The sequence below is a fragment of the Nonomuraea sp. NPDC047897 genome (assembly GCF_043204415.1).
Classification (GTDB): Bacteria; Actinomycetota; Actinomycetes; order Streptosporangiales; family Streptosporangiaceae; genus Nonomuraea.
The window spans coordinates 1-351,715 of sequence record NZ_JBIDCC010000009.1 but is presented as its reverse complement, the minus strand read 5'-3'; the positions used below and the strand labels follow the sequence as shown (position 1 = coordinate 351,715).

Annotated in this window: 385 protein-coding genes and 1 pseudogene; 150 read left to right on the top strand and 236 right to left on the bottom strand. The window is 71.5% G+C overall.

All coding sequences use genetic code 11. The features are described 5' to 3' along the window. The first annotated feature begins 231 nt into the window (after positions 1-231). The 7 genes from ACGF0J_RS22660 to ACGF0J_RS22630 are packed head-to-tail and all read left to right on the top strand — an operon-like array spanning position 232 to position 8,699. Positions 232-1,419, top strand: a complete 1,188-nt coding sequence (locus ACGF0J_RS22660; RefSeq protein ID WP_393148823.1) for a hypothetical protein — start codon at positions 232-234, stop codon at positions 1,417-1,419. Next, complete coding sequence (locus ACGF0J_RS22655) at positions 1,416-3,611, top strand: tetratricopeptide repeat protein (protein WP_393148821.1); 2,196 nt, start codon at positions 1,416-1,418, stop codon at positions 3,609-3,611. Before ACGF0J_RS22660 ends, ACGF0J_RS22655 begins: the two co-directional genes overlap by 4 nt. Continuing rightward, the gene (locus ACGF0J_RS22650; protein ID WP_393148819.1) at positions 3,608-4,513 is read left to right on the top strand and encodes a PP2C family serine/threonine-protein phosphatase; all 906 of its coding nucleotides are present in this window, start codon (positions 3,608-3,610) and stop codon (positions 4,511-4,513) included. The genes ACGF0J_RS22655 and ACGF0J_RS22650 overlap by 4 nt, the downstream gene beginning before the upstream one ends. Next, positions 4,506-5,798 carry a VWA domain-containing protein gene (locus ACGF0J_RS22645; protein WP_393148817.1) on the top strand — a complete coding sequence of 431 codons (1,293 nt, stop codon included), beginning with the start codon at positions 4,506-4,508 and terminating at the stop codon, positions 5,796-5,798. Before ACGF0J_RS22650 ends, ACGF0J_RS22645 begins: the two co-directional genes overlap by 8 nt. Further along, positions 5,798-6,454: an FHA domain-containing protein gene (locus tag ACGF0J_RS22640; protein ID WP_393148815.1), complete on the top strand. Its 657-nt coding sequence runs from the start codon at positions 5,798-5,800 to the stop codon at positions 6,452-6,454. The genes ACGF0J_RS22645 and ACGF0J_RS22640 overlap by 1 nt, the downstream gene beginning before the upstream one ends. Further along, positions 6,418-7,893 carry a hypothetical protein gene (locus ACGF0J_RS22635; RefSeq protein WP_393148813.1) on the top strand — a complete coding sequence of 492 codons (1,476 nt, stop codon included), beginning with the start codon at positions 6,418-6,420 and terminating at the stop codon, positions 7,891-7,893. The genes ACGF0J_RS22640 and ACGF0J_RS22635 overlap by 37 nt, the downstream gene beginning before the upstream one ends. Continuing rightward, the gene (locus ACGF0J_RS22630) at positions 7,890-8,699 is read left to right on the top strand and encodes a transporter substrate-binding domain-containing protein (RefSeq protein ID WP_393148811.1); all 810 of its coding nucleotides are present in this window, start codon (positions 7,890-7,892) and stop codon (positions 8,697-8,699) included. Before ACGF0J_RS22635 ends, ACGF0J_RS22630 begins: the two co-directional genes overlap by 4 nt. A gap of 76 nt (positions 8,700-8,775) precedes the next feature. Here the strand turns inward: ACGF0J_RS22630 and rpoD are convergent, their stop codons facing one another. Continuing rightward, positions 8,776-9,879, bottom strand: a complete 1,104-nt coding sequence (rpoD, locus tag ACGF0J_RS22625; protein ID WP_393148809.1) for an RNA polymerase sigma factor RpoD — start codon at positions 9,877-9,879, stop codon at positions 8,776-8,778. Positions 9,880-10,411: 532 nt separating this feature from the next. Next, positions 10,412-13,213: a DNA primase gene (gene dnaG / locus ACGF0J_RS22620; protein ID WP_393148807.1), complete on the bottom strand. Its 2,802-nt coding sequence runs from the start codon at positions 13,211-13,213 to the stop codon at positions 10,412-10,414. Positions 13,214-13,418: 205 nt separating this feature from the next. Here dnaG and ACGF0J_RS22615 point away from each other — a divergent pair, with 205 nt between their 5' ends. Next, on the top strand, positions 13,419-14,261 hold the full coding sequence (locus ACGF0J_RS22615) for a M23 family metallopeptidase (RefSeq protein ID WP_393148805.1): 843 nt from the start codon (positions 13,419-13,421) through the stop codon (positions 14,259-14,261). A gap of 30 nt (positions 14,262-14,291) precedes the next feature. Here the strand turns inward: ACGF0J_RS22615 and ACGF0J_RS22610 are convergent, their stop codons facing one another. After that, a complete protein-coding gene (locus tag ACGF0J_RS22610) occupies positions 14,292-15,512 on the bottom strand; it encodes a deoxyguanosinetriphosphate triphosphohydrolase (RefSeq protein ID WP_393148803.1) in 1,221 nt (406 codons plus the stop codon). A gap of 81 nt (positions 15,513-15,593) precedes the next feature. On the opposite strand from ACGF0J_RS22610, the gene ACGF0J_RS22605 reads away from it, so the two are divergent. Both ACGF0J_RS22605 and ACGF0J_RS22600 read left to right on the top strand, forming a co-directional pair. Then, positions 15,594-17,123, top strand: coding sequence for a M48 family metallopeptidase (locus ACGF0J_RS22605; protein WP_393148801.1), 1,530 nt, complete (start codon positions 15,594-15,596; stop codon positions 17,121-17,123). A 29-nt stretch (positions 17,124-17,152) separates the two neighbouring features. Continuing rightward, the gene (locus ACGF0J_RS22600; protein WP_393148799.1) at positions 17,153-18,109 is read left to right on the top strand and encodes a DUF5996 family protein; all 957 of its coding nucleotides are present in this window, start codon (positions 17,153-17,155) and stop codon (positions 18,107-18,109) included. Here the strand turns inward: ACGF0J_RS22600 and ppdK are convergent. Beyond that, positions 18,106-20,799 (bottom strand): pyruvate, phosphate dikinase, encoded by a 2,694-nt coding sequence (gene ppdK / locus ACGF0J_RS22595; protein WP_393148797.1) that lies wholly within the window; start codon positions 20,797-20,799, stop codon positions 18,106-18,108. The genes ACGF0J_RS22600 and ppdK overlap by 4 nt on opposite strands. Before the next feature lie 312 nt (positions 20,800-21,111). On the opposite strand from ppdK, the gene ACGF0J_RS22590 reads away from it, so the two are divergent. Beyond that, positions 21,112-21,591 (top strand): hypothetical protein, encoded by a 480-nt coding sequence (locus ACGF0J_RS22590; RefSeq protein ID WP_393148795.1) that lies wholly within the window; start codon positions 21,112-21,114, stop codon positions 21,589-21,591. A gap of 38 nt (positions 21,592-21,629) precedes the next feature. Further along, complete coding sequence (locus ACGF0J_RS22585; protein WP_393148793.1) at positions 21,630-22,547, top strand: dienelactone hydrolase family protein; 918 nt, start codon at positions 21,630-21,632, stop codon at positions 22,545-22,547. A gap of 62 nt (positions 22,548-22,609) precedes the next feature. Here ACGF0J_RS22585 and ACGF0J_RS22580 read toward each other — a convergent pair whose 3' ends face one another. Together ACGF0J_RS22580 and ACGF0J_RS22575 are read right to left on the bottom strand one after the other, a co-directional pair. Beyond that, positions 22,610-23,995, bottom strand: a complete 1,386-nt coding sequence (locus ACGF0J_RS22580; protein WP_393148791.1) for a glycine--tRNA ligase — start codon at positions 23,993-23,995, stop codon at positions 22,610-22,612. Between the two features lie 100 nt (positions 23,996-24,095). Beyond that, positions 24,096-24,383 (bottom strand): antibiotic biosynthesis monooxygenase family protein, encoded by a 288-nt coding sequence (locus ACGF0J_RS22575; protein WP_393148789.1) that lies wholly within the window; start codon positions 24,381-24,383, stop codon positions 24,096-24,098. Positions 24,384-24,453: 70 nt separating this feature from the next. Between ACGF0J_RS22575 and ACGF0J_RS22570 the strand changes: the two genes are divergently transcribed. Genes ACGF0J_RS22570 through ACGF0J_RS22550 form a run of 5 tightly spaced genes read left to right on the top strand, consistent with a single transcriptional unit; the run spans position 24,454 to position 27,970 of the window. Further along, positions 24,454-24,846, top strand: coding sequence for a DUF6703 family protein (locus ACGF0J_RS22570; RefSeq protein WP_393148787.1), 393 nt, complete (start codon positions 24,454-24,456; stop codon positions 24,844-24,846). 57 nt (positions 24,847-24,903) lie between these two features. Next, positions 24,904-25,896 (top strand): metal ABC transporter substrate-binding protein, encoded by a 993-nt coding sequence (locus ACGF0J_RS22565; protein WP_393148841.1) that lies wholly within the window; start codon positions 24,904-24,906, stop codon positions 25,894-25,896. A 15-nt stretch (positions 25,897-25,911) separates the two neighbouring features. Next, positions 25,912-26,715, top strand: coding sequence for a metal ABC transporter ATP-binding protein (locus ACGF0J_RS22560; RefSeq protein ID WP_393148785.1), 804 nt, complete (start codon positions 25,912-25,914; stop codon positions 26,713-26,715). After that, positions 26,715-27,584, top strand: a complete 870-nt coding sequence (locus tag ACGF0J_RS22555; protein WP_393148839.1) for a metal ABC transporter permease — start codon at positions 26,715-26,717, stop codon at positions 27,582-27,584. Before ACGF0J_RS22560 ends, ACGF0J_RS22555 begins: the two co-directional genes overlap by 1 nt. Continuing rightward, positions 27,581-27,970 carry a Fur family transcriptional regulator gene (locus ACGF0J_RS22550; RefSeq protein WP_393148783.1) on the top strand — a complete coding sequence of 130 codons (390 nt, stop codon included), beginning with the start codon at positions 27,581-27,583 and terminating at the stop codon, positions 27,968-27,970. The genes ACGF0J_RS22555 and ACGF0J_RS22550 overlap by 4 nt, the downstream gene beginning before the upstream one ends. Here the strand turns inward: ACGF0J_RS22550 and ACGF0J_RS22545 are convergent. Continuing rightward, complete coding sequence (locus ACGF0J_RS22545; RefSeq protein WP_393148781.1) at positions 27,910-28,827, bottom strand: DMT family transporter; 918 nt, start codon at positions 28,825-28,827, stop codon at positions 27,910-27,912. The genes ACGF0J_RS22550 and ACGF0J_RS22545 overlap by 61 nt on opposite strands. A gap of 73 nt (positions 28,828-28,900) precedes the next feature. Between ACGF0J_RS22545 and ACGF0J_RS22540 the strand changes: the two genes are divergently transcribed. Then, a complete protein-coding gene (locus ACGF0J_RS22540) occupies positions 28,901-29,449 on the top strand; it encodes a CGNR zinc finger domain-containing protein (RefSeq protein WP_393148779.1) in 549 nt (182 codons plus the stop codon). 28 nt (positions 29,450-29,477) lie between these two features. On the opposite strand, the gene ACGF0J_RS22535 is transcribed toward ACGF0J_RS22540, so the two are convergent. The 5 genes from ACGF0J_RS22535 to recO form a co-directional block, all read right to left on the bottom strand. Next, complete coding sequence (locus tag ACGF0J_RS22535) at positions 29,478-30,368, bottom strand: haloalkane dehalogenase (RefSeq protein WP_393148777.1); 891 nt, start codon at positions 30,366-30,368, stop codon at positions 29,478-29,480. Positions 30,369-30,409: 41 nt separating this feature from the next. Then, positions 30,410-31,243 carry an NAD(P)H-binding protein gene (locus ACGF0J_RS22530; RefSeq protein ID WP_393148775.1) on the bottom strand — a complete coding sequence of 278 codons (834 nt, stop codon included), beginning with the start codon at positions 31,241-31,243 and terminating at the stop codon, positions 30,410-30,412. 169 nt (positions 31,244-31,412) lie between these two features. After that, positions 31,413-31,823 (bottom strand): tRNA (N6-threonylcarbamoyladenosine(37)-N6)-methyltransferase TrmO, encoded by a 411-nt coding sequence (tsaA, locus tag ACGF0J_RS22525; protein ID WP_393148773.1) that lies wholly within the window; start codon positions 31,821-31,823, stop codon positions 31,413-31,415. Between the two features lie 13 nt (positions 31,824-31,836). Then, positions 31,837-32,610, bottom strand: coding sequence for an isoprenyl transferase (locus ACGF0J_RS22520; protein ID WP_393148771.1), 774 nt, complete (start codon positions 32,608-32,610; stop codon positions 31,837-31,839). Next, positions 32,607-33,341 carry a DNA repair protein RecO gene (recO, locus tag ACGF0J_RS22515; protein ID WP_393148769.1) on the bottom strand — a complete coding sequence of 245 codons (735 nt, stop codon included), beginning with the start codon at positions 33,339-33,341 and terminating at the stop codon, positions 32,607-32,609. Before recO ends, ACGF0J_RS22520 begins: the two co-directional genes overlap by 4 nt. A 139-nt stretch (positions 33,342-33,480) precedes the next feature. On the opposite strand from recO, the gene ACGF0J_RS22510 reads away from it, so the two are divergent. The 3 genes from ACGF0J_RS22510 (at position 33,481) to ACGF0J_RS22500 (ending at position 37,342) form a co-directional block, all read left to right on the top strand. Then, the gene (locus ACGF0J_RS22510; protein ID WP_393148767.1) at positions 33,481-34,998 is read left to right on the top strand and encodes a CDP-alcohol phosphatidyltransferase family protein; all 1,518 of its coding nucleotides are present in this window, start codon (positions 33,481-33,483) and stop codon (positions 34,996-34,998) included. After that, the gene (locus ACGF0J_RS22505) at positions 34,995-35,714 is read left to right on the top strand and encodes a DUF5941 domain-containing protein (RefSeq protein ID WP_393148765.1); all 720 of its coding nucleotides are present in this window, start codon (positions 34,995-34,997) and stop codon (positions 35,712-35,714) included. The genes ACGF0J_RS22510 and ACGF0J_RS22505 overlap by 4 nt, the downstream gene beginning before the upstream one ends. 221 nt (positions 35,715-35,935) lie before the next feature. Next, positions 35,936-37,342: a glycoside hydrolase family 16 protein gene (locus ACGF0J_RS22500; RefSeq protein WP_393148763.1), complete on the top strand. Its 1,407-nt coding sequence runs from the start codon at positions 35,936-35,938 to the stop codon at positions 37,340-37,342. 35 nt (positions 37,343-37,377) lie between these two features. Here the strand turns inward: ACGF0J_RS22500 and ACGF0J_RS22495 are convergent, their stop codons facing one another. Beyond that, entirely contained in the window at positions 37,378-39,732 is a 2,355-nt protein-coding gene (locus ACGF0J_RS22495) for a GH1 family beta-glucosidase (RefSeq protein ID WP_393148761.1), read from the bottom strand. Between the two features lie 81 nt (positions 39,733-39,813). On the opposite strand from ACGF0J_RS22495, the gene ACGF0J_RS22490 reads away from it, so the two are divergent. The 3 genes from ACGF0J_RS22490 to rocD all read left to right on the top strand — a co-directional run bounded on the left by ACGF0J_RS22490 (position 39,814) and on the right by rocD (position 42,537). Further along, a complete protein-coding gene (locus ACGF0J_RS22490; RefSeq protein ID WP_393148759.1) occupies positions 39,814-40,311 on the top strand; it encodes an Lrp/AsnC family transcriptional regulator in 498 nt (165 codons plus the stop codon). A 215-nt stretch (positions 40,312-40,526) separates the two neighbouring features. Continuing rightward, a complete protein-coding gene (gene ddaH / locus ACGF0J_RS22485) occupies positions 40,527-41,324 on the top strand; it encodes a dimethylargininase (protein ID WP_393148757.1) in 798 nt (265 codons plus the stop codon). A 1-nt stretch (position 41,325) separates the two neighbouring features. Beyond that, positions 41,326-42,537 (top strand): ornithine--oxo-acid transaminase, encoded by a 1,212-nt coding sequence (gene rocD / locus ACGF0J_RS22480; RefSeq protein ID WP_393148755.1) that lies wholly within the window; start codon positions 41,326-41,328, stop codon positions 42,535-42,537. 185 nt (positions 42,538-42,722) lie between these two features. Here the strand turns inward: rocD and ACGF0J_RS22475 are convergent, their stop codons facing one another. From ACGF0J_RS22475 to ACGF0J_RS22465, 3 genes are all read right to left on the bottom strand, one after another. Beyond that, a complete protein-coding gene (locus tag ACGF0J_RS22475; protein WP_393148753.1) occupies positions 42,723-43,976 on the bottom strand; it encodes a CU044_5270 family protein in 1,254 nt (417 codons plus the stop codon). Then, on the bottom strand, positions 43,969-44,580 hold the full coding sequence (locus ACGF0J_RS22470) for an RNA polymerase sigma factor (protein ID WP_393148751.1): 612 nt from the start codon (positions 44,578-44,580) through the stop codon (positions 43,969-43,971). The genes ACGF0J_RS22475 and ACGF0J_RS22470 overlap by 8 nt, the downstream gene beginning before the upstream one ends. Positions 44,581-44,678: 98 nt before the next feature. Continuing rightward, complete coding sequence (locus ACGF0J_RS22465) at positions 44,679-46,226, bottom strand: alkaline phosphatase D family protein (protein WP_393148749.1); 1,548 nt, start codon at positions 46,224-46,226, stop codon at positions 44,679-44,681. 233 nt (positions 46,227-46,459) lie between these two features. Between ACGF0J_RS22465 and ACGF0J_RS22460 the strand changes: the two genes are divergently transcribed. Further along, entirely contained in the window at positions 46,460-47,737 is a 1,278-nt protein-coding gene (locus tag ACGF0J_RS22460) for a Glu/Leu/Phe/Val dehydrogenase (RefSeq protein ID WP_393148747.1), read from the top strand. 95 nt (positions 47,738-47,832) lie between these two features. Further along, complete coding sequence (locus ACGF0J_RS22455) at positions 47,833-48,657, top strand: trypsin-like serine peptidase (protein WP_393148745.1); 825 nt, start codon at positions 47,833-47,835, stop codon at positions 48,655-48,657. A 44-nt stretch (positions 48,658-48,701) separates the two neighbouring features. On the opposite strand, the gene ACGF0J_RS22450 is transcribed toward ACGF0J_RS22455, so the two are convergent. From ACGF0J_RS22450 to ACGF0J_RS22440, 3 genes are read right to left on the bottom strand one after another with little or no spacing between them, the layout of a single operon-like run. Continuing rightward, positions 48,702-49,589 (bottom strand): Gfo/Idh/MocA family protein, encoded by an 888-nt coding sequence (locus tag ACGF0J_RS22450; protein WP_393148743.1) that lies wholly within the window; start codon positions 49,587-49,589, stop codon positions 48,702-48,704. Beyond that, on the bottom strand, positions 49,586-50,497 hold the full coding sequence (locus tag ACGF0J_RS22445) for an NAD-dependent epimerase/dehydratase family protein (RefSeq protein WP_393148741.1): 912 nt from the start codon (positions 50,495-50,497) through the stop codon (positions 49,586-49,588). Before ACGF0J_RS22445 ends, ACGF0J_RS22450 begins: the two co-directional genes overlap by 4 nt. Positions 50,498-50,499: 2 nt before the next feature. After that, positions 50,500-50,853, bottom strand: coding sequence for a YrdB family protein (locus ACGF0J_RS22440; RefSeq protein ID WP_393148739.1), 354 nt, complete (start codon positions 50,851-50,853; stop codon positions 50,500-50,502). A gap of 114 nt (positions 50,854-50,967) precedes the next feature. Here ACGF0J_RS22440 and ACGF0J_RS22435 point away from each other — a divergent pair, with 114 nt between their 5' ends. After that, positions 50,968-51,678: a TetR/AcrR family transcriptional regulator gene (locus ACGF0J_RS22435; protein WP_393148737.1), complete on the top strand. Its 711-nt coding sequence runs from the start codon at positions 50,968-50,970 to the stop codon at positions 51,676-51,678. Between the two features lie 51 nt (positions 51,679-51,729). Here the strand turns inward: ACGF0J_RS22435 and ACGF0J_RS22430 are convergent, their stop codons facing one another. Then, positions 51,730-52,410, bottom strand: coding sequence for a GAP family protein (locus ACGF0J_RS22430; RefSeq protein WP_393148735.1), 681 nt, complete (start codon positions 52,408-52,410; stop codon positions 51,730-51,732). A 236-nt stretch (positions 52,411-52,646) separates the two neighbouring features. On the opposite strand from ACGF0J_RS22430, the gene ACGF0J_RS22425 reads away from it, so the two are divergent. Both ACGF0J_RS22425 and ACGF0J_RS22420 read left to right on the top strand, forming a co-directional pair. Further along, positions 52,647-52,826, top strand: coding sequence for a DUF397 domain-containing protein (locus ACGF0J_RS22425; protein WP_393148733.1), 180 nt, complete (start codon positions 52,647-52,649; stop codon positions 52,824-52,826). 32 nt (positions 52,827-52,858) lie between these two features. After that, the gene (locus tag ACGF0J_RS22420) at positions 52,859-53,377 is read left to right on the top strand and encodes a hypothetical protein (protein WP_393148731.1); all 519 of its coding nucleotides are present in this window, start codon (positions 52,859-52,861) and stop codon (positions 53,375-53,377) included. On the opposite strand, the gene ACGF0J_RS22415 is transcribed toward ACGF0J_RS22420, so the two are convergent. From ACGF0J_RS22415 to ACGF0J_RS22385, 7 genes are all read right to left on the bottom strand, one after another. Further along, complete coding sequence (locus ACGF0J_RS22415; protein WP_393148729.1) at positions 53,339-53,701, bottom strand: tyrosine-protein phosphatase; 363 nt, start codon at positions 53,699-53,701, stop codon at positions 53,339-53,341. The genes ACGF0J_RS22420 and ACGF0J_RS22415 overlap by 39 nt on opposite strands. Positions 53,702-53,756: 55 nt before the next feature. Further along, entirely contained in the window at positions 53,757-54,032 is a 276-nt protein-coding gene (locus ACGF0J_RS22410; protein WP_393148727.1) for a hypothetical protein, read from the bottom strand. A gap of 625 nt (positions 54,033-54,657) precedes the next feature. After that, positions 54,658-55,566, bottom strand: a complete 909-nt coding sequence (locus ACGF0J_RS22405; RefSeq protein WP_393148725.1) for a phosphotransferase — start codon at positions 55,564-55,566, stop codon at positions 54,658-54,660. Positions 55,567-55,569: 3 nt separating this feature from the next. Beyond that, on the bottom strand, positions 55,570-56,040 hold the full coding sequence (locus tag ACGF0J_RS22400; RefSeq protein WP_393148723.1) for a glycine-rich domain-containing protein: 471 nt from the start codon (positions 56,038-56,040) through the stop codon (positions 55,570-55,572). A gap of 29 nt (positions 56,041-56,069) precedes the next feature. Further along, the gene (locus ACGF0J_RS22395; RefSeq protein ID WP_393148721.1) at positions 56,070-56,219 is read right to left on the bottom strand and encodes a hypothetical protein; all 150 of its coding nucleotides are present in this window, start codon (positions 56,217-56,219) and stop codon (positions 56,070-56,072) included. Positions 56,220-56,630: 411 nt separating this feature from the next. Next, a complete protein-coding gene (locus ACGF0J_RS22390) occupies positions 56,631-56,912 on the bottom strand; it encodes a hypothetical protein (RefSeq protein ID WP_393148719.1) in 282 nt (93 codons plus the stop codon). Between the two features lie 3 nt (positions 56,913-56,915). Next, positions 56,916-57,335, bottom strand: coding sequence for a hypothetical protein (locus tag ACGF0J_RS22385; RefSeq protein WP_393148717.1), 420 nt, complete (start codon positions 57,333-57,335; stop codon positions 56,916-56,918). A 181-nt stretch (positions 57,336-57,516) separates the two neighbouring features. Here ACGF0J_RS22385 and ACGF0J_RS22380 point away from each other — a divergent pair, with 181 nt between their 5' ends. The 4 genes from ACGF0J_RS22380 to ACGF0J_RS22365 are packed head-to-tail and all read left to right on the top strand — an operon-like array spanning position 57,517 to position 60,546. Continuing rightward, the gene (locus ACGF0J_RS22380) at positions 57,517-58,635 is read left to right on the top strand and encodes a helix-turn-helix domain-containing protein (RefSeq protein WP_393148715.1); all 1,119 of its coding nucleotides are present in this window, start codon (positions 57,517-57,519) and stop codon (positions 58,633-58,635) included. After that, positions 58,636-59,304 (top strand): YdcF family protein, encoded by a 669-nt coding sequence (locus ACGF0J_RS22375; protein ID WP_393148713.1) that lies wholly within the window; start codon positions 58,636-58,638, stop codon positions 59,302-59,304. After that, positions 59,246-60,112 (top strand): WbqC family protein, encoded by an 867-nt coding sequence (locus ACGF0J_RS22370; protein ID WP_393148711.1) that lies wholly within the window; start codon positions 59,246-59,248, stop codon positions 60,110-60,112. Before ACGF0J_RS22375 ends, ACGF0J_RS22370 begins: the two co-directional genes overlap by 59 nt. After that, positions 60,109-60,546, top strand: a complete 438-nt coding sequence (locus tag ACGF0J_RS22365) for a GNAT family N-acetyltransferase (protein ID WP_393148709.1) — start codon at positions 60,109-60,111, stop codon at positions 60,544-60,546. Before ACGF0J_RS22370 ends, ACGF0J_RS22365 begins: the two co-directional genes overlap by 4 nt. Positions 60,547-60,597: 51 nt before the next feature. Here ACGF0J_RS22365 and leuA read toward each other — a convergent pair whose 3' ends face one another. Both leuA and ddaH (ACGF0J_RS22355) read right to left on the bottom strand, forming a co-directional pair. After that, on the bottom strand, positions 60,598-62,304 hold the full coding sequence (leuA, locus tag ACGF0J_RS22360; RefSeq protein WP_393148707.1) for a 2-isopropylmalate synthase: 1,707 nt from the start codon (positions 62,302-62,304) through the stop codon (positions 60,598-60,600). A 161-nt stretch (positions 62,305-62,465) separates the two neighbouring features. Further along, positions 62,466-63,209, bottom strand: a complete 744-nt coding sequence (gene ddaH / locus ACGF0J_RS22355; protein ID WP_393148705.1) for a dimethylargininase — start codon at positions 63,207-63,209, stop codon at positions 62,466-62,468. A gap of 38 nt (positions 63,210-63,247) precedes the next feature. Between ddaH (ACGF0J_RS22355) and ACGF0J_RS22350 the strand changes: the two genes are divergently transcribed. The 3 genes from ACGF0J_RS22350 to ACGF0J_RS22340 all read left to right on the top strand — a co-directional run bounded on the left by ACGF0J_RS22350 (position 63,248) and on the right by ACGF0J_RS22340 (position 64,842). Then, the gene (locus ACGF0J_RS22350; RefSeq protein ID WP_393148703.1) at positions 63,248-63,493 is read left to right on the top strand and encodes a DUF2630 family protein; all 246 of its coding nucleotides are present in this window, start codon (positions 63,248-63,250) and stop codon (positions 63,491-63,493) included. 87 nt (positions 63,494-63,580) lie between these two features. Then, positions 63,581-64,312 (top strand): Mut7-C RNAse domain-containing protein, encoded by a 732-nt coding sequence (locus ACGF0J_RS22345; protein WP_393148701.1) that lies wholly within the window; start codon positions 63,581-63,583, stop codon positions 64,310-64,312. Between the two features lie 59 nt (positions 64,313-64,371). After that, positions 64,372-64,842: a hypothetical protein gene (locus ACGF0J_RS22340; RefSeq protein ID WP_393148699.1), complete on the top strand. Its 471-nt coding sequence runs from the start codon at positions 64,372-64,374 to the stop codon at positions 64,840-64,842. 15 nt (positions 64,843-64,857) lie between these two features. On the opposite strand, the gene era is transcribed toward ACGF0J_RS22340, so the two are convergent. The 8 genes from era to ACGF0J_RS22300 form a co-directional block, all read right to left on the bottom strand. Continuing rightward, positions 64,858-65,766, bottom strand: a complete 909-nt coding sequence (era, locus tag ACGF0J_RS22335) for a GTPase Era (protein WP_393148697.1) — start codon at positions 65,764-65,766, stop codon at positions 64,858-64,860. 17 nt (positions 65,767-65,783) lie between these two features. After that, the gene (locus ACGF0J_RS22330) at positions 65,784-66,260 is read right to left on the bottom strand and encodes an NUDIX domain-containing protein (protein WP_393148695.1); all 477 of its coding nucleotides are present in this window, start codon (positions 66,258-66,260) and stop codon (positions 65,784-65,786) included. Between the two features lie 2 nt (positions 66,261-66,262). Beyond that, positions 66,263-66,580, bottom strand: a complete 318-nt coding sequence (locus ACGF0J_RS22325; protein WP_393148693.1) for a cytidine deaminase — start codon at positions 66,578-66,580, stop codon at positions 66,263-66,265. Between the two features lie 10 nt (positions 66,581-66,590). Then, positions 66,591-67,256: a hypothetical protein gene (locus ACGF0J_RS22320; RefSeq protein ID WP_393148691.1), complete on the bottom strand. Its 666-nt coding sequence runs from the start codon at positions 67,254-67,256 to the stop codon at positions 66,591-66,593. 317 nt (positions 67,257-67,573) lie between these two features. Further along, complete coding sequence (locus ACGF0J_RS22315; protein WP_393148689.1) at positions 67,574-68,869, bottom strand: hemolysin family protein; 1,296 nt, start codon at positions 68,867-68,869, stop codon at positions 67,574-67,576. A 2-nt stretch (positions 68,870-68,871) separates the two neighbouring features. Further along, a complete protein-coding gene (gene ybeY / locus ACGF0J_RS22310; protein WP_393148687.1) occupies positions 68,872-69,342 on the bottom strand; it encodes an rRNA maturation RNase YbeY in 471 nt (156 codons plus the stop codon). Next, positions 69,339-70,385, bottom strand: a complete 1,047-nt coding sequence (locus ACGF0J_RS22305) for a PhoH family protein (RefSeq protein WP_393148685.1) — start codon at positions 70,383-70,385, stop codon at positions 69,339-69,341. The genes ybeY and ACGF0J_RS22305 overlap by 4 nt, the downstream gene beginning before the upstream one ends. 139 nt (positions 70,386-70,524) lie before the next feature. After that, positions 70,525-70,869, bottom strand: coding sequence for a histidine triad nucleotide-binding protein (locus tag ACGF0J_RS22300; protein ID WP_393148683.1), 345 nt, complete (start codon positions 70,867-70,869; stop codon positions 70,525-70,527). 303 nt (positions 70,870-71,172) lie between these two features. Between ACGF0J_RS22300 and ACGF0J_RS22295 the strand changes: the two genes are divergently transcribed. Both ACGF0J_RS22295 and ACGF0J_RS22290 read left to right on the top strand, forming a co-directional pair. Next, positions 71,173-71,652 (top strand): SigE family RNA polymerase sigma factor, encoded by a 480-nt coding sequence (locus tag ACGF0J_RS22295; RefSeq protein ID WP_101783532.1) that lies wholly within the window; start codon positions 71,173-71,175, stop codon positions 71,650-71,652. After that, positions 71,649-72,302, top strand: a complete 654-nt coding sequence (locus tag ACGF0J_RS22290) for a hypothetical protein (protein WP_393148681.1) — start codon at positions 71,649-71,651, stop codon at positions 72,300-72,302. The genes ACGF0J_RS22295 and ACGF0J_RS22290 overlap by 4 nt, the downstream gene beginning before the upstream one ends. A gap of 54 nt (positions 72,303-72,356) precedes the next feature. Here the strand turns inward: ACGF0J_RS22290 and ACGF0J_RS22285 are convergent, their stop codons facing one another. From ACGF0J_RS22285 to hrcA, 3 genes are read right to left on the bottom strand one after another with little or no spacing between them, the layout of a single operon-like run. After that, positions 72,357-73,082 carry a 16S rRNA (uracil(1498)-N(3))-methyltransferase gene (locus ACGF0J_RS22285; protein WP_393148679.1) on the bottom strand — a complete coding sequence of 242 codons (726 nt, stop codon included), beginning with the start codon at positions 73,080-73,082 and terminating at the stop codon, positions 72,357-72,359. Between the two features lie 52 nt (positions 73,083-73,134). Next, positions 73,135-74,274 (bottom strand): molecular chaperone DnaJ, encoded by a 1,140-nt coding sequence (gene dnaJ / locus ACGF0J_RS22280; protein WP_393148677.1) that lies wholly within the window; start codon positions 74,272-74,274, stop codon positions 73,135-73,137. Between the two features lie 11 nt (positions 74,275-74,285). Then, positions 74,286-75,299: a heat-inducible transcriptional repressor HrcA gene (hrcA, locus tag ACGF0J_RS22275; RefSeq protein WP_393148675.1), complete on the bottom strand. Its 1,014-nt coding sequence runs from the start codon at positions 75,297-75,299 to the stop codon at positions 74,286-74,288. A 149-nt stretch (positions 75,300-75,448) separates the two neighbouring features. On the opposite strand from hrcA, the gene ACGF0J_RS22270 reads away from it, so the two are divergent. Genes ACGF0J_RS22270 through ACGF0J_RS22260 form a run of 3 tightly spaced genes read left to right on the top strand, consistent with a single transcriptional unit; the run spans position 75,449 to position 78,440 of the window. Continuing rightward, on the top strand, positions 75,449-76,741 hold the full coding sequence (locus tag ACGF0J_RS22270; protein WP_393148673.1) for a hypothetical protein: 1,293 nt from the start codon (positions 75,449-75,451) through the stop codon (positions 76,739-76,741). 17 nt (positions 76,742-76,758) lie between these two features. Then, complete coding sequence (locus tag ACGF0J_RS22265; protein ID WP_393148671.1) at positions 76,759-77,565, top strand: DUF3097 domain-containing protein; 807 nt, start codon at positions 76,759-76,761, stop codon at positions 77,563-77,565. Beyond that, positions 77,562-78,440, top strand: a complete 879-nt coding sequence (locus tag ACGF0J_RS22260; RefSeq protein WP_393148669.1) for a DUF4870 domain-containing protein — start codon at positions 77,562-77,564, stop codon at positions 78,438-78,440. Before ACGF0J_RS22265 ends, ACGF0J_RS22260 begins: the two co-directional genes overlap by 4 nt. Positions 78,441-78,495: 55 nt before the next feature. Here the strand turns inward: ACGF0J_RS22260 and hemW are convergent, their stop codons facing one another. Beyond that, the gene (gene hemW, locus ACGF0J_RS22255) at positions 78,496-79,716 is read right to left on the bottom strand and encodes a radical SAM family heme chaperone HemW (RefSeq protein ID WP_393148667.1); all 1,221 of its coding nucleotides are present in this window, start codon (positions 79,714-79,716) and stop codon (positions 78,496-78,498) included. A gap of 27 nt (positions 79,717-79,743) precedes the next feature. Between hemW and ACGF0J_RS22250 the strand changes: the two genes are divergently transcribed. Next, complete coding sequence (locus ACGF0J_RS22250) at positions 79,744-80,031, top strand: glycosyl hydrolase family 18 protein (protein ID WP_393148837.1); 288 nt, start codon at positions 79,744-79,746, stop codon at positions 80,029-80,031. A gap of 291 nt (positions 80,032-80,322) precedes the next feature. Here the strand turns inward: ACGF0J_RS22250 and ACGF0J_RS22245 are convergent, their stop codons facing one another. The 3 genes from ACGF0J_RS22245 to lepA form a co-directional block, all read right to left on the bottom strand. Next, the gene (locus ACGF0J_RS22245; RefSeq protein WP_393148665.1) at positions 80,323-80,874 is read right to left on the bottom strand and encodes an MOSC domain-containing protein; all 552 of its coding nucleotides are present in this window, start codon (positions 80,872-80,874) and stop codon (positions 80,323-80,325) included. Positions 80,875-81,140: 266 nt separating this feature from the next. Beyond that, positions 81,141-81,455, bottom strand: coding sequence for a hypothetical protein (locus ACGF0J_RS22240; protein WP_393148663.1), 315 nt, complete (start codon positions 81,453-81,455; stop codon positions 81,141-81,143). Between the two features lie 239 nt (positions 81,456-81,694). After that, a complete protein-coding gene (lepA, locus tag ACGF0J_RS22235) occupies positions 81,695-83,527 on the bottom strand; it encodes a translation elongation factor 4 (protein ID WP_393148661.1) in 1,833 nt (610 codons plus the stop codon). A 55-nt stretch (positions 83,528-83,582) separates the two neighbouring features. Between lepA and ACGF0J_RS22230 the strand changes: the two genes are divergently transcribed. Both ACGF0J_RS22230 and rpsT read left to right on the top strand, forming a co-directional pair. Next, positions 83,583-84,572: a hypothetical protein gene (locus tag ACGF0J_RS22230; protein WP_393148659.1), complete on the top strand. Its 990-nt coding sequence runs from the start codon at positions 83,583-83,585 to the stop codon at positions 84,570-84,572. A 130-nt stretch (positions 84,573-84,702) separates the two neighbouring features. Continuing rightward, positions 84,703-84,972 (top strand): 30S ribosomal protein S20, encoded by a 270-nt coding sequence (gene rpsT / locus ACGF0J_RS22225; RefSeq protein ID WP_101783420.1) that lies wholly within the window; start codon positions 84,703-84,705, stop codon positions 84,970-84,972. A 121-nt stretch (positions 84,973-85,093) separates the two neighbouring features. On the opposite strand, the gene ACGF0J_RS22220 is transcribed toward rpsT, so the two are convergent. After that, a complete protein-coding gene (locus ACGF0J_RS22220; protein WP_393148657.1) occupies positions 85,094-85,255 on the bottom strand; it encodes a hypothetical protein in 162 nt (53 codons plus the stop codon). A gap of 71 nt (positions 85,256-85,326) precedes the next feature. Then, the gene (locus tag ACGF0J_RS22215) at positions 85,327-86,601 is read right to left on the bottom strand and encodes an MFS transporter (protein WP_393148655.1); all 1,275 of its coding nucleotides are present in this window, start codon (positions 86,599-86,601) and stop codon (positions 85,327-85,329) included. 56 nt (positions 86,602-86,657) lie between these two features. Between ACGF0J_RS22215 and ACGF0J_RS22210 the strand changes: the two genes are divergently transcribed. Continuing rightward, a complete protein-coding gene (locus ACGF0J_RS22210; RefSeq protein ID WP_393148653.1) occupies positions 86,658-87,155 on the top strand; it encodes a MarR family winged helix-turn-helix transcriptional regulator in 498 nt (165 codons plus the stop codon). A 156-nt stretch (positions 87,156-87,311) separates the two neighbouring features. Here ACGF0J_RS22210 and holA read toward each other — a convergent pair whose 3' ends face one another. After that, complete coding sequence (gene holA / locus ACGF0J_RS22205) at positions 87,312-88,283, bottom strand: DNA polymerase III subunit delta (protein ID WP_393148651.1); 972 nt, start codon at positions 88,281-88,283, stop codon at positions 87,312-87,314. 53 nt (positions 88,284-88,336) lie between these two features. Beyond that, entirely contained in the window at positions 88,337-88,756 is a 420-nt protein-coding gene (locus ACGF0J_RS22200) for a hypothetical protein (RefSeq protein ID WP_393148649.1), read from the bottom strand. Positions 88,757-89,033: 277 nt separating this feature from the next. Between ACGF0J_RS22200 and ACGF0J_RS22195 the strand changes: the two genes are divergently transcribed. Further along, positions 89,034-89,270 carry a hypothetical protein gene (locus ACGF0J_RS22195; protein WP_393148647.1) on the top strand — a complete coding sequence of 79 codons (237 nt, stop codon included), beginning with the start codon at positions 89,034-89,036 and terminating at the stop codon, positions 89,268-89,270. Between the two features lie 107 nt (positions 89,271-89,377). Here ACGF0J_RS22195 and ACGF0J_RS22190 read toward each other — a convergent pair whose 3' ends face one another. Continuing rightward, entirely contained in the window at positions 89,378-89,641 is a 264-nt protein-coding gene (locus ACGF0J_RS22190) for a DUF1883 domain-containing protein (RefSeq protein WP_393148645.1), read from the bottom strand. A gap of 67 nt (positions 89,642-89,708) precedes the next feature. After that, a complete protein-coding gene (locus ACGF0J_RS22185; RefSeq protein ID WP_393148643.1) occupies positions 89,709-89,912 on the bottom strand; it encodes a hypothetical protein in 204 nt (67 codons plus the stop codon). Between ACGF0J_RS22185 and ACGF0J_RS22180 the strand changes: the two genes are divergently transcribed. The 4 genes from ACGF0J_RS22180 (at position 89,905) to ACGF0J_RS22165 (ending at position 97,489) form a co-directional block, all read left to right on the top strand. After that, the gene (locus tag ACGF0J_RS22180; RefSeq protein WP_393148641.1) at positions 89,905-90,759 is read left to right on the top strand and encodes a hypothetical protein; all 855 of its coding nucleotides are present in this window, start codon (positions 89,905-89,907) and stop codon (positions 90,757-90,759) included. The two genes, ACGF0J_RS22185 and ACGF0J_RS22180, sit on opposite strands and share 8 nt — an antisense overlap. A 350-nt stretch (positions 90,760-91,109) precedes the next feature. Continuing rightward, entirely contained in the window at positions 91,110-91,625 is a 516-nt protein-coding gene (locus ACGF0J_RS22175; protein ID WP_393148639.1) for a hypothetical protein, read from the top strand. A 148-nt stretch (positions 91,626-91,773) separates the two neighbouring features. Next, positions 91,774-96,831, top strand: a complete 5,058-nt coding sequence (locus ACGF0J_RS22170; RefSeq protein ID WP_393148637.1) for a DNRLRE domain-containing protein — start codon at positions 91,774-91,776, stop codon at positions 96,829-96,831. Positions 96,832-96,904: 73 nt separating this feature from the next. Then, entirely contained in the window at positions 96,905-97,489 is a 585-nt protein-coding gene (locus ACGF0J_RS22165) for a hypothetical protein (RefSeq protein ID WP_393148635.1), read from the top strand. A gap of 287 nt (positions 97,490-97,776) precedes the next feature. On the opposite strand, the gene ACGF0J_RS22160 is transcribed toward ACGF0J_RS22165, so the two are convergent. Beyond that, entirely contained in the window at positions 97,777-98,046 is a 270-nt protein-coding gene (locus ACGF0J_RS22160; RefSeq protein WP_393148633.1) for a hypothetical protein, read from the bottom strand. A gap of 643 nt (positions 98,047-98,689) precedes the next feature. On the opposite strand from ACGF0J_RS22160, the gene ACGF0J_RS22155 reads away from it, so the two are divergent. Continuing rightward, positions 98,690-99,289, top strand: a complete 600-nt coding sequence (locus ACGF0J_RS22155) for an RNA-guided endonuclease InsQ/TnpB family protein (protein WP_393148631.1) — start codon at positions 98,690-98,692, stop codon at positions 99,287-99,289. 191 nt (positions 99,290-99,480) lie between these two features. Here the strand turns inward: ACGF0J_RS22155 and ACGF0J_RS22150 are convergent, their stop codons facing one another. Next, positions 99,481-101,622: a ComEC/Rec2 family competence protein gene (locus ACGF0J_RS22150; RefSeq protein WP_393148629.1), complete on the bottom strand. Its 2,142-nt coding sequence runs from the start codon at positions 101,620-101,622 to the stop codon at positions 99,481-99,483. A gap of 32 nt (positions 101,623-101,654) precedes the next feature. Between ACGF0J_RS22150 and ACGF0J_RS22145 the strand changes: the two genes are divergently transcribed. From ACGF0J_RS22145 to ACGF0J_RS22110, 8 genes are all read left to right on the top strand, one after another. Beyond that, entirely contained in the window at positions 101,655-102,011 is a 357-nt protein-coding gene (locus ACGF0J_RS22145; protein WP_393148627.1) for a hypothetical protein, read from the top strand. Continuing rightward, complete coding sequence (locus tag ACGF0J_RS22140; RefSeq protein ID WP_393148625.1) at positions 102,008-102,382, top strand: hypothetical protein; 375 nt, start codon at positions 102,008-102,010, stop codon at positions 102,380-102,382. Before ACGF0J_RS22145 ends, ACGF0J_RS22140 begins: the two co-directional genes overlap by 4 nt. A 309-nt stretch (positions 102,383-102,691) precedes the next feature. Beyond that, positions 102,692-103,330, top strand: a complete 639-nt coding sequence (locus ACGF0J_RS22135; RefSeq protein WP_393148623.1) for an HAD family hydrolase — start codon at positions 102,692-102,694, stop codon at positions 103,328-103,330. A gap of 82 nt (positions 103,331-103,412) precedes the next feature. Beyond that, a complete protein-coding gene (locus ACGF0J_RS22130; RefSeq protein ID WP_393148621.1) occupies positions 103,413-104,594 on the top strand; it encodes a helix-turn-helix domain-containing protein in 1,182 nt (393 codons plus the stop codon). Positions 104,595-104,951: 357 nt separating this feature from the next. Further along, positions 104,952-105,365 carry an ATP-binding protein gene (locus ACGF0J_RS22125; RefSeq protein WP_393148619.1) on the top strand — a complete coding sequence of 138 codons (414 nt, stop codon included), beginning with the start codon at positions 104,952-104,954 and terminating at the stop codon, positions 105,363-105,365. After that, positions 105,362-105,655 (top strand): hypothetical protein, encoded by a 294-nt coding sequence (locus ACGF0J_RS22120; RefSeq protein ID WP_393148617.1) that lies wholly within the window; start codon positions 105,362-105,364, stop codon positions 105,653-105,655. The genes ACGF0J_RS22125 and ACGF0J_RS22120 overlap by 4 nt, the downstream gene beginning before the upstream one ends. 555 nt (positions 105,656-106,210) lie before the next feature. Next, complete coding sequence (locus tag ACGF0J_RS22115; protein WP_393148615.1) at positions 106,211-107,149, top strand: radical SAM/SPASM domain-containing protein; 939 nt, start codon at positions 106,211-106,213, stop codon at positions 107,147-107,149. Positions 107,150-107,160: 11 nt separating this feature from the next. After that, positions 107,161-108,357 (top strand): methyltransferase domain-containing protein, encoded by a 1,197-nt coding sequence (locus ACGF0J_RS22110; protein WP_393148613.1) that lies wholly within the window; start codon positions 107,161-107,163, stop codon positions 108,355-108,357. Here the strand turns inward: ACGF0J_RS22110 and ACGF0J_RS22105 are convergent. Next, positions 108,330-108,569 carry a GntR family transcriptional regulator gene (locus ACGF0J_RS22105; RefSeq protein WP_393148611.1) on the bottom strand — a complete coding sequence of 80 codons (240 nt, stop codon included), beginning with the start codon at positions 108,567-108,569 and terminating at the stop codon, positions 108,330-108,332. The two genes, ACGF0J_RS22110 and ACGF0J_RS22105, sit on opposite strands and share 28 nt — an antisense overlap. Positions 108,570-108,734: 165 nt before the next feature. Continuing rightward, on the bottom strand, positions 108,735-109,493 hold the full coding sequence (locus tag ACGF0J_RS22100; RefSeq protein WP_393148609.1) for a GntR family transcriptional regulator: 759 nt from the start codon (positions 109,491-109,493) through the stop codon (positions 108,735-108,737). A gap of 106 nt (positions 109,494-109,599) precedes the next feature. Between ACGF0J_RS22100 and ACGF0J_RS22095 the strand changes: the two genes are divergently transcribed. After that, positions 109,600-110,730, top strand: coding sequence for an adenosylhomocysteinase (locus ACGF0J_RS22095; RefSeq protein ID WP_393148607.1), 1,131 nt, complete (start codon positions 109,600-109,602; stop codon positions 110,728-110,730). Then, a complete protein-coding gene (locus ACGF0J_RS22090) occupies positions 110,727-111,272 on the top strand; it encodes an NUDIX hydrolase (RefSeq protein WP_393148605.1) in 546 nt (181 codons plus the stop codon). The genes ACGF0J_RS22095 and ACGF0J_RS22090 overlap by 4 nt, the downstream gene beginning before the upstream one ends. Before the next feature lie 308 nt (positions 111,273-111,580). Here ACGF0J_RS22090 and ACGF0J_RS22085 read toward each other — a convergent pair whose 3' ends face one another. The 27 genes from ACGF0J_RS22085 to ACGF0J_RS21955 form a co-directional block, all read right to left on the bottom strand. Beyond that, positions 111,581-111,796, bottom strand: a complete 216-nt coding sequence (locus ACGF0J_RS22085) for a hypothetical protein (protein ID WP_393148603.1) — start codon at positions 111,794-111,796, stop codon at positions 111,581-111,583. A 59-nt stretch (positions 111,797-111,855) separates the two neighbouring features. After that, positions 111,856-112,908, bottom strand: coding sequence for a hypothetical protein (locus tag ACGF0J_RS22080; RefSeq protein WP_393148601.1), 1,053 nt, complete (start codon positions 112,906-112,908; stop codon positions 111,856-111,858). Between the two features lie 67 nt (positions 112,909-112,975). Then, positions 112,976-113,779, bottom strand: a complete 804-nt coding sequence (locus ACGF0J_RS22075) for an N-acetylmuramoyl-L-alanine amidase (RefSeq protein WP_393148599.1) — start codon at positions 113,777-113,779, stop codon at positions 112,976-112,978. 9 nt (positions 113,780-113,788) lie between these two features. After that, positions 113,789-114,100 carry a hypothetical protein gene (locus ACGF0J_RS22070; RefSeq protein ID WP_393148597.1) on the bottom strand — a complete coding sequence of 104 codons (312 nt, stop codon included), beginning with the start codon at positions 114,098-114,100 and terminating at the stop codon, positions 113,789-113,791. A gap of 113 nt (positions 114,101-114,213) precedes the next feature. After that, positions 114,214-114,744, bottom strand: a complete 531-nt coding sequence (locus ACGF0J_RS22065) for a hypothetical protein (RefSeq protein WP_393148595.1) — start codon at positions 114,742-114,744, stop codon at positions 114,214-114,216. Between the two features lie 14 nt (positions 114,745-114,758). Further along, positions 114,759-116,600: a hypothetical protein gene (locus ACGF0J_RS22060; RefSeq protein WP_393148593.1), complete on the bottom strand. Its 1,842-nt coding sequence runs from the start codon at positions 116,598-116,600 to the stop codon at positions 114,759-114,761. Then, the gene (locus ACGF0J_RS22055; RefSeq protein ID WP_393148592.1) at positions 116,597-120,124 is read right to left on the bottom strand and encodes a hypothetical protein; all 3,528 of its coding nucleotides are present in this window, start codon (positions 120,122-120,124) and stop codon (positions 116,597-116,599) included. Before ACGF0J_RS22055 ends, ACGF0J_RS22060 begins: the two co-directional genes overlap by 4 nt. After that, positions 120,111-120,371: a hypothetical protein gene (locus tag ACGF0J_RS22050; RefSeq protein WP_393148590.1), complete on the bottom strand. Its 261-nt coding sequence runs from the start codon at positions 120,369-120,371 to the stop codon at positions 120,111-120,113. Before ACGF0J_RS22050 ends, ACGF0J_RS22055 begins: the two co-directional genes overlap by 14 nt. A 50-nt stretch (positions 120,372-120,421) precedes the next feature. After that, on the bottom strand, positions 120,422-120,922 hold the full coding sequence (locus ACGF0J_RS22045; protein ID WP_393148588.1) for a hypothetical protein: 501 nt from the start codon (positions 120,920-120,922) through the stop codon (positions 120,422-120,424). Beyond that, positions 120,919-121,404, bottom strand: coding sequence for a hypothetical protein (locus ACGF0J_RS22040; RefSeq protein ID WP_393148586.1), 486 nt, complete (start codon positions 121,402-121,404; stop codon positions 120,919-120,921). Before ACGF0J_RS22040 ends, ACGF0J_RS22045 begins: the two co-directional genes overlap by 4 nt. After that, positions 121,405-121,725, bottom strand: a complete 321-nt coding sequence (locus ACGF0J_RS22035; RefSeq protein ID WP_393148584.1) for a hypothetical protein — start codon at positions 121,723-121,725, stop codon at positions 121,405-121,407. Between the two features lie 8 nt (positions 121,726-121,733). Beyond that, positions 121,734-122,243, bottom strand: coding sequence for a hypothetical protein (locus ACGF0J_RS22030; protein ID WP_393148582.1), 510 nt, complete (start codon positions 122,241-122,243; stop codon positions 121,734-121,736). Positions 122,244-122,253: 10 nt separating this feature from the next. Continuing rightward, a complete protein-coding gene (locus ACGF0J_RS22025; RefSeq protein WP_393148580.1) occupies positions 122,254-122,685 on the bottom strand; it encodes an HK97 gp10 family phage protein in 432 nt (143 codons plus the stop codon). Then, positions 122,685-123,146 (bottom strand): hypothetical protein, encoded by a 462-nt coding sequence (locus ACGF0J_RS22020; protein WP_393148578.1) that lies wholly within the window; start codon positions 123,144-123,146, stop codon positions 122,685-122,687. Before ACGF0J_RS22020 ends, ACGF0J_RS22025 begins: the two co-directional genes overlap by 1 nt. 77 nt (positions 123,147-123,223) lie before the next feature. Continuing rightward, positions 123,224-124,060 carry a hypothetical protein gene (locus tag ACGF0J_RS22015; RefSeq protein ID WP_393148576.1) on the bottom strand — a complete coding sequence of 279 codons (837 nt, stop codon included), beginning with the start codon at positions 124,058-124,060 and terminating at the stop codon, positions 123,224-123,226. Continuing rightward, entirely contained in the window at positions 124,057-125,154 is a 1,098-nt protein-coding gene (locus ACGF0J_RS22010) for a hypothetical protein (RefSeq protein WP_393148574.1), read from the bottom strand. Before ACGF0J_RS22010 ends, ACGF0J_RS22015 begins: the two co-directional genes overlap by 4 nt. A 15-nt stretch (positions 125,155-125,169) precedes the next feature. Beyond that, positions 125,170-126,849, bottom strand: coding sequence for an SGNH/GDSL hydrolase family protein (locus ACGF0J_RS22005; protein ID WP_393148572.1), 1,680 nt, complete (start codon positions 126,847-126,849; stop codon positions 125,170-125,172). A gap of 31 nt (positions 126,850-126,880) precedes the next feature. Beyond that, positions 126,881-127,264, bottom strand: a complete 384-nt coding sequence (locus tag ACGF0J_RS22000; protein WP_393148570.1) for a hypothetical protein — start codon at positions 127,262-127,264, stop codon at positions 126,881-126,883. 3 nt (positions 127,265-127,267) lie between these two features. Continuing rightward, a complete protein-coding gene (locus ACGF0J_RS21995; protein ID WP_393148568.1) occupies positions 127,268-127,915 on the bottom strand; it encodes a hypothetical protein in 648 nt (215 codons plus the stop codon). 16 nt (positions 127,916-127,931) lie between these two features. Next, positions 127,932-128,207 carry a hypothetical protein gene (locus ACGF0J_RS21990; protein WP_393148566.1) on the bottom strand — a complete coding sequence of 92 codons (276 nt, stop codon included), beginning with the start codon at positions 128,205-128,207 and terminating at the stop codon, positions 127,932-127,934. 8 nt (positions 128,208-128,215) lie between these two features. Continuing rightward, entirely contained in the window at positions 128,216-128,614 is a 399-nt protein-coding gene (locus tag ACGF0J_RS21985) for a hypothetical protein (RefSeq protein ID WP_393148564.1), read from the bottom strand. Positions 128,615-128,681: 67 nt separating this feature from the next. Then, positions 128,682-129,941, bottom strand: coding sequence for a phage major capsid protein (locus ACGF0J_RS21980; RefSeq protein ID WP_393148562.1), 1,260 nt, complete (start codon positions 129,939-129,941; stop codon positions 128,682-128,684). Positions 129,942-129,951: 10 nt separating this feature from the next. Next, a complete protein-coding gene (locus ACGF0J_RS21975) occupies positions 129,952-131,052 on the bottom strand; it encodes an HK97 family phage prohead protease (RefSeq protein ID WP_393148560.1) in 1,101 nt (366 codons plus the stop codon). Then, positions 131,052-132,437 carry a phage portal protein gene (locus ACGF0J_RS21970; protein ID WP_393148558.1) on the bottom strand — a complete coding sequence of 462 codons (1,386 nt, stop codon included), beginning with the start codon at positions 132,435-132,437 and terminating at the stop codon, positions 131,052-131,054. The genes ACGF0J_RS21975 and ACGF0J_RS21970 overlap by 1 nt, the downstream gene beginning before the upstream one ends. Positions 132,438-132,457: 20 nt before the next feature. Continuing rightward, positions 132,458-132,691 carry a hypothetical protein gene (locus ACGF0J_RS21965; RefSeq protein ID WP_393148556.1) on the bottom strand — a complete coding sequence of 78 codons (234 nt, stop codon included), beginning with the start codon at positions 132,689-132,691 and terminating at the stop codon, positions 132,458-132,460. 8 nt (positions 132,692-132,699) lie between these two features. Next, entirely contained in the window at positions 132,700-134,148 is a 1,449-nt protein-coding gene (locus tag ACGF0J_RS21960) for a terminase large subunit domain-containing protein (protein ID WP_393148554.1), read from the bottom strand. Beyond that, on the bottom strand, positions 134,102-134,371 hold the full coding sequence (locus ACGF0J_RS21955; protein ID WP_393148552.1) for a hypothetical protein: 270 nt from the start codon (positions 134,369-134,371) through the stop codon (positions 134,102-134,104). Before ACGF0J_RS21955 ends, ACGF0J_RS21960 begins: the two co-directional genes overlap by 47 nt. Before the next feature lie 1,158 nt (positions 134,372-135,529). Between ACGF0J_RS21955 and ACGF0J_RS21950 the strand changes: the two genes are divergently transcribed. Next, entirely contained in the window at positions 135,530-136,009 is a 480-nt protein-coding gene (locus ACGF0J_RS21950; RefSeq protein WP_393148550.1) for a hypothetical protein, read from the top strand. Positions 136,010-136,113: 104 nt separating this feature from the next. Here the strand turns inward: ACGF0J_RS21950 and ACGF0J_RS21945 are convergent, their stop codons facing one another. The 10 genes from ACGF0J_RS21945 to ACGF0J_RS21900 all read right to left on the bottom strand — a co-directional run bounded on the left by ACGF0J_RS21945 (position 136,114) and on the right by ACGF0J_RS21900 (position 140,516). Next, complete coding sequence (locus tag ACGF0J_RS21945) at positions 136,114-136,338, bottom strand: hypothetical protein (RefSeq protein WP_393148548.1); 225 nt, start codon at positions 136,336-136,338, stop codon at positions 136,114-136,116. A gap of 82 nt (positions 136,339-136,420) precedes the next feature. Next, positions 136,421-136,645: a hypothetical protein gene (locus tag ACGF0J_RS21940; protein ID WP_393148546.1), complete on the bottom strand. Its 225-nt coding sequence runs from the start codon at positions 136,643-136,645 to the stop codon at positions 136,421-136,423. Positions 136,646-136,657: 12 nt separating this feature from the next. Next, a complete protein-coding gene (locus tag ACGF0J_RS21935; protein ID WP_393148544.1) occupies positions 136,658-136,945 on the bottom strand; it encodes a DUF6221 family protein in 288 nt (95 codons plus the stop codon). 21 nt (positions 136,946-136,966) lie between these two features. Beyond that, on the bottom strand, positions 136,967-137,530 hold the full coding sequence (locus ACGF0J_RS21930) for a DUF6221 family protein (RefSeq protein ID WP_393148542.1): 564 nt from the start codon (positions 137,528-137,530) through the stop codon (positions 136,967-136,969). Between the two features lie 15 nt (positions 137,531-137,545). Then, positions 137,546-137,827 (bottom strand): hypothetical protein, encoded by a 282-nt coding sequence (locus tag ACGF0J_RS21925; protein WP_393148539.1) that lies wholly within the window; start codon positions 137,825-137,827, stop codon positions 137,546-137,548. Next, positions 137,820-138,260, bottom strand: coding sequence for a hypothetical protein (locus tag ACGF0J_RS21920; RefSeq protein ID WP_393148537.1), 441 nt, complete (start codon positions 138,258-138,260; stop codon positions 137,820-137,822). The genes ACGF0J_RS21925 and ACGF0J_RS21920 overlap by 8 nt, the downstream gene beginning before the upstream one ends. Then, positions 138,253-139,167 (bottom strand): hypothetical protein, encoded by a 915-nt coding sequence (locus ACGF0J_RS21915; RefSeq protein WP_393148535.1) that lies wholly within the window; start codon positions 139,165-139,167, stop codon positions 138,253-138,255. Before ACGF0J_RS21915 ends, ACGF0J_RS21920 begins: the two co-directional genes overlap by 8 nt. Then, complete coding sequence (locus tag ACGF0J_RS21910; RefSeq protein WP_393148532.1) at positions 139,164-139,430, bottom strand: hypothetical protein; 267 nt, start codon at positions 139,428-139,430, stop codon at positions 139,164-139,166. The genes ACGF0J_RS21915 and ACGF0J_RS21910 overlap by 4 nt, the downstream gene beginning before the upstream one ends. Positions 139,431-139,566: 136 nt before the next feature. Beyond that, the gene (locus ACGF0J_RS21905) at positions 139,567-139,881 is read right to left on the bottom strand and encodes a hypothetical protein (RefSeq protein WP_393148530.1); all 315 of its coding nucleotides are present in this window, start codon (positions 139,879-139,881) and stop codon (positions 139,567-139,569) included. Continuing rightward, positions 139,878-140,516, bottom strand: coding sequence for a hypothetical protein (locus ACGF0J_RS21900; protein ID WP_393148528.1), 639 nt, complete (start codon positions 140,514-140,516; stop codon positions 139,878-139,880). The genes ACGF0J_RS21905 and ACGF0J_RS21900 overlap by 4 nt, the downstream gene beginning before the upstream one ends. A gap of 84 nt (positions 140,517-140,600) precedes the next feature. Here ACGF0J_RS21900 and ACGF0J_RS21895 point away from each other — a divergent pair, with 84 nt between their 5' ends. Then, positions 140,601-141,083, top strand: a complete 483-nt coding sequence (locus tag ACGF0J_RS21895) for a hypothetical protein (RefSeq protein WP_393148526.1) — start codon at positions 140,601-140,603, stop codon at positions 141,081-141,083. 210 nt (positions 141,084-141,293) lie between these two features. On the opposite strand, the gene ACGF0J_RS21890 is transcribed toward ACGF0J_RS21895, so the two are convergent. The 49 genes from ACGF0J_RS21890 to ACGF0J_RS21650 form a co-directional block, all read right to left on the bottom strand. Continuing rightward, positions 141,294-141,743 carry a hypothetical protein gene (locus ACGF0J_RS21890; protein ID WP_393148523.1) on the bottom strand — a complete coding sequence of 150 codons (450 nt, stop codon included), beginning with the start codon at positions 141,741-141,743 and terminating at the stop codon, positions 141,294-141,296. Then, entirely contained in the window at positions 141,733-142,380 is a 648-nt protein-coding gene (locus ACGF0J_RS21885; protein ID WP_393148521.1) for a hypothetical protein, read from the bottom strand. Before ACGF0J_RS21885 ends, ACGF0J_RS21890 begins: the two co-directional genes overlap by 11 nt. Next, a complete protein-coding gene (locus tag ACGF0J_RS21880; RefSeq protein ID WP_393148519.1) occupies positions 142,377-142,574 on the bottom strand; it encodes a hypothetical protein in 198 nt (65 codons plus the stop codon). Before ACGF0J_RS21880 ends, ACGF0J_RS21885 begins: the two co-directional genes overlap by 4 nt. Continuing rightward, positions 142,571-142,867 (bottom strand): hypothetical protein, encoded by a 297-nt coding sequence (locus ACGF0J_RS21875; RefSeq protein WP_393148517.1) that lies wholly within the window; start codon positions 142,865-142,867, stop codon positions 142,571-142,573. The genes ACGF0J_RS21880 and ACGF0J_RS21875 overlap by 4 nt, the downstream gene beginning before the upstream one ends. Next, a complete protein-coding gene (locus tag ACGF0J_RS21870; protein WP_393148515.1) occupies positions 142,860-143,396 on the bottom strand; it encodes a winged helix-turn-helix domain-containing protein in 537 nt (178 codons plus the stop codon). The genes ACGF0J_RS21875 and ACGF0J_RS21870 overlap by 8 nt, the downstream gene beginning before the upstream one ends. After that, positions 143,389-143,598: a hypothetical protein gene (locus tag ACGF0J_RS21865; protein WP_393148513.1), complete on the bottom strand. Its 210-nt coding sequence runs from the start codon at positions 143,596-143,598 to the stop codon at positions 143,389-143,391. The genes ACGF0J_RS21870 and ACGF0J_RS21865 overlap by 8 nt, the downstream gene beginning before the upstream one ends. Further along, a complete protein-coding gene (locus tag ACGF0J_RS21860) occupies positions 143,591-143,827 on the bottom strand; it encodes a hypothetical protein (RefSeq protein ID WP_393148511.1) in 237 nt (78 codons plus the stop codon). Before ACGF0J_RS21860 ends, ACGF0J_RS21865 begins: the two co-directional genes overlap by 8 nt. Then, the gene (locus tag ACGF0J_RS21855) at positions 143,820-144,173 is read right to left on the bottom strand and encodes a hypothetical protein (protein WP_393148509.1); all 354 of its coding nucleotides are present in this window, start codon (positions 144,171-144,173) and stop codon (positions 143,820-143,822) included. The genes ACGF0J_RS21860 and ACGF0J_RS21855 overlap by 8 nt, the downstream gene beginning before the upstream one ends. Continuing rightward, the gene (locus ACGF0J_RS21850) at positions 144,166-144,771 is read right to left on the bottom strand and encodes a hypothetical protein (RefSeq protein WP_393148507.1); all 606 of its coding nucleotides are present in this window, start codon (positions 144,769-144,771) and stop codon (positions 144,166-144,168) included. Before ACGF0J_RS21850 ends, ACGF0J_RS21855 begins: the two co-directional genes overlap by 8 nt. Then, the gene (locus tag ACGF0J_RS21845) at positions 144,768-145,271 is read right to left on the bottom strand and encodes an HAD domain-containing protein (protein WP_393148505.1); all 504 of its coding nucleotides are present in this window, start codon (positions 145,269-145,271) and stop codon (positions 144,768-144,770) included. Before ACGF0J_RS21845 ends, ACGF0J_RS21850 begins: the two co-directional genes overlap by 4 nt. Beyond that, positions 145,271-145,486 carry a helix-turn-helix transcriptional regulator gene (locus tag ACGF0J_RS21840; protein ID WP_393148503.1) on the bottom strand — a complete coding sequence of 72 codons (216 nt, stop codon included), beginning with the start codon at positions 145,484-145,486 and terminating at the stop codon, positions 145,271-145,273. Before ACGF0J_RS21840 ends, ACGF0J_RS21845 begins: the two co-directional genes overlap by 1 nt. After that, positions 145,483-145,713, bottom strand: a complete 231-nt coding sequence (locus ACGF0J_RS21835; RefSeq protein ID WP_393148501.1) for a hypothetical protein — start codon at positions 145,711-145,713, stop codon at positions 145,483-145,485. Before ACGF0J_RS21835 ends, ACGF0J_RS21840 begins: the two co-directional genes overlap by 4 nt. Next, positions 145,710-146,153: a PadR family transcriptional regulator gene (locus ACGF0J_RS21830; RefSeq protein ID WP_393148499.1), complete on the bottom strand. Its 444-nt coding sequence runs from the start codon at positions 146,151-146,153 to the stop codon at positions 145,710-145,712. Before ACGF0J_RS21830 ends, ACGF0J_RS21835 begins: the two co-directional genes overlap by 4 nt. Next, the gene (locus ACGF0J_RS21825) at positions 146,150-146,557 is read right to left on the bottom strand and encodes a DUF6205 family protein (protein ID WP_393148498.1); all 408 of its coding nucleotides are present in this window, start codon (positions 146,555-146,557) and stop codon (positions 146,150-146,152) included. The genes ACGF0J_RS21830 and ACGF0J_RS21825 overlap by 4 nt, the downstream gene beginning before the upstream one ends. Continuing rightward, on the bottom strand, positions 146,557-147,384 hold the full coding sequence (locus tag ACGF0J_RS21820; protein WP_393148496.1) for an SPFH domain-containing protein: 828 nt from the start codon (positions 147,382-147,384) through the stop codon (positions 146,557-146,559). The genes ACGF0J_RS21825 and ACGF0J_RS21820 overlap by 1 nt, the downstream gene beginning before the upstream one ends. Continuing rightward, positions 147,381-147,626: a hypothetical protein gene (locus tag ACGF0J_RS21815; protein ID WP_393148494.1), complete on the bottom strand. Its 246-nt coding sequence runs from the start codon at positions 147,624-147,626 to the stop codon at positions 147,381-147,383. The genes ACGF0J_RS21820 and ACGF0J_RS21815 overlap by 4 nt, the downstream gene beginning before the upstream one ends. After that, on the bottom strand, positions 147,623-148,330 hold the full coding sequence (locus ACGF0J_RS21810; protein WP_393148492.1) for a hypothetical protein: 708 nt from the start codon (positions 148,328-148,330) through the stop codon (positions 147,623-147,625). Before ACGF0J_RS21810 ends, ACGF0J_RS21815 begins: the two co-directional genes overlap by 4 nt. Further along, on the bottom strand, positions 148,327-148,818 hold the full coding sequence (locus ACGF0J_RS21805) for a RusA family crossover junction endodeoxyribonuclease (protein ID WP_393148490.1): 492 nt from the start codon (positions 148,816-148,818) through the stop codon (positions 148,327-148,329). The genes ACGF0J_RS21810 and ACGF0J_RS21805 overlap by 4 nt, the downstream gene beginning before the upstream one ends. Then, on the bottom strand, positions 148,815-149,366 hold the full coding sequence (locus tag ACGF0J_RS21800) for a hypothetical protein (protein ID WP_393148488.1): 552 nt from the start codon (positions 149,364-149,366) through the stop codon (positions 148,815-148,817). The genes ACGF0J_RS21805 and ACGF0J_RS21800 overlap by 4 nt, the downstream gene beginning before the upstream one ends. After that, on the bottom strand, positions 149,363-149,575 hold the full coding sequence (locus tag ACGF0J_RS21795) for a hypothetical protein (protein ID WP_393148486.1): 213 nt from the start codon (positions 149,573-149,575) through the stop codon (positions 149,363-149,365). The genes ACGF0J_RS21800 and ACGF0J_RS21795 overlap by 4 nt, the downstream gene beginning before the upstream one ends. After that, a complete protein-coding gene (locus ACGF0J_RS21790; protein ID WP_393148485.1) occupies positions 149,575-149,859 on the bottom strand; it encodes a hypothetical protein in 285 nt (94 codons plus the stop codon). The genes ACGF0J_RS21795 and ACGF0J_RS21790 overlap by 1 nt, the downstream gene beginning before the upstream one ends. Beyond that, on the bottom strand, positions 149,859-150,887 hold the full coding sequence (locus tag ACGF0J_RS21785) for a hypothetical protein (RefSeq protein WP_393148483.1): 1,029 nt from the start codon (positions 150,885-150,887) through the stop codon (positions 149,859-149,861). Before ACGF0J_RS21785 ends, ACGF0J_RS21790 begins: the two co-directional genes overlap by 1 nt. A 42-nt stretch (positions 150,888-150,929) precedes the next feature. Next, complete coding sequence (locus ACGF0J_RS21780; protein WP_393148481.1) at positions 150,930-151,214, bottom strand: WhiB family transcriptional regulator; 285 nt, start codon at positions 151,212-151,214, stop codon at positions 150,930-150,932. 385 nt (positions 151,215-151,599) lie between these two features. Continuing rightward, entirely contained in the window at positions 151,600-151,977 is a 378-nt protein-coding gene (locus ACGF0J_RS21775; protein ID WP_393148479.1) for a helix-turn-helix domain-containing protein, read from the bottom strand. Further along, positions 151,974-152,105: a hypothetical protein gene (locus tag ACGF0J_RS21770; RefSeq protein WP_393148478.1), complete on the bottom strand. Its 132-nt coding sequence runs from the start codon at positions 152,103-152,105 to the stop codon at positions 151,974-151,976. Before ACGF0J_RS21770 ends, ACGF0J_RS21775 begins: the two co-directional genes overlap by 4 nt. Next, complete coding sequence (locus tag ACGF0J_RS21765; RefSeq protein ID WP_393148476.1) at positions 152,102-152,338, bottom strand: hypothetical protein; 237 nt, start codon at positions 152,336-152,338, stop codon at positions 152,102-152,104. The genes ACGF0J_RS21770 and ACGF0J_RS21765 overlap by 4 nt, the downstream gene beginning before the upstream one ends. After that, positions 152,335-152,808: a hypothetical protein gene (locus ACGF0J_RS21760; protein WP_393148474.1), complete on the bottom strand. Its 474-nt coding sequence runs from the start codon at positions 152,806-152,808 to the stop codon at positions 152,335-152,337. Before ACGF0J_RS21760 ends, ACGF0J_RS21765 begins: the two co-directional genes overlap by 4 nt. Then, the gene (locus ACGF0J_RS21755; protein ID WP_393148472.1) at positions 152,805-153,233 is read right to left on the bottom strand and encodes a hypothetical protein; all 429 of its coding nucleotides are present in this window, start codon (positions 153,231-153,233) and stop codon (positions 152,805-152,807) included. Before ACGF0J_RS21755 ends, ACGF0J_RS21760 begins: the two co-directional genes overlap by 4 nt. Then, positions 153,230-153,676 carry a hypothetical protein gene (locus ACGF0J_RS21750; RefSeq protein WP_393148470.1) on the bottom strand — a complete coding sequence of 149 codons (447 nt, stop codon included), beginning with the start codon at positions 153,674-153,676 and terminating at the stop codon, positions 153,230-153,232. The genes ACGF0J_RS21755 and ACGF0J_RS21750 overlap by 4 nt, the downstream gene beginning before the upstream one ends. After that, positions 153,673-154,056: a hypothetical protein gene (locus ACGF0J_RS21745; protein ID WP_393148468.1), complete on the bottom strand. Its 384-nt coding sequence runs from the start codon at positions 154,054-154,056 to the stop codon at positions 153,673-153,675. Before ACGF0J_RS21745 ends, ACGF0J_RS21750 begins: the two co-directional genes overlap by 4 nt. Further along, positions 154,053-154,262 (bottom strand): hypothetical protein, encoded by a 210-nt coding sequence (locus tag ACGF0J_RS21740; RefSeq protein ID WP_393148466.1) that lies wholly within the window; start codon positions 154,260-154,262, stop codon positions 154,053-154,055. The genes ACGF0J_RS21745 and ACGF0J_RS21740 overlap by 4 nt, the downstream gene beginning before the upstream one ends. Further along, on the bottom strand, positions 154,255-154,530 hold the full coding sequence (locus ACGF0J_RS21735; protein ID WP_393148464.1) for a hypothetical protein: 276 nt from the start codon (positions 154,528-154,530) through the stop codon (positions 154,255-154,257). The genes ACGF0J_RS21740 and ACGF0J_RS21735 overlap by 8 nt, the downstream gene beginning before the upstream one ends. Then, entirely contained in the window at positions 154,514-154,654 is a 141-nt protein-coding gene (locus ACGF0J_RS21730; protein ID WP_393148462.1) for a hypothetical protein, read from the bottom strand. Before ACGF0J_RS21730 ends, ACGF0J_RS21735 begins: the two co-directional genes overlap by 17 nt. Continuing rightward, positions 154,651-154,893 (bottom strand): hypothetical protein, encoded by a 243-nt coding sequence (locus ACGF0J_RS21725; RefSeq protein ID WP_393148459.1) that lies wholly within the window; start codon positions 154,891-154,893, stop codon positions 154,651-154,653. The genes ACGF0J_RS21730 and ACGF0J_RS21725 overlap by 4 nt, the downstream gene beginning before the upstream one ends. Next, positions 154,890-155,846, bottom strand: a complete 957-nt coding sequence (locus tag ACGF0J_RS21720) for a recombinase RecT (protein WP_393148457.1) — start codon at positions 155,844-155,846, stop codon at positions 154,890-154,892. The genes ACGF0J_RS21725 and ACGF0J_RS21720 overlap by 4 nt, the downstream gene beginning before the upstream one ends. Continuing rightward, the gene (locus ACGF0J_RS21715) at positions 155,843-156,913 is read right to left on the bottom strand and encodes a YqaJ viral recombinase family protein (protein WP_393148455.1); all 1,071 of its coding nucleotides are present in this window, start codon (positions 156,911-156,913) and stop codon (positions 155,843-155,845) included. Before ACGF0J_RS21715 ends, ACGF0J_RS21720 begins: the two co-directional genes overlap by 4 nt. Then, entirely contained in the window at positions 156,898-157,026 is a 129-nt protein-coding gene (locus ACGF0J_RS21710) for a hypothetical protein (RefSeq protein ID WP_393148452.1), read from the bottom strand. The genes ACGF0J_RS21715 and ACGF0J_RS21710 overlap by 16 nt, the downstream gene beginning before the upstream one ends. 50 nt (positions 157,027-157,076) lie before the next feature. Beyond that, positions 157,077-157,391, bottom strand: a complete 315-nt coding sequence (locus tag ACGF0J_RS21705; protein ID WP_393148450.1) for a hypothetical protein — start codon at positions 157,389-157,391, stop codon at positions 157,077-157,079. Beyond that, entirely contained in the window at positions 157,388-157,783 is a 396-nt protein-coding gene (locus ACGF0J_RS21700; protein ID WP_393148448.1) for a hypothetical protein, read from the bottom strand. The genes ACGF0J_RS21705 and ACGF0J_RS21700 overlap by 4 nt, the downstream gene beginning before the upstream one ends. After that, positions 157,784-158,008, bottom strand: a complete 225-nt coding sequence (locus tag ACGF0J_RS21695; RefSeq protein ID WP_393148446.1) for a hypothetical protein — start codon at positions 158,006-158,008, stop codon at positions 157,784-157,786. It lies immediately after the preceding gene. Then, positions 157,996-158,355, bottom strand: a complete 360-nt coding sequence (locus ACGF0J_RS21690) for a hypothetical protein (RefSeq protein ID WP_393148444.1) — start codon at positions 158,353-158,355, stop codon at positions 157,996-157,998. The genes ACGF0J_RS21695 and ACGF0J_RS21690 overlap by 13 nt, the downstream gene beginning before the upstream one ends. Then, a complete protein-coding gene (locus ACGF0J_RS21685; RefSeq protein WP_393148442.1) occupies positions 158,352-158,789 on the bottom strand; it encodes a hypothetical protein in 438 nt (145 codons plus the stop codon). The genes ACGF0J_RS21690 and ACGF0J_RS21685 overlap by 4 nt, the downstream gene beginning before the upstream one ends. Continuing rightward, positions 158,786-159,244, bottom strand: a complete 459-nt coding sequence (locus tag ACGF0J_RS21680) for a hypothetical protein (RefSeq protein WP_393148440.1) — start codon at positions 159,242-159,244, stop codon at positions 158,786-158,788. Before ACGF0J_RS21680 ends, ACGF0J_RS21685 begins: the two co-directional genes overlap by 4 nt. Then, entirely contained in the window at positions 159,241-159,621 is a 381-nt protein-coding gene (locus ACGF0J_RS21675) for a hypothetical protein (RefSeq protein ID WP_393148438.1), read from the bottom strand. The genes ACGF0J_RS21680 and ACGF0J_RS21675 overlap by 4 nt, the downstream gene beginning before the upstream one ends. Further along, the gene (locus ACGF0J_RS21670) at positions 159,618-160,214 is read right to left on the bottom strand and encodes a hypothetical protein (protein WP_393148436.1); all 597 of its coding nucleotides are present in this window, start codon (positions 160,212-160,214) and stop codon (positions 159,618-159,620) included. The genes ACGF0J_RS21675 and ACGF0J_RS21670 overlap by 4 nt, the downstream gene beginning before the upstream one ends. 2 nt (positions 160,215-160,216) lie before the next feature. Beyond that, complete coding sequence (locus ACGF0J_RS21665; protein WP_393148434.1) at positions 160,217-160,417, bottom strand: BldC family transcriptional regulator; 201 nt, start codon at positions 160,415-160,417, stop codon at positions 160,217-160,219. 123 nt (positions 160,418-160,540) lie between these two features. Continuing rightward, entirely contained in the window at positions 160,541-161,101 is a 561-nt protein-coding gene (locus ACGF0J_RS21660; protein WP_393148432.1) for a lamin tail domain-containing protein, read from the bottom strand. A gap of 43 nt (positions 161,102-161,144) precedes the next feature. Continuing rightward, complete coding sequence (locus tag ACGF0J_RS21655; protein WP_393148430.1) at positions 161,145-161,336, bottom strand: hypothetical protein; 192 nt, start codon at positions 161,334-161,336, stop codon at positions 161,145-161,147. Between the two features lie 118 nt (positions 161,337-161,454). After that, positions 161,455-161,691, bottom strand: a complete 237-nt coding sequence (locus tag ACGF0J_RS21650; protein ID WP_393148428.1) for a helix-turn-helix domain-containing protein — start codon at positions 161,689-161,691, stop codon at positions 161,455-161,457. 146 nt (positions 161,692-161,837) lie between these two features. Here ACGF0J_RS21650 and ACGF0J_RS21645 point away from each other — a divergent pair, with 146 nt between their 5' ends. The 3 genes from ACGF0J_RS21645 (at position 161,838) to ACGF0J_RS21635 (ending at position 163,711) form a co-directional block, all read left to right on the top strand. Then, positions 161,838-162,311, top strand: a complete 474-nt coding sequence (locus ACGF0J_RS21645; RefSeq protein WP_393148426.1) for a helix-turn-helix domain-containing protein — start codon at positions 161,838-161,840, stop codon at positions 162,309-162,311. Positions 162,312-162,398: 87 nt separating this feature from the next. After that, entirely contained in the window at positions 162,399-162,917 is a 519-nt protein-coding gene (locus tag ACGF0J_RS21640) for a hypothetical protein (RefSeq protein ID WP_393148424.1), read from the top strand. Beyond that, the gene (locus ACGF0J_RS21635) at positions 162,914-163,711 is read left to right on the top strand and encodes a hypothetical protein (protein WP_393148422.1); all 798 of its coding nucleotides are present in this window, start codon (positions 162,914-162,916) and stop codon (positions 163,709-163,711) included. The genes ACGF0J_RS21640 and ACGF0J_RS21635 overlap by 4 nt, the downstream gene beginning before the upstream one ends. Here the strand turns inward: ACGF0J_RS21635 and ACGF0J_RS21630 are convergent. From ACGF0J_RS21630 to ACGF0J_RS21620, 3 genes are read right to left on the bottom strand one after another with little or no spacing between them, the layout of a single operon-like run. After that, positions 163,658-165,229: a recombinase family protein gene (locus ACGF0J_RS21630; RefSeq protein WP_393148420.1), complete on the bottom strand. Its 1,572-nt coding sequence runs from the start codon at positions 165,227-165,229 to the stop codon at positions 163,658-163,660. The two genes, ACGF0J_RS21635 and ACGF0J_RS21630, sit on opposite strands and share 54 nt — an antisense overlap. Before the next feature lie 8 nt (positions 165,230-165,237). Further along, positions 165,238-166,182 carry a ComEC/Rec2 family competence protein gene (locus tag ACGF0J_RS21625; protein ID WP_393148418.1) on the bottom strand — a complete coding sequence of 315 codons (945 nt, stop codon included), beginning with the start codon at positions 166,180-166,182 and terminating at the stop codon, positions 165,238-165,240. A 1-nt stretch (position 166,183) separates the two neighbouring features. Then, positions 166,184-166,837 carry a helix-hairpin-helix domain-containing protein gene (locus tag ACGF0J_RS21620; RefSeq protein ID WP_393148416.1) on the bottom strand — a complete coding sequence of 218 codons (654 nt, stop codon included), beginning with the start codon at positions 166,835-166,837 and terminating at the stop codon, positions 166,184-166,186. 114 nt (positions 166,838-166,951) lie between these two features. Between ACGF0J_RS21620 and ACGF0J_RS21615 the strand changes: the two genes are divergently transcribed. Then, entirely contained in the window at positions 166,952-167,230 is a 279-nt protein-coding gene (locus ACGF0J_RS21615) for a hypothetical protein (protein WP_393148414.1), read from the top strand. 223 nt (positions 167,231-167,453) lie between these two features. Here the strand turns inward: ACGF0J_RS21615 and ACGF0J_RS21610 are convergent, their stop codons facing one another. The 4 genes from ACGF0J_RS21610 to ACGF0J_RS21595 all read right to left on the bottom strand — a co-directional run bounded on the left by ACGF0J_RS21610 (position 167,454) and on the right by ACGF0J_RS21595 (position 172,090). Beyond that, entirely contained in the window at positions 167,454-168,269 is an 816-nt protein-coding gene (locus ACGF0J_RS21610) for a DegV family protein (RefSeq protein ID WP_393148412.1), read from the bottom strand. Positions 168,270-168,282: 13 nt separating this feature from the next. Next, positions 168,283-169,491: an imidazolonepropionase gene (gene hutI, locus ACGF0J_RS21605; protein WP_393148410.1), complete on the bottom strand. Its 1,209-nt coding sequence runs from the start codon at positions 169,489-169,491 to the stop codon at positions 168,283-168,285. 416 nt (positions 169,492-169,907) lie between these two features. Further along, on the bottom strand, positions 169,908-171,320 hold the full coding sequence (gene hflX, locus ACGF0J_RS21600; protein ID WP_393148835.1) for a GTPase HflX: 1,413 nt from the start codon (positions 171,318-171,320) through the stop codon (positions 169,908-169,910). An 83-nt stretch (positions 171,321-171,403) separates the two neighbouring features. Beyond that, positions 171,404-172,090, bottom strand: coding sequence for a DUF4097 family beta strand repeat-containing protein (locus ACGF0J_RS21595; protein WP_393148408.1), 687 nt, complete (start codon positions 172,088-172,090; stop codon positions 171,404-171,406). A gap of 158 nt (positions 172,091-172,248) precedes the next feature. Between ACGF0J_RS21595 and aceB the strand changes: the two genes are divergently transcribed. The 7 genes from aceB (at position 172,249) to ACGF0J_RS21560 (ending at position 180,677) form a co-directional block, all read left to right on the top strand. Then, a complete protein-coding gene (gene aceB, locus ACGF0J_RS21590; RefSeq protein WP_393148406.1) occupies positions 172,249-173,826 on the top strand; it encodes a malate synthase A in 1,578 nt (525 codons plus the stop codon). 10 nt (positions 173,827-173,836) lie between these two features. Next, on the top strand, positions 173,837-175,297 hold the full coding sequence (locus ACGF0J_RS21585; RefSeq protein WP_393148404.1) for an FAD-linked oxidase C-terminal domain-containing protein: 1,461 nt from the start codon (positions 173,837-173,839) through the stop codon (positions 175,295-175,297). Next, positions 175,297-176,472, top strand: coding sequence for an FAD-binding oxidoreductase (locus ACGF0J_RS21580; RefSeq protein WP_393148403.1), 1,176 nt, complete (start codon positions 175,297-175,299; stop codon positions 176,470-176,472). Before ACGF0J_RS21585 ends, ACGF0J_RS21580 begins: the two co-directional genes overlap by 1 nt. Position 176,473: 1 nt before the next feature. Further along, a complete protein-coding gene (locus tag ACGF0J_RS21575) occupies positions 176,474-177,676 on the top strand; it encodes a (Fe-S)-binding protein (RefSeq protein WP_393148401.1) in 1,203 nt (400 codons plus the stop codon). Positions 177,677-177,678: 2 nt separating this feature from the next. Then, a complete protein-coding gene (locus tag ACGF0J_RS21570; RefSeq protein WP_393148833.1) occupies positions 177,679-178,422 on the top strand; it encodes an IclR family transcriptional regulator in 744 nt (247 codons plus the stop codon). A 40-nt stretch (positions 178,423-178,462) separates the two neighbouring features. Further along, on the top strand, positions 178,463-178,675 hold the full coding sequence (locus ACGF0J_RS21565; protein WP_393148399.1) for a DUF2277 domain-containing protein: 213 nt from the start codon (positions 178,463-178,465) through the stop codon (positions 178,673-178,675). 61 nt (positions 178,676-178,736) lie between these two features. After that, on the top strand, positions 178,737-180,677 hold the full coding sequence (locus tag ACGF0J_RS21560) for a hypothetical protein (RefSeq protein WP_393148397.1): 1,941 nt from the start codon (positions 178,737-178,739) through the stop codon (positions 180,675-180,677). On the opposite strand, the gene ACGF0J_RS21555 is transcribed toward ACGF0J_RS21560, so the two are convergent. After that, positions 180,661-181,104, bottom strand: coding sequence for a hypothetical protein (locus ACGF0J_RS21555; protein WP_393148395.1), 444 nt, complete (start codon positions 181,102-181,104; stop codon positions 180,661-180,663). The two genes, ACGF0J_RS21560 and ACGF0J_RS21555, sit on opposite strands and share 17 nt — an antisense overlap. Before the next feature lie 92 nt (positions 181,105-181,196). Between ACGF0J_RS21555 and ACGF0J_RS21550 the strand changes: the two genes are divergently transcribed. Together ACGF0J_RS21550 and ACGF0J_RS21545 are read left to right on the top strand one after the other, a co-directional pair. Further along, entirely contained in the window at positions 181,197-181,874 is a 678-nt protein-coding gene (locus tag ACGF0J_RS21550) for a response regulator transcription factor (RefSeq protein WP_393148393.1), read from the top strand. Next, positions 181,871-183,148 (top strand): ATP-binding protein, encoded by a 1,278-nt coding sequence (locus tag ACGF0J_RS21545; protein WP_393148391.1) that lies wholly within the window; start codon positions 181,871-181,873, stop codon positions 183,146-183,148. Before ACGF0J_RS21550 ends, ACGF0J_RS21545 begins: the two co-directional genes overlap by 4 nt. Positions 183,149-183,211: 63 nt before the next feature. Here ACGF0J_RS21545 and ACGF0J_RS21540 read toward each other — a convergent pair whose 3' ends face one another. The 3 genes from ACGF0J_RS21540 to ACGF0J_RS21530 are packed head-to-tail and all read right to left on the bottom strand — an operon-like array spanning position 183,212 to position 184,820. Further along, positions 183,212-184,165, bottom strand: coding sequence for an NAD(P)-dependent alcohol dehydrogenase (locus tag ACGF0J_RS21540; RefSeq protein ID WP_393148389.1), 954 nt, complete (start codon positions 184,163-184,165; stop codon positions 183,212-183,214). Beyond that, complete coding sequence (locus tag ACGF0J_RS21535) at positions 184,162-184,395, bottom strand: helix-turn-helix transcriptional regulator (RefSeq protein ID WP_393148387.1); 234 nt, start codon at positions 184,393-184,395, stop codon at positions 184,162-184,164. The genes ACGF0J_RS21540 and ACGF0J_RS21535 overlap by 4 nt, the downstream gene beginning before the upstream one ends. After that, positions 184,389-184,820 (bottom strand): hypothetical protein, encoded by a 432-nt coding sequence (locus tag ACGF0J_RS21530; protein WP_393148385.1) that lies wholly within the window; start codon positions 184,818-184,820, stop codon positions 184,389-184,391. Before ACGF0J_RS21530 ends, ACGF0J_RS21535 begins: the two co-directional genes overlap by 7 nt. Before the next feature lie 201 nt (positions 184,821-185,021). Here ACGF0J_RS21530 and ACGF0J_RS21525 point away from each other — a divergent pair, with 201 nt between their 5' ends. Next, a complete protein-coding gene (locus ACGF0J_RS21525; RefSeq protein ID WP_393148383.1) occupies positions 185,022-185,435 on the top strand; it encodes a PepSY domain-containing protein in 414 nt (137 codons plus the stop codon). A gap of 80 nt (positions 185,436-185,515) precedes the next feature. Here ACGF0J_RS21525 and ACGF0J_RS21520 read toward each other — a convergent pair whose 3' ends face one another. The 8 genes from ACGF0J_RS21520 to ACGF0J_RS21485 all read right to left on the bottom strand — a co-directional run bounded on the left by ACGF0J_RS21520 (position 185,516) and on the right by ACGF0J_RS21485 (position 193,200). Then, positions 185,516-186,190 carry an HNH endonuclease family protein gene (locus ACGF0J_RS21520; RefSeq protein WP_393148381.1) on the bottom strand — a complete coding sequence of 225 codons (675 nt, stop codon included), beginning with the start codon at positions 186,188-186,190 and terminating at the stop codon, positions 185,516-185,518. Between the two features lie 259 nt (positions 186,191-186,449). After that, the gene (locus ACGF0J_RS21515; RefSeq protein WP_393148379.1) at positions 186,450-186,593 is read right to left on the bottom strand and encodes a hypothetical protein; all 144 of its coding nucleotides are present in this window, start codon (positions 186,591-186,593) and stop codon (positions 186,450-186,452) included. Between the two features lie 664 nt (positions 186,594-187,257). Then, positions 187,258-187,620, bottom strand: a complete 363-nt coding sequence (locus ACGF0J_RS21510; protein WP_393148377.1) for a phosphomannose isomerase type II C-terminal cupin domain — start codon at positions 187,618-187,620, stop codon at positions 187,258-187,260. A gap of 190 nt (positions 187,621-187,810) precedes the next feature. After that, on the bottom strand, positions 187,811-190,087 hold the full coding sequence (locus ACGF0J_RS21505; protein WP_393148375.1) for a tetratricopeptide repeat protein: 2,277 nt from the start codon (positions 190,085-190,087) through the stop codon (positions 187,811-187,813). Between the two features lie 19 nt (positions 190,088-190,106). After that, positions 190,107-190,862, bottom strand: a complete 756-nt coding sequence (locus tag ACGF0J_RS21500) for a hypothetical protein (protein ID WP_393148373.1) — start codon at positions 190,860-190,862, stop codon at positions 190,107-190,109. Between the two features lie 51 nt (positions 190,863-190,913). Then, positions 190,914-191,726 carry a diaminopimelate epimerase gene (gene dapF, locus ACGF0J_RS21495; RefSeq protein ID WP_393148371.1) on the bottom strand — a complete coding sequence of 271 codons (813 nt, stop codon included), beginning with the start codon at positions 191,724-191,726 and terminating at the stop codon, positions 190,914-190,916. A gap of 9 nt (positions 191,727-191,735) precedes the next feature. Further along, positions 191,736-192,638 (bottom strand): tRNA (adenosine(37)-N6)-dimethylallyltransferase MiaA, encoded by a 903-nt coding sequence (gene miaA, locus ACGF0J_RS21490; RefSeq protein ID WP_393148370.1) that lies wholly within the window; start codon positions 192,636-192,638, stop codon positions 191,736-191,738. Positions 192,639-192,687: 49 nt separating this feature from the next. Further along, positions 192,688-193,200, bottom strand: a complete 513-nt coding sequence (locus ACGF0J_RS21485) for a methylated-DNA--[protein]-cysteine S-methyltransferase (RefSeq protein ID WP_393148368.1) — start codon at positions 193,198-193,200, stop codon at positions 192,688-192,690. A 153-nt stretch (positions 193,201-193,353) separates the two neighbouring features. Between ACGF0J_RS21485 and ACGF0J_RS21480 the strand changes: the two genes are divergently transcribed. The 3 genes from ACGF0J_RS21480 to ACGF0J_RS21470 are packed head-to-tail and all read left to right on the top strand — an operon-like array spanning position 193,354 to position 195,308. Next, on the top strand, positions 193,354-193,674 hold the full coding sequence (locus ACGF0J_RS21480) for a hypothetical protein (RefSeq protein WP_393148366.1): 321 nt from the start codon (positions 193,354-193,356) through the stop codon (positions 193,672-193,674). 5 nt (positions 193,675-193,679) lie between these two features. Further along, positions 193,680-194,321 (top strand): nucleotidyl transferase AbiEii/AbiGii toxin family protein, encoded by a 642-nt coding sequence (locus ACGF0J_RS21475; RefSeq protein ID WP_393148364.1) that lies wholly within the window; start codon positions 193,680-193,682, stop codon positions 194,319-194,321. Positions 194,322-194,375: 54 nt separating this feature from the next. Then, positions 194,376-195,308: a ribonuclease Z gene (locus tag ACGF0J_RS21470; RefSeq protein ID WP_393148362.1), complete on the top strand. Its 933-nt coding sequence runs from the start codon at positions 194,376-194,378 to the stop codon at positions 195,306-195,308. A gap of 1,402 nt (positions 195,309-196,710) precedes the next feature. Here ACGF0J_RS21470 and ACGF0J_RS21465 read toward each other — a convergent pair. Then, entirely contained in the window at positions 196,711-197,820 is a 1,110-nt protein-coding gene (locus tag ACGF0J_RS21465; protein WP_393148360.1) for a helix-turn-helix domain-containing protein, read from the bottom strand. 195 nt (positions 197,821-198,015) lie between these two features. Here ACGF0J_RS21465 and ACGF0J_RS21460 point away from each other — a divergent pair, with 195 nt between their 5' ends. Both ACGF0J_RS21460 and ACGF0J_RS21455 read left to right on the top strand, forming a co-directional pair. Further along, positions 198,016-198,372 carry a hypothetical protein gene (locus tag ACGF0J_RS21460; RefSeq protein WP_393148358.1) on the top strand — a complete coding sequence of 119 codons (357 nt, stop codon included), beginning with the start codon at positions 198,016-198,018 and terminating at the stop codon, positions 198,370-198,372. A 29-nt stretch (positions 198,373-198,401) separates the two neighbouring features. After that, a complete protein-coding gene (locus tag ACGF0J_RS21455; RefSeq protein WP_393148356.1) occupies positions 198,402-198,842 on the top strand; it encodes a hypothetical protein in 441 nt (146 codons plus the stop codon). A gap of 109 nt (positions 198,843-198,951) precedes the next feature. On the opposite strand, the gene ACGF0J_RS21450 is transcribed toward ACGF0J_RS21455, so the two are convergent. The 3 genes from ACGF0J_RS21450 to miaB form a co-directional block, all read right to left on the bottom strand. After that, complete coding sequence (locus ACGF0J_RS21450) at positions 198,952-199,692, bottom strand: isocitrate lyase/phosphoenolpyruvate mutase family protein (RefSeq protein ID WP_393148354.1); 741 nt, start codon at positions 199,690-199,692, stop codon at positions 198,952-198,954. An 84-nt stretch (positions 199,693-199,776) separates the two neighbouring features. Next, a complete protein-coding gene (locus tag ACGF0J_RS21445; RefSeq protein WP_393148352.1) occupies positions 199,777-200,373 on the bottom strand; it encodes a hypothetical protein in 597 nt (198 codons plus the stop codon). A gap of 979 nt (positions 200,374-201,352) precedes the next feature. Further along, the gene (gene miaB / locus ACGF0J_RS21440; protein ID WP_393148350.1) at positions 201,353-202,846 is read right to left on the bottom strand and encodes a tRNA (N6-isopentenyl adenosine(37)-C2)-methylthiotransferase MiaB; all 1,494 of its coding nucleotides are present in this window, start codon (positions 202,844-202,846) and stop codon (positions 201,353-201,355) included. A gap of 136 nt (positions 202,847-202,982) precedes the next feature. On the opposite strand from miaB, the gene ACGF0J_RS21435 reads away from it, so the two are divergent. The 5 genes from ACGF0J_RS21435 to ACGF0J_RS21415 all read left to right on the top strand — a co-directional run bounded on the left by ACGF0J_RS21435 (position 202,983) and on the right by ACGF0J_RS21415 (position 208,137). Beyond that, a complete protein-coding gene (locus ACGF0J_RS21435; RefSeq protein WP_393148348.1) occupies positions 202,983-203,738 on the top strand; it encodes an amino acid ABC transporter ATP-binding protein in 756 nt (251 codons plus the stop codon). Positions 203,739-203,766: 28 nt separating this feature from the next. Further along, complete coding sequence (locus ACGF0J_RS21430; RefSeq protein WP_393148346.1) at positions 203,767-204,624, top strand: glutamate ABC transporter substrate-binding protein; 858 nt, start codon at positions 203,767-203,769, stop codon at positions 204,622-204,624. Positions 204,625-204,685: 61 nt separating this feature from the next. Next, positions 204,686-205,357 carry an amino acid ABC transporter permease gene (locus tag ACGF0J_RS21425; RefSeq protein WP_393148344.1) on the top strand — a complete coding sequence of 224 codons (672 nt, stop codon included), beginning with the start codon at positions 204,686-204,688 and terminating at the stop codon, positions 205,355-205,357. Continuing rightward, positions 205,354-206,223, top strand: coding sequence for an amino acid ABC transporter permease (locus ACGF0J_RS21420; RefSeq protein ID WP_393148342.1), 870 nt, complete (start codon positions 205,354-205,356; stop codon positions 206,221-206,223). The genes ACGF0J_RS21425 and ACGF0J_RS21420 overlap by 4 nt, the downstream gene beginning before the upstream one ends. 81 nt (positions 206,224-206,304) lie before the next feature. Continuing rightward, entirely contained in the window at positions 206,305-208,137 is a 1,833-nt protein-coding gene (locus tag ACGF0J_RS21415) for a prolyl oligopeptidase family serine peptidase (RefSeq protein ID WP_393148340.1), read from the top strand. A gap of 2 nt (positions 208,138-208,139) precedes the next feature. Here the strand turns inward: ACGF0J_RS21415 and ACGF0J_RS21410 are convergent, their stop codons facing one another. From ACGF0J_RS21410 to ACGF0J_RS21400, 3 genes are all read right to left on the bottom strand, one after another. Beyond that, positions 208,140-208,940 carry an SDR family oxidoreductase gene (locus tag ACGF0J_RS21410; RefSeq protein WP_393148338.1) on the bottom strand — a complete coding sequence of 267 codons (801 nt, stop codon included), beginning with the start codon at positions 208,938-208,940 and terminating at the stop codon, positions 208,140-208,142. A 132-nt stretch (positions 208,941-209,072) separates the two neighbouring features. Then, a complete protein-coding gene (gene rny / locus ACGF0J_RS21405; RefSeq protein ID WP_393148336.1) occupies positions 209,073-210,689 on the bottom strand; it encodes a ribonuclease Y in 1,617 nt (538 codons plus the stop codon). Between the two features lie 545 nt (positions 210,690-211,234). Next, entirely contained in the window at positions 211,235-216,016 is a 4,782-nt protein-coding gene (locus ACGF0J_RS21400) for an ATP-dependent helicase (protein ID WP_393148334.1), read from the bottom strand. A gap of 87 nt (positions 216,017-216,103) precedes the next feature. On the opposite strand from ACGF0J_RS21400, the gene ACGF0J_RS21395 reads away from it, so the two are divergent. Together ACGF0J_RS21395 and ACGF0J_RS21390 are read left to right on the top strand one after the other, a co-directional pair. Further along, a complete protein-coding gene (locus ACGF0J_RS21395) occupies positions 216,104-216,592 on the top strand; it encodes a VOC family protein (RefSeq protein ID WP_393148332.1) in 489 nt (162 codons plus the stop codon). 173 nt (positions 216,593-216,765) lie between these two features. Next, positions 216,766-216,960: a DUF3046 domain-containing protein gene (locus tag ACGF0J_RS21390; protein WP_393148831.1), complete on the top strand. Its 195-nt coding sequence runs from the start codon at positions 216,766-216,768 to the stop codon at positions 216,958-216,960. An 11-nt stretch (positions 216,961-216,971) separates the two neighbouring features. On the opposite strand, the gene ACGF0J_RS21385 is transcribed toward ACGF0J_RS21390, so the two are convergent. Further along, positions 216,972-217,247 (bottom strand): hypothetical protein, encoded by a 276-nt coding sequence (locus ACGF0J_RS21385; RefSeq protein WP_393148330.1) that lies wholly within the window; start codon positions 217,245-217,247, stop codon positions 216,972-216,974. Positions 217,248-217,810: 563 nt separating this feature from the next. On the opposite strand from ACGF0J_RS21385, the gene recA reads away from it, so the two are divergent. Both recA and recX read left to right on the top strand, forming a co-directional pair. Further along, positions 217,811-218,905 (top strand): recombinase RecA, encoded by a 1,095-nt coding sequence (gene recA / locus ACGF0J_RS21380; protein ID WP_393148328.1) that lies wholly within the window; start codon positions 217,811-217,813, stop codon positions 218,903-218,905. An 11-nt stretch (positions 218,906-218,916) separates the two neighbouring features. Continuing rightward, positions 218,917-220,155, top strand: a complete 1,239-nt coding sequence (gene recX, locus ACGF0J_RS21375) for a recombination regulator RecX (protein WP_393148326.1) — start codon at positions 218,917-218,919, stop codon at positions 220,153-220,155. Between the two features lie 167 nt (positions 220,156-220,322). Here recX and ACGF0J_RS21370 read toward each other — a convergent pair whose 3' ends face one another. Beyond that, a complete protein-coding gene (locus tag ACGF0J_RS21370) occupies positions 220,323-221,561 on the bottom strand; it encodes a (Fe-S)-binding protein (RefSeq protein WP_393148324.1) in 1,239 nt (412 codons plus the stop codon). 82 nt (positions 221,562-221,643) lie between these two features. Next, positions 221,644-223,047 (bottom strand): FAD-binding oxidoreductase, encoded by a 1,404-nt coding sequence (locus ACGF0J_RS21365; RefSeq protein ID WP_393148322.1) that lies wholly within the window; start codon positions 223,045-223,047, stop codon positions 221,644-221,646. 469 nt (positions 223,048-223,516) lie between these two features. Between ACGF0J_RS21365 and ACGF0J_RS21360 the strand changes: the two genes are divergently transcribed. From ACGF0J_RS21360 to ACGF0J_RS21345, 4 genes are read left to right on the top strand one after another with little or no spacing between them, the layout of a single operon-like run. Continuing rightward, positions 223,517-224,806, top strand: coding sequence for an alpha-glucosidase/alpha-galactosidase (locus tag ACGF0J_RS21360; protein WP_393148320.1), 1,290 nt, complete (start codon positions 223,517-223,519; stop codon positions 224,804-224,806). Further along, a complete protein-coding gene (locus ACGF0J_RS21355) occupies positions 224,803-226,092 on the top strand; it encodes an ABC transporter substrate-binding protein (protein WP_393148318.1) in 1,290 nt (429 codons plus the stop codon). The genes ACGF0J_RS21360 and ACGF0J_RS21355 overlap by 4 nt, the downstream gene beginning before the upstream one ends. Beyond that, positions 226,089-227,018 carry a carbohydrate ABC transporter permease gene (locus tag ACGF0J_RS21350; protein ID WP_393148316.1) on the top strand — a complete coding sequence of 310 codons (930 nt, stop codon included), beginning with the start codon at positions 226,089-226,091 and terminating at the stop codon, positions 227,016-227,018. Before ACGF0J_RS21355 ends, ACGF0J_RS21350 begins: the two co-directional genes overlap by 4 nt. Further along, entirely contained in the window at positions 227,015-227,833 is an 819-nt protein-coding gene (locus ACGF0J_RS21345) for a carbohydrate ABC transporter permease (protein WP_393148314.1), read from the top strand. Before ACGF0J_RS21350 ends, ACGF0J_RS21345 begins: the two co-directional genes overlap by 4 nt. 125 nt (positions 227,834-227,958) lie before the next feature. Here ACGF0J_RS21345 and ACGF0J_RS21340 read toward each other — a convergent pair whose 3' ends face one another. Beyond that, the gene (locus tag ACGF0J_RS21340) at positions 227,959-228,723 is read right to left on the bottom strand and encodes an SDR family NAD(P)-dependent oxidoreductase (RefSeq protein WP_393148312.1); all 765 of its coding nucleotides are present in this window, start codon (positions 228,721-228,723) and stop codon (positions 227,959-227,961) included. A gap of 46 nt (positions 228,724-228,769) precedes the next feature. Then, positions 228,770-229,867, bottom strand: coding sequence for an alanine racemase (locus tag ACGF0J_RS21335; RefSeq protein ID WP_393148310.1), 1,098 nt, complete (start codon positions 229,865-229,867; stop codon positions 228,770-228,772). A 263-nt stretch (positions 229,868-230,130) separates the two neighbouring features. Here ACGF0J_RS21335 and ACGF0J_RS21330 point away from each other — a divergent pair, with 263 nt between their 5' ends. Genes ACGF0J_RS21330 through ACGF0J_RS21315 form a run of 4 tightly spaced genes read left to right on the top strand, consistent with a single transcriptional unit; the run spans position 230,131 to position 234,258 of the window. Next, positions 230,131-230,973, top strand: a complete 843-nt coding sequence (locus ACGF0J_RS21330) for a fumarylacetoacetate hydrolase family protein (protein ID WP_393148308.1) — start codon at positions 230,131-230,133, stop codon at positions 230,971-230,973. Further along, positions 230,970-231,920 carry a zinc-binding dehydrogenase gene (locus ACGF0J_RS21325; RefSeq protein WP_393148306.1) on the top strand — a complete coding sequence of 317 codons (951 nt, stop codon included), beginning with the start codon at positions 230,970-230,972 and terminating at the stop codon, positions 231,918-231,920. The genes ACGF0J_RS21330 and ACGF0J_RS21325 overlap by 4 nt, the downstream gene beginning before the upstream one ends. Beyond that, the gene (gene melA, locus ACGF0J_RS21320; RefSeq protein ID WP_393148304.1) at positions 231,917-233,209 is read left to right on the top strand and encodes an alpha-galactosidase; all 1,293 of its coding nucleotides are present in this window, start codon (positions 231,917-231,919) and stop codon (positions 233,207-233,209) included. Before ACGF0J_RS21325 ends, melA begins: the two co-directional genes overlap by 4 nt. Beyond that, on the top strand, positions 233,206-234,258 hold the full coding sequence (locus ACGF0J_RS21315) for an amidohydrolase family protein (protein WP_393148302.1): 1,053 nt from the start codon (positions 233,206-233,208) through the stop codon (positions 234,256-234,258). Before melA ends, ACGF0J_RS21315 begins: the two co-directional genes overlap by 4 nt. Positions 234,259-234,314: 56 nt before the next feature. Here the strand turns inward: ACGF0J_RS21315 and ACGF0J_RS21310 are convergent, their stop codons facing one another. The 7 genes from ACGF0J_RS21310 to ACGF0J_RS21280 all read right to left on the bottom strand — a co-directional run bounded on the left by ACGF0J_RS21310 (position 234,315) and on the right by ACGF0J_RS21280 (position 241,048). Further along, positions 234,315-235,187, bottom strand: coding sequence for an SMP-30/gluconolactonase/LRE family protein (locus tag ACGF0J_RS21310; RefSeq protein WP_393148300.1), 873 nt, complete (start codon positions 235,185-235,187; stop codon positions 234,315-234,317). 93 nt (positions 235,188-235,280) lie between these two features. Next, positions 235,281-236,039 (bottom strand): IclR family transcriptional regulator, encoded by a 759-nt coding sequence (locus ACGF0J_RS21305; RefSeq protein ID WP_393148298.1) that lies wholly within the window; start codon positions 236,037-236,039, stop codon positions 235,281-235,283. A gap of 106 nt (positions 236,040-236,145) precedes the next feature. Next, on the bottom strand, positions 236,146-237,222 hold the full coding sequence (locus tag ACGF0J_RS21300) for a glutamate--cysteine ligase (protein WP_393148296.1): 1,077 nt from the start codon (positions 237,220-237,222) through the stop codon (positions 236,146-236,148). A gap of 225 nt (positions 237,223-237,447) precedes the next feature. Next, positions 237,448-238,608 carry a cation:proton antiporter gene (locus ACGF0J_RS21295; RefSeq protein WP_393148294.1) on the bottom strand — a complete coding sequence of 387 codons (1,161 nt, stop codon included), beginning with the start codon at positions 238,606-238,608 and terminating at the stop codon, positions 237,448-237,450. Positions 238,609-238,612: 4 nt separating this feature from the next. Further along, on the bottom strand, positions 238,613-239,089 hold the full coding sequence (locus ACGF0J_RS21290) for a cation:proton antiporter regulatory subunit (protein WP_393148292.1): 477 nt from the start codon (positions 239,087-239,089) through the stop codon (positions 238,613-238,615). 54 nt (positions 239,090-239,143) lie between these two features. Continuing rightward, complete coding sequence (locus tag ACGF0J_RS21285; protein WP_393148290.1) at positions 239,144-239,794, bottom strand: M15 family metallopeptidase; 651 nt, start codon at positions 239,792-239,794, stop codon at positions 239,144-239,146. Positions 239,795-239,860: 66 nt separating this feature from the next. After that, the gene (locus tag ACGF0J_RS21280; RefSeq protein WP_393148288.1) at positions 239,861-241,048 is read right to left on the bottom strand and encodes an ROK family protein; all 1,188 of its coding nucleotides are present in this window, start codon (positions 241,046-241,048) and stop codon (positions 239,861-239,863) included. Positions 241,049-241,214: 166 nt separating this feature from the next. Here ACGF0J_RS21280 and ACGF0J_RS21275 point away from each other — a divergent pair, with 166 nt between their 5' ends. The 4 genes from ACGF0J_RS21275 (at position 241,215) to ACGF0J_RS21260 (ending at position 245,943) form a co-directional block, all read left to right on the top strand. Further along, the gene (locus tag ACGF0J_RS21275; protein WP_393148286.1) at positions 241,215-242,531 is read left to right on the top strand and encodes an extracellular solute-binding protein; all 1,317 of its coding nucleotides are present in this window, start codon (positions 241,215-241,217) and stop codon (positions 242,529-242,531) included. A 2-nt stretch (positions 242,532-242,533) separates the two neighbouring features. Then, positions 242,534-243,544 carry a carbohydrate ABC transporter permease gene (locus ACGF0J_RS21270; protein WP_393148284.1) on the top strand — a complete coding sequence of 337 codons (1,011 nt, stop codon included), beginning with the start codon at positions 242,534-242,536 and terminating at the stop codon, positions 243,542-243,544. After that, positions 243,541-244,392: a carbohydrate ABC transporter permease gene (locus tag ACGF0J_RS21265; protein ID WP_393148282.1), complete on the top strand. Its 852-nt coding sequence runs from the start codon at positions 243,541-243,543 to the stop codon at positions 244,390-244,392. The genes ACGF0J_RS21270 and ACGF0J_RS21265 overlap by 4 nt, the downstream gene beginning before the upstream one ends. A 108-nt stretch (positions 244,393-244,500) precedes the next feature. Further along, positions 244,501-245,943, top strand: coding sequence for a glycoside hydrolase family 3 protein (locus ACGF0J_RS21260; RefSeq protein ID WP_393148280.1), 1,443 nt, complete (start codon positions 244,501-244,503; stop codon positions 245,941-245,943). A gap of 41 nt (positions 245,944-245,984) precedes the next feature. Here ACGF0J_RS21260 and ACGF0J_RS21255 read toward each other — a convergent pair whose 3' ends face one another. Continuing rightward, on the bottom strand, positions 245,985-247,163 hold the full coding sequence (locus ACGF0J_RS21255) for an ROK family protein (protein WP_393148278.1): 1,179 nt from the start codon (positions 247,161-247,163) through the stop codon (positions 245,985-245,987). Between the two features lie 235 nt (positions 247,164-247,398). Between ACGF0J_RS21255 and ACGF0J_RS21250 the strand changes: the two genes are divergently transcribed. Next, positions 247,399-247,848 carry an RrF2 family transcriptional regulator gene (locus ACGF0J_RS21250; protein WP_393148276.1) on the top strand — a complete coding sequence of 150 codons (450 nt, stop codon included), beginning with the start codon at positions 247,399-247,401 and terminating at the stop codon, positions 247,846-247,848. Positions 247,849-247,882: 34 nt separating this feature from the next. On the opposite strand, the gene ACGF0J_RS21245 is transcribed toward ACGF0J_RS21250, so the two are convergent. Further along, positions 247,883-248,224, bottom strand: coding sequence for a hypothetical protein (locus tag ACGF0J_RS21245; RefSeq protein ID WP_393148274.1), 342 nt, complete (start codon positions 248,222-248,224; stop codon positions 247,883-247,885). A 44-nt stretch (positions 248,225-248,268) separates the two neighbouring features. Here ACGF0J_RS21245 and ACGF0J_RS21240 point away from each other — a divergent pair, with 44 nt between their 5' ends. After that, positions 248,269-248,562 (top strand): hypothetical protein, encoded by a 294-nt coding sequence (locus tag ACGF0J_RS21240; protein ID WP_393148272.1) that lies wholly within the window; start codon positions 248,269-248,271, stop codon positions 248,560-248,562. Between the two features lie 49 nt (positions 248,563-248,611). Beyond that, the gene (locus ACGF0J_RS21235; protein WP_393148270.1) at positions 248,612-249,397 is read left to right on the top strand and encodes a DNA-formamidopyrimidine glycosylase family protein; all 786 of its coding nucleotides are present in this window, start codon (positions 248,612-248,614) and stop codon (positions 249,395-249,397) included. Here ACGF0J_RS21235 and ACGF0J_RS21230 read toward each other — a convergent pair. The 6 genes from ACGF0J_RS21230 to ACGF0J_RS21205 form a co-directional block, all read right to left on the bottom strand. After that, positions 249,394-249,750, bottom strand: a complete 357-nt coding sequence (locus ACGF0J_RS21230; protein WP_393148268.1) for a helix-turn-helix domain-containing protein — start codon at positions 249,748-249,750, stop codon at positions 249,394-249,396. The two genes, ACGF0J_RS21235 and ACGF0J_RS21230, sit on opposite strands and share 4 nt — an antisense overlap. 286 nt (positions 249,751-250,036) lie before the next feature. Continuing rightward, the gene (locus ACGF0J_RS21225; RefSeq protein ID WP_393148266.1) at positions 250,037-250,528 is read right to left on the bottom strand and encodes a CinA family protein; all 492 of its coding nucleotides are present in this window, start codon (positions 250,526-250,528) and stop codon (positions 250,037-250,039) included. Between the two features lie 41 nt (positions 250,529-250,569). After that, complete coding sequence (gene pgsA / locus ACGF0J_RS21220) at positions 250,570-251,142, bottom strand: CDP-diacylglycerol--glycerol-3-phosphate 3-phosphatidyltransferase (RefSeq protein ID WP_393148264.1); 573 nt, start codon at positions 251,140-251,142, stop codon at positions 250,570-250,572. Continuing rightward, a complete protein-coding gene (rimO, locus tag ACGF0J_RS21215) occupies positions 251,139-252,560 on the bottom strand; it encodes a 30S ribosomal protein S12 methylthiotransferase RimO (protein ID WP_393148262.1) in 1,422 nt (473 codons plus the stop codon). Before rimO ends, pgsA begins: the two co-directional genes overlap by 4 nt. Positions 252,561-252,606: 46 nt before the next feature. Continuing rightward, complete coding sequence (locus tag ACGF0J_RS21210) at positions 252,607-253,353, bottom strand: helix-turn-helix domain-containing protein (RefSeq protein ID WP_393148260.1); 747 nt, start codon at positions 253,351-253,353, stop codon at positions 252,607-252,609. A 78-nt stretch (positions 253,354-253,431) separates the two neighbouring features. Beyond that, on the bottom strand, positions 253,432-255,984 hold the full coding sequence (locus tag ACGF0J_RS21205; protein ID WP_393148258.1) for a DNA translocase FtsK: 2,553 nt from the start codon (positions 255,982-255,984) through the stop codon (positions 253,432-253,434). 267 nt (positions 255,985-256,251) lie between these two features. On the opposite strand from ACGF0J_RS21205, the gene ACGF0J_RS21200 reads away from it, so the two are divergent. Then, positions 256,252-258,927 carry a SpoIIE family protein phosphatase gene (locus ACGF0J_RS21200; RefSeq protein ID WP_393148256.1) on the top strand — a complete coding sequence of 892 codons (2,676 nt, stop codon included), beginning with the start codon at positions 256,252-256,254 and terminating at the stop codon, positions 258,925-258,927. Here ACGF0J_RS21200 and ACGF0J_RS21195 read toward each other — a convergent pair. Beyond that, complete coding sequence (locus tag ACGF0J_RS21195) at positions 258,909-259,850, bottom strand: aldose epimerase family protein (protein WP_393148254.1); 942 nt, start codon at positions 259,848-259,850, stop codon at positions 258,909-258,911. The two genes, ACGF0J_RS21200 and ACGF0J_RS21195, sit on opposite strands and share 19 nt — an antisense overlap. After that, positions 259,847-260,818: a LacI family DNA-binding transcriptional regulator gene (locus ACGF0J_RS21190; RefSeq protein ID WP_393148252.1), complete on the bottom strand. Its 972-nt coding sequence runs from the start codon at positions 260,816-260,818 to the stop codon at positions 259,847-259,849. Before ACGF0J_RS21190 ends, ACGF0J_RS21195 begins: the two co-directional genes overlap by 4 nt. A gap of 226 nt (positions 260,819-261,044) precedes the next feature. Here ACGF0J_RS21190 and ACGF0J_RS21185 point away from each other — a divergent pair, with 226 nt between their 5' ends. Genes ACGF0J_RS21185 through ACGF0J_RS21170 form a run of 4 tightly spaced genes read left to right on the top strand, consistent with a single transcriptional unit; the run spans position 261,045 to position 265,767 of the window. Continuing rightward, positions 261,045-261,932, top strand: coding sequence for an NAD-dependent epimerase/dehydratase family protein (locus ACGF0J_RS21185; protein WP_393148250.1), 888 nt, complete (start codon positions 261,045-261,047; stop codon positions 261,930-261,932). After that, positions 261,929-262,810: a 5-dehydro-4-deoxyglucarate dehydratase gene (locus tag ACGF0J_RS21180; RefSeq protein ID WP_393148248.1), complete on the top strand. Its 882-nt coding sequence runs from the start codon at positions 261,929-261,931 to the stop codon at positions 262,808-262,810. Before ACGF0J_RS21185 ends, ACGF0J_RS21180 begins: the two co-directional genes overlap by 4 nt. Beyond that, positions 262,800-263,849 carry a mandelate racemase/muconate lactonizing enzyme family protein gene (locus ACGF0J_RS21175; protein ID WP_393148246.1) on the top strand — a complete coding sequence of 350 codons (1,050 nt, stop codon included), beginning with the start codon at positions 262,800-262,802 and terminating at the stop codon, positions 263,847-263,849. The genes ACGF0J_RS21180 and ACGF0J_RS21175 overlap by 11 nt, the downstream gene beginning before the upstream one ends. A gap of 4 nt (positions 263,850-263,853) precedes the next feature. After that, on the top strand, positions 263,854-265,767 hold the full coding sequence (locus tag ACGF0J_RS21170) for a DUF6807 family protein (protein WP_393148244.1): 1,914 nt from the start codon (positions 263,854-263,856) through the stop codon (positions 265,765-265,767). Here the strand turns inward: ACGF0J_RS21170 and ACGF0J_RS21165 are convergent. From ACGF0J_RS21165 to ACGF0J_RS21135, 7 genes are all read right to left on the bottom strand, one after another. Then, positions 265,757-266,878 (bottom strand): dienelactone hydrolase family protein, encoded by a 1,122-nt coding sequence (locus ACGF0J_RS21165; RefSeq protein ID WP_393148242.1) that lies wholly within the window; start codon positions 266,876-266,878, stop codon positions 265,757-265,759. The two genes, ACGF0J_RS21170 and ACGF0J_RS21165, sit on opposite strands and share 11 nt — an antisense overlap. Further along, a complete protein-coding gene (locus tag ACGF0J_RS21160; RefSeq protein WP_393148240.1) occupies positions 266,871-268,151 on the bottom strand; it encodes a Gfo/Idh/MocA family protein in 1,281 nt (426 codons plus the stop codon). Before ACGF0J_RS21160 ends, ACGF0J_RS21165 begins: the two co-directional genes overlap by 8 nt. 100 nt (positions 268,152-268,251) lie before the next feature. Continuing rightward, positions 268,252-269,538: an ABC transporter substrate-binding protein gene (locus ACGF0J_RS21155; RefSeq protein ID WP_393148238.1), complete on the bottom strand. Its 1,287-nt coding sequence runs from the start codon at positions 269,536-269,538 to the stop codon at positions 268,252-268,254. A 42-nt stretch (positions 269,539-269,580) separates the two neighbouring features. Beyond that, on the bottom strand, positions 269,581-270,453 hold the full coding sequence (locus tag ACGF0J_RS21150) for a carbohydrate ABC transporter permease (protein WP_393148236.1): 873 nt from the start codon (positions 270,451-270,453) through the stop codon (positions 269,581-269,583). Next, complete coding sequence (locus tag ACGF0J_RS21145) at positions 270,437-271,378, bottom strand: carbohydrate ABC transporter permease (RefSeq protein WP_393148234.1); 942 nt, start codon at positions 271,376-271,378, stop codon at positions 270,437-270,439. The genes ACGF0J_RS21150 and ACGF0J_RS21145 overlap by 17 nt, the downstream gene beginning before the upstream one ends. A gap of 297 nt (positions 271,379-271,675) precedes the next feature. Beyond that, entirely contained in the window at positions 271,676-272,470 is a 795-nt protein-coding gene (locus ACGF0J_RS21140; RefSeq protein ID WP_393148232.1) for an NAD-dependent epimerase/dehydratase family protein, read from the bottom strand. 425 nt (positions 272,471-272,895) lie between these two features. Then, positions 272,896-273,024 (bottom strand): hypothetical protein, encoded by a 129-nt coding sequence (locus ACGF0J_RS21135; RefSeq protein WP_393148230.1) that lies wholly within the window; start codon positions 273,022-273,024, stop codon positions 272,896-272,898. 53 nt (positions 273,025-273,077) lie between these two features. On the opposite strand from ACGF0J_RS21135, the gene ACGF0J_RS21130 reads away from it, so the two are divergent. Beyond that, positions 273,078-273,299 (top strand): helix-turn-helix domain-containing protein, encoded by a 222-nt coding sequence (locus ACGF0J_RS21130; protein ID WP_393148228.1) that lies wholly within the window; start codon positions 273,078-273,080, stop codon positions 273,297-273,299. After that, on the top strand, positions 273,242-273,844 hold the full coding sequence (locus ACGF0J_RS21125) for an IclR family transcriptional regulator (RefSeq protein WP_393148226.1): 603 nt from the start codon (positions 273,242-273,244) through the stop codon (positions 273,842-273,844). The genes ACGF0J_RS21130 and ACGF0J_RS21125 overlap by 58 nt, the downstream gene beginning before the upstream one ends. A gap of 464 nt (positions 273,845-274,308) precedes the next feature. Here ACGF0J_RS21125 and ACGF0J_RS21120 read toward each other — a convergent pair whose 3' ends face one another. From ACGF0J_RS21120 to ACGF0J_RS21110, 3 genes are all read right to left on the bottom strand, one after another. After that, complete coding sequence (locus ACGF0J_RS21120) at positions 274,309-275,784, bottom strand: aldehyde dehydrogenase (NADP(+)) (protein WP_393148224.1); 1,476 nt, start codon at positions 275,782-275,784, stop codon at positions 274,309-274,311. Between the two features lie 222 nt (positions 275,785-276,006). Beyond that, positions 276,007-276,648, bottom strand: a complete 642-nt coding sequence (locus tag ACGF0J_RS21115; RefSeq protein ID WP_393148222.1) for a response regulator — start codon at positions 276,646-276,648, stop codon at positions 276,007-276,009. Further along, positions 276,645-278,201 carry a histidine kinase gene (locus ACGF0J_RS21110; RefSeq protein WP_393148220.1) on the bottom strand — a complete coding sequence of 519 codons (1,557 nt, stop codon included), beginning with the start codon at positions 278,199-278,201 and terminating at the stop codon, positions 276,645-276,647. Before ACGF0J_RS21110 ends, ACGF0J_RS21115 begins: the two co-directional genes overlap by 4 nt. 112 nt (positions 278,202-278,313) lie before the next feature. Here ACGF0J_RS21110 and ACGF0J_RS21105 point away from each other — a divergent pair. The 4 genes and pseudogenes from ACGF0J_RS21105 to ACGF0J_RS21090 form a co-directional block, all read left to right on the top strand. Then, positions 278,314-278,955: pseudogene (locus tag ACGF0J_RS21105) on the top strand (ABC transporter ATP-binding protein); the annotation flags it as partial. 74 nt (positions 278,956-279,029) lie between these two features. Beyond that, on the top strand, positions 279,030-279,797 hold the full coding sequence (locus ACGF0J_RS21100) for an ABC transporter permease (RefSeq protein ID WP_393148218.1): 768 nt from the start codon (positions 279,030-279,032) through the stop codon (positions 279,795-279,797). Between the two features lie 48 nt (positions 279,798-279,845). Beyond that, entirely contained in the window at positions 279,846-280,622 is a 777-nt protein-coding gene (locus ACGF0J_RS21095; RefSeq protein ID WP_393148216.1) for an ABC transporter permease, read from the top strand. Between the two features lie 189 nt (positions 280,623-280,811). Continuing rightward, a complete protein-coding gene (locus ACGF0J_RS21090; protein ID WP_393148214.1) occupies positions 280,812-281,120 on the top strand; it encodes a GNAT family N-acetyltransferase in 309 nt (102 codons plus the stop codon). 109 nt (positions 281,121-281,229) lie between these two features. On the opposite strand, the gene ACGF0J_RS21085 is transcribed toward ACGF0J_RS21090, so the two are convergent. From ACGF0J_RS21085 to dapA, 3 genes are all read right to left on the bottom strand, one after another. Beyond that, complete coding sequence (locus ACGF0J_RS21085) at positions 281,230-281,457, bottom strand: zinc ribbon domain-containing protein (RefSeq protein WP_393148212.1); 228 nt, start codon at positions 281,455-281,457, stop codon at positions 281,230-281,232. Positions 281,458-281,660: 203 nt separating this feature from the next. Beyond that, positions 281,661-283,346 carry a ribonuclease J gene (locus tag ACGF0J_RS21080; protein ID WP_393148210.1) on the bottom strand — a complete coding sequence of 562 codons (1,686 nt, stop codon included), beginning with the start codon at positions 283,344-283,346 and terminating at the stop codon, positions 281,661-281,663. A gap of 53 nt (positions 283,347-283,399) precedes the next feature. Then, entirely contained in the window at positions 283,400-284,317 is a 918-nt protein-coding gene (gene dapA, locus ACGF0J_RS21075) for a 4-hydroxy-tetrahydrodipicolinate synthase (protein WP_393148208.1), read from the bottom strand. 357 nt (positions 284,318-284,674) lie between these two features. Here dapA and ACGF0J_RS21070 point away from each other — a divergent pair, with 357 nt between their 5' ends. After that, the gene (locus tag ACGF0J_RS21070; protein ID WP_393148206.1) at positions 284,675-285,391 is read left to right on the top strand and encodes a GntR family transcriptional regulator; all 717 of its coding nucleotides are present in this window, start codon (positions 284,675-284,677) and stop codon (positions 285,389-285,391) included. A gap of 12 nt (positions 285,392-285,403) precedes the next feature. Here the strand turns inward: ACGF0J_RS21070 and ACGF0J_RS21065 are convergent, their stop codons facing one another. Next, positions 285,404-287,137, bottom strand: coding sequence for a pyruvate dehydrogenase (locus tag ACGF0J_RS21065; protein ID WP_393148204.1), 1,734 nt, complete (start codon positions 287,135-287,137; stop codon positions 285,404-285,406). A gap of 162 nt (positions 287,138-287,299) precedes the next feature. Between ACGF0J_RS21065 and ACGF0J_RS21060 the strand changes: the two genes are divergently transcribed. The 3 genes from ACGF0J_RS21060 (at position 287,300) to ACGF0J_RS21050 (ending at position 290,443) form a co-directional block, all read left to right on the top strand. Continuing rightward, entirely contained in the window at positions 287,300-287,995 is a 696-nt protein-coding gene (locus tag ACGF0J_RS21060) for a RadC family protein (RefSeq protein WP_393148202.1), read from the top strand. A 1,446-nt stretch (positions 287,996-289,441) separates the two neighbouring features. Further along, positions 289,442-289,930, top strand: coding sequence for a GntR family transcriptional regulator (locus tag ACGF0J_RS21055; RefSeq protein ID WP_393148200.1), 489 nt, complete (start codon positions 289,442-289,444; stop codon positions 289,928-289,930). 33 nt (positions 289,931-289,963) lie between these two features. After that, on the top strand, positions 289,964-290,443 hold the full coding sequence (locus tag ACGF0J_RS21050; RefSeq protein ID WP_393148198.1) for a GntR family transcriptional regulator: 480 nt from the start codon (positions 289,964-289,966) through the stop codon (positions 290,441-290,443). Here the strand turns inward: ACGF0J_RS21050 and ACGF0J_RS21045 are convergent. Further along, on the bottom strand, positions 290,433-290,831 hold the full coding sequence (locus tag ACGF0J_RS21045) for an ASCH domain-containing protein (RefSeq protein WP_393148196.1): 399 nt from the start codon (positions 290,829-290,831) through the stop codon (positions 290,433-290,435). The two genes, ACGF0J_RS21050 and ACGF0J_RS21045, sit on opposite strands and share 11 nt — an antisense overlap. Positions 290,832-290,914: 83 nt before the next feature. After that, positions 290,915-291,853, bottom strand: coding sequence for a DMT family transporter (locus ACGF0J_RS21040; protein WP_393148194.1), 939 nt, complete (start codon positions 291,851-291,853; stop codon positions 290,915-290,917). On the opposite strand from ACGF0J_RS21040, the gene ACGF0J_RS21035 reads away from it, so the two are divergent. Then, complete coding sequence (locus tag ACGF0J_RS21035) at positions 291,852-293,261, top strand: PLP-dependent aminotransferase family protein (RefSeq protein WP_393148192.1); 1,410 nt, start codon at positions 291,852-291,854, stop codon at positions 293,259-293,261. The genes ACGF0J_RS21040 and ACGF0J_RS21035 overlap by 2 nt on opposite strands. Here ACGF0J_RS21035 and ACGF0J_RS21030 read toward each other — a convergent pair. Beyond that, on the bottom strand, positions 293,237-293,542 hold the full coding sequence (locus ACGF0J_RS21030) for a hypothetical protein (RefSeq protein WP_393148191.1): 306 nt from the start codon (positions 293,540-293,542) through the stop codon (positions 293,237-293,239). The two genes, ACGF0J_RS21035 and ACGF0J_RS21030, sit on opposite strands and share 25 nt — an antisense overlap. 44 nt (positions 293,543-293,586) lie before the next feature. Here ACGF0J_RS21030 and ACGF0J_RS21025 point away from each other — a divergent pair, with 44 nt between their 5' ends. Beyond that, a complete protein-coding gene (locus tag ACGF0J_RS21025; RefSeq protein WP_393148189.1) occupies positions 293,587-294,240 on the top strand; it encodes a CGNR zinc finger domain-containing protein in 654 nt (217 codons plus the stop codon). 44 nt (positions 294,241-294,284) lie between these two features. After that, a complete protein-coding gene (locus ACGF0J_RS21020) occupies positions 294,285-294,893 on the top strand; it encodes a GNAT family N-acetyltransferase (RefSeq protein WP_393148187.1) in 609 nt (202 codons plus the stop codon). A 49-nt stretch (positions 294,894-294,942) separates the two neighbouring features. Here the strand turns inward: ACGF0J_RS21020 and ACGF0J_RS21015 are convergent, their stop codons facing one another. After that, positions 294,943-295,278, bottom strand: coding sequence for an RNA-guided endonuclease InsQ/TnpB family protein (locus tag ACGF0J_RS21015; RefSeq protein WP_393148185.1), 336 nt, complete (start codon positions 295,276-295,278; stop codon positions 294,943-294,945). Positions 295,279-295,497: 219 nt separating this feature from the next. Between ACGF0J_RS21015 and ACGF0J_RS21010 the strand changes: the two genes are divergently transcribed. Further along, positions 295,498-296,373, top strand: coding sequence for a 1,4-dihydroxy-2-naphthoate polyprenyltransferase (locus ACGF0J_RS21010; protein WP_393148183.1), 876 nt, complete (start codon positions 295,498-295,500; stop codon positions 296,371-296,373). Between the two features lie 69 nt (positions 296,374-296,442). Here ACGF0J_RS21010 and ACGF0J_RS21005 read toward each other — a convergent pair whose 3' ends face one another. From ACGF0J_RS21005 to ACGF0J_RS20980, 6 genes are all read right to left on the bottom strand, one after another. Further along, positions 296,443-296,949 (bottom strand): GNAT family N-acetyltransferase, encoded by a 507-nt coding sequence (locus ACGF0J_RS21005; RefSeq protein WP_393148181.1) that lies wholly within the window; start codon positions 296,947-296,949, stop codon positions 296,443-296,445. Between the two features lie 138 nt (positions 296,950-297,087). Continuing rightward, entirely contained in the window at positions 297,088-297,825 is a 738-nt protein-coding gene (dapB, locus tag ACGF0J_RS21000) for a 4-hydroxy-tetrahydrodipicolinate reductase (protein ID WP_393148179.1), read from the bottom strand. Positions 297,826-297,891: 66 nt separating this feature from the next. Next, on the bottom strand, positions 297,892-299,205 hold the full coding sequence (locus ACGF0J_RS20995) for a M16 family metallopeptidase (protein WP_393148177.1): 1,314 nt from the start codon (positions 299,203-299,205) through the stop codon (positions 297,892-297,894). Further along, on the bottom strand, positions 299,202-301,532 hold the full coding sequence (locus ACGF0J_RS20990; RefSeq protein ID WP_393148175.1) for a polyribonucleotide nucleotidyltransferase: 2,331 nt from the start codon (positions 301,530-301,532) through the stop codon (positions 299,202-299,204). Before ACGF0J_RS20990 ends, ACGF0J_RS20995 begins: the two co-directional genes overlap by 4 nt. A 274-nt stretch (positions 301,533-301,806) precedes the next feature. Then, a complete protein-coding gene (gene rpsO, locus ACGF0J_RS20985) occupies positions 301,807-302,076 on the bottom strand; it encodes a 30S ribosomal protein S15 (RefSeq protein WP_393148173.1) in 270 nt (89 codons plus the stop codon). A 171-nt stretch (positions 302,077-302,247) separates the two neighbouring features. Beyond that, a complete protein-coding gene (locus ACGF0J_RS20980; RefSeq protein ID WP_393148171.1) occupies positions 302,248-302,655 on the bottom strand; it encodes a VOC family protein in 408 nt (135 codons plus the stop codon). Between the two features lie 84 nt (positions 302,656-302,739). On the opposite strand from ACGF0J_RS20980, the gene ACGF0J_RS20975 reads away from it, so the two are divergent. Beyond that, a complete protein-coding gene (locus ACGF0J_RS20975; protein WP_393148169.1) occupies positions 302,740-303,324 on the top strand; it encodes a TetR/AcrR family transcriptional regulator in 585 nt (194 codons plus the stop codon). 77 nt (positions 303,325-303,401) lie between these two features. Here the strand turns inward: ACGF0J_RS20975 and ACGF0J_RS20970 are convergent, their stop codons facing one another. Next, on the bottom strand, positions 303,402-304,361 hold the full coding sequence (locus ACGF0J_RS20970) for a bifunctional riboflavin kinase/FAD synthetase (RefSeq protein ID WP_393148829.1): 960 nt from the start codon (positions 304,359-304,361) through the stop codon (positions 303,402-303,404). Positions 304,362-304,441: 80 nt separating this feature from the next. Here ACGF0J_RS20970 and ACGF0J_RS20965 point away from each other — a divergent pair, with 80 nt between their 5' ends. Further along, on the top strand, positions 304,442-305,458 hold the full coding sequence (locus ACGF0J_RS20965) for a TRM11 family SAM-dependent methyltransferase (RefSeq protein WP_393148168.1): 1,017 nt from the start codon (positions 304,442-304,444) through the stop codon (positions 305,456-305,458). A gap of 3 nt (positions 305,459-305,461) precedes the next feature. Here ACGF0J_RS20965 and truB read toward each other — a convergent pair whose 3' ends face one another. The 8 genes from truB to rimP form a co-directional block, all read right to left on the bottom strand. Further along, positions 305,462-306,331: a tRNA pseudouridine(55) synthase TruB gene (truB, locus tag ACGF0J_RS20960; RefSeq protein WP_393148166.1), complete on the bottom strand. Its 870-nt coding sequence runs from the start codon at positions 306,329-306,331 to the stop codon at positions 305,462-305,464. Next, the gene (locus ACGF0J_RS20955; protein ID WP_393148164.1) at positions 306,328-307,449 is read right to left on the bottom strand and encodes a bifunctional oligoribonuclease/PAP phosphatase NrnA; all 1,122 of its coding nucleotides are present in this window, start codon (positions 307,447-307,449) and stop codon (positions 306,328-306,330) included. The genes truB and ACGF0J_RS20955 overlap by 4 nt, the downstream gene beginning before the upstream one ends. Continuing rightward, a complete protein-coding gene (gene rbfA / locus ACGF0J_RS20950; RefSeq protein WP_393148162.1) occupies positions 307,446-307,895 on the bottom strand; it encodes a 30S ribosome-binding factor RbfA in 450 nt (149 codons plus the stop codon). The genes ACGF0J_RS20955 and rbfA overlap by 4 nt, the downstream gene beginning before the upstream one ends. Positions 307,896-307,936: 41 nt before the next feature. After that, entirely contained in the window at positions 307,937-308,233 is a 297-nt protein-coding gene (locus ACGF0J_RS20945) for a DUF503 domain-containing protein (protein WP_101788804.1), read from the bottom strand. Positions 308,234-308,353: 120 nt separating this feature from the next. Then, the gene (gene infB / locus ACGF0J_RS20940) at positions 308,354-311,464 is read right to left on the bottom strand and encodes a translation initiation factor IF-2 (protein ID WP_393148160.1); all 3,111 of its coding nucleotides are present in this window, start codon (positions 311,462-311,464) and stop codon (positions 308,354-308,356) included. Positions 311,465-311,576: 112 nt separating this feature from the next. Further along, positions 311,577-311,891: a YlxR family protein gene (locus ACGF0J_RS20935; RefSeq protein WP_393148158.1), complete on the bottom strand. Its 315-nt coding sequence runs from the start codon at positions 311,889-311,891 to the stop codon at positions 311,577-311,579. Beyond that, positions 311,875-312,879: a transcription termination factor NusA gene (nusA, locus tag ACGF0J_RS20930; protein WP_393148156.1), complete on the bottom strand. Its 1,005-nt coding sequence runs from the start codon at positions 312,877-312,879 to the stop codon at positions 311,875-311,877. Before nusA ends, ACGF0J_RS20935 begins: the two co-directional genes overlap by 17 nt. Before the next feature lie 11 nt (positions 312,880-312,890). Beyond that, positions 312,891-313,394, bottom strand: coding sequence for a ribosome maturation factor RimP (gene rimP / locus ACGF0J_RS20925; RefSeq protein ID WP_393148154.1), 504 nt, complete (start codon positions 313,392-313,394; stop codon positions 312,891-312,893). A gap of 1,043 nt (positions 313,395-314,437) precedes the next feature. Between rimP and ACGF0J_RS20920 the strand changes: the two genes are divergently transcribed. Both ACGF0J_RS20920 and ACGF0J_RS20915 read left to right on the top strand, forming a co-directional pair. Next, the gene (locus ACGF0J_RS20920; protein WP_393148153.1) at positions 314,438-314,866 is read left to right on the top strand and encodes a hypothetical protein; all 429 of its coding nucleotides are present in this window, start codon (positions 314,438-314,440) and stop codon (positions 314,864-314,866) included. Beyond that, a complete protein-coding gene (locus tag ACGF0J_RS20915; protein WP_393148151.1) occupies positions 314,863-315,321 on the top strand; it encodes a ferritin-like domain-containing protein in 459 nt (152 codons plus the stop codon). The genes ACGF0J_RS20920 and ACGF0J_RS20915 overlap by 4 nt, the downstream gene beginning before the upstream one ends. A gap of 165 nt (positions 315,322-315,486) precedes the next feature. Here ACGF0J_RS20915 and ACGF0J_RS20910 read toward each other — a convergent pair whose 3' ends face one another. The 3 genes from ACGF0J_RS20910 to ACGF0J_RS20900 form a co-directional block, all read right to left on the bottom strand. Then, positions 315,487-316,278, bottom strand: coding sequence for a class I SAM-dependent methyltransferase (locus tag ACGF0J_RS20910; protein WP_393148149.1), 792 nt, complete (start codon positions 316,276-316,278; stop codon positions 315,487-315,489). Positions 316,279-316,470: 192 nt separating this feature from the next. Then, complete coding sequence (locus ACGF0J_RS20905) at positions 316,471-318,213, bottom strand: proline--tRNA ligase (protein WP_393148147.1); 1,743 nt, start codon at positions 318,211-318,213, stop codon at positions 316,471-316,473. 203 nt (positions 318,214-318,416) lie between these two features. Further along, the gene (locus tag ACGF0J_RS20900; protein ID WP_393148145.1) at positions 318,417-319,088 is read right to left on the bottom strand and encodes a hypothetical protein; all 672 of its coding nucleotides are present in this window, start codon (positions 319,086-319,088) and stop codon (positions 318,417-318,419) included. 130 nt (positions 319,089-319,218) lie between these two features. Here ACGF0J_RS20900 and ACGF0J_RS20895 point away from each other — a divergent pair, with 130 nt between their 5' ends. Continuing rightward, a complete protein-coding gene (locus tag ACGF0J_RS20895; RefSeq protein WP_393148143.1) occupies positions 319,219-320,307 on the top strand; it encodes an acyl-CoA dehydrogenase family protein in 1,089 nt (362 codons plus the stop codon). Between the two features lie 6 nt (positions 320,308-320,313). Here ACGF0J_RS20895 and ACGF0J_RS20890 read toward each other — a convergent pair whose 3' ends face one another. After that, complete coding sequence (locus ACGF0J_RS20890) at positions 320,314-320,787, bottom strand: hypothetical protein (protein ID WP_393148141.1); 474 nt, start codon at positions 320,785-320,787, stop codon at positions 320,314-320,316. A 95-nt stretch (positions 320,788-320,882) separates the two neighbouring features. On the opposite strand from ACGF0J_RS20890, the gene ACGF0J_RS20885 reads away from it, so the two are divergent. From ACGF0J_RS20885 to ACGF0J_RS20850, 8 genes are all read left to right on the top strand, one after another. Beyond that, positions 320,883-321,950 carry an LLM class flavin-dependent oxidoreductase gene (locus ACGF0J_RS20885; RefSeq protein ID WP_393148139.1) on the top strand — a complete coding sequence of 356 codons (1,068 nt, stop codon included), beginning with the start codon at positions 320,883-320,885 and terminating at the stop codon, positions 321,948-321,950. Next, a complete protein-coding gene (locus ACGF0J_RS20880; protein WP_393148137.1) occupies positions 321,947-323,035 on the top strand; it encodes a hypothetical protein in 1,089 nt (362 codons plus the stop codon). The genes ACGF0J_RS20885 and ACGF0J_RS20880 overlap by 4 nt, the downstream gene beginning before the upstream one ends. A 39-nt stretch (positions 323,036-323,074) precedes the next feature. Beyond that, a complete protein-coding gene (locus ACGF0J_RS20875) occupies positions 323,075-324,661 on the top strand; it encodes an AMP-binding protein (protein ID WP_393148135.1) in 1,587 nt (528 codons plus the stop codon). Positions 324,662-324,718: 57 nt separating this feature from the next. Then, positions 324,719-326,041, top strand: a complete 1,323-nt coding sequence (locus ACGF0J_RS20870) for an FAD-dependent oxidoreductase (protein ID WP_393148133.1) — start codon at positions 324,719-324,721, stop codon at positions 326,039-326,041. A 10-nt stretch (positions 326,042-326,051) separates the two neighbouring features. Next, entirely contained in the window at positions 326,052-327,212 is a 1,161-nt protein-coding gene (locus tag ACGF0J_RS20865; RefSeq protein WP_393148131.1) for a DUF6986 family protein, read from the top strand. A 77-nt stretch (positions 327,213-327,289) separates the two neighbouring features. Next, complete coding sequence (locus ACGF0J_RS20860; protein WP_393148129.1) at positions 327,290-327,550, top strand: hypothetical protein; 261 nt, start codon at positions 327,290-327,292, stop codon at positions 327,548-327,550. Between the two features lie 11 nt (positions 327,551-327,561). Further along, positions 327,562-328,158: an RNA polymerase sigma factor gene (locus tag ACGF0J_RS20855; protein ID WP_393148127.1), complete on the top strand. Its 597-nt coding sequence runs from the start codon at positions 327,562-327,564 to the stop codon at positions 328,156-328,158. Between the two features lie 5 nt (positions 328,159-328,163). Next, a complete protein-coding gene (locus tag ACGF0J_RS20850; protein ID WP_393148125.1) occupies positions 328,164-328,826 on the top strand; it encodes a hypothetical protein in 663 nt (220 codons plus the stop codon). A gap of 112 nt (positions 328,827-328,938) precedes the next feature. Here the strand turns inward: ACGF0J_RS20850 and ACGF0J_RS20845 are convergent, their stop codons facing one another. From ACGF0J_RS20845 to ACGF0J_RS20825, 5 genes are all read right to left on the bottom strand, one after another. After that, complete coding sequence (locus tag ACGF0J_RS20845) at positions 328,939-329,619, bottom strand: copper homeostasis protein CutC (RefSeq protein WP_393148123.1); 681 nt, start codon at positions 329,617-329,619, stop codon at positions 328,939-328,941. Between the two features lie 193 nt (positions 329,620-329,812). After that, positions 329,813-330,424 (bottom strand): GNAT family N-acetyltransferase, encoded by a 612-nt coding sequence (locus tag ACGF0J_RS20840; protein ID WP_393148121.1) that lies wholly within the window; start codon positions 330,422-330,424, stop codon positions 329,813-329,815. A 201-nt stretch (positions 330,425-330,625) separates the two neighbouring features. Then, positions 330,626-331,375, bottom strand: coding sequence for a GntR family transcriptional regulator (locus ACGF0J_RS20835; protein WP_393148119.1), 750 nt, complete (start codon positions 331,373-331,375; stop codon positions 330,626-330,628). Between the two features lie 636 nt (positions 331,376-332,011). Beyond that, the gene (locus tag ACGF0J_RS20830) at positions 332,012-332,419 is read right to left on the bottom strand and encodes a Zn-ribbon domain-containing OB-fold protein (RefSeq protein ID WP_393148117.1); all 408 of its coding nucleotides are present in this window, start codon (positions 332,417-332,419) and stop codon (positions 332,012-332,014) included. Positions 332,420-332,425: 6 nt separating this feature from the next. Continuing rightward, on the bottom strand, positions 332,426-333,583 hold the full coding sequence (locus ACGF0J_RS20825) for an acetyl-CoA acetyltransferase (protein WP_393148115.1): 1,158 nt from the start codon (positions 333,581-333,583) through the stop codon (positions 332,426-332,428). 254 nt (positions 333,584-333,837) lie between these two features. Here ACGF0J_RS20825 and ACGF0J_RS20820 point away from each other — a divergent pair, with 254 nt between their 5' ends. From ACGF0J_RS20820 to ACGF0J_RS20800, 5 genes are read left to right on the top strand one after another with little or no spacing between them, the layout of a single operon-like run. Then, positions 333,838-334,338, top strand: coding sequence for a flavin reductase family protein (locus ACGF0J_RS20820; protein ID WP_393148827.1), 501 nt, complete (start codon positions 333,838-333,840; stop codon positions 334,336-334,338). Beyond that, positions 334,335-335,462, top strand: coding sequence for an acyl-CoA dehydrogenase family protein (locus ACGF0J_RS20815; RefSeq protein ID WP_393148113.1), 1,128 nt, complete (start codon positions 334,335-334,337; stop codon positions 335,460-335,462). Before ACGF0J_RS20820 ends, ACGF0J_RS20815 begins: the two co-directional genes overlap by 4 nt. Positions 335,463-335,472: 10 nt before the next feature. After that, positions 335,473-336,246: an SDR family oxidoreductase gene (locus ACGF0J_RS20810; protein WP_393148111.1), complete on the top strand. Its 774-nt coding sequence runs from the start codon at positions 335,473-335,475 to the stop codon at positions 336,244-336,246. A gap of 38 nt (positions 336,247-336,284) precedes the next feature. Continuing rightward, positions 336,285-336,755 carry a PadR family transcriptional regulator gene (locus ACGF0J_RS20805; protein ID WP_393148109.1) on the top strand — a complete coding sequence of 157 codons (471 nt, stop codon included), beginning with the start codon at positions 336,285-336,287 and terminating at the stop codon, positions 336,753-336,755. Continuing rightward, the gene (locus ACGF0J_RS20800) at positions 336,752-337,744 is read left to right on the top strand and encodes a hypothetical protein (RefSeq protein WP_393148107.1); all 993 of its coding nucleotides are present in this window, start codon (positions 336,752-336,754) and stop codon (positions 337,742-337,744) included. Before ACGF0J_RS20805 ends, ACGF0J_RS20800 begins: the two co-directional genes overlap by 4 nt. 311 nt (positions 337,745-338,055) lie before the next feature. Here ACGF0J_RS20800 and ACGF0J_RS20795 read toward each other — a convergent pair whose 3' ends face one another. After that, a complete protein-coding gene (locus ACGF0J_RS20795) occupies positions 338,056-339,831 on the bottom strand; it encodes an ABC transporter ATP-binding protein (protein ID WP_393148105.1) in 1,776 nt (591 codons plus the stop codon). Between the two features lie 280 nt (positions 339,832-340,111). Beyond that, positions 340,112-342,736, bottom strand: coding sequence for a class IV lanthionine synthetase LanL (gene lanL / locus ACGF0J_RS20790; protein ID WP_393148103.1), 2,625 nt, complete (start codon positions 342,734-342,736; stop codon positions 340,112-340,114). A 387-nt stretch (positions 342,737-343,123) separates the two neighbouring features. Between lanL and ACGF0J_RS20785 the strand changes: the two genes are divergently transcribed. From ACGF0J_RS20785 to ACGF0J_RS20760, 6 genes are all read left to right on the top strand, one after another. Then, a complete protein-coding gene (locus tag ACGF0J_RS20785) occupies positions 343,124-343,642 on the top strand; it encodes a MauE/DoxX family redox-associated membrane protein (protein WP_393148101.1) in 519 nt (172 codons plus the stop codon). Next, entirely contained in the window at positions 343,642-344,160 is a 519-nt protein-coding gene (locus tag ACGF0J_RS20780; RefSeq protein WP_393148100.1) for a TlpA family protein disulfide reductase, read from the top strand. Before ACGF0J_RS20785 ends, ACGF0J_RS20780 begins: the two co-directional genes overlap by 1 nt. Continuing rightward, a complete protein-coding gene (locus ACGF0J_RS20775) occupies positions 344,157-345,968 on the top strand; it encodes an ABC transporter ATP-binding protein (protein ID WP_393148098.1) in 1,812 nt (603 codons plus the stop codon). The genes ACGF0J_RS20780 and ACGF0J_RS20775 overlap by 4 nt, the downstream gene beginning before the upstream one ends. Before the next feature lie 5 nt (positions 345,969-345,973). Continuing rightward, positions 345,974-346,408 (top strand): signal peptidase I, encoded by a 435-nt coding sequence (lepB, locus tag ACGF0J_RS20770; RefSeq protein WP_393148096.1) that lies wholly within the window; start codon positions 345,974-345,976, stop codon positions 346,406-346,408. Positions 346,409-346,854: 446 nt separating this feature from the next. Then, positions 346,855-346,992 carry a hypothetical protein gene (locus ACGF0J_RS20765; protein ID WP_393148094.1) on the top strand — a complete coding sequence of 46 codons (138 nt, stop codon included), beginning with the start codon at positions 346,855-346,857 and terminating at the stop codon, positions 346,990-346,992. Positions 346,993-347,173: 181 nt separating this feature from the next. Next, the gene (locus ACGF0J_RS20760; protein ID WP_393148825.1) at positions 347,174-347,893 is read left to right on the top strand and encodes a BTAD domain-containing putative transcriptional regulator; all 720 of its coding nucleotides are present in this window, start codon (positions 347,174-347,176) and stop codon (positions 347,891-347,893) included. Between the two features lie 352 nt (positions 347,894-348,245). Here the strand turns inward: ACGF0J_RS20760 and ACGF0J_RS20755 are convergent, their stop codons facing one another. Genes ACGF0J_RS20755 through ACGF0J_RS20740 form a run of 4 tightly spaced genes read right to left on the bottom strand, consistent with a single transcriptional unit; the run spans position 348,246 to position 351,208 of the window. Next, positions 348,246-348,407 carry a hypothetical protein gene (locus ACGF0J_RS20755; RefSeq protein ID WP_357900383.1) on the bottom strand — a complete coding sequence of 54 codons (162 nt, stop codon included), beginning with the start codon at positions 348,405-348,407 and terminating at the stop codon, positions 348,246-348,248. Continuing rightward, complete coding sequence (locus tag ACGF0J_RS20750; RefSeq protein WP_393148092.1) at positions 348,380-350,275, bottom strand: ABC transporter ATP-binding protein; 1,896 nt, start codon at positions 350,273-350,275, stop codon at positions 348,380-348,382. The genes ACGF0J_RS20755 and ACGF0J_RS20750 overlap by 28 nt, the downstream gene beginning before the upstream one ends. Next, a complete protein-coding gene (locus ACGF0J_RS20745) occupies positions 350,265-350,696 on the bottom strand; it encodes a S26 family signal peptidase (protein ID WP_393148090.1) in 432 nt (143 codons plus the stop codon). Before ACGF0J_RS20745 ends, ACGF0J_RS20750 begins: the two co-directional genes overlap by 11 nt. Next, positions 350,693-351,208, bottom strand: a complete 516-nt coding sequence (locus ACGF0J_RS20740) for a TlpA family protein disulfide reductase (protein ID WP_393148088.1) — start codon at positions 351,206-351,208, stop codon at positions 350,693-350,695. The genes ACGF0J_RS20745 and ACGF0J_RS20740 overlap by 4 nt, the downstream gene beginning before the upstream one ends. 113 nt (positions 351,209-351,321) lie before the next feature. On the opposite strand from ACGF0J_RS20740, the gene ACGF0J_RS20735 reads away from it, so the two are divergent. After that, complete coding sequence (locus tag ACGF0J_RS20735) at positions 351,322-351,594, top strand: hypothetical protein (protein WP_393148086.1); 273 nt, start codon at positions 351,322-351,324, stop codon at positions 351,592-351,594. Positions 351,595-351,715: the final 121 nt, after the last annotated feature.

Genomic DNA, 351,715 nt, shown 5'->3' with positions numbered 1-351,715 from the left:
ACGCTACGAGCGCCGCGCCGACCACTTCGCGTCCTTCGTCGCCATCGCCGCAGCGCTCATTTGCTACCGCCGACTCGCCAAATGAGACGACGTCTTAAGCGGATTGCAGGCGTCCTGGGGTTGAATCAGGGTCACGTCAGGGATCTCCCTACCCCGCCGGAACCAACCCGCCGGGCCTGCCGTTGAGCGGGTAGGAACGGGGCATCGGGGGCCCTCTTCACGGGGAGCGTGATGAGCCTGGGACCACCCATGAGCCGGGAGGGCGTCGACCACGCGTTGCGCGCCCGCGCAGCCGAACGCGACCGCATCTCCGGCGACCTGCTCGACCTGGAGTCGCACACCACCTTCCAGGTGCTCAAGGACGCCACCCTCGACGGCGCCACCCGGCGGCGCTGGACGGACACCCAGGCGGCCCTGTCCCGGTTGTGGGTGCTGCACGACGCCTACCGGACCGTCCTGCGCGCCGCCGAGCAGCTCAGGGCGTTACGCGGCCGGCCGGGCGCCGACCGGCTCGCCGAGCTGACCGCGCTGCTCACCGGCCCCTCGGTGGTGCTCCAGGCCACGGTCAGACCCGTCGAGCAGCGCTCCCTGTTACCCGGGTCCGACGCGCGGCTCACGCTCGACGAGGCCGTGCTGCGCATGGACGCCGCCTTCCGCGAGGTCACCTCCGCCCTGTCGGAGATCGACGCCGTCTGGTCCGCGCTGCTCCCCCGCCTCGACGCCGCCGACGCCCTGCTGCGCGCGGTCACCGGGCTGCACGACCGGCTCGGCGAGACGATCGACCTGGCGGGGCCCGCGGGCGGGCTCCGCGACCTGCGCGCCGCCGTCGTCACCGACCCGCTGGGCGCCGCGCACGCCGCAGCCGAGCTGGAGCGCGTCACCCGCGCGCTGGAGGACCGCCGCGCCGCCGCCGAGCGGGCGCTGCGGGCCAGGGACGAGTACGGCCGGCGCCGCGAGGACCTCCTGGCCGCGCTGGACCGGGTCCGCGCGGCAGAGAGCGAGGCCCGCATCGCGCACGGCGCCGTCGTGGTGAAGATCGCCCTGCCGCCGAGCGCCGCGCCGCGGAGCAGCGCCGCGGACCTGGCCGGCGAACTGGACGCGCTGGACGTCACGGCCGACGGCTGGCTGTCCCGGGCGGCCCGGCTGGCGACCCTGGAGGAGGCGACGCGGCAGGCCGAAAGCCGGGCGCAGGCCACCGCGCAGGCCCTGTACGGCCTCGTCGGGCGGCGTGACGAGCTGCGCGGCCGGCTGGGCGCCTGCCAGGCGATGGCGGCGCGCAAGGACATGGCGGAGGACCCGGTGGCGGCCGGCCTGTACGAGCGGGCGCGGCTGCTGCTGTGGAGCGCCCCCTGCGACCTGACCAGGGCGGCCGAGGCCGTCGAGCGCTACCAGCGCGCGATCCACGGAGGTGGCCGATGAACACGTGCCGGCAGCCCGGCTGCACCGGAACCATCGAGGAGGGCTACTGCGACCTGTGCGGCCACGCCGCGGCCCCCGCGCAACCCCCCGCCCACGCGCCGCGACCACCCCGCTCCGCGCCCACCGGGCCCCCGGAGGGACGCACAGGGCCCGCGCCCGGCAGCGGCGCCCCCTCGACCGGCAGGCCCCTGACGGGCCCCGTGAGCAGCGGCCGCTCACGGGCCGGGGTGCTCGCCGAGCTGGCCGACCTGCCGTCGGTGCCGTACCGCGACCCGCAGAGCGCCATCCTGGCCCACCCGGAGGTGCCGGAGGACAAGCGCTTCTGCTCCAACCCGGCGTGCGAGCAGCCCATCGGCCGGTCGCGGCAGGGCCGGCCGGGGCTGACCGACGGGTTCTGCCCCCACTGCCGGACCCCGTTCTCCTTCACCCCCAAACTGGTCAAGGACGACCTGGTGGCCGGGCAGTACCGGGTGCTGGGCTGCCTGGCGCACGGCGGGCTGGGCTGGATCTACCTGGCCGCCGACGAGAACCTCGACGGCCGCTGGGTGGTGCTCAAGGGGCTGCTCAACACCGCCGACACCGAGGCGCTCGCGGCGGCCGAGGCCGAGCGCAGGTTCCTCACCACGGTCGACCACCCCAACATCGTCAAGATCTTCAACTTCCAGCAGTCGGCCGGGCTCGGCTACATCGTCATGGAGTACGTCGGCGGCCAGTCGCTGCACGAGCTGCGCCGCCAGGGGACGCTGCCGCTGCGCGAGGTCCTCATGTACGGCCGGGAGATCCTGCGGGCCTTCGCCTACCTGCACGAGCACGACCTGGTCTACTGCGACCTGAAACCGGCCAACGTGATCAGGGTCGGCAGGCGGCTCAAGCTCATCGACCTCGGCGCGGTCCAGCGCGTCGGCTCCCCGCCGGGCTCCGGCTGGGCCACCCCCGGCTACCACGCCCCCGAGCTGGACAGCCGGCCGTCGTCGGTGGCCTCCGACCTCTACACCGTGGGCAGGACGCTGGCCGTGCTCGCCGTCCCCGGGTTCAGCCCGGTCAGGAACGGCGTGGAGACGCCGCTGCCGGACGACTGCGGCAACGAGTCGTTCGCCCGGCTGCTGCGTCGCGCCACCGCCGCCGACCCGGCCGAGCGGTTCCAGAGCGCCGAGGAGATGGAGGCGCAGCTCGTCGGGGTGCTGCGCGAGGTCAGCGCGCTGGCCGACGGCGTGCCGTACCCGGCTCCGTCGGCGCTGTTCGGCCCCGAGCGGATCGCGGCGGGAGCGGCGCCTAGCGACGACCCCGCGAAGGTGTTCGACGCGCTCGACCCGCGGGCCGCCGCGGCGGCGCTGCCGGTGCCGCTGGCCGACCCGGCAGACCCGGCGGCGGGAGCGCTGGCCGGCCTGGTGGGCCGTGATCCCGCGCAGCTCGTCGCCCAGGTGACGGCGATGCCGACCACCCCGGAGACGCTGCTGACCAGGGCGAGGCTGCTAGCCGAGCAGGCCCTGCCGGAGGCCGCCGCGGCCATCGAGGCGGCCCGCGCGGCGCTGCCCGGCGACTGGCGGGTGACCTGGTACGAGGCGGTGCACGCGCTGGCGCGGGGCGTCACCGACGAGGCGGTCCCCCTGTTCGACCGGTGCGTGAGCCTGCTGCCCGGCGAGTGCGCGCCGAAGCTCGGGCTCGCCTTCGCGCTGGAGTCCGAACGCCAGGACCCCGTCCGCTGGTACGAGAGCGTGTGGCGCACCGACCGCGCGTACGTCAGCGCCGCGTTCGGGCTGGCGAGGGCGGGGCGGGCGGACGCGCTCGACGAGGTGCCGGCCAGTTCCAGCCACTGGGTCGCCGCGCAGCTCGCGCTGGTGGCGTCCGTCGCCCGGGCCGAGCTGCGGCCGGGCCTGCGCGCCCGGCCGGGCGCGTTGACGCCCGCGGAGCTGTCGGCCGCGGCCGACCGGCTGGACCACCTGGCCGACCTCGACCCGCGCCGCCGCGACACGATGACCGCCGAGGTGCTGCGAGCGGCGCTCACCTGGCTCGATTCCATGAGCAGCCCTCCGCCGGGGGTACGGGTGGCCGGCGCCGACCTCACCGAACCCGCCGTCCGCCGGCGCCTGGAGGAGATCTACCGCCGGCTCGCCGCCGGCGCCGGCTCCCGGACCGAACGGCACGCGCTCATCGACCGGGCCAACGCCGTGCGGCCGTGGACGTGGGTATGAGCTGCCCGGTGTGCGAGGCTCCGGTGCTGGCCGGCGACTCCTTCTGCGAGGCGTGCGGGCACCCGCTGCACGCGCCCCGGTGCGCCGCCTGCGACGCGCCCGCCGTGGACGCCGAGGGCTACTGCGAGCGGTGCGGCCTGCGCCAGCCCACCGCCCGCGACGAGGCCGAGACCGTGCTGGACGGCGGCGCGGCCGGGGTCACCCACAAGGGCCTGCGCCGGGCCCGCAACGAGGACGCCATGGCGCTGCTCGCCCACGGCGCGGCCACCGTCGCCGTGGTGTGCGACGGGGTGGGCAGCTCGCCGCGCGCCGACGAGGCGTCGGCCGTCGCCGCGCGGACCGCGGCCGACGCGCTGGGCCGCGGCCTCGGGCAGGCCGAGGCGTTCGAGCTGGCCGGCCGGGCCGTGGCCGAGCTGGCGACGTCGCCGGACGACGCCCCCGCCTGCACGTACGTGTCGGCGGTGGTCACCGGCAGCCGGGTGAGCGTCGCCTGGGCGGGCGACAGCCGCGCGTACTGGCTGCCCACCGCCCCCGCCACCGGCGCCCCCACCACGGACCGGGCCACCACCGACGGGGCCACCGCCGGCACTCCCACCGCCGACGGGGCCGCCGGCTGCGTCCCCCTGACCGAGGACCACGCGGTGCCGACCGGCGAGATCACCGCCTGGCTCGGCGCCGACGCGGCCGGCGTCGAGCCGCACCTGCGCGAGTTCGACGCGGACGTGCCCGGGCTGCTGCTGGTGTGCACCGACGGCCTGTGGCGCTACCTGGACGGCTACGCCCTCCCCGCCACCCGGACCCCGCTCGACCTGTCCCGCGAGCTGCTCCGCCACGCCCTCGACTCGGGCGGCCACGACAACGTGACCATCGTCCTGATCCCCCTAGGAGGACAGCATGGGTGACCAGCCCACGTTCACGCTGCACATCGACCAGAACAAATACCTCCCCCTCGACGGCCGCGAGGTGCACGCCATCCTCACCGTCTCCTCGACCGGCGCCCTCACCACCACGTCGGCGGCCCCGGCCGAGGCCGCCGAGGTGATCATCGTGGACACGTCGGGCTCCATGAGCGGCAGCAAGATCCGCGAGGCCCGCCAGGCGGCGGCCACCGCCGTGGCGGCGCTGCGCGACGGCGCGCACTTCGCGGTGGTCGCCGGCACCGACAAGGCCCGGGTGGTCTACCCGCGCGGGCAGACCCTCGTGCGCGCCACACCCGCCACCCGCAAGGAGGCCCAGAACGCCATCTCCCGGCTGTCCGCCAACGGCGGCACGTCCATCGGCGAGTGGCTGCTGCTCGCCGGCCAGCTCCTGTCGGCCCACCCCGACGCGATCAGGCACGCCATCCTGATGACCGACGGGCAGAACAACGAGGGCGCCGACCGGTTCGCCAACGCGCTGGCCCGCTGCTCGGGCAGGTTCGTCTGCGACAGCCTCGGCGTCGGCTCCGACTGGGTGCCGGCCGAGCTGCGCAGGGTGGCCGAGGCGCTGCTCGGCACGTTCGACTTCGTCCGCGACCAGGGTGACCTGGCCGAGTACTTCCGCCGGATCACCCAGACCTCGATGAGCAAGACCGTGGCCGAGCTGGCGATGCGGGTCTGGGTGCCGCAGACCGCGACGCTGAAGTTCGTCAAACAGGTCTCCCCCACCCTCCTCGACCTGACCGGCAAGCGCACCGACGTCAACCCGCTGACGGGCGACTACCCGACCGGCTCGTGGGGCGCCGAGGAACGCGAATACCACCTGTGCGTCGAGGTGCCGCCCGGCGCGATCGGCAGCGAGATCCGGGCCGGCTGGGTGAAGCTGGTGCGCCCCGACACCCAGGAGGTGTTCGCCAGCGGCAACGTGCTCGCCCAGTGGACCGACGACCTGGCCCAGTCGACCCGCATCAACGGCAAGGTCGCCCACTACACCGGGCAGGCCGAGCTGCACGAGCTGATCCAGGAGGGGCTGAGCGCCCGCGCCGCCGGCGCGGTGGACGTGGCGACGGCCCGGCTGGCCAGGGCCAGGCAGCTGGCCGCCGAGTCGGGACGCGCCGACACCGCGCGGCTGCTGGACAAGGTGGTCGAGGTGGATCCGCGCAGCGGCACGGCCCGGCTGCGCCCCCACGTGGACAAGGCCGACGAGATCGAGCTCGACACCGGCTCGGTACGCACCAGCCGGCTGCGTCAGGACGGGGTGGGCGGCTGATGGCGACCTGCCCCCAGGGCCACGCGTCGGGCGCCGACGACTACTGCGACGTGTGCGGCGCCCGGATGGGCGCCGCCGTCGGCCAGGCCGCGGACCCCTCCGCGGCGGCCGCCGCCCCGGCTCCTTCCGGGCAGGCCGCCCCGCCTGGACAGGAGTGCCCCGTCTGCCGGACACCGCGCGCCGGGCAGTTCTGCGAGGTGTGCGGGCACGACTACAGCGGCGCCGCGCCCGCGCGGGTGACGGTCTCCGGCGCCCGGTGGGAGGCGGTCACCGCCGCCGACCGGGCCTACTACGACCAGGTCATCGCCCAGGACGGCCCCGACGCCCACACCGTCGCCTTCCCGCCCTACTGCCCGGAGCGCTCGTTCGCGCTGACCGGCGAGCAGGTGCGGATCGGCCGGCGCAGCAGGATCCGCGGCTCCGACCCGGAGATCGACCTGTCCGGCCCGCCGGAGGACCCGGGCGTCTCGCACCTGCACGCCGTGCTGCTCGCGCAGGGCGACGGCACCTGGTCGCTGGTCGACCCGGGCTCCGCCAACGGCACGCGGGTCAACGGCAAGCCCGTCACGGTCAACGTGCCCGTGCCCGTGGGCGCGGGCGACCGCATCCACCTCGGCGCGTGGACGGTCATCACCATCCGGCCGGGCACACCGTGACCAGCCCGCCCGTCCAGGCGCCCGGGCAGGCGCCCGTCCCGGTGGCGCACACGCTGACGCCCGCGCAGACCGCCGACCGGCGGCCCGCGCCGTCCCCCCTGCACGCGGTCCGGCCCGGGCGGCACAGCGCGTCCGGCCGGATCCGCGCCCTGACGGCCGCCACGGTGACCGCCCTGGCGCTGCTGTTCGCCGCGCTGGCCGCCGCCGCCGGCTCGGCCGGCGACGGGCTGCGCGTCATCGGCCGCGACGCGGGCCCGCAGGTCGTCGCCACCGCCGGGCTGTACTTCGGGCTGAGCGACATGGACGCGCAGGTCGCCGACGCGCTGCTGATGGGCGAGGAGTACGCCGACCGCCGCCGTGCCGCCGTGGCCCGCTACGAGCAGCGGCGCTCGGAGGCCAACGCGGCGCTGCTGAAGGCGTTCGAGCTGTCCGGCGACAACCAGGCCGAACGGCGGACCGTCCAGTCGGTGCTCGACGGGCTCGGCCGCTACGAACGGCTGGCCGGGCAGGCGCTGCTGCTCGACGCGCGGTCCGGCCACGCGGCCGGACCACCCCCGGCGGAGGTCGTGGAGCTCTACCGCCAGGCGACCGACCTGATGCGGCAGGTCCTGCTGCCGCAGGCGTACAACCTGACGCTGGAGAGCGGCACGATCGTGCGCGCCACATACGACGACAAGAGCGCCACCGTGCCGGTCCTGCGGGCGGCCGTGGTCGTCACCGGGCTGGCGGCGCTGGCGTGCCTGGCCGGGTTGCAGCTCTACCTGGCGCGGCGGTTCCGCCGGCTGATCGCGCCGGCGCTGCTGGCCGCTACGGCGGTGACCGTCGCCGCCGTGTTCGGCGGGACGGCCGTGCTCGGGCGGTCGCAGGCCGACCTGCGCACCGCCAAGACCGAGGGGTTCGACCCCGTGCTGACCGTGGCCAGGGCGCGCGCCATCAGCAACAGCCTGCAGGGCGACCAGAGCCGCTACCTGCTCGACGGGGACCGGGCCGACACCTACGAGCACACCTTCCTCGACAAGTCGCAGACGGTGTTCTACCTGCCGGCCGGCAACCTCGGCGCCTACCACGCCAAGGTCACCGGCGGCGCCACGGACTACCTCGGCCTGATGGGCGTCCAGTCGGCCGGCGCCGACGGGAAGCGGGTGGTGGCGGCGTACCGGACGTTCCAGCAGGCCGACACGGGCTTCCGGGCGCTGGCGCGCGACGGCCGCACCGGTGCGGCCGTCGCCGCCCGGCTGGGGCCGGTGCGGGAGGCGTTCGACTCCTACGACCGGACGCTGCTGGCGCTGTCCCAGCGGCACCAGGCCGCCTTCGAGCGGGCCATCGGCTCGGGCGAGCGCGGCCTCGACACCCTGTGGCGGCTGCTCCCCTTCGCGATCGGCGGCCTCGGCCTGCTGGTCGCGGCGGGAGTGTGGCCCCGGCTCAAGGAGTACCGGTGAGACGTGCGCTCGCGGTGGTGCTGACCCTGGCGGCGCTGGCCGGCGCGGGCTGCGCCGGCGACCGGCCCGAGTCGGTCGTGGACCTTGACGAGATCGTCATCGCGGTGCGGCCCGACCTGCCCTCGATCGGGTTCCGCCGGCCCGACGGGACCCTGGAGGGGTTCGACGTGGACGTCGGCCGCTACATCGCGGGCCGGCTCGGCAAGAAGGCCACGTTCGTGCCGGTGTACGCCGCCGAGCGTGAGCAGGTGGTCACCTCCGGCCGGGCCGACCTGGTGCTGGCCACGTACACGATCAGCATGGACCGCAAGCAGCGGGTGCTGTTCGCCGGGCCGTACCACGTGTCGTACCAGGACATCCTGGTGCGGCCGGAGGAGACGGCGATCCGCGGGGTGCGCGACCTGAAGGGGCGGCGCATCTGCGAGGTGCAGGGGGCGAACGCCGCCCAGCGGGTCGTGGAGGAGCGCGGCGTGGCGGCCGAGGTGGTGCCGGTGCGCGACTACGCGGCGTGCGTGGCGGCGCTGAAGGCCGGCCGGCTGGACGCCATCACCACCAACGACGTCATCCTGGCCGGCCTCGCCATCCAGGACGGCTCGGGGCTGCGCCTGGTGAACACCCGGTTCAACGAGCAGCGGACCGGGGTCGGCCTGCGCAGGGGCGACGTCGAGGGCTGCGAGGCGGTCAACCGGGCGATCACCGCCATGTACCAGGACGGCACCGCCGCCCGGCTGCTCGGCCGGTGGTTCGGCACGTCAGGGCTGAACCTGGCGACGGTCGCGGTGCCCCAGTTCGAGGGCTGCTCCTGACGCGCGGCGCGGCCCTCGGCGGCACGCACGACGGGCCCGGGCAATCCCGGGCCCGTGTGTCGTACGGCGGTGCGGGTCAGTCGAGGTAGTCGCGCAGCATCTGCGCCCGCGTCGGGTGGCGCAGCTTGGCCAGGGTCTTCGACTCGATCTGCCTGATGCGCTCCCTGGTGACGCCGAACTCCCTGCCCACCTCCTCCAGCGTGCGGGGATGCCCGTCGGCCAGCCCGAACCTGAGCTGGATGATGCGCTGCTCGCGATCCGACAGCGTCGCCAGGATGTCGTCGAGCTGATCCTGCAGCATGATGAACGCCGCCGCCTCCATGGGCACGACGGCGTCGGCGTCCTCGATGAAGTCACCGAGGTCGGAGTCCTCCTCGCCGATCGGCGACTGCAGGGACACCGGCTCCTGGGCGATGCGCTGGATCTCCACCACCCGCTCGACCGGCAGGTCCATCTCCTTGGCGATCTCCTCGGGGATGGGCTCGCGGCCGAGGTCCTGGTGGAGCTGGCGTTGCACGCGGACGAGCTTGTTGATCGTCTCCACCATGTGCACCGGGATGCGGATGGTGCGGGCCTGGTCGGCTATCGCCCTGGTGATGGCCTGGCGGATCCACCAGGTGGCGTAGGTGGAGAACTTGTAGCCCTTGGTGTAGTCGAACTTCTCGACCGCGCGGATGAGACCGAGGTTGCCCTCCTGGATGAGGTCCAGGAACAGCATGCCGCGGCCCACGTAGCGTTTCGCGATCGACACCACGAGCCGCAGGTTGGCCTCAATGAGGCGCTGCTTGGCCCTGGTGCCCTGCCAGACCAGCTCCCTGAACTCCGGGAAGGCCAGGCGCGAGACCCCGTTGCCCAGCTTGTCCTCGGCGAACAGGCCGGCCTCGATCGACTTGGCGAGTTCCACCTCCTCCTCGGCCGTCAGCAGCGGCACCCTGCCGATCTCCCGCAGGTAGATGCGGACCAGATCGCTGGTCGGCGCCCGCTTGCCCACGTCCTCTTCGTCGGTGCGGGGGGTCTCCTCGTCGCCTTGCGGCTCAAGGACCTCCACACCGTTCTCGGCGAGCATCCGCACGACGCGTTCCAGCGCGTCGGACGGCAGCTCGGATCGGTCAAGCGCGGCTGCGACGTCATCGACGGTTACGCTTCCGCGCTCCCTTCCCTTCGCGACGAGGTCCGCCACCTGATCGACAGAAGGCGGCCCGCTTGGCAGCACCGATGCACCCACGGGAGACAGTCTGCAGTATGGCTCTCATAAAATGGCAGACCCATTTTTGTCACTGAAGGTAAGGCCGCCCCCTTACCGAATTGAGATCCATTATAGGTTTAGCCGGAGTTTGATCAGGAAAGTAAAGTCCATTACGCGATGTGGATTGGCGTGTGCGACGGCGCACCCGGCCGACCGGCGGCCGGTCGCAGGCCGCCGCCTGCCCGGACGCCGCGTGAGGCCCGCGGCCCGCGGGGCCGGATGACGGATGCGAATAATGTTTCACCGCCGCCTTACGGCCCCGCGCCGTCCCGCGGGGAAATGACGCCGGGGCCGGTGTCGCGACAGCCCGCCGCTGCTTGCTGATCAGTCTCCCCGCCTTGCTGATCAGTCTCCCCGCCTTGCTGATCAGCCTCCGCGCCTTGCTGATCAGCCCGCGCCTTGTCGATCAGCCGCCGCGCCCCCGCCGCCAGAAATGCACCAGCCCCGCGCCGTGACCGGGTCGGGGTCAGTTGCCGGATGCGCGTTCGCGCAGCACCTTGCGCTGCTGCTCCAGCCCCAGCAGCTCGCCGAACAGCCGGCGGTGCTCCTGCGGCTCCTCCACCGGGTTGAGCCGCTGCAGCCGCGACTTGATCTGCGCGATGGCCCGGTCGACCGCGACCGCCTCGATCGCGGCGAGCATGGCCGCGCCGTAGCGCTCCTCGACGTGCGACTCGGCCTGGATCGCCTCCACCGCGAACCGCGTCACCAGCACCCGCGCCACCTCGTCGGGCGCGTGCTCCAGCAGCCGGTCGACCCACTCGCGCCCGCCGTGCCCGGCCGCCGCCGTGCCGCCCGCCGCCGCGATCACCTGGTGCAGCGTCACGTGGTCGGGCGCGGTGAACGCCTGCGGGTCGAGCGCGTCGAAGCGGGGCCCGAGAAGCGCCGGCCGCTGCACGGCGAGCTTGAGCAGCTCGCCCTCGACCCGCACGTGCGGATCGACCGGGGCCGCCCGGGGAGCGCGCTGCGGCCTGCCGTGCTGGGCGCGCGCCACGTCGGCGATGCGCTGCATGACGAACCGCTCGTCCATGAACCCGAGCCACCGGTCGAGGTCGATGGCGTAGCGCTTGCGCAGGCCGGCGTCCTTGATGCCGGCCACGATCGGCGCAGCCGCGTCGAGCGCCGCGATCTTGCCTTCGTTGCTGCGCAGGTCGTAGCGGTTGATGGTGCTGCGGATGGCGAACTGGAACAGCGGCTCGCGGCTGGCGACGAGGTCGCGCACGGCCGCGTCACCCTGCTTGATGCGCAGGTCGCACGGGTCGAGCCCGTCGGCCTGCACCGCCACGTAGGTCTGCGTGACGAACTTCTGCTCGTCGGCGAAGGCCCGCAGCGCCGCCTTCTGGCCCGCCGCGTCGCCGTCGAAGGTGAAGATCACCTCGCCGCGGAACTCCGCCTGGTCGAGCAGGAAGCGCCGCAGGATCTTGATGTGTTCCTCGCCGAACGAGGTGCCGCAGGTGGCCACGGCCGTCGGCACGCCCGCGAGGTGGCAGGCCATCACGTCGGTGTAGCCCTCGACGATCACCGCCTGGGAGCGCCGGGAGATCTCCCGCTTGGCCAGGTCGATGCCGTAGAGGACCTGGCTCTTCTTGTAGAGCGGCGAATCCGGCGTGTTGAGGTATTTGGGGCCGTCGTCGGAGTCGAGCAGCTTGCGCGCCCCAAAACCGATCACGTCACCCGTCGCGTCGCGGATCGGCCAGATCAGCCGCCCACGGAACCGGTCGATCGGCCCGCGCCGGCCCTCGCGGACCAGCCCGCCCTTGACCAGCTCATCGGCGGTGAACCCGCGCCCCATGAGGTGGCGGGCCAGCGCCTCCCACTCGGCCGGCGCGTAGCCCACCCCGAACGTCTCGGCGTCGGCCCGTTCGAAGCCCCGCTCGGACAGGAACCTGCGGCCGGCCGCCGCGTCGGGCTTCATCAGCCGGTCGGCGTAGAACTCGGCGGCGACCCGGTGCGCCTCGATCAGCCGGGCCCGCTCGCCGTGGTCGCGGCGCGGCACGTAGCCGCCCTGCTCGTACTGGAGCTGGATGCCCGCCCGCTGCGCCAGCCGCTCGACCGCCTCGGAGAACGACAGATGCTCGATCTTCTCGACGAACGTGATCACGTCGCCGCCCTCGGAGCAACCGAAGCAGTTACCGGTCAGAATGTTGTCTTCCAGGACAAACGCATGCCCATGGTCGACAGTGGCGCAGAACACCTCCTCGACCCGGTCGGTCTCCTCGACCGACTCCACCACCCAACCCCGTCTGGCGAACGCCTTGGCCGCTCCAGCGAACCTCAGCCGATGCTCGTCGATCAGGAAGAAGTCTTCGGTGAGGTCCTCGTTGACGAAGTGGACACGGAAGATCGAGCTCGGATCCCTGCCGGGAAAGCCAACCCTGATCTGCTCCGTTATGCCATAGGTGCCGATCCCAAGCCTGGTGCAGACCGCGCGGACGAACTCCAGCGTCGCCTTGTCCGCGCAGTTGAGCATGATCGTTCCGTCTTTGGCGACATGCCCGTCGGCGGCCAGGTAGCCCGCGAGCCAGCCGTACAGGTACGGCACGGACTCATCGAGCGGGGGGATCTCCTTGAAGAAGCGCGGCAGGTGATGGACCAGGAGCTGCCTGCTGTTGCCTGAGGCGCCTTTGGAGCCCGCCGTCACGTAGCTGAGGGGGAACCGCTTGAGCAACTGCGCGTCCTTGACGCTGTCAAGCGTCGCTCTGCTACCCGTAGCAGCCCTGGTGCCGTCACCGAAGGTGATTCCGTGGGCGATGCCGAAGGGAGATGGGGTGGTGCGCTTGATTCGCGAGCTCGGGAACACCGTGACCAGCCGCTGCCGCGGCTTCAGGTCTTTGGTGATGACCTCGGCGCGTTTGTCCTGCCGTCGCCCGGACCGTACGAACCAGCGATGCTCGGGCGTGGCGAAAATCTCCTTCCGCTGCCCGTTGCGGCTCATCACGATCTTCATGAGCGGCTGGACCCCGAAGGACATGAACGGCGCGATCACCCACGTGCCATCGGAGGCGAGCACCCGGTGCAGCCCACCCGCCAGCTCGGCGATGGGACGCACGCCCTCCCACGTGATGACTCTCGTCTCCGCCGCCAGGCAGAAATACATCCCCCGCTCGGGCGTGACGTTGAAGGACGGGCTCTTCTCGTCGTGGAAGGGGCACAGGCCCTTGAGGTTTCCGCCGCCGGCGTTGCGCAACTGGATGTGCTCGCCGATGACCTCGGCGATGGGGGAACGCTCGCGTACGAGCGCGATGTCGACGTCACGGATGCGGCCAGCCACGCCGTGAGTCTATTGCGGCGGACCGACACTCCCCACCCCCGTCGCCGCGCACTACCCGGGAAGGGGCGATACCGCCTCCAGGCGCGGGAAACCGGGAAAACGTATCCAGCCTGTTGCCCGGTCGGCTACAAAGGTAAAGCCTGCGGTGGATACGGTGACACGGGTGGAGATCATGCGTTCGGGGCCTTGGGGACGACGGGCTGCCGTGGCGTGCGCGCTTCTGCTGGCCGGCGCCTGCTCGCAGCAGGCCGGGGTGGCGGGGGTCAGCGCCGAGTCACCGGTGACCGTCCCGCCGACCGGGGCCACGCCCGTCGTCACCGCGACGATCCCGGACCCGGGCTCGTCGGGGCAGGCCCGGTCCGAGGAGACGCCCGCCGGGAAGATCGAGGCGCCGGAGGGCGGCAGGCCGGTCAAGGTGCCGCCGCCGAAGCTCTCGGCCTACACCTACACCTTCCCGGTGCACGGGTGCCGGGTGAGCTACCAGCGCAGGCTGCTGGTGCTGCCCAAGACGACGATCTGGGCCGGCAAGGGGTGCGCGTTCGTGGCCCCCGTCAGCGGCGTGGTCGACGAGGTCAACACCGCCAACAGGTGGCTGCCGTCCACCGACGCGGGTCCCGACCGCGAGGGCCGGTTCGTCACGATCATCGGGGACGACGGGGTGCGCTACCTCGGCGGGCACCTCGACTCGGTGGCCGACGGCATCAAGCCGGGGGTGCGCGTCGGCGGCGGGCAGCTCCTCGGCCGGGTGGGGACGTCCGGCAACGCCCGCAACGCCGGCCCCAACCTGTACTTCGCGATCTCGTGGAAGACCGCGTCGCGCTACTGGTGGGTGCGCCGCGGCATGGTGAACCCGTGGAGCTACCTCGACGCGTGGCTGTCGGGCAACCGCACCCTGTCCCCCCGCGAGGAGACGCTGGCGCTGCGCGCCCGGGTGGGCGAGACGCCACGCTGCACCGTCCAGTGCTCGGCGAAGAAGAAGCCGGTACGGCCTCGGGAGGAGCCCGAGCAGGAGGAGCCGGTGGTGGTGATCACCCTCACCCCGTCCTGACGGGAGAGCGTCGACCGGCCGGACGGCGGATCAGCCGGACATGCGCCGGTGCCAGGCGACGGCCGAGGTGTCGGTGAGCGAGGCGATCTGGTCGATGACGACCCGGACCCGGGCCGCGTCGTCGGCCGCCTCCAGGTAGGCCGGCCGGAAGGCCGGCTCCAGCGTGCCCGGCGCGCCGAGGGTGATCAGCGAGGCCAGCTCGGTGATGAGCTCGCGCTGCCTGGCCTGGTTGGCGTGGTGGTGGTCGGTGGTCATGACGAAGTGGGCGGTGATGCCCTTCAGCACCGCGCACTCCAGCTTGGTCGAGCGCGGCACGACCAGGTCGACGCGGTGGCGCGACCCGTAGGCGTCCTTGGTGGCGGTCTGCGCCGACCGGCAGAACCGGCCGATGAGCCCGCTGGTGAGGGACTTGAGCGCGGCGAGGTCGGCGAGCGTGGCGGTGAAGGCGTGCGGCCACAGCGGGTCGGCGACCAGCCGCGCGAACGCCTCCTCAAGCTCGGCGAGGTCGGCGTCGGGGGCGTACCAGACGCGGGCCAGCTCGCACACCTGCCTGCGCTCGACCGGAGAGCGCAGCGCCTCGGGGGTGACGTGGCCGGCGTGGAAGGCGTCCTCCAGGTCGTGCACGGAATAGGCGACGTCGTCGGCCCAGTCCATGATCTGCGCCTCGAAGCTGACCCGGCCGGGCGGCGCCCCCTCCCTGATCCACGCGAAGACGGGCAGGTCGTCGTCGTACACGCCGAACTTGGGCGACGTCTCGCAGGTCCAGGGGTACTTGATGGAGGCGTCGAGGGCGGCGCGGGTGAGGTTGAGCCCGGCGCTGCCGCCGTCCTCGGTGATCACCTTGGCCTCCAGCCGGGTGAGCAGCCGCAGGCTCTGGGCGTTGCCCTCGAAGCCGCCGCAGGCGCCGGCCAGCTCGTTGAGCGCGACCTCGCCGTTGTGCCCGAACGGCGGGTGTCCCAGGTCGTGCGCCAGGCAGGCGGTCTCCACCAGGTCGGGGTCGACGCCCAGGGTGGCGCCCATCTCGCGGCCGACCTGGGCGCATTCGAGTGAGTGGGTGAGCCGGGTGCGCGGGATGTGCTGGCCGCCGCCCAGCGCCTCGCCGGGGCCGACCACCTGCGTCTTGGCGGCGAGCCGGCGCAGGGCCGCGCTGTGCAGGACCCGGGCGCGGTCGCGCTCGAAGGCGCCCCGCTCGGGGTTGCCGGGAGGCTCCGGCACCCATCGTGCCTCGTCGTGATCGTCGTAGCGCGGCATAAGTGCACTGATTTTATCCACTTTCCGGTCTCCGCTAGTGTCAAGTGCCGCGAGAACCCCCTTCCCCGGGAGCCCTCCTCCATGACGACAGCGTTACGCGCCCTGCTGGGCCTCGCGTTGCTGGCCGGCCTCTACCTGCTGGTGGGCGTGGTCGTCGGCGCGGCCATTCTGGCGGACGTGCTCATGGCCGTCGACTTCGCCCCGAACGTGCTGAGGGAGGTGGTGGCGCTCAACCTGGCGGCCGCCGCCCTCGGGTACGCGCTGGCCACGGTCAGCCGCCGCCGGTCCGGCGAGCAGCCGGGCGTGCCGGTGACCCGCGAGCAGGAGCCGCTGCTGTGGCAGGCGGTCGAGGACGTGGCCCGCCGGGTGGGCACCGCCCCGCCGGACGAGATCCGCCTGGTGGCCGAGGTGAACGCGGCCGTCTCGGAGGACACCCGCTTCCTCGGCCTCAAGGCCGGCCGGCGGCGCATGTTCATCGGCCTGCCGCTGCTGCAGACGCTGACCATGGACGAGATGCGGGCGGTGCTCGGCCATGAGCTGGGCCACTACAGCCGCGCGCACACGCGGCTCGGCGCGCCCGTCTACCGGGGCCGGGTGGCGCTCCTCGCTGCGGTGCAGAGCCTCGCCCGACACCCGGTCCTGCGCCTGCCGTTCACCTGGTACGCCCGGCTGTACCTGTGGGTCTCCCGGGCGGTGTCGCGGCGGCAGGAACTGGAGGCGGACGCCCTGGCCGTGGCCGTCGGGGGCCGGCGGGCCACGGCCGGCGCGCTGCGCAGGATCGACGACATGGCGCTCGCCTGGACCCTGTACGTCCACGGCTACCTGTCGCTGGCCGGCGCCGGCGGCTGCCGCCCGGCGACCGTCTTCAACGGCTTCCACGCGCTGCTGAACGACCCCGTCCGGCAGGCGGAGATCGCCCGGCTGGCCGCCGAGCCGCGGGAGTCCTCGCCGTACGACTCGCACCCGGCGCAGGCCGACCGGCTGGCCGCGATCGAGCTGCTGCCGGAGCCGTCGCAGGTGCCCGACCCGCGCCCGGCGCAGTCGCTGCTGCGCGATCCCGCGGGGGCGGCCCAGGCGGTGGAGACGTCGATCTGGACGCCGGAGGCGCTGACGGCGCTGCGGCCGGCGCCGTGGGAGCACATCGTGGCCACGGCCACGTACGCCAGGCGCAACGCCGAGCCGCTGCGCGACCTGGCGCTGGCGGGCCGGCTGGTGGTGGGTGCGAGCCGGCCGTACCTGGACGCGGCGTTCGAGGCGATCGCCCGGGGCCGGCAGGCGGAGCTGACCGCGCGGCTGACCGAGCTGGGGTGGACCGCCGCCGACGACCTGCTGGCCGGAGTGCTGGGCCGGGCGCTGGAGGCGGTGCTGATCGAGCACGGCCAAGCCCGCTGGACGCTGTCGTGGTCGGGGCCGCCGCGGCTGCTGTTCGACGACGGCGAGGAGGTGGCGCTGGCCGGGTACGCGGCCCAGGTGGCGGCCGACCCGTCGGCGGTGCCGGGGCTGCGCGCGTGGCTGGGCGATCTGGGCGTGCGCCATGACTACGTGCCGGTCGCCGAGACCGACCGGCCCGCCTCCCCCGTGGGCGAGCCGGCACCCGTCCCGCGACGGTAGCGGCGGCGGGTGGAGGGAACGGTGATGCCATGGACCTGTACCCCGTCATGCCGCTTGCCGAGTGGCAGGAGACCAAGGCGACCCTGCACCGCTTCTGCCAGGTGGTGGGCAAGATCCGGCTGGAGTCGGCCGTCCGGCGCAACCACTGGTGGCACGCGCCGTTCCACCTCACCGGGCGTGGCATCACCACGCGGCCGATGGGGCAGGTGGACGGCAACCCGATCTTCACCATCGACTTCGACTTCGTCGGCCACCGGCTGGTGGTGACCAGGGTGGACGGCCGGGAGGCGGCGTTCCCGCTGTACGGCCTGTCGGTGGCCGGCTTCTACCGGCGCACCATGCGGGCGCTGGCGGACCTGGACATCCGGGTGGATCTCGCGGTGCCGCGGCCGTTCGACCTGCCCGACGCCGACCGGCCGTTCGCCGAGGACACCGAGCACGCCACCTACGACCCGCTCGTGGTCACCCGCTACTGGCAGGTGCTCAGTCAGGTCAACCTGCTGCTGGAGGAGTTCGCCGCCGGGTACGAGGGCAAGACGAGCCCGGTGCACCACTTCTGGCACACCTTCGACATCGCCTGCACCCGCTTCAGCGACCGCCGGGTGGGCCAGCCGCCCGAGGCCGACCCGGTGACCCGCGAGGCCTACTCGCGGGAGGTGATCAGTTTCGGCTTCTGGTTCGGCGACGACGCCTTCCCCGAGCCGGCGTTCTACTCCTACACCGCTCCCGAGCCGGACGGCCTGGACCGCGAGCCGCTGGAGCCGGCGGCGGCGCGGTGGATCACGCAGCGGGGCGGCCACCTGGCCGTGCTGTCCCATGCCGACGCCGCCGCGCAGCCCGATCCGCGGGCCGCGGTCCTCGCCTTCTTCGACAGCGCCTACCGGGCCGGGGCGAGGCTCGCCGGCTGGGACGTCGCGCGGCTCGCCTGCCCCGGCGGGGTCACCGACCCCCTGGCCGCGTCACCGGCCGCCGGGGAGCGCGTCTAGCGGGTGTCGCACTCGTTCTCGCTGAGCGCCGCCCGTGCCGCCTCCAGCCGGGCGACGGGGATGCGGAACGGTGAGCAGGAGACGTAGTCGAGCCCGGCCTCGTGGCAGAAGTGCACCGAGTCGGGGTCGCCGCCGTGCTCGCCGCAGATGCCCACCTTGAGGTCGGGCCGCACGGCGCGGCCCTCGTCGGTGGCGAGCCGGACCAGGCGGCCGACGCCGTCGCGGTCGAGCGTCTCGAACGGCGAGACGCCGAAGATGCCGAGCTCCAGGTAGCGGGAGAAGAACGCGGCCTCGACGTCGTCGCGGGAGAAGCCCCACGTCATCTGCGTCAGGTCGTTGGTGCCGAACGAGAAGAACTGGGCCGCCTCGGCGACCTGGCCGGCGGTGACGGCGGCCCGGGGCGTCTCGATCATCGTGCCGACGAGGGCGGCCACGCCGGCCTCGGCCAGGATGGCGGTGGCCTCCTCGCGGACGGCCTCCAGTTCCTGCACCGCGGCCACCAGCGGGATCATGATCTCGGGCCGGGCGCCGGGCACCTCCTTGGCGGCCTGGGCGATGGCCCGTACCTGCATGGCGAACAGGCCGGGGATCACCAGCCCGAGCCGGACGCCGCGCAGGCCCAGCATGGGGTTCTGCTCGTGCAGCCGCTTGACGGCGGCGAGCAGCCTGCGGTCCTTGTCCGACACCTGGCCGGCGCCGGCCTCGGCCAGCGCGACCCGTACGGACAGGTCGGTGAGGTCGGGCAGGAACTCGTGCAGCGGCGGGTCGATGAGGCGCACCGTCACCGGCCGGCCGTCCATCGCCTGGAAGATGCCGACGAAGTCGGCCTTCTGCAGCGGCTCCAGCGCGTCGAGAGCGGCCCGCCGCTCGTCGTCGCCGGTGGCGAGCACGAGGTCCTCGACGAGCTGCCGGCGCTCGCCCAGGAACATGTGCTCGGTACGGCACAGCCCGATCCCCTCGGCGCCGAACCGGCGTGCCCTGGCCGCGTCCTCGGGGGTGTCGGCGTTGGCCCGCACCTTCAGCCGGCGGACCCCGTCGGCGTGCCGCATGATCCGGTCCACCGCCTTGACGAGGTTGTCGTCGTGCGAGGCGCCCTGCGGCTCGCCCGGCTCCTGCGCCGCTTCCGCGGAGGTCCCGCGCTCGAAGTACTCGACGACGGGAGAGTCGGCCACCGGCACCTCGCCGAGGAACACCTCGCCGGTGGTGCCGTCGATGGAGATGACGTCGCCCTCGGCGACGACGACGCCGCCGGGCGCGGTGAACGTCCGCTCGCCGATCGAGACCTCCAGGTCCTCGGCGCCGCAGACGCAGGTCTTGCCCATGCCGCGGGCGACGACGGCGGCGTGGGACGTCTTACCGCCGCGGCTGGTGAGGATGCCGCGGGCGGCGATCATGCCGGACAGGTCGTCCGGGTTGGTCTCGCGGCGCACCAGGATGACGTCCTCGCCCCGCCCGGCCAGCTCGACGGCCCGCTCGGAGGAGAAGACGGCCTTGCCGACGGCCGCGCCGGGTGAGGCGTTCATCCCCTTGGCGATCCGGTGCTTGTCGGCGCCGGCGTCGAAGCGGGGGAACATGAGCTGGGCGAGCTGGTCGCCGGTCACCCGCGTGACGGCCTCGTCGAGGGTGATGAGGCCCTGGTCGACGAGCTGGGTGGCGATGCGGAACGCGGCGGCGGCGGTGCGCTTGCCGACGCGGGTCTGCAGCATCCACAGCTTGCCGCGCTCGATGGTGAACTCGATGTCGCACAGGTCGCGGTAGTGGTTCTCGAGCTTCTCCATGATCTGCAGGAGCTCGTCGTAGCAGTGCTTGTCGAGGCGTTCCAGGTCCTGCAGCGGGATCGTGTTGCGGATGCCGGCGACGACGTCCTCGCCCTGGGCGTTCTGGAGGTAGTCGCCGTAGATGCCCTGCTGGCCGGAGCCGGGGTCGCGGGTGAAGGCGACGCCGGTGCCGGAGTCGGTGCCGCAGTTGCCGAAGACCATGGCGACGACGTTGACGGCGGTGCCGAGGTCGGCCGGGATGCGTTCCTGACGGCGGTAGAGGATGGCGCGCGGGGCGTTCCAGGAGTCGAAGACGGCCATGATGGCCAGCCGCATCTGTTCCCGCGGGTCGGCGGGGAAGTCCTTGCCGGTCTGCTCGCGGACGATGCCCTTGTACGTCTCGACGAGGCCCTGCAGCTCGCCGGCGCCGAGGTCGGTGTCCTGCCGGTCGCCCTTGAGCTCGTCGAGCGCGTGCTCGAAGTGGTCGCCGTCGATGCCGAGCACGGTCTTGCCGAACATCTGGATGAGCCGCCGGTAGGAGTCCCAGGCGAAGCGTTCGTTGCCGCCGGACTGCTTGGCCAGGCCGCGTACGGACTCGTCGTTGAGCCCGATGTTGAGGACGGTCTCCATCATGCCGGGCATGGAGAACTTCGCCCCGGAGCGGACGCTGACGAGCAGCGGGTCGTCGGTCTGGCCGAGGGTGCGGCCCATCGTCGCCTCCAGGGCGCCCAGGTGCCGCGCGATCTCCTCGTCGAGTCCGCCCGGGAGGGTGCCTTCGGCCAGGTAGTGCCGGCACGCCTCGGTCGTGATCGTGAACCCCGGAGGAACGGGCAGCCCGAGGTTCGTCATTTCGGCGAGGTTCGCGCCCTTGCCGCCGAGTAGGTCCTTGAGATTCCGGTTGCCCTCGGTGAAGTCGTAAACGTACTTGGCCACCACAGCTCCAATCAACGCCTCTGTCCGGGACTCTACCGGCGGGAATGATGAAGAAACTGCACCCAACGGTTAAGTCATCGTTTTCCCAGGTAAACCGCCCCTCAGCGGTCTAATCCAATTTGTTTGCCGTTGACCGGGAAATTGGTTTAAACCAATTGGTATACACCAATTATGATGAGTGCAGAGAGGAGCTTGATTCCGTCTTGACGGTCCGCTTTCGAGGCGCCGCCGGCCTTCCCGGACGCCCCCCGTGACGGATCGGCCGCCCGATTCGCAACCGCACGGTAACCGGGGGCTGTCACGCTCTGGTGCATGCCACCCCCCGTACGGCGGCGCCTGGCCGTGGTCGTCTGCCTGGCCTGGGCGGTCGCCGGCTGCTCCCCCGACGCCACGCTCGTCTCCACCGGCGAGGCCACCGCGGTCACGCCCGAGGAGACCTCCACGCCGGGGCTCTACCTGCAGCGGCTCCACGCGACCTACTTACGGCCCGGCGACTGCTTGCTGGAGCTGCCCCGCGACCTCATCGCGACGCTCGTGTCCTGCGAGATGCCGCACGCGGCCGAGTACGCGTCCATCTACGTGCTGCCGGAGGGCCCGTGGCCGGGCGAGGCCGCGGCGAGGCTCCAGACTCTCGGCTGGTGCGGCCCCCGGCTGCGCGTGAAGGCGTCCCGGCGGCAGGAGGTCAGGGCGGGGGCCCTGCTGCCGCTGGAGCACGAATGGCCGGCCCAGCGGACGGCGTACTGCCTCGCCGTGCCGCGCGCGGGCGAGCTGGTGGGACGGGTGCTGAACTGACGACGCTTCATTGCGTGGGAGCGGGTACATCCCCGGCCATGACACCTTTCCAGCGCTATCTCGCGGAGGAGGTGGCGCTCGACCACGCCGACGGGCTCATCACGCGCCGCGAGGCGCTGCGCCGGCTGGGCCTGCTGGGTCTCGCCGTGCCCGCCGCGGCCGCCCTGCTGTCGGCGCGCGGCGCGGCGCCGCACGCCGACAGCAGGGCGGCCACCTCGCCGCCCCCGGTCTCGCCCACGGGCGCGGACACGTCCATGCCGGCGGGCCCGTCGCCGCTGCCGACGGAGGAGATCACCTTCGCCGGTCCCCAGGGGGTGAGGTTGCGGGGCGCCTGGGCGGCCGCCCCGCGACCGAGGGGGGCGGTGCTGGTCATCCACGAGAACCGTGGCCTCACCGACCACATCCGGTCCGTGGCGGGCCGGCTCGCGGCGAGCGGCTATTCGGCGCTGGCCCTCGACCTGCTCTCCCGCGAGGGTGGCACGGCGTCGTTCGCGGACCCGGCGCAGGTCATGGCCGAGCTCGGGGAGATCGCGCCGGACCGGTTCGTCGCCGACATGAGGGCGGCGGTGGACGAGCTGGGCGAGCGGGCCCCCGGCGCCAAGCTCGGCATGGTGGGCTTCTGCTTCGGCGGCGGGATGACGTGGCTGCTGCTGGCGTCGGGCGAGCCCCGGCTGGCCGCCGCGGCGCCGTTCTACGGACCGCTGCCCGAGGGCGCCGACCTGGGCGGCAGCCGGGCGGCGGTGCTCGCGGTGTACGCCGAGCGGGACGACCGGGTCAACGCCTCCCGCCCGGCGGCCGAGGCCGCACTGAGGAAGGCGGGACTGACGTACGAGATCGTGACGTTCCCCGGCGTGCAGCACGCCTTCTTCAACGACACGGGGCAGCGCTACGACGCGGGGGCGGCGGCCCAGGCCTACGACCGGCTGCTCGACTGGTACGACCGCCACCTGTCCTGACGGCTCGGGCAGCCGCCGGGGCCGGTGGCGGCGCCCCCGGCCCGGTCCTCCGGGGCGGTCGGTCAGTCGTTGAGGTGCTGGCGCAGGTAGGAGTCGACCTGGTCGAGCGCGATGCGCTCCTGGCGCATCGAGTCGCGCTCGCGGATCGTCACGGCCTGGTCGTCGAGGGTGTCGAAGTCGACCGTCACGCAGAACGGCGTGCCGATCTCGTCCTGGCGGCGGTAGCGGCGGCCGATGGCGCCGGCGTCGTCGAACTCGACGTTCCACCGGCGGCGTAGCTGCGCGGCCAGGTCGCGGGCCTTGGGCGACAGGTCGGCGTTGCGCGACAGCGGCAGCACGGCGACCTTGACCGGGGCGAGCCGGTGGTCGAGCCGCATGACGGTGCGCTTCTCCATGACGCCCTTGGCGTTGGGCGCCTCGTCCTCGCTGTAGGCGTCGAGCAGGAACGTCAGCGTCGCCCGGTCGACGCCCGCCGCCGGCTCGATGACGTAGGGGACGTAGCGCTCCTGCGTGTCCTGCTCGAAGAAGCTGAGGTCGACGCCGGAGGCCTTGGAGTGGGCGGTCAGGTCGAAGTCGGTGCGGTTGGCGATGCCCTCGAGCTCACCCCACTCGCTGCCGGTGAAGTTGAAGCGGTACTCGATGTCGACGGTGCGCTTGGAGTAGTGGGACAGCTTCTCCTTGGGGTGCTCGTAGAGCCGGAGGTTGTCCTTGTTGATGCCGAGGTCGGAGTACCAGCGGTAGCGCTCGTCGATCCAGAACTGGTGCCACTCCTCGTCGGTGCCGGGCTTGACGAAGAACTCCATCTCCATCTGCTCGAACTCGCGGGTGCGGAAGATGAAGTTGCCCGGGGTGATCTCGTTGCGGAACGACTTGCCGATCTGGCCGATGCCGAACGGGATCTTCTTGCGCGCCGACTGCTGCACGTTGAGGTAGTTGATGAAGATGCCCTGCGCGGTCTCCGGCCGCAGGTAGGCCAGGCCCGACTCGTCCTCGACCGGGCCGAGGAAGGTCTTGAGCAGGCCGCTGAACTGCCGGGGCTCGGTGAAGGCGCCCTTGTTGCCGCAGTTGGGGCAGGTGACGTCGGCCAGGCCCTGCTCGGGGGCGCGGCCGTTCTTCTCCTCGTACGCTTCAAGCAGGTGGTCGGCGCGGAAGCGCTTGTGGCACGACTGGCACTCGGTCAGCGGGTCGGTGAACGTCTCGACGTGGCCGCTGGCCTGCCAGACCTCACGGGCCAGGATGACGCAGGAGTCGAGGCCCACGACGTCGTCGCGCGCCTGGACCATCGACTGCCACCACTGGCGCTTGACGTTGTTCTTCAGCTCGACGCCCAGCGGGCCGTAGTCCCACGACGCCCGCAGACCCCCGTAGATCTCGCTCGACGGGTAGACGAGCCCGCGGCGCTTGGCGAGGCTGACGATGGTGTCCATGACGTCTGTACGGCGTGCCATGTGGTTGGGTCTCTTTCCGGCTGGAGGTCGGCGAGGGGAACGAACGATGAATGAACTCTCAGCTTAGGGGACATGGGGCGGCCCTCGCGCGGGAGTATCGCTACGCCCTGTCCTGCGTGTAGACGTCCTCGAAAGCGCTGGGTTCGTTGACCATGAGAATCATGAGCGGATACATCGTCATCCGCGCGGCGGAGAGGGCTCTGCGGTAGAACCCGGCGCCCTCCCATTCGCTGACCAGGGCCCACAGGTTGGGCTCGTCGACCGACCGGGCCAGCCTGCCCCGCAGGTAGCCGGGCTGGAGGGCGAGCGTGTCGAGGATGGCGTGGCCTTGCTTGACGAAGTCCTGGGACTGGGCTTCGGGGACGGTGTAACGGATCACGGCGAGCACGCCTCCCAGGATGTCAGACGTTGTCGCACCGCTGCGCGATTCCGGCGGGCCCGAGGGTTAGGCTCGGGCCGTGGCCACCGACCGAGACCGCCGTGACGTCCGCTCCGGGCGGGCGCGCGGGCCCAAGGGCGCCCGGCGCCCGCTGCCCGCCGGCGAGCAGTTCTTCACGCCGGGCGCGACCGGCCTGCGCAAGGCCGTGGAGGCGCGCAGCGCGACGCCCATGACCTTCCTGTTCACCCAGGTGCCCCGGTGGGTGACGCCGGCCGTGCTGGTGGCTCTGCTGCTGGCGGGCTTCGCGGTGAGCGGCTGGCCGGGCGCGGTGGCGGTGCTGCCGGTGCTGGCGTTCGTGGGGTGGCTGGCCTATCTGTCGTGGCCGTCGCTGGGCGTGGGCGGGCGGGTGCTGCGGGTGGCGATGCTGGCGTTCCTGCTGGTCCTGGCGGCTGACCGGTTCGGGGCGTTCTAGGCGGTAGCCACCCTAATTTTGACAATCGTTTTCATTTTCCGCATACTTGATGGCGTGATGTCCAGAACGCCCCGAATGCTGGCCGGTCTCGTCGCAGGGAGCGCGCTGCTCGCCGCCGCCGCGTGCGGGTCCGGCTCCGCGCAGACCTCCGGGCAGACCTCGTCGCAGTCCTCGTCGCAGTCCTCGTCGTCCGACCCGGACGGCCGTCCCGCCGTGGTCGCCGCCATCTACCCGCTCCAGTGGCTCAGCGAGCAGGTGGGCGGCCCGGACGCCGCCGTGTCGGTGCTCACCGCGCCGGGCGTCGAGCCCCACGACCTGGAGCTCGGGGCGCAGCAGGTGGCCCAGCTCCAGAACGCCGCGCTGACCGTCTACGTCAAGGGCGTGCAGCCCGCCGTGGACGAGGCCGTCACCCCGGAGACGTCGTTCGACGCCGCGACCGCCGTGACCACGCTGCCCGCGGGCGAGGACGCCCACGCCCACGAGGAGGACGCGGCCCACGGCCACGAGGAGGGCGAGCAGGCGCACGACCACGAGGGCGAGGCCGCCGACCCGCACATCTGGCTCGACCCGTCGCGCCTGGCCACGGTCGCGACCAAGCTGGGCGAGCGGCTGGCTGCCGCCGACCCGGCGCACGCGCAGGGCTACAAGGACCGCGCCGCCCGCACGGCGAGCGCCCTGACCGCCCTGGACCAGGAGTTCTCCAAGGGCCTGGCCACCTGCACGACCAGGACGATGGTGACCGCGCACGCGGCGTTCGGCTACCTCGCCGACCGCTACAAGCTCCAGCAGGTCGGCATCACGCTCGACCCCGAGCAGGAGCCGTCGCCGGCCAGGCTCGCCCAGGTCGCGACAGCCGCCAAGAACGCCAAGGTCACCACGATCTTCACCGAGGCGCTGGTCAACCCCAAGGTGGCCGAGGTGCTGGCCAGCGAGGTCGGCGCCCGGACGGCGGTGCTGGACCCGCTGGAGAGCAAGCCGTCCGGCGATTACCCGTCGGCGATGAGGGACAATCTCAAAAGCCTGCAAACCGCCCTGGGGTGCACGGCTTGACCAAGGGATGAACGCATGAGCGAGACCGCCTTCGCGATGACCGGCGGCCGGGTCACCCTCGACCGGCGGCCGATCCTGCGGGGTGTCGACCTGACGGTGCGCCCGGGGGAGGTGGTCGCCCTGCTCGGCGCCAACGGCTCCGGCAAGTCGACGCTGGTTCGCGCCCTGCTCGGCCTCATCCCGCTGTCGGGCGGCCAGACCCTGGTGTACGGCAGTCCGCCGGCGAGGTTCCGCCAGTGGTGGCGCATCGGCTACGTGCCGCAGCGCCTGCAGGTCGGCGGCGGCGTGCCGGCCACGGTCCGCGAGGTGGTGGCCTCCGGGCGCATCGCCCGGCAGAGCAGGCTGCGCCGGACGAGCGCCGCCGACCGGGCGGCGGTGGCGGGCGCGCTGGAGTCCGTCGGGCTGGCCGGGCGGGCGGGCGACCCGGTGCAGGAGCTGTCCGGCGGCCAGCAGCAGCGGGTGCTGATCGCCCGCGCGCTGGCCGGGGAGCCCGACACGTACGTCATGGACGAGCCCACGGCGGGCGTCGACGCCGAGACCCAGCAGTTGCTCGCCGACACGCTGGCCACGCTGGTGCTCGAAGGCAAGACCATCGTGCTGGTCGCCCACGAGCTGGGCCCGCTGGAGCCGCTGGTCACCCGGGGCGTCGTGGTCCGCGAAGGCCGCATCGCGCACGACGGGCCGCCGCCCCGCCCGGAGGGCGAGTGCGCCAGGCCGGGGCATGAGCACGTGCACCCGCACGCGCCCGCGGAGCCGGGCAGCCCGCTCGGCGGCGGGGCCTCGGTGGGGCCGCTGACCGGCTGGCAGGGAGAGGCATGATCGGCGAATTGCTGAACGCGGAGTTCTTCCGGCTCGCGCTGGTCGCGGCGCTGCTGGTGGGACTGTGCGCGCCCGCCGTCGGCACGTTCATCGTGCAGCGGCGGCTCGCGCTGCTCGGCGACGGCATCGGGCACGTGGCGCTGACGGGTGTCGCGCTCGGCTTCCTGACCGACACCGCGCCGATCATCACGGCCGTCCTGGTGTCCGTGGCCGGCTCGGTGGCCATCGAGCTGGTCAGGGCACGCGGCCGCACCAGCGGCGACGTGGCCCTGGCGCTGATGTTCTACGGCGGCATCGCGGGCGGCGTCATGCTCATGGGCATCGCGCCGGGCGGCAGCAGCACCAAGCTCAACTCGTTCCTGTTCGGCGCCATCGCCAGCGTGACCCGCGAGGACATCTGGATCATCGGCGGCCTCGCCGTCGCGGTGGTCGGCGTGGTCACGGTGTTCGGCAGGGAGCTGTTCGTGCTCTGCCAGGACGAGGAGATGGCCAGGGCCAGCGGCCTGCCGGTGCGCTTCCTCAGCCTGCTGATCGCCGTCACGGCGGCGCTGACCGTGGTCATCGCGATGCGCGTGGTGGGCCTGCTGCTCGTCAGCGCGCTCATGGTGATCCCAGTGGCGACCAGCCAGCAGATCACCCGGGGCTTCCGCTCGACGATGGCGCTGGCCATGGTGCTGGGCGTGGTCGCCGCGGTGGGCGGCCTGCTGGCCTCCAGCATGTCGGCCCGCGTGCCCCCGGGGGCCGCCATCGTGCTCCTCGCCCTCGCCGGCTTCGTCCTGGCGCTCGGTGTCGGTAGATTCGTACGCCGAGGCCGACCCCAGGAGTCCACGGTGAGCGAGCACCCCAACCGCGTCGAGGAGGCTGCATGACGACCAGACGCGACGCCGTCCACGACACCCTCCGCCGGAGCGAGGGTTTCCGCAGTGCGCAGGACGTCTACGCCGAGATGCGCCAGCACGGCGCCAAGATCGGCCTGACCACGGTCTACCGCGCCCTGCAGGCGCTGGCCGACGGCGGCCAGGTCGACGTGCTGCGCACCGACGACGGCGAGTCGGTCTACCGCGCGTGCGCGAGCGGCGACCACCACCACCACCTGGTCTGCCGCCGCTGCGGCCGCACGGTCGAGGTGGCCGGGCCGGCCGTCGAGCGCTGGGCCGAGATGATCGGCGGCGAGCACGGCTTCACCGAGATCACTCACACGGTCGAGGTCTTCGGCACCTGCTCGTCCTGCTCGGCGTCGGTGCGGGCCGGCTGAGCGCGGCGCGAGCCGTACAGCACCCCGGCGACGATCACCAGGCAGCCGGTGAGCTGCAGCGGCGACGGGTCCTCCGCCAGCAGCACCTTGGCCAGGACCACGGTGGTCAGCGGCTGCACGAGCAGGAGCAGCGCGGTGAGCGCCGCGGGCTGCCTGGGCAGCGTGTACGTGATCAGCGACCAGCCGAGCACCTGGGGGCCGAGCGCGAGCAGCAGCAGCCAGCCGTGCGCGGGTCGGCCGGGCGTGAGGTCGGCGCCCCCGAACAGGGGGCTCAGCGCCGCGATCGACACGGTGGCCACGACGGTGGCGTGCGCGAGCGGGCCCGCCGAGCGCTGCGGCCCCGCCTTCATCAGCAGCAGGAAGGCCGCGTACGCCACCGACGTGGCCGCACCGGCGAGGACGCCGAGCATCGGGTCGGAGCCGTAGGCGGCCGAGTCGAAGACGCCCGAGATGAGCACGACGCCGGCGAACACCACCGGCGTCGCGATCATCAACTGGTTCGACGGCCGCTCCCGGAAGAGCGCCCAGGCGGCGAACGCGACGATGAACACCTGCAGGTTGCCCAGCACGGTCGCCAGGCCGGCGCCGACGTAGTCGATCGCGTGGTGCCAGAAGAGCAGGTCCAGCGCGAACAGCACGCCCGCCGTCCAGGCGAAGGCCAGTGACCTGCCGCGCAGCGGGCCGAGCCGGCGGCGTTCGAGCCAGGCCAGCACGATCATCGGCGGGACCGCGTACGCGCACCGGAACAGCGCCGAGGTGGCGGGCGAGACCTCGGCCAGCCGCACGAGGGGCCCGGAGGTGGAGATGATCAGTGCACCGGCTGTCGCGATCAGCGCGATACGGCGATGTGCACCCACAGACCGACCCCCGAGAGCTCTGACAAGAGATACGCTGCGACCACGCTAGAATCCGGTCCCGACAGGAGTCAACATGCCGTTTGGCCATGACACGGTCTATTCGCTGGCCACCGTCGTCGAGCTGGTCAACACCTCTCCCTCGACCGGCGGCGACGACGATCTGACCGGCCTGGCCGACCTGCAGGCTTTCGTGCAGGCGCGGCAGGTCAGCGGCATCAGCACGCTGACGACGCGTGACCTCGGCCAGGTGCGGCTGGTGCGGGAGGCGTTCCACCGGGTGTTCACCGCGCCCGACCAGCCGACCGCCGTGCGGCTGCTCAACGTGCTGCTCGCCGAGACCCGGATCACGCCCCGGCTGACCGAGCACGACGGACATCCGCTGCACATGCACTACTTCGCGCTTGACGCGACGCTGGCCGAGCACCTGGCGGCCGACTGCGGGGTGGCACTGGCCCACCTGCTGGTGGAGGGCGAGTGGGAGCGCCTGCGCACGTGCGCGGCCCCCGACTGCGAACGGGTGTTCGTGGACGAGTCGCGCAACCGGTCGCGCGTCTACTGCGACAGCCGCACGTGCGGCAACCGCATGCACGTGGCCGCCTACCGGGCCCGCCGCCGCGCCTGACCCCCGGCCCCGCGCCCGGACGCCACCGTCAGGGCCGCCCCCGGCGGCCGGAGGGGCCACGCAGGCCGTGCCGGTCGGCCCACGCCGCGACCGCCTCGGCGATGGCGCCGGGCTGGTCCTCGGGGGTGTGGTGGCCGGCGACGGCGTCCCGCCGGTCGATCTCCAGCGCCGCCATGTTCGCCGCGCACCACGCGTACGTCTCCGGTCCCATCATCACGCCGGGGCCCGGCTCGAAGACGATGAGCAGCTTGGGCACGTCGGCACTGGCCGCCAGCCACCTCCCGTACGCCTCGATCCTGGCCACCACGTCGGCCGGCTCGCCGTCCAGCGGCATGGAGCGCGGCCAGCGCAGCAGCGGCAGCCGGCTCTCGCGCGTCGGGTACGGCTCCCGGTACGCGGCGAGGTCGTCCGGGGCCAGCGGGACGGCGACGGTGGCGGGCAGCGCCTGCTCGACGAAGGCGTTGTCGTCGAGAATCATGGCCTCGCCCACGCCCTCCGTCCTGATCGCCCGGAACAGCGGCCGGCCGCCCTCGGGGAACTCCTCCCACGACATGGGCTTGACGATGGTCTCGGTGAACGCGATGCCGCGCACCCGGCCCGGATGGCGGGCGGCCCAGTCGAAGGCCAGCGCGCCGCCCCAGTCGTGGCCGACGAGCACCACGTCGTCGAGGCCGAGCGCGTCGAACCAGGCGTCCAGGTAGCGGGCGTGGTCGGCGAAGGTGTAGTCGATCGCCGGCTTGCCGGAGCGTCCCATGCCGATCAGGTCGGGCGCCAGGAGCCGTCCCGGGTCGCCGACGGCCGGCAGCACGTGCCGCCACAGGTGGGAGGAGGTCGGGTTGCCGTGCAGGAAGACGATCGGGGTGCCTGCGCCCCGCTCCCGGTAGGAGATGGTCGAGTCGAGTACGTGCTGGACGGGCATGTCGGATCCTGTCAGGTGCCGGGTCGCATGACGCGGGCGGGTCATCGGAAGGCGGCCAGGTTGCGGGCGGCCCAGTCGGCGAAGGCGCGGGGCTCGCGGCCGAGGACGGCGGCGACGTCCGGGCTGACCGCGCGCTCGGCCGCGGACGGCTCGCCGAGGATGGCGAGGGTGGCGTCCACCACCGGCTCCGGCATGAACGCGAGCATCTGCGCCCGCGCCTGCGCCCGCGTCTGCTCGGTGAAGGCGACCGGCTCCCCCAGCGCCTCGCCGATCATCGCCGCCCGTTCCCGGGGGGTGACCGCCGCCGGACCGGTCAGCTCGTAGGTGCGGCCCACGTGCCCGGCCTCGCGCAGCGCCGCGGCGGCGACCTCCGCGATGTCCGACGGGTCGATGACCGGCAGCGCGACGTCGCCGAACGGCGCGGCGACCGCCCGCCGGGTCCGGACGCCCTCGGCCCAGGCGTAGGCGTTGGAGGCGAACCCGCCGGGCCGCAGGATCGTCCAGTCGAGGCCGGACCCGCGCACGGCGGTCTCGAACGCCGCGGCGTGGGCGTACGCCCGCGGCCGGGTGCCGGCGCCCTGGGAGGACAGCAGCACCACCCTTTCGACGCCGGCGGCCTCGGCCGCGCCGAGCACGCCCCGCGGGTCGTCGCCCGCGACGAGCAGAAACAACGCCTTCGCCCCGGCCAGCGCTCCGCCCAGACCGGCCGGCTCGGCGAGGTCACCCCTGCGGCGCGTCACGCCCGGCTCGGGTCGCGCCGGGTCCTGGGGGGATGCCGGACGGCGGGAGACCGCCGTCACCCGCTCCCCCGCCGACGCCAGCACCCGTACGAGCTCCCCGCCGACGTTCCCGGTGGCTCCTGTCACGACGATCACGGCTTCACCTCTATTAGTTAGTTGTCCGACTCACAAGGACCCTAGCGCACACCTCCCGCTCCGTCCATAGTCAGTTAGCTGACTCACACGCAAGCCGCGAAGAACGTTCGGACCCGGCCGACGACCTGACCCGCGCGGCACCGGCCGGCCGGCCGCCCGGGGACGGCCGCTAGCGTTCGGTGTCGCGGTCGAGGACCGGCTTGACGTCCACGATCGGGGTGCCGTCCAGCGCTTCGAGGTCGCTCACCCGCACCCGCGTGCCGTCGACGGCCAGGACGCGCACGCGGTGCAGGCCCACCGGGTTGGGCCGGTCGGGTGAGCGGGTGCTGAACACGCCCGTGACCGGCCGGGCACGGTCACCGCGCGGATGGACCGCGAGGACGTCACGCCGGGCCCGGTCGAGCCAGGTGAGCACGATGACGTCGTCGCCGGGCCGCAGGTCGCGCAGGCCGTCGCGAACCCGGTCGGCGAACACCAGCCACGCCGCCGGCGCGCCCTCGTCGCCCTGCCGGGGCGCCTGGGCGAGGTCGCTCAGCGGCGACTCGACCCGGCCGATGGGCCGCACCAGGTAGCCGTCCACGGCTGGACCTCGCCTAGACCTGGTTGGGGACGGCGCCGCCGTAGCGGCGGTCGCGCTTGGCGTAGATCTCGCACGCCTCCCACAGGTCGCGGCGGTCGAAGTCGGGCCACAGGCGGTCGAGGAAGACCATCTCGGCGTAGGCCGACTGCCACAGCAGGAAGTTGGAGAAGCGCTGCTCGCCCGACGAGCGGACGAACAGGTCGACCTCGGGGATGTCGGGCTCGTCGAGGTAGCGGGCGAAGACCTTCTCGTTCACCTTCGACGGCTTGACGCGGCCGGCCGCGATGTCGGCCGCCAGCTTGACCGCGGCGTCGGCGATCTCCGCCCGGCCGCCGTAGTTGACGCAGAACTGCAGGGTCAGCGTGCGGTTGCCGACGGTCATCTCCTCGGCCGTGCGCAGCTCGTCGATGACGCTCTTCCACAGCCGGCCCGGCCGGCCCGCCCAGCGCACCCGCACGCCCATGGCGTTGAGCTCGTCACGGCGGCGCCGGATGACGTCGCGGTTGAAACCCATGAGGAAGCGCACCTCGTCGGGTGAGCGCTTCCAGTTCTCCGTGGAGAAGGCGTAGGCGCTCAGGTAGGGGATGCCCAGCTCCAGCGCGCCCTCGATCACGTCGAACAGGGACGCCTCGCCCGCCTTGTGCCCCTCGGTGCGCGGCAGGCCCCGCGCCTTGGCCCAGCGGCCGTTGCCGTCCATCACGATGGCCACGTGGCGCGGCACCAGATCCCGCGGGATGGGCGGCGGAGTCGCCCCGGACGGGTGCGGGGACGGCGGTCGGACGTTCAAGCTGGCTCCCTCTCTACGTGTCGAAGAGAGCGTATTCCGTGCTCCAGGTGCCATTGCAGGTATGCGGCGACCAGGCCGCTGCACTCGCTGCGATGGCGCTGCTCGGAGGCGTCGGCCACCGCCCAGTCACCGCGCAGCAACGCGGTCATCAGCCCGATCGTCTCGGCGGCCGGCACCGCGGCGCCCGCCGGCTTGCAGGCGCCGCACACCACGCCGCCCGCCACGATGGCGAACGCCCGGACCGCCGGCGCCTGGCACTTGGCGCACGCCTCCAGCGCCGGCGCGTAACCGGCCACCGCCAGCGAGCGCAGGAAGTAGGCGTCGAGCACCAGCCGCGCCTCATGGCTGCCGTCGGCCAGCGTGCGCAGCCCGCCCACCAGCAGCAGGAACTGCCGCAGCGCCGGCTCCTTCTCCCCGTGGGTGAGCCGGTCGGCGGTCTCCAGCATGGCGCTGCCCGCCGTGTAGCGCGGGTAGTCGGCGGTCAGCGCCTCGCCGTAAGGTCTGATGGTCTCCGCCTGCGTGACGACGTCGAGCGTGCGGCCCGTGTGAAACTGCACGTCCACGTGCGTGAACGGCTCCAGCCGGGCGCCGAAGCGGGAGGTGGTGCGACGCACGCCCTTGGCCACGGCCCGCACCTTGCCGGTGCGCCGGGCGAGGACGGTGACGATGCGGTCGGCCTCGCCGAGCTTCTGCGTGCGCAGAACCACGCCTTCGTCACGGTAGAGACTCACTCGCCCATCTTAGGGCCGCGCAGCCGTTGTGTTACGGACTTGCGTCAGTGACGCGACTCTGTGCAACTCTCACTAGACTCAGACGCCTGTCCCGCATTGTCTGTTGTTCAACCCCCCGCAACCGCCTCGAAAGGGAGTCATGACCCGCGTGGTCCTGCTGGGCTCTTCGCCCGGCCCTGACACCGCTCCGACCGGCCTGAGGCTCGCCGTGTTGCCCGGCGCCCCCACCGTGGCCGAGCGGCTACGCAGCCAGATCCTCTCCCTGGATCCGCGGCCCGCCACCATCGCGTCCGGCGACCTGGCCGCCGCGCTGCGCCACCTCGCCGACGTCGCCGACTCGGCGACGGAGAGCCTGTTCCTCATCCCCGACAACTCCGTGATCCACGACGAGCTGATCTACCAGATCACCAAGTCGAAGCGCGGCGTGCTGGCGCTCATCGCCAAGGAGCCCCGGCCGGAGCTCACCGAGGAGGAGGCGGAGCGGGAGGAGCAGATCCCGATCGAAGAGGCCGAGCCGGAGATCAGCGACCGCAGGCACGAGGGGCTGCCCGTGCGCGCGCGGCGCGGCAGGTCCAGGATCGTCTCGGTCGGCACCGCCCACCACGCCGTCACCAGGCCCAACGCGGTGATCCTGGGTCCGCTGCACGTCAGCGCGCGCAACGCGCCCGTGCTGGCCGAGACCTGCCGCGAGCTGGCCGCCGTGGCCGATCAGTTCGGCCCCGACGACGACCTCATGCAGCTCATCGTGTTCGGCCTGGTGCGCAAGGGCGTGTCGGTCGGCAGCCGGGGCCGCCGCGACCTCTACTACCGCCGCATCGCCTCCCAGGAGGACCTCGACGAGGCCGTCGCCGTGATGAGCGGCATCGACGAGGACCGCGCCCGGCTCGACAACGCGGTCAAGGGCGCCGACGGCTTCTTCACCACCTACTTCGTCTCCACCTACTCGCGTTTCATCGCCCGCTGGGCGGCTCGCCGCGGGCTGACGCCCAACCAGGTCACGCTCATCTCGATCACGCTGGGCGTGCTCGCCGCCGCATGCTTCGCGACGGGCGACCGGCCGTGGATGGTGCTCGGCGGCGTGCTGATCTACTTCGCGTTCGTGTTCGACTGCGTCGACGGGCAGGTCGCCCGCTACGCCCGCAAGTTCGGCGTGCTGGGCGCGTGGCTGGACGCGACGTTCGACCGGTTCAAGGAGTACGTCGTCTTCGCCGGTCTGGCGATCGGCTGGGTGGTGTCGGGCAACGGCGACGACATCTGGATCCTCGCCCTGGCGGCGATCGGCCTGCAGTCGGTGCGTCACCTGCTCGACTTCTCCTTCGGCATCGCCAACCGCCGCAGCAAGCCGCCGGCGCAGCTGCCCACGCTGCCGCTGACCGCGCCCGACGACCGCGATCTGCGCGAGGCCCTGGAGCGCCGCAAGGTCGAGCGCAGCCACGGCATCCGGGGCCTGCTGAAGATGTGGAGCAAGGCCGGCCGGTACCGAGCGGTCCACTGGGCGCGTAAGATGATCGTCTTCCCCATCGGCGAGCGGTTCGCGGCCATCGCGATCACCGCCGCCCTCTTCGACGCCCGCATCACCTTCCTCACGCTGGTGGTCTGGGGCGCCGTCGCCGCCGTCTACACCCTCACCGGACGCCTCATGAGGTCGCTCGCATGATCACCCAACCGCAGGCCGCCGCCACCCCCACGCCGGACCCCGACGAGGAACGCCGCCGCGTCCAGACCGCCCGGCTGCTCGCCTACCGCGACGACGGCCCGCTCGTCCACGTGCTGGCCGGGCGGCTCGGCAAGGGCCTGCCGCCCGTCCCGGCGACGCTCGCCGCCCTCGTCGCCGTCGTCGCCGTGACCGCCTCCGGCCTGCTGGAGCCGGGGCCGATGGTCCTCGTCCCGGTGCTGGTCGCGATCGTGCTCATCCTGCCGACCGCGCCCCGCGACCACCTGGGCCGCCTCGACTGGCTCACGCCGCCGCTGCTGCGCGGCACCGAGTTCCTCACCATCATCGCGGTGGGCCTGGCGGCTGACGCGCCCAAGTGGCTGCTGTTCGTGCTCGTCTACGTGGTCGGCTACCACACCTACGACACCGTCTACCGGACACGGCAGAGCATCTGGCCGCCCGCGTGGGTGTTCCACGCGGGGCTCGGCTGGGAGGTACGGCTGCTCATCATCGGCGTGGGCGCGGCCCTCGGCTGGCTGACGGTCGTGCTCGCGGTGCTGACGGCGTACCTGTTCGTGCTCTTCGCGGTGGAGAGCGTCACGAGCTGGGTGCGGCTGGACAAGGCGTCGGCGCAGGCCGGCGCGGACGCCGAGCAGGACCTGGAGGCCTCCCCCGAGGACGCGCTGGAGCAGGCCACCGGCGAGGCCGAGAAGGGCTGATCCCGCTCCTCGCCCGACGACAGGCGCCGAGCCCCGCACAGGGGTCGGCGCCTGTCGCGTTTCCGCCCCAAGCGGACGGCACGAGCGGACGGCACGAGCGGGGTGGCACGAGCGGGGTGGCTTGACACCGGGCCGCTTGACACGGCGTCGACGACTGTGTTTACCTCCGCGAGAGAGCGCTCTCTCGGTTGTCCGCCTCCGCACCCCCCCAGGAGCAAGCGATGACATCCCGCCCCTCCCTCTCCACACCCCGCAGGCGCCTCGCGGCCCTGGCCGTGGCCCTGGCCACCATGGCCGCCCTCCTCGTGCACGTCGCCGTGAGCGCCGCCGCCGCCGTGCCGCCCACGCCCTCAGGCTGGTCGCTCGTCTGGTCCGACGACTTCGACGGCTCCGCCGGCTCGCCGCCCTCCGCCGCGAACTGGATCGTCGACACCGGCCACAACTACCCCGGTGGGCCCGCCAACTGGGGCACCGGGGAGATCCAGAACTACACGGCCGACCCCGCCAACCTCGCCCTCGACGGCGCCGGCAACCTGCGGATCACCCCGCGGCGCAGCGCCACCGGCGCGTGGACGTCCGCGCGCATCGAGACCAGGCGGAGCGACTTCAAGCCCGCCGACGGCCGCGTCCTGCGCATCGAGGGCCGCATCCAGATGCCCGACGTGACCGGCCAGGCCGCCCTCGGCTACTGGCCGGCGTTCTGGGCGCTCGGCTCGCCGTACCGGGGGAACTACTGGAACTGGCCGGGCATCGGCGAGTTCGACATCATGGAGAACGTCAACGGCCTCAACGCCGTCTGGGCCGTGCTCCACTGCGGCGTCAACCCCGGCGGGCCGTGCAACGAGACCAACGGCCTCGGCGCCAGCCGCGCCTGCCCCGGCTCCACCTGCCAGTCGGCCTTCCACACCTACCGCTTCGAGTGGGACCGCGGCGTCACCCCCAACGAGCTGCGCTGGTACGTGGACGGCCAGCGGTTCCACAGCCTGAACCAGTCCCAGTTCGACGCGGCCACCTGGACCGCCATGACCGGCCACGCCGGCTACTTCCTGCTGCTGAACGTGGCCATGGGCGGCGCCTTCCCCAACGGCGTGGCCGGCTTCGGCACGCCCACCGCCGCCACCGTGCCCGGCAGGCCCATGGTCGTCGACTACGTGGCGGTGTGGCAGAGCGGCGGCCCCGGCCCGACGCCCACGGTCACGCCCACCGTCCCCGGCGGCGTGGACGCCCGCTCGACCATCCAGGCCGAAAGCCACCAGGCGCAGTCGGGAACCATCATCGAGGCCACCACCGACACGGGCGGCGGCCAGAACGTCGGGGCGATCGGCAACGGCGACTGGCTCCGCTTCGACGGAGTCGACTTCGGCGGCAGGCCGGCCACCCAGTTCCGCGCGCGGGTGGCGTCCGGGGCCGCGGGCGGGGTGAGCGGTCTCGTCCAGGTGCGGCTGGGCAGCCCGTCGGCCCCGCCGATCGGCGACCTCGCGGTGGCCGGCACGGGCGGCTGGCAGAGCTGGCGGACCGTGCCGGCCAACATCTCGCCGGTGACGGGCAGGCACACGGTCTACCTCACCTTCACCAGCGGGCAGCCGGCCGACTTCGTCAACGTCAACTGGTTCACCTTCTCCGACTAGCGCGCGACTGGCGCTCCCCCGGCCGGACGGAACGCTCAGGAGGAGTCGCGTACGACGAGCCGGGCCGGCAGGACCACCGGGGCGGCGTGCCGGCCGTCGAGGCGCGACAGCAGGAGGCGGGCCAGGGCGAGCGCCTGGTCCGTCACCGGCACCCGGACCGTGGTGAGCGGCGGCGCGGTGCACGAGGCCGCGTCGATGTCGTCGAAGCCCACCACCGCCAGGTCGTCCGGCACCCGGCGGCCCGCCTCCCGCGCCGCGCGCAGCGCGCCGATCGCCAGGTCGTCGGAGGTGGCGAAGACGGCGTCCAGCCCCGGGTGGTCGGCGAGGAGCCGCCGGGCGGCCTGCTCACCGGAGTCCCGGTCGTGGCCCGCCGGCTCCAGTACGGGCCGCAGCCCCGCAGCCGCCAGCGCGGCGCGATGGCCGGCCAGCCGGTCCTGGACGGCGGTCAGGTCCATCGGCCCGCAGATCACGCCGATGCGGCGACGGCCCCGCTCCAGCAGGTGCGCCGTGGCGGCCGCCGCGCCGCCGGCGTGGTCGGCGTCCACGTACGGGACGAGCGAGGCGATGGCGGGCTTGCCCAGCAGCACGACGGGCACGCCGGTGCGGGCCAGCCGCTCGGCGAGCGGGCCGTGGCCGTCGGGCGGCAGCAGCACCACCCCGTCCACCTGCCTCGCCTCCACGTGCCGCTGGACGCGCCGCTGGCCGTCGGCCGTGTCGGCGAGCATGAGCGTGATCTGCTTGCCGGCCCCTTCGAGGACGCTGGTGACGTAGCGGACGACGGCCGCGAGCAGGGCGTCACCTCGATGCGCGGCCGTGGACAGCACCACGGCGACCGCGTCGGTGCGGCGGGTGACGAGGCTGCGGGCGGCGGCGTTCGGCACGTAGCCGAGCTCCTGCACGGCCCGCAGCACGGTGGCGCGGACCTCCGGGCTGACCGACGCCTCGCCGTTGACGACGCGGGAGACGGTGGCGCGGGAGACGTTCGCGCGGGCCGCGACGGTCTCCAGCGTGGGCCGCTTCGGCCGTTCGCCGCCGAGCCCGCCCCGCCGGACGACGTCGCGGTACCACAGGGCGCTGTCCTTGAGCCGCCGCCGCTGGGTGGCGAAGTCGACGTGCACGATGCCGAACTTGCGCCGGTAGCCGTCGGCCCACTCGACGCAGTCGAGCAGCGACCACAGCAGGTAGCCGCGCACGGGAACGCCCTCGTCGAGGGAGATGCGCAGGGCCCGCAGGTGCTCTTCGACGAAGCCGGTCCGGTCGACGTCGTGGATGCCGTCGGCGGTGACGACGTCCTCGAAGTCGGCGCCGTTCTCGGTGATCATCAGCTCGGTGCCGGGGTAGTCGGCGGCCAGCCGCCGCAGGACCAGGGACAGGCCGCTCGGCACGATGGGCCAGCCCATCGCGGTCACGGCGGTCGGCACGCTGCAGAACAGCACGCCCTCGCTGCCCGGGAAGTCGGGCTGGGCCGGCGCGCCGGGCTGGGCCTGCACCGCGATGGGGGCGTAGTAGTTGACGCCGAGCAGGTCGATGGGCCGGCCGATGACGTCGAGGTCGCCGTCGCGGACGTGGTCCAGCCCGGCGGTGCGCGCCACGAGCGGCAGCAGTTCCTCGGGGTAGCGGCCGCGCAGGACGGGCTCCAGGAACTGCCGGTTGTGCAGGGCGTCGATCCGGGCCACCGCCTCGGCGTCCTCCTCCGGCGGGCGCAGGGAGAAGTCGGCGAGCTGGGCGGGGGTGAGCACGGGCGACAGGTTCAGCACGATGCCGGCCTTGGCGGCGCCCTGCGCGCGCAGCCCCTCCAGCGCGAGCCCGTGGCCGAGCAGCATGTGGTGAGCGGCGACGAAGGCGTCGGCCGGCGAGCGGCGGCCGGGGGCGTGCACGCCGGAGGCGTGGCCGACGAAGGCCGCCACCCACGGCTCGTTGACGGTGAACCAGGTGTCGACGCGGTCGCCGAGCCGGGCGTGCACGGTCCGCGCGTAGTCGGCGAAGTGGCCCGCCGTGTCGCGTGCGGTCCAGCCGCCCCGGTCCTCCAGCGCCTGCGGCAGGTCCCAGTGGTAGAGGGTGGCGTATGGCGCGATGCCGGCGGCCAGCAGCGCGTCCACCAGCCGGTCGTAGAAGTCGAGCCCCTTGCCGTTGACCCGGCCGCGCCCCTCGGGCAGCACCCGGGGCCAGCTCACCGAGAACCGGTAGGCCGTCAGGCCCAGGTCCTTCATCAGCCGGACGTCCTCGGGGTAGCGCCGGTAGTGGTCGCAGGCCGGATCGCCGTTGCGCCCGCCGGCGAAGGTGTCCCAGATGCACGGCCCGCGGCCGTCCTCGGCGGTGGCCCCCTCGATCTGGTAGGCGGATGTGGACACTCCCCACACGAACCCCTCGGGGAACCGTGCCGTACTCATGTGTGACAACCCTTCGGCGACTCTGGCGGCGCCCAGTCTGCCTCGTCGCGTCGTGGCGCGGCTAGGCGATATACAGGGCGCGTGGAACTGGACCAGCTTGATCGTGACATCATCGCGGCACTCGTCGAGGACGCCCGCGCGACCTACGCGGAGATCGGCCATCAGGTGGGGCTGAGCGCGTCGGCCGTCAAGCGCCGGGTCGACCGCCTGCGCGAGACGGGGGCGATCACCGGTTTCAGCGCCCGGGTGGCGCCGCGGGCGCTGGGCTGGACCACCGAGGCGTACGTCGAGCTGTTCTGCCAGGGCAAGACGAAGCCGTCCGACATCGCCGTGGCGGTGGCGAAGTTCCCGGAGGTGGTGGCGGCGGCGACGATCACGGGCGAGGCCGACGCGTTGCTGCACATCCGGGCGACGGACGTGCGGCACGTGGAGCGGGTCATCGAGCGCATCGCCGCCGAGGCGTTCGTGGTGCGCACGAAGAGCTCCATCGTGCTGTCGAGGCTGATCGACCTGCCCCCTGGCGCGGCGGTGCCGGACGCCCGTACGGGCTCGCCGGCCGCCCACGGAACCGCCCCCTGAGCCGCCCGCCGAGCCGCCCCTGCGCCGCCGCCGGGGCGCGTCCTGACGGGTGGGGCGCGGACGGCGCAACGGATCGGGCGCCGCCCGCCCGAATGCGCAACGGACCTGCGCCAAGACGCAATGTCAATCCCTGGCCTGCGCGAACGTGGATTCCTAGGCTGTGTCCGTCACCCTCCGTGTACCCACACCCCTGAACGACGATGACGGAGTCCCGCATGCCCAAACACTTCCTCATGTGCCGCCCGGAGCACTTCGCGGTCGAGTACGCGATCAACCCGTGGATGGACCCGGCGGCGGGTGCCGACCGCGACGTGGCGATCCGGCAGTGGGAGGGCCTGAAGGCGGCCTACGAGGAGCTCGGGCACCGCGTCAGCCTCATCGACCCGGTCGAGGGGCTGCCCGACATGGTCTTCGCCGCCAACGGCGCGCTGGTGGTGGACCGGCGCGTGTACGGCGCCCGGTTCGCCTTCCCGCAGCGCGGCCCGGAGGGCCCGGCCTACCTGCGCTGGTTCGCCGAGCGGGGCTTCGAGGTGACGGAGCCCGCGCACGTCAACGAGGGCGAGGGCGACTTCCTCACGCTCGACGACGTCGTGCTGGCGGGCACCGGCTTCCGCACGGACGTGGCGGCGCACCTGGAGGCCCAGGAGTTCGTCGGCCGCCCGGTGATCTCGCTCAAGCTGGTGGACCCGCGCTTCTACCACCTCGACACGGCGCTGTTCCCGCTGGACGGCCGCAACGTCTGCTACTACCCGGAGGCGTTCTCGGAGGGCAGCCGGCGGCTGCTGCGCCGGATGTTCCCCGACGCGGTGCTCGCCGGCGCCCGCGACGCGGAGGTGCTGGGACTCAACGCGGTCAGCGACGGCACCCACGTGGTGATCAACGCCGAGGCCTCCGACCTCCAGTTGGAGCTGAAGCGGCGCGGCTACGAGCCGATCCCGGTCGACCTGTCGGAGCTGCGCAAGGCCGGCGGCGGCCCGAAGTGCTGCACACTGGAAATCAGGGGGGAACAGTAGAATGACCACCAGCGCAGAGCTGATCGAAGTGATCGAGCGCCGCAGCGCGCACAACTACCACCCGCTTCCCGTGGTGATCCGCGAGGCCGACGGCGCGTGGGTGACCGACGTGGAGGGGCGGCGGTTCCTCGACTGCCTGTCCGGCTACTCGTCGCTGAACTTCGGCCACGGCAACCCGAAGATCCTGCAGGCCGCCCAGCAGCAGCTCCAGAACCTCACGCTGACCAGCCGGGCCTTCTACCACGACCAGTTCGCGGCGTTCTGCGCCGGGCTGGGCGACCTCACCGGCAAGGACATGATCCTGCCGATGAACACCGGCGCCGAGGCCGTGGAGACCGCCATCAAGGTGGCCCGCAAGTGGGGCTACGAGGTCAAGGGCGTCGAGCCGGACCAGGCCACCATCATCGTGATGGAGGACAACTTCCACGGCCGGACGACCACGATCGTCAGCTTCTCCACCGATCCCGACGCGCACGACGGTTTCGGCCCGTACACGCCCGGCTTCAGGATCGTGAAGTACGGGTCGATCGAGGCGATCCGCGAGGCGATCGACGCCAACACCGTGGCCGTGCTGCTGGAGCCCATCCAGGGCGAGGCCGGGGTGCTGGTGCCGCCGGACGGCTACCTCACGCAGGTGCGCGAGCTGTGCACCGCCGAGGGCGTCCTGATGATCGCCGACGAGATCCAGTCGGGGCTGGGCCGCACGGGCAAGACGTTCGCCTGCGAGCACGAGGGCGTGGTGCCCGACATGTACGTGCTGGGCAAGGCGCTGGGCGGCGGCGTGGTCCCGGTGTCGGCCATCGCCGCCGACACCGACGTGCTGGGCGTGATCAAGCCGGGTCAGCACGGGTCCACGTTCGGCGGCAACCCGCTGGCCTGCGCCGTGGGCAACGCGGTCATCGAGATTCTCAACACCGGCGAGTACCAGGAGCGGGCCGCCCGGCTCGGCGAGGTGCTGCACGCGCGGCTGCGCGAGCTGCTCGGCGACGGCGTGGTCACCGTGCGCGGGCGCGGGCTGTGGGCGGGCGTCGACATCGATCCGTCCCTGGCCACCGGCCGCCAGGTGTCGGAGGCGCTGATGGAGCGGGGCGTGCTGGCCAAGGACACGCACGGATCCACGATCCGGCTCGCGCCGCCGATCGTGATCTCGGAGGAGGACCTTCTCTGGGCCGTGGACCGGCTGGCCGAAGCCATCGCGTCCTTCCGCCGCTGAGCCACCGGACCGCCGGACCACCGGACCACCGAGCCCGGACCACCGGACCAGCCGGGGCCACCGGGCCCCGGCGGCCACTGACCGGACGGCCCGCGCCACCGACCTGCCGGTGGCGCGGGCCGTTCCGCTGTGCGGGTCCGACCTCGCCTCGGGGACGGCCCACGCACGGCGGTGCGGGCATCCCGTCAGGAGACCGGGGCGCCGGGCGGTGCGGCGCTCGGAGCCGGGCCGTCGGTGACACCCGAGGTGGGAGCACTCGGCGCCGGGCTGTCCGATGCCTGCGCGGGGCTTCCCGTCGGCCCGTCCGCGGGGGCGTCCGTCGGGCGAGGGGCGTCCGGGGCGTCCGACAGCGGCGTGCTCGGCCGGGCGGAGGCCGGCGAGTCCGACGGCGGGGCGGTGGGCGGCGGCGTCGAGGACTCGGTCGGCGCCGGCATGCAGTCGCTGCGCTGGATCCCGGCGGGAGTCTCGGGCAGATCGTCCACGACCGACACCTTCAGCTGGGCCGTGTGGGCCACGACGCTGCCCACCGGCGCCTTGGCGGTCTTGCCGTCCGCGACCGTCGTCCGTTCGCCCAGCATCATGCGCGTCTCAGGATCGAAGATGATCTCCTCGTGGACCCCCGTCCGCGCCCATGTGCGGCCGAGAGCCACACCGCGGCGCCCGGCGGAGTCCGCGACTCCCGGCGTCTCGACCACCCCGTCGATCGACTTGATCGCCTCGTACAGGGCGGCACGCTGCTCCTTGGGCAGGTATCCCTCCCGCAGGATCTCCACGGCGTCCTGGAAGGCCCGCACGTCGGCCTCCGCTTTCGGGGATGCCCCCGAGCTCCCCTGGTAGAGGTGGTCGCGCATCGCGGCGGGGTCGGTGGGCAGCGTGCTCAGGTAGGCGAAGTCGTCCCTGTGCCGCCCCTTGTCCTGCGGGCAGGAGTTGAGCAGGGTCCAGTCGGAGCCCCGCCAGTTCGCGGCGTCCTCCGGCAGGTCCTTCTCCCCCGGATGAGGCTTCGGCTCGCGGCCCTCGATCAACAGGAGGCCGTCGGCGCTCCCGTCCACCGACTGCCAGATCTTGCGGTGCGTCCGGTAGAGGTGGCGGGTCTCGCCGTCCTCGCGGATCGCGTGCGACTCGTACATGGTGTCCGACTCCACCAGGATGAACTGGCCCGGCTTGGGGTCCAGTTCGGGGATGGAGACGCCGGTCTGCGTCACGGAGGTGGCCGCGTCGGGGCCCTGCCTCTCGCCCGTCAGGGCCACGGCCACGCCCCCGACCAGAGCGACCGTGATCCCGAACGCGGCCACGGCCTGCCAGCCCAGGCGCGGCCGGCGCAGGCCGCCCCGCCCGCGCGCCTCCCGCAGCAGCCGGTCGCGGGCCCGCTCGCGGGCCTCGTCGGAGTACGGCGGAGCGGCGGGCCGGCCGTCCGCGAAGACGCGGATCTCGTCATCCATGCTGGGACTCCTCTGCGAAGGGGTTGGCGCCGCCGAGGGCTCTGCGCACCTTCACGCGGAGCCGGTGCAGCCGGGACCGGACCGTGCCGACGGGCACGCGCAGCGCGACGGCCGCCTCCTCGTAGGTGAGGTCGGCCCAGGCGAGGAGCAGCAGCAGGTCGCGTTCGGCCGCGCTCAACCGGGTCAGCGCCCTGGCCAGCCTCGGCTGCAACTGCTCGGCGGTGACCCGGTCGGCGCTGCGGTCGTCGAAGGTGCCGGGCCGTTCGACGCTCACCTTGGACAGCGCGTGGTTGCGCCGCCGTTCGGCCCGGCGGTGCTGGGCGACGACCTTGGTCGCGATCCCGTACAGCCAGGGCCGGGCGTCCGGCCAGGCGCGGTCGTAGCGCGCCCGCCCCCGGAAGGCCGCCAGGAACACCTCTCCCGTCACGTCGTCGGCCAGTTCGGCCCCGAGGCGACGGGCGGCGTACCGGTGGATCTCCGCGGCGTGCCGGTCGAACAGCGATGCGAAGCTCTCCGGATCGCTCAGCGAACGCTCGATCAGCTCCGAGTCGTCCAGCTTTTCGGGTAATGCCCGAACACTCACCACGTGCCGGTCCTCTCTCATGCGGTCACCCTGTTGTTGGCCGCAGAGGCAGGACCGGTTCCACCTGTTTCGCCGGGTTCCCCCGCGCGATCAGCTCGGTGACCGGCCGAGGACGCGCGTCACCCGAGCCGGACGGTGTCGATCTCCTGGAACTCCCCGTTCTTCGACTCGTACCAGGTGGCGCGGTCGGGGAAGGTGAGCGTCGCCACGGCGTTCTGGAACCACGGCCCGTGCGTCACCCGCCAGCGGAACGGCGGCCTGGGCAGCTTCGCCAGCCGGGCGAGCAGCCCGCCGACGACGGTGGCCACGCCGAACTGGGTGAACACGTTGGCCCAGCGCAGCACGGGGCTGAGCGGGTTGCGGATGGGCGAGCAGACCACCTGCCAGACCGCGCTGCCGCGGGCCTTGGCCACGTAGGAGTAGTGGACGTCACCCGACAGCAGCACCACCGGCTTGCCGAGCCCGGCCAGCAGCCGGGCCAGGTCGTCGAAGGAGCGGCGGAACGCGGCCCAGTGCTCCAGGTCGACGGCCTGCCGGAACTTCTCCGACAGCCGCTGCACGAAGCGGCCCCAGGCGCCGTCGCACAGGGCCTCGTTCCAGTTCTGGACGTAGTGGACGCCCTCGGGCAGCATGAACGGGATCGACGAGCCGATGACGATCCGCCCGGCCGGTTTGGAGACCTCCTCGACCAGCCACTCCCACTCCTCCGCGTCCAGCATCCGCCGGTCGCCGGGGGTGAGCTGCCGGGCGCAGCGGGTGTCGACCACGATGAGGCGGGTGTGGCCGAGGTCGCGGGCGTAGCTCCACCGGTTGCTGCTGGGGTCGGCGTCGGCCTGCTCGGCGAAGGTGTCGAGCGCGTCGGCGCCGCCGCCCTTCATCAGCGTGCGCAGCAGCGGGTCGTCCGCGCGTTCGGCCGGCGACAGGTTGCCCAGGTGCTGGTAGACCCAGTACGCGCCGAGCCCGGAGATCACCCGCCGGCGCCACCAGCTCGTCGCGGCCATCTGCCGGCGCCAGGACTGGGAGGTGTTCCAGTCGTCGCGCAGGTCGTGGTCGTCGAAAATCATGGCTGTCGGCACGGTGGACAGCAGCCACCTGATCTCGGGGTCGGTCCACGCCCGGCGGTAGAGCTCGGCGTACTCCTCGTAGTCGGCGATCTCGTCCTGCGGCTCGGTGTCACGGCGCCCGCGGATGAACTCCAGCATCTCGGCGGACGGGCTGTCGGCGTACACCTGGTCGCCGAGCAGCAGCAGCAGGTCGGGCCACTCCTCGTCGCCGGCGGTCATGAGGTGGGCGCCGTAGGTGCGCAGCACGTCCTCGCCGTGGGTCAGCACGTGGGGTGTGTCGTGCGGGACGCTGGTCCGGCACGAGCCGAACGTCATCAGCCGCGGCCCCTCGGGCGGCACCAGCCGGATGCGGCTGGGCGGGCGGCCCTCCAGCGGCCAGGTCCGCTGCCCGTCCAGTTCCACCGCGTACCCGGCGACGTCCTCCGTCAGGCCGGTCAGGTCGACCACGGCGTAGTGGTGGCCGTGCACGGTGAACGTGCGTGACTCGTATCTGCGTTCGTCGGCCACCACGGCGACGGTGCACGGCGCGTCGGTCTCCACCCAGACGGAGGCGCAGGACTCATCGACGTAGCGCAGCATCGGCCCGATCACCAGTGCGGGCATCCGCACCTCCTGATTCGACAGTTCGGCACACTCCGGACCCCAAGCCTGCCAGAGTGGCACGTAGCCAAGCGCATCGGTCACCCGGTTGGATCGATGGGAGCAGATCCTTTTCGCGAAATCCAGCGGTGCCCGAAAAGACCTCGTAATAGGATCATCGCGACAAGACGCCCAAAGGGGTAGGCAATGGCGCCTATCTCGTTTGCCGGGCGTGCAGCACAGGAGGAACTCCTTCCATGACCGTCATGGTGCCGTCAAGGACGCCGGCCCTGATCACCCCGGGCCGCCAGGCCCTCGACTCCGCCCTGCACCAGCTCCACCAGGCCGCCGAGCACCTCGGACTCGACGACGGGCTGCGGGCGATGCTCGCCACGCCGCGCCGGTCGCTGACCGTGTCGGTGCCAGTCCGCCGCGAGAACGGCCGGCTCGACGTCGTCCAGGGCTTCCGGGTGCAGCACAACATCTCGCGCGGCCCCGCCAAGGGCGGCATCCGCTTCCATCCCAGCACCGACCTGGACGAGGTCACCGCGCTGGCGATGTGGATGACGTGGAAGTGCGCGCTGGTCGGCATCCCGTACGGCGGCGCCAAGGGCGGCGTCGCCGTGGACCCGGCCACGCTGACCACCCGCGAGCTGGAACGGCTGACCCGCCGCTACGTCAACGAGATCCTGCCGCTGATCGGCCCCGAGAAGGACATCCCGGCCCCCGACGTCGGCACCGACGAGCAGACCATGGCCTGGATCATGGACACCTACAGCGTCAACGCCGGCTACTCGGTGCCCGGCGTGGTCACCGGCAAGCCGACGACGCTGGGCGGTTCGCTCGGCCGAGCCGGCGCCACCTCGCGCGGCGTGCAGATCGCGGCGCTGGCCGCGCTCGGCCGCTCGCCCGAGGGCGTGACCGTCGCGGTGCAGGGCTTCGGCAAGGTGGGCGCGCTCGCCGCGCAGTACCTGGCCGACCCGGGGTGCACGGTGGTCGCCGTCTCCGACGCCACCGGCGCGGTGCACGCGGCCGGCGGGCTGGACGTCGCCGCCCTGCGCGCGTGGGTCACCGAGTCGGGCGGCGTGCACGGCTACCGCGACGCCGACGCGATGGAGCGTGACGAGCTGGTCGAGCTGGACGTCGACCTGCTGGTCCCGGCGGCCCTGGAGAACGTGATCACCGAGGAGAACGCGCCCCGGGTGCGCGCCCGGCTGGTCGTGGAGGGCGCCAACAGCCCCACCACGCCGGAGGCGGACGAGATCCTGGCCGCGAACGGCGCGACCGTCGTGCCCGACATCCTGGCCAACGCCGGCGGGGTGATCGTGTCCTACCTGGAGTGGGTGCAGAACATGCAGGCCTACTCCTGGAGCGCCAGGGAGGTCGAGCTGAAACTGCGCGACCTGATGGAGAGCGCCTACGACGAGGTGCGGACGCTCGCGACCGACCGCGGCCTCACGCTGCGGCAGGCGGCCCATGCCATCGGGGTGGGCCGCGTGGCCGACGCGCACCGCATGCGCGGCCTCTACCCGTGACCGCACGAGTGCGGCCTCCACCCGTGACCGCACAAGTTGGGTAAACCAAGGTGTCGCAGGTCAGGGCGGTGATCATGGGGATCTAGAGTGGCAGCGTGCTCAGGTTGGTGCTGTCCCTCACCCTGCTCTCCCCGTCCGGCCTCGCCGGGGCGGCCGAGCGTTCCGTCCCCGAGCACCGGGTGCTGACGCCCGGCGGCGACCGGCTGGGATACGCGCCGGTCCCCCGCCCGCACACCCAGGACCAGCGGCTGACCGGGGTGCTGATGGCCCACGATCCGGTCAGCGGCGACGTGGTGATGTGCGGCGGCACGGTGATCGGGTCGCGCAGCCGCAGCCTGGTGCTGACGGCGGCGCACTGCCTGCACGACAAGGGCAGGCGGCTGCGGCAGGTGGTGTTCCTGCCGGGGTTCGACCGGGGGCGGACGCCGCTCGGGGTCTGGCCGGCCGTACGGACCTGGGTGCCCCCGCGCTGGCGCGACCGCCCCTACTCCGCCGACCTGCTCCCGTACGACATCGGCCTGGTGGGGGTGGCCCCGCGCGGCGAGCCGCTGGAGGCGGTGACCGGGCCGGGGCTGCGGCCGCTGCGCACGGCGCGCGGCACCTCACTGCGCGGCCTGGAACTGCTGGGATACCCGGCCGGCAAGCGGTATCCGGGGACGCGGCTCTACCGCTGCCTCGGCGACGCGGACGAGGCGGTCGGCCGGGGGCCCGGGCTGCTGGTCACCCGCAACTGCCACGCCCCGGCCGGCGGCAGCGGCGGGCCCGCCCTGCGTGACGGGGCGGTGGCCGGGGTGGTGTCCTCGTCCAGCCCGCTGGGCGACCGGCGGGGGTTCACCGTGCTGACCCGGCTCGGCGGGCGGGTGTTCGGCCGGATGCTGGCCGAGTCGGACCGGTGGATGCGCCTGCGCTCACCCGCCTGACCCCGCGCGTCGCCGCCCGGCCGGGCGAGCGGTGCCGGTGCCGGTCAGGACGCCTGGGCGACGATGTCCTCGCAGATCGCGTGGGTGACGAGGGCGTCGTCCGCGCTGAGCAGCCGGTCCTCGCGGACGGCGTCGAGGAACTCCAGGCAGATCTGCTCGATGCCGCGCTGCCGGGCGACCGGCACCCAGTCGGGGCGCCGCGTGCGCGTCTCGCCGCCCGCGTAGTCGACGACGTCGCCGAGGTCGACCACCCGGCGCTTGACGCCGTCGCCCATGGCCTCGCAGGTCTCCTCACTGGCGCCGCTCATCCGGTTCATCACGCCGATCGCGGTGAACCCGTCGCCCGCCAGCTCCAGCACGACGTGCTCCAGCAGCCCGTCACGGACCCGGGTGCGGAAGCGGACGCCGGTGACCTCGCCGGGAGCGAGGAAGCGCAGCGTGTCGACCACGTGGATGAAGTCGTCGAACACCACCCGGCGGGGCGTCTCGGCGTGGCCGGCGCGGTTCTTCTCCATGAGCACCAGGTGGCGGGGCAGCGCCGCCAGGCCCACGTAGCCCGGGGCGTAGCGGCGGTTGAAGCCCACCATCAGCGATCTGCGCTCGGCGTGGGCGAGCCGGACGAGGTGCTCGCTGTCTGCCAGGTTGTCGGCGATCGGCTTGTCGACGTAGACGTGCACGCCCGCTCTGAGCAGCGGCTCGACCACCTCGCGGTGGGCGGGGGTCGCGGCGTGCACGAACGCGGCCTCGACGCCGGCCTTGACGACCTCCTCCACCGAGGTGGACCGGCCGGCCACCCGGTAGGCGTCGGCGAGCCGGTCGAGCCGGGCCCGGTCGCGGGTGCACAGGTGCAGGTCGAGCCCCGGCTGGGCGGCGAGCACGGGAAGGTAGGCCTTCTCGGCGATGTCGCCCAGGCCGATCACGGCGATCCTCATGAGGCGAGCGTAGCCTTCAGCGCATCGTCCAGGGGCGTCGGCCGGACGCCGAACGTCTCCTGGAACGCCGAGGAGTCGAGCTCGTACGGCGCGACGAACTGGTAGCGGACGTGCCTCAGCTCCCCGAGCATCGGCGAGAACAGTCCGAGCGTGCGCACCAGCGGCCAGGGAAGCTGCACCATCCGGGGCGCCGGCTTGCCGAGGATCGCCGCCATCCGCTCGCCTAGTTGCCGGAAGCTGACCGGGTCGGTGGTGGGCACGTGCCACGGCCGTCCCCAGGCCCGCTCGTTCGCGCCGGCCACGATGAGCGCGTCGGCGACGTCCGGCAGGTACGTCCAGCTGTGCGGCATGTCGGCGGGCCACGGGACCTGGATCGTCTTCCCGGCGCGCAGCGGCGCGAGGAAGCGCTCGCCGAGGTAGGACTGGTCGGTGGTGCCGGGGCCGAAGTAGTCGGAGCCGCGCACCTCGGTCACCCTGATCCGCCCGGCTTCGTGCGCGGCCAGCGCGTCGACCCACATCTTCGCCCGGACCTGGGCCTTGGGGCTGGTGGAGGCGAGCGGCAGGTCCTCGGTCATCGGGCCGGTGACCGGGCCGTACGGGTAGAGGTTGCCCAGGATGACCAGCACGGCGCCGGTCGCCTCGGCGGTGGCCAGGAACGACTCGGCCATCGGCGGCCAGTCGGTGTGCCAGCGGTGGTAGCGGGGGTTGACACAGTTGTAGAGGACGTCGGCGCCCGCGGTGACCTCGGTCAGCCGACGCCGGTCGGCGACGTCGGCCGCCACCCGGGTGGCCCCGGCGGGGCCGCTGCCGGAGCGGGTCACGACGGTGACCTCGTGGCCCTGGGCGAGGAGCTTGGTGGCCAGGTGCGTGCCTACCTGGCCGGAACCCACGACAACGTGCTTACCCATGATCAGACCTGCTTCCAGACGACGCGGAGGACCGCGTTGACGACGAAGGCGACGGCGAGGACGGCGGCCGGGAACGCGCTGCCGGCGGCGTAGAGGGCGAGCGCCCCGCCGCCGAACCAGACGATCTCCAGCGCGGCTCGGGCCAGGCCGGTCAGCGGGAAGACGGCGTTCGCGCCGCCGCCGGCGCCGAACAGCGCCCAGGCGGCCACGAACAGCGCCGGCGCGCCCAGCCCGGCCAGCAGCTTGATCGGCCAGTGGGGGCTCACCCTGAATCCCCAGTAGCCCGCCGAGGCCAGCACGCTCAGCTCCAGGACGAACATCAGGGCCATGTTGGCCCCCTTGGCGATACCGAGCATGACCGACCTCCAGTGACTGCCGTTCGCTTACGAGAGCAATGCTCTCTCAAGAGAGCAGCTCTCGTCAAGAGCGGTGCTCTCGTATCTGCTCACCGCTCTGATAGCGTGCTGGGCATGACAGCGAGCCGCACCGCGAGAGAACGCGTCAGAGCCGAGCTGACCAGGGAGATCGCCGACATCGCCCGCCGGCAACTCGCCACGGAGGGCGCGGGCGGCCTGTCGCTGCGGGCCGTGGCCCGCGAGATGGGCATGGTCTCCTCGGCCATCTACCGCTACTTCCCCAGCCGCGACGACCTGCTGACCACACTGATCATCGACGGCTACAACGCGCTCGGCGAGGCCGTCGAGCGGGCCGACGCCGCGAGCGCGCCGGACGACTTCCCGGGCAGATGGGCGGCGGTCTGCCACTCGGTGCGCGACTGGGCGCTGGCTCACCCGCACGAGTACGCTCTGCTCTTCGGCTCACCGGTGCCCGGCTACCAGGCGCCGCAGGACACGGTGGCGGCCCGGGCCCGCGACGTCACGGTGTTCGGCCGGCTGGTGGCCGACGCCTTCCACGCCGGCGCGCTCACCCCGCCGGACATGGCCCCGCCGCCCTCACCGGCCGCGGCCGCCGAGGCGGCGCGGCTGGCCGAGCTCATGCCGGGCGTGCCCGAGGACCTGGTGCTGCGCGCGCTCGCCACATGGACGTGGCTGTACGGGTGGGTCAGCTTCGAAGTGTTCGGCCAGTTCGAGAACACGATCGAGGACAGGAGAGCCGCCTTCGCCCACACCGTGCGCCTCCAGGCCGGAATGATGGGCCTCGCCTCCTCCCCGAACGCCTGACCTGCAGCCCCGCCAGGGAAGGCGTCGATCATCCGGCTCCCGGCCGGCGGATCACTGGAAGAACAGCCGGAACGCCGCGTCCCGAGCCAGCAGAAAGCCGACGATCGCCAGCGTCCAGCTCACCATCGAGGCGGAGTGCTTGGTCAGCCAGGCGCGCATCCGCTCCAGCTTCGGCTCCCACCAGGCTCCGGCCATCGCCCGCAGGCCCATGAGAGCCAACGGGGGGAGGATCATGACCAGCACGTACCCGGCGAGCAACGGCACCCACTGGCCCGCCACCAGCCCGGAGGTGGTCATCATCCCGACGGCGGCCAGATACGGGACCATCGTGGCCACCTCGACCATCCCGGCCGTCAACGCCAGCACCACCATCACCCGCGGCCCGCCCGTCCGCGGCTCCAACCGGCGCTCGGGCAGGCCGCGCTTCGCCCGCCACTTGGCATCGAACCGGTAGCTCAGCACGAACAGCCCCACACCGAGCACGAGTTGCACCCAGTACGCGGGACGACTGCGCAACGCCTCGCCGAAGCTCTCCATCGCCACGGAGAGGCCCAGCATCAGCGCGACCCCCACCAGGAAGTAGAAGACCGCGATGGTCCCCAGGTAGATCAGTAATCGCGACGCTCCAGACCGCCCCGCCAACAGCAGGTAGATCGGGATGACGAGGGTGCCGAAGCTGGTGCTGTCGACCACCGCCAGCGCCGCAAGAGTGAGCACCAAGCCGATTGTCATACGGAGATCCTGCCGGTGAGAAGGGGTCGGCACCTCCTCCACCGGGCCGAACCGGCATACACCCTTCGATGCATCCACCCGAGGGCAAGGCACGCCCAGGCTGAGACGTACCTGACGAACCGGGCTGAAACCCATCGCCGGGCAGTGTCATGATGATCCGAAAACACGTACAACAGCCGACTGATCAAGGAGACATTGCAGCGATGGACGAGTTGATCTGAGAACTCGACACAGCCGTGTGGCGTAAGTCCACCCGATCGGGACCCGACGGCGGCAACTGCGTTGAGGTCGCCGAACTCTCCGGCGGACGCCGAGGTGTCCGCGACAGCAAGAACCCCACTGGCCCCGCGCTGATCTTCACTTCCAGCGAATGGGACGCCTTCATCGACGGCGCGAAGAATGGCGAGTTCGACTAGCCAGCCCCTCCGACGGCCTCGACGATCACCCCATGGTCCCGCCGGAGCGTGTCCGCAAGCGTGACGAGAGCGACCTGGGCGAAGGGGTAGAGCGAGTCCGGTTGAAGGCGCTGCCCGCGCCGGAGGCCCGCACTTTGGGCCTGCATCTGATCAGCGTCCGGACGCTACTGCGCTGGGCGGTGAACAGCCGCCGGTTTGGCATCGCCGGATGTATCGACGGGCAGCTGATCCACCAGTTCGTCCGGGAGCGATTCGGCCCCGACGTCCCCATTCCGTCGTATGCGACGTTGCGCTGGGTGTGGCTGGAGTGGTTCGGATCGGGCGGGGCCCGGCAGAAGTACGTCCGCAGCGCCGCGCGCCTGAAGCCGAGCGGGCAGCACATCGTGGTGCACCGGCCGGGCCACCGCGCAGACGGCGCCGAAGACTGCAACCCGAGTGCGCCTAAAGAGTCCCGCAACGAGGTCGTACCCCGTCTGGGAGATGAGGATCGTACGCGGACAGAGTTCACCGCGTTAGCCGTCACGGCCGATCAGTCGCCCGCGAAGCGCTGAGATATCACTCTCACCGAGCCCCGCCGCTCGCAGATGGCTCTCCACGTCCAGTCCGTCTAGCGTGTCGATGAGGGCGGCGCGGGCCGTAGTGTTCTTACGCGCCAGAATGTCTCGGATCGCCTCGGTCTGATCATCCATCTCCCAGGCGGCGAACAGCGCAGGCAGCCGATCGGCGCTCAGCTCGTAGTCCGAGGCGATGTCATCGCCCCCGACACCGGACAACGCCAGCAGCAGCATGGCGATCAGCCCGGTGCGGTCACGGCCAAGGCCGCAGTGGAACAACACGCCTCCCGGTTGCGCATGGGCGACGGCGTGCCCGAGCAACGCGCCGATCCGACCGGATCGGCTCTCCCATCAGCGGCGCGCGCCGGTCGCGGTGTCATCCGGCCTTCCTAATACCGGTGGAAGGCTGGGAACCGTGGGCGGCGGCGACGAGCGTGTCCCAGACCACGTAGGTACGGCTGTAGGTACCTCGCGCGGTCTCGTCGTAGCCGCCGCCCTCGGCGGGCCGCAGAATGAGGTACTGGCCGCCTTGCGAGGCCAGTTCGAAATGGCCACAGCACGAGGTGGCCCTGATCCGGTACGGCTCGTCCTGACGGACGAACGGCGCCCACTCAAGGCCGTCGTCAGGCTGATGAACGGACTCGGCTGTCATCCTCTGCTCTTTCGCTTGCGGGTGGCCTCTGCCTCGCGGGCAGGTCGGCGTCAGGGGCGATGGCTGTCGGGATCTCCTCGTTCGCGTTCACCCGGAGGTTGAGGAAAGCGAGCGCGATACCGGCATTCATGGATCTGGCCTTTGCGGGAGAGAAATCCAGCGCTATAGCGCTGTAGCGGTGAGACGGAGGGAGAGGCAGATGGATGGGCGCTTCCCCCACCTCCCCGACCCGGGCGCCCTTCCGACTGGCTCCCGGCGAGGGCTCGCGCGGCAGGAAGGACGGCCGGGGGTGGGCCTCGTAGCCAACGAACCGTCCATGCCCGCCGCAGGCTACGAGTGGGGGGGGGGGGGGGGGGGCGGGGGGGGGGGGGGGGGGGTGGGGGGGGGGGGCGGGGGGGGGGGGGGGGGGGGGGGGGGGGCGCGGCCCGGCCCGCGCGGGCCGCGCGGCGGCGGGCGGCGGGGGGGCGGGGGCCCCCGGGGGGGGGGCCTCGTGCCCACCCACCGGGCCTGGCCCCCCGCGGGCTCGGTGGGGGGGGGGCGGGGCCACCGTGCGGGCATTGGTGGTTGGGGCCGGCGCCGCCGGGGCGCGGCTGGCAGCCGTCCCACCGCCAGCCAGCCGCGCCGACTATCGGCCGTCGAGGCAGTGCCTCGTCCAGACGCGGCCGGCGTCAGCCGCCCGCGCCCGGAACGCGCGCGCCTCGGGCGGGCCGAAGGCCGCCTTGTAGATCCGGAACAGCGTCCACAGCGCCGCCAGCCCACGTACAGCCGCAGGCGGAGCGTCCCGCCAGGTGGGCACCCCGGCGACGAACTCCTCCACCTGCGCCGGCGAGTGGCTGGACTCGATCAACCTTGGGGCGAGCAGCGCCGCGTCCACCCACGACGCGGCGCGGGCTGCGAACGACCAGTCGATCACCTGGGCGCCGTCGCGGTGGATGAGGATGTTCTCGCCGTGCAGGTCGTAGTGGATGAGCGTGTCGCCGGACAGCGCGCCCGGGTCGAACCCCGCCAACGCTGTCTCGTACAGCACCTGGTCGGCGGCGGCCAGGCGGTGGCTGTGCTTGCCGAGCATCAGCTTGCCCTTGGCGTGCAGCAGGGCCAGGTTGTCACCGATGAGCGGCGCGTCCACCGCCGGGCACGGGGTCAGCGCCTGGGTCAGGCGGAGCAGCAGCGCCTGCACGGCCGGCAGATCGGGCGAGCCCGGGGTCAGGTCCGCCGGCCGGGCGCCGTCGTTGACGTACTCGTGGACCAGGGCGATCCAGCCGCCGGTGCGGGAGCTCCACAGCATGCGCGGGGTCGGCGTCTCGGCGGGCAGGACGTGGCCGGCCCATTCCTGCCGTTGGTGGAGGAACGCGGCCGGGTGGTCCTCCGCGATCGCCTTGAGGAACAGGCTGGAGCCGCCGTCGAGGTGGAGGCGGGCGGCGACGCCGGGCATGATGCCGCCGTCCGCGGTTTCGGCTTTCACGACCTGGCCGAACTTGGACTGCACGCTGTCGCGGACCGTGGTGGGCAGGTCTTCCCAGGCGAGTCGGGCCATGGGTTACACCGCCCTCGGGTCGCTGGTGCAGCCGGCATAGCACTGACTGCACTTGCCGTTGGCCAGCCACAGCTCCGCATCGACCGGCAGACCGGCCGCCCGCATCGCGTCGATCGTGACGCCGAGCCGCTCCGCCGCCTCCGCGCTGTCACCGGGCCCGGCGTCGTCGGGCAGGTGGTGCAGGAACACGCCCGCCACGTTCTCGCAGAACGCGGCGTACTCGCGACTGTCCAGAAGGAACGTATGCCAGCCGATGTCCACCGCCCGGGACGGGGCCAAGGAACTGCCGGGGTTGAACGCGCACACGGCCAGGAACGCGAGCGCCTGGCTCATGATCCGGTCGGCGAGTTGCTCGGGCATGCAGTGCTCGGCGACGATGCGCGCCACGAGCCTGCCGTACAGGTCGGGGGTGACGAGCTCCCGCGGGTCGATGACGTCGGCTTCGGCGGGCTGGTTCGCCGTGGTGGTGACCATGTGCGCTCCCATCTGTTGCGTGGTGGCGGTCACGTGCAAGGGGTGCCCTCGCGTTGAGGGTCGGGCGTGGCCTCCTCTTCCGTGTCGGCCTCGTTGGGGATCTCCTCGCCCAGGGGCTGGCCTGCGCCAAGGAACAGCAGACGGCTGCCGTTGAGGATGCTCTGGAAGATCGCGTTCATCGCGCCTCGAATCGTGGGCGAGGAGAGCAGGAAGGCGGGAGGTGGCAGAAGGGCGCCGATATCGTCGCCTCCCGCCTCCCACCCCGGCCGCCGCCGCTGCGCCACCCAGACGGACGGGGATGAGGCAGCGCAGCACGGCGGCCAGGCGTTGGGGAAGTGGACCCACGGCCCAGGCAGCGTGACTCCTCTGATTGGCCGTGAGGCTGGTGCGCGGCCGGTGGGTGCCCTCGGGGCGCCGGCCGCGCAGTCTGTGGGGTTGGGTCGGCGTGGGCCAGAGGGCGGCACGCGATCTGACCTCTGGCCCACGCCCGGCGCGGCCGTGGTGCACCCCCCGCTCTGGCCGCGCCGCCGGCGCGGGCGAGTGCTGGCGGACCCGGAGCCGCCAGTGATGCGGCCTGCGCCTGGTCTGTGTCATTCGTCTGCCCTCCACGGGGAGGGCACCATGGGGGTGGTGGCCGCCAACGGCGTCCACGTGGCTGTGATGGCGGCGGTGTCCAGCAACTTCAGGAGTTGATCCGGGTCCGGGTCGTCTGAGTCCACGATGAGCGGCTTATCGCTGGGGCCGAGGAAGAAGGCGGAGATCTTTCGTCGGCGAGGCGAGTACATCAGCAGCCAGGAGGGTGTCCGCGGCTGGAGCTGTTGCACGCAGGCGCGGCCGCTGCGGTCCGCGACCACGTCACCATGCTTGATCATGACTCACCTCAAGTACTGGCTCGGACGCCCTTGTGGCAGGGCAGGCGGGAACCGTCGTAGGGCAGAAGCAACATCGCGGCGCGCCCGAGACGCGCGGACAACCAGCAGGCGCGCACCTGCATCCCTCACCTGTCTTCGTCTGCGCGCCGCCACCTGCCGGCTTCCGAGATGCTGGATGGTTGGCAGAACAACCCCATAAGCGCCCGACAGCGTCACCACATCGAGAAGCCCGGTGAACGACAGGTCGTCGTTCGCTGCGTCCTCCCGCCCCATGAAGATGCCGCACAGATCCAGCTCATGCCGGTGGCAGTAATCAGCGATCGTGACGGTCAACGCCGCCTGCCGGTCAGGGGCGTAGCGCGGGAGCCGGAAGTAGCCGTAGACGACGGGGCCAGCTACGTCATGCTGTTCGGTGAGGGTCAACAAGGCAACCGTCCTACCTGCTCCAGGGCCGGGTTGACGGGCCGCCACCTGCGCGGCCTGTGCTCCTCATCATCGGGAGGGACGGCTGCTCTGGATACGACCTGCTGTTGTACTTCCGTTGCACTTACGCGCACTCCTGAGGCCACTTCGTGTTTCGATGACCTCGGGAGGGAGCAGCCCCGTGACTACCGTGCATGTGTGGACGGGCCTGGAGGCCCGCGCACTCCGCCTTGCCCTGCGGATGAGCGTCAGGGTGTTCGCCCAGCATCTGGGAGTCGCGCCCCGAACCGTCGCCAAGTGGGAACACCTCGGGGCCGGTACTCAGCCGCGCCCGGACACTCAGGCCATCCTCGACACCGCGCTGGGCCGTGCCGACGCTGCAACTCACCTCCGGTTCGGCACCCTGCTGGCGGAGGCCGAGGACGCGCCGGCCAGCAGGTTGCGCGTGACCCGATCCGCCGGACCGCGCCCATGGGACTACGAGACATGGACGGATGACCTGGATCGGACCGTCGTGGCGCTCAGCCGCCAGAACTTCGGCTTCGCTTTTGACCTGCTCAACAGGTGGCTGTCCCGCTACGAGCCGCAGAAGCTGGACGAGAAAGGCTTGTACCTGTACGCCCGCTCCACCGCGTTGCTCGGCGACCTCCAGCGCGACCAGGGCAAGATCGCGGGGCCTCTGTCTGCTCAGTACTCCTACACCAGCGCGAGGTCCATCTACACCGAGCTAGACATCCCCCGGCGGGTGGCCCAGCTCGATTTGTCGCTGGCAGTCGTCACCGAGATGTCTGGCCAGCTCGATCACGCCGGCCGCATGTACGAGACGCTGGCCGTCGATGACCGCTTGTCCCTCCGTGACCGGACCCGCGCGCGGCTGTGGGTAGGGACCGCGCTCAGCAAAAACGGCCACAACGACTACGCCGCCCGCCTGATGACCACAGCGATCCGCGACTTCGAGAAACTCGGCGAACCGGATGACTGGTCAGTCGCTCACCAGAAACTCGCCCTGGCTCATCGCGGGGCCGGGAACCTGCCCGAAGCGCTTCGCCTCATCGGCGTCGCCCGCACTACCGCCGTCACCGACGCTCCCATGCAACGAGTACGCCTCGAGACCGCCTACGGGCACATCATGCTCTCCGACCCAGCAACCGTGGATGATGGACTGGTGATCCTCGACCACGCCGCGCACGAGGCCGCACAGCACGGCCTCGTGCACCAACTCCGCAGCATCGAGGACATCCGGCAGACCAGCCAACGGGAGCAGCGCCTCCCCAGGCCACGGCGATCAGGGAGCGAGTGAGTGAGCGTCAACCAGCAGGTCATTACCGACAAGCAGTGGCAGCACGCCCGCACCATCTGGGACTACCACCAGATGCGTCACGAGCCGAGTAAGTGTGACGTGGCCATCGGCCTGGGCAGCCACGACCTCGGCGTGGCCAAGACAGCGGCCGAGCTGTACCACGCTGGCTGGTTCTCGCTGCTCGTCTTCTCCGGCGCCACAAGCTCCACGACAGCCGAGCGTTTTCCCCGCGGCGAGGCCGTCCACTTCCGGGAGCACGCCCTGGAGGCCGGCGTCCCGGACGAGGCGATTCTGCTGGAGCCGAACGCCACCAACACCGGGCAGAACATCACGCACAGCCGCGACGTCCTCGTACAGGCCGGTATCCACCCACGGTCGGTGATGCTGATCTCCAAGCCCTACATGGAACGCAGGGCCTACGCCACCACGCGCAAGGTGTGGCCCGAGGTCGAGGTGGTGTGCGCGTCCGACGCGCTGGAACTGGACGACTACGTCCACTCCATCGGCGACCCGAAGCTGGTCATCGACATGCTCGTGGGCGACCTCCAGCGCGTGATCGAGTACCCCAAGTTCGGCTACGCCATCGAGCAGCCCATCCCGGGAGAGGTGCATGACGCCTACCAGTCTCTTCTGCGCGCCGGATTCGACAGCAGGCTCCTTAACGTCTGACCGGCCGGCACCTGCCAGGGTGTGCGCAATTCACCAGCCCAACCTGTTCCCGCGGCTCGCAACCTTGGCCAAGATCGTCGCAGCCGATTATTGGATCGTCCTGGACGACGTGCAGTTCGCAAGACGCGACTACCAGCACCGCGCCCGCCTGTCCGCTACACCTGGCCCCGGGGCGGCACGGTGGCTGTCCATCGCAACCCGACTGCCGCACGGCCGCTCCACCCCGATTCGCGAGGCGCGACTGGCTGACCCGATCCGCTGCCGGCGGCGTCTGCCCCAGCTCCTAGCTGACTGCTACCGGCGCAGCCCATATTGGCCAGAGTTCCGGCGAAGCCTCAACTCGGTGCTTGACCTGTTTGACATCACCGACCGGCTTGCCGTGGTGACCGAGGCCTCCACACGTCTGCTCCTGAACGCGGTTGGCTGGTCGGGACAGATCCTCCACAGCAGCGTCCTACCGGCGCGGGCTGAGCGCTCGGAACGGCTTGCCGACCTCGCTGGCCTGACGGGCGCAACCGTATACCTGTGCGGGACAGGCGGGCTGACCTATCTCAGTCCAGACCCCTTCCGTACCTACTCGGTGCGGATCATCCCATTCCAAATGCCGGAGATGGGAATCTGGGCAACCGGACGGCAGGTGAGCGCGTTGGACGCCCTGATGCTAATCGGCCCGAACGCCCTGAGCCTGGAGTTGAGGAAGGTTCGGGATGCAATTCCTGACGAGACGCCGCCGGGCAAGGCGCGACCCGCCGTACTCGGCTACCAGGAACTCCTGGAACTGCCGAAGCCGTCCACGCCGGGGGCATGACCATGGCCGTCACCTATCTTCGGCATACGGGCGAGTCCGCCGCTGACGCGATCCTCAGCCCGGCGTACGGCGACCTGTACGACGATATCCACGCCGATCCCTCGTACAACGCCAACCCGCTGTTCGCACGGCAGCGATTCATCGACCGGACCGTCTCGCAGGTGCGCCAGCCCGGATTCGAGCTGGTGACCGCTCACGACGGCGGCAAGCTGGCCGGGTTCTGCTTCGGGTTCACCATGGAGGCAGGCCGATGGTGGGGCGGCGAGACCAGTCCGGCCCCAGCCGATGTGGTCGATGCGCCCAAGGTCGCAGTCATCGAGCTTATGGTCGGCGACCAACATCGCGGGAGCGGCGTGGGTAAGCGGCTGCTCAGCGAGTTACTCGGCGACCGCGACCGCGTCTCCCCCAGGGTCGCGGGGAGCGCGGTCGAGTGACCCCAGGGCCCGGCAGGTCGTGCCGGGGCCCGGGTGCTTGAGCCCGCCGGGTCAGCGGGAGGCGCGGTTGACCGCTGAGATGACGGCCTTGAGGGAGGCCGTGGTGGTGTTGGCGTCGACGCCGACCCCCCACAGCACCTGCCCGTCGATCTCGCACTCCAGGTAGGAGGCGGCACGGGCGTCGGCGCCGGTGCTCATCGCGTGCTCCACGTAGTCGAGGACGCGGACCTGGAACCCGAGCCGGGAGATCGCGTCGACGAACGCGGAGATCGGGCCGTTGCCGGTGCCGGCGATCTCCCGGATCTCGCCGTCGACGCGGACGTCGGCGCTGATGCGGTCCTGGTCGTCGGCCACGGACTCGTGGCGGTGGGCCATGAGGCCGAGGCGGCCCCAGCGGTTGGCCGGGTTGGGCAGGTACTCGTCACGGAAGACCTCGTACATCTGCGCCGGGCTGATCTCGCCGCCCTCGGCGTCGGTGCGGGCCTGGACGACCTTGGAGAACTCGATCTGCAGCCGGCGTGGCAGGTCGAGCTGGTGGTCGGCCTTCATGATGTAGGCGACGCCGCCCTTGCCGGACTGGCTGTTGACCCGGATGACGGCCTCGTAGCTGCGGCCGATGTCCTTGGGGTCGATCGGCAGGTAGGGGACCGCCCAGCGGAAGTCGTCGACCGGCACGCCCGCCTCGGCGGCGTCGCGCTCCATGTGCTCGAAACCCTTCTTGATGGCGTCCTGGTGGGAGCCGGAGAAGGCGGTGTAGACGAGCTCGCCGCCCCACGGGTGGCGCGGGTGCACGGGCAGCTGGTTGCAGTATTCGGTGACGCGGCGGATCTCGTCGATGTCACCGAGGTCGAGCTCGGGGTCGATGCCCTGGGAGAACAGGTTCATGCCGAGGGTGACCAGGCAGACGTTGCCGGTGCGCTCGCCGTTGCCGAACAGGCAGCCCTCGATGCGGTCGGCTCCTGCCATGTAGCCCAGTTCGGCGGCGGCCACGGCGCTGCCCCGGTCGTTGTGCGGGTGCAGCGACAGGATGATCGAGTCGCGGTTTCGCAGGTTGCGGTGCATCCACTCGATCTGGTCGGCGTAGACGTTGGGCGTGGCCATCTCGACCGTGGCCGGCAGGTTGATGATCACCTTGCGGTCGGGGGTGGGCTGCCAGACCTCGTTGACGGCGTCGCACACCTCTACGGCGTACTCCAGCTCGGTGCCGGTGAACGACTCCGGGGAGTACTGGAAGCGGATGTCCACGTCGCTGGCGTCGGCGAGCTTCCTGACCAGCTTGGCGCCCTCGACGGCGATGGCCGTGACGCCCTCCCTGTCCTGGCCGAACACGACGCGCCGCTGCAGGGTGGAGGTGGAGTTGTAGAGGTGGACGATCGCCTGTTCGGCGCCTGCCAGCGACTCGAAGGTGCGCTCGATCAGCTCGGGCCGCGCCTGGGTCAGCACCTGGATGACCACGTCGTCGGGGATGCGGTCCTCTTCGATGATCTGGCGGACGAAGTCGAAGTCGGTCTGGCTGGCCGCCGGGAAGCCGACCTCGATCTCCTTGAAGCCCATCCGCACCAGCAGGTCGAACATCTGCAGCTTGCGGTGGGAGTCCATCGGGTCGATCAGTGCCTGGTTGCCGTCACGCAGGTCCACGGCGCACCAGCGCGGCGCCTTGGTGATGACCTGGTCGGGCCAGGTGCGGTCGGTCAGCCGGATGGGCTCGAACGGCTGGTAGCGATGGAACGGCATCGAGCTGGGCTGCTGAGCGGTCATGATCTGCGACTCCTCGTCGGTCGAAGGAAAGCGGCCGACGCGCATGACTCGCCCCGCGGCGAGGGAGCCGGCCTTACAGGCCCCCGCCGCGGCGGCTAAGAAGGAGTCCGCGCAGCATGTTTGCACGTTACCAGACGTCTCGCCGTGCCCCGTTCTTGGTCTCACATGATGAGAACCGACAGGCAGGTGACGCAGCCGTCCAGCTTCTCGAACTCCGAGATGTCCACCGCGACCACGTCGAGCCCGCGGCCGCGGAGCATCGCGGCGGTCGCGGGGGCGGAGGCCGCCATCAGCACCCGGTCGCCACCCAACGGCACGACGTGCGACCCGGCCTCCTCGGCGGGCGCCAGCAGTCCCGGCAGGTCCACCAGGGACGGGTCGCCGATGAGCGTGCCGTCGGGCAGGGCGGTGACGGCCGACTTCAGGTGCAGCACGCCGTCGACGCCGACGGGGACGACCTTCCGCTCGGGCAGCAGGGCGGCGAGCTGGGCGATGCCCTCGTCGTTGGTTCGCGACGAGCGTCCCACGTACGCGGTGACGCCCACCTGCAGCACGTCTCCGCCGTCGAGCGTGCCCGGCTCGGCGATCCGCACCGCCGTCAGGCCGAGCTCCCGCACGGCCCGCTCGACCGAGGCCACCTCGGGCCGCCGTTCCGGCGCGCCCGGCCTGGTCAGTACGGCCAGCTGCCCGCACACCACGACGGCGTCCTCGACGAACGGCGCGTCGGGCAGGTCGTCGGCGGGGTCGGCGTACACGGGCTGCCAGCCGGCCGCGTCGAGCGCGGCCACGTAGGCGTCGTGCTGCCGCAGCGCCAGCTTCGGATCGACCGGTTCGCGCCTCCCGTACGTGACGAGGCCGTCGGCGACGCGGGGACCGGGCTTCCTTACCAGCGCGATACCAGACATAGCGGGTGTTCTATCACGTGCTCAGTAGAGTCTCCGGCATGAGGGACAACGAGATACTCACCAGGATCAGCGCCCTCGTCGCCGAGGAGCACGAGCTGCGCGGCAGGCTGTCGGCCGGCGAGGTCACCTCCGAGGAGGAGAACGAGCGGGTCAAGGAGCTGGAGAAGGCGCTCGACCAGTGCTGGGACCTGCTGCGCCAGCGGCGGGCCCGGCGCGGCGCGGGCGAGGACCCCGACGACGCCGCGGCACGCCCCGCCTCCGAGGTCGAGGGCTACCAGCAGTAGCCGGCGCGGCGGCCAGGCCGGCCCGCCGCGGCGCGGCGGCCAGGCCGGCCCGCCGCGGCGCGGCGGCGATCGCGCAGAATGGGAGGCGTGACGGAACGGGACGCGCGCCTTCGCATCGCCGCCGAGCTGATGATGTTCCTGCCGGTGAGCCGCCGCCAGGAGTGGCAGCAGGTCAGCCCGGACGGCACCTCGACGCTCGGCCACCACGTCGAGTCACTCGGCATCCCGCTGCCGGAGGTCGGGCCGCTGACCGTCGGCGGGCGCGGTGTGGGGCCGTCCTACCACCTCGCGCCGGGCGACGTCGTGGAGGTGCGGGCGGTGCCGCGGCCGCAGCCGCTGCCGCACGAGCCGCGGTTCCTGCTGGACGTGCACCTGGGCACGCTGTCGCGGCGGCTGCGGCTGCTCGGCATCGACGCCGCGTACCACAACGACATGGACGACCCGGAGCTGGTGGTGCAGGCCAACGCCGAGCGCCGGGTGCTGCTGACGCAGGACCGAGGGCTGTTGCGCCGGCGGGCGCTGTGGCTGGGCGCGTACGTGCGCGGCTCGCGCCCACAGGAGCAACTGCGCGACCTGCTCGGCCGGTTCGCGCCGCCGCTGCGCCCGTGGACCCGGTGCACCGCGTGCAACGGCGAGCTGGTTCCGGCGGCCAAGCGGGAGGTCGCGCCGCTGCTGGAGGCGGGGACGCGGCGCAACTACGACGCCTACGGCCAGTGCCGCGACTGCGGGCAGGTCTACTGGCACGGCGCGCACAGCGGCCACCTGGAGGAGATCGTCAGGTCGGCACGCCAGTGGGCCGCCGGCGGCCTGCACGCCTGACGACGACGGAGGCGGCGGACGGCCTGGCCGGAGCCGGATCGCGCGCCTATGGTGATCGTGTGGCCGACTTTCTCCCGCCCGGCCCCGCGAGGCGCGGGGCACGGCGCGGCTACGCGCTGGCCGTGGCCGCCGCCGGGGCGCTGCTGGTGGTCAGCGCGATCCTGCCGTGGGCGGGCCTGGAGGCCCGCAGCGATCTCCTCGGCGCCGGCGTCTCCCACGACGTCCGCGGGGTCGACGACGGCCGCGGGGTCTTCACCCTGGTCGCCGGGCTGGTGACGCTGGCACTGGGGACGGCGGGGCTGCTGACCCGGCCGTGGATCGCCGCCCTGGCCGCCCTGCCGGGTGGGCTGGCGGCCGGGCTGCTGGTGGTGTTCGTGACGGACCCGGGTGGCGCCGGTGACCGGCTGTCGGTGGATCTGGGTGGGGTCCTGTCGGTGGAGCCGGTGATCCGCTACGGCTGGTTCGCCGCGCTGGCCGCCGCCGTCGCGGTGGTGCTCTGCGCCGTCCTCACCCTGGCCCGCCGCCGCTGACCGCCCGGCGCGCCGTCAGTCGTAGAAGCCGAGGCGGCGGAGCTGCTTGGGGTCGCGCTGCCAGTCCTTGGCGACGCTGATCCGCAGGTCGAGGTAGACCCGGGTGCCCAGCAGCGCCTCGATCTGCTTGCGCGCCCTGGTGCCCACGTCGCGCAGCCGCTCGCCCTTGTGCCCGATCACGATGGCCTTCTGCGAGGGACGTTCGACGAACATGTGCGCGTAGATGTCGAGCAGGTCGTCACGTCCCTCGCGGGGCAGCATCTCGTCCACCACCACGGCGATCGAGTGGGGCAGCTCGTCGCGGACGCCCTCCAGCACCGCTTCCCTGATCAGCTCGCCCACCAGCACCTGCTCGGGCTCGTCGGTGAGCCGGCCGCCCTCGTACAGCGGCGGCGACTCGGGCAGGTGCTCGATCAGCACGCCGGCGAGCACGTCGAGCTGGTCGCCCGCCTCGGCCGACACCGGCACGATCGCGGCGAACTCGGCCACCTGCGAAACGGCCAGCAACTGCGCCGCGATCTGCTCCTTGCTCGCCAGGTCGCACTTGGTGACGACGGCGACGACGGGTGTCCGCTTCACCGCCGCGAGCTTGTCGGCGATGAAGCGGTCGCCCTTGCCGATCGGCTCGTTGGCGGGCACGCAGAAGCCGATCACGTCCACCTCGGTCAGCGTCGACAGCACGAGGCTGTCGAGCCGCTCGCCGAGCAGCGTGCGGGGCCGGTGCAGGCCTGGCGTGTCGACGATGACGATCTGGGCGTCCGGCCGGTGCACGATGCCCCTGATGACGCGCCTGGTGGTCTGCGGCTTGGAGGAGGTGATCGCCACCTTCGTGCCGACCAGGGCGTTCATCAGGGTCGACTTGCCGACGTTCGGCCTGCCGACGAAGCAGGCGAATCCGGCGCGATGGGTGTCTGGCGAAGTCACCTGTGCATTGTCGCCCATCACGGCCGCTGCCCGCGCCACCAGGCGAACGCCTCGGGCAGCACCCGGGGCGTCCACGGCGTCATCCGCAGCTCCGGCAGCTCCGTCTCGGACACCCAGCGGACGTCGGTGATCTCGTCGCCGTCGGGGGTGGGCGTGCCCGAGGCGAGCGTGCAGCCGTACACCGCGATCATGTACATGCACTCGTGGCCGTTGGGGTAGACGGCGTGGAACTCGGGCCCGCTGTAGACGCCGATCAGGCCGCGTACGGTGACGTCGACGTCGATCTCCTCGCGCAGCTCCCTGGCGACCGCCTCCTCGGGCCGCTCACCGGGGTCGAGGGCGCCGCCCGGAGCCGCCCACAGGCCAACGTCGCCGTGGCGGGCCACCAGCAGCCGCCCCTCCGCGTCGAACACGCACCCGCACACCGACGGCAGCATGAGCAGGTCGGAGCCCACCTTGGCGCGCAGCCCGGCGAGGTAGGGGGACATCGGCATGGTCAGCTCCGGGGCGTGCCGTCGGGGCCGGCCACGAGCAGCGGGCCGGCGCCCAGCTCGCGGGCCACCTCTTCGTCGGCCGCGCTGGGGTCGCCCTCGCTGACCAGCGCGGCGGCCTCCAGGGAGCGCGCGCCGCTGGAGACGGCCGTCGCGACGGCGACCTGCACCGCCGACAGCGTCAGCGAGGTGAGCGTGACGTCGGTGGCCGAGTAGGTGCGTCCGGTCTCGTCGCGTACGGCGGCGCCCTCGGCGGAGCCGTTGCGGGCCCGCGCCGCCCGGGCCAGGGTGATGAGCTTGCTGTCTTCAGGATCGAGAGTCACGGGCACTAGGTTAGGCGCTGGCCAGCTTCAGCACCGCGCCGAGGAGCTGCCCGGTGCGTGCGGCGTCGACTCCGGCCAGGCCGCTGTGCACGAGCGACACCAGCGTGTCACCGGAGCGGACCAGCACCACGTCCATCGCGTACGGGTAGCCCTTCAGCCTGCCGCGCAGCTCGGCGCCGACCATCTCGTCGGCCACCTCGTCGCCCAGCTCGCGCAGCGGGGCGGGCAGCGGCCGGACCTTGAGCCGGGTGCCGCCCGGCGAGCGCACCGCCCGGCAGTCGGCCAGGGCCTCGGCCAGGTCGCCGAGGTGCCCCTCGGCTTCGGATCCGGCGTAGCGGGCCAGGCCGACCGCCACCTGCTCGCCCAGTTCGTCGCCCTGGTAGCTGACCGCGGCCTGGGCGGTCAGGGCTCGCGCGGGCGCCTGTCCGGCGGCGGGCAGGAGCACGGTCAGGCAGTCGGCGTTCTTCGGTGTGAACGGTGCCCGCCAGGGCCGCTCGGCCCGCGGCGAGAAGCCGTCGGGCAGCCGTGGCCGGTCGTTCAGCAGCTCGTGCAGCCGGGCCGTCGCGCGGGCGTCGGGGCGGACCGTGTCGTCGGCTCCGCCGCCGCAGCCCGTCAGGCTCGCGGCCAGAAGGCCGCCGGTGGCGACCAGGCCGAGCATCCACAGTCCGCGTTTCATGATTTTCCCCCCGAAGGCGGATCTCCCCGGGCACGGAGGTGGACAATCCACCAGACTTACCAATAAAGGATCAAACGCTAAAAGGGTGCTCTCGCCCGGCTGTCCCGGACGAGAGCACCCCTTACGCCAAGCAACGTCGCGATCGGCTAGCAGACCGAGACGTTGCCGCCCCCTGGAAACGCCCCTCCGCCGCGAACCCCATCCGGTGGACCGGGCGCTTCCCTGTGCGGCGCCCGCCGCACCGGGCGCCATGGCCAAGACTGCGGGACGGCACTTGCAGACGGCTTGGAGAACACTTGCCGCCCCACGCGGGACGGTCAGTCCTGCTCCGCGGCGGCCGGCACGACGTCGGGCGGCGCGGGCTCGACCCGGCGGACCACCACCGTGCTGATGCGGTTGCGCCGCCCGGCCAGGCTCTCGGCGGTGAGCTCCAGGCCGGCGACCTCCGCCTGCGAGCCGGCGATCGGCACCCGGCCGAGAGCGTGGGCGAGCAGCCCGCCGACCGTCTCGACGTCGTCGACCTCGATCTCGGTGTCGAACAGTTCGCCCAGCTCGTCGACCGGCATCCGGGCCGTCACCCGCAGCCCGCCACCCGGCACGGGCTCCACCCGCGGGGCCTCCTGGTCGTACTCGTCGGTGATCTCACCGACGATCTCCTCCAGCACGTCCTCGATGGTGACCAGCCCGGCCGTGCCGCCGTACTCGTCGATGACGATGGCCAGGTGGATCTGCCGCGCCTGCATCTCGCGCAGCAGCTGGTCGATGGGCTTGCTCTCGGGCACGTACGTGGCCGTGCGCATGATCGAGTCGATCCGCTCGCCGCCACCGTCCTGCCCGGCCTCGTGCACCCGGCGGATGATGTCCTTGAGGTAGGCGATGCCGATGACGTCGTCCTCGTTCTCGCCCACGACGGGGATGCGCGAGAAGCCACTGCGCAGCGCCAGCGACAACGCCTGGCTGAGCGTCTTGGTCCGCTCGATGAAGACCATGTCGGTGCGCGGCACCATCACCTCGCGCACCAGCGTGTCGCCCAGCTCGAACACCGAGTGGATCATCTCGCGCTCGTCGGGCTCGATCACCCGGCGCTCCTCGGCCAGGTCGACCAGGTCGCGCAGCTCGGCCTCGGAGGTGAACGGGCCCTCGCGGAACCCCTTGCCGGGGGTCAGCGCGTTGCCGAGCAGGATGAGCAGCTTGGGCAGCGGGCCGAAGATGCGGGTCAGCCCGTAGACCACCGGCGCGCTCGCCAGCGCGATGGGCTCGGCGTGCTGGCGGCCGAGCGTCCGCGGCGAGACTCCGACGATCACGTAGCTGACCAGGATCATGATGACGGCGGCCGTCACGTACGCCCAGCCCTGGTCGCCCAGGTGGTCGATGGACAGCAGCGTCACGATGACCGTCGCCACCAGCTCGCAGCTCAGCCGGAGCAGCAGCAGGAGGTTGAGGTAGCGCGGCGGGTCGATGACGATGGCCTGCAGTCGCGGCGCTCCGCGCCGGCCCTCGCGGACGAACTCCTCGGCGCGCACCCGGGAGATCCGCGTCAGCGCCGTCTCAGCGCTGGCGATCAGGCCACCGATCACCACGAGGGTGATGGCCAGGGGCAACCAGGCGTCCACCGCTAGCCGCGCACCTCCTGCCACGACTCCAGGAGCCGGGCCTGCAGGCCGAACATCTCCTTGTGCTCCTCGGGCTCGGCATGGTCGTAGCCGAGCAGATGGAGGATGCCGTGCGTGCACAGCAGCTCCAGCTCGTCACGCGTGCTGTGCCCGGCCTCGGCCGCCTGCCGGGCGGCCACCTGCGGGCAGAGCACCACGTCGCCGAGGAGCGCCGGGTCGGCCGGGGCGTCGCCGTCGCCCCGCGCGCCGCCGCCGGGCCGCAGCTCGTCCATGGGGAAGGCGAGCACGTCGGTCGGGCCCGGCTCCCCCATCCACTTCTCGTGCAGCTCCGCCATGGCGTTCTCGTCGATGACCATGATCGACATCTCGGCGAGCGGGTTGACGCCCATCTCGCCGAGGACGTGGCCGGCCAGGCGGACGATGCTCTCCTCGTCGACCTGGACGCCCGACTCGTTGTTGATCTCGATGCTCATCGGCGCTTGCTCCGCTGCTGGATCGGCTTGGCCGTGCCGTGGACGGCCGGAGCCTGCTGGGCGTCGTAGCGCCCGTAGGCGTCGACGATCTCGCTGACCAGCTTGTGGCGGACCACGTCGGAGCTGGTCAGCCGGGAGAAGTGGATGTCGGGGATGCCGTCGAGGATCTCCTGCACGACGCGCAGGCCGCTGGTCGTGCCCGAGGGCAGGTCGACCTGCGTGACGTCGCCCGTCACCACGATCTTGGAGTTGAAGCCCAGCCGCGTCAGGAACATCTTCATCTGCTCGGCCGAGGAGTTCTGGGCCTCGTCGAGGATGATGAAGGCGTCATTAAGGGTCCGGCCACGCATGTACGCGAGCGGCGCGACCTCGATCGTGCCCGCCGCCATCAGCTTGGGGATGGAGTCGGGGTCGACCATGTCGTGCAGCGCGTCGTACAGCGGACGCAGGTAGGGGTCGATCTTCTCGTAGAGGGTGCCGGGCAGGAAGCCGAGCCGCTCGCCGGCCTCGACGGCGGGCCGGGTGAGGATGATCCGGTTGACCCGCTTCTCCTGCAGCGCGCGCACGGCCTTGGCCATCGCCAGATAGGTCTTGCCGGTGCCGGCCGGACCGATGCCGAACACGATCGTGTGCTGGTCGATCGCGTCGACGTAGCGCTTCTGGTTGACCGTCTTCGGCCTGATCGTGCGGCCGCGGGAGGAGAGGATGTCGAGGGAGAGGACCTCGGCGGGGCGGTCGGAGGTCATGCGCAGCATGGCGATGCTGCGTTCGACCGCGTCGGGCGTGAGCTCGCCGCCGTTGTTGAGCACCTCCACCAGCTCCTCGAAGAGCCGCACCACGGTGCCGCTCTCGTCGGGGCTGCCGGTGACGGTGATCTCGTTGCCTCGTACGTGGATGTCGGCCTTGAAGGCGCCCTCGATGACGCGCAGCAGCTCGTCGCGGGAGCCCAGGAGGCTGACCATCGAGTATTCGTCCGGAATCAGCACCTTTGCCTGTGTACGCGTCGGAGGTGCTGACCGTCGGGATTCGTGTAGTTCGGACATGGGCAGGCCAGCGGCCTGATGCCTCCCGGTCTCTTCTGGATGTGCTTCTCCGCCCATGGTAGCCGGGCCGGGGCCGCCGCTTCTCGCCAATATCGGCCAGGCCGTCACCCGCCCGGCGGCGGCCTCCCCGCGGGCCGGGTCAGCCGGGCGGCCAGCCCAGATCGCGCCCGCCCACGACGTGGGCGTGGACGTGGAAGACGGTCTGGCCCGCGGCCGGGCCGGTGTTGAGGACGACCCGGTATCCGGCCTCGGCCACGCCCTCCTGAACGGCGACGGCGTGGGCGGCCTTGAGCAGGTCGTCGGCGAGCCCGTCGTCGGCCTCGGCCAGCGCGGCCGCGTCGGGGTGGTGCTCCTTCGGGATGACCAGCACGTGGGTGGGTGCCTGCGGGTTGATGTCGCGGAACGCCAGCGCCCGGTCGGTCTCGAGGACGATCTCGGCCGGGATCTCCTTGGCCACGATCTTGCAGAAGAGGCAGTCGGTCACACGGGCAGCCTATCGAGGGCCCCGGCCGATGGTACGCTCCCACTTCCACCACCCTGTTGCGAATCGGTGATCGGCTGCGTCGTGCACCGTAAGATCCGCGCGGTTAGGGTGGGTGTGCGACACACGTCAAGACGATTCAGGGTCGGGTAGGCCGCCTGGCGAGGACACGACTGGGTAATGCCCCCTAAGGAACCGCAAGAGCGTAAACCCTCCGGGGAAGCCGCGCGTCCTCATGAGGTGACCACCGAAACCCTGCTGGCCGACAGGTCGTTAGGGGCGGTGCCGGTCGGGTGGGACGCCGACATGGCCGTGACCGCGCTCTACAGCGCGCACTTCCGGTCGTTGGTGCGTCTCGCTGTGTTGCTGGTCCGTGACATAGCGACCGCCGAGGAGGTCGTGCAGGACGCGTTCGTCGCCATCCACGGCGCCTGGCGTAGACTGCGCGACCCCGACAAAGCACTCGCCTACCTGCGCCAGTCCGTCGTGAATCGGTCCCGTTCGGTGCTGCGGCACCGGGCGGTCGTCGAGAAGTATGCTCCCAAGGGTCTGCCCGACGCCCCGAGCGCCGAGAACGGCGCGATCGGGGAGCTGGAACGCTCCGCCGTGATCGAGGCACTGCGGGCCCTGCCGACGCGTCAGAGAGAGGCACTCGTCCTTCGTTACTACGGTGATCTGTCCGAGGCTGAGATCGCCCACGCCATGGGCATCAGCAAGGGCGCGGTCAAGAGCCACACCGCACGTGGCATGGCCGCCTTGCGATCCGTCCTGGAGAAGATGTCATGACCCAGCCCCCCGACGAGTACGGCGACGTACTGCGCCATGTGCTGCGCGCGGAGGCTGACACGGTCGTGCCCTCGCCGGAAGGACTGGAGATCATCCGCGCCCGCATCGAGCGGCGCGGCGTGCGCAACCTCTTCTGGTGGCGGGCGGGCGCGGCGGCCGCCAGCGCCGTGCTGGTGGCGGGCACGGTCGTGATGGTCGTCCCCGAGTTGCGCCACACGGTCCTGCAGGACACCGTGCAGGACATCAAGAGCACCTCCACTCCCCCCGCGGCCGACTCGACCAACCGGGCCGTCTCGCCCGAGCCGCCCATCCGCAGCCAGCCGACCGAGGTGGTGGTCCTCCCCGACCCGTCCACCCGCCCGCCGAGGCAGCAGCCGTCGGAGACGGCGAAGTCCACCAGCAAGCCGACGCCCAAGGCGAGCCCCACCCCGTGCCCGACGACCCCCGGCGACCGGGGCACGCCGCGCGACGAGTGCCCCACGACCACGCCGACCCCCACGCCGACCCCGACCCCGACGCCGACGCCCAGCCAGCCGGACCCGGCGACGACGACGTGCCCGGCCACCGAGTGCCCGCCGGCCGATCCCGAGCCCACTGCCACCGAGCTCCCCACCCCCCTGGTCGAGGGCACCCCGCACTCGATCCCGTGAACCCGCGCCCGTGAACCCGCGCCGCCGCGGCGGTCACCGCGGGCGGGCGTCCGGCTACCAGCGGCCGGTACGCGCCGACAGCACGGCCGCGGCCGCCACCCCCGCCGTGGACGTGCGCAGCACCGTGGGCCCCAGCAGGACCGGCACCGCCTTCGCCGCCCGGAACCGGCCCAGCTCGTCGTCGGAGACCCCGCCCTCCGGCCCCACCACCACGACGATGTCGCCGCCCGCCGGCAGGGCCACGCCGGACAGCGGCTCGGCCGCCTCCTCGTGCAGCACCAGCCCCAGCGCCGCGCCGGCGAGCAGCTCCGCCACCCCCGCCGTGGACGCCGGCTCGGTGACCTCGGGCAGGTGGAACCGGCGGGCCTGCTTGGCCGCCTCGCGCGCCGTGGAGCGCCACCGGCCGAGCGCCTTGGCCGCCCGCTCGCCCTTCCACTGGGTGATGCTGCGCGACGCCGCCCAGGGGACGATCACGTCGACGCCGGCCTCGGTCATCATCTCGACGGCCAGCTCGCCCCGGTCGCCCTTCGGCAGCCCCTGGACGACCACGATCCGCGGGCTGGGCCGCGCCACCTCGTAGCGGCCCGTCACGTCGAGCCGGAGCGCGTCCTTGAGCACCTCGCGCACCACGCACTCGGCGACCGCGCCGGCCCCGTCGGTCAGGTCGACCCGCTCGCCGGCGCGCACCCGGCGGACGGCGGCCGCGTGCCGCCCCTCCGCGCCGCCCAGCACCAGCTCGGGCCCGTCGAGGACGTCGGACAGGAAGACGGGGACGGTCACGGCAGGCGGCTCATCTGCCGCCGAAAACTGCTCGGCTGCCGTTGGACGCGGCTCATCTGCCGTTGAACGCGTCGCGCAGCCGCGAGAAGAACCCCTGCTGGCCCGGCGCGAACTTGCCCGGCGGCCGCTCCTCGCCCCGCTGCTTGGCCAGCTCGCGCAGCAGCTCCTCCTGCGCCGGATCGAGGCGCATCGGGGTCTCCACGTTGACGTGGATGAGCAGGTCGCCGCGGCCCGTCTCGTTGAGCCGCTGCACACCCCTGCCGTACATGGTGATGACCTGGCCCGACTGGGTGCCCGGCCGGACGTCGATCTCCTCCGCCCCGTCGAGGGTCTCCACGGTCAGCACGGTGCCGAGCGCCGCGGCCGTCATCGGGATCTGCACCGTGCAGTGCAGGTCGTCGCCGCGCCGCTCGAAGATCTCGTGCGGGCGTTCGACGATCTCCAGGAACAGGTCTCCGGGCGGGCCGCCGCCGGGGCCGATCTCACCCTCGCCGGCGAGCTGGATGTGGGTGCCGTCCTCGACACCCGCCGGGATGCGGACCTTGATCGTACGGCGGGTGCGCACCCGGCCGTCGCCGGAGCACTCCTGGCACGGGTTGCGGATGAGCGAGCCGAAGCCGCCGCACTGCGGGCACGGCCGCGACGTCATGACCTGGCCCAGGAACGACCGCGTCACCTGCGAGATCTCGCCGCGCCCGTTGCACATGTCACAGGTGTCGGGGTGGGTGCCCGGCGCGGCCCCGGCGCCCTGGCACACCTCGCACAGCACGGCCGTGTCGACGACCAGCTCGCGGGTGGTGCCGAACGCGGTCTCGCGCAGGTCCAGCTCGACCCGGATCGTGGCGTTGCGTCCCCGGCGCGCGCGCGAGCGGGGCCCGCGCGCGCCGCCCGCCGTACCGAAGAAGGCGTCCATGATGTCGCTGAACGGGAACCCGGCACCGAAGCCGCCGGCCCCAGCGCCCGCGCCGGCGCCGCCGAACGGGTCGGCCCCCAGGTCGTACATCTGGCGCTTGTTGGCATCGGACAGGACCTCGTAGGCCTGCGTGATCTCCTTGAACCGCTCCTGGGTCTCAGGGTCGGGGTTCACATCGGGGTGCAGCTCCCGGGCCAGTCTCCGGTACGCCTTCTTGATCTCGTCCTGACTGGCGTCACGGCGCACCCCGAGGGTGGCGTAGTAGTCGCTGTTTGCCACTTATCGACCTCTTATGATGCAGCCAGGATCTGGCTGACGTAGCGTGCCACCGCGCGCACGGCGCCCATCGTCACGGGGTAGTCCATCCTCGTGGGACCCAGCACGCCGAGCCGGGCCAGTTGATTGTCGCCAGAACCGTATCCGGTGGCGACGACGGACGTGCCGCGAAGGTAGGGGTTTTCGGAGCCGATGCGCACGGTGAGCGCGGACGGGGTGTCTGAGGAAGTCTCGCCGAGCAGCCGCATGAGCACGACGTGCTCCTCCAGCGCCTCGAGCACGTCTCGCAGGCCCGTGGCGAAGTCGGCGCCGGCCAGGTTGGCCGCCCCGGCGAAGACGATCTTCTCGTCGTGCCGTTCGACGAGCGTCTCCAGCAGGACCGACAGGATCGTCGCCACCGCGGGCCGGTCCTCGGCCGGAAGCCGCTCGGGCAGGTCGGCGACCAGCTCGGGCACGGTGCTGAGGCCGCACCCGTCGAGGCAGGAGTTGAGCACGGCGCGCAGGTGGGCGATGCGGTGGTCCTCCACCACCTCGGGCAGCTCGACCACCCGCTGCTCGACCCGGCCGGTGTTGGTGATCAGCACGAGCATGACGCGCCGCTCGCTGAGCGGCACCAGCTCGACGTGCCGGACCGTCGAGCGGGTCAGCGTCGGGTACTGCACGACGGCGACCTGCCGGGTCAGCTGCGCGAGCAGGCGCACGGTGCGCATGACCACGTCGTCGAGGTCGATCGCGCCTGCCAGGAACGTCTCGATCGCCCGCCGCTCGGCCGCCGACAGCGGCTTCACCTGCGACAACCTGTCGACGAACAGGCGGTAGCCCTTGTCCGTCGGCACGCGGCCGGCGCTGGTGTGCGGCTGGGTGATGTAGCCCTCCTCCTCCAGCGCGGCCATGTCGTTGCGGACCGTGGCCGGGGAGACCTTCAGGTTGTGGCGCTCGGCCAGCGCCTTGGAGCCCACCGGTTCGTTGGTGGACACGTAATCTTCGACAATGGCGCGGAGCACCGCCAGTTTCCGCTCGTCGAGCACGTGCTCACCTCCTGCTTGCCTTCCGGGAACCGCTCTAGCACTCTGTGTTCCCGAGTGCCAAGTGTACGGCCGTTGCCTGGAAGGTGCGATAACAGCCGAGCACCGGGGTGCCTGGCGTGGCCGAACCTCCAGGCCTCAGACTGGCCGCTATGACCGATGATTCTCCGTCCCAGCCGAGCGGCCCGCAGCCCGGGCCCGGTCCGCGACCCGGTCAGGCCCCCTCGTCCTCCGGCGCCCCCTCCCCCGCAGGGCAGTCCGGCGCCGATCCCGCGGCCGCCTCCCCGCCCACGTCGGAGCCCCCTCCCGCTGCCGAACCGGCCCCCGAACCGCGCGTCGCACCGCCCTCCGAGCCGCCGTCCGAGCCGCCGTCCGGCGGCCCGTCCTACGGCGAGGCGCCCCCTCCCGGCGGGCCTGTGTACGGGTCCCAGCCCCACCGCGCCCCGGGCTACGGTCCGCCCGGCGCTTTCGGCGGCTACGGGCAGCCCACCGCCGCCCCTGGCTACGGACAGCAACCGCCGAGCGCCCCCGGCTACGGACAGCAACCACCGAGCGCCCCTGGCTATGGGCAGCAACCACCGAGCACTCCCGGCTACGGGCAGCAGCCTCCCGGCGGCCCGGCGTTCGGCTACCGGCCGGTTTCGGGTCCCGTCCACGGCCAGGCGCCGCCGCAGGGCGTCCCCGGATTCGGCCAGGCGCCCGGCCCCGCGTACGGCCCCGCGTACGGGCAGGCACCGCCGCAGGACGGACCGGCGTACGGGCAGCCGAGGTACGGTACCGGGCAACCCCAGTACGGTCCGGAGCCGTCCGGCTACGGTCCAGGGCCGTCCGGGTACGCCCCCGGGCAGCCCGCGTACGGCGGCGCGGCGCAGTTCGGCGCGCGGCCGGACCCCAAGCTGGTCAAGCCGCCGCTGTGGTGGATCGGGGCCGGTTGGGTGGTCGCCGTCGTCTGCGTGGTGGCGGGTGTCGTCCTGTTCATGACGGGCGTGCGGGGCACGGTGGGCGATGTGGCGCCGACCAGGACGTTCGCGGCGGGCGAGAGCGTCACCGTCGCCCTCGACCCGGCCGAGCGACCCGCCGTCTACATCGACAGTCCCACCCGGGTGCACTACCAGTGCATGATCTCGGGCGGTCCCGGGCAGGCCAGGCTCGTCAACACGGCCGCGAACCAGACCATCACCCAGGGCTCCACCCGGTGGCAGCTCATCCTCCTGGTCAACGCCCCCTCCGCGGGCGACTACCGGCTCACCTGCGCGACGCAGGAGGCGGCGGACGCGCGTTTCGGGGTGGGCCGCGACCCCGCCGGCGCGGCGGGCGGCCTGGCCGGCGGGGTGGCGGCGCTGCTGATCCTGCCGGGGGCGGGCATCCTGGTCGGGATCGTCGTCACCGCCGTCGTCCTCGTACGGCGCAGCCGCAGCCGCAGGCGCCTCGCGATGGGCGGGTGATTTGCTACGGTCCCCGTGTGTACGAGGGTGATGTTCTCGCGGGCAACTGGCGGCGACCCGGCAAGGGCACGATCCCGAAGGTCCCCGCCGAACCGGAGCTGGTCGTGGAGGACGCCGAGAGCGGCTTCTGCGGCGCGGTGGTGACCTGCGACAAGGAGGCCGTCACGCTGGAGGACCGGTTCGGCAGGCGCAGGCTGTTCCCGCTGGCGCCGGCCGCGTTCCTCCTGGAGGGCAAGGTCGTGACGTTGGTCCGGCCCGCGCCGGGGCCGCGCGGGCCGAGGCGGAGCGCGTCGGGTTCGATCGCCGTGGAGGGGCTGCGGGCGAAGGTCGCCCGGGAGAGCCGCATCTACGTGGAAGGCGTGCACGACGCCGCGCTGGTGGAGAAGATCTGGGGTCACGACCTGCGGGTCGAGGGCGTGGTGGTCGAGTACCTGGAAGGGGTCGACGACCTGCCGGCGATCGTGGCCGAGTTCGGTCCGGAACCGGGGCGCAGGCTGGGCGTGCTGGTCGACCATCTCGTGCCCGGCTCGAAGGAGAGTCGCATCGCGGCGCAGGTGACCTCGCCCGACGTGCTGGTGGTGGGGCACCCGTTCGTCGACATCTGGCAGGCGGTCAAGCCGTCCGCGCTGCGCATCCCCGCCTGGCCGGAGGTGCCGCGCGGGATACCGTGGAAGGAGGGTGTGATCGCGGCGCTGGGCTGGCGGCTGGAGCCGGCCGAGGCGTGGCGGCGCATCCTCGGCGCCGTCTCGACCTTCGCCGACCTGGAGCCCGAACTGCTGGGCCGAGTGGAAGAGCTGATCGACTTCGTTACGGAGGCACCATGAGCCAGGACCCGCCCCATCCTCAGCCGGACGACGACGCCACGCGGCGCGTCACCCGTTCGGACCTCCCGGGCCAGGGCGGGCCGCACCCGGCTCCCGAGCCCGCCTCCGCTCCGGATCCCCGTCCCGGCTCCGGCGCCCACCCGGCCTGGGCCCCGCAGCCCGGCCCGGATCACCCCGGTTCCGGGCCGCAACCCGGCCACGGCACCCACCCCGCTGCAGCCCCGCCCCCCGGCCCAGACCCCCAGCCCGGCTCGGGCCCCTACCCCGGCTCGGGCCCCTACCCGGGCTCGGGCGCCTACCCGGGCTCGGGCGCCTATCCGGGCGCAGGTTCCCAGTCAGGCCCGGCCCCGCACCCCGGCTCGGCCCCCCAGCCCGGTTACGCCTACGGGCAGCCGCACACGCCGCCCGCCGGCTACCCCCCGCCCACGCCGGGCTACCAGCAGCCCGGCCACCAGCCCCCCGGCTACGGCTACCAGCAGCCCGGCGGCCAAGGCTATGGCTACGGGGCTCCGCACCAGCGGCCACCGCACGTCCCTGGCGCGTACGGCCCGCGTCCCGGCAGCGACGACACCACCATGGCCATGCTCGCCCACCTGCTGGGCCTGCTGGTCTCCTGGGTGGGCCCGCTGATCATCTACCTGATGAAGAAGGACGAGGCCCCGTACGTCCGGGACCAGTCGGCCGAGGCGCTCAACTTCCAGATCACGATGTTCATCGGCTACCTGGTGGCCGGCCTGTTGTCGATCATCGTCATCGGGCTGTTCCTGCTGCCGATCATCTGGATCGTGTCGTTGATCTTCCACATCCAGGCGGCGATCGCCGCCAACCGGGGCGAGAACTACCGCTATCCGATCTCCATCCGCCTGGTGAGCTGACCGCGCCGCCCGATCAGCCGACGAGGGCGTCCGATCAGCTGACGAGGGCGTCCGGTCAGCTGACGAGGTCGCGCACCAGCGCGTCGGCCAGCAGCCGGCCCTTGAGCGTGAGCACCATCAGGCCGGCCTTGAACGGGCCGGGCTCCAGCAGCCCGCCGCCGAGCGCCGCCGCCACCGCGGTGCGCGCGCGGGGGGCCACCTCGGCGAGCGGATAGCCGGAGGAGAGCCGGAGCTCCAGCATCAGCCGCTCGGTCGCGCGGTCGTCGTCGGCCAGCACCTCACGAGCGTGCGCGGGCGAGGCACCGGCGGCCAGGCGCTGGGCGTAGGCGGCGGGATGCTTGACGTTCCACCAGCGGGTGCCGCCGACGTGGCTGTGCGCACCCGGGCCGACGGCCCACCAGTCGCCGCCGGTCCAGTAGAGCAGATTGTGGCGGCACCGGGCGTCGTCGGAGGTGGCCCAGTTGGACACCTCGTACCAGCCGAATCCCGCCTCCGCCAGCATCGCGTCGGCGATCAGGTAGCGGTCGGCGGCCACGTCGTCGTCTGGCATCGGCAGCTCGCCGCGCCTGATCCGCGCGGCCAGCCGCGTGCCCTCCTCCACGATGAGCGAGTACGCCGAGACGTGGTCGGGCTCGGCCTCGATCGCGGCCGCCAGCGAGGCCCGCCAGTCGTCGTCGGACTCACCGGGCGTACTGTAGATCAGGTCGAGGTTGACGTGCTCGAACCCGGCCGCCCTGGCCTCGCGGACGGCTTGCGCGGCCCTGCCGGGGGTGTGGTGGCGGTCCAGGACCTTCAGGACGTGCTCGCGGGCGCTCTGCATGCCGAAGCTGACCCTGGTGAAGCCGCCCTCGCGCAGGCGGGCGAGCGAGGCCGGATCGACGGACTCCGGGTTGGCCTCGGTGGTCACCTCGGCGCCCGGCCGCAGCCCGAACTCCGCGTCGATGGCGGCCAGGATCCGCGCCAGGTCGCCCGGCGGCAGCAGGGTGGGCGTGCCACCGCCGAAGAACACCGTCTCCACCGGCAGCGCCGCGTCGCCCAGGACGCGGCGCGCCAGCCGTACCTCCGCGATGGCCGTGTCGGCGTAGTCGCGGTGGGAGGCGCCGGGGCCCAGCTCGGCGGCGGTGTAGGTGTTGAAGTCGCAGTAGCCGCAGCGCGTCACGCAGAACGGCACGTGCACGTAGAAGCCGAACGGCCGCTCGCCGAGGCCGCGTAGCGCGCTGTCGGGCAGTTCGCCGGAGGCGGGGGCGACGTCGCCGTCGGGCAGGGTGGATGGCACGCCTTACAGTCTGCCCGCCGCCATTGACTGCCTGGTCCATCGGGCCTACGATCCGGGCGTCTCGCCTGGGCCGCGGGCACCGAGGACTACAAGGACCTGGTGTCCAAGCCCGGAAAGCGCCACCGCGACCTGCGCACGGGGTCGCTGTGGCTGTACGACGGCAACGAGTTCTGGTCGTACGACGATCCGGGGACGCTGCCGCAGAAGGCGGCCTACATTCGCCTCAAGGGGCTGGGCGGCGCGATGATGTGGTCCATCGACCAGGACGACGACCGTGCCTCCCTCACCTCCGCCCTGCACAAGGTCCTCCGTTGACGCGCGCCCCCGCCTGAGGACTCCAGCACTGCGAACAGCCGTGACCCGCGACCCGGTCCCGGGCCAGGACTGAGGCCAGGGCCGTGGCCTGGGGCTAGGACCGGGACCGGGGCCAGGACTGAGGCCAGGGCCGTGGCCTGGGGCTAGGACCGGGGCCAGGAACGAAAGGCTCGGAACGAGGGAAGCCACAGGCGGCGGGCACGAGGCAGGATCGGTCCTCAGGCCCCTGGGCGGTGGCGCGAAGTCAGGTCAGCGGCCGGAAGAAGCGGGCGATGACGTCGCGCGGGGCTCTCAGGACGGATGGTGATCGCCCAGAAAACGGGCCGCCACCGTGTCCCACTTGTCCGCGTGGCCGGGAAGCTCCAGAATGCGGCGCAACAGAGCCTTGTCGCCGTGATAGGCACGGAACGACTCCGCCACGCTCACGCCGTCACCGGGCCGCCGATCGACCCGCACCTCGTCACCGGCGCCCAGCTCGCCTGGCTCGACGACCCGCAGGTACGCCCCGGTCCGCCCCGCCTCCGTGAAGCGTCTCACCCACCCCGGCTCGTCCATCCAATTGCGGAACACCACACAGGGCACCCGAGGTCCGGTCACCTCCAGCACGGCCGTGCCTACGTGCCACCTGTCCCCCAGTATCGCACCGGTGACGTCGAGCCCGGCGGTCGTGAGGTTCTCGCCGAACCGGCCGTCACACAGCCCGTAGCCGAGCTGGGCCTCCCACCAGTCGTAGTCCTCCCGGGCATAGGCGTACACCGCCTGGCTCGGCGCCCCATGGCGCACTCTGTCGGCCCGCTCGTCACCGTCCAGCCCGTCGGCCCGCACCTCCACTCGATAGGGCACCGCCTTCTTCTCGATGGCTGTGTGTCCCGACCTTCCCGCCCACTGCGCCTCGACTGTTTTCCCGACATTTACCGAGATGACCCGCATGAGGCCGACGGTAATCCAGCCGCCCTCCAACGGCGACCCCCAATCCGCCGACGCAACGACCCGACCCTCACGAGCGACAGGCCCTCACGAGCGACACTTCACCCGCGAGCGGCGCGGGTCGGGGGCGTCACGAGCGAGACGAGCCCCACAAGCGGGCGACCCTCAGGAGCAGGCGACGCTCAGGAGCAGGCGAGGGAGCCCGGCGGGGCCAGCCGCAACTGCGACTCGGCGTCGAACCCGGCCAGCTGTAAGAGCGTCTCCAGGGCGGCCTGCCGAGTCTCCTCGACGGTGGCGCCGCGTTTCCCGAAACATTCGGCCGCCACGTCCAGCACGGCGACGAGCACGGCCGCGTCGGGGTAAGGCACGTCGACCAGCACCATGCCCTCCCCGGCGTCGCCGGTCGCCACCGCGTGCCGCCGCAGCAGCTGGCGCAACTCCTCGGCCATCGCCACGCCCAGCACGGCGGCCTGTTCGAACCTCTCAGCAGCAGTCACGACACACCCTCCAGTCGCACGCGTGTTCGATTGCCTCAAGGTAGCCGGTGACACCGACAAAATCGTCCGGCGTACGGGCATGCACGCGACCACGGTCGGCGGGGCCGACCCTCAGAGTTGGAGGCGACGGGAGACCGGGCGGGTCGGGAGGCGGGGACCGCGGCCAAGGCGGCCAAGGCGGGCGAGGCGGGGCGGGGCGGGGCGGGCGCCGTCCGGCTGACCCGCGACCGCCCGCGCTCCTACTTCTTGGACTTGTCGGCGGAGCCGGAGTCGGTGGACAGGGCGGCGACGAACGCCTCCTGCGGCACCTCGACCCGGCCCACCATCTTCATCCGCTTCTTGCCTTCCTTCTGCTTCTCCAGCAGCTTGCGCTTACGGGAGATGTCGCCGCCGTAGCACTTGGCGAGGACGTCCTTGCGGATGGCGCGGATGTTCTCGCGGGCGATGACGCGGGCGCCGATGGCGGCCTGGATCGGCACCTCGAACTGCTGCCTCGGGATCAGCTCGCGCAGCTTCTTGGCCATGTCGACCCCGTAGGCGTACGCCTTCTCCTTGTGCACGATCGCGCTGAAGGCGTCGACCGGCTCGCCCTGGAGCAGGATGTCGACCTTGACCAGGTCGGCCTCGGCCTCGCCGGCGGGCTCGTAGTCGAGCGAGGCGTAACCGCGGGTGCGCGACTTGAGCTGGTCGAAGAAGTCGAAGATGATCTCGCCGAGCGGCAGCGTGTAGCGGATCTCGACGCGGTCCTCCGACAGATAGTCCATGCCCTGGAGCTGACCGCGCCGCCCCTGGCAGATCTCCATGATCGCGCCGATGAACTCGGCCGGGGCCAGGATCGTCGACTTGGTGACCGGCTCGAAGACCTGGGCGACCTTGCCGCCCGACGGGAACTCCGACGGGTTGGTGACGGTCAGCTCGCTGCCGTCCTCCATGACGACACGGTAGACGACGTTGGGCGCGGTCGAGATCAGCGACAGGCCGAACTCCCGCTCCAGCCGTTCGCGGACGATCTCCATGTGCAGCAGGCCCAGGAAGCCCACCCGGAAGCCGAAGCCGAGCGCGGCCGAGGTCTCTGGCTCGTAGACGAGAGCGGCGTCGTTGAGCTGGAGCTTGTCGAGCGCCTCGCGCAGCTCGGGGTATTCGTCGCCGTCGATGGGATACAGGCCGGAGAACACCATGGGCTTGGGGTGCTCGTAGCCGGCCAGCATCTCACCGGCCGACTTGGTGGCCGAGGTGACGGTGTCACCGACCCGCGACTGGCGCACGTCCTTCACGCCGGTGATCAGGTAGCCGACCTCGCCGACGCCGAGCCCGAGGTCGGACGGCTTGGGCTCGGGCGAGATGACGCCGATCTCCAGCATCTCGTGGGTGGCGCTGGTGGACATCATGAGGATGCGCTCACGCCGCCCGAGGTGGCCGTCGAAGACTCGGACGTAGGTGACCACGCCCCGGTAGGTGTCGTACACCGAGTCGAAGATCAGCGCCCTGGCGGCGGAGTCGGCCCGGCCGACGGGCGGCGGAACGGAGGCGACCACGTGGTCGAGCAGCTCCCGCACGCCGGCGCCGGTCTTGCCGGAGACGCGCAGCACGTCGGACGGGTCGCAGCCGATGAGACCGGCGAGCTCCTCGGCGAACTTCTCCGGCTGCGCCGCGGGCAGGTCGATCTTGTTGAGGACGGGGATGATGTGCAGGTCGGCGTTCATGGCCAGGTAGAGGTTGGCCAGCGTCTGCGCCTCGATGCCCTGGGCGGCGTCGACCAGCAGGACCGCGCCCTCGCACGCCTGCAGCGACCGCGACACCTCGTAGGTGAAGTCGACGTGGCCGGGCGTGTCGATCATGTTGAGCACGTGGCCGTCCCAGGGGAGGCGGACGGCCTGGGACTTGATCGTGATGCCGCGTTCGCGCTCGATGTCCATCCGGTCGAGATACTGGGCACGCATGGAACGCTCGTCGACCACGCCGGTGATCTGCAGCATCCGGTCGGCAAGGGTCGACTTGCCGTGGTCGATGTGCGCGATGATGCAGAAGTTGCGGATCAACGCGGGGTCGGTCTGGCCAGGCTGAGTGCGCACCGAAGTCCGTTTCGACAGGGTTGAGGTCAAGCGTCTTTCATGGTGACATGCCCGGGTGATCTCCCGAACCGTCGTCCGCCGCGGCCTGCGCCTGGTCGCGCTTGCCTTGGCCGTCGTGGTCGCGCTGGTCGGCCTGGTGGCCGGCGCGTTCCGCGTCCAGTTTACCGGCGCGCCCGCGGGCTGGGCGAAGAGCACGGGCCACGACGCCCTCTGGATGGGGCACATGTGGGTGGACGGGCGCCGCGCGGAGGCGGATGTGGCGGCGCTGGCGGTCCGGTTGCGCAGGACCGGGATCAAGGACCTGTACGTGCATGCGGGACCGTTCGAAGCTGATGGCCGGTTAGATCCTGCCAAATACCCGAACGGCCGGAATTTCGTTGCTTGGGTGCGCCAGCACCTGCCCGGCGTCCGCGTCTCCGCCTGGCTCGGCCAGAAGGTGGACGGCGTCCTCGACCTGGACGACGCCCGCTCCCGGGCGAACGTGCTCGACGGCGTCCGCGAGATCATGAAGACGGGCTTCGACGGCGTCCACTACAACTTCGAGCCCCTCGGCAGCGGCGACGAGGAGTTCCTCGACCTGCTCGACCGCACCCGGCCGCTGACCCGGCTGCTGTCCACCTCGACGCCGCAGATCGAGCCGTTCCCGCTGATGCGGCCGGCCACCCGCGCGGTCCTCGACCACGACAAGTACTGGTCGCAGGACTACTTCAGGAGCGTGGCCCAGCGCGTCGACCAGGTCGCGGTGATGGCGTACGACTCCGGCATGCCGCTGGAGTCGCTGTACGGCGGGCACGTCGTCCGGCAGGCCGTCCTGGCCCTCGACCTGGTGCCCCCGGACAGGCAGCTCTTCGTCGGCGCCCCCGCCTACCACGACCACGGCCTGCCGCTCGGCGACAGCGCCGAGAGCGTGGCCGTCACGGCACGCGCCGCCAGACTGGCCCTGTCGGAGCACGGGCGGCGGGAGAGATTCGGCCTGGCGATGTACGTGGACTTCGCGGCGACGGAGCAGGACTGGAGGGAGTACGCTACCCACTGGCTCATCTGACGGAGCTCACCCGGGTCGTTGATTTGAGCAGCCACCTGGGTTATTGGTAATCTGTTCAACTGCGTGTGGCGCGCCCTCTCTCGAGCCCGCGCGCCCCATCCATCACCCAGACTTTCACCGAGGCTTCTTCGTGGCGAACATCAAGTCCCAGATCAAGCGCAACAAGCAGAACGAGAAGGCTCGTCTGCGCAACAAGGCGGTCAAGTCGTCCCTGAAGACGGCCGTTCGCAAGTTCCGTGAGGCCGCCGAGCAGGGCGACGTCGAGCAGGCCGTGGCGCTCCAGCGCGTCGCGGCGCGCCAGCTCGACAAGGCCGTCAGCAAGGGCGTCATCCACAAGAACCAGGCCGCCAACCGCAAGTCGGCGATCGCCAAGCAGGCCGCCGAGCTGGCCGCCAAGTAGGTCAAGGCGTCCTGCCTGATTCGACCTGAGCGCCGCACTCCCATGTCCGGAGTGCGGCGTTTTCGTATCCTGTGGCCGGCCCGCCAGGGCTCACACGCCGGCTTGAGTAACAGTTTCGATATCACATCGCGTCGCCTCCGCGTACCGGCTGCGCGGCGGGCTCGACCGGCCGGACGCCGGGCGGGTCGTGGCGGCCGGCCGGAAGGTCACCGCCCTGGCCGAGAACGCCCTGGTGATCGGTGTGGTCCGCGGCGAGGGCGTCACGGCCCTGGTCGCCACCCACGACCCTGGCCTCATGACGCCGGCTGACCGCGTCCTGGAGATCAGCGACGGCGTCCTCCGCGAGGCCGTCCCTCAGGAGTCCGGACGAACGCCGCCAGGCGGGCTGGACGCCGGGCCTGAGGCGGGCTGGACGCCGCACCCGGGGCGGGCACCGCGGCCCGGCATGGGAACCCCCGCCGAGGTGCGGGCCACGGCCAGGTTGGCGATGGCGGCCAGATTGGCGGAGGCGACCAGCACGCCGCCGACCAGCAGCAGGAGCGTGGTGCCGGTCACGCCGGCCAGCGGCATCGCGACGGCCAGCCCCAGCGGCCGCGCCGCGAACGAGATGAGCTGGTCGAACGAGCGCACGCGACCCAGCGCGCCCTCCGGCACCTCCCCGGCCACGACCGTCTCCCACAGAGGGCTGAGCAGTCCGAGACCGAACATCGCCACCGCGTAGGCACCCGCGATCACCCAGGCCGGGGCCGGGATGGCGAGCGCCGCCATCGGCGCGAGGTAGAGGGCCGCGGCGACCTGCACCGCGACGATGGGCCGGGCGATCGGCAGCCGGGGCGCGGCGAAGACGCCCGCGACCAGGCCCACCGTGCCGCACTGCACGACCAGCACCCACGCGGGCTCGCCCCCGAGCCGCTGGACCACGGTGAGCGGGCCGAGCGTCAGGAACAGGCCGGCCGCGAAGTGCCAGACGCCGTGGCCGAGAACGCTCCGGAAGAACCACGGGCGGCTCCTGATCTCCCGAAAGCCGTCGACCAGGTCCCGGCCGAACGCCGATGTTTCCCCGTGATCGCGCCGTGGTCGCGCCGCCGTACGGATGCCACCCAGGGTGAGGGCCGAGCAGGCGTAGGCCGACGCGGTGAGCAGCGCCGCCCAGCCCGGCCCGGCCGCCAGCGTGATCGCCCCCGCCAGTGCCGGGGCGATCACGCTGGACACGCTGGTGGCCACGCCGATGCGCGCGTTCGCCCGTAGCCGGTCAGGTCCCGGCACCGCCCCCGCCACCAGCCGGGGAACGGCCGGCATGCCGAACGCGATCGCCACCCCCGACACCGCGGACAGGACCGCCAGGTCGGACACCCGTGGCGTGCCCACGAGCAGCACCACGCCGGTGGCGGTCTGGGCCAGGCAGCGCACCAGGTCTGCCAGCAGGACGACGCGCTCCGGCCGGAGCCGGTCGGCCAGCACCCCGCCGACCGGCAGCAACAACAGCAGGGGCGCCAGCTCACAGGCCAGCACGAGCCCGAGCGCCTCGGCACTGCCCGTCGTGCGGAGCACCGCGAGGGTGAGAGTGGTGGGGATCAGGGCCGTGGCGAGAGCCGAAAGGGCGCGCCCGATCAGCAGGCGGGTCATCATGCCGCGAGACACTATTTCGTCAGCTAATATTTCGTCAACAAAATAGACTGTGTCGTATGATCTGGCGGGTGGAAGACTCGGTCGATCGCCACCTGGCCCGCTGGCGCGGCAAAGCGCCGTTCGACGAGCTGGCGGAGGGCATCGTCACCCGCATGCAACTCCTCGTGAAACACCTCGCCCACACCAAGGAGGCGGTGCTGGCGGAGGTCGGCCTCCAGAAGTTCGAGTTCGACACGATGCACCGGCTGGTGGCCAGGGGCGGCTCGGCCACCCCCTCAGAGCTGGCCGCCGAGCTGCTGCTGTCACCCGCGGGCATGACGGGGCGCCTGGACACCCTGGAGCGGGCGCAGCTCATCAGGCGAGTACGCGGCACGGACGACCGGCGGCGGGTGGACGTCGAGCTCACCGGCAAGGGCCACGACCTGTGGATGGCGGCGATGACGGTAGGGGCGGAGGTCGAGGCCCAGATGGTGGCCGCCCTGGACCCGGCCGACCGCGAAGCCCTCAACGGGCTGCTCAAGCGCATGCTCTCCCGCGTCGAATCACCCTCCTGACTCCAGCCTCTCCCCTGCCGCTCGATCCGGCGGCCGTGCCGGGGGCCTCACCCGGAAGCCATCCGAACGGCGGAGCCCAGGAACCGTCCGAGCAGCGGAGGCCGGGAGCCATCCGAGGGCGGAGCTCAGGAACCGTCCGAGCAGCGGAACGGCGAATCAGCGGCCCATCCGGCTGGCCACGATGACCTGAACCGCGTGCTCCAGGGCGTACGCGGGGTCGGCGCCGCCGCCCTTGACCTGCTCGTCGGCGTCGGCGATCGCCTGGATCGCGCGGGACAGCCCCTCCGGACCCCAGCCGTTCAGCTGCCGCTTGACCCGGTCGATCTTCCACGGCGGCATACCCAGATGGCTGGCGAGTTGCCCGCCGCGGAGGTTCCGCGGTGCACCGCCGACCTTGGCGACGGACCGCAGCCCGCCCGCCAGCGCGCTCACCAGGAGGACGGGGGCGACCCCCGTGCCGAGCGCCCACCGCAACTGTTCCAAGGCCTCGGCGAGCCGTCCCTCGATCGCCGCGTCCGCCACGTTGAACCCCGTGACCTCCGCGCGCCCCTTGTGGTAGCGCGCCACAGCCGCCGCGCCCACCGTCTTGTCCTCGGTGTCGAACATCAGCTGGCTGCACGCCGCCGCCAGCTCCCGCAGGTCGTTACCCACCGCGTCGAGCAGCGCCTGAGCCGCGTCCGGCGCGATGGACCGCCCGGCCCGCTTGAACTCGCCCCTGATGAAGTCGAGCCGCTCCCCCGCCTTGGTCACCTTGCTGACGGTGACGACGTGCGCCTTGGCCTTCTTCAACCCGTCGACGAGTGCCTTGCCCTTCACCCCGCCGGGATGCGAGAGCACCAGGACCGTGTCCTCGGACGGGCGCCCGGCGTAGGCGACCACCTCGGCGATGACCTCCTTCGGCAGGTCCTGAGCAGATCTGATCACCACCACGGAGCGGTCGCCGAACAGGGATGGTGAGGTCAGCTGGGTCAGCTCACCCTGCCCCACCTTCCCGCCGACGAGGTCGTGCACCTCCGCCCCCGCCCCGGCGGCTCGCGCCGCCTCGACGACGGCACGAACCGCCCGTTCGGCCAGCAGCTCCTCGTCGCCCATGACCAAGGTCACGGGCGCTGGTTCGGTTCCCGCCATGCCGAGCAGCATGCCATGCCAACCGTCCAGCCGCGTACTCGAACTTCCCACCATCAGAGCCTCCCGAGGGGACCCCTCTCTGTCAGACTCTCGTGAGACCTGGGGACGAAGTAGTCTTCTAGCGCAACGTCGTCGGCCGCCAGGCGCTGCCCGGCGAAACCCCGCCCGACTTCGACGACCCCGCCACCGTCGCGGGCGAGCGCGCCTGGCTCGCTCAGGTCACCGGCGCTTCCGGCCGACCGCCCGCCCCCGAGAACACCCCTGAGAGCAGTGCCGACATCCCGGTTGCCCCTGCCGAGCCGGTCGACCCGGTCGACGCGGTCGACGCGGTCGACGCGGCCGCGGTGGCCATCGAACGGGCCTGGCTGGAGCGCATGCTGGCCACCCGCGCCGAGCCCACCACGCACGACACCGACGACCAGTAGCCCGGCGTTTGCGTCGTCCGGCGCCGACGGCGGCCGCCACGACGCCAATCCCCCCGACAACCCCGAGCCCGTATGGAAGGCAGCGAGGTGATGACCGCTCCCCTGACCAGCTCCTGCCCCGTCAGCGCCGGCCCGATCCACGCCGCGCGCCGCGGCCGCCCGGCCATCTAGTGCGGCAAGCCCTGCCGCCAGGCCGCCCACCGCGCCCGCGACCGCGCCGCCCGCGCCCTGCAGGACCTCGCGCACCTGCAGCCGCCGCCTGGCCGCCGACGTCGACCAGCTCGCCCGCCTGACCGCCGAGCTCACCGCCCTCCACACCGCCACCGTGTCGACTGGCACGCCCGCGCCCGCCGGCAGTGAGCCGCACGGCGACGCCGCCAGTGACACAACCGATCGCGCGGCCGTGGACCCGTCGACCGGCTGGGAAGCGCAGCTCGCCGAGCTCGCCCGCCGCACCGCGTCGGTGGCCACCAGCATCGCCGGCGCCGCCCGCAGCCACCGCTCCACCGCTGCCGACTACCGCCACGCCGCCCGCATCGCCGGCCCCCACTCCGCACCCTGACGAGCCGACCTGCGTCCTCCCGCACGCGCGGCCACGCGGGCAGGCGCGCGTTCTACTGATCCCATGATCAACAGCGCCGCCACGACTCACCTCATGAGCGCCAGGCTTCAGTCGAAGAGCTGCTCGACGGTGACCTTCTTGACCCGGTCGTAGCTGTCGACGATCAGATACCAGTAGTCGTCGTAGGGCACCTGCAAGACGATGGGGCTGTAGTCGTAGAAGCCGCCGTGGTACTGATAGGCCTCTTCATCGAGGTAGGACTGGTATTCCTCGCTGTCCATGAGGGCCACCCGGGCGGTCGAGCCGCGCCAGTCCACCTCGAAGCAGGCGCCGGCCCCGGTCTCTCCGAGGTCCCAGTACAGATGCTGCACACATCGTTTGTAGCTGGTCACGCACTGAGCAGGAAGGGGCAGAGGCTCGTCTCCCCAAACGGGGGGATCACGGCACCATCGTGGCCAGGACCTCGCTGGTGCCGGTGAAGGCGTCGATGGCTTCACGGATCTTGGCGTGGCGGTCGTCGCCGTCCTCGCCGGCGGCCTGCAGCAGCGCGTGGATCCCCGTCGCGGCCAGCATGGCGGGCATCACGAGGGCCAGCGCCCTGCTGGCCCTGAGCCAGCTCCCGCACGGAGTCGGCATGCTCACCGCCGCGCAGCTGGCCGCCCGCACCCGCCCGCTCACCGAGCGCGTCACCGCGGCGGCCGCCGCCCTGCAGGCCGCCGACCAGGACGCCCGCCGCTACACCCGCGACGGCGGCGGCCCCGCCGAGAAGGCGCTGCAGCAGACGCGGGCACGGCTCGCCGAACAGGTCCGCCAGATCGACGCCGCCGAAGCCGCCGGGCGCGAGCTGCAACACGCCCGGCAGACCGTCAGCGACGGCCGTGAGCGGATCCACCAGCTGCGCCAGCGCGAAGTAGACCTCCAGCGCGAGCTCGACTCGCTGGGCAGCTTGCGCCCCTCACACCGGGCCCGCCGCCGCCAACTGCAGGCCGACCTGCCCAGAGTCCGCGCCGAGCTGGTGGCCGTGCGCGAGCGCCTGGAGCCGGTCCGCCTGCAGGGCCCGGCCCTGCAGGAAGCCGCCGAGCGCGCCGCCGCCCAAGCGCCGCCGGGCAACGTGTGGCCGATGGTCCGCCGCCGCCATGCAGACCTGGAACGCGATCTCGACAACGCGCTGCGCGGCGCCCGGGCCGTCGACGTCGACGACGCCAGCCAGCGCGCCGGCCGGGCCCGCCACAACCACGACCTGGCCCACGCCCAGCTCGCGGCGGTCCAGCAGGAACAGCAACGCCGCGCCGACCTGCCGCCCGACCGGCGCGACGTCGAACGCGCCGCCCGCGCCGAACACGCCCAGCGCCAGCGCCAGGCCCGCCAGGACGACCCCACCAGGCCGGCACCCGGCCGTCAGCGCGAACAGGAACGCCAGCGCCGGAATGAGGCATACCGGCCGCCACCCGGCCACGGCGTCGACCGTGGGCCCGGCCTGTCCCGCTGACCGCCCGGGCCCCGCCGGCTACGCCGACGGGCGGCGGGGACCCGGGGCGGTCAGCTCATGCTCTCGGCAAGCACCTGGTCGACGCGGCCTGGCTCCACCCCGGTAGCGGCCGCGATCAGCGGCACCAGACCGCTGACGGCCGGGATGTGCTGGCCATACAGCGGGCCGATCCCCACATGCGGCGCATCCGCGACCGGATCGTCGGGCAGGTCATCGCGCCACAGCTGCGCGCGTACACCGCTTAATGATCACAGAACGTGTCTTCCTGCCGCTAATAAGGATCTTTACAGATAACTTACGCCCATGTCATGATCACTCCGTTTTGCCGCTTATGTAAATGAAAGGCACGAGTGACCACAACACGCACATCGTCTGGTTTATCCCGCCGGACGTGCCGCCGCGCTGCCCTGGTCGCGGCCCTGACGCTGCCGTTCTCGCTGATGAGCGCGCCCGCAGTCGCCCAGGAGCCCACGCCAACCCCGACCCCCACTCCCGCCCCCGCCACCCCGGCGGCGTCGCCGCTAGGCACCCCCACCGGCAAGGCGCTGGAACAGGCGAAGAAGCACAACAGGCGCGTCGAGATCGAGTCGATGCGCTCGGAAAGTGCCACCTTCTATGCCAACCCGGACGGCAAGACGGTCCGGATGGAAATGCATTCCCGGCCGATCCGGGTCAAGAACTCCGGCGACACGGGCTTCACACCGATCGACACCACCCTCGTTGAGGTGGATGGCGCCATCAGGCCTAAGGCGGCGCATGGCGGTCTTGTCCTGTCTGCTGGCCGGGACAAGACCCTGCTCAAGAGCCGGGTAGTTGACGCCACTGCGAAGGTCGGCACGCCGTCGGCCCTGCCGGCCCCCGTCTGAAGGGCAACACCGCCACCTATCCCGGTGTCTACGGTAAGGGCCGCGACTTGGTGGTGACTGCAGACGCGACCGGGTTCCGGCAGCAGATCACCATAGCCGAGCGGCCTACAGGACCAGTCTCCTTCCGAGTGCCGGTCGATCTACCCGAGTGCCGGTCGATCTACCCGAGAGCCTGTCGTTCAAGAAGAACGCCGCTGGCCGGCCCATCATCGTGGGCAAGGACGGCAAGACGCTGACCGAACTGCGGCCGACACTCCTGCAGGACGCCACGGCCGCCGACGCCTACGCCCCCATCGACGAAGGCAAGGTCGGCAAAGCCGCGATCAGCCTCGATGACGACGGTAAGTCGCTGGTGTTCGCCCCAGATGCCGCGTTTCTGGCAGACCCTGCGGTCACCTATCCCGTGACCATGGCGGCCGTGGCGGCCGACTGGTGGGAGACCCACACCGGCGCGGGCGGTCTGCCCAAGCAGGGCTGGGACACCTTCGTCAACAACGCCGACTACCCGGACAGCTGGGACAACTTCACACTGGACCGGATCCTGGTCGGCAAGTCCAACAGCGGCACCGTCAAATGGCGCAGCTACATCAAGTTCCCCGACATGCCCGCCGAGTTCCGCGGCCTCAAGGTGCAGAACGCCGATCTGATCCTGTGGAACCATCTGTCCAACGATTGCGGGACCTACGTCGGCTCCGGGATCACCACCCGACGAGTCACGTCGCTCTGGGACGAAGCGACCATGACGTGGAACAGCCAGCCTTCGGTCACCTCAACGGGTCAGATCACCGAGGGCGCCGCCTACAGTCCCAACTGCACCAGCGGAGCCGCAAGCTGGGCAGGCAAGGAATGGGACCTGGTCTACTCGATCGACGAGATCGTCCAGGCTTGGTCGGACGGTGCCTCCAACTATGGCGTCCAGCTCAGCGCCGGCAGCGAGTCGGACATCACCAACTGGCGCCGTTACCGGACCGACGAGGCAGGCGGTTGCAGGAGCGTCCCGCTGGAGGCGTGCAAGGGGCAACTTCACCCGCCCATCCTCACCGTGGACTTCGAGCTCCCGCCCACCCCGGTGGTCGGCGCGTTGCTGATGAGCCCAGATGAGACCAGGCCCACGTCGATTACCGAGCTCAACGCGTGGGCGGCGCGCGGTCGGGTGTCGAACACACTGCCCGAGCCCCCCTCGGCCACCTTCGAGGAAGACTTGGCCTATCGGTCCTCGTCGGATCAGGACGCCACCACATCGACCGACGACTTGCAAGTACCGTTGCCCTCCCCCGAGGAGGGGGTAACTGCACGCTGGCCGTTCAGCGAGGCAACGGGGACGAGCGCGGCTGACGTCTCGGGCAACAACCACACAGCCACGGTGAACAACGGAGTCACGTGGACTTCCGGAGTAAGCAACTCTGCCCTGACCAATGCGGTCGTCGCCAGTGAGTCCACCGCACCTCCTGAGGCGCAGAGCTCGCAGCCGGCTCGAATCGCTGCTTCGCGACAGTCCGTCGCGCAGAAGTCCGCCGTCGAGGTAGGCGCTGAGACAACCGCGACCAGCGTCACCTACGCCCAGCCAGACGGGAAGACGTTCAAGATTGAGGTCGCGGCCGGTCCAGTACGCGTCAAGCAGGGCGGCCGCTGGATGCCGATCGACACCACCCTGGCTGAGCAGGGCGGCAAGCTGCGGCCCAAGGCCCTCGCCGAGGGCGCCCTGGTGGTGTTTTCCACCGGTGGCACGGATCCGTTCGTGAAGATGACGGCGGATGGGAAGTCGTACGCGTTGCGCTGGCCGACGTTGCTGCCGAAGCCGACGGTCAAGGGCAGTGTGGCCACCTACACCGACGCCGTCGGGGCCGGTGCCGACTTGGTAGTGACGGCATTGCCGACCGGCTTCCGGTATGAGGTAGTGCTGCGACAGCGGCCTGCCACGCCGGTGGAGTTGCGGATCGGCGTCGAAGGTGAGGGCCTGACCTTGTCCGAGGGCAAGGGCGGCCGACTGCTGCTGAAGGGCCAGGACAAGAAGCTGGTCGCCGCGGGAACGCGTCCGGCCGTGTCGGACGGCGGCACCAAGGACCGCCCGCTGCCAGTCAAGCGCGGCGCGGCGGGCCTGGACCTGGCCACCAAGGACGGGCGTACGGAACTGGTGGTCAAGCCCGACCAGAAGTTCCTGGCCGATGCCGCCACCACCTATCCGGTGCGCCTGGCTGCGGCGGTGACGCTGCCGCTCAGCGTCGACGTCGATACCAGCACGAATGACTCCGACGGCTCTCCCGCGCTGCCGGATAACCCGTACATGCTTGCCGGCACCATGACGGGCGGAACGAAGGCCCGGGTACATCTGCAGTTCGACACCACAGGCCTGCAGGGCAGCACGGTAACCGACGCCAAGCTGTCGATGAACACCATCGACAGCCACAACTGCGGCGCCGCGCTCGCGAACGGCATCCAGGTCGCCCGCCTCACCGATACGTGGGACCCGGACAATCTGTACTGGGCCAACAAGCCCGCCCTCACCACCGAGGACGCCTCCACCAACTTCAAGGGCGTCAACCAGGACTGCGCCACCTACCCGGACACCATGGACTGGAACGTCACCGGCATCGCCCAGGACTGGGCAGCCGGCGCCGCCAACTACGGCCTGGTACTCAAGTCGCCCGGCGAGGCGAACATCAACAACTACCGGGTATTCACCTCCTCCGAGAACACCGACTTCAACCTGCCGCCGACGCTGACCATCACCACCAGCGGAGCGGCATCGCAACCAGTCATCTCCGCCCCAGCCATCACCCCGGCACAGACGGTGGATGGTGTCACGGTGACCGGCTCGCTCACCCCCCAGCTTGCCGTGACCGTCACCGACACCGCCGGCGGCAGCCTGACTGGCGAGTTCGAGGTCGAGCACGACCCGGCCGCGACCGCACAAGGCAGCGGCCAGATCTGGACCGGAACCTCACCTGAGGTCACCTCCGGCGAGCAGGCCGTGGTGACCGTTCCCGCAGGCAGGCTGGTCGACGGCTGGAAGATCCGCTGGCGCACCCGCGCGGTGAACGCGGCTACCTCGGTTTCGTCACCGTGGTCGGCATGGCAGGAGGTGACGGTTGACGTCCCCGACCCGGGCACCGGGCCAACGGTAGGGGCCTTGCAGGTCAATCCGTCGCAGGTCATCGACGGGAAGCTGCATACCGCCTCGCTCACCCCAAGCCTGCTGGCGCAGGTCACAGACCCACTCGGCGGAACGCTCAGGGCCGAGTTCGAGGTCGAGCACGACCCGGCAGTCCCCGGGCAGGGCACGGGTCCGATCTGGTCCGGCGCCGCGGACAACGTGACCTCGGGAACGCAGGCAAACGTCACCGTCCCAGCCGGCGAACTGGTAGACGGGTGGAAGCTACGCTGGCGAGCTCGCGCAGTCGTCGGCGAGACAGCATCGCCCTGGTCGGACTGGCAACTTGTCACGGTCAAGCTTGATCAGCCCATTCCCGGCCCGCTGGCGCAGACCGCTCAGGCGGTCATCAATACCGACCAGAGCTTCACTGTGGCGGCATGGCTGAGGTGGGACAAGGACGGCACGTACACCGCGCTTGAACAGCGCGGCACCAACCAGGCCCCCTTCCAACTGGGCAACGACCCTGAGCGTGGCCTGATCTTCACCTTCACCAGCGCGGATACCGCCAGTCCCAGCGTCGAGGGGGTGTTCTCCGGCATGAAGGCGCCGGTCAACGAGTGGTTCCACCTTGCCGCCGTGTACACGCACGACTCCAACACAGCCACGCTCTACCTGGACGGCAGGCCGATCGGAAGCAGCACACTCACCTTCACTCCCTGGAAGTCATCCGGGCCGCTAACGCTCGGCACGGCCATGAACGGCAGCATCGACGAAGTCTGGGTCTACGGCCGTGATCTCATCGACGACGAAGTGTTCGCGCTGACGGACGGCAGCCCGACGGCCCCGAGCGGAGCCGCCGCGCAGAAGGCTCCGTCAAGTGCCACGGCACTCGCCGCCGGCCGCTACGACAGGATCTCCCCGGAAACCTGCTGGGAAAACCATGGCTGGCGCACGCGCACTTACGGCCTGATGAAGAACCGCTTCAGCGGCTGCATGCTCCATGAGCTCGGAGTATTCAGCGGAACGATCGGCTCCGACGGTGACGGTATCGACGTCGACGCGGATCTAGAATGGTCCGGTAAGGTCATGCTGGTGGCTAAGACCTTCAGCGGCAAGACAGATCTTGACGCTGGGGCGACCACCCGCGATATGTGGTTCGACCTGTACGTCGGCCACAGCAGGTCGACGGGCATCGACATCTTCAAAAATGACGATGTCCCGCTCACCATTGGTATGACTCCCACGCCGGGTCAGACGGCATGCCGTGATGTCACCACCTTCCAAGGCGCCACTCAGAAAAACCATCTGACCATGGAGGTTGAGGACTGGATCGAGGCCGCGGACGAAACCGATGACGGGAAGTGGTCCAAGCTCGCCACCTTCCGATTCCGCTCCGACCCGGCTCACGCTCTCAACAGCCCGGAGAAGATCGCCACCTGCGTGTTCAAGCCGTACGTGCACATGACCAGCAGCGGCCACCTGCCCCTTTTCGAGTACGGCACGATCGAGGAAAAGGCGCAGATCACCTGCGATTCCGCCCGGTACATCGCGGAGCGGGCGGGCGGGTGCACGCTTCCCGTGCTGTCGTCGATCGAGTGGCGGATGGGAGCCAAGTACGACGTCGCTTATAAGCACTACTGGAAGGCCTGCTACCAGTCGGCCGACACCTACCCCAAGGACTCGGCCAAAACCATTGTCGGATGCGCGGTGAACGGCACCCAGCGCCCCACCAAGGCCAATTACCTGTGGCGCGTCGACGACCCGTGGGCAAAGAACAGCAACTCCCGGGCCAAAGCACGATGCGACAGCCTGTGGCCCGGTGCCATCTGGCCCGCTCAGGAGTGCGACGAATACCCGTTCCAATCTTCGGGAACCCGGCACGCTGAGAATGACAAACACCGAAACTTCTCGGTGTGCTCCATGTCGAAGGCACAAAACGGAGAGGCGGGCAAAGCACTGACCCGTCTCTACAACCGCGATCGGATCCTGTACGGCCATCACTTCTTCAACCGCTTCGCCACCAAGCTCACCAGCGTCGAACCTATGAAGGACCTGTGCTTCCAGCCGATCGACCAGAAATCAGACTTCTTTAAAGACCTGCCGGAAGACTAGGGACTAGCCCGCGTGGCGGGAGAGAGCATATTCTCCCGCCACGCGGCTGTCACTGGACAACGAGAGATCGAGAATGAACTTCCAGGAAACAGCGCAGCGTTACGCAGAACTCCTCCTCGGAGACGGCAGCTGGCTCACCGAGGAGTTTGCATGGACGGTTCTACGGCCGCGAGTCGGACCACTGACGCTGAGCGATGTCGCGCAGCGGTTGGCCGGGAACAGCCACGCTGACATCGTCGAGCGCGATTTCGAGGATGCCTACACGGACAACGCGGTCATACTCGACGCAACGGATGAAGCCGTGATGATCGTCGACCTCCACAGAACGAGCAACACGCCAGACCCGGACTTCATCGCCCAGCTCAGTCGCAACGTTGATGTCTGGCACGTCTCCTGGCATACGGCACTGAGCCGACGGATGATCCATGCCCGGGATGGGCGCATTATCGCAGCCGTCCCCTATCTTGACCCAGCCGACGCTGTCGGCGAGGACCTCGACTCAGTCCGAGCCGAACTGGCTGCTCTGTCTGCGGCCCAACGTGACCCCTGGCCAGCCGTTGAGGCAACCGCCCTAGCCATCGTAGAAGAACGCACAGGCGCACGGCTTCGCCTCGATTGGTTCGACCACGCTCATCCTTCAATAGCCATTGATCAATGACGCCCGGCTCCGATCTGCTCGTCCGTGGCGCGCCGCCAGAGGCCCGTCAAAGCCATGGTGGCCTTCCTGCCGCGCCAGTGGACTCCGCTGAATCGCTGCATCTCATCCCCGGGTCACGCGGGTCGAGATCGACGCATGGCCGGTTTGCCGATAGCTCGGCTGGACCCGCATACCGGCCGCCACCCGGCCAGGGGGTCAGCCGCGGGCCTGGCCTGTTCCGCTGACCTGCCTCGCTGACCACCCGGGCCCCGCCGGCTACGCCGACGGGCGGCGGGGACCCGGGGCGGTCAGCTCATGCTCTCGGCAAGCACCTGGTCGACGCGGCCTGGCTCCACCCCGGTAGCGGCCGCGATCAGCGGCACCAGACCGCTGACGGCCGGGATGTGCTGGCCATACAGCGGGCCGATCCCCACATGCGGCGCATCCGCGACCGGATCGTCGGGCAGGTCGTCTCGCCATAGCTGCGCCCACCAGCTGCCGGTCCCCTCATCCCACCCCCACACGCTGCGGTTCTCCCAGCCCTCCACGTACAAGCCGAACGGCCCAGGATTCCTCATCCCGACTCCCTTCGCCAGCGTCCGCGCCTGTCTCGGCGTCCGCGTGCGTCAGTGAATCAGCCACCCGCCGGCGCTGCCCGGCGATCAGCACCAATAGATACCCACCCTGCCAGGGCAATAGCACGCACGTTCGATTAGAGTCGTTGGGTCATGTCTGATCCACCTGCAGTCAGCCTCTTGCCCGACGGGGCCGGCTACCTGCTCAAACGGCGCACCCTCGCCGATGGACGCGAGGAAGTGCTGGTGTCCTACGTGGAGATCACGCCCGGCCCGCGTGGCGGCCTGGTCGCGCGCGAGGAATGGCTGCCCCTGGATCGGGTGCGCCCGCTGGCCGGCGTCGACTACAGCGCCGAAGAGCACGAGGACCTGACCCGAGGCAGCGACACCACGCCGGGAGCGAAGCCCGCCACGCCGGGCCGCTCGGCCGGATGGCCCGCGCAGCTCCCGCCGCCCGGCGACGATCCTGGATGGGCGGCGCACGCGATGGCCTGGCTGCTGGACTGCCTCCCACCGGACTACCGCGCCCACGAGATCGTGCAAGACCCGTACGTGCTGGGCCGGATCGCCTCCCGCCACGTCGATCAGGCGCTCGCCGAGCTGCGGGCTGGCTACCGGACGGCGAGCGTGGACCTCAAGGCTGGGTGTGGCGTCGCTGGTCACCACGAGCGACGGCGAGCATCTGGCCAACCCGCGTCACCTCGCCGCGACCGCCGATCGTCTCGCGACGGCGCAGCGCGACCTCGCCCGCAACAAGCGGGGCTCCAAGCGTCGCCGCAAGGCGGTCGCCCGCGTCGCCGCGCTGCACGCCAAGGTCCGGCGGCAGCGCCTCGACCACGCGCACAAGGCCGCCTTGGCGCTGGTCCGTGGCTACGACGTGATCGTGCACGAGGACCTGCGGATCGCGAACATGACCCGCTCGGCGTCCGGCACGATCGACGCCCCCGGCCGTAACGTCGCGCAGAAAGCCGGGCTCAACCGAAGCATCCTGGACGCGGGTTGGGGGGTGTTCCTGACGATCCTCGCGCACAAGGCTGAAAGCGCCGGTCGAGAGCTGATCGCAGTCGATCCCCGCAACACCTCCCGCACGTGCTCGCGCTGCGGGCACGTGGCGAAGGACAACCGCCTCACCCAAGCCGAGTTCGCCTGCACGGCGTGCGGCCACCGGGCGCACGCCGACGTGAACGCGGCGACCAACATCCTCAGGGCAGGGCTTGCCCTTCGCCAGGCCGCGCAAGCGGCTTAGCGAGAAGCCGCTCCCTTCAGGGAGCGGAGGAGTCACCACGACGCGCTCATGCAGCGCCCCGACGCGGACGACTCCACGACCGGCCACCCACTCCGGTGCTTCTTCCACGAGACCCGTGCTTCCGCGGGTCGCGGCACTACCGTCCGCGGACGAGCACCGTTCGAGTGCCCGTGCTTCCGCCCGTCGCGGCCCTACCGTCCGCGGGCGAGCACGGCGAGGCGGCCCCCGTGCTCGACCACCGCGAGGTCGCCCGCGTGGTCCGTGCGGTAGACGCGGGCGCCGAGGCGGTGGAGGATCGCGACCGTGGGCTTGGCGGGGTGGCCGTAGTCGTTGTCGGCGCCCACACTGATCAGGGCGGCGCGGGGCGCGACGGCCGAGAAGAAGGCAGGGTCCTGCCTCGGCGAGCCGTGGTGCGGCACCTTGAGGATGTCGGCTCGCGGGAGGTCGCCGCCGAGCAGGGCGCGCTGAGCCTCCGTTTCGATGTCACCGCTGAGGAGGGCCGAGCCGACTCGCCAGCGTACGTGGACCACGACGCTGGAGTTGTTGATCGCGCTCCCCTCTCCCTGACCGTGCATGTCGCCCTTCGCCGCGTCGGGGGCCAGAACCGTCACCTCGGACGGCCCGAGCCGCCATTGGCTGCCCGGGGAGGCGGTCCATCGGGGGACGCCCCGCCGGGCCAGGTCCGCGTACGGACGTGCCGGAAGGTGGGGGCCTGAAAGGTGGCGGGTCGCTGAGGAGTGCGGGCTGACGACGACCGCGCCCACGCTCCTGCCGCGCAGGACGCCCGGGAGCCCGCCCACGTGGTCGGCGTGCGGATGGGTCAGGATCACCAGCGGAACGTCCGTGATCCCGAGACGCCGCAGGCAGCGGTCCATGGCGACAGGGTCCGGACCGGCGTCGACCACCACCCCTCTGCCTGGGCCGGCCGCTATCACCAGGCCGTCGCCCTGGCCGACGTCACACGCCACCATCAGCCACGCTCTCGGCGGCCACGACGTCACGATGGGGCGTACGAACAGCACCGCGGCCAGCGCGCCACCCACCAGGGTCAGCACGGCGGCCCGCCAGGCGCGGCGTCGCAGCACGATCACGGTCGCCGCCGTCACCACGGCGAGCGGCGCCAGCCCAGCGACGCCGCCCTGCCAGGGGACGGTGGCGAGCGGAAGGTTCACGGCCCACCGCGCCACCGTGATGATCCATCCCACCGCGTAACCGGCCGGGGTGACGATCGCCTGCGCCGCCTCAGGCCAGAACGGGGCGATCAGGGCCGCGCCGAACCCCAGCAGAGTGGCCGGTGCCACGGCCGGCCCCGCGAGCAGGTTCGCCGGAACGGCCACCAGAGAGAGCTCTCCGGACATCAGCACGAGGAGTGGCGTCACCGCTGCCTGGGCCGCAGCCGGCACCGCGACCGCCTCCGCCGCCCACCGGGGCAACCGGACACCTCGTCGCGCCTGGGGTGGGGGCGGGTCTGGGTTCGCTGCCTGGGCCGCGGCGGCGATGGGGGCGACATCCGCTCCGGTGCCGGGGGCCGCGGTGCTGAGGGGGTGAGCGGTCGTGAGCGCGTCTGCACCGGCGTGCCTGTCAGGGGTGGCGTGCCAGTCAGGGGTGGCGTGCCAGTCAGGGGTGGCGTGCCAGTCAGGGGTGGCGTGCCTGTCAGGGGTGGCGTGCCAGTCAGGGGTGGCGTACTCATTCGTGGAAGCGAGGGCGGGCGTGGAAGCGAGGGCGGGCGTGGAAGCGAGGGCGGGCGTGGAAGCGAGCACAGGGGTCGAGACCAGGTGGGAGGTGGAGGCGATCGCAGGGGTCGAGGCGGGGGTGGGGGTGGTGGTCGCAGGGGTGCTGTGGGCGGCGGTGCCGTCGGGCGATGCTCTCCGCGAGGCTGTGGGTGCCGGTGAGGCGTCGTGGGATGCCCGCCCGTCTGTCGGTGGCTGCCGGCCTGGTGAGACGGCCGAGGGGGCGTGGGGCGGCGTGGGCGGGGCGCCTGCGAGGCGGTCACGCCAGCGGGGGGCGAGCAGGAGAATGCCGGCCGTCGCGAAGACCGAGAGGGCGAAGCCGTACGAGCGGGCCAGCTCCGGGACGAAGAGGATCAGCAGGAGGATCGCTGCGGAGAGTGCGGCGACGCCGTCGCGGGCTCGGCCGGTGCCCAGGGCCACGGCGGCGACCAGCCCCATGAGGAGGGCGCGGAGGACGCTCGGGGACGGTCTGGCCACCACAGCGAATCCGATCATGGCGATGGCGGCGAGGAGGGCTCGGACGGTCAGGGGCAGGCCCGCCAGGCGGGCGAGGGCCAGGGCCGCGCCGGCGACGATGGACAGGTTGGTGCCAGTGATTCTCATCTAGACACTGTTCTGCGAGAGGACCCCCACCCATGCACCTCCAGGAAGAGCGGACCGAAGGTCAGGTTCAGCCTGACCCTGAAACACCGAACGCGACCACCGCCACCGTCCGGGCTGTCCCCAGCACCCCGGCCCGGGAGAAGACCGTCAGCCGCCCCGACCTGACCGGCCACACGATCATCATCGAACTCCTGGACGCCGCCACCGCGCGGGAGATCAACCGGCCGGACGCCGCCAACCAGCTCGCCATCGTCGAGTGCCACGACGATCGTCGCGGCAAAATCTGCGCGGTCCACCTCGACATCCCGCCTGGCGTCGGCATCGAAGCCGCGGCGCGCGGCATCGCTCGCACGTACGGCGCGCGGTACGCCGGGATGGTGACGAGGTGAGCCGCCGCGACCGCGTGACCGAGCCGGCTGAGCTCGCCGCGAACCTGTCGCGCTTCTTCCGGCGGCTGGAGGACCACGCCGCCGGAGATCCGGCCAACCTGGTGCTCATCGATGAGCTGATGGACGACCTGCGCCGGACAAAGCACCGCGCGATTGCCCGGGCGGCCCGGGCCGCGAAGGAAGGCGGCGACTACACCCTGGGCGACATCGTGCGCATCCTCGGGATCACCAAGCAGTCGGTGCACGAGCTGATGCGCAAGGGCCAGGCCCTGCTTGACGCGCAGCGGGTCCGGCTCGGCGTGGTGTCGCTGCGGGAGCGGCGGCGTGAACGCCTGGCGGCTGCCGGGCTGGCCGACCGGCGTGCGAGCTGACCTGCGAGGGAGCGTCCCACCCCCTCCGTGAGGAGGTGGGACGCCGCGCTTCCCAGGCGTCAGCTATGACGATAGAGGCCGTTCGGCCGCCTGTCATAGAAGGATCTTTCGGCGCGAGGTAGAGGATTATTCCTCACAGTAGGAGATCTTTCCCCCTATGCTGCGATGTACCACATCACCGGCGAGTTACGGTCCTTACGTGGTCTGCACGGCCTGTTCGGCGAGGGGCGTGTACGCCGCACGGTCAGGCGTCCAAGCCGCTTCCCAGGCGCTTGGCCTGACCGTGCGGTCCGGCCATAGGCTCGGCCAGTGACTACGTGCTTCGTCTTCGACGTCGGCGAGACCATCGTCCGCGACGACCGCTACTGGGCCTCATGGGCAGACTGGCTGAACATCCCCAGGCACACCCTGTCCGCGCTCGTCGGCGCGGTCGTCGCCCAGGGCCGCGACAACGCCGACGCCGTACGCCTCCTCCGCCCCGACATCGACCTCGCCGTCGAGTACGCCGCGAGAGAGGCCGCCGGCCTCGGCGAGCAACTCGACGAGTCCGATCTCTACCCGGACGTCCGGCCAGCCTTGACGGCGCTACGTGAGGCAGGACATCGGGTCCTGATCGCTGCAAACCAGACCACTCGCGCAGCAGAACTCCTGCGCGAGCTGGACCTTCCCGTTGATGCGATCTCCACATCGGGCGAGTGGGGCGTGGCCAAGCCAGCACCCGAGTTCTTCGCCCGGCTTCTGGACTTCGCCGGCGCCTCTCCGAACGAAATCGTCTACGTCGGCGACCACCCGGCGAACGATATCGTCCCCGCCAAGGCGGCCGGGCTGCGCACCGCACACATCCGCCGCGGCCCATGGGGCTACCTGTGGGCCGACGACCCGGTGGCGGCGGCCGCCGACTGGCGCATCACCACCCTGACCGAACTCGCCAACCTCCCAATCGAGTAATCGACGGATCTGCTCATGACGTGGGCGGAACTGCGACGGCGCCACTACAGTCCGAAGTGGACGCCTCGACCCCGGAGCGATCATGCCTGCACACCCCAGCACGGGCATAGGACGACGCATCGCCTACCACCGAAGCGTCGCGCGCCTCACCCAGCAGCAGCTGGCCCGCGCAGCCAACATCCACGTGGGCACCTTGCGCAAGATCGAACGCGGAGCGCGGGGCGCAGGCGACGGCGTCCTCGAGGCAATCGCTGGCGCGCTCGGCCTCGACCCGTCTCTCCTGCTGGCCGACCGAGCTCAGGCGAGCACCCGACTCCAGCAGGCGATCCCCATCCTGTCGGCCGCCATCGCGGCCTACGACCTGCCCGACGACGGCCCGGTCCGCCCGTTCCCCGACCTGCGCGCCGCCGTTGAAGACGCCGTCACCTGGCGGCTCGCCGCGCAGTACGTTCGCATCGCGCGCGAGCTGCCGGACATGCTCACCGAGCTGTTCCGCGCCCTGCAGATCGCCCCGGCCCACGAGCGGCGCGACGTGGCCGCCCTCGTGGTGTCCGCATGTCGCTCCGCCGACGCGGTGGCCTACAAGCTCGGCGCATACGACCTGTCCGCCAGGCTGATTGAGCTGATGCGATGGGCCTCGCCGCAGGCCGACGATCAGGTCCTGAACGCTGCTGTCGCGTACGTCCGCACGGAGACCTTCTTCGCCGCCGGCACCCACGACCGCGGCCTGCGCGCGTTGGAAGCCGCGATCGACGCGGCTGCGCCGCCGGACCGAACGGGCACCATGGCGGCGCGCGGCGCCCTGCACATGCGGGCGGCTGTCATCGCGGGCCGGGCCGGTGATGCGGCGGCCGCCGACACCCACCTGGCCGAGGCCCGCCGCCTCGGCGACCAGGTGCCTGAGGGCATCTACGCGGGCACGGCGTTCGGCCCGTCGTCGGTGCGGATCCATGAGGTGTCGGTCGCCGTCAGCCTTGGCAGCGACCATGTGCACCGCGCCCTGGAGGTGGCCCGCGAGTGGGCGCCGCCGCGGGATCTACCTGACGAGCGCCGGTCCGGCTTCTACATCGAGCTGGGCCGGGCCCAGCTGTGGGCCGGCCTGCCGGACGACGCGTTTGAAAGCCTCAAGGTGGCGCGCCGCATCGCGCCCCAGCACACCCGCGACCACCGTTGGGTCCGGGAGGACGCCGCGACGCTGCGCAGGCTCAAGCGCGCCGACGCCGAGACCCTCACCAGCTTCGCCGAATGGTGCAACGCCACCTGACCACCCAGTGACCCAGGTAACCCTCGCTGGGTCACTTATCGCGTTGCTCGCGGCCCACTATCTGTCTGTCGGAACCTGACGACAGATCGGAACGGCTCATGCCAGAGGTAGCGCCCCCAGGGCCTGCGCCGATGACCGTGCAGGACACGATCAGCATCGCCCGCCTGCACGGCCTGGCGTGCATCGACTGCGGTGCCGTCACCAGGCAGCTGTCTCCCGCAGGGCACGTCCTCCACCGCCAGCGCCTCTGGCCCATCGTCGCTTGCGGGATCCACATCACCAGATACAAGCCGCCCCTGGGCCAGGCGACGTCACCGCCGACCCAGGGACTTGATCAGGAAACGAGGCTCCTGACCCATGACCGACCATAGCGCCCGCGGGGCCACGTTGGTTGTCGCCCCCCGAGAGGCGACGTGGGAACTACCCCGGGTTCCCGAAGCCGCAGGACAGGCCCGCGCCCTCACCCATGAGGTCCTCACCTCGTGGGGCCTGGCGGCGGAGGCCGACGACGTCGTACTGATCGTCTCCGAGCTCGTCACCAACGCGGTGGTCCACGCGGAGGCACCGATCGAGCTGCGACTGCTCGCCGGCGACCGGATGCTCCGCGGCGAAGTCGTCGACCACAGCAAGCGCGTGCCCCAACCGGTCGTCGCCACCTTGGACCAGGAGCACGGCCGCGGCCTCGCTCTGGTAGAGGCGCACTGCGACCGGTGGGGAGTCGACCCCATGCCCACAGGCAAGGCCGTCTGGTTCATGCGGAGGATGCCGTGACCACCGGCCAGCACATCGCCAGCAGGGACCGCGCCGCCCGCCAGCTGAGCGTGCTCAGCGCGACGTACCCCGGCTGGGAGATCCAGCACAACGGTGACGCCCCGGCCGAGGAAGCCTGGAAGGCCGTGCTCCTACACCCGCTTACGCCGATGTTGGCCAAGGTCGGAGTCGAGCAGACCATCACCCGGCCGGATGCCCCGTCACTCGCCTCCGCACTCCAGTGTCAGGTGGCGCTGATCCACAACGAACGGGCCACGCACGAAATCACTAAGTTCCCCGGCCGTCGCTGACCGACGTCAGCGGCGGCTGGGTGGGCGGCCTCGTCCTCTCCACCGTGGGGGCACGGCGAGAGACGAGGCCGCCATCCAAACGTCCAGCGCACAGCCGCACTCCGCTGCGCCGGACACCGCCCCGCCCGCATCCGGGACGGGCGGGGCGTCAAATACCGGGGATGCGGCGCGTCACCTGCGCCCCCGGTGCGGACCTCCTGCCGTGCGAGGCACGCCGCGCGGCAGGAACGGGGCGCGGCGGCGGACACGCTTCCCAGGCACCGCCGCCGCGCCACCACACCCACAGCCACGCGGAAAGAACATGACGACCTGGGAACCGCACACCCCTCGAGCTCCCACCCGCGTCACCGAAACGTCGTGCTGCGCAGCGTACGAGTGGTGCTCCGAGGGCGGACAGTTCTTCATCCTGCGCTCCACCACGAACGGCTACGAAGAAACAGGACGCGGTCGCTACGCCGTGGCGCGCGCAGTCTGGGACGCCCTCGTGCGCGAGCACAAGACCAACCACTACCACCCATACCAACTCTCATGGCGTGACACAGGAGGTACGACCCCATGACCATCACCGCCCCCCTCCCCCAGCCCGCACTCAACTTCCTCTGGCTGGAGATCACCGGCAAGTGCCAGCTGGAGTGCACCCACTGCTACGCCAACTCCGGCCCCGACGGCACCCACGGCCGCATGACCCTCGCCAACTGGATCAACGTCCTTGACCAGGCCGCCGCCGGCGGCGTCCGCATGGTCCAATTCATCGGCGGCGAGCCCACGCTGCACCCCGACTTCCCGACGCTCGTCGACCACGCCCTCGACGCCGGGCTGCAGGTCGAGGTGTACTCCAACCTCGTGCGCGTCACCGACGCTCTGTGGGACCTGTTCACCCGTCCCGGCGTCCAACTGGCCACCTCCTACTACAGCGATGACACCGGCCAGCATCAGGCCATCACCCGGCGCAACACGCTCGCGCGCACCGAGGCCAACATCGCCGAGGCGGTGCGGCGCGGCATCCCGCTGCGGGTCGGCATCATCGACCTCGGCGACGGCCAGCGCATCGAGCAGGCCCAGGCCCGCCTCGCCGAACTCGGTGCCACCAACGTCGGTCTGGACAGGATGCGGCTCCTCGGCCGGCCCGCACAGCGCGCCTGCGACGCCTCCGAGCTGTGCGGTCGCTGCGGCGACGGCATCGCCGCCATCCTGCCCGACGGAACGCTCAGCCCATGCCCGCTCAGCCGCTGGCTCACCGCCGGCAACGTCACCTCGACCCCGCTCACCGACCTCGCACCGCGTGTCCGCCAGCTCGCCGACCAACACATCACCCCCGCCCTACCACACGCCTGCAAGCCGCCCTGCGAGCCGCAGTGCAACCCGGGATGTAACCCTGGCGTGAACCAGCCTGGCGGAGGCGACGGCTGCCAGCCCAAGATGGGTTGCAACCCGAACCAAGCGTGCAAGCCCAAGACCCCCTGCCGACCCGATGTCAGCTGCAAACCCAAGTAGAGGTGGCCTCCATGACCAGCACGCTCACGCGCCAGGTCTCCGCGCGCATGGCCCGGCTGTCCAGCTACCTCACCGGCGCCGGCATCCTCCAGCCAGCCGATCCCGACAGCGCATGCTGGGCCACCGCGCTGCGCCACGTCCCCCGCCACCTGTTCGTCCCCGGGCGGGCCTGGGCCGAGCCGATGGACGATACCGCCGAGCACCTGATCGACCTCGACGCCGACCCTGACACCTGGTGGAACGCCGTCTACACCAACACGGCGATCATCACCCAGCGCGGTGACGGCAGCACCGACGTGGCCGACACCCGCGCGCCGGCCAGCTCATCGCTGTCGTGCCCGCACGTGTCGATGGAGTTTCTCCGCCTGCTCGAACTGGCCGACCACCACCGGGTGCTGGAGATCGGCACCGGCACCGGCTGGACCGCCGCCATGCTCGCGTGGCGGCTCGGCGAGCACCAGGTCGTCACCGTCGAGATCGACCCCGGAGTGGCCGCGGCCGCCCGGGCGAACCTCGCGGCGGCTGGGCTGTCCGCCATCATGCTCGTGGGTGACGGCGCACGCGGTGCTCCCGACCACGCACCTTTCGACCGGGTGCACGTCACCTGCGGCGTCCGCGACATCCCGTACGCCTGGGTAGAACAGACCCGGCCGGGCGGCGTGATCGTCGTGCCGTACATGCCACCGCATGGCCAGTGGGGCGAGCAGCTGCAGCTCGACGTGCTCGGCGACGGCACCGCGACCGGGCGGTTCTGCGGCGGGGCCGCGTTCATGATGATGCGTTCGCAGCGGCCGCCCCGCCGCTGGCCGGCCTACTCCAGCGAAGGCATCACGAGGGCCACACGGCTGGATCCCCGGGCGCCCCACCAAGCGCTGCACCATGGGTTCGGCCTCGCCCTGGCTGCGCACGCCCCATGCATCACGATCACCTCCGCTGGGTGGGAGGAGCACGGCCCTGGCGCCTGGGCGTGGACGATGCGGCTGCGCGACCTCAACAACGACAGCTGGGCCATCGCCTACGTCAGCCCGGACCGGGCCGGGACCGAGGTCGTGCAGGGCGGCCAGCACAGCCTGTGGGACAACTTGGAGAAGACGTTCTTCCGATGGCTGCGCGCCGGCCGCCCCGGGCGGGACCGCTACCGGTGCACGGTGACCCAGGAGGGGCAGAGCCTCTGGCTGGATCAGGGCTCGTCACGCGGGACGACGTAGACGCCCATGCCGGTGACCGTCTCGACCAGCCCCTCTTGCTTGAGCACCTTCACTGCCTTGCGAAGGGTGTCTCGGGCGACGCCGAACTCCTCCTCCAGCTCGACCAGCGAGGGGATTCGACGGCCCACAGGGATCTTCCCCGACAGGATCCGGTCGCGCAGTGCGGCGGCCACCTGCAGGTATGGCGGTACCGGACCCTCTCTGTCGATCATGACGCAGAGACTACGAGGCGGCCGCATACGCGCCATAGCTACCCCAGAGGCTAGCCGGGGGTAGTAGGGCTCGCTTACGATCATGAGCAGGCGCGACGGCGACCTCCCAGGCGTCCGCCGTCGCGCCGCCCTGATCACAAGATGAATTGCTGCATGCCGTGAGCCTCAGCTCTCATGTGCCCGTGTGACCGGGTAGCGCACTTCGACACGCGAGGCGTCGCGACGGGTGACATTGAGCTCGACTACACGCCCGTCAGCGGTGCCGGCAGTCGCGATCGCGCTACGGCTGACGCACAGAACGGGGACGCCGGGCGGCATGTTGAGCAGGTGCGCCTCGTCTGCTGTTGCTGCGCGCGCGGTGATGACGCCCTCCCACTCGAGCGGGCCCCAGCCGAGATCGTGCTCCATGCGGTCGTAGATGCCGCCGGGTCCGGTTTCCGCTTGGGCCAGGACCGTCCCGGCGGCCAGGTCCGCAGGCAGGTAGGAGGTGGCAAGCTGGAGAACACGACCGGTCTGGGGATCTCCCATGATGCGATCGCGGATGACGACGGGATCGCCGGGCTCAAGGCCGAGCAGCGCGACGACATCTGGAGGGCAGGGCCCTTCCGTGACTGTGGGCGGCTGGAGTGGGCGCAGGCTCTGGACAGCTTGGCTGAAGTAGTAGCCGATCTCGTCGCGATAGACCTGCATGTCGAGGGTGAGACTCTGACGTTCAAGGGGTGCCCGGACGGTGGTTCCGCCTCGACGCACGGGGGTCACGAGCCCCTCGGTGGTGAGCTGGGCGACGGCACGGCGAATGGTGGTCCTGCTGCAGTCGAACTGTCTCTCGAGCTCCTCTTCTTTGGGGATCTTGGTGCCCGGCGGGTAGGTGCCCGCCGCGATCGCCTCTCGCAGTGCTTGAGCCACTTCGTGCCAGCGCGCCATCTCCTCCTCCTTCCTAGCCATCATTACATCACTATCTATTGAAGGTAAGGTCGATCGCGCGCACACTCCGGAATAGATAGCTACCTATTCCTCAGAGGGGGAAACCGTGCTTGAGGACTTCGAGCGGGGACGCGTCAACGCCTTCTTCCGCCGGATCACCAGCACCATGCCCGTCGCCGACCAACCGTCAAGCCTGGTCATTACCCACCTGCTCGCCGGACGCCCGCCCTTCCTGGAAGGCGTCGCCCGCATCTCCGAAGTGGCCGCCGTCCTGCCCAAGCCCCGCTCCATCAACGAGGCGACCCTGCGCCAGATCAGCTCCTCCATGCAGGTGGACCGCCTCGACCGCACACAACTCGCGGACCCCGAACAGGCCATCGCCTACGTCGAATCGCGTGCCGCTGGCCGCGACCTCGTCCTGCTCGACGTCGGCGGGTACTGGGCACCCGCCTTAGAGCACCTGCACCACCACTTCTCCGGCCGCCTGCTCGGCGTGGTGGAAGACACGGAGAACGGGCACCAGCGCTACGCCTCACTGGACAAGATCCCGGTTCCCGTCTTCAGCGTCGCCCGGAGCCCGCTCAAGGACCCGGAGGACTACCTGGTCGGCCAGAGCGTGGTGTTCAGCACCGAGGCGCTCGTGCGCACCCGCGACGACATCCTCAACGGCCGTCCAGCCTGCGTCATCGGGTACGGCAAGCTCGGCAGATCAATCGCCGCCATGCTGCACGCCAGACACGTCGCGGTCACCGTCTACGACATCGACCCCGTCCGCCGCGTCCACGCCGTCTCCCAGGGCTACCGCACGGCACCCACCCTCACCGAGGCACTCTCCGGAGCCGGAATCGTGGTTTGCGCGACGGGCAACATGTCCCTCCGCGAGGAAGACTTCGGGCGAATCGCCAACGGCGCGTACATCGCCAGCGTGACCAGCAGCGACGACGAACTGGAGCTGTCAGCCCTCAACGGCCTCTACGCCCGGACGGCCATCGAGCCGAACGTCACCCGCTACTCCCGCGTCGGCCACTACTTCTACGTGCTCGCCGACGGCAACGCGGTCAACTTCTTACACGGCGCGTCGGTCGGCGCGTTCATCTTGCTCGTTCAAGCCGAGATCCTTGCCGCGCTCGGCTCCCTCACAGCCAACACCCACGAGCCCGGCATACAGGAGATCACCCCCGAACTCCGGCAGTCGATTGCAGCCACCTGGCTCACCTACTTCGATGAGGTCTCATGACCGTGACCCCGCAGGAAATCTCCTCCGTCCTCACCCGCTACCTGGAAGCGCACCCCGAACGCGCCGCTGACACCTATCAGCTCATCGAAGCCCTCGACCACAACAGCGACCTGTCGTCCCGCAAGACCTTCCCCCTGCACGTGACAGCGAGCGCCGCCGCCATCGGTCCGACCGGCCGGATCCTGATGATCCACCACCGGGCACTGGACCGCTGGCTGCTGCCCGGCGGCCACATCGAGCCCGGGGACCGCACGCTGCTCGGCGCAGCTCTCCGAGAACTGGAGGAGGAAACCGGCATCCCCTGGCAGCACGCCATCTCCCCATCTACCCGAGACGTCATCCCCGTGGACATCGACATCCACGACATCCCCGCCAGCCCCGCGAAGGGCGAGCCTCCGCACATGCACGCCGACTTCCGGTTCGCGTTCTGGACGACGGACACCCACATCACCTTGCAGGCTGAAGAGGTCACAGCGTTCGACTGGCGCAGTCCAGCCGACCTGCCAACCGCCCGCCTCGCCCTCAGCCTCGCTGCGATCTGAGCACACAGCGAGAACGACCCCTGCCCCCACTGAGGGGACAGGGGTCGCTGCTTGCCGTGCTTGCCGTCCTCCTATCTCGTAGCCGCCAGGCGCAGCCGCTGGCGCCCAAGCCGTCCCCATAGGCTTCGACGCCGGGCCGCGCGACGGTGTCCGCAGCACCGAGAACCACGGACGTGGTTCTGCAGGGCACCGGCGAGCTGATGGCCGTCTCCTGACGACGGGCCGCAGGAAATCCGCCCCCGGCCTCCGCGATGGAGGCCGGGGGCGGCGCACTGCTGCTGACCCCGCTCAGAGCCAGAGGCTTACACCTACGGCTCGTCGGTGCGCAGCCACGAGGGCAGCAGGCGCTGCACCGCGTCCAGCGCCATCACCCTCGCGAAGCCGCCGGCCACCGCCAGCGCGCCAGCCACCCACGGCAGCGCCTCCGGGATGCCCGCCGCCTGCACGATCGCCGGGAGCGCCACGGCGACGCCCACGCCGGTCTGCAGGACTGTGCGGATGGTCCTCTTGTTGGCATCGGTCATACGCCCTCCTTCAGGGACAGCCGCCCCTCACCTGGGGGCGGGAATCTATTGGGGCAAGATCAGAGCGACTTCACGGCCCCAAGCTCGCTGAGGTCCTGGCGGTCGTTGCCGATGCTCATGTCGGTCACCTCGCCCGTCTTCCGGTCGATCGTGAGCGTCATCGTGTTGCCACGTGGCGGCTGGGCACCCTTGGGAGCCCGGCCCACGAACGAGCCGCGCATCTGAACGAGGTAGGCCGCCGGGTCACTCTCGAACTTGTCGCCTGCGCCCACCACCCTTTGAGCGGCCTTCCGCGTCGTGGCCACGGCCTGAAGGCCCGACGGACTCTCCTCGCCGTACGCCGCGGCGAAGGCCAGCGCCGACGCCTTCAGCTCCTTCGTCGACGGCGCCGACGCTGTGCCCTGCCTCGCGGCTGGCGGCGTGCACATCTTCTTCAGGCTCGTCTGTTCCATACCACCGCCGGACGCCGAAACGGAGTAGACGCCCGCCGTGCCTGCCGGACTCCCCGTGCTAGCGCCCGTCCAGGCCGACCCCCCCAAGTAGTGCCACTGCAAGTACCGGGACTTACCGTGCGAGTAGACCTCCGGTTCGGTGGTCTCCCCGCCGACTTGTACGTAGGTGCCGGCAGTGGCGCGCTGTGCGGTCATCCCCTTGTACTGGCCGCCCAGGTAGACGCCCCATGAATCGTCGGCGTAGTGCGTGAACCACAGCTGCTTCCACTGGCTGACTGCCGCCCACTCGATGAAGTGGGTGTAGAGGGTGGTGCCGGTGTACTCCGCCCAGAACCAGCGGAAGAAGTTCTGCGAGTCTCCGCCGGCCACGATCCCGCGGATGTAGCCGCCCTCCAGCCAGCTGGTCGACGCGGCGTTCGTCCAGAGCCACAGCTCATGCGTGGCCATGTCGCTGAGAGGCGTGTCCAGGTGCAGGCAATCCGTCCACAGCTCGACGGCCACGCTGTCGATGTTGCCATTGGGGGGCGGGTAGTGGGCGATGCCGTAGCAGTGGTTGTAGTGATCGCACTCGGGCCCGTCTGCCGCGCTGGGCGAGGAGGGAACGAGAGCGGTGGCCAGGGCAAGCATGCCGACGGCAGCCAGGGAAGCGATCTTCTTCATAGGTTCCTTCGCACATGGGAAAGCCCCGGCTCGGATGAACCGGGGCTTGATGGAGGTCGGGGCTCGGTCAGCTGGTGGGGCGCTCCCAACTCGCGCGCCAGGTGGCCGGGCCAACGACGCCGTCGTCGTCGAGCGGCCAGCCGTGCGCCGTGCTGTCGCGCTGGAACCCCTTACAGACATCGCGGGAGCGCGGCCCGTACCGGCCGTCCGGGATGAGGTCCCACCCGCGGTCACGCATCTGCGCCTGCCAGGCGTACACGTCCGCGCCGGTGGTCATCGGCGGGTAGCGCAGCGGCCGGCCGGGGAACGACGGCGCCTTCTCCACGGGCGTCTTGCCGCCGGCCGCCGGCGCGCTGCCACGGCCGGGCCGCGGCGCTCCGTCCTGCACCCACTCGTAGAGCCGCGGGCCGGGGCAGTCGGTCGAGTAGCCGTCGCGGTGGCCCTTGATCTCCGGGCCGGCGGCGCCCTCGCGGCGTAGCCACTCGATGGCGTCGAGGACGCCGTGCAGCATGTCGTCGGGCGGTACCACGAGCCCCGAGTTGCCGACCAGGCCGAGCACGGCGTAGTGGCCCGAGTTCAAGCCGGGCCCGTTCGCGGCCGGCACGTGGTGCAGGCCGCGGCCGACGAACACCTTCCGATGGCTACAGGCGATCAGGCTGTACCCGATGTCGAGCCAGCCGTTGCCGTCCATGTGCCCACGCTGGATCCCTCGCACAGCGGCCGCGCACAGGGCGTGGTCCTCGACGGTTCGCGGGTCCACGCGGCCCCCGGTGTAGTGGACCTTCACCCCTCGCGTCCTGGCGAGGTAGTCGTAGGCGCCACGCGGCTTCCGGGCCCTCCACTCCTCGCGGCTGATCAGGTCGATGGGCATGGCTGCCTCCTACGGCTTGAGCCCCAGTGCCACCACGAACGCGGCGGCGACGATCGTCACGATGAGGGAGAGCGCGGCCGCGACCAGGGCGCCGTGGACCATGCGCCGGTCCGCCGCCCGCCCCTCACGCTCGGCCTTCTGATCGGCTTGCCGCCCGTCCCGCTCTGCCTTCAGCTCCGCCTGGAGCTGGCGTAGGTCGTCCAAGATCGCGGCCCGGTGCGCTTCGTATAGATCACGGGTCACGAGAATCCCGATCGTCGTGTTGAGCTCCGAGAAGCGCCTCTGCGTGTCCTCCACGAAGCGGTTCAGGGTGCGGGCCACCTCGCCAAGAGTGGGCTCGTCTGTTGGCATCGTCACTCAGCGCTCATCCTGTCCATCAGGTCAATAATTCCGAGCTGCGCAGCATGGAACATGACCAGGCGGCGCCTTACTCGTCAGGACACCTTGGTTATCCGAAGCCATGAACCGGCACGAACGACAGTGGCATCAGCGTGCGAAGCTAGTTGACACCATCGCATTGTGATGCTTCCTGCCGTACCTGCCACCCTCAACAATCCGTAGGGGCGCGCCACAATAATGAACCCATTGCTCACGCCACCGGTTCCAAGGCCGACGCCGTTAGCAGCGAAAGTGACCGGAAAGGATTGCTGCTCAAAGGCCGGAGTTCCTTGCGTGTCATAACTGACGGCCATTCCAGGATTCCATTCCATAGTTGCGCTTGCAGGCGCCGTCCACCCAAGGAAAATTCCCCCATTCGGATTCGTCGCGGAGTAGCGCACCAACCCATCTAAGATGTAGTCCGTGTTAGCCGCAACCGCCAACGTAAGGTGCGGGTCTGCCGCGATTGTCACATTGTTGGCGCGTGCCGTGTCGGACGGCTTGACGACATAGTTATGCTGAGGGAGTTTCATCAAGTCGGCCGCCGAGAGAATCTCGCCGGGGACAAAGCTTTTAAAGCCCGCCATGGCATTCCTTCCACCTAGAAGCCGAGCGCATTTTCATTCAGTCGCCCCAGGATCGAATTATTGAGAACCAGGAATGATCCATATTTCGTGGCGCTCTGCAGTGTCCACGTCGTGATCCACGTTGCCCCAGTCGTGGTGTGGCTGATCCCGCGTATGAAACAGTCGCGCGTGATGGGATCTCCTCCGCCGGACGGCTGCCGGATAATGCGGATTCGATCGCCGATCTCCCGGCCGAGCACCTGGGGGAAGAGGTTGTCCGGGTCTGCATGTGCGTGGATCTCGATCGTGTCGAACCGTACTTCGGGCTCCTTCGACACGTACAAGATCCAGCTCGCGTAGCCAGCCACGGCCGTGTCTGTCTCCAGCAGCAGTCCCGGCGCTGGATACGTCTTGATCAGGAACTCCGCCTGGCTGGCCGCATCCCCGGCCAGTTGCTCGCCGCCGCCCTCTCGCGTGGCGCGGATCTCGTTCCACAGCGTGGCGTCGTCCGTCACCAGCTTGGCCCGGGCCGGGGTGAAGGACCCGCCGGCGCCGAACGTCGCCTGAACGCTGTTCGACCTGGATTCCAGGATGACGGCCTGGCGGTTTCGGAACACCACTCGCCCGGCGGCGTCGATGTAGAGCTCACCGATCTCCGACTCGGCGACGGCCTGCAGCTCGGCGAGCGCATCGCCTTCGAGGATCGTCGCCTGCAGCGTGCTGTTGCCGGTCGCGATCACCCTGTCGGCGGTCGGCCAGCCGGCGCTGTCGAGGATTCGTGAGACGCGCGCTCCCGAGTTCTCGCCCGCGCCCGCCGGGGCGACGGCTGCACGCTTCCGGTTGCGCAGGACCTTGAAGCCGTCCGTCGCCGTGACCTGGACCTCGGAGTAGATGTCGGCCACGTGGTCGACGTCCCACTCGTCAATGAAGCCCCGCCACAGGTCGTAGGTGGTCCCGTTCCAGGTGGCCCGGTAGCGGATCGGCTTCATCGCGGTGACGCGGCTCTTGCCCCCAGAGACGTGCGGGCCAGCCAAGTTGGTGGGGTCGAACCTGCGGCCGCTGTTGTCGAGCGTGCAACTTGCCGTGCCGGCGTCGTACCGGATCACCGGCGACTCGACTCGGGAGGACCCTCGGCGCGTCGTGATCCCGTGCTTGGCCCACGGGGTGACGTCCGTCCACGTGCCTGAGACTGGGCCGATCTTGGAGTCGGCCACGGCCAGATCGTCCAGGTACCAGTAGCCGCCCGCGTCCCGCTGCAGATGCCACTCGGCGCTGGAGGGTTTGCCGCTCGGCCAGGTCAGGGTGCTGGAGATGGCGTAGTCGGCATGGGTGGCGGAGTCGGGGTCGGTGTACAGCCAGATCTCGCCGGTCCCGTTGCCGCCCGCGTCGATGGACCAGCGCAGCTCGACTCGGCACCACTGGCCGGTGGGCACCGGTGTGGTGAGCTGGGCCGCCACGCTGGTGCTGAACCCGAGGTAGATGCGCATGATCCGGTTGTTGAACAGCCACACCGCGCTCACGACGCCGCCGGGCCCGAGCAGTACGAACGTCCGCTGGGTGCTGCTCGGGGCTGACACCAGGTAGAGGTAGAACCGGGCGCAGAAGACATCGCCCGACTGCGTCACGCTGGCCCAGTCCATGTGGCAGTCCACGCCCGCGGTGGGGTTGAACGCGCTGAGGCTCCCGCTGTGCGTCTGTGCGTTGGAGAAGCGAGGCGAACCCGCGATGGAGTCGAAGGCGTTACCGCTTCCTCCGCCAGAGTTGCCGGTGCTGATGGTGACGCCGTTGGTGCCGCCGTCGAGCGAGTTGGTGCGGGCGTTCCCGGACGGGGTGACGTTGTCGAACATGACCTCGATCGACACGGTTGGCAGACTCACGTCGTCCGCCTCCAGGCTGCACCCGACCGGCGCTCGTACTCCTGGATCGCCCGCACGGTCACCGCGCCGACCTCGGCGAGGTTGGCCCCGGGCGCCACCTGGTTAGTGATGTTGTAGACGGCGGTCCGGCCAGCCGCGCCGCCGGCCGGTCCGGACGTCGGCGTACGGCTGACCGGCATCGTCCGGTAGAAGCGGCCACCGAAGCGCTCGGCAACTTCGCTCAAGATCTCCTCCGAGCGTGCCCGCTTCGACATCGCGAGCGGGATGTACGCCTCGCCGCCCGTCTCCGGCTCCGCCCACACGCGGATCGTGCCCGGCGCTGCGATCTGCGCGACGTGGTGCTCGCCGCCGGACGCGAAGTAGGCGATGCCGCCGTCGGCGAACCCCGTCAGGATGCCGCCGTCCGCCTGCCACGATGCCCGCGCGCCGTGCTCCTGGAGCTCGGTTCTGATCGTGATGACACGGTCGCCCATGAGGCCCTCGTTGATCGACAGGCCGACCCGGCGCGCCGCCTCGAACACCGAGTGCCGGCCGCCGTCCATCGCCTCTCGCACCTTGTCGGCGACCGCCTGGCCATGGCGGTAGCCGATATTGCGCAGCACCGCTTCGGCGTCTTGCAGGTTCTTGGCGAACGTGTCGCCGGCCTCCTTGCCGCTCCTGCCGTAGAGCCCGATGAACTTGGCCAGCTCCGCGTTCGACATGTCCGCCGCCGTGGCCACGACCCCGGCCGCGCCCGGGCCCAGCTTGACCAGCTCGTCGAGCATCTCCGGCGGGACGCGGCCCGCCAGTCTGACGAGGTTCTCGCGCCACGCCTCCTGGTCACGGACCTGCTTCTCCAGCTCGCGCAGGAGTTCCTCGCTGGTGAGCTTGGCGTCGCCGCGCAGCTTGGCCCAGGACTCCAGGACGGAGTCGTTGGCGTCGCGGGTGGCGCGCGCGACGTCTTGCCGGGTGTCACGGACCTGCCGCTCGGCGTCCATGATGTCCCGGGAGGCGTCACGCACGGCCCGGGCTGCCTCGGCCTGGGCGTCGGCGACCTGCCGGGCGGAATCCTTGGCGACTTGCGCGGCGTCGGCCTGGGCGCGTGCCACCTCCTGCTGCGCCTCCCGCACCGACCGGGCGGACTCGGCGCGCGTCCGGTCGAGCTCGGCCTCGGTGTCCGCGAGCGCCCGCGCGGCGTCCTGCCGCTGCCGGGCCGCGTCGGCATGGGCGTCCGCCAGGGCCTGCTCGGCGTCGGCGACCTGGCGGGCGGACTCCTCTCGCTGCCGGGCCGCGGCCTGCGCGGCTTCGCCCTCGGCCCGGCGTGCCTCCTCGATTCTGGCGAGCGCGTCCACGACCTCGGCCGAGCCGTCGATGCCCGCCCGCTGCGCGTCCGCGAGGTCCTCACGTAGCTCGGCGTTGCGGCGCTGCACCTCGCGCAGCCGCTCGAGCGCCTGCCGGTAGGCCAGATCAGCTTCGCGCCGGTCGAGGTCGCTCGCCTCGGGGTCGGCGTTGATCTCCTCCAGACGCTGCCGGGCCCTCTCGATCGCGAGCTGCGCGCCCTCTTCGTCGAGGGCAGCGCCGGACTCGGCAGCGATCAGGTCCTCAAGCCGTTCGCGGGCCCGTTCACGGGCCGCGGTGAGGTCCTCGACCGCCTCCTCGGTGCGCCGGTGGGCGTCCTGTACGCGCCGCTCGGCGTCGACCTGCCGGGCCGCCGCGTCGGCCTGGGCGTCGGCCAGCCGGCGGGCGGCGTCCTCGATGCGGCGGCCGGTCTCCTCGGCGACCTGCGCCACCCGCTCGCGCGCGTCCTGCACCCGCCGCTGCGCGTCCGCCTCCCGCCGCGCGCCCTCCTCCACCGCCGCGGTGACCGCGTCCTGAGCGTCCCGTACGCGGGCTTGGGCGGCCTTCACCGCCTCGGCCGCGCGTCGGTGCGCGTCCTTGACGCGCTGCTTGGCGGCGGCCACCCGCTCCGCGCTCTGCTCGTGGGCGTCGGCCAGGTCCCGCTCCGCCCGCGCGATCCGCTCGGCGCCCTGACGCTGCACCTCTGCCGCGCGCTCCTGCGCCTGCGCGAGGTTCTCCTGCCCGGTGGCCCACTGCTGGCTGGACGACAGCAGCTCACCCAGCTTCGCGAACTCGCTGTAGGCGGCAGCCCAGCCTTCGCGCATCTTCTGGGAGGCTTCATCGGCGTTCTCGCCGATCACCTTGAACTCCTTGGCCGCCTCACCGGTGGCCTGCCCCAGGTTGAGACTCGTCCGCTCAGCCTCGCTCGCCTCGATCGCGAAGTGGCCCAGGAGCCCGCTCGCGGGGTTGATCACGGCTGTGAAAGCCTTGATCGCCCCCGTGTTCTCCTGGGCCCACTTCGCGAACCGGGTCAGCTGTGCGACCGCGTTGGCCGTCCATTCGGCGATCTTGGCCATGTTGAGCGCGAAATCGGCCAGGAGCTGCGGGTTCTCCTCGACCGCGTCGGTGATCGCGGTGATCGCGGCGGCGAGATGCCGCATGATCTCCGGCATCCGGGGCCCCAGCTGGGACAGCACGGCGGAGAACGCCCGCTCGATGCCGTCGACCGCGGGCTCCAGCTCCGACAAGCTGTCGCCGGCGCGCTCGACGAAGTCCTCCACGTCCGGCGCGAGATCGCCGAGGGCGCGGCGGACCACCGGCGACAGCTCTGCGAGCTCCCGCTCCGCGACCTGCGCGATCCGGGTCCAGACGGCCTCGAACGGCTGCCCCATCAGGGCCGCCTCGCGCTTGACGGCCTCCTTCAGCTGGCCGATCGCGTCCTGCGCGTCCTCCGACCCTTGCGCCGCGGCCAGGCCCAGGCCGGCCAGCGCCCCGCCGAGCCCCACCGTGATCGCCGACGACGCCAGCGCGGCCGCCGTCGGCAGCGCAGCGAGCCCGGCCGCCACCGCCGCCCCGGCCGCCGGGCCAGACGCGCGGATGAGGGTGAGTGCTGTCTGGACGAGGGCGATCTGTGCGGCCGACGCCGCCGCGCCGTCCACATCTACGTCGATGGTCACGTTGCGGCCATCGAGTCTGCGGGCCTCACGCTCGACCCGCTGCAAACTGTTGAGGGCGCGTTCGACGTTGGCGCCGACGACTACCTCAGGGTGCAGGGCGGCCAGCGCGGTGAGCTCGCGGCGGATCCGCTCGGCCTCGGCTGCGGCCTGTCTGCCGTCGAGGTCGATGCCGATCCGCTTGCCGGACAGGTCCTGCAGACGCCGCGCGAGGCCAGCCAGCTGCCGCTCCGGCTCCGACAGATCCGCTTCGACGTCGATCTTCGGCAGCCGCCTGGTGGCGTCCTCCAGCAGCCTGCGGGTCTTGATGGCGACCCGGCCGACGTCCTCCAGTTCCTGCCCGAACCGGCCGGCCTGGGCGCCGGACTGTGTCAGCGCCGCACCCTGCTGGCGGACCTGACGCTCCACACGTTCCAGCTCGCCCGTGAACTTCTTGGCGGACTGCTCGGTCTGCTTGAACCCCTTGTCGGCGCGGTCGAGCCCGACACCGTCCCACTTGGACTTGAGGGCGATGACCAGATCACGCGTCGGCACTGGCCACCTCCTCGTTCCTGATCAGCACGATGTGCACGCCCCGGCCCTCGGTCCCGTCCAGCGACTCCCGGGCGGCCTCCTTCATCTCGCAGCCACGGCAACGGCGCGGCTCAGCGACGTAGGCGTAGCGGTGGCCGCCCTTGCTCTCGTCCCACTCCTCCTCCCGGGTACCGCACGCCCCGCACTCCTGCCGCTGCCGGATGTGGTGCCAGATCGCCTTGTCCCGGTCGTCGTCCGACCAGGACAAGAACTCGCTGTGCGGGATGCGGTAGGCGGCGCAGACATCCAGCTCGAGCGCTAGCCCTCGATCTGCGCCCAGCCTTTTGGGAGCGAGGAGTCCGGCACCCTCACGTTGACGCGGATCGCTGCGTTGCTGAGCTCGATCCTCTCGGCGTTGGACAGAACCGTCGTCCAGATGAGCTCCCAATCCTCCTCGGACAAGTCGCTCTCGACGCACGCCAGCAGACACGCCTTCGGGAAGGTCTCGTTGTTCCAGAGCCGGTCGTCAGTCTCTGGCCGCGGCTTATGCGCGCCGACCAGCGCCTCGAAGTCATCCGCTGGCAGCGCCCGTAGCGTCACGAACTCGTAGCACGCCTTGAGCTTGGCCTCTGCCTTCTTCAGCGCGGCCTGGGCCTTGCGGACGGCAGCCTGGTCGGCGGCGTCGCCCGGGATCCCCAGGATCCGCAGCAGCGTCTGCGCCTGCTCGACCTCGCGGCGCGGCTCGGTGTCGTCCTCGATCCGTAGCGGGTACGTGTCGGACGGGCGCGGGCGGTTGAGCAGGCGCTCACGCAGGCTCATGCCGGGATCGTCACGTTCTCGGCAGGCTCGGACGTGACGGCGTACTGGATGACCAGCCGGGCCGCCTCCGAGCCCATGCTGCGCTGCTTGCCGAGGGAGAGCACGCGCACGGGGAACACATCCATCTTCCGGCCGGCGACATCGCCGCCGTCCAGCCACACCACGTAGCCGTTCGTGTCGCGCGGCATCAGCGTGCGGACGTCGGCTCCGGTCTCGCCCTGGTAGAAGGTGATCGAGCTCTCGTCGGCACTCGTCAGGCCGGGGATGTTGGACACGAACCGGCTGTTGAGGTCGGGAGTGTCGATCTTCTGGCCGGAGACCATCCACCCGCTGATGTCGGCGATGTCCTTGGACAGGTCCGACCCGGCGTTCAGTTCGAGCCGCGTGGGCGCGGAGATGTTCGCGATGCTCACGACCCAGTAGCACTTGGTGATGCCGGGCCGGAAGAACCTCGTGGCCGGAGTGATCGGCGTTGCGGGCATTTACTGCTCCCCCCTGGTCGTGCGCCGAACCCGCGGGCCGGTTTCGGGCAAAGAAGAAGCCCCGGAGGTGTCCTCCGGGGCTTGGTCGGTCTGGCCGCCTGCTGGCGGCGAGCCGGGCGGGTCAGGCATCGCCGCCTCGACCGCCTTGCGGGCCTCCTCAGGCTCCCAGCCGCCATCGATCAGTGCCTGGATCGTCTCCGGCCGCCGGTCGGGCGCGTCCACCAGAACCCAGCCCGCCCGCTGGTGTTCCAGCAGGGCGGAGGCCGGAACCTCGACCTTCCGGTCGTCAAGGCGCGGGTGCGAGATCCACACGGTGTCCATGCGTCCCCCTACGCGCTCGCGCCGACGATGACGACGTCGGCCGTGACCGGCGTACCAGCACCGGAGTTGACCAGGTTGATCAGGTCCGCGGTGCCCGGAGTGACGGGTGCGCCAGCCGCGCTCGGGTCGAACCAGACGAACAGGCCGCCGGGCTTCACGGCGATGCCGTCGCCCTTGGCCAGGAACAGCAGCGGGCCGTTCGTGGCGTCGCTGACCACGTTGACGTTGTTCGTGTTGCCGGCCGCCGCAGCGACCAGCACCATCTTGATCTTGGCGAAGGTGAGCGTTCCACCCAGCGGACCGGTCAGCGAGCCGGCCAGGTCCACGGCCTGCGTGCCGGAGGCCGCGATCGTGACCTGGTCGGACCAGATCATGTCCGCCTGCCCGGCGCCCGTTCCCTGCGCCAACACCAGCTGGCGGGCGACCGCCAGCGCGCTCGTCGGCGTGGTCAGGTCCAGCGGGTTGGTGAGCTCGGCATCGAGCTCGAAAAACGACTGCAGCCTGAAGGCCATCAGCATCCCCTATCGATCATCGGAAGCCTTGCTCCCGCGCCACCTGATCCACGACGCCGGCCACCGTGGACAGCACGTCATCCGCCCCGGCAGTGACCGCGGGTTCGAGGTAAGGCCGTGTCGCCTCGGACACCTCGCGGTCGCGGTGGCCGAACACGGGGTGGACGAAGTCCGATGCGCCCGTGATGCCCTCGTAGGCGCGGCCGTGTGGCGCCACAGCCCGGCGCACCCGGATGTAGACGCCCGGATCCCGGCTGAACCGCACACCGACGCTGATCGCGCGCGGGATCCGCTTCGACCACGACGCCCGCCCGCGCGCGTTCTCCGCGATCGGCTCAGCCGCGGTCTTCAGCGCCGGGCGCAGCTTCTTCCGCAGCTCCTTGGGGATCCCGTCGAGCTCCTTGGAGAGCTGGCGGATCGCCTCTGACGGGTCGGTGGGCTCAGCCATCACGTCACCGTGAAGGCGTCGATGTGGACGATGAATCTGATCGTGCACACCGGGCCGGCCTTGGTCTGATCGGCCACCACGTCGATAGTCGACAGGCGAGACATCATCACCGTGCCGCCCAGCCTGGAGTCGCGCGCCAGCTCGTCGCGGACTCCGGCGAGCAGCTCGAACGCCCTCTCGCGGACCGTGCGGGCATCCGGGCGGCCGCCGCGGTGCGCGTCGCCCCGCCAGGCCGACACCATGCACATCACGTCGTAGCGCTCCAGGTCCGGCTGCATGTCGAGCTGCTCGCGAGCGAGCGTCGAGCGGATGTCCGGTTCGGTCGCGCTGCCGCTGTAGCCGATCGCGATCACGTCGTTCCGCACCTCGACAGTGGGCCCGCCGTCGAGCACCTGCACGTCCGGCCAGGCACGCTCAGCGAGGGCCACGAGCGCATCGAGCGCCGCGGGGATGGTGGACATGGGTTATGGCCTCCCGGCCGATCGGAGGTCAGGTTCAACCTGACCTCGGAATGACGAGTTCGGGGACGTGGTCCCCGTCAGCCGACGAGGGGCTCGTCGCGCTCCTGGTCGCGCTTCAGGCCCAGCAGCTCCGACACCCGGTAGGGCAGCGCGAACGGACGCACCGAGGCCGCGATCATGTCGGAGTCCCCCAGCGCCGGACGGACGCCGGCCTGGTTGTGCTGCGACCCCTGCCAGAGGTGCTTCACCAGGTCGAGTGCGGCGAGACGGAAGTTCTGCGGGAGCGGGCTCCGGCCCGCGCGATAGGTGACCCGCAGCCGGTCGCGGGAGGCAGGCACACTGAGCACGCCCTCGCTGGACTCCAGCGTCCACCCCGACGCGCCGGTCAGCGCATCGGCCGCGGGCATCGCGGTGCCGCCGGGCAGCGTCACGACGCTCGTGATCGAAATGACGGGCCGGCGGGGCAGCACGACCGTGTCCGAGCGGGCCAGCCGGTCCGCGACCACGGTCTCCGGCGACACCGCGCCCATCCGGTCAGTGATCACCTGGCACGCTGCAGCGATGAAACCGCGCAGCGCCTCATCGTCCTCATCGGTGAGCTTGTGGAGGTGATTCTTCACATCCGCCAGGCTCACGAATGCGCCACCGTCGGCCGGCTCCACGTCGAACACGTCTGAGTACGTGCTCGCGTTGGCGCCGGTCGCCACCCAGCGGACCCGATGCACCCCGGCCTGGACCGTCTCGTAGTCGTAGTCGTAGACGCCCGTCGAGGTCGGCGTGACCGGGTCCTGCACGTGGGTGGAGCCGTCGGGCAGCGTGATCGTCAGAGCGACGTTGCCGGCGTCGGCCAGCGATCCGCCCGGGTCCGTGATCGTGACGCTCAAAGGGACCGGATCGCCCAGGTCGAAGCTCATGACCCTCCCATCCCGTTACCGTTGCGTCCTCTGACCTCCATCGCGGGGCCGCGCCGCTCCGCCGCCGCCGTACGGGCACCCATTCGAGCGCGCCGCTCGGCCATCGGCCCCGGCCGGATCCGCTCGGACATCACGCCCGGTATCACCTCGACCGGCGGTGCGCCCACCTGGCATGCGAACAGCGCCAGCGTCCGCCCGGCCGCGGCCGCCCACTTCTCCGAGCTGCTCGCGGCCGCCAGCGCCAGCACCCCGCGGCCGCTGACCGCGGCCACGTGACCCACCGACCCCCGACCCGCCACCGCGAGAACGGCCACGCTGGACACGGGCGCCCGACGTCCGCCTACGGCCGCCGAAGTAGCGGCCAGCCCGCAGTGGCCGATGACTGCCCGCGTCAGCACCGATGACCGGTACGACCAGGCGGCGGCCGCCGACAGCCCTGGCGCCGACGCCCGCTTCGCCGCTGTCACGCCCGGCGCGACCGCGGCCGCCGCCAGCCCGGCGCCGAGCACCGTCTTGCGCGCTCCAGCGACGGCCACACCCGCCAAGGGGCTGCCGCCCGTCACAGGCACGGCCTTGCGGGACGAGCCGGCGCCGGTAACCACGGCGCCCGCCCGCGCAGTCGCAGGACGTCTCGTGGTCGGGGACGCCAGCGCGGTGGTGCATGTCTGCGCCGCGACGGCCGCGCCGCTGACCTTCCGTGCGGTGCTCACACCTGCGGCCAGAAGCAGAGTCGGGTTGACCGCCGACGTGACCTTCACCCCTCCGGCCAGCGGTCCTACGGCGGCAGGTGTGGGCCCGGAGGCCGTGCTCGTCTTGCGTGCTGTCACGCGGGGCGTTGCCGCCAGCGGGATCGCGACCGCGGGATGTGCCTGCTTGCGCGCGGTTGAAACGCCGGCCGTCGCCGTGGTGACGCGGCAGGTGGCTGGCTGAGACTTGCGTGTGACGGTGCTGGCCGTTACTCCGGCCGACACCGTGGCGGACACCCGGGCGACCTTGAGGGCGGACGCTCGCTCGACCAGCGCCGCGGCCGCCGTCCCGGTCGCCGCGACGGTTGTGCTGTCGGCGTTCGGTCTGGGCAGCAGCAGCAGCGGCACGGCCCGCCCCCTCGGCTAGTTGATCAAAACGCCGACGTACGGGCAGCTGTCCGAGAGCGCCGCCCCTGCCGGGAAGGTGTTCGGCAGCTGTCCCGTGCCCTGGCCGGTCAGCTTCCAGCCGCTGGGCGTGATGTTGCCCTGGCCGCCAGCCGACAGGTTGGGCAGCAGCAGCGACGGCCCCTTCAGCGAGCGGAACGTGTGGCTGGTGCCAGCGGTGGTGAACTTGAGCACCAGCCAGTAGACGCCCGGGTCGAGCGGCTGATTCAGCGATCCCTGCCCGGAGGTGGGGGACATCTTGACCCCGGCCCCCGTCGTGATCGTGAAAGCCCCGGACGAGCTGGGCTCGGCCAGCAAGCACATCGGGTAGCCAGACGCGCCGATGTCGTCGTAGATCCCCCAGCGGATCGCGGTACCGGCGACGGAGGCGATCGCCTCGACGGCCATCCGGACCCACCGCTCGCGTGAGCCGGTCACCTGGATCGGCAAGGCGAACATGTCGCCGGCGACGGCGGTGTAGTTGCTGCCGGTCCCAGCGCCGTCGGCGGTGTACCAGAAGCCAGACAGCCGGGGTCTGAGCAGCTGGCCAGACCGCAGTGAGCTGACATTCAGGTGAGCGGCGTTCCCGAGGCTGGTGGAGGGGGTGAGGCGGCGGGTGGCCGCCAGCAGCGCGTCGGCGATCCGGGCGGCGCCGAACTCGTTGGGGTGTACACCGTCGGAGGCGAACAGCGCGGTGTCCTTGCCGAGCGCCGCGTCGATGTCAGCGATCTGCACCATGCTGTCGAACTCGGCGATGACGTCGGCGATCGCGGCGTTCCAGGTGGCGACGTCGGAGTCGGTGACCGTGTTGGAGTAGCCCGCGTACCCGGCGGCGGTCAACCTGGCGATGTTGCAGACAATGACCGGCGCCGGGTTGGTCGCCTCGATCCACCAGCAGTCGAACTCCACAGCCCCGGACGCGTCGACCGCGGTGACGGTCATCACGATGGTCTGGCCGGCGTTCGCCGCGGTGAGGCCGGTGATGCGGCGAACGACCGGGCAGTGCGACCCGAACGTGATCACGTTCGACGTACTCAGCGTGCCGGTCACGCCGGCGGTGCCGGAGAAAGTCACGGTGCCGCCGAACGCGCCGGCCGAGCCTACGAAGCAGACAACGACCGGCTGGCCGCCGTAGTCGGCTGGCAGCGTGATGGTGATCGTCGCGCTGGTCGTCGAAGTGGCCCGCCGGATAGAGCTGCCTGACGCGAACTCGCTCGTGCCAGTTGACTGAGTGAAACCGGCGCCGTAGGAGATCTGGCCCGGATTGGTGCCGAGGTTGTAGCTGTCCTCGTAGATGGCCGAGGCGCGCCAGCGGCTGACCACGGTGCGCAGCGCGTGCTGGAACGCGGTCCGCACCTGGACGCTGACGCCCTTGTTGCCCATGTCGTTGATGCCGTAGCAGATCACCGCGGCGCCGCCGTCGGCCGCGTATGGGCCCGTCCGCTGCGACTTCGTCACTTCCTGCAGGACGCGGGCGTACCCGCCGTGGGAGCGTCCCTCCTGGGTGAGCATCGCGCCGCTGGCGGCGTAGTTGCGCCAGTTGTTGTGCTCGATGTCCATCGAGCCGCGGAATATCGCATCGGCGCGGCCGGTCTGGTACAGGGTTCCGGCCGTGAAGTTGAAGTAGCTGTGCGCGAACACGTTCCAGTAGTCCGGCACCTGCAGCGCGGCGCGAGGTTCGATGGGCACGTCAGCTCGCAGTCGCCAGAGTCGTCACGATGGTGCCACCTGCGGCGACTCCGATCATGCTGACGGGCTGCGTGCACATCTCAGCGGGCACCTCGTACCGATCGCCTGGCTCCAGGTACCAGTGATGGGCGGCCGCCGTCGGTGCCGTACTGTCGAAGCGCAGGTACACGCGCCCGTTCGCGATGCTCACCATGGTCACCGCAACCCGGGAGGCGTCTGCCGCGATCTGCGGCGCCGAGGCCGTGGCCGACACGGTCCAGGTGTTGGTGGACACCGCGGTGGCGCGCGCCTCACGCACCACCTGCTGGTGGTCACCGCCCGCGACCTGGAACGTGTCGACGGTGGCACCCGACCCGGGCGTGACCGCGACGTTGCTGTCGGCCACCGGCTAGATACCCGTCGCGTCCAGCACCAGGGCGCCGGCCGCCACGGTGATCTGCCCCTGACTCCCGAAGACCTCCGGGACCACCTTCTGCCAGAACAGCTCCCCCTGGCCGGTGATATTCACGCTGGCGCCGCCCTGCGTCAGCGACACCTCGAAGCTGTCCGCGGTCGAGGTCACCACGTGGTAGACGGTCCCCTCCGCGAGTCCAGCAGGCAGCGACTCGGAGAAGACGTTGAACAGCATCACCCGGTCGCCGTCGACCAGGCCGTGCCCAGCCGACTGGATGGCGTCGGCGGTGACCCCGGCCGCGTCCACCGACCCGAAGCCCTTCACCGTCCCGTTGAGCGGCGCGTAGCCCCGATACTGCGTCGTGTTGCCCGTGCTGGCGCTCCAGTACGTCAGGAACCCGTAGGTCCCCGGCGGGACGTCGAGCGTCAGAGCGTTGGTGTTCGCCTTCTGCCCGGAAGCTGCCGCGCCCCAGGTGACCGGCTGGCGGGCGTAGACGGGGCTCCCGCCGGTCGCCTCGCCTGCGTTGGCCGTCCCGCTCGTTCCAGGATCGGTCAGCGTGTGGACGCCGACATGGGTGATCTGGCTCGCCGACTCATCGAGCGCGTCCAGCATCGCGTTCTTCGCAGCGTCGTTGAACGGCACGACCTACCTCCTGGGGTTACTTGTCGGCGGCGCGGCCGCGCGCCTTGTTCGGCGCGGAGGGCTTCGCCTTTGCCGGCTCGGGCTCGGGCTCGGGCTCGGGCTCGGGCTCGTCAAGCAGTCCGTAACGCTCGGCGTCCGCCCGCTTGATCGGAGTGCCCGGCACGCAGAACAGCCACCGCGCCGCCGGGTCGGACTCCGGCACCAGGCGGCCGTCCTCCGTCAGGCACAGCCGCGCCGCCGCGATCACATGCCCGTCGTCAGGCGCTGCCGACTTCACATACTCCAGTCCCATTGCCTCTCCTACCGGTAGAACAGGACGACGCGGAACTTGCCGGCGGTGAGCACGGCCGTGGCCACCACGATCGTGATGTTCCGCACGGCCGTCGTCTTGAGCGACGTCGAACCCGTCCACGCCGGGATCACGTCCTTGCGGCCCACCGTCAGCCCGGCCTGGCCCGTCGCCGCCAGGACGTCGGCAGCCGCCTGCGCTTGGACAGCCACCGTGCCCGTCGCCGACAGCACCGCGGTGTCGACCTCGATGTAGCCGCCGAGGATCACCGAGCCTGCGGGGATCTCGTTGCCGTTGCTGTCGCCCGGCGCCGACCGCAGCACCTTCGTGCCGACCGTGCCGCCATCGACCGCGTGGTCGTACTCGCCCACCGCCACCTTCAGGCCGCGGGTGCCTTCCATCACTGGCATGACTCTCCTTCAGATCTCGGGAGTCCCCGCGGCGAGGCCACGTTCCCCCGCCGCGGGGACGACGACGTCAGAGGCCCGTGACGTGGCCGAACGCCTTGGGGCGGTAGTGGATCAGCGCGCAGCGCACGTCAGCGCGCAGCGCGAGCTTGCCCTCCGCGAAGAACGTCGAGTGCGAGTTGGACACCTGCACGTCGATGCCCCGGCGGACCGCCAGCTCCGAGAAGTTGGTGTAGTCGCCCGCGATCGCCGACGTCGCCGGCGCGGCCGTGGTCTCCACGACCGGGACACCCCAGATCGTCGACGGGCCCGGGATGCTCGGGTGACCCCAGATGTAGACGCCGTCCGCGGTCTTGAGCAGCCGGACCTCCTGCCACTTCGCAGGGCGGATGAACAGCACGCTCGGCTCGGCGAAGCCGTCGTCGCGGATCTTCGTGAACAGCTTGTAGATCGCGTCCGGGATCGGGTCCGCACCCTTCGCCTGCACCTGGATGCCGACCACGCTGGATGTGCCGAGCAGGTTCACGCCTGTGCCGTCACCCACCAGCGCCTGCGAGTCCAGCCGCTGGCGCAGCATGAACGGCAGCCTGTTCTCGACGTACATCTGAGCGCGCGGCTCATCCTCGAACTGCTCATCGGTGACCGGAAGGAACACAGCGACCTTGCGCACCTGCGAGGCCCGCTCGGTCAACGCGAGCGTCGCCTCCTGGTAGGTGCCGCCCTCCGCCGTCTCCTGCGCAGCGTTGGTGAAGGTGGTCTCCTCCATGTAGACGACGCTGGCCTGCGACGTGGTCGTCTGCGGCAGGAACTCCACCACGTGCGGCGCCGGCCGCGTCGGGAACATCTCCACCCGGCCGGTCCGGATCGACTCAGGCGCCCAACCGGCGCCGGTGCTGAACAGCGTCTTCAGGTCGATGTCCAGCGACGCCGACGGGCCCTGGCCGGAGCCCGGCCGGTAGCCCTTGCACGCCTGGGAGGACACGAACAGCTCGCCCAGGCTCTTACGCTGGCCCTTGCGCTCCGGCTCGACCGGGGCATCCTTGCCGCCCTGCTCGACCTGCTCGGCCTCCCGCGCAGCGCCCGCCGCGCGGGCGAGCACCATCAGCTCGTCGACCTTCGCCTTACGCTCGTCGATCTCCGCGTTGAGCTGGCGGATGTGATCCACCTTGGCGTGGGTGTCGCCCGCAATGGACTTCACCTTGCTCATGTCGTAGTCGGGGCCGGCCTCGTCGAAGATGCCCTTCAGGCTCTTCCGCTTCGCGTCCAGCTCCGCCTGCGCCTCGCGCAGCGCCGGGAACTCGATGACCCTCTCGGGGGCTTCGATAGTCATGATCTCTCCCTCACATGTTCTGCAGCTGGGCCACCGACCGGGCGATCAGCGAAGCGATCTCGCTGTCGCTCGGGTCCTCGGGGCCCGTGGGCGTGGAGAGCAGGGACTTCAGGCGCCGCAGCTCGTCGTCGACCCAGCCCAGGAGCTCGGCCGACGACGGGGCGAGCCCCGTCCTGCCCTTGCGCGCGCGGAGAGCTAGGACTTCCGAAGCGCGATCGATGTACGAGGAGAGCCCGGCCAGGACCAGGTGGCCCTCCTCGTTGAACTTCAGGGAGCCTCCGGTCTGGGCCTTCAGCTCCGGGGCCTCGACGTCCGCATCCTTCAGATGCGCCGCGAGGTGGTCGTAGACGGCCTGGCGGTCCGCGTCGGGGATGCCACTCTTGCCGTCGTTCAACCGGGCGATGCCCATCAGGCAGGCCCGGACGTTCGCGGGCCCGCCCACCCCATGGTGGTGCGGGATCCGGTAGGAGCTCTTCGCCTCGGGGTCACCGTCCGGGTCCACCCAAGCGAACACCGTGCGGAGCTCCGACGGCCGCGGGTCCTCGCCGAGGGCGCCGACCGTCTTCGCTCCATCCCAGGACGTCGACGTCGTCTCGCAGTCGTGCGGCGCGATCGGACGGCCGCCCCGCGACGGCGCGACGGCCGGGCCAGCCGACTTCGCCGACAGGGTCCGCGTGTTCACGCCGGCGCCGCGCAGGACCGGGCTGACCTCGAACACCTTCAGCTTGTTCAGGAAGCGGACCTTCTGCCCCTCGAACTCGCCGAAGCTGTAGTCGACCGCGTCGAAGCCGTACGACCACTCCTGCAGCCCGGCGTCGCTCAGCTCCTTGACCGTCAGGAAGGCGTTCTTCCCGTGGTCGGTGTTCATGAAGAACTGACCCTCGAAGATCGCTTCCTTCTGGGTCTGCCGGATCGTGCCCTTGCCGACCGGCAGCTTGCCCTGCCACGAGGTGTGGCCGTACTGAGAGATCAGGACCGGCGCACCGTCCTCGAACGCGCCCGGCGGCGTCACGTCCCGGTCGGAGTCGATCACGTTGAACGTCGAGAAGACGGCCTTGACCTGCCCCTTGGCCTCATCCTTGATCTCGACGCGGAGTCCCTTGGTATCCATCACTGCTCCTCTGCCGGATCGGGTCCGGATGGGTCGTCGGGCACGGGCCCGCTCGGTGCGGGGCCGGCCGGTGTGGCTGTCGTACCGGGCGGCTGAAGCTGCACGCTGTACAGACCGGTGTGCTTGAGCAGGGTCATGTCCTCGGCCTCGACCGCGGCGACCACGCTCTCCGGCTCATAGCCGGCGTCGACCAGCTGCCTGATGGCCGCGGCCTTGGCCTGCTGAATCTCGGCGCTGTCCTTGCGGTCATCGCGGAGGAAGGCGATGTCGCGATCGTCGTACCAGAGCTCCGCCCCGCTCGGGACCTCGATCAGCGACGACAGGGAGCCCGCTGCGTTGCGCCACAGCGGCCGCATCGTCCCGTCCGCCATCCGGCGCCGCGCGCTGCCGTAGTTCCCGGCGTTGAGGCTGCTGCCTTGGAGGCCCTCGCTGAACCCCACGATGGTCGAGGGGATGCCGGCCGCGGCCGCCAGCCGGCTCTCGCCCGCGCCCTGGGTGCTCTTGAAGTCGAGCTGGCGAAGGTCCATGGTCAGCGGGGTCACGTCCGCGCCGCCACCCAGGTAGAGCGTCTTGTACGCGTTGTCGGTGCCCTTGTGCTGCTCATCCATGAGCGCCTTGAAGCGCTGGAACATGTCCGGCGTGACGCTCGCGTCGAGCTTGACGGCGAGCGACGGGGTGGCGCCGTTCTCGAAGAACTTCAGCTTGTGCTGCGTCGCCGCGAGATCCGAGCTGATCTCCCGCAGCACCGGTGTCAGCCACGACATGCCGCGCCAGGAGCACTCGGGGTCGGGGATCGGAGCGAAGTGCGCGACCTGGTCCGGCAGCAGCAGGGTGTCCGTCCGCACGCCCGGCGCCCGCGGCGAGTAGTAGTAGCCGATCACCTCGGCGTCGAGCGCCGCTCCGTATAGCTCGGGCTCGCTCTTCGACGCGCTGACGATCGTCACCCAGTCCGGCCGGAGCCGCCGGAGTCGGTCCGTCCCCGGCACCTTCGCGATGAACGCGTTGCCGGCGAGGTCCGCGTCCTGGATCATGCGGGCCAGCAGGTCGCCCGTCGTGCCTCCCGGCCACGGGTGCTCCAGCGCTGCAAGCGCCGAGGTCCCGAACAGGTCCCCTGGGCGGCCGTTCCGCATCCGCCGGAAGGTGAACCGGGCCTCGCTGAACACGGCCAGGCGCACGAGCATGAGCGCGGCGATCGGCCCGTTCCGCTTGTAGATGCCCTGGACGTAGCCGGGGAAGTCGTTCTCGATCTGCTCCCGGTCGGACGACATCGACGACGAGCCGATGAACGGCCACCTCAGCCGATCCAGATCCCAGAACGGCGGATCGGACCAGCCCTTCCGGCCGCCATCCTGGGCGCGCTGGCGCCGGCCGCGAGCATCAGCCACGACCCTGCTCAGCAGACCCATCAGAACTCGGTGCCGCCCTCGCGGCGCGTACGGCTCGCGTCAGTCCAGCCAGCCACCGCAGCGACCCACAGCATCGTCGCCCCGAGCAGCAGCGTCCGCAGACACCAGGCGATGCCGTACGGGATCGCCAGCACCAGCGTGCCAAGCACCCGCAGCAGCGCGATCAGCCCCTTACGGACGTCCACCCGCCGGGCCTCCTGGGTGACCCGCTCCAGCGGCATCGACAACGCCATCGCCCCTCCTACGCGTAGACCGCGAACGGCATGACCGGCGGCTCGTCTTCCAGATGACCCTTCGTCGCGAACCCCCAGGCCGCGTTCGTGACCGCGATCAGCGGGCTGCTCTCCGCAGTAGCCGCCCTCGCGTCCCACGCCTTCGCATCGCTCAGCAGCCTGGTTGCCGCGCCCGCCACCGCCACGTCAAGCGCCGGGTGCGGCACGTACCTCAGCGACGGCTCCCCCTCGTTCGGGGCCACCGCGTCCACGAACTGCCCGTACGCCGCGGCCACGTCGCGCGCCGAGGGCTTCGTGATGTCGAGCCCGCACGCCTCCAAATCGGCGATCAGCGAGCCGGCCGCCGACCCGGCGTCCACGACGGTGGCGCACGGGTTCCACCGATCGCGCAGCTGCACGGCACGCTCGGGCACCCACTGCGTCCCGAGCCGGTAGTCGACCAGCTCGACGTGCAGCAGGCCATCAGTGCGCCGCCCTGCCACGGCGATCGCCGCCCACGACCGGTCCAACGCCACGTGGATGGCGAACGCTACCCGGCCGACCATCTGCGAGTGCTCGTCTGCGAGCGCCCGCCACTTCTCCTCCGGGATGACCAGCCACAGGTCCGGCGACGTGTCCGGCCACTGGTTGCAGTAGGCCCGGCGGAACTCCGGCAGCTTCGTCTTCATCGACTCGAAGTCCGCCCGGACGGCCTCCTCGGTCACGGTGTGGCCCAGGGCGGGCATGCACCGCCACCAGGTCGCCGGGTCCGCCGGATCGTCGTCCTCGCCCGCCGACCACTCGAAGTAGGCCACCGTGTCCATCGCGCCGGCCTCACACCGCTCCCGGCCCGCGTCCACCTTCTCCCGCAGGTAGACGCTCTTCAGAGTGCCGGCCGTCGAGACGACGCCCTGCTGAGGCTGCGGACGGGTAATCATCGCGGGCCGGAAGGCCTGCTCGACCCGGTTGTCCTCCTGGGCGAACGCCTCGTCGATGACGCCCTCGTCGAGGGTCTCGCCGTGCGCCGCCTTCTCCGTGTTCGACGTGACGCCGTGCCGGGAGCCGTTCCTCCAACGGATCGCCTCCTGACCCAGCTGGCGCCGGACCGTGAACAGCTTCCGGTACTTCGAGTTCTCCAGCGTGGCGACGTGCTCGTCTTCCCACTTCAGCCGGGCCGCGCCGCGAGTCTGTGCCGCATACAGGATGCGCTGCCGTCCGCCGAACCCGAGTGCCCGATGGACCATCTTCGCCAGGAGCAGCGTCGTCTTCCCCGACTGGCGCGGCACCGTGATGTTGTACTCGCGGTACACCAGCTTGCCCGTCGCCGGGTCGATCTCCAGGATCACGTCCGCGACGTACTGTTGCCACGGCATGAGTGGCGTGCCCAGCCGGGCGGCGATGATGCCCAGCGCCGGCCCGAGCGTCTGCCGGTCAGGATTCCGGCGCGTCCCCCATCGAGGCGGACAGCTCAGCGACAAGATCGGATCCGTCATCATCACCTGCCGCCTCCGCCAGAGCCTTCAACGTTTCGCGCAGCTCCCGCGCCACTGCGGCCGTAGCCATCCCTGCGTCCTGGTCCAGCTTCCGGGCCAGGTTGAATGCCGCGGCCGCCAGGGATCGCGCTACCGACCCGGACACGTCCATGGCGTCCACGTCGCCGCGCACCGCCGCCTCTACCGGGCCGACCTCAAGCTCCGCCATCACTCACCCCGCGAATCGTCACGATGCGTCACACCGTGCTGGTTACGCACTGCTACGTCTGTCTGGTCACTCGGCGCGAGAAGTCACGGAGCGTTCCCCCGCATGGGCCACACAAAAAAACGGCGATCGGGCGCGGGTCACCTAATGGATCATGGTCTTGCGTCGCAACCCGGCCCCCCTGCCCCTGACCTGCTGTTATGCGGGATCGGTTGTGACCTGGTGTTCGTCACGCTTTGTGACATGATTGATCATCATTACTCAATGTAACGATCAATATGTCACGTATTGTCACCATGACCGTGACGACCTGGGTGGTGGGGTGCACTGGGGGTGAGGGGCGCGGGCGCCGGCGCGGGGGGCGGGGCTCCTGCCTTGCCTGCTCTGCCTGCCCTGCCGTTGAACCGCCTGGTTGTACCAGCGTGTGGCGACGGCTCGCGCTGTGGCTGGTCGTTCTGCTGCGATGCGTTCCATGACGACGTCGCGTCCTGGGTCGATGGTGACGATATGCGCACCGTGCTCGGCGTACGTGGTCAGCCATTCGGGTTTGGGCATGGAGTGGATGATGTAGACGTCTGTGCTGGTCACGTGCCGTAGCGCCTCGCGGATCGCTGCGGTGCGAGCTCGGAAGGCGACCTGGCGTACGGGCTCGGGGTGGTCGTGGAGGTCGCCGTGGTGTGGCCCCGATAGCGCCACCGCCAGGAGGTCGTAGTCCACCACCACGTCCCCCCGACGAGCACGCCCCCGGACCCATGTTGACTTGCCCCCGGCGGGCGGGCCGGTGATCACATACAGCACGGGGTTACCAAGCCCGGGACGATCGAGGGGCGGGGGGTAGCGACCGGGCCCCCTTGGACTGGTTGCACAGCCGGCCGCACACCGGGCAGGGCGCGTGCGTGCCGTGTGCCCGACGCAGGAAGCGCAGATCACATGGGTCCAGCCCGAGACGTTCGAGCTCCTTCAGGGACGGCTCGTGGTCCGCCTCGTTCGCACCGCCCGAGTGACCGCAGATGTGGCACACGTCGGGCGCTTCGAGCATGAGCTGAGCCCTGGCCTTGCGCCAGCGGTAGCCGCTGCGGCCGTGGCTGCGTGGCATGCCGCTCCCGAATCGTTGTGGGTTGGGCCTGGTGCCGACGGTGTGGAGCGTTGCACGATGCCCACATGGTGAAGGTGGTGGCGGTGGCTGCCGGGGTGGCGCTCGCTGTCTTAGCGGCGGTGGCCGCCGTGTTCGTGGTCCTGGCGCCCGACACCGAGGCGGACCCGCCTGCACCGCTCGTCCAGGCGTCTCAGGTTGCGCCATCTGCGGCGTTGCTGGATGTGAGCGGCAGGGTCGTCTTGGGGACGTGGCCGGGCCAGGTGGAGTATGGCGATCATCCCGCCTGCTCCGGTAAGGGCGAGTACGCGGACATCCGGCAGCATGCGCAGGTGGTGGTCACGGATGCGGCGGGGAAGACGATCGGGGTGGGGAAGCTCGGTACCGGCGTGCACACGGAGGAAGGGTGTGTGTTCCGGTGGGCGTTGGCGGTTCCGGCCGGCCATGACTTCTATGGGGTCGAGGTGGCGCACCGTGGCCTGTCGAGGTACAGCACCGCGCAGATGAGTCTGCCGGTCGAGCTGGTGCTCGGTGATCAGGCGGGCTGAGGTTCGGGGCCGTCGCCGCGGCCCTCGAGCTCGGCATGAGACAACCCCTAATATGCAAAAACCCGGCATTTCGGCCGGGTTTTGGGATGCCTGTTCAGACCGAATTATGCGGCCTTAAATGCTCCAAGGTCAACACGGGTCCTCATCACCACGGCGTGCGCCTCTTGAAGCTTGGTCGGGTCGTACGTCGGGGCCGGCCGCCCGCGCCGACCGGTACGCCTCACGTCGGCGGGATCGATCCCGAACAGCTCGATCATGGCGCGCACCTCTGTGGCCGTCAGCACCGGGTAGAGCAGCGCCGCCGCGTCGTCGACCGTCCAGCTCTCCATGAATCCATCATGACGTGAAGCTCGGTCGATGGAGAACAGCCGGGGCTTTCGACCGCGGCCCTCGCCGCGATCAAGGAGGCGATCAGGGGTCGTCACTGTTGCGGCTCTGCATCTCATCGATGCGTGCCTGGATCGTGTCGTCGTTCTGGTGCCACCAGATGTTCCACTTCTCTGGGTCGTCATCGGTGGCGTCGATGCAGTCGATGCATCCTTCGCGGCATACGTCGCAGAGCAGGTCTTCCTGCGTGGCGAGGCGATCGCAGTTCGTCTTCGCGGTAGAGCATCGACACGTGGCGAGCTGCCTCACGTCGTGGGGCTCCTATCGTGCATGCGCCGTGTGGCGACGCGGGAAGTCGCCGCGGTCGGCGTACGGCTCGGCAAGGAGGTTGAGCACGGTTCTGGCCAGGCCAGCGTCTTCGCTGTCTCGCTGGATCGCGCTTTGGCATTCGATGAGTATTTTCCGCTTCGCGGTCAGCTCGGCGCGCATGCGTTCGCCGTTGACGCGTATGTAGCCCTGTACGTATTTCATGCTCATAATGCGGTCGAGGGTGTCGTCCTCTTCGTCCCAGCGGTCGGAGAGGTAGTCGACGATGGCGGTCAGCCTCACGTCTGTCTCCACAAGTTGTGCTCAGGGCCGAGCAGTCGTTCCTTTTTGGCCCTGCGGTGCGCAGTTGTACCTTTGGTTCCTAAAGAACGCTCCAGCACGCTCCGCCGCTTTGTCAAGGTTTCGCCATAACACCGTGCTATCGGTCATGTGCGTAGTGCGGGCACTCCGCCCACTCTGCACTGTTCGTGGCCGCCACTCCTTCCGGTAGTCGCGGTGGCTGGCGTACGGCAGGGCGAGCAGGCGCATCGTGCCACACGGAGCAAGGTCGGGGCGGGCAAGCTCCCCGCGTTCGGCGTAGTCGCTGCAGCGGGTACACACCTGGCGTGCCAGACCCCCGTGGACTCCCTGCGTGGCGTAATGCTCGGTGATGAGCTGCCGCTTCGCCGCGATATCGGCCAGCACACGCGCGGAGGTGAAGGTGCCGATGAAGATGCCGAACACCGCGCGGGCATCGTCGAGCGGCCGGGACCTGACGAGGTCCTCGTACAACGTCAGCCACTCGTCTCGCGAGATGTCGTCGGCGTCCCGGGCGATCCGCTCGTCCTCGTCGAGGCGCGCCTGGAGGAAGGCGACGAGGTCGCTCACGGCCGCACCTCCGGGTCATCCATCGGCGACCTCCTGCCAGACCGTACCTCCGTGCTTCCGATCTTCTGCCAGCGCCTCCCCCCACGTCATGGCGAACTGGTGGTACGCCGCGCGCGGATTCCCGGCGGCGACGTGGACGATCAGCCGGCGGGCGTCTTCGCGGGCGCGCTCGGCGGCCCTCTCTGCGAACCACTCGACAATCTCGTCTGCGGTGGCGTCCCAGACGATGATCGTGTCGGTGACGGAGTCGAAGATGGCAAAGTGGCCGGATGGCTGCCGGATGATCTGGTTAGCCATCGCCGCGCTCCTGGAGCATCTCCGCGACTTCGCGACGCCAGGTGTCCGTCTCGGCCTCGCCGCGCTCGCGGGCGAGCTGCCGGACCAAGTGGAGGATGATCGCCGTGTTGGCGCCCTGCAGCGCGCCGTGCCCGAGGCCGTGGTCATCGGCGGTGAGCTCGGGGACGACGGCCATGGCGTCGGCGGTGGCCTCCTCATAGCTGAGTCCGTCCCCGCGGCTGAGGTGTGAGCTGACCCAGCTCGCGACGGCGAGCTGCTTGTCGCGGGTGAGCTTCGCCAACGCAGCCTCGGTGGCTGAGCACTCGAGGACGTGGCTGTTGCGGGAGGCACCGGTGTCGAATTCTGCGCCGCACCAGTGGCAGACGAGGGCGCTCTTCGGCAGAGGCGGCGGGTCCTGCCAGAACCGCCGAAGCAACGCGAGCAGCTCACGCATCGCCGCGCTCCCGCATCTCACGCTCGTAGTCTTCCTGCCGCTGCACAGCTTGCTCCAGCTCGCGCACGCGGTTGGCGAGGTCCTCGACGGTCTCGCGGTTGACCGGGTCCCGCTCCCCGTCGGGCAGGTCGTCGGCATCGACGACGCCGGACAACATGCGGCCGGCTCGCTCCGCGCGGCCCGCCTTGCGCTCCAGCTCTTCCACCCTCGCGCGGAGCTGGTTGTTCTCCTCACGCAGCCCGGCCACCGCGCGTTCGGCGTCGATGGCGGCGTCGGCCAGGGCCACGAGGTCCATGGTGACGGTGGTGCCGTTCGGCCGGAGGACCTCGACGGCGTCGGCGAGCAGCCGGACGGGTTCTCCGGGGTTGGGCTTGCCGTAGATGGGGTTGGGCTGGCCGGGCATGATGGCCTCTCTTGCGGTCTGGGCAGCGTCGAGGTCGGTCAGCAGGCGGCGTAGGTCGGCGGCGGCGTGCTGGAGGAAAGTGGCGACCACGCGTACCTCCATCGCTTCAGCTTCGTCGTCAGGGTCGCCAACGGGCACGAGGACCGGTCCGAACCGTAGCCAGTCGCCGAAGTACTCTCGTTCGTGCTCGCGCTCGGCCGTGCTCCAGTCGATGTGGTCGACGGCGGCCAGGCGATGCCGGATGTCGTCGTCGCTCATGGGGTTCCTCCGCTCGAAGGTGACGTGGCCCGCAGTGAGGTTCGGGCGGGCGACGTAGCCCGCGTCGAGCCAGATGGCCTGCGTGTGCTTGGGGTCGCTCCCCCACCATGCGGTGTGCCGGCTCGCGCTCGCCGGGAGTTCCTCACCGATCACGCGGGCGACTTCGGTGAAGGTCAGCTCGATGTGGTCGCGGCCATCGTCCTGGAGATGTCGGGCGAGGCATTCGTACTGCTCTCGGCTGATCATGTGCGGCTTGCCAGCTCTACGTCGGCGAGGCTGGCCAGAGCGGCGGCCGCGGTGGACAGCTCGCGCAGTTGCTCGGGCTTCATGCTGGCGAGGCCTGCGCGCAGCTGGTCGAGGTCGCCGCTGTAGGCCCAGCCCACGGCGCCCTGGGCGGCCAGGGTGCGGGGCACCTGGTTGAGCGCTTCGCCGAGCTGGCGCGAGGCGCGCTCTATGCCCTCCTGGAACTGCTGCTGCCACTCCGGGCTGCCGAACTGTGGCGCGCTCATCGGCCGCACCTCGGGCAGTTCCCGCAGGTGGCGCAACGCTCCGGCTTGGGCTCGACGATCTGGGAGCCCGACGGCTTGGCAGGCGCGGGCGCTGGCCACCGTACGTTTGGGATCTCTCCTGGTCGGGTCTTCCGCTTCACGATGCCTCCTGGGGTGCGGCGAGCACCCTGAGCGCGGCGGCGATCAGTTCGTCGCCCTTCTCAGTGTCGGCCTCGTCCAGACCGCCGTACTCGTCGAAGGTTCCCGCGATGAAATTCGCCTTGACCAGAGCCCTGTACATGTCCCACTGCCAGCCGGAGTTGCCGAAGGGCCGCTTGCCGCTGAACCCCTCCCCTTCGTCCCAGACCGCGCGAGCGAGCGCGCACAGGTAGCCCCTGATCGTGGTCGCACCGGAGTCGTCGTCCTCCACGGCGACGTCGAGGACCTGACGGCCGATGTCCTGATCGTTCACGATGCCTCCTGGCCGTAGTAGTAGGTGGTGCGCCCGTCGGCCCATACCAGCATGGCGGACCCGTCGAGCCGGTTCTTGTCGATTCGGCCGCGAGGCCGGTCGCCGCGTTCGTCCTCGCACCTCGGGTTGACGCACGCGACTCGGCCGGATTCCTGGGCCAGCCGAATGCTGTACGTCTTGCAGTAGGGGCAGGTGGGTGGGAGCTGGCCCTGGGGCACATGGATCGGGATCCACCGCTCAGCTGCGCCGATGTCGCGGACCTGCCGGGCCCGCTCGATCCAGCGCCCCAGGCGGTAGCTGGCGTCGCGGGCCAGGTCCTCGGGCGCGCCGAACGCCAGCCGCACGATGCTGTCGAGGGCCGCCAGGGTATTGCGGTCGGAGCCACCGCGGGCTTCTCCGGTGTGACCGGATGTGGCGTAGTGGAGATCCTGTTCCAGCTCGCGCACGCCAGCATGGATGGTCATGAGCAGCGGGCCGGCCTCGGCGTGCCAGGGCGCTGGCGACCCGGACACCTTGTGGTGGCTCATGGTGCCGGTGGTGGGGTCGGCGATGGGTTCGGGGAGCAGCTGCTGCAGTTGGGCGATGAGCGGCTTGAACTCGGCGACAAGCCCGGGGATCTCCTCGGCTGGTGTCATTCGCCACTCCTTTGTCGGATCAGCCGGGTACGTTCTGATGCTGATGCGGTTAGACCGCTCCAATTCGTACGAAAGGGGTCGGCGATGGCTGAGGAAATCAGCGTGCCGCCAGAGGTCCTTGAGACCTTCCTGAAGATCAAGCGGCTGGTAGACGCGACGGTCGACCAGCTCCAGACTCTGCCACCGCTGCAGTTGAGCGCGAGCGGCACCATCACCTCGACCGGCACCGCGTCCCTCACCGTTGTCGGGGCGCCGGCCGTGCACGCCAAGGCACACATCCCCAGCCCTTCCGTCTCGGCAACCGCGCGCCCAGACGTTGTGCAGGGCAAGGCGTCCATCCCTGCTGCGGTCGCGGGAAGCTTCTCGGGAGCCCTGCCTTCTCTTGGGGCAGCGTTAGCCGGGCAAGCCACTGAGGCCGGCGAGGTCGAGCTACTGACCGTTGAAGAGGTGAATGCGGCCCAGGTGTGGATTGAGGCCATGAAGGTCGCCAAGGTCACCATCGAGATTGCCGGTATCCCATTCGCCGTCTGGCAGATCGGAGAATGGATTCTCAGCATCGCGAAGTAGTCGCCCCGCGTCACGTCCCCTCCTCTCCAGTGCAGGGCTGCCCGGGGATCCAGAGCTTCCCGGGCGGTACAAGCCTGTGGGCGGCCACCCGGACGGACGGCAGCAGCGCGAACGCAGCAGTGGCACGCTCCAGGTCGCCCGGGTAGCAGAACACGGTCACCTGGTCCGGGTAGACGCGCTGAATCGCGGCCAGGATGCGGGAGATGGTGGTCAGAACGGCCGCTCCGCACTGAACGGATTCGGCTCCCAGGGCTGGACCACGACGGGGCCGTGTGTGACGACCCGCCGCCACGCCTGCTTGCCGTACCGGTCGGCGGCCTTCATGGCGGCGTCGGCGGTGTACCGGGCGTCGTACGCTCCCGGCGGCATGGCGGCGTCGGCGGTGACCGTCCACTCCTCCTGGGTCGGCACCTGCTCGTACCGGGCCAGCCGCTCACGGACGGCCCGCAACTCGGCGAGCATCTGCGGCACGGCTTCCCTGATCAGGAGATCGGCGGCCTCCTCGCCTTCGGCGCTGGCTCCGCCCGCGTAGCAGGCGTCGAGCGCGGCCTCGATCTCCTCCAGGCTCAGCGGCTCCTGCTCGAGCGGTTCGGGCTCCCGCTCCTGGTCGCGGAGGTCGGCCAGGTCCCACTGGTTGCCGTTCTCGTCTTCAACGATCATCGTCAGCTCCTTCGAGGGCGCGGATTGTCGGGCAGGGCCAAAAGATCGCGTAGTTCGGGTAGTCGTTCTCAGAGCAGTGCATGCACGTGCCGGACGGCCCCTCGCGGTGCACCTCTCGGACGCGGACGATGGCGGCCTGGCCCTCCTCGGCACGCTCTCGCCAGCCAGGCGGCGGGTCGCCCGTGAGCAGCTCGTTCAGCACCCGGAACGCCTCGCCTCGCTTGAGCGGGCGCTGTGTGCCGACGATGGCCTCGGCTATGCGGTCGGCGCAGTCGGTGACGATGCCGTGCGGCGAGCACCATTCGCGCATCGCCTTGGCCACAGTGATGACGCGCTCGACGGTTTCCCGCCAGCCGTTCCGCTCGCGCTCGGCCTGCTCGGCTCGGGCTCGGTGCTTCTCCAGTGCTGCGCAGGTCTGGTCGTAAGCCCACTGCGTCGGGTACGGCTGCCGATCGTGGGCGATGGCCTGCTCCAGCTCGGCGCGGAGCTGCTCCAGCTCGTCGTCGCGCACGGCAAGCACGGCGGCCAGACGTTCGTCACACCGCTGACACATGCCCCCGAAGTGCTGGTGAACCGGGCATGTGGCGGTGAGCGCGTCGGCCACGCGCTTGTGGTACTCGCCGATCAGGTCGCTCACCTGGGCACCTCGCAGGATGGGCAGTAGTCGTAGGAGCGGCGGCCGATCTTTTGCGGGTGGGTGGTCCGGTACTTCCAGCCGACGACTCCGGCGGCGACTCGGGCGGCCATCGTGCTGTCGGCGCCGACGGCTTCGTGCTCGGCCGGGCAGGTCTCGCAGGTGACGAAGTATCGGGTGGTGGTGCGGATGCTCATGACGCGTCCGTCTTGACGAAGTCGCGGGGCTTTCTGAGGGTCATGCCCCGTTTGGCGTCGGCGGTGTCGTAGGTGATGGTGGTCTTCATCGGATCCTCCGGGCCCGGGCGCGCCGGCGCCGGGCGTACTCGGTTCGCGTCTCGCGTCGGCAGGCCCGAACTATGGCGAGCACCGGCGCCAGGGCAGGGCACGAGGCGCTGCAGCCGGGCGATGCCGACGGCGAGCGCGACCTGCTGGGTGTAGGTGAGGAGCACGGGGTAGGCGTGCTGGAGGTAGTCGTCGCGGTCAGGCATGGCTGCTCGCTTCGATGGCGGAGGGGATGGCCGTCATGTCGATGTCGCCGCGGAAGAGCAGAACGGCGGCCAGGCCGAGCTGGTCGCGCAGGGCGGTCGCGGCCTGGTGGGCCTGCTGCGGGTTGCCGAGGTCGCCCACGTTGCCGAACACGAGTACGTCACCGGGCTTGACGAGCATGACCCGTGTGAGCGATGGGTCCGGGCCTGTCGGCGGTTCGACCAGGTCGACGGTGCCGGCTTCGAGGCGGAACCCGATGCCGCGGACGGTGGTGAGGTAGCGGGGGTTGTCGGAGTCGTCGCCGAGCCTCTTGCGCAGCCAGCTGGCGTGCATGCTGAGGGTCTTGGTGTCGTCGACGTAGTCGGTCTGCCACACGTCCCGCATGATCTGCTGCCGGCTGATGACCCGGCCCTGGCGGGCGGCGAGGTAGGCGAGCATGCGGAACTGCAGGCGAGGCAGCACGATCGGCTGATCGTCGAGCCAGACCTTGTGCTGGGCCACGTCGATACGGATGCGCGGCGGCTCAGCCATGGGTCTTCTCCTTCACGAAGCGGAAGATGATCTGGTCGTCGGCGGTGACGACTTGGACGGCGTCTTCGTACTGGGAGAGTTCGGGTCCGAGCTCGCAGTGGATCGCGTTGTGGATCTTGCTGAGCTTGGCCCAGTTCGTCGGGCTGGGGAGCACGTACTCAACGTGCGTGGTGGTGCGCTCCCGGCGCGTGTAGTCAGCCACGGCCGTTCCTCCTGTCGTTGATGAGCTGGGCGATGGCGACCGCCCAGGTGATCGGCCAGAGCACGGTGTAGGCGACCGCGATGAGCACGGTGAACGCCCGCCGCGACATGCCAGCGTCGCGGGCGAGCATGTCGAGCACCCACGGACGCTGAACGAGCGGGACGGCGATCACGACGAGCGAGGCGTACGCGCCCAGTACGTAGGCAATGGCCAGCGGGTGCTCAGGCATCGTCGTCCCCCTGGTGGTCGACGCAGGCGGGCCACCAGGCGCGGCAGTCGGTCGCGGCTCCGCGGCTGGCGCGGATCCCGTCGCCGAACATGCATTTCGGGAAGCCCCACCCGCTGGTTTGCCGGAACCGGCAGCCGCCGCAGCGGCGGCCGGGCGCCTGGCGATCGTCGGCCGGGGCCGCCTCGGCGTGCAGCCGGAGCGGCCGGGTCAGCACGGCGGTAAGCGGATGCCGGCCGGCGGCAAGCAGTTCGCGCTGGCGCCGCGTGCGGGCGCGATCGGCCGACTCAGGCGACGCCGTCGGGGCGGGTGCGGAGGCGGGGCCCTCGAGCAGAGGGAGCTCAGACATGGCCGCTCCCGTTCTCAACGTGCTCCCGGATCAGGTCCTCGCGGGAGTCGATCGCGGCCATCCACGACGCGGTGCAGCCGGCCACCGCGGCGAGCGCCTGGCGCAGCTCGGCCGGGTCGTCGGTGGCCAGGGCAGCGTGGACGGCCTCGAGGAAGGTGTGGGCCCAGGTGATGTTGCCGGTGAGTGCGGCGCCGGTGGCGTCCTCACGGCTTTCGGTGGCGAGCGGCTGCCAGCCTTCGGGATCGGTGCCGTCCTCGTGGCTGGCGTCGAGGTCCCAGCGGCGGGCGTGCTCGTCCATAGCGGCGGCGATGTCGGTAAGGACCGCGGGCCGCTCTGGCGCGGCGGGCTCGGGCTCCGGTTCGGCGTCCTCCGGCTGGGGCGCGCCGAGGTGGCGGGCGAGCGCTTCGTGGGCGGCCTGCCAGATCAGCCACGGCGTCTGCACTACGACCGGCCGACCGTCGACCAGCGCGCCGAGCCGGACGAACTCCCGGATCCCGCGGTTGCGCGGAGTGAGCACGCCGATGCGCTTGAGGTCGGCGGTGGGCGCCTGGCTGTAGTCGGCCCAATCGCCGGGGCTCAGGTCGAGTTCGAGCTTCATGGTGTCTCCCTGTTGGCCAGCCACGCGGCGGCCATCTCCAGGTGTCGTTCAGTGAGGCCCTTGCGCGGGCCGATGTGCACGATGAGGAAGTCGCCGACTCCGTCGTGTGCCTTGAGGTACTGGCTGTCCGCGCGGGTCAGGTCGTCGTCGAACCACACGAAGGACCGGCCCTTCACGTAATCGGCGACTGGTGGCGTCTTCGGGTGCACGCGGGGCGCGCTGGGGCCGGAGTTGACCTGGATGACCGGCAGTTCGGGCAGGCCGATGCGGGAGCCGATCTCGCGGTTGGTGTGCTCCTCCCAGGTGGTGGCCCAGACGAGTTCGGCACCGGTCTCCTTGGCGAGTTCGAGGAGCATGGGGCCGTGGTCGGGGTTGAGCACGACGCGGTAAGACATGTCGTGTGCGACGGCCTTGTGGATCTCCCACTCAGGGCCTGGTCGGTGCCAGGGGTTGAGGACGCCGTCGACGTCGAGCAGGAGAAGCGCGTCCGACGTGGTCATCACGCCTCCTTCGGGGTCAGGGTGAGCTTGTAGCCGTGGAAGGCGGCGAGTTCGGTGACGCGGGTGAGGGTGGGGGTGCGGCCGCCGTTCTCCCAGAAGCAGAGGGCGCTCTGGGCGACGCCGATCTCGGAGGCGACTTCCAGCTGTGTCAGGCCGCGGTCGAGTCGGAGGTCGCGGAGCTGGGTCATGAGGGGGTGGGGCGGCCGCCGGGTCATGGGTGCTCCCGGGAGGTGATGACCAGGCCTGGGAGTGAGGCGACGCGGTCGGTGAGCTGGTCGCCTGCTTCTGCGGTGGCGAGCACCTCGCGGTCCGGCGGGCCGAGCTCGTCGGCCAGGGTCTGGGCGCGCGCGGGTGTGACGTACCAGCGGCGGATGTGGGCACTGCCGTCGGGCCGCAGGGTGGTGATCGAGATGCCGACCTGGTCTTCGTGCCCGTGGGTCACGGGGCCTGCTCCGCCCACTCGCGCAGCCCAAGGAGTTCGAGCGCGCAGGCGCGGCCGCATGGGGTGAGCCGGTAGAAGCGGCGGCGCGGCCGGGCGCCCGGGTCCGGGGTCTCCCACTCACCGCGGACCCACCCGGCCGTCTCCAGCCGGTCGAGGCACAGGTATGCCCCGCTCACGCTGACGCCGGACAGGTGGCAGATCGGGCGTCCGGACAGGCCGGCCGCGTCGGTCAGGAGGACGGTGAGCACCCGTTCCATGTCGCGGGTGGCGAAGATGCCGTCGATCCTGCGTGACTGCCGGACGGGCCAGCCGATCTTCTCTGTAGCCCAGGCCAGGAAGACGAGCCCCGTGATGACAGCGAACAGAGCAGCGGGCGGATTCTCCTGGACGTTCCAGAGGGCGGCGACCACGAAGGCGACGCCGACGAAGGCGCGCGTCATGACACCGTCTCCTCGGTTCCGTCCGGCCAGACGATGCGGGGGCGCTCCTCGACAGCGCAGCCGTCCTGCACGCTCACGCGCCAGATGTCGGGCGACTCCTCGCCACGCACGAGCATGAGCCCCTCGAACGTGTGGCCCAGGTGCGCGTCAATAATGGCCTGCACGTCGCGGTCCAGGCCGTGCACGCGCAGCTCGTCGGCCTCTGACGGCCGGATCGCGATGGCCTGCTTGCGGATCAGCGTTCCGTCGTCGGTCTCCACGGTGTCCTCGACCAGCCGCAGCCACGTGAGCCGATCCCACTCGTCGTTGTCCGGGGTGCGGACGAACGGGCTGCCCTGGAGCTCGCCCCACGGGATCGGCGGGTTGATGGTGATCTCGCCGGACAGGCGGCTGGTGTAGCCCATCAGCGGCCGCCCTTGCTCACCGCGACCGCGCTGCCGTCGGAGATGACGAACTGCACCCGACCGTCCTTGATCGCCTGCCACATCACGGTGCCCTCGGGCCCGAGCACGTCGACCAGCGCCTTGATGGCCTCCATCTCGGTGCGGGCCTTCTCGTTCTTCGCCTTCTGGGCGGTGTTCTCCTCGACGGCCTGCTGAGCGGAGGCGAGCGCGTCCCGCACGCCCTGCGGCGGCTGCGGCTGCTGAAGGGTGACCGAGAAGCCGCCGAAGAACCCGGCGCCGCCCTGCTCCTTGATGAACTGGGCCGCGTACGTGGCGACCGACTTCTCCCACTCCTGCTTGATGGCAGGGTTGGAGAACAGGTCCTTCCAGCCGTACGCCTTCGCGGCGGCGTCCATCGCCCGGTCCAGCGGCTGGCCGATGTAAACGCCGAGCAGCCGGTTCCAGCCCTCGTCGGTGTACGCCTTGAACTTCAGCCCGATCTGCTCATGGAACCTGCGCAGCGTGGCGCAGTCGGTGGTGAGGGAGAACGTGGCCACGCCGGCGACGGTCATCTCCAGGTTGTCCTTCGTGACCACGCTGAGGGGCTTCGACTCGGCTCCCTGCTTGTCGGCGAACTCGAACGTCCGCTGCCCGTTCGGGTAGACGAACCCCTGGTCGCCCCACCCGGACACGTCGCGGGCGCCGGGCTCGATGCAGTTCTGGAACGTCGTGTCGGAGAACATGCCCGCGTCGTAGACGATGCCCTTCTGGTCGGGCTCCGGTGTTGTGATGGAACAGCCGGTCACGAGGGCGGCGGCGAGCATGCACAGGGGGATGGTGCGCTTCATCTGGTGATCTCTTTCTCGGGCATGGAGAGGTGGGTGCGGATCTCGTCCGCGAAGTAGTCAGCGAGCACGTTGGCGCCGCTGTGTGCGATGGCCTGCTTGTGCAGGTCCGACAGGAACGCTTCGTGGCGGAGCCGGGCGCGCCGGTCATCCCGGGCACGCTGGGCGCGCGCGAGGATCCACGCCACGGCGACGACGGCCACCGCGAGCGCGACGGGCGCGGCCAGGATGGTGAGCGCCCTCACGTCTCCTCCGCGACGCTGGCTGGCGCGGGCAGCTCACGGCGCCACGGGTTGTCGTCCAGGAGATCGCCGCCCGCGTCCAGATGGCCGGCGGTCGCCCAGACGCCGATGAAGTGCTGCTCGACGGTGACGAGGATCGAGTCGGACGGGTCCGGCCCGCAGAACACCGCAAGGCGCTCGCCCTTTCCGGCCGCCTTCGACCAGCGCGGCAGGAACGCCGGGCCCAGCAGCAACGCCGGAGCACCGACGGACCGCGGCCGGTGCAGGACGCTGCCGAGGACTTTTCGCCAGCCGTCCAGCGCGCTCGGCTGTCCGGGAACGCGCCGGTCGTGCAGCACCAGCCGTGTGCCGTCCTCGGAGTCGATGCGCAGCGCGAGAGCCGACAGGCTGGTGTTGCCGACCGGGACCGTGACCTGGTCGAGGATCAGCGTCAGGTCGGGGTCTTCCTCTTTGGTGAAGGTGAACAGCTTCAGCAGCGCGGCGCAGTCGGCTCTATCGACGTGGATCACGACGTCCTCGGTGAACCCGACCGGGTGGCGGGTGGCCGCCATGGTGACGCGGTCGGTCGCGACGGCGTGCATGGTGGTGCCGCTGGTCTCCAGGCGGACCGCGTTCAGCTCGGGCAGGTCCGCGCTCGTGGATGCGTGCGGGAGCACGGGCGCGATCAGCTGGTGCAGGTCGCGGGTGGTCATGTCGATGCGGGTCACTGGTCTCCGTTCATGGGCCAGATGCGGATGAGCGCGCCTGGCTTGTCGAGGGCGTCGGGGTGGATGCGAGGGAATGTGGTGATGGCGCGGCCGTCGCACACCTGGGAGTCGTCGACGTAGGCCACGCCGGTCAGCGCGTCGCCGATCGCCCGGGCGTAGTGGTCCCAGTCGCTGGCGCTGCGGGTGACCGGCCAGGTGGCCCGTACCGTCTTCGGCCGTGCCACCGTGACGACCGCCTCCAGGCGGACCGGGCCGAGCAGCGCGGCGTGCGTCTTGGCCGGCTGGTCGCACAGCACGCACTCCTGGCTGCCGAACGGCTGCCGCTCGTGCACGCCGGTGGCGAGGACGGCCGCCTGGCGGACCTTGCCGCGCCACTCGCGCAGCTGGGCGTCGTTGGCGTGGTAGCTCTTCCCGTGGCGACCGGTCTTCAGGTTGCCCTGGCCGGCCGGGGTGCCGTACACGGCGAAGCGGAAGCACGGGGCCGTCATACGGTCATCTCCGGCAGCTCGGGCCGGAGGGGTGCGACATTCGCGTGGACCGGCCCCAGCCCAGCCACGCCAGGCTCCGTCTCCGAGCTGGCCCACACGAGCCACCCGTGACGGCCGCCGACCTGCCAGATCGTGCCGTCCATGGCTGCCGTCCAGTGCCGCCAGAGGTCGGCGTCCACCACTGTGCACAGGCCGTCCGAGCGCTCCAGCAGGCGGCGGACGTGCGTGCCGTCCTCGTGCATCCACCGGAGCGGCACGACGCTCACGCGGCTGGGCGCGGCCAGGAGCGGCAGCATCTCGCGGCGCACGAGGCAGGGGTTGAACGCCGGCTCGCACTCGACCAGCGCCAGGCCGTCGGCACGCCACCGATAGCAGCCGTCAGCCGGGGACTCCAGCCAGGCGTGACGCTGGTCGTCGAGCTCGATGCATCCGTACGGCCACGCCGCCCAGCGTCGCCCGTCCTCGCCGGTCACGATTGCCAGGCGCCGCTCTCGGCCGCTGGCGGCGCTGGCGATCCGGCGCAGTCGGGCCAGGGTGAGCCCGCTCATGCCGGGCCTTCGTCCACCGTCGGCACGGCCTGCTGGTGGCGGTGCCACTGCCGGTGCGCGCGGGCGTCGTCCTCGGCGGTCACCTTGACGACGTGCACGGTGCTCCGCCATGGCCCGCGCTCCGGGCCCTGGCTGCAGTCGCGGGTCTGGCAGATCGCCTGGTGTCCGCCCTCGACAGGCTTGACCAGGACGGCGACGCGGGGGGCCATCAGGAACTCCTTGCTGGATCTGACTCGGTGGTGCGGAAGCGTTCGCTGGCGGCGGCGCAGCGGGCGAGAGCCTCTGCCACCTCGGGCCGCGCGGTCGGCCGGCTGCGGCGGCCGGTCGGCGCCGGCGGCGGCCGCAGGGCTTCGACGGGGCGCCAGCCGTGGCCGCGAGCCATGAGCACGAGCTCGGCCGCGCCCTCGGCGGGGTCGGCCACGCCGCGGTCGGTGAGCCAGCGAGCGATCGCGGCCTCCAGGCGGCCGGCGTCGCTGCCGTACGGATCACTCATCACGCCTCCTGGGCGAGTTCGTCGGGGGTGGCGCCGAGTTGATCGAGGGTCCGCTCGAGCGCGGCCTGGTCCTCCTCAGTCCAGGCGCGGTCCTCGGTGACGCAGCACCAGGTGCCGTCGGGGTCGCGGGCGCACACGGCGCAGGCGTGACCGGTGCGGACGTCGAGGGCCAGGCGTCTCAGCGCGTCGCGGAGCTCGGGGATGTGCTGGTGGTCGGCGAAGCGGCCGGAGTCGATGACGAGGCCGGCGTAGCGGACGATGGCGTCGCGGCCGAACCCGGCGGCCAGCGCGGTGGCCGCCATGGGTGCCAGGTGCTTGGACTTCACCCAGCCGGGCGCCGCGCGGTAGCGAGGAATGCTCGCGACGATGGACCGGGCGATGAAGATTTCTGGTTGCGCCGCAGGCGCCTCACGCGTGCGCGCGTAAGGGTTGCTCTCCTGGCCTACGGCAACCGGAGATTCCTGCTCCCTGCTCCCTGCTACCTGCCCCCTGCTACCTGCCACATAAGAAAGCGACGACCTCTCTGCGTCGCGCGCAGGCTGGTCTGCGCGGCGCGCAGACTCGTTTGCGTCGTGCTCGGACACGTCTGCGCGGGGCTCCGGCGGAGTGTCCTCAGGACCGACAATCTCGGCCGGCGGCGGGGGAAGGCGGCTCGGGACCTTGGCCGCTTCGAGGCGCTGGTGCTTAGCCAGCTTGGGCAGGAACAGGTAGGGGTCGTCGTCGACGACGTACCGCTGCACCCGGCCGGAGGCAATGAGCTCGCCCAGCAGCCGCTCGATGCCGTCCGGGTCGATGTCGTCCTCGTACGGCATGCAGTTGCCCTTGATCCACCGAGCGTCGCCGAGGACGCGGCCGTGCTCGTCGGCCTGGTTCCACAGCGCCATGTAGAGCATGCGCGCATCACGCGAGTGCTGCCGGGCGAGCTTCCGATCGGACCAGAATTCAGGCTTGACACTGCGGATCCGCGCCAACGGGCTCCTCCTTGCTTCGTCGGTTAGTTCTGTCGGGTCGAGCACGTCAGCGCGCATGTCGCGGCTCCTCGAGGGAGCGGCAGGCGAAGCATGCCTTCATCACGCCGCCGCTCCGTCGAGCGCCCGCCGTTCGCGCGCGGTGAGGCCGCCGGCGATGCCGAACCTCTCGTTGCGTGCGAGCGCGTCGTCCAGGCACTCCTGGCGAACGTGGCAGTGGCGGCACCGCCGCTTGGCCCGCTTCACTTCGGGGTCGTCGGCAGCTTCCCGCTTCGGGTACCAGTCGTCCGCCTGGGCGACACCGACGGAGATGAGCTGGCGGCAGTAGGCGCGGGCGGTCCAGTGGTCGCCGTGGGGCATGTCGAGGTCGTAGGTGCTGCGGCTCACGGGGTCCTCCTGGTGCACGGCCCTGGCCCGGGGGTCCCGGGGCCAGGGCCGCGGCCCGCCCGGGCCCGGCCGTTCGCGCTACGGCCGGGCCCGGGATGGTGGCCCGTCTCCGCCCCCGAGCGGTGACGGGCGTGCGGGTCCAGGCCCGGAGGCGTCCCCCCGGCGCCTGCCGAGCCTGGACGTGTGTGGCCCACCTCGCCCTCACCCCCCAGCACGGGCGAGGTGGGCCGCCGGACGGCGTTGCAGCGCCATCCGGCGTGTGCCCTGACGGCGGCTCCCACCCCGCCGTCGGGCACGGCCCACGTGACCGGCTCCGCGAGAAGCAGCCCGTGGGCGTCACCGCGGCCGGAGCTGAGCTCGACGGCGGCGGTGAGTCTGGTGGTGGTCATCGGCCGGCCTCCGCGGCAGCGAGGGCCTGCCGGATGGCGATCGCCGACTTGCTGCCGAGCCCGGTCCGGCCGGACTCGACCTGGCTGACGGCGGTCTGAGTCACGCCAGCACGGCGTGCCAGCTGCCGCTGGGTGAGGCGGAGCTCGCGGCGTCGCTGGGCGAGTTGGTGACCGCGCTTGGCGGCCAGCGCCAGGCGCATCTCGACGGCGTCTGGGCCCTCCCCGTGGATGTGGAGGGCTTGGACCTTGAGGGGACGCAACCAGCTGCTGGTCAGGTTGAGCCGCTGATTGACCCATGCCTCGATGAGCTCGGTGGCCGCCTCGACGGCCGGCGCGGTCGCCAGCTCGAACGTGAGGGTGATCTTGGCGGTCATCGGCCACCCCCGACGGCGACCCAGACGACGGCCATGCTGAGCAGCCAGAGCAGCGCCAGGATGGCGGCCGCGTGGCTCGGGCCGACCAAGTCCAGGCAGCGGCCGACGCGCGCGAGGAGGGCTCTCATCGCCGCCTCCCGAACAGCAGAGCACCGAGCCGGAGCGACCGGCGGCCGGAGGGCTGGGTGGCGCGCACCAGCGCCTCCAGCTCCGCCTCAGGAACCCGAAGGCGCGAGAGGTCGCCGACGGGCTCCGGCACCTGCTCCAGCTCCATCGCCAGGGCGTGGAGCTCACGCCAGATGTCCGTCGGCCGGCGAGCGGCGATACCGCGGAGGCGTGCGGCGATCTGCTGGTGCGTCATGATCGCCCCCGCAGGTACTCGAGGAGCTCGGCGCCGGACATGATCGTCAGCGAGGGAGTGGGCGCGGTCCGCATCTTCTCAGCGACCTCGCGGGCGCGGCGGAACCGGAGGCCGGGGGCTCCGGCCATGGCGGCGCGGGCGTCGGTGTGGCAGTCGCGAATCGTGGTGATCTGGTCGTCGTCGAGGTCGCACACCTCGGTGGGAAGGCCGTGCAGGTCCCAGCCGGTGATGGCGATGGGTCCGGCGTAGGGCCACACGCTCGCGCCGAGGCCTGTGAGGACCAGGCCGCCGACCAGGTTGCGAGGCAGGCCCAGGCGATGGCCGTCGTCGTTGACCCACCCCGACCACACCGGGATCGCGCCGAACGACGGCAGGCGAACCTGAGCGGGCCCTTCGGGGCCGAGCTCGGCGCGCCAGTCGCCGTCCTTGATGTGCAGCTCGTCGTCGTTGTCGATCAGTGCGTATCTCACTCCGCACCTCCGAGGATGAGGTCGGCGATGCTGACTGCGGCCACGAGGATCCGGCAGGCGAGGTCGTCGCACGGCTGCCCGTCCGGGTGCTGCCCTTCGAGGGGCGGGTTGCCCTCGATCAGGTCAGCCACTGCCTCGAGGAGGTCGGGCAGTGGCCCGGCCAGGCGCGGGTCGACGAGCGCGATCCAGTTGGCGTCCGCCTCAGGGTCGCCGAGCTGGTGGGCGCCTTCGTTGTCGTCCTCGCGGCCGAGGGTGTCGAGGACCTGGGCGAGCTGGGCGCCGTAGCTGAACGAACTGCGCGAGGTCTGCTCGATGTCGAGGCCGATCGTGTCGCCGTTGCCGACCTGCCAGTCGCCGGGGGTGGTGTCGGTGGCGGCCGCGCGCATGCGGATGGCGGCGGCGCGCAGCTTCTCGGCGGCCGTCATGACTCGCTCCGCGTGTATCCGGCGGCCAGGACGGCGCGGGCGATGGCCTCGGGCGTCCAAGCGCCGTTGGTGGCGGCGTCAATGACATCCGCGAGCTGGCCGACGCGCTGCGCGTCGGTCTCCTCAGCGAGGTCGGCGGCGGTGGCGTACCAGGCGGCCAGGTCACGCGCCTCGGCGGGCGCCATGTCGTCACCGGTGGGTGTGACCATCGGCCGAACCTTGCCGTGGCGGGTCATGGTCGCGTTGGGCTGGTAGCGGGGCAGGAGGATCGGCGGTTGCTGCCCGGCGGCCCGGTACAGCTCGCGGACGATCTTCGGCAGGTCGGCGGCCGGAACACAGGCGCCCCTCGCCGAGATCAGGCAGGCCGTTGCCTCACGCTCGGCGCAGGGCTCGATGGTCAGCCCGCAACCGTCCAGGTCAGCGTAGGTGTACGTGTAAGTCATGACCCCTCCCGGGGCAAGATGCGGATGACGCGGTTCGGACCGACGGCCATCCCCCAGTCGCCGGAGTAGGCCGTGCGGGCGCCGGCTCCGAGCTCGGCGGCCAGCCCGCCGCTGTACGACTCGAACCGGTCGACGGGGTAGTGCCGCCCGAGGTGGACGATGACGTCGCCGACCACCAGGTCCCGGCCGTAGACGGGGACACCCCACGCCGGGTCGCCACCCTGGGGAAGCGGCGGCGGCCCGTCAGGCGCGGGGGTGGCGGCGTTCTTCCCGCGGCGGCGCTGGGTGCGCGCGGCGGCGCTCTGCTCAGCCGTGAACTGGCCGCCGTACCAAGCGGCTTGCGCGTCGCTGGCGAACCGGCCGGGCGTGGAGCGGCTCATGATTCACCTCGCCAGAGCTGCTCGTACTCGCGCGCGGGCCGGAAGTCGCGCTCGTATGGGCGGAGCCGCCGGAGGTCGCGCCAGCTGCGGACGCTCGCGTGCGCCTCGTTGGCCAGCCGGATGGCGATCTTGATGGCGACGAGTCCGAACATGCCGAGCACGGCGCACATGAAGATGAAGGCGATGACGCGTCCGATCTCAGCCATTGGTCTTCACCCCTGCCGCTTCCGCCCAGGCCGCCAGGTCGGGGTGCTCGCCGAACACGGCCTCAGCGACCGCGCCGTTGAGGGCCGTAGCAGCGGCCAAGGCGGCGGTGAAGTGCGCCAGAGCGGCCGTGGCCATCGCGTGCAGCATCGCGCTCGCCTCGCGCCGCTCCTCCAGCGAGAGGTTGGTGTTCAGAGCTGCATCGCGCGGGATGTCCAGGGCTTCGAGCAGATGCTCACCCTCGCGGTAGTGATCAACGCCGCTTGCCACGGCGGTCTCCCTTCGACCGGTCGGTCAGGCGGACGACGTCGGCCTTCATCTCGGCGACCTCGCGGGCGATGGCCTCGGCCATCAGCGCGACCAGGTCGATCGCCTCAGGCTCACGCTTCGTCATGACCCCTCCCTGACGGCCTGCGCAGGCTTAGCGTCGAGCCACACGACGCGGGTGGATCCGCCGTGGCCGTGAATCGCGATCGCGTCGTCGAGGCTGACCCAGCACACGGTGGACGGCCGGTCGCCGCGCCAGCGGACGGTCACGGAGCCGTCCGGCCACTCGACGCCGTCGGCGACGTTGCCGGTGCCTGACACGCCGCTGGGGTCGGCGTCGCGGCGGAGCACGAAGCGGCGGGTCATGCCCCCTCCCCCGGCTTCACGGTGGCGGGCCAGCCGTTGGGGCCCGCTGAGGGCTCCTCCGGAGCGAACGGCACGGTGTCCTGAGGCTGCTCCGGCGCGTCCTGGTGCGGCTCCTCCGTCTCGGAGACGACCTCACCCTCCCAATCAACCTCGGGCAGCTCGGACTCGCCGGCCTCGTTCTCGCGCTGAAGCAGCTCGACCAGCTCGGGCGACTGCGGCACCCAGTCGGCGAGGCGGCGGACGGCCGACTTGCGCCACATGGCGTCGAACTCGGTGTGCCAGGTCGAGTTGAACCAGCCCTTGTCGGGGGTACGGGCGAACCCGTCGGGGTCCTCGCGGCGGTGCCGCTCGGCGAGGGCGTACGCCTTGCTGTACTGGTCGCGCACCTCTTCGGCCTCGGCCCGGTTCAAGGTGATGATCTTCGACCGACCGCCGCCCTTGATCTCGGCGTACGCGTAGGCCAGGACGATCGGGCCGCGTTCGCTGGAGAGCACGTCCGGCTCGTGCCAGAACGTGCCGCCGTCGCCGATGCGGTACTGCCACGGGTCGTTCTCGTGGATGAACTCCGCAACCACGCTGGTGACGCGGCCGGAGCGGTACATGAGCTCGACCAAGCCCTGCCACTGGGCGATGAACGTCGCCTTTTCGCCGTACGGCACGATGGCGGCCTGCTTGGTGCCGGGCTCCAGTCCGAGCCTGGCCGACTCCAGCATCGCGGCGAGCAGGCTCTCGGGGGTGCAGTCGAGCAGCTTGTCGTTCTTCTGCACGCAGGTGAGGGCCATGCGCAGGAACCGGTCGACCGACACGTGCTGGGGAAGCGCCATGTTGAACTGGGGCTTCATCTGCTGGAACAGTTGGCGGACGCTGGAGACCTTCGCCTTCTTGGCGATCTCCTTGGACTGCGGCCGCCGTCCGCCGGTGCGCTGGGTGACGCGGTCCTTGAGGTTGGTCATTCGGGGCTCCCGGGGACGCGGAGTACGCGGGCGCGGAACGCCGTGTACTTGTCGGGCTGGTGGGTCTTGAGCGCCTCAATGTCGAGCACGCTGACGCGGCGCTGGTACCTCTCGGCGATGCGCGGGTGGGCTTCGCGGAAGCGCTTGGGGGCGAAGTTGCCGTTGCGCTTCCAGCTGTAGAGCTCGCGGCCGGGGGCGAGTGCGATCTCCGCGTCGCCGAGCTTCTGCTTGAGCTTGTTTTCGATGCCGTCGAGCTCCCGCTTGAGCTCCTTGCGCTCGTCGAGGAGCTCGCGGCGGCGGGCGAGCAACTTGTCGGCCTCGGTGATCTCCTCGGGTGAGAAGAACCGCATGCTGTCGGCCTTCACGTCCCACATGTGCGAGAGCAGCTCGTCGGTGGCCTCCAGGTCTCCCGGCTCCGGCGGCACCCCGGCCACGACGTGTTCGTGCCAGAAGTCGTTGACCGCCTTCACGAGGTGGTCGATCAGTTCCTGGTCGTACGCCAGCCGGAAGTGCACGAAGTCGTCGTCGAGGAGGCCGGCCACCCACGCCTTGCGGTAGCCGGTGACGGCCATGCCCCAGTACGCCTGGATGGCAGGCCCGTCCGGCGGCTCCCCGCCACGCCAGTCCTCGGCGCGGGCGGAGCGCCAGGTGCGGGTCTTGCACTCCAGCACGCCGCCGTCGCCGCCGATCTCACCGCCGATGTCGTCGAAGACGGCGCGGTCGATGTTGACGAGCATGTGCGGGTGCTGGGCGTGCTGGAGCGTTCCCGGCGAGTCGACCACCGCGAGGCCGGTCTCCTCGGCGAACAGCTCCGCCACGAGGCTTTCGAGTTTCTGGCCTCGCCGGGCGGACCGGTCGAGCTTGGCGTCGCGCCGTTCTTCGAGCTCGCCGCGCTTGTCGAGGTAGACGTGCAAGGGCCCGCGCCGCTTGTCCATGCCCAGGATGGCCGCCACGTCGCTGCCGCCGATCCCCTGCCGGCGGACGCCGAGCCATTCTTCGCGGGGCAGACCGGCGGCGGCGAGCAGGCGCGCGGTGGGGGTGATCAGGTCGCTCACGGTGCTGGGCATGCGCCCTCCTGGATCTGCACGTGCAGCTCGGTGCCGTCGCCGTAGACGACCGTGAACTCCTCGGTGAAGCCCTCCTCGCCAGGCCCCTGGTAGGCGTCAACCACGTCAGGCATGCGGCCGGCGTGACCCTGGAACGCCGCGCGGAGCTCTGTGATGCGCGGGTTCATCGGCGGCCGCCCTTCGCAAGGGCGGCGCGCAGGCGAAGTGCCTTGCGACCGACGCGCTTGGCCAGGATCAGACCGCGCTCGCGCATCGTCTGGCGCAGGCGCGCCTCGACCCGGGAGCCGCCGGTCCGCAGCGGCGCCATGTAGGCGTCGGGGTCATCACCCTTCTGGAACTGCGCCCAGGCGTCCCACTCACTCTGATCAGGTCGGATCGCAGGCATGGTGGCCGTCTCGGGCGATGGGTCGCGCGGTGGTGTCAGGGCGCTCATGGGCTCGGTCTTGGCGTCCGCGACGGCGCGGTGGCGGCCGGTCACAGGTCGCCCTCCTCTTCGGGCTGGCGCTGGGCCTCAGCCAACTCGGCGACGCGGGCGACGGCGGCGTCCAGCTCGGGGTCGTCGCCGCCGAACGGCTCGTTGGTGGGCTCCGGGGCCACGGTGGGGTCCTGAAGCGGCCCCGGAGCGTCGTGGGGCGCGCTGTCCTCGGCGGGGGTCAGCGCGTCTTCGAGGGCGGCCAGGTCCTTGTCCCACATGGCGGCCTGGCCGGCGAGGGCCTGGGCGAGCTCGCGCGCGGCGCGGATCGCGTGCAGGTCGTCGCGGCGCACCTCGATGCGGCGGCTGCCGAAGTCGAACATGGACCAGCCGTCGTCGAGGCGGTGCCGGATCTGTTCGGGCGAGATCTCGCCGCGGTCGTAGTGCGGGAGCACCATCTATCGGCCCTCCTGGCAGGTGTTGGCGTGCACGCCGCCGGTCTGGGGCGCGCCGCAGGTGCAAAGGGGGATGCGGCGGTCGCGCAGTTCGGTCCGGATGGCGAGCAGCGCGTCGTCGCCGAGGGTGGCCGGGCTGCCCTCGTTGGCGTAGCCCTGGGCCTCGTTGTGCCTGGCGATCAGGTCGGCGGTCGGCAGCGGCTGGACGTCGGCGGTCAGCGCTTCCATGCCACCCCCCACCGGATCATTAGGGTGAGTCCGGCGCTGCCGGCCCCCACCACCGTGCTGGTCGACCAGCCGTAGGCCACCGTCCAGCCGGCCGCGGCCGCAGCCTCGCCGAGCCCGGCCGCGAGCAGGACGCCCGGGCCGCACTGGTGAGGCAGGCGCGGGATCGCGGCCCAGGCGCGTGCGATGAGGGTCAGGGCGCGCCGCCACCAGGCGGGACGCTGGTGGGGGGTAGGCCGGGCGGCGGCCGCGTCGCGGGCCGGCCGGGGCTCGGTGGTGGGCCGGTGGTGGCGGCCGTGGATGCGCGGGATCTCGCCGGTGATGCGGGTGAGCTCGTCGATCACGGTCATCGCGCACCGACCTTCGAGAGCATGACGCGGTCGATCTTCCGGGCCGGCAGGATCACGGCCGGGTCGTAGACCGCGACGATCTCGGCGCGCTCGCACTCGATGGAGTCGTCCGGCAGGTCCGGGTCCGGCCCCGACTCGCCCACCGGCCGGGCCACGTACAGGGAGCCGTAACGCTCCGGCCGGTCGATGTGGAAGCCGCCCTGAGCGAGCACCGTCCAGCATCCGGCGTTGGCGCGGGCGAGATCCTTGTCGTGGGTGAGGTACACGCGGTCCAGCCGCATCCGGTCGGCCTCGACCCCGTGGGTGTGCGGGTCGAACCCTCGCGCGGCCATCCACTGCGCTGTGGTGACGACGCCGGTCACGCTGGGCGGCAGCAGCAGGTCCCCGGTCTTGAGTCCGGGAGCTCCGCCGTGCCAGAGACGCTGGTCGGTCATGCCGTCACCTCGACGGTGTTCAGCACAGCGGCCAGCTCGAGTGAGTCCCAGCCGGCGAACCGCTGCTCGTGCTGCGCGCGGTGGACGGCCGTCGCAAGGTCGCGGTCCCTGCCGGCCAGCGGCCGCCACTGGCCTTCGCAGCGGCGGAACGCGAGGTAGGTGCGGGCGCGGTGGTCATGCGGAGTGGCCGAGACGACCACGTCGAGGTCACCGCCGGGGCGGCGGGCGATGTGCTCGACGGCGTACGTCTCGTACTCGCCGACGATCATGCGGCAGGCCGGGAGCGTCAGCGCTTCAGGCGCGCGCATGAGGCCCTTCCCCCAGGCTGCCTTCGGCAGCTCGTAGTACTCGGCGGGGTTCGGCCGGAACGCGCGGTGGTCTCCGTTGCCGTTGGGGACAATCTCGGTGGCGAGGCCGAGTCGCAGTCGGTGGACCAGCTCGTTGAGGGCGCTCATGCCGCCACCTCGCACAGCTCGGACACGATCAGGTGCAGGCGGGGCAGGTCGTTGGCCGCCCAGAACAGGTGGCTGGCCTGCTCCGGCTCCAGGCCCAGCAGCCGGGTGGCTCGGGTCCGGACGTGAACGGCGCGCAGCGGTTTGCCGTCCCAGCCGTCGGCTGGCCCGTACACGGCCACGTCGTGTCGCCGGTCGTGCCGCACGGGCTTGAGGAGCCAGGACAGGTCGTGGCCGGGGTCAGGGATCGCCCACCGGCCGCCGTCGATGATCGCGGCGTGCGCGGCGAAGCAGTGCCGCCAGGATGCCTGCCGCCAGTCGTCGCGGTGGCGGTCGATGTGCACGAGCGTCGCGCGCAGCAGCTCCGTGTTGATCTTCACCACGACACCTCCGCCAGGCGGAGGGCGTCCGTGACGGCGGGGTCGATCGGCTCGACGTAGAGCAGGCCCATCTTGTCGGCGACATGCCGGGCGTGGTCCTGCAGCTCGTACAGCTCGATCCCACGTGCGGTGCCGTAGCAGAACGGCGGCTGGCCGGGCCGGTGCTCGATGATCTCCAGCGGCGGACGGCCGTCCGGGAGTGCCTCGCCGAGCACGAGCTCGTCGGCGGGCACAAGCCGGATCGTCATGTGGTGGACCTGGTCGATCAGCTCGGCCACCTGCTGGCGGATGCCGTCGAGGTCGAGGTCGCCGGCGAAGAGCGCGTCGGCCTGATCGGAGGTGAGCCCGAGCAGGCGCGCGGCGCGGGGATAGGGGTGGACCGCGTTCGTGCCGTCGAGGGCTTCATAGGACGGCTCGCCTCGCTCGGCATGCAGGAGCGGCGTGTCGCTCACCCATCGGCCGCCGGCGAGCTGGGCGGTCCATCCGGCGAAGCACATCGCGGTCTGGCAGCGCCAGGTGCGCTGGTTCCACGTCTCGGGGTGCGTCTCGATCTGCTGCAGCACCTTGCGGAGCAGCACGGCGTTGATGGCCATGGCTATGCGCTCCGCTTGGTCTCGGTGTCGGCCAGGATCGCCTGGACCTCGGCCTCGCGGTAGCGGCGGTGGCCGCCGAGCGTCCTGATGGACGTGAGCTTCCCGGCCTTGGCCCAGCGGGTGACGGTCTTGGGATCGACCCTGAAGATCGCGGCGACCTCGGCGGGGGTGAGCAGGAGCTCGTTCTGCAGGTTGCTGGCCACGGTGTAGTCCTTCCGGTTGGGTGGTTGAGCGGTAGGGTGAGAAGCGGCGGCAGTTAGTCCTTCCGCCGGGCCTGGCCAGGTAGGACTGGCCAGGCCTTATGCGTGCTTGGGGGTTACGGAAGGTCAGCCGCCGTAGACGTGGTAGCCGCCGTTCCAGTCCCAGCTCTTCTTGGCCAGTTCGGTGCCGTCGGCCTTGGTGACCCACGCGGTGTCGGCGTCGTTGTTGTAGAACTGGCCGTAGGTGCCGCAGTCGGTGTCGCTGTTGGCGTAGAGCCGGTACTCGTCGCCGACCTTGATGTCGCCGCCGACGCGCTGCCCGTTGAGGACGGTCACGTACTCTCCGGCCGCGATCTCGGTGTTCGTGCCGGGCCCCGGCAGGTCGGTGATTTTGTAGGTGTTGCAGTTGTGGGCGCGGTTCGCCAGAGTTCGGCCGTGCGCCCAGTTGTCCTCGACGAGGACGTTGGCGATGTCGACCGCGTGGTCAGACACGTTGCGGAAGGTGACGTACTCGCGGTTCCGGTTGGCGAAGCTGTCCGCTCCCATGGCGTCCGTCCCGACGCGCACGATCTTGAGGTCGCCGGCGGCGGGAGCCGGGGCGGCGGCCGCGGTGGCCGACGCGGTGGTCGCCAGGCCGCCGAGCATCAGGCCGGTGACCGTTGCCAGGGAGATGAGGATCTTCTTCATCACGAACTTTCTGTTGTGGGTTGGCGGCGGGTGACCCCGCCGGTTACGCCGCCTCGTTGATCGGGCGGACGACTTTGGAGCCCTTGGGGGCGGTGCTGGCGAAGATGCGGCGGAGCTTGACGATCTGCTCGCTGGTGAGCGGCGGGGCCTCGGCGACGATCCGCTCGATCGCCGCGGCGCGAGCCGTCCAGTACTCGGGGCTGCCGTAGGTAGGCGTCTTCGGGTCGCGGGTCACAGGGGCTCCCCGCAGTTCCTGCACTTGCGCCGCGACGGCTCGTTGTTGGTGCCGCACTCGTCGCATGTCTTCATCTGCGGCCGAGGCGGCTGGGGGCTTCGCGTCGCGCGACGTCGCTTCATGCCGACTTCACCTCTTCGTGTGCCTGCGGCATGAGGTCGGCGATCGTGCAGTCGAGGGCGGCGGCGATCCGCCCGAGGACTTTCGGGGAGGCGTTCGCCCTGCCGTGCTCGATGCTCGACAGGTAGCCCTTCGAGATGTTGGCGAGGCGCGCGAGCGCCTGCGCTTCGAGCCCCGCCGCGACACGCCTTCGCCGGATGCGTTCCGGATCTTGGTTCAGTCGGCGTTCGTTCACGGGGCAAAACTACACAAGACCGAAGAGAACAGCAATGCCATTTGCTGCTTTTTTCTTCGGTAAGGCCCACCTCTCCTTCATGACATGTTCTGACCAGCACGGTTCGCTATGGTTCTCTGTAGTTTCCTCACCAGACAGGGCAGGACATGAGCTCTCCAGAGGCACCAGCAGAAGGCGCCCTCATCCGGCTAGCTCGCAAGGCCCGGGGCCTCAGCGTCAAAGAAGCGGCCAAGCTGGCACCCATCCGGCTCGGCGAGTCACGCTGGTACCACATCGAGGCCGGCACCGAAGGCAAAGGCAAGACCGTCGTTGCCCCCGACGAGACCTTGGCGCACATGGCCCACATTGTCGGCCTCACCCCTGAGCGACTTGCGGAGGTGGGCCGCGACGACGCCGCAGCCGTTCTGCAGGAAATCATCCGTCAGAGCTCGCCCCCCACCTCGACGCAGAGCGAGCCCCGGGAGCCTGACCGTTACCTACAGCGCATCCTCGAACTGTGGCCGCAGACCGTCGAGTGGCAACGCCGCACGGTGCTTGGCGTGCTGGAGCAGGTGATCCGGGAGGCACCGGACACAGCGGGCCATTCCGGCGACATAGAACAGCAGCGGCGCATCGGGTGATCCGAGTGCTTAGGACGACCTAACGTTACAGATCAGTCACAAGAGGGCCGGAGGGGTGGAAAGACGCGGCTGGTAGACGTGCGATAGATGCTCGACGCCTGGGAAGCGCGCAGACGAAGCTTCGACGGGGAGGCACGCAATCCCATGCACTACCAGCACCACCGGCACCCATCCTCTGTGGATGATCACCCCGGCGCGGACCATCGGCTCGAGGAGATCCAGGCCCGCCTGCGCCGCATCGCTACCCTGTCGGCCTGGGCCGAGCACTGGGCGAACAAGGTGACCGCGCTGGAAGGCGCCCTCACCCACGCCGAGACAGAGCTCGAGGACATGCGCCAGGAGCTGTCGTTCTGGCGGCGCAACCGCGCGCAGGCGGCCGCGCAGGACTCCGGGGAGATGCCGCCCCCGCACTACCTGGCCGCTGTCCGCACGCCGCAGACGGAGGAGTATCGCACCGTCGCCGTAGACATCGACGGCGAGGAGTGGATCGTGGGGCTGAGGCGAGACCGGCCAACCGGGTTCAACCCGGTCCAGGAACTGAACGACTGGCACAAGCTCGTCGCCGCCGTCCGAGAAGTGCGCGCTCAGATGCGGGAGGAGATGTGATCGCCCGCCTGCCCCGGATCATCTACAAGCGCCTGCCCGACGGCCAAGATTGGACCGTTCTGAAGGTCGACGGCGAGGCGGTGATCGTCGTCAACGAGGCCCTCGGCGATTCCGAGCGCCGCGCCGCGCGCAAGGCCGCCCGCGCAAGCATCCATAGGGACAGCAGCACAGCATGGATCCCCTTGCCCCTTGTGGTCGGCGCCGACTGGCTGGCGCGCAAGAGCAGCACGCCACTCGGCGCGGCCGTCAGCGCGAGCGTCATCACCGGCGCCGCCGTCTACGGCATCACTACCAGCTCGAGCCAGCCCACTCACATCGCCGAACCGCCAGCTGTGGTCACCGTTCAGGCCACGCCCACCGGCACGCCCACCACCACCCCGCCGGCCAGCGCAACACCTACGCGTCGCTCAAAGTCAGCGCGGCCCAACTTACCCGCCTCGACGGCTCCACCTTTACGCACCGACTTCACCTTGCCGCCCCAAGAACCGACCCCAGACCGCACGGCGAGGCCCGCCCGCACCACACGGCCACCGGCACCACCCACCGAGGCAACGTCACCGCCAGCTACGGAACCCTCCGCACGCCCCGAGCCACCAACGACGCAGGCGACGCCCTCATTGCCCGCCACCGCGCAGGCCCGCTCGTCCGTCCAGTCGCCGCCATCAGCCGAGGCAGAACCGCCTGCAGCCGACGCCCCGACCACGGCGATGGCAGGTCAGGCCGGCTGCTCGGGGATCCGCCTACGTGTCGATCTCGACCCGCTCGCCGACCTCGACACGTGCCTCCTCGGCTGATCTGCCCGCCCACACGATGCGGGTGAACTCCCAGTCGCTGTAGTTGATGCGTCCTCGGCCCGCTGGGAGAACCTCGATCCGATCCGTCAGCGCGCGGATTACTTCGCGCTTCTGGATCAAACCGAGGTCCTCCCAGCGGGCCCGCACCACGGCGGGGTCTGCATCGACCAGGTCGTCGAGGAGCGGCAGCCGGGCTTTCCGCATCGCACGGACACGCGCCTCCAACTGGTCGATCTTGGGTCGCAGCCGCTGCTCGATCCGCTTGAGCCCTTCAGGGGAGAGCTCGCCCTCGGCCGCCTGGTCGTAGAAGACTTCAAGCCGCCGCCGCTCGACCACCACCATCTCCTCCAGCTGGCGCACCTGGGTCTGCGCGTCCTCGTCAGCGGCCAAGATGGTTGAGGCGTCCTCCCGGGTCAGGTAGCCAAGGATCACGTCCACGACGAACGACTCCAGCCGAGTCTGCAGCCGGGAGACATGGAAGGAGGATCCACCCTGAGGCACCCGGCTGTAGCAGCTGTAGGCCAGCTTCCCGCGGTTCTTCACCAGCCTCATCTGGCCGCCGCACACACCGCACAGCGCGATGCCGGACAGCAGGTGCTTGATCGTGGTGTCGCGCGTCCGGCGCCGAGAAGGATCCGACAGCCTGGCCACGCAGGCGTCGAACACGTCGACATCGAGGATGGCCGGCCATTGCGCGGGGCCGATGTCCTTGCCCTGGTGGATGCGCCGCGCGATGTAGCCCGGGTTGGTGAGCTGCTCCTTGACCTGGCTGGGGAGCCAGCCCCCGAGCGCGCGTCGCGGCGTAGGGACGCCGCGGCGGTTGAGATCCATCGCGATCTCGTAGAGCGCCTGGCCCTGCAAGATGCGGCCGGCGCACTCCCGGATGACGTCGGCCGGGTTGTACCACCCGATGCACATCAGCCGGGAACTCGGCGCCATGCAGGTGCCTGCGATGGCGACGAGCTGGCGGCTGTCGACGACTTGGCGGAGAAGCTGACCGGTTGCCGGGTCGTACTCGCGCCGGTAGCCGTACAGCAGCTTGCCGTGCGGCATTCCAGCGGCTGCGGTGGCAGCGGTCGAGCGGCGCACTCGCTGGCTCGTTTTCTCGCTCTCGTAGGCGGCGTCGACGCCTTCCTCGGCGAGCGCTCGCCAGTCGCGTGGCTTGCGCACGTCGTAGGTGTGGTCGTGGCTGGTGATGTGGATCAATACTCCGAGGCGGCGACAGGTGTTGAGCAGGCGAGCCCACATCTCCAACTCGCGGTCTCCACGGCTGGGCTCCCACAGCAGGATGAGGTCGAAAGCTTCTGCATCCAGGTCATCGAGGAGGCGGCGCCACTCCTCCCGGGCCTTCGTCGCGAAGCGGGAGGCGCTGCGATCGTTGTCGGTGTACGTTGCGACGACGTTCCATCCTTCGCGGGCACACCGCCGGCGGCCGTCCTGGTCCTGCTCGGTCACCGACTTCTCGCGCCGTCGCCGATCCTGGCTGACACGGTTGTAGAGCGCAGCTCGTAACGACATGGCCCGCATCATACGGCCGAGAACCCTTGACAGGTAAGGTTTGTGCCGCTCACCGCGTTGAGGTGGCTGAGTCCTGCTTCCTGGAGGTCTGTGCTGACCTGGGGGTCCATTCGGGAGACGTCTCCGACGACGAGGCCGGGCAGCAGGCCGCGCTGGTCGGCGGGGAGCACGTCGGTCGCCGTCCGCAGCCCGGCTCGGAGGGCGCCGGCGATGGTCTGGAGGCGGCTGGGGGCGGTCAGCACCTTGGGCGTGCCCCGGACCAGCAGGACGGCGCCGAGCAGCTCGCCGGAGGCCGGTCGGGCCAGGCGGGCCGTCACCTCGACCTGCTGGCTCGGCAGGAGGGAGCCCCACTGGTCTCCTTGGGCCAGGACGAGGACGGGGGTGCGGACGGTCTGGCGGTGGCGGGCGGTCCGATAGTGCTCCAGGGTGGCGGGGACGATGACACGCCGCTGCCCGAAACGGCCCGGCTTGAGCTTGGGGTCGTCGGTGAGCGTGACGCGGGCGGTGACGGTCGCCCCCTTGGCCGCCAGATCGGACACGGGGCCGCTGCTGACGGTGTGCACGCGGAGGGCTGTCGAGGCCGAGGCGGCGGCGACGCACACCAGGGCGGCGACGGCCAGGTTGCGCCACGGCCAGAGCCGCGGAGGCCGGCGCGCGCCGTTGGCCGCCGCCACCCGCCGGCGCGTCTTCGGGACCGGCCGACGGCTGAGACGGGCGGTTGCGGGTCGGTCGGGTGTCGGCCCGACCGGGGGGCTGCTCGTATGCCGGGCCACGCCGAGGGCCATGAGGAGGGCGAGGGCGGCCACGGCGAGGCCGGCGAGCGGCGGGCAGCCCACGAGGATCAGCGTGGTCGCCCAGGCGAGCAGGGCGGGGGCGACGAGGATCCACGAATGACCGGCTGGCGGGGCGTCCAGGCCGGCCGGCGGGGACGTCTCCGACGGGCTCCTGTTCACCTCAGATCCTGACCTTTCCCCTGATTTCTGCGTATTTGGCTGGACCGATGCCGGGCACTTCCTGGAGTTGCTCGACGGTGGCGAAGCCGCCGTTGGCCGTGCGGTACTCCGCGATGCGGGCGGCCAGCACCTCGCCGACGCCGGGAAGCTGCTCCAGTTGGTCCGCCGTCGCCGTGTTGAGGTCGAGCACCGTGGCCGCCGGGTCGGTGCCCGGGGCCGGGACCGGGGCGGCGGGCATGGCGCCGGGTGGGGCGCCGACGAGGATCTGCTCCCCGTCGAGCAGGCGGCGGGCGAGGTTGACGGAGGCCGTGGCCGCGGCGTGGCGGGCTCCACCGGCGGCGCTGACCGCGTCGGCCACCCGGGCGCCCATCGGGAGGACGTAGATGCCGGGCTTGCGGACCTTGCCGGTGACGTGGACCGTGACGCTCGCTGTCGGGGACGGGGTCGCGGGAACCTGCCGGGGCGATGCCGGTGCCGGGGACGGTGGGGCGGGCAGGGACTCCGGGATCGGCTGGGAACGCCAGACGTGGATCCCGGCCACGAGGGCGGCCAGCAGGGCCAGGCCCACGAGCGCCTTGAGGGCGGGGCCACCCGGGTCGAGGCCGGAGGCCTTGGCCGCCAGGGCGGCGCGGAACGCCTGGAGCGTGGCGGGCACGGCTGCGGGCGTGTCGCCGTGTGGCGGCCCGGTGGCGCCCGGGTGGCTCGTCGCGGGAACCGCGGCTCCAAGGGAGGAAGGTGGGGGCGGCCCGTCGGCACGGGAGGCCCCGAAATGGAGTGGAGTGTCGCTCCGGTAGGGGTGGCGGCGGTGCGCGGCTCGCCGCGGAGCGGTGTCGTGTCGGTCGGCGGCGTCCTCGCCGAGGTGCCGGTCCGGCCGAGACCTCCACGGGCCCGGAGAGGTCTCCAGGCTCGGGTCAAGGAAGGACTCTCCGAGCGGATCGGCCACCCGGAGGCCCGCAGAGGTCTCCGGGCGCGGGTCAAGAAAGGCGTCGCCGGTCGGGTGACCGGCGCGCGGGCCCGCGGCCGCCGCGCCGCCCGGCTGGACCGGTGACGGGACCGGTGACGGAACCGGTCGAGGCCGGTGGGGCGCGGGGCGGGGCAGACGGCGGCCGGAGGCGGTGAGGGACCGCAGCCGGGCCTCGGCTATGGTCCGTTCGGCGGTCGCGTCCTGGGTGAGCACGCCGGAGACGGTACGGGCCGGCCCGGCCACCGCGATCGGCCGAGTGGCGTTCTGTGGATGAGCGCGCGACCGTCCGGCTCCCTGTGGACGGGGGTCAGTCCGGCAGGCACACGGTCAGTCCCAGCATTCCCGGGCCCACGTGCACCCCGATGACGGCGCCGACCTCGACCACCCGTAAGTCCGCGAGCCGCGGCAGCCGTGCCGTCAGCCGTTCGGCCAGTGCCTCTGCCCGCGACGGCGCCCCGAGGTGCTGCACCGCCACCTCCACCGGCCCGGCCGCCCGCTCCGCCGCGCGCACCGCCAGGTCCTCCAGGCGGGCGATGGCCCGCGTCGCGGTGCGCACCTTCTCCAACAGCTCGACGCGCCCGTCGGTGACGTGCAGCAGGGGTTTGATGGCCAGCGCCGACCCGACGAGCGAGGCCGCCGTCCCGACGCGTCCGCCCCGCCGGAGGTGTTCCAGGGAGTCGGCGTAGAAGTACGTACGCGTACGGCCGGCGCACCGCGCGGCCTCCCCCGCCACCTCCTCCGGCCCGGCCCCGCGGGCGGCGGCGCGCGCGGCCGCCAGCACCGGGTAGCCGACCCCGAGGCCGATCGACCCGCTGTCGACCACCTCGACCGGTACGGGCGCCTCCTTGGCCGCCAGCGAGGCGGACTCGTAGGTGCCCGAGAGCGACGACGACAGGTGGACGGACACCACCGCCGCGACCCCGTCGGCGGCCAGCGCGGCGTAGCACGCGGCGAACCGGGACGGAGCGGGCCGTGAGGTGGTGGCCGAGGCCAGGTCACCGGTGAAGGAGCCCTCGTCGTACGGGACCCCGCCGGAGATCACCTGGACGGGCACCACCGCGACGCCCGGCGTCGGTGGCAGGTAGGCGGTGGAGTCGGTGACGACGGCGACCGGTCGCGGCATACCCCGAGACTAGCTACTGGACGGGGATGCCACCCCGCCACACCCGTCGCGGCTTGAGACCGAACGACCACGCGAAGGCGCCCTCGTGGTCGGCGTCCCACTGCACGATGTCGGCGAGGCGGCCGGGGGTGAGGACACCGCGGTCGGGCGCGCCGAGGACGGTGGCGCCGCCCAGGGTGGCGGCTCGCAGCGCGTCGTTGACGCTCATCCCGAACGCCGACACGGCCATCGCGATGACCAGCGACATCGAGGTGATGCCGCAGTAGCCGGGGTTGTGGTCGCTGCCCAGCGCGATCTGCACCCCGTGCTTGATCATCTGGCGGACGGGCGGCAGCTTGCCGCGCTGCAACGCGGTCGCGGGGCAGACGACGGCGGGCACGCCGTAGCGGGACATGATCGCGATGTCTTCGTCGGACATGTTGTGCAGTCCGTCGGCGGAGGCGCAGCCCAGCTCGGCGGCGAGCTGGACGGCGCCGCGCCGGCTGAACAGCCCGGCGTGGATGCGCGGCAGCAGGCCGACGTTGCGGCCTGAGGCGAGCACCCAGCGGGACTCCTCGGTGGTGAAGTGGCCGTCGTCGCAGTAGACGTCGACGCTGTCGGCGCCGGCCGCCGCGGCGTCCGCGCACCAGGCGCCCACGGCCTCGACGTATTCGCGCTGGCGGCCGAAGTATTCGGGCGGCACGACGTGCGCGGCGAGGAACGTGACGTGCACCCGCGGCATCATCGGCTCCTTCTCCAGCTCGCGCAGGAGCCGCACGTCGGCGAGCTCGCCGTCGCGGGTCAGGTGGTAGCCGGTCTTGGCCTCGACGGTCGTGGTGCCGTTGAGCAGCCAACCGCGCAGCCGCTCGCGTACGCCGTTGCACAGCGTCCATGGGTCGGTGCCGCGGGTCACGGTGACGGTGGAGCCGACGCCGCCGCCCGCCGCGGTGATGGAGGCGGCGCTGGAGCCGCCGGTGCGGATGGCCAGCTCGGCGTAGCGGTTGCCGGCGTAGACGGGGTGGGTGTGGGCGTCGATGAGGCCGGGGGTGACGAGGGCGCCGCCCAGGTTCTCGACGTGGTCGACGTCGACGATGTCGTCGACGACGCCCGGCACGCTCTGCGGCAGGTCGGGAGCCCGGCCGACCCAGGCGATGCGGTCGTTGTGCACGAGGAGGGCCGCGTTGCTGAGGACCTCGTTGCCGGTCCAGAGACGGCCGATGTTGGTCAGCAGCCGAACGGTCACCGCATCACCACCCCGCAGGAGGGCGGCACCCGGCCCGCAACTCGGGCCGTGCCCGCTGAGTCGACTCCGGGTCGGGACGACATGGGGGGTCTCCTGCTCTCATCCGCGTAAGACTGTGCGGTGACCGTATCGCTGGACTCATGATCCGCGCGATTTCAGTTCAGTTACGTTATTTCACAGGCTGGCTCGGTGTACAGGGTTATTCGGAAGAAAGCCCACTCTTCCCAACCGCCCCGCCGGTCCGAGCTCGCGCTCCGGCCTCCGCTGTCGACAGCTCTCGCAGCAGCCATCTTCTGAAACCCGCGACAATAGAGTATGTAAGGTTCGGCATATCCTAGCAATCCCGCGGTTGCCGGACCACTGTCGAGTGGGGGCAGCTCTGTGGTCCTCCCGGTCAGAGCCGCCCAGCCATCACGTCAAGACACCCGCTCGACGGGCTTGCCGACCCGCTGCAGCTCCTGGAAGAGGCTGGGCAGCACGCGGGCGTGCAGCACGGTGCCGTCCTCGAGGTGGTCCACCGAGAGCACCTCGCCCTCCTTGTGGGCACGGGAGATCAGGTCTCCCCTGTCGTACGGCACGAGCAGCGTGACCTCGTGGTCGAGCCGGGGCAGGCGGCTCTCGATGAGCGCCATGAGCTCGCCGACGCCGGCCCCGGTGCGGGCCGAGACCACGATGCTGTCCCGCTCGGCGCGGGCGATGCGGTCGAGCACGTCCTGGTCGGCCGCGTCGGCCTTGTTGATCACCACGACCTCGGGCACGTCCGTCGCGCCCTCGATGTCGGCGAACACCTCGCGGACGGCGGCCAGCTGCCCCTCGGGATCGGGGTGCGAGCCGTCGACGACGTGCAGGATCAGGTCGGCGTCGGCGACCTCCTCCAGCGTGGAGCGGAACGCCTCGACGAGCTGGTGCGGCAGGTGCCGGACGAACCCGACGGTGTCGGCGATCGTGAACAGCCTGCCCTCGGGCGTGCGCGCCTTGCGCACCGTCGGGTCGAGGGTGGCGAACAGCGCGTCCTCGACCAGCACGCCCGCGCCGGTGACGCGGTTGAGCAGCGACGACTTGCCGGCGTTGGTGTAGCCGGCGATGACGACCGCCGGGACCTCACGCTGCGAGCGCCGCTGCCGCATGGTCTCACGCGAGGTGGACATGCCGCTGATCTGGCGGCGCAGCTTGGCCATCCGCTCGCGGATGCGGCGGCGGTCAAGCTCGATCTTGGTCTCACCGGGGCCACGGCCGCCGATGCCGACGCCGCCGGCGGCGCGGCCGCCGACCTGCCGGGACAGGTTGCCACCCCAGCCGCGCAGCCGGGGCAGGAGGTACTGGAGCTGGGCCAGCTCGACCTGGGCCTTGCCCTCGCGGCTCTTGGCGTGCTGGGCGAAGATGTCGAGGATGAGGGCGGTGCGGTCGATGACCTTCACCTTGACCGTCTCCTCGAGCTGGCGGAGCTGGCCGGGGGCCAGCTCGCCGTCGCAGATCACGGTGTCGGCGCCGGTCGACTCGACCACGTCGCGCAGCTCCAGCGCCTTGCCGGAGCCGATGTAGGTGGCGGGGTCGGGCTTCTGGCGGCGCTGGATGAGGCCCTCAAGGACCTCGGATCCGGCGGTCTCGGCCAGGAGCTTCAGCTCGAGCAGGGAGTTTTCGGCGTCGGCGGCCGTCCCGGAGGTCCAGACGCCCACCAGGACCACCCGCTCGAGCCGCAGCTGCCGGTATTCGACCTCGGAGACGTCCTGGAGCTCGGTGGACAGGCCCGCCACGCGGCGGAGCGCCTGACGCTCCTCAAGATCCATATCGCCGGCCTCGAACTCGTCGAGCGCGGAGTATTCGTGCATACGTGTCATCTCTATTAGGCAACGTCCGGACACCGTGGTGTCTTCCCCGATGGTGGCACGACATCCACGGCATGGGCATCTGGTTATCCCGGCAGCACCTTCACGTCTCCGGAGCCGGAGGTGATGGTCACCTTGCGCGGCGCGGCGTCGTCGCGGCCGACCGAGACGGTCGCGTCGCCCGACCCGAGCTCGGTGGTCACGGCGTAGGGGCCGCCGGGCATCCGCAGCACGATGTTGCCGGAGCCGGCCTCGAGCCGGGCGTCGTCGGGCGGGGCGGCGTACTTCAGTTCCATGTCGCCCGATCCGAGTTCGGCGGTCAGCCGTTTGCCCGTCAGCCCGGCGCCGTCCACGTCACCGGAGCCCATGGTGAGGGTGAGGGGGCCCGAGAGCGACCGCAGCGTCACGTTGCCCGAACCGCTGTCGACGTCCACCGTCAGCCCTTTGGGCACCTGGACCTTGTAGTCGACGTGGCAGCCCATCGAGTCCGCGCACTTGTAGCTCAGTCGCAGGGTGCCGCTCTCGACGACGTGCTCGGCGTCGGGCTTGGTGTTCCGCCACCGGAGCGTCTCGGTGACGCGCACGGCCGTCCCGTCGTACTCGGTGATCACGGCGTCGCCGGAGCCGGGCTCGACCCGCAGCGCGGCCACCTTCTCGGTGACGTCGTAGGACGCGGTGTCCTTGTTGCTGGGACCGGTCAGGCCCGACAGCCCGCAGCCCGTCAGCAGCGCGGCCGACGCCAGCAGCCCGCCCGCGATCACGATTCTGTTCATACGCCGATCTTCCCGTCCGAACCGTCCGAAACGCATCCGGGATACCCCGGACCGCGCCCTCAGGGACCCCCGCCTTTGACCGGGGACAACACCATGAAGTAGCTTCACTTCCATAATTCAGAACACGTTTTCCATACAGCGGAAAAGGAGCGCGCGACATGGAGATCAGCGGCCCGATCCTCGACCGGTTCGACGAGATCCTCACGCCCGAGGCACTCGGCTTCGTGGCGACGCTCCAGCGGGAGTTCGGCGCCAGACGCCTGGAGCTCCTGGAGCTCCGCCAGGCCAAGCAGGCGGAGCTGTCCGCCGGGGGCGTGCTCGACTTCCTGCCCGAGACCAAGGGCGTTCGCGAGGCGGAGTGGAGCGTCGCCCCGCCCGCGCCGGGCCTGGAGGACCGCCGTGTCGAGATCACCGGGCCGGTCGACCGCAAGATGACCATCAACGCGCTCAACTCCGGCGCCAAGGTGTGGCTGGCCGACTTCGAGGACGCCAACTCGCCGCTGTGGCCCAACTGCGTCGCCGGTCACCTCAACCTGCGTGACGCGCTCGACCGGGCCATCGACTTCGAGTCGGGCGGCAAGACGTACGCGCTGCGGCCCGACGCGGAACTGGCCACGATCGTGGTCCGCCCGCGCGGCTGGCACCTGGACGAGAAGCACGCCAAGGTGGACGGCCGGCCCGTCTCAGGCTCCCTGTTCGACTTCGGCCTCTACTTCTTCCACTGCGCGCAGCGGCAGCTCGACAAGGGCAAGGGCCCCTACTTCTACCTGCCCAAGCTGGAGTCGCACCTGGAGGCGCGGCTGTGGAACGACGTGTTCGTCCGCGCCCAGGAACTGCTCGGCATCCCGCGCGGCACGATCAGGGCGACCGTCCTCATCGAGACCTACCCGGCCGCGTTCGAGATGGAGGAGATCCTGTACGAGCTGCGCGAGCACTCCGCCGGACTCAACGCGGGCCGCTGGGACTACCTGTTCAGCGTGATCAAGAAGTTCCGGACCCGGGGCCGGGAGTTCCTGCTGCCGGAGCGCAACACGGTGACGATGACCGCGCCGTTCATGCGCGCCTACACCGAGCTGCTCGTGCGCACCTGCCACAAGCGCGGCGCGCACGCCATCGGCGGGATGGCCGCGTTCATCCCGTCGCGCCGTGACCCCGAGGTCAACGCCGTGGCCCTGGAGAAGGTCCGCGCCGACAAGACCCGCGAGTCCGGCGACGGCTTCGACGGCTCCTGGGTGGCGCACCCCGACCTGGTGCCGGTCTGCCGCGAGGTGTTCGACGGGGTGCTCGGCGACCGGCCGCACCAGATCGACCGCAGGCGCGAGGACGTCAGCGTCTCGGCCGCCGACCTGCTGGCGGTGTCGGAGACGCCCGGCGAGATCACCGAGGCTGGGCTGCGCGGCAACGTGGACGTGGCGCTGCGCTACCTGGCCGCCTGGATGGGCGGGCTGGGCGCGGTCGCCATCCACAACCTCATGGAGGACGCGGCCACGGCGGAGATCTCGCGCTCGCAGATCTGGCAGTGGATCCACAACGACATCACCCTCGCCGACACCGGCGCCCGGGTGACGAAGGAGCTCGTCGAGCGGGTCATCGGCGAGGAGCTGGCCGGGATCGCCGCCGAGCCCGGCTACGACGAGGAGCTGTACGCTCAGGCCACGGCTGTGTTCAAGGAGGTCGCGCTGGACGACGATTTCGCCGAGTTCCTGACCCTCCCCGCGTACGCGCGCATGCCGTAGGAGGAGCCGCATGGCCTCCAGCACGCCTTCCGTGATCGGCCCGCTGACGGCCGACCTCGTCGCGGCGCTGCCCGCCGGCGCGGTGATCACCGATCCGGTGCGGCTGCGCACCTACGAGTGCGACGGACTGACCCACCACCGCGCCACGCCGGCCGTGGCCGTGCTGCCGGAGACGGCCGAGCAGGTGGCGCGGGTGGTGCGGCTGTGCAACGAGGCCGGGGTGCCGTTCGTGGCCCGCGGCTCGGGCACCGGGCTGTCCGGCGGCGCGCTGCCGCGCGAGGACGGCGTGCTCATCGTCACCTCCAGGATGCGCCGCATCCTGGAGCTCGACCTGCCCGGCCGCAGGGCCGTGGTCGAGCCCGGCGTCACCAACCTCGCGATCACCGAGGCCGTGCGCGAGCAGGGCCGCTACTACGCGCCCGACCCGTCGAGCCAGCAGGTCTGCTCGATCGGCGGCAACGTGGCGGAGAACTCCGGCGGCGCCCACTGCCTCAAGTACGGCTTCACGGTCAACCACGTCGAGGCCTGCGAGATCGTCACCCCCGACGGCGACCTGGTCACGCTCGACCGCATGGACCCGGGCTACGACCTGCTCGGCGCGTTCGTCGGCTCGGAGGGCACGCTCGGCATCGCCACCAGGATCACGGTACGGCTGAGCCGCGCCCCCGAGGCGGTCACCACGGTGCTGGCGGCGTTCGAGAGCATCGAGCAGGGCGGCCGGGCCGTCTCGGCGATCATCGGGGCGGGCATCGTGCCGGCCGCGATCGAGATGATGGACGCCCTGTCGATCGAGGCGGCCGAGGCGGCGGTGGCCTGCCGCTACCCGGCGGGCGCCGGCGCGGTGCTGATCGTGGAGCTCGACGGGCCGGCCGCCGAGGTGGAGCGCCAGTTCGAGCGGCTGCGGGAGATCTGCTCGGGCGCCTTCGAGCTGCGGGTGGCCGCCGACCCCGCCGAACGGGCCGCGATCTGGAAGGGCCGCAAGTCGGCGTTCGCCGCCGTAGGCCGCATCAGCCCCGCCTACATCGTGCAGGACGGCGTCGTGCCGCGCACCTCGCTGCCCCGGGTGCTGGCCGCCATCGACCGGCTGTCGGCCGAGCACCGCATCAGGGTGGCCAACGTCTTCCACGCCGGTGACGGCAACCTGCACCCTCTCGTCCTGTTCGACGACGCCGAGCCGGGGGCGGGCGAGCGGGCCGAGGTCGTCTCCGGCGCGATCCTCGACCTGTGCGTCGAGCACGGCGGGTCGATCACCGGCGAGCACGGCGTGGGCGTGGACAAGGCGCGCTACCTGCCGAAGATGTTCTCCGCCGCCGACCTCGACACCATGCAGCTCGTGCGGTGCGCGTTCGACCCGCGGGGGCTGTCCAACCCGGGCAAGGTGTTCCCCACGCCGCGACTGTGCGGCGAGGTGCCGGGGGTGCGCAGGGGCGTGCACCCTCTGGTGGAGTCGGGCCGGGCGGAGCAGTTCTGATGCCGCGTGACGTGCTGGCGGAGACCGGGGTGACCGTCAGGGACGCCGGTCCCGAGGACGCCGTGGCCGGGGTGCGCCCGCGGTGGGTGGCGCTGCCCGAGACCGTGGACGAGGTGGCGGCGGTGCTGCGGGCCTGCGCCGGCCACGACCTGGCCGTGACGCCCGTCGGCGGCGGCACCAAGCTCCACTGGGGCGCCCCTCCCGAACGCTGCGACGTGCTGCTCGACCTGTGCTGCCTGAACGAGATCGTCGAGCACGCGGCGGGAGACCTGGTGGTCCGGGCGCAGGCCGGGGTGACGATGGGCGCGCTGGCCGAGCAGCTCGGCCGGCAGGGGCAGGAGCTGGCGCTGGACGCGCCGCCGGACGCCACCGTGGGCGGCACGCTGGCCACCGCCGCGTGCGGGCCGCGCGCCTTCCGCCACGGCGCGCCGCGCGACCTGCTCATCGGCGTCACGGTGGTGCTGGCCGACGGCACCGTCGCCCGGTCGGGCGGCAAAGTGGTCAAGAACGTGGCCGGCTACGACCTGGGCAAGCTCTTCACCGGTTCGTACGGCACGCTGGGCGTGATCGCCGAGGCGACGTTCCGCCTGCACCCGCTGCCGGCCGAGCGGCGCTGGCTGGTCACGCGGCCACAGCCGTCGCGGGCGGGCGAGTTCGCCGAGGCGCTGGCCGCCTCACAGGCCGAGCCGAGCGCGGTCGAGCTCGACCGGCCGGACCCCGGCGGGCCCGTGACGCTGGCCGCGCTGGTCGAGGGCGCCGCGGCCGAGCAGCGGGCGCACGCGTTGCGCGGGACCGCCGGCGGCGAGGTGACGGCGCAGCCGCCGCCGTGGTGGGGCGTCGTGCCCGACGCCGAGACGCTGGTGGAGGCCCGGTTCGTGCCGTCGGCGCTGGACGGGGTGCTGGAGGCGGCGCGCGAGCACGGCTGGCGGGTGCGCGGCTCGGCGGCGTCGGGCAGGCTGCACCTCGCTCCGGTCGGCGACGTCACCGCCGCACGCGTGGCGGACACCGTGGCCCTGCTGCGCGAGCGGGCCCACGCCGCGGTGGTGCTGGCGACGCCGTACGAGGGCGTCGAGCGGTGGGGCGGCACGGGCGCGCTGCCGCTGATGAGGCGGGTCAAGGCGCGGTTCGACCCCGGGCGCGGAATGTCTCCCGGCCGGTTCGTGGGAGGGATCTGACGTGGACCCCGAGCTGATCGACGACTGTGTGCACTGCGGGTTCTGCCTGCCGAGCTGCCCCACGTACGTGTTGTGGGGCGAGGAGATGGACTCGCCGCGCGGCCGGATCCACCTGATGAAGCAGCACGTCGAGGGCACCCCCGTGACGCCCGAGATGGCCGGCCACTTCGACGCCTGCCTGGGCTGCATGGCGTGCGTGACCGCCTGCCCCTCGGGGGTGCGCTTCGACCGGCTGATCGAGCAGACCAGGGCGGAGGTGGAGCGGGTCCACGTGCGGGAGCCGCGGGAGCGGGCGGTGCGCGGGCTCGTGTTCTCCCTGCTCCCCTACCCCCGACGGCTGCGGCTGCTGCGGCCGGGCATGGGGCTCGCCGAGCGGATGCGGCCCTTCCTGCAGCGGGTCCATCCGAGCCTGGGCGCGATGGCCGCGCTCGCGCCGCCTCCCGGACCCCGGCAGCGGCTGCCGCGCCTGGTGCGGGCCCGGGGGCCGCGCCGGGCCGTGGTGGGGATGCTCACCGGGTGCGTGCAGGGCGCGTTCTTCCCGCAGGTGAACGCGGCCACGGCGCGGGTGCTCGCGCTGGAGGGCTGCGACGTGGTCGTCCCGCCCGGTCAGGGCTGCTGCGGGGCGCTCAGCGTGCACTCCGGCCGCGTCGGCCAGGCCGCGCGGCTGGCCCGCCGGACCGTCGCCGTCTTCCGGGCGGCCGGTGTGCGGACGGTCGTGGTCAACGCGGCCGGCTGCGGGTCGTCGATGAAGGAGTACGGCGAGCTGCTCGGCGCCGACCCCGGGTTCACGGTGGCGGACCTGTCGGAGTTCCTGGCCGAGCTGGGCCCGGCCGCCACGCGGCACCCGCTGCCGCTGACGGTGGCCTACCACGACGCCTGCCACCTCGCCCACGCCCAGGGCATCCGGGCGCAGCCGCGCGCCCTGCTGGCCCAGATCCCGGAGCTGGAGCTGCGCGAGGTGCCCGAGTCGGCCGTCTGCTGCGGCTCGGCGGGCACGTACAACATCTTCCAGCCCGAGGCGGCCCGCGACCTCGGCGACCGGAAGGCCGAGGGGGTCGCCTCGACGGGAGCCGAGCTGCTGGTGTCGGCCAACCCCGGCTGCACGATGCAGATCGCCGCCGCGATGCGGCGTGCCGGTCGCGACCTCAGGGTCGCGCACACGGCCGAGGTGCTGGACGCCTCCCTGCGCGGGGTGCGGCTGTGAGCGTGCAGTCGGTCGAGCGGGCGCTCGACGTGCTGGAGGCGCTGGCCGAGCACGGCGGCGAGGCGGCGCTGTCGGAGATCGCCGCCAGGACGGGCCTGCCGTACGGGACCATCCACCGGCTGTTGCAGACGCTGCTGGCGCGCGGCTACGTGCGCCAGGAGTCCGACCGCCGCTACGCGCTCGGCGGCGGGCTGGTGCGCCTGGGCGGCGTGGCCGAGGGCATGGTCGGCACGTGGGCGCGCCCGCACCTGGCCAGGATGGTCGAACTGTCGGGCGAGACGGCCAACCTGGCGGTGCTGGAGGGCGACTTCATCGTCTACGTGGCGCAGGTGCCGTCACCGCGCCGGCTGCGGATGTTCGCCGAGGTGGGCAGGCGGGTGCTGCCGCACAGCACCGCCGTGGGCAAGGTGCTGCTGGCCGGCCGCGCCGCCGGGGAGGCCGTGACGCTGCTCGAACGCACCGGCATGCCGCGGCGCACCCCCAACACCATCACCGAGATCCGCGCCATGCTCGCCGAGCTGGCCCTGGTCAGGGACCGCGGCTACGCCCTGGACCTCGGCGAGGAGGAGCTGGGCGTGCACTGCCTGGCCGTGCCCGTGCACGACGGCGACCGGGTGGTGGCCGCGATGTCGGTGTCGGGTCCCGCCGAGCGGATCGACGCCGTGGACCGCGACGAGCTCGCCGAGGGCATGCGGAAGATCGCCCACGCGTTCGGCACGGAGCTGGGGCCGCCGGGCGGGCCCTGAGCCGGTCGGCGTGCGGTTGGCGTGCGGTTACGGTGGGGGCATGTGCCGAAGCATCAAGACGCTGCGACCGCCGTACACGGAGGACGTCACCGAGGACGACGTGCGGGCGGCGGCCCTGCAGTACGTCCGCAAGATCTCCGGGTTCCGCGCGCCCGCCGCGCACAACGCCGAGGCGTTCGACCGGGCCGTGGAGACGATCACCCGCGCGTCGGAGGAACTGCTCGGCGCGCTCCAGGTGCGCGGAGGTCGTTGACAGGGCGGCCCGGCGGGAGAAGTCTCCGGGGTGACCGGATCTCCACCCGCAGGGGGCCGCCATGATCAGCGGGCTGTACCAGGGGCAGGACGGCGACACGCGGCTGGAGCTGCGCATCGACGTGGACGGGGCGCGGCCGACCGGCCGGGTCAGCGGCGACCTGTTCTCCGTGGCGGGGGCGACCACCGCCTACGCCGGCTCGTTCGTCGTGCACGCCCCGGCCGTGTTCGCCGAGGGGGGTCGCACCCGCGTCACCGGGCGGGGCGCGTTCACCTTCGACGCCGGCGCCGGTGAGGTGAGCGTCACGATCACCGCCGGGTCCGGCACCGCGAAGGTGGCCGGCCGGGCCTACCGGGTGGCGTTCGTCTCGCCGTACTTCCGGCAGGTGCTGCTGGAGCAGGACGCCGTGGCGGGCACCGTGCCCTTCACCACCTACCACACCGGCGCGCTGCCCGGCCCGGCCGGCTCCGCGCCGCGGGAGCTGGGCGTGGCGGCCGCGTTCGCCGAGGCGGGCGTCGAGCTGACGCTGGCCGAGCCGGGCGTGATCCCGGTGGACGGCGCCGGCGCCGACCTGGCGTGGGGCGACGCCGAGTTGCACCACGCGATGACGCAGCAGTTCAGCCGGTTCGGCGACGCGGCGGCCTGGCGGGTGTGGCTGCTGGTGGCCGGCCGGCACGAGGGCGGCTACCGGGGCATCATGTTCGACCACAACGGCGCCCACCAGCGGCAGGGCGCCGCCGTGTTCTACGACGCGATCAAGGGTGACACGCCGCAGGCCCGCCGAGCGCAGTTACGCACGTACGTGCACGAGCTCGGGCACGCCTTCAACCTGCTCCACTCCTGGCAGAAGCACCTGGCCGGACCGCCGCGGCCGCTCGGCCCCGACGGCGGCTTCGGCGACCTGTCGTGGATGAACTACGCGCACAACTACCGGCCCGGCGGCGAGGCGGGCTACTGGGCGGCGTTCCCGTTCACGTTCACCGACGCCGAACTGGTGCACCTGCGGCACGGCTTCTTCCACGACGTGGCGATGGGCGCCCACCCGTTCGGCACGGGCGCGGCGGAGGTCGAGCCGTTCGAGCCGCCGGTGGAGGACCGTTCGGGGCTGCGGCTGGAGGTGCGGGCCAAGGAGTGGTTCGGCTTCGGCGAGCCCGTGGTGGTGGAGCTGAAGCTGTCGGTCACCGGACAGGCGCGCACCACGCACGGCCACCTGCACCCCGACACGGAGTTCACGCAGATCGCCGTCACCCGGCCGGACGGCCGGACCGTGCCGTACCGGCCGATGCTGCGCCACTGCGTCGACTCCGCCGCCGAGGTGCGGCTCGACGCGGACAGACCGGCCCTCTACCGCAGCGCCTACATCGGGCACGGCCGTGACGGCCACTACTTCCAGCAGCCCGGCGAGTATCACGTGCACGCCCAGTACGCCGCCGCCGACGGCTCGCGCATCGTCTCCGCCCCATGCCTGGTGCGGGTCCGCTATCCGGCGGACGCCGACGACCACCGGGTGGGCGAGCTGATGCTGGGCGAGGAACAGGGCGCGCTGTTCTCGCTGCTCGGCTCCGACTCGGCGCGGCTGCGCTCCGGCAACGAGGCGCTGGACGAGGTGATCGACCGGTACGGCGGGCACCCGCTGTCGGTGTACGCCCGGATGGTCAAGGGGTTGAACGCCGAGCGGGGCTTCAAGTCGCTCACCCCGGACAGGCGGCTGCTGATCAGGCCGTCGGACCCCGTGGAGGGCGTCGAGCAGCTCACGGCGGTGGCCCGGCGGTCGAGCGCCGGCGGCCCGCTCGACAACATCACCCTGAACATGGTGCTGCGCCGCCTGGCCAGGGCCGAGGCCCGCCGCGGCGACCCGGAACGGGCCGGGGCGGTGCTGGACCGGATGGTGGCGGTGTTCGCGGGCCGCGGCGTCGGCCCGACCGTCCTCGGGCGGATCAGGCGCCAGGCCGAACAGGCGAAGGCCGCTCTCGGGCGGCCGGACGCTACCCGCCGCGCGTGACCGGGCGCCCGTCCTGGCAGCGGATCGTGACCTCGACCTCGTCGCCCTCGCCGCCCGGCTCGAACTCGACCGACGCCTCCAGGCCGGGACCCGCCTCGACGCCGTCCACCGAGTAGCCCTGGGCGGGACTCCACGACCGCAACGTCACCCGGTCGCCCTGGCAGGAGGCGATCACGGTGCCGCCGGCCGTCTGGACCAGCTTGTCCACGCGCGTGACCGAGGGGCTGAGGGTAGCCGGGGCGGGAACGGTGGTGGTCCGGGTCTCCGGGGCCGGAGTGATGGAGGCGAGGGCGGCCCGCACCTCCTCTCCGCTCAGCACGTGCCCGGAGGGACCGGTGAGCGTGCCGCCGAGCAGCCCGAGCACCGCCACGGCGGCACCTGTCGCGGCGGCGGCTGTGGCGGCCCAGGCCAGGACGAGTCGCTTCACCGTCCCAGCTTCCCCCATCCCGGCCTAAGCCCCGGTTAAGGCGACGATAAGAACGCCGGCTCATCCGTCGGCACCGTCTACCGTTTCCGTATATGGCTGACATCCTGCTCATCGAGGACGACGTGACGATCCGCACGGCGCTGAGCCGCGGCCTGGGCGACCTGGGTCACGCCGTGTCCTCCTCCCCCACGGCGTTCGAGGGCTTGCGGCTGGCGGTCGACGACCGCCCCGACCTGGTCGTGTTGGACCTCGGGCTGCCCGATCTGGACGGAGTGGAGCTGCTGCGCATGCTGCGCGCGGTGAGCCGGGTGCCGGTGATCGTGGCGACCGCCCGCGACGGCGACTCCGAGATGGTGCCGGTGCTCGACGCGGGCGCCGACGACTACGTGGTCAAGCCGTTCAGCGCCGCGCAGCTCGACGCGCGCATCCGCGCGGTGCTGCGGCGCGCCGGCGAGCCGGCGCCCGAGCAGTTCAGCGTGGGCGGGCTGCGCATCGACCCGCGGGCCCGCTCGGCCACGCTCGACGGCGCGGCGCTGGACCTCACGCCGCGCGAGTTCGACGTCCTGCACTACCTCGCCGCCCGGCCTGGCGAGGTGGTGACCAAGCGTGAGCTGCTCACGGAGGTGTGGCAGCTCCCGTACGGCGGGGCTGACAAGACGGTGGACGTGCACCTGTCGTGGCTGCGCCGCAAGCTCGGCGAGACCGCCTCGGAGCCCCGCTACCTGCACACCGTGCGCGGGGTGGGCGTGAAACTGGTCGAGCCGGCATGAGGCGCTGGCTGGCGCTGCTGGTGGCGGCCACCACGTCCGTCGTGCTGATCGCGCTGCTGGTGCCGATGGCGCTGCTCATCAGGGCCGTGGCCGAGAACAACGCGATGAGCCGGGCCACGGCCGCGGCCGAGTCGGTGAGCGTCGCCGTCGGCACCCCGGACCTGGAGCTGGCGGTGCAGCGCGTGGCGCGGCCGGTCACGGTGTTCCTGCCGGACGGGCGGACCCTCGGCGCGGCGGCCCCCCGCTCGGACGCGCTGCGGCTGGCGGCGACCGGGCGCAGCGTGACCGCCGAGGCGCCCGGCGGCCGGGAGGTGCTGTCGTCGGCCCAGTCGCCCGAAGGCACCGTGGTGACCCGCGTGTTCGTCGGCGACGCCGAGCTGGGCCGCGGGGTGCCCGAGGCGTGGGGAGCCCTGGCGGCGCTCGGGATCGCGCTGGTGGTGCTCGGCATCCTGCTGGCCGACCGGCTCGCGCTGGCCGTGACCAGGCCCGTCGACGGGCTGGCCCGCGTCTCGCACCGGCTCGCGGGCGGCGACCTGGCCGCGCGCGCCGAGCCGGGCGGGCCGCCGGAGGTGCGCTCGGTGGCGATGGCCCTGAACCACCTCGCCGGCCGGATCGACCACCTGCTCGCCGCCGAGCGCGAGTCGGTGGCGGACCTGTCGCACCGGCTGCGCACGCCGCTGACCGGGCTGCGGCTCGACGCGGAGTCGCTGCGCGACCCCGAGGAGGCGGCACGTGTCGGCGCGCGGGTGGACGCGCTCGAACGGGCCGTCAGCGCCGTCATCACCGACGCCCGCCGCCGCTCGGCGGGCCGGGAGAGCTGCGACGCCGCCGCCGTCGTACGGGACCGGGTGCGCTTCTGGTCGGTGCTGGCCGAGGACCAGGGCCGGGAGGTCGCCGTCACCGTGCCCGCGGGAAAGCTGCCCGTGGCCGTGGGCGAGGGCGACCTGGCGGCGTGCGTGGACGCGCTGCTCGGCAACGTGTTCGCGCACACGCCCGAGGGGGTGCCGTTCGCCGTGGCTCTGCAGGCGCGGCCGGAGGGCGCCGCCCTGACGGTGCGCGACGAAGGGCCGGGGTTCGACGCGGCCCTGCTCAGACGGGGTGACAGCGGGGGCGGGTCGACGGGACTCGGCCTGGACATCGCCCGCCGCACCGCGGAGGCGTCGGGCGGCTCCCTGGCCGTCTCCACCGCCCCGGAGGGCGGCGCGGTCGTGGAGCTCGTGCTCTGCGCGCCGGAGGCGGACGGCTCTGCGGTGTACGCGCCTCGCACACCATGACGTCCGGCCCTACGGTGTACGCACCTCGCACACCATGACGTCCGGCTCTGCGGCGCCCGGGGGTCAGTCGACCGTGATGACGAGCTTTCCGGGCGCGTTGCCCGAGGCCAGGTCGCTCACCGCCGTGCCGGCCTCCGCCAGGGAGTAGGTGCGCCCGACTGCCGGTCGCACGGTTCCGGCCTCGATGAGGTCGCGCAGCGCGTCCAGGTCGGCGGTGCGGGTCAGCGCGATCAGCCCGTCCAGGCGCTGGCGCGTGAACGGGCTGATCAGCCGGGCGGCCAGCGGCCGGCCGAGCCCGCCGAACCACCGACTGCCGCCCTCGCCGCCGACGATGACGAGCCGGCCGCGCCCGGCGAGCAGCCCGCGCAACACGGTCAGCGACCGGTTGCCCGCGATGTCGATGATCAGGTCATACGTGCCGGTGAGCGGCTCGCGCGTGTAGTCGATGACGGCCTGGGCGCCCAGCGACCGGACGAGGTCGGCCTTGGCCGCGCTGCACACGGCGGTGACGTGGGCGCCGCCGGCGACCGCGAGTTGCGTGGCGAAGCTGCCGACGCCGCCGCCGGCGCCGATGACGAGCACCTTCTCGCCGGCGGCGACCTGGCCGACGGTCCGCAAGGCGGTCACCCCCGACACGGGTACGGCCGCTGCCTCGGTGAAACTCAGGTTGGCGGGCTTGCGGGCGAGCTTGCCCGGGCGGGCGAGCACGAACTGCGCGTACGTGCCGGTCGCCGCGCCGTACACCTCGTCGCCGGGGTGAAACTCCGTCACGTTGGCGCCGACGGACTCCACGACGCCGGCCACGTCCATGCCCAGCACGCGGTTGCGGGGCCGGCGCAGGCCGAAGCCGAGGCGGCTGATGAGCGGCAGCCCGGTCATGGCGTGCCATACGCCGTAGTCGACGCCTGCTGCGCGCACCCGGATCAGCACCTCGCCGGCGCCGGGGGTCGGGATAGGGACCTCGCCGAGGCTCAGCACGTGCGGCGGGCCGTACTCGTCCTGGACGATCGCCTTCATGACGGGTCTCCTTCGATGTCGGGGTACTGGAAGACGTCGTCCAGCCCGACCCGGAACACCCGGGCGATGCGGAACGCCATCTCCAACGAGGGGGAGTAGCGACCCTGTTCGATCGCGATGATGGTCTGGCGGGTGACGCCGACCCGGTCGGCCAGCTCGGCCTGGGTCATCTCGTCGTGCGCGAACCGCAGGGCCCGGATCGCGTTGGTGACCCGCGTCGGCTTCACCACGTCTGGAAGCCGCCCTTGCGGTAGGCCGCGATCTTGGCGAGCGAGCTGAGCGCCGAGGACAGCACGAACGCCAGGTAGACGGCGTTGGCGATCCAGAAGTGGCGCAGCTCGGCGATGGCCATGACCAGTGCGACGAGCGCGCCGATGACGACGATCGACTGCCCGATGCGCTCGGTGACGTGGTTGATCTCACGGTCGCGCTCGTCGGTGCGGTCGGCGCCGCGGCCGCCCGCGATGGCTATCGCGATGTTGGCCACGATCGCGGCGACGATGGCGCCACCGATGGTCCACAGCAGAGTTCCCGCGTAGGCGACGTCGGCGAGCGGGCTGTCGCCGGCCCGGCCCAGCACGATCGCCACGTAGATCGCGTAAGCGCCGACGGACACCATGAGCATCACCCAGGCGCGCTTCTCCTCGAAGGCCATGCCCGCTCCTCATGTAAAACAAAGCTGACATCACCCAATGTAAAGCGCGGCGGACATGGTGTCAAAGTTCTTTTACACGACCGGTGTCTTGCCAGGCCGATCGGGACAGGAGCACTCCGCAAGCGGCGGCGGGTCACGCGCTAACGCATCGCTAACCATGCCTTAGCGCCGGCTTAGCGGGGATCGCGATGGAGTGGAGACATGCAGATCACCAAGAAGTTCATCGTTGTCGGAACCGGAGCCGTCTTCCTCATCGCCGGCGGGAGCGCGGCCGTCGCCGCGACCGTCACCCCCGGCGCGCCGCCGAAGGTCACCGCCGAGCGGGCCCTGGAGATCGCGGGTGGCGCGGTGGCCGGCGGCTGGGTCGAGGATCTGTCGTTCGACCGGCGCGGCGCCAAGCCGGACGTGTGGGAGGTCAACGTGGTCAAGGGCGGCGTGGAGCACGAGCTGGACATCGACGCCGCGTCCGGCAAGGTCCTGAGCAACACGATCGACCGGGACGACGACCGGGACGACGACCGGGACGACGACAAGGACGACGACCGCGACGGCAACGCCCAGAACGGCCAGGACGACCAGAACAACCAGGACGACGACGGCAAGGACGACGACTGATCCCCTTCACCAGGGCGCGGGGCCGCACGGCCCCGCGCCCTGGTGTGCTTCCCGGACTGGGCCCGGCGTGAGGCCCCGGGTCAGCAGGAGCCGAGGACCCGGTCCATGGCGTCCCTCTCGGCCGAGGTGACCCAGACGTCGTACTTGGCCTTCACGTCGATCTGCCTGGCAACGTACGCGCACCGGTACGCCCGGCGCGGCGGCAGCCAGGTGGCGGCGTCGGAGTCGCTCTTCTGACCGTTCAGCGGCCCGTCCACCGCCAGCAGGTTGAGCGGGTCGTTGGCGAACTCCTTGCGCTTGGTCGCCGTCCACTGCTGGGCGCCCTTCTGCCAGGCGTCCGACAGCGGCACCAGGTGGTCGATCTGGACCTCCGAGCTGGTGTCCTGGCCGCGCTTGAACGTGATCGTCTTGCCGCTGTACGGGTCCTCAAGGACACCGCTGACCACCACGCAGTCGTGCGTGCCCGGCCTGAACTTCTCGTCACGCAGGTCCCGCTTGAGCACGTCGTTGCGGGTGTCGCAGCCGTTACGGTCCACGTCGGCCCAGGCGGGGCCGAACTTGTCGCGGTCGAACCCGGTGCGCGGCGCGCGGCCCTTGACGGTCAGCTTGGCGAGCTTGGCGCGGGCATCACCGACGTCCGTCTTGGACGAGGTGCCCTTGTTTCCGTCCGCGCCCGTCTGCGCGTCGAGCCCACCGCATCCGGTGAGGCCCACCACCGCCGCGGCTAACCCGACTAAACCAACCCGAAATCGCACGACCGCTCCCAAGCTTCAGTTTTCGTAAAGCTTAGGTAGAGCACGTACCCGCAATCGGGCAAATCTCCCCTGCTGCCGTCTAACATCCCTTGGAACAACCGGGACACATCCCGGCTGGGCGAGACCGTAAGCGGGCGGAACACCCGATCAGCACGCCCTTCCGGGCTCGCCCTCCGGGCTGGAGGAGCCTTTAACCGGCGACACGCCGTCCCTGGCGTGCTCGCGTCGACTCCCTAGGCTGGGGGCGATGGACCACGTCTTAGACCTCGACGAAGCGCTGCACGACACGCTCACCGACGAGCACCCGGACCAGCCGGGCCTCGCCGACGCGGTCGAGCGCTTCCTGATGCGGGTCGCGACCGAGCCGCCCGCCGGCGACCGTCTCGCCGGCGGGATCGCTCATGCCCGGCCGTCCCACCCGGCCGTCCCGCGGCAGACTCCGAGGGAAGAGGCCCAGCCGTGGGAAGCCTCCTGGCAGGCAGTCCGGAGTCGGCTGTGCGACGACGGCACACCCTACGAGGACGGCACGCCGCGACACGAGAGCCCCCCGCAGCACACCTACCCGCCACACGACACCACCCCCTCACACGACGGCACCCCACCGCACGACACCACCCCGCCACACGACACCACCCCGCCACACGACGGCGCCCCGCCGTACGATGCCGAACCGACGCACGATGCCGGGCCGCCCCAGGGCTCACCCCGGTGTCCGCCGGTGGTGCCGGCCGAGGGTGAGCCCGCCGTGGCCGCGCAGGCCCTACCGCCGTCGTCCGGGCAGCCGGCCCGGCAGGTCACGGCGGGCAGCGCCGCCTCCGGCCGGCAGCACGCCCGGCCGGAGCACCACGCACGCTCCGAGCACTTATTACCCGGCCCTGGTGGCCATCAGGCGACCACTCGTGATGCGGCCCGCCCCTGAGGGGGGACGCCGCCACGATCCGCTCGCCGCCACGGAGCCGGCGAGCGGCGGCCAGGCCGACCAGGGGCAGGACCGACCACAGACAGCAGGACCGATCGCAGCCCGAACGGACCGTCCCTCCCCGGGGAGGGACGGTCGCGTGGGGAGGTCAGGAACGGCCGTAGGCGTCTTCGAGGCGCTCGATGTCGTCCTCGTCGAAGTGCCCGAAGGCGATCTCCAGGATGCGGGCAGCGGGTCCGGAGGAACTGAGGCGGTGGGTCTGGCCGCGCCGGATGAGCACCCGGTCGCCGACCTCGGGCTCGATGCGCTCGCCGGCGATCTCGAAGACGCAACCCGGGTCCAGGGCCACCCACAGCTCGTCACGGTGCTCGTGACGCTGGAGGCTGAGCCGCTGCCCCGGCAGGACGTCGATGATCTTCACGGTGGACGACTCGTTGAGCGTGAAGCGTTCGAAACCGCCCCACGGCCGCTCGTCGCGGATCACTGCGGCCAGCCTGTCGATGTCCTGCATCGTCCCCTCCACGTCTGTCCTGCCAGGTCTCTCGGACCGTGACATGCGGACGAACCCGGACAGGCCACGGTCAAGGCCGCAAGCTATCAGGTGCACGGCATCCGATGCCCGGGGGGAGCGGCACTTCCCCCCGGGACGCGTGAGGAGAGCCCGGGACGGCCACGCCCGGCCTCCCCGCACGACGGACGGACTACAGCCCGTACTCCTTGACGATGCGCTCGTGCCGCTCGACCTCGACGTCCACCTCTCGCGCCAGGTCGAGCCAGGCCAGCGGGTGCGACCAGCGCTCCGTGGCGTCGTCGAGCAGGGCGTCGACCTCGACCGCCGACACGTTCGGCGGCACCGCGACCCAGCCGAACACGCCCGGCAGCGGCTCACCCGTCGTCGGATGGGTGATCTTGTAGTTCTCGTCGCTGTAGACCCACATGGGCCAGCCCCGCTCGGCCATCACCTCGGTGAACTCGGCCCAGTCGGACTCGCTCGGCGCCGCGCCGTCGAAGAAGTAGCTGGTGTAGCCGCCGGGTCGCAGGATGCGCACCGCCGCGAACGGCGGCACGAAGCTCTGCTGCTCCTCCGGGTCGTCGGGCACCGGCTCCAGCAGTTGCGGGTCGAACACGACGAGGTCGCCGGCGTTGTAGTCCATGCCGCGGGGCTGCGGCAGGGCCAGCCGGGCGGTGGCGGGGCCGGTGCGGATGGACAGCACCTGTCGCTGGCCGCCGTCGGGCGCGGGGAGGATGACCCGGATCAGGCCCATCTCCTCCTCGATCGGGCCCGTGGCCGACTTGATCGGCATGCCGATCTTGGCGGCGCCCTTGCGCACGGTGTCCCAGTCCTCGGCCGAGGTGGCCATGACGATCATGCGCCAGGTGTCCTCCTCGGTGAGCTCGTCGATGACCTCGGCGAGCACCTGGGCGCCCCTGGCGTTGTCGTCGAGCTGCTGGGCGGCGCCGGAGACCAGACGGCGGGCGTCGAGGCCGGCCCCGGCCGCCAGAGCGTGCTCCGCCTCGTCCAGGGCCTGCTGCCAGCGCTCCCGCGCGCTGTGCAGGCGGGCCAGCGCGAGGTGCTGCTGGTCGTGGGGCAGCATCGCGGCGAACTGCTCCAGCCGCTCGTCCTGGCGGGCCTCGACCAGCAGCGTGGTCAGGTAGGCCAGGTCGTCGGCGGTGGCGGAGGCCACGTCACCGGGCTCCACCAGCAGCTTCCAGTAGAGGTCGACGCCGGTCGCGGGGTAGCCGAGGTAGCCGAGCGTCGTGGTGTGCCGGCGCGTGGTCTCAAGGTCCTGGCCCGACAGCGGGGCCAGCCAGCCGGCCCACCGCTCGGGGTCGGCGTTGTGGCCGTCGGCGGCGTCGAAGTAGGCGACGCGTTCCTCGACGGGCCCGGGCGCCTCGGGCTCGGGGGTGGCGTCGGCGGCGGCGCGCAGCGCGGCGATCCGCTCGGCCAGGCCGGAGGCGTCACGCAGCTCGGCGGTGCCGGACTCGGCGAGGTCGGCGAGCAGCCGGGCCTGCCAGACGCCCTGGCGGCCCAGGGCGAGGTCGCCGGCGACCAGGGCCAGCTCGACCCGGGCGCGGTAGGCGCCCATGGTGGCGAAATAGTCGATCCACTGGCGCAGCACGCGGCCGAGCTGCCAGGTGTTGGTGATCTGCGAGGAGCCGGCGAGCAGCCGGACGGCCTGCGACCACTCGACCCAGGAACCGGGGTGCTCGCCGACCACGTCGAGGTCGGGCAGCGCGTCGACGGCCTCGGCGACACGGCCGAGGGTGGCGAGGATGAGCGCCCGGCGCACGCCGTCACGGCGGTCCTTGGCCACCGGGTCGTCGGCCTGGAAGTCGGCCGCCGCCTGCAGCGCGGCCAGCGCGTCCTCTGCGCGGCCCGCAGCCAGCAGCGCGCGGGCGCTCTCGGCGCCGAGCTCCCAGCTCGCCTGCCGGCCGGCGCCGGTCAGCGCCTCGACGGCGGACTCGGCGTAGGTGACGGCTTCGCCGGGTCTGCCCGCCTCGACCAGGGCGGCGACGTAGGGGGTGACGAGGCCGGTGTAGGCGGGGTCGGCCGGGGTGACGCCCTCGATGACGGCGGCCAGCGTCTCCAGCCGCTCGGTGGCGTAGCCGGGGCCGTCGGTGTTGGCCCAGGCCAGGGCGAGCGTCTCGACGGCGGCCGGGGCGGCCGGGCAGTCGCGCACGTCTTCGCGCTGGGCGAACGCCAGGAGCTGCTCGGCGTCGTGGAGGGCGACGGCGCCCTGCGCGCGGTCGGCCAGCCGGCCGACCAGGTGCCAGTAGCGGGCGTAGAACTCGAGCCAGGGCAGCTCCAGGGCCTCCGCCTGCTGCGCGATGGCCGGGGCCATCACGTCCAACTGCGGGTAGCGCCCCTCGTAGGCCTGCGCGGGGAGGTCTCCCAGCGCCATGGCCAGGCCCACGTTGCCCGCCTCAGAAAGCTGCTGCTGGGTTTCGCCGACCCAGGCCCAGATGTCCACGTCCATGGCATGTCAGTCTGCCAGGTCAACGACCCTGCCCAAAACGCAGAAGCTCGATGAGCTCGTCCGATTCATGCTCGTTAAGCACGGAAAAGACCGGTGCCAGGAGGTCGTCCGTGGCCTCCTCGACGGCCGCGCGGCGGGCGATCAGCTCAGGGCTGATCCGCGGGTACGGCTCAGGCCACTGGAAGAACCGCGCGACCGTCTCGCCGGAGGAGGCGCCGAACGGCGTGCCGGAGTGGCCGGTGGCGAGGATGGCCTCCAGCGGCCGGAGCCCGGCGGCCAGGACCGCGTTGGCGTGCAGGCCGCCGCGCAACTCGCGCAGGACGTGCATGAGCTGCGCGGCCCGGGCGGGCGCGTCGCCCGGCAGAGGGACGGCCCGCCAGCCCGCGAACAGCGGCGCCCCGGCGGAGGACGCCTGCCCGACGACCGGTTCGAGCAGCTCGGCGAGCCGGGCGCAGCCGTCGTGGCCGCCGAGCCTGCGCCGCCCCCAGTCGTGACAGGCCCCGGCGTAGAGCTCGACGGCCTGGTCCACGGGCAGCTTGCGTCCGCCGTACCAGCTCTCCTCGACGTGCGCGGGCGGGAAGAAGACGGCGACGGAGGTCACCACGTCGGCGTCGCACTCGCCGAGGACGCCGCACCTCCCGCGGAAGTACAGCTCGCGGGGGCCGAGGCCGTACTGCTCACAGAGGGCCTTGGCCTCGCGGGAGACCATGAACCCGCCGCCGAGCCGGCCGATCGGGTCCTTGACGAGGCGCGCGGTGGTGCGTGGGTCTGCCATGTCCACCCCTTCTCGGTTCGGAAAGCAGACCCAGAATCTCTCAGGAGAACATCATTCTGCAAGCGTGAGTTCGCCGGACGCGACGATGACCGCCGGACCGGACAGGTAGCTGGTGCGCTCGTCCAGGACGACGCCGAGCGTGCCGCCCGGCACCTCGACGGTCCAGGTGCCGGTCGTCTCCTCGCACAGGGCGGCGGCGGCCACGGCCGTCGCGACCGCGCCGGTGCCGCACGAGCGCGTCTCGCCCGACCCGCGCTCGAAGACCCGCATCACCGCCCGCGAGGGACCGACCGCGTTGAACAGCTCGATGTTGACGCCGCCCGGGAAGACCCCCGGGTCGAAGCCCGGCTGGTGGCTGAGGTCGAGCTGGGTGACGGGGTCGCCGATGGCGCAGGCCAGGTGCGGGTTGCCCATGTCGACGTGCAGGCCCTCGTAGTCCTGGCCGGCGACGCTGGTGAGGCTGCGGCCGTGCACGACCGGCTTGCCCATGTCGACGGTCACGTCGCCCGAGACGTCGAGGCGGACCCTGCGCGGGCCGCCCCTCGTCGCCACGGCGAACTCGCCCGGCTCGGCCAGGCCCGCCTCGACGAGGTAGCGCGCGAAGACGCGCACGCCGTTGCCGCACATCTCGGCCATGCCGCCGTCGGCGTTGCGGTAGTCCATGAACCACTCGGCCTCGCCCGCCTGGTCGGACACCTCCGGGCTCACCTTGGCGCGCACGACGCGCAACACGCCGTCTGCGCCGACGCCCGCCCTCCGGTCGCAGATCCGGGCGACGGTCGAGGCTGACAGATCCAGCTCGCCGTCGGGGTCGGGAAGGATGACGAAGTCGTTCTCGGTGCCGTGGCCCTTCAAAAACCGCATCTTGACATGCTATCCACTCTGTGCGCCGGTGATCTCGGCGAGGGCCCGGTCGAGCAGGTCGGCGGCGTCGTACGGCAGCCAGCGCACCCGCGGGTCACGGCGGAACCACGACTCCTGGCGGCGGGCGAAGCGCCGGGTGGCCCTGACCGTCTCCTCGAACGCCCGCTCCTCGGTCCACTCCCCCGCCAGGAAGCGCAGGACCTGGGCGTAGCCCAGGGCACGGGAGGCGGTGCGGCCCTCGGCCAGCCCCTGCCCGAGCAGCGACCGCACCTCCTCGACGAGGCCGGCGGCCCACATCCGCCCGACCCGGACGGCGATCCGCTCGTCCAGCTCCGGCCGCGGCACCTCCAGCCCGATCTGCACGCTCGGGTAGACGGCGTCGTAGGACGGCATCGTCGCCGAGAACGGCCGGCCGGACAGCTCGATGACCTCCAGCGCGCGCACGATGCGCCGCCCGTTGCTGGGCAGGATCGCCGCGGCGGCGACCGGATCGCGGTCGCGCAGCCGGTCGTACAGGGGGGCGGGGCCGGTCTCGGCCAGTTCGGCCTCCAGCCGCTCCCTGACGGCGGGGTCGGTGCCCGGGAACTCCAGGTCGTCGATGGCCGCCCGGACGTACAGGCCGCTCCCCCCGACGAGCACGGGCACGGCGACGGCGTCGAGCAGCGGCCGGACCAGCTTCTGGTACTCGGCCACGCTGGCCGTGACCGTGACGTCCCAGATGTCGAGCAGGTGATGGGGCACTCCGCGCCGCTCGGCGAGGGTCAGCTTGGCCGTGCCGATGTCCATGCCCCGGTAGAGCTGCATGGAGTCGGCGTTGACGCATTCGCCCCCCAGGCGGAGGGCGAGGTCCACGGCGAGATCGGACTTTCCGGCCGCGGTGGGCCCCACGACGGCGATGACTGGCTGGCGCACACCGACAAGTGTGTCAACACTCCGGCCATGGTCGTACGGCCGCCGGTGCTCACAGGTCGAGGAGCGTCGGCTGCAGGTAACCCTCGTGGGTGAGCAGCCGGCGCTTGGTCTCCACCCCCTCGCCGCCGCTGAAGCCGCCCAGGCCGTTGCCCGCGACGACGCGGTGGCAGGGCACCACGATCGGGATCGGGTTGGAGCCCATGATGGAGCCGATCCCGCGCGCCGGAACGGTGGAGCCGCTCCGCGCGGCCAGCTCGCCGTAGGTGACGGCCGTGCCGTACGGAACCCGGTGCAGAGCCTGGAGCACCAGGCGTCGGGTGCCTGAGGTGAGCCGCCAGTCGATCGGCGTCTCGAACACCCTCAGCCGGCCCGCGAAATAATCGTTCAGCTCGGCGACGGCGAAGGCCGTACGATCCGGGTCATGAACCTCTGCCAGGCCGAGGCCGCGCCCGGTCAGGCGCTCCCGCGACCCCCAGCCGGAGGCCACCAGCCCCTGCTCGGTGACGGCCAGCACGAACGGCCCCACCGGCGTCGGCACCTCGGCGAACGCGACCGTGGTCATCGTGTCCTCTCGTGAGCTCGTGGTGTTCGGCACCGCCAGCGCGGTCCCTACCCGTCACCGTAACCACAACGGGTAGAAGTTTCTTTCGAGCTACACCGACGGACGAGCCGGTGATGAGCTGCGGAGGCGTCTCGAAACGGGCAGACTGAAGGTGTGAACTCTCGGTCTCGATACGCAAGCCGTCGGTCGTATCTCGTTCCCGCTCGTCTCGACGAGCTGGTCGGGCCGGTCGCCGGCGTGGTCGAGCTGCCCACCCGCCTCGACTGGTCGGAGCAACGCGTTTACGACCTGGATGACGATGCCCAGCTGGGCCTCATGTACGAGCGTGTCATCCGGGAGGCGGCTCACATCGATGACCTGCGTACCTACCTGAACGCCGCAACCTTGATCCGCGTCTGGCCGCGTCTCTTCCTCCCCGTCCTGGCGAGGCAGACGTGGGAAGCCCGTTTCCGTCATCTGGTGCGGGCGGCGTAGCCACCATGGACCCTCTGCACGAACGGGCCACCAAGATCGGGTTGATGGCTACCGAGCGTTTCGGTTTCGCACTCGCAGGCGGTTATGCCGTGCAGGCTCACGGATTCCTCACCCGACGTTCAGAGGATGTGGATCTCTTCACGTCGGCCGGAGGAGACTTCGACCTCGCAGTGCGCGTGGCCTTGACGGCATACCGAGAAGCCGGCATGAAGGCTGAGATCACCCAGGAGGGTCCCGGCTTCGCCCGCCTCCTGGTCACTGATGATGTGGGGCGTTCTGTAAAGGTCGAGCTGGGAGTCGACTGGCGCGCCCACCCGCCGGTCCGGTTGGAGATCGGCCCTGTTCTGCACCAGGACGACGCTGTTGCGAACAAGGTGGCCGCCCTCTACAGCCGGGCCGAAGTCCGTGACTTCGTCGACGTCGACGCAGTGCTGCGCAGCGGCCGTTACACCCTGGACGAGCTGAGCCGACTCGCTGCCGAAGCTGATCCCGGCTTCGACAAGGCCATGTTCGCGATAGCTCTGTCCGCTCTCAGCCGGATCCCTGATCAAGCACTCGCTCACCATGGTCTGACGGCCGACGACATCACAGAGCTCCGCGAGCGTTTCCAACGCTGGGCACAGTCTGTCGACTCAGAGCATTCCTGACGCCGCGTCGCAGGAATCGCCACATAGCCGCATCGAACGTCTAGCATCACGCTCGTGTCAAACCGCGAGCTCGTAGTCCTCGGCACCTCCAGCGCGGTCCCTACCCGTCACCGTAACCACAACGGCTACCTCCTGCGCTGGGACGGACAGGGGTTCCTGTTCGACCCGGGCGAGGGCACGCAGCGGCAGATGGCGCACGCCGGGGTCAGCGCCAACGACGTGCACTGGCTGTGCGTGACGCACTTCCACGGCGACCACTGCCTCGGCGTGCCGGGCATCGTGCAGCGCATCGCCCGCGACCGGGTGCGCCATCCGGTCAGAGCGGTCTTCCCCGCCTCCGGCCAGACGTACTGGCGCAGGCTGCGGCACGCGGCGGTCTTCGCCGACACCGACGTCATCGCCGAACATCCACTCAGCGGCGAGACGGCCGAGGTGGGGGTGCTGACCGCCCGCCGCCTGTCACACCCGGTCGAGTCGTACGGCTACCGCATCCAGGAACCGGCCGGCCGGCGGATGCTGCCCGAACGCCTGGCCGCCCACGGCATCCGCGGCGCCGAGATCGGCCAGTTGCAGCGCACCGGCTCGGTGCGGGGCGTGCGCCTGGAGGACTGCAGCGTGCCGCGGCCGGGCCAGAGCGCCGCCTTCGTCATGGACACCCGCCTGTGCGACGCCGTGTTCGAGCTGGCCGCGGGCACCGACCTGCTGATCATCGAAGCCACGTTCCTGTCGAGCGAATCAGCGCTCGCCAAGGAGTACGGCCACCTGACCGCAGCCGAAGCAGGCCACGTCGCGGCACAGGCCGGAGCCCGGCGCCTGGTCCTCACCCACTTCTCCGAACGCTACGGCTTCACCGACGAGCCCGCCTTCCTGGACGACGTACGACGCCACTACGACGGCGAGGTGTTCCTGGCCCGCGACTTCATGACCGTCCCGGTGCCCAGACGCGCGGCCACCAGCGCGCCAGAACGACGTCGATCTGACAGGTGACAGCTCGCGGAACCGCATCAACGGGAACCAGACCCAGAGTGCGGCCAAGCTTCTTTCGGACTCGGATCGCGCGACTCTTCTCAAGAAGTACCCCGAGTGGGCTGCACGAATTATGGACCCGGATAGGGCTGGCGAGGTGACCGAATCGGAGCAAAGCTCTCGCGATGACGCGTCTGCCATGGCCTACTGCCCCGGCTACGACCGCTACATCAACTACTACTCTGTCTCGGGACAGAAAGTCGCGGAGCGGCATCACAGCCTTACCTACTGCATCCCCGATGGGACTACGGAGGTGCAGCGGACTGGTCGCAAGACCTACCTCAAGAACGCAGTAGACAACTGGGAGTGGGGCACCTACAGGACGAGCGACGAGGTCGCAACAACACCACCTGGTATAGTTCCGCATTTCAGGAGCCGATCCGCCAATGCGTTCTGGACTCTTCCGTACGGCCTAGGGCACTACCCGTACAGCAAGTTCGCGGCAAACGGAAAGACCAAAAAAAGTGAACTACTACTATTACTACAGCGTCTAATATTCCGACAATAGGTCCGCCCTAGAGCTGCAGGTCGGACGCACGGGAGGATCATGCCTATCCTAATCGGCCTTGGGGCCGGACTTCTAACGATGATAATCGCTGGAATCCTCCTAACAGGCCTAGGTAACCTGGGTTCCTTGGAACTGGCGCTCATCCTCCTGGTCGGCCTTGTGGCCGGCGTCCTTGTTGGCTTCTGGGATGCTCGCCGCAGGCGCCACAGGAGCACCTAGTACGGCAGCCGCTGTTCGCAGCGCGAATTACGGTGAAGCACTGCCCACCATTGCAATCTTGTGATGGGAATGCCGTTTCAACGAGGGCAGCCGCTCATATGCCTGTGTGAAGAGCACAAGATCGTAAGCTGCTGCTGCTGCTTTCATCATGAAGGCGGCGAGTGCGGCGGACTACGGCGCGCCGCTGGCGGCGGGACAGAACGGCCCAGTTAGATCACCAGTGAGGGGCTACTTGGTGAGCCTCTCGTCGCGCCGATTCAGAACGGGCGGCACAGATCATGCGCGTCGCATGATCTACACGTGTTTCGCTCCGGGTCGGCTGCCGCAGTACCGGGAGATACCGCGTCGGCAGTGAGCTCACAATGCTCGGCTACCGGGGGCACTTCATCGACCAAGAGCCGTCGATACTCCACGATGCTGGGCGCTCTCCGCCTGGCCCGTGCGGAACACCGCGCCGCACGGGCCAAGACGCTCTCCGAGTTCCCGGATCACCGGAACAGCAAACGATCATCGTTTCAGAGTGGCGGTACGCCGGGAGCGGCCTGCTCGACGGCGAGGCGTACTGGGCCGAGATGGTCCGGCAACGGATCACCGTGGCGCGTAGGATCACACGCGGCCAACGAGAGATCGTGCAGGCTAGCCCTGCTGAACCTCCGCCATGAGCATGCGCAGGGTAAGGCTGTGCTTCTCGGGCGGAAGCTGGTCCAGAGCCGCCCGTGCGTAGGCAACCCCTCCCGCCCGGTCGCCGGCGCGCGCCATCATCAAGCCTCGGTGCATCTCCAGGTAGGTGGCGAACCTCGGCAACGTCGAGGGCAGGTTCTTCGCGGCGACTTCCTGTGCGTGAAGCGCTGTCCGCTCATCGCCGAGACGGGCCGCCAGAAGGCTGATGAACACGTTCATCCGCCACAGCGGAACCGCATAGTCGGACTCCTGCTCCTCCGACCCGGCGATGTCGAAGACCCTGTGCGCCTCCTCAAGAAGACTGCGGGCGGCCATGGCGTCGCCACGGATGGCTGAGACGTGCGCCTTACCCACCAGGGCGTTGAGCCTGCCGAGAGATGGCTTCTCGGCGATGGCGAGTGCTTGGTTGGCGAAGGACTCAGCCACCGAGAGGGATGCCCCTTCGTAGCCGAGCGCGATGGCCGCCCGGCCACGCACCCACACGCGGGCCATGTCGTCGTCGGAGCGGTCTGCGGCCTGGGCGGCCATGAGGTACCAGTTGACGGCCTTGGACCCGTCAGCGCCCGGGAACGTCTTGCCGTACAGGGTCATGAGCTTGGCCGCCACTTCCCAGATGCCGGGAAGATCAAGCTGCTGTTGCAGCACGACAAGATCACCGGCAAGGCGGCGTTGGATCTCGGTCGCTCCCAGTGACATGTAGTCGCTGCCGTACTTGACGAGCTTGGCGTGCCAGTGGTCGAGGCTCGGCCGCTTGGTGAGCGCTGCGGCGAACCCGTGCTCGATGATGTCGGAGGCCGCCACGGGGGCGATGGCAAGGGCGGCAACGTCGGTGAGGAAGGTCCTGCGCTTCACGGGATCGTTCTCCAGTGCCGTGAGGGGTACCTCGAGGACTGTAGCCAGATGTTTCAGCCAGAACGGGCCGGGGGTTCGTTTCCCGCGCTCCCAGCGCGACACGTCCTCTCGCGTGACGGTGGCATGCTGGGAGACTTCGCAGAGCTTGGCGGCCAGTCGTCCCTGAGACCAACCGTGCGTTAAGCGGAGCTCACGAATCAGGCTGCCGTCCATACGGACAGTATGCTCCGCCAGCAGCTCGGCACCTTGTGACCGCAACGCCGTTCGCCATGCTGGCCCCCTCCTGGCCCCTAACGTGACCCGCATCTGGCCCCTTTTCAACCCGGTGGCGGCTACTTCGTTGGACGCGGCATGCCGGTTTGCTGATGACGTCTACGCATAGTCATCCGATCTGCACACGGGGAAGGCATGCTTCTCAAGCCGCCGGTGATCGCGTTCTCTCCCGCTCAAAACGCACATGCCCTGCGTCGGGCTCTGGCTGAGCACGACATCGAGTCCGACGTACACGACGGGTACGGGCTCGCGTTGGTGTCGGTGTGGGTCGGACTGGTGGTGTGGTGCGATGGCGTCTGGTTCTGGTGGCGCGTGGGCTGGGACGAGCGACGCAAGCGGGTCGTCTACGCCCGTCACCCGGCGGCTGAACCGGCGCGGGCTGCTCGGCGGGTGGCCTTCCGCTCCGCCGACTTGCGGCAGAACCATCCGCGCTCAGAGCTGATCGCCGGTCTCGCCTCGTCCTCCCGACCGGGAAGTGAGAGCATCAGGTGAGCACGTCGTGGTCATGGTTGGGGTGCCGGGTGGCGATCGTGGAGATGCTGCATAGTCCGGCGCGAACACGTGACTTCGACCGGCTGCTCCTCGGGCGGTGCGGCACCGTCGCGGGTGTCCTGCGCAACGGCACCCTGGCCCTGGTCGCGTTGGACGGAGCGGACGACGAGTTGCCGGGCGGGGTGCGGCGCTGGTCCGTCCATTGGGATGACTTGGACATCGACACGACCGCGGACGGCTGGGAGAAGCTTGCCGAGAGCTACGGGCTCGGGCTGTCCGGCCCTGATCGGGAGGCGGTATACCACGCCGTACCCGCCGATTGGAAGATCAGCTTGTGTGGCAAGCCGGTGCGCCACTTGTCCATCCTCGGCTGGCCGATGCCGTTCGCTCCCACGGCGACACGCGCATGTCGCGCCTGCTTGCACCTGGCGGAGCAACCGCCACATCAGGCGTCGGTGCGCGCGTCCTGATGCAGCCCTGAGCGCTCTGTGCGTGGCCGGTGCATCCACGGCCCGCGACTTCATGACCGTCCCCGTACCCGGACGCGCGACGGTCTGAGGTGCGACGGCCGGGGTGCGCCTACCGGTACGGGTCGCGGCCTTCGGCGATCGCCCTGATGAGGGTGCGGGCGTGCTCGGCCACGGCCTGGTGCAGGCCGTGGCCGAAGCTCACCCTGGCCACGCCCAGCTCGGCCAGCCTGGGAAGGGACGGGACGCCGGGCCGGAACAGGATGTTCACCGGCGCCGCCACCTCGGCCACCAGGAGTCCGATCTCCTTCTCGTCGCCGAGCCCGATCGGGTACACGCAGTCGGCGCCCGCGTCGAGGTAGCGGCGGGCCCGGTCCACGGCCGCCGCACGGGTGCCTTGCCGGCTGTAGGTGTCGATCCGCGCGTTGATCACCAGGTCGGTGCCGGCGGCCTCCCGGACCGCCGCCAGGAAGCGGGCCTGCTTCCCGGCGTCGACCAGCTCGCCGGTACGCGGGTCGGAGTCCTCCAGGTTGCAGCCCACGGCGCCCGCCTCGCGCAGCCGCTCGGCCAGCTCGGCGGGGTCCAGCCCGTAGCCGCGTTCCACGTCGGCCGTGACCGGGACGTCGACACGCCTGGCGATGCGGGAGATCGCGGCCATCATCTCGTCGACCGGAGTCGCCTCCCCGTCGTCGTGGCCGAGGACCCTGGCGACCGCCGCGCTCCCCGTGGCCACGGCCGGGAACCCGGCCGCCACCACGGCGGCGGCCGAGGCGGCGTCCCAGACGTTCGGCAGGATCACCGGGGTGCCCGGCACGTGCAGCGCGCGCAGGCGGGCGGCGGGCTCAGTCGTCATGCGGACGACCTTAGGGGGGACGTGGTCCGGCCTACAGGTCCAGTCGGGTCTCGAACCGCTGAGCCACTTGCGGGCACCGTGCGGTCAGCAGCCGCTCTTGGCGCACTGGCCGGCGACCTCGCCGGCGGGGCCGTCAGCCGCGCCGTCGGCGGTGCCGTCCGTGCCCGTGTCGTCGCCGCTGTCCTGGGCGGGGGGCGTGCTGGGCCTGCTCACGTTCGTGTTCTTGGACTCGGCCGCGCCCTTGCTGTCGGTGCCGGCCGCGCCGGTGCGCGAGCCGGTGCCGCCGTCGGGCACACCGCCGCTCGTGTCGCCGCGTGGCGCGTCACCGGAGGTGTCGCCGTCGGACGCGGTGTCGTCCTGGCCGGCTTCGGCGGGGGTGCCGTCGCCGGGCTCCTCGGTCACGGCGTCGCCCATGGTGGCGTCTCCGTCGTCGCCCAGGTCCTCGCCCGGCCCCTCGGCCGTGCCGGGGCCCTGGCTCTGCTGGCTGGGCCCGGCCGGCTGGACCGGGTCCGTGCCTGCCATCGAGAAGCCGATGCCTCCGGCAACGAGCACGCCCGCGAGCGCCGCGGCGGCGATGGCGACGGTTTTCTTGCTGGCCCGTTTCCTTGTGCGGGGGGCGCGGGACTCGTCGCCCGGCCCGGTGAGGATCTCCTGGCGATCCGGCTCGGTCGGATCTTGCATGGTGTGACAGCTCCCTGCGGTCGTATCGGGGAAAGCTCGCCGGCTTCCGCGGGTGATGGACCACACTAACCGCAGAAGCGGAATGCTCGCACACGCATCACAAAGGAATCACAACTTGTCCCCCCATATGCGCATTCGCCCAGGTCGTTGGGATCGCCTGGCTCCCGTGGCGGGCGTGACCGGCGTCCTCTTGATCGCCGGAGCCGGGGTTTTCCTGGCGTTCACCGGACCGTCGAGGCCGGAGCGGGAAAAGGCGCCGGCATTCGATCAGGTAACCCGGCTTACCCGTCGTCCAGGCGTCCCCCAGGCTCCCTCAGGCTCACCGTCCCTGCCGCCTCCCGGCTCACCGTCCCCGCCGTCTCCCGGCTCGGCGGCACCGGCCGGCCAGGCCGGCGTGCCGTCCCTCCGGCCGCCGGGGCCACGCTCCGGCTGGCGGCAGCGCGTGGCCCCGCCACCCACCCCCGACGGGACGGCGCCGCCCGCCGACCGGCTCGTGCGGGGTCCACGGGAACCGCACCCGGCCGCCACGGGCCTGCCGCCGCTCCCGCTGGGAGGCGTACGGCCGGAACCGGCGATGCCGCACCCCGCGGACACCCCGCAGCGGCGAACCGACACCGGCCGGCGGTCCGCGGGCGCCGTCTCGCGGCCCACGGACACCGTTTCGCAGCCCACGGGCGCCGGCCGGGGACGGGCGAACACCGACCCGAGCGCGGCGGCCGGCGCCGCCGACGCGGCACGGCGCGGTGGCCCCGCGCGGCGGAGCGGCCCGGAACGGCCCGTGGGCGGGCGCCCGTCACTGACACCGCCCCCCGGGGACGTCGCGCCCGACGGGCGTGGAGCGCCGCACGGGCGTGGAGCGCCGCACGGGCGTGGAGCGCCGCCGGGGCCGCCGGCCCACGTGGGCGCGAACCCGTGCGCCACCTTCCACGACCTGCGCCGGCAGTACTGCGAACGGCTCCTCGGCGGGTGAGCCGGCCCGTCAGGCCGAGCAGCCGCCGGCGGCCGGAGCGGCCGCGGGGGCCGGGCGGCCGACGGACGGCATGCCCAGCAGCACCCCCTTGCCGGACGACGGAGCGCCCTGCCGTGCCTCCCAGGCGTCGCCCGCCCGGGTGCGGCGCAGCCCGAGCAGCGCCCCGTCGGCCACCAGGTGGTGCGGCGCCGCGTACGTGACCTCGACCGTCACCATGTCACCGGGCCGGGGCCGCTCGTCGCCCGCCGCGAAGTGCACGAGCCGGTTGTCGGCGGCGCGGCCCGACAGGCGCCGGGTGGCGTCGTCCTTGCGCCCCTCACCCTCGGCGACGAGCACCTCCAGCGTGCGGCCGACCTGCTTCTTGTTCTCCGCCCAGGAGATCTCCTCCTGCAGCGCGACCAGGCGCTCGTAGCGCTCCTGGACGACCTCCTTGGGCACCTGGTCGTCCATCGTGGCGGCGGGCGTGCCGGGGCGGACGGAGTACTGGAAGGTGAAGGCGTTGGCGAACCGGCTCTCCCGGACCACGTCGAGCGTCGCCTGGAAGTCGTCCTCGGTCTCGCCGGGGAAGCCGACGATGATGTCGGTCGAGATGGCCGCGTCGGGCATGGCGGCGCGGACCCGTTCGATGATCCCGAGGTAGCGCTCGGCCCGGTAGGAGCGGCGCATCGCCTTCAGGACCCGGTCGGAGCCCGACTGCAGGGGCATGTGCAACTGGTGCATGACGTTGGGCGTCTCGGCCATCGCGGCGATCACGTCGTCGGTGAAGGCCGCCGGATGCGGTGAGGTGAACCGCACCCGCTCCAGCCCCTCGACCGAGCCGCAGGCGCGCAGCAGCTTGCCGAACGCCAGCCGGTCGCCGAACTCCACGCCGTAGGTGTTGACGTTCTGGCCGAGCAGGGTCACCTCCAGGACGCCCTGCTCGACGAGGGCGCGCACCTCGGCCAGGACGTCGCCGGGCCGGCGGTCCTTCTCCTTGCCGCGCAGCGACGGCACGATGCAGAAGGTGCAGGTGTTGTTGCAGCCGACCGAGATGGCGACCCACGCGGCGTAGGCCGACTCGCGCTTGGTGGGCAGCGTGGACGGGAAGACCTCCAGCGACTCCTTCAGCTCGACCTGGGCCTCGCCCTGCACGCGGGCGCGCTCCAGCAGCACCGGCAGCGCGCCGATGTTGTGCGTGCCGAACACGACGTCCACCCACGGCGCCCGGCGGACGATCTCGCCCTGGTCCTTCTGCGCCAGGCAGCCGCCCACGGCGATCTGCATGCGCGGGTTTCCCGCCTTGGCGGGACGCAGGTGGCCGAGGTTGCCGTAGAGGCGGTTGTCGGCGTTCTCCCGCACGGCGCACGTGTTGAACACGACCACGTCGGCGTTGTCGCCGTCGGCCGCGCGCACGTAGCCGGCGTCCTCCAGCAGGCCCGACAGCCGCTCGGAGTCGTGCACGTTCATCTGGCACCCGTACGTGCGCACCTCGTACGTGCGGGGGCTCTCCTGGGTCACAGTCATCGCACGTTCCAGGGTAGTCCTTGCCCGGCGCGGGTCGGCCTGACAGCGGCGAAACACCAGCTTGACGGCCGGATGTGATCGGATCGGTACCGCTCGGTTAGTGACCAGCGCCCTAACGACCCCTAGGTTTTGACCCATGACGGACAACGGGGACGCCGCTCCGCTGGTGCAGCTGGAGCACGTCAATAAATACTTCGGGGCGCTGCACGTCCTGAAGGACATCAATCTGACCGTCTCCCGTGGCGAGGTGCTGGTCGTGATCGGCCCGTCGGGCGGCGGCAAGTCGACGCTGTGCCGGACGATCAACCGGCTGGAGACCATCGACGAGGGCCGGATCGTCTTCGACGGCCAGCCGTTGCCCGAGGAGGGCAAGGCGCTGGCGAAGCTGCGGTCCGAGGTCGGCATGGTGTTCCAGTCGTTCAACCTGTTCGCCCACAAGACGATCAGGGAGAACGTCACGCTGGGACCGATGAAGGTGCGTGGCCAGGGTCGCGACGCGGCGGACAAGCGGGCCATGGAGCTGCTGGAACGGGTGGGGATCGCCGCGCAGGCGGACAAGTACCCCGCGCAGCTGTCGGGCGGCCAGCAGCAACGTGTCGCGATCGCCAGGGCGCTGGCCATGGACCCGAAGATGATCCTGTTCGACGAGCCGACGTCGGCGCTGGACCCCGAGATGGTCCAGGAGGTGCTCGACGTGATGATCGGGCTCGCTCGTGACGGGATGACGATGATGGTGGTCACGCACGAGATGGGATTCGCCAGGAGGGCCGCCAACCGCGTGGTCTTCATGGCGGACGGCCAGGTCGTCGAGGAGAACACCCCCGACGAGTTCTTCACCAACGCCCAGACCGACCGGGCGAAGGATTTCCTTTCGAAGATCCTCACCCACTGAAGCGCGCAGGAAGATTGAGGTAAGCACCATGCAGATACGCCGAACGGGGGCCGTGTTCGCCATGGCGGCCATGGCGGCAGGCCTGGCCGCCTGTGGCGGCGGCGACAGCTACGCCAACGCGCTGGAGAAGGTCAAGGGCGCCAAGGAGATCACTGTCGGCACCAAGTGGGACCAGCCCAGCATCGGCCTCAAGAAGGGCACCGCCGACCCCGAGGGCTTCGACGTCGACGTCGCCAAGTACGTCGTCAAGGAGCTCGCCGGTGGCCAGGACGTGAAGATCACCTGGAAGGAGGCGCCCTCGTCCAACCGTGAGGCGCTGCTCCAGAACGGCACCGTGGACATCATCTTCGCCACCTACTCCATCACCGAGGCGCGCAAGCCCAAGGTGACCTTCGGCGGGCCGTACATCATCGCCCACCAGGACACGATGGTGCGCGCGGACGCCGCCGGCATCGCCAAGGCGACCGACCTCAAGGACAAGAGGATCTGCCAGGCGCAGGGCTCCAACTCCTACAAGCGGATCACCGACCCGCCGCCGGACGGCAAGCTGGGCCTGCCCGCCAAGCTGGTCGGCGCGAGCAACTACTCCGAGTGCGTGCAGAAGCTGAGCGGCGGCAACCTCGACGCCGTCACCACGGACAACCTGATCCTGGCCGGCTTCTCCGCGCAGGAGCCGGGCAAGTACAAGCTCCTCAACGACCCGTTCACCGACGAGAAGTACGGCGTGGGCCTGAAGAAGGGCGACAAGGCCACCTGCGAGGCGGTCAACGCCGCCATCACCAAGATGTGGCAGGACGGCACCGCCAAGCAGCTGCTCGAGAAGTGGTATGGCAAGACGGGGATGGAGTTCCCCACGTCCGCACCACCGGCCGAGGGTTGCGCCTGATCCTCACGAGTGCGGCGGCCGGTGATCCGGCCGCCGCCGCCGTTCTCACTGGTGGAGCACAATGGACGAACTAATCCAGTACGGGCCGGAGCTGTTCTCCGGCTTCCTGAAGAACCTGCTGCTCTCGGTCCTGATCGGGTTCTTCTCGCTGGTCGTGGGCACGATCCTGGCGGCCATGCGGGTCTCCCCCACGCCGGTGCTGCGCGCGGCGGGCGCGACGTACGTCAACGTGCTGCGCAACACGCCGCTGACGCTGGTGCTGGCCTTCTGCTACCTCGGGCTCAGTGACACGCTGGGACTGATCTTCTCGACCGAGGTGCCGCTGACCAACTCGTTCTGGCTGGCGGTGCTGGGCATGTCGGCCTACACCTCGGCGTTCGTGTGCGAGGCGCTGCGCTCAGGCGTCAACACGGTGCCGATGGGGCAGGCCGAGGCGGCGCGGGCGATCGGGCTGACGTTCTTCCAGTCGGTCCGGCTGATCATCTTCCCGCAGGCGTTCCGGGCCGTCATCGCGCCGCTCGGCAGCGTGCTGATCGCCATGATCAAGAACACCACGGTGGTGGCCGCGGCCGGCTACACCGTGGACGTGGCCGCGGTGATGAGGGAGACCTTCGACACCACCGGCGTGTCGATCCCGATCTTCATCGGCATCGTGCTCGCGTTCCTGGTGGTGGTCCTGCCCATCGGCTGGTACACCGGATGGCTGTCGAAGAGATTGGCGGTGGCGCGATGAGCGCGGTCAACGTCCTGTTCGACGCACCGGGCCGGCGCGGGCGGCTGCGCAACAACCTGCTCACCGCAGTCTCCGCGGTCGTCCTGCTCGCGATCGTCGTCTGGGCGGTGCTCAAGCTCGACGAGAAGGGGCAGTTCGACTGGGCGATCTGGGAGCCGTTCCTCACCGCCGAGGTGTGGCAGGGCTACCTCATCCCCGGCCTACTGGGCACGCTCTACGCCGCAGTGCTCGGTGCGGTGTTCGCGCTGGTGTTCGGCGCGGTCTTCGGCATCGCGCGGCTGTCGGACCACCGGTGGATCAGGATGCCCGCCGGGGCGATCGTGGAGCTGTTCCGTGCCATCCCCCTGCTGCTGCTGATCTTCTTCATCTGGTTCCTGGCGCCCAACGTGCTCGGCGGCGGCGACTACGCGCTGTTCGCGATCGTGCTGGGCCTGACCCTCTACAACGGCTCGGTGCTGGCCGAGGTGGTGCGGGCCGGCATCCTGTCGATCCCCAAGGGCCAGTCGGAGGCCGGATACGCGATCGGCCTGCGCAAGAGCGGCGTCATGCGGCTCATCCTGCTGCCGCAGGGGATCACCGCGATGATGCCGGCCGTGGTCAGCCAGCTCGTGGTGCTGCTCAAGGACACCGCGCTCGGCTACTTCATCGTGTACACCGACCTGCTCAACATGGGCTTCAAGACCCTTCCGTCGGCGTACCCGGGCACGAAGCTGACCGCGGCGGTCGTCATCGGCGTCATCTACATCGCGATGGCCATGGCGCTCAGCGCGTTCGCCACGTGGCTGGAGAAGCGCAGCCGCCGCAGCCGTAAGACGGCGGCCAAGCCGGTGGCGGTCTCCGCCGTCGAAGGGCCGGGCGGCACCTGACCTGACGGCTCCGCACGGGGGCGGTCACCCGGAGTTGGGTGACCGCCCCCGCTCGCGCCGATCTTCCGGCAGGATTCGTCTATGCCCTTCTGGCCATCCCCCATCTCCACGACCGACGTCGCCCGTTCCGGTCTCCGCCTGGGCTGGCCCACCGCGCTCGACGGCCAGGTGTGGTGGACGGAGGACCGGCCCGACGAGGGCGGCCGGACCACGATCATGCACCGCGCCGCCGACGGCGCCCGCGCCGAGCTGCTGCCCGCCCCGTGGAGCGCCCGCACCCGCGTCCACGAGTACGGCGGACGGCCCTACACGGTGACCCCCGCCGGCGAGGTGATCTTCACCAACCTCGCCGACCAGCGTCTCTACCTGCTCCGCGACGCGGCACCCGGTCCGCTCACCCCCGACGACGGCTCCCGTTACGCCGACCTGCTCGTCCGCGACGGCCACGTGTGGTGCGTGCGCGAGCAGCACCACGACGACGGCAAGGTGTCCCGCGCCATCGTCTCCGTCCCGCTCTCCGGTGGCGAGCCGCGCGAGCACGCCGCCGGCGCCGACTTCTACGCCTCCCCCACGCTCTCCCCCGACGGGCGGCACCTGGCCTACGTGTGCTGGAGCCACCCGCGCATGCCGTGGAACGGCACCGAGCTGCGCGTCACCCGCCTGGCCGACGGCGCGTCATGGACAGTCAAGGGGGGTACGGCCGAGTCGGTCCTCGCACCGCAGTGGAAGGACGACGGCCACCTCTACCTGATCTCCGACTGGTCCGGCTGGTGGAACCTCTACCAGATCGGCATCCACGGCACCTCTTCCCAGGCGCTCTTCCCGGCCGAGGAGGAGTTCGCCTGGCCGCTGTGGCACCTGGGCGGCCGGCCGTACGCGCTGCTGCCCGACGGGCGGCTGGCGGTGCTGCACGGGCGCGGCGACCTGCGGCTGGGGCTGCTCGACCCGGCCTCCGGCGAGCTGACCGGCTTCGACGTGCCCTACGACGGCTGGGATCCCGCGCTGGCCGCCGACGGCGCCACCCTGGTCGCGGTGGGGTACGGCCCGGCCGTGCCGCGGTCGGTCGTCCGGATCGACACCGTGACCGGCCGCGTGGAGGGGCTGCGCCGTGACGTGGCCGAACTGCCCGACATCGCCTACCTGCCCGTGCCGCGGCGAGTCGAACTGTCCGGCCGGTTCGGGCGCCACGTGCACGCCCGGCTCTACCCGCCGGCCAACCCGGCCGTGAGCTCCTCCGAGCCCCCGCCGTACGTGATCTTCGTGCACGGCGGGCCCACCTCGCACGACACCACGGCCCTCGACCTGGGCAAGGCGCTGCTCACCTCGCGCGGCATCGGCGTGCTCAGCGTCGACTACGGCGGGTCCACCGGCTACGGCCGGGCCTACCGCGAACGCCTCAAGGGACAGTGGGGCGTCGTCGACGTCGAGGACACGATCGCGGCGGCCGAGTGGCTCGCAGCCGAAGGGCTGGCCGACCCGGCGCGCATCGCGGTGCGCGGCGGCAGCGCCGGAGGCTGGACCGTGATGGCGGCCTGCTGCCGGTCCGGCGCGTTCGCGGGCGGCGTGTCCTACTACGGCGTGAGCGCGCTGGCACCGCTCAACGCCCACACCCACGACTTCGAGTCACGCTACGTGGAGTGGCTCGTCGGGCCGGAGGACCCCCACCTCTACGCCACCCGCGAGCCGCTCGCCCTGGTCGACGGCGTGTCATGCCCGATGCTGCTGCTGCAGGGGCTGGACGATCCGGTCGTGCCGCCCGAGCAGTCGGCCGCCTTCGCCGACGCCCTGTCGGAGCGGGGCGTGCCGTGCACCTACCTGACGTTCGAGGGCGAGTCACACGGGTTCCGGCGCGCCGAGACCCGGGCCACCGCCCTCGCCGCCGAACTGGCCTTCTACCAGCAGATCTTCACCTGAAGCTAGCCCTTGCGCCACTCCCCGGAGCTGAGCGCACCCGCCGCCTGCGGCCCCATCAGGCCGAGGCCGCCGTCCACGAACAGCGACGCCCCCGTCACGTAGGAGGCGCCCGGGCCGGCCAGGAACGTGATCACCGCCGCCACCTCGCGGGCGTCCCCGGCGCGGGCGATCGGATAGCCGGGCCGGGTGCCGGTCTGCGGTTGCACGTCCTCCTGCCCCGTCATCGGCGTGGCGATCTCCCCGGGCGCCACGGTGTTGACCGTGATCCCGAACTCGGCCAGCTCCAGCGCCAGGACCCGGCTCAGCATCCGCAGCCCGCCCTTGGCCGCGCAGTACGGCCCGGACCCCACCCGGGGATACTCCTCGTGCACGCTGGTGACGTTGACGATCCGGCCGCCCCGGCCCGACTCGATCATGCGCCGGGCGGCCCGCTGCGCGCACAGGAACGGCCCGTCCAGGTCCACCGCGACGACCTCCCGCCACCGCTGGTAGCTCATGTCCAGCACGGGCTCGGCGCTGCCGGTGCCGGCGTTGTTGACCAGGACACCCAGCCCGCCCAGCTCCTCCGCCAGGTCGTCGACCACCGCCGCGGCCCGTTCGGGGTCGGTCAGGTCGTGGCGGCGCAACGCGGCCGCCTTACCCAGCTCGCGGACCGCGGCGGCGGTGGACTCGGCGCCGTCGCTGTCCTCGTGGAACGTGATGCCCACGTCGAACCCCTGCTCGGCCAGCGCCACGGCCGTCGCCTTGCCGATGCCGGAGTCGGCGCCCGTGACGATCGCGACCCGGTCGTACCCCTCACTCATGCTCTCCCCCTTCGGGACGGACGGTCAGATGCGAGGCTCCTGCCCCGGATGCGACCCTCCACCCGTACGGGGGTCTCGCGCCCACCTGGACGGTCGGCGGGCGAACTCGGTGGCGCGCGACCCGCGCACCACTCAGCGGGCGAACTCGGTCGCGCGGGACTCGCGGACCACGGTGATGCGGATCTGGCCCGGGTAGGTCAGCTCCTCCTCGACCTGCTTGGCCACGTCACGGGCGATGACCTGCGCCTGGATGTCGTCGATCGCGTCCGGCTTGACCATGACGCGGATCTCCCGGCCGGCCTGCATGGCGAAGACCTTGTCCACGCCGTCGTAGGACTGCGCGATCTGCTCCAGCCGCTCCAGCCGCTTGACGTACGCCTCCAACGACTCGCGCCGGGCGCCGGGACGGCTGCCGCTGACGGCGTCGGCCGCCTGCGTGAGCACCGCCTCGACGGTGCGGACCTCCACCTCGTTGTGGTGCGCCTCGATGGCGTGGACCACGTCCTCCGCCTCCCCGTAGCGGCGGGCGATCTCCGCCCCGATCAGCGCGTGGCTGCCCTCGACCTCGTGCGTGAGCGCCTTGCCGATGTCGTGCAGCAGCGCGCAGCGCTTCATCAGCCGCTGATCCAGCTTGAGCTCGGCCGCCATGATGCCGGCGATGTGGGCCGACTCGATGAGGTGCTTGAGGACGTTCTGCCCGTAGGAGGTGCGGTAGCGGAGCTGGCCCAGCAGCATGGTCAGCTCGGGATGCATGTCGGTGATGCCCAGCTCGACCAGGGCGTCCTCGCCCGCCCGGGCGCACAGGTCCTGCACCTCGGCCCGGCTGCGCTCGTGGGCCTCTTCGATGCGCTGCGGGTGGATGCGACCGTCCAGCACCAGCTTCTCCAGGGTCAGCCTGGCGGTCTCCCGGCGTACCGGGTCGAAGCAGGACAGCAGCACCGCCTCAGGAGTGTCGTCGATGATCAGGTTGACCCCGGTGGTCGACTCGAACGCCCGGATGTTGCGCCCCTCGCGGCCGATGATGCGGCCCTTCATCTCGTCACCCGGCAGGTGCAGCACGCTCACCACCGATTCGGCTGTCTGCTCGGCCGCCAGCCGCTGCACCGCCAAGGTCACGATCTTGGTCGCGCGCTTCTCGCCCTCCCGGCGCGCCTCGCCCTCGATCTGCCGGATGGTGAGGGCGGCCTCGCGCTTGGCCTGGTTCTCGATCTCCATGACCAGCTCGGCCTTGGCCTGCTCGGCCGTCAGGCCCGCGACCCGTTCCAGGACGGCCCGCCGCTCGTCCTCCACCTGCAGCAGCTCGGCCCGCCGGTCGGCCAGCTCGATCTCGGTCTCGGCCAGCTTGCGCTCGCGTTCGGCCTGCCTGCGGGCCTCCTCGTCGAGCCGCTGCTCCCGCTCGGCCAGCCGGCCCTCGCGCCGTTCGAGGTCGGCACGCAGCTCCTTGAGCTCGGACTTGAGTATCCGGCTCTCCTCCTCGACCTGGCGCCGCATCTCCGCGGCGCTCTCGGCCGCCGCCTCCGACCGGCGCAGGATCTCCTCGGCGTCCGACCGGGCCTTGCCGCGGATCTCACCGGCCTCCTGGCGGGCCTGCTCCAGCTCCTCGTTGACGGCCTCCACCTGCTCGGCGGACGGCGTGATCGCCTGGGGAACACCGCCGGACGTCCGCCGCACCACGATCCACAGCGCGCCGATCATCCCGAACGTGAGCAGGAGCACCGCCACCGACAGCACCACGACAAGCGGCCCCATGTGCGCCCTGCCCTCCTCGCCTCGTCACACCCGAAAAGGCGGCCGGTCAATTGCGGGAGGGGTCACCTGCGCAGCACGGAAAGCCGGTCGGCGGCAACGCCGCGACGACACCGCGACGCGCGTCACGCAAGCCAAGGCTGACCGGGCGCCGACCTGGGCAGCCGGCACCTCGTCTGTCTCGATCGACCAAGCTCGTTCGTCCGTAGTTCACCGGTATGGCAATCCGCTGCGCGGAGTAACTCCCTCACTGCCGTCGAGGTTATGCGTGGAACAGGTCACGGGCAAGCAAACGCGTTATCAAGCGTGTCTTATGGGTCATCGCCTCGTCATTCGACCGGATATTTCGGGACCAGCGAGAATTGCCGTGCATCGACGCCGCCGCCTCACCTGCCCGCCCTCCGCAACCCGCCAGACCGTGACCCCTCACACCCACAACTCGCCCCACCTACAACCCCCCAGCCCCACAGCCGCCCCATCCACAATCCGCAGAACCGCCCATCAGACCCACGACCCGCCCCGCCACAGCCCGCCACACTCACAACCCGTCAGGCCCGCAGGCGCAGTCCGCGAGGTGTCGGGTGGAAACCCGCCTCCTCCAGCGCGGCCGCCAGCGGGGTGTTCACGATCGAGGCGCCGTCGGCCCGCTCCACGGTCAGCTTGCCCAGCGCCCCGTCGCGCACGGCCAGCGCGAGCGCGTCCACGGCAGGCCTCAGCCGCTCCCCGTCGGTGAACGACAGCAGCGTCTTGCCTCCACGTTCGACGTAGAGCACCAGGAACCCGTCGACCAGCACCACGAGCGCCCCCGCCTTGCGGCCGGGCTTGTGCGAGACATCCCCTGGATGGGCCGGCCACGGCAGCGCGGCTCCGTAGGGGTTCGCGGGGTCGGCGGCGGCGAGCACCACCGCCCGCCGTGTCCCGCCGGAGCCCGCACCACGCCCACCTGCGTCGCCGAGCGGTGACAGGCCGTCGCCTCCCGCCGGCCCCTCGGGCGCTCCGGCACCGCCCCTGACACCCGGCGCGATGCCCGGAGCCATCGCGCGCATCCGGTCCACTGCCCCCGGCAGCGCGAACTGCGCGCCTCCGAGCCCTTCCACGAAGTAGCCCCGGCGGCACCGCCCGCTCTCCTCATACGCTCGCAACACCTGGTAGACCGGCGCGAACCCGCCGGGCAGCCGCTCGGACGTCACCGCCCCCCGGGTCACCACGCCATGCCGCTCCAGCAGCGCCTCGGCCTGTGCCTGCGCCCGCATCGTCGCGTCGGACGCCGGGCCGGGCAGCAGCCACCACCGACCGCCCACGGTCGGCGGCCCGCTCCTGGTCGGCAGCACGGCACGGCGGCGCCGCGTCGTCGCCGGCCGGTGCGCGGGCCGGCCGGAGCCGAGCGTCGCCCGCAGCGGCGCCAGCGTGTCGCCCGACACCCGTCCCGCCCACACCAGGTCCCACAGCGCCGCAGTCAGCGCACCGTCGTCGAGTGAGCCGAGCCGGTCGGACAGCCCGCGGAAGAACAGCGCCCCTCCCCCACCGAGCGCTTCGAGCACCTGTGCGTGCAGCGGGGTCATGGTGATCTCGCCGGGGTCGGGCAGCAGCAGGGGCGCGGTGTCGGCGAAGTAGAGGCACACCCATCCGTCGCCGCCCGGCAGCGACCCCTGCCCCGTCCAGATCACCTCTCCGGACGAGGTCAGCTCGTCGAGCAGCGCCGGATGGTAGCCGGGCACCCGCGACGGCAGCACCAGCGTCTCCAGCGCCGAGGCCGGCACCGCAGCGCCCTGGAGCTGCTCGATCGCATGCACCAGCGCGTCCATCGCCCGAGCGGCCCCGGCACTGCCGGCGCCTCGCGACCCGCCCCCGGACCAGCCACCGCCTGCCGCCCCGGCCCCGCCCGGCAGGCCCGAGGCTCCCCCACCGGACCCTGCCGTGATGCCGTGCCAGGCGGACAGGAAGACGGCGAGCGTCTCCGGCGCGACCGGCTCCACCTCCTTGCGCAGCCGGGCCAGCGACCGGCGCCGCAGCATGCGCAGCACCCCGGCGTCGCACCATTCGGCTCCCCGGCCGCCCGGCCGGAACTCGCCGGTGACCACCCGGCCCGACGCGGCCAGCCGGTGCAGCGCGTCGCCGACCACCGCCACCCCCAGCCCGAACCTGGCCGCCGCCGTGCCGGCCTCGAACGGCCCCCGCGTGCGGGCGTGGCGGGCGAGCAGGTCGGCCAGCGGATCGGGGACCGGCTCCAGGAACGCGTGGGGCACCCCGACGGGCGGCGGCACGCCCAGCGCGTCACGCATCCTGGCGGCGTCCTCGATCGCCGCCCACTGCTCCTCGCCCGCGATCCGCACCCTGATGGCCCGGCGGGCCCGTTCGAGCTCCTCCAGCCAGGCCGGATCGCCGCCGCGCACGCTCACGTCGGGAGACAGCAGCGGGCCGTGCGAACGCAGCAGGTCGGCGAGGTCCTCCACGTCGCGCAGCGGCCGGTCGAGCCGGGCCAGCTCGCGCTCGGCGTCGGAGATCACGTCCGGGTCGAGCAGCTCCCGCAGGTCGGCCTGCCCGAGCAACTCGGCCAGCAGCGTGGTGTCGAGCGCCAGGGCCTGCGCCCGCCGTTCGGCCAGCGGCGCGTCGCCCTCGTACATGAACGCGCCCACGTAGTGGAACAGCAGGGACGCCGCGAACGGCGAGGCCTGCGACGTCTCGACCTCGACGACGCGCACGTCGCGGGCGGCGATGTCGCGCATGAGCCGCACGAGCCCCGGCACGTCGAACACGTCCTGCAGGCACTCCCGCATCGTCTCCAGCACGATCGGGAACGAGGCGTAGCGCGAGGCCACCCCCAGCAGGTGCGCCGCCCGCTGGCGCTGCTGCCAGAGCGGGCTGCGCCGCCCGGGTGTGCGGCGGGGCAGCAGCAACGCCCGGCCGGCGCATTCCCGGAACCGCGACGCGAACATCGCCGACCCGCCGAGCTCCTCCGTGACGATCTGCTCGATCTCCTCCGGGTCGAACGCCGCCACGTCGGACGGCGGCTCGGTCAGCGTGTCGGGGATGCGCAGCACGATGCCGTCGTCGGAGTGCACCGCCTGCACGTCGACGCCGTATCGCTCGCGCAACCGCCGGTTGATCGCCAGCGCCCAGGGGGCGTGCACCCGCGCGCCGTACGGGGAGTGGATGACCACGCGCCAGTCGCCCAGCTCGTCGTGGAAGCGCTCGACCAGCAGGGTGCGGTCGTCGGGCACGTAGCCGGTGGCCTCGCGCTGCTCGGCCAGGTAGGACATCAGGTTGGCAGCGGCGTACTCGTCGAGGCCGGCCGCGCGCAGCCGCTCGACGGAGCCGCCGCCCGCGTGCTCGCGCAGGAAGGAGCCGATGGCGCGCCCCAGCTCGGCGGGGCGTCCGGGGGCGTCACCGTGCCAGAACGGCAGCTTGCCCGGCTGGCCGGGAGCCGGCGAGACGAGCACCCGGTCGGCTGTGATGTCCTCGATGCGCCAGGACGTGGCGCCGAGCACGAACACGTCTCCGGCCCGCGACTCGTAGACCATCTCCTCGTCCAGCTCGCCGACGCGGGACGCCTTCTCGCCGACGAGGAACACGCCGAACATGCCGCGGTCGGGGATCGTGCCGCCGTTGGTGACCGCGAGCCGCTGCGCGCCGGGGCGGCCGCGCAACGTGCCCGTCACCCGGTCCCACACCACGCGCGGGCGCAGCTCGGCGAACTCCTCGCTCGGATAGCGGCCGGCCAGCATGTCGAGGGTGGCCTCCAGCGCCGAGCGCGGCAGGGTCGTGTAGGGGGCGGCGCGTTTGACCACGCTCTCCAGCTCGTCGACGGTCCACTCGTCGAGCGCCGTCATCGCCACGATCTGCTGGGCCAGCACGTCGAGCGGGTTGCGCGGGTAGCGCAACTCCTCGATCCGGCCGCTCTTCATCCGCTCGGCCACCACAGCCGTCTGCACGAGGTCGCCCCGATATTTCGGGAAGATGACCCCCTTGGACACGGCGCCCACCTGGTGACCGGCGCGGCCGATGCGCTGCAGCCCGCTGGCCACGCTCGGCGGGGCCTCGACGCAGGCGACCAGGTCGACCGCGCCCATGTCGATGCCGAGCTCCAGGCTGGAGGTGGCGACCACGGCGGGCAGCCGGCCCGACTTGAGCGCCTCCTCGATCTGGCCGCGCTCCTCCTTGGAGACCGAGCCGTGGTGGGCGCGGACGACCTCGGGAAGCACTCCCTTGCTCGCACCGGCCTGCGCCATCATCTCGGCGGGAGTGCGCCGCACGGGCTCGGGCGCCGCACGCCCGCCGGCCGCGCGCCGGTCCGTCGCCCTCCCGGTCTCCGGGTCCGGGCGGCCCGCCGACCCGTCCGCCGGGGTCTCCCAGATCGACAGGTCCACCTGCTCCGCCTGGCCCCGCGCCCGGTCGTGGGCGAGCTCGTTGAGCCGGGTGCACAGCCGCTCGGCCAGCCGTCTGGAGTTGGCGAACACGATCGTCGAGTCGTGGGCCGCGATCAGGTCGAACAGGTGCTCCTCGACATGCGGCCAGATGGACCGGTTGGTCGGCTCGGCGGCGAACTCCTCGCCGTCGGCCGGTCGGGGCGCCCCCTCGGTCCGGGTCATGTCCTCGACGGGGACGACGACCTCCACCTCGATGCGCTTGTCGGAGGGCGGCTGCACCACGGTCGCCGGGCGGGTGCCGCCCAGGAAGGCGGCGACCTCGCTCACCGGGCGGACGGTCGCCGACAGCCCGATGCGCTGCGCCGGCCGGTCGAGCAGCGCGTCGAGCCGCTCCAGGCTCAGCGCCAGGTGGGCGCCGCGCTTGGTGGCGGCCACCGCGTGCACCTCGTCCACGATGACCGTGCGCACGCCGCGCAGCGCCTCCCGCGCCTGGCTCGTGAGCAGCAGGAACAGTGACTCCGGCGTCGTGATGAGGATGTCGGACGGCTTGGCGGCGAAGCGCCTGCGGTCGTCGGCGGGCGTGTCGCCGGACCGGATCGCCACCGAGATCGCCGGCACGGGCAGCCCCAGCCGCCTGGCGGTCTGTTCCAGCCCGGCCAGCGGGGCGCGCAGGTTGCGCTCGACGTCGACGGCCAGCGCCTTGAGCGGCGAGACGTACAGCACCTTCGTGCGTTTCGTGCCCGCCTCGCCCTCCGTCGCCTCCTCGGTCTGGCCGGCCGCCAGCCGGTCGAGCGACCACAGGAAGGCCGCCAGCGTCTTGCCGGACCCCGTCGGCGCGACGACCAGCGTGTTGTCGCCGCGGGCGATGGACGCCCAGGCGCCCTCCTGCGCGGCGGTGGGCGCGGCGAAGGCTCCGGCGAACCATTGCCTGGTCACCTGGCTGAAGTGGTCGAGCGAGCTCACCCGCCCATAGTGCCTCGCCGTACCGACAAAAACGCACTGTGCCCCCGGCGGGCGGTTGAGTGCGGGCGCAGCGGACATAGAGCCACCGTGGGCATTGACTACGCAGCCATCGAAGCTCGCCGCGAGGACATCAGGGAGCGCTATCTCTTACCGCGCCGGCCTCCGAGCAGCGCCCGCGGCCTGCACCACTTCGCCCTGCTCTCGTCGGACGTCGAGCGGACGATCACGTTCTACCAGGAGCTCCTGGAGTTCCCGCTCACGGAGATCTTCGAGAACCGCGACTACCAGGGGTCCAGCCACTTCTTCTTCGACATCGGCAACGGCAACCTGCTCGCCTTCTTCGACTTCCCCGGCCTCGACCTCGCCCCCTACCGGGAGGTGCTCGGCGGGCTGCACCACATCGCGATCTCCGTCGATCCCGTCACGTGGGAGCGGCTGCGCGGGAAGCTGGAGATGGCCGGCGTGCCGCACCAGATCGAGAGCGGCGCCTCCATCTACTTCCGCGATCCCGACGGCGCCCGTCTGGAGCTGCTCGCCGACCACCTGGGCGAGATGTACGGCTCACACGTGCTGTGAACCCGCCGTGGCGGCGCGGGCCCAGGCTGACGCCATGACGCCCTGCGCGTCCTCGGCCTGCCCGCTCGCGGCGAGCTTTCGACGGCCGCGTGCCGTTCGGACCTTCCGGCTCTGTCCTTCTGTACGGGGGATGTCGTACCCACCCACGCCGGTCGCCGTTCCATACTTGAGTGATGCGCCTGACCGAGTTCTGGAGACGAATGCGCGCCCATTTCGGCGACACTTATGCCGATTCATGGGCCCGCGACTACGTGCTGGCCCCGCTCGACGGCCGCACGGTGATGCAGGCGCTGGCCGAGGGAGAGAGCGCCAAGACCGTGTGGCGGGCGGTCTGCCAGGTGGAAGACGTCCCGCCCCGCCTGCGGTGAGACGTCCGGGGTCACCCTGACCGCGGCGGGTCGAGGGTGTCCCGCAGCGCGCGGGCGGTGCGATCCGGATCGTCGGCTCGCCCCTGCCCGCCAGGCGACCACAGGAAGACCCACCCGCCGGTGGTGAGCGCGGCGAAGACGATCGTCCGGCGGCCGGTCCCGGGATGCCAGACCCGCAGCATCGGATCGTCGCCGCCGATCACACGGCCCACCAATCCGTGCGGCGGCAGCGTCTCGGCCAGAGCCCGCAGATGGGTGCGCCGTTCACCGGTGTACGTGCTCGACACGTCGCCGCCTCCAACCCTCGACGGAACTGTCCCCGGCTCGGTGACGCCCCTACCTCCGTACGCCGAAATGGCTGGAAATATCAGGACTCCACGTCGACCTCGCCCCGCGCGGCACAGCCAGGCCCGCGCGCGGAGGAAGTGACGCAGAGGGCCGGGACACAGCAGCCCCAGACACAGCAGACCCCGAACACGGAGGGCCGGGCAGACCCGGACACGGAGGGTCGGACACGGAGGGTCGGACACGGCGCGGGGCCGTCGCGCCCCCCTCCAGGAGACGACCCGCGGCCGATCGCGATCATCAGTACCCCCGCGGCCGGTCGCACGAGGTGCCAGGAGGCCGGTTCGCCCCGGAGGGGCGTCACGCGACCAGTCGTCCCGCCCGCGGTGTGGAACGGCCTCGGCCGGACCCCGCGTACCGCAGCGTGTTCGCGGCGTGATCGAACAGTCGTTCGGCTACCATGGAACTCGCCGGGCCACGTCTTCCCCGGCATCGGCGGAAAATGTCGGTGGCAGGCCGTAGCTTTCACTCGACTGACCGAACACGACCCTGCAGGGGGAGTTCCATGGCTATCAACGACCGCGAGAAGGCCCTCGAGACCGCCCTCGCACAGATCGAGAGGCAGTTCGGCAAGGGCTCCGTCATGCGCCTCGGCGATGACGCGCGAGCCCCCATCGAGGTGATCCCCACGGGGTCGATCTCCCTTGACGTCGCGCTGGGCATCGGCGGGCTGCCGCGCGGCAGGATCGTCGAGATCTACGGCCCGGAGTCCTCGGGTAAGACCACGATCGCCCTGCACGCGGTGGCCAACGCGCAGCGTGCGGGCGGCATCGCGGCGTTCATCGACGCCGAGCACGCCCTCGACCCCGAATACGCCAAGAAGCTCGGCGTCGACACCGACGCGCTGCTGGTCTCCCAGCCCGACACCGGTGAGCAGGCGCTTGAGATCGCCGACATGCTGATCAGGTCGGGCGCCGTCGACATCATCGTCATCGACTCGGTCGCCGCGCTGGTGCCCAAGGCGGAGATCGAGGGCGAGATGGGCGACAGCCACGTCGGCCTCCAGGCCCGTCTGATGTCGCAGGCGCTGCGCAAGGTCGCCGGCGCGCTCAGCAGCACCGGCACCACCGCCATCTTCATCAACCAGCTGCGCGAGAAGATCGGCGTCATGTTCGGCTCGCCGGAGACCACGACCGGCGGTAAGGCGCTCAAGTTCTACGCCTCGGTCCGGATGGACATCCGCCGCATCGAGACGCTCAAGGACGGCACGGAGGCGGTCGGCAACCGCACCCGCGTCAAGGTCGTGAAGAACAAGATGGCCCCGCCTTTCCGGGTGGCCGACTTCGACATCCTCTACGGCGTGGGCATCTCCCGCGAGGGCGGCCTGATCGACATGGGCGTCGAGCACGGCTTCGTCCGCAAGTCCGGCGCCTGGTACACCTACGAGGGCGACCAGCTCGGCCAGGGCAAGGAGAACGCCCGCAACTTCCTGAAGAACCACCCCGACATGGCCAACGAGATCGAGAAGAAGATCAAGGACAAGCTGGGTGTGGGCCCGCGGCTCGACGCCCCCGCCGCAGCTCCCGCTCCGGCTCCGGCCGCCGCCGCCCCGTCCGGCCGCGGTTCCAAGGCCGCCACGCCGAAGCCCGGTGACGTCTGATCGGTCGCCACATGAGTGACACCGATCCGGCTGAGGCGCCTCGCGGCCGCGACCGCGACCGGGGCGCGTGGCCCGACCCTCCTGCCCCACAGGCCGGTGGCTCCCGCCCGTCCCACGGCGGGAGCCACCGCGACCTCCCCTCCCCGGGTGACGCCCCCTCAGGCTCGAAGGGTCCACGCCCCTGGTCCGGCCAGGACGATGAGTCTTCGCCGCCGTCCGTGGGCGGCTGGCCGTCGGTGAGCGAGTGGCGCGAACGCAAACGCCGTACGGCGGACAGCTCCGTGCCCCTCGTTCCCCCGAGCCCCATGAGCACCGCCGCCATGGGCGAGACCGTCCACGCGGCTCCCGAAGCTGTCGCGACCCCCCACGCTGTCGCGGCGTCCGGGCCCGGATCACCCGAGGGTGGCGAAGCCTGGGCCCCTGAGGTGCCCCCCGGTGAGGCAACCCCAGCAGGAGCAGAGGACTCCGGCGAGCTCGAAGATGGTGGACGACTCCCAGGAGCCGGCGGCGATCCGGGTGCCGGGGCGCCCGAGGCCGGTCAAGGATCTTCCTCGGAGGCAGGAGACGCGGCCTGGTGGTCGCCCACGCCCTTGCTCCCCTCTGGTGAGGAGAGCGAGCAGGAGAGCTCGGCCAAGTCTCGGCGCGCCCGACGGCCGGGCGGCCGAGGCGGTCGCAAGCGTGGCCGTGCGGCGGACAAGGACGCCGGGTGGCTGCCCGACGGACCCGACGACGGCTCGACGGCCGCCGCCGCGCCGGACGCCGATCCGGAGGCGGTGGCCCGGGCCATCTGCCTCCGCCTGCTGACGATGGCCCCCAAGACCCGCGCCCAGCTCGCACAAGCCCTACGCAAACGGGACGTGCCGGAAGAGGCGGCGGAGGCGGTGCTCGACCGGTTCTCGGAGCTGGGGCTGATCAACGACGAGGCGTTCGCCGAGGCATGGGTCGACTCCCGTCACCACGGCCGCGGTCTGGCCAAACGCGCCCTGGCAGCCGAGCTCCGCCACCGCGGGGTCGACTCCGACACGGTCAACGAAGCCGTCGAACGCCTCGACCCCGACCAGGAGCTCGAAACAGCCCGCCGCCTCGTCGAACGCAAGCTCGCCGCCACCCGCGCCCTCGACACCCAGACCCGCACTCGCCGGCTCGCCGGCATGCTCGCACGCAAGGGTTACGCTCCCGGCCTGGCGTTCCGGGTCGTCAAGGAGGCGTTGGAGCAGGAGGGCCTGGAGATCGACGACGATTACCCCTGACCACGACCAGGCCCCAGCACCAACCCTGACCATGCCGACCCGGCAACAGAGGTCAGGCAACAGGGACCAGCCGACGGGGACCACCCGACAGGGACCACCCGACAGGGACCACCCGACAGGGAGCAACCGCCACGGCCGGATACCGCGCTGGTCCGCGCGGACGAGCGTCAGTCGCGATGGCGAAGGGTCGTGTCGATCAGGAGTTCGGCGAGGTGCACCACTCGTACAGCCGACTTCCTGCGGCGCAGGCCCTGAGCGAGCTGCCGGTAACAGCCGGGGTTGACCACGGCCACGTAGTCGACTTCCGCGGCCTCGATCTCGTCCAGCTTCGCGTCGAGAACACGCCTGCTGTCGCGGGGCCGGACAAGGGCGTAGGTACCAGCCGCGCCACAGCAGGCCCCGGCCGACGGCAGCTCGACGTATTCGCCGATCTGCTCCAGCAGCGCCCGCGGCTCGCGCCACACGCCGAGGCCGTTGCGCAGATGGCAGGAGTCCTGCAGACCGATCCGAAGCGGCTTGTCGGACGAGGACGCGGGGCCGATCCCGTGCGCGGCGGAAGGCTCCGGTCGCGCAGGGGCGGGGCACGCAGGTGAAGAATCCACGGAAGATCCCAGACGCGGGTCAGCAGGCGACTCGGGTGAGGGATCAGCGGAAGGCTCCGGACACGAACCAGCCGGCGGCATCGGGGAAGGACTCGTGGGCGGCTTCGTCGAGGAACCCGTGGGAGGTGGGGTGGTGAGGTATTCCGACAGTTCCTTGACCCGGGCGCGGCCGAGGACGTCCGACAGGTGAGCCGCGCAGCCGCCGGAGGTGGTGACGATGCTGCCCGGCAGCCGTTCGCCCAGTTCGGCGGCCATTCGCCGGCCGTGTTCGGAGTCTCCGTTGTGCGCGTGCAGGGCGCCGCAGCAGCCCTGGGCCGGTGGAGCGGCCAGTTCGGGCCTCAGTCGCAGCGCCGCCCGGCTGACCCTGGGGTAGAGCGCCCGTTCGAAGCAGCCGAGCATCAGGTGCGGGCCGGACGGCTTGGCGCGGGTGCGGGCGTGCCGGCTGAGCAGGCCGAGGAACCGTACGCGCCACTGGGCGTTGACCGCGAACATCAGCAGCCGCACGACGAGCGGCCGGTCGGCGCCCTGCCACTGCTGGTCCCGCCACTCCTCCAGCAGCGCCCCGTACTGGACCCCGGCCGGGCAGACGGTCTCGCACGCGCGGCAGCCCAGGCAGAAGCTCGCCTCCTCGCCCAGCCGTTGGTCGTCGGCCGGCAGGGTGCCCTCGTCGAGGGCGCGCATGAGGTTGATGCGGCCACGCGGGGAGGACGTCTCGTCCTTGGTCAGCGCGTACGTCGGGCACGCGGGCAGGCAGAAGCCGCAGGAGATGCAGCGGTTGAGCAGGTCGGGGGTGAAGCCGGTCATGAGCCCACCTTTCCGGGGTTGAGGACGCCCGCCGAGTCGAACGCGGCCCTGATCCGGCGCAGCGGGCCAGGAGCGGAGCCGGTCATGAGCCCACCTTTCCGGGGTTGAGGACGCCCGCCGGGTCGAACGCGGCCTTGATCCGGCGCAGCAGGTCGAGTTGGGCGGTGCCCAGCCGTTCGGCGAGGTAGGGCAGCTTGGCCGCGCCGACGCCGTGTTCGCCGGTGATGGTGCCGCCCAGGCTCATCGCCGTGCGGAAGATCTCCGCGAAGGCGCGGTGGGCGCGCTCGATCGCCTCGTCGTCGCCGGGTTCGATGACGCAGGTCGGGTGCAGGTTGCCGTCGCCTGCGTGGCCGAAGGTGGCGATGGAGACGTCGTACCGGTCGGCGATCGCGTCGATGTGGCCGACCATGGCGGCGATCTGCGGGCGGGGCACGCCGACGTCCTCCAGGATGGTGATGGAGCCGAGCCGCGACAGCGCAGGCAGCGTGCACCGGCGGGCGGCCAGCAGGGCCTCCGACTCGGCGGCGGGGCCGGCGACGGTGGCCTCGATCGCGCCTGCGGCCAGGCACAGTTCGGCCATCCGCGTCAGCCGACCGGTGACGGCGGCGGCCTCGCCGTCGTCACCGAAGATCAGCAGTGCGCCGGCGTCGCGTCGCAGCCCCAGCCGGGCGAACTCTTCGACCGCCTGGACGCATTTGGCGTCGAGGAACTCCAGCGTCGCTGGGACGATGCCGGCGGCGATGATGTCCGCGACCGCGCGGCCGGCGTCGGCGAGGTGGGGGAAGTAGGCGAGGCCGTTGCCGCCGGCGGGCGGGGCGGGCAGCAGGGCGAGGGTCACCTCGGTGATGACGCCGAGGGTGCCCTCGGACCCGGTGAGCAGGCGGGTCAGGTCGTAGCCGGCGACGTCCTTCCAGAGCCGGCCGCCGGTGCGGATGACCTCGCCGGTGGCCAGCACGGTCTCGGTGCCGAGCACGTAGTTGCGGGTCACGCCGTACTTGAGGCCGCGCAGGCCGCCCGCGCAGGTGGCGACCGTCCCGCCGATGGTGGCCACGCTCCTGCTGCCCGGGTCGGGGGCGTACAACAGGCCGCGCGCGGCGGCGGCGTCGGCGAGCGCCGCGCAGGTCACGCCGGGCTGGCAGACGGCCAGCAGTTCGTCGTCGCTGAGTTCGAGGATGCGGTCGAGCCGGGTCAGCACCAGGACGATGCCGCCCGTCAGGGGGACGGTTCCGGAGCACAGGTTGGAGCCCGCGCCGCGCGGGACGACGGGGATGGAGCGCGCGCTGGCCAGCCGGAGCACGGCGGCGACCTCGTCGGTGGAGGCGGGGTGAACCACGGCGCCCGGGCGGGCGTGGAAGAGCGGGGTGGCGTCGCGGGTGTAGGCGGTCACGTCCCCATCGGCGTGCCGTACGTGGTCCGCGCCGACGATGGCGCGCAGCTCGCGCAGCACGGCGGTGTCCATGGGCTCCCCGGCTGGGGCTGTCTTCATCGGCGGGTCTCCTCCGGAACGGTCGCGGCGGTGCTGCCGTGCCGGAAAACCTAGCAATATTCCTCATAGCGGTCTAGAGTTCCATTATACGGAACGACTAGGCGGCCCGGTCCGCCGGAGCCAGGTGTAGCGGCTTCTTGACACGCCCAGACCTAGATGATGTCCTGTTCCCGATTCAGAACCACATTCCACGTTGCGGAATAGAGAGGGAAGGAGGCAAGATGACGCCGTGCAGGCAACCGGCCGGGCGCGACGAGGACGGGACGCCGACCGCTCGCCGTCCCCGGGCGACCCGCACGGTTCAGCGTGAACGGCAGCGTGATGGACGGGCGGCAGATCGGGGTGCCGCACCCCCCTCCTTCGACACTGATTCCGTACAGCGGAACGACCGCTAGAAAAACGGACATAAGGCTATACTCGCCAGTTCAGCGGGCCGCGAGCCCGCCGTGCTCTGCAAGGGAAGAGCCCCATGGCACGCATCGTGTTCCTCGGCGCCGGCAGCGTCGAATTCACCAAGAACGTCCTCTCGGACATCCTGACTTTTCCAGAACTGGGGGACTCCACCCTCGTCCTGCACGACATCGACCCCGACCGCCTCGCGACCGCCGAGGCGATGGCCACCTGGATGGCCGGCAAGCTGGGCAGGCCCGCCAAGGTGGAGGCCCGCCTCGACCGGCGCGCCGCCCTCGACGGCGCCGACTACGTCATCAACGAGATCGCCGTCGGCGGCCACGCCGCCACCGAGATCGACTTCGAGATCCCCCGCCGCTACGGCCTGCGCCAGACGATCGGCGACACGCTCGGCATCGGCGGCATCTTCCGGGCCCTGCGCACCATCCCGGTGATGGTCGCCATCGGCGAGGACCTGGCCGAGCTGGCACCGCAGGCGCTGCTGCTCACCTACACCAACCCCATGTCGATGATCCCGCGCGCCGTCTACGAGGGCACCTCCTTCCAGCGGGTCGTCGGCCTGTGCCACTCGGTGCGCGACACCCAGGCCCGCCTCGCCTCCCTCGTCGGCGTGCCCGAGGAGGAGATCTCGTACGTCACCGCCGGCGTCAACCATCAGGCGTTCGTGCTGCGCTTCGAGCACCGCGGCGAGAACCTCTACCCGGTGCTGGACGAGGTCATCGCCCGCGACCCCGAACTGCGCAGGACCGTACGGGTGGAGCTGTACCGCCGCCTCGGCCACTTCCCCACCGAGTCCAGCGAGCACGGCTCCGAGTACCTGCCGTGGTTCCTGCACCACGACGACCAGGTCGAGCAGTACCGCATCCCCATTGAGATCTACCTGCAGTGGTCCCGGGAGAACCTCGACACCTTCGAGGAGACCAGGACCCGGCTGGCCGCCGGGCGGGGAGTGGAGATCACCCCCGTCATGGAGCTGGCCTCGGAGGTGATCCACTCCATCGAGACAGGCACGCCCCGGGTGGTGCACGGCAACGTCCGCAACGACGGCCTCATCGGCAACCTGCCGGCCGGCGCCTGCGTCGAGGTGCCGTGCCTGGTGGACCGCGCCGGGATGCGGCCGACCCGCGTCGGGAACCTGCCGCCGCAGCTCGCCGCGCTCAACCAGACCTTCCTCAACGTCGGCGAGCTGACCGTGCGGGCGGCCCTCGAAGGCCGCCGCGACCACGTCTACCACGCCGCCATGCTCGACCCGAACGCCTCGGCCACGCTGACGCTCCAGCAGATCCACGACCTCGTCGACGACATGATCGCCGCCCACGGCGACCTGCTTCCGGAGGGCATCCGATGAGAATCAGCACCGTGACCGCGGCGGTGGCCGCCACAGTCCTGCTGGCGGCGGGCTGCGGCGGCGACACGAAGGAGCAGGCGGGCGGCCCCGTCGAGATCGTCATGTGGCACGGCCAGGAGGACGCCTCGGCCAAGTCCATCGAGAAGCTCGTCAGCCGCTTCAACGAGACCCACCCCGACATCAGGGTGAAGACGACCTCCGGCGGCGTGACGGCCGACGGCATGCTGCCCAAGATCACGGCGGCGCTGACCTCGGACGCCCACCCCGACATCGCCTACCTGTACGGCTCCTGGGCGCCCAACATCGCGCGCAACCCCAAGACGGCGGACCTCACCGAGTTCGTCAAGGACCCGGCGGTCCGCTGGGACGACTTCTGGGCCAGCGAGCGGGAGGCGGTCACCGTCGAGGGCAAGGTCATCGGCTTCCCCGCGGTGGTCGACAACATGGTCGTGCTCTACAACGCCAAGCTGCTGACCGAGGCCGGGCTGAAGCCGCCCGGACCCGACTGGACGTGGGACGACTTCCGCGCCATGGCCAAGCAGGCCACCGACGCCAAGGCCGGCGTGTTCGGCGCCACCTGGCCCATCAGCGGCGGCGAGGAGGCCGTGTGGGGGCTGTGGCCGATGGTGTGGCAGGCCGGCGGCGACATCCTCACCCCCGACCGCAAGAAGGCGGCCTTCCACGGCGACGCAGGCCAGCGCGCGCTGGATCTGCTGCGCGGCATGGCGGTGGAGGACAAGTCCGTCTACCTCGACTCCAGTCCGGCCGAGAAGGGCCAGAAGCTCTTCGAGTCGGGCCGGCTGGCGTTCTTCATGTCCGGCCCGTGGGTGCTGCCCGACCTGCAGGCCGCCGGGCTCGACTACGGCGTCGTCCCCCTTCCCGGCACCGGCGGCAACCACGAGACCATCTCCGGGCCCGACAACTGGGTGGTCTTCGAGCACGACGAGCGGCGGGTGCGGGCCTCCGCCACGTTCCTCGCCTGGCTGACGGCCGCCGAGCAGCAACTGCAGTGGATGACCGACACCGGGTCGCTGCCGATCCGGGCCTCGATCAGCAAGCTGCCGGGCTACCAGGACTACCTGAAGAAGTACCCCGGCATCGACGTCATCTCGGCCAACCTGGCCAACGCCAAGCGGGTGCGGCCGCCGACCACCAAGTACCCGCGCGTCTCGTCGTTCGTCGCCGACGCCATCGCCAGGACGCTGCTGGGCAAGGCCGACGCCAAGACGGCGCTGACGGAGGCGGCGGCCAAGACCGACGCGGCGCTGGCCGTACCGGGATCATGACGAGCACCGCGTCGGCGCTCGGCCGGGCAACCGGCCGGGCCCGGCCCCCGGACCGGCGCAAGCTGGCCGACAACCTCACCGGGTGGGGGTTCGCCGGTCCCGCGACGCTGATCATCCTCGGTTTCTCGCTGGTCCCGATGGCGTGGGCGCTCGCCCTGTCCTTCACCGACTCCGACCTCATGTCGGGCGGCCGCAACGTCGGGCTGGACAACTACCGGGCTCTCGTCGCCGATCCCGTCTTCCACCAGGCGCTGCGCAACACGGGACTGCTGCTGTTCTGCTACCTGCCCGCCTCGCTGGCGGCCGGGCTGCTCGTGGCCGTGCTGCTGAACCGCAAGGTGCGCGGCATCGGCTTCTACCGGACCTGCTTCCTGGTGCCCTACATCGCCTCGGCCACCTCGGCCGGGCTGCTCATGGGCTACATCTTCGACCGCGACTTCGGGCTGCTCAACGGCATGCTGGTCAAGGTCGGGCTGCCGGCGCAGGGGCTGCTGAGCAGCCCGTCGCAGGCCATGCTGGTGCTGACAGTGATCTTCTTCTGGACCCGGTTCGGGTTCACGGTGGTGATCTACCTGGCGGCGCTGCAGGAGATCAACAAGGAGATCCTGGAGGCCGCCGCCATCGACGGGGCCGGCCGGTGGGCCGTCTTCCGGCACGTCATCGTGCCGTCCGTCCGCCACATGACGGTGTTCCTCGCCATCTGGGGGGTGATCGACGTGCTGCAGTTCTTCGACCTGGTGATGACGACCACCAAGGGCGGCCCGGCCAACGCCACGGTCACCATCGTCTACTACATCTGGCAGCTCGCCTTCACGTACTTCACCGCGGGCTACGGCGCGGCCGTCGCCTACACGCTGTTCGCCGGCACGCTGCTGCTGGTCGTCACCGGACTGCTGGTGGCCCGACGGAGAGGGGCGATGCGGTGAGACGGCGTCTGCTGCCCAGCGGGTGGCACCTGCTGCTGGTGCCGATGTCGATCGTGACCGTGCTGCCGTTCGTGTGGATGGTGCTCAGCTCCCTGATGAGCCAGGCGGAGCTCAACCGGTTCCCACCGCCGATCTGGCCGGAGGCCGTGGACCTCGGCGGCTACCGCACGGTGCTGGAGGGCTCCGACTTCCCCCGCTGGTTCCTCAACAGCGTGCTGGTCTCGGGCTCCATCGTGGTGGCCCAGGTGGCGCTGTGCGGCATGGCCGGCTACGCCTTCGCCCGCATCCGCTTCGTCGGCTCCCGGCTGGTGCTCGTCCTGGTCATCGCCACCGCGCTGATCCCGTTCCAGCTCACCGTGATCCCGACGTTCCTCATCTTCAACGAGGCCGGGCTGACCGACACCCTGGGCGCGCTGATCGTCCCCCAGCTCAGCTCGGCGGTCGGCATCTACCTGATGACGTCGTTCTTCCAGTCCTTTCCCAGGGAGCTGGAGGAGGCCGGACGGATCGACGGGTGCTCGCGGTTCGCGGTGTTCTTCCGGGTGGTGCTGCCGGTCGCCAAGCCGGCCCTCGCCGCCCTGGCCGTGATCACTTTCATCACGGCGTGGAACGACCTTTTCTGGCCGCTCGTCGTGATCAACTCCGAGGAGAAGTACACCGTGCAGGTGGGGCTGACCACCTTCCAGGGGCAGCACCGGGCCGACTGGCCCGCCGTCATGGCGGGCACGGTGCTCACCACGCTGCCGGTGCTCGGGGTGTTCCTGTTCGGCCAGCGCCGCTTCATCCAGGCGCTGACCGGGGCGGTCAAGGGCTGAGCGGCGGTCCCGCCGGACGGTGCGGGCGACCTGGAGCCACCTGCCCCCGCCGGACGGGGGCGGGCGGCCCGGAGCCACCTGCCCCCGCCGGACGGGGGCGGGCGACCCGGCGCCGCCCGCCCCCGTCACATGACGGCGAGCTGGCCGCCGTCGATCACCAGCTCGGTGCCGTGCACGAACGCGGCGTCGTCGGAGGCCAGGAACGCGTACCCGGCGGCGACCTCCTCGGCCAGCCCGGCCCGGCCGAGCGGGATGTGCTCGCGCTCGTAGGCCGAGACGAAGTCGCCGTCCAGCGATGCGGCGATGGCGGAGTTGAGCGGCGTGCGGATGTAGCCGGGGCACAGCGCGTTGACCCGGATGCCGTGCCGGCCCAGCTCGACCGCCATGGTCCTGGTCAGCAGCAGCACGCCGCCCTTGGAGGCGTTGTAGTGGGCGTAGTCCGCCTCGCCGCCGATCCCGTTGGTGGAGGACATGTTGAGGATCACCCCGCCGCGGCCCTGCGCGACCAGGTGCCGGGCGACGGCCTGGGCGACCAGGAACATGCCGCGCAGGTTCACCGAGATCATCTTGTCCCAGTGCTCGGCGGTGATGTCGAGGAACGGCTCCCGCCAGGCGATGCCGGCGTTGTTCACCAGCACGTCCAGGCCGCCCAGGGCGGCGACCGCGCCGCCGACGAGGCTTTCCACGTCCGCCTCGGAGCTGACGTCGCCGGCCAGGCCGCTCACCTCGCCAAGGAGGGACAGCTCGGCCACCGTCCGGTCCACCTCGCCGGGGTCGAGCCCGCCGATCACCACCCGGGAGCCTTCCTGCAGGAAGCGCCGGGCGGTGGCGGCCCCGATGCCGCTGCTGCCGCCGCTGACCAGCACCCGCTTGCCCACCAGTCCTCGCATGACGATCCCTTTCTGCTTCTCATCTGCTGGTGCCCGGTTCCCGGGCTCAGCGCACGGCGCCGCGCGCGGCCACGCGCAGCTCGGTGGTGACCCGGCCGCCTTCCAGGCCGTGGGCGACGTCGAAGAGGTTGGTGACGGAGCAGGCGTGGCCGGGGATGAGCTGCACCCGCGTCCCGATCGGCAGCTCTCCGTCGCGGGCGTGTTCGGCGTCGAGGCGGGCGACCGCGTGTTCCTCGTTGAGGAAGTCCATCCGCAGCCACGGCAGCCCGGCGGCGCGGATCCAGCCGGGTGTGCCGGCCCCGTCGGAGGTGAGGCACTTGGTACCGGCGTCGAGGACGACGCGGTCCGGCGACGGCCTGGCGACGACGGTCGCCAGCACCCGGGAAGCCGCGGTCTCCTCGGTGGCGACGCCGAGCCGGATCATCGCGGTGTCGTTGAAGATGTACGTGCCGGGCCGGATCTCGGTCACCCCGGCGACCCCGGCGACGTGCCGGGCGGTGGGGGTGCTGCCGACGCTGATCACGGGCAGTTCGATGCCGTCGCGCGCGCACAGCTCGGCGGTGGCGACCAGGTCGGTCCCCTCGCGGCGGGAGATCTCGGCGAGCCGGGCGGGCGTGGTCGCGTGGTAGGCGTGCCCGGCCAGGGTGAGCAGCCCGACGACCTCGATCCCCGGGATCGCGGCGATCTCGGCCACCAGGTCGGCGGTGGGGCGGCCGGGCGGGCGGCCCAGCCGGTGCTGGCCGGTGTCCACCTCCACCAGCACCTCGACGGGCGCTCCGGTCCGCAGTCCGAGCCGGCCGAGGCCGGCGGCGACGTCCGGGGAGTCGAGGCTGACCCGGACCCTGGCGCGCTCGCGCAGCGCTGCCAGGCGGCGCAGCTTGGGCTCGCCCCAGAGGGGAAAGGCCAGCAGGATGTCGTCGATCCCGGCGTCGGCCATGATCTCGGCCTCGCCGAGTTTGGCGCAGGTGACGCCGGCCGCGCCGGCCGCCATCTGCAGCCGTGCCAGCTCGGGCATCTTGTGGGTCTTGATGTGCGGGCGCAGCGCCACGCCGTGCGTGGCGGCCGCCTTCGCCATCTCGGCCACGTTGGCGCGGACCACGTCCAGGTCGATCAGCAGGGCCGGGGTGTCCAGCTCGGGGTACATGGGGTCCTTCCGGACGCACGGCGGATACGGGCTCGAAGCTAGCATTTGTTCCGTTGAGTGGTCTAGCGTTCCGCAATTCGGAAGACGATGACAGGAAGGGCTTCCAAAGGTGACAGCGGAGGCCGGTGAGCTGCGGGGGCGCACGGGACCGACGTCACTCCGACCGGCGATGGCACCCTCCGGTCTTGACACGCCCTGGACACTGGTGATGTTCTGAGCGCAGATTCAGAATAGCATTTCATCATACGGAACGGAGTAGAGGGATGAGGCTAGGTACGGTCCGCGTGGGCGACGGGGCCAGGCTCGCCGCCGTGGAAAGAGACGGGCGCTGGTACGCCCTGGACGTCCCGGCGGGGACGGCCCTGGAAGCGGTGCTGGCCGCCGGCCCACAGGAGACGCTGCGCGCTGCGCGCGGCGCGGTCGGGCCGCTGCCCGATGCCGTGCCTGTCGCCCCGCTGCGCCCCGGCAAGATCGTCGCGATCGGCCTGAACTACCTCGACCACATCCGCGAGGCCGGCATGGACAAGCCGGCCCGCCCCCTCATGTTCGCCAAGTTCCCCTCCAGCGTGATCGGCCCCGGCGAACCGATCGTCATCGACGGCGAGCAGACCGAGCGGGTCGACTGGGAGGTGGAGCTGGCCGCCGTCATCGGCGTGCCGCTGCGGCACGCCGGCCCGGCGCAGGCGCTGGCCGGCGTGGCCGGCTACACCGTGGCCAACGACGTGTCCGCCCGCGACCTGCAGTTCGCCGACGGGCAGTGGACGCGCGGCAAGAGCCTCGACACCTTCTGCCCCCTCGGCCCGGCCATCGTGACCCCCGACGAGCTCGGCGACCCGCAGGCGCTCCGGCTGCGCACGGTGGTCAACGGCGAGACCGTGCAGGACTCCAGCACCGCCGAGATGCTCTTCGGCGTGGCGGAGCTGCTGGCGTTCTGCTCCCGCTCCTTCACCCTCGAACCCGGTGACGTGGTGCTGACCGGCACCCCGTGGGGCTGCGGCGAGTTCATGGACCCGCGGCGCTCGCTGCGCCCCGGAGACGTCGTCGAGGTGAGCGTCGAAGGCATCGGCGGCCTGCGCAACCCGGTCGTGGCCGGGACCGCCCGGTGAAGGCTCTGGTTTTCACCGCGCCAGGCACCGTCGAGGTGCGCGAGGTGCCGGAGCCCGCACCGGGCCCCGGCGAGGTGCTGGTCCACGTGGCGGCCTCCGGCATCTGCGGCAGCGAGCTGCACGGCGTGCGCCACCCCGGCTTCCGGGTGCCGCCGCTGGTGATGGGCCACGAGTTCGCCGGGCACACCGACGACGGCACGCGCGTCGTGGTCAACCCGATCCTGTCCTGCGGCCGCTGCGACCTGTGCGCGATCGGCGTCCGCAACGTCTGCCGGGAGCGGCGCATCGTCGGCGTGCACACACCCGGCGCGTTCGCCGAGCGGGTCGCCGTGCCGGCGGACGCCCTCGTGACGCTGCCCGGCGGTCTCGGCTGGACCGCCGCCGGCGTCGTCGAGCCGGCGGCCAACGCGGTGCACGCCTGGGCGCTGGCCGGCGCCCCCGCCGGAGCCCGCGTGGGCGTCATCGGCGCCGGTGCGATCGGCCTGACCTGCATGCTGGTCGCCGCGTCCGGCGGGGCCGCCGGGATCGAGGTCGCCGACCGGTCCGCGGAACGCCGCGAGATCGCCGCCCGGCTCGGCGCCGACGCGACCGGACCCGAGCTGACCGGCGAGTACGACGTGATCTTCGACGCGGTGGGCGCCGCCGCCACCCACGAGCAGTCACTGGCCTGCCTGCGCCCCGGCGGGGTGGCGGTCTGGCTGGGCCTGGCCGACAGCACCGCCGGGTTCGACGCGGCCCACCTGGTCCGCGGCGAGAAGCGGGTGCTCGGCTCCTTCGCCTACCAGGACGCCGACTTCGCCGCGGCCGTCGACCTGGTCGGCGGGTGGGACCTGAGCTGGGTCAGCGCCTTCCCGCTCGCCGAGGGCGCCGAAGTCTTCACCGCGCTGATGAACGGCCGCGCCACCCCCGTCAAGGCGCTGCTCGTCCCCGAAGGGAGGCACCCGTGACCCGGATCGTCCTGGTCGGCGCCGGCAGCATCACCTTCGCCAAGAACCTGCTGTCGGACCTGCTGACCTTCCCCGAGCTGTCCGAGTCCGCGATCGTGCTGCACGACATCGACCCCGAGCGGCTGGCGACGGCCGAGGCGATGGCCAGGTGGATGGTCGGCGAGCTGGGTATCGGCGCCACCGTGGAGGCGCATGCCGACCGCCGGGCCGCCCTCGACGGCGCCGACCACGTCATCAACGAGATCGCCGTCGGCGGGATGGCCGCCGTCCGGCGCGACTTCGACATCCCGGCCCGCTACGGCGTGCGCCAGACCATCGCCGACACGCTCGGCATCGGCGGCATCTTCCGGGCCCTGCGCACCATCCCCGTCATGGTGGGCATCGGCGACGACCTGGCCGAGCTGGCCCCCGACGCCACGCTGTTCACCTACACCAACCCCATGTCGATGATCCCCCGCGCGGTCTACGAGGGCACTCCGTTCCGCAACGTGGTGGGCGTCTGCCACGCGGCCCGCGACACCCAGTCGACGCTGGCCAGGATGGTCGGCGTGCCGGAGGAGGAGGTGACCTTCACGACCGCGGGCGTCAACCACCAGGCGTGGGTGCTGCGCTTCGAGCGCGACGGGGAGAACCTCTACCACAGGCTGGACGACCTCATCGAGGCCAGCCCCGAGCTGCGCCGCAGGGTCCGGGTCGAGATCTACCGCAACTTCGGCTACTTCCCGACCGAGTCCAGCGAGCACGGCTCGGAGTACCTGCCGTGGTTCCTGCCGCACGCCGACCAGGTCGAGCACTACCGGATCCCGGTGAACGTCTACCTGGACTGGCTGGCCGACGGCCACGCCGAGTACGAGCAGCAGAAGCGCTCCCTCGACGCCGGCCGGGGCGTCGCCATCCAGCGCGGCGAGGAGCTGGCCAGCCTGGCCATCCACTCGATGGAGACCGGCACGCCCCGCCTGCTGCACGGCAACGTCCGCAACGCCGGCCTCATCTCGAACCTGCCGGCCGGCGCCTGCGTCGAGGTGCCCTGCCACGTGGACCGAGCCGGCGTGCAGCCGATCAGGGTCGGCGAGCTGCCGGTCCAGCTCGCCGCGCTCAACAACGCCACCCTGGCGGTCGGCGAGCTGACCGTGCGGGCCGCTCTGGAGGGCCGCCGCGACCACGTCTACCAGGCGGCCCTGCTCGATCCGAACACCGCCGCGACCCTGCCGGTCGGCCGGATCCGCGAGCTGGTCGACGAGCTGATCACCGCGCACGGCGACCTGCTGCCCGAGGGCATCCGGGCATGACCGGAGCCGACATCCCGCTGTCGAGCTACCGGCCGATCTCCCAGGCGCGCGTCCCGGTCACCTCCGTCGAGCGGGCACGCCTGCCCGCCGTGGACGCGCACACCCATCTCGGCCGGTGGCTCACCGAGGACGGCGACTGGATGGTCCGGGACGTGCCGGCCCTCGTGGACATGATGGACCGGCTCGGCCTGCGCGGCATGGTCAACCTCGACGGCCGCTGGGGGCGCGAGCTGGCGGCGAACCTGGAACGCTACGACGCCGCCCACCCCGGCCGGTTCGCCACGTTCTGCCACGTCGACTGGTCGGCGACGACCGGGCCGGGCTTCGGCGAGCGGCTGGCCGCCCAGCTACGCGCCTCGGTCGCCGAGGGCGCCGCAGGGCTGAAGGTGTGGAAGGACGTCGGCCTGCGCGTCCGCGACCACCGCGGCGAGCTGGTCATGCTCGACGACGAGCGGCTGGCGCCGCTGTGGGCGACGGCCGGCGAGCTGGGCGTGCCGATCGCGCTGCACACCGCCGACCCGGTCGCCTTCTTCCAGCCGGCCGACGAGCGCAACGAACGGCTCGAACAGCTCACCGCCCGCCCCGACTGGGCCTTTCACGGGCCGGGCTGCCCGCCGTTCGAGCGGCTGATCGAGGCCATGGAGGCGATGGTCGCCGCGCATCCGGCGACCACCGTCATCGGGGTGCACGCCGGCTGCTGGCCGGAGAACCTCGGCTGGGTCGGCCGGATGCTCGACGAGTATCCGCACTTCCACATCGACATCGCCGCCCGGCTGGCCGAGCTGGGCCGGGTGCCGCGGGCCGCCCGCGCGCTCCTGCTGCGCCATCCCGGCCGGGTGCTGTTCGGCACCGACGAGATCCCGCCGGATCCGCGGGTGTACCGGATCCACTTCCGGTTCCTGGAGACCGCGGACGAGGCTTTCGCGCACTCCCTGGAGGACCCGCCGTTGATGGGCCGCTGGACCATCAGCGGCCTCGACCTGCCCGAGGAGGTGCTGAGCCGGGTCTACGCCGCCAACGCGCTGCGCCTCGTGCCGAGGCTGGCCTGAACGCGGCGCGAGGTCCGGGCGGCCCGCTCCCCTGTCCGGGGAGCGGGCCTCGCCGGTCAGGCGTGCTCGCGGTACGGGTTGGCGGGCAGGCCCTCGACGGTGGTGCGGCAGCGCAGCAGCTCGCCGCCGCCCGCGCCGTCCCACGCGGTGGTCACGTACAGGACGTCCAGGTCCGGCCCGCCGAAGGCGCAGCTCGTGACGTTGCGGGCGGGGATCTCGACGGTCAGGTCCACACTCCCGTCGGGGCGCAGCCGCAGCACCGCGCCGCCGCCCCACAGCCCGACCCACACGTGCCCGCGCGCGTCCACGGTGATGCCGTCGGGCATGCCTCGGGTGATCTCGGCGAACGTCCGGCGCCCCGCGAGCAGCCCGCTGCCCGGGTCGTAGTCGAAGACGTCCACCCGGCCGGTGGGGGTGTCCACGTAGTAGCACAGCCGCTCGTCGGGACTCCACGCGATGCCGTTGGAGATGGTGACGCCGTCCAGCACCCGCTCGGCGCGGGGGCCGGGGCCGAGCCGGTAGAGGGCGCCGGCTCCCGGGGTGTCGTCCTCGGCCTTGGTGCCGGCGTAGAACCGCCCGGCGCGGTCGCACGCGCCGTCGTTCATCCGGTTGCCCGGCCGTTCGGCGGCGGTCACCGGCGCGACCACGTCCGGGACGGCCGCTGGGGCCGCCCACGCCTCGCCGCCGAGCAGCGCGAAGCCGTCGCGGACCGCCAGCGCGAGTCCGCCCGCGACGCGCGGGACCGCCACGCCGACCGGCTGGCCGACGTCGAGCACGGCGTGCGCGTCGCCGGCCGGGTCCAGGCGGTGCACGCGGCCCGCGGGGATGTCCACCCACAGCAGCGTGCCGGTGCGCTCGTCCCAGCGCGGGCCCTCTCCGAGCCGGGCCACCGGCACGGGGACGACCTCGGGTACGGAGACCCTGGTCATCGGAGCCTCCCGGGGGTGAAGATCGACACTGAGCCTCATTCCATCAGACAGAACATGTTTCCCGACAATCGATCGCCTGCGGGCGGCGGGGTGTCAGAGCTGCTCGGCGATGGCCTTGCACAGGGCCGCGCCGATCTCCTCCATGCGCGCCGGCGGCATGCGGTCCTTGAGCGCCGTCACGCTCACCGCGGCGGCGGGGGTCGGCTTGCCCATGAACACGGGGGCGGCCACGCACCGCACGCCCGGCTCGTTCTCCTCCAGGTCGAGGGCGTAGCCGCGGTCGCGGACCAGCGCCATGTGCGCGGCCAGCTTCGCCGGGTTGGTGATGGTGGCGCGGGTGGGCGCGGCGAGCGGCGTGTAACGCTCCGCCCACGCCCTGATCGCCTCGTCGGTGGGATAGGTCCACGCGAGCAGCGCCTTGCCGACGCCGGTGGCGTGGGCCGCGTTGCGCCCGCCCACCACGGAGGTCATGGTGATCGCCCGCACGGTCTCGACCTTGTCGAGGTAGACCACCTCGGCCCCGTCGAGCGTGGCCATGTGCACCGTCTCGGCGAACTCCTCGCTCAGCCGCAGCAGCAGCCGGTGGACCACGGCGCGCACGTCCATGTTCTCGTAGAATCGGAACGCCGTGGCCAGCATCTCCGTGCCGAGGAAGTACGGCCCGCTGGGCTCGGGCTGCGCGGCGAAACCGCGGTGCTTGAGCGCGCCGAGCAGGCGGTGCAGAGAGCTTTTGGGCAGGCCGAGCCGGGTGGCCAGCTCGTCGATGGTCATCCCCCTGCTGTGCTTGCCGATCTCCTGCAGGATCAGCAGAGCGCGATCGACGCTGGTCACCGGCGACTGCGTGCCGCTCACGAGGCCTCCTCGAATATTCCGAGCTATGGAATGCTATAGCGTTAGACGGAATAAGACTACTGGCCTGGTGGCCAGAAGGAGGGTGTGAGCGATCACGCGGGGCCGGTCAGGCCACGGTGGCCTCGATGAGGTCGTCCACCACCCCGGCCAGGTGGCCGTGGCGGGCGTGCGCCCGGCGTTGGCGCATGGCGCCCGATCCTCTGCCGAGCAGCCGGTCCAGGCCTTCCTCCACGAATCCCAGGTCACCCGCCTCAGCGAGTGCCTCCCGTACGTGGTGGAGGAGGCGGCGCGCCATCGCCGGGGCCGGCGTGCGGATGCCTTCGCGGACGTCGAGGCCGTCGCCCGCCAGCCCGTCGCGGGCGGCCCGCCAGTAGGCGGCGCGCAGCACCTCCGCCGGGACGGGAAGCCCTCGATCGCCCCTGGCCACGTCCGCCAGGGCCGTCACCACGAGGGCGCGGACCAGGCCGATGAGGGTGAGGCTGTCGCCGACGTCGAGCGGCACGTCGGCGACCCGCACCTCCACGGTCGGCAGTCTCGGCGACGGGCGCGCGTCCCAGTACACCGTCTTGGCGTCCATCAGCGCGCCCGACTCCGTCAGCGCCCGCAACGCGCCCTGGTAGTCGGCGTACGACGGGAAGTAGGGCGGCGCGCCGGCCACCGGCCACCGGCTCCAGCTGATCACCCGCCAGGAGGCGTAGCCGGTGTCCCGGCCGGCGAAGAACGGCGAGTTGGCGGCGAGCGCGACCAGGGTGGGCAGCCAGGGGCGCAGGTGGTTGCCCACGTAGACGGCCTGCTCCTCGTCGGGCACGTCGACGTGCACGTGCAGGGCGCAGATGCAGATCTCGTCCTGGAGGGCGCGGTAGATCACCCGGCCCTGTTCGTAGCGGACGTCGTCGCTGAGCGGCGGCCGCATGACGTCGCCGAGCACGGGCATGCCGCTGGCGACGACGGCCAGCCCGCGCGAGTGCGCGGCGCCCGCCACCTCCTTGCGCGCCAGCCGCAGCCTCGCGCCCAGCTCGTTCAGGTCCGCGGAGGGCGCCGTGCGGGCCTCGATCTGGAAACGCGTCACCTCCTGCTCCACGTCGAGGACGCCTGTCGCCGCGGCCAGCAGCTCCGCCGCCCGGGGGACGACGTGACGGGTGCGGGGATCGACGACGAGGTACTCCTCTTCAATCCCGATCATCGGAACCACGAACCACCTCGCAGGGTAGCCAGGGAGCCTCCGTACGATGTGTGCCCCTCCGCACGGGTGCGGGAACTGTCCCTCCACGGGCGCTCCTGCTCTCCGCGTGGCATCAAAACCCGCCGTTTACGGAAGCCGCGGCGCCACCCTCACGCATCCTGGTGCGTCTCTCATCCCTCCATGACGGCCCGCAACGAAAGGGCCCACCCGCCGCAGGGATCGTCCTCACCCTGTGGATCGCGGAGTCGGGCGGGTTCGGACGGTGCCGGTGAAGCGGGTGACGAACGGCCCGGCGATGGCCAGCAGGAACACGTACGCCGCCACCAGGGGCGCCAGGACCGGGTGCCCGACCCCGGCCAGCCCGACGATCACGATGGAGAACTCGCCCCGCGCGATCAGGGCCGTTCCCGCGCGCAGGCGCCCACGGCGGCCGACGCCGTCGCGGGAGGCGGCGTAGCGGCCGGTGAGCACCTTGGTGAAGGCCGTGACCACGGCCAGGACGAGAGCGGCGGGCAGCACCGGCGGCAACTCCGCCGGGTCCACCGACACTCCGATGGCGACGAAGAACACGGCGGCGAACAGGTCCCGCAACGGCGCGATGACGGCCCGCCCCCGCTCGGCGGTCTCGCCGGTGAGGGTGAGCCCGACGAGGAAGGCGCCGACGGCGGCCGAGGCGTGCACGTACTCGGCCAGGGCGGCCACGACGAGGGTGATGCCGAGCAGGCGCAGCATGAGCTGCTCGGCGTCGGGGTGGGAGACGAGCCTGCCGATGTGGTGCCCCCACCGGTAGGAGGCGGCGAAGGCGGCCAGCACCGCGCCGACCGCGACCAGCACGCCCACGACCGCCTGCCCCCAGGTGCCGCCCGAGGCCAGCACGGCCAGCACCGGCAGGAAGGCCGCCATCGCGAAGTCCTCCAGGACCAGCACCGACAGGACGGCGGGCGTCTCGCGGTTGCCCAGCCGCCGCAGGTCGGCCAGCAGCCGGGCCACGATGCCGGAGGAGGAGATGAACGTGGCGCCGGCCAGGGCGAGGACGCCGACGGCGTCCAGGCCGAGCAGGAGGCCCGCCGCGGCGCCCGGAACGGCGTTGAGCAGGAGGTCCACGCCCGCCGACGGGACGTGGCGGCGCAGCCCGGCGGTGAACTCGGCGATGGAGAACTCCAGGCCGAGCGCCAGCAGCAGCAGGACGAGCCCGATGGTCGCCGCGTCGCGGACGAACTCCCCCGCCGCGGGCAGCGGCAGCACGGACCCCTCGCCGAGCGCCAGGCCGACCAGCAGGTAGAGCGGGATGGGCGAGAGCGTGAGGCGGCGGGCCAACGTGCCCAGCACGCTGAGGACGGCCAGGATGAGGCCGAGTTCGAGCAGCAGGGCGACGGAGACGTGCACGCGGTCAGCCCTGCAGGATGCGGTTCACGCCGGCGATGCCCTCGTCCGTGCCGATCACCACGAGGACGTCGCCGGGACGCAGCAGCCGTTCGGGCCCCGGCGAGGCGACGACCTCGTCGTCGTGGACGATCGCCACCACGGACGCGCCGGTGCGGGTGCGGGCCCGCGTCTCCCCCAGCGCTCGGCCGGCGAACGGCGAGCCCTCCGGGATGCGCACCCAGCCGGAGCTCAGGCCGGGCACCTCCCGGCTCAGGTCGGCGAAGCGTTCGGCGATCCGCGGCGCGCCGAGGATCTGGGCCAGCGCCTCGGCCTCGTCCTCGTTGAGCCGGAACACCGGCCTGGCCTCGTCGGGGTCGTCACCGTAGACGACCACCTCGAACTCGCCCGACCGCAGGGCCACGACGCCGATGTGCTCGCCTTCGTGGTTGGTGAACTCGTAGCGCAGCCCGATGCCGGGCAGGAGCACCTCGTTGACGTCCATGCGCCCATCATCGCCCCCGGACCGCCGGCCGGGAGGGACCGCGCGGATCATTGGTCAGAGCGTGGTGGGGCCGTAGGTGGCGTGCGGGGCGCCGGTGGTGTAGGCCCAGTAGCGGTCGCCGTAGGACCAGTGCCACCATTCGGTCGGGTAGTTGACCAGGCCGGCGGGCTCCAGCGCCGCGGCCAGGATCTTGCGGTGCTCACGGGCCGTGTCCGACAGGCCCGGCGCTGCCGTGTAGCAGGCGCCCTCGCTCTGTTCGGGGGTGTCGTCGACGGCGGTGCCCATGTCGTGCTCGGTCCCGTCGGGCGCGCACAGGGTGAGGTCGACCGCGGCGCCGGCGGTGTGCGGCGCGATCTCGACGGGCGAGACGTACCTGCTGGTGGCGGCGGCGAGCTCGGCGGCGTCCAGCTGCGGGAATTGGGCGGCCAGCTCGGCCCGGTAGCCGTCGAAGATCGCCCGCTGGGCGGCGATCGAGCGGTAGCCCTCCACGATGAGCAGGTGGTAGCCGTCGGGCAGACTGCGCTCGGCGCGCCGGAGGCGGGTGAGGAGCCCGGCGCGCATATGGGCGTGCACGCCGCCGGGGTGACCTGGCCGCACCCGCAGCGTGCTTCGCGCGTCGACCAGCGGCTCGCCGCTCTCGTGGACGGGGATCGCTGTCACTCGCGGGTCGGAGATGAGCACGATGTCGCCGGGAGGATGCCACATGTGCCCACATTCTCCCACAACCGGCGCAGGCGGCGCTGCGAGCCGGCGCCCGGCGGCGGGGCGGCGTCACACGGTGTCGGAGAACACCTGTTCCCGAGCCTGCTCCAGAGCGGCGACCAGGGCCCCGCGCAGCACGGCGTTCCCCGTCAGGCCCGTCGTGACGACGCTCGGCCGGCCGGGGCACACCTTGGCCACCGCCTGCTCCACCCGCCCGGCCAGCTCGGGCCCGCCGGCCCGGCCGATGTCGCCGGCGAGGACGATGAGGCCGGGATCGAGGACGACGGTGACGGCGGCGACGGCCACGGCGAGGCGGGCGGCGAGCGCGTCGAGGAACCCGCCGCGGCCCTCCGCGACGGCCGCGCCGACCAGCTCCGCGGCGGAGGAGCGGGGCGTCCCGCCCGCGGGCGGGACGCCGGGCAGGCCGTGCCGGGCGGCCAGCCGCAGCACCGCCTCGTGCCCGATGAGCCGCTGGTACGAGCCCGACTGCGGCCGGCTGACGTCGGCGGGCAGCGGCTCTCCGGGCACCGGCAGCCAGCCGATCTCGCCCGCGCCGCCGCTGATGCCCCGGTGCAGCCGCCCGCCGAGCATGACCCCGAGCCCCTGCCCCACCCCGGCCCAGACGACCGCGAAGTCGTCCTGCCCGGCGGCGACGCCGTAGCGGTGCTCGGCCAGCGCCACGAGGTTGACGTCGTTCTCGATGGTGACCGAGGCGCCGAGCGTCCGCCGCAGGCTGGCGAGCACGCCGGTGTGCCAGGCGGGCAGGTCGTAGGAGAAGCGCACGTCGCCGGTGCCGGGGTCCACGACGCCGCGGGTGCCGATGACGAACGAGCGCAGCCGCGAGATGGTGATGTCGGCCGAGGCGCACGCCCGGCGCACGGCCTCGTGCACGGCGGCGACCGGGTCGGCGTGTCCGGCCGGGTCCACGACGATCTCGACGACCACCCGGCCGGTGATGTCGGCGACGCCGACGGTGATCGCGTCGGGCAGCACCTCCAGGCCGGCGACGTGCGCGCTGGAGGGCACGACGCCGTACAGGGCGGCGTTGGGGCCGCGCCCGCCGGCCCGTTCGCCGGCCACCTCGACGAGACCGCGCTCCTCCAGCCGGGTCAGGAGCTGGCCGGCGGTCACCTTGGACAGCCCGGTGCGCGCGCCCAGCTCGGCGCGGGTGAGCGGCCCCTCGGACAGCAGCAGCTCCAGTGCCGAGCGGTCGTTCAACCGGCGCAGCAGCCTCGGGACCCCCGGATTCCGCGTCACGGGCGCTCCCCCTCTCGTCACGATCCGCTAACGCCAGTTTCTTTTAAGAAAGTTTCTTGTTAGTTTAGCACCATTCAACCCTGACGATCAGCCTGGTGCGGACCACAGGCCTTGCACCCGACGAGCGCAACCCCCCACGCTTAACAGCCGGGAAGGGAGAAACCCAGTGAGGATCGCGACGATCACGGTCACCACGGCCGCCTTGGCCCTGGGCCTGGCCGCCTGCGGCTCCAGCGGCGAGCCGGACACGAGCAACCCGCAGGCGTCCACCGCGGCCTCCGGGCCCAAGTACGCGGGCCAGAGCCTCACCGTCTGGCGCCTCGGCGACCCCAACGAGCCGGCCCAGAAGTACATGGACGACCTCGTCGCCGCGTTCAAGACGCAGACCGGCGCCGACGCCAAGGTCGAGTGGATCCCGTGGCCGCAGGTCAACGACAAGTTCACCGCCGCCGCCGCGGGCGGCGAGGGCCCCGACGTGACGGAGATCGGCAACGACCAGGTGCCGCTCTGGCAGAGCCAGGACGCCCTCGCCCCCGTGACCGCGGTCACCACCTCCGGCGAGCACGCCCAGATCCCCAAGAACCTCTTCGGCCTGGAGACCATCGACGGCGAGATCTACGCCATGCCGTGGGGCGCCGGCACCCGCGCGGTCATGTACCGCAAGGACTGGTTCGAGGACCTGAAGATCGAGGTGCCCAAGACCTGGGACGAGGTGCTGGCCGCCGCGAAGAAGATCCAGGCCGAGAAGGGCAAGGACGTCGACGGCTTCGCCTTCAACGGCGGCTCCGACGCCAACCACCTGCTCGGCGCGCTCGCCTGGTCCGAGGGCGGCGAGTACGCGGTCAAGGAGGGCGACAAGTGGGTCGGCAAACTCACCGACCCGGCCTTCAAGACCGGATTCGAGACGTACACGGGCATCGTGACCTCGGGCGCCTCCAGCAAGTCGCGCCTGACGCAGAACACCACCGACATCCGCACCCGCTTCTCCAACGGCAAGGTCGGCATGTACCTCACCGCGTCGTGGGACATCGCCACCATCAAGGAGGAGAGCAAGGGCAAGCTCAAGGACGACGCGATGGCGTTCTTCCCGCTCCCGGCCAAGGCGGGCGGCGAGACGCCGGCGTTCTTCGGCGGCAACGACATCGCCGTCTGGAACGACGCCGAGAACAAGGAACTGGCGACCGAGTTCGTGAAGCTCGCCACCTCCAAGAAGTGGGCCGACCGGTACGCCCTGGACGGCGGCCTGCTGCCCGTCTACCCGGACACGCTCATGGAGCTGGCCAAGGACCCGGCCCAGGCCCCGTTCGCCGCGGCCTTCGCCAAGGCCAAGGCGTTCCCGGCCGACCCGCAGTGGACCGAGGCCAACGAGACCAAGGCGGTCCTGCAGAACGCCGCGCGCTCGGTGATCGAAAGCAAGGCCACGGCGGATGAGGCGCTCGCCAAGGCCAACAAGGAACTCGAAGACATCCTCAACCAGTCGTGACCATGACGAACACCCCAACGCTGGCCAGGGGCGGAGCCGACACCTCCGCCCCTCGGCGGCGCCGCGGCTCCGGCAGGCGCCGGGGCGGCGGACTGTCGCCCCGGGCCCTGCCCTACCTGCTGCTCGTGCCGGGGATCGTGGTCATCGCGGGCCTGCTGCTCTACCCGATGATCCAGATGTTCGTGATGTCGTTCCAGAACATCAACCTCCGGGTGATCCGCGGCGTCGCGGACCCGGAGTGGGTGGGGCTGGACAACTACACCCAACTGTTCGGCAACGACGTCTTCTGGTCCTCGCTGCGCAACACGGTCGGCTTCGCCGCCGTGGCCGTGACGCTCACCCTCGCGGTCGGCACCGCGGTCGGCGTGCTGCTGCAGCGGCTCGGCAGGGGCATGTCGACCTTCGTGGTCATCGGGATCATGTGCGCGTGGGCGGTCCCGCCGGTCGCGCAGGGCACGATCTGGCGCTGGCTCTTCGACGCCGAGGCGGGCATCATCAACTGGGCGCTCAACCTGCTGCCCGACGGGCTGTCCACGCTGCTCCTCGGCCGGGCCGACTGGACGGGCGAGCCGTGGCTCAACGACGCCTGGTCGGTCTACCTGGTGCTCGTGCTCACCGTGGTCTGGGCGTCGTTCCCGTTCGTCGCGGTGTCGGTGCTCGCGGGACTCAAGGGCATCCCGGCCGAGCTGTACGAGGCGGCGCGGGTGGACGGCGCGGGCGCGTGGCGGACGTTCCGGAAGATCACCTTCCCGCTGCTCAAGCCGGTCTTCGCGGTGCTGACCATCCTGTCGATCATCTGGGACTTCAAGGTGTTCAGCCAGCTCTACGTGCTCCTCAACGGGCCGACCAACCGCGAGGCGTTCAACCTGTCGCTCTTCTCCTTCGCCGAGGCGTTCAAGGCGCCACCCAAGATGGGGACCGGCGCCGCCATCGCGGTGGTGCTGACGGTCATCCTGCTCCTCGTCACCGCCGTCTACACCCGCCAGATGGTCAAGCAGGAGGACCTCACATGACCCCCCTGGCCCGCAAGCGGCTCACCAGGATCGCGCTCAACTCGGCCGGCGTCCTCGTCTTCCTGTTCGCGATCTTCCCCGTGTACTGGATGGTCTCGACCTCCTTCAAGGCCAACGACCAGATCTTCACCACGGACTTCATCCCGTTCCCCACCCACTTCACCCTCGACCACGTGACCAAGGTGCTCACCGAGGGCGTGGCGGGCAACCCCATCTGGGTCTACATGCGCAACAGCGCCGTCGTGGCGCTCGGCACCGTGCTCGTCGGGTCGCTGTTCGCGCTGCTGGCGGCGACGGCGGTGGCGCGGTTCCGGTTCAGGGGACGCACCAGCTTCCTCATCACGCTGCTGGTCGTGCAGATGATCCCCTGCGAGGCGCTGCTGATCCCGCTGTTCCTGAACGTCCGGCGGCTCGGCCTGTACGACCAGTTGCTCGGCCTCATCGTGATCCAGGTGGCCCTCACCCTGCCGTTCGGCATCTGGATGCTGCGCACGTTCGTCGCCGCGGTGCCCAGGTCGCTGGAGGAGGCGGCCTGGATCGACGGGGCGAGCCGGTTCACCACGTTCTGGAAGGTGCTCTTCCCGCTGGTGGCACCCGGCCTCGTGGCGACCAGCATCTTCTCGTTCATCACCGCCTGGAACGACCTGATCTTCGCCCTGGTGCTGATGAAGGACACCGCCGGCTACACCATGCCGGTGGCGTTGCAGTTCTTCTTCGGGCAACGCGGCACCGACTGGGGCGCCATCATGGCCACCTCGACGCTGATGACGCTGCCGGTCATCGCGTTCTTCATGGTCGTGCAGCGCCGTATGGTCTCCGGCCTGGTGGCCGGGGCCGTCAAGGGCTGACCTTTTCCCACGCGGGCCGAACGGCCCGCTCCTTCCTCGCGGGCCACCCACGGCCGGCGCCGCACGCGCCGGTCGGGTTCCGGCCTGCCCTGCACGTGATGAGGAGTCATGAGTCACAGCGATCGGGGGCTGCGGCGTCTCGCGGCCGGCACACTGCTCGTCGCCTTCGACGGGACGAGCAGTGTGCCGGACTGGGTGCTGAGAGGGCTGGAGGACGGCCTCGGCGGCGTCACGCTCTTCGGCTTCAACATCGGCGAACCGGCCGCCCTGGGCGAGCTGACCGCGGCGCTGCGGGCGGCCGGCGACCCCGTCATCTCCCTGGACGAGGAGGGCGGCGACGTCACCCGGCTCGCCTACCACGTGGGCAGCCCCTATCCGGGCAACGCCGCCCTCGGCGCCGTGGACGACACCGGACTGACCCGCCGCGTCTACCGGGCGATCGGGGCGGAGCTGGCGGCCTGCGGCGTCACCCTGGACATGGCGCCGGACGCCGACGTCAACACCGCCGCGGACAACCCGGTGATCGGCACCCGGGCGTTCGGCGACGACCCGGAGCTGGTCGCCCGGCACACCATGGCCGCCGTCGAAGGGCTGCAGTCGACGGGCGTGGCCGCCTGCGTCAAGCACTTCCCGGGGCACGGCGCCACCACGGTCGACTCGCACCTGGCGGTCCCCGTCGTGGACGTGCCGCTGGACGTGCTGCGCGCGAGGGAGCTCGTGCCGTTCGAGGCCGCCATCGCCGCCGGAACGAAGTCGATCATGACGGCGCACGTGGCGGTGCCGGTGCTGACCGGCGACCGCCCGGCGACGCTCTCCCCCGCCGCCATCACGGGGCTGCTGCGCGACGACCTCGGCTACCGCGGGGTGGTGATCTCCGACGCGCTCGACATGCAGGCCGTCACCGACGGGGTCGGCCTGGCGGGCGGGGCGGTCCTGTCGCTGGCGGCCGGGGCCGACCTGCTGTGCCTGGGGCCGAAACCCGGCCCGGACGACGTCGAACGGATCATCACCGAGATCATGACCGCCGTACGCGACGGCAGGCTCGCCGTCTCCCGCCTGGAGGAGGCCGCGGCCCGCACGCAGGCGCTGCGTCTGTGGTCCGGAGCCCGGGTGGGCGCGCCCGCCGAACCGGTCACGGTCGGCCTGGACGCCGCCCGGCGCGCGGTCCGGCTCGACGGGTCGCCGGGGCCGCTGAAGGACCCGCTGGTCGTCGAGATCGACACGCCGCCGACCATCGCGGTCGGGGACGTGCCCTGGGGGGTCGCGCCGTGGCTGCCGCAGGCGGAGGTCGTGCGGGTCCGGCCGGCCGAGGCGAGCGCCGCCGACCTGCTGGGCCGCGCCGCGGACCGTTCGCTGCTGGTGATCGTCAAGGACGCGCACCGCTACGCCGACAGCCGGGCGCTGGTCTCGGAACTGGTCACCGCCCGGCCGGACGCGATCGTGGTCGAGATGGGCCTGCCCGTCTGGCGGCCGGCCGGCGCCGCCTACATCGCCACGTACGGCGCGGCCCGGGCCAACGCCCAGGCCGCGGTGGAACTGCTGACCGTCTGAGCGGCGCGGGTCAGGAACAGCGCGGGTAGGAGCGGCGCGGGTCAGGAGCTGAAGAGCTCCTCCCGCGCCTCGTGGAGGGCGGCCAGCACGGCGCCGCGCAGCACCGGGTTGCCCTCCACAGTGCTGGTGGCCACCTCGGGACGTACCGGGGAGATGCGGGCCACGGCCTCCTCCACCCGGGAGGTGAGCGCCCGCCCGCCCGCGTGGCCGACCTCACCGCCGAGCACGACCAGGCCGGGATCGAGGATCACGCACACCGCCGCCACGCCGAGCGCCAGCCGCTGGGCCAGCTCGTCGAGCATCGCCTCGCCGCGCTCCCCGGCTGCGACGGCCCGTTGCACGCACTCCCCCGCGGTGCCGGCCGCGAAGCCGTGGCCGCGGGCCAGCTCGGTCACCGCCTCGGCGCTGACCAGCGACTGCAGGCCGCCCGCCAGCGAGGGCATGCGGCCGGGCGCGGTGCGGATCTCCTCGGGCAGCGGCACGCCCGGCACGGCCAGGTAGCCGATCTCTCCCGCGCTGCCGGACCGCCCCCGGTGCAGCTTGCCGCCGAGCATGACGGCGAGGCCGAGCCCGCGGCTGGCCCACAGCAGCACGAAGTCGTCGCGGCCCTCGGCGGCCCCGTGGGTGCGCTCGGCGACGGCGGCCAGGTTGACGTCGTTCTCGATGGTCACCGCGCGTTTGAGGTCGCCGGCCAGCGCCTCGTGGCTGCCCTCGTGCCAGCCCGGCAGGTCGAAGGCGTAGCGGACGTCGCCGGTGCGCGGGTCGACAACGCCGGGTGTGCCGATCACCACGCCGCGCAGCCGGGCCACGCCGAGCTTGGCACTGCGGCACGCCTTCATGATCGCGGCGTGGATGACGGGGACGAGGTCGTCGTGGCCGTTGGGGTCGAACGTCACCTCCGCCACCGTGCGCCCGTTGATGTCGGCGACCGCGGCCGAGACCAGGCCGGGCCCGACCTCCAGCCCGGCCACGTAGGCGCTGGACGGGACCACCGAGTAGAGGGCGGCGCTGGGACCACGGCCGCCCGCCTGGGTGCCGACCACCTGGACCAGCCCGCGCTCCTCCAGCCTGGCGAGCGTCTGGGAGGCGGTGACCTTGGACAGGCCGGTCAGCTCGCCGATCTGGCCGCGCGTCATCGGGCCGGTGGCGAGCAGCAGCTCCAGGGCGGCCCGGTCGTTGATCTCCCTGAGCAGTCTGGGCACACCAGGGCGTCGCTCCACGCTGAATCCCACCGTCTGATCGAAAAGGTTGTTGGCAGTTTAGCGCTCCTCCGGCCGTTGATCAGTGCCGGATCTCGCCTGCTCACCGGGCTTGGTATCGCTCCCATCCCGAGCCGGGCGGCAAACCCGGACGAAACCCCTCCTGCGCGCATCCGCCCAGGCCGCGGGGGGATCATGCCCCTGACCCGGCACCCGGTAGCCGAACCACTGTTGACCAGGAGGGATAATCGACAACATGCGCCTTTCCGCTCGTGTCGACTACGCCCTCCGTGCCGCCGCCGAACTCGCCGCAGCCGGTGCCGGCCCCACCACCGTGGGCGAGCTCGCCAAGGAGCAGGACATGCCGCCGAAGTACCTGGAGAACATCCTGTTGCAGATGCGCCGCGCCGGTCTCGTGCGCGGCCAGCGCGGGCCGGAGGGCGGCTACGTGCTGGCCAGGCCGGCCGGGGAGATCTCCCTGGCCGACGTGATCAGGGCCGTTGACGGGCCCCTGGCCAACGTCCGGGGCGAGCGCCCCGAGCATGTCGGCTACCGCGGCCCAGCGGAGTCGCTGCAGCAGGTGTGGATCGCGTTGCGGGCCACCGAGCGGGCCATCCTGGAGGAGGTCACGCTGGAGCAGGTGGCGAGCGGCGAGCTGCCCGAGCGCGTCCGCCAGCTCGCCGCCGACCCGGCCGCCTGGGACTGACGCTTCTCGACCGGCCCGTACCGAACCGGCCGGCTCAGCCGACGACCAGGGCAGGCCGACATGGGCGGGCGCGGCCGGCTGCCCAGAAGAGGGCCAGCGCGGCCAGCTCGATGACGGCTGCCGCGGCCGGGAGGACGCCGCTGCCGTACATCTCGAGCACGAGCCCGCCGGCGACCCCGCCGGCCGACACGCCGACGTAGACGGCGCTGCTGTTCAGCGCCAGCGCCTGCGGCCCCGCCGGGCCCGCCAGCGCCAGCAGGCGCGTCTGGGCGGGTGGCGGGATCCACCAGGAGACGGCCGCCCACACCAGCAGCAACGGCAGCAGGGCCACGAGCGCCAGGGGCCGCAGCCACCAGCAAGCGATGAAGACGGCCATCACCGCGGTGAACCCGCCGACGCCGGCGAGCAGAGTCGGCCACCATGGACCGCCTGGACGAGCGGCACCGCGCCTGGCTGCGGGCGCTGCCCGGCTGGGACGGCTCCGGCAGCGTGGGCGCGATCATCCGCCGGACGTGGGACTGGCAGCTCCGCGAGGAGAACCTGCCGATCGCCCGCCTCGTCCTGGAGATCGAGGGACTTGCGGCGGGCGGCCGACTGGTGGGCCACGTGCCCCGGCTGCGGGCCGACCGCGAGCGCGTCGAGACCGCCCTCGACCAGCTCACATCCCTGGTGGACGAGTGGGTCGCCGCCAGTTCCGACCGGCCCGCCGGCTGATCTCCTCCGCCCCGCGGGTCGCGGCGCGGGCAGTTCCTAGACTGGACGCATGCCCGAAGGAGACGCCGTCTACCGCACCGCCGCGCGCCTGCGGGAGGCACTGGACGGGCGGGTGCTGACGCGCTCCGACTTCCGGGTGCCCCGCCACGCCACCGCCGACCTGACCGGCCGGACCGTCCTGACGACGGTCTCGCGGGGCAAGCACCTGCTGACGCGGGTGGAGGGCGGCCTGACCGTGCACACGCACCTGCGCATGGACGGAAGGTGGCGCGTCACGCCCGCCGGGCGCGGCCCGCGTGGCGGCGCGGGTGACACGGTCCGGCTGGTGCTGGCCAACTCCGAATGGGAGGCGGTGGGCATCAGCCTGGGCATGGTCGACCTGCTGAGGACCGCCGACGAGTCACGCGTCGTGGGCCACCTCGGCCCCGACCTGCTGGGCGCCGACTGGGATCCGGCCGAGGCCGTGCGCCGGCTGCGGGAGGACCCCGCCAGGACGATCGGGGAGGCGCTGCTCGACCAGCGCAACCTGGCCGGGATCGGCACCATCTATCGCGCCGAGACGCTGTTTCTGCGCGGCGTCTGGCCGTGGCGCGCGGTCGGGGACATCGCGGACGTGGAAGGGATCGTGACGCTGGCGCACCGGCTGCTGGACGCCAACAAGGCCCGCGCGGGCACCGTGACCACGGGAGACCGCCGTCCGGCCGCGCAGACCTGGGTCTACGGCAGGGCAGGCCGGCCGTGTCGCCGATGCGGGGCGCGCATCAGGCGAGGGGAGATGGGGGCGCAGGCACAGGAACGGCTGGTCCTGTGGTGCCCGGGCTGCCAACCGCCTTAGGCAGCCACCATGTCCTTGACCTCGGGGAAGACCGTGTCGGAAATCGAGCCCGGCACCGACTCGGCCAGCGGGAGACGCTCGTGCTCCGGCACGTCGGCGAGCACGGGAGCGGCCTGCAGCTCTGCCAGCGCGAACTGGTCGGAGACCTCGCGCAGCACCTGCGAGAGCGGCACCCCGAGAGCACCACAGATGGATGCCAGCAACTCGGAGGACGCCTCCTTCTGGCCACGCTCCACCTCGGACAGGTAACCGAGTGAGACACGCGCCAACGTGGACACCTCACGGAGAGTGCGCCCCTGCCGCACGCGCAACCGCCTCAGCACGTCACCGAGCAGCTGACGCAGCAAAATCATCTGTCGCTCCCTCCCCGGCGTGGATGTCTTCACCACGCCCCGCGCGATCGGGTCGTGCCGCCCGTCCTTCTTCTTGGCTTCGTACATGCTCCTCGCCGTCATCATCGGGCGCCGCCGCCCATGGTCCGCAACACGTGGCTCGTCGCGCGACACATCAGGCCCGCCTGCCGGGCGCTCGCTGCTTGCAGTTGGCTCACGGACCTCACTCACAGCTCCACCGTACCCGCATCCACCGACACCGCGTCAGACCGTGCCTGGCATGTTCGCTCGGGACGTAACACGGTAATCACCCGGAATGTTCCCTCTTATTCGTCTTGAGCACACGTGTCAGGAGATCGACTGCCTCGTCCACCGTCTTTACCCGGATACGTTCACGCGACCCCTGAAGTCTCAGATCGCGGGACCATATTTCCCCGCCGGGACCGCTCACCGCGACGTGCACGGTGCCCACCGGCCGGCCGTCCTGCGGCTCCGGCCCCGCCACCCCCGTCACGGCGAGCCCGTACGTCGCCTCGCACAGCCGCGCCACGCCCGCCGCCATCGCCGCCGCGACCTGCGGGTGCACCGCCCCCTCACGCCGCAGCAGCTCGTCGGGCACGGCCAGCAGCGCGTGCTTGAGGTCCGTGGCGTAGGAGATCACCCCGCCCCGGAACGCCTTCGACGCTCCCGGCACCGAGGTGAACGTCGCGCCGATCAGCCCGCCCGTCAACGACTCGGCCACGGCCACCGTCGCCGACCGTCCGACCAGCAAGGAGATCGCCTCATCCGCTGCCGCCATGCCGTTGCCTCCCCTGGTGCCGGACATGTGTGGGATGTGTCCTACTCCCCGCGCGCCCGCCGTGCCACCTGGCGCAGCTTGACGGCGCGCACCACGTAGTCGACGCCCGTGGCCACGGTCACCACGAGGGCGGCGCCCATCACGGTCCAGCTGAGCGGGTCGTAGCCCACCGGAAGGATGTAGAGGACGATGGCCGCGATCTGCAGCACCGTCTTGACCTTGCCGCCATAGCTGGCGGGGATGACGGCCCTCCGGATCAGCACGAACCGCAGCACCGTGATGCCCAGCTCACGGCCCAGGATCACCAGCGTCACCCACCACGGCAGCTCGCCGAGGACCGACAGCGACACCAGGGCCGCGCCGGTGAGCGCCTTGTCGGCGATCGGGTCGGCGATCTTGCCGAAGTCGGTGATGAGCCCGTAGCGCCGGGCCAGCTCACCGTCGAGATGGTCGGTGATCGACGCCACCGCGAACACCGCCAGCGCGCCCAGACGCCAGCCCGTGCCCGGCAGGAAGAGGCACACGACGAAGAAGGGGACGAGCGCCAACCGGAGAACCGTGAGGATGTTGGCGATGTTCCACGGGCTCACCACGCGGCGCTCGTCCCTGGTCATGGACCGGCCTTGATGCGCGCGATCAGGTCGACCCCCTCGGCGTCGACCACGACCGCGCGCACGATCTGGCCCCGCACCAGGCCGATGCCCTGGACCGTGACGGACCCGTCGACCTCGGGACCCTGGTGGGCGGCCCGCCCCTCGTAGCCGCCGTCGCCCAGGTCGTCGTCGATGAGCACGTCCACCTCGGTGCCGATGCGCTCCTCGGCCCGCTGCGCGGTGAGCTCCTCGGCCAGCTCCGTCAGGACGCGCACGCGCTCGTCGACCACCTCCTGGTCGAGCTTGCCGGTGAAGCCGGCCGCCTCGGTGCCGTCCTCGTCGGAGTAGCCGAACACGCCGATCACGTCGAGCCTGGCCTGCTCCAGGAAGCCGACAAGCTCGCCGAACTCCTCCTCGGTCTCCCCGGGGAAGCCCACGATGAAGTTGGAGCGCACCCCCGCCTCGGGGGCGCGCTCGCGGATCGACTCCAGCAGCCCGAGGAAGCGCCGCGGGTCGCCGAAACGGCGCATCCTGCGCAGCACGGTGCCGCTGGCGTGCTGGAAGGACAGGTCGAAGTAGGGGACGACGCCCTCGGTGCCCGCGATCACGTCGATCAGCCCGGGCCGCAGCTCGGCCGGCTGGAGGTAGCTGACCCGTACCCGCTCGATGCCGTCGACCCCGGCCAGCCGGGGCAGCAGCTTCTCCAGCGCCCTGAGGTCGCCGAGATCCTTGCCGTAGGAGGTGGAGTTCTCGCTCACCAGGACCAGCTCGCGGACGCCGCGGTGGGCCAGCCAGTCGGCCTCGGCCACCAGCTCGTCGGGGTCGCGTGAGACGTAGGCGCCGCGGAAGGCCGGGATGGCGCAGAACGTGCAGCGGCGGTCGCAGCCGGAGGCCAGCTTGAGCGAGGCCACGGGACTCTCGTCGAGCCGCTTGCGCAGCACGCGCGGGCCGCTCGCGGGCGCGAGGCCGGCGGGCAGATCGGCGGGCAGATCACCGTGGCCGGGGATGGCCGTCTTGGGGACGCTGGCACGATCCACCGGCGAGATGGGCAGCAGGGTGCGGCGGTCACGTGGCGTGTGCGGCACGAGCGGCCGGCCCGCGAGCACGTCGTCGAGACGGCCCCCGATCTCGGCGTAGTCGTCGAAGGAGATCACCGCGCTGGCCTCGGGCAGCGCCTCGGCCAGCTCGTTGCCGTAGCGCTCGGCCATGCAGCCGGCGGCGACCACCTTGGCGCCGGAGTCGGCCGCGGCGAGCAGGGTGTCGATGGAGTCCTTCTTCGCCGAGTCGATGAAGCCGCACGTGTTGACGACGACGACGTCGGGGTCGTCGTCGCCGAGCTGCCAACCGGCAGCCTCGAGTCGCGCGGCCAGCTCCTCGGAGTCGACCTCGTTGCGGGCGCAGCCCAGTGTGATCAGCGATGCGGTTCGGCGGGATGACATGGTGAACACTACGGTATCGGGAGTTGGCCACCGCCCGATGCACCGGCTACCGGGCTCGTGACTTGGGCGGCCCGAAGGAGCGCCGCACCGCCTCTCCGCTCGTGCCCGGATGACCGAGGTCCTTACCGTTGACCTGCAGCGTCACGGCGCCGCCGTCGCCGAGAAGCAGATTGATCCGCTTCTTGGCCCGCCAGGTCACGGTCTTGCCCGCCGCCAGCGTGCCGGCGAAGATCCGTCGGCCCTCGGCGTCGCGGACGTCGACGTAGGAGGAGCGCTCGGCGTTGGCCTTGACGACGACCTGGCCCTTGACCGCCGCGGCCGGTCTGCCGCGGCCCGCGCCCTGGGCGGCGGGCGCCGAGGGCGTGACCGACACCTGGACCCCGGCCGAGCGCACCTTCTCCGGCTCGCCGCCCATCACCCGGGCCACCCCGAAGACGACGACGATGGCCAGCGCCACGCCGAGCGCGGTGGTCCAGTTGGGACCGCGCCGCTCGGCCAGCCTGATCCGGCGGTCGGCCTGGAACACCGCGGCGGCCCGCACGGGAGCGGGCGCCCCGCCGTGCTGCTCGTCGTAGAGGTGGACCATCGCCTCGGGATCGAGGCCGACGGCCCGGGCGAGCGCCTTGACGTGCCCGCGTTCGTAGAAGTCGCCCCCGCACTGCGAGAAGTCGTCACGCTCGATCGCGTAGATGATGGCCTCGCGGATGCGGGTGGCGGCGCTCAGCTGCGCGACCGTCATCCCCGCCACCGCCCTGGCCGCCGCCAGCCTGGCCCCTATGCTCTGCTCCTCCACGACACGCGCCTCCCAGCCCCCGACGATGCGTAGTTAGTCATATTCAACCAGTAATCATCGGGCAGGGGTGCATCGGGGTCATTCGCCACGCAAGTCGGCCAGCAGAGCAGCCAGGTCGTCGGGCTTCACGAGCACCTCGCGGGCCTTGGACCCCTCGCTGGGGCCGACCACCTCGCGACTCTCCAGCAGGTCCATCAGCCGCCCCGCCTTGGCGAAGCCGACCCGCAGCTTGCGCTGCAGCATCGAGGTGGAGCCGAACTGGGTCGTCACGATCAGCTCGGCCGCCTGGACGAGCAGGTCGAGGTCGTCGCCGATGTCCTCGTCGATCTCCCGCTTGGTGGTGGCCGCCGCCGTCACATCGGGCCGGTACTCGGCCTGCATCTGCGTCTTGCAGTGCGTGACGATCTCGGTGATCTCCTTCTCCGAGACGAACGCGTTCTGGATGCGGATGGGCTTGCTGGCGCCCATCGGCAGGAACAGCGCGTCGCCCTGGCCGACCAGCTTGTCGGCGCCGGGCTGGTCGAGGATGACCCGCGAGTCGGTGAGCGAGGAGACGGCGAACGCCAGCCGGGACGGCACGTTGGCCTTGATGAGCCCGGTGACGACGTCCACGCTGGGCCGCTGGGTGGCGATGACGAGGTGGATGCCGGCGGCGCGGGCGAGCTGCGTGATGCGCACGATCGAGTCCTCGACGTCGCGCGGCGCGACCATCATGAGGTCGGCCAGCTCGTCCACGATCACGAGCAGGTACGGGTAGGGCTGGTAGACCCGCTCGCTGCCCGGCGGCGGCTGGAGCTTGCCGGCCCGCACGGCCTTGTTGAACTCGTCGACGTGCCTGAACCCGCTGGCCGCCAGGTCGTCGTAGCGGCGGTCCATCTCGCCCACCACCCATTCGAGGGCCTCGGCCGCCTTCTTGGGGTTGGTGATGATGGGGGTGATCAGGTGCGGGATGCCCTCGTAGACCGACAGCTCCACGCGTTTGGGGTCGACCAGGACCATCCGCACCTCGTCGGGCGTGGCCCGCATGAGGATCGAGGTGATGAGGCCGTTGACGCAGACCGACTTGCCCGCGCCCGTCGCGCCCGCGATGAGCAGGTGGGGCATCTTGGCGAGGTTGGCGACGATGGTGCGGCCCTCGACGTCCTTGCCGAGCCCCACGATCATCGGGTGGTGGTCGGCCTGCGCGACCTGCGCCCGCAGCACGTCGCCCAGCGCCACGAGGTCCTTGTCGGCGTTGGGGATCTCCACGCCGATGGCCGACTTGCCGGGGATCGGCGACAGGATGCGCACGTCGGCGGACTTGACGGCGTAGGCGATGTTCTTGGTGAGGGCCGTGACCTTCTCCACCTTGACCGCCGGGCCGAGCTCGATCTCGTAGCGGGTCACGGTCGGTCCGCGGGTGAACCCGATCACCTGGGCGTCGATGGCGAACTGCTCCAGCACGCTGGTCAGCGCGTTGACCACGACCGTGTTGGCCTTGGTCTGCGGCTTGGGCGCGCTGCCGGGCTTGAGCAGCTGCAGGTCGGGCAGGCTGTAGGGGCCCGCCTGCGGCGACAGCACGAGCTGCTCGACCTTGCGGGGCGCGGGCGTCGGCTCGGGCGGCTCCGGGGTCTCCACCCTGCGCTGCGCCGGCGCGGGAGGCTGCGGCTCCGGCTCCCCCTCGACGAGGCCGGGCACGATCTCCGGCGAGTGCCCGTCGCGCTTGTCCTGGTCGGCCAGCACCGGCGTGTCGTACGGCTTGACCAGGTCGCCCGGCTCCGGATCGGACTGCTTCTTCGGCCGGGACCGCTTCCTGGCCGGCTGCTGCCCCGACTCGCCCCCGGGCGCGTGCCGTTCGAAGAGCATGTGCCTGAGCTCGGCCAGCCGTTCGGGGATCCGGTGCACCGGCGTCGCGGTGATCACCAGCACGCCGAACCCGGACAGCAGGAGCAGCAGCGGGATCGTGATCCACGACGGCAGGATGCTCATCGGCGGCGCCGAGACGATGAACCCGACCAGGCCGCCCGCCTGCGACACCCGGTCCATGCCGTCGTTGGCGGTGCCGGCGGGGTTGGGGTAGGGCACGTCGTTGGCCACGTGGATCACGCCGAGCACGCCGACGAGCAGCGCGCTCCAGCCGATCGACATGCGGCCGGTGTCGGCGTTCTGGTCGGGGTGGCGCAGGTAGCGCCAGGCCAGCAGCCCGAGCAGCAGCGGCAGCGCCCACGCCAGCGAGCCGAACACGCCGCGCACCACGGTGTTGACCACGGTGGCGACGGCGCCTTCGGAGGCGCGCCAGGTCATCGCGGCCAGCACGATCGCGCCGGCGAGCACGGTCAGGCCCACGCCGTCGCGCCGGTGGGCGGGGTCGAGCTCGCGGGCGTTCTTGCCGAGCGCCCGCGCCATGCTGCCGACGCCGCCGGCGAGCAGCATCCACAGCCCCACGACCAGCTTGCCGATCATGGTGAACACCCAGCTGATCGGGTCCTGGTGGGTCAGGCCGGGCTTGCGGGACGTCGTGGAGCCCCTGGCCGGCCCCTTGGCCCTCGGGCGCGCCGGTGACGCGGATCCCCGCCTGGCGGAGGTCGTGCGAGACGAGGCCGACCGCTTCGCCGGCCCCTTCGGTGCGCTTTTCGGCGTACGGGTGGCCATGATGCCAAAGGTACGTCGGAGACACGACGGACGCACTCAGGCTCGCCGGTGTCGTCGCCGATATCGTCGCCCCGTGCCGTCACCCGTGCCGTCACCCGTGCCGCCGCCGGTGCCGCCACCGGCGTCGTCAGCCGTTCGTGGCCGGCGTCGCGAGACCGGGGGCTCCAGCTCGGCTCTTCTCGGCAACCAGGGGGTGCCGCGCGGTCACGTTCTGCCACCCTGAGAGTAACCGCAGTACGACGCCGAGTGATGTTTCTAGGACGCACAGTGGATCCGACCCGCGTGTCGAGCAGGGCCTTCGACGGCACCCCGCACGCTCCGGCCGCCGCCCGGAGGTTCGTCCGCCGGGTGCTGGCCGACTGGCGCCTCGGCCACCTGGCCGACGACGCCGTGCTGCTGACCAGCGAGCTCGTCACCAACGCGGTGGTGCACGCGGGCACCGCCGTCGAGCTGACCTGCCGTCTCGTCCCGCACGCCGATCCGCCCGCGCTGGAGATCGAGGTCGGCGACCGGCGTCCGGCGCTGACGGTCGCCGAGCCCGGGCGCGGCCTCACCCTGGCGGGCATGCTCGCCGACGGCTGGGGCGTGACCTACAGCGGCACCCGCAAGCGGGTGTGGGTGCGCCTGGAGCTGCCCGACGACGTGGACGCCGCGGAGCCGGAGCCGGCCGCGCCGCTGGAGACGCTGCACGTGGGCGTCGTCGTGGCGGGGCCGGACGGGCGGGTGCTCTCCTGGAGCCCGGAGGCGCGGGCCCTGCTCGGCTGGCCGCCGGAGCAGGTGACGGGCCGCCCCCTGTCCGGTCTCCTGGCCCGCGAGCGCACCGCTCTCCCGGCCCGCGAGGTCGCCGGCCGGCCGGCCCGCGACGGCACCGGGTCCCTCTCCCCCGCACCGGACGGCCCGCCGCCGGTCGAGGCGTTCGCGGGCGGGCCGTCCGCCCTCGACCCGTCGCGGCTGGGGCGCTGGCGCGGCGAGGCGTGGATGCGGCACGCCGACGGCCGTTCGGTGCCGGTCTACGTATCGCACGTGCGCGCCCGCAAGGGCTGCTCGGTCTGGATGGTGGTGCCCCAGGAGCACCGTTACGTCCTCTCCACCCCGGCGGCGCCGCTCCGCCGCGAGACGGCCGGCCGGATCAAGGAGGTCCTCGGTCACGATCGTCCCCTCGCGGAGCTGCTCGACACCGTCGCCCAGATCGTCCACGCCGCCGGCGGGGGCGACGCCTCCTACGTTCTGTTGCGCGACGGCGACAACCGCTTGCCAACGGACGCGAGGGGCGGCGCCGGGCCCGAGGCCGACGGGCGCGGGCCGGACCGGAAGGGATCCCGGGCCGGGCAGGGCGGCAGGGGGTTCGGGGTGGCGGCGGGGGCCGGGGCGACGGCCGGGCTGGTCGGCGTGCTCAGCACCGGGGTGTTCGGCACCGATCACCGCTCGCCGGTGGTCGTGGGCGACGTGCTGGCGGTGGACGTGGAGCTGGCGCAGCGGTTGCGGGCCAGATCGCTGGCGGGTGCCCCGCTCGTGGTGGCGGAGGAGGTGATCGGCCACCTGGTGGTGACGGCGGCGGAGCCGTTCCGGTTCGACGACGAGCTGGCGGAGGTGCTGGGACACATCGCCGGCCAGGTGGCCGCGACCGTGCACCGGGAGCGGGCGGCCGAGCGGGAGCGGGCCCGGCACGGGCGGCTGTCGTTCCTCGCGGAGGCCGGCGAGCTGCTGGCGGGCGCGCGTGACGAGGAGGTGATCGCCGCCCTGACCGCCCAGCTCGTGGTACCCAAGATCGCCACCTGGGCGGCGGTCTACCTCACCGACCTCGCGGGCATGACCCGGCTCGCCCACGTCTGGCACAGCGACGAGCGGCTCAACGCCGACCTGCGCCACTCCCTCCCGGCCATCCCGGCCGCCCGCCCGGTCTCGTCCGGCACGACCGCGCCCGGCCGCGAGCAGGCCCCCGGCTCCGGCGGGCAGGGGGCGGCGTGGCCGATCGGGCAGGAGACCGTGCTGTCGTTCCCGCTGCTGACGCAGGGCCGGTCCTACGGGGCGCTGGTGATCGGCAGGGTGGAGCCCACCCTGCCGCTGGAGCTGGCCGGCCTGCTGACCGACCTGTGCCGCCTGGTGGCGCTCAACCTGCACACGGCGATGCTGTACGCGCGCCAGGCCACCACGTCGCGGGCGTTGCAGCGCGGCCTGCTGCCGGGGGGCGTGGCGAGCATGCCGGGGGTGGAGTCGGCGGTCGTCTACCAGCCGGCCGAGGAGGGCGCCGACGTGGGCGGCGACTTCTACGACCTGTTCGTGGTGGGCGACCACTGGTGCTTCGCGCTGGGCGACGTGTGCGGTTCGGGGCCGGAGGCCGCGGCGGCGACGGGGCTGGCCCGTCACGCCGTGCGGCTGCTGGCCAAGGAGCGCTACACGGTGGCCGACATCCTGCACCGGCTCAACCGGACGCTGCTGGAGGACGGCGAGGAGGGCCGGTTCCTGAGCCTGCTGTGCGGCGAGCTGGCGCCGCTGCCGCACGGCGGGGCGCTGTGCACGGTGGCGTGTGCCGGGCATCCGCCGCCGTTGCTGCTGCGGGCCGACGGCACGGTGCGGGCGGTGGCGACGCCGCAGTTGCTGCTCGGTATCGAACAGGACGTGCGGTTCTTCGCCGAGACGTTCGAGCTGGCGCCCGGCGAGGTGCTGCTGTGCGTCACCGACGGGGTGACGGAACGCCGCTCGGGAGGCCTGCTGCTGGACGACGACGACGGCCTGGCGCGGCTGCTGGCGGGATGCGCGGGGCTGAGCGCCCACGCCGTCGCCGAACGGGTGCGGCAGGCGGTCGAGGAGTTCGCCGCCGAGCCGTCGCGGGACGACGTGGCGCTGCTGGTGCTGAAGGCGACGGCCCTGACGGCGGCGCGGGCGGGCGCCGCGCCGGCCGACCCGCCGCCGAACGGCGGCGGTCAGGCGGGGAATCGGTAGGTGGTGGTGGAGGTGTAGCGCTCGCCCGGGCGCAGCACCGTGGACGGGAAGTGCGGCTGGTTGGGCGAGTCGGGGAAGTGCTGGGTCTCCAGGCAGAACCCGGCGTGCGGCCCGTACGGCGTGGCGGCGCCGTCGAGCATGCCGCCCGCGTAGAACTGCACGCCCGGCTCGCTGGTGGTGACCTCCATGGTGCGCCCGCTGCCGGGCTCGGTCACCGTGATGCCGCCGTCGAGGACGAAGCAGTGGTCGTAGGCGCCGTCGTAGCGGGCGCCGATGGCGTGCGGCGTGGTGAAGTCGAACGGCGTGCCGCCGACCTCGGCCAGTTCACCGGTCGGGATCTTGTCGTCGTCGACGGGCAGGTAGTGCCCGGCGTCCATCCGCACCACGTGGCCGAGCACGTCGCCGCCGCCGGCGAGGTTGAAGTAGGAGTGGTTGGTCAGGTTGAGCACGGTCGGCGCGTCGGTCTCGGCGGTGTAGTCGAGCCGCAGGGCGTCGCCGTCGAGGGTGTAGGTGACCGTCGCGCGCAGCGTGCCGGGGTAGCCCTGGTCGCCGTCGGGGCTGGTCAGGCTGAGGGTGACGGAGGAGTCGCCGGCGTCCTCGACGGTCCAGGCCTTGCTGTCGAAGCCCTCGACGCCGCCGTGCAGGCTGTTGGGGCCGTTGTTGAGCGGCAGGGTGTAGGTGACGCCGTCGAGGGTGAAGGCGCCGCCGGCGATGCGGTTGCCGTATCTGCCGACGACCGCGCCGAAGTAGCGGCTGCGCGTGCGGTAGTCGTCCAGCGTGTCCAGGCCGAGCACCACGTTCACGCCGGACACCTCCAGCGACTGGAGCACGGCGCCGTAACTGAGCACGGCCGCACGCAGCCGCCCGGAGGACAGCTCGAAGCGCTCGACGCGCTCCCCCGACGGCAACGTTCCGAACATCATGTGCGTGCCTCTCCCGTGGACTCGCGGACGATCAGGGTGGTCTCCAGCATCGTGACACCCGTGGCCGCCTGCGAGTCGACCGACTGCAGCAGCATGTCGACGGCGATGCGCCCGGCGGCGGCGGTGGGCATGGCGACGGTGGTCAGCTTGGGGCGGCTCAACCGGCCGGCCACGATGTCGTCGACGCCGATGACGCTGATGTCGCCCGGCACGTCCACGCCCCGCTCGGCGAGCCCTTCGATGAGGCCGATGGCGACGAGGTCGTTGTAGGCGAGGACGCCGGTCGCGCCGGAGGCGATCACGTCGGCGGCGGCGGCCAGGCCGCCCAGCTCGGTGGGCTGGTTGGGGCCGAGGAAGACGACGTCGACCTCGTGCGTGGCGGCGGCGGCCTCCTGCATCTCCCTGCTGGTCCACGAACCGCTGGGCCCGGTCACCAGGGCGAGCCTGCGGTGGCCGAGCGCGGTGAGGTGGCCGAAGGCGAGCCGGGCGCCGCGCGCCACGTCCATCAGGACCGTGGCCATGCCCTTGACCCTGCGGTTGACCAGGACGAACGGCACCTCCTCGCGGAGCCGTTCGATGGTGCGGTTGGTGAGGCGGGGGCTGCACAGGAGGACGCCGTCGACCTGCTTGGTGAGGGTCTGGATCAGATCTTCCTCGACCTTGGGGTCCTCGTCGGTGTCGGCGACGAAGACGTGGTAGTCGCGCAGCCTGGCCTGCTCCTGCGCGGCCTTGATCAGCGGCGGGAAGAACGGGTTGGAGATGTCGGCGACGATGAGGCCGAGATTGTGGGTGCGGCCGGTGGTGAGCGCCCGGGCGGCCCGGTTGGGGCGGTAGCCGAGGTCGTCGGCGACGGCGAGGACGCGGGTGCGGGTCTCGGGGTTGACCAGGTGGGGCGCGGAGAACGCCCGCGACACCGTGGAGACGTGCACACCGGACGCCCGGGCCACGTCGCGAATCGTCACCGCCACGCTGGGCCTCCTCCGACCATGGCTTGTACTTTAGTGCAAGCGTTTGTATCGCTGTCAACGAACCGGCACGGGGGCCGCGCCCGTCGCGATGCACAGCCTATCCCTCATCAGTTCGGTCATGGATGCCTCATGCCGGACGACCACGGCTTGACGTTGCCGGAACGGAACCTCAATACTTTTTGCAACCGGTTGCCGAACCCGACCCCCAGGAGTAGTGAAAGATCCGATGACGCGAACACTGGTGACCGGGAGCGCCGGCCGGCTCGGGCGCAGCGTGGTCACCGCACTGGCACAGGCGGGGCACGAGGTGATCGGCGTCGACGTGGTGCCCGGCACCCCCGCTGCGGCCGCGCACACGCTGCCGGCCGACCTGACGAACCTCGGCGAGGCCTACGACGTCATGGCGCACTTCCGCCCCGACGTGGTGGTGCACCTGGCCGCGATCGCGACCCCGTTCAGCCGGACCGAGGGCCACATCTTCCGCACCAACACCCAGCTCGCCTTCAACGTGTGCGAGGCGGCGACCCACACCGGGGTGGGCAGGGTCGTCGTGGCGAGCAGCCCGACGGTCATCGGCTACGGCGCGCCGCACGGCTGGCGGCCCCGCTACCTGCCGATCGACGAGGACCACCCCGCCGAGCCCTGGAACGCCTACAGCCTGTCGAAGCTCGTGGCCGAGCAGACGATGGCGGCGTTCGCGCGCAACCCCGGGACGAGATTCGCGGCCGTACGGCCGTGCTTCGTCGTCGCCCCCGAGGAGTGGGCCGGAGCTCCCACACAGTCGGGCCACACCATCGCCGAGCGGCTGGACCGGCCCGAGATCGCGGGTGTCTCCCTGTTCAACTACATCGACGCCAGGGACGCCTCCGACATGATCGGCGTGCTCGTCGACCGGCTGTGGGACCTGCCCAACGGCGAGGTGTTCTTCGCCGGCGCCGCCGACGCGCTGGCCCGCGAGCCCCTGGCGGAGCTGCTGCCCGCCGTCAATCCCGCCACCGCGGCGACCGCCGCGGCCCTCACCGGCACCGCGCCGGCCTTCAGCTCCGCCAAGGCGGAGCGGATGCTCGGCTGGACGGCCAAGCGCGACTGGCGAAGCGAACTGGAGATCGGATGAACCTCAGCGGGATCCTCTTCTTCCCGATAACACCGTACGGCCCCGACGGCGGGCTGGCCGAGGACGTGCTGGCCGAGCACATCGGGCGCGGGCTGGCGCACCGGCCCGGCGGGGTGTTCGTGGCCTGCGGCACGGGCGAGTTCTCGGCCCTGTCGGAGGACGAGCACCGGCGCGCGGTCAAGGTGGCCGTGCGGACGGCCGCAGGCTCCGTCCCGGTGCTGGCCGGAGCGGGCGGCCCGCTCGGCTCGGCGCTGCGCCAGGCGCGCGCCGCCCGCGAGGCGGGCGCCGACGGGCTGCTGCTGATGCCGCCCTACCTGGCCAAGGGCCCGCACGACGGGTTCGTCGCCTACGTACGGGCGATCGCCGAGGTCCTGCCGGTCATCGTCTACATGCGCGGTTCGGTGGTGCTCACCCCCGAGCAGGTCGTGCAGCTGGCCGGGCTGCCCGGCGTGATCGGCCTGAAGGACGGGCTCGGCGACATCGACCTCATCCAGCGCATCGTGCTGGCGGTGCGGCACGAGGTCGGCGACGGATTCCAGTTCTTCAACGGCCTGCCCACGGCCGAACTGACCATGGGCGCCTACCGCGGCATCGGTGTGGAGCTCTACTCGTCGGCGGCGTTCGCCTTCGCGCCGGACCTCGCCACCGCCTACTTCAACGGCGCCCGGCAGCTCCTGACCGAGTTCTACGAGCCCCTGGTCCGGCTCCGCTCCAAGGTGCCCGGATACGCGGTCTCCCTGGTCAAGGCCGGCGTGCGACTCGGCGGCCTGGAGCCGGGCCCGGTGCGCCCGCCGCTGGTGGACGCCTCGGCCGAGCACGTGGCCGAGCTGGAGGCGCTGATCAAGCACGGACGGTCGCTGATCCTCCATGATTCGTGACCTCACGGTCAGCGCCCGCACGGCGGCCCTGCCGCGCCCGTGGGGGCCTGACGTGCCCGCCAACCACGTCGTCGTCGTCCGGATCACGCTGGACGACGGCCGGACCGGCACCGGGTTCTCCTGGACGCCGCAGATCGGGGCACGGGCCGTCCAGGCGCTGCTGGAGCACGACATCCGCGACGCCGTGATCGGGCTGGACCCGCACCCCGAGGTGGTGTGGGACCGGCTCTGGCGGCACCTGCGCGAGGCGGGCCCCGGCGGGATCACCACGGTGGCGCTGGCCGGCGTGGACCTGGCGCTGTGGGATCTGCGCTGCGGCGACAGCGGGCTGGTCGACGTGCTCGGCCGGCGCAGGGACTCCGTGCCGGTGTACGGCAGCGGCGTGAACCTGCACTACTCGCTGGACGAGCTGGTCGCCCAGGCCGAGCGGTGGAAGGCCGCCGGTCACCCGGCGGTCAAGATGAAGGTGGGCCGGCCCGACCTGCGTGAGGACGTGGAACGGGTGGCGGCCGTGCGCGAGGTCGTCGGGCCGGACACGCTGCTGATGATCGACGCCAACCAGCGCTGGGACCTGCACCGGGCCCGCCGCGCCGTCGCCGCGCTGGCCCCGTACGGGCTGCACTGGCTGGAGGAGCCGCTGTCGGCCGACGACGTCGCCGCGCACGTCGAGCTGCGCCGGTCGGTGGACGTGCCCATCGCGGTCGGCGAGAACGTCTACACCGTCTACGGCTTCCGCGACCTGCTGACGGCGGGCGCCTGCGACGTCGTGCAGCCCAACGTGGTGCGGGTGGGCGGGATCACGCCGTTCCTGCGGATCGCGGAGCTGGCCCGGGCGTTCGACGTGCCGGTCTACCCGCACCTGCTGCCCGACCTGTCGGCGCAGCTCGCGCTGACGCTGCCGCTGCCGTGCATGGCCGAGGAGGTCGAGGACGCCTCGTTCGCCGCGCTCGGGCTGCTGGCCGAACCGTACCCTGTCCACGTCGCCGGCGGACGGCTGAGCGTCGGCGAGCACCGGGGCCTCGGGCTCCATTGGAGGTAGGAGCATGCGTGTGGTGCTGGCGGGCACCCGGGGGTTCGGCGCCCACTATCTCGACCGGCTGCGCGGGCTGACGGACATGGTGGAGCTCGTGGGCGTCTGCGACACGTCGCCGCCGGAGCCGGGCGCGCTGGACGGGCTGGGCGAGCCGGAGTTCGCCACGGACCTGGCGGATCTCATCAAGCGGACCGGGGCGCGGATCGCCATCCTGGCCACGCCCATCCCGACGCACGCCGAGCTGACCCTGGCCGCGCTCGGCGCGGGGGCGCACGTGCTGGTGGAGAAGCCGACGGCGGCCACGCTGGCCGACTTCGACCGGATGCGGCGGGCCGCGGCCGAGGCGGGGCTGGCCTGCCAGGTCGGATTCCAGAGTCTCGCCTCGGCGGCGATCCCGGCGGTGCGCGAGCTGGTCGCCTCCGGGGCCATCGGCCGGGTGACCGGAATCGGGGCGGTCGGATCGTGGCCGCGCCCGGCGTCGTACTTCACCCGCAGCGCCTGGGCCGGCCGGCGCCGGCTGGACGGCGTGGACGTGGTGGACGGTGCGCTGACCAACCCGTTCGCACACGCCGTGGCCACCGCGCTGGCGGTGGCCGGGGCCGAGGAGCGCGACGCGGTCGTCTCGGTGGAGACGGAGCTGTTCCACGCCAACGCGATCGAGTCGGACGACACGTCCGCCATCCGGGTGACGACGGCCGACGGGACGCCCATCGTGGCGGCTGTGACGCTGTGCGCGGCCGACCGGGACGAGCCGTACGTGGTCGTGCACGGCGAGCGGGGCAGGATCAGGTTCACGTACACGACCGACGAGGTCCGGCTGAACGACGAGCCGGCGCGCCGCTTCCCGCGGGCCGACCTGCTGGTCAACCTCGTCGAGCACGTCCGCTCGGGCGCCGGCCTGCTGGTGCCGATCGCCAGGACGGGGGCGTTCATGCGGGTCATGGAGGCGATCAGGGTGGCGCCCGATCCGCTGCCGATCGCGGCGGCGCACCAGGACCGCTCCGGTGAGGGCGTGGTGCTGCCGGGCATCGCCGGGGTGGTCGAGGCGTGCGCCGAACGGCTGGCGCTGTTCTCGGAGGTGGGCGTGAGCTGGGCCGTGCCGCTCGTCGTGGCGGGCGGGGCGGCGGGCGGAGTGGCAAGCGAGGTGGTGGCCGAGTACGTGACGCGGCCCGACCTGCCGCTCACCGAGTCGCCCCGGCCCTACCTGCACCCGGTGCGCACACTGGGCGGCACGGTGGTGACCGAGGTGCGGCCCGACGACCACCCGCACCACCTGGGCGCCGGCGTGGCGGTCACGGACCTGGGCGGGCGCAACTTCTGGGGCGGGCGCACCTACGTCCGCGACCACGGACCGGCATGGCTGGACGACCACGGCGTCCAGCGGCACGTGGCGTTCGCCGGACGCGACGGCTCCGGGTTCGCCGAGACACTGCTGTGGCAGCGCCCCGGAGAGGATCCCCTGGTCCGCGAGGAGCGGACCGTGCGGGCCGTGGCGCTGTCGCGCGGCTGGGCGCTGCGGTTCGGCTTCAGGCTGCACAACCTCACGGACGCGCCGCTGACCGTGCGCAGCTCGGCCACCAAGGGCCGGGCCGGCGCGGGGTACGGCGGCTTCTTCTGGCGGGCGCCGGCCGGATCGCCGGAACTGCGGGTGTACTCCCCTGCCGCCGAGGGCGAGCAGGGCGTGCACGGCTCGCGCGCGCCGTGGCTGGCGCTGTCGTCGCGGGCGTGGACGCTGGTGTTCGCCCAGGAGGACGACCCGTGGTTCGTCAGGGTCGCCGAGTATCCCGGGGTGGGCACCGCGCTGGCCTGGGACACGCCGCTGACGTTCGAGGACGTGCTGGCCCGCGAGGTGACCGTGGTCGTCGCCGACGGGCGGCTGCCCGCCGGCGACGTCGCGGCGCTGGTGGCGGAGGCTACCGGCTGAGCCGGTCGGCCAGCCAGGCGAAGGCGTGCTCCTGCATGGGCACGTCGAAGGCGTGCGGGGCGTCGAAGAAGACGCCCTCGTAGCCGCCTTCCGGGTGGAGGCGGGCGATCGTCTCGTGCGCCCGCCGCATCCCGGCCGGCGGGAACAGCTCGTCCCGCTCGGCGTACAGGACCAGGAGCGGGTCCGGGGCGCGGGCGGCGACCAGCGCGGGGTAGTCGCACACGCGTGACAGGCCCGGCGGGTAGAGCATCCAGGTGTGCCGGGTGACGTGGCGGTCCAGCATGTCCCGGTACGAGCAGACCATCGCGGCGATGGCGACGGCGCGCACGCCCGGGTCGAACGCGCCGAGCAGCGCCGCCCGCAGTCCCCCGCCCGACAGGCCGACGCAGCCCACCGGCCCCACGTCGGGACGGTGGCGCAGGTAGGCCGCGGCCGCCAGATCCTCGCCCGCCACGGCGCCGGCCAGCGACGTGCCGAGCAGCGTGCAGTACTTCTCCAGCAGGTGCTCGTGCTGCGCCGCCGCGCGGTCGTACCGGTCCGCCTCGGACAGCCGTCCGGACGGGCGCCCGGCGGGGCCCTCGTCCCGGGCCAGGGCGGCGACCGGCTCCGGCATGGCGTCGAGCGGGAAGCGCCGGCTGCCCCAGCCCAGCACGTCGTGCACCAGGACGGCGAACCCGCGCCGGGCCAGCTCGCCCGCGTAGGCGCGGCCGCCGTAGAGGTCCCGGCGCAGCCGCAGCACCTCGGGCGCGGGCAGCTCGGGACCGTCGGCGATCTTGTCCTTGCCGGCCCACTTCATGCCGGCGTGGCAGTGCAGGGCGACCACGCCCGGCAGCACGCCGGCGACGCCGCGCGGCCGGAGCAGGTAGGCGCGGGTGCGCGGCCCGTACCCGACGGACCACGACAGCTCCTCGCCGCTGATGTCGCCGGCCGTCCAGGCGCGCTCCACGCGGACGTCCTCGGCGGCCAGGTCGAGCACCCCGACGGCCTCCCGGGCGGCCCGCCGCAGCGCGGGCCCCGGGACGGCCTCGGGGAAGGCGCCGCGCTGCCGCCACGCCAGCTCGGCCAGCCCCGAGAACTCCCCGAGGTGGCGCAGCCCGGCCGGCTCAGGCATCGGCCAGGCTGGTGCCGTCGCCGGCGAGGGTGACGGGCAGGCCGGTGGCGGCCGAGCGGTTGGCCGCGACGCCCACGAGCACGCTGCGGATGCCGTCGCGGTAGCCGGCGGGACGGCCGAGCGGGTCGTCGCCGGGGCCGCGGAAGACGTCGTCGAGCAGCAGCCGGTCGCCGCCGCCGTGGCCGCCGGAGCCCTGCTCGATGGTGACCTCCTCGGCCTGCTGCCAGTGGCGGTGCAGGGTGAGCTTCTCCCAGGCGTCGGTCACGTGCTCCTTCTTGGCCGCGCTGGGGTCGATCGCCGCCTGCGGCGGCGTCCAGCCCCGCTCGCACACCTCCAGCTCGATCCGGCCCTCGGTGCCGTTGAAGACCACCCGGTAGCCCTCGTACGGTGCGTGCGCGGTCAGGGAGTAGGTGAGCGTGGCACGGTTGGCGTAGCGCACCAGGACCGCCATGGTGTCGTCGATGGTGACACCGTCGGCGAAGACGTCCTGGTCGCGGATGTAGCCGTCCTCGTGCTCGGCGTCCAGGTAGAGCCGCTTGAGCCGCGGGTCGGCGGAGATGTCGAGCAGGAACGGGTCGGCGCCCAGGCCCGGGGCGCCGTGGGAGCGGGCCGGACGCTCGCCGCGGGGCCGCGCGGTGCCGTAGAAGCGCAGGTCGGTCTGGGCGAAGACGAGCCGCGGCGCGGCGTCGAGCCACCAGTTGACCAGGTCGAAGTGGTGGGTGGACTTGTGCACCAGCAGGCCGCCGGAGTTGGCGCGGTCGCGGTGCCAGCGGCGGAAGTAGTCGGCGCCGTGGATGGTGTCGAGCGCCCAGTCGAAGTGCACCGAGGTGACCTCGCCGATGGCGCCCTCGCTGATCAGGCGCTTCACGGCGGAGTTGCGCGGCGAGTAGCGGTAGTTGAAGGTCACCACCAGCTTGCCCGCGGCCCGTTCGGCGGCCGCGGCGATGGCGGCGCAGCTCTCGGCGTCCACCGTGAGCGGCTTCTCCACGATGACGTCCTTGCCGGCGTCCAGCGCGGCGACGACGTACCGGGCGTGGGTGGCGTCGACGGTGCAGACGACGACGGCGTCGGCCAGGTCGAGCAGCTTGCCGAACTCGTCGGGGGCGAAGCACGGCACGTCCCGGCCGATGCGCTCGACGTAGTAGTCCATGCGGGTCCGGTTGGTGTCGCAGAGCCCGGTGATCGTGCCGGTGTCGCTCCAGTCACCGAGCAGCGCGTCCACGTACATCTGGGCGCGGTGGCCGAGGCCGACGAAGGCGTACCTGGTGCTCAACTTCTCTCCCCGAGTGTCGAGATGGGCCGGCCGGGGGCCTGACGGCCCCCAGCCGGGTCTGGCTCGGCCCGGTCGCGCCGGGCCGTCGGTGTGGCGCGGCTCAGCCGGCGAGGGCGGCGTTCGCCTCGGACAGGAACTTCTGGGCGCCTTCGTCGGGGGTGGTCCGGCCGAACCAGACCTCCTCGCTGTTGCGCTTGAGGATGCTCTCCATCTCCATGGCGCCCTTCGGCGGGACGGAGATCGGGCTGAGCTCGCTCTTGATGTCGTCGATGAAGGCCAGCGTCTTCTGGTCGACGGCCGGCAACTTGTCCTTGACCGCGGCCAGGACCTTGCCGTTGGTCGGCAGGCCGCGGTCGCTCAGCAGGATGGCGGCGGCGTCGGGGTCGTTGACCAGGAAGTCGATGAACTTGTTCGCCTCGGCGGCGTGCTCCGACTTGGACGAGGCGGTGTAGTACATCGCCGGCTGCAGGAACATGCCGCCGCTGCTCGCCCCCTCGATCTTGGGCGCGCGCAGCAGGGTGAGGTCCTGGCCCGAGGCCTTCGACACGGCGTTGAGCTGGTTGCTCCACCACATGCCCATCGCCCCCTGGTTGGTGGACAGCAGGGCCTGCTCGGGACCGGCGGTGAGCAGCTCGACGGTCTTGGCCGGCTCGGGTGCCGCCTTGTCCTTGACGAGTTGCTGGTGGATGCCCCACCACTCCTTCAGCGTCTCCGGGGACACACCGATCTTGCTGCCGTCGTAGAACTTCTCGCCCTTCTGGGCCGCGTAGATCTGCAGCCAGGCGGGGTTGTAGTTGTATTCGGCGCCGGTCACGCCGCCCCCGTCGGCGCTGACCTTCTTGGCCAGTTCCATCCACTGCGGCCAGGTCCAGCTCTTGTCGTCCGGCAGCTTCTGCTTGGCCTTCTCCAGCACGGACGGGTTGACCAGCATGGCGAAGGTGTTGACGCCGGTGGGGACGGCGTACTGCTTGCCATCGACCTGGCCGCTGGTGAGCACCTGCTGGTCGAGGTCGCCGGTGTTGAGCTTGCCCGCCAGGTCGGCCAGCGCGCCGCGGCCGGCGTACTCGGCCAGGCCGCGGATCTCGATGGTCATCACGTCCGGCGCGTCGTTGGCGGCGATCTTGGTGGCGAGCTTCTCGTAGTAGCTGTCCCAGTTGGAGAAGTCGCCCTCGACGTCGATCGTCGGGTTCTTCTCCTCGAACTTGGCGATGGCCTGCTCGGTCAGCTTCTGCCGGGCGTCGCTGCCCCAGTAGGAGAAGACGATCTTGACTTTGTCGCCGCCACCCGCCTCGCTGCTGCTGCCGCCGCCGCAGGCGCCGGCGGCGGTCATCACGGCCGCGGTGAGCACGGCCGTGGTCCACTTCTTGTTGCGAGAGCCGATGTTCACAGCTCTACCTCCTCTTGGATGGGTTGCGGGGGGTGAAGAGGGCTACTTCAGACCGGTGGTAGCCACACCGCGGATCAGGTACTTCTGGCCGGCCAGGAAGAAACCGAAGATCGGGCCGAGCGACACGATCGACATCGCGAACATCGGGCCCCACGACGACTCGCCGCTGGAGTCCAGGAACTGGCGCAGCGCGACGGCCACCGTGAGGTTGTCGCTGTTGGTGAGGTAGAGGTTCTGGCTGAAGAAGTCGTTCCAGGTCCAGATGAAGGTGAAGATGCCGGTCGTGGCGAGCGCCGGCATGCACAGGGGCAGGATCACCTGCAGGAAGACCCGCCAGTATCCGGCACCGTCGATGGCGGCGGCCTCGTCCAGCTCCCTCGGCAGGGTGCGGATGAACTGCACCATGAGGAAGATGAAGAACGCGTCCGTCGCCAGGAACTTGGGCACGATCAGCGGCCAGATCGTGTTGATCCAGTCGAGGTTGGCGAACACGATGTACTGCGGCACCACGGTCACGTGGTGCGGCAGCATGATCGACCCCAACATGATCGCGAACCATAGCTTCTTCAGCGGAAAGTTCAACCGCGCGAAGGCGTAGGCGGCCAGCGAGCAGGCGACCAGGTTGGCCACCACGCTCAGCGCCGTGATCACCGCCGAGTTCCACAGGTAGTAGCCGAAGGAGTGCTTCAGCGCGGTCCAGCCCTCGGCGTAGTTCTCCAGCGTGACCGCGCTCGGCCACAGCCCCGGCTCGCGGAAGATGATCTCCTCCGGCTTGAACGAGCTCGACACCATCCACAGCAGCGGGTAGAGCATCAGCAGGCCGAAGCCCAGGAGGAGGATGTGCTTCAGCAGCCTGCCGCCCCGCCTCGGGCGGAAGAGGAACGGCAGGCTGGAGGTGTCACTTCGTGTCGCCATAGAAGACCCAATACTTCGACGCGAGGAAATTCACGCCGGTCAGGCCGGCGATGATGACCAGGAGGACCCAGGCCATGGCGGCCGCGTAGCCCATCTCGTAGCTCTTGAAGCCCTTGAGGTAGAGGTAGAGCGTGTAGAAGAGCGTGGAGTCGGCGGGGCCCCCGTTGCCGCCGCTCACGATGAACGACTGCGTGAACGACTGGAACGACTTGATCACTTCGAGCACGAGGTTGAAGAAGATGATCGGCGTCAGCAGCGGCAGGGTGATCGAGCGGAACTGGCGCCACCGGGTGGCCCCGTCGACCGAGGCGGCCTCGTAGTAGCTCTGCGGGATCTGCCGCAGGCCGGCGAGGAAGATGACCATGGGGGCCCCGAACGTCCACACGTGCAGGAGGATCAGCGTGCCGAGGGCGGTGTCGGGGTCGGACACCCAGCCGGGGCCGTCGATGCCGACCACCGCCAGCAGCGAGTTGACCAGGCCGTCGGCGCCGAAGAGCTTGCGCCACAGGATGGCGATGGCCACGCTGCCGCCGAGCAGCGAGGGCAGGTAGTAGACCGAGCGGTAGAACGGCAGCCCGCGCAGCCCCCGGTCCAGCGCCAGAGCGAGGCCCAGGGCGAAGGCGAGCTGCAGCGGCACCGACACGACCACGTAGATTGTCGTCACCTTCAGCGAGGTGATGAATCTCGTGTCCTCGGTGAACATCTTCGTGTAGTTGTCGAACCCGACCCAGGTCCCCGCCTCCAGCAGGCTGAAGTCGGTGAACGACAGGTACAGCGAGGCCAGGATGGGCCCCACGGTGATGGCGAACAGCCCCAGGAACCAGGGCGCGAGAAAGACGTAGGCCGTACGGGCCTCACGCCGCCGGTGCACGCTCACGCGGGGCACGCGACGACGGCCTCCCGTCACGGAAACCGAATCAGACATGGATTCATGCATCCCTCATTCCAGGGCCTCCCCGGCACGGCGGGATTGGATAGCGCATTCCTATAAGGATGCGAAAAGTTTCGTCAACCCTTTGCAGGCGTTACAAACCCGTTACCGATATATCGTCAACGACGTATCCCCTGCTCAGCACGGGATAGTGCACGGAAGCACCTCGTCAACTTTTTGCTGCCACCCAAGGATCTACTACAACCGGTTGCATTTACGATCATGAGTGGACATGCTGGCTGCCGGCCGTCGTCCGGGACAGCGCGCCAGGGAACCCGCCCGCCCCCGGCCCTACCAGGCGCCTCCCAGCTCGTTGAGCGTGAACACCCCTCCGGCCCGGTCGTGCAGCGGCTCAGCCAGGTCGGGTTCACCCTGCTCGGCGATGATCCGGGCGGCGTACGCCTCGGAGTCGTCGCGCGAGACGTAGCCGATGGCCCGCGCCTCGTCGAGCGACCACCAGCGGCGCCGGTTGTCGGAGACGCCCCAGACGACGTGGTACCCGGGCGCGACGAGCGCCGCCTCCAGCAGGAGGGCGCAGTCGTCGGGCGAGATCCAGGTGGTCAGGCCCCGAGTGTCGCCCGAGGCCTCGCTGCAGGTGCCCAGCCGGATCACCGTCACATTCATGCCGAACCTGTCGTGGTAGAGGCTGCCGAGCGCCTCCATGACGACCTTGCTCACGCCGTAGTAGGTGTCGGGCCGGGGGAAGGCGTAGTCGGGCAACTCCGCCCCGCCGGGCGGACGGGTGTGGAAGCCGGCCGCGTGGTGGCTGCCCATCAGGACGACCTGCCGCACCCCTTCCGCGCGCGCGGCCTCCAGCAGCACCTGGGTGCCGTTGATGTTGGCGTGCACGATGTCGGCCCACGGGTGCTCCCGGCTCTGGCCGCCGAGATGGACGACCGCGTCGACGCCCTTGACCGCCTCGGCCATGGCCGCCTCGTCGGCGACGTCGCCCGTCACCGCCTCCTCGCCGGGGCCCGGGTCCAGCGGGACGAGGTCGGACAGGCGGAGGATGCGGCCCTCGCGGGCGAGACGGGGCCGCATGAGCGTGCCGACCTTGCCGGCGGCACCTGTCATGAGAATGCGCATGGCCACCTTGTACACAAAGCTGCCCGATATTCACATTCTTGAAGAGTGGCCGTGATCTGCGTCACTTGCTAGGTTCCCATGAACTGATGACAGATCTTGGACAGCCGTCCAAGGATGTGAACAGGAGGCGGTTCATGTCACGCCAGTTGCTCGGAGAGACGCCCACCGCGGCACTCGCCGTCACGCTGACGGCCGGGCGATCTCGCACAGCGTCGTGCCGGCCGTCGGCACCACGGTGGGCTCGATCGTCCCGGGCCCGCCGCTAGCGTTGCTCATCGAGGGCCCGGCCCACTACCTGTGGTCCGTCAGGACGTGCCCGACGCCCGCACGCTCGCCGCAGCCGCCGACAATGCCTACCTGCTCAACTCGTTCGTGGTGGCCGGCTTCGGGCTGCCGCCGCGGCTGCTTCGGAGCGTCATCGCCGCCTACGTTCTGGCACGCGAGAAGTTCCGGGGCATGACGGTCGTGATGCTGATCACGCTCACGACCATGATGCCGCCCGAGAAGATCATCGCCCTCCCGCTCTCGGTGCGGGTGAAGGGCGGAGTGTCCATGTACGTGGACGCCATCCCATATGCTGGCACATCAGGAACGATTGTCGAGAGGGATGGACATGGAGCCGCAGCTCGTCAAGTCCGCCGAGCGGACGGTCCGCATCCTGGAGGCGCTGGCCGCCTCCCCGGAGGCACTGACGCTGTCACAGCTGCAGCAGCACACCGGTTTCCCCCGCAGCAGCCTGCACGCCCTCATGCGCACACTCGTCGAACTCAAATGGGTGGAGACCGACACCGCCAAAGGGCGTTCGGCATCGGGCCGCACGCCCTGCTGACCGGCACGGCCTACCTGGACAAGGACCCCGCCCTGCCGTTCGCGCAACAGGCCCTGGAGGACCTGCGCGACGAGATCGGGCACACCGTCCACTTCGCTCGCCGCGACGAGTCCCACGTGCTCTACCTGGCCACACGGGAGTCACGCGACGCCCACCACATCACCCCGCGCGTGGGCAGGCGGCTGCCCGCGCACGTCACCGCACTCGGGCAGGCGCTGCTCGCGCAGCTCACCGACGACGAGGTGAAGGCCGTGCTGCCCGGCCCGCTGCAGGCCATGACCAAACACACGATCACCGACCTGGTCAAGCTCACCGAGGAACTCGACCAGGTCCGCACCCGCGGCTGGGCGTACGAACGCGAGCAGGGCACTCCCGGCGTCGCCTGCGTGGCCGTGACCGTCGACTACCGGATCCCCGCGACCGACGCCATCAGCTGCTCGATGCCGGCCGAGCCGGGCCCCGCCCACGTCGAACGGATCACCCAGGCGATGGTCACCCACACCCGCAAGCTCGCTGCCACCCTCCGACGGGAGGGCATCCGCTAGGCCGGAGGGCATCCGCTAGAAGGGCCACCCTGCGCCCGTCTTCGCCGGCGCCGGCGGCACGCTGCCCACCGCCCAGGCCGCCGCCGCCCAAGGCGCCGACGGGCGGGTGCTCATGCCGCCCTACCTGGTCACCGCCCCTCCGGCGACCTGGTCCGCTACGTGCTGGAGGCGAGCGAAACGGACGGGCTGCCCGTCATCATCTCCCAGCGGGGCACTGCCCGCATCTCCCTCGCGGCGGTCACCGAACTGGCGCAGGCGCCGAATGTGACCGGATTCAAGAACGGGCTCGGTGACTTCGACCTGCTCCAGCGCATCACCACCGCCCACGCCGAGCAGCCGCCCATAAGGCACACCACGGACCGCGCCCACCACCCCACAAGACACACCACGGACCGCGCCCACGACGCCGCGAGACACGCTATGGACGCGTGCTCACGACGCCGCGAGGCAGCCCTCGTACAGGTTCAGGACGCGCGCAGGGCGCCATCCACGCGCTGCGGGACACGCAGCGGGTTGGAGTCCTTGAGCTCGTCGGGCAGCAGTTCCTCCGGCCAGTCCTGGTAGGCGCGGGGCGCCAGCCACCGGTCGATGGCCGTCGCCCCGACGGACGTGTGCGCGGGTGCGGTGGATGACGGCCACGGACCGCCGTGGTGCATCGCCCAGCACACCGCCACCCCGGTCGGCCACCCGTTCCAGATGAGCCGCCCGGCCTTGCGGCCGAGCACGTCGGCCACCTGCGCCGCCTCGCTCGGGTCGGCGGCGTGGACGGTCGCCGTCAGCGACCCCTCGAGCCGCTCCAGCACAGCTGGCAGGTCCGCGGCGTCCCGGTACGTCACCACGAGGGACGCCGGCCCGAAGCACTCCTCGGCGATCCGCGGCAGCCCCTGCTCGAACGAGCGCAGGTCCGTGGTGAACACCTTGGGCGTCACCGCCCAGCGGCCCTCGCCCGGCTTGCCCTCGGCCAGCAGGGTGAGCTCGCCGAGCCGTTCGACGCCACCCAGGTAGCCGTCGCGAATCCGCTCGGCCAGCATCGGGCCGCCCGTGGTGCCCTCGACCGCCGCGGCCAGCGCCTTGCGGAGCTCGTCGTCGTCCGGCACGAACATCAGCCCCGGGTTCGTGCAGAACTGCCCCACCCCAAGCGTGAGCGAGCCCGCGAAACCGGTCGCCACCTCGGCCGTCGGGGCGGACGGCAACACGACGACCGGGTTGACGCTGCCCAGCTCTCCGAAGAACGGGATCGGCACTTCACGTTCGTCGATCAACGCCTGGATCGCCTTGCCGCCCGCCACGGATCCGGTGAACCCCGCCGCCGCCACCGAGGGATGACGCACCAGGTCGATGCCGGCCTGCATGCCCTGGACGAGCCCGAGCAGTTCCGGCTGCGGCAGGGCCTCACGGACGATCTGGGCCACGCGCTCGGAGGTGCGGGGGTGGCCGGGGTGGGCCTTGACCACCACAGGGCAGCCCGCGGCAAGCGCGGACGCCGTGTCGCCGCCGGCCACCGAGAACGCGAACGGGAAGTTGCTCGCCGAGAACACCGCGACGACGCCCTGCAGCGCGTGCTTCATCCGGCGTACGTCGGGCCTGGGCGGGGTCGCCGACGGATCGGCGTGGTCGACGACGGCGTCCAGATAGCCGCCGTCCCTGATCACCTGCGCGAAGAGCCTGAACTGGCCGGCCGTTCGGGCCACCTCGCCGCGTAGCCGTACCTCACCGAGGGCGGTCTCCTGGTCGGCGAGCTGCCACAGTTCGTCCACGTGCGTGGTCAGCGCGTCGGCGACGTCCTCCAACGTGACCGCCCGGTCGGCAGCGGGGGTGGCACGCCAGGCGGCGCCCGCGGCGGCCGCGGCAGAGACGATCTTGTCGACCCCGTCACGGTCCGTCTCGGGCAGCGCTGCGCCCACCGTCTCACCGGTCCTGGGATCGTATCCGTAGATCATGGATTGGCCCTTCGGAGTCTTGACACCTTCTCCACCCGATTCTTACAGTTGCCGCACTTGTCTACAAATCTGACTTAAGTTCACATATATGGACGGCGAGTATCAGTTGTCCGTGGCTCCTCGGCGCAAGCCCACACGGCATCCGCACATGAGGCAGCCGCACACGAGCCAGCCGACCACCCCGGCGCATGACCACCCCGGCGCGGGTGGCCCTGGTAAGGGTCACCGAGCCGGACACACCAACCCGCCCTCGTACGCTGCGATCACCAACTGAGCTCTGTCCCTGGCGTCCAGCTTGGCCAGCAGGCGGCTGATGTGGGTCTTGACCGTCGCTGAACTCAGTTGGAGGTGGGTGGAAATCTCGGCGTTGGACAACCCACGAGCGATCAAGGTGAGAACCTCCCGCTCCCGCTCGGTGACCCCGTCGAGCCCCCGAAGGGCCGGCGTGACCGGAACGCGAGCGAACTCCTCGATCAGCCTGCGTGTCACCGTGGGAGCCAGCAACGCCTCGCCTCGTGCGACCACCCGGATGGCGGCCAGCAGGTCGGTCGGCGGAGTGTCCTTGAGCAGGAACCCACTGGCCCCGGCCCGGAGCGCGTCGTAGACGTAGGCGTCCAGGTCGAACATGGTCACGATGAGGACGCGCGATGCCGTGCCGATGCGCCTGGTGGCCTCGATCCCATCCATCTCCGGCATCCGAACGTCCATGAGCACCACATCAGGACACTCCTCCATCGTGATGGACACGGCCTCGGCACCTGTCGCGGCCTCCCCGACGACCGTCATATCGGGCTCCGAGTCGACCAGCACCCTGAAACTCCCTCTCAGCAGCGCCTGATCGTCCGCGACGAGCACCCGGATCATGCGGCACCCCTGTAGGGGAGCGTCGCCAAGACCCGAAATCCCCTCCCCGGCAAGGGGCCGGCCTCGAATACACCGCCGAAGGTCATGACCCGTTCGCGCATGCCGATCAATCCGTGACCCGCCCCGGTCGCGGACGTCGTACGCCGCCCCGGCCCGTCATCGGTCACCTCTATGCGCACCTCGCGCGCACCTGCGACCACGGACACCCGGCACCGCGCGGGCGCCGCATGTTTGACCACGTTGGTGAGCGCCTCCTGCACGATCCGATATACCGAAAGCTCTACCCCCTCGGGCAACCTCTCGTCGGCATGCTGCCCGTGACCGGCCTCTTCTCGATCCCATCGTCCTTGCTTCGCACTCCCAGTAGACGCCCTCGTCGACGTGTCGGCGCGCTCACCCAGCGTCCCCGCCGATCTACCGGCGTGCTCGGCCGACGCCCCCACCGTCCCTCCGGCGCCCTCTCCGGGCACCTTCACCGACCCGCCCCGGCCGCTACCCGGCTGCCCCACCGACTCTCCGGCGCCCCTACCGGGCGGGGCATGACTCCCATCCGACGCCACCGCCGACCCGCCCCGGCCGCTACCCGGCTGCCCCACAGATCGACCCCGTCGCACGCCCGACATCGCAGGCGGCGCGTCCAGGCTCCCTCCGTGCGCCACCATCGGTGTGCCGCTTCGGCTCTCCTGATCGTCATCACCAGAAGGGAGCTGGACATGGAGTGCCACTTCCACCCCAGCCATCCTGGCCCGTTCGGCCAGCTCCCAGATCCCGTCGAGGCCGGGCGCCGGTCCTCGGTCGGGCGCATCGGTCGACCGCAGCACACCGAGCAACTGACGCATCTCCACCAACGCACCGCGACTCACCGTTTCGATGACCCGCAGGGCCTCATGCGCCTCCTCCGGACGCGTGCGCAGAACGTGGTTGGCCACACCCGCCTTCACTGCGATCATCCCCACGCTGTGCGCGACCACGTCGTGCAGCTCGCGGGCGATGCGCAACCGTTCCTCCGTCACGGCCTTCTCGGCCAGCCTGTCGGCGTCACGCGCGGCGTACAGCCGTCGTTCGCGGACGGCGCGACCGACCGTCCATGCCCCTCCCAGCGCAGCGATGCCGAGAAGCGGCACATCCATATCCATGAGCCAGGTCGCAGCACCCGCCCGAGGAGTGCCCCCCACCGCCACCAGGCCGACGAGGGTGACCGCGGTCAGCACCGCGATCGCGGTGGTCGGCACCCAGGCCCCCTTCTCGTCCACCAGCGCGACGATGTAGAGCGCATAAGCGGGCGCCACGTAGGCGAAGGTGGCCGAACCCAGCACCACTGCCGCGATCGAGGCCGTCAGCGCGAGACAGAAGATCGGGACAGGCCAGAACCTGCGCAGTGTCAGCGGCAGGCCCAGGCCCAGAGCAAGGACCAAGCCTCCCATCGGCAGCCCGGCCACGGGCCTGACCATGGTGAGAAACAGCAGCGAGAACACCAGCCCCGCCACCGCGTCCAGCGCGACCAGCTGGCCACGGCTGAGGCGGCGGGCGAAGAGGGGGTACGGCTCGTTCACGCGTAGACCGTAGCCAATGATGCGGGGCCGGCACGTCAGCCTACGGTCTGACGTTGAGGTTCGGACCGTGGTCCGATGCGCCGGTGGCCGGCCATGCCGCATCTTCTTGAGCGTGATCGAACTCCACCACCTGACCAAGCGCTACGGCGACACCCTGGCCGTGCACGACCTGTCCTTCACCGTGGAGCCGGGGCATGTCACCGGGTTCCTGGGGCCCAACGGTGCCGGCAAGTCCACCACCATGCGCCTCATCCTCGGCCTCGACGCACCGACTTCGGGGAAGGCCCTCGTCAACGGCCGGCCGTACAGGTCCTTGGCCAGGCCCATGCGCGAGGTGGGTGCGCTGCTCGACGCCAATGCCGTGCACGAGGGGCGCAGCGCCTACCACCATCTCCTCTGCCTGGCCCGCACCAACGACATCGGCCCGCGGCGAGTGGCCGAGGTGCTGGAGCAGGTGGGCCTGGCAGGCGTGGCCCGCAAGCGGGTGAAAGGTTTCTCCCTCGGGATGAAGCAGCGGCTGGGCATCGCCGCGGCGCTGCTCGGAGACCCCAAGGTGTTGATGTTCGACGAGCCGGTCAACGGCTTGGATCCCGACGGGGTGCGTTGGTTTCGGGATCTCATGCGCTCACTCGCGGCCGAAGGACGGACGATCCTGCTGTCCAGCCACCTCATGAGCGAGATGGCCCTGACGGCCGATCGCATCGTGATCGTCGGTCGTGGTCGACTGATCACCCAAGCCACGGTCGCAGAGCTCACCACCCGCTACCACACTCTCGAAGACGCCTACATGGCCCTGACTGCGAGCAGCGTGCAGTTCGGGGTGTCGTCATGACGAAGGCTGTGGTCGCCTCCGAATGGCTGAAGCTGCGCTCCATCAACTCGACCTATCAAACGATCGGTGTTGCGGCGCTCATGGTGGTCCTCGGTGCCGTGTGGACCCTTTACGCCGGAAGCCTGTCCGACGAGCGGGGACCAACCCGTGCCGCGGCACCCGAGCAGGGCTTCCTGCCGCTCGTTCAGGCGAGTCTGGCGCTGCTGGGCGTGTTTGCGATCTCTTCTGAGTACGCCACCGGCATGGTCCGCTCAAGCCTGACAGTCGTCCCCCGAAGAAGTGTTCTCTTGGTGGCCAAGGCAGGCGTCGTGGGTGCCGTCACCTTTGTCGGGGCGATGGCCATCCTTCTGGTCACGTACTTGACGAGTCGTCTGATAGCCGGTGACCGGTTTCTCGGGTTCAACGAGTCCTCCTTCACCGCCGACCTGCCGATGCTGCTCGCTTCGGGGCTGTCGGTGACGGTCCTGGCGCTGGTGGGGCTGGGACTGGGATGCGCCACCCGCTCCACGGCCGCCGGGATCGTGTCGGTGGTGTCCCTCCTTTTCGTGCTGCCCGGCGTCGCTCCTTACCTCCCTGCTCCGTGGAACACCCGGGTCGCCACCTTCATGCTGCCCAACCTGGTGCCTCAGATCGCGGGCGAACGACTGTCCCGGCGCCTCGGCGACGGTCTCCTGCCGCCCTGGGCCGCCCTCACGGTCCTGGTCTCCTACGCCGCCGTCGCTCTGACCATCGCCCTCTACCTGTTCAGGAAACGCGATGCGTGACCATACCCGGTTGAAGTGGCCGAAGGTCGCGCCAGAAAGGCAGGACGGGTGAACACACTGGCTTCGGAGTGGTTGAAGATCCGTTCGGTCCGCTCCACCTACCTCAACCTCGTTCTGAGCATGGGCGGCATCCTTCTCGGTTTGGCGGTCGCGTGGACGGCCGCCGGCATGTACGACAGTGCCCCACCCCATCGGCGCCCGCAGGCCGCTCTCGCGGAGGTCGAAGAGGTGGTGGTGATCGTGCCGCAGCTCTGCATGGGTATCCTGGGCGCGTTGGCCTTCACCTCCGAACATGTGTCCGGGATGCTCAAGACGAGCTTCACCGTGGTGCCACGGCGTTGGCCCGTACTCATGGCGAAATCCGTCGTCGTTGGGCTGCTCGGCCTCCTGGCCGGCACCATCACCGTGTTCGGCACCCACTTCCTGTGTCGCCTCGTGATCGGTGACCGCTTCTCGGGCATCTACACCACACCTGTCTTCGAGAGGCTCCCCACGCTCGTCACCACCAGTCTCTCGGTACCCGTCTTCGCGCTGCTGGGCCTCGGCGCGGGCGCGATCCTCCGATCCACGGCCGGCGCCGTCTCGACCCTCGTCGGGCTCGCCTACGTGATACCGATGATCTGCGGCAACCTGCCGGAGCCGTGGAGCGAACGCCTCGGCTCCGTCATGATCGGAGGACTCCCCCGGCAGATCACACAGGCGGACCTCACGAACTCTGTGTACGGCTCGCTGCTGCCTCCGTGGGCGGCTGCCATCATCATGATCGCTTACGCGGCGGTACCGGTGACCGTGGGTACGTTGCTTTCGTGCAGGAGAGCGGCCTGAGTGGGAGTTCCATGAGGTGCGCCCATGGTAGGGCAGGCAGTGGCACCTACATGTGGTGGCTCTGTTGAGGCCGCGGAAAGAGGCCGGATCCGGGCTCGACGAGGGGTGCTTTCGGCAAACCCGCTACCTGCGGGCCGGCCTGCCGCCGGGCGCTCGAAGGCGCACTACGCTCACCCTCATGGAGGGGACATGACCGTACATATTACTAACGCGCGCGAGGCGCGCCGCTATGAGGCGAGGCTGGACGGAGAGGAGGAGGTGGCCGGATTCGCCGAGTACATCCTCACCCCCGACCTGATTGCCTTCGTCCACACCGAAGTCAGCGCTACGCACGAGGGAAAGGGCATCGGCTCGGCGCTGGTTCGGACCTCGCTGGACGAGGCACGGAAGTCAGGCCTGCGGGTGCTGGCCACCTGCCCCTTCTACGCGGGCTGGATCGAGCACCACCCCGAGTACGCCGATCTCCTCTACCAGAACAGAAGCCGAGTCACTGACTGAGAAGGCGAAGGGGCCGCGCACCCTACCGGACTGCGTCGGTCCGGACGTGCACGGCAAAGGCCGGGAAGTGACCGTGACTCCTCCGCTCCCTGAAGGAAGCGGCTTCTCGCTAAGCCGCTTGGGCGGCCTGGCGAAGGGCAAGCCCTGCCCTGAGGATGTTGGTCGCCGCGTTCACGTCGGCGTGCGCGGTGTGCCCGCACGCCGTACAGGCGAACGCGGCCTGGGTGCGGCGGTTCTCCTTCGCCACGTGCCCGCAGCGCGAGCACGTGCGGGAGGTGTTGCGGGGATCGACTGCGATCAGCTCTCGACCGGCGCTTTCAGCCTTGTGCGCGTGCACGAAACTTGAGGACGCCTGCGACTGCCCCGGACCGAGCCTCAGGGGTGCGTGGGCAGGGCACGAATGACGAACCCCAGGCGGGCGCGGCCCTCGAAGCAGGCAGAGGCCGGCTTCGAGGGCTGCCTTAGGTCACGTGCCCCCCGTAGCCATGAAGGGCCTACGGGGGCCCGAGGCGTACGTGGGCCTCGGGCCTGCGTCGGGTCTCAGACCTCGAGCACCACAGGAATGATCATCGGGCGGCGGCGGTAGGTGTCGCTGACCCAGCGCCCGACCGTGCGGCGGACCACCCGCCGGATCTCCTGCATGTCGACCACCCCGTCGGCCGCCTTGGCCTCCAGGGCCTTCTCGATCTGTGGGATGAACTCGTCGAACTGGGCCGGGTCGATGCCGGAGCCACGAGCGTGGATCTCCGGCCCGGCGGTGAGTTTGCCGGTGTTGGAGTCGACCACGATGACGACCGAGATGAAGCCCTCGTCGCCGAGGATTCTGCGGTCCTTGAGCGACGTGTCGGTGATCTCGCCGACCGACGAGCCGTCGACGTAGACGTAACCGGCATGGACGGCACCGACGATCTTGGCTCGGCCGTCGACCAGGTCGACCACGACACCGTCCTCGGCGATGACGATGTGGTCCTGCGGAACGCCGGTGAGCGCGGCGAGTTTCGCATGGGCCCGCAGGTGCCGCCATTCGCCGTGGACCGGCATGAAGTTGGACGGGCGCGTCAGGTTGAGGACGTACAGCAGTTCGCCCGCCGCCGCGTGGCCGGAGACGTGCACCTTGGCGTTGCCCTTGTGCACGACCCGGGCGCCCCAGCGGGTCAGGCCGTTGATCACCTTGTTGACGGCGGTCTCGTTGCCGGGCACCAGCGACGAGGCCAGCAGCACGGTGTCGCCCTGCGCGATCCGGATGGGGTGGTCGCGGTTGGCCATCCGCGACAGCGCGGCCATCGGCTCGCCCTGGGAGCCGGTGCAGACGAGCACCACGTCCTGGGGCGGCCATTCTTCGATGTCGCGGGAGTCGACGATCAACCCCGGCGGCACCTTGAGGTAGCCGAGGTCGCGGGCCACGCCCATGTTGCGCACCATCGAACGGCCCACCAGCGCGACCTTGCGGCCGTGCCGGGCCGCCGCGTCCATGACCTGCTGGATGCGGTGCACGTGTGAGGCGAAGCTGGCCACGATGACCCGCTGCTCCGAGGTGCGGATGACCTCGTCGATGACCGGCCCGATCTCGCGTTCGCTGGTGACGAACCCCGGCACCTCGGCGTTGGTGGAGTCGGACATGAGCAGGTCGACGCCTTCGCTGCCGAGCCGGGCGAATCCGCCCAGGTCGGTGAGACGCCCGTCGCTCGGCAACTGGTCCATGCGGAAGTCGCCGGTGTGCAGCACGATGCCCGCGGGCGTCCGGATGGCCACGGCCAGCGCGTCGGGGATCGAGTGGTTGACCGCGAAGAATTCGCACTCGAAGGGCCCGAACGTGTGCCGTTCGCCCTCGATCACTTGGAGCTTCTTGGGCTGGATCCGGTGCTCGGTGAGCTTGGCCTCGATGAGGGCGAGGGTGAGCTTGGAGCCGATGAGCGGTATGTCGCGCCGCTCCCGCAGCAGGTAGGGGACGGCGCCGATGTGGTCCTCGTGCGCGTGCGTCAGCACGACGGCCTCGACGTCGTCGAGGCGGTCCCTGATGTACTCGAAGTCGGGCAGGATCAGGTCGACCCCCGGCTGGTCCGGCTCGGGGAACAGGACCCCGCAGTCGACGATCAGCAACCGGCCGTCGTACTCGAAGACGGCCATGTTCCTGCCGATCTCACCCAGTCCGCCGAGCGCGACGATGCGCAGGCCGCCTTCAGGCAGTGCGGGTGGGGGGCCCAGTTCGGGATGTGGATGGCTCATGCCTGTCCCCCGTGGTCAAATCGTGTTCTCAAAACTTCCGGTTCCTCCCCGTCTTAGACGTCTGACAACTTCACCCCGCCGGCTACCAGGCAGGCACGCAGCTCGGCGTTTTGCTTCTCTGTCGCGGGCACCAGCGGCAGCCGCACCGATCCGACGGGCATGCCGACCATGCCCAGGGCGGCCTTCGCCATGATCGCGCCCCCCGCGCTCAGCATGATCCCGTCGACCACGGGCGCGATGTGGCGGTGCACGGCGAGGGCCTGGGCCACGTCGCCGTCCCGGTACAGGTCGATCATGCGGGCCAGTTCGCCGCCGACGACGTGCCCGACGACGCTCACGAAACCCGCCGCGCCGATCGACAGCCAGGGCAGGTTGAGCAGGTCGTCGCCGGAGTAGAAGGCGAGGTCGGTGGCCGTCATGACCTGACTGCCGGCGAACAGGTCGCCCTTGGCGTCCTTCACGGCCACGATGCGTTCGTGCTGGGCCAGCCGGATCAGGGTCGTGCTCGAGATCGGCACGCCGCTGCGGCCCGGAATGTCGTAGAGCATCACCGGCAGCTCGGTCGCGTCGGCCACCGTGGTGAAATGCTGGTAGAGCCCCTCCTGCGGGGGCTTGTTGTAGTAGGGCGTCACGACGAGCAGCCCGTGCGCCCCGGCCCTGGCCGCCGCCCTGGCGAGCCGGACACTGTGGTGGGTGTCGTAGGAGCCGGCACCGGCCACCACGGTCGCGCGGTCGCCGACCGCTTCGAGCACCGCACCGAGGATGCGCTCCTTCTCCTCGTCGGAGGTGGTGGGCGACTCACCGGTCGTCCCGCTCACGACGAGGCCGTCGTTGCGCTGCTCGTCCACCAGGTAGGCGGCGAGCCGGCGGACGGCCGGATAGTCGACCGCGCCATCGGAGGCGAAGGGCGTGACCATGGCGGTCAGCATGCGGCCGAAGGGTGCGTCCGTGGTTCCAGTGGGCGGTGCCATAGTGCGAACGCTACCTGGATTCCGCAAACCGGTGGACGCCGCCACCCCGCTTTGCCAGCTTGGGGGCGTCCTTTGTCACACCGTTCCATGCCATCTGGGGGCATGTCCAGCCACGCCGGGAAAGAGGCGGCCGTAGGGAAACATAAGGGAAGAGGCCGCCGATATGTGCTCGGGGGTACACACATCGACGACCTCTACCGGCTAATCGGTGCACCTTACGTCGGTGTTACAGGGTTTCTCGGATGATTTTTCCGGTCCGCAAAGTTGGGGCTCCAAGTCTGTTCGATGACGGTTGGTTACCTGTCGAATACGGCAACATGGGGCAACGCCTCACACGAACCCCCCAGGGATGGACTAGTGGCCACCTCAGATCCGGTCTACCTGCGCGTCGTCGAAGACATCCGGCGGCAGATCATCGACGGCACCCTTCCCCCCGGCGCCCCGATCCCCTCCCGGGCGCAGCTGACCCGCAAGTACCAGGTGGGCGAGACGGCGGCCCGGCACGCCCTGCGCGCCCTGGCGGGCGAGGGCCTCATCATCGGCCGCGTGGGCTCCGGCCACTACGTCAGGGACCGCCCCGTCCTCGCTCCGCTGCACCGGTGGCGGTTCCTCGACCATCCCGCCCCGTTCGCCGCCGACCTGCAGGCCCAGGGCCGGCGCGTGACATGGGACTGGCACAGCGAGCCCGTCGAGGCCGGCCCCGACCTCGGCAGGCGGCTGAAGGTCGACGGTTCGGCCACGCTGACCAGGACCCAGTACATCTTCCGCGGCGACGGCAAACCGCTCCAGCTCGCCACCTCGTACGAGCCGCGTGAGCTCGCCGTGCACGGGGAGGACGAACGGCGCGGCCTGGTCGCGCGCATGCAGGCGCTCGGGATCAAGGTCACCGAGGTCGTCGAGAGCGTCCACACCCGGCCGCCGCGCCCGGCGGAGATCGACGCGCTGCACCTGGCGGCCGGGGTGCATGTGCTGCATGTCGAACGTACGCACTGGGCGGCCGATCGGCCCGTCGAGACGAGCGACATCGTCATCCCCGGCGACCGGTTCCGCGTCACGTACAGCATGCCCCTGTGAGCGGGGCGACGCTCACGGGCGCGGGATGTTGCGCAGGTTGCTGCGGGCCATGAGCGCCATCTTGCCGACGCCGCCGTCCAGCACCGTCCGCCCCATCGCGCGGGCGAAGCCGCGCACCTGCGCCGCCGTCACCTTGGGCGGCATGGACAGCGCGTTCGGGTCGGTGACCAGTTCCACCAGGGCCGGCCCCGGACGCGCGAACGCCTCGGCCAGCCCCGCCCGCACCTCGGCCGGTTTCTCCACCCGCACCGAGGGGATGCCGCAGGCCGCCGCGATCGCGCTGTAGTCGACGTGGGAGTTGTCGGTACCGAAGTCCGGGAACCCGGCGACCAGCATCTCCAGCTTGACCATGCCGAGCGAGGCGTTGTTGAACACCACGACCTTCACCGGGATCTGCGACACCGCGAGGGTGAGCAGGTCGCCCATGAGCATGGACAGCCCGCCGTCGCCGGAGATCGAGACGACCTGCCGGCCGGGCGCGGCGAGTTGCGCGCCGATGGCGTGCGGCAGGGCGTTCGCCATGCTGCCGTGGCGGAACGAGCCGATCACCCGGCGCCGGCCGTTCGGGGTCAGGTAGCGCGCCGCCCAGACGTTGCCCATGCCTGTGTCCACGGTGAACACCGCGTCCTCGGCCGCGACGTCGTCCAGCACCGAGGCGGCGTACTCGGGGTGGATCGGCGTCCGGTTCTCGATGTCGCTGGTGTAGGCAGCGACCACCCGGTCCAGCTTGCGCGCGTGCTCGCGCAGCACGCGGTCGAGGTAGGAGCGGTCGGTACGCCTGCGCAGCAGCGGCGTCACCGCGCGGATGGTCGCCGCCACGTCGCCGTGGACGGCCACGTCAAGCGGGGTGCGCCGGCCGAGCCTGGCCGGGTCGACGTCCACCTGGACGGTACGCGCCTGCGGCAGGAAGGCGTCGTACGGGAAGTCGGTGCCCAGCAGCACGACGCGGTCGGCCTCGTGCATGGCGTCGTAACAGGCGCCGTAGCCGAGCAGCCCGCTCATGCCGACGTCGTACGGATTGTCGTACTGGATCCACTCCTTGCCGCCGAGCGAGTGGCCGACGGGTGCCTGCAGCAGCGCCGCCAGCTCCATGACCTCGGCGTGGGCGTCACGGCAGCCCGCGCCGCAGAACAGCATGACCTTCTCGGCGTCGTTCAGCGCACCGGCCAGCGCCTCGACCTGCTCCGCCCGGGGCACCACCGGCGACGGTTCGACGAGCGGGACGGGGGCGACGGCGGCGCCGTCCGTCTCCTCCTCGGCGACGTCCCCGGGAACGACCATGACCGACACGCCGGCGCGTCCCACCGCGGTCTGCATGGCCATGCGCAGCATGCGAGGCATCTGCTCGGGTTCGGACAGCAGCTCGCAGAAGTGGCTGCACTCCAGGAACAGCCGATCGGGATGGGTCTCCTGGAAGTAGCCGGTGCCGATCTGCTCGGAGGGGATGTGGGAGGCGATGGCGAGCACCGGGGCGCCACTGCGGTGCGCGTCGTACAGGCCGTTGATCAGGTGCAGGTTGCCGGGGCCGCAGCTTCCGGCGCACACCGCGAGCCGCCCGGTGATCTGGGCTTCCGCCGCGGCGGCGAACGCCGCCGTCTCCTCGTGCCGGACGTGCACCCAGTCGATTCCGTCGGTGCGGCGGATCGCGTCGACGATGGGATTGAGACTGTCGCCCACCACCCCGTAGATCCGCTGGACACCGGCCCCGCGCAAGGTGCGCACCAGCTGCTCGGCGACTGTCGTCATGAGGCAGGCCCCCCGTTCGGTATCGGTTGTGCCACCCCGTCCGTGTGCCCAGCCTCGGCCCGACCCAACGCGTTCACCGGCGGGAATCCCCCGCACCGTGCGTGCACTCTCGACTCCACCGGGTGAACAGGGTTTGTCGGTGCCCGTTGATACAACGAGGGTGTGCGAGTCAAAGACCTGCCGCGACGCGAGCGCCCCCGCGAGCGGCTCATGACGAGCGGCGCCTCGGCGCTCGCCGACCGGGAGTTGCTGGCCGTGCTGCTCGGTTCGGGGTTCCGCGGCACGAGCGCGATGGACCTGGCGGCCCAGGTGATCGACCACTGCGGCGACCTCGACGGCTTGGCCCGCTCGGAGCCGCACCGGCTGCTGGCCGTGCCCGGCGTGGGCCCTGCGAAGGCGGCGCGGGTCGCCGCGGCCTTCCATCTCGTACGGCGTGCGCAGGCCGAGCCCGAACGCCCTCGGGTGACGGGCAGTGCCGACCTGGCCGCCGTGGCCGCTCCGCTGCTGCGCGGCCACTCGCGTGAGCGGCTGGTGGTGGTCGTGTGCGACCCGCGGGGCGGGGTGCTGAGGCGCACGGTCCTGTCGGAGGGCGGCGCCGACCACACCACGGTGCCGATCCGGGAGATCATCGCCTCGGTCCTCACCTCGGGCGGCACGGCTTTCGGCCTCGCCCACAACCATCCGAGTGGCTCGCTCGACCCGAGCGACGACGACCTGACCGCCACGGCTCGCGTCGCCGAGGCCGCCCAGACGGTGGGGCTGCGCTTCCTGGATCACCTGGTCGTCACCGACTCGGCCTGGCGCCGCGTCCCCCTCATGGCCGGGACCACCATCGCCTCTCGGGAGCAACCACCATGATCCCGCCGAAAGCGCTGAACGTCAGCGTCGCGCCAGGGCAGCGTGCCATTCTGTTGCCGCGGGTCGGCCACGGTGGAGGTTCCGGGTCGGCACGCACACCCGGGCGTGGTCCCGCGCCTCCCGGAGAGCGCGGGCCCACGTCCCTTTGCGCCCGCGCGCCCACGGTCGGCGGCATCCGCGTGCCGGCGCGCAGGGCGCGCCCTTCGCCGGTCCCCGGGGAGCGATCCGGAGACCGGCGAAGGGCCACTCCTCCTGCCCCCTCAGCGGCAGACGAGAGGGCAGGAGTGCTTCGCTCCTCGCGAGCGTTGTGAGTGAGAGTCGCTCACGAGGAGTCCGGCCAGGCCCGAGGGCCTCGCCGGGTAGACGCCCTCTGGGCATGCCGTCACGCGTCGGCGGAGCGTGACGGCACCCGGAGGGGCCGCTGCGACGGCCCGAGCACCGAACGGCCCTCGGGCCGAGGGCCGGCGCACTGCCCTTCCCCCAGCAGTCGCGCTCCGGCTCTCCGCGAGAACACGCCCATGCGCCCTCGCCCGAGAAGCGGGCCGACGGACAAGGAGCGAGCCCTGACAGCGCGGCGACCCCCGTCCCGAGCGGCGCGAGGCATCGGAGCTCACGTCGCGCCCGTGGAACGCCGTCACCCCCTTCGGCGGACGGTGACACCCGTGCCTCCGGCACTCCGTGCCGGGCTCCTGGACGGCCCACGTCCGCCCCGCCCGGCGCGGAAAGGCATCGCACCCATCGGCGACACCTCTACGGGGGCCCCAGGGAACAGTCCGCCTCGCATCCACACGAGGCGGACGAGCCTGTGCCCCGGCAGGCGGTGACGCTGCGGGATGACACCTGCCGGGGCAGGACAAGCCAGGGCTGGTGCTTGTCCTGGTGCACGAACGCGTCCTGGATGGCACGCGCCCGTCGATCGAGGCCCTGGAGCGCCTCGACACTCCGCGAGAGAGGGAATCCCACTCCCTCCGCAGGTTAACGATGCTCCAGGAGTATCAGCGAGCATCTTTGAGCAATTGGCACGAACTGGACAAGCCGTGTACCAACCATCATCGAGCCCTTCCGGTCAGCAACAACTCCCACAGGTGGTCGACAGCCCTAGCCTGCGTTCGAGGGGATTCCATGGTTTTCCTGCGTCCACGTCGCACAGTGGTCCTCCTGATGAAGCGCAATCCGCCCGCCTGGCACAACTCGTAGAAGACCGGGCGGCAGGGACAGGTATGGGCGCGCACGCGCACCCGCTCGGTACGAGGCCGTTCGCGATCCCAGTCGATCGCGACGAATGCGCCCCGGGGCTCCGCCGCGTGAGGGCTGACACAGTTGTCCGATCCCCAAAGCACCCAACGAGAATAGACCATACCTCTTCACAGGTCTACCTACGTATCCACACGCTCGAATGAGCGTCTGCTTTGTGCACTCATGTACGGTTTCGTCTATACTCCCAACGTGCTTGATCGCGAAGGTCCCGTACCCCTCTACAAGCAGGTCGCCGACCTCATCCGCGAGCAGATCGAGCGTGGAGAGCTCAAGGCGGGCGACCCTGTGCCCAGCGAGGCCAAGCTCGAACGGGACTACGACATCGCCCGCACCACTGCCCGGCGCGTCGCCCGAGAACTGCGCGAACAGGGCATGGCCTACACGATCCAGGGCGAAGGAACGTTCGTCGGCGAGCCCGGCAACCCCCGCGCGCCAAGGAAGATCCCTGTCTACCAGCGCATCGCCGAGGAGATCGTGGAGCGCATAAGGCGCGGAGAGATCCCTCCGAACAGGGCGATCCCGGGAGAGAAGGTCATGATGCGGCAGTACGGCGTCGCGAAGGTGACAGCCCGCCAGGCAGTGGCCCACCTCAGGGATCAGGGCTGGGTGTTCACCGTCCCCTACCGAGGCACGTACGTCTCCAGCCCAGAGAAGTGGCCTGATACCGAGAGTTCCTGACCGCGCACGCTGCGTGCGGGTAGCCTGATCCACATGCTCGACCGCGAGGGCGACACCCGCCTTTACCTGCAGATCAGCCTGATCGTGCGCGAACGGATCGCCGACGGTCTGCCGCCGGGGACGCCGGTCCCGAGTGAAGCCGAACTGCAGCGGGAGTTCGGGGTCGCCCGCACCACCGCACGCCGAGCGATCCGGACACTGCGGGACGACGGGCTCATCCACACCGTGCCAGGCCGGGGCGCGTTCGTGGGTGCGGCGGGGCAGGCGCCATATGCCCCGAGGAGAGTGCCGTTCTACCAGCGGATGGCGACCGACATCAGCGCCGCGATCCAGACGGGCGAGCTACGCCCGCGACGACCCCTCCCGAGCGAGGCCACGCTGGTGCAGCGATACTCCGTCGCGCGCGAGACCGTGCGACGGGCTCTGGCGCTCCTTCGCGAGCAAGGATGGATATACACGGTCCCGCAGCGGGGGAGCTACGTCTCGCCCGAGGAACGTTGGCCTAGGCGCTGACCAGGCGGTAGTGGACGCAGACGACGGTGGAGGAGTCGTCCACCTCGTGACCTTCGCCGGACCAGTAGCGGCGGTGGGCCTCGCGCCAGTGGTCGAGGGAGCGGAAGCCCTCACCCTCCGCCTCGGCGAACTCCCAGGTGACCTCGGCGAACGGCACCTGCTGCACGTCGACGACCTCCAGCACGGCGGCCTTGGCGCCCGAGTCGTCCACCAGGGCCAGGCGTTCGCCGACGTGCTCCAGCGGCTCGCCCTCCGCGTGGTAGTCGAGCTCCAGGAGGCCGGCCGTGGCGCGCTTGACGCCCGCGAGCGTCAGGTCGGTCAGTTCTTTGCGCATCTGGCCGGGGGCACCCAGTTCGAGAACGCGCAGGCCGTCCATTCGTCCCCACATGGCGCCGATCGTAGGGCATCGGCGGCCTGCTCCCGCATCTCGACTTCGGCGTCCGCGACCGCGCGGCGCCACTTCGGTGGGGGTCAGGTGCGGGTGCGCTGGGTGACGGCGACGCAGGCCAGGACGGCCAGGGCGCCGGCGACGGTCGCCGGGCCGAACCTCTCCCCCAGCAGGAACCACGCCCACACCAGGGTGAGCAGCGGCTGGGTGAGCTGCGTCTGCCCGGCGCGGGCGATGCCGCCGAGCGCCAGGCCGGCGTACCAGGGCAGGAAGCCGAGGAACATCGAGACCACTCCGGCGTACGCGAAGCCGGCCAGCGCCTCCGTGGACGGCTGGACGGGTGTGGTGGCCGCGAGCACGGCCGTCACCGGGACGGTGAGGGGCAGCGACAGGACGAGGGCGTGGGAGATCACCTGCCAGCCGGGCGTGTCACGGGAGAGCCGGCCGCCCTCGGTGTAGCCGACGGCGGCCGACAGCAGCGCGCCCACCAGCAGCAGGTCGGCCCAGGCGGCGTTCGCCGTGCCTTGGCCGCGGGTGAAGGTGAACGCGGTGATGGCGGCGGCCCCGGCCGCGCAGGCGGCCCAGAACAGGGGCCGGGGCCGTTCGCCGGCGCGCACGACGGCGCAGGCCGCGGTGGCGGCGGGCAACAGGCCGATGACGACGGCGGAGTGGGCCGTCGTGGCGCCGAGGTCGAGGGCCAGGCCACTGAAGACGGGGAAGCCGAAGACGACGCCGAGGGAGATCAGCGCGTACGCGGGCCAGCGCTCGCGGGGCGGTAGCAGTGGCAGGCGTGCGACCTTGAGGCAGACGAGTGCTATCGCCCCGGCGATCACGGCCCGGCCGACGGCCACGAGCCACGGGTCGAAGCCGCGCATCGCGTAGACGGTGGCCGGGAACGAGCCCGAGAACGCCAGGACGCCGAGGAAGGCCAGGGCGGTGCCCTTTCTCCGCTCACCGGACGGCGTCACCGGGGCGGGGACCGCTACCGACCTGGCGACAATAGCGCTATCATGGTTCCTCATGGACAACGATAGCAGTATCGCCCAGATCGCCGCGATACTGCGGCAGGAGGCCGCCCGGCTGCGTCCCGGTGACCGTCTGCCGTCCAGCCGCGAGATCATGCGACGGCACGGCGTCAGCCCGGTCACCGTGTCGCGCGCCCTCGGCCGGCTGGCCGCCGAGGGGCGGGTGATCACCAGGCCGGGCAGCGGCGCCTTCGTCGCGCACCCTCCGGAGCGGCCCGCCGAGGCGGCCGACCTGTCCTGGCAGACCGTCGCCCTGGGTGACCGGGTCGTGGACGAGTCGGCGGTGGCCAACCTGCTCAGCGGCGCTCCCGAGGGCGTGGTGCCGCTCACCGGCGGCTACCTGCATCCGGGGCTGCGGCCCGACGCGCAGCTCGCCGCGGCGACGGCGCGGGCCGTCCGCCGGCCGGACGCCTGGGCCATGCCGCCGCTGAACGGGCTGGTGGAGCTGCGCCGGTGGTTCGCGGCAGAGGCGGGCGGCGACGTGACGGCCGGCGACGCGCTGATCGTCTCCGGCGGCCAGGCCGCGCTGACGCACGCCTTCCGCGCGCTGGCCGCCCCGGGGACGCGGGTCCTCGTGGAGACGCCCACCTACCCGGGGGCGCTCGCCGCGGCCAGGGCGGCGGGCCTGCGGGCGGCGGCCGTCCCGATGGACCGCGACGGGGTGCGGCCCGGCCTGCTCGCCGAGGCGTTCGCGGTGACGGGCGCGCGGGTGTTCCTCACCCAGCCGACGCTGCACAACCCCACGGGCGCGACCCTGCCGACCGAGCGCCGCCGCCAGGTGCTCGATGTGGCGCGGGAGGCCGGCGCGTTCGTCATCGAGGACGACTTCGCCCGCCACCTGACCGGTCAGGCTCCCCCGCCGCTGGTGTCGATGGACGCGCACGGCACGGTCGTCCACATCGCCTCGCTCACCAAGATCCTGTCGCCGAGCATGCGGGTGGCGGCCGTGATCGCGCGCGGGCCGGCCGCGCACCGGCTGCGGGCCAGTCAGCTCGTGGAGTCGTTCTTCGTGGCCAGGCCGCTGCAGGAGACGGCGCTGGAGTTCCTGGGCTCGCCCGGCTGGCGGCGGCATCGGGAGGCCGTACGGGCCGAGATCGTGGTCCGCCGCGACACGCTCGCCGCCGAGCTGGCGCGGCGGATGCCCGCGGCGGAGTTGCACCTGCTGCCACGCGGCGGCATGCACCTGTGGGTCCGGCTGCCGCCGGAGACGGACGAGGCCGCGCTGGTCGAGGCGGCCAAACGCAACGGCGCGCTGGTCAGCCCCGGCCGGATGTACTACCCGTCGGAGCCGCCCGGGCCCCGGATCCGGGTGACGCACATCGCGGCCACCCACCTGCCCGAGCTGGTGGAGGGCGTCCGGCGGCTCGGCCAGGCCCTCGATCAGGTGCTGGCGAAGACCTCGTAGTGGTCCACGGTGACCTCCCGCTCGACGAGGAACGAGTCGTCCTCGGGATAGAACACCGCCCGGCCGGGCTCGTCGCCCGCGAAGGCCCGCACCGCCTCCCACGACTCCCAGAACGTGATCAGGAAGAACTCCGTCCGCTCCCCCGCCTCGCGCCGGGTGAAGTACGCGCCCCGGTTGCCCGGAGTCGCGGTGTACTCGGCGAACCCCGTGCGCATCAGGTAGTCCTCGTAGGCCGCGGCGTCGGCCGCCCGGGTCCAGCCCCGCCAGGTGCGAACGATCATAGGGACCATCATGCTGCAACCGGCCATTGCCGTACAGTGGTGACATGCTGGCGCCAGCGGAGACCGTGCGCGACTTCCTCAACACCTACGACGTGGAGTCCGACACCGACGAGCTGGCCTCGCCGGCGGAGCTCGCGGTATGGCTGCGCGAGCACGGCCTGGCGGGGCGGGGCGACCGGGCCTGCGACGACGACCTGGCCACGGCGGTCGCGCTGCGCGAAGGACTGCGCGCGGCACTGCGGGGCGCCCCGGCCGACCTTCCCGTCCTGCCGCTGCGGGTGACCACGGACGGCACAGCGCGAGCGAGCAGCCCGGCACACGGGAACGACCCGGCACATGGGACAGGTCTCGCGAACGTGACAGGCCCCGCGCACGGGACGGGCTCGGCGTACGGGACAGGCCCCGCGCGCGGGACGGGCCCGGCGCGGGCGGGCGGCGGGCCGCGGCTGGCTCCGGTTGACGGCGGCGTGCGGGGCGCGCTGGCCTCGATCGCCGCCGCCACGGCCGGCGCCTCGTGGGACCGGCTGAAGGTCTGCGCGGAGATCACCTGCCAGTGGGCGTTCATCGACGCCTCCAGGAACCGATCGCGCTCGTGGTGTTCCATGCGGGTCTGTGGCAACCGCACCAAAACACGGGCTTACCGGGCAAGGAAGCAGGGTTCGCGTCCTCCCCAAGGTCCAAACACCGATACGGTGTAACTCGTGCCTTGTGGCACGAACGGCAGGCGAAGGAGCGGGCCGAGATGGCAGACGTAGGCGTCCGGGCGGCCCGGCGCGAGGATGTGCTTCAGGTGGCGAATGTTCAGGTTCGTGCCTGGCGCTACGGCTATCGGGACTTCCTCCCCGAGGGCCCTCTGGAGCAGATGACCGGCCCGGCGGCCGAGAAGATGTGGCTGCGGCAGTGGGACGAGGCGATCGTCGCCCCGCCCACGTCGAGACACCGGGTGCTGGTCGCGGTGGAGACCATCCTCGACACCGAGGGCTTCCCCGCGCTCGGGGCGGGCGGCAGCGCCGCCCTGGCGACCCCGCGTGGCGGTGAGCGGGTGGTCGGGCTGGCCTCCCACGCTCCCGCCGAGGACCCCGATCTCGACCCCACCGAGGTGGCCGAGATGCTGACGCTGCTGGTCGACCCCGACTTCGTCCGGCGCGGGCACGGCAGCCGCCTGCTCAACGCCACAGTCGACTACCTGCGCGACGACGGCTACCGGCGGATCGTCACCTGGGCGTTCGCCGACAACTACGCCGTGCTGGGCTTCCTGGAGTCAGCGGGCTGGGGCGAGGACATGGCCGAGCGGGTGCTCGACATGGGCCGCCCGATCCGCATGGTCCGGCTCACCACCGACATCAGCTAAGGACTCTTTCGACGTGACTCCTCCGCTCCCTGAAGGGAGTGGCTTCTCGCTAAGCCGCCTGCGCGGCCTCACGAAGGGCAAGCCCTGCCCTCAAGATGTTGATCGCCGCGTTCACGTCGGCGTGCGCGGTGTGCCCGCACGCCGTACAGGCGAACGCGGCCTGGGTGAGGCGGTTGTCCTTCGCCACGTGCCCGCAGCGCGAGCACGTGCGGGAGGTGTTGCGGGGATCGACTGCGATCAACTCTCGACCGGCGCTTTCAGCCTTGTGCGCGAGGATCGTCAGGAACACCCCCCAACCCGCGTCGAGAATCGAACGGTTGAGCCCGGCTTTCTGCGCGACGTTACGGCCGGGCGCGTCGATCGTGCCGGACGCCGAGCGGGTCATGTTCGCGATTCGGGCGCATCAGGAACTTGAACGACCTGCGCACACCCACCTCCCACGCTCAGTAACGACGCGACCACGATATCGGCAGACACCGACAAAACCCGGAAGGAGACCCGTGATCCGCAGACCTGACAGGTCACGGCACGCTCGGGCCTTGGCGGCCCTCCCGCTCCCGATTCCCCCGTCGCCTGAAGGCGACAGTCCCCTCGGGAGGCTCTGATGGCAACCCCCGGCCAGTGGGTCGCCGGCGCGCGCCCGCGGACCCTGCCGAACGCCGTCGTGCCGGTCATGGTCGGCACCGGCGTCGCGATCGGCGAGGGCGGCTTCGTGTGGTGGCGGGCGCTCGTCGCGCTGCTCGTCGCGCTGCTGCTGCAGATCGGCGTCAACTACGCCAACGACTACAGCGACGGCATCCGCGGCACCGACGACCAGCGGGTGGGCCCGATGCGCCTGGTCGGTTCGCGGGTCGCCGCGCCGCGTCAGGTGCTCGCGGCGGCGCTGGGCTGCTTCGCCGCCGCCGCCGTGCTGGGCCTGACCCTCGTGCTGGCCACGCGTGCCTGGTGGATCCTGCCGGTGGGCGCCGCGGCGATCGCCGCCGCGTGGTTCTACACGGGCGGCAAGAGCCCGTACGGCTACCGTGCGTTGGGCGAGGTGGCGGTGTTCGTGTTCTTCGGTGTCGTGCCGGTGACCGGCACGGCGTTCGTGCAGACCGAGCAGTTGTCGTGGGCAGCGCTGGTGGCCTCGATCCCCGTCGGGCTGCTGTCGTGCTCGATGCTCGTGGTGAACAACCTGCGCGACGTGAACACCGACGGCCGGTCGGGCAAGCGGACGCTGGCTGTCGTGCTGGGCGCGGAGCGCACCCGGCGGCTGTACGCGGCGTGCCTGGTCGTGCCGCTGGCGATCGCCGTGGCGATGACCCCGGTGGCGCCGCTGGCCGCGCTGGCGGTGCTTTCGGGGCCGCTGGCGATCGTGCCGGTCAAGACGGTGCTGCACGGCGCGGTGGGTCCGGCGCTGATCGGCGTCCTGCAGCAGACGGGCAAGCTGCAACTCGCCTACGGCCTGCTGTTCACCATCGGCCTGGCCGTCAGCCTGTAGGAGGCCGGCCTGCGGGCGTTCGCTGTCGTGCAGTCGGGCGACCTGCGCGCCTGCGGCCGGGCCGGCGTGTCAGAGCCGCGTGACCGGGCCCGCGTCGCCCGTCCAGGCGCTCATCACCACGCGGGGGGCCACCTCGATGCCCAGCTCGCGCTCGTGCTCCACCAGCGCCCGCAGCTCCGGCCCCCACTGCTCCTCCGGCAGCACCGCGAAGCCGTGCCTGGCATACCAGGGCGCGTTCCATGGCACGTCGCGGAAGGTCGTCAGCGTCACCGCCGGAGCGCCGCTCGCCGCCGCGTGGCCGAGCACCGCCGCGACGAGCCGGCCCCCGATGCCCTGCCGCATCCTGTCGGGATGGACGGCGAGCTGGTCGAGGTGCACGTTGCCGTCGGCCCAGCCGACCAGTGCGAACCCGGCGGGCGGCTCGCCCTCGACGATCACCGAGGCGGCGTCGGTCACCTCCTCGACCTGCGTCGTGCCGGGCGGGAAGGTGATGCCGACCTCCTCGAACAGCCCGTCGGCCGCCAGCTCGATCGCGACCAGATCCTTGAGTTCGCCGTGTTCGGCCCATCGCGCCACGGCGACACGATTCCATACCGGGTCCGGCGGGCGCATCTGGATTAGTGTGATGATCGTGCGGCTCGGCCGTGCGGCGCCGAGACCCCTCCTCACCTCGTGCCCACCACCTCAACCCTGAGGTCGTGGGCACGTCGTGTCTCAGAGGTCGAGCAGGGCCTCCAGGCCGACGGTCAGGCCCGGCAGCTCGCGCACCCGCCGCACGCCGAGCAGCACGCCCGGGGTGAACGCGGCGCGGCTCATCGTGTCGTGCCTGATGGTGAGGGCCTCGCCCGCGCCGCCGAGCAGCACCTCCTGGTGGGCGATCAGCCCGGCCAGGCGTACGGCGTGCACGCGGACCCCGTCGACGTCGGCGCCGCGCGCGCCGTCGAGGGCGGTGCTGGTGGCGTCGGGCATGGCTCCCACGCCGGCCTTGGCGCGCGCCTCGGCGACCAGCTCGGCCGTGCGGCGGGCGGTGCCGGAGGGGGCGTCGGCCTTGTTCGGGTGGTGCAGCTCGACGATCTCGACGGACTCGAAGTAGCGGGCCGCCTGCTGCGCGAAGTGCATCATGAGCACGGCCGCGATGCCGAAGTTGGGCGCGATCAGGGCGCCGGTGCCGGGCGACGCGGCCAGCCAGCCGCGCACGGCGTCGAGCCGGGCGGCGTCGAATCCGGTGGTGCCGACCACCGGGTGGATGCCGTGGCCGATGGCCCACCGCAGGTTGCCCATCACCACGTCGGGATGGGTGAAGTCGACGACCACCTCGGCACCGGTGAGGCCCTCGATGCTGTCGTCCTTGTCGAGCGCGGCCACCAGCTCCATGTCGGAGGCCGCCTCGACCGCCTTGCACACCTCGACGCCCACGCGGCCGCGCGCGCCGAGCACACCTACCTTGATCACACGGTCAACCCTATACGGCGACGCCGCGCGAGCCCCACCCGAGGGTCCGCGCGGCGCGTGCGCGTGTCAGGCGATGGCGCCGGAGAAGTCCTTGTCGCCGTACGGGCCGATCACGGCCAGCGCGAGCGGCCGGTTGAGCACGTCGGCGGCGACCTCGGCGATCTCCTCGGGGGTGACCGCCTCGATCCGGGCCAGCACCTCGTCCACCGACAGCAGCTCGTCGTAGACCAGCTCGTTCTTGCCGATGCGTGACATGCGCGAGCCGGTGTCCTCCAGGCCGAGGACGAGCCCGCCACGCATCTGCCCCTTGCCCCGCGTGATCTCGTCGGCCGACAGGCCCTCGCTCACCACGCGGGCCACCTCGTCGCGGCAGATCTTGAGCACGTCGTCGATCTTCGACGGCAGGCAGCCGACGTAGATGCCGAACTGCCCCGTGTCGGCGTAGGCCGAGGTGTAGCTGTAGGCGGAGTAGGCCAGGCCGCGCTTCTCCCGGATCTCCTGGAACAGCCGCGACGACATGCCGCCGCCGAGCGCGGCGTTGAGCACGCCGAGCGCGAAGCGGCGGTCGTCGGTGCGGGCCATGCCGGTGGTGCCGAGGACCAGGTTGGCCTGCTCGGTGGGCCGGTCGAGGACCCGCACGCCGGAGTGGCTCTCTGCGCCGGGGCCGCTCGTGCGGGGCGGCTCCGCCTCGGCGGGACCGGTCAGGGCGCCGGCCCGCTCGTAGGCCCGCGCGACCAGCTCCACGACCTCCTCGTGGCGGACGTTGCCGGCCACCGAGACGACCGTGCGGCGCGGCTCGTAGTAGCGGCGGTAGTACTCGGCGATCCGCTCGCGGCCGAGCGCGTTGATGGACTCGACCGTGCCGAGGATGGGCCGCCCGATCGGCGAGTCGCCGTAGAGGGCGGCGGCGAACTGCTCGTGCACGACGTCGGACGGATCGTCGTCGTGCATGGCGATCTCCTCCAGGATCACGCCCCGCTCCGACTCGACGTCGTCGTCGGTGACGAGCGAGCTGGTCACGACGTCGGCGAGCACGTCGACCGCGACCTTGAGGTCCTCGTCGAGCACCCGCGCGTAGTAGCAGGTGTATTCCTTGGCGGTGAAGGCGTTGATCTCCCCGCCGATGCCCTCGATGGACGCCGAGATCTCCATGGCGTCACGCGTGGGCGTGCCCTTGAACAGCAGGTGTTCGAGGAAGTGGGTGGCCCCCGTGTGCTCGGGGGCCTCGTCACGCGAGCCGATGCCGACCCACATGCCGACCGCGACGCTGCGCACGGTCGGCATGGTCTCGGTCACCACGCGCAGCCCACCGGGGAGGACGGTGCGCTGGACGACCCCGGCCCCGTCGCGGCCGGGGTGCAGCGTAGTTGTCGTGGTCACGAGTTGCGGTCGTCCCCACCCTCGTTGCGGGGCGCGCGCACCCGGGTGCGGGTGCGGCGCGGACGCTCCTCGCGCGGCTTGTCGTCGGCGGCCGGAGCGTCGTCGGCGCCGTCGGCGGTGTCCGCCCGCTCGGGGGCGTCCTCCTTCTCGGCGGCCTCCTTCTCGATGACCTCGACCGGCACCAGCGACAGCTTGCCCCGCTGGTCGATCTCGGCGATCTCGACCTGGATCTTCTCGCCGACGCTCATGACGTCCTCGACGTTCTCGATGCGCTTGCCGCCGTGCAGCTTGCGGATCTGCGAGACGTGCAGGAGGCCGTCCTTGCCGGGCATGAGCGACACGAACGCGCCGAACGCGGCGATCTTGACGACCGTGCCGAGGTAGCGCTCGCCGACCTCCGGCATGTGCGGGTTGGCGATGGCGTTGATCGCCGACCGGGCGGCCTCGGCCGCGGGGCCGTCGGTCGCGCCGATGTAGATCGTGCCGTCGTCCTCGATGGTGATCTCGGCGCCCGTGTCGTCCTGGATCTGGTTGATCATCTTGCCCTTCGGGCCGATGACCTCGCCGATCTTGTCGACCGGGACCTTGATCGTGATGATGCGCGGCGCGGTCGGGTTCATCTCCGCCGGAGAGTCGATCGCCTCCTGCATCACCTCCAGGATCGCCAGGCGGGCGCCCTTGGCCTGCTTGAGCGCGGCGGCCAGCACGGAGGCCGGGATGCCGTCGAGCTTGGTGTCGAGCTGGAGTGCGGTGATGACGTCCTTGGTGCCGGCGACCTTGAAGTCCATGTCGCCCATGGCGTCCTCGGCACCCAGGATGTCGGTGAGCGTGACGTAGTCGTCACCCTCACCGATCAGGCCCATCGCGATGCCGGCGACCATCTCCTTGAGCGGCACGCCGGCGTCCAGCAGCGACATCGTGGACGCGCAGACCGAGCCCATCGAGGTGGAGCCGTTGGAGCTGAGCGCCTCGGAGACCTGGCGGATGGCGTACGGGAACTCCTCGCGCGTGGGCAGCACCGGGATGAGCGCCCGCTCGGCGAGCGCGCCGTGGCCGATCTCGCGGCGCTTGGGCGAGCCCACCCGGCCGGTCTCACCGGTGGAGTAGGGCGGGAAGTTGTAGTTGTGCATGTAGCGCTTGGTCCGCTCGGGGTTGAGCGTGTCGATGACCTGCTCCATGCGCAGCATGTTGAGCGTGGTGATGCCGAGGATCTGGGTCTCGCCACGCTCGAACAGCGCCGAGCCGTGCACCCGCGGCACCACGTGGACCTCGGCGAACAGCTCGCGGATGTCCTTGGGTCCGCGGCCGTCGATGCGGACGCCCTCCTTGATGACCCGCTCGCGCATGAGGTTCTTCATCACCGAGCGGAAGGCGGCGCCGATCTCCTTCTCGCGCCCCTCGAACTCGGGCAGCAACTTCTCGCCGGTCAGCGCCTTGACCTTCTCCAGCTCCGCCTCACGCTCCTGCTTGGCGGCGATGGTGAGGGCGGCGGCGAGCTCGGTCTTCACGGCCGCCTCGACGGCGTTGTAGACGTCCTCCTGGTAGTCGAGGAAGACGGCGTACTCGGCGGTCTCCTTGGCGGCGACCTGCGCGATGCGCGACTGCGCCTCGCACAGCACCTTGATGAACGGCTTGGCGGCCTCCAGGCCCTGGGCCACGGTCTCCTCGGTGGGCGCGACGGCGCCCTCGGCGACCAGCTTCAGCGTGTCCCTGGTGGACTCGGCCTCGACCATCATGATGGCGACGTCGCCGTCGGCCAGCACCCGGCCGGCCACGACCATGTCGAACGTGGCCCGCTCCAGCTCGGGGTGGGTCGGGAAGGCGACCCACTGGCCGTCGATCAGCGCGACGCGCACGCCGCCGATCGGGCCGGAGAACGGCAGCCCGGCGAGCTGCGTGGACAGCGACGCGGCGTTGATGGCCACGACGTCGTAGAGGTGGTCGGGGTTGAGCGACATGATGGTCGCGACGACCTGGACCTCGTTGCGCAGGCCCTTGACGAACGACGGGCGCAGCGGCCGGTCGATCAGCCGACAGGTGAGGATGGCGTCCTCGGAGGGACGGCCCTCACGCCGGAAGAACGAGCCGGGGATGCGGCCCGCGGCGTACATGCGCTCCTCGACGTCGACCGTCAGCGGGAAGAAGTCGAGGTTTTCCTTGGGCTGCCTGGACGCGGTGGTCGCGGACAGCACCATCGTGTCGTTGTCGAGATAGGCGACGGCCGAGCCGGCCGCCTGCCGCGCGAGGCGACCGGTCTCGAACCGGATCGTGCGCGAGCCGAACGAGCCGTTGTCGATGACGGCTTCGGCGGTGTGGACACCCTCCACGGGGGACCTCCTTCTGGTCGGTCTCCCGCGCCCTGTACTTCTCACCGGCACCCTCGTTAGGTGCAGCGCCGGTCTTCGATCGAAGCGCCCGGTCAGATACCGGAAGCCACTACCGAGGACCGGCCCGCAGGCGTCGCGGGTCGCATGGTGCTGAACGGACGCGGGGGCTCTCAGTGTCTCTGATCTTCAGTTGTATGCCAGGTCTGTGCCGGTCTAAACCGGCGACACCGGGCCATATGAGAAGGGAGCGGCGCGAGCGCCGCTCCCTTTCATGCTATCGGCGCAGGCCGAGTCGCTCGATGAGCGCACGGTAGCGCTCGATGTCGACCTTCTGCAGGTACTTCAGCAGGCGGCGCCGGCGCCCGACGAGCAGCAGCAGGCCACGACGGCTGTGGTGGTCGTGCTTGTGCGTCTTCAGGTGCTCGGTCAGCTCGCTGATGCGCTTGCTCAGCAGCGCGATCTGCACCTCGGGCGACCCGGTGTCGCCGTCGGTCGTCGCATATTCGGCGATGATGGACTTCTTGGCAGCGGTGTCGAGGGACACGGCTCTCCTTCTCTCTACGGGCACGCGGCTGTGAGAAAGCGAACGACCGTGCGTGCCTACAGTCGCCGCAGCGAAGGCCCTCAGGGCAGCGCGCGGCGGCGCCGTCACCGAGCCGACATGTCAGCGTACCACCGTGCGCCACCTGCTCGCGTTACTCCGCGTGATCCCGCCTCACGGGGCGACGTACTGGGCGGCGTACTCCTCCGACGGGGCGATGGGCGTGATGACGTCGATCAGCACGCCGTCCGGGTCGGCCACGATGAAGTGCCGCTGGCCGAAGTTCTCGCTGCGCAGCTCCAGCTCGGGCTTCAGCCCTTCGCCGGCGACGAGCCGCTGCCACTCGGCGTCGACGTCGGCGACCTCGAAGTTGAGCAGCAGGCCGGCGACGGGCCTGCGATAGGCCGCGGGCAGCGTGGGGTGGGCGTGGTCGAGCAGGGCCAGCTCGTACGGTCCGCGGCGCAGGCTCACGTACCAGTCGGCCTCGAACGTCACCTCGAACCCCATCAGCCGGACGTAGAAGTCGCGCGACTCGGGGAGCCTCGTGGTGCAGATGACCGGATAGAAGCTGCTGAGTTCCATATCCTCTCCTTCATTTCACATACCGATGGTATGTCGAGGTACGGTATTGACGTACCGTCGGTATGTCAATGTGGGGGTGCGGGGATGACCACGAGGGCCGAGCAGCGGGAGCGCACCCGGCGGACACTGATCGCCGAGAGCAGGCGGCTGTTCGCGGCCCACGGCTACGCGGCGGTGGGCCTGGCCGAGATCGTGCGCGCGTCAGGCGTGACGAAGGGCGCGCTCTACCACCACTTCGAGGGCAAGGCCGACCTGTTCCGCGCGGTGCTCGCGCAGGTGCAGGAGGAGGTGGGGGCCCGGGTGGCGGCCGCCGCCGACGCGGCGGACGACCGATGGGAGCAGCTCAAGGCGGGGTGCGCGGCCTTCGTGACGGCCGGCGCCGACCCCGAGGTGCAGCGCATCATGCTCATCGACGGGCCCGCCGTGCTGGGCTGGAACGAGTGGCGGGCCATCGACGAGGCCACCTCCGCCAGGCACCTGGCCGAGGCGCTGGCCGCGCTCGTCGCGGACGGCACGATCGCCGCCCAGCCGGTGGCACCGCTGGCCCGGCTGCTGTCGGGCGCGATGAACGAGGCCGTGCTGTGGCTCGCCCAGTCGGCCGGGCCGGACGACCTGGCCGACACGCTCGCGACGCTGTCGCGCCTGCTGGACTCGCTGCGGACGCGCTGACCCTACGGGCCCCTGTCTGCAGGGCCGCTGCTTACGGGATCGCAGTCTGCGCGGCCACGGTCTGTGGGGCCGCGGTTCTACGGGGCCGCGGTCAGGCGGCGGGTCTCGCTCACGTCGGCGTGGATCTGGTCGATCAGCGCCTCGATCGAGTCGAACCGGGTGTTGCCACGCAGCCGGGCCGCGAAGTCGACCGCGACGTGCACGCCGTACAGCTCCAGGTCGTCCCGGTCGAGCGCGTACGCCTCGACCGTGCGCGGCACGCCCTCGAACGTCGGATTGGTGCCGACCGAGATGGCCGCCGGCCACCGCTCGCCCGCGTAGACGACGGGCAGGTTGGCCACCGGCACGCACTGCAGCCAGCCCGCGTACACGCCGTCTGCGGGGATCGCCGTGTGCGGCGGGGTCTCCACGTTGGCGGTCGGGAACCCGAGCTGGCGGCCGCGCTGGTAGCCGCGCACCACGACACCCTCCACCCGGTGCGGCCGCCCCAGGCCCGCGGCGGCGCCCTCGACGTCGCCCGCCACGATCCGCTCCCGGACCGCGCTGCTGGACACGCCGGCGAGCAGCGGCACCGCCTCGACCGTGAAGTCGTACTTTTCGCCGAGCGCGCGCAGCGTCTCCACGTCACCGGCCGCCCCGTGGCCGAACATGAAGTCCTCCCCCACCACGACCACCGACGCGCGCAGCCGGTCGGCGAGCACGGCCTGCGCGAAGTCGCCGGGGCTCATCCGCGACAGCTCCAGCGAGAAGTCCAGCACCCGCACCTCGTCCACGCCCAGCCCGGTCAGCAGCTCCGCGCGGCGCCTCGGCGTGGTGAGCCGGGCCGGGTGCGAGCCGGGCCGCAGCACCTCGGCCGGATGCGGCTCGAACGTGACGGCCACGCTGCGCGCCCCCCGCGCCCGGGCCGCCTCGACGGTGCGCTCGGCCACCCGCCGATGGCCCAGATGCACCCCGTCGAACACCCCGATCGTGACCGCGGACCTCTCCGAACCCTGCACGCCGGCCCCATTCGCTCGTAGTGGATCGCTGACTGCCATCGACCCCGTCAAGCCTGCCATGCGACCCGGTGTTCCCTCCAACCGAGGGCCCGGCCGGAGCGGGATAGCATCGTCACACCATGCCTCGATACGCACTGCTGATCCTGCCCGCCTTCAACCGGGTCTACGGCGAGAGCTCCGTCCGGCTGACCCGCTCCGAGCTGGCCGTCTTCGGCGACCGGGCGCTGAAGGCCGAGGTGTCGGGCATCGAGGAGACCGTCATCGGCGGCCTGCCGTACGTGGGGTTCGCCACCTCCGAGCCGCTGTCGGCCGCCGACGTGGCGCTGCTGTCCAACCTGTCGTCGGTCTACGCGGTGTTCGGGGTGGAGGGCGAGCTGCTGCGTCCCCTGACCATGCGGCCGCTCGACCGGCTGAGCAGCGACCTGATCACGATCCAGAAGTACGCCGGCAAGACCAACGAGCACTTCACCAAGCTGCTGCTCAACGTCACCGTGCTCGCCTCCGCCCGCCCGCTCGACGGCCGGCTCGCCGTGTTCGACCCGATGTGCGGGCGCGGCACCACCCTCAACCAGGCCCTCATGTACGGCTACGACGCCTTCGGCGTGGACGTGGACGGCAAGGACTTCGAGGCCTACTCCGGCTTCCTGCGCACCTGGCTGAAGAACAAGCGGCTCAAGCACACGGCCGAGACCGTGCCGGTGCGCCGGGAGCGGTCCCTGGTCGGGCGGCGGCTGGACGTGACCTTCGCGCCGTCGAAGGAGGCCTACAAGGCGGGCGACGTGCAGCGCGTCAGCGTGGTCAACACCGACACGCTGCGCAGCCGGGAGGTGTTCAGGCCCCGCTCGTTCGACGTGATCGCCACCGACGCCCCCTACGGTGTGCAGCACGGCAGCCGGGGCGGGCGCGGGCTGTCGCGCAGCCCGTTGGAGCTGCTCGGGCAGGCCGTGCCGGTCTGGGCGGAGCTGCTGCGGCCGGGCGGCGCGCTCGGCATCGCGTGGAACACCTACGGCGGCAGCCGCGACGACCTGGCCGCCGTCCTGACCGCCGCCGGCCTGGACGTGGTCGCCTACCCCGACTTCGAGCACTGGGTGGACCAGGCGATCGTGCGCGACATCATGGTGGCGCGCAAACCGTAGCCGCTAGACGAAGACGGCCAGCGCCTTGGCCGAGCGGCCCCGCTCCGCCATGAGCGCGAGCAGCTCACCGTCGGGGCCGAACACGCCGATCGGCCCCGCGCCCAGCCCCGTCGCGGGCAGCGGCCCGCCGTGCCGGACCGTGCGGGCCTCCTCGGCCGTCACGTCGCGCCGCGGGAACGCCGCCGCCACGGCCTCGCCGATGGGCAGGACGACGCAGTCGGCCGCCAGTTCGTCGAGCGTGCGGGCCATGCTCAGGTCGTAGGGGCCGACCCGGGTGCGGCGCAGCCGCGTCAGGTGGCCGCCCACGCCCAGCCCGGCGCCCAGGTCACGGGCCAGCGCCCTGATGTAGGTGCCGCTGGAACAGGTGATGACCGCGTCCACGTCGACCACGTCGTCGTGCGGCCGGATGTCGAGCACCTCGAAGGCGTGCACGGTGATCGGGCGGGCGGCGAGCTCCACGTCCTCGCCCGCGCGGGCGAGCTTGTAGGCCCGCTTCCCGTCCACCTTGATCGCGCTGACCTGCGGCGGCACCTGCATGATCTCGCCCGTGAGCGCCGCCACGCCCTTGTGGATCCCGGCCGGGTCGACCTCGGCCGCCGGGACGGTGGCGGTGACCTCGCCCTCGGCGTCGTCGGTGTTGGTGGTGACGCCGAGCCGCATGGTGGCGGTGTAGACCTTCTCGGTGAGGGCCAGGTGGCCGAGCAGCCGGGTGGCCTTCTCCACGCCGATCACCAGCACGCCCGTCGCCATCGGGTCGAGGGTGCCGGCGTGGCCGACGCGGCGGGTGCCCGCCAGGCGGCGCATCCGCGCGACCACGTCGTGCGACGTCCACTCGCCCGGCTTGTCGACGATGATCAGGCCGCTCTCGGTCATCGCGCCTTCCCCAGCAGCTCACGGAACCGGGCCATGGTCGCCTCGACGCTGTCGTGCGAGGTGAACCCCGCCGCGCTGCGATGGCCGCCGCCGCCCAGCTCCGCGCAGAGCGCGCCCACGTCCACCCCGCCCTTGGACCGGGTCGACACCTGCCAGGCGCCCTCGTCGTCCTCCTTCAGCACCGCCGCCACCTCGGCCTCGTCGGTGCGCCGGACGATGTCGATGATGCCTTCGAGCTCCGCGTACGGCAGCCCGTAGGCGGCCCGGTCCACCCGCGTCACGTACGTCCACACCAACCCGCCGTCGAGCACCACCCGGTCGAACGCGGCCGCCAGCACCTTGAGGTAGCCGAACGGCGAGCGGTCCCACAGCTCGCGCGCGATCTCGTCGGTGCGCAGGCCGGTGGCGACCAGCCGCGCGGCCATCTGGTGGGCGGCCGGCGTGGTCGAGGAGTGCCGGAACGAGCCGGTGTCGGTCACCAGCCCCGCGTACAGGCAGGTGGCGATGTCACGGTCCAGCGTGCCGCCGAGCCGGTAGATGAGCTGCTCGGCGAGCATGGCCGTGGCCGACGCCCTGGGGTCGACCAGGCCGAGCGTGCCGAAGCCGGAGCTGGAGGGGTGGTGGTCGACGACGATGACCTCGCGGGCCGCGTCGACGTTCGCGCGGAGCAGGCCGAGCCGGTCGGCCGACGCCGAGTCGAAGGTGATCATCAGCTCGGGGGCCGCCGGGAAGTCGCCCGGCGGGGTGAGCATGTCCTGGCCCGGCAGGAAGCGCAGCAACCGCGGCACGGCGAAGTGGCGGTCGCCGAACGAGGCGACCACCCGCTTGCCGAGGGAGCGCAGCGCGAACCCGGTCGCCAGCATGGAGCCGAGCGCGTCTCCGTCGGGCGACACGTGGCAGGCCATGGCGACCTCGTCGGCCCCGGAGAGGAGGTCCAGGGCGCGCGTCCAGGTCGACTCGGGGATGCGGCCGGCTCCCGGCTCCGCCATGCCGTCCATCGTGTCACCCGCCGCGCCGCCGGCACCGCTCGACGGGCCCATGGTGCCCCGCGCCGTCCCGCCCGGCGTGCGGGCGGCGCGGGCCTGCCGTTCGACGCGGCGGCGTACGTCGGGCGTCACGGTGCCTCGGATCCCGCCTGCTCGTCCTCGTCCGGCTTCTTGTACGGGTCGGCCTCGCCGGCGTAGGAGGCGCCCGCGGCCTTGCGGGCCACCTCGGCGTCTCGCGCCCTGGCGACGTTGATCAGGTCGTCGAGCTGGCGGGCACTGTCGGGCAGCGGGTCGTGCCTGAAGGTCAGCGTCGGGGTGAAGCGCACACCGGTCTGCCTGCCCACCTCCGAGCGGATGATGCCCTTGGCGCTCTCCAGGGCGGCGGCGCTGTCGGCCCGCTCGGCGTCGGAGCCGAACACCGTGTAGAACACCGTGGCCTCACGCAGGTCAGCCGTGATGCGCGTGTCGGTCACGGTGACGAAGCCCAAACGCGGGTCCTTGATCCGGCGCTCCAGCATCTCGGCGACGATCTGCTGGATGCGGTCGGCGAGCTTACGCGCTCGTGCTGCGTCCACCATGTTCGCTCCCCCTCACACACGACGGGCCGTCGTGCAGTCGTTCAGTCTTCGTCGTTGTAGAGCCGCTGCCTGGCCGACAGCAACTCGATCTCGGGGCGGAAGGCCACCATCCGTTCGCAGGCGTCCATGACCTCTTTGCAGTTGCCCGCTGAGGCGGAGACCACCGCGATGCCGACCTCCGCCCTGCGGTGCAGGTCGAGATGGCCGGTCTCGGCCACGGCGACGCCGGGAAAGCGCCGGTGCAGCTCGGCGACCAGGGGCCGCACGACGGAGCGTTTCTGCTTCAGCGAGTGCACGTCGCCGAGCAGGATGTCCAGGGTCAGAGCACCCACATACATCGTTGGTAACCACCGCTTGTGCTGGTGAGTCGAGCGCACGCCGGTCCTGCTGCGGTGGGGACCAGGCCCGGGCGTGCGAGAGGCGCCCGGCGGATGGTCCGCCGGGCGCCCGGCCGCGTGCTATGCGCGCGGCTTCTCCCGCATCTCGAACGTCTCGATGACGTCGTCGATCCTGATGTCGTTGTAGCCGACCCCGATGCCGCACTCGAAGCCCTCGCGGACCTCGGTCGCGTCATCCTTGAAGCGGCGCAGCGACGACACGGTCAGGTTGTCCGCCACGACGACGCCGTCGCGGATGATCCTGGCCTTGCTGTTGCGGACGATCACACCCGAGCGGACCAGCGAACCGGAGACATTCCCGATCTTCGGCACCTTGAAGACCTCGCGGACCTCCGCCGTGCCCATCTGGACCTCTTCGAACTCGGGCTTGAGCATGCCCTTGAGCGCCGCCTCGATCTCCTCGATCGCCTGGTAGATGACCGAGTAGTAGCGGATGTCGACGCCCTCGCGCTCGGCCAGGTCGCGCGCCCGAGGCTCGGGGCGGACGTTGAAGCCGATGATGACCGCGTTGTCGTCGGCGACGGCCAGGTTGACGTCGTACTCGGTGATCGCACCGACGGCGCGGTGCAGCACCCGAAGGCTGACCTCGTCGCCGACGTCGATCTTGAGCAGGGCGTCTTCCAGAGCCTCCACCGAACCGGACACGTCACCCTTGATGATGAGCTTGAGCTCGTCGACGCGGCCCTTCTCAAGGTCGCTGAACAGCTCTTCAAGGGTGCGCCGGCGGCTCGACTTCGCCATGTCGGCGCTGCGCTTGCGCGCGGCGCGCTGCTGGGCGATCTGCCGGGCCATGCGGTCGTCGGTGACGACGATGAAGTTGTCACCGGCGCTCGGCACGGCCGTCAGGCCCATCACCAGGACCGGACGCGACGGGGTGGCCTCGTCGACCGCCTCGCCGTTGTCGTCGAGCAGCGCCCGGACGCGGCCGAAGGCCTCGCCACAGACGATGGAGTCGCCGACCCGGAGCGTGCCGCGCTGGACCAGGACGGTGGCCACGGGGCCACGGCCCTTGTCGAGGTGCGCCTCGATGGCGATGCCCTGCGCGTCCATCGTCGGGTTGGCCCGCAGGTCGAGCTCGGCGTCCGCGGTGAGCAGGATCGCCTCGAGGAGGTTCTCGATGCCCGTGCCGTTCTTCGCCGAGATGTCGACGAACAGCGTCGAGCCACCGTACTCCTCGGCCACCAGGCCGTACTCGGTGAGCTGGGCCCTGACCTTGCTGGGGTCGGCGCCCTCCTTGTCGACCTTGTTGACCGCGACCACGATCGGCACGTCGGCCGCCTGGGCGTGGTTGAGCGCCTCGATCGTCTGCGGCTTGACGCCGTCGTCGGCCGCGACCACCAGCACCGCGATGTCCGTGGACTTCGCGCCTCGGGCACGCATGGCGGTGAACGCCTCGTGACCCGGGGTGTCGATGAAGGTGATCCTGCGGTCCTCGCCCTCGTGCTCGGCGGAGACCTGGTAGGCGCCGATGTGCTGGGTGATGCCACCCGCCTCGCGCGCCACCACGTTGGTCTTGCGGATGGCGTCGAGCAGCTTCGTCTTACCGTGGTCGACGTGACCCATGACGGTCACGACCGGCGGACGCGCGGCCAGGTCGGCCTCGTCGCCCTCGTCCTCGCCGAACTCGATGTCGAAGGCCTCGAGAAGCTCGCGGTCCTCCTCCTCCGGGCTGACGACCTGGATGTTGTAGTCCAGCTCTGCGCCGAGAAGCTGCAGCGTCTCCTCGTTGACCGACTGCGTCGCCGTCACCATCTCGCCCAGGTGCAGCATGATCTGCACCAGCGCGGCGGGGTTGGCGCCGATCCGGTCGGCGAAGTCGGACAGCGACGCGCCGCGCGGCAGGCGGATCGTCGCGCCGTTGCCGCGGGCGACCTGCACGCCGCCGATCGCCGGCGCCGACATGTTGTCGAACTCCTGGCGCCTCTGGCGCTTGGACTTGCGGCCACGCGCCGGACGGCCGCCGGGACGACCGAACGCACCCGCGGTGCCGCCACCGCGACCACGGCCGCCGCCACCGGGACGGCCGCCGAAGCCGCCGCCACCGGGACCGCCGGTGGTCGTGCCGGGACGGCCACCGCCGCCACCGGGACGGCCGGCGAACCCGCCACCGCCACCGCCGGGACGACCGCCACCGCCACCCGGACGGCCACCGCCGCCACCGGGACGGCCCGCGCCGCCACCGCCACCGCCGGGACGACCGGCGCCGCCGCCAGGACCCGCGGGACGGCCCTGCGGCATCATCATCGGGTTGGGACGCGGGCCACCGGGACGCGGGCCACCAGCGCCGGGGCCGGGACGCGGGCCGGCTGCGCCGGGCGGACCCGGACGCGGACCCGGAGCCGGACGGTCGCCGCCACGGCCCTGCGGCGGGCGCGGGATCGCGCCGTCGCGCGGCGGGCCGTCACGACGCTCGCGCTGACCGGGGCCACCGCCGTCGCGCTGACCGCCCGGACGCGGCGGCCGGGACTGGCCCATGCCGCTGGCGTTGGACGAGAACGGGTTGTTGCCCGGACGCGGGCCGCGCGGGCCCGGCTTGGGCCCGGGACGGGGCGCGCCGCCAGCCGGGGCGCCGGGACGCGGAGCGCCGCCGTCACGCTGGCCGCCCTCGCGGGGGCCACCGTCACGCTGGCCGCCCTCGCGCTGACCGCCGTCACGCTGGCCGCCGGGAGCGCCCGGACGGGCGGCGGGGCCGGGCTTGGGACCCGGACGGGCCGCGGGGCCCGGACGGGGACCCGGAGCCGGACGCGTGCCGCTGTCGAAGCGCGCCTGCGGAGCCGCGGACGTCTCGCCGCGCGGCGCCTCCGGCTGCTGCTGCGGCATGGGCACCGGCGGGCGGGGCGTGCCGCCGGCGGGGCCCGGACGCGGACCGGGCTTCGGACCCGGACCCGGACGCGGGACCGAGGAGGTCGGCGCCTGAGCGCCATTGCCGGCCTGGCTGTCACCCGGCCGGGGAGCAGCCTTCGACGGCTGCGGCTTGGACGACGAACCGCCGCCCCTGGAGGGCCCACCCTTGGATGCGCCCAGAGCTTCGGTGAGCCTGCGGACCACCGGCGCCTCGATGGTGGAGGACGCCGAACGGACGAACTCCCCCATTTCTTGGAGCTTGGCCATGACGACCTTGCTCTCTACGCCGAACTCCTTAGCGAGCTCGTATACCCGGACCTTCGCCACTGCACTCCCTTACTCGGCCCGGGAGGCTGGCTGTGCCGTCCGGACCGTCGTTACCTTGACGTCTTCATCGCCGCGTGCTCATCAGGCGCTCATAGCAATCTGACTCCGCCCATCAACTCGGCGTCCTACATGACATGTCGTGATTCTCCTCTTCCAGGTGCGCCCGCACGCGCGAGACGTCAAGCGGACCCGGCACGCGGAACGCGCGCGGAAACGCTCGGCGACGCTCGGCAAGCTCCAGACACCTCACGGACGGGTGCAGCGATGCACCACGCCCGGCAAGCCGTCTTCGCAGGTCGGGGACCACATGATCCTCGACCAGCACCAGGCGGAGCAGCTCGGACCCAGCCGCACGAACCCTGCAGCCCACACAGGTGCGCTGCGGGGTCGCTCGGCCACCATATTCCAGCTTACCGCGTTGACGCATCTACGGAACCGGCGGCATCTTCGGCCTGAGTGTCAGGACGGATGTCAATCCGCCATCCGGTGAGCCGGGCCGCGAGCCTCGCGTTCTGCCCTTCCTTGCCGATGGCCAGCGAAAGCTGGTAGTCAGGCACGGTCACCCTCGCCACACGCCCGTCGAGATCGAGAACCTCGACGTGTGAAACGCGGGCGGGCGAAAGGGCATTCCCGACGAACTCGCCGGGATCCTCGGACCAGTCGATGATGTCGATCTTCTCGCCGTGCAGCTCCGCCATCACGTTGCGCACCCGCGCCCCCATCGGGCCGATGCAGGCGCCCTTGGCGTTGACACCCTGCTTGCGCGACCTGACGGCGATCTTCGTGCGGTGACCGGCCTCCCGCGCCACCGCCGCGATCTCCACCGTGCCGTCGGCGATCTCCGGGACCTCCAGCGCGAAGAGCTTCTTCACCAGGCCCGGATGGGTGCGCGACAGCGTGACGGACGGACCCTTGTGCCCCTTCTTCACCTGCACGACGTACGCGCGGATGCGCTCACCGTGCACGTAGTCCTCGCCGGGCACCTGCTCGTTGTGCGGCAGCACGGCCTCGATCTTGCCGAGGTCGACCAGCACCACACGCGGGTCCTTGCCCTGCTGGATCACGCCGGAGACCAGCTCGCCCTCACGGCTGGCGAACTCGCCGAAGTTGATCTCGTCCTCGGCGTCGCGCAGCTGCTGCAGGATGACCTGCTTGGCCGTGGTCGCGGCGATCCTGCTGAAATTGCCAGGCGTGTCGTCGTACTCCCGGACGATCTCGCCGTCCTCGTCGAGCTCTGCCGCCAAGATCGTCACGTGCCCGCTCGACCGGTCGAGCTCGGCCCGCGCCTTGGGCGCCGCGCCGTCGGTGCGGAAGTACGCGATCAGCAGCGCGTCCTCGATCGCCTTGACCACCAGGTCGAAGGAGATGTCCTTCTCCCGCTCCAGGCTGCGCAGGACGCTCATGTCGATGTCCACGAGGCTCCCCCTTAGCCCTCGTCGCCGTCGACGTCCGCGCCGTCCGCGTCGTCGTCGATCCGGCGGAACTCCACCTGCACCCGTCCGCGGGCCAGGTCCTGATAGTCGAGTCGGCGGCTGGTGCCGTCGACGTCGAGCTCGACGCCGTCGTCGTCGGCGGAGCGCACGCGGCCCTCCACCACGCTGCCGTCGGCCAGCTCCGCCTTGACTAGCCGCCTGGCGGCGCGCCGCCAGTGCCGCGGCTCCGTCAAGGGGCGGTCGACGCCCGGCGAGGACACCTCGAGGGTGTAGGCCGACGGACCCATCGCGTCGTGCTCGTCGAGGGCCGTCGAGACGGCCTGGCTCACGTCGGCGACGTCGTCGAGGCTCACCCCTCCGTCACGGTCGACGACCACCCGCAGCAGCCGCCGCCGGCCGGCCTGGGTGACCGTGACGTCCTCCAAGTCGAGGCCCTCCGCGCTGACCACGGGCTCCAGGAGCTTCATCAGGTGGTCGCGGGGTGATGCGCTGCCCATATCGACCTCCCCTATTGTCATGTCTCAGCCGGGCGGACCTCGCCCGTGGCTCCCGCCGCCGTCCGGCCGCTCAGCCAGCGGCGACAGTTGACACCCTATCTGTAGGAGGGCGCGGAAAGAGCGCCAGTCGGCCCGGACCGGCGGCGAGCCTCGCCTCACCCCGCAGCGGGTGTCAGCCCGTACGATGCTTCGCGCGTCCATGCTGTCGAGGGGTGCTCGCATCCGGCGCGGGAACGGCCCGCGAAGCCGCCCGCGCCGAAGGCCGGGGGGGCGGTTCTCGAGGTGGCGGCCCAGGGGTTACGTCCCCGGGATTGCGGCCACCCCAGGTCGGCCACCCCAGGTCACGGCCAGTCGGGGGTCACGGCCACCCCGGGTCACGGCCACCCCGGGTCACGGCCAGTCGGGGGTCACGGCCACCCCGGTTCACGGCCGCGGGGCGACGCCATGAACTCCATGGGGGCGTGCTCCTTGGAGACATGTCCCCGGGGAAGTGTCTTCCGGAGAGTGCGCCCCGGCGTGCGGTCCGCGGCAGGCGGCCTCCGGGACGGCGATCTTGAGTTACGCCCCTCGGGGCGGCGATCTTTGCGGCACAACCCTCGGGACGGCGATCCTCAGGTGCGGCCCTGGGGCATGATTGCCCAGGGGCGCAGTCCTTGACCGGGACCGCCATCCCCTGGCGCGACCTGGGACGTGATCCTTGGGTACTGTCCGGGGAGGTGACCTTTGGGCGCGCCCAGGCGACATGGTCCTTGAGGCGTGTCCCGGCGCGGCTTCGGGGCACCGTCCTCGGGAGTCGCGCAGCGGTCACAGACCCGAAGGCGGCAGCCCTAGGGTCGCTCGTACGACCCGGTCCGCAGTCCCGAGGGCTGTGGCCCCGGGCGGCGGTCCGGGAGTCGCCCGGCCGCGGTCCGGGGTGATGCCGGCCGACAGTCCTGGAGGTCCGTTCCGTGCGCCCATCCCTCTCCCGGCGAGCCGTGCTGGCGGGCGGCGCCGTCGTGGTGGTCCCGGGGGCCTTGACGGCCCTCACGGGATGCAGCGGTTCCGTGGACGAGCCCAAGCCGTCGGCCACGCCGGAGCCTCCGGAGCGCGTCCTCGCCCGGCAGCTCATGGCCGACAAGGAGCGCGCGATCGGCCTCTACTCGGCGCTGATCGCCAAGGGCGGGGCCAGGCTCACCCCGTTCCGCGACCGCCATCAGGCGCACCTGAACGAGCTGCGCAGGCGCTTCCCCGGCGTGCCCCCCTCACCGGCGGCACCTCCTCCCGCCTCGGGCTCCCCCGCGCCGACGCCGAGCGCGCCGCAGGCCGGCGCGGCCCCCGTCGTGACGCTGTCGCGGCTGCGCGATCTGGAGCGCCGGTCGGCCGCCCTGCGTACCCGGCAACTGGCCGGCATCCCGCCGGCCTTCGCTCAACTGGTCGCCAGCATCGGCGCCTGCGAGGCCGCCCACGCCATGGCCCTGCCGAGGTCGCTGTGAGCGCGGGCGACGTCGAGCGGCTGGCCAGGGCTCTGGCCGGGGAGCACGCGGCCGTCTTCGCGTACGGACTGATCGGTGCGCGCACCACGGGAGCACTGCGTACCCGGATGGCCAGGGCGTTCGACGCTCACCGGGCACACCGCGACCGGTTGCGCTCGTTCATCACCGCGCGCGGCGGCAGGCCCGCCGAGGCTGAGCCCTCCTACGCCGTCCCTGTCGTGCCCACCACGGCCGCCGAGGCCGTCCGCGTCGCGGTGCACGTGGAGGAGGGCGTCGCCGCCACCTACCTCGAACTGGTGGCGTGCGACGACGCGGCGCTGCGCAGGTACGCGGCGCTGGCGCTGCAGGAGTCGGTGACGCGCTCCTACTCCTTCCAGCCGTCGCTGGACGCGGCCTTCCCCGGCATGCCCGCTCCCGCGCCCCCGTCGCCGTCCTCGACCGTGATGAACGACTGACGTCAGCAGGTCGGGTGACCGGCCACCAGCGACCGTCGGGGACGGGGCCGCCTTCGCTCCGGGGGGCGGTGAGCAGCCCGAGAAGGCCGGGGACGCCCGCCGCGGGCGGTCACCGTGTCCCTCACGACGACCCGAGCGCAAGACGGTCGGGGGAACGCGGGTGGGTCAGCGGCGGCGGCAGATCATGAGCTCCGTGGTGGGGCTTTCGCGGAGGATGCGGACCAGGCGGCGTTCGAGCGGGTAGAGGAGGGCTCCGGCGAGCCAGCCGGTGATCTCGGTGAGGGTGACGGCGCGCAGGAGGCCGCCCCAGAGTTTGCGCCAGAGCGGGTGGGCGTCGACCTGGGCGTTCATGAGGACGAGCATGGGGACGCGGCGCACCACGTCGAAGCCGGCCTCGTCGAGGGCGGCGGTGATCCACGGAAGGGTGTGGTTGACCTGGTGGTCGCCGCGCTGCTCGGGCCGGTGCAGGAAGTTTTCCGACAGCACGAAGACGCCACCCGGCCGGACCGCCTCGCCGATGGCGCGCAGGGCCGCCCGGTAGCGGGTGTCGTCGGTGATGTGGAAGAGCATGTCCATGACGGAGACCACGTCGAAGGAGGCGGGGTCGAGGGCTCCGCCCGGGTCGGCGATGTCGAGCCGGAGGAAGCGGGCGCTGGGGAAGCGGCCGCGCAGACGGTGCACGGCCGCGTCGGTGAGGTCGCACCCGGTGATCGACTTGGCGCCGAGCTCCTGCCAGCGGCGGACGTAGAAGCCGGTGCCTGAGCCGACGTCGAGGACGCGGGCGTCGCGCAGGTCGAGGCCGAGGGTGGCGACCTCGCGGCGGAAGCCCTCGGCGCGCACCCGGTACATCCAGATGTTGAACGCGCGGCCAAGCTGCTTGTAGCCGACGCCGCTCTCGGTCCAGTCGGACTGCAGGCGGTTCTCCCAGAACTCCCTGAGTTGCGTGTGCTCCTTCATCGCACCGACCCTGGCAGTCGGCTGACTCGACGTCAACAAGCTTGTCCGGAGGGCGGTGCGGGCAGGCGCGGCCCTCCGGTGCGCGGCCCTCCAGGGCGCGGCCCTCCGGTGCGCGGCCCTCCAGGGCGCGGCCCTCCAGGGCGCGGCCCTCCGGTGCGCGGCCCTCCAGGGCGCGGCCCTCCGGTGCGCGGCTCAGCCGATCGCGGCCATGACCCGGTCGGCGGCCTCGGCGAGCGGGATCTCCGACTTCTCGCCGGTGACCCGGTCGCGCAGCTCGACCACCCCTTGGGACAGGCCGCGGCCCACCACCACGATGGTCGGCAGGCCGAGCAGCTCGGCGTCCTTGAACTTGACCCCGGGCGAGACACCGGCCCGGTCGTCCACGAGGACGCGCAGCCCGCGGGACTCCAACTCGGCGCCGAGCTCCAGGGCGGCCTCGATCTGGTTTTCCTTGCCGGTACCGACGATGTGCACGTCGGCGGGCGCGACCTCGCGCGGCCACACCAGGCCGAGCTGGTCGTGCAGCTGCTCGACGATGACGGCGACGGCGCGGGAGACGCCGATGCCGTAGGAGCCCATGGTGATGCGGACGGGCTTGCCGTCGGGGCCGAGCGCGTCGAGGCCGGCGGCGTCGGCGTATTTGCGGCCGAGCTGGAAGATGTGGCCGATCTCGATGCCGCGGTCGATCGACAGCGGCGCGGCGCAGCGGGGGCAGGCGTCACCTGCGCGCACCTCGGCGGCCTCGACGGTGCCGTCGGGGACGAAGTCGCGGCCGGCCACGACGTGGGCGGCGTGCTTGCCGGGCTCGTTGGCGCCGGTGACCCAGGAGCTGCCCGTGACGACGCGGGGATCGACGAGGTAGCGGATGCCGAGGTCGCCCAGCACCTGCGGGCCGATGTAGCCGCGCACCAGGCCGGGGTGCCTGGCGAAGTCGTCGGCCTCGAAGATGGCGGGCTCGCCGGGGGCCAGGGAGGCCTCCAGTCGCTTGAAGTCGACCTCGCGGTCGCCGGGCACGCCGATGACGAGCGTCTCGACCTTGTCGGAGCCGGGGGTGGTGACCTTGACGACGACGTTCTTCAGGGTGTCGGCGGCGGTGACGGACAGGCCGTGGTGCTCGTTGACGTAGGACACCAGCGTGTCGATCGTCGGCGTGTCAGGGGTGTCGAGGACGCGCATCGCCTCCTGGTCCGCCACGTCTCGCACGGGCGGCGGCGTGGTGGTGACGGCCTCGGCGTTGGCGGCGTAGCCGCACGAGTGGCAGGCGACGAACGTGTCCTCGCCCGTGGGGGTCGGCGCCAGGAACTCCTCCGAGGCCGAGCCGCCCATCGCGCCCGACGTGGCGAACACGATCCTGTAGTCGATGCCGAGGCGGTCGAAGGTCCGGATGTAGGTCTCGCGGTGCTGCTCGTAGGACCGCTTGAGACCGTCGTCGTCGAGGTCGAAGGAGTAGGAGTCCTTCATGAGGAACTCGCGCCCGCGCAGGATGCCGGCCCGGGGCCTGGCCTCGTCACGGTATTTGGTCTGGATCTGGTAAAGGGTGACCGGATAGTCCTTGTAAGAGCTGTATTCGCCCTTGACCATGTCGGCGAAGAGCTCCTCATGGGTGGGCCCGAGGAGGTAGTCGGCGCCCTTGCGGTCCTTCAGGCGGAACAGGGTGTCGCCGTATTCGGTCCAGCGGCCGGTCGCCTCGTAGTAGTCGCGGGGCAGCAGGGCCGGGAAGAGGACCTCCTGGCCGCCCATGCGGTCCATCTCCTCGCGGACGATCCGCGTGACGTTGTCGAGGACCATCTTGCCGAGGGGCAGCCACGAGTAGATGCCGGGGGCGACCCGTCGGACGTAGCCGGCGCGGACGAGGAGCTTGTGGCTCGGCACTTCCGCGTCTGCCGGGTCGTCCCGCAGGGTGCGAAGAAACAACGACGACATGCGCAGCAACACGGCTACTCCTTGCTCGGGCCTTGGTGTGGAGGGTTACAGGCTATCGAGTCGGGCGGGCGGGCCGCGCTGGGTTATCGGCCTCCTGTGGACGAAGGGGCCGGGCGGGCGGCTTCCTGTGGACGAAACCCGGCAACCTCCTGGGGACGTGCGCCCGGTCACCTCCTCAGAACGCGCGCCCGGTGACCTCCTGGGGGGCGGAGCCGTCAGCCGATGACGGGGAACGAGAGTCCCAGCGACGCCGCGAGGACGACCGCGAACAGGATGGCGAGCAGGGCGGTCACCGCCAGCGCGTGCAACCGGGCCCTGGTGGACCTGCGCAGGGCGATCACGAGGCCGACGGACAGGCAGCCGATCGTGAGGGCGGGACCGGGCCAGAACGCCTCCTCCGTCTCGATGAAGCCGGGCGTGGACCGGTCGACGATGTCGGCGAGCAGCACGCCGCCCACGACGCCCGCCGCGATGTCGCCCCAATGGTCCTTCCTGCGGGTGACGTACGCGAGCAGGCCCAGGCCGACGAGCATGGCGAGCATCCAGTTGAGCCCGGCCGCGCCGCCGTCCATGACGTCGAAGGTGAGCCGGCCGCGCAGCGCGCTCGCACCCATGGCGGCCACCAGCGTGGTGACGGCGGCGAGGAACGTGCCCAGCAACGCCCATCCGAACCCCGAGGCGGTCACCCCCACGGCGAGGGCGAGCGCGAAGTAGGCGTAGGGGTCGTAGACGCGGTCGAGCCAGGCGGGGCCCCATCCGGACAGGAGCATGCCGCCGAGCCCGACGACCAGTCCGCCGATGAACGCCGCGAGCACGTGCCGTTCGATGGACCGCTGGCGCCGGTCGTACTCGGCGAAGTCCGCGTAGTCGAGCGCTGTCTTGTCCATTTCCATCCCAGGCCATTCCCTCCCCCCAGTTACGCAGAGCAATGACCACTTCCGCCCTATGTGACGGTACAAAATGGACAAGTCCCGACCATGTCCCGCCTATCAAGCAATCGCTTGGTAGGCTTCGGGCGTGACGGTCACCGACGAGGCACGCGCCGTGGTCCGCTCCTTCCTGTCCGCCCGTCCCGGCGCGCCGTGGGCGGCCTTCGCCGCGGAGCTGGGCGTCGCGGGGCTGGCCGTGCCCGAGGAGTACGGCGGCGCCGGGTGCGGGGCGCGCGAGGTGGCCGCGGTCGCCGAGGAGCTCGGTCGGGCGCTGTCGCCGTACCCGTTCCTGCAGACGGCCGTCCTCGCCGTGGCGGCGGTCCGGTCCGGCGGCGACGAGGCGGCCATGGCGCGGCTGCTGCCCGCCCTCGCCTCCGGGCAGGTGACGGCCACCGTGCTGCTGCCGGGCGACGGGGCGCTGCGCCTGGAGGAGGGCCTGCTCACGGGTTCGGCGCCGTACGCGCTGGAGGGCGAGCTGGTGCTCGCGTACGCGGGCGGGCTGCTGGTCGAGGCCGTGCCCACGCGGCGGGTGCCGTACCGGACGATGGACGACAGCCGGCCGCTGACCGGACTGTGCTTCGACCGGGTGCCGGTGCGGCGGGCGGGCAGCGGCGCGGCGTGGGAGCGGGTGCGCGACCTCGGGATCGCGGCCCTCGCGGCCGAGCAGGTGGGCGGCGCGGCGCGCTGCCTGGAGATGGCGACCGCGCACGCCAGGGGACGCCACCAGTTCGGCCGGCCGATCGGGTCCTTCCAGGCGATCAAGCACAAGCTGGCCGACCTGTTGCTGCTCGTGGAGTCGGCCCGGTCGGCGGCACTCGCGGCCGCCGAGGCGGGCAGCGCGACGAACGGGACGGGCAACGCGACGAACGCGACGAACGGGCCGAGCGGCCCGACCGACGCGACGGACAGCGCGACGGACAGAGCGACGGGCGGGACGGGAGCGACAGGCGAGCAGGAGGGCCGCGGGGACGAGCTGGGCACGTACGCCGCCGTCGCGGGGTCCTACTGCTCCGAGGCGTACCTCGCGGCGGCGGGCGAGAACATCCAGATCCACGGCGGGATCGGCGTGACGTGGGAGCACCCCGCGCACCGCTACTTCAAGCGGGCGACCTCCGACGCCCAGCTCTTCGGGCCGCCGCGGTCGCATCGCGCACGGCTGGAGGCGCGCGTCCTGTGACCGGGCTCAGCCGCCGAGCAGGGTCTCCCACGGGTGGCGGGTGTTGGTGCGGCGGGTGGTGTCGAGCGCCTCGGTCAGCCGCCAGAAGGAGCCCGGCCGCTGCCGTACGCGGGCCCTGCCCATCGGGTCGATGGCGCGCAGCTCGACGCGTACGCCCAGCACTTCCAGCACGGCGCAGGAGTCGTTGCCCGGCGCCGCCGCGGTGACGAGCCCGGGTCCTTCGAGGTGCTCCTGGAGCAGGGCCGCCACCTCGGAGGCGTAGGGACCGTCGCGCCATTCGAGGTGCCAGCTGTCGTAGCCGCGCCACCAGGTGAGGTCGCGGCACGACTCGATGAAGTCCACCTCACCGGACAGCACGGCCATCACCCGGCCCAGGGCCTCGTAGCGGCGGGCGGCGGCGGCCGAGAGATCGTCGTCGGGGGCTTGCGGGACCGCGCCGTCCCGGGACGGCCGTAGCACGTGCTTTCGCCTCACGAGCATCCACTTTGATCTCGACGGCCCCCTTCACGCAAGTGGTGACGGCTGTTACGCTTCACCAAGCGAGCGCTTGGTTTACTACTTTCGCCGGAGGCGCGATGACGTCCCTACGGATCAGCCTGGGATACGAACTGGAGGTACGCGGGCGCACCCGGGAGGTGGAGCAGCAGGCCTTCCGGAACGTGCTCGACCAGGTCGTGCTGGGTGACCGGCTGGGCTTCGACACCGCGTGGTTCGTGGAGCACCACTTCACCCGGGGCTTCTCCCACTCCTCGGCCCCCGACCTCGTGCTGGCCGCCGCCTCCCAGCGGACCGAACGCATCCACCTGGGGCTCGGCGTGGTGCTGCTGCCGTTCCAGTCGCCGATCCGCACGGCCGAGCGGGTCGCCACGCTCGACGTGATCAGCGGCGGGCGGGTGGAGTTCGGCACCGGACGGGGCGCCTCGCCGCTGGAGTACCAGGCGTTCCAGCGGCCGTTCGAGAAGTCGCGGCAGATCTGGGAGGACTCCCTGGAGGCGACGCTGGCCATCTGGCGGGCCGACGGCGAGCCCGTCAGCCGCTCCACCGAGTTCTTCGAGATCCCCGACGTGGCCGTCTACCCACGTCCGGCGCAGCGGCCGCATCCGCCCGTCTGGGTGGCGTCCACCTCGCTGGAGGGCTACCTGGCGGCGGCACGGCACGGCTACAACCTGCTCGGCATGACGATGCTCAAGGGCATCGACGACGTGGCCTCCGACATCGCCCGCTACCGAGAGGCGCTGGCCGAGGCGGGCCACGACCCGGCGAGCCGGCGGGTGGCGCTGATGATCCCGTGGTTCGTCGCGCCCACCAGGGAGACGGCCACCGAGACGGCCGCCGACGCCGTCCTGTGGTACATCCGCCGCCAGGTCAACCTGGTCACCCCGCCCGACTACTACGACGCCCGCCACGCCACCCACCGCGTCCTCGGCCAGCTCGCCGCCGGCATGCCGCCGGAGGAGGCGATGGCCACGCTCCGCGAGCACCTCATGGTCGTGGTGGACGACGTCGCGGGCTCGCGCAAGGCGCTGGCCCGCATCGCGGACGCGGGCGCGACGGACCTGATCCTGCAGTGTCAGGTGGGCGGGCTGGCGCACGAGCGGGTGTGCGCGTCGATGGAGCTGTTCATGGCCGAGGTCACGGCGTGAGCGGCCCCGCCCGGAGATGGGGCGCGCGCTGGCTCACCCGGGACGACCTGGGCGCCGCCGCTGGCTCTGCGACGGGACTGCTGGCGGTCTCCGCCGACGCCTCCGGCGTCTTCCCGCTCGCCCCGGCCGACCGGGCCGCCGCCGAGGAGCTGACCGCGGCCGCGTTGCGCGCGGCGGGCGTGGACGGACGCGACCGGGTCGTGGTCGCGCTGGCCGAGCCCGCCGGCGCCCTGTGGGCCTCGGCCGCCGCCGGCGTCGCCGCGGCCGCCGCGTCGGTCGGGCCGCGCGGCCGGCTGCGCCTGCACCACGCGCTGACCACGCTGAAGGCCACGACGCTCGTCGCGACGCCGACCGGGGCGATGGACCTCCTGGCCCGGCTGCACCTGGAGTTCCTGCTCGATCCGCTGGATCTGGGGCTGCGCCACATCGTGCTGACCGGCGAGATCGCCTCGCAGCGGACCCTCGCCCAGCTTGCGGGCGAGTTCGAGGCGGCCGTGCACGAGGTGTACGCCAGCCCGTTCAGCGGCGCCGCCCTCGCCTGGCGCGCCTCCCAGGACGACCCGCTCACGCCGCTCGCGGACGGCCTGCTGGGACTGGCGGCCCTGGACAAGGACGCGCCGGCCGCGGCGGCCGGCCCGGCCGAGCTGGTGATCACGCCGTACGGGCATGCGACCCTCGGCGACGCGGTGCTGCGCACCGGGCAGGTGGCGCGCACCGGAGGAGGCGGGGACGCCGTGCCGGCGCCCGCCCACACGGTCGGCGAGCACGTGCTGGTGCGCGGCGTGTGGCTGTCGCTGCCCCGGATCGGCAGGACGCTCGCCAAGATCGACGGTGTGTCCCGCTGGGAGCTGACGGTCGCCCGGCAGGGGACGCTCGACTCGGCCGTGCTCACGGTCACCTTCAACCGGGACAGCCTCGTCTCCAACCCCATGTGGCGCTCCCGCATCCAGCAGGCGCTCCGTGCGCTGACCCCGATCACGATCGGCCTGGAGATCGCCCCGGAGCCGGCGGAGACGCCCGCTGCCGGAGTGCTGGACGACCTGCGCGGCCACCACCTCGGCCGGGACCGGGCGCTCGTCACCTGACGGGCGGGCACCCGCACACTGGCCCCCTACGGAGGAGGCGTGAGATCCGTGGAACCGGTGCCGGACTGGGGGACGCTCCCCCGCATGCTGCGCGAGCAGGCCGCGCGGCATCCCGACGCGGTCGTGATCGACGACGGGGGCGCCCGCACCACGCTGCGCGACCTGCTGGGGGCCGCCACGCGGGAGGCGGCCGGGCTGCTCGCGCTGGGCGTCGCGCCCGGTGACCGGGTGGCGATCTGGGGCGTGAACGACCCGTCGTGGGTGGTCCACGCCTTCGGGGTCTGGCTCGCCGGCGGGATCGTGGTGCCGCTGTCGTCCCGGTGCAAGGGCCTGGAGGCCGCCGGCGTGCTCGGCCGGACCGGCGTCGAGGTGCTGATCACCGGGGACGGGCCGCCGGGTGTCGTCCTGGCCGACCTGCTGCCGCCGCTGCCGGACCTGCGCCACGTGGTCGTCCCCGACGGGACGGCCGGCGCCGGCCCGCGCCTGCCCGCCGCGCGGCTGCGGGCGGCCGGCGGCGGGCAGGCGCCGGCCGGCGCCGTGTGGGAGCGGGCGCTCGCCGTACGGCCGGACGACCTGTGCGAGATCATGTCCACCTCCGGCACCACCGGCACGCCGAAGGGCGTCATGCTCGACCACGCCCAGGTGCTGCGCGGCTACTGGGACTGGGCCGAGATCGTCACCCTCGGCGAGGGCGACCGCTATCCGGTGATCGCGCCGTTCAGCCACGGGTTCGGGCTGAACGCCGGGCTCGTCGCCTGCGTGCTGCGGCGGGCCACGATGCTGCCCGTCCGCGCCTTCTCACCCGACGCTCTGATGACGCTGGTCGGCTCCGGCGGCGCGAGCGTGCTGGCCGGGCCGCCGACGCTGTTCCACCGGCTGCTGGAGGAGCTCGACCGGGGCGCGCCGGAGGTGACGTCGCTGCGCGTGGCCATCTGCGGCGCCGCCGCCGTGCCGCCGGCGCTGATCACCAGGCTGGTCGAGCGGGTCGGCCTGGAACGGGTGATCAACGCGTACGGCCTGATGGAGGGCACCGTGGTGGCCATGACCAGGGCGGGGGACCCCGTCGATGTGGTGGCGACCACGGCCGGCAGGCCCGTGCCGGGCATCGAGGTGCGGATCGTGGACGACGACGGCAAGGAGGTGCCACCCGGGGAACGCGGCGAGATCCTCCAGCGCGGCTACGGCGTGATGCGCGGCTACTGGGGCGATCCAGGCAGGACGGCCGAGGTCGTCGACGCGGACGGCTGGCTGCACACGGGCGACGTCGGCGTCCTGGACGGGTCCGGCAACCTCGCCGTGGTGGACCGCAAGAAGGACCTGTACATCGTCAACGGCTTCAGCGTCTCCCCCGCCGAGGTGGAGGCGCTGCTGCTGCGGGAGGGCTCGCTCGCGCAGGTCGCCGTGCTGGGCGTGCCCGACCCGGTCTCGGGTGAGGCCGGACGGGCGTACGTGGTGCCCAGGGCGGGGGCGAGCGTGGACGTTCCGGGGCTGCTGGCCTGGGCGAAGGACAACATGTCCGGATTCAAGGTGCCCAAGCGGGTGGTCGTGGTGGACGCGCTGCCCGTGAACGCCAACGGCAAGGTCGACAAACTGGCCCTGCGTGCCGCCGCCGTGGAGGAGACATAGGCCCGCCGGAGAGGGAAGAATCATGGCGAGGCGGCAATCGCGAGGCCGGGAGGCGACGTGGGTCTGCGCGTGGCGGTGATCGGGTCGGGCCCTGCCGGGATCTACACGGCCGAGGCCCTGGTCAAGCAGTCACCCGAGCCGGTCCGGGTGGACGTGCTCGAACGTCTGCCGACCCCGTACGGGCTCGTCCGATACGGTGTCGCGCCCGACCACACGTCGATCAAGTCCATCGCCAACTATCTGCGCCGCGTCCTGGAGCTGCCGCAGGTGCGCTTCCTCGGCGGCGTCACGCTCGGCGAGCACGTGTCGGCCGCCGAGCTGCTGAGCGCCTACGACGCCGTCGTCTACGCCACGGGCGCGATGGTGGACCGCAGGCTCGGCATCCCCGGCGAGGACCTGCCGGGCAGCGTGGCGGCGACCGACTTCGTCAACTGGTACTGCGGCCATCCCGACGTGGAGCCGTCCCGGTTCACGCTCGACAGCGCCGAGGTGGCGGTCATCGGCGTCGGCAACGTGGCCGTCGACGTGGTGCGGATCCTGGCCAAGACGGCCGAGGAGCTGGCCGGCACCGACGTCCCGCAGGACGTGCTCGAACGGCTCGGCCGCAGCCGGGTCGAGGTCGTGCACATGATCGGCAGGCGGGGGCCGCAGCACGCCAAGTTCACCCTGAAGGAGCTGCGGGAGCTGGGCGATCTGGCCAACGCCGACGTCCGGGTGCGCCCCGAGGAGGCCGTCGTGCTCGGCGGCGACTACCCGAGGCAGGTGCGCGGCAACCTCGACGTGCTGCGGTCGTGGGCGCAGCGGGCCGCCGCCGGCCGGCCCCGCCGCCTCGACGTGCGCTTCTGGCTGCGTCCCGTGGAGATCCTCGGCGCCGACCGGGTGGAGGGCCTGCGCCTCGAACGCACCCGGCTCACCCCCGAGGGGCGGGTCGAGGGCACCGGCGAGTTCGAGACGCTGCCGGTCGGGATGGTGCTGCGATCGGTGGGCTACCAGAGCGTTCCGCTGCCGGGCGTGCCGTTCTCCCGGGAGACGATGACGGTGCCGAACGAGGCGGGCCGGGTGCGCGAACGCGAGTACGTCGCCGGCTGGCTCAAGCGCGGCCCCACCGGCGTGATCGGCACCAACAAGTCCGACGCGGCGGAGACCGTGCGCACGCTGCTGTCCGACCTCGCCGGCCGGGAGCTCTCCGGCCGCGAGCCGGTACGGCGCGCCGGTCTCGACGAGCTGCTGGCCCGGCGCGGGGTGCGGCCGGTGACCTACGAGGAGTGGCTGGCGATCGAGGCGGCCGAGGCGGAGCTGGCCAAGTCGCTGGGCCGGGGCGAACGGGTCAAGCTGACGGGCCTGGACGCCATGCTGCACGCCTGCCGGCCCCGCCCCTAGGGTTGGCCCCATGCGTGTGACCGTGGGAGACGTGCGGCCTGCCGGGTTCGAGGAGGCGTACCGGGCGCAGCTCGCGCGCTGGCCCGGCGGCGCCGCGGCCTGGCAGCCGGTGCACACGGTGTACGTGCCCGCCGACCGGTTCTCCGCCGCGACCGTCGCCGAGTGGGGCGAGGAGGCGCTGGCGCTGGCCGAGGCGCACCTGGCCGGTCCCGGCGAGCTGGCCGAGGTGTTCGAGGTCGCGGAGGGGCTCGCGCCGGCCGTGCGGGAGCGGGTGGTGGGCAAGCTCGCCCGCGAGCCCGTCGAGGACCTGCGGATCGACTTCGAGGACGGCTACGGCGTGCGGGCCGCCGCCGAGGAGGACGGGCACGTGGAGGCGGCCGCCGAGGCGGTGGCCGCGATGCGGGAGGCGGGGACGCTGCCGCGGCGGTGGGGTCTGCGGGTCAAGTCGTTCGCCGACGGCGACGCGGGCCGGTCGGTGCGGACGCTCGACGGGTTCCTCACGGAGGTGGTGGCACGGGCCGGCGAGCTGCCGCCGGGCTTCGTGGTGACGTTTCCGAAGGTGCTGATGGCGGCCTACCTGCGGCAGTTCGCCGCGGTCCTGGACCGGCTGGAGTCGCGGCTGGGGGTGGCGGGGCTGCGGTTCGAGATGCAGGTGGAGGCGCCGCAGACGCTGGGGTTCCTGCGCGGCGACCTGGCGGAGTCGCTCGGCGGGCGGCTGTCGGCCGCGCACTTCGGGGTGTTCGACCACACGGCGGCGCTCGGGCTGCCGCCGCAGGAGCAGCGGCTCGACCATCCGGCCTGTGACCACGCCCGGCACGTGATGCAGGTGGCGTTCGCGGGCACCGGGGTGGAGCTGTCGGACGGGTCGCTGGCCGCCGCACCCGCCTCCGGGTCGGCCGCCGACGTGCGGGCGCTGTGGCGGCGGCACGCCGGGCTGGTCCGTCACTCGCTGCGGCACGGCTTCCATCAGGGGTGGGACATGCATCCGTCGCACCTGGTGAGCCGCTTCGCGACGGTCTACGCCTTCCACCTCGCCACGTACGACGACTACCGCGCACGCGTGCGGGCCTGGGAGGAGCGGCGGGGGGCCGGGGGCGGCGTCATGGACGAGCCGGCCACGGTCCGGACCCTGGCCGCCGCGCTGCGCCGCGCCGACGCCGCCCTGAGCTGACCGCCGTTCGCCACCATGAGCTGAACCGCCGCCCGCCGGTCTGAGCTGCGAGCCCGCCGCCCCGCTTCATCCCGTTGATGGAGTCCATCCGCATCCGGCGGCGCGGGCTGGGCAGGCCGCGCAAGCGGCCCGCCCGCGCGATGGGCGACAAGGCGTACTCCTCCCGCGGGAATCGCGCCTACCTGCACAGACACGGTATCCAGGCGCGCAAGCCTGCGGCGCCCCGGCTCGAAGTCGGCCTCGCGGCGGCGAGCCGGTGGTTGACCACCGCCGCCGGGTCGCGGACAGCTCGGTGTGCCACCCTGCCCACGAACCCGATCACGGGCACCGGCAAATAGCAGGTGTGACGATGATGAATCGGCCGACCCCACCGGAGATCGAAGTCGAGCAGAGTGACAAGTCGCTGATCGACCGCTCGCTGCGTGAACCAGAGATCTTCTCCCTCGTGTTCGACCGGTACGGAGGCCAGGTACACCGCTATCTGGCACGGCGGGCAGGACCGGCTGACGCCGACGACCTGATGTCCGAAACCTTCCTGACCGCGTTCAGACAACGCGATCGCTTCACCTCCAGCCGAAGTCCCACCGGCGCATTGCCGTGGCTGCTGGGCATCGCGACCAATGTGCTCCGCATGCACCGACGATCCGAGACCAGGCGCTGGGCCGCTTTGGCGCGCGCCGGCGCTGACCCGGCGGTAGCGGCACCGACCGACCAGGTGGTTGACCGGGTCGACGCGGAAGTCGCCTTCCGGCTGGTGGCCGGAGTGCTCGAAGAGTTGGCGGATGGTGATCGCGACGCCCTGTTGCTCTTCGCATGGGCCGAGTTGACGTACGAGGAGATCGCCGCCGCCTTGGGCGTTCCCCTCGGCACCGTCCGATCACGCCTCCACAGGGCCCGGCTGCGGCTGCGAACCGTGCTCTCCATCACCGACGACGAAAAGGAATGAAGCCAATGGATGAGATCAAACTGCTGAGCAGTATGGGAACCGATGTGCCGCCGGTATCGGAGCAAGCTCAGACCCGCACAAGGTCCCTGTTGCTGGCTGCGGCAACGGACGAACGCGTACGTGCGGTCGAAACGGCCCCACGCTCTGCGCCATCCCTGTCGCACACCCGCGCCAACCGGTTCCGGTCTTGGACCCGGCGAAGGTTGAGGCTCGGCCTCGCCGCCACCGGGCTGGCCCTCTCCGCGTCGATCATTCTTCCCTTGACGACCGGCACGGAGGACCCCGCTCACGCGGCCTATCTGCTGACCAGGAACCCCAGCGGCACGATCACCATCACGATCAACCAGTTCACGGACGCCAGAAGTCTGGAGCAGGATCTCAGGCGGCTTGGAATCGCCGCCGTCGTGGACTACGTGCCCGAGGGCAAGCGCTGCCACGAACCGCGCGCCCGCTATCTGGGCGCCTCGGTCAACCGCGTGGTTCAAGGGAACGGGGGCGCGAGCTTCACACTTCATCCGGAAACGATCAAGGCCGGCCAGACCCTTGTGGCCACGGCGACGTTCAACGATCCCACCGATGCCGGCTCGGGCTCGGCGATCGGCTTCGAACTGGCAGAAGGCTCGGTTGCGCCATGCACACAGATCGACAGTGATCAAGCCGCCGAATAGAGGCCGTCGACAGCGCTCGGGCAGGCCGTACGTCAGGTTCCAGGAGGCAGTGGCGGCCACGCCGCGGAGAACCAGGGCCCCTAGCTGCGAGCCCGCCGGCCGCGTCGCGCGGTCAGTCGCGGTCGACGAGGGTGCGCCAGCGGCGGACGAGGCCCCAGTCGACCGGGTCCGACCACGTCGTGCGGACCGCCGAGCCGACGTGGAAGGCCCGCACCCCGTAGTCGAGCAGCGCCGGCACGTGCTCCGGCCGGAGCCCGCCGCCCGCCAGGACGATCGACGCGTCACCGGCCTCCGCGCGGGTCCTGAGCACGGGCAGGCCGTCGCCGACGCCGGTGGGCGCGCCGGCGGTGAGGACGGTGGCGAGGTTGGGCAGCAGGCGCACGGCGCGCCAGGCCGCGTGCACGTCGGCCGCGTGGTCGACGGCGCGGTGGAACGTCCAGGGCAGCGGCGAGATCGCGTGGATGAGCGCCTCGGTGGCCGCCAGGTCGACCACGCCCGCGCCGTCGAGGAACCCGAAGACGAACCCCGCCGCGCCGGCCTGCGCGAGCGCCTTGGCGTCGCGGCTCAGCCGGTCGAGTGTGGCCGCGTCGGCCGTGAACGAGGCGTCGAGGCGGAGCATCACCATCTGGGGCAGCGGGCACTCGGCCGCGATCGCGGCGACTGTCTCCGGCGCCGGGGAGAGCCCGTCGGCCGCCATGTCGGCGACGACCTCAAGGCGGTCGGCGCCGCCCTGTTCGGCGGCCACGGCGTCGCGCACGTTCAGCGCGATCACCTCAAGGAGGGATCCGGTCATGAAGAGAGGTTATCGGGTGCTCTGCCCGGTTCCGCTGTGATAGGCCCCGAAAGTCCCAGCGCGGGCCGGCGACATCGAAGCAGCGGCGCGACATGGGCCGGCAGGCCCCGCCCGGGGTGTCGGACGGGCCCTGTCCGGGTGCGGATTCAAGCGCGGATTCAGGCGCGGGGTCAGGCGCGGGTCAGGTGCGGGGTCAGGCGCCGATGAGCTCGGGGACGGTGAGGTCGCGGAAGGCGGTGACGAGGGCGTCGTCGGCGGGGCGCTGGAAGAGTGCGCCGGAGGCGCGGTGCGGGAGGTCGACGGTGCGGACGTGCCGGAAGCCGCGGCGGCGGTAGTAGGCCTGCAGGTTCGGGTTGTCCTTGGCGCAGTCGAGGCGGAGCCACGGGCGGCCGGTGGCGTAGGCGGTGCCGCCCGCCCAGTCCAGCAGGGCGTCGCCCAGGCCGTGGCCGGCCCACGGACGGGCGACGGCGAGCTTGTGGACGTACAGGGCGGCGTCGGGCCCGTCGGCGGGGGTCCAGAACTCGGCGTCCGCGTGGCCGTCGACGGCGATGGTGGCGACGGGCCGCCAGTTCGCGGCGTCCACGTCGGGGTCGAGGTGGGACAGTTCGTCGTCGAGCAGGTAGAGCACGCGCTCCTCGATGAGCGGCCGGATGCGCTCGGGGCCGAAGCCGCCCCGGGGCCACTGGCGGACGCCCCTGTGGTGCAGCCATTCGGCGGCGTCGGCGAGGAGGGTGAGGATGCCGGAAAGGTCGGCGGACTCGGCGCGGCGGAGTGCGAGCGGGTGGAGGAGGGTGTCGAGGTGCATGGTGTCGCCCTTTCGGTGCGGTGTGTGTCCGAATGACCACGGAGTGTGATCTCACGGCGGCGCGTCGACTCGGACGGGGGACTAAAGGCGATATATACGCATAAATCGGTATTTGGGGGAGTATGCACGACTCCCCCAGCCCTGCGAGGTCCGGATTACTCGCGGCGGGCCGCCGGCGGGATCACCCCCAACCGAGCTCGATCAGCGGCGGTCGAGCTCGTATCTGATCAAGTGCTTGTCCGCGGGGAGCACCGACACCGCGACACGCACCGGCATATCAGCCCTGTCGTAACCAACTCGGACATACACGACAACAGGCGTGCCGAGTTCCAATTGAAGCCGCTCAGCTTCCTCTTGGTTGGGCATTCGCGCCCAAATGTCGTCAACAACCCGAACTTGTTCGTGCCCGAGCTCCTCCAGAACCCGGTTCGCGCCCCGCGCGATGTCTCCCGGCCTGGCGATCTCGGAGTTGGCCACCAGGTCGCGCGGGAAGTACGAGTCGTTGGTGTTGTACGGCTGACCGTCCACGAAGCGCAGCCGCCGCCGCACCACGGCGAACTCGCCCTCGGACAGCTCCAGCCGGCTGGCGATCTCCTCGACCGGCGTGACGGTCAGCACCTCGATGAGCTGGCTCGGCTCGCGGCCCTCCTGGGCGACGGCGAAGGCGAACGCCTCGCGCAGTTCTTCCGTCGGCTGTGGCTCCAGCTCACGCTGCGGGTAGATGAGCAGCGGCCGCCGGTCCCTGACCACGGTGCCGCGGCGGGGCGTGCGCGTCACCAGCCCTTCGTTGACGAGCTCGCCCAGGGCCAGCCGGACGGTGTTGCGGCTCACGCCATGGTCCTCCATGAGCTGAGCCTCGGTCGGCAGCTGCGCTCCGGGGCCGAGCTCACCGGAGTAGATGGCCTTCCGCAGTTCCGAAGCCACCTGCTGATACAGCACCGACCTTGCCACTTTCACCCCTTTTGTTCCAACAATTTAGACGATCTGGTTCTAGCAGGCCACAACCCCTTGACCAAAGCGCCCCGACAGCAGCATCATCCATTCGTTGGTACAAATCCATCGAAAGGCCGGAGGGGGTGAAAGCCGGTGTTGCCGGTCCACGCGGGTAGGCCATACCCGTCCTGGCAAGACCCACGCGATGCAACACGTTTACTGCGTTACGGGTTGCCTCGCCAGGGTTTCGGTCACACCAGCCAGAGCACCGGCGATATCGTGTCCGTGCCGTTCCTGCCGGCCGGGCACCAACGGCGACCGGAGTCTCCGCACTCCCCCACCGACTCCATGCGCGACCAAGCGGCTTAGGACTCCATCCCTCGCCGGAGTCCTGACGCCGCCGCACATGGGGCAGGAAGCGCGTCCTGGCGGGTCCCCCACGCCCGCCAGGGCGCGCGTTCCACTGTCCGGCCCAGTCACCGGCCCAGTCACCGGCCCTGTCACCGGCCCAGTCGCCGGCCCAGTCGCCGAGCCTGCCCCCGGGCCGCGCCCCGGGCGCCTTCCTGTGTAGCGCGTCGCCCGCCGCCGCGCGGCGCGGGCGGCAGGTCGCTTGCCCCCGCCATACCCACCCTGTACGAGCGGGCGGCCTGCCGTTCACCGCACGACCGGCTCCCAGCCGACCAGCGTCGGCCCGTCGGGCACCGGCACGAACACGCCCCTGACCCGCTCGCCGCCCACCGGCTCGCGGCCGGCGTGCCAGCTCCCGTGCAGCAGGCAGCCGGGCACCGGGTCCGGCCGGACCATGACCACCAGGTACGGCACCTCGATCCCCGGCGCGAACGGCCGCCGGTTGACGATCCAGCTCTCCACCGTCCCCACCGGCTCGGCCGCCTCCCAGTGCCAGCCCTCCGTACGGCAGGCCGGGCAGAACGCCCGGGCGGGCAGCCGGGCCGTCCCGCAGCCGTCGCACCGCTGGATGGCGAACTCGCCGCGCCCGGTGCGCTCCCACCACGGGGCCGAGTCTCGGTCGGGGGTCCAGGCTCCGGGGGGCGGGTCGGGCATGGCGGTTCAGCCCTTTCTGAGGATCAGCGCCGAGGTGGCGGGCAGCACGTAGCCGGGCTGCGCCGTGGACAGGGCGACCTCGGCTCCCGGCACCTGCCGGTCGCCCGCGTCGCCGCGCAGTTGCGAGACGGCCTCGGCGATGTGGTTGACGCCGTGCACGTAGCCCTCGGACAGGAAGCCCCCGTGGGTGTTGACCGGCAGCGATCCGCCCAGGGCGGTGGCGCCCGAGGCCACGTAGGGGCCGCCCTCGCCCTTGGCGCAGAAGCCGTAGTCCTCCAGTTGCACGACGACCGAGTAGGTGAAGCAGTCGTAGAGCTGCGCCACGTCGACGTCGGCGGGGCCGAGACCCGCCTGGCCGTACAGGCGGGGGGCCAGCGCGGCCGCGGCCGTGGTCGTCGGGTCGGACGGGCCGCCCGACAGGTGCGACTGTCCGCCGCCCCAGGCGGCGGCCGAGACGAGCACGGGCGGGCGGCGCAGGTCGCGGGCGCGCTCGGCGGAGGTGATGACGAGGGCGCACGCGCCGTCGGTCTCCAGGCAGCAGTCGAGCAGCCGGAACGGCTCGGCGATCCACCTGCTGGCGAGGTAGTCGTCCAGGGTGATGGGGGTGCGCATGAGTGCGCGGGGGTTCTTGGCCGCGTTGGCGCGCTGGGTCACCGCAAGCTGTCCGAAATGCTCGGCCTTTGTCCCATATTTCAGCATGTGCGCGCGGGCGTACATCGCGAACTGCTGCGGCGGCGCCACGTACCCGTACGGGGCCTGGTACTGCACCTCCGGGCTCACCGGCAGCGCCCGGCCGGTGCCGCCCATGCGGAACTCCGAGCGCGCGTTGATCGCCCGGTAGCACACGACCGTCTCCGCCATGCCCGCCGCGACCGCCAGCGCCGCCTGGGCGACGACGGCGTGCGAGACGCTACCCCCGCCGAACTGGTCCAGGTGCCAGTGCGGGTCGTGGATGCCGAGGGCGGGACCGACCAGGGAGGGGCCCGCCGAGTCGCCGACCCGGTGAGTGGCCAGGCCGTCCACGTCGTCGGGGCCGAGCCCGGCGTCGTCGAGGGCCGCCATGATCGCGCGGCAGGCCAGGGTCAGCGTGCTCACGCCGGAGTCCCTGCCGAACGGGGTGTAGCCCACGCCGGCGATCGCCGTACGGTCCCTGAATTCAAGCAAGCGCTTGACCACAACTCTCACGCTAGGCCCGAAATTCCCGGCATGTCAACGCACCGGCACCGCGAAACCCCGGTTTCGCTTGACAGCCTTCCGCCCACCCCCCTACCGTCCAAGCAAGCGCTTGGTAAGATATCGAGCACGGCGGAACCCGAGGAGGCCACGAGATGAGCACCCACGCTGCCCGGCTGGTCACGCCGGACGGGTGTGCGGGCCGCCCGACGCCCCACCAGCGCAAAGCCCTCCACGGAGCCGCCATGCCCCCCGAGAGCGTCAACGGCCGCCTCGACAGCCGGCGCTTCAGGCAGGTGCTCGGGCGATTCGCCACCGGCGTGGTGGCGATCACCGCGCTCGACCCGGGGAACGGCGAGCCGTGCGGGCTGGCCGCCAACTCCTTCACCTCCGTCTCCCTGGACCCGCCGCTGGTGGCGTTCTGCGTGGCGCACACCAGCACGAGCTGGCCGCGGGTGCGCGGCGCCAAGGTGCTCACCGTGAACGTCCTGGCCGAGCACCAGCAGCCGGTCTGCGCGCAGCTCGCGACCCGGGGCGGCGACAAGTTCGCCGGGCTCGGCTGGACCGGCTCACCCGGCGGCAACCCGGTGCTGGACGGGGCACTGGCCTGGATGGACTGCGCGGTCGAGGCCGAGCACCCGGCAGGCGACCACGTGATCGTCGTCGCCCGGGTGCTGCAGCTCGACACGCACGCCGACGGCGGGCCGCTGGTGTTCTTCCGGGGCGGCTACGGAGGCTTCCGTTGAGCCTGCGCGAACAGGCGCGGGCATGGCTGGCGGAGAACCTGACGGGCGAGTTCGCCGGCGCGCGCGGCCTGGGCGGGCCGGGCCGCGAACACGAGGGGCACGAGATCCGGCTGGCCTGGGAGCGCCACCTCGGCGCGGCGGGCTGGACCTGCCTCGCCTGGCCCGAGAGGTACGGCGGGCGCGCCGCCTCGCTGGAGGACCAGGTGGCCTTCCACGAGGAGTACGCCAGAGCCGACGCCCCCGCCCGACTGGGCCACATCGGCGAAGGGCTGGTCGGGCCGACGATCCTGGAGCTCGGCACCGAGGAGCAGCGGGCCCGGTTCCTGCCGCCGATCCGGCGCGGGGAGGAGCTGTGGTGCCAGGGCTACTCCGAGCCGGACGCCGGCTCCGACCTGGCCGCGGTGCGCACCCGGGCGCACCTGGAGGACGGCCGGTGGGTGGTCACCGGGCAGAAGGTGTGGACGTCCCTGGCCCACCTGGCCGACTGGTGCTTCGTGCTGTGCCGGACCGAGCCGGGCTCGCGGCGGCACCACGGCCTGTCCTACCTGCTGGTGCCGATGCGCCAGCCCGGGGTCGAGGTGCGGCCGATCGTGCAGCTGACCGGCACGTCGGAGTTCAACGAGGTGTTCTTCGACGGCGCGGTCACCGACGCCGGCAACATCGTGGGCGAGCCGGGCGACGGCTGGCGGGTGGCGATGGCCACCCTCGGCCACGAGCGGGGCGCGTCCACGCTCGGCCAGCAGATCGGCTTCCGCCGCGAGCTGGACAAAGTGATCGAGACGGCCCGGCGCACCGGAGCGGCGGACGATCCGCTGCTGCGCGACCGGCTGGTCCGAGCGTGGCTGGAGCTGGAGATCATGCGGCTGAACGCGCTGCGCGCCCTGCGGCCCGACCCGGGCCCCGAGGCGTCGATCGGCAAGCTCTACTGGTCGGAATGGCATCGCCGGCTCGGCGAGCTGGCACAGGCCGCGCAGGGCAGGGCCGGGCTGGTCGCCCGCGACGGCGAGCTGGACGACCTGCAGCGGCTCTACCTCTTCAGCCGGGCGGACACCATCTACGCCGGGTCGAGCGAAATCCAGCGCAACATCATCGCCGAGCGCACGCTGGGGCTGCCCCGGCAGTGAGGGGGATCGCATGGTGCCGGACTGTCCGCGCGGGCACGGCCTGCTCGACGGCAGGGTGACACTGGTGACGGCCGCCGCGGGAGCCGGCATCGGCTACGCGACGGCCCGGCGCTGCGCCGAGGAGGGGGCCGTGGTCGTGCTGTCCGACCGGCACGAGCGCCGCCTGGCCGAGGCGGCCGGGACGCTGGCGGAGCTCACCGGCGCCGAGCCGCTCGCCGTGCCGTGCGACGTGACGTCGCAGGCGCAGGTGGCGGCGCTGTTCGAGGCGGTGGTGGCGGCGCACGGCCGGCTCGATGTGGTGGTCAACAACGCGGGGCTGGGCGGCACGGCCGAGCTGGCGGACATGACGGACGCGCAGTGGGACGCCGTCCTCGACGTGACGCTGAACGGCACCATGCGCTGCACCCGGGCCGCCGTGCGGCTGATGGCCGGCCAGGGGTCCGGCGTCATCGTCAACAACGCCTCGGTGGTGGGCTGGCGGGCGCAGCGCGGGCAGGCGCACTACGCCGCCGCCAAGGCTGGGGTCATGGCGCTGACCAGGTGCGTGGCAATGGAGGTGGCCGAGCACGGCATCCGGGTGAACGCGGTCGCGCCGTCGCTGGCCGTGCATCCGTTCCTGGCGAGGGTGACGAGCGAGGAACTGCTCGCGGAGCTGGCGTCGCGCGAGGCGTTCGGCCGCTCGGCGGAGCCGTGGGAGGTGGCCAACGTGATCGTGTTCCTGGCCAGCGACTACTCGTCGTACATGACCGGGGAGGTCGTCTCCGTCTCCGCCCAGCACCCCTGAGACTCCTCATATCTTGCCTCACAAGATATAGTGAGGGTGTGAACATCACGGAGCCCATGTTCCTCGCGCTCACCGCGCTGGTGGACGAGCCGCGGCATGGCTACGGCCTCGTCCAGGAGGTCGACCGGCTCTCCGGCGGGCGGGTCCAGCTGAAGATCGGCACGCTGTACGGCGTGCTCGACCGGCTCGCCGCCGACGGGCTGGTGGAGCTCGACCGCGAGGAGGTGGAGAAGGGGCGGCTGCGGCGCTACTACCGGCTGACCGACGACGGCGCCGGGGCCCTCGCCGCCGAGGCCGACCGGCTGGCCGCCAACGCGCGGGTCGCGACGGCCCGCCTGCGCGCCCGCCGCCCCGGCGTCGCCCTCACCGCCCTCACCGCCCTCACCGCCCTCGGCGCTCTCGCCGCCCGATCTCCCCTCACCGCCCTCACCGCCCTCGGCGCTCTCGCCGCCCGCTCTCCCCTCACCGCTCTCGCCGCGCGCGCGGCGTCCGACGGAGGTGTCGCGTGACCGAACCCTGCCCGGTGCTGCTGGAGCAGCGCTACCGTGCCGTCCTGCGGCTCCTGCCGGCCTCCTACCGCGCGGCGCGGGAGGAGGAGATGGTGGCGGCGTTCATGGAGATGTCCGGGGAGGTGCCCGACGAGCACGGCCCCCGCCCGCGCTGGGACGAGATCGCCAGCGTGGTCGCGCTCGCGGTGCGGGTGCGGCTCGGCGGGGCAGGAGCCGGGCCCCGGTCCGTCGCCTGGGGCGAGGCCGTCCGGCTGGTGGCATTGCTGGGGGTGGGCTTCCAGGCGCTGGTCAGCCTCGGCTCCCTGCTGTCGCTCGGCCTGTCCGCGCTGCTCGTCGCGCCTCCCGCCGCCGGCGACGTCGCCCTGAGGCTGGTGGAGTGCGCCTGGATCGCCGCGTACGTGGCCGTCATGCGGGGGAACCTCCGGTCGGCGAAGGCGGCGGCGCTGGTGGGCGGCGGGTCGTCGCTCCACGCACTCGCCACCGGCCTGCCCGTCGGGTTCCCGGGGTGGATGGAGGCGGCCACCGCGCTGATCGTCGTGGCGACGCTGCTCGCCCTGCTGGCGGGCTTCCACCGCGACGTACGGCCGGCGCGCCGCCCGTGGAGCCGCGTCGTCCCGCCCCTGGCCCTCGCCGCCCTCCCTCCGGCGCTCGGACTCCCGCTGGTCATCCTGGCGAACGCGAACCCGGGCCTGGACAGCGAACCGCTCATCTGGGTGTCGTTCTGGCTCGCCCCCGACGGGCTGGCGATCGCGGCCGTGCTGGTGAGCGCAGCCGTCGCCCTCGCCCGGCGCCGGTCACCCTCCGTGCTGCTGGCCCTGGCGGCGGTCGGCACGCTGCTGGCGGTGTACCGGCTGCCGGTGGGCCTGCCGCTGGAGTTCAACCAGCCTCTCTGGGTGACGGGCGCCGTCCAGTGCGGAATGCTCGCGGTGATGGTGTCATTGCTGCTCGTCGCCGGGGTGCGGGCCCTGCCCCCGCGCCCCGGGGTGTGACGCGGCTACCAGAGATCAGGGCGACGGCGGCGGCGACCGTCAGCGCGGCGCCGTACAGACCGGTGACGAGCAGGGCGGGCAGGGCTGAACGGTGACGACGTAACACGGGACGCTTCCCGGAGGTTCGGGGGGATGGGAGCGAACGCCGCACCCTACAATCGATCATGAGGAGTGGCGCCAGGCGGAGGGCGTGCGTCCGCGGGCGCGTTCGAACGCAACGCCGCGCGCACGGTTCCCAGGCGGGCGATGCGCGTCCACGCTGACGTCCCAGGTGAGGCGCGCCGGCCGCCCATGTGGGCGAACGACAGGGCCTATGCGGCGCCGGTCTGGGCGCGGACCATCCGCGCGTACCACCCGTGCCGGTCGCCGAGCAGGTCGAGGCGATCTCCCTGTTCCGCCACCCGGCCCTCCCCCAGTGCCACGATGGTGTCGAAGGACTCGAACGCGCCGAACCTGTGGGTGATCATCACCGTCGTCCGTCCCGCCCGTTCGGCCAGGATCGCCTCGACGACCTCCAGCTCGGTCATCGGGTCGAGCGCGGAGGTGGCCTCGTCGAGTACCAGCACTGAAGCGTCGGCCAGGAGCGCGCGGGCCAGGGCGATGCGCTGTCGTTCGCCGCCGGACAGCAGCGCCCCCCGCTCTCCCACCAGCGAGTCGTAGCCGTCCGGGAATGCCATGATCCGCTCGTGGATGTGGGTGAGCCGGCAGGCGCGCACGAGATCGTCCGCGGTGACGTCAGGGGCGGCGTATCGGAGGTTGTCGGCGATCGACCCCTGGAAGAGGAAGGGCTCCTGCGTGGCGATGCAGACCTGCCCGGGTGACGGACGGCCGATCTTTGCCCCGTCGATCCGGACCGATCCCTCGGTGGGCGCGTGCAGGCCGGCGAGCAGGTGGCCGAGTGTCGTCTTGCCCGAGCCGCTCGGGCCGACGACCAGCGTGGTGGATCCGGCCGGGAGGGTGAGGTTCACGCCGTCCAACGCCGGACGGTCCTGCTCCCCTGAGGCGTACCGGAAAGTGGCCTCGTGGATGGCGAGCGCGCCGGGCCCGGGGGCGGGGTCTGGCCGCGGATCAGGCCCGGGCTCCAGTTCGGGCTCCATGTCGAGGTAGTCGAAGACCCTCTCGAAGGCTCCCTGGGCGGAGCGGAACTCGGTGGAGATGTGCAGGAGTTGCCACAGGGGCTGGTAGAGCCTGGCCTGCAGCACGGTGAAGGCGACCAGTGTGCCCGGGGTGATCCCGTCGGACAGTCCCGCCGCCACGAACACCAGATAGGGGGCCAGCACGAAGAAGACGTGTCCCGCGCTCAGCGCCCCTTGGGCCACCAGTCCGGAGCGTACCCCGAGCCCGATCAGCCGCTGGCTTTCTGCGGCGAACCTGGTGGCCTCGTCCGCGCTTCTGCCGTGGACCCTGGCCAAGATGACGGCGCCCAGGCACAGCCGCTCCGCCACGATGGACGACAGTTGAGCGCGAGAGCGCTGGCCGACCTCCGACAGGTTCTTGAGCGCTCGCCCGGATCGGGAGGCCACCCAGACGACGATCGGCGCGAGGATCAGGGCGGCGCCCGCGAGCAGGGGTGACAGTGCCACCATCGCGCCGGCCGCGGCCACGAATCCGATGACGCCGGACAGCATGCTGGGCAGGGTGTCCTTGACGGCGTGCTCGATCTGAGCGGTGTCGTTGGCCAGCCGCGACTGGATCTCGCCGCCTCGTGTCGCGGCGAAGAACGCCAGTGACATGCGCTGGAGACGGCCGAACAGATCCACGCGCAGCGCGTGCACCACTTGCTGCGCGACGCGGGCCGACACCCACGTCTGGCCGAGGTCCACCACGCCCACCGCGCAGGCGGTGGCCGCCGCCAGGCCGGCGATCAGCGCGAGCAGCGGCAGGTCGGGGCCGCCCGCGCCGAACAGCGCCCGATCGAAGACCAGCTGGGTCAGCAACGGGACGGCGGCGTTCAGAGCGGAGTAGGCCACGACGAGCAGGACGACGAAGCAGATGGCGAGCCGGTGCGGCATGAACAACCGCACGACCCTGCGCCAGGTCCCGGGGGCGGGAGGCTTCTCCGAAGCGGAGAGGAGACGATCGTGCACCGGCCGGGCCTGTCCTTGTCTGGTGATCGAACGCCTGGTGATGGAACGTCTGGTGATCGAACGCCTGGTGATCGAACAGAGCCCCGCCCGCCCGTGTCCGGGCGGGCGGGTTCGGCTGTCAGTTGTCGGTGCAGCCGAAGTGCTTGATGCAGTGGGTCAGCCGGAGCGCCTCGTTGGCGCCGGGCTCGAGCTCCTGGAGCGCCTGCAGGTCCTGAACGTCGAAGGACATGGTCGTTCACCTCCTTGTGAATGCCGGGGCCGCCCGTGGTGCGGCCGTCTGTCATCGCCCTCCCGCTGTGGGAGCGGCGAGCCTGGGGGCCTCCTCCGGCATCCACAACCGGGCGGACCGGTCGCGCAGCCGGAGGAGGAAGGCGACGATCCCCGCCGTGCCGGCGAGAAAAGTCGGTGGGAAGTCTCCATGGGGTCCGGGGACGAGCAGGCGGCCGCGACGGTCGGCCGCGCGGATCTCCAGGCATCCGGCTAGATCTCGCGCCCACCGCTGGTAGCGGTCGTCACCGGTGAAGTCGGCCATGTCGAGCAGGAATTCGCCGTCGCCGGGCAGTCCGTGACACGGCACCGGCCGTGACTGCCATCGGGTACGGTGCACGGCCGCCGCGGCCTTGCGCGCCAGGTCCAACGCCGGCGGGTCGCCGGTGGCCCGCCAGTACCTCACGAGGAAGGAGCCGATCCCGGAGGAGCCGCTGCACCAGTACGGCCGGCGCGGGCGCACCGTCGACAGGTCGCCGCGCTGCGTCGGCCACCAGGCGGTGTCGCCGTCCACTTCGGCGTGTTCGTAGAGGGTGCGGGCGATCTCGTGGACGGTCGCCGTCCAGTCCGGCTGGTGGAGGGCCCGGCCCGCGTGGAGCAACGCGGTCCCGATGCCGGCGATGCCGTGCGCGAAACCGAAGTGGTCGGCCCCGGCCAGGCCCGAGTCGAACGTCTGCGGTGTCGGCCACTGCGGGTGGCCGTCGCTGTATGACCGCGCCTGGTGCAGGTTCTGGAAGGTCTCGGCGGCGCGGTCCCGCAACGCGAGATCACCCGAGGCCAGTGCGATGTGCAAGAGCGCCATGCCGCATCCGGCCAGTCCGTGCGTCACGTCGGAGCTGGGGTGGTCGGTCGGTAGCTGCCGCGCTGTCCGCACCGCGAACCGTGTCAGCTCGGCGTCGCCCATGGCCGTCGCCGCGTCGTACAGCGCCCACACCGCGCCGGAGCGCCCGAAGTGCAGGCCGGGCGGCCAGACGTCCTCGGCCGTCAGCCGCCGCCTCAGCCAGCGGGCGAGTTCGGCGGCCGCTTTCGCCTGCGGTTCGGCCCGCGTCAGGACGCCGAGGATTCCCGCCGCGCCGCCGTTGACCGAGCACGGATCGGCCTCGATGCCGTCGGCGGTGTTGGGCCACGGCGACGAGGCGTCCTCGCTCGTGTCCATCGTCTCCACCAGGTGAGCGATCCCGTCGTCGATCAGCCGGTCGATCCGCTGCGGTGGCCGGGCCTGGTGGTGGGGGGCGGCCCGCTCCGGTGTGAGCGCGGTCAGGAAGCGTAGGCATCTGTCCAGCGACCAGCGCCGCTCCGGTTCTGTCGCCAGCAGGCCTTCCACGAGCGGCCGCAGCAGGGCGAGCGTGGGGTTGGCCGCTGCCACCGCTGCCACCCAGGCCGCCCGGTCGGGGCTTGGCGGGTCCAGGTGGGCGCCGACCGCCAGGAAGTACACCATCGCGCCGAGGCTGTAGAGGTCGGCGCCCGTGTGCGGGGCGGGCCGGAACTCCCCCGTGCAGCCCGCCAGCTCCGGGGCGAGGTAGCCCGGAGTCCCGCCCACCATGACGGTGGTGCCCGGCACCGCCGCGTGTTCCAGGTCGATGAGCCGTAGTTCGCCGCCGGGCGAGAGCATCACGTTGTTGGGCGACAGGTCGCCGAACACGTAGCCTCGGCCGTGCAGCGCCTTCAGCAACGCGGTCAGGTGGCTGATGACGGGCAGGACCTGCGCCGCCGCGTTGCCGAACCCGTCCTCGCCCAGCGGTCCGGCGTTCTCGTCCGACCAGCGCTGTAGCGTGATCCCTGGCACGAACTCTTCGACGAGGAAGGTGTGGCCGCCCTGCTCGAAGAAGTCCACCACGGCCGGCGTGATCCCGGCCGTGGCGAGGTCTTCCAGGCAGGAACGTTCGGCCGCGATCCGATCTCGCGCGTCGCGGCCGCTCAGATCGGCGCACGCGTGCGGACGCCCCTCTTTGACGACGACGCCGTGGCCGGTGGTGGTGTCCTCGGCGAGGTAGACGCCGCCGCGGTTCGCATGCCGTACGGCTTCGCGGACGATGAACCGGTCGTTGAGCATGACCGCGGCCGCCCGCGGGCGCCGGCTCGCCGCCGGAACCTCGAACGGGCAGGTCGCGAACGGTGGCGGGGAGAAGCTCGGCCGCCGTTCGTCGGGAACGAGCCGGCCCTGCGGTGAACGCAGCCGGATCTCGTAGAACCCGTCGTTGCCGAGCACGCGGTGCCCGCTGAAGGCGCCGTAGCGGTAGTGGACGATCCCGCCTGTCCGGTACGGACGGTCGGAAAGGATCAGCGGGCCGGGAAGCCCCCGGGTGACGTCGTCGAGCAGGGCGGCCAGGCGCACCGACTCGGCGTCGTCGAGGGGGTAGACGGTGATGAACTTCCCGGCCTGCGCACGGCTGCAGTGCGGTTCGAGGAGTTTCCAGTAGTCGCTCAGCCGGGCGGGGAACTTGAAGGCGCAACGGGCCTCGGCGAGTACCCGCGAGACGCGGGCGAGCGCCAGCGGGGCGGAGAGCATCGTCGCGGAGACGTGCAGCTTCCATCCCTGGTCGGGCATCGGGTAGGCGTCGGGGGTGACCTTGCACCAGAGGTCGGCCTCGGCGATCGACCAGCCCTGCGCGCCCGCGCGCCCGAGTTCGGCGGTCACGATGTCGCGCAGTATGGCCGGGTCTTCCGTACGCATACCCACGTGAACCCGCTTCCACTCGTCGCCGCTTTCCTGCAGAACCGAGAGTCGCGAAGCACTCTTGCAAATTAATGGAAAATGGCTTGAATGCGAGGTGAACGCTGGTTTCCCGAACCGAAGGGGGGCGCCGCCCCATTTATCGGTCGCATTTCTCCGCTTTTTTGTTCCGCCCGTTGAATGGTCCGGAAATCGGGTTCAAGGACGTGCGCGTGAAGTGACAGGCGACGCCGTCCAGTGGGGTTCGCACCCCGCCCTGACCTGGCGCGTTGGCTAGGGATGGTCGTGACCGCCGACCGCGCTACCGGCGCGCTAGCGCCGGGCTAATGGGCCGGAAGAGCATCTGGGGTCATGGTTCACGTGCTGGTGGCGAGTCAGGTCCTGCTCACCACGGTCTTCGTTGTCTCCGCGTACTCGAAACTGCGCGGCCGTGCCGCACTACGGTCTTTCGCCGCCACCCTGCGATTGCTGCCCGGCCCGGCCCGGTTCCCGGCTGCCATGGCAACGGTGGCCATGGAACTTGTCGCCGTGGCCACCTTGATCGTGCTTCCACCCGCGGGGCTGGCCGCCGGCGCGATGCTGTTGATCGCGTTCTCCACGTGGATCGCTGTTTCTCTTCGCTGGGGACAGCGCGAGCCATGCCAGTGCTTCGGCGCGTCCGCGACCCCGCTCGGCCCGGTGCATCTGGTCCGCAACGGGCTTCTGCTGCTCGTCGTCGCGCTGGGTTCGGTGGCGTTGACGTTTCCCGGCGGCCCGGTAACCGTGGTCGGCCTCGCCCTGGCAGTGCCGGTCGGGCTGGTCGGCGCCATCCTCTTGATCGTCTTCGACGATATCGCCGATTTGTTCATGGAAGTCTCGGGGAGCGCTTGATGCCGTATCTGATCGTTGCCGTCGCCCTGGTCGGCGTGCTGTGCCTGCTGAATCTCCTGCTGACGGTCGGAGTGATCCGCCGGATGCGCAAGCAGGCCGCGTCAGCGGCATCCTTGCCGCCCATGGAGGAAGGGCTCGCCATCGGGGAGAAGATCCCCGAGTTCGCCGCCACCACCACCGATGGCGAGCCGATCTCCGATGAGCTGATCGAAGGGCCCTCCCTGATCGGCTTCTTCTCCCCGTCCTGCCAGCCCTGCAGGGAACTGATGCCGCGCTTCATCGACCATGCCCGCCGAACCCCAGCTGCCGTGCTCGCCGTCGTCGTCACCGACAGCGACGAGGAGGCCGTCGCCGACGTGGAACGCCTCGCTGAGGTGGCACGGGTCGTGGTCGAGGCGCCTCATGCCGCCGTTCAGAGTGCCTTCCAGGTCGCCGGCTATCCGACCGTCTTCGAAATCGGTGCGGACGGCAGGGTCACCGACAACAATCCCGTGTTGCCCGCCACCGTCAGCGCATGATCGGAACGGCGAAGGCCGCCGCGGGGGTCGCCCTGCGCGCGGCCCCGGGACTGATGGCGGTCTATGTCCTGGTGATGATCGTTGAGGCGATCGCGCCGATCGCGGTGGCGTGGCTGACCAAACTGGTGGTCGACTCCCTGGCGGGACAGGTATCGGCGGCCGAGCTGGGCACCCTCGCGGTGGGGCTGGCCGCCGCGGGCATCCTGATGACGGTGCTGCCCCAGCTCATGCAGTACCTCAACAGCGAGATGGGCAGGTTGTTCACCTCCCAGACCACCACACAGCTGTTCTCGGCGACGCTGCGGTTCGCCGGGTTGCGACGGTTCGAGGACCCCGACTTCCACGACCAGCTGCGGTTGGCGAAGAACAGCCTGTCGACGGGACAGGAGGTCGTCACCGGATGCCTGGCGGTGGCGAGCGCGGTGATCACGTTGGCCGGAATGGTCGGCTCCCTCCTGATGGTCAGTCCGATCCTCACGGGGATCGTCCTGGCGACCGGGGTTCCCGCGCTGGTGGCGCAGTTGCGGCTGTCGCATCGTCGCGCCGCGATGATGTGGGACATCGGCCCGGCCGAACGGCGCCAGATGTTCTACGGCGACCTGCTCACCACCATCGCGGCGGCGAAGGAGATCCGGCTGTTCAACAGCGGCCGTTTCCTGCGAGGCCGCATGATGACCGAGTTGCGCACGTCCAACGCCGCACGCCGCCGGATGGACCTCAAGGAACTGTCCGTCGAGGGCCTGCTGACGCTGCTGGGCGCCGTGGTCGCAGGCGGCGGGCTGATCTGGGCCGTCGTCTCCGCCGGCTCCGGAGCGTTGAGCATCGGCGACGTGTCCCTGCTGATCGCCGCCATCGCCGCCGTCCAGGCCGCCCTCAACGGGCTGATCATCGGTATCGCCGCTCTCCACCAGGATCTGCTCATGTTCGGCCATTACGTGGCCGTGACCTCGGCCGAACCCGACCTCCCCATCCCCGCCGAGCCCGCGCCGCTGCCCCGGCTGAGCCGCGGCATCCAGCTGACCAACGTGTGGTTCCGCTACAGCGAGGATCATCCTTGGATCCTGCGCGGCCTGAACCTGTTCATCCCGGCCGCCGCGTCGGTCGCCGTCGTCGGTCTGAACGGGGCCGGCAAGTCCACCCTCGTCAAGCTCCTGTGCCGGTTCTACGACCCGCAGCACGGAAGCATCACCTGGGACGGCGTCGACATCCGTGACGTGCACCCCGATGATCTGCGGCACCGTATCAGCGGAGTGTTCCAGGACCATATGGCCTACGACATGTCCGCGGCCGACAACGTCTCCATCGGCTTCGTCCCCGCCCGTGAGGACGAAACCCGAATCCGTGGGGCCGCGCACGAGGCCGGGATCGACGACACGCTCTCCTCCCTTCCCCGCGGGTACGACACCCTGCTCACGCGGACGTTCTTCAGCGAGGACGACAAGGACGACCCCGACACGGGTGTCGTGCTCAGCGGCGGGCAATGGCAGCGCACGGCCCTGGCCCGCGCAATGTTCCGCGGTCACCGAGACCTCGTGATCCTCGACGAGCCCTCCGCCGGGCTGGACCCCGAGGCCGAGGCCGACGTGCACGCTCGAACCCGACGCCGCCGCCACGGCGCCACCAGCCTGCTCATCTCTCACCGGCTCAACACCGTGCGCGACGCCGACCTCATCATCGTTCTGGAGGACGGCGCCATCCGGGAAGCCGGAAAGCACGACGCCCTCATGGCCGCCCGCGGCCCCTACGCACGGCTCTTCAACCTCCAGGCGACGGGGTACCGCGAGCCGGAAGAGGCGGTGGCCCTGTGAGGTGGGTGCTCCTCGTCGCGAGCTGCGCGTCGGCCTTGTTGATCGTACGGCTGCGCGCGACGTATTCCGTGATCCGGGTCGATGGTGACAGCATGGCCCCCACCTTGACCGACGGAGATCGGTTGCTTGTCCGGCGCGTGGCCGCATCGGCTCTCCGACGCGGTCAGATCGCGGTGGTCCGCGCACCTCGATTCGTCGGCTCGACCTTCCTCGTCAAGCGGATCGCCGGATTGCCGGGCGATCCTGTTCCGCTCTCGGTGGCACCGGTGGTGGCCGAAGGTCGTGTCCCCGTCGGCAATGTCGTCCTGCTCGGCGACAACAGCGAGGGCAGCTACGACTCGCGGGACCACGGCTACTTTCCGCTCGCCGACATTCATGCCATCACTCGCCGAAGGCTGTCCCCTGGATATGCGGGGCTGTCAGTAAAGGAGACGGCATAGATCAACTGACCGAGTTCTGAGACCGTAGACGAAGAAATGGAAGAAAAGCGTGAAGATCATAACCGGGCTCGCGGACCGCGCCCTGTCCTTGGTCCTGCCCGAGGACTCTGCCGGCGCCGTCATCAAGTGCTACAACCGACCCATAGGCGGCTACTGGTGGGGGCGGTGCTATTACAACCCCGCCTGCGGCAGCAGGTCGATGAAGGACAAGTACGCGTGCAACTGGGGGCCAGGAAGCACCTTCGGGGTGCGGAGTACTCTCGAGCGCAGATGTTGCTAGCCGCGTAGCGACCACACCGGGGCCGGGCAGTTGCCGTAGCGGGGCAACGCCCGGCCCCCTCGTGTGCGTCCAGACCCGAGACGGCCTGCTGCCGAGGGGTGAGGCGGGCGCTCGGCGGCGAGCATCCTGACACCGCTCACCCGGGCAAGCCGGCATCGCCTCGTTCATGACCCTCCTCGACAAGATCATGACCGCCGAACCCTACGCGACCGCCAAGCGGGTGTTCCGGGTGGTCGACAACGGCTCCTCCCCCGCGGCAAGGCGGCCGCCGACCGGCTCACCTCCCAGTTCCCCGACGCGGTGATGGTCCACACCCCCGTGCACGCGTCCTGGCTCAACCAGATCGAGATGCCACGTGCGCTCCGCACCATGGCCCACCGCTGGGCCCGGTACGGCACGTGCGCCTGCCATACCCGGAACATACCCGCCATCAGCAGAATGCCGATCGGAGGTGCACGATGTTCCAACTGTTGGGACGCTTGGCGGTGGTCGACGGCGGGGGCCGCGCGATCAACGTCCGGGCCGCGAAACAGCAGGCGATCCTCGCCGTTCTCATGCTGCGTCCGGGCGAAGTGATCAGCGTGGATCGGCTGATGACGGAGCTCTGGCCGGACGAGCCGCCGGCGACGGCCAGAGCGAGTCTGCAAACGTATGTCTACCGCCTGCGACGCACTCTGGCACCGCTGGCCGCCCACGGTGTCGACCTGACCACCCTCGCGAACGGCTACACCCTGGTCGTCCCGGATCGAGCGGTGGACATCAGGGCGTTCGAGCAGCGCCTCACCCGTGGGTCGGAGGCTCTGACCGCGGGCAGTCCGGCGGCGGCGGCCGGGCTGCTGCGGGAGGCGCTGGACATGTGGCACGGTCCGCTGGCGCCGGAGATCGACGTCGAAACCGTCCGCCGCGAGCGCCGCCGCCTGGACGCGATGCACCTGACCGCGTCCGAGCTCTGGGTGGAGGCCGAGCTGCGGCTCGGCCTCCACAACTGGGTCATCCCGGAACTGGAGCGCCTCGTCGAGGCCCACCCTTTCCGTGAATCCCTATGGGAGATGCTGCTGCGGGCTCTGGCCGGGCGTGGCCGCCGCGCCGAAGCGCTCGCCGCCTACCGGCGCATGCGAGACATCCTCAGTACGGAACTCGGCATCGAACCGGCCGACTCGCTGCGCCGGCAGCACCAGGAGATACTCCGAGGTGCGCCGCTCTAGCAACAGGTGTTGCAGAGGATCACGTACTTTCCACAGCTTCCGTCACAGCAGTGCGCCCGAAGCTTCGTTCCGCCGATGCATTTGTAGATGTAGTAGCATTCGACGGCGGCAGCGCTGCGCTGCGGGACGACCATCGCCAGAATCCGGTCGCTGAGCTTTTCTATCGCGTTTCTCATGGTCCTCGATCTCGCGTTCCAAGGGGGCGCTCCCTGGCCAGATCCTGCCAGGGAGCGCCCTTCACTTACCTAGGCGCACTGCTTTCTCCAGTAGACCGAGCAGTCGCTCCTCCAGCACTTGAAGTAGGCGCAACAAATGCTGCCGGCGCAGGTCGTGTGGTCGACTCTCCGCCGAGTTACTCGCACATGGTGATCGTGCGATAGGTGCAGTTGGCGTAATAGCACTTCATCTTGTAGCACCCGGTGTTCGGGTCGTAGCTGATCTGCACGCACCTCGGGGTGCACGCCGCGTCAGCCTTGACCGTGGGAATCAACCGGTCGATGAGCTTGTCCAGCATTCTGTGTTCACCTCCTTTCTCGTCTCGGGTTCACTGGGCGCGGTATCACTGGGGGCTGTCTCGTGATATCCGCGGGCTTGTAGACGGAAGAGACGGGCGTAGGTGCCGTCCACCGCCATGAGTTCGTCGTGGCTTCCCCGCTCGGCGACGACCCCGTCCTTCAGGACGACGATCAGGTCGGCGTCGCGCACCGTGTTCAGCCGGTGGGAGATGAGCAGGCTGGTCTGGCCCGCGCGGTGGTGGCGCATTCGGGCGTGCACGTCGGCCTCGGCTTCGGGATCGAGACCCGAGCTCGGCTCGTCGAGGATCATCAGGTCCCGTCCGTCGCGGAGGAAGGCTCTGGCCAGGGCGGTTCGCTGCCACTGGCCGCCGGAGAGCACGACGCCGGTCGAGGAGTCCTCGCGGTCCTCCTCGCTGCTGAACATCCGGGTGAGCAGCGTGTCGTAGCCGCGGGGAAGGAGCGCCAGCAGCTCGTCCACGCCGGCCTTTCGCGCGGCGGCGCGGATCCGGTCCAGGTCGTCACGGGCATCGACGTCTCCCACGCCGATGTTGTCGCGGGCGGAGAAGTCGTAGGCCATGTGGTCCTGGAAGACGCCGCTGATCCGCTCCCGCAGCGCCTCCGGCCGGACATCGCGCAGGTCGGCTCCGTCCCAGAGGATCGCTCCCCGGCTCGGGTCGTAGAACCGGCAGAGCAGTTTGACGAGCGTGCTCTTGCCCGCGCCGTTGAGCCCGACCAGTGCCACGGCCGCGCCGTACGGGATGAACAGGTCTACGCCGCGCAGGATCCAGGGATGGTCGTCGCTGTAGCGGAACCACACGTCGCGCAGGTCGATCCCCCGGCGCAGCGGCGGCAACGGCGCGGGGTCGACCGGCACTGCGAGGTCGGGCTCGGCCCTGAGCACTGCCACGTAGTGGCCGAAGAGCCGCAGGTTGTGATCGGTGATCGCGATGCCGTTGACCAGGGTGTCGAGCCCACCCTGGACGGCCACGACGGCGACGGTGAACATCGACACGTCCCCGACGGTGAGCGTGCCGGTCCGGGCCGCGGCTATGGCCCAGACGAGCCCGCCTCCGGCCACCACGGCGGACAGCAGGGCGAGCGCCCCCTCCGCCGACAGCTCCTTTCGGTCCATCCGCCGCTTGCCCGCCTGAGCCGTTGACAGCTCGGCCATGAGGCGGCCGCGCAGGAATCCGCCCAGGTTGAAGAGCCTGATCTCCTTGGCCGCCTCGATCGTGCTGAGCAGGGTGCTGTAGAAGAGCTGCCGCCGTTCCGCGGGGCCGATCTCCCACATCAAGGTCGTGCGCCGGCGGGACAGCTTCAGCTGCGCGAACAGTGCCGGCACGGCGGCGCACAGCACGATCAGCGTCATGGCGGGACTGATCACCAGTAAGGACCCGACGAAGCCGATCACGGTGACAGCGGAGCGGACCAGGCCGAACGCCTCGGTGACGATGCCATCTGCCCTGGACGTCCCCTCCTGGGCCAGGCGCAGCCGGTCGAGGAAGCGCGGATCCTCGAAAGGCCGGAGCCCGGGAAATCGTGCCGTGGCCGCGAAGAGCCGGTCCGTCGTGGTGGCGGCCATGGCGCGGCCGATCTGGCTGCCGAGGTACCGCGAGGCGTGCGGCAGGGTCGCGGCGGCGACGCCGGTACCGGCCAGCCCCGCGGCGAGGCCCAGCAGCTCCGACAGGGAGGCCGCCCCGGTGAGGCCGTCGATGACCAGCTTGGTCAGCCAGGCCACCGCGACCGGCGCCGTGGCCGTGCCCAGCAAGGTGAGCGCGTACCCGATCATGGGAGCGGCAGCGCCGCTCCAGCCGGTGGCCGCCGCCTCACGCGCGGCAGCGCTCAGGCGCACCCCGTCAACGGCCATGCTGCGGCTCCAGCTTCCTGACGGTGACGGCACGGAGGTCGTCGGCGTGGAAGAATCCGTGCTCGCGGGAGTCGAAGCTGACCTCGGTGTTGTCACCGATCAGGACGAACCTGCCGGCCGGGACGACGTCGTCGGCGACGACCCTCCGTACCAGCTCCGGGACGGGATCGCCAGGCAGGGCGGCAACACGTTTGATCAGGAACTCGCTGCCGGTCGGGTGCGGGCTCGAGACGACGGCGATCTGCCCCTTACGCAGCGCCGCCAGGTCCGTGCGCCGGGCCAGGAGCCGGTCCCCATGGGTCAGGGCCGGGGCCATGCTGTTGCCGCTGACGCGGATCACCAGGTACGTCGCGCGCAGCCGTACGGCCAGCAGGGCCAGAACCGCGAGCCCGTACGCTGCCGCGAGGAACGCCCGCCTCACGACGCCTTGACCTCGGCGGTCAGGGTGTGGCCGCTGCTGACTACCGTGCCCCCGGCGTCGATCGTGATGACCGTCGGGTACCCGTTGACCTTGAACGCCGTCTGAAGGGGGCCCTGGGGCGCCTCCGTGACGACACGTGCTACCTCCGCGAGCCGTTCGATGTCGGCTGCGGAGTCCTCACCGGGGCCGGCGACGACCACGGCGAGCACGGCGTCCGACGTGGTGCGTGCCCGCTCCACGAAGAGCGGGAGCAGGTCCTTGCAGGGCTGGCAGCCCCGGGAGAAGAATCCGACCAGCGCGGGTCCACTCAGGAACTCGTCGGAGATCGGCTCGCCGCTCGTGCTCGTGGCGGCGAACTGCGGGACCCTCGCACCGGGCGAGAGGCCTTCCGCCGGCATTGACGGCGGCGAGCTCTGGCTGCGCAGGCGGCGGATCACGCCGACCGTAAGCAGCAAGTTCGCCATGCCCAGCAGGCCGACCAGCACGACCGCGGCGACCAGGTACTGCATCACGCCCTCACCGTTCTGTCCATGTGCAGCTCGGTGATGACGTCGCGATCGATGAGCCCGGCCGCCCCACGGACGGGCCGAGGCAGCGGCAGGACGCTCGCCTGCCCCGTGGGGCGGTGACAGCGATCACCGGACTGAATGCGCCGAGCATGATCCGGCTGAGGACCAGCCCTGGTTCCGCCATGAGCGCAGCCGTCAGCCGCCTCACTCTTCGCGACCACGCCGGCCGCCGGAAGGTGTCGCCTTTCCGGCGCCATCACCAGGAAGGACGCGAACGGGCGCAGGTCCGCGCTGCTGCGCAGCCTGGTGAACGCGGCAACGGCGAACCCTGTCCCGATCAGGACCTGGCACGTGACAAGCAGGAGATCCACGATCCGGATATTTCATGATCCCGCTAGCCCGGCCCTAGCGCGCCGCTAGCCCCGTTTTCCGCATGTGAGCGATCTTCACCGCAGGTCTCGCGGATCGATATCCAGAAGGTCCAGGAGACGGAGTTGGAGATCGGTGGGT

Excerpts from the sequence above, each read along its gene's own strand:
- ACGF0J_RS22660 (WP_393148823.1), top strand. The coding sequence starts at position 232 with ATGAGCCTGGGACCACCCATGAGCCGGGAGGGCGTCGACCACGCGTTG.
- ACGF0J_RS22655 (WP_393148821.1), top strand. The coding sequence starts at position 1,416 with ATGAACACGTGCCGGCAGCCCGGCTGCACCGGAACCATCGAGGAGGGC.
- ACGF0J_RS22650 (WP_393148819.1), top strand. The coding sequence starts at position 3,608 with ATGAGCTGCCCGGTGTGCGAGGCTCCGGTGCTGGCCGGCGACTCCTTC.
- ACGF0J_RS22645 (WP_393148817.1), top strand. The coding sequence starts at position 4,506 with ATGGGTGACCAGCCCACGTTCACGCTGCACATCGACCAGAACAAATAC.
- ACGF0J_RS22640 (WP_393148815.1), top strand. The coding sequence starts at position 5,798 with ATGGCGACCTGCCCCCAGGGCCACGCGTCGGGCGCCGACGACTACTGC.
- ACGF0J_RS22610 (WP_393148803.1), bottom strand. The coding sequence starts at position 15,512 with ATGCCGCGCTACGACGATCACGACGAGGCACGATGGGTGCCGGAGCCT.
- ACGF0J_RS22605 (WP_393148801.1), top strand. The coding sequence starts at position 15,594 with ATGACGACAGCGTTACGCGCCCTGCTGGGCCTCGCGTTGCTGGCCGGC.
- ACGF0J_RS22600 (WP_393148799.1), top strand. The coding sequence starts at position 17,153 with ATGGACCTGTACCCCGTCATGCCGCTTGCCGAGTGGCAGGAGACCAAG.
- ACGF0J_RS22590 (WP_393148795.1), top strand. The coding sequence starts at position 21,112 with ATGCCACCCCCCGTACGGCGGCGCCTGGCCGTGGTCGTCTGCCTGGCC.
- ACGF0J_RS22585 (WP_393148793.1), top strand. The coding sequence starts at position 21,630 with ATGACACCTTTCCAGCGCTATCTCGCGGAGGAGGTGGCGCTCGACCAC.
- ACGF0J_RS22580 (WP_393148791.1), bottom strand. The coding sequence starts at position 23,995 with ATGGCACGCCGTACAGACGTCATGGACACCATCGTCAGCCTCGCCAAG.
- ACGF0J_RS22565 (WP_393148841.1), top strand. The coding sequence starts at position 24,904 with ATGTCCAGAACGCCCCGAATGCTGGCCGGTCTCGTCGCAGGGAGCGCG.
- ACGF0J_RS22560 (WP_393148785.1), top strand. The coding sequence starts at position 25,912 with ATGAGCGAGACCGCCTTCGCGATGACCGGCGGCCGGGTCACCCTCGAC.
- ACGF0J_RS22550 (WP_393148783.1), top strand. The coding sequence starts at position 27,581 with ATGACGACCAGACGCGACGCCGTCCACGACACCCTCCGCCGGAGCGAG.
- ACGF0J_RS22540 (WP_393148779.1), top strand. The coding sequence starts at position 28,901 with ATGCCGTTTGGCCATGACACGGTCTATTCGCTGGCCACCGTCGTCGAG.
- ACGF0J_RS22535 (WP_393148777.1), bottom strand. The coding sequence starts at position 30,368 with ATGCCCGTCCAGCACGTACTCGACTCGACCATCTCCTACCGGGAGCGG.
- ACGF0J_RS22510 (WP_393148767.1), top strand. The coding sequence starts at position 33,481 with ATGACCCGCGTGGTCCTGCTGGGCTCTTCGCCCGGCCCTGACACCGCT.
- ACGF0J_RS22505 (WP_393148765.1), top strand. The coding sequence starts at position 34,995 with ATGATCACCCAACCGCAGGCCGCCGCCACCCCCACGCCGGACCCCGAC.
- ACGF0J_RS22500 (WP_393148763.1), top strand. The coding sequence starts at position 35,936 with ATGACATCCCGCCCCTCCCTCTCCACACCCCGCAGGCGCCTCGCGGCC.
- ACGF0J_RS22495 (WP_393148761.1), bottom strand. The coding sequence starts at position 39,732 with ATGAGTACGGCACGGTTCCCCGAGGGGTTCGTGTGGGGAGTGTCCACA.
- ddaH (WP_393148757.1), top strand. The coding sequence starts at position 40,527 with ATGCCCAAACACTTCCTCATGTGCCGCCCGGAGCACTTCGCGGTCGAG.
- rocD (WP_393148755.1), top strand. The coding sequence starts at position 41,326 with ATGACCACCAGCGCAGAGCTGATCGAAGTGATCGAGCGCCGCAGCGCG.
- ACGF0J_RS22475 (WP_393148753.1), bottom strand. The coding sequence starts at position 43,976 with ATGGATGACGAGATCCGCGTCTTCGCGGACGGCCGGCCCGCCGCTCCG.
- ACGF0J_RS22470 (WP_393148751.1), bottom strand. The coding sequence starts at position 44,580 with ATGAGAGAGGACCGGCACGTGGTGAGTGTTCGGGCATTACCCGAAAAG.
- ACGF0J_RS22465 (WP_393148749.1), bottom strand. The coding sequence starts at position 46,226 with ATGCCCGCACTGGTGATCGGGCCGATGCTGCGCTACGTCGATGAGTCC.
- ACGF0J_RS22460 (WP_393148747.1), top strand. The coding sequence starts at position 46,460 with ATGACCGTCATGGTGCCGTCAAGGACGCCGGCCCTGATCACCCCGGGC.
- ACGF0J_RS22450 (WP_393148743.1), bottom strand. The coding sequence starts at position 49,589 with ATGAGGATCGCCGTGATCGGCCTGGGCGACATCGCCGAGAAGGCCTAC.
- ACGF0J_RS22445 (WP_393148741.1), bottom strand. The coding sequence starts at position 50,497 with ATGGGTAAGCACGTTGTCGTGGGTTCCGGCCAGGTAGGCACGCACCTG.
- ACGF0J_RS22440 (WP_393148739.1), bottom strand. The coding sequence starts at position 50,853 with ATGCTCGGTATCGCCAAGGGGGCCAACATGGCCCTGATGTTCGTCCTG.
- ACGF0J_RS22435 (WP_393148737.1), top strand. The coding sequence starts at position 50,968 with ATGACAGCGAGCCGCACCGCGAGAGAACGCGTCAGAGCCGAGCTGACC.
- ACGF0J_RS22430 (WP_393148735.1), bottom strand. The coding sequence starts at position 52,410 with ATGACAATCGGCTTGGTGCTCACTCTTGCGGCGCTGGCGGTGGTCGAC.
- ACGF0J_RS22420 (WP_393148731.1), top strand. The coding sequence starts at position 52,859 with ATGGTCCCGCCGGAGCGTGTCCGCAAGCGTGACGAGAGCGACCTGGGC.
- ACGF0J_RS22410 (WP_393148727.1), bottom strand. The coding sequence starts at position 54,032 with ATGACAGCCGAGTCCGTTCATCAGCCTGACGACGGCCTTGAGTGGGCG.
- ACGF0J_RS22405 (WP_393148725.1), bottom strand. The coding sequence starts at position 55,566 with ATGGCCCGACTCGCCTGGGAAGACCTGCCCACCACGGTCCGCGACAGC.
- ACGF0J_RS22400 (WP_393148723.1), bottom strand. The coding sequence starts at position 56,040 with ATGGTCACCACCACGGCGAACCAGCCCGCCGAAGCCGACGTCATCGAC.
- ACGF0J_RS22395 (WP_393148721.1), bottom strand. The coding sequence starts at position 56,219 with ATGAACGCGATCTTCCAGAGCATCCTCAACGGCAGCCGTCTGCTGTTC.
- ACGF0J_RS22390 (WP_393148719.1), bottom strand. The coding sequence starts at position 56,912 with ATGATCAAGCATGGTGACGTGGTCGCGGACCGCAGCGGCCGCGCCTGC.
- ACGF0J_RS22370 (WP_393148711.1), top strand. The coding sequence starts at position 59,246 with ATGACGCCTACCAGTCTCTTCTGCGCGCCGGATTCGACAGCAGGCTCC.
- ACGF0J_RS22365 (WP_393148709.1), top strand. The coding sequence starts at position 60,109 with ATGACCATGGCCGTCACCTATCTTCGGCATACGGGCGAGTCCGCCGCT.
- leuA (WP_393148707.1), bottom strand. The coding sequence starts at position 62,304 with ATGACCGCTCAGCAGCCCAGCTCGATGCCGTTCCATCGCTACCAGCCG.
- ddaH (WP_393148705.1), bottom strand. The coding sequence starts at position 63,209 with ATGTCTGGTATCGCGCTGGTAAGGAAGCCCGGTCCCCGCGTCGCCGAC.
- ACGF0J_RS22350 (WP_393148703.1), top strand. The coding sequence starts at position 63,248 with ATGAGGGACAACGAGATACTCACCAGGATCAGCGCCCTCGTCGCCGAG.
- ACGF0J_RS22330 (WP_393148695.1), bottom strand. The coding sequence starts at position 66,260 with ATGCCGATGTCCCCCTACCTCGCCGGGCTGCGCGCCAAGGTGGGCTCC.
- ACGF0J_RS22320 (WP_393148691.1), bottom strand. The coding sequence starts at position 67,256 with ATGAAACGCGGACTGTGGATGCTCGGCCTGGTCGCCACCGGCGGCCTT.
- ybeY (WP_393148687.1), bottom strand. The coding sequence starts at position 69,342 with ATGAGCATCGAGATCAACAACGAGTCGGGCGTCCAGGTCGACGAGGAG.
- ACGF0J_RS22305 (WP_393148685.1), bottom strand. The coding sequence starts at position 70,385 with ATGTCCGAACTACACGAATCCCGACGGTCAGCACCTCCGACGCGTACA.
- ACGF0J_RS22295 (WP_101783532.1), top strand. The coding sequence starts at position 71,173 with ATGGCCGTGACCGCGCTCTACAGCGCGCACTTCCGGTCGTTGGTGCGT.
- ACGF0J_RS22290 (WP_393148681.1), top strand. The coding sequence starts at position 71,649 with ATGACCCAGCCCCCCGACGAGTACGGCGACGTACTGCGCCATGTGCTG.
- ACGF0J_RS22270 (WP_393148673.1), top strand. The coding sequence starts at position 75,449 with ATGACCGATGATTCTCCGTCCCAGCCGAGCGGCCCGCAGCCCGGGCCC.
- ACGF0J_RS22260 (WP_393148669.1), top strand. The coding sequence starts at position 77,562 with ATGAGCCAGGACCCGCCCCATCCTCAGCCGGACGACGACGCCACGCGG.
- ACGF0J_RS22215 (WP_393148655.1), bottom strand. The coding sequence starts at position 86,601 with ATGATGACCCGCCTGCTGATCGGGCGCGCCCTTTCGGCTCTCGCCACG.
- ACGF0J_RS22210 (WP_393148653.1), top strand. The coding sequence starts at position 86,658 with ATGATCTGGCGGGTGGAAGACTCGGTCGATCGCCACCTGGCCCGCTGG.
- holA (WP_393148651.1), bottom strand. The coding sequence starts at position 88,283 with ATGGCGGGAACCGAACCAGCGCCCGTGACCTTGGTCATGGGCGACGAG.
- ACGF0J_RS22180 (WP_393148641.1), top strand. The coding sequence starts at position 89,905 with ATGCTCACCGCCGCGCAGCTGGCCGCCCGCACCCGCCCGCTCACCGAG.
- ACGF0J_RS22165 (WP_393148635.1), top strand. The coding sequence starts at position 96,905 with ATGAACTTCCAGGAAACAGCGCAGCGTTACGCAGAACTCCTCCTCGGA.
- ACGF0J_RS22160 (WP_393148633.1), bottom strand. The coding sequence starts at position 98,046 with ATGAGGAATCCTGGGCCGTTCGGCTTGTACGTGGAGGGCTGGGAGAAC.
- ACGF0J_RS22150 (WP_393148629.1), bottom strand. The coding sequence starts at position 101,622 with ATGAGAATCACTGGCACCAACCTGTCCATCGTCGCCGGCGCGGCCCTG.
- ACGF0J_RS22145 (WP_393148627.1), top strand. The coding sequence starts at position 101,655 with ATGCACCTCCAGGAAGAGCGGACCGAAGGTCAGGTTCAGCCTGACCCT.
- ACGF0J_RS22130 (WP_393148621.1), top strand. The coding sequence starts at position 103,413 with ATGCCTGCACACCCCAGCACGGGCATAGGACGACGCATCGCCTACCAC.
- ACGF0J_RS22125 (WP_393148619.1), top strand. The coding sequence starts at position 104,952 with ATGACCGACCATAGCGCCCGCGGGGCCACGTTGGTTGTCGCCCCCCGA.
- ACGF0J_RS22115 (WP_393148615.1), top strand. The coding sequence starts at position 106,211 with ATGACCATCACCGCCCCCCTCCCCCAGCCCGCACTCAACTTCCTCTGG.
- ACGF0J_RS22110 (WP_393148613.1), top strand. The coding sequence starts at position 107,161 with ATGACCAGCACGCTCACGCGCCAGGTCTCCGCGCGCATGGCCCGGCTG.
- ACGF0J_RS22105 (WP_393148611.1), bottom strand. The coding sequence starts at position 108,569 with ATGATCGACAGAGAGGGTCCGGTACCGCCATACCTGCAGGTGGCCGCC.
- ACGF0J_RS22100 (WP_393148609.1), bottom strand. The coding sequence starts at position 109,493 with ATGGCGCGCTGGCACGAAGTGGCTCAAGCACTGCGAGAGGCGATCGCG.
- ACGF0J_RS22090 (WP_393148605.1), top strand. The coding sequence starts at position 110,727 with ATGACCGTGACCCCGCAGGAAATCTCCTCCGTCCTCACCCGCTACCTG.
- ACGF0J_RS22085 (WP_393148603.1), bottom strand. The coding sequence starts at position 111,796 with ATGACCGATGCCAACAAGAGGACCATCCGCACAGTCCTGCAGACCGGC.
- ACGF0J_RS22080 (WP_393148601.1), bottom strand. The coding sequence starts at position 112,908 with ATGAAGAAGATCGCTTCCCTGGCTGCCGTCGGCATGCTTGCCCTGGCC.
- ACGF0J_RS22075 (WP_393148599.1), bottom strand. The coding sequence starts at position 113,779 with ATGCCCATCGACCTGATCAGCCGCGAGGAGTGGAGGGCCCGGAAGCCG.
- ACGF0J_RS22065 (WP_393148595.1), bottom strand. The coding sequence starts at position 114,744 with ATGGCGGGCTTTAAAAGCTTTGTCCCCGGCGAGATTCTCTCGGCGGCC.
- ACGF0J_RS22045 (WP_393148588.1), bottom strand. The coding sequence starts at position 120,922 with ATGAGCCTGCGTGAGCGCCTGCTCAACCGCCCGCGCCCGTCCGACACG.
- ACGF0J_RS22040 (WP_393148586.1), bottom strand. The coding sequence starts at position 121,404 with ATGCCCGCAACGCCGATCACTCCGGCCACGAGGTTCTTCCGGCCCGGC.
- ACGF0J_RS22035 (WP_393148584.1), bottom strand. The coding sequence starts at position 121,725 with ATGGACACCGTGTGGATCTCGCACCCGCGCCTTGACGACCGGAAGGTC.
- ACGF0J_RS22030 (WP_393148582.1), bottom strand. The coding sequence starts at position 122,243 with ATGCTGATGGCCTTCAGGCTGCAGTCGTTTTTCGAGCTCGATGCCGAG.
- ACGF0J_RS22025 (WP_393148580.1), bottom strand. The coding sequence starts at position 122,685 with ATGGCTGAGCCCACCGACCCGTCAGAGGCGATCCGCCAGCTCTCCAAG.
- ACGF0J_RS22020 (WP_393148578.1), bottom strand. The coding sequence starts at position 123,146 with ATGTCCACCATCCCCGCGGCGCTCGATGCGCTCGTGGCCCTCGCTGAG.
- ACGF0J_RS22015 (WP_393148576.1), bottom strand. The coding sequence starts at position 124,060 with ATGAGCTTCGACCTGGGCGATCCGGTCCCTTTGAGCGTCACGATCACG.
- ACGF0J_RS21990 (WP_393148566.1), bottom strand. The coding sequence starts at position 128,207 with ATGGGACTGGAGTATGTGAAGTCGGCAGCGCCTGACGACGGGCATGTG.
- ACGF0J_RS21985 (WP_393148564.1), bottom strand. The coding sequence starts at position 128,614 with ATGCCAGTGATGGAAGGCACCCGCGGCCTGAAGGTGGCGGTGGGCGAG.
- ACGF0J_RS21980 (WP_393148562.1), bottom strand. The coding sequence starts at position 129,941 with ATGACTATCGAAGCCCCCGAGAGGGTCATCGAGTTCCCGGCGCTGCGC.
- ACGF0J_RS21975 (WP_393148560.1), bottom strand. The coding sequence starts at position 131,052 with ATGGATACCAAGGGACTCCGCGTCGAGATCAAGGATGAGGCCAAGGGG.
- ACGF0J_RS21965 (WP_393148556.1), bottom strand. The coding sequence starts at position 132,691 with ATGGCGTTGTCGATGCCGCTGGAGCGGGTCACCCAGGAGGCCCGGCGG.
- ACGF0J_RS21955 (WP_393148552.1), bottom strand. The coding sequence starts at position 134,371 with ATGGCGGAGCTTGAGGTCGGCCCGGTAGAGGCGGCGGTGCGCGGCGAC.
- ACGF0J_RS21950 (WP_393148550.1), top strand. The coding sequence starts at position 135,530 with ATGGTGAAGGTGGTGGCGGTGGCTGCCGGGGTGGCGCTCGCTGTCTTA.
- ACGF0J_RS21945 (WP_393148548.1), bottom strand. The coding sequence starts at position 136,338 with ATGGAGAGCTGGACGGTCGACGACGCGGCGGCGCTGCTCTACCCGGTG.
- ACGF0J_RS21925 (WP_393148539.1), bottom strand. The coding sequence starts at position 137,827 with ATGGCTAACCAGATCATCCGGCAGCCATCCGGCCACTTTGCCATCTTC.
- ACGF0J_RS21920 (WP_393148537.1), bottom strand. The coding sequence starts at position 138,260 with ATGCGTGAGCTGCTCGCGTTGCTTCGGCGGTTCTGGCAGGACCCGCCG.
- ACGF0J_RS21915 (WP_393148535.1), bottom strand. The coding sequence starts at position 139,167 with ATGATCAGCCGAGAGCAGTACGAATGCCTCGCCCGACATCTCCAGGAC.
- ACGF0J_RS21910 (WP_393148532.1), bottom strand. The coding sequence starts at position 139,430 with ATGAGCGCGCCACAGTTCGGCAGCCCGGAGTGGCAGCAGCAGTTCCAG.
- ACGF0J_RS21900 (WP_393148528.1), bottom strand. The coding sequence starts at position 140,516 with ATGACACCAGCCGAGGAGATCCCCGGGCTTGTCGCCGAGTTCAAGCCG.
- ACGF0J_RS21895 (WP_393148526.1), top strand. The coding sequence starts at position 140,601 with ATGGCTGAGGAAATCAGCGTGCCGCCAGAGGTCCTTGAGACCTTCCTG.
- ACGF0J_RS21890 (WP_393148523.1), bottom strand. The coding sequence starts at position 141,743 with ATGATCGTTGAAGACGAGAACGGCAACCAGTGGGACCTGGCCGACCTC.
- ACGF0J_RS21880 (WP_393148519.1), bottom strand. The coding sequence starts at position 142,574 with ATGAGCATCCGCACCACCACCCGATACTTCGTCACCTGCGAGACCTGC.
- ACGF0J_RS21875 (WP_393148517.1), bottom strand. The coding sequence starts at position 142,867 with ATGCCTGACCGCGACGACTACCTCCAGCACGCCTACCCCGTGCTCCTC.
- ACGF0J_RS21870 (WP_393148515.1), bottom strand. The coding sequence starts at position 143,396 with ATGGCTGAGCCGCCGCGCATCCGTATCGACGTGGCCCAGCACAAGGTC.
- ACGF0J_RS21860 (WP_393148511.1), bottom strand. The coding sequence starts at position 143,827 with ATGCCTGAGCACCCGCTGGCCATTGCCTACGTACTGGGCGCGTACGCC.
- ACGF0J_RS21855 (WP_393148509.1), bottom strand. The coding sequence starts at position 144,173 with ATGTCTGAGCTCCCTCTGCTCGAGGGCCCCGCCTCCGCACCCGCCCCG.
- ACGF0J_RS21850 (WP_393148507.1), bottom strand. The coding sequence starts at position 144,771 with ATGAAGCTCGAACTCGACCTGAGCCCCGGCGATTGGGCCGACTACAGC.
- ACGF0J_RS21845 (WP_393148505.1), bottom strand. The coding sequence starts at position 145,271 with ATGACCACGTCGGACGCGCTTCTCCTGCTCGACGTCGACGGCGTCCTC.
- ACGF0J_RS21840 (WP_393148503.1), bottom strand. The coding sequence starts at position 145,486 with ATGACCCGGCGGCCGCCCCACCCCCTCATGACCCAGCTCCGCGACCTC.
- ACGF0J_RS21830 (WP_393148499.1), bottom strand. The coding sequence starts at position 146,153 with ATGACGCGCGCCTTCGTCGGCGTCGCCTTCGTGGTCGCCGCCCTCTGG.
- ACGF0J_RS21825 (WP_393148498.1), bottom strand. The coding sequence starts at position 146,557 with ATGGGCTACACCAGCCGCCTGTCCGGCGAGATCACCATCAACCCGCCG.
- ACGF0J_RS21820 (WP_393148496.1), bottom strand. The coding sequence starts at position 147,384 with ATGAAGCGCACCATCCCCCTGTGCATGCTCGCCGCCGCCCTCGTGACC.
- ACGF0J_RS21805 (WP_393148490.1), bottom strand. The coding sequence starts at position 148,818 with ATGACGGCCCCGTGCTTCCGCTTCGCCGTGTACGGCACCCCGGCCGGC.
- ACGF0J_RS21800 (WP_393148488.1), bottom strand. The coding sequence starts at position 149,366 with ATGAGCGGGCTCACCCTGGCCCGACTGCGCCGGATCGCCAGCGCCGCC.
- ACGF0J_RS21795 (WP_393148486.1), bottom strand. The coding sequence starts at position 149,575 with ATGGCCCCCCGCGTCGCCGTCCTGGTCAAGCCTGTCGAGGGCGGACAC.
- ACGF0J_RS21790 (WP_393148485.1), bottom strand. The coding sequence starts at position 149,859 with ATGAGTGATCCGTACGGCAGCGACGCCGGCCGCCTGGAGGCCGCGATC.
- ACGF0J_RS21785 (WP_393148483.1), bottom strand. The coding sequence starts at position 150,887 with ATGCGCGCTGACGTGCTCGACCCGACAGAACTAACCGACGAAGCAAGG.
- ACGF0J_RS21775 (WP_393148479.1), bottom strand. The coding sequence starts at position 151,977 with ATGACCGCCAAGATCACCCTCACGTTCGAGCTGGCGACCGCGCCGGCC.
- ACGF0J_RS21770 (WP_393148478.1), bottom strand. The coding sequence starts at position 152,105 with ATGAGAGCCCTCCTCGCGCGCGTCGGCCGCTGCCTGGACTTGGTCGGC.
- ACGF0J_RS21765 (WP_393148476.1), bottom strand. The coding sequence starts at position 152,338 with ATGACGCACCAGCAGATCGCCGCACGCCTCCGCGGTATCGCCGCTCGC.
- ACGF0J_RS21755 (WP_393148472.1), bottom strand. The coding sequence starts at position 153,233 with ATGACGGCCGCCGAGAAGCTGCGCGCCGCCGCCATCCGCATGCGCGCG.
- ACGF0J_RS21750 (WP_393148470.1), bottom strand. The coding sequence starts at position 153,676 with ATGACTTACACGTACACCTACGCTGACCTGGACGGTTGCGGGCTGACC.
- ACGF0J_RS21745 (WP_393148468.1), bottom strand. The coding sequence starts at position 154,056 with ATGAGCCGCTCCACGCCCGGCCGGTTCGCCAGCGACGCGCAAGCCGCT.
- ACGF0J_RS21740 (WP_393148466.1), bottom strand. The coding sequence starts at position 154,262 with ATGGCTGAGATCGGACGCGTCATCGCCTTCATCTTCATGTGCGCCGTG.
- ACGF0J_RS21730 (WP_393148462.1), bottom strand. The coding sequence starts at position 154,654 with ATGACGAAGCGTGAGCCTGAGGCGATCGACCTGGTCGCGCTGATGGCC.
- ACGF0J_RS21725 (WP_393148459.1), bottom strand. The coding sequence starts at position 154,893 with ATGACCCGCCGCTTCGTGCTCCGCCGCGACGCCGACCCCAGCGGCGTG.
- ACGF0J_RS21720 (WP_393148457.1), bottom strand. The coding sequence starts at position 155,846 with ATGACCAACCTCAAGGACCGCGTCACCCAGCGCACCGGCGGACGGCGG.
- ACGF0J_RS21715 (WP_393148455.1), bottom strand. The coding sequence starts at position 156,913 with ATGCCCAGCACCGTGAGCGACCTGATCACCCCCACCGCGCGCCTGCTC.
- ACGF0J_RS21710 (WP_393148452.1), bottom strand. The coding sequence starts at position 157,026 with ATGCCTGACGTGGTTGACGCCTACCAGGGGCCTGGCGAGGAGGGCTTC.
- ACGF0J_RS21700 (WP_393148448.1), bottom strand. The coding sequence starts at position 157,783 with ATGGTGCTCCCGCACTACGACCGCGGCGAGATCTCGCCCGAACAGATC.
- ACGF0J_RS21695 (WP_393148446.1), bottom strand. The coding sequence starts at position 158,008 with ATGGAAGCGCTGACCGCCGACGTCCAGCCGCTGCCGACCGCCGACCTG.
- ACGF0J_RS21690 (WP_393148444.1), bottom strand. The coding sequence starts at position 158,355 with ATGACCGTGATCGACGAGCTCACCCGCATCACCGGCGAGATCCCGCGC.
- ACGF0J_RS21685 (WP_393148442.1), bottom strand. The coding sequence starts at position 158,789 with ATGACCGACCAGCGTCTCTGGCACGGCGGAGCTCCCGGACTCAAGACC.
- ACGF0J_RS21680 (WP_393148440.1), bottom strand. The coding sequence starts at position 159,244 with ATGAGCGCCCTCAACGAGCTGGTCCACCGACTGCGACTCGGCCTCGCC.
- ACGF0J_RS21670 (WP_393148436.1), bottom strand. The coding sequence starts at position 160,214 with ATGGCCATCAACGCCGTGCTGCTCCGCAAGGTGCTGCAGCAGATCGAG.
- ACGF0J_RS21660 (WP_393148432.1), bottom strand. The coding sequence starts at position 161,101 with ATGAAGAAGATCCTCATCTCCCTGGCAACGGTCACCGGCCTGATGCTC.
- ACGF0J_RS21645 (WP_393148426.1), top strand. The coding sequence starts at position 161,838 with ATGAGCTCTCCAGAGGCACCAGCAGAAGGCGCCCTCATCCGGCTAGCT.
- ACGF0J_RS21640 (WP_393148424.1), top strand. The coding sequence starts at position 162,399 with ATGCTCGACGCCTGGGAAGCGCGCAGACGAAGCTTCGACGGGGAGGCA.
- ACGF0J_RS21630 (WP_393148420.1), bottom strand. The coding sequence starts at position 165,229 with ATGTCGTTACGAGCTGCGCTCTACAACCGTGTCAGCCAGGATCGGCGA.
- ACGF0J_RS21615 (WP_393148414.1), top strand. The coding sequence starts at position 166,952 with ATGGAGTGGAGTGTCGCTCCGGTAGGGGTGGCGGCGGTGCGCGGCTCG.
- ACGF0J_RS21610 (WP_393148412.1), bottom strand. The coding sequence starts at position 168,269 with ATGCCGCGACCGGTCGCCGTCGTCACCGACTCCACCGCCTACCTGCCA.
- hflX (WP_393148835.1), bottom strand. The coding sequence starts at position 171,320 with ATGCACGAATACTCCGCGCTCGACGAGTTCGAGGCCGGCGATATGGAT.
- ACGF0J_RS21595 (WP_393148408.1), bottom strand. The coding sequence starts at position 172,090 with ATGAACAGAATCGTGATCGCGGGCGGGCTGCTGGCGTCGGCCGCGCTG.
- aceB (WP_393148406.1), top strand. The coding sequence starts at position 172,249 with ATGGAGATCAGCGGCCCGATCCTCGACCGGTTCGACGAGATCCTCACG.
- ACGF0J_RS21585 (WP_393148404.1), top strand. The coding sequence starts at position 173,837 with ATGGCCTCCAGCACGCCTTCCGTGATCGGCCCGCTGACGGCCGACCTC.
- ACGF0J_RS21580 (WP_393148403.1), top strand. The coding sequence starts at position 175,297 with ATGCCGCGTGACGTGCTGGCGGAGACCGGGGTGACCGTCAGGGACGCC.
- ACGF0J_RS21565 (WP_393148399.1), top strand. The coding sequence starts at position 178,463 with ATGTGCCGAAGCATCAAGACGCTGCGACCGCCGTACACGGAGGACGTC.
- ACGF0J_RS21560 (WP_393148397.1), top strand. The coding sequence starts at position 178,737 with ATGATCAGCGGGCTGTACCAGGGGCAGGACGGCGACACGCGGCTGGAG.
- ACGF0J_RS21550 (WP_393148393.1), top strand. The coding sequence starts at position 181,197 with ATGGCTGACATCCTGCTCATCGAGGACGACGTGACGATCCGCACGGCG.
- ACGF0J_RS21545 (WP_393148391.1), top strand. The coding sequence starts at position 181,871 with ATGAGGCGCTGGCTGGCGCTGCTGGTGGCGGCCACCACGTCCGTCGTG.
- ACGF0J_RS21540 (WP_393148389.1), bottom strand. The coding sequence starts at position 184,165 with ATGAAGGCGATCGTCCAGGACGAGTACGGCCCGCCGCACGTGCTGAGC.
- ACGF0J_RS21530 (WP_393148385.1), bottom strand. The coding sequence starts at position 184,820 with ATGGCCTTCGAGGAGAAGCGCGCCTGGGTGATGCTCATGGTGTCCGTC.
- ACGF0J_RS21525 (WP_393148383.1), top strand. The coding sequence starts at position 185,022 with ATGCAGATCACCAAGAAGTTCATCGTTGTCGGAACCGGAGCCGTCTTC.
- ACGF0J_RS21515 (WP_393148379.1), bottom strand. The coding sequence starts at position 186,593 with ATGAGCGATCCCGCCGGCGAGACGGTCGCCGGCGGGCGGCTCGGTCGC.
- ACGF0J_RS21510 (WP_393148377.1), bottom strand. The coding sequence starts at position 187,620 with ATGCAGGACATCGACAGGCTGGCCGCAGTGATCCGCGACGAGCGGCCG.
- ACGF0J_RS21505 (WP_393148375.1), bottom strand. The coding sequence starts at position 190,087 with ATGGACGTGGACATCTGGGCCTGGGTCGGCGAAACCCAGCAGCAGCTT.
- ACGF0J_RS21500 (WP_393148373.1), bottom strand. The coding sequence starts at position 190,862 with ATGGCAGACCCACGCACCACCGCGCGCCTCGTCAAGGACCCGATCGGC.
- dapF (WP_393148371.1), bottom strand. The coding sequence starts at position 191,726 with ATGCGGTTTTTGAAGGGCCACGGCACCGAGAACGACTTCGTCATCCTT.
- ACGF0J_RS21485 (WP_393148368.1), bottom strand. The coding sequence starts at position 193,200 with ATGACCACGGTCGCGTTCGCCGAGGTGCCGACGCCGGTGGGGCCGTTC.
- ACGF0J_RS21475 (WP_393148364.1), top strand. The coding sequence starts at position 193,680 with ATGGACCCTCTGCACGAACGGGCCACCAAGATCGGGTTGATGGCTACC.
- ACGF0J_RS21465 (WP_393148360.1), bottom strand. The coding sequence starts at position 197,820 with ATGGACGGCAGCCTGATTCGTGAGCTCCGCTTAACGCACGGTTGGTCT.
- ACGF0J_RS21460 (WP_393148358.1), top strand. The coding sequence starts at position 198,016 with ATGCTTCTCAAGCCGCCGGTGATCGCGTTCTCTCCCGCTCAAAACGCA.
- ACGF0J_RS21450 (WP_393148354.1), bottom strand. The coding sequence starts at position 199,692 with ATGACGACTGAGCCCGCCGCCCGCCTGCGCGCGCTGCACGTGCCGGGC.
- ACGF0J_RS21445 (WP_393148352.1), bottom strand. The coding sequence starts at position 200,373 with ATGCAAGATCCGACCGAGCCGGATCGCCAGGAGATCCTCACCGGGCCG.
- miaB (WP_393148350.1), bottom strand. The coding sequence starts at position 202,846 with ATGACTGTGACCCAGGAGAGCCCCCGCACGTACGAGGTGCGCACGTAC.
- ACGF0J_RS21435 (WP_393148348.1), top strand. The coding sequence starts at position 202,983 with ATGACGGACAACGGGGACGCCGCTCCGCTGGTGCAGCTGGAGCACGTC.
- ACGF0J_RS21430 (WP_393148346.1), top strand. The coding sequence starts at position 203,767 with ATGCAGATACGCCGAACGGGGGCCGTGTTCGCCATGGCGGCCATGGCG.
- ACGF0J_RS21425 (WP_393148344.1), top strand. The coding sequence starts at position 204,686 with ATGGACGAACTAATCCAGTACGGGCCGGAGCTGTTCTCCGGCTTCCTG.
- ACGF0J_RS21420 (WP_393148342.1), top strand. The coding sequence starts at position 205,354 with ATGAGCGCGGTCAACGTCCTGTTCGACGCACCGGGCCGGCGCGGGCGG.
- ACGF0J_RS21415 (WP_393148340.1), top strand. The coding sequence starts at position 206,305 with ATGCCCTTCTGGCCATCCCCCATCTCCACGACCGACGTCGCCCGTTCC.
- ACGF0J_RS21410 (WP_393148338.1), bottom strand. The coding sequence starts at position 208,940 with ATGAGTGAGGGGTACGACCGGGTCGCGATCGTCACGGGCGCCGACTCC.
- rny (WP_393148336.1), bottom strand. The coding sequence starts at position 210,689 with ATGGGGCCGCTTGTCGTGGTGCTGTCGGTGGCGGTGCTCCTGCTCACG.
- ACGF0J_RS21390 (WP_393148831.1), top strand. The coding sequence starts at position 216,766 with ATGCGCCTGACCGAGTTCTGGAGACGAATGCGCGCCCATTTCGGCGAC.
- recA (WP_393148328.1), top strand. The coding sequence starts at position 217,811 with ATGGCTATCAACGACCGCGAGAAGGCCCTCGAGACCGCCCTCGCACAG.
- recX (WP_393148326.1), top strand. The coding sequence starts at position 218,917 with ATGAGTGACACCGATCCGGCTGAGGCGCCTCGCGGCCGCGACCGCGAC.
- ACGF0J_RS21370 (WP_393148324.1), bottom strand. The coding sequence starts at position 221,561 with ATGACCGGCTTCACCCCCGACCTGCTCAACCGCTGCATCTCCTGCGGC.
- ACGF0J_RS21365 (WP_393148322.1), bottom strand. The coding sequence starts at position 223,047 with ATGAAGACAGCCCCAGCCGGGGAGCCCATGGACACCGCCGTGCTGCGC.
- ACGF0J_RS21360 (WP_393148320.1), top strand. The coding sequence starts at position 223,517 with ATGGCACGCATCGTGTTCCTCGGCGCCGGCAGCGTCGAATTCACCAAG.
- ACGF0J_RS21355 (WP_393148318.1), top strand. The coding sequence starts at position 224,803 with ATGAGAATCAGCACCGTGACCGCGGCGGTGGCCGCCACAGTCCTGCTG.
- ACGF0J_RS21350 (WP_393148316.1), top strand. The coding sequence starts at position 226,089 with ATGACGAGCACCGCGTCGGCGCTCGGCCGGGCAACCGGCCGGGCCCGG.
- ACGF0J_RS21340 (WP_393148312.1), bottom strand. The coding sequence starts at position 228,723 with ATGCGAGGACTGGTGGGCAAGCGGGTGCTGGTCAGCGGCGGCAGCAGC.
- ACGF0J_RS21335 (WP_393148310.1), bottom strand. The coding sequence starts at position 229,867 with ATGTACCCCGAGCTGGACACCCCGGCCCTGCTGATCGACCTGGACGTG.
- ACGF0J_RS21330 (WP_393148308.1), top strand. The coding sequence starts at position 230,131 with ATGAGGCTAGGTACGGTCCGCGTGGGCGACGGGGCCAGGCTCGCCGCC.
- ACGF0J_RS21315 (WP_393148302.1), top strand. The coding sequence starts at position 233,206 with ATGACCGGAGCCGACATCCCGCTGTCGAGCTACCGGCCGATCTCCCAG.
- ACGF0J_RS21310 (WP_393148300.1), bottom strand. The coding sequence starts at position 235,187 with ATGACCAGGGTCTCCGTACCCGAGGTCGTCCCCGTGCCGGTGGCCCGG.
- ACGF0J_RS21300 (WP_393148296.1), bottom strand. The coding sequence starts at position 237,222 with ATGATCGGGATTGAAGAGGAGTACCTCGTCGTCGATCCCCGCACCCGT.
- ACGF0J_RS21290 (WP_393148292.1), bottom strand. The coding sequence starts at position 239,089 with ATGGACGTCAACGAGGTGCTCCTGCCCGGCATCGGGCTGCGCTACGAG.
- ACGF0J_RS21285 (WP_393148290.1), bottom strand. The coding sequence starts at position 239,794 with ATGTGGCATCCTCCCGGCGACATCGTGCTCATCTCCGACCCGCGAGTG.
- ACGF0J_RS21270 (WP_393148284.1), top strand. The coding sequence starts at position 242,534 with ATGACGAACACCCCAACGCTGGCCAGGGGCGGAGCCGACACCTCCGCC.
- ACGF0J_RS21265 (WP_393148282.1), top strand. The coding sequence starts at position 243,541 with ATGACCCCCCTGGCCCGCAAGCGGCTCACCAGGATCGCGCTCAACTCG.
- ACGF0J_RS21260 (WP_393148280.1), top strand. The coding sequence starts at position 244,501 with ATGAGTCACAGCGATCGGGGGCTGCGGCGTCTCGCGGCCGGCACACTG.
- ACGF0J_RS21250 (WP_393148276.1), top strand. The coding sequence starts at position 247,399 with ATGCGCCTTTCCGCTCGTGTCGACTACGCCCTCCGTGCCGCCGCCGAA.
- ACGF0J_RS21245 (WP_393148274.1), bottom strand. The coding sequence starts at position 248,224 with ATGGCCGTCTTCATCGCTTGCTGGTGGCTGCGGCCCCTGGCGCTCGTG.
- ACGF0J_RS21240 (WP_393148272.1), top strand. The coding sequence starts at position 248,269 with ATGGACCGCCTGGACGAGCGGCACCGCGCCTGGCTGCGGGCGCTGCCC.
- ACGF0J_RS21235 (WP_393148270.1), top strand. The coding sequence starts at position 248,612 with ATGCCCGAAGGAGACGCCGTCTACCGCACCGCCGCGCGCCTGCGGGAG.
- ACGF0J_RS21230 (WP_393148268.1), bottom strand. The coding sequence starts at position 249,750 with ATGATTTTGCTGCGTCAGCTGCTCGGTGACGTGCTGAGGCGGTTGCGC.
- ACGF0J_RS21225 (WP_393148266.1), bottom strand. The coding sequence starts at position 250,528 with ATGGCGGCAGCGGATGAGGCGATCTCCTTGCTGGTCGGACGGTCGGCG.
- pgsA (WP_393148264.1), bottom strand. The coding sequence starts at position 251,142 with ATGACCAGGGACGAGCGCCGCGTGGTGAGCCCGTGGAACATCGCCAAC.
- rimO (WP_393148262.1), bottom strand. The coding sequence starts at position 252,560 with ATGTCATCCCGCCGAACCGCATCGCTGATCACACTGGGCTGCGCCCGC.
- ACGF0J_RS21205 (WP_393148258.1), bottom strand. The coding sequence starts at position 255,984 with ATGGCCACCCGTACGCCGAAAAGCGCACCGAAGGGGCCGGCGAAGCGG.
- ACGF0J_RS21195 (WP_393148254.1), bottom strand. The coding sequence starts at position 259,850 with ATGATGTTCGGAACGTTGCCGTCGGGGGAGCGCGTCGAGCGCTTCGAG.
- ACGF0J_RS21185 (WP_393148250.1), top strand. The coding sequence starts at position 261,045 with ATGACGCGAACACTGGTGACCGGGAGCGCCGGCCGGCTCGGGCGCAGC.
- ACGF0J_RS21180 (WP_393148248.1), top strand. The coding sequence starts at position 261,929 with ATGAACCTCAGCGGGATCCTCTTCTTCCCGATAACACCGTACGGCCCC.
- ACGF0J_RS21175 (WP_393148246.1), top strand. The coding sequence starts at position 262,800 with ATGATTCGTGACCTCACGGTCAGCGCCCGCACGGCGGCCCTGCCGCGC.
- ACGF0J_RS21170 (WP_393148244.1), top strand. The coding sequence starts at position 263,854 with ATGCGTGTGGTGCTGGCGGGCACCCGGGGGTTCGGCGCCCACTATCTC.
- ACGF0J_RS21165 (WP_393148242.1), bottom strand. The coding sequence starts at position 266,878 with ATGCCTGAGCCGGCCGGGCTGCGCCACCTCGGGGAGTTCTCGGGGCTG.
- ACGF0J_RS21150 (WP_393148236.1), bottom strand. The coding sequence starts at position 270,453 with ATGGCGACACGAAGTGACACCTCCAGCCTGCCGTTCCTCTTCCGCCCG.
- ACGF0J_RS21145 (WP_393148234.1), bottom strand. The coding sequence starts at position 271,378 with ATGTCTGATTCGGTTTCCGTGACGGGAGGCCGTCGTCGCGTGCCCCGC.
- ACGF0J_RS21140 (WP_393148232.1), bottom strand. The coding sequence starts at position 272,470 with ATGCGCATTCTCATGACAGGTGCCGCCGGCAAGGTCGGCACGCTCATG.
- ACGF0J_RS21135 (WP_393148230.1), bottom strand. The coding sequence starts at position 273,024 with ATGGACACTCCGCCCTTCACCCGCACCGAGAGCGGGAGGGCGATGATC.
- ACGF0J_RS21130 (WP_393148228.1), top strand. The coding sequence starts at position 273,078 with ATGGACATGGAGCCGCAGCTCGTCAAGTCCGCCGAGCGGACGGTCCGC.
- ACGF0J_RS21125 (WP_393148226.1), top strand. The coding sequence starts at position 273,242 with ATGGGTGGAGACCGACACCGCCAAAGGGCGTTCGGCATCGGGCCGCAC.
- ACGF0J_RS21120 (WP_393148224.1), bottom strand. The coding sequence starts at position 275,784 with ATGATCTACGGATACGATCCCAGGACCGGTGAGACGGTGGGCGCAGCG.
- ACGF0J_RS21115 (WP_393148222.1), bottom strand. The coding sequence starts at position 276,648 with ATGATCCGGGTGCTCGTCGCGGACGATCAGGCGCTGCTGAGAGGGAGT.
- ACGF0J_RS21100 (WP_393148218.1), top strand. The coding sequence starts at position 279,030 with ATGACGAAGGCTGTGGTCGCCTCCGAATGGCTGAAGCTGCGCTCCATC.
- ACGF0J_RS21090 (WP_393148214.1), top strand. The coding sequence starts at position 280,812 with ATGACCGTACATATTACTAACGCGCGCGAGGCGCGCCGCTATGAGGCG.
- ACGF0J_RS21080 (WP_393148210.1), bottom strand. The coding sequence starts at position 283,346 with ATGAGCCATCCACATCCCGAACTGGGCCCCCCACCCGCACTGCCTGAA.
- dapA (WP_393148208.1), bottom strand. The coding sequence starts at position 284,317 with ATGGCACCGCCCACTGGAACCACGGACGCACCCTTCGGCCGCATGCTG.
- ACGF0J_RS21065 (WP_393148204.1), bottom strand. The coding sequence starts at position 287,137 with ATGACGACAGTCGCCGAGCAGCTGGTGCGCACCTTGCGCGGGGCCGGT.
- ACGF0J_RS21050 (WP_393148198.1), top strand. The coding sequence starts at position 289,964 with ATGCTCGACCGCGAGGGCGACACCCGCCTTTACCTGCAGATCAGCCTG.
- ACGF0J_RS21045 (WP_393148196.1), bottom strand. The coding sequence starts at position 290,831 with ATGTGGGGACGAATGGACGGCCTGCGCGTTCTCGAACTGGGTGCCCCC.
- ACGF0J_RS21035 (WP_393148192.1), top strand. The coding sequence starts at position 291,852 with ATGGACAACGATAGCAGTATCGCCCAGATCGCCGCGATACTGCGGCAG.
- ACGF0J_RS21040 (WP_393148194.1), bottom strand. The coding sequence starts at position 291,853 with ATGAGGAACCATGATAGCGCTATTGTCGCCAGGTCGGTAGCGGTCCCC.
- ACGF0J_RS21030 (WP_393148191.1), bottom strand. The coding sequence starts at position 293,542 with ATGATCGTTCGCACCTGGCGGGGCTGGACCCGGGCGGCCGACGCCGCG.
- ACGF0J_RS21025 (WP_393148189.1), top strand. The coding sequence starts at position 293,587 with ATGCTGGCGCCAGCGGAGACCGTGCGCGACTTCCTCAACACCTACGAC.
- ACGF0J_RS21020 (WP_393148187.1), top strand. The coding sequence starts at position 294,285 with ATGGCAGACGTAGGCGTCCGGGCGGCCCGGCGCGAGGATGTGCTTCAG.
- ACGF0J_RS21015 (WP_393148185.1), bottom strand. The coding sequence starts at position 295,278 with ATGACCCGCTCGGCGTCCGGCACGATCGACGCGCCCGGCCGTAACGTC.
- ACGF0J_RS21010 (WP_393148183.1), top strand. The coding sequence starts at position 295,498 with ATGGCAACCCCCGGCCAGTGGGTCGCCGGCGCGCGCCCGCGGACCCTG.
- ACGF0J_RS20980 (WP_393148171.1), bottom strand. The coding sequence starts at position 302,655 with ATGGAACTCAGCAGCTTCTATCCGGTCATCTGCACCACGAGGCTCCCC.
- ACGF0J_RS20975 (WP_393148169.1), top strand. The coding sequence starts at position 302,740 with ATGACCACGAGGGCCGAGCAGCGGGAGCGCACCCGGCGGACACTGATC.
- ACGF0J_RS20970 (WP_393148829.1), bottom strand. The coding sequence starts at position 304,361 with ATGGCAGTCAGCGATCCACTACGAGCGAATGGGGCCGGCGTGCAGGGT.
- ACGF0J_RS20965 (WP_393148168.1), top strand. The coding sequence starts at position 304,442 with ATGCCTCGATACGCACTGCTGATCCTGCCCGCCTTCAACCGGGTCTAC.
- truB (WP_393148166.1), bottom strand. The coding sequence starts at position 306,331 with ATGACCGAGAGCGGCCTGATCATCGTCGACAAGCCGGGCGAGTGGACG.
- rbfA (WP_393148162.1), bottom strand. The coding sequence starts at position 307,895 with ATGGTGGACGCAGCACGAGCGCGTAAGCTCGCCGACCGCATCCAGCAG.
- ACGF0J_RS20945 (WP_101788804.1), bottom strand. The coding sequence starts at position 308,233 with ATGTATGTGGGTGCTCTGACCCTGGACATCCTGCTCGGCGACGTGCAC.
- ACGF0J_RS20935 (WP_393148158.1), bottom strand. The coding sequence starts at position 311,891 with ATGCGTCAACGCGGTAAGCTGGAATATGGTGGCCGAGCGACCCCGCAG.
- rimP (WP_393148154.1), bottom strand. The coding sequence starts at position 313,394 with ATGGGCAGCGCATCACCCCGCGACCACCTGATGAAGCTCCTGGAGCCC.
- ACGF0J_RS20910 (WP_393148149.1), bottom strand. The coding sequence starts at position 316,278 with ATGAAGGAGCACACGCAACTCAGGGAGTTCTGGGAGAACCGCCTGCAG.
- ACGF0J_RS20900 (WP_393148145.1), bottom strand. The coding sequence starts at position 319,088 with ATGGACAAGACAGCGCTCGACTACGCGGACTTCGCCGAGTACGACCGG.
- ACGF0J_RS20890 (WP_393148141.1), bottom strand. The coding sequence starts at position 320,787 with ATGCTCGTGAGGCGAAAGCACGTGCTACGGCCGTCCCGGGACGGCGCG.
- ACGF0J_RS20885 (WP_393148139.1), top strand. The coding sequence starts at position 320,883 with ATGACGTCCCTACGGATCAGCCTGGGATACGAACTGGAGGTACGCGGG.
- ACGF0J_RS20865 (WP_393148131.1), top strand. The coding sequence starts at position 326,052 with ATGCGTGTGACCGTGGGAGACGTGCGGCCTGCCGGGTTCGAGGAGGCG.
- ACGF0J_RS20860 (WP_393148129.1), top strand. The coding sequence starts at position 327,290 with ATGGAGTCCATCCGCATCCGGCGGCGCGGGCTGGGCAGGCCGCGCAAG.
- ACGF0J_RS20855 (WP_393148127.1), top strand. The coding sequence starts at position 327,562 with ATGATGAATCGGCCGACCCCACCGGAGATCGAAGTCGAGCAGAGTGAC.
- ACGF0J_RS20850 (WP_393148125.1), top strand. The coding sequence starts at position 328,164 with ATGGATGAGATCAAACTGCTGAGCAGTATGGGAACCGATGTGCCGCCG.
- ACGF0J_RS20845 (WP_393148123.1), bottom strand. The coding sequence starts at position 329,619 with ATGACCGGATCCCTCCTTGAGGTGATCGCGCTGAACGTGCGCGACGCC.
- ACGF0J_RS20840 (WP_393148121.1), bottom strand. The coding sequence starts at position 330,424 with ATGCACCTCGACACCCTCCTCCACCCGCTCGCACTCCGCCGCGCCGAG.
- ACGF0J_RS20830 (WP_393148117.1), bottom strand. The coding sequence starts at position 332,419 with ATGCCCGACCCGCCCCCCGGAGCCTGGACCCCCGACCGAGACTCGGCC.
- ACGF0J_RS20820 (WP_393148827.1), top strand. The coding sequence starts at position 333,838 with ATGCCCCCCGAGAGCGTCAACGGCCGCCTCGACAGCCGGCGCTTCAGG.
- ACGF0J_RS20810 (WP_393148111.1), top strand. The coding sequence starts at position 335,473 with ATGGTGCCGGACTGTCCGCGCGGGCACGGCCTGCTCGACGGCAGGGTG.
- ACGF0J_RS20785 (WP_393148101.1), top strand. The coding sequence starts at position 343,124 with ATGGTTCACGTGCTGGTGGCGAGTCAGGTCCTGCTCACCACGGTCTTC.
- ACGF0J_RS20780 (WP_393148100.1), top strand. The coding sequence starts at position 343,642 with ATGCCGTATCTGATCGTTGCCGTCGCCCTGGTCGGCGTGCTGTGCCTG.
- ACGF0J_RS20775 (WP_393148098.1), top strand. The coding sequence starts at position 344,157 with ATGATCGGAACGGCGAAGGCCGCCGCGGGGGTCGCCCTGCGCGCGGCC.
- ACGF0J_RS20765 (WP_393148094.1), top strand. The coding sequence starts at position 346,855 with ATGACCCTCCTCGACAAGATCATGACCGCCGAACCCTACGCGACCGCC.
- ACGF0J_RS20755 (WP_357900383.1), bottom strand. The coding sequence starts at position 348,407 with ATGCTGGACAAGCTCATCGACCGGTTGATTCCCACGGTCAAGGCTGAC.
- ACGF0J_RS20750 (WP_393148092.1), bottom strand. The coding sequence starts at position 350,275 with ATGGCCGTTGACGGGGTGCGCCTGAGCGCTGCCGCGCGTGAGGCGGCG.